386 protein-coding genes, 7 tRNA genes and 9 pseudogenes (2 of these 402 running past the window's edge) are annotated in these 461,373 nt (G+C 39.4%); 230 read left to right on the top strand and 172 right to left on the bottom strand.

The genetic code is table 11. The annotated features are described in order from the left end of the window. The 3 genes in view from AM608_RS05325 to rsgA are tightly spaced (at most 24 nt apart) and all read left to right on the top strand, a layout consistent with a single transcriptional unit that may run on beyond the window. Positions 1-2,485: the 3' portion of a reprolysin-like metallopeptidase gene (locus tag AM608_RS05325; protein WP_053580998.1), read on the top strand. Its footprint begins 578 nt before the window's first position; 2,485 of the gene's 3,063 nt are visible here — the last part of the coding sequence; the start codon falls outside the window, past its left edge; it ends in the stop codon at positions 2,483-2,485. Positions 2,486-2,509: 24 nt separating this feature from the next. Beyond that, positions 2,510-3,019: a CvpA family protein gene (locus tag AM608_RS05320; protein WP_053580997.1), complete on the top strand. Its 510-nt coding sequence runs from the start codon at positions 2,510-2,512 to the stop codon at positions 3,017-3,019. Positions 3,020-3,022: 3 nt separating this feature from the next. Further along, complete coding sequence (rsgA, locus tag AM608_RS05315) at positions 3,023-3,961, top strand: ribosome small subunit-dependent GTPase A (RefSeq protein WP_053580996.1); 939 nt, start codon at positions 3,023-3,025, stop codon at positions 3,959-3,961. A gap of 211 nt (positions 3,962-4,172) precedes the next feature. Here rsgA and AM608_RS05310 read toward each other — a convergent pair whose 3' ends face one another. Continuing rightward, on the bottom strand, positions 4,173-5,168 hold the full coding sequence (locus AM608_RS05310; protein ID WP_053580995.1) for a glycosyltransferase family 2 protein: 996 nt from the start codon (positions 5,166-5,168) through the stop codon (positions 4,173-4,175). Positions 5,169-5,269: 101 nt separating this feature from the next. On the opposite strand from AM608_RS05310, the gene AM608_RS05305 reads away from it, so the two are divergent. Both AM608_RS05305 and recJ read left to right on the top strand, forming a co-directional pair. Further along, positions 5,270-6,133: an RNA polymerase sigma factor RpoD/SigA gene (locus tag AM608_RS05305; RefSeq protein WP_002673542.1), complete on the top strand. Its 864-nt coding sequence runs from the start codon at positions 5,270-5,272 to the stop codon at positions 6,131-6,133. Positions 6,134-6,226: 93 nt separating this feature from the next. Next, the gene (gene recJ, locus AM608_RS05300) at positions 6,227-7,921 is read left to right on the top strand and encodes a single-stranded-DNA-specific exonuclease RecJ (RefSeq protein ID WP_053580994.1); all 1,695 of its coding nucleotides are present in this window, start codon (positions 6,227-6,229) and stop codon (positions 7,919-7,921) included. Positions 7,922-7,977: 56 nt separating this feature from the next. On the opposite strand, the gene tpx is transcribed toward recJ, so the two are convergent. The 12 genes from tpx to AM608_RS05240 form a co-directional block, all read right to left on the bottom strand. Continuing rightward, positions 7,978-8,475 (bottom strand): thiol peroxidase, encoded by a 498-nt coding sequence (gene tpx, locus AM608_RS05295; RefSeq protein WP_002673532.1) that lies wholly within the window; start codon positions 8,473-8,475, stop codon positions 7,978-7,980. A 73-nt stretch (positions 8,476-8,548) separates the two neighbouring features. Continuing rightward, a complete protein-coding gene (locus tag AM608_RS05290) occupies positions 8,549-9,778 on the bottom strand; it encodes an NAD(P)/FAD-dependent oxidoreductase (protein WP_053580993.1) in 1,230 nt (409 codons plus the stop codon). A 2-nt stretch (positions 9,779-9,780) separates the two neighbouring features. Beyond that, entirely contained in the window at positions 9,781-10,215 is a 435-nt protein-coding gene (locus AM608_RS05285; RefSeq protein ID WP_009421883.1) for a PepSY-like domain-containing protein, read from the bottom strand. Position 10,216: 1 nt separating this feature from the next. After that, positions 10,217-10,663, bottom strand: a complete 447-nt coding sequence (locus AM608_RS05280; protein WP_053581837.1) for a PepSY-like domain-containing protein — start codon at positions 10,661-10,663, stop codon at positions 10,217-10,219. Positions 10,664-10,739: 76 nt separating this feature from the next. Further along, a complete protein-coding gene (locus AM608_RS05275; RefSeq protein WP_053580992.1) occupies positions 10,740-11,183 on the bottom strand; it encodes a PepSY-like domain-containing protein in 444 nt (147 codons plus the stop codon). A gap of 41 nt (positions 11,184-11,224) precedes the next feature. Further along, on the bottom strand, positions 11,225-11,905 hold the full coding sequence (locus tag AM608_RS05270) for an ABC transporter ATP-binding protein (RefSeq protein ID WP_053580991.1): 681 nt from the start codon (positions 11,903-11,905) through the stop codon (positions 11,225-11,227). Then, complete coding sequence (locus AM608_RS05265) at positions 11,906-12,451, bottom strand: Smr/MutS family protein (protein ID WP_053580990.1); 546 nt, start codon at positions 12,449-12,451, stop codon at positions 11,906-11,908. Between the two features lie 74 nt (positions 12,452-12,525). Further along, positions 12,526-12,726, bottom strand: coding sequence for a hypothetical protein (locus tag AM608_RS05260; RefSeq protein ID WP_015781664.1), 201 nt, complete (start codon positions 12,724-12,726; stop codon positions 12,526-12,528). A 24-nt stretch (positions 12,727-12,750) separates the two neighbouring features. Further along, the gene (pncB, locus tag AM608_RS05255; protein ID WP_002673512.1) at positions 12,751-13,923 is read right to left on the bottom strand and encodes a nicotinate phosphoribosyltransferase; all 1,173 of its coding nucleotides are present in this window, start codon (positions 13,921-13,923) and stop codon (positions 12,751-12,753) included. 190 nt (positions 13,924-14,113) lie between these two features. Next, positions 14,114-15,307: an aspartate aminotransferase family protein gene (locus tag AM608_RS05250; protein WP_053581836.1), complete on the bottom strand. Its 1,194-nt coding sequence runs from the start codon at positions 15,305-15,307 to the stop codon at positions 14,114-14,116. Positions 15,308-15,337: 30 nt separating this feature from the next. After that, on the bottom strand, positions 15,338-17,743 hold the full coding sequence (locus AM608_RS05245) for a DNA translocase FtsK (protein WP_009421908.1): 2,406 nt from the start codon (positions 17,741-17,743) through the stop codon (positions 15,338-15,340). A gap of 105 nt (positions 17,744-17,848) precedes the next feature. Next, complete coding sequence (locus tag AM608_RS05240; protein ID WP_009410452.1) at positions 17,849-19,615, bottom strand: ABC transporter ATP-binding protein; 1,767 nt, start codon at positions 19,613-19,615, stop codon at positions 17,849-17,851. A gap of 628 nt (positions 19,616-20,243) precedes the next feature. Between AM608_RS05240 and AM608_RS05235 the strand changes: the two genes are divergently transcribed. The 7 genes from AM608_RS05235 (at position 20,244) to rpe (ending at position 27,513) form a co-directional block, all read left to right on the top strand. Further along, on the top strand, positions 20,244-20,723 hold the full coding sequence (locus AM608_RS05235; RefSeq protein WP_009410597.1) for a Dps family protein: 480 nt from the start codon (positions 20,244-20,246) through the stop codon (positions 20,721-20,723). Positions 20,724-20,867: 144 nt separating this feature from the next. After that, complete coding sequence (locus AM608_RS05230; RefSeq protein WP_053580989.1) at positions 20,868-21,722, top strand: hypothetical protein; 855 nt, start codon at positions 20,868-20,870, stop codon at positions 21,720-21,722. Then, positions 21,715-24,003, top strand: a complete 2,289-nt coding sequence (locus tag AM608_RS05225) for a DUF5682 family protein (RefSeq protein ID WP_053580988.1) — start codon at positions 21,715-21,717, stop codon at positions 24,001-24,003. The genes AM608_RS05230 and AM608_RS05225 overlap by 8 nt, the downstream gene beginning before the upstream one ends. Before the next feature lie 4 nt (positions 24,004-24,007). Beyond that, positions 24,008-24,481 carry a DinB family protein gene (locus AM608_RS05220; RefSeq protein WP_053580987.1) on the top strand — a complete coding sequence of 158 codons (474 nt, stop codon included), beginning with the start codon at positions 24,008-24,010 and terminating at the stop codon, positions 24,479-24,481. A gap of 119 nt (positions 24,482-24,600) precedes the next feature. Beyond that, positions 24,601-25,155 (top strand): redoxin domain-containing protein, encoded by a 555-nt coding sequence (locus AM608_RS05215; RefSeq protein WP_009417578.1) that lies wholly within the window; start codon positions 24,601-24,603, stop codon positions 25,153-25,155. A gap of 160 nt (positions 25,156-25,315) precedes the next feature. Continuing rightward, complete coding sequence (gene sufB, locus AM608_RS05210) at positions 25,316-26,788, top strand: Fe-S cluster assembly protein SufB (protein ID WP_053580986.1); 1,473 nt, start codon at positions 25,316-25,318, stop codon at positions 26,786-26,788. Positions 26,789-26,862: 74 nt separating this feature from the next. After that, the gene (rpe, locus tag AM608_RS05205) at positions 26,863-27,513 is read left to right on the top strand and encodes a ribulose-phosphate 3-epimerase (protein ID WP_053580985.1); all 651 of its coding nucleotides are present in this window, start codon (positions 26,863-26,865) and stop codon (positions 27,511-27,513) included. Between the two features lie 75 nt (positions 27,514-27,588). Here rpe and topA read toward each other — a convergent pair whose 3' ends face one another. Continuing rightward, a complete protein-coding gene (topA, locus tag AM608_RS05200) occupies positions 27,589-30,066 on the bottom strand; it encodes a type I DNA topoisomerase (RefSeq protein WP_053580984.1) in 2,478 nt (825 codons plus the stop codon). Between the two features lie 933 nt (positions 30,067-30,999). On the opposite strand from topA, the gene AM608_RS05195 reads away from it, so the two are divergent. The 9 genes and pseudogenes from AM608_RS05195 (at position 31,000) to AM608_RS05155 (ending at position 41,606) form a co-directional block, all read left to right on the top strand. Continuing rightward, positions 31,000-31,788, top strand: a complete 789-nt coding sequence (locus tag AM608_RS05195) for a tol-pal system YbgF family protein (protein WP_053580983.1) — start codon at positions 31,000-31,002, stop codon at positions 31,786-31,788. Between the two features lie 3 nt (positions 31,789-31,791). Next, positions 31,792-32,277, top strand: a complete 486-nt coding sequence (gene ribH / locus AM608_RS05190; RefSeq protein WP_016479053.1) for a 6,7-dimethyl-8-ribityllumazine synthase — start codon at positions 31,792-31,794, stop codon at positions 32,275-32,277. 95 nt (positions 32,278-32,372) lie between these two features. Further along, on the top strand, positions 32,373-33,086 hold the full coding sequence (locus AM608_RS05185) for a DUF4294 domain-containing protein (RefSeq protein WP_009421893.1): 714 nt from the start codon (positions 32,373-32,375) through the stop codon (positions 33,084-33,086). 55 nt (positions 33,087-33,141) lie between these two features. Next, positions 33,142-34,446, top strand: coding sequence for a sodium:proton antiporter (locus AM608_RS05180; RefSeq protein ID WP_053580982.1), 1,305 nt, complete (start codon positions 33,142-33,144; stop codon positions 34,444-34,446). 14 nt (positions 34,447-34,460) lie between these two features. Continuing rightward, on the top strand, positions 34,461-36,296 hold the full coding sequence (locus AM608_RS05175; protein ID WP_009410077.1) for a GNAT family N-acyltransferase: 1,836 nt from the start codon (positions 34,461-34,463) through the stop codon (positions 36,294-36,296). 13 nt (positions 36,297-36,309) lie between these two features. Beyond that, on the top strand, positions 36,310-37,056 hold the full coding sequence (locus AM608_RS05170) for a hypothetical protein (RefSeq protein ID WP_053580981.1): 747 nt from the start codon (positions 36,310-36,312) through the stop codon (positions 37,054-37,056). Between the two features lie 4 nt (positions 37,057-37,060). After that, a complete protein-coding gene (locus AM608_RS05165; protein WP_053580980.1) occupies positions 37,061-37,495 on the top strand; it encodes a DUF4268 domain-containing protein in 435 nt (144 codons plus the stop codon). Positions 37,496-37,676: 181 nt separating this feature from the next. After that, positions 37,677-38,426: pseudogene (locus AM608_RS05160) on the top strand (SDR family oxidoreductase). Between the two features lie 21 nt (positions 38,427-38,447). Then, on the top strand, positions 38,448-41,606 hold the full coding sequence (locus AM608_RS05155) for an efflux RND transporter permease subunit (RefSeq protein WP_053580979.1): 3,159 nt from the start codon (positions 38,448-38,450) through the stop codon (positions 41,604-41,606). Between the two features lie 716 nt (positions 41,607-42,322). Here AM608_RS05155 and AM608_RS05150 read toward each other — a convergent pair. The 11 genes and pseudogenes from AM608_RS05150 to pbpC form a co-directional block, all read right to left on the bottom strand. After that, entirely contained in the window at positions 42,323-43,492 is a 1,170-nt protein-coding gene (locus AM608_RS05150; protein WP_053580978.1) for an OmpA family protein, read from the bottom strand. Positions 43,493-43,759: 267 nt separating this feature from the next. Further along, positions 43,760-45,394 carry a chaperonin GroEL gene (groL, locus tag AM608_RS05145; protein WP_053580977.1) on the bottom strand — a complete coding sequence of 545 codons (1,635 nt, stop codon included), beginning with the start codon at positions 45,392-45,394 and terminating at the stop codon, positions 43,760-43,762. A gap of 24 nt (positions 45,395-45,418) precedes the next feature. Then, a complete protein-coding gene (gene groES, locus AM608_RS05140; RefSeq protein WP_002673428.1) occupies positions 45,419-45,697 on the bottom strand; it encodes a co-chaperone GroES in 279 nt (92 codons plus the stop codon). A 204-nt stretch (positions 45,698-45,901) separates the two neighbouring features. Beyond that, on the bottom strand, positions 45,902-46,279 hold the full coding sequence (secG, locus tag AM608_RS05135; RefSeq protein WP_053580976.1) for a preprotein translocase subunit SecG: 378 nt from the start codon (positions 46,277-46,279) through the stop codon (positions 45,902-45,904). An 11-nt stretch (positions 46,280-46,290) separates the two neighbouring features. Further along, positions 46,291-47,127: a hypothetical protein gene (locus AM608_RS05130; RefSeq protein ID WP_002673420.1), complete on the bottom strand. Its 837-nt coding sequence runs from the start codon at positions 47,125-47,127 to the stop codon at positions 46,291-46,293. A gap of 27 nt (positions 47,128-47,154) precedes the next feature. Beyond that, the gene (locus tag AM608_RS05125; RefSeq protein WP_009419020.1) at positions 47,155-47,646 is read right to left on the bottom strand and encodes an LptE family protein; all 492 of its coding nucleotides are present in this window, start codon (positions 47,644-47,646) and stop codon (positions 47,155-47,157) included. A gap of 102 nt (positions 47,647-47,748) precedes the next feature. Continuing rightward, a complete protein-coding gene (locus tag AM608_RS05120; protein WP_053580975.1) occupies positions 47,749-48,015 on the bottom strand; it encodes a hypothetical protein in 267 nt (88 codons plus the stop codon). Between the two features lie 17 nt (positions 48,016-48,032). Then, the gene (gene ruvA, locus AM608_RS05115) at positions 48,033-48,617 is read right to left on the bottom strand and encodes a Holliday junction branch migration protein RuvA (RefSeq protein WP_053580974.1); all 585 of its coding nucleotides are present in this window, start codon (positions 48,615-48,617) and stop codon (positions 48,033-48,035) included. Positions 48,618-48,824: 207 nt separating this feature from the next. Then, positions 48,825-49,520: a hypothetical protein gene (locus AM608_RS05110; RefSeq protein ID WP_053580973.1), complete on the bottom strand. Its 696-nt coding sequence runs from the start codon at positions 49,518-49,520 to the stop codon at positions 48,825-48,827. Positions 49,521-49,586: 66 nt separating this feature from the next. Beyond that, positions 49,587-50,171: a Crp/Fnr family transcriptional regulator gene (locus AM608_RS05105; protein ID WP_053580972.1), complete on the bottom strand. Its 585-nt coding sequence runs from the start codon at positions 50,169-50,171 to the stop codon at positions 49,587-49,589. Between the two features lie 626 nt (positions 50,172-50,797). Further along, positions 50,798-53,175: pseudogene (gene pbpC / locus AM608_RS05095) on the bottom strand (penicillin-binding protein 1C). Between the two features lie 293 nt (positions 53,176-53,468). Between pbpC and AM608_RS05090 the strand changes: the two are divergent. Together AM608_RS05090 and AM608_RS05085 are read left to right on the top strand one after the other, a co-directional pair. Further along, positions 53,469-54,260 carry a DUF3108 domain-containing protein gene (locus AM608_RS05090; RefSeq protein ID WP_053580970.1) on the top strand — a complete coding sequence of 264 codons (792 nt, stop codon included), beginning with the start codon at positions 53,469-53,471 and terminating at the stop codon, positions 54,258-54,260. 76 nt (positions 54,261-54,336) lie between these two features. Then, entirely contained in the window at positions 54,337-56,772 is a 2,436-nt protein-coding gene (locus AM608_RS05085; protein ID WP_053580969.1) for a tetratricopeptide repeat protein, read from the top strand. 175 nt (positions 56,773-56,947) lie between these two features. Here the strand turns inward: AM608_RS05085 and AM608_RS05080 are convergent, their stop codons facing one another. Together AM608_RS05080 and AM608_RS05075 are read right to left on the bottom strand one after the other, a co-directional pair. Continuing rightward, on the bottom strand, positions 56,948-57,814 hold the full coding sequence (locus AM608_RS05080) for a geranylgeranylglycerol-phosphate geranylgeranyltransferase (RefSeq protein ID WP_053580968.1): 867 nt from the start codon (positions 57,812-57,814) through the stop codon (positions 56,948-56,950). Between the two features lie 28 nt (positions 57,815-57,842). After that, positions 57,843-59,165, bottom strand: coding sequence for a lytic transglycosylase domain-containing protein (locus tag AM608_RS05075; RefSeq protein WP_053580967.1), 1,323 nt, complete (start codon positions 59,163-59,165; stop codon positions 57,843-57,845). A 361-nt stretch (positions 59,166-59,526) separates the two neighbouring features. Here AM608_RS05075 and greA point away from each other — a divergent pair, with 361 nt between their 5' ends. Genes greA through AM608_RS05065 form a run of 3 tightly spaced genes read left to right on the top strand, consistent with a single transcriptional unit; the run spans position 59,527 to position 60,607 of the window. After that, positions 59,527-60,000, top strand: coding sequence for a transcription elongation factor GreA (greA, locus tag AM608_RS05070; RefSeq protein ID WP_002673366.1), 474 nt, complete (start codon positions 59,527-59,529; stop codon positions 59,998-60,000). Positions 60,001-60,048: 48 nt separating this feature from the next. Next, entirely contained in the window at positions 60,049-60,189 is a 141-nt protein-coding gene (locus AM608_RS12245) for a hypothetical protein (protein ID WP_172672746.1), read from the top strand. Between the two features lie 31 nt (positions 60,190-60,220). Continuing rightward, positions 60,221-60,607, top strand: a complete 387-nt coding sequence (locus AM608_RS05065; RefSeq protein WP_053580966.1) for an HIT family protein — start codon at positions 60,221-60,223, stop codon at positions 60,605-60,607. Positions 60,608-60,691: 84 nt separating this feature from the next. On the opposite strand, the gene trxA is transcribed toward AM608_RS05065, so the two are convergent. The 3 genes from trxA to AM608_RS12100 form a co-directional block, all read right to left on the bottom strand. Further along, the gene (trxA, locus tag AM608_RS05060; RefSeq protein WP_034555701.1) at positions 60,692-61,012 is read right to left on the bottom strand and encodes a thioredoxin; all 321 of its coding nucleotides are present in this window, start codon (positions 61,010-61,012) and stop codon (positions 60,692-60,694) included. A 107-nt stretch (positions 61,013-61,119) separates the two neighbouring features. Continuing rightward, positions 61,120-61,920 (bottom strand): DUF4476 domain-containing protein, encoded by an 801-nt coding sequence (locus AM608_RS05055; RefSeq protein WP_053580965.1) that lies wholly within the window; start codon positions 61,918-61,920, stop codon positions 61,120-61,122. Between the two features lie 349 nt (positions 61,921-62,269). Continuing rightward, positions 62,270-62,476: a hypothetical protein gene (locus AM608_RS12100; protein WP_157466263.1), complete on the bottom strand. Its 207-nt coding sequence runs from the start codon at positions 62,474-62,476 to the stop codon at positions 62,270-62,272. A 58-nt stretch (positions 62,477-62,534) separates the two neighbouring features. Here AM608_RS12100 and AM608_RS05050 point away from each other — a divergent pair, with 58 nt between their 5' ends. The 3 genes from AM608_RS05050 (at position 62,535) to AM608_RS05040 (ending at position 69,284) form a co-directional block, all read left to right on the top strand. After that, the gene (locus tag AM608_RS05050) at positions 62,535-63,401 is read left to right on the top strand and encodes a lysophospholipid acyltransferase family protein (RefSeq protein WP_053580964.1); all 867 of its coding nucleotides are present in this window, start codon (positions 62,535-62,537) and stop codon (positions 63,399-63,401) included. 525 nt (positions 63,402-63,926) lie between these two features. Continuing rightward, positions 63,927-66,209, top strand: a complete 2,283-nt coding sequence (locus tag AM608_RS05045) for a GH92 family glycosyl hydrolase (protein WP_053580963.1) — start codon at positions 63,927-63,929, stop codon at positions 66,207-66,209. 87 nt (positions 66,210-66,296) lie between these two features. After that, positions 66,297-69,284, top strand: a complete 2,988-nt coding sequence (locus AM608_RS05040) for a VIT domain-containing protein (RefSeq protein ID WP_053580962.1) — start codon at positions 66,297-66,299, stop codon at positions 69,282-69,284. 90 nt (positions 69,285-69,374) lie between these two features. Here the strand turns inward: AM608_RS05040 and AM608_RS05035 are convergent, their stop codons facing one another. Continuing rightward, positions 69,375-70,769, bottom strand: a complete 1,395-nt coding sequence (locus AM608_RS05035) for a DUF5723 family protein (protein WP_009418878.1) — start codon at positions 70,767-70,769, stop codon at positions 69,375-69,377. Positions 70,770-71,194: 425 nt separating this feature from the next. Between AM608_RS05035 and AM608_RS05030 the strand changes: the two genes are divergently transcribed. The 10 genes from AM608_RS05030 (at position 71,195) to hisS (ending at position 80,030) form a co-directional block, all read left to right on the top strand. Then, positions 71,195-71,527, top strand: a complete 333-nt coding sequence (locus AM608_RS05030; RefSeq protein ID WP_002673357.1) for a hypothetical protein — start codon at positions 71,195-71,197, stop codon at positions 71,525-71,527. A 242-nt stretch (positions 71,528-71,769) separates the two neighbouring features. Beyond that, entirely contained in the window at positions 71,770-72,870 is a 1,101-nt protein-coding gene (locus AM608_RS05020; protein WP_016479075.1) for an efflux RND transporter periplasmic adaptor subunit, read from the top strand. A gap of 116 nt (positions 72,871-72,986) precedes the next feature. Continuing rightward, positions 72,987-74,384, top strand: a complete 1,398-nt coding sequence (locus AM608_RS05015) for an efflux transporter outer membrane subunit (RefSeq protein WP_053580960.1) — start codon at positions 72,987-72,989, stop codon at positions 74,382-74,384. A 157-nt stretch (positions 74,385-74,541) separates the two neighbouring features. Next, entirely contained in the window at positions 74,542-75,357 is an 816-nt protein-coding gene (locus AM608_RS05010) for a DNA alkylation repair protein (RefSeq protein ID WP_009421661.1), read from the top strand. Between the two features lie 137 nt (positions 75,358-75,494). After that, complete coding sequence (locus tag AM608_RS05005; RefSeq protein ID WP_053580959.1) at positions 75,495-76,133, top strand: peptidase E; 639 nt, start codon at positions 75,495-75,497, stop codon at positions 76,131-76,133. Between the two features lie 5 nt (positions 76,134-76,138). Then, positions 76,139-76,279: a hypothetical protein gene (locus AM608_RS12095; protein ID WP_009421673.1), complete on the top strand. Its 141-nt coding sequence runs from the start codon at positions 76,139-76,141 to the stop codon at positions 76,277-76,279. Between the two features lie 116 nt (positions 76,280-76,395). After that, positions 76,396-76,548 carry a hypothetical protein gene (locus AM608_RS12240; protein ID WP_002673339.1) on the top strand — a complete coding sequence of 51 codons (153 nt, stop codon included), beginning with the start codon at positions 76,396-76,398 and terminating at the stop codon, positions 76,546-76,548. A 117-nt stretch (positions 76,549-76,665) separates the two neighbouring features. Continuing rightward, positions 76,666-77,874: an ROK family transcriptional regulator gene (locus AM608_RS04995; protein ID WP_009421688.1), complete on the top strand. Its 1,209-nt coding sequence runs from the start codon at positions 76,666-76,668 to the stop codon at positions 77,872-77,874. After that, on the top strand, positions 77,871-78,647 hold the full coding sequence (mazG, locus tag AM608_RS04990) for a nucleoside triphosphate pyrophosphohydrolase (RefSeq protein WP_009421696.1): 777 nt from the start codon (positions 77,871-77,873) through the stop codon (positions 78,645-78,647). Before AM608_RS04995 ends, mazG begins: the two co-directional genes overlap by 4 nt. Before the next feature lie 6 nt (positions 78,648-78,653). After that, on the top strand, positions 78,654-80,030 hold the full coding sequence (hisS, locus tag AM608_RS04985; RefSeq protein ID WP_053580958.1) for a histidine--tRNA ligase: 1,377 nt from the start codon (positions 78,654-78,656) through the stop codon (positions 80,028-80,030). A gap of 108 nt (positions 80,031-80,138) precedes the next feature. Here the strand turns inward: hisS and AM608_RS04980 are convergent, their stop codons facing one another. The 10 genes from AM608_RS04980 to AM608_RS12085 all read right to left on the bottom strand — a co-directional run bounded on the left by AM608_RS04980 (position 80,139) and on the right by AM608_RS12085 (position 88,364). Continuing rightward, a complete protein-coding gene (locus tag AM608_RS04980) occupies positions 80,139-81,389 on the bottom strand; it encodes an aspartate kinase (RefSeq protein WP_053580957.1) in 1,251 nt (416 codons plus the stop codon). A 272-nt stretch (positions 81,390-81,661) separates the two neighbouring features. Then, on the bottom strand, positions 81,662-82,354 hold the full coding sequence (locus tag AM608_RS04975; RefSeq protein WP_009410919.1) for an OmpA family protein: 693 nt from the start codon (positions 82,352-82,354) through the stop codon (positions 81,662-81,664). 23 nt (positions 82,355-82,377) lie between these two features. Then, on the bottom strand, positions 82,378-82,872 hold the full coding sequence (locus AM608_RS04970; RefSeq protein ID WP_002673313.1) for a lipocalin family protein: 495 nt from the start codon (positions 82,870-82,872) through the stop codon (positions 82,378-82,380). Positions 82,873-82,943: 71 nt separating this feature from the next. Further along, positions 82,944-83,705: an MBL fold metallo-hydrolase gene (locus AM608_RS04965; RefSeq protein WP_053580956.1), complete on the bottom strand. Its 762-nt coding sequence runs from the start codon at positions 83,703-83,705 to the stop codon at positions 82,944-82,946. A gap of 80 nt (positions 83,706-83,785) precedes the next feature. After that, entirely contained in the window at positions 83,786-83,944 is a 159-nt protein-coding gene (gene rpmH / locus AM608_RS11590; RefSeq protein WP_002669412.1) for a 50S ribosomal protein L34, read from the bottom strand. A 104-nt stretch (positions 83,945-84,048) separates the two neighbouring features. Then, positions 84,049-84,807 carry a carboxypeptidase-like regulatory domain-containing protein gene (locus AM608_RS04960; protein WP_009418141.1) on the bottom strand — a complete coding sequence of 253 codons (759 nt, stop codon included), beginning with the start codon at positions 84,805-84,807 and terminating at the stop codon, positions 84,049-84,051. Positions 84,808-84,879: 72 nt separating this feature from the next. Continuing rightward, positions 84,880-86,172 (bottom strand): phosphopyruvate hydratase, encoded by a 1,293-nt coding sequence (eno, locus tag AM608_RS04955; RefSeq protein ID WP_009418860.1) that lies wholly within the window; start codon positions 86,170-86,172, stop codon positions 84,880-84,882. Between the two features lie 90 nt (positions 86,173-86,262). After that, on the bottom strand, positions 86,263-86,733 hold the full coding sequence (locus tag AM608_RS04950) for a DinB family protein (protein ID WP_048745922.1): 471 nt from the start codon (positions 86,731-86,733) through the stop codon (positions 86,263-86,265). A gap of 108 nt (positions 86,734-86,841) precedes the next feature. Next, positions 86,842-87,942, bottom strand: coding sequence for a glutamine-hydrolyzing carbamoyl-phosphate synthase small subunit (carA, locus tag AM608_RS04945; protein ID WP_053580955.1), 1,101 nt, complete (start codon positions 87,940-87,942; stop codon positions 86,842-86,844). A 263-nt stretch (positions 87,943-88,205) separates the two neighbouring features. Beyond that, positions 88,206-88,364, bottom strand: a complete 159-nt coding sequence (locus AM608_RS12085) for a hypothetical protein (protein ID WP_157466261.1) — start codon at positions 88,362-88,364, stop codon at positions 88,206-88,208. A gap of 266 nt (positions 88,365-88,630) precedes the next feature. Between AM608_RS12085 and AM608_RS04935 the strand changes: the two genes are divergently transcribed. Together AM608_RS04935 and AM608_RS04930 are read left to right on the top strand one after the other, a co-directional pair. Then, positions 88,631-89,770 carry a TlpA disulfide reductase family protein gene (locus tag AM608_RS04935; RefSeq protein WP_053580953.1) on the top strand — a complete coding sequence of 380 codons (1,140 nt, stop codon included), beginning with the start codon at positions 88,631-88,633 and terminating at the stop codon, positions 89,768-89,770. 27 nt (positions 89,771-89,797) lie between these two features. Next, positions 89,798-91,054, top strand: coding sequence for a hypothetical protein (locus AM608_RS04930; protein ID WP_053580952.1), 1,257 nt, complete (start codon positions 89,798-89,800; stop codon positions 91,052-91,054). A gap of 160 nt (positions 91,055-91,214) precedes the next feature. On the opposite strand, the gene metK is transcribed toward AM608_RS04930, so the two are convergent. Both metK and AM608_RS04920 read right to left on the bottom strand, forming a co-directional pair. Then, positions 91,215-92,468, bottom strand: a complete 1,254-nt coding sequence (gene metK, locus AM608_RS04925) for a methionine adenosyltransferase (RefSeq protein ID WP_009418001.1) — start codon at positions 92,466-92,468, stop codon at positions 91,215-91,217. A gap of 277 nt (positions 92,469-92,745) precedes the next feature. Continuing rightward, positions 92,746-93,291, bottom strand: a complete 546-nt coding sequence (locus AM608_RS04920) for a hypothetical protein (protein WP_371179203.1) — start codon at positions 93,289-93,291, stop codon at positions 92,746-92,748. A gap of 476 nt (positions 93,292-93,767) precedes the next feature. Here AM608_RS04920 and AM608_RS04915 point away from each other — a divergent pair, with 476 nt between their 5' ends. The 13 genes from AM608_RS04915 to AM608_RS04860 all read left to right on the top strand — a co-directional run bounded on the left by AM608_RS04915 (position 93,768) and on the right by AM608_RS04860 (position 106,068). Further along, the gene (locus tag AM608_RS04915) at positions 93,768-96,824 is read left to right on the top strand and encodes a SusC/RagA family TonB-linked outer membrane protein (RefSeq protein WP_053580950.1); all 3,057 of its coding nucleotides are present in this window, start codon (positions 93,768-93,770) and stop codon (positions 96,822-96,824) included. Between the two features lie 9 nt (positions 96,825-96,833). Then, the gene (locus tag AM608_RS04910) at positions 96,834-98,342 is read left to right on the top strand and encodes a RagB/SusD family nutrient uptake outer membrane protein (protein WP_053580949.1); all 1,509 of its coding nucleotides are present in this window, start codon (positions 96,834-96,836) and stop codon (positions 98,340-98,342) included. A 67-nt stretch (positions 98,343-98,409) separates the two neighbouring features. After that, entirely contained in the window at positions 98,410-99,630 is a 1,221-nt protein-coding gene (locus AM608_RS04905; protein WP_016479095.1) for a DUF6051 family protein, read from the top strand. 54 nt (positions 99,631-99,684) lie between these two features. Then, positions 99,685-99,855: a hypothetical protein gene (locus AM608_RS12080; protein WP_172672745.1), complete on the top strand. Its 171-nt coding sequence runs from the start codon at positions 99,685-99,687 to the stop codon at positions 99,853-99,855. 70 nt (positions 99,856-99,925) lie between these two features. Beyond that, a complete protein-coding gene (locus AM608_RS04900) occupies positions 99,926-100,687 on the top strand; it encodes a TatD family hydrolase (RefSeq protein ID WP_053580948.1) in 762 nt (253 codons plus the stop codon). 72 nt (positions 100,688-100,759) lie between these two features. Next, on the top strand, positions 100,760-101,893 hold the full coding sequence (locus AM608_RS04895; RefSeq protein WP_002673277.1) for a 1-acyl-sn-glycerol-3-phosphate acyltransferase: 1,134 nt from the start codon (positions 100,760-100,762) through the stop codon (positions 101,891-101,893). Continuing rightward, positions 101,880-102,908, top strand: coding sequence for an asparaginase (locus AM608_RS04890; RefSeq protein WP_053580947.1), 1,029 nt, complete (start codon positions 101,880-101,882; stop codon positions 102,906-102,908). The genes AM608_RS04895 and AM608_RS04890 overlap by 14 nt, the downstream gene beginning before the upstream one ends. A 69-nt stretch (positions 102,909-102,977) precedes the next feature. After that, positions 102,978-103,065: transfer RNA gene (locus AM608_RS04885), tRNA-Ser, on the top strand. A 73-nt stretch (positions 103,066-103,138) separates the two neighbouring features. Further along, the gene (locus tag AM608_RS04880; protein ID WP_009418843.1) at positions 103,139-103,870 is read left to right on the top strand and encodes a MotA/TolQ/ExbB proton channel family protein; all 732 of its coding nucleotides are present in this window, start codon (positions 103,139-103,141) and stop codon (positions 103,868-103,870) included. A gap of 28 nt (positions 103,871-103,898) precedes the next feature. Further along, positions 103,899-104,330 carry a hypothetical protein gene (locus AM608_RS04875; protein WP_009410901.1) on the top strand — a complete coding sequence of 144 codons (432 nt, stop codon included), beginning with the start codon at positions 103,899-103,901 and terminating at the stop codon, positions 104,328-104,330. Between the two features lie 6 nt (positions 104,331-104,336). Then, positions 104,337-104,951 carry a biopolymer transporter ExbD gene (locus AM608_RS04870; RefSeq protein WP_002673266.1) on the top strand — a complete coding sequence of 205 codons (615 nt, stop codon included), beginning with the start codon at positions 104,337-104,339 and terminating at the stop codon, positions 104,949-104,951. A gap of 12 nt (positions 104,952-104,963) precedes the next feature. After that, positions 104,964-105,443 carry a biopolymer transporter ExbD gene (locus AM608_RS04865; RefSeq protein ID WP_002673265.1) on the top strand — a complete coding sequence of 160 codons (480 nt, stop codon included), beginning with the start codon at positions 104,964-104,966 and terminating at the stop codon, positions 105,441-105,443. A gap of 118 nt (positions 105,444-105,561) precedes the next feature. Then, the gene (locus tag AM608_RS04860; RefSeq protein WP_053580946.1) at positions 105,562-106,068 is read left to right on the top strand and encodes an outer membrane beta-barrel protein; all 507 of its coding nucleotides are present in this window, start codon (positions 105,562-105,564) and stop codon (positions 106,066-106,068) included. 47 nt (positions 106,069-106,115) lie between these two features. Here the strand turns inward: AM608_RS04860 and AM608_RS04855 are convergent. After that, a pseudogene (locus AM608_RS04855) lies at positions 106,116-108,362 on the bottom strand (helix-turn-helix domain-containing protein); the annotation flags it as partial. Between the two features lie 351 nt (positions 108,363-108,713). Here AM608_RS04855 and AM608_RS04850 point away from each other — a divergent pair. Both AM608_RS04850 and AM608_RS04845 read left to right on the top strand, forming a co-directional pair. Further along, positions 108,714-110,138 carry a Gfo/Idh/MocA family protein gene (locus AM608_RS04850; RefSeq protein ID WP_053580944.1) on the top strand — a complete coding sequence of 475 codons (1,425 nt, stop codon included), beginning with the start codon at positions 108,714-108,716 and terminating at the stop codon, positions 110,136-110,138. A 113-nt stretch (positions 110,139-110,251) separates the two neighbouring features. Further along, on the top strand, positions 110,252-111,337 hold the full coding sequence (locus AM608_RS04845) for an AAA family ATPase (protein WP_053580943.1): 1,086 nt from the start codon (positions 110,252-110,254) through the stop codon (positions 111,335-111,337). Positions 111,338-111,385: 48 nt separating this feature from the next. Here the strand turns inward: AM608_RS04845 and AM608_RS04840 are convergent, their stop codons facing one another. From AM608_RS04840 to AM608_RS04795, 10 genes are all read right to left on the bottom strand, one after another. Further along, on the bottom strand, positions 111,386-112,054 hold the full coding sequence (locus AM608_RS04840; RefSeq protein ID WP_053580942.1) for a hypothetical protein: 669 nt from the start codon (positions 112,052-112,054) through the stop codon (positions 111,386-111,388). Further along, a complete protein-coding gene (locus tag AM608_RS04835) occupies positions 112,051-113,097 on the bottom strand; it encodes a hypothetical protein (RefSeq protein WP_053580941.1) in 1,047 nt (348 codons plus the stop codon). The genes AM608_RS04840 and AM608_RS04835 overlap by 4 nt, the downstream gene beginning before the upstream one ends. A 180-nt stretch (positions 113,098-113,277) precedes the next feature. Continuing rightward, a complete protein-coding gene (locus AM608_RS04830; protein ID WP_053580940.1) occupies positions 113,278-116,460 on the bottom strand; it encodes an exodeoxyribonuclease V subunit beta in 3,183 nt (1,060 codons plus the stop codon). Positions 116,461-116,475: 15 nt separating this feature from the next. After that, positions 116,476-118,554, bottom strand: a complete 2,079-nt coding sequence (locus tag AM608_RS04825; RefSeq protein WP_053580939.1) for an outer membrane beta-barrel protein — start codon at positions 118,552-118,554, stop codon at positions 116,476-116,478. Then, positions 118,551-118,862, bottom strand: a complete 312-nt coding sequence (locus tag AM608_RS04820) for a type II toxin-antitoxin system RelE/ParE family toxin (protein WP_053580938.1) — start codon at positions 118,860-118,862, stop codon at positions 118,551-118,553. Before AM608_RS04820 ends, AM608_RS04825 begins: the two co-directional genes overlap by 4 nt. Continuing rightward, on the bottom strand, positions 118,850-119,065 hold the full coding sequence (locus AM608_RS04815; RefSeq protein WP_016479107.1) for a hypothetical protein: 216 nt from the start codon (positions 119,063-119,065) through the stop codon (positions 118,850-118,852). Before AM608_RS04815 ends, AM608_RS04820 begins: the two co-directional genes overlap by 13 nt. A 46-nt stretch (positions 119,066-119,111) precedes the next feature. After that, positions 119,112-120,038, bottom strand: coding sequence for a Dyp-type peroxidase (locus AM608_RS04810; protein WP_053580937.1), 927 nt, complete (start codon positions 120,036-120,038; stop codon positions 119,112-119,114). A gap of 14 nt (positions 120,039-120,052) precedes the next feature. Beyond that, positions 120,053-120,277 carry a hypothetical protein gene (locus AM608_RS04805; RefSeq protein ID WP_009418829.1) on the bottom strand — a complete coding sequence of 75 codons (225 nt, stop codon included), beginning with the start codon at positions 120,275-120,277 and terminating at the stop codon, positions 120,053-120,055. Between the two features lie 32 nt (positions 120,278-120,309). Continuing rightward, complete coding sequence (locus tag AM608_RS04800) at positions 120,310-121,581, bottom strand: adenylosuccinate synthase (protein ID WP_053580936.1); 1,272 nt, start codon at positions 121,579-121,581, stop codon at positions 120,310-120,312. A gap of 11 nt (positions 121,582-121,592) precedes the next feature. Further along, positions 121,593-122,090 carry a Fur family transcriptional regulator gene (locus tag AM608_RS04795; protein ID WP_002673241.1) on the bottom strand — a complete coding sequence of 166 codons (498 nt, stop codon included), beginning with the start codon at positions 122,088-122,090 and terminating at the stop codon, positions 121,593-121,595. A gap of 719 nt (positions 122,091-122,809) precedes the next feature. Between AM608_RS04795 and AM608_RS04790 the strand changes: the two genes are divergently transcribed. The 7 genes from AM608_RS04790 (at position 122,810) to AM608_RS04760 (ending at position 131,518) form a co-directional block, all read left to right on the top strand. Further along, the gene (locus AM608_RS04790) at positions 122,810-123,883 is read left to right on the top strand and encodes a PCMD domain-containing protein (RefSeq protein ID WP_053580935.1); all 1,074 of its coding nucleotides are present in this window, start codon (positions 122,810-122,812) and stop codon (positions 123,881-123,883) included. Beyond that, on the top strand, positions 123,876-124,658 hold the full coding sequence (locus AM608_RS04785; protein WP_053581835.1) for a porin family protein: 783 nt from the start codon (positions 123,876-123,878) through the stop codon (positions 124,656-124,658). Before AM608_RS04790 ends, AM608_RS04785 begins: the two co-directional genes overlap by 8 nt. 35 nt (positions 124,659-124,693) lie before the next feature. Further along, entirely contained in the window at positions 124,694-125,257 is a 564-nt protein-coding gene (locus AM608_RS04780; RefSeq protein ID WP_053580934.1) for an AraC family transcriptional regulator, read from the top strand. A gap of 98 nt (positions 125,258-125,355) precedes the next feature. Further along, positions 125,356-127,857, top strand: a complete 2,502-nt coding sequence (locus AM608_RS04775) for a heavy metal translocating P-type ATPase (RefSeq protein WP_053580933.1) — start codon at positions 125,356-125,358, stop codon at positions 127,855-127,857. A gap of 195 nt (positions 127,858-128,052) precedes the next feature. Further along, the gene (locus AM608_RS04770; protein WP_009410883.1) at positions 128,053-128,727 is read left to right on the top strand and encodes a succinate dehydrogenase cytochrome b subunit; all 675 of its coding nucleotides are present in this window, start codon (positions 128,053-128,055) and stop codon (positions 128,725-128,727) included. A 4-nt stretch (positions 128,728-128,731) separates the two neighbouring features. Next, positions 128,732-130,759: a fumarate reductase/succinate dehydrogenase flavoprotein subunit gene (locus tag AM608_RS04765; protein ID WP_002673221.1), complete on the top strand. Its 2,028-nt coding sequence runs from the start codon at positions 128,732-128,734 to the stop codon at positions 130,757-130,759. 6 nt (positions 130,760-130,765) lie between these two features. Beyond that, on the top strand, positions 130,766-131,518 hold the full coding sequence (locus AM608_RS04760) for a succinate dehydrogenase/fumarate reductase iron-sulfur subunit (protein WP_002673219.1): 753 nt from the start codon (positions 130,766-130,768) through the stop codon (positions 131,516-131,518). 67 nt (positions 131,519-131,585) lie between these two features. Here the strand turns inward: AM608_RS04760 and AM608_RS04755 are convergent, their stop codons facing one another. Next, complete coding sequence (locus tag AM608_RS04755; protein WP_053581834.1) at positions 131,586-132,191, bottom strand: DUF4254 domain-containing protein; 606 nt, start codon at positions 132,189-132,191, stop codon at positions 131,586-131,588. Between the two features lie 85 nt (positions 132,192-132,276). Between AM608_RS04755 and AM608_RS04750 the strand changes: the two genes are divergently transcribed. Genes AM608_RS04750 through AM608_RS04710 form a run of 9 tightly spaced genes read left to right on the top strand, consistent with a single transcriptional unit; the run spans position 132,277 to position 138,501 of the window. Continuing rightward, complete coding sequence (locus AM608_RS04750; protein WP_053580932.1) at positions 132,277-132,831, top strand: glutathione peroxidase; 555 nt, start codon at positions 132,277-132,279, stop codon at positions 132,829-132,831. Positions 132,832-132,842: 11 nt separating this feature from the next. Further along, positions 132,843-134,018: a glycosyltransferase family 87 protein gene (locus AM608_RS04745; RefSeq protein ID WP_053580931.1), complete on the top strand. Its 1,176-nt coding sequence runs from the start codon at positions 132,843-132,845 to the stop codon at positions 134,016-134,018. Continuing rightward, complete coding sequence (locus AM608_RS04740) at positions 133,984-134,910, top strand: glycosyltransferase family 2 protein (RefSeq protein WP_053580930.1); 927 nt, start codon at positions 133,984-133,986, stop codon at positions 134,908-134,910. Before AM608_RS04745 ends, AM608_RS04740 begins: the two co-directional genes overlap by 35 nt. A 16-nt stretch (positions 134,911-134,926) precedes the next feature. Continuing rightward, positions 134,927-135,331: a hydroxyisourate hydrolase gene (gene uraH, locus AM608_RS04735; RefSeq protein ID WP_009418816.1), complete on the top strand. Its 405-nt coding sequence runs from the start codon at positions 134,927-134,929 to the stop codon at positions 135,329-135,331. Positions 135,332-135,342: 11 nt separating this feature from the next. Beyond that, positions 135,343-136,110, top strand: a complete 768-nt coding sequence (locus AM608_RS04730; RefSeq protein ID WP_053580929.1) for a polysaccharide deacetylase family protein — start codon at positions 135,343-135,345, stop codon at positions 136,108-136,110. Continuing rightward, positions 136,110-137,030 carry a DUF535 family protein gene (locus tag AM608_RS04725; protein ID WP_053580928.1) on the top strand — a complete coding sequence of 307 codons (921 nt, stop codon included), beginning with the start codon at positions 136,110-136,112 and terminating at the stop codon, positions 137,028-137,030. Before AM608_RS04730 ends, AM608_RS04725 begins: the two co-directional genes overlap by 1 nt. A 4-nt stretch (positions 137,031-137,034) precedes the next feature. Then, positions 137,035-137,751 carry a bacillithiol biosynthesis deacetylase BshB1 gene (gene bshB1 / locus AM608_RS04720; protein ID WP_053580927.1) on the top strand — a complete coding sequence of 239 codons (717 nt, stop codon included), beginning with the start codon at positions 137,035-137,037 and terminating at the stop codon, positions 137,749-137,751. A 7-nt stretch (positions 137,752-137,758) separates the two neighbouring features. Next, positions 137,759-137,950 (top strand): hypothetical protein, encoded by a 192-nt coding sequence (locus AM608_RS04715; RefSeq protein ID WP_002673203.1) that lies wholly within the window; start codon positions 137,759-137,761, stop codon positions 137,948-137,950. Continuing rightward, entirely contained in the window at positions 137,950-138,501 is a 552-nt protein-coding gene (locus AM608_RS04710) for an RNA polymerase sigma factor (protein ID WP_053580926.1), read from the top strand. Before AM608_RS04715 ends, AM608_RS04710 begins: the two co-directional genes overlap by 1 nt. A 30-nt stretch (positions 138,502-138,531) precedes the next feature. Here AM608_RS04710 and AM608_RS04705 read toward each other — a convergent pair whose 3' ends face one another. Next, positions 138,532-139,890 carry a suppressor of fused domain protein gene (locus AM608_RS04705; RefSeq protein WP_053580925.1) on the bottom strand — a complete coding sequence of 453 codons (1,359 nt, stop codon included), beginning with the start codon at positions 139,888-139,890 and terminating at the stop codon, positions 138,532-138,534. Positions 139,891-140,228: 338 nt separating this feature from the next. Next, entirely contained in the window at positions 140,229-141,317 is a 1,089-nt protein-coding gene (locus tag AM608_RS04700) for a bifunctional 3-deoxy-7-phosphoheptulonate synthase/chorismate mutase type II (RefSeq protein WP_053580924.1), read from the bottom strand. 812 nt (positions 141,318-142,129) lie between these two features. Between AM608_RS04700 and AM608_RS04695 the strand changes: the two genes are divergently transcribed. From AM608_RS04695 to rfbB, 12 genes and pseudogenes are all read left to right on the top strand, one after another. Beyond that, positions 142,130-145,273 carry a TonB-dependent receptor gene (locus tag AM608_RS04695; RefSeq protein WP_053580923.1) on the top strand — a complete coding sequence of 1,048 codons (3,144 nt, stop codon included), beginning with the start codon at positions 142,130-142,132 and terminating at the stop codon, positions 145,271-145,273. A gap of 37 nt (positions 145,274-145,310) precedes the next feature. Further along, positions 145,311-146,981, top strand: coding sequence for a RagB/SusD family nutrient uptake outer membrane protein (locus tag AM608_RS04690; protein WP_002673155.1), 1,671 nt, complete (start codon positions 145,311-145,313; stop codon positions 146,979-146,981). Beyond that, entirely contained in the window at positions 146,968-148,347 is a 1,380-nt protein-coding gene (locus AM608_RS04685) for a DUF4960 domain-containing protein (protein WP_053580922.1), read from the top strand. The genes AM608_RS04690 and AM608_RS04685 overlap by 14 nt, the downstream gene beginning before the upstream one ends. A 122-nt stretch (positions 148,348-148,469) precedes the next feature. After that, positions 148,470-149,927: a glycoside hydrolase family 32 protein gene (locus tag AM608_RS04680; protein ID WP_053580921.1), complete on the top strand. Its 1,458-nt coding sequence runs from the start codon at positions 148,470-148,472 to the stop codon at positions 149,925-149,927. 372 nt (positions 149,928-150,299) lie between these two features. Continuing rightward, on the top strand, positions 150,300-152,516 hold the full coding sequence (locus AM608_RS04675) for a GH32 C-terminal domain-containing protein (RefSeq protein WP_053580920.1): 2,217 nt from the start codon (positions 150,300-150,302) through the stop codon (positions 152,514-152,516). Positions 152,517-152,583: 67 nt separating this feature from the next. Further along, entirely contained in the window at positions 152,584-153,750 is a 1,167-nt protein-coding gene (locus AM608_RS04670; RefSeq protein WP_034566140.1) for a sugar MFS transporter, read from the top strand. 189 nt (positions 153,751-153,939) lie between these two features. After that, a complete protein-coding gene (locus AM608_RS04665; RefSeq protein WP_002673142.1) occupies positions 153,940-154,818 on the top strand; it encodes a carbohydrate kinase in 879 nt (292 codons plus the stop codon). Continuing rightward, a complete protein-coding gene (locus AM608_RS04660; RefSeq protein ID WP_053580919.1) occupies positions 154,793-157,597 on the top strand; it encodes an ABC transporter substrate binding protein in 2,805 nt (934 codons plus the stop codon). The genes AM608_RS04665 and AM608_RS04660 overlap by 26 nt, the downstream gene beginning before the upstream one ends. A gap of 981 nt (positions 157,598-158,578) precedes the next feature. Beyond that, positions 158,579-159,361, top strand: coding sequence for a DUF481 domain-containing protein (locus AM608_RS04655; protein WP_053580918.1), 783 nt, complete (start codon positions 158,579-158,581; stop codon positions 159,359-159,361). 40 nt (positions 159,362-159,401) lie between these two features. Next, positions 159,402-160,066: pseudogene (locus AM608_RS12770) on the top strand (DUF421 domain-containing protein). Positions 160,067-160,154: 88 nt separating this feature from the next. Beyond that, entirely contained in the window at positions 160,155-162,419 is a 2,265-nt protein-coding gene (locus tag AM608_RS04645) for a GH92 family glycosyl hydrolase (protein WP_053580917.1), read from the top strand. Beyond that, positions 162,420-163,412: a dTDP-glucose 4,6-dehydratase gene (gene rfbB / locus AM608_RS04640; RefSeq protein ID WP_053580916.1), complete on the top strand. Its 993-nt coding sequence runs from the start codon at positions 162,420-162,422 to the stop codon at positions 163,410-163,412. 106 nt (positions 163,413-163,518) lie between these two features. Here rfbB and AM608_RS04635 read toward each other — a convergent pair whose 3' ends face one another. Genes AM608_RS04635 through AM608_RS04615 form a run of 5 tightly spaced genes read right to left on the bottom strand, consistent with a single transcriptional unit; the run spans position 163,519 to position 166,993 of the window. Beyond that, on the bottom strand, positions 163,519-164,223 hold the full coding sequence (locus tag AM608_RS04635; RefSeq protein WP_053580915.1) for a cell division protein FtsQ/DivIB: 705 nt from the start codon (positions 164,221-164,223) through the stop codon (positions 163,519-163,521). 6 nt (positions 164,224-164,229) lie between these two features. Further along, positions 164,230-165,111 carry a GTPase Era gene (era, locus tag AM608_RS04630; protein ID WP_053580914.1) on the bottom strand — a complete coding sequence of 294 codons (882 nt, stop codon included), beginning with the start codon at positions 165,109-165,111 and terminating at the stop codon, positions 164,230-164,232. Between the two features lie 10 nt (positions 165,112-165,121). Then, on the bottom strand, positions 165,122-165,742 hold the full coding sequence (locus AM608_RS04625) for a hypothetical protein (protein WP_053580913.1): 621 nt from the start codon (positions 165,740-165,742) through the stop codon (positions 165,122-165,124). A 17-nt stretch (positions 165,743-165,759) separates the two neighbouring features. Continuing rightward, entirely contained in the window at positions 165,760-166,590 is an 831-nt protein-coding gene (locus AM608_RS04620) for a DUF6048 family protein (RefSeq protein WP_053580912.1), read from the bottom strand. Continuing rightward, entirely contained in the window at positions 166,556-166,993 is a 438-nt protein-coding gene (locus tag AM608_RS04615) for a DUF6452 family protein (protein ID WP_009417931.1), read from the bottom strand. Before AM608_RS04615 ends, AM608_RS04620 begins: the two co-directional genes overlap by 35 nt. A 392-nt stretch (positions 166,994-167,385) precedes the next feature. On the opposite strand from AM608_RS04615, the gene AM608_RS12695 reads away from it, so the two are divergent. The 3 genes from AM608_RS12695 (at position 167,386) to AM608_RS04605 (ending at position 169,356) form a co-directional block, all read left to right on the top strand. Further along, positions 167,386-167,520, top strand: coding sequence for a hypothetical protein (locus tag AM608_RS12695; protein ID WP_009417922.1), 135 nt, complete (start codon positions 167,386-167,388; stop codon positions 167,518-167,520). A 3-nt stretch (positions 167,521-167,523) separates the two neighbouring features. Continuing rightward, positions 167,524-167,718: a hypothetical protein gene (locus AM608_RS04610; RefSeq protein WP_002673120.1), complete on the top strand. Its 195-nt coding sequence runs from the start codon at positions 167,524-167,526 to the stop codon at positions 167,716-167,718. A gap of 402 nt (positions 167,719-168,120) precedes the next feature. After that, complete coding sequence (locus AM608_RS04605) at positions 168,121-169,356, top strand: site-specific integrase (protein WP_009418045.1); 1,236 nt, start codon at positions 168,121-168,123, stop codon at positions 169,354-169,356. Between the two features lie 903 nt (positions 169,357-170,259). On the opposite strand, the gene AM608_RS04600 is transcribed toward AM608_RS04605, so the two are convergent. The 5 genes from AM608_RS04600 to AM608_RS04585 all read right to left on the bottom strand — a co-directional run bounded on the left by AM608_RS04600 (position 170,260) and on the right by AM608_RS04585 (position 179,149). After that, complete coding sequence (locus AM608_RS04600) at positions 170,260-171,444, bottom strand: efflux RND transporter periplasmic adaptor subunit (protein ID WP_009411030.1); 1,185 nt, start codon at positions 171,442-171,444, stop codon at positions 170,260-170,262. A gap of 5 nt (positions 171,445-171,449) precedes the next feature. Next, the gene (locus AM608_RS04595) at positions 171,450-175,781 is read right to left on the bottom strand and encodes a CusA/CzcA family heavy metal efflux RND transporter (protein ID WP_009419682.1); all 4,332 of its coding nucleotides are present in this window, start codon (positions 175,779-175,781) and stop codon (positions 171,450-171,452) included. An 85-nt stretch (positions 175,782-175,866) separates the two neighbouring features. Further along, positions 175,867-176,187 carry a DUF6660 family protein gene (locus AM608_RS12765; protein WP_082315827.1) on the bottom strand — a complete coding sequence of 107 codons (321 nt, stop codon included), beginning with the start codon at positions 176,185-176,187 and terminating at the stop codon, positions 175,867-175,869. Positions 176,188-176,746: 559 nt separating this feature from the next. Beyond that, on the bottom strand, positions 176,747-177,502 hold the full coding sequence (locus AM608_RS04590; protein ID WP_009410639.1) for a response regulator transcription factor: 756 nt from the start codon (positions 177,500-177,502) through the stop codon (positions 176,747-176,749). A gap of 48 nt (positions 177,503-177,550) precedes the next feature. Next, positions 177,551-179,149, bottom strand: coding sequence for a sensor histidine kinase KdpD (locus AM608_RS04585; RefSeq protein WP_053580911.1), 1,599 nt, complete (start codon positions 179,147-179,149; stop codon positions 177,551-177,553). Between the two features lie 221 nt (positions 179,150-179,370). On the opposite strand from AM608_RS04585, the gene AM608_RS12460 reads away from it, so the two are divergent. The 4 genes from AM608_RS12460 to rpmF all read left to right on the top strand — a co-directional run bounded on the left by AM608_RS12460 (position 179,371) and on the right by rpmF (position 180,801). Next, positions 179,371-179,523, top strand: a complete 153-nt coding sequence (locus AM608_RS12460) for a hypothetical protein (RefSeq protein ID WP_053580910.1) — start codon at positions 179,371-179,373, stop codon at positions 179,521-179,523. A gap of 179 nt (positions 179,524-179,702) precedes the next feature. Then, complete coding sequence (locus AM608_RS12070; protein WP_157466255.1) at positions 179,703-179,867, top strand: hypothetical protein; 165 nt, start codon at positions 179,703-179,705, stop codon at positions 179,865-179,867. Between the two features lie 192 nt (positions 179,868-180,059). Next, the gene (locus AM608_RS04575) at positions 180,060-180,590 is read left to right on the top strand and encodes a DUF177 domain-containing protein (protein WP_053580909.1); all 531 of its coding nucleotides are present in this window, start codon (positions 180,060-180,062) and stop codon (positions 180,588-180,590) included. Positions 180,591-180,606: 16 nt separating this feature from the next. Next, entirely contained in the window at positions 180,607-180,801 is a 195-nt protein-coding gene (rpmF, locus tag AM608_RS04570) for a 50S ribosomal protein L32 (protein ID WP_002673108.1), read from the top strand. 173 nt (positions 180,802-180,974) lie between these two features. On the opposite strand, the gene AM608_RS04565 is transcribed toward rpmF, so the two are convergent. Next, positions 180,975-181,388 (bottom strand): DUF5606 domain-containing protein, encoded by a 414-nt coding sequence (locus AM608_RS04565; protein ID WP_002673106.1) that lies wholly within the window; start codon positions 181,386-181,388, stop codon positions 180,975-180,977. A 75-nt stretch (positions 181,389-181,463) separates the two neighbouring features. Further along, on the bottom strand, positions 181,464-182,054 hold the full coding sequence (gene def, locus AM608_RS04560; RefSeq protein ID WP_009417946.1) for a peptide deformylase: 591 nt from the start codon (positions 182,052-182,054) through the stop codon (positions 181,464-181,466). A 492-nt stretch (positions 182,055-182,546) separates the two neighbouring features. On the opposite strand from def, the gene AM608_RS04555 reads away from it, so the two are divergent. Beyond that, a complete protein-coding gene (locus AM608_RS04555; RefSeq protein WP_053580908.1) occupies positions 182,547-198,440 on the top strand; it encodes a T9SS type B sorting domain-containing protein in 15,894 nt (5,297 codons plus the stop codon). 76 nt (positions 198,441-198,516) lie between these two features. On the opposite strand, the gene AM608_RS04550 is transcribed toward AM608_RS04555, so the two are convergent. From AM608_RS04550 to aspA, 12 genes are all read right to left on the bottom strand, one after another. Continuing rightward, on the bottom strand, positions 198,517-199,278 hold the full coding sequence (locus AM608_RS04550) for an acyl-[acyl-carrier-protein] thioesterase (protein WP_009410646.1): 762 nt from the start codon (positions 199,276-199,278) through the stop codon (positions 198,517-198,519). A gap of 1,183 nt (positions 199,279-200,461) precedes the next feature. After that, complete coding sequence (locus AM608_RS04540) at positions 200,462-201,907, bottom strand: beta-N-acetylhexosaminidase (protein WP_053580907.1); 1,446 nt, start codon at positions 201,905-201,907, stop codon at positions 200,462-200,464. Between the two features lie 111 nt (positions 201,908-202,018). Then, positions 202,019-203,713 carry a right-handed parallel beta-helix repeat-containing protein gene (locus tag AM608_RS04535; RefSeq protein WP_053580906.1) on the bottom strand — a complete coding sequence of 565 codons (1,695 nt, stop codon included), beginning with the start codon at positions 203,711-203,713 and terminating at the stop codon, positions 202,019-202,021. Between the two features lie 80 nt (positions 203,714-203,793). Further along, positions 203,794-205,329 (bottom strand): RagB/SusD family nutrient uptake outer membrane protein, encoded by a 1,536-nt coding sequence (locus AM608_RS04530; RefSeq protein ID WP_053580905.1) that lies wholly within the window; start codon positions 205,327-205,329, stop codon positions 203,794-203,796. Positions 205,330-205,341: 12 nt separating this feature from the next. Then, positions 205,342-208,131 carry a TonB-dependent receptor gene (locus AM608_RS04525; RefSeq protein ID WP_253273519.1) on the bottom strand — a complete coding sequence of 930 codons (2,790 nt, stop codon included), beginning with the start codon at positions 208,129-208,131 and terminating at the stop codon, positions 205,342-205,344. After that, a complete protein-coding gene (locus AM608_RS12455) occupies positions 208,128-208,403 on the bottom strand; it encodes a carboxypeptidase-like regulatory domain-containing protein (RefSeq protein WP_253273518.1) in 276 nt (91 codons plus the stop codon). The genes AM608_RS04525 and AM608_RS12455 overlap by 4 nt, the downstream gene beginning before the upstream one ends. 182 nt (positions 208,404-208,585) lie before the next feature. Then, positions 208,586-210,373 (bottom strand): RagB/SusD family nutrient uptake outer membrane protein, encoded by a 1,788-nt coding sequence (locus AM608_RS04520; RefSeq protein WP_053580904.1) that lies wholly within the window; start codon positions 210,371-210,373, stop codon positions 208,586-208,588. A 29-nt stretch (positions 210,374-210,402) separates the two neighbouring features. Further along, positions 210,403-213,234, bottom strand: coding sequence for a TonB-dependent receptor (locus AM608_RS04515; RefSeq protein ID WP_253273517.1), 2,832 nt, complete (start codon positions 213,232-213,234; stop codon positions 210,403-210,405). Beyond that, entirely contained in the window at positions 213,231-213,506 is a 276-nt protein-coding gene (locus AM608_RS12450; RefSeq protein WP_253273516.1) for a carboxypeptidase-like regulatory domain-containing protein, read from the bottom strand. Before AM608_RS12450 ends, AM608_RS04515 begins: the two co-directional genes overlap by 4 nt. 661 nt (positions 213,507-214,167) lie before the next feature. Continuing rightward, the gene (locus tag AM608_RS04510) at positions 214,168-218,157 is read right to left on the bottom strand and encodes a glycoside hydrolase family 2 TIM barrel-domain containing protein (protein WP_053580903.1); all 3,990 of its coding nucleotides are present in this window, start codon (positions 218,155-218,157) and stop codon (positions 214,168-214,170) included. Next, entirely contained in the window at positions 218,154-218,834 is a 681-nt protein-coding gene (locus AM608_RS04505) for a DUF4328 domain-containing protein (RefSeq protein WP_053580902.1), read from the bottom strand. The genes AM608_RS04510 and AM608_RS04505 overlap by 4 nt, the downstream gene beginning before the upstream one ends. A 100-nt stretch (positions 218,835-218,934) precedes the next feature. Next, positions 218,935-220,326: an aspartate ammonia-lyase gene (gene aspA, locus AM608_RS04500; protein ID WP_009410654.1), complete on the bottom strand. Its 1,392-nt coding sequence runs from the start codon at positions 220,324-220,326 to the stop codon at positions 218,935-218,937. Positions 220,327-221,340: 1,014 nt separating this feature from the next. On the opposite strand from aspA, the pseudogene AM608_RS04490 reads away from it, so the two are divergent. The 3 genes and pseudogenes from AM608_RS04490 to AM608_RS04480 all read left to right on the top strand — a co-directional run bounded on the left by AM608_RS04490 (position 221,341) and on the right by AM608_RS04480 (position 225,707). Continuing rightward, positions 221,341-222,296, top strand: a pseudogene (locus AM608_RS04490) (acetyl-CoA carboxylase carboxyltransferase subunit alpha). 184 nt (positions 222,297-222,480) lie between these two features. After that, the gene (dnaB, locus tag AM608_RS04485; protein ID WP_009418771.1) at positions 222,481-224,058 is read left to right on the top strand and encodes a replicative DNA helicase; all 1,578 of its coding nucleotides are present in this window, start codon (positions 222,481-222,483) and stop codon (positions 224,056-224,058) included. A gap of 162 nt (positions 224,059-224,220) precedes the next feature. Further along, positions 224,221-225,707 (top strand): annotated as a pseudogene (locus tag AM608_RS04480) (GH3 auxin-responsive promoter family protein). 408 nt (positions 225,708-226,115) lie between these two features. On the opposite strand, the gene AM608_RS04475 reads toward AM608_RS04480, so the two are convergent. From AM608_RS04475 to gcvH, 3 genes are read right to left on the bottom strand one after another with little or no spacing between them, the layout of a single operon-like run. Next, complete coding sequence (locus AM608_RS04475; RefSeq protein WP_053580900.1) at positions 226,116-226,853, bottom strand: energy transducer TonB; 738 nt, start codon at positions 226,851-226,853, stop codon at positions 226,116-226,118. A gap of 36 nt (positions 226,854-226,889) precedes the next feature. Then, positions 226,890-227,237 (bottom strand): VanZ family protein, encoded by a 348-nt coding sequence (locus AM608_RS04470; protein WP_053580899.1) that lies wholly within the window; start codon positions 227,235-227,237, stop codon positions 226,890-226,892. After that, positions 227,230-227,610 (bottom strand): glycine cleavage system protein GcvH, encoded by a 381-nt coding sequence (gene gcvH, locus AM608_RS04465; protein ID WP_053580898.1) that lies wholly within the window; start codon positions 227,608-227,610, stop codon positions 227,230-227,232. The genes AM608_RS04470 and gcvH overlap by 8 nt, the downstream gene beginning before the upstream one ends. 239 nt (positions 227,611-227,849) lie before the next feature. On the opposite strand from gcvH, the gene AM608_RS04460 reads away from it, so the two are divergent. The 7 genes from AM608_RS04460 to queA all read left to right on the top strand — a co-directional run bounded on the left by AM608_RS04460 (position 227,850) and on the right by queA (position 233,681). Further along, positions 227,850-228,134, top strand: coding sequence for a hypothetical protein (locus AM608_RS04460; protein WP_053580897.1), 285 nt, complete (start codon positions 227,850-227,852; stop codon positions 228,132-228,134). 156 nt (positions 228,135-228,290) lie between these two features. After that, entirely contained in the window at positions 228,291-230,084 is a 1,794-nt protein-coding gene (gene argS, locus AM608_RS04455; protein ID WP_053580896.1) for an arginine--tRNA ligase, read from the top strand. 127 nt (positions 230,085-230,211) lie between these two features. Beyond that, a tRNA-Gly gene (locus AM608_RS04450) sits at positions 230,212-230,284 on the top strand. A 24-nt stretch (positions 230,285-230,308) separates the two neighbouring features. After that, positions 230,309-230,394 (top strand) — tRNA-Leu (locus AM608_RS04445). Between the two features lie 152 nt (positions 230,395-230,546). Beyond that, a complete protein-coding gene (locus AM608_RS04440; RefSeq protein ID WP_053580895.1) occupies positions 230,547-232,247 on the top strand; it encodes a bifunctional alpha/beta hydrolase/class I SAM-dependent methyltransferase in 1,701 nt (566 codons plus the stop codon). Between the two features lie 106 nt (positions 232,248-232,353). Next, positions 232,354-232,426: transfer RNA gene (locus AM608_RS04435), tRNA-Pro, on the top strand. Positions 232,427-232,631: 205 nt separating this feature from the next. Beyond that, positions 232,632-233,681 (top strand): tRNA preQ1(34) S-adenosylmethionine ribosyltransferase-isomerase QueA, encoded by a 1,050-nt coding sequence (queA, locus tag AM608_RS04430; protein ID WP_009410665.1) that lies wholly within the window; start codon positions 232,632-232,634, stop codon positions 233,679-233,681. A 161-nt stretch (positions 233,682-233,842) separates the two neighbouring features. Here the strand turns inward: queA and AM608_RS04425 are convergent, their stop codons facing one another. The 26 genes from AM608_RS04425 to AM608_RS04310 all read right to left on the bottom strand — a co-directional run bounded on the left by AM608_RS04425 (position 233,843) and on the right by AM608_RS04310 (position 258,431). After that, entirely contained in the window at positions 233,843-235,006 is a 1,164-nt protein-coding gene (locus AM608_RS04425; RefSeq protein ID WP_002676357.1) for a sigma-54 dependent transcriptional regulator, read from the bottom strand. Between the two features lie 128 nt (positions 235,007-235,134). After that, entirely contained in the window at positions 235,135-235,686 is a 552-nt protein-coding gene (locus AM608_RS04420; protein WP_053580894.1) for a thioredoxin fold domain-containing protein, read from the bottom strand. Between the two features lie 29 nt (positions 235,687-235,715). Continuing rightward, complete coding sequence (lpxK, locus tag AM608_RS04415) at positions 235,716-236,726, bottom strand: tetraacyldisaccharide 4'-kinase (RefSeq protein ID WP_053580893.1); 1,011 nt, start codon at positions 236,724-236,726, stop codon at positions 235,716-235,718. After that, entirely contained in the window at positions 236,723-237,724 is a 1,002-nt protein-coding gene (locus tag AM608_RS04410; protein ID WP_053580892.1) for an NAD-dependent epimerase/dehydratase family protein, read from the bottom strand. Before AM608_RS04410 ends, lpxK begins: the two co-directional genes overlap by 4 nt. Beyond that, positions 237,724-237,909 carry a hypothetical protein gene (locus tag AM608_RS04405; RefSeq protein WP_009417906.1) on the bottom strand — a complete coding sequence of 62 codons (186 nt, stop codon included), beginning with the start codon at positions 237,907-237,909 and terminating at the stop codon, positions 237,724-237,726. The genes AM608_RS04410 and AM608_RS04405 overlap by 1 nt, the downstream gene beginning before the upstream one ends. Positions 237,910-238,157: 248 nt before the next feature. Beyond that, positions 238,158-238,304, bottom strand: coding sequence for a hypothetical protein (locus AM608_RS12065; protein ID WP_157466253.1), 147 nt, complete (start codon positions 238,302-238,304; stop codon positions 238,158-238,160). Positions 238,305-238,452: 148 nt separating this feature from the next. Beyond that, positions 238,453-239,313 (bottom strand): glycosyltransferase family 2 protein, encoded by an 861-nt coding sequence (locus tag AM608_RS04400; protein ID WP_053580891.1) that lies wholly within the window; start codon positions 239,311-239,313, stop codon positions 238,453-238,455. Beyond that, positions 239,314-239,994: an ABC transporter ATP-binding protein gene (locus AM608_RS04395; RefSeq protein ID WP_009410673.1), complete on the bottom strand. Its 681-nt coding sequence runs from the start codon at positions 239,992-239,994 to the stop codon at positions 239,314-239,316. A gap of 5 nt (positions 239,995-239,999) precedes the next feature. Next, positions 240,000-240,581 (bottom strand): non-canonical purine NTP diphosphatase, encoded by a 582-nt coding sequence (locus AM608_RS04390; protein WP_053580890.1) that lies wholly within the window; start codon positions 240,579-240,581, stop codon positions 240,000-240,002. Between the two features lie 70 nt (positions 240,582-240,651). After that, complete coding sequence (locus AM608_RS04385; RefSeq protein ID WP_053580889.1) at positions 240,652-242,484, bottom strand: DUF349 domain-containing protein; 1,833 nt, start codon at positions 242,482-242,484, stop codon at positions 240,652-240,654. Positions 242,485-242,611: 127 nt separating this feature from the next. After that, on the bottom strand, positions 242,612-243,766 hold the full coding sequence (locus AM608_RS04380; RefSeq protein ID WP_053580888.1) for a cysteine desulfurase family protein: 1,155 nt from the start codon (positions 243,764-243,766) through the stop codon (positions 242,612-242,614). Between the two features lie 21 nt (positions 243,767-243,787). Beyond that, positions 243,788-244,054, bottom strand: a complete 267-nt coding sequence (locus AM608_RS04375) for a DUF6722 family protein (RefSeq protein WP_053580887.1) — start codon at positions 244,052-244,054, stop codon at positions 243,788-243,790. 37 nt (positions 244,055-244,091) lie between these two features. Continuing rightward, positions 244,092-245,951, bottom strand: a complete 1,860-nt coding sequence (locus AM608_RS04370) for an SLC13 family permease (RefSeq protein WP_053580886.1) — start codon at positions 245,949-245,951, stop codon at positions 244,092-244,094. Between the two features lie 38 nt (positions 245,952-245,989). Beyond that, a complete protein-coding gene (locus AM608_RS04365) occupies positions 245,990-246,484 on the bottom strand; it encodes a phosphoribosyltransferase family protein (RefSeq protein WP_002676355.1) in 495 nt (164 codons plus the stop codon). Between the two features lie 82 nt (positions 246,485-246,566). Continuing rightward, entirely contained in the window at positions 246,567-247,754 is a 1,188-nt protein-coding gene (locus tag AM608_RS04360; protein WP_053580885.1) for a leucine-rich repeat domain-containing protein, read from the bottom strand. 132 nt (positions 247,755-247,886) lie between these two features. After that, complete coding sequence (gene yidC / locus AM608_RS04355; protein WP_053580884.1) at positions 247,887-249,752, bottom strand: membrane protein insertase YidC; 1,866 nt, start codon at positions 249,750-249,752, stop codon at positions 247,887-247,889. A 21-nt stretch (positions 249,753-249,773) separates the two neighbouring features. Next, positions 249,774-251,393: a CTP synthase gene (locus AM608_RS04350; RefSeq protein ID WP_053580883.1), complete on the bottom strand. Its 1,620-nt coding sequence runs from the start codon at positions 251,391-251,393 to the stop codon at positions 249,774-249,776. Between the two features lie 57 nt (positions 251,394-251,450). Beyond that, positions 251,451-251,660: a dihydrolipoyllysine-residue succinyltransferase gene (locus AM608_RS12060; protein ID WP_157466251.1), complete on the bottom strand. Its 210-nt coding sequence runs from the start codon at positions 251,658-251,660 to the stop codon at positions 251,451-251,453. Between the two features lie 158 nt (positions 251,661-251,818). Then, positions 251,819-253,579, bottom strand: coding sequence for a DNA mismatch repair protein (locus AM608_RS04345; protein WP_053580882.1), 1,761 nt, complete (start codon positions 253,577-253,579; stop codon positions 251,819-251,821). Positions 253,580-253,581: 2 nt separating this feature from the next. Then, the gene (rodA, locus tag AM608_RS04340; RefSeq protein WP_053580881.1) at positions 253,582-254,871 is read right to left on the bottom strand and encodes a rod shape-determining protein RodA; all 1,290 of its coding nucleotides are present in this window, start codon (positions 254,869-254,871) and stop codon (positions 253,582-253,584) included. A gap of 17 nt (positions 254,872-254,888) precedes the next feature. Then, entirely contained in the window at positions 254,889-255,131 is a 243-nt protein-coding gene (locus AM608_RS04335) for a DUF6327 family protein (RefSeq protein ID WP_002672980.1), read from the bottom strand. Then, entirely contained in the window at positions 255,118-255,486 is a 369-nt protein-coding gene (locus tag AM608_RS04330; protein WP_009418021.1) for a phage holin family protein, read from the bottom strand. Before AM608_RS04330 ends, AM608_RS04335 begins: the two co-directional genes overlap by 14 nt. Positions 255,487-255,492: 6 nt before the next feature. After that, positions 255,493-255,819: a YtxH domain-containing protein gene (locus tag AM608_RS04325; RefSeq protein WP_009418037.1), complete on the bottom strand. Its 327-nt coding sequence runs from the start codon at positions 255,817-255,819 to the stop codon at positions 255,493-255,495. 113 nt (positions 255,820-255,932) lie between these two features. Beyond that, positions 255,933-256,160, bottom strand: a complete 228-nt coding sequence (locus AM608_RS04320) for a hypothetical protein (protein ID WP_002672970.1) — start codon at positions 256,158-256,160, stop codon at positions 255,933-255,935. Between the two features lie 2 nt (positions 256,161-256,162). Next, complete coding sequence (locus tag AM608_RS04315) at positions 256,163-257,494, bottom strand: MFS transporter (RefSeq protein WP_012796931.1); 1,332 nt, start codon at positions 257,492-257,494, stop codon at positions 256,163-256,165. Position 257,495: 1 nt separating this feature from the next. Then, entirely contained in the window at positions 257,496-258,431 is a 936-nt protein-coding gene (locus tag AM608_RS04310) for a DUF368 domain-containing protein (protein ID WP_034567963.1), read from the bottom strand. A gap of 728 nt (positions 258,432-259,159) precedes the next feature. Between AM608_RS04310 and AM608_RS04305 the strand changes: the two genes are divergently transcribed. From AM608_RS04305 to AM608_RS04235, 15 genes are all read left to right on the top strand, one after another. Next, positions 259,160-260,218, top strand: a complete 1,059-nt coding sequence (locus tag AM608_RS04305; RefSeq protein ID WP_009418138.1) for an NAD(P)/FAD-dependent oxidoreductase — start codon at positions 259,160-259,162, stop codon at positions 260,216-260,218. A gap of 66 nt (positions 260,219-260,284) precedes the next feature. Beyond that, positions 260,285-260,536: a hypothetical protein gene (locus AM608_RS04300; RefSeq protein WP_002672963.1), complete on the top strand. Its 252-nt coding sequence runs from the start codon at positions 260,285-260,287 to the stop codon at positions 260,534-260,536. Next, positions 260,526-260,879 carry a hypothetical protein gene (locus AM608_RS04295; RefSeq protein WP_002672961.1) on the top strand — a complete coding sequence of 118 codons (354 nt, stop codon included), beginning with the start codon at positions 260,526-260,528 and terminating at the stop codon, positions 260,877-260,879. Before AM608_RS04300 ends, AM608_RS04295 begins: the two co-directional genes overlap by 11 nt. Before the next feature lie 32 nt (positions 260,880-260,911). Continuing rightward, the gene (locus AM608_RS04290) at positions 260,912-262,024 is read left to right on the top strand and encodes an RHS repeat protein (protein ID WP_053580880.1); all 1,113 of its coding nucleotides are present in this window, start codon (positions 260,912-260,914) and stop codon (positions 262,022-262,024) included. Beyond that, entirely contained in the window at positions 262,025-262,360 is a 336-nt protein-coding gene (locus AM608_RS04285) for a 2Fe-2S iron-sulfur cluster-binding protein (RefSeq protein ID WP_002672959.1), read from the top strand. It begins immediately after the preceding gene. 84 nt (positions 262,361-262,444) lie between these two features. Beyond that, positions 262,445-265,372, top strand: coding sequence for a pitrilysin family protein (locus tag AM608_RS04280; protein WP_053580879.1), 2,928 nt, complete (start codon positions 262,445-262,447; stop codon positions 265,370-265,372). Positions 265,373-265,552: 180 nt separating this feature from the next. Then, positions 265,553-266,185, top strand: coding sequence for a DUF308 domain-containing protein (locus AM608_RS04275; RefSeq protein WP_053580878.1), 633 nt, complete (start codon positions 265,553-265,555; stop codon positions 266,183-266,185). 25 nt (positions 266,186-266,210) lie between these two features. Continuing rightward, positions 266,211-266,513 carry a transcriptional regulator gene (locus AM608_RS04270; RefSeq protein ID WP_009420465.1) on the top strand — a complete coding sequence of 101 codons (303 nt, stop codon included), beginning with the start codon at positions 266,211-266,213 and terminating at the stop codon, positions 266,511-266,513. Positions 266,514-266,690: 177 nt separating this feature from the next. Then, positions 266,691-268,040 (top strand): cell envelope integrity protein CreD, encoded by a 1,350-nt coding sequence (gene creD, locus AM608_RS04265; RefSeq protein WP_053580877.1) that lies wholly within the window; start codon positions 266,691-266,693, stop codon positions 268,038-268,040. Positions 268,041-268,131: 91 nt separating this feature from the next. Next, positions 268,132-268,476: a hypothetical protein gene (locus AM608_RS12055; protein WP_053580876.1), complete on the top strand. Its 345-nt coding sequence runs from the start codon at positions 268,132-268,134 to the stop codon at positions 268,474-268,476. A 79-nt stretch (positions 268,477-268,555) separates the two neighbouring features. Continuing rightward, on the top strand, positions 268,556-268,912 hold the full coding sequence (locus AM608_RS04255) for a 4Fe-4S binding protein (RefSeq protein WP_002672952.1): 357 nt from the start codon (positions 268,556-268,558) through the stop codon (positions 268,910-268,912). Between the two features lie 52 nt (positions 268,913-268,964). Beyond that, positions 268,965-270,218 carry an NAD(P)/FAD-dependent oxidoreductase gene (locus AM608_RS04250; RefSeq protein ID WP_048746160.1) on the top strand — a complete coding sequence of 418 codons (1,254 nt, stop codon included), beginning with the start codon at positions 268,965-268,967 and terminating at the stop codon, positions 270,216-270,218. A gap of 89 nt (positions 270,219-270,307) precedes the next feature. Beyond that, positions 270,308-272,311 (top strand): hypothetical protein, encoded by a 2,004-nt coding sequence (locus tag AM608_RS04245; RefSeq protein WP_053580875.1) that lies wholly within the window; start codon positions 270,308-270,310, stop codon positions 272,309-272,311. Positions 272,312-272,391: 80 nt separating this feature from the next. Then, positions 272,392-273,702 (top strand): phenylacetate--CoA ligase family protein, encoded by a 1,311-nt coding sequence (locus AM608_RS04240; RefSeq protein WP_053580874.1) that lies wholly within the window; start codon positions 272,392-272,394, stop codon positions 273,700-273,702. Between the two features lie 6 nt (positions 273,703-273,708). Continuing rightward, on the top strand, positions 273,709-274,323 hold the full coding sequence (locus tag AM608_RS04235) for a hypothetical protein (protein ID WP_053580873.1): 615 nt from the start codon (positions 273,709-273,711) through the stop codon (positions 274,321-274,323). 42 nt (positions 274,324-274,365) lie between these two features. Here AM608_RS04235 and AM608_RS04230 read toward each other — a convergent pair whose 3' ends face one another. The 4 genes from AM608_RS04230 to AM608_RS04215 form a co-directional block, all read right to left on the bottom strand. Continuing rightward, a complete protein-coding gene (locus AM608_RS04230) occupies positions 274,366-274,959 on the bottom strand; it encodes a hypothetical protein (protein ID WP_253273515.1) in 594 nt (197 codons plus the stop codon). Continuing rightward, positions 274,956-275,609 carry a hypothetical protein gene (locus AM608_RS12445; protein ID WP_253273514.1) on the bottom strand — a complete coding sequence of 218 codons (654 nt, stop codon included), beginning with the start codon at positions 275,607-275,609 and terminating at the stop codon, positions 274,956-274,958. Before AM608_RS12445 ends, AM608_RS04230 begins: the two co-directional genes overlap by 4 nt. A gap of 73 nt (positions 275,610-275,682) precedes the next feature. Then, a complete protein-coding gene (locus AM608_RS04220; protein WP_053580872.1) occupies positions 275,683-276,132 on the bottom strand; it encodes a thioesterase family protein in 450 nt (149 codons plus the stop codon). Then, positions 276,107-277,363, bottom strand: a complete 1,257-nt coding sequence (locus AM608_RS04215) for an ABC transporter permease (protein WP_053580871.1) — start codon at positions 277,361-277,363, stop codon at positions 276,107-276,109. The genes AM608_RS04220 and AM608_RS04215 overlap by 26 nt, the downstream gene beginning before the upstream one ends. A 152-nt stretch (positions 277,364-277,515) precedes the next feature. Between AM608_RS04215 and typA the strand changes: the two genes are divergently transcribed. After that, on the top strand, positions 277,516-279,321 hold the full coding sequence (typA, locus tag AM608_RS04210) for a translational GTPase TypA (RefSeq protein ID WP_053580870.1): 1,806 nt from the start codon (positions 277,516-277,518) through the stop codon (positions 279,319-279,321). Positions 279,322-279,466: 145 nt separating this feature from the next. On the opposite strand, the gene rpsA is transcribed toward typA, so the two are convergent. The 4 genes from rpsA to AM608_RS12050 form a co-directional block, all read right to left on the bottom strand. After that, the gene (gene rpsA / locus AM608_RS04205; protein ID WP_002672939.1) at positions 279,467-281,227 is read right to left on the bottom strand and encodes a 30S ribosomal protein S1; all 1,761 of its coding nucleotides are present in this window, start codon (positions 281,225-281,227) and stop codon (positions 279,467-279,469) included. A gap of 289 nt (positions 281,228-281,516) precedes the next feature. Continuing rightward, entirely contained in the window at positions 281,517-282,080 is a 564-nt protein-coding gene (locus AM608_RS04200; protein WP_053580869.1) for an ACP phosphodiesterase, read from the bottom strand. After that, positions 282,080-284,713 (bottom strand): alanine--tRNA ligase, encoded by a 2,634-nt coding sequence (gene alaS, locus AM608_RS04195; RefSeq protein WP_053580868.1) that lies wholly within the window; start codon positions 284,711-284,713, stop codon positions 282,080-282,082. Before alaS ends, AM608_RS04200 begins: the two co-directional genes overlap by 1 nt. Positions 284,714-285,047: 334 nt before the next feature. Next, positions 285,048-285,227, bottom strand: a complete 180-nt coding sequence (locus tag AM608_RS12050; RefSeq protein ID WP_157466249.1) for a hypothetical protein — start codon at positions 285,225-285,227, stop codon at positions 285,048-285,050. Between the two features lie 288 nt (positions 285,228-285,515). On the opposite strand from AM608_RS12050, the gene AM608_RS04190 reads away from it, so the two are divergent. The 4 genes and pseudogenes from AM608_RS04190 (at position 285,516) to AM608_RS04175 (ending at position 289,241) form a co-directional block, all read left to right on the top strand. Beyond that, positions 285,516-286,130 (top strand): TetR/AcrR family transcriptional regulator, encoded by a 615-nt coding sequence (locus tag AM608_RS04190; protein WP_053580867.1) that lies wholly within the window; start codon positions 285,516-285,518, stop codon positions 286,128-286,130. Positions 286,131-286,349: 219 nt separating this feature from the next. Beyond that, a complete protein-coding gene (locus tag AM608_RS04185; protein WP_053580866.1) occupies positions 286,350-287,642 on the top strand; it encodes a TolC family protein in 1,293 nt (430 codons plus the stop codon). Further along, complete coding sequence (locus AM608_RS04180) at positions 287,639-288,568, top strand: HlyD family secretion protein (RefSeq protein ID WP_053580865.1); 930 nt, start codon at positions 287,639-287,641, stop codon at positions 288,566-288,568. The genes AM608_RS04185 and AM608_RS04180 overlap by 4 nt, the downstream gene beginning before the upstream one ends. 116 nt (positions 288,569-288,684) lie before the next feature. Then, positions 288,685-289,241: pseudogene (locus tag AM608_RS04175) on the top strand (hypothetical protein). 8 nt (positions 289,242-289,249) lie between these two features. On the opposite strand, the gene AM608_RS04170 reads toward AM608_RS04175, so the two are convergent. Next, positions 289,250-289,579 carry a multidrug efflux SMR transporter gene (locus tag AM608_RS04170; RefSeq protein ID WP_053580864.1) on the bottom strand — a complete coding sequence of 110 codons (330 nt, stop codon included), beginning with the start codon at positions 289,577-289,579 and terminating at the stop codon, positions 289,250-289,252. A gap of 50 nt (positions 289,580-289,629) precedes the next feature. On the opposite strand from AM608_RS04170, the gene AM608_RS04165 reads away from it, so the two are divergent. The 6 genes from AM608_RS04165 to AM608_RS04140 all read left to right on the top strand — a co-directional run bounded on the left by AM608_RS04165 (position 289,630) and on the right by AM608_RS04140 (position 295,109). After that, a complete protein-coding gene (locus AM608_RS04165; RefSeq protein ID WP_053580863.1) occupies positions 289,630-290,163 on the top strand; it encodes a hypothetical protein in 534 nt (177 codons plus the stop codon). Positions 290,164-290,258: 95 nt separating this feature from the next. After that, complete coding sequence (locus AM608_RS04160) at positions 290,259-291,014, top strand: class I SAM-dependent methyltransferase (protein ID WP_172672743.1); 756 nt, start codon at positions 290,259-290,261, stop codon at positions 291,012-291,014. Between the two features lie 53 nt (positions 291,015-291,067). Next, positions 291,068-291,973 (top strand): ABC transporter ATP-binding protein, encoded by a 906-nt coding sequence (locus AM608_RS04155; RefSeq protein ID WP_053580861.1) that lies wholly within the window; start codon positions 291,068-291,070, stop codon positions 291,971-291,973. A gap of 106 nt (positions 291,974-292,079) precedes the next feature. Continuing rightward, positions 292,080-292,814 (top strand): ABC transporter ATP-binding protein, encoded by a 735-nt coding sequence (locus tag AM608_RS04150; RefSeq protein WP_053580860.1) that lies wholly within the window; start codon positions 292,080-292,082, stop codon positions 292,812-292,814. A 38-nt stretch (positions 292,815-292,852) separates the two neighbouring features. After that, on the top strand, positions 292,853-293,983 hold the full coding sequence (locus AM608_RS04145; protein ID WP_053580859.1) for an ABC transporter permease: 1,131 nt from the start codon (positions 292,853-292,855) through the stop codon (positions 293,981-293,983). A 7-nt stretch (positions 293,984-293,990) separates the two neighbouring features. Next, positions 293,991-295,109, top strand: a complete 1,119-nt coding sequence (locus AM608_RS04140) for an ABC transporter permease (RefSeq protein WP_053580858.1) — start codon at positions 293,991-293,993, stop codon at positions 295,107-295,109. 106 nt (positions 295,110-295,215) lie between these two features. On the opposite strand, the gene AM608_RS04135 is transcribed toward AM608_RS04140, so the two are convergent. The 5 genes from AM608_RS04135 to AM608_RS04115 all read right to left on the bottom strand — a co-directional run bounded on the left by AM608_RS04135 (position 295,216) and on the right by AM608_RS04115 (position 301,859). Further along, positions 295,216-295,944: a Bax inhibitor-1 family protein gene (locus AM608_RS04135; RefSeq protein ID WP_053580857.1), complete on the bottom strand. Its 729-nt coding sequence runs from the start codon at positions 295,942-295,944 to the stop codon at positions 295,216-295,218. Between the two features lie 108 nt (positions 295,945-296,052). Continuing rightward, complete coding sequence (fbaA, locus tag AM608_RS04130) at positions 296,053-297,120, bottom strand: class II fructose-bisphosphate aldolase (RefSeq protein ID WP_002672889.1); 1,068 nt, start codon at positions 297,118-297,120, stop codon at positions 296,053-296,055. Between the two features lie 624 nt (positions 297,121-297,744). Further along, complete coding sequence (locus AM608_RS04125) at positions 297,745-299,115, bottom strand: pitrilysin family protein (RefSeq protein WP_053580856.1); 1,371 nt, start codon at positions 299,113-299,115, stop codon at positions 297,745-297,747. Positions 299,116-299,125: 10 nt separating this feature from the next. Then, positions 299,126-300,394, bottom strand: a complete 1,269-nt coding sequence (locus AM608_RS04120; RefSeq protein WP_053580855.1) for a pitrilysin family protein — start codon at positions 300,392-300,394, stop codon at positions 299,126-299,128. Between the two features lie 97 nt (positions 300,395-300,491). After that, a complete protein-coding gene (locus AM608_RS04115; protein WP_053580854.1) occupies positions 300,492-301,859 on the bottom strand; it encodes a TlpA disulfide reductase family protein in 1,368 nt (455 codons plus the stop codon). A 319-nt stretch (positions 301,860-302,178) separates the two neighbouring features. Here AM608_RS04115 and panD point away from each other — a divergent pair, with 319 nt between their 5' ends. Together panD and AM608_RS04105 are read left to right on the top strand one after the other, a co-directional pair. After that, a complete protein-coding gene (gene panD / locus AM608_RS04110; RefSeq protein WP_002672875.1) occupies positions 302,179-302,529 on the top strand; it encodes an aspartate 1-decarboxylase in 351 nt (116 codons plus the stop codon). Continuing rightward, on the top strand, positions 302,526-303,479 hold the full coding sequence (locus tag AM608_RS04105) for a lysylphosphatidylglycerol synthase transmembrane domain-containing protein (protein WP_009410721.1): 954 nt from the start codon (positions 302,526-302,528) through the stop codon (positions 303,477-303,479). Before panD ends, AM608_RS04105 begins: the two co-directional genes overlap by 4 nt. Positions 303,480-303,557: 78 nt before the next feature. Here the strand turns inward: AM608_RS04105 and rimM are convergent, their stop codons facing one another. Next, complete coding sequence (gene rimM / locus AM608_RS04100; RefSeq protein WP_053580853.1) at positions 303,558-304,091, bottom strand: ribosome maturation factor RimM; 534 nt, start codon at positions 304,089-304,091, stop codon at positions 303,558-303,560. A 4-nt stretch (positions 304,092-304,095) separates the two neighbouring features. Beyond that, a complete protein-coding gene (locus tag AM608_RS04095) occupies positions 304,096-304,647 on the bottom strand; it encodes a 30S ribosomal protein S16 (protein ID WP_053580852.1) in 552 nt (183 codons plus the stop codon). Positions 304,648-304,799: 152 nt separating this feature from the next. On the opposite strand from AM608_RS04095, the gene AM608_RS04090 reads away from it, so the two are divergent. Then, complete coding sequence (locus tag AM608_RS04090) at positions 304,800-305,828, top strand: low specificity L-threonine aldolase (protein ID WP_012796892.1); 1,029 nt, start codon at positions 304,800-304,802, stop codon at positions 305,826-305,828. Positions 305,829-305,832: 4 nt separating this feature from the next. Here the strand turns inward: AM608_RS04090 and hemE are convergent, their stop codons facing one another. From hemE to AM608_RS04050, 8 genes are all read right to left on the bottom strand, one after another. Continuing rightward, positions 305,833-306,858: a uroporphyrinogen decarboxylase gene (gene hemE, locus AM608_RS04085; protein WP_053580851.1), complete on the bottom strand. Its 1,026-nt coding sequence runs from the start codon at positions 306,856-306,858 to the stop codon at positions 305,833-305,835. Positions 306,859-306,932: 74 nt separating this feature from the next. Further along, entirely contained in the window at positions 306,933-307,682 is a 750-nt protein-coding gene (tpiA, locus tag AM608_RS04080; protein WP_009420925.1) for a triose-phosphate isomerase, read from the bottom strand. A 250-nt stretch (positions 307,683-307,932) separates the two neighbouring features. Beyond that, positions 307,933-309,024, bottom strand: a complete 1,092-nt coding sequence (gene ychF, locus AM608_RS04075; protein WP_002672862.1) for a redox-regulated ATPase YchF — start codon at positions 309,022-309,024, stop codon at positions 307,933-307,935. 79 nt (positions 309,025-309,103) lie between these two features. Further along, a complete protein-coding gene (locus AM608_RS04070; protein WP_053580850.1) occupies positions 309,104-310,045 on the bottom strand; it encodes a nitronate monooxygenase family protein in 942 nt (313 codons plus the stop codon). Positions 310,046-310,048: 3 nt separating this feature from the next. Further along, on the bottom strand, positions 310,049-310,468 hold the full coding sequence (locus AM608_RS04065) for a VOC family protein (RefSeq protein WP_053580849.1): 420 nt from the start codon (positions 310,466-310,468) through the stop codon (positions 310,049-310,051). A gap of 1 nt (position 310,469) precedes the next feature. After that, a complete protein-coding gene (locus AM608_RS04060) occupies positions 310,470-310,826 on the bottom strand; it encodes an MmcQ/YjbR family DNA-binding protein (RefSeq protein WP_053580848.1) in 357 nt (118 codons plus the stop codon). A gap of 97 nt (positions 310,827-310,923) precedes the next feature. Continuing rightward, positions 310,924-312,408, bottom strand: coding sequence for a cellulose synthase family protein (locus AM608_RS04055; RefSeq protein WP_009410730.1), 1,485 nt, complete (start codon positions 312,406-312,408; stop codon positions 310,924-310,926). Between the two features lie 131 nt (positions 312,409-312,539). After that, entirely contained in the window at positions 312,540-313,052 is a 513-nt protein-coding gene (locus AM608_RS04050) for an NUDIX domain-containing protein (RefSeq protein WP_009410731.1), read from the bottom strand. Positions 313,053-313,392: 340 nt separating this feature from the next. On the opposite strand from AM608_RS04050, the gene AM608_RS04045 reads away from it, so the two are divergent. The 7 genes from AM608_RS04045 to mraY all read left to right on the top strand — a co-directional run bounded on the left by AM608_RS04045 (position 313,393) and on the right by mraY (position 319,450). Beyond that, positions 313,393-314,649, top strand: coding sequence for a dihydroorotase family protein (locus AM608_RS04045; RefSeq protein ID WP_053580847.1), 1,257 nt, complete (start codon positions 313,393-313,395; stop codon positions 314,647-314,649). Continuing rightward, positions 314,639-315,385, top strand: coding sequence for an alpha/beta hydrolase (locus AM608_RS04040; protein WP_053580846.1), 747 nt, complete (start codon positions 314,639-314,641; stop codon positions 315,383-315,385). The genes AM608_RS04045 and AM608_RS04040 overlap by 11 nt, the downstream gene beginning before the upstream one ends. Positions 315,386-315,388: 3 nt before the next feature. Further along, complete coding sequence (locus AM608_RS04035) at positions 315,389-316,288, top strand: ion transporter (RefSeq protein WP_053580845.1); 900 nt, start codon at positions 315,389-315,391, stop codon at positions 316,286-316,288. After that, a complete protein-coding gene (miaA, locus tag AM608_RS04030) occupies positions 316,278-317,192 on the top strand; it encodes a tRNA (adenosine(37)-N6)-dimethylallyltransferase MiaA (protein WP_053580844.1) in 915 nt (304 codons plus the stop codon). Before AM608_RS04035 ends, miaA begins: the two co-directional genes overlap by 11 nt. Positions 317,193-317,234: 42 nt before the next feature. Continuing rightward, positions 317,235-317,369, top strand: coding sequence for a hypothetical protein (locus tag AM608_RS12690; RefSeq protein ID WP_256379125.1), 135 nt, complete (start codon positions 317,235-317,237; stop codon positions 317,367-317,369). A 113-nt stretch (positions 317,370-317,482) separates the two neighbouring features. Next, a complete protein-coding gene (locus tag AM608_RS04025; protein ID WP_053580843.1) occupies positions 317,483-318,181 on the top strand; it encodes a hypothetical protein in 699 nt (232 codons plus the stop codon). A gap of 33 nt (positions 318,182-318,214) precedes the next feature. Further along, positions 318,215-319,450, top strand: a complete 1,236-nt coding sequence (gene mraY / locus AM608_RS04020) for a phospho-N-acetylmuramoyl-pentapeptide-transferase (RefSeq protein ID WP_009410740.1) — start codon at positions 318,215-318,217, stop codon at positions 319,448-319,450. An 83-nt stretch (positions 319,451-319,533) separates the two neighbouring features. On the opposite strand, the gene AM608_RS04015 is transcribed toward mraY, so the two are convergent. From AM608_RS04015 to AM608_RS04000, 4 genes are read right to left on the bottom strand one after another with little or no spacing between them, the layout of a single operon-like run. After that, complete coding sequence (locus AM608_RS04015; protein ID WP_053580842.1) at positions 319,534-320,703, bottom strand: MalY/PatB family protein; 1,170 nt, start codon at positions 320,701-320,703, stop codon at positions 319,534-319,536. 60 nt (positions 320,704-320,763) lie between these two features. Continuing rightward, entirely contained in the window at positions 320,764-322,074 is a 1,311-nt protein-coding gene (gene murA / locus AM608_RS04010) for a UDP-N-acetylglucosamine 1-carboxyvinyltransferase (protein WP_053580841.1), read from the bottom strand. Continuing rightward, on the bottom strand, positions 322,061-322,723 hold the full coding sequence (locus AM608_RS04005) for a DUF4290 domain-containing protein (protein ID WP_002672843.1): 663 nt from the start codon (positions 322,721-322,723) through the stop codon (positions 322,061-322,063). Before AM608_RS04005 ends, murA begins: the two co-directional genes overlap by 14 nt. Continuing rightward, positions 322,720-323,010, bottom strand: coding sequence for a DUF493 family protein (locus AM608_RS04000; RefSeq protein ID WP_009410743.1), 291 nt, complete (start codon positions 323,008-323,010; stop codon positions 322,720-322,722). The genes AM608_RS04005 and AM608_RS04000 overlap by 4 nt, the downstream gene beginning before the upstream one ends. An 878-nt stretch (positions 323,011-323,888) precedes the next feature. On the opposite strand from AM608_RS04000, the pseudogene AM608_RS12435 reads away from it, so the two are divergent. The 5 genes and pseudogenes from AM608_RS12435 to hemW all read left to right on the top strand — a co-directional run bounded on the left by AM608_RS12435 (position 323,889) and on the right by hemW (position 327,258). Further along, a pseudogene (locus AM608_RS12435) lies at positions 323,889-324,050 on the top strand (phosphinothricin acetyltransferase). A gap of 89 nt (positions 324,051-324,139) precedes the next feature. Beyond that, the gene (gene pepE / locus AM608_RS03995) at positions 324,140-324,832 is read left to right on the top strand and encodes a dipeptidase PepE (RefSeq protein ID WP_053580840.1); all 693 of its coding nucleotides are present in this window, start codon (positions 324,140-324,142) and stop codon (positions 324,830-324,832) included. Between the two features lie 168 nt (positions 324,833-325,000). Then, a complete protein-coding gene (locus AM608_RS03990) occupies positions 325,001-325,534 on the top strand; it encodes a hypothetical protein (RefSeq protein WP_002672833.1) in 534 nt (177 codons plus the stop codon). 13 nt (positions 325,535-325,547) lie between these two features. Then, positions 325,548-326,093, top strand: coding sequence for a crossover junction endodeoxyribonuclease RuvC (gene ruvC, locus AM608_RS03985; protein WP_002672831.1), 546 nt, complete (start codon positions 325,548-325,550; stop codon positions 326,091-326,093). Between the two features lie 13 nt (positions 326,094-326,106). After that, on the top strand, positions 326,107-327,258 hold the full coding sequence (hemW, locus tag AM608_RS03980; protein WP_082315819.1) for a radical SAM family heme chaperone HemW: 1,152 nt from the start codon (positions 326,107-326,109) through the stop codon (positions 327,256-327,258). On the opposite strand, the gene AM608_RS03975 is transcribed toward hemW, so the two are convergent. The 5 genes from AM608_RS03975 to AM608_RS03955 form a co-directional block, all read right to left on the bottom strand. Further along, complete coding sequence (locus AM608_RS03975; RefSeq protein ID WP_053580838.1) at positions 327,232-327,705, bottom strand: hypothetical protein; 474 nt, start codon at positions 327,703-327,705, stop codon at positions 327,232-327,234. The two genes, hemW and AM608_RS03975, sit on opposite strands and share 27 nt — an antisense overlap. Further along, positions 327,698-329,026, bottom strand: a complete 1,329-nt coding sequence (locus tag AM608_RS03970) for an exonuclease domain-containing protein (protein ID WP_053580837.1) — start codon at positions 329,024-329,026, stop codon at positions 327,698-327,700. Before AM608_RS03970 ends, AM608_RS03975 begins: the two co-directional genes overlap by 8 nt. A 99-nt stretch (positions 329,027-329,125) precedes the next feature. Next, positions 329,126-329,473, bottom strand: coding sequence for a 50S ribosomal protein L19 (gene rplS, locus AM608_RS03965; RefSeq protein ID WP_002672812.1), 348 nt, complete (start codon positions 329,471-329,473; stop codon positions 329,126-329,128). Between the two features lie 156 nt (positions 329,474-329,629). After that, on the bottom strand, positions 329,630-330,322 hold the full coding sequence (locus AM608_RS03960; RefSeq protein WP_053580836.1) for an LrgB family protein: 693 nt from the start codon (positions 330,320-330,322) through the stop codon (positions 329,630-329,632). Continuing rightward, a complete protein-coding gene (locus tag AM608_RS03955) occupies positions 330,322-330,666 on the bottom strand; it encodes a CidA/LrgA family protein (protein ID WP_009410752.1) in 345 nt (114 codons plus the stop codon). The genes AM608_RS03960 and AM608_RS03955 overlap by 1 nt, the downstream gene beginning before the upstream one ends. A gap of 127 nt (positions 330,667-330,793) precedes the next feature. Here AM608_RS03955 and AM608_RS03950 point away from each other — a divergent pair, with 127 nt between their 5' ends. The 3 genes from AM608_RS03950 to AM608_RS12685 all read left to right on the top strand — a co-directional run bounded on the left by AM608_RS03950 (position 330,794) and on the right by AM608_RS12685 (position 334,537). Beyond that, the gene (locus AM608_RS03950) at positions 330,794-331,759 is read left to right on the top strand and encodes a hypothetical protein (RefSeq protein ID WP_002672807.1); all 966 of its coding nucleotides are present in this window, start codon (positions 330,794-330,796) and stop codon (positions 331,757-331,759) included. A gap of 130 nt (positions 331,760-331,889) precedes the next feature. Beyond that, positions 331,890-334,310, top strand: a complete 2,421-nt coding sequence (locus AM608_RS03945; RefSeq protein ID WP_371179202.1) for a glycoside hydrolase N-terminal domain-containing protein — start codon at positions 331,890-331,892, stop codon at positions 334,308-334,310. Between the two features lie 92 nt (positions 334,311-334,402). After that, positions 334,403-334,537, top strand: coding sequence for a hypothetical protein (locus tag AM608_RS12685; RefSeq protein WP_256379124.1), 135 nt, complete (start codon positions 334,403-334,405; stop codon positions 334,535-334,537). Positions 334,538-334,643: 106 nt separating this feature from the next. Here the strand turns inward: AM608_RS12685 and AM608_RS03940 are convergent, their stop codons facing one another. Beyond that, on the bottom strand, positions 334,644-335,903 hold the full coding sequence (locus tag AM608_RS03940) for a M64 family metallopeptidase (protein WP_053581831.1): 1,260 nt from the start codon (positions 335,901-335,903) through the stop codon (positions 334,644-334,646). Positions 335,904-336,213: 310 nt separating this feature from the next. Here AM608_RS03940 and AM608_RS03935 point away from each other — a divergent pair, with 310 nt between their 5' ends. The 6 genes from AM608_RS03935 to AM608_RS03910 are packed head-to-tail and all read left to right on the top strand — an operon-like array spanning position 336,214 to position 342,666. Then, complete coding sequence (locus AM608_RS03935; protein WP_053580835.1) at positions 336,214-337,251, top strand: glycosyltransferase family 9 protein; 1,038 nt, start codon at positions 336,214-336,216, stop codon at positions 337,249-337,251. Positions 337,252-337,260: 9 nt separating this feature from the next. Next, entirely contained in the window at positions 337,261-337,980 is a 720-nt protein-coding gene (locus tag AM608_RS03930; protein ID WP_009410756.1) for a head GIN domain-containing protein, read from the top strand. Positions 337,981-337,987: 7 nt separating this feature from the next. Beyond that, entirely contained in the window at positions 337,988-338,407 is a 420-nt protein-coding gene (aroQ, locus tag AM608_RS03925; RefSeq protein WP_053580834.1) for a type II 3-dehydroquinate dehydratase, read from the top strand. Positions 338,408-338,431: 24 nt separating this feature from the next. Then, positions 338,432-341,227, top strand: coding sequence for an AsmA family protein (locus tag AM608_RS03920; RefSeq protein ID WP_053580833.1), 2,796 nt, complete (start codon positions 338,432-338,434; stop codon positions 341,225-341,227). Continuing rightward, positions 341,184-341,708 carry a methylated-DNA--[protein]-cysteine S-methyltransferase gene (locus AM608_RS03915; protein WP_082150277.1) on the top strand — a complete coding sequence of 175 codons (525 nt, stop codon included), beginning with the start codon at positions 341,184-341,186 and terminating at the stop codon, positions 341,706-341,708. Before AM608_RS03920 ends, AM608_RS03915 begins: the two co-directional genes overlap by 44 nt. 13 nt (positions 341,709-341,721) lie before the next feature. After that, entirely contained in the window at positions 341,722-342,666 is a 945-nt protein-coding gene (locus AM608_RS03910; protein ID WP_053580832.1) for a GSCFA domain-containing protein, read from the top strand. Positions 342,667-342,723: 57 nt separating this feature from the next. On the opposite strand, the gene AM608_RS03905 is transcribed toward AM608_RS03910, so the two are convergent. Beyond that, a complete protein-coding gene (locus AM608_RS03905; protein ID WP_053580831.1) occupies positions 342,724-345,063 on the bottom strand; it encodes a beta-N-acetylhexosaminidase in 2,340 nt (779 codons plus the stop codon). 261 nt (positions 345,064-345,324) lie between these two features. On the opposite strand from AM608_RS03905, the gene AM608_RS12045 reads away from it, so the two are divergent. The 5 genes from AM608_RS12045 to AM608_RS03880 all read left to right on the top strand — a co-directional run bounded on the left by AM608_RS12045 (position 345,325) and on the right by AM608_RS03880 (position 350,507). Continuing rightward, positions 345,325-345,531 carry a hypothetical protein gene (locus AM608_RS12045; RefSeq protein WP_157466247.1) on the top strand — a complete coding sequence of 69 codons (207 nt, stop codon included), beginning with the start codon at positions 345,325-345,327 and terminating at the stop codon, positions 345,529-345,531. A gap of 66 nt (positions 345,532-345,597) precedes the next feature. Next, entirely contained in the window at positions 345,598-346,596 is a 999-nt protein-coding gene (gene pdhA / locus AM608_RS03895) for a pyruvate dehydrogenase (acetyl-transferring) E1 component subunit alpha (protein ID WP_002672792.1), read from the top strand. 36 nt (positions 346,597-346,632) lie between these two features. Continuing rightward, on the top strand, positions 346,633-348,249 hold the full coding sequence (locus AM608_RS03890; protein WP_053580830.1) for a pyruvate dehydrogenase complex dihydrolipoamide acetyltransferase: 1,617 nt from the start codon (positions 346,633-346,635) through the stop codon (positions 348,247-348,249). Positions 348,250-348,463: 214 nt separating this feature from the next. Continuing rightward, on the top strand, positions 348,464-349,339 hold the full coding sequence (sucD, locus tag AM608_RS03885) for a succinate--CoA ligase subunit alpha (RefSeq protein WP_053580829.1): 876 nt from the start codon (positions 348,464-348,466) through the stop codon (positions 349,337-349,339). Positions 349,340-349,355: 16 nt separating this feature from the next. Continuing rightward, positions 349,356-350,507 (top strand): serine hydrolase, encoded by a 1,152-nt coding sequence (locus tag AM608_RS03880; RefSeq protein WP_009410209.1) that lies wholly within the window; start codon positions 349,356-349,358, stop codon positions 350,505-350,507. Between the two features lie 58 nt (positions 350,508-350,565). Here AM608_RS03880 and AM608_RS03875 read toward each other — a convergent pair whose 3' ends face one another. Next, positions 350,566-350,976 carry a BrxA/BrxB family bacilliredoxin gene (locus AM608_RS03875; RefSeq protein ID WP_009410210.1) on the bottom strand — a complete coding sequence of 137 codons (411 nt, stop codon included), beginning with the start codon at positions 350,974-350,976 and terminating at the stop codon, positions 350,566-350,568. 114 nt (positions 350,977-351,090) lie between these two features. Between AM608_RS03875 and AM608_RS03870 the strand changes: the two genes are divergently transcribed. The 43 genes and pseudogenes from AM608_RS03870 (at position 351,091) to AM608_RS12225 (ending at position 390,537) form a co-directional block, all read left to right on the top strand. Further along, the gene (locus tag AM608_RS03870; protein WP_053580828.1) at positions 351,091-352,353 is read left to right on the top strand and encodes an acetyl-CoA hydrolase/transferase family protein; all 1,263 of its coding nucleotides are present in this window, start codon (positions 351,091-351,093) and stop codon (positions 352,351-352,353) included. Between the two features lie 566 nt (positions 352,354-352,919). Continuing rightward, positions 352,920-355,373: an endopeptidase La gene (gene lon / locus AM608_RS03860; RefSeq protein ID WP_053581829.1), complete on the top strand. Its 2,454-nt coding sequence runs from the start codon at positions 352,920-352,922 to the stop codon at positions 355,371-355,373. A gap of 37 nt (positions 355,374-355,410) precedes the next feature. Further along, positions 355,411-356,082 (top strand): GTP cyclohydrolase I FolE, encoded by a 672-nt coding sequence (gene folE / locus AM608_RS03855; protein WP_053580826.1) that lies wholly within the window; start codon positions 355,411-355,413, stop codon positions 356,080-356,082. Positions 356,083-356,548: 466 nt separating this feature from the next. After that, entirely contained in the window at positions 356,549-356,995 is a 447-nt protein-coding gene (locus tag AM608_RS03850; RefSeq protein WP_053580825.1) for a T9SS type A sorting domain-containing protein, read from the top strand. A gap of 38 nt (positions 356,996-357,033) precedes the next feature. Then, a complete protein-coding gene (locus AM608_RS03845; RefSeq protein WP_053580824.1) occupies positions 357,034-357,879 on the top strand; it encodes a SpvB/TcaC N-terminal domain-containing protein in 846 nt (281 codons plus the stop codon). 89 nt (positions 357,880-357,968) lie between these two features. Further along, complete coding sequence (locus tag AM608_RS11510) at positions 357,969-363,371, top strand: RHS repeat-associated core domain-containing protein (RefSeq protein ID WP_157466245.1); 5,403 nt, start codon at positions 357,969-357,971, stop codon at positions 363,369-363,371. 4 nt (positions 363,372-363,375) lie between these two features. Further along, the gene (locus AM608_RS03835; protein WP_157466243.1) at positions 363,376-364,062 is read left to right on the top strand and encodes a hypothetical protein; all 687 of its coding nucleotides are present in this window, start codon (positions 363,376-363,378) and stop codon (positions 364,060-364,062) included. Between the two features lie 75 nt (positions 364,063-364,137). Further along, the gene (imm40, locus tag AM608_RS03830; RefSeq protein ID WP_053580822.1) at positions 364,138-364,506 is read left to right on the top strand and encodes an Imm40 family immunity protein; all 369 of its coding nucleotides are present in this window, start codon (positions 364,138-364,140) and stop codon (positions 364,504-364,506) included. A 21-nt stretch (positions 364,507-364,527) separates the two neighbouring features. Continuing rightward, positions 364,528-364,773 (top strand): hypothetical protein, encoded by a 246-nt coding sequence (locus AM608_RS03825; RefSeq protein WP_053580821.1) that lies wholly within the window; start codon positions 364,528-364,530, stop codon positions 364,771-364,773. A gap of 27 nt (positions 364,774-364,800) precedes the next feature. Then, positions 364,801-365,691: an Imm40 family immunity protein gene (gene imm40 / locus AM608_RS11505; protein ID WP_253273512.1), complete on the top strand. Its 891-nt coding sequence runs from the start codon at positions 364,801-364,803 to the stop codon at positions 365,689-365,691. A gap of 114 nt (positions 365,692-365,805) precedes the next feature. Continuing rightward, positions 365,806-366,210 carry a hypothetical protein gene (locus AM608_RS03815; RefSeq protein WP_253273511.1) on the top strand — a complete coding sequence of 135 codons (405 nt, stop codon included), beginning with the start codon at positions 365,806-365,808 and terminating at the stop codon, positions 366,208-366,210. Between the two features lie 7 nt (positions 366,211-366,217). Next, complete coding sequence (locus tag AM608_RS12430; RefSeq protein ID WP_253273510.1) at positions 366,218-366,454, top strand: Imm40 family immunity protein; 237 nt, start codon at positions 366,218-366,220, stop codon at positions 366,452-366,454. A gap of 173 nt (positions 366,455-366,627) precedes the next feature. After that, entirely contained in the window at positions 366,628-368,136 is a 1,509-nt protein-coding gene (locus tag AM608_RS12425; protein ID WP_253273509.1) for an RHS repeat domain-containing protein, read from the top strand. After that, complete coding sequence (locus AM608_RS03800) at positions 368,133-368,429, top strand: hypothetical protein (protein ID WP_053580820.1); 297 nt, start codon at positions 368,133-368,135, stop codon at positions 368,427-368,429. The genes AM608_RS12425 and AM608_RS03800 overlap by 4 nt, the downstream gene beginning before the upstream one ends. Continuing rightward, positions 368,426-368,761, top strand: coding sequence for a hypothetical protein (locus AM608_RS03795; RefSeq protein WP_053580819.1), 336 nt, complete (start codon positions 368,426-368,428; stop codon positions 368,759-368,761). Before AM608_RS03800 ends, AM608_RS03795 begins: the two co-directional genes overlap by 4 nt. A gap of 162 nt (positions 368,762-368,923) precedes the next feature. Continuing rightward, positions 368,924-370,210, top strand: a complete 1,287-nt coding sequence (locus AM608_RS12420) for an RHS repeat domain-containing protein (RefSeq protein ID WP_253273508.1) — start codon at positions 368,924-368,926, stop codon at positions 370,208-370,210. Further along, on the top strand, positions 370,207-370,644 hold the full coding sequence (locus tag AM608_RS03785) for a hypothetical protein (RefSeq protein ID WP_053580818.1): 438 nt from the start codon (positions 370,207-370,209) through the stop codon (positions 370,642-370,644). The genes AM608_RS12420 and AM608_RS03785 overlap by 4 nt, the downstream gene beginning before the upstream one ends. Positions 370,645-370,745: 101 nt before the next feature. Then, positions 370,746-371,753, top strand: a complete 1,008-nt coding sequence (locus AM608_RS03780) for an RHS repeat-associated core domain-containing protein (RefSeq protein ID WP_253273507.1) — start codon at positions 370,746-370,748, stop codon at positions 371,751-371,753. 23 nt (positions 371,754-371,776) lie between these two features. Then, positions 371,777-372,307, top strand: a complete 531-nt coding sequence (locus AM608_RS03775) for a DUF2247 family protein (RefSeq protein ID WP_053581826.1) — start codon at positions 371,777-371,779, stop codon at positions 372,305-372,307. A 151-nt stretch (positions 372,308-372,458) separates the two neighbouring features. After that, positions 372,459-372,527, top strand: a pseudogene (locus AM608_RS12415) (hypothetical protein); the annotation flags it as partial. Positions 372,528-372,566: 39 nt separating this feature from the next. Continuing rightward, complete coding sequence (locus tag AM608_RS12410) at positions 372,567-373,553, top strand: hypothetical protein (RefSeq protein WP_253273536.1); 987 nt, start codon at positions 372,567-372,569, stop codon at positions 373,551-373,553. Positions 373,554-373,564: 11 nt separating this feature from the next. Beyond that, complete coding sequence (locus AM608_RS03765) at positions 373,565-374,035, top strand: hypothetical protein (RefSeq protein ID WP_053580816.1); 471 nt, start codon at positions 373,565-373,567, stop codon at positions 374,033-374,035. 53 nt (positions 374,036-374,088) lie between these two features. Next, complete coding sequence (locus AM608_RS03760; RefSeq protein ID WP_082315815.1) at positions 374,089-375,102, top strand: RHS repeat-associated core domain-containing protein; 1,014 nt, start codon at positions 374,089-374,091, stop codon at positions 375,100-375,102. A 23-nt stretch (positions 375,103-375,125) separates the two neighbouring features. Beyond that, positions 375,126-375,656: a DUF2247 family protein gene (locus AM608_RS03755; protein WP_053581824.1), complete on the top strand. Its 531-nt coding sequence runs from the start codon at positions 375,126-375,128 to the stop codon at positions 375,654-375,656. Beyond that, a complete protein-coding gene (locus AM608_RS12230; protein WP_082315813.1) occupies positions 375,653-376,693 on the top strand; it encodes an RHS repeat-associated core domain-containing protein in 1,041 nt (346 codons plus the stop codon). Before AM608_RS03755 ends, AM608_RS12230 begins: the two co-directional genes overlap by 4 nt. Next, complete coding sequence (locus tag AM608_RS03745) at positions 376,671-376,850, top strand: hypothetical protein (protein WP_053580815.1); 180 nt, start codon at positions 376,671-376,673, stop codon at positions 376,848-376,850. The genes AM608_RS12230 and AM608_RS03745 overlap by 23 nt, the downstream gene beginning before the upstream one ends. A 25-nt stretch (positions 376,851-376,875) precedes the next feature. Beyond that, positions 376,876-377,307, top strand: a complete 432-nt coding sequence (locus AM608_RS03740; protein WP_053580814.1) for a hypothetical protein — start codon at positions 376,876-376,878, stop codon at positions 377,305-377,307. A gap of 76 nt (positions 377,308-377,383) precedes the next feature. Beyond that, on the top strand, positions 377,384-377,635 hold the full coding sequence (locus AM608_RS03735) for a hypothetical protein (RefSeq protein ID WP_053580813.1): 252 nt from the start codon (positions 377,384-377,386) through the stop codon (positions 377,633-377,635). 9 nt (positions 377,636-377,644) lie between these two features. Next, positions 377,645-378,139, top strand: coding sequence for a hypothetical protein (locus tag AM608_RS03730; protein WP_002672771.1), 495 nt, complete (start codon positions 377,645-377,647; stop codon positions 378,137-378,139). 138 nt (positions 378,140-378,277) lie between these two features. Continuing rightward, entirely contained in the window at positions 378,278-378,748 is a 471-nt protein-coding gene (locus AM608_RS03725; RefSeq protein ID WP_053580812.1) for a hypothetical protein, read from the top strand. Positions 378,749-378,849: 101 nt separating this feature from the next. Next, entirely contained in the window at positions 378,850-379,194 is a 345-nt protein-coding gene (locus AM608_RS03720) for a hypothetical protein (RefSeq protein WP_009420921.1), read from the top strand. Between the two features lie 147 nt (positions 379,195-379,341). Continuing rightward, positions 379,342-379,902, top strand: a complete 561-nt coding sequence (locus tag AM608_RS03715; RefSeq protein WP_053580811.1) for a hypothetical protein — start codon at positions 379,342-379,344, stop codon at positions 379,900-379,902. 16 nt (positions 379,903-379,918) lie between these two features. Next, a complete protein-coding gene (locus AM608_RS03710; protein ID WP_053580810.1) occupies positions 379,919-380,449 on the top strand; it encodes a DUF2247 family protein in 531 nt (176 codons plus the stop codon). Beyond that, on the top strand, positions 380,446-381,531 hold the full coding sequence (locus tag AM608_RS12405; RefSeq protein WP_323976953.1) for an RHS repeat-associated core domain-containing protein: 1,086 nt from the start codon (positions 380,446-380,448) through the stop codon (positions 381,529-381,531). The genes AM608_RS03710 and AM608_RS12405 overlap by 4 nt, the downstream gene beginning before the upstream one ends. 1,232 nt (positions 381,532-382,763) lie before the next feature. Further along, the gene (locus tag AM608_RS03700; protein ID WP_053580808.1) at positions 382,764-384,119 is read left to right on the top strand and encodes a Na(+)-translocating NADH-quinone reductase subunit A; all 1,356 of its coding nucleotides are present in this window, start codon (positions 382,764-382,766) and stop codon (positions 384,117-384,119) included. Positions 384,120-384,159: 40 nt separating this feature from the next. After that, entirely contained in the window at positions 384,160-385,035 is an 876-nt protein-coding gene (locus AM608_RS03695; protein ID WP_053580807.1) for a hypothetical protein, read from the top strand. Positions 385,036-385,040: 5 nt separating this feature from the next. Further along, complete coding sequence (locus AM608_RS03690) at positions 385,041-385,565, top strand: ClbS/DfsB family four-helix bundle protein (RefSeq protein ID WP_053580806.1); 525 nt, start codon at positions 385,041-385,043, stop codon at positions 385,563-385,565. Beyond that, complete coding sequence (locus AM608_RS03685; protein ID WP_009420362.1) at positions 385,562-386,791, top strand: NADH:ubiquinone reductase (Na(+)-transporting) subunit B; 1,230 nt, start codon at positions 385,562-385,564, stop codon at positions 386,789-386,791. Before AM608_RS03690 ends, AM608_RS03685 begins: the two co-directional genes overlap by 4 nt. Before the next feature lie 3 nt (positions 386,792-386,794). Continuing rightward, positions 386,795-387,532, top strand: a complete 738-nt coding sequence (locus AM608_RS03680; protein WP_009410219.1) for a Na(+)-translocating NADH-quinone reductase subunit C — start codon at positions 386,795-386,797, stop codon at positions 387,530-387,532. Between the two features lie 6 nt (positions 387,533-387,538). Beyond that, complete coding sequence (locus tag AM608_RS03675) at positions 387,539-388,186, top strand: NADH:ubiquinone reductase (Na(+)-transporting) subunit D (RefSeq protein WP_009410220.1); 648 nt, start codon at positions 387,539-387,541, stop codon at positions 388,184-388,186. Between the two features lie 20 nt (positions 388,187-388,206). After that, a complete protein-coding gene (nqrE, locus tag AM608_RS03670) occupies positions 388,207-388,950 on the top strand; it encodes an NADH:ubiquinone reductase (Na(+)-transporting) subunit E (protein WP_009410221.1) in 744 nt (247 codons plus the stop codon). Continuing rightward, a complete protein-coding gene (gene nqrF / locus AM608_RS03665; protein WP_009410222.1) occupies positions 388,934-390,247 on the top strand; it encodes an NADH:ubiquinone reductase (Na(+)-transporting) subunit F in 1,314 nt (437 codons plus the stop codon). Before nqrE ends, nqrF begins: the two co-directional genes overlap by 17 nt. A gap of 140 nt (positions 390,248-390,387) precedes the next feature. Next, complete coding sequence (locus AM608_RS12225; protein ID WP_172672742.1) at positions 390,388-390,537, top strand: hypothetical protein; 150 nt, start codon at positions 390,388-390,390, stop codon at positions 390,535-390,537. A 193-nt stretch (positions 390,538-390,730) separates the two neighbouring features. On the opposite strand, the gene AM608_RS03660 is transcribed toward AM608_RS12225, so the two are convergent. Further along, positions 390,731-390,804 (bottom strand) — tRNA-Ala (locus tag AM608_RS03660). A gap of 89 nt (positions 390,805-390,893) precedes the next feature. Here AM608_RS03660 and AM608_RS03655 point away from each other — a divergent pair. The 4 genes from AM608_RS03655 (at position 390,894) to AM608_RS03640 (ending at position 405,273) form a co-directional block, all read left to right on the top strand. Further along, positions 390,894-391,661: an enoyl-CoA hydratase/isomerase family protein gene (locus tag AM608_RS03655; protein WP_002672737.1), complete on the top strand. Its 768-nt coding sequence runs from the start codon at positions 390,894-390,896 to the stop codon at positions 391,659-391,661. Next, positions 391,658-392,767, top strand: a complete 1,110-nt coding sequence (gene alr, locus AM608_RS03650) for an alanine racemase (RefSeq protein ID WP_053580805.1) — start codon at positions 391,658-391,660, stop codon at positions 392,765-392,767. The genes AM608_RS03655 and alr overlap by 4 nt, the downstream gene beginning before the upstream one ends. A 70-nt stretch (positions 392,768-392,837) precedes the next feature. Then, positions 392,838-392,910: transfer RNA gene (locus AM608_RS03645), tRNA-Met, on the top strand. Positions 392,911-393,396: 486 nt separating this feature from the next. Continuing rightward, positions 393,397-405,273 (top strand): T9SS type B sorting domain-containing protein, encoded by an 11,877-nt coding sequence (locus AM608_RS03640; RefSeq protein WP_053580804.1) that lies wholly within the window; start codon positions 393,397-393,399, stop codon positions 405,271-405,273. Between the two features lie 101 nt (positions 405,274-405,374). Here AM608_RS03640 and AM608_RS03635 read toward each other — a convergent pair whose 3' ends face one another. Further along, positions 405,375-405,698: a hypothetical protein gene (locus tag AM608_RS03635; protein WP_053580803.1), complete on the bottom strand. Its 324-nt coding sequence runs from the start codon at positions 405,696-405,698 to the stop codon at positions 405,375-405,377. A gap of 286 nt (positions 405,699-405,984) precedes the next feature. Between AM608_RS03635 and AM608_RS12020 the strand changes: the two genes are divergently transcribed. The 8 genes from AM608_RS12020 to ftsZ all read left to right on the top strand — a co-directional run bounded on the left by AM608_RS12020 (position 405,985) and on the right by ftsZ (position 414,216). Further along, complete coding sequence (locus AM608_RS12020; protein WP_157466241.1) at positions 405,985-406,140, top strand: hypothetical protein; 156 nt, start codon at positions 405,985-405,987, stop codon at positions 406,138-406,140. A gap of 413 nt (positions 406,141-406,553) precedes the next feature. Further along, entirely contained in the window at positions 406,554-407,564 is a 1,011-nt protein-coding gene (locus AM608_RS03630) for a beta-ketoacyl-ACP synthase III (protein WP_002672722.1), read from the top strand. A gap of 32 nt (positions 407,565-407,596) precedes the next feature. Continuing rightward, positions 407,597-408,100, top strand: a complete 504-nt coding sequence (gene accB / locus AM608_RS03625) for an acetyl-CoA carboxylase biotin carboxyl carrier protein (protein WP_002672720.1) — start codon at positions 407,597-407,599, stop codon at positions 408,098-408,100. Positions 408,101-408,111: 11 nt separating this feature from the next. Continuing rightward, positions 408,112-409,464, top strand: a complete 1,353-nt coding sequence (gene accC, locus AM608_RS03620) for an acetyl-CoA carboxylase biotin carboxylase subunit (protein ID WP_009419788.1) — start codon at positions 408,112-408,114, stop codon at positions 409,462-409,464. 79 nt (positions 409,465-409,543) lie between these two features. After that, positions 409,544-409,987, top strand: a complete 444-nt coding sequence (locus tag AM608_RS03615) for a DUF6790 family protein (RefSeq protein ID WP_009417888.1) — start codon at positions 409,544-409,546, stop codon at positions 409,985-409,987. A gap of 2 nt (positions 409,988-409,989) precedes the next feature. Further along, on the top strand, positions 409,990-410,727 hold the full coding sequence (kdsB, locus tag AM608_RS03610) for a 3-deoxy-manno-octulosonate cytidylyltransferase (RefSeq protein WP_053580802.1): 738 nt from the start codon (positions 409,990-409,992) through the stop codon (positions 410,725-410,727). A gap of 250 nt (positions 410,728-410,977) precedes the next feature. Further along, a complete protein-coding gene (ftsA, locus tag AM608_RS03605; protein ID WP_053580801.1) occupies positions 410,978-412,405 on the top strand; it encodes a cell division protein FtsA in 1,428 nt (475 codons plus the stop codon). Positions 412,406-412,434: 29 nt separating this feature from the next. Next, positions 412,435-414,216 (top strand): cell division protein FtsZ, encoded by a 1,782-nt coding sequence (gene ftsZ / locus AM608_RS03600; protein WP_053580800.1) that lies wholly within the window; start codon positions 412,435-412,437, stop codon positions 414,214-414,216. Between the two features lie 101 nt (positions 414,217-414,317). On the opposite strand, the gene AM608_RS03595 is transcribed toward ftsZ, so the two are convergent. The 6 genes from AM608_RS03595 to AM608_RS12015 all read right to left on the bottom strand — a co-directional run bounded on the left by AM608_RS03595 (position 414,318) and on the right by AM608_RS12015 (position 419,957). Then, on the bottom strand, positions 414,318-415,601 hold the full coding sequence (locus AM608_RS03595) for a dihydrolipoamide acetyltransferase family protein (protein ID WP_053580799.1): 1,284 nt from the start codon (positions 415,599-415,601) through the stop codon (positions 414,318-414,320). A gap of 7 nt (positions 415,602-415,608) precedes the next feature. After that, positions 415,609-416,118, bottom strand: a complete 510-nt coding sequence (locus AM608_RS03590; RefSeq protein ID WP_053580798.1) for a DUF4252 domain-containing protein — start codon at positions 416,116-416,118, stop codon at positions 415,609-415,611. Between the two features lie 15 nt (positions 416,119-416,133). Then, a complete protein-coding gene (locus AM608_RS03585) occupies positions 416,134-416,358 on the bottom strand; it encodes a hypothetical protein (protein ID WP_009419794.1) in 225 nt (74 codons plus the stop codon). 17 nt (positions 416,359-416,375) lie between these two features. Next, positions 416,376-416,663 (bottom strand): hypothetical protein, encoded by a 288-nt coding sequence (locus tag AM608_RS03580; RefSeq protein WP_002672706.1) that lies wholly within the window; start codon positions 416,661-416,663, stop codon positions 416,376-416,378. Between the two features lie 55 nt (positions 416,664-416,718). Then, positions 416,719-419,571 (bottom strand): DEAD/DEAH box helicase, encoded by a 2,853-nt coding sequence (locus tag AM608_RS03575; protein ID WP_053580797.1) that lies wholly within the window; start codon positions 419,569-419,571, stop codon positions 416,719-416,721. A gap of 203 nt (positions 419,572-419,774) precedes the next feature. Next, positions 419,775-419,957: a hypothetical protein gene (locus tag AM608_RS12015; protein ID WP_157466239.1), complete on the bottom strand. Its 183-nt coding sequence runs from the start codon at positions 419,955-419,957 to the stop codon at positions 419,775-419,777. A 437-nt stretch (positions 419,958-420,394) separates the two neighbouring features. On the opposite strand from AM608_RS12015, the gene htpG reads away from it, so the two are divergent. The 13 genes from htpG to AM608_RS03510 all read left to right on the top strand — a co-directional run bounded on the left by htpG (position 420,395) and on the right by AM608_RS03510 (position 436,765). Beyond that, positions 420,395-422,290: a molecular chaperone HtpG gene (htpG, locus tag AM608_RS03570; RefSeq protein ID WP_053580796.1), complete on the top strand. Its 1,896-nt coding sequence runs from the start codon at positions 420,395-420,397 to the stop codon at positions 422,288-422,290. Between the two features lie 178 nt (positions 422,291-422,468). Further along, positions 422,469-423,206, top strand: coding sequence for an EthD domain-containing protein (locus tag AM608_RS03565; protein ID WP_053580795.1), 738 nt, complete (start codon positions 422,469-422,471; stop codon positions 423,204-423,206). Between the two features lie 102 nt (positions 423,207-423,308). Further along, a complete protein-coding gene (locus tag AM608_RS03560; protein ID WP_053580794.1) occupies positions 423,309-425,693 on the top strand; it encodes an outer membrane beta-barrel family protein in 2,385 nt (794 codons plus the stop codon). 71 nt (positions 425,694-425,764) lie between these two features. Further along, positions 425,765-426,337, top strand: coding sequence for an alkylphosphonate utilization protein (locus tag AM608_RS03555; RefSeq protein WP_009421356.1), 573 nt, complete (start codon positions 425,765-425,767; stop codon positions 426,335-426,337). A gap of 95 nt (positions 426,338-426,432) precedes the next feature. Next, on the top strand, positions 426,433-427,980 hold the full coding sequence (locus AM608_RS03550) for an exo-alpha-sialidase (RefSeq protein WP_053580793.1): 1,548 nt from the start codon (positions 426,433-426,435) through the stop codon (positions 427,978-427,980). Between the two features lie 138 nt (positions 427,981-428,118). Next, entirely contained in the window at positions 428,119-429,588 is a 1,470-nt protein-coding gene (gene guaB / locus AM608_RS03545) for an IMP dehydrogenase (protein WP_053580792.1), read from the top strand. A 138-nt stretch (positions 429,589-429,726) separates the two neighbouring features. Next, entirely contained in the window at positions 429,727-430,596 is an 870-nt protein-coding gene (locus AM608_RS03540; RefSeq protein WP_053580791.1) for a mechanosensitive ion channel family protein, read from the top strand. Positions 430,597-430,607: 11 nt separating this feature from the next. Then, positions 430,608-431,936, top strand: coding sequence for a TrkH family potassium uptake protein (locus AM608_RS03535; RefSeq protein WP_053580790.1), 1,329 nt, complete (start codon positions 430,608-430,610; stop codon positions 431,934-431,936). A gap of 3 nt (positions 431,937-431,939) precedes the next feature. Beyond that, positions 431,940-432,590, top strand: a complete 651-nt coding sequence (locus AM608_RS03530; RefSeq protein WP_009421322.1) for a TrkA family potassium uptake protein — start codon at positions 431,940-431,942, stop codon at positions 432,588-432,590. A 283-nt stretch (positions 432,591-432,873) separates the two neighbouring features. Next, a complete protein-coding gene (locus AM608_RS03525; protein ID WP_053580789.1) occupies positions 432,874-433,164 on the top strand; it encodes an ATP-dependent Clp protease adaptor ClpS in 291 nt (96 codons plus the stop codon). A gap of 51 nt (positions 433,165-433,215) precedes the next feature. Next, positions 433,216-433,992 carry a 3'-5' exonuclease gene (locus AM608_RS03520; protein WP_053580788.1) on the top strand — a complete coding sequence of 259 codons (777 nt, stop codon included), beginning with the start codon at positions 433,216-433,218 and terminating at the stop codon, positions 433,990-433,992. A 30-nt stretch (positions 433,993-434,022) separates the two neighbouring features. After that, positions 434,023-436,221, top strand: a complete 2,199-nt coding sequence (locus AM608_RS03515; protein ID WP_053580787.1) for a bifunctional (p)ppGpp synthetase/guanosine-3',5'-bis(diphosphate) 3'-pyrophosphohydrolase — start codon at positions 434,023-434,025, stop codon at positions 436,219-436,221. Position 436,222: 1 nt separating this feature from the next. Continuing rightward, positions 436,223-436,765 (top strand): RNA methyltransferase, encoded by a 543-nt coding sequence (locus AM608_RS03510; RefSeq protein WP_053580786.1) that lies wholly within the window; start codon positions 436,223-436,225, stop codon positions 436,763-436,765. Positions 436,766-436,823: 58 nt separating this feature from the next. Here AM608_RS03510 and AM608_RS03505 read toward each other — a convergent pair. From AM608_RS03505 to AM608_RS03485, 6 genes are all read right to left on the bottom strand, one after another. Beyond that, positions 436,824-436,896 (bottom strand) — tRNA-Gly (locus tag AM608_RS03505). Between the two features lie 230 nt (positions 436,897-437,126). Continuing rightward, a complete protein-coding gene (locus tag AM608_RS12680; protein WP_256379123.1) occupies positions 437,127-437,261 on the bottom strand; it encodes a hypothetical protein in 135 nt (44 codons plus the stop codon). Position 437,262: 1 nt separating this feature from the next. Next, the gene (locus AM608_RS03500) at positions 437,263-438,318 is read right to left on the bottom strand and encodes a heparan-alpha-glucosaminide N-acetyltransferase domain-containing protein (RefSeq protein ID WP_053580785.1); all 1,056 of its coding nucleotides are present in this window, start codon (positions 438,316-438,318) and stop codon (positions 437,263-437,265) included. 219 nt (positions 438,319-438,537) lie between these two features. Beyond that, complete coding sequence (locus tag AM608_RS03495) at positions 438,538-440,631, bottom strand: carboxy terminal-processing peptidase (RefSeq protein WP_009410250.1); 2,094 nt, start codon at positions 440,629-440,631, stop codon at positions 438,538-438,540. A gap of 56 nt (positions 440,632-440,687) precedes the next feature. Then, positions 440,688-441,638, bottom strand: coding sequence for a hydrogen peroxide-inducible genes activator (locus tag AM608_RS03490; protein WP_002672662.1), 951 nt, complete (start codon positions 441,636-441,638; stop codon positions 440,688-440,690). Between the two features lie 9 nt (positions 441,639-441,647). Beyond that, on the bottom strand, positions 441,648-442,562 hold the full coding sequence (locus AM608_RS03485; RefSeq protein ID WP_002672655.1) for an LLM class oxidoreductase: 915 nt from the start codon (positions 442,560-442,562) through the stop codon (positions 441,648-441,650). Positions 442,563-443,162: 600 nt separating this feature from the next. Between AM608_RS03485 and AM608_RS03480 the strand changes: the two genes are divergently transcribed. The 5 genes from AM608_RS03480 (at position 443,163) to AM608_RS03460 (ending at position 447,475) form a co-directional block, all read left to right on the top strand. Next, complete coding sequence (locus AM608_RS03480) at positions 443,163-443,471, top strand: hypothetical protein (protein ID WP_002672653.1); 309 nt, start codon at positions 443,163-443,165, stop codon at positions 443,469-443,471. Between the two features lie 30 nt (positions 443,472-443,501). Further along, positions 443,502-444,620, top strand: coding sequence for a lipid-A-disaccharide synthase (gene lpxB, locus AM608_RS03475; protein ID WP_053580784.1), 1,119 nt, complete (start codon positions 443,502-443,504; stop codon positions 444,618-444,620). Next, complete coding sequence (locus AM608_RS03470) at positions 444,605-445,393, top strand: rhomboid family intramembrane serine protease (protein ID WP_053580783.1); 789 nt, start codon at positions 444,605-444,607, stop codon at positions 445,391-445,393. Before lpxB ends, AM608_RS03470 begins: the two co-directional genes overlap by 16 nt. 147 nt (positions 445,394-445,540) lie before the next feature. Beyond that, positions 445,541-446,947 carry a thioredoxin family protein gene (locus tag AM608_RS03465; RefSeq protein ID WP_053580782.1) on the top strand — a complete coding sequence of 469 codons (1,407 nt, stop codon included), beginning with the start codon at positions 445,541-445,543 and terminating at the stop codon, positions 446,945-446,947. A 6-nt stretch (positions 446,948-446,953) separates the two neighbouring features. Beyond that, the gene (locus tag AM608_RS03460; RefSeq protein ID WP_053580781.1) at positions 446,954-447,475 is read left to right on the top strand and encodes a hypothetical protein; all 522 of its coding nucleotides are present in this window, start codon (positions 446,954-446,956) and stop codon (positions 447,473-447,475) included. Between the two features lie 79 nt (positions 447,476-447,554). On the opposite strand, the gene AM608_RS03455 is transcribed toward AM608_RS03460, so the two are convergent. From AM608_RS03455 to secDF, 12 genes are all read right to left on the bottom strand, one after another. Then, the gene (locus AM608_RS03455) at positions 447,555-448,250 is read right to left on the bottom strand and encodes a 5'-methylthioadenosine/adenosylhomocysteine nucleosidase (RefSeq protein ID WP_053580780.1); all 696 of its coding nucleotides are present in this window, start codon (positions 448,248-448,250) and stop codon (positions 447,555-447,557) included. A gap of 13 nt (positions 448,251-448,263) precedes the next feature. Beyond that, on the bottom strand, positions 448,264-449,274 hold the full coding sequence (locus AM608_RS03450) for an FAD:protein FMN transferase (RefSeq protein ID WP_053580779.1): 1,011 nt from the start codon (positions 449,272-449,274) through the stop codon (positions 448,264-448,266). Positions 449,275-449,292: 18 nt separating this feature from the next. Continuing rightward, positions 449,293-450,057 carry a class I SAM-dependent methyltransferase gene (locus AM608_RS03445; protein WP_048747498.1) on the bottom strand — a complete coding sequence of 255 codons (765 nt, stop codon included), beginning with the start codon at positions 450,055-450,057 and terminating at the stop codon, positions 449,293-449,295. 12 nt (positions 450,058-450,069) lie between these two features. Next, a complete protein-coding gene (locus AM608_RS03440; RefSeq protein ID WP_053580778.1) occupies positions 450,070-450,843 on the bottom strand; it encodes a phosphatase PAP2 family protein in 774 nt (257 codons plus the stop codon). Between the two features lie 50 nt (positions 450,844-450,893). After that, on the bottom strand, positions 450,894-451,703 hold the full coding sequence (locus tag AM608_RS03435; RefSeq protein ID WP_002672638.1) for an undecaprenyl-diphosphate phosphatase: 810 nt from the start codon (positions 451,701-451,703) through the stop codon (positions 450,894-450,896). A gap of 2 nt (positions 451,704-451,705) precedes the next feature. Further along, positions 451,706-451,957, bottom strand: a complete 252-nt coding sequence (locus AM608_RS03430) for a DUF3098 domain-containing protein (RefSeq protein ID WP_053580777.1) — start codon at positions 451,955-451,957, stop codon at positions 451,706-451,708. A 27-nt stretch (positions 451,958-451,984) separates the two neighbouring features. Then, positions 451,985-452,863, bottom strand: coding sequence for an ABC transporter permease (locus tag AM608_RS03425; protein WP_002672636.1), 879 nt, complete (start codon positions 452,861-452,863; stop codon positions 451,985-451,987). A gap of 537 nt (positions 452,864-453,400) precedes the next feature. Then, complete coding sequence (locus AM608_RS03420) at positions 453,401-454,582, bottom strand: proline dehydrogenase family protein (protein WP_009410265.1); 1,182 nt, start codon at positions 454,580-454,582, stop codon at positions 453,401-453,403. Positions 454,583-454,608: 26 nt separating this feature from the next. After that, complete coding sequence (locus tag AM608_RS03415; RefSeq protein WP_053580776.1) at positions 454,609-454,968, bottom strand: four helix bundle protein; 360 nt, start codon at positions 454,966-454,968, stop codon at positions 454,609-454,611. Between the two features lie 129 nt (positions 454,969-455,097). After that, positions 455,098-457,446: an outer membrane beta-barrel family protein gene (locus tag AM608_RS03410; protein ID WP_053580775.1), complete on the bottom strand. Its 2,349-nt coding sequence runs from the start codon at positions 457,444-457,446 to the stop codon at positions 455,098-455,100. 20 nt (positions 457,447-457,466) lie between these two features. Further along, positions 457,467-458,873 carry a dihydrolipoyl dehydrogenase gene (gene lpdA, locus AM608_RS03405; RefSeq protein ID WP_048747507.1) on the bottom strand — a complete coding sequence of 469 codons (1,407 nt, stop codon included), beginning with the start codon at positions 458,871-458,873 and terminating at the stop codon, positions 457,467-457,469. A gap of 137 nt (positions 458,874-459,010) precedes the next feature. Further along, positions 459,011-461,373, bottom strand: partial view of a protein translocase subunit SecDF gene (secDF, locus tag AM608_RS03400; RefSeq protein WP_053580774.1) — the 3' portion only. It continues 625 nt past the right edge of the window; 2,363 of the gene's 2,988 nt are visible here — the last part of the coding sequence; its start codon lies off the right edge, out of view — the gene reads right to left on this strand; its stop codon occupies positions 459,011-459,013.

The following is a 461,373-nucleotide window of genomic DNA, read 5'->3' as shown; positions in this document are numbered from 1 at the left end:
AAACAAGGTAAAAGAATTTATGACAAAAGTAGAGGCAGGACTCAACGAGGTATGCGGTAGAGAGATTGGCTGTCAATTTGCTTTGGTGAACGACCCTCGTCTTATCATCACTACCAAAGACAAAGAAGTATACGATCGCCCTGTGGTGAGAGAGGTAGTGGATAGAGCTACTTCAGATTTTAACAATCTCATAGGCGAAGAGAATTACGATGCAGGTATTGTCTTTTCTATATACCGTGACAACCGTGGATTGGCGCATTTGGGTGAAATTACAGGGAAACTAAAAGGTGGCTGTATCGCCAATCACGAGTTTTATATCATCCTTCACGAATTAGGACACTTATTAGGCTCAGCACACACTTTTACCATAGGAGGAGCAACAGCTTCTTCTCATACCGAGCCCGATAGAGGGAACTCTATTATGAGTTACATCAACGACCCTAATGGCACATATTTCTCACTTCCTTCTATATACACCATTCGCAACCGTACCAATTTGCACGATGCCTATTATAGCGATAAAGCCCGTACACAGTTGGTAGGCTTGCCACAAGACAATATCCCCTACGGTGAAGTTTCTACCAACCGTGCCCCTGTAATCCAACGTTCTACACTAAAGAAGGAATACAAACTGCCTCCTAATACTTACTTTCAATTCAATATAGAAGCAACTGACCCCGATGGTGACCCCCTTCTCTATATGGCACACCAAGCCGATTTTAATCAATTTGGCAAAGCGCGTTTCCCTTCTAATCGCCCTACCGAAAGCAACCATATAGAGTTCTATCAACCCTATAGGAAAAATAATAACACTAATGAATGGGAAAAAGTACTTTATAAGTTTACCGAAGAAAATGAAACTGGTGTCTTTACCTTTTGGTTAGGTGTATCCGATGGTAAAATAGGAGCTTACAAAAATGGCAAACCCCACGTGCCTCTTTATGATGTGTATGAAACCAAAGTAAATATAGTAGGAGGTACGCCTTTTAAGATAACCACCATAAGCAAAAGTAGTAGATATTTTAAACGAGGTAAAGAAGTAACTATCAATTGGCAAGTTGATAAAAATATCTTTGGTGAAGATAGTAAGGTACGCATTCTCTTTTCAGACGATTATGGAAAGAGTTATAAATATGTGTTGGCTGATGGAATTCCTAACGATGGCAAAGCTACTGTTATTTTTCCTACACAAGCTAGAGGTTGGAATGGAGGTACTCTTTTTGTAGAAGGAATCTTTAAAATAGAAGTACTCAACCATATTGCCTATGCTGTGAGCACTGACACCCCAGGCACTTTGGATATGCACAGCCCTGACATTACCTTTAAAAATTTACCAGAGCCTGTGATAACTGTTAAAAAGAATGCTATTCCCGAAAAACCTAACGTTACCGCCGAATCTCATTATTGTGGTACTAATAAAGTCGCTCAGGTAACTTTCTCACAAGAAGACCATACCACCTATTTATTGCGCAAATGGGTAGCAAAAGATAAATGCAACTATTCAGCTACAGCACAGCAATTTATCTATTACGAAAAAGAACCACCTACTAAAACCTTACGATTTGTAGCTCCTCTTCCTGAGGATAAACACGTACAATGCAGAGGCGATATTCCTGCTAAAACTGAAGTAAAAGCAGAGGGTGCCGATAACATTCACATAGACTATGAAGAAGAGTTTAGAGAAGGCGACCGTAAGTCCTACAAACTCACTCGCTCTTGGATAGCCTATGCCGATGGAGCTTTGCCTATCCGTTATACCCAACAAATTTTCCTCAGGGACACTCAAAAACCAGTGCTCTCGTCTTACCCCCCAAGTATGACCGTAAAGAGCGACGCCGATGTACCTGTAAGAGAAAACCTCACTGCAACCGATAATTGTGATGGGGCTTTACAAGTAGTATCTAGCCAAAGCAGTGAAACCAAAGACGGTAAAAAAATAGTGCGCTATGTGTGGTTTGTAGAAGATAGTGCTCATAACGAAAACCGTTATGAACAAGTAATCACTATTGACCCTAACGCTCAAAATCCTCAACCCCAACCTCAACCCCAACCTAAACCTCAACCTAACCCACAACCTCAACCTAACCCACAACCTCAACCTAACCCACAACCTCAACCTAACCCACAACCTCAACCTAACCCACAACCTCAACCTAACCCACAACCTAATCCGTCCGACCCGTCCAAATCACCCTCTGCGGCACTTATAATATATAATGCTGTCTCAACTACTAACCCCGAGAACTATTTCAAGGTAGAAAATGCCGATGAAGATCGCCCTATCTCATTACTTATTTTTGATGAAATGGGCTTAAAAGTGTACGAAAATAACCACTATCAGCAAAATGGTGACTATTTCAGAGGCTACCCTAACGTAAAAGGAGTGGTAGGTAGCAAACGCTTAGCAGGTACTTATTTCTATGTGGTTACCTACTATTTAAAAGGACAACAACAAGCCAAAAAAGGAATTTTATACGTAAAATGATACTACTAAAAATATAATTGATGAATGAATAAGATAGATATTTTATTACTGGTAATTCTGGCTTTCGGAGCTGTACGTGGCTTTATGCGAGGGGTTATCATCGAAATGGCATCGCTATTAGCTATTGTGATAGGTATCTATGGGGCGATACACTTTTCGTTCTTTACTGCCTCGTTGTTAGACAAGATTCTACCTGCCGAAAAGCAAACCTTGGAGATTTTTGCATTTGGTATTACTCTCATTGTATTAATGCTGGGGGTAACGCTCTTAGCTAAAGTCCTTACCCAGATGCTCAAAATTGCCGAACTCGGTCTTCTGAACCGTTTAGCAGGAGCCTTGTTTGGCTTACTCAAAGTGGCTGTAATTGCAGGGTCGATGTTCTTGTTTTTAGAGCGCACCTTTCAAACCGAAAAGTGGCTCTCAGCCTCGGCTTTGAGTGAATCTCTTCTGTACAAACCCGTAAAGAGTATCAGTCAAGTAGTATACGCCAATGTATTTCCCGAGAAAGAGAAAAAAGAAGAGAAAAGTGAATAATAAATGGAAGGGTTAGTCTATAAATCTACAGGAAGCTGGTACACAGTGAAGGACACCACTACGGGGCAGTTCTACGAGTGTCGCATCAAAGGCAAATTCCGCCTAAAAGGCATTAAGAACACAAATCCCATAGCTGTGGGTGACCGCGTGCTCTTTCGTTTGGAAGAGAGCAACAGAGGCGTCATTACCGAGATAAAAGAACGCGATAACTACATCATTCGTAAATCGGTAAACCTCTCTAAGCAAACTCATATCATCGCTTCCAATATCAACCTCGCTTTTTTGGTAGTAACCCTCAACAATCCGCCTACCTCTACTACTTTCATCGACCGTTTTTTGGTAACTGCCGAAGCCTACGGCATCAAAACCGTATTGCTTTTCAACAAAGTAGATACTTATACAGAAGACGAGCTCTCCGAAGTGAAATACCTCGCTTCAATATACCGCAAGGCAGGTTATGAATGTATAGGTATTTCGGCTACTACGGGCAAAAATATCGATAAGGTAAAAGCCACTATGAAAGGAAAAACCTGCGTGGTATCAGGGCATTCTGGTGCGGGCAAGTCTACTCTCATCAATGCCATAGCTCCCAATTTACATCTCAAAACTGCCGAAATCTCTCAGCAACATCAGCAAGGTCAGCACACTACCACTTTTGCCGAGATGTTCGATTTACCTTTTGGGGCACGCATTATCGATACTCCAGGTATCAAAGGCTTTGGTATGGTAGAAATCGAAAAAGAAGAACTCACCGACTATTTCCCCGAGTTTTTCGCTCTCAAACACCAATGTAAGTTCAATAACTGCCTCCATACCGATGAACCTCAATGCGCTGTAAAAGCAGCCTTAGACCGCGATGAAATCGCTTGGTCACGCTACAAAAGCTATCTTCAAATCCTAAAAGGCGAAGAAAGCGTATACCGAGAAGGCGAAGGAGAGTAACGCAAAAAGCAATATTAGAATAAAACACCTCCCTCTTACAAACAACAGACCTCCTATTGGAGGTCTGTTTTCTTTCGTTTTATTTCTGTGTAAATACCCTTTATAGCAGTTTGAAAATCAAATCTTTATATAGCTATCCTATACCAATCGTCCAAGATTCGTATAAGCTTCCTATAAGCTTTCTATAAGCTCCCTACTACTAAAAAAGAGGTTATTTAAAGAATAAATGCGGGAAAAGAGTTTCGATTGGTTTCTTAACGAAAGCTATTTTTAATGTTGCTCTGAGAAATCCCCAACCATAACTAAAAAACTGTACCAGAAGCGCCCAAACCGATAAAAATCCTATCTTCACACTGTGGTTCTCTCGGGCACTGTCCCACCCTATCAATATAAAATAAGAAACGTATACAAGTAAGGGAGCAATGTATCCAAAAAAGGCTAACAGTATAGCGCCACAAAGTCCCAAGGCAAAGCAAGTAGGCAACCAAAAAGTCAGCTTGCGCGTTTGCGGGTGCCAATGGTTAAGGATAGCCCGCGTTTGTCCAAATTTGCTCACTTGGGTACGGAATTTCGCCCACGAAATGCGCCGTTTGTGAAACACGAAAGCAGTAGGGATAAAAGCCGAATCAAAACCCTTTTCCCAAAGGCGTATCACCAAATCAGGGTCTTCACCAGGGTGTATTTTCCCAAAACCTCCCGTCGCCTCAAAAGCTTTACGCGATAAACCCATATTAAAACTGCGAGGTTCAAACCGCTGAATACGCTTTTGGCTACCGCGAATGCCCCCCGTAGTCAGCAAAGAAGTCATCGTATAGTTAATAGCTTTCTGAATATCGGTAAAGTCATCGGTAGCAGTATCCGAGCCCCCAAAACAATCTACGTAATAGGCTTGCAAGAAGTCATCTACTGCTTCCAAATAATGAGAAGGCAAAATGCAATCGGAATCTAAAATGAGAAAATAATCGTGTTGAGCGCGTTGCATACCGTAATTGCGAGAGTCACCAGGGCCTGTGTTAGGTTTAGGAAGATAGGTGATTGATAAATCGTTTTGGTATTTTTTACATATCTGCTCTGAGGTAATAGTAGAACCGTCCTCTATCACTACTACTTCAAAATCACCTTCGTAAGTTTGTGATGCAAGACTGTTTAGCAGTTCGTCAAGTTCCTCAGGACGATTGTATATAGGGATAATAAAACTATATTTCATCTGTTAAAGTAATGTTAAAATTAAAAGATTTTGTAACATCTCTATAATACCATACGTATAATATGCGTATAAGAATCGACAAAATTAAGGATTTTTTCTGAATGAGACAACTAAAAATTACCAAACAGGTAACCAACCGTGAAACTGCGTCTCTTGATAAGTATTTGCAAGAGATTGGTCGTGTAGATTTGATAACTGCCGATGAAGAGGTAGAATTGGCACAACGCATTAAGGCAGGCGATGTAGCCGCCTTAGAAAAACTCACCAAAGCCAATTTGCGCTTCGTGGTATCAGTAGCTAAACAATACCAAAACCAAGGGCTTACCCTGCCCGACCTTATCAACGAAGGGAACTTAGGGCTCATTAAAGCAGCACAACGCTTCGACGAAACTCGTGGATTCAAATTCATTTCCTACGCCGTATGGTGGATTCGCCAATCTATTCTCCAAGCCTTAGCCGAACAATCGCGTATTGTGCGCTTACCGCTGAATAAAATAGGTTCTATCAACAAAATTAACAAGATGTATGCTTACCTCGAGCAAGCCAATGAACGCGTACCTTCAGCCGAAGAGATTGCGCGCGAACTTGATATGTCGGTAAATGATGTGAAGGAATCTATGAAGAATGCAGGTCGCCACATTTCTATGGACGCACCTTTGGTAGAAGGAGAAGACTCTAACCTTTACGACGTGATTCGCAGTAACGAGTCACCTAACCCCGATAAGGCTTTAATATTAGATTCTTTGCGCACCGAGATAGAGCGCGCGCTCGAAACGCTTACCCCTCGCGAAGCCGATGTAGTTCGTTTGTATTTCGGTCTTTCCGACCAGCACGCAATGACCCTCGAAGAAATAGGTGAAACCTTCGACCTCACCCGCGAGCGTGTACGTCAAATCAAAGAAAAAGCAATACGTCGCCTTAAACACACTTCCCGTAGTAAAATTCTAAAAACATACTTAGGCTAAGTGCGAGCCACACAAGCAATAATATCACACACTTTGCCAAAGTTTCACACTTTGGCAAAGTTTTTTTCTTACCTCTTATCTCTTACCTAAATAATGGACTACACTTGGAACTTTAAACCACTACCACCGCAAGCCATTGTTGCTACTTTACAACAAGAGCTCAACATCAGTGAGCCTTTGGCGATTCTTTTAGCACAACGAGGCGTGACTACCTTTCAGCAAGCAAAAGATTTCTTCCGTCCTACACTCTCACAATTACATAATCCTTTCCTGATGAAAGGAATGAAAGAAGCCGTTGCTCGTTTAGATCGAGCCTTAAAAAGTAATGAAACAATCCTTATCTATGGTGATTACGATGTCGATGGTACTAGTGCCGTTTCTTTAATGGAGCGTTATCTTAGTAACTTCACTTCTAAATTGCACACCTACGTCCCTGACCGATATACCGAAGGCTATGGTATTTCTTTTCAAGGAATAGACTATGCCGAGGCGCAAGGTTGTACCCTCATCATTGCGCTTGACTGCGGTATCAAAGCCATTGATAAAGTAGAATATGCCAAAGAAAAAGCTATTGACTTTATTATTGCCGACCACCACCGTCCTTCGGAACAAGTGCCAGATGCTATTGCCGTGCTCGACCCCCAGCAAGCTGATTGTCCTTACCCATATAAAGAACTCTGTGGTTGTGGTTTAGGGTTTAAATTAGCCCAAGCTTATCACGAGTATTTACAACGCCCGTTCAGCGAACTCATTCCCCTTTTAGACTTAGTAGCCGTTGCTACTGCTGCCGACATCGTACCAATGAACGGCGAGAACCGTTGCTTGACGTACTTTGGTTTAGAAGTGCTCAATAATAATCCATCGGCAGGCGTAAAAGCGCTTTTTGGTGAGCATCAAGGTAAAATTACCATAACCGATGTAGTGTTCAAAGCAGCACCTCGTGTGAATGCAGCAGGACGTATAGAACACGGCAAATACGCCGTTGCTCTCCTCACCGAAACCGATGAAGAGCAAGCTGTACTTAAAGCTAAGGAAATAGACGCACTTAATACACATAGAAAAGAGCTGGACAGCACTATCGCCACCGAAGCTCTCAACCAAATAGAGGCAAATGGCGAGCAAGAACACTATACGTCGGTAGTGTTTAATGAAGAATGGCATAAAGGGGTGATAGGCATTGTCGCCTCTCGCCTTATAGAGCATTATTATCGTCCTACGGTAGTCTTTACTAAAAGTGGTAATAAGTATGCTGCTTCAGCGCGTTCGGTACAAGGATTTGATATTTACGAAGCTTTGGAACAATGCAGTGAGTATTTGGAGCAGTTTGGTGGTCATAAATACGCTGCCGGACTCACTTTGCGCCCTGAACAGTATCCGCTTTTCAAAAATGCCTTTGAAGAAGTAGTAAAACAAACCATAGACTCTTCACTTCGCATTCCTAAACTCTTTATAGATACCGCTTTGCCATTGAGCAAACTTACCCAAAAGTTGTATAACGTACTCAAACAGTTCGAGCCTTTCGGTCCTCTAAATCTCCCTCCGCTTTTCTATGCCGAAAACGTAATAGATACAGGCTTTGCCAAACGTATCGGTAAAGATGAAGAACACTTAAAACTCACCTTAAAAGAAGTAGGTACTACCTCGTATTACGACGCAGTAGGCTTTGGCTTAGCACATAAACTCCCCATAGTAACCTCTGGCAGACCTTTCAGCATAGTATATTCAATAGAAGAAAATGAGTGGAATGGCAGAGTAAGTTTGCAGTTACAAATAAGAGATATAAAATAAAAAAGAGGTTATTAGAATACTATTCCAATAACCTCTTTTTTTATTTGTTCCCCTACCTATTTCAAAGCCTCTAACGCTTTAACGTAGTTAGGTTCGTCTGTGGTTTCAGCTACTTGTTCTGTATAAACCACTTTCCCTTGCTCATCTAAAACTATTACACAACGTGATAATAACCCTTTTAAGGGAGTATCAGTAAAGACAATAGGGTAATGCTTTGCAAAATCACCTCTAAAGTCTGAAAGCATAGTGAGATTGTCTATTCCTTCAGCAGCACAAAAACGAGTAAGTGCAAAAGGAAGGTCTTTAGATACACAAAGGATAGCTACATTACTGAGTTTAGAAGCTTCCACGTGAAATTTGCGTACAGAAGCTGCACATACCCCCGTATCTACACTCGGAAAAATATTTAGTACAACTTTCTTTCCTTGAAAGTCTTTGAGCGTTACTTCAGCTAAATCATTCCTTACAGCTGAAAAATTAGGAGCTATAGTACCCACTTTGGGAAGTTCTCCAACAGTATGAGCTGGTTGTTCGTGAAACGTAATATTTGCCATAAAATATAGTTATTATTAATAATATGGAAATAAAACAAAAATAATGCCAAGTATTAAGTTTATAATAGGATTATTATTGAATACTTTCTGCAATGATATAACCACCCGTCCACGCATTTTGGAAGTTAAACCCTCCAGTAATAGCATCAATATCTAGTACTTCTCCTGCTAAATAGAGCTGAGGGTATAGCTTGCTCTCATAAGTCTTAAAGTTGATTTCAGAGAGTTTTACACCACCTGCTGTTACAAATTCTTCTTTAAAGGAAGCTTTGCCCTCTATGGGAAAACGATATTGGGTAAGAGCTTCAGCCAGCCGACGCAATTGTGTTTTGTTGAGCTCTGCCCACACTTGTTCAGGGGCGATACCTGCATTTCCTAAAAGAGCAGACCATAAGCGTTTGGGGAGTTCAAAAAGTGAGAAACTTTGCATTGTTTTGCGTCCGTTGTGTTGTTTAAACTCTTGGAGAACAGAGAGCGTTTCGTCATAAGAAAGCGCCTCTGTGACGTTAGCAGTGAAATTTACTTCCATTAAGCATTGGTAGTTACATTCAGCTAGCACACGAGCTCCCCAAGCCGAGGCGCGCAATACCGCAGGTCCACTAAAACCCGTATGGGTGAAAAGTAGCGGAGCAGTCTCAGTTATTTTTAGTGATTTTCCTTCTTTGTTAAGCAAACGCACAGAGGCATTTACAGCAATACCCGATAGTTCTTTTGTCCATTGGGCGGAAGTATGAAAGGTAAATAACGAGGGGACTGGTGGTATGATAGTATGCCCCAAATTAGCTAACAATTGCCATATTTTAGAGTTACTGCCAGTGGTAATGACTACATTTCGAGCAATGTAGGTCTGCTTGGGCGTACTTACTTGCCAACCTTCGGAAGTAGGAGAGAAGGTTTGTACATTCTGCTCAGTGAAGAGCTCTATATGGTGTTTTTTTATTTCGTTGAGGAAGCAATTTACGATGCTCTCCGAAGTATTAGAAATAGGAAATACACGACCATCAGCTTCAGTTTTGAGGGGGACACCGTGAGCTTCAAACCAGTCCATTGTATCACCACACATAAAGCGGTGGAAGGGACTGAGGAGTTCCTTACTGCCACGAGGATAGTTCTTTACGAGTTCTTGAGGAGTAAAAGTAACGTTGGTGAGGTTACAACGTCCTCCGCCTGAAATGCGCACTTTGTGGAGTACTTCTTTGCTTTTTTCGAGGATAGCAATCTTAAAGTTAGGGTGTTTTTCAGCAGTATTAATAGCGGTGAAGAAGCCAGCAGCTCCTCCACCGATAATAAGAAGGTCGTACATAGTTATTTTACCCCAATAAAGTTGAACTTATCGTCAAATTTAAGTTCTTGATCGTCGGTAAGTTCTGCTTCATATTTCTTTTTACTAAGGTTGCGCGATACTTCTTTGATAGATTCAAAAGGGAAAGTGGCACGTACGTGTGCTAATATTTTTTCGGGTACTACGTGATCAGGCACTTTGCCGTGACGAGCTTTAAGCTCTTTCCAATCGCCATCTCCGTTAAACTCTATTTCAAGTCCATCGCGGAAGATGACGGTATACTCTTCGTCCTTGTAATCGGTGTCTTTCCATACCGAAGCGATGTGGTCTACCAAAAAATGCTCGCGTACAAAGTTGATAGCATCAGCAGGGAGGTCGTTAAAAGTTACTTTTTTGTCCTGTGCTGAGGCTACGCTGAAGGTAAGTGTAGCAGCAATGAGTAATAAAAATCGTTTCATTTTAGTCGTCTATTTTTAAGAATTTACCATTTAAGTTAAAAATGAGTTCTACCCCGTTAGAAAGGTCTACTTCGTATTTAGTACGCCCTTTTTTAATTTCTTTAACGATTACATTAGGGTAGTTTTTGTGCACATACTTAGTAATTTTTGTAGGAACAATCTTGGGCGAAACTTGTCCGTTGCGTGATTTCACTTCTTTCCAATTGCCATCAGCACGAAACTCTATTTCTGTACCATCAGCAAAGAGCACGGTGTAGTCCTCTACTTTGCCTTTCTCGGTATCTTGCCATACCGAAACGATACTATTAGCAGAAAAATGTTGATTAATAAAACTTTGTGCACTAGCAGGCAAAGTACTTATAGGTACAAGACCTTCGTCTTGAGCGGTAGCTACTCCAAAAGCAAGTAAAGAGAAGACTACTGTTGATAATGTTTTGAATGTATTCATCTTTTTATAATTGATATATTTAAGGCGACAAAAGTAGCTAAAAATAAAAAAAGTACCAAATGAATGGTACTTTTTATTAGTCATCTATTCTTAAAAATTGTCCTTTAGCATTGAATTCCAAATCGAGTCCGTTAGCGAGCTCTACCTCATAGCCATAGCGTTTCTTTTGGATTTTGTAGATATCCGTTTGAGGGTAGGTTTTCTTTACGTACTGAGCGATACCATTAGGAATGAGTTTTGCAGGTACAGCCTGAGTGCGAGTTTTTACTTCTTCCCAGTCGCCATTGCTATAGAATTCAATTTGAGTGCCATCGTTAAAATACACTTTGTAATCTTGGTCGTGGAAATCGTCGTCTTTCCATACCGATGCGATATCATTTACTTTAAAGTGTTGTTTCACGAAAGCTTGCGCCTTAGCTGGTAATTGTTCAAAAGTAATAGGAGTGTCTTTAGCTGACAAATCTTGTACTGCTATTACAGTCAATAAAAAAGTGGCGATAATTGATACTAATTTTTTCATCGTTTAATCTGTTTTTAAGTTTAACGGGGCAAAGATATGACCTAATTTTGGAAAGAATTGGGAATAATTATACGACCGTCTACCATTACGAGTTTTCTATCTGCCATAGTAGCCAATTCTTCATTATGGGTGACGATTACAAATGTCTGCTGGAACTCATTACGCAGTTGGAAAAAGAGTTGGTGTAGTTTTTCAGCACTTTCGGAATCGAGGTTCCCACTGGGTTCATCAGCAAATACTACCGAAGGGTGGTTCATCAGGGCGCGTGCTACCGACACTCGTTGTTGTTCGCCTCCTGAAAGGGCATTGGGCTTATGGTCGGCACGCGATGCAAGGTGCAAAAAGTCTAAGAGCTCCATCGCGCGCTTTTCGGCTTCTTTCCTGCCTACCCCTTTGATGAGTGCAGGAATACAGATATTCTCCAAAGCAGTGAACTCGGGCAACAACTGGTGAAATTGAAAGATAAAGCCTATGTGTTCATTGCGGAATTTTGCCAAGGCTTTGGAGGATAACGACAATATATCCGTACCATTAATCACCAACGATGATGGTTTATTGGTATCTGGACTGTCCAAAGTACCTAAGATGTGTAACAGGGTAGTTTTTCCTGCTCCTGAAGCTCCTACTATCGATACGATTTCGCCTTTGGAAACGTTCACCGATACGCCTTTGAGCACTTCTAAATCTTTATAAGTTTTATGAATATTGGTAGCTTGAATCATTTATTTGGCATTTTGATAGATATATACTTCGGTAGCACCTATGCCGTATTTAGCATATTCGGCATCGTAGAAAGTAACGTTAGAATAACGTCCCAACAGGAATTCTAATTCGGTGCGCAACACGCCTTCACCTACTCCGTGAATAAACACTACCCGCTGGATACGCTGTGCAATGGCAAACTCTAACTGCCGGCGAGCGGTTTCGAGTTGTAGGGTAAGCATATCGTAGTTGGTCATATTCCTAGTAGAATTGACCAGTTGCTCAATGTGCAAATCTACTTCCATTGGAGGGATATTACGCTCTTTTTTAGTGAGAGGCGATTTGTTCTTGCGCTTGCTCACCACATCTTTGCGCAAACTCTCTTCATCTATATTCGTAAAAGCACCTTTTAAAGGCGCTTCCTCTTCAATAACTATTATTTCCTCAGGGCGGTAAGTTAATTCAAACCCCTCAGTAGTAAGCACTGTTACCTGCTGAGGCGTAAGGCGCACGATGTGTCCTTTAATGGTATCGTCTAATACTTCTATGTAATCTCCTATGTTCACAGTGCGAGGTGCGAGGTGCGAGCCGCACGGGCAGTTTATTTGTTAATTTGTTAATTTGTCAATTTGCTAATTTGCTAATTATCTTCTGGGTTTCTTATTTTCGTCGCTGGGTCTTGAAAATCTTCCTCATTTTTAGAGGGTAGGTTGCGCGAAATGCGATAGATACCTATCATCAGTAGGCTTATGCCTATGATGAGTAACGCTTGGTCGTATTTTGGGAAAAGATAACGCGACAGTGCTACCAATATCCCTAAAATCATTAATATATAATTCATAAATTCGATTTATCAATTTGCTAATTAACTAATTGCTAATATTCCTTTTGCGAGTTCAATCATTCTTGGGTCGCCCGTGTGTTTGTTAGGCTCGTCTGAAAGTTTTACAGTAGGTACCCACTCGTTATCGCTGGTAAGTACCCCAGTGAGCTTCATCACTATGTTCATCGGACGTAAACCTACATCATTAGTGAGGTCGGTACCTATCCCAAATGAGATACCTATTTTACCTTTACAAGCTTCGGTGATTGCTTGTACTTTCTTAGGGTTAAGTCCGTCAGAGAAGATAATGTATTTTGATAGTGGGTCTATTCCCATCTTCTTGTAGTGTGCTATTGTCTTTTCGGCAAAGACTATAGGGTCGCCACTATCGTGACGCACACCGTCGAACAACTTGCTAAATTTCTTGTCGAACTGCTTGAAAAACACATCGGTAGTATACGTATCGGAGAGGGCTACTCCAAGGTCGCCTCGGTACACATCTACCCAGTGTTCCAATGATAGTGCATTAGCCATTTTGTAACTGTACTCAGCTGCGTGGAACATAAACCACTCGTGGGCGTGAGTCCCTATAGGTTTCACCTTGTATTTCATCGCAAAATGCACATTGCTAGAGCCTATAAAGGTTTGGTTGTAGCCTTCCATTAAGGTATGCATCACGATGTCGTGCACGTGATACGAATGGCGACGACGGGTACCAAACTCGGCAAATACCACTCCTAATTCTTTGTATAACAGTTCTTTTTCACGAGTATTGGCTATCACCTGCTCGTCTGTCCAAGCGGTCGCTTTGGTGAGTTTATAGAAGAGCTCGCTAATTATAGAAAGTAGGGGCACTTCCCAAAGTATCGTGCGATACCAGTAGCCCTCAACAGTTACCTGCAAGTCGCTACCGTTTTGTTCGATATGTACTTCCGAAGGGTCATAGCGATACCCTTCCAAAAAGTCTAAATACAGCGGACTCAAATAGGGGCAGTTATCTATCAAAAACTGCTTTTCGGCTTTGGTGAGTTTCAGTTTTGCCATATTGTTCACCTCTTCTCTCAAAGCCTCAGCAAAGCCATCGGGGAATTCGTGTTTGCCACGGTTGATAAAAGTGTAACGTGCTTTGTTTTTAGGAAATAACTGCACTACGCCACATTGCATAGTGAATTTGTAAAAATCGTTGTCTAATAATGAGTTTAGGATTGCAGACATATATTTTCAATTAACAATTTACAATGGATAATTAGTAAGTTTAAAAAACTTATTTTGGGCAAAGATAATAAATAAATTGCAATTATAACCGATTGCTTCCTAATTCTATTCCACCTATTTTTCGTCTTAGCTTCGGTTTAGATTCGCTTTAGCTTCGATTAAAAAGGAATTAAATGTAGATAGTAATCATTTAGAATGATTTCTCTACCTGATTCAATGCTTCAATAATAATATCACAGCCTTCTTTTATTTCTTCTTCTGTAAGAGTAAGTGGAGGAGAAAGTCGTACGGCGCGGTGTTCAAACAAGAGCCAATACACAATGAGTCCCCTATCCTGACAGTAATTCACTACAAAATCGGCGATTTCGGCAGTCTTAACGATAACTGCTAACATCAGTCCTTTACCGTTCACGCTTTCAATGAGTGGGTGTTGCAAATACTTGCGGAAGAGTTTTTCTTTCTCTAAGGTTTGAGCCATTAGGTCGGTAGTGAGTAGCTGGTTGAGGGTTGCCAACGAGGCTGCTGCTATCACAGGGTTGCCTCCAAAGGTAGTGATATGCCCCATTTTAGGACTGTTTGCCAACAGTTGCATACGCTCATACGACGACACGAATGCACCTACCGGCATACCGCTTGCCATACCCTTGCCTATTGCGATAATATCGGGGGTAAAGCCATAGTTTTGGAAACCAAAGAGCTTGCCGGTACGTCCGAAACCAGGTTGTATTTCATCGATAATAAGGAGAGCACCCACTTCTTCACAACGGCGTTTTACCTTGATAAGATAGTCGTTTTGGGGTTCGATAAATCCTGCTCCCCCTTGGATACTTTCCAAGACTACCCCTGCTGTGCGTTCGGTGATTTTGAGGATATCGGCTTCGTTGTTGAACTCTATAAAATCTACATCAGGAATAAGCGGACGATAAGCGCGTTTGCGTTCTTCATAGCCCATTAGGCTCATCGAACCTTGTGTATTGCCGTGGTAGGCGTTTTTGGCAGCGATAAGTTGAGTTCTTCCCGTAGCGCGTTTGGCTAATTTCACCGAGCCCTCAATAGCTTCCGTACCGGAGTTTACCAAATAGGTAGTATTGAGCTCTGGTGGTAACTGCTCAGCAAGGAGTTTGCAGAAGTCTACCGCGGGCTTTTGTACGTACTCGCCGTATACCATCACGTGCATATAGGTAGCGCACTGCTCTTGGATAGCCTTCACTACCGCAGGGTGACAATGCCCCAAAGTGCAAGCTGATACGCCTGCCACAAAATCTAAATAACGCTTGCCATCGGTAGTATAGATATAGCTACCGTCGGCGCGTTCTACCTCCAACAATCGCGGATAGGGTGAGGTGGGGGCTTGATATTTTAAAAAATCGTGTTGTTGATTCATACTTTTCATTCTTAACTTTTTCATTTTTCACTATTGCCCGTCTAATAATCTATCCAAGCTTACAATGTCTTGAATGAGCACTTGTCTTGCCTTACTGCCTTCAAACGGACCTACTACACCTGCGTGTTCTAATTGGTCGATGAGGCGACCCGCGCGGTTGTAACCTAATTTCAGTTTGCGTTGCAAGAGGGAAGCCGAACCTTGTTGCGCATTCACTACCACTTCGGCAGCTTCGCGGAACATAGGGTCACGCTCCGAGGGGTCGAAGTCTAAATCTACACCCTCTCCCTCAGGTCCTACATACTCAGGAAGCAAGTACGCATCGGGGTAAGCGCGCTGTGCCCCAATAAAGTCAGTAATGTGTTTTATTTCGGGGGTATCTACAAAAGCACATTGTATACGTACGGGTTCGTTTCCTTGAGAGTAGAGCATATCACCTCGTCCAATGAGCTGTTCTGCTCCTGAGCCGTCCAAGATGATTTTAGAGTCTATTTTAGAGCTTACCTTAAAGGCAATACGCGTAGGGAAGTTGGCTTTAATAATACCAGTAATCACATTGGTCGATGGACGTTGGGTAGCGATAATCAAGTGAATACCAATGGCTCGGGCAAGCTGTGCTAATCGTGCAATAGGAAGTTCTACCTCCTTACCTGCTGTCATTATCAGGTCGGCAAACTCATCTACCACCAATACGATGTAAGGTAAGAAGCGGTGTCCCTCGTTAGGGTTTAGCTGTCGCGCTTTAAACTTAGCATTGTACTCTTTGATGTTGCGCACTTGGGCATTTTTAAGCAGTTCGTAGCGGTTGTCCATCTCTATACAGAGGGAGTTGAGCGTGTTCACCACCTTTTTGTTATCGGTAATAATTGCTTCTTCACTATCGGGCAATTTAGCGAGGAAGTGACGTTCTATACGCTCAAATATCGAGAGTTCTACCTTTTTAGGGTCTACTAACACAAACTTCACTTCGGCTGGGTGCTTCTTGTAGAGTAGCGAACTGAGCACTACATTTATCCCTACCGATTTACCTTGTCCGGTTGCCCCCGCCATCAGTAAGTGAGGCATTTTGGTAAGGTCGGCTACAAAAGTTTCGTTGCTAATTGTCTTTCCGAAGGCAATAGGCAGTTCCATTTCGGCGTGTTGGAATCGCGGTGCGGTAATCATTGTGCGCATATACACCATTGTAGGCTTCTTGTTTGGCACTTCAATACCTATCGTACCTTTCCCTGGAATAGGTGCAATAATACGAATACCAAGTGCTGCCAATGAAAGGGCTATGTCGTCTTCTAAGTTCTTGATTTTTGCAATACGTGTCCCTGCTTCGGGTACAATTTCGTAAAGAGTAACAGTAGGACCTATGGTCGCCTTTATCTTCTCTATTTTAATTTTGTAATCGTTCAGCGTTTGTACGATTGTATTCTTGTTTTCCTCCAATTCCTCTTGGTTAATAACAATACCACTGTCTTTGGGGTCGTCTAAGAGGTCGAGTGTAGGAAAACGGTAATCGCTAAGTTCTAACGTTGGGTCATACTCTCCATAGTTCTCTACCAATTGCTTAGCCAGAGCCTCGGGGTCTATTGCCTCTGTTGGCTGAGTAGGAGTTACTGTAAAATCAGGTTGTTCCTCTTCGGGAATATTAGTGATTTCCAATCCTCCCTCTTGTCCATCAAGGCGCGGAATTTCCTTTTTATGGGTAAAAGGGTCTAACTTTTCGTTTTCACCTTGTGGAATGATAAAGTCTAAATCACCCTCATCAGTAGTAAATTCTATCGAATTAGGCTCTTTTTCTATACTTTCAAAGCTGTTTTCCTCCTCATCGCCTTGCTCCTGTTCTTCTTCTCCTTCACGTTTCAGTTTAGAGAATGTATTTTGGAAGAAAGCAACAGCCTTTTCAGTAGTGAGATTTAGTTTGAAAATGCCATAAAGTACCACGATAAGTACCAAAAGGAGTATAGTGCCTAATTTGCCCAAATAGTCTTGTAGAAAATGGTTTAGTTCATAGCCCGAAACACCTGCTAATATGGTAGCTTTTCCTCCCAAAAATCCTAAGGCGGTTGAAGTGAATACCATTAACAGAATCCCCCAGAACCAGCGGTTTAGCAATGGCTTTTTCATATTCAGGATAAGTTTCATCCCTGAGAGAAATAGAAGCCACACAGGAAAGATAACTGCCAGTCCAAAACCTTTATATACAAATAACTGCCCCAAATAGGCTCCTATCTTACTGCCTATATTGTCAGCAATTTCTTCCCGATTGCTCAAATCTGCCCATCCACTTTGGTCAGTCTGCCACGAGAAGAAGAATGACGAAAAGGTAAATACCAAATATAGCGATAGCAGTACTAAAAATACGCCAAAAGCCAATTTGCGCTGTTGAGGTTTATTAGTATCCTTCTTCTTCTTTTGTGTTTCTTGTGGTTGTTTCTTTTTAGCCATTTATAGTTAAGCGTTTTTTCAATTAAATTTTATGTAACGTCAGTTCAAATGCGTTTTATATACTTGATTCTGAACCTCATTTATGCTAATTTCTGAGACGCAGTCTCACTCCTTGTATTTCACTTCTTCTAAAAACTGCACCTCATACAAGTTGCGGTAATAGCCGTTTTCTATTTGCAACAACTCCTCGTGATTGCCTATTTCCACTATCTTCCCTTTGTCTAATACTATTATTCTATCAGCTTTTTTCACGGTGGTAAGGCGGTGCGCAATGATGATGGACGTGCGCCCTTCGGTCATCTTATCGGTAGCCTCTTGTATGAGCTTTTCCGAATGCGAATCTACTGAAGAAGTTGCCTCGTCCAAAATAAGAATTTGCGGTTTGTGTACATAGGCGCGTAAGAAAGCTATCAGCTGGCGTTGTCCTGCCGAAAGCATAACCCCACGCTCTTTCACGTTGTAATGATATCCCTCTGGCAAACTCATCAAAAAGTTGTGAACTCCTATGCTCTTAGCAGCCGCAATCACTTCCTCTTCGGTGATAGCAGGATTTTTCAAGGTAATATTGTTGTAAATACTATCAGCAAATAGGAATACGTCTTGCAACACGGTAGCAATGTGCTCTCGTAGCGAACTGAGAGTATACTCCTCAATGTTCACCCCATCGATGTAAATTGCCCCCGAAGTCAAGTCGTAAAAACGGTTTAGCAAATTGGTGATAGTGGTCTTCCCTGCACCCGTTGCCCCTACAATCGCAATGGTTTCGCCTTCTTTTACCTCAAAACTAATGCCGTGCAAGATTTCTTCTCCTGCTACGTATTCAAAACGGACGTCTTCAAACTTAATATTACCTTTCACCTCCTTCAACTCTTTCTCACCTCCAGTTTCAGTATCCGTTTCAGTATCCAAAATAGCAAATACGCGGTCAGAAGCGATAATGCCCATCTGCAAAGTGTTGAACTTATCGGCTATATGCCTAATAGGTCGGAATAACTGTTGTGAAAGCTGTATAAAAAGGAAGATATTCCCTAAGTCGTACACGTTATCCCCTATAATTTGCCGACCGCCAAACCACACAATCAGCGCAATGGTAATCGATACACACAAGTCGCCAATCGGAAAGAAAATAGAGTTGTACCATATTGTTTTCAGCCACGCCTGTTTGTGTTTCTCGTTTATCTTTTTGAAATTCTCCAATTCTTCGCGCTCTTGCGCAAAAAGTTGTAATACTTTAATACCCGAAATGCGCTCTTGTACAAAGGCATTTAGGTTTGCCACTTGGTGACGTACCTCCACAAAAGCAGCGTTCATTGAACGTTGAAACCAACGCGTAAAGTACAAAATCAGAGGCATCGTAGCATAGCTGATAAGCGCCAATTTCCAATCAATCACAAACATTACAATCGTGATAACAAACATTTTCAGTATATCGCTTGCCATCTCAAAAAGCCCCGAACTGAAAATTTCGCCTATCCGTTCCATATCGTTCACCGCACGCGTTACCAATACCCCTATGGACGATTTGTCAAAATACCGCATCTTAAAGCGCAACAAGTGCGCAAAAAGCTTTTCTCGCACATCGCGTATTACCGTTTGTCCCAGCCAGTTAGAGTAATAAGAAAACAGAAACTGCATCGTTACTTCCGCACATAGCAAAGCTATGAGTATGTACACAATGCGCACTAAACCCTCGTAATCCTTAGGAGTGATATAATTGTCAATCGCTACTTTTATCAAGTAAGGTTGTGCGGTCGAAAAGATAGACGATAGCACCGCAAAGAGAGCTACGGCTATAAATACCCCACGATAAGGTTTTACAAAGTGCGACAGCTGACGAAAAGTATGTTTAGTGCGAGATGTTTTTTCTGACATTGTTTTCTTTTAAGGTGGCAAAATTACGAACTAATTCCCAAATCCCCAAATTTAACACTCGTCATTTATTCCCCGTTTCTGTCATACTCCCCCTAGTGCCTATTCCCTAAGACCCCACACCACCCCATTTTTCTCATTTCCAAATTTGCTAATTTCCTAATTATCCTTTCTCCTTTCCGTCGCTACATTCCCCCTCTCCTTGGGAGAGGGACGGGGTGAGGATTCTCTTTCTTTCGCCTCGAAACCCCGATTTTAACATTTTTAGTGCTGTTGTATTATGCTATGAATCAACTTTTTACATATCCTTTCTATACCAATCGTCCAAGATTCGTATAAGCTTCCTATAAGCTCTCTATAAGCTACCCCCACCCTTCTCATAGCCTTTTTTCATCAAAATTCCTCTTAACTAACTTCTGATATCTTTCGTTTTTCTCCGCCTCCATTTACTAATCTGCTAATTCTCTCATTCTCTCATTTTCTCATTCTCTAATTCTCTCATTTTCTCATTTTCTCATTCTCTACTATTAATTATCATTATTTTAAAATTAAAAAAATCTATAAATCCAGTACCTCTTCTTTGCAAAAAAACTGCTACCTTTGCACCGTAGAATTTTTAAAATAACAAATTATGAGTTTAAATACCTTAGGGCTTGATAAAGCCAAAGTAGAAAAAGAAATCGGCTTGCTAAATGTACTGCTTGCCAATTATCAAACGTATTATCAAAACTTGCGCGGTGTACACTGGAACGTAAAAGGAAAACGCTTCTTTGAACTACACGTGAAGTTCGAAGAACTTTATAATACCGCACAAGAACAAGTCGACGAAATAGCTGAGCGTATTCTTACCCTCGGTGGTGTGCCTTTTCACACTCTCGAAAGCTATGTAAAGCACACTTCTGTTCCCGTAGGCGAAAACATTTTCGACGATGATAAAACCGTACGCCTGATAATCAATACCATTAGCACTTTATTACCTTTGGAAAGAGAATTGTTAGACTTCTCCGACGAAATAGGTGATGAAGGTACTAATAATCTAATGAGCGACTTTGTAACCGAACAAGAGAAAACCGTTTGGATGCTCAAAGCCTACCTCAATGAAGTAATTTAATACTGAATTTTGATTAAACGAGGAAGAGGAATTGACTAAAAATAATCAATTCCTCTTTCTTTTTTTGCCAATTCATAATTAATCCCTACCTTTGCACAACTCATAACTCTTAATTGATAACTCATAACTTTTAACTCATAACTAATGAAATATTTAATCACATCTATCCTATTTATCGCAACCACTATTCTCACCGCTCAACACAAATCCCCTACCGATTGGGAACTCTCAGGACTCAAAGGAAAAGTGAAAAGTCAGCGCAGTATCCCTTATGAGGTAGTTACCCAAGGAAAAACATTTGTGAAAGGAGCTATCGACCGCGATTTGGATACAGTAGTCAAGATAGGTAACCTCGACAATCTTCAAAAAGATTTCAATCCCAATGGGTATCTTACTCAAATGCGTTTTTTCTTCAAAAACGGTGAATTGTACAGTCGTATGGAATACTATTACAATCCGCAAGGGCAACTGTTTGAAACCCGTTACAATTCCGATAAAACCCTTTATGTCTACAACCCCGAAGGCTATCTTATCAAAGATGCGACCTATTCACCTGGAGGTTTCTTAAAAACGCATTACAACTATCAAGTAGATACCAATGGTAAAGTGCTAAAAGAGGAAACTTATCACGCCAATCAGTTAGAGTCTACCATAGCTTATACTTACAACAAACAAGGCGACCCTGTCGAGATGCGCTACTACGATGCTCAGGGCAATCTGTTGCAAAGGGTAGAAAGCAAGTTCAATAAACAGCATTTAGCCGAACGCAATCGCACTTACGACAAAGATGATAAGTTGGTGAATATTACTACCAAAAAATACAATAGTCAAGGAGATTGTATCAAACTACAAGCAGAAAATAAACTACCTCAAAAACAGAAGAATATAGCGACTTACGAGTATAAATACGATAATCGAGGTAATTGGATTGCTAAAACGACTTTCATCAACGGTGAACCCCGACAAATTATAGAACGCACCCTCAGTTATTATGAATAACATTCACTTTTTCGGTGTAAGGCATCTGTCGCCTTCGGCAGCCTATCATTTAATTGCCTTCTTAGAGGAAAACAACCCCAAGTGTATTCTCATCGAAGGTCCTGCCGATGCTACCCCTCTGATATCTCAAATAGCGCAAAAAGGGGTAAAACCTCCTATCGCTATGCTGGGCTATACTACCGAATTGCCTATCGAAACAGTGCTTTATCCATTTGCGTCTTATTCTCCCGAATATCAAGCAATATGTTGGGGAGTAAAGAAGAAGGTAACACTTCGTTTCATCGATTTGCCTTCCGAGAATATGCTGAAATTGAAGCAGGAGCAACGCACCGAAGAAGAAGCCGAAAAAGCCAAAGAATTTTACCTCTATCACAATACCCTCTACAAGCAAATAGCCGAAGAGGGAGGCGAAACCGACTATGAAGATTATTGGGAACGCCATTTTGAACACAATCTCAATCCTGATGCTTTTGCACCCACACTTGCCTTACAATCGGGTGAAATGCGCCAAATGGTCATAGATAAAGAATATGAAAACGCGCCTTTAGATTTCTCGTATAATCTCATTCGTGAGGCATATATGAAACGTGAGATTGCTAAGGCTTGCACCGAGTTCAAACCCGAAGAAATAGTAGTAATTGTAGGGGCTTACCACTTATCAGGTATCCAAAACAGCCTACCTGCTATGACTGATGACGAGCTTAAAAAGCTCCCCAAAGCTACCTCTCAACTCACCCTGATGCCTTATTCCTATTTGCGTCTCAGCAGTCGTACGGGTTATGGAGCGGGCAATACGGCTCCTTATTACTTTGAGCTGATGTGGCAAGCGATGCACGAAAACACCCTCAATCAGCTCTCAGCTGTCTATCTTACTAAAGTAGCCAAAATCTTGCGTGCTCAAGGGCAAAATGCCTCTTCTGCTAGCGTAATTGAAGCGGTGCGTCTTGCTAATGTGCTTTCGGCTATGAAAGGCGGTACTTACCCTGTGTTGCAAGACCTCCACGATGCAGTAGTTACTTGTTTTGGTGGGGGAGACCTTGCTGTGGTAGCCGAAGCTATCAATAAGGTAGATATCGGTACGGCTATTGGGGTATTACCCGAAGGGGTGAGCCAGACGCCCGTACAAGAGGATATGAACCAAGAGCTGAAACGCTTAAAGCTCACCAACTACAAATCGGCGGTAGCGCAAGACCTCACCCTCGACCTGCGTGAGAACTTAAAGGTAAAGACCAAAGAAGCTGCTTTTATAGACCTAAATCGCTCTACATTCCTTCATCGCTTGGAAGTGTTGGGCATTCACTTTGCCACTCAGCAGCACGTACAGCAGGATAAAGCCTCGTGGGCAGAGAAATGGGTGTTACAGTGGAGTCCTGAGGTCGAAATAGAAATCGTAGAAGCTAACCTTAAAGGTGAAACGCTTGAAATAGCCACAGCTTTTGTACTCAAAGAACAGCTCAACGAAAGCACCGACCTTTCAGTAGTAGCTAAAATCATTAGGCAGGCTTGCGAATGTCAGCTTACGCATATTTTTAGCAATGCGCTCAGCACCTTGCAACGCCTTTTGGTAGATAGTAATAGTTTTGCCGAAACTGCCTTTGCTGCACACGAGCTCTCGGTGCTTATACAGTATGGCGACCTGCGTCAGTTCAATCTCGAACCGCTGAAACCTATCTTGCAACAGCTTTTCCTCCGTGCTTCGTTATTACTGATAGATGCTTCATCTTGTGATGACAAAGCATCTAAGCAAATAGTAGAAGCTATCAATACTATGGAGTTCATAGCCGAACAGCAATACGAATTGGTAGATACTGAAACGTGGCAAAAAGAACTCACCCACCTTGCGTGGCGCGACGATGTGAACACCAAGCTCTCGGGGGTAGCCTTTGCTATATTGTTAGAGCACAATTTAGCTACTGAAGAACAATGTGGAAAAGAAGTGTCTCGTCGTCTTTCAGCAGGTGTCCCCGCCGATTTAGGAGCCTCGTGGTTTGAAGGCTTTTCAGGAAGAAATAGATACGCATTGTTATCGCGTACGATTATATGGCAAGAGTTAGACAACTATGTACGCCAATTAGATGAAGAACAATTTATGCGCTCGGTAGTGTTCTTGCGCCGTGCTTTTTCCGATTTTGAGCCTAACCAAAAGAACAGTATCGCTGAACTTTTAGGAGACCTTTGGGGTACTGGTAAAGAAGCTACTGCCGAACTTTTACAAGAAGTGCTTACGGAAGAAGAAAATACTAAATTAGACGAACTCAACGACTTTGATTTTGATTTTTAAATATATGAAAGAAGTATTTACTTTATACCGAAAATTGCGTGAGCGACAACTCAAATTGCTCAATAGCTTTACCCCCGAAGAATTAGCAATCATTCCTGCGGGCTTTAAAAACAATATCTTGTGGAATCTTGCTCACTGCGTGGTTACCCAGCAAAATTATTGCTATGCCAATAGCGACCTGCCTACTTATCTCACCCCTGAGTTTGTAGAGCGTTATCGCAAAGGCTCCATTCCTGATGGACATATCCCTACTTCTGCCGAGATAGAGGAACTAAAAGAGCTTCTCATCAGCACTGTAAATTGGCTCGAAACTGATTATCAAAAAGGAATTTTTAAGCATTATAATCATTATGTAACGGGCATAGAGTACGAACTCAATACTATTGAAGAAGCTATTTACTTCAATATTTCACACGAGGGAGTACATTTGGGAAGTGTATTAGCTTTAAAATGTGCAATTACAGGAAGCAAAAAGTAATTGATTATAAATTAAATAAATGAGTAACACGAAAAGCTATTTGATTTCTGATATTGAAGTAAGTTTCTCAATTAGAAAAAAAGTATTACCTTTGCAATCGCTATCAATAAAATTAGTTTATGAAAAAACGTACCATACTCAACCTACTACTTATTCTTTTTGTGCTCTCTTTCTTTGTAACTCCTTTGGGGTACGAAAGTAAGATATTACTACAGCGTGTCTTTGCCGGCTCGGTAGATATTATTCCCGCTGATAAAGCTCGTAAAATAGACTTCGATTGGCAACTGAAAGACCGCAATAATGTGCAGTTTAACTATTCCCAAACCGAAGGTAAGAAACCTTCATTTGTATACTTCTTCTCTTCTTGGCGTGAAATCAGTGTAGCCGACCTTTATGCAGTCGAAAAACTCTACGATGCTTATAAGGATAAAGTGGATTTTTACATCATCACCAATGAGCTCCCTGAGCCAGTAGATGAAATGATGCAAAAGCGCAATTTTCATTTCAAAGTTACCTACCTCATTATCGAAGCTCCTAAAAAGCCTTTTGACCCCGATAAGATTCCTGCAGGTTACATAGTAGATAAAAACGGTTATGTACGCGCTCAGAAAGACGGCATTGCACGCTGGAATAGTGATGCAGTACATCAGTTGTTAGACAGTCTTACCCAATAGCTTAACTATAGGCAAACTCTATCTCTCAAACAAAATAATTATAAAGATAGTATTTTAGATTCAATTTAAAGTACTATCTTTGCGCTTTGTAAAATCGCATCTCGGTATAAATAAGAGGAGTTTTTACCTCTTATCTCTTACCTCTTATCTAAAAGGAATTATGGCTAAATATACAGAAGAAGAACTTAAAGAAGAATTAGAAAACAGCGAATACAAATACGGCTTTTATACAGATATCGAATCAGAAACTTTTCCTAAGGGGCTCAACGAGGAAGTGGTAATAGCCCTTTCTAAAAAGAAAAACGAACCCCAGTGGATGACCGATTGGCGCTTAGAAGCCTTCCGTGCCTGGCAAGCGATGGAAGAGCCTCCTCATTGGGCAAATCTCAAGTTTGAAACTCCCGACTTTCAAGATATTGCTTATTATTCTGCTCCTAAACAGAAACCTAAACTTAACAGCCTTGATGAGGTAGACCCTCAGCTATTGGAAACTTTCCAAAAACTCGGTATCTCTCTTGAAGAACAAAAACGCCTTGCGGGAGTAGAAGATGAAAAACCTGCCGTAGCAATGGACGTAGTGATGGACTCCGTTTCAGTAGCGACCACTTTTCAAAAAACATTAGCAGAACGAGGCATTATCTTCTGTTCTATCTCCGAAGCGATACAAAAACACCCCGACTTGGTGCGTAAGTACCTTGGTACTGTCGTACCTAAAACCGATAATTTCTACGCAGCTCTTAACTCAGCGGTCTTCTCTGATGGTTCTTTTTGCTATGTACCCAAAGGGGTGCGTTGCCCTATGGAACTTTCTACTTATTTCCGTATCAATCAAGCAGGAACAGGACAGTTTGAGCGAACCCTCCTCATTGTTGATGAAGGTGCTTACGTCTCTTACCTCGAAGGTTGTACGGCGCCCAAACGCGACGAAAACCAATTGCACGCCGCAGTGGTAGAACTCATCGCAATGGAAGGAGGCGAAATTAAATACTCTACCGTTCAAAACTGGTTCCCTGGTGATAAAGACGGTAAAGGCGGTGTATATAATTTCGTAACCAAGCGTGCTTTGGCTGAGAAAAATGCCAAAATATCGTGGACACAAGTAGAAACAGGCTCTGCTATTACTTGGAAATACCCTTCAGTAGTGCTCAAAGGAGATAATTCTATAGGCGAATTTTACTCTATTGCGGTTACTAACCACTTTCAGCAAGCCGATACAGGTACTAAGATGATACATTTAGGTAATAATACCAAATCTACGATTATCTCTAAGGGTATTTCGGCAGGAAAATCACAAAACAGCTACCGTGGATTGGTGAAAGTAGTACCTAATGCTAAAAATGCACGCAATTTCTCTCAATGCGACTCCCTATTGATGGGTAACCTTTGTGGAGCGCACACTTTTCCTTATATAGAAGCTAAAAATCCTACTGCTCAAATAGAACACGAAGCTACTACCTCTAAGATTGGTGAAGACCAGATTTTCTACTGCAATCAGCGGGGTATTGATACCGAGAAAGCGATTTCACTCATCGTAAATGGCTTTGGCAAGGAAGTGCTTAACAAATTGCCAATGGAGTTTGCTGTTGAAGCTCAAAAACTCTTAGAGATTTCACTAGAGGGCAGTGTTGGCTAATGACGATGGTATACTAAAAATTGCTTTTGCTTCATAAATAAATCACTAAACATTAATCATTAAACATTAAAAATATGATTCTCGCTCCTTCATTATTAGCTGCCGATTTCGGCAACCTGCAACAAGCTATTGAAATGGTAAATGCCAGCGAAGCCGATTGGTTTCATATCGATATTATGGACGGTGTTTTTGTGCCTAATATCTCTTATGGTATGCCCGTGCTTTCAGTGATTCACAAACACGCTACCAAACCGTTAGATGTTCACTTGATGATTATTGACCCCGACCGCTATATTAGCACTTTTGCTAAGCTCGGTAGTGATATTCTTACTGTGCATTACGAGGCGTGTACGCACTTACATCGCACTATACAAGCAATTAAAGCAGAAGGAATGAAAGCAGGAGTAGCCCTCAATCCGCATACACCTGTCGCTTTGTTAGAAGATGTTATTCAAGATATAGACGTACTCTTGCTGATGAGTGTGAACCCTGGATTCGGTGGACAGTCATTTATTGAAAATACTTATAAGAAAGTGTGTCAAGCTAAAGCACTTATTGAACAAGTAGGGGCACACGCACTTATAGAAATAGATGGTGGAGTGAGTTTAAAGAATGCCAAAGCACTTGTAGAGGCAGGTGCTGATGCCTTAGTAGCAGGCAGTTTTATCTTCAATGCTAATAACCCTACCCAAATGATTGCGGAATTAAAAAAATCAGTATTATAAAAATACTTATTTTATGATACAAAATAGGCTATCAAGAAAGAAATCTTATCTTTTTGATAGCCTATTATTATTGTATTATTTCTTTTTAGAAGTGGCTTTTTTAGGTTTAGGCTCTTTCTCGGTTAGGAGGGCAAGAGCTTGTTCTTTGGTGAAAGTTGCTATATCGGTGTCTTTGGGGAGTTCTACTTTGGTTTTACCTTTGAGGAGGGTAAAACGTCCCCAGCGGGCTTTCTCTATACGGATAGCTCCTTCGTCCCATTCTTTCACTACCTTTTCCGATTCTTTTTTGAGCTTATCTTCTATAAGTTCTTCTACATCTTGCTGACTAAGATGGTCGAAATTGTACTTTTTGGTAACGTTTATATAGGTGTTGTTCCACTTAATAAAGGGACCAAAACGACCTACACCTTTGGTAACTTCCACTCCTTGATAGGTGGCAATAGGAGCGTCAGCTTTTTTCTTCTCACCGATGAGTTGCTTAGCCCGCTCGAGAGTTACACTGAAAACGTCTTCACCTTTATCAAGTGATATGAAAGCATCGCCGTAGCGCACATAGGGTCCGAAACGCCCTACATTCACTTCTACATTCTTACCATCGACAATGCCTAACTGACGAGGAAGCTCGAAGAGTTTGAGGGCTTCTTCAAAAGTAATCGTTTCGATAGACATACCTGCCAATAGACTTGCATAAATAGGCTTTTCGGCATCGTCGGGATTCCCTATTTGCGCCATAGCTCCATAACGACCTAAGCGTACGCTGAGAGGGCGACCTGATTTAGGGTCGGTACCCAGCACGCGTTCACCTGTTTCACGACCTGTATGCTTTTCAACATTTTCTACTACGGGGTGAAAATGATTATAAAACTGTGTGAGCATCTTTGTCCAATTCTCAGTGCCTTCGGCTATTTCGTCGAAACTATTTTCTACTTTGGCAGTGAAATTATAGTCCATTATCGTATCGAAATGGGAGACGAGAAAATCGTTTACTACACTACCTATATCGGTGGGAACGAGCTTACCTTTATCGGCACCTACTCGTTCGCTAAGGGTTTGTGTTTTGATAGTATTGCCTGCAAGGGTGAGTTGCTGATAGGGACGCACTTCACCTTCGAGTGTGCTACGTTCCACATATCCGCGGTTTTGAATCGTAGAAATGGTAGGAGCATAAGTAGATGGGCGTCCGATACCGAGTTCCTCTAACTTTTTCACCAGCGAAGCCTCAGTATAACGAGGTAGTGGACGAGTGAAACGCTCGGTAGCAGTAATATAGCGATGCGTAAGAGCTTCTCCTTTTTTGAGATTGGGGAGCATTCCTTCTTGTTCTTCTTCCTCGTCGTCGGTACTTTCTAAATACACTTTTAAAAAGCCATCGAACTGTACCATTTCGCCATTGGCTACGAAGTGTTCTTTGTGCTTATCAGCTTCTATTTTTACGGTAGTGCGCTCTATTTGAGCATCTGCCATTTGTGAGGCAAGGGTGCGTTTCCATATCAGTTCGTATAGCTTATTCTGATCGGGTTCAGCAGAGATAGAAGTACGACTCATATCGGTAGGACGAATGGCTTCGTGCGCCTCTTGTGCGCCTTTGCTTTTAGTGGCGAAATTGCGCACTTGACTGTACTGAGCTCCGAAGAGTTGCACGATAGCGTTTTTGGCAGTGTTGAGCGCTTCTTGTGAAAGATTCACGCTATCGGTACGCATATAGGTGATAAAACCAGATTCGTAGAGGCGTTGGGCTACCGTCATTGTTTTGCTTACTGAGAAGTGCAGTTTGCGTGCGGCTTCTTGTTGGAGGGTGGAAGTAGTGAAGGGGGGCGCAGGCATTTTCTTGGCTGGTTTGGTTTCTAATGATTGCACTTTGAAATGCGCTCCGATATTCTGTTGCAAGAAGTTTTCGGCTTCGGCTTGTGTGTCGAAATTCTTAGGCAAAGAGGCTTTTACAACTTTGCCTTCTGAGGTGATAAATTCGGCAGTAATTCGGTAAGAGGATTGCGTTTTGAAGTCTTGTATTTCGCGTTCGCGTTCTACGATAAGGCGTACTGCTACCGACTGTACGCGTCCTGCTGAGAGTCCGCTTTTAATTTTTTTCCACAGTACGGGAGAGAGTTCATAGCCCACGAGGCGGTCGAGTACACGGCGTGCTTGCTGAGCATTCACCAGATTATAATCGATACCACGAGGGTTTTTAATAGCGTTTTCAATAGCCGATTTGGTAATGGAGTTAAAAACGATGCGTTTGGTATTTTCCTTTTTTAGTTTGAGTGTTTCGGAAAGATGAAACGCAATAGCTTCTCCTTCACGGTCTTCATCGGAAGCGAGCCATACTACTTCGGCTTTGGACGTGAGTGCTTTGAGTTCTTTTACAAGATTTTTTTTGTCGTTAGAGATGAGGTAATTAGGTTTAAAACCGTGCTGTATATCTACGCCCAGTTCATTGGAGGGCAAATCGACAATATGCCCATAACTGGACACTACTTTGTAGTCCTTACCTAAGAACTTTTCAATGGTTTTAGCCTTGGCAGGCGACTCTACAATCACTACATTCTTAGCCATACGCTTGTTTGTTTTTTGAGTTATTGGGTGCAAAAGTACAAAATAATTACGAAATAGCAAATGAGGGAAAAGCCAGTAATACCGGAAATGCCAATAATGCCAATAATACCGGAAATACCAGTAATGCCAGTAATCAACTTTGCCAAAGGTCGTAGCACGACGGGCATAGAAAATTAGAGAATTAGGAAATTTGGAAATTAGCAAATGGGTAGTGATAAAAAGGTTTTTTGACGGGTCTGACTTGTCGGACAAATTGGACTGGTCTGAGCTATCGGAGGAAAACGAAAAATATAAAAAGTGAGTTAGGAGGATTTTGGAGAAAAAAGGCTATTAGGAGGGTGGGGGTAGCTTATAGAGAGCTTATAGGAAGCTTATACGAATCTTGGACGATTGGTATAGAAAGGGTATATAAAAAGTTGATTAATAGTATAATACAACAGTGCTAAAAATGTTAAAAACGGGGTTTCGAGGCGAAAGAAAGAGGAAGAGGCATTAGGTCTTAGGCCATAGGCACTAGGGGGAGTATGACGGAAAAGGAGAAGGGATAATTAGGGAATTAGCAAATTTGAAAATGAGAAAATGGGTGGTGTGGAGTCTTAGGGCATAGGTAATAGGGAGGAGTATGACAGAAAAAGGAGAAGGGATAATTAGGAAATTAGTAAATTAGAAAATTAGTAAATGGGGAAGTGTGAGGTCTTAGGTCATAGGCAATAGGGGAAAACATACTCCTTTAAAGAGGGAGTGTAGCGATGGAAAAGGGAAGAAATGAGGAATGACAAGGGACGAATGACGAAGGAGATGTGGAGAAAACTCGCCGTATATTAACTAATAGATAAAATGGGAAAAATGACTGATGAGTAAATAATTTTTTGTGTTTTGCTTTCTAATTAAAATAAAAGTTGTACTTTTGCCGAACTTTAATGAAAATTATATATGGCAACTTACAAAAAGAACAACAACCGACCTAATAGACAAAAAGATACCGAGCATTTAGACGAAGCAAAACAGGCTCAATTACACAAAGAAAGTACTACTGCTGAGGTGTTTGATGCCCTCGATGCAGGCGCTACTCGCACCGAAGATTGGGTAAAACGCAATCAGAAGATTATTATTGGAACTCTCATAGCCGTAGCTGTGATAGGCTTGGGTTATTTGCTTTACCAACAGTTTGTGAAAGCCCCTAGGGAAAAGAATGCTGCTAATGAGCTTTTCTTTGCACAACAGTTCTTTGATGAAGCGATGGAAGCTACTGATGCTAAAGCGCAGGATTCCCTCTTTAAAGTGGCTATCAACGGTGGAAAAGGAAAATATGGATTTAAGCAAATTGCCGAAAACTATAGCGGTACCAAAGCTGCTAACCTGGCTGAATACGGTATGGGTATGGCTTATATGCGTTTGCGTGACTATAACAACGCAATAAATCACCTTAAAGAGTTCGACTCTACTGATGATATTTTCGGAGCTTTGGCTTACGGGAATATAGGTGATGCTTACCTTCAACAGAAAAATAACGCTGAGGCATTGAAATATTATATCAAAGCCTTTGAACATAGCAAAAATGACTTCGTAACTCCATTATACCTGAAAAAAGCAGGAATAGTAGCTTCTTTGCAAGGTAAAAAAGACGATGCCTTGAAATATTATGAGCGCATCAAAGACGAGTACCCTACCTCAGAAGAAGCGCGTACTATCGATATCCTTATAGGGAAAATTAGTCAATAATTAATGGCAACAGAAAACAAAAACTTATCACAATACGATAAAAATATAATCCCAAATGCGGAATCTCTTCGCTTTGGGATTATTACTTCTCAGTGGAATGAGCAGATAACTTACGGAATGCGCAATGGTGCCATCGAAACCCTTAAAGATTGTGGTGCTATTGATGACAATATACTCTTATGGGAAGTACCAGGAAGCTTTGAATTAGTGCACGCTGCCAAGCGAATGCTCGATACTACCGAGGTAGACGCTATTATTGTAATAGGCTGTGTGATACAAGGAGAAACTCGTCATTTCGATTTCGTGTGCCAGGGTGTTACCCAAGGTATTGCCCAGCTCAATGCGGAACAAAGTAAAGTGCCTATTATCTTTTGCGTTCTCACTGATAATACTTTCCAGCAGTCGCTTGACCGCAGTGGTGGTAAGCTGGGTAATAAAGGCGTGGAGGCGGCTATTACTGCAATAAAAATGGCGGTGTTAGGGAAGTGAAAAGAGAAAAGTGAAACGTAAAAGGTTGGAACAATTTTTGCAATGCAAATGTTGTTAAAGTCGTTAGATTTTAAAAATAAATAAAGAAAATCAGAATGAAATACATCATTGCATCTATACAACATTACCTTTTATTCACTTACCCAGCTATCGCTGTTTTTGTCTTTTACCTTTTACCTCTTACCTCTTTCTCGCAGAAGCGTGATACTATTTATATTTTTGACCAGCAATTTTATTCAGGAGATACTATTCGGCTTGCTGAGGTGAGTGTTTTTGGTAAAGAGCATTACTTTGGTGATGCAGAAGCTCAAAAGCGCTATTTGCTACTCCGCAGTAGGGTGAAACGCGTGTATCCGTATGCCAAAATGGCTGCCGACCGGCTCTATACAATGGAACGTACGATGGATACTATGCAAAATAAACGACAAAAGAAGGTGTACGTAAAACGCACCCAACGCTATATTGAAGACCACTTCACCGACGAACTCAAAAAACTTTCCCGCTCGCAAGGGCGTATTCTCATTAAACTCATTCACCGCCAAACTGGAAAAACGGCTTACGAATTGGTAAAAGACCTGCGCAATGGTTGGAATGCTTATTGGTATAACAAAACCGCGTGGCTGTACGACCTTTCTCTCAAAAAAGGCTATGACCCTATGAATGTAGAAGAAGACTATTGGATAGAGGAAATTATCTTGCGGGCTATCAATAGTGGTGAATTAGAATATCAAACCCCAGCTTTACTATATAACTTCTCAGACCTTGTAGAACAACGACAGAAAAGACTTCAAAAGCAATTAGCAAATTAGCAGATTTGCAAATTAGCAAATTATTTGTACCTTTGCCGAAAATAAAATAGTACTAATGGAGTTATACTACGCTTTTTCAGTAATTATCGTCTTAGCAGCCTTGTTTTCGTACGTGAATGTTCGCTACGTAAAACTGCCTATGACCATAGGTATTATGGTGATTGCTATGATGATATCGGTAGGCGTACGTCTTTTCGGAGGTGAAGTATTTACAGGGCTTGCACACCGTCTTGAATCGCTTTTACAAGGCTTTGACTTCACTGAAATACTGATGGGAGCAATGTTGAACTTCCTTCTCTTTGCAGGAGCTCTCCACATCAATATCAACGACCTTAAAAACTACAAAATCTCCATTTTTACTTATGCAACTATCAGTGTAGTACTTTCGGCTTTCTTTATATCAGTTTTGCTGTACTACATTGCTCCTTTGGTAGAAATCCATATTCCTTACGTTTATTGTCTGCTTTTTGGTGCGCTTATTTCTCCAACCGACCCTATTGTAGTGTTGGGAGTGCTCAAACAAGTGAAAGTACCTAAACGCATTGAAACTAAGATTACGGGTGAATCGCTTTTTAACGATGGGGTAGCGGTAGTAATGTTTGCCGTAGTACTGAAATTGGCTACTAATAGCACTTTTGAGCCTTCGTTCTTCGCTATTACTAAGCTCTTTCTCTTGGAAGCAGGAGGAGGTATTTTACTAGGAGTGCTCTTGGGGTGGATAGCTTCTCAAATGATGAAAAAAGCCGATGACTATCACGTGAGTGTGCTTGTCACTTTGGCAGTGGTAATGGGTGGTTTTCTTATCACCAAAGCTTCTCACGTTTCTTCGCCTCTGGCAATGGTAATTGCAGGACTTTTTGTAGGAAATGTAGGCAAGAAAGCCAGCAGTGCAGAGAATAAAGATTACCTTGAAAAGTTTTGGGCAATCATAGACGAGATTATGAATGCTATCTTGTTCCTATTCATAGGATTTGAGATGCTACTGATAGACAATCTAACAGAGCAGTTCCTTTTAGGCGGGGTAGCTATTCTCGTATGCCTCTTGGGGCGTGCACTGGCGATTTATATTCCTGCCAAAACGATATTACGCAAGGTAGCTACCTATTCGCGAGGCTCGCTCATCACAATGGTGTGGGGGGGTATTCGCGGGGGAGTATCCATCGCCTTGGTACTCTCTATCCCTGCTGATAAAGGAGGATTAAAAGAAACACTTTTGCAAATTACTTATATTGTAGTATTGTTTTCCATTTTAGTACAAGGTCTTACCGTAGGCAAAGTGGCTACCAGAGCCTTGTATCGCGATGAGGTGATGACACGCTTGAAAAGAATGAAACAACTGCAAAAAGGGAAACAATCATAAGACTTTAAAGAAGAATGAGAAAGCAAAAAGATAAAGGATTGGTAAGTGCCAAAGAAGTAGCCAAAGCGATTAATATTGATAAACTTGGCTTCTTGGGTACTTTTGGAGGATGGGCACTGATGAAGTTGCTCCGTATCTCCAAGCTCAATGCTATTTACAACCGAAATAAACACTTTGAAGGGTTAGACTTCCTCAACAAACTGTTAGATGAGTTTGAAATAAAGTTCGAAATACCCGAAGAGGATTTTAAGAATATCCCTAAAGAAGGGGCTTTTATCACCATTTCTAACCACCCACTGGGGGGAATTGATGGCATTCTGCTTCTCAAACTACTCTTAGAAAAACGTCCTGATTTCAAGATTATGGCGAATTTTCTCTTGCAACGTATTGAGCCTTTAGCACCTTACGTATTGCCGGTAAACCCCTTTGAAGACCGCAAAGATGCGAAATCTAGCGTGGTGGGCTTTAAGCATACCATTGCACACCTCAAAGAGGGCAAACCCTTAGGTCTTTTCCCTGCGGGGGAGGTATCGGTAACCAAAGAGGGGCAACTGATGGTGGATAAGCCTTGGGAAGAGGCAGCTATGAAACTTGCTAAAAAAGTGAAAGTGCCTATTGTGCCTATCTATTTTCACGCCAAAAACAGTAAGTTGTTTTACTTCTTGGCGAGTATCAGTGATACGTTGCGCACGGCTAAATTGCCCTCAGAACTGCTTACACAGAAAGAACGCACTATTTATATACGCATAGGTAAGCCTATTTCGGTAGCTATGCAAGATGAGCATACCGATTTGGAAGATTTTACCGAATTTTTACGTAAGAAAACTTATATATTAGCCAATGCTTTAGAGCAAGATAAGAAGTTTTTACCACTCACTAACGTGTTGAAATCAAGCAAGAGCGGGAGCAATCCTCAACAGATAGAAGCGCCTATCAAACAAGACCTCATAGAGAAGGAAGTTGATAACATCACTAAAAAAGATTACCGACTGCTCAAAAACAACAACTACGAGGTATTCTTAGCACCTTATCAAGAGATTCCTAATATAATGAAGGAAATAGGACGCTTGCGTGAAATCACTTTCCGCGAAGTAGGGGAGGGGACTAATGCTTCGTCTGACTTAGATAAGTTTGACCTCTATTATCATCATCTTTTTCTTTGGGATAACGAAGCTAAGAAGATAGTAGGAGCTTACCGTATGGGCTTAGGGGCTGAAATATTCCCTAAATACGGTATCGAAGGCTTTTATACCCACGATTTGTTTCGTTTTGAACCCGAATTATACGATATGATGAGTAAAACCATCGAGATGGGGCGTGCTTTTATCATTTCAGAATATCAGCAGAAACCTATGCCACTGTTTTTGCTGTGGAAAGGGATTGCTCATACCACTTTGCGTTATCCGGAACACTCATATTTGTTGGGTAGTGTGAGTATTAGTAACCAGTTCTCTGACTTTTCTAAATCGCTGATGATAGAGTTTATGAAGTCGAACTTCTATGACCCTTATATAGCACAGTATGTACGCCCTAAAAAAGAGTTCAAAGTAAAGCTCAAAGACGAGGATAAAGATTTTATTTTCGACGAAACCAAAGCCGACCTCAATAAGTTCGACAAACTTATCGATGAACTCGAACCAGGTAACTTGCGTTTGCCGGTGCTCATCAAAAAATACATCAAGCAAAACGCCAAAGTCATTGCTTTCAACGTCGACCCACTTTTCAACAACTCTGTAGATGGATTGATGTACATTCGCATCTCCGACCTCCCTGAAAGCACTATGAAACCCGTGATAGAAGAGTTTCAAGCCGAACTCGAAGCTCGAATGAAGAATAATGAATATGAATAAATATTAGAAACCAATGAAAAAGATATTATTTTTAGTAGCATTACTACCACTGACTCTTGTTGCACAAACTGTGATTGTGCCTAATCGTTATACTTTCCAAAAGGAAGATAATCAGTACCAGCTGAATGCACTTACGAAGTTTTTACTGGAAAAACAAGGTTTTAAAACGTATATGGAGAGCGAAGCCCCTGCTGAACTGCTTCAAAACCCCTGCGATGCTCTGAGAGCCGACGTGAAAAACCAATCGAATATGATGACCTCTAAGGTGCAATTTATCCTCACCGATTGTGCTAATAAAACCGTCTTTACTTCCGAGATAGGTAAAAGTCGTGAAAAGGAGTTTAAGAAGTCGTATCAAGAAGCCTTGCGCAATGCCTTTGAAGGGAATGCTTTAGCAACTTTTAGGTCGGAATACAAAGCACCTGTTACTACTCAAACGGCAATGGCAACGCTTACTCCTGCACAACCTACTACCATAACAAAAAGCAATACTCAAATAATAGAAGAAGACCCCTATATAGAATTTTTATATGCTAAAAAAGTGGATTTTTCATACGAATTGTATGATAAGAAGACTAATGAATTGCGTTATAAAATCAAACCGACTCTTACCCCGAATACATTCGTAGCTTATGATTTAAAAAATAATGAATTTGGAGTGCTTGAAAAGGACGGCTCCACGTTCTATAAATTTACTTTGTTTAAAAAAATAGATGATAGAGGTCATACATTTTTAGCAAATATCCAATTCACACTTTAACCCCGTGTACAGCAAAGCCGAAGCAAAAAAACTACGCGAAGACTTCTGGATATCTTTTGGTAAATCGTTCCCTCGCAAATGGACGTTGTATGACACTAAAATAAAGGATTTTAGTTTTAAGTTTTCATTCGACACCTGTAAAGCACGGGTGCTTCTCGCTGTGGAAGACCCTGACGAGGCAACACGTAGTTTGTACTACAACAAATTGTTGTCGCTGAAAACGATTCTGCAAGAACAGTACCTCCCTAATGTTGTTTTCGAAGAGCACTTTCTCTTGGACAACGGTAAAGAAATCAGCTGTGTGTATGTAGAACTGCCAAACGTAACCATTCACAACAAAGCTACTTGGCAATCAGCGATGGAGTTCCTCTATCAATCGATGTTGCAGTTTGAAGCCTTTTGGGCAGAGTATAAAGACATAATACAAGAAGAAAAATAAGCACTACTTACCTCTGTATTATCCTTTGAAACTTTAAGAAAAGATTAACATCGAACCTCATTCTCACATAACTTTTTTGTCTTACCTTTGCATAGAATAAGGTAACACCCTCAAAGAGGAAGTGTTTTTTACAATAAAAGCACTTCCTTTTCTGTATTTAATATCTAATAAATTGGTAATTATGAAAGAAAACATCAAAGATAAAGTCGTGATTATTAGAGGAGCCAGTAGCGGGCTCGGCGAAGCTACTGCTCTTTATTTGGCGTAGTATGGTGCTATAGTCGTAGCGGTTGCGCGCCGTAAAGATCGCTTGGAATCGCTAGTGAAACGTATCGGCTCTCAAGGCGGTAAGGTGCTTGCCATTGTATGTGATGTTACCAAACGTGAGGACTTGGAACGTGTTGCCCAAGAAACGCTCAAAGCTTACGGTCGTATAGATGTGCTGGTAAACAATGCTGGACTGATGGCACAGGCTCCTCTCGAAAAGCTTAAAGTAGACGAATGGGACAAAATGATTGATATCAATATCAAAGGGGTACTCTACGGTATTGCTGCAGTACTCCCAACGATGCAGAAGCAACATAGTGGACATATCATCAACTTATCCTCAGTAGCGGGTTTGAAGGTGGCGGCAGGTCGTGGCACGGTGTACAGTGGTACTAAGTTTGCTGTAAAAGCTATTAGTGAAGGTTTACGTATGGAAACCGCTAAAGATAACATTCGCGTGACTACTCTTTACCCAGGCGCCGTGGAGAGTGAACTTAAGTATGGTAGTTCCGACCCCGAAGCTAGCGCAGGTATTCAGGCTTTTTATAAGGAATATGAGATTCCTGCCGATTCAGTTGCCCGTGCTATTGCATATGCTATTGAACAACCAGAGGACGTAGCTATCAATGAGATTACTTTGCGTCCTACTAAACAAGAATTTTAATTCAAGTATAACATCTAACTTATGATAAAAAACTTTATTAACAGACCCGTACTATCAACGGTAGTCTCTATCTTAATAGTAATTTTAGGGGTATTGGGGATTATCTCTTTGCCTATCTCTCAATATCCTGATATCGCCCCTGTAACGGTACAGGTATCGGCTAACTATGCAGGAGCCAACGCCGAAACAGTGCTTAAAGCGGTGGTGATTCCGCTGGAAGAACAAATCAATGGGGTGGAAAATATGGATTATATTACCTCATCGGCTTCTAATAGTGGTTCAGCAAATATTACTGTATATTTCAAACAGGGCACCAATGGCGATATCGCGGCGGTAAACGTACAAAATGCAGTGTCGCGTGCCAACTCTATTTTGCCATCTGAGGTAACCCAATCGGGGGTAACGGTGCGTAAACAGAGCTCAGGTAATCTGATGTTTCTCACCTTCTTCTCTGAGAATAAAGAGTTAGACGATGTATTTCTACAAAATTATTTAAGCATCAATGTGATTCCTGCAATCAAACGTATCAGTGGGATAGGGGATGCCAATGCTTTTGGGGGTAAAACCTATTCTATGCGCATTTGGTTGAATCCGCAAAAACTCCAAGCCTATGGGCTTAATCCTACCGAGGTAACTGCTGCAATTTCAGCTCAGAGTAGAGAAGCAGCTGCGGGTACTTTGGGGCAAAACAGCGGTAGTAGCTATGAATATGTGATTAAGTACAAGGGGAAATACACCCAAGTATCGGAATATGAAAATATAGTACTCAAAGCTTTAGATGGGGGTCGTATTCTCCGTCTTAAAGATGTGGCTAAGGTAGAACTCGACGCGCTCGGATATACAGGGTTTTCAGAAAGCAAAGGTCGCCCTGCTGTGGCAATGGGTATCTCACAAACGCCAGGCTCTAATGCTCACGAGATTATCCAAAATATCGAAAAGCTCTTAGACGAGTTGAAACCTTCTTTGCCCGAAGGGATTACTTATACTATCAACTACAACGCCAACACTTTCTTAGATGCTGCCATTTCTAAGGTGGTGTCTACCCTTTTAGAGGCTTTCTTATTGGTGTTCTTGGTGGTGTATATCTTCTTGCAAGACTTCCGTTCTACACTCATTCCCGCTATTGCGGTGCCAGTGTCTATCGTGGGTACTTTCTTCTTCTTGAATCTCTTTGGCTATTCTGTCAATATGCTTACCCTCTTCGCCTTGGTGTTAGCTATCGGTATAGTGGTGGACGATGCCATTGTGGTCGTCGAGGCGGTGCACGCTAAGATGGAACAAACTCACGAGAAAGCTAAACCCGCTACCATTTCAGCTATGAACGAGATTACAGGAGCGATTATCTCTATCACCCTTGTGATGGCAGCAGTGTTCGTGCCGGTAACCTTTATGGGTGGTACTACGGGCGTGTTCTACAAACAGTTTGGGGTAACTCTGATTGTAGCTATCGTGATTTCAGCTATCAATGCGCTTACCCTCAGTCCGGTGCTTTGTTCGCTTTTCCTCAAACCTCACGACAATAAAGAATATGAAGAAAAGTCGTGGTTTGGCAAGTTCTTCCACAAGTTTAATATAGCTTTCAATGCCGCTACGCATAAATATGGGCAAACCTTTACCTTCTTCCTTCGTCATAAATGGGTAACCTTAGTGCTCTTACTTATGGCAGGAGGTGGTATCTATTTTGCCAATAAAAGTATGAAATCGGGCTTTGTGCCCAGTGAAGACCAAGGGTTTGTGATGATGGATGTATCGATGATTCCTGGTGCCTCTATGGAACGTGTCGCCAATATTATGCGTGAAGTAAACGAAAGTCTTTCCAATATACCAGGGGTGGAAAATGTTACCTTTGTTACCGGTCGCGGTATGATTTCAGGCGAAGGTAGTAATAATGGTATGGGTTTCTTCAAGCTGAAACCTTTTGAGGAACGTTCTAAACTCCCAGGTCAAGACATTCAGTCGATTATCAACAATGCCTTTCGTGCTGTTGCCAATATCAAAGATGCCAATGTGATTTTCTTCCAACCGCCTTCCGTGCCTGGTTTTGGTGTAGGAGGTGGGGTATCGTTTGTACTCTTGGATAAATCCGGAAGTGATATCAGTGAGGTGAACAAGAATGCACAAGAATTCTTGGGTGCCCTGATGCAACGTCCCGAGATACAGTTTGCCCAAACGTCTTTCAATGTGAACTATCCACAATACCAAATGGATATCAATGTGGAACGCGCTATGCAATCGGGTATTACGGTGAGCACTATTCTATCGACCTTACAGAATTATATAGGGGGCTTCTATGCAACTGACTTTACCCTTTACGGAAAGCAATACCGCGTAATGGTACAATCGTTGCCCGAAGCGCGTAAAGACCTCAATAGCCTTAATAGCTTATTCGTGAAAACAGGTAGTGGAACAATGGCTCCTATTACCGAGTTTGTAACTCTTACACGTACCTTTGGACCTCAATCGCTCAGCCGTTATAACCTCTTTACTTCGGTGTCTATTTCGGCTCAGAACAACCCTGCCTATAGTACAGGTGATGCTCTGAAAGCAGTACAAGAGGTGGCTGCCCAAACCCTCAATAATAATTATGGAATCGACTATACAGGTTTGACCCGTGAAGAACAGAATGCCGGCTCACAAACCATTCTCATCTTCTTGCTCAGCTTGGTGTTTACTTATTTTATTCTTTCAGCACAGTATGAGAGTTACCTATTGCCACTATCAGTGCTCTTCTCATTGCCTTTTGGTATCTTTGGAGCGTATTTAGGACAATGGCTTTTTGGATTAGAAAATAATATCTATTTCCAAATTTCCCTCATTATGCTAATGGGACTCTTAGCTAAAAACGCGATTTTGATTGTAGAATTTGCTGTGCAACGCCGTCGTATGGGTGAAAGCCTATCTAAGGCAGCTATCAATGCCGCAATGGCGCGTTTGCGCCCTATCTTGATGACCTCTTTTGCCTTTATCGTTGGTTTGATGCCATTGGTATTTGCCTCAGGGGTAGGAGCAGCAGGAAACCGTTCAGTAGCTACGGGAGCCGCTATCGGTCAGCTTATTGGTACCTTTTTCGGACTTGTTGTGATTCCGGTATTTTTTGTATTCTTCCAAGCGATACAAGAGAGTATTAGTGGTCATAAAGAAAAAGAAGAGATATTTGTAGAGCCTACTGGAGAATATTAAAAGCCTGTTGTGCTACGACAAAAAAGGCTGTCTGCTTTTTAGCAGACAGCCTTTTTTATTTTCTATTACTAGCATATTATTTTTGCGTCGTTTTTGCGTCCAATACTTTGCCAAAGTTGGAAACTTTAGTAAAATAGATATTCCTTTTGTGTCGCAATCCGTACAAATCTCATTTCTTTAGCTTCTAAATCCGCTCTATAAACCTCGCAGATTTGTGGAATCTGTGTAATTCTGTGGGATTTTTTATTATCTGATGTTTTCTTATCCAGAACTCAGAAAGTAGTAATATTGTTTTTTATTTATCAAAAACGCTATTTTAACACTTTTTCTTCAATAAAGTTATAAGGGCTTTTTACCTATTGATATCCAATATTCTAACACCTTTCCTTCGTCTTAGGTTCGTCTTAGGTTCGCCTTAGATTCGCTCTACCTTCGGTTAAACTTCAATTAAAAGATAACAAAGGTTTTTCTAATATTTTACTGATAAATAATGTTTTAACGTTTTTGACATCACAAAAGACTATCAAGTGTTCTACTTTCTAAACTTTAAAAAAATTGCAGGGTTTTAAAAGAGATTAACATTTTTTCAGCATTGACCTTGCCTCTTTTAATTCGAGTCAAACTCACGTAATAGAAAATAAAAAAGGCTATCCTAATTAGGATAGCCTTTTTCCTTAATTTTTATTTGTAAGTTCTTATTTTGTAGGGTATTTTGATTACTCTACGATATTAGCGATACTTACACGGTTCCAATCTGGTTCACTGAACATATCACCGATACCATTACCTTCAGCTTGGATTCTATCAGCTGAGATTTTGTAACGTTTAACTAAAAGGTTTTTAACAGCTTCAGCACGAGCAGTAGCTAATTGTTTGTTCTTTTCTAAGTTTCCTTCTGGTGAAGCATAACCTTTGATACTAACTTTAGCATTACTATATTTGTTAAGGTAAGAAGCGATACGCTCTACGTTAGGCAATTGAGATGCATCGATAGTACTTTTAGCTACACGGAAAGTAACTACTGATTCCAAAGTTTTCTTGTTTTTAGTAACTACTTTTTCTACTACTTCTGGTTTCTTGTTGCGAGCTGCTTCTAAGTCATCTTGCAATTTATTAACTTGTCTTTGGCAGTCAGATAATTCCTTGTTTTTGCTGTTCAACTCATCACGAAGTCTACTCAATTCTGCGCTATTGTCAGGATTTTGAGTAGCTGTAGTGAAGTGGTGAGCACCATTGCTTCCTTTAAAACGGTAAACTACACCAGCAGTTACTTGAGTGAAAGAGTTTTTGAGGTTCAACTCATTACTAGAAACAGATTCAGCACGGTTTTCTACACCATCAACCCCATAAACAAGAGCAGGGCTAATTTTGATACCCCAAGCTTTACTTTGTCCTAAGTTGAAAAGCAAGTTAGAACCAAACTCAGCAGTCATAGTGTTTAATACATTAGGAGCTTTTCTATTGTCAGCACCTTGTGGATATATGTGTGCCCAACCTAAACCAGCGAAACCTTCTACTTCGAAGAAACGAGGTGTTCCTTTGTAACCAGCGATAAGGTTGCTCAAGTTTACAGTACCTACCAAACTTACGTTTGACATATCTACAAAGTTTCCAAACTCTGGAGCATCGTCAAATTGTACTGGACGTACATACGCCATACCTTCAACGCCTAAACGGAAAGCTGGAGAGATTTGTTTGCCAATCTCAGCTCCAAAAGTGGCACGGGTGTTTTTGATAAAAGCTTCACGGGTAGTCCAAGAGAATCCACCACCTTTAACACCTACTTGCCAGTTGTCAAAAAATTTGCTCTTACTTAGCATATCTTGTGCATTAGCACTTGTTATCACTGCAACGACAGTTGCAATACTTAATAAGGTTTTTTTCATATAAAAAAATGTTTATTACTTGTGTTTTAAAATTCGGGGCAAATATACGACTTTTTTTATTTGTACAATCATTTTTAGTAATAAAAGATGTGCTTTTTGCATTTTTATCCTGTTTTTTAACGTTTTATTTACAAACCGTTTGCATTTCTTTCACATTTCAGAGAGTTAATATAGTTTTTGGGTATAAAAAATCAGGGAGAGTTTCATTGTAAACTCTCCCTGATTTTCGTGTTAATAAAATATGATAATAATGCTATGAATTTACAATTACATCATTCCTGGCATTCCACCACCCATTGGAGGCATTGCAGCTGCTTTATCGTCTTTGATGTCTACCAAAGCACATTCAGTAGTGAGAATCATACCAGCTACTGAGGCAGCATTTTCAAGAGCTACACGGGTTACCTTTTTAGGGTCGATGATACCTGCTTTAAACATATCGGTATAAGTACCTGTTTTAGCATTGTATCCGTAAGCATCTCTTGAAGCCTCGAGTACACGAGCTACGATTACAGAACCTTCAACCCCTGCGTTTTCTACGATAGTGCGCAAAGGAGCTTCCAATGCTTTGAAGATAATTTTAATACCTGTTTCTTCGTCGGCATTGAGAGGTTTTAGTTTTCCTAAAACATTTTTAGCACGAATAAGCGCTATACCACCTCCTGCTACGATACCTTCTTCAACAGCTGCACGAGTAGCGTGAAGGGCATCATCTACACGGTCTTTTTTCTCTTTCATTTCCACTTCCGAAGCAGCACCTATGTAAAGCACTGCTACCCCACCAGAGAGTTTAGCTAAACGCTCTTGTAGTTTTTCACGGTCATAATCAGAAGAGGTGTTTTCGATTTGTGCTTTGATTTGTGCTACACGCGCTTTGATATCATCAGATTTTCCAGCACCATTTACAATAGTGGTGTTATCTTTGTCGATACTTACTCTTTCGGCAGTACCAAGCATATCGATAGTAGCGTTTTCAAGAGTGAAGCCTCTTTCTTCGGCAATTACAGTACCACCGGTTAGGATAGCGATATCCTCGAGCATAGCTTTACGACGGTCACCAAAACCAGGAGCTTTTACAGCAGCGATGCGAAGAGTACCGCGCAACTTGTTTACTACTAAGGTAGCTAAGGCTTCACCATCGATATCTTCAGCGATAATCAAAAGAGGTTTGCCAGATTGAGCTACAGGCTCTAATACAGGAAGCAAGTCCTTCATAGTAGAGATTTTCTTGTCGTACAACAAGATATAAGGGTGGTCGAGTTCTGCAACCATCTTTTCAGAATCGGTTACGAAGTAAGGAGAAAGGTAACCGCGGTCGAACTGCATACCTTCTACTACATCTACGTAAGTATCTGTACCTTTTGCTTCTTCTACGGTGATAACCCCTTCTTTACCTACTTTCTCGAATGCTTGAGCGATAAGTTCGCCAATAGTATCGTCGTTGTTAGCAGAGATAGAGGCTACTTGTTTGATTTTTTCAGAAGAAGAGCCTACTTCTTTAGCTTGTTTAGCCAAGTGTTCTACGATTTTTGCTACGGCTTTGTCAATACCGCGTTTTAAATCCATTGGGTTAGCACCAGAAGCTACGTTTTTAAGACCTTCTTTTACGATAGCTTGTGCTAATACAGTAGCGGTAGTGGTACCATCGCCTGCGAGGTCATTGGTTTTAGAAGCTACTTCTTTTACCATTTGAGCACCCATATTTTCAAGAGCGTCTTCTAGTTCTATTTCCTTAGCAACGGTTACCCCGTCTTTGGTTACTTGTGGTGAACCAAATGATTTGCTAATAATCACATTACGACCACGAGGGCCTAATGTTACTTTTACTGCATTTGCTAATGCATCAACGCCACGTTTTAAACCTTCGCGAGCGTCTATATCAAATTTAATATCTTTTGCCATTTCTTTAGTTTTTAGTTTTTATGTTTAGATAACTGCTAATACGTCGTTTTCACGCATAATAAGGTAGTCTTTACCTTCTAATTTTAGTTCAGTACCGGCATATTTGCCATAGAGTACTGTATCGCCTACTTTTAGGGTTACAGGGTTATCTTTAGTACCTGCTCCAACGGCTACAACCGTACCTTTTTGAGGTTTTTCTTTTGCAGTATCAGGGATGATAATACCTGATGCGGTAGTAGTTTCGGCCACTGCGGGCTCAATCACTACTCTATCAGCTAAAGGTTTAATATTCAATTTTGCCATTATTTGTTTAGTTTTTAGTTATTTTTTTTGTTTAGAAAATAGGAATTAGGTGTTAGGGAATTACATCGCCCGCGCCCCCTTCGAAAGGGGGATGTGGGGATGTTATCTAACCTTTTCATTCAAGTATTTTAATTCCTTTTATAAAAAATCGAAGAGGATATTTCAGAAAGTATGCCAATCTGTAAAAACTGACTTTTTGTCAGTTTAGTTACCTGTATTAGAAGATGTGGCAGGAGTAGCAGGCATTTGGGTAGCATTGTTGGCAGGTGCTTGTTGGTTAAGAGGGTTTTCTATAGGGGCAGTAGGGGTATTGCCATCGAGCAGTTTAGAATCGGCATTTACACCGGTATTGCCTTGTAGTAAGGTGTTGGCGATAAGGATAAGCACTCCTAAAGCAGTAGCAAACGTCCAAGTACTGCGTTCGAGGAAGTCGCCTGTTTTTTTCACGCCACCTACTACTTGAGTATTGCCACCGAAAGTAGAAGAGAGTCCGCCTCCTTTAGGGTTTTGTACCATAATTACTAAAGCGAGTAGCAAACATACTACCACGATAAGCACTAAAAAGATGTTGAATGTAGTCATTTCTCTATAAATTAAAATAAATTATTTTGTTGTAGTTTTTTGATATTTTCTATTTGGGCTGCAAAGTAAGCACTTTTTTCTGGATTTTTCAAAATTAATATTTCATACGCTTGTATAGCTTGCTTAAATTTGCGCTGATTTACATATACTTGTGCCAATGTTTCGGTCATTAATTGTTTAGGGTCTGAGTTTACATCATCGGCTAAATTTACGTTGGATACATAGTCTTTGGAGGCTTCAATCTTAGGATTGTTCTCCAAAAACTTATCAATGAGTTTGAACTTCTCGGCTACCTTGTCGTCTTTATAAGAAACTTCGGTATGGTCATCGGAGATGTTTTCTAACCATTGAGAGATATTGTCAGTATCAGTTTTAGGCTTTTCCTCTGTTTTTGGTTCAAAAGCATCGGCTAACTCTTGGTGATTTACCAAATCTTCGGGGAAAATAGGTTCTTCGAAAATAGATTCGGGTACATTAGGGCGATACAAGCGCGGTTCGTGGTCGATGTAACTTACCTTAGGAGGTGTATTCTCAGTTTCTTCGGCTTCCTTGCGTTCTCTCGCTTTGCGAATACGTTCAAAATCACGACGTAGGGCTGAGAAATCAGGGATAATACTTTTAGAATTGATAAAGTCGAACAATACTGAGCGGTCGGTTACGTGTACCGCAGCGAGTTTTAAGGCTTTGTTGTACTTGTAGTTTTCTTCGGAATGCAATATTTTGAGTTGTAACACCCTTGCTGCTTGAAAATAAGGATATTCCTTCACTATCTCGTCGAGTTCATATACTTGATCATCGTTAATAGTGTAGGGATGCCTAATAATCTCTATGAATTGTTTTACTGTCAATCTTACCTTATTGTCTTTACCTAATTGTTACCAATCTGCTAATGAGGCGTTGAAAATATCTTGGGTGATACGCTCGAATATCTGTGGGATAGCTTCGCCTTTTACCGAGTTGAATTGTGTAGCAGCAGGATAATCATAGTAAAAAGAGAAGCGTTTTTCAAAGTCTTTTTTATCTTCTTTATGATTAGTAAAGCGCACATTTACGCCTATGGTTACACGGTTTTGGGCAGCGGTTTGTCCTGCAGTAGCCGTCATAGGGGTAATGTTAAACTCTACGATTTCGCCTTCGTACACGAGGTCGCCATTGCGATCGGTAAGGCTGAGGTTGGTTTGGTTGTTAATCAAATCTTGTAAGGCGATGGTAAAATCGCGGTCGAGTCCAGGTTCTACCAAGGGAGCATCGTTGCGAAAGAAGTTTACTTGAAAAGTCTTTGCATCGCCTGTACTTCCTCCTGTAAAGTTGTAGATACCACAACTTATAGCAGTGAAAGCCAAGAGTATATATAAGATATATTTCATTTTACCAATCAATTAGCGGGCAAAGATACGAAAATAATTACGAATGACAAATTACGAATGACGAAATTGCAGTAAAAAGTATATTGCTATCAGTTATTACTATCATTTTTCAGCATATTTATTCTTCATAGTCTTGAAATATCGTTTGGCAAAACCTTTTTTTACATCTTGTGATAGTTCCATTATAAAATCGCGATGTGCAATAGGAATACCGTCTTCATCTTCTTCTAATATTTCCATAGAGGAAGCTGATGTTTCTTTCTTGCTCTTAGGCACTTCTACTTTTACAAATGGCAAAGACTTTACATATTCCAAAAAAGCTAAAGCCATTTCACTGCTATTGTCTACTTTGAGAATGGTTGTATTCATAGTTTTTACTGTTAAATTTACAAGCGTTTGAGGGCTTGCTTGATAATTTCTTCTACTGAAAGCTCTTCGCTGCTTGATTTGATAATGATATCAACTACTTTTTCGGCTTGTTTGCGCATAAAGCCCAATACTTCTAAGGCAGCAAGAGCTTCTTCTTTGTGGGTGCTTACGGCGTTCATAGGCACCTCTTCAAAGTCTTGGAGCTTGAGCATTTTATCTTTTAAATCTAATATTACCCGTTGGGCTGTTTTAGCACCTATACCTTTTACTGCTTGAATGGTAGCTACCTCGCCATTGATGATAGCACTGCGCACTTGTGTAGCGGTAAGTGCTGAGAGCATCGTACGAGCAGTACTAGCACCTACTCCCGATACTGAAAGAAGCAATACAAACACTTCGCGTTCGGCTTTGGTGAGGAAGCCATAGAGTGTATGTGCATCTTCTTTTATTTGCAAATAGGTGTATAGTTTAATAGCTTCGCCTTCGGGTAGCGCTGAATAAGTATTCAAGCTAATATTTACGAAATAGCCCACCCCGTGGCAGTCGATTACTACGTGAGTAGGGTTCTTTTCTACGAGTTTTCCTTGTAATTGTGTAATCATTAGTTCAATTTGAAGATTGAGTAGTGCAAAGGTACAAATAATTAGAGAATTAGCAAATTAGAAAATGAGAGAATTAGAAAATTAGCAAATGGGGTGCTAGTTACAAGCTTGAACTAGAAGAGATTAACTTTGCCAAAGGTGCGAGCCGCACAGGCAGTCGTAGCACGACGGGCAATTAACTTTGGCAAAGTATGTGATTGTTCATTCTCAATTATCAATTGTGAATTGAGAAAGTAGTTCTTCCGAGCGTTTGCGTCCTGCTAAATAATGAGGGTCAAGCTCTATCGCTTTTTGCAGATAAGCGATAGCTTGTGCGCGGTATTTGCGCTGAGGGTGTTGCTTTGCCCACGCCCAATACACAAAACTCATTATCTTCCACGAAGCATACTCTGGATTTTGAGCCTCCTTTCGGATGATATTTTCAAAGTCGATTTTGGCTAAAGCACGCTTGCTGAAATAAAACCAAGGTAGGTTCTCGGCTACGCTACCGCGCATAAATTCAGGAAGATAGTGTACCGCTCCGTACTTTTTAATAGCCGTTTCAAAGAGCTTAAAACTTTTGCCGATAAGTGAGAGCTTAAAAGTTTCGCCGGCTACCAAAGCCATTGCCGAAGCCTCGTAAGAAAGGATAAAAGGTTGTAACGCCTCAGGTGTTTCGGGGTTGGCTTTGCATTCTGATAAAATCGTGAGACTCTTTTGTGCATAGCCTTTATACTGCTTGCTAAAAAAGCCTAAATTTAAGGCTACTTCGTGATAAATAATCCCTAAGCGCACTTTGTTCAGCAAGGAAGGGTTTGCCTTGTAATCAGCTTCTACTTCAGGAAGTTTGGCTTGTAAAAGGTCGTTGTCGATGAATTCCATTACATCGTCTAAGGCGATTTGATAATCGTTGAGTGTTTTCATTACGTGTTCTTTTTTTAATTTGGGGCAAAGGTACGGCGCAATGAGCTTCTCACTCGTTGACTTAAGTTAAGATTTTTTATTGTGCATACGTTTTTGCAATCGGCTTAAACTTTCGGGACTGATACCCAGTAGATTGGCAATGTACTTCTGCGGTACTCGCTGAAAGAGTTCGGGGCGTGAGTGCAACAGATGTTGAAAGCGCTCTTCGGGTTTATCGGCAGCAAGGTACATAGCGGTATCGGTGGCGCGCTGTAAGATTTGTTCCGCCATCAACCTGCCGAAAGTCTCAAAGTTGTGGTGCAGGACATAAAGGGCAAAGAGCTGTTCTTTACTGATACTATAAACGGTGGTCTCGTCTAAGGCTTGCAACGACAGATTGGAGGGGGTACCGTTATTAAAACTCATAAAGGCGGTCGTCCATTGATTTTCAAGCGAAATATCACAGGTCTTTTCGGTGCCGTCGTCTTTGGTATGAAAGTGACGCACACAGCCTTTGACAATAAAAAAGAGATGTTTACAAGGCTGAGGGGCTTCTAAAAGCATTGCTTTTTTAGCAAAGATGCGCTCTTGAAAAAAGCTGTCTACCGCGCTGAGTTCTTCGTCGGTAAAAGGAAGGGCTTGCTGAAAATGGTTTTTTAAAGAATCGTACATTGACAAAGTTTATTACTTTAATACTGATATTAAATTAACTATTAGGAGCGACAAAAGTAGGAGAAAATTAGCAAATTAGCAAATGAGAGAATTAGAAAATGGGGTGCGAGTTACAAGCTTGAACTAAAGAAGATTAACTTTGCCAAAGTTTCAAACTTTGGCAAAGTTTGAGATGAAAAAGCGATGTATTGAGACTGTTAGGAGGGTTCGGAAGGAAACGGAGATGTTCGGAAGAGGAGAAGGAGGATTTTTGATGAAAAAAGGCTATGAGAAGGGTGGGGGTAGCTTATAGAGAGCTTATAGGAAGCTTATACGAATCTTGGACGATTGGTATAGAAAGGGTGTGTAAAAAGTTGATTCATAATATAATACAACAACGCTAAAAATGTTAAAAACGGGGTTTCGAGGCGAAAGAAAGAGGAATTAATGACGAGGGATGAATGACGAATGACGAAGGAGATGTGATGAAAATCTGTTGCTGGTTATCTTTAAAAAGGAAGTGTAGTGGTGGAAAGGTTAAATATATTTAACTTTGCCAAAGGTCGTAGGAGAACAGGCAATTAAGGAAAGACGGATATAAATTGGTAAATTGATAAATTAGCAAATTAGCAAATAGATAAATTGGGTTATCGGCATATGATGGTAATGGCTCTTTCTTCGCCTTTTTCGTTGATGATACGCAGGGTGTGATTACCTTTGGGGGCAAAGATATTCATCTCGTGAAAGGTTTCGGTGGTGCCGAGAAAAGCATCGTCTAAATACCAAAAAACCTTGCCTTCGCGATTGGCAGCTTTCGCTGTAAAGGGTTGTTGCTCCCCTCCAAAAGTTTTAGTGGTGTAGAGTACGCTTTGGTGTTTGGGGTAAACGAAATCCAAGCCCCTTTGCAGATTGCCTTGTGTGCAATCGGGACGTAGGGGGGGAGTGGCTTGTAGTGAATATGTTGCTGTTTGTAATACCATTCCATTACGGGAGGTAATACGAACCACGCTTTGTTTACAATGTTTTGTGGAGATTCGCAAGAGGTGTTTACTTGGTACTGCTCGTCACGGTCGAGGTGTACGAGCTTATGATAAGGACATTGCCCCACTTCCTTAGGAGCGAGATTGCTGAGTACCTTTTGCTTAGGGCATTCGGGTTTGGCAAGGAAACCAGAATTGGCACAGACGGAAACCTCGCGCAGGTCGTCTAAGGGTTCTGAAAACCACGAAGTAGGAGGGAGGGCGTTGAAGATACTGAACATCACCGGAGCGGCGTAGGTAGCCCCTGTGAGGGTGGGACGTCCTTCGCCTGTGGCATTGCCTACCCACACCGCCACCACATACTGAGGTGTAGCACCAATCGCCCAGGCATCTTTATTGCCAAAGCTGGTACCCGTTTTCCACGCTATTTTGCGCGACGACTCGTAGTAGCGCCACGCTATATCATCGGTAGGGCGGTTCACTTCCTTCATTGCACTGAACATCTTGTAGAGCGCTCCCGCCCTGAGTGTAGGTAGTTCGCGAGTGTTTTTTCCGAAATCTAAGGGGGCAGTATCGGTATAACGCAAGTGTTGAAATTCCTTAGTACGATAGTGCTGAGTGCGCGCAAAGACTTCCGTTTCCGAAGCTAGATTGGTATACGCCTGTGCCAAATCCCACAGATTGCTCTCGGCACCTCCGAGGATAATGGAAAGACCATAATGGTCGGGGTGGCGGTTGATGTTTTTCAGTTGCAAGTGTTGTAACACATCGTAGAAACGATAGGTAGTAAACTGCTTTAAGAGCCATACAAACGGAATGTTTAGCGATTTGGCTAAAGCCATATCGGCAGAGACAGCACCTTCAAAACTATTGCTAAAATTCTGAGGTGAATAGCCTCCTATTTGAGTAGGGACATCGGGTACTAACTGGGTGGGGAGGAGTTCTCCCTCGTGCAACATCGCTGCATAGAGAAAAGGTTTGAGCACACTGCCTGTACTGCGAGGTGCGTGCACGATATCCACATCTTTTTGATGGTCGGTATCGGTAGGGGTGTTGCCTACGTAGGCGAGCACTTTGCGCGTTTTCACTTCTACCACCAAAGCTGCCATATTATAGATTTCGGACTGTGAGTAGTGGGTGTAATACCCTGCTATAAGACTGTTTACCTTCTCTTGCAAGTTTAGCGACACCGTAGAGCTAATGCGCTCACCTTCTTGGGTTTTAGAAGCAAAAATAAGCAGGTGAGGCGCGAGTTGCGGAATAGGATGAGGTTCACCAGGAAGAGGTTCTAAAAGTGCCAAATCGTATGTTTCTTTATCGATGATATTTTTAAGGAGAAGTTTGTAAAGCAACGCATTGCGTTTCTGCAAGAGACGTTCTTGGTTCTTACCAGGAAAAATAAGGCTGGGTGCATTAGGGAGGACTGCCAATGTAGCCGATTGTGCCCACGAAAGCTGATGAGGAGCGACACCAAAGTAACGCCAGGCTGCCATATCGAGTCCCACAACGTTGCCACCAAAGGGAGCGTGAGAGGCGTAGAGTTTGAGGATACTCTCCTTAGAATAGCGGAACTCCAATCGGGTAGCCCATATCATTTCAATAAGTTTCTCGAAATAAGTGCGCTGTTGGTGTTCACGAGCGATGCGTATCACCTGCTGGGTGAGCGTACTACCGCCGCGCTGTACTTTACCACTGCTCACATTGCGATAGAGAGCCTTGACTACCGATATGGGATTTACCCCCCAATGGTAATAAAAATGAGCATCTTCGAACTGCAATACCGACATTTTAAAGCGGTAGGGCACACTGTCTACTTCGGGGAAGCGCCATTGTCCGTCGTCCGCAATCTTAGCCCCAAGTAATTTACCCTCGCTACTTTCCAACACCGTGGCATAAGGTTGTGGGAAGAGCTGACGAGGCAGGCAGAAAGCATACCACACAAAGCATAGCACTGCTATCGCTGTTTTGATAGGGTGGTGGCGGAGTTTTTGCTTTGTTAAGAAAAGGATATGTAAAATTTTATTTTTCAATTGTTTTTGCGTCACGGATTTTGTAAAAGCCTAAGAGACTTTGACAAAGAGTTTTTAAAGTCTCTCACGGATTACGCGGAAGCCCCCAAACCCTCGAAAGGGGACAATCCACGAAGGGATTTATAATTAGTGTTATATTTTGAAATACTATTGATTAACGCTATCATAACACGAATAACTTCTAAAAAATCGGGCAAATGTAACATAAAAAAATGAGATGGAAGTCACAAGGCTGTTGAAAAGTGGCACGTTAATTGCTCTTTGGCACATTAATTTATTGTCTTATTGACAGATTAACACGTTAATATATGAAACATTTAAGTATTGTTATTGTCTTTTTTTTGTTATTAGTAAGCCCCATAGTAGGAGCTCAAACTGCTGAATTACCTTTCAAAGGAGGAGAATGGTTGCGTTTTAAAGTAAAATATGGTGTATTTAACGCCAGCATTGCTACAATGGCAGTTAATGAAGAGATGTATAACGGCGAAAAGGTGTTTCACGCAGTGGGTAAAGGTGCCACTACTGGTTTGGCACGTATATTTTTCAAAGTAGATGATACTTATGAGAGTTATTTTGGCATAACAGATGGTAAACCACGACTTTTTATAAGAAATATTTACGAAGGAGGATATACTAAATACCTCAAAATGTATTTTAATCATACCAGCAATAAGGTAAAAATAAACAATGTAGAAAACGGCAATATTACCGAAATAAACTTTCAGCCAGGTTTACAAGATGTAATATCAGCGTTCTACGCACTTCGTCATCACCCTAATATCGAAAATATGAAAGTAGGGGGGCAGATATCTATGGATATGATTTTTGATGATGACGAGGTATACAAGTTCAAACTAAAACTATTAGGTCGCGAAAAAGTAAAGACGCATTTTGGTACGGTTAATACCTTAAAGTTCTGTCCGTTAGTACAAGATGGACGCGTGTTTAAGGAAGAAGAAAGCATCACGATGTGGATTACCGACGACAAGAATAAAGTGCCTGTGAAGCTAAAAGCTTCGTTGCGTGTAGGTTCGTTGGTAGCTGAGCTTGATGGCTTTAATAATCTTAAAAATGACACAAATTTGAAAAAAAAGAAATAATTGTGTAGTTAGTTTATTTTTTTTACGTATATTTGTCGCCTCAAAGCGGAAGTAATCAAAAATAAACAAATATACTATGAAAAACTTGTTTTTAGCAGTCTCTATTTTTCTTGCAACATTATCGTATGGGCAAGATGCGAATGTAAAAAAACTCATCAAACTTGCCGAGAAGGGAGATGTACAAGCACAAACTGAATTAGCTGATGCTTATTTTAAAGGAAAGGGTGTAAGGCGCTCTTATCAGGAAGCCGTAGTATGGCTTGAAAAAGTAGCCGAGACAGGCGATTTAAATGCACAATACCAGTTGGCACAATGCTATTTTAACGGTAAAGGCGTACCAAAATCACCACAAAAAGGAGTGGAATGGCTCACCAAAGTAGCCGATGCGGGTAACCCTGAAGCGCAACGTGAGTTGGCACTATGCTACCGCGATGGCAAAGGCGTAGAACAATCGAAAGAGAAGTATTACGCACTTATAGAGAAGCACGCTGAGAAAGAGAACGCTGAAGTGCAGTTAGACCTTGCTAAGGCGTACCACTCAGGTGAAGGAGTTACTAAAGATGTGAATAAGGCTAAGTATTGGGCAGAACAAGCTTCAAAGAACGGCAACTCGGAAGCGGAATTGCTATTAGCTTCTTGGACATATGAAGTCAATGCATCAAACCCAGAAGCAATAAAGCGTTTAACCCAAGTGGCTAATAAAGGCAATACCGAAGCGCAAAGAATGCTTGCCGATGCTTACTTAGAAGGTAAAGGCGTAGAAAAATCGGAAGCTAAAGCTATTGAAATGCTTGAAAAAGCAGCCAAAGGAGGCGATGCTGAAGCAATGTACCAATTAGGAAACTTTTACTTCTATGGCAACAGTCCGCTTATAGGGAAATACTACAAGAAAGCAATTAATTACTATACCCAAGCCGCTAACAAAGGCAATGCAGCAGCACAAGCACAGTTGGCACTTTGCTTCTACAATGGCATAGGCACCAATGCTTCCCCGAAAGATGCTTTTAGTTGGATACTCAAATCAGTAAATACCAATCCTACTCCTAAAGCGCAAAATAACTTAGGGGTATGTTATGCAGTGGGGATAGGAGCACACCCCTCAAATGCGCAAGCCTTAGAGTTTTTCCAAAAAGCTGCTGAAGCAGGTGATGTAACAGCGCAATACAACTTAGGAAATATGCTTTTGCAAGAAGGACAGTTAGACGTGAAAAAGGGCTTTGACTACCTCGAGAAAGCAGCTGCGGCTAATCATCTTTTAGCGCTTAAGAAATTAGGTGATTTATACTTCAACGGGAAATACACCAATCAATCGTTTGAACGAGCCTTTGAATATTATACTAAGGCTTCTAAACAAACACCTACTCCACAAAAGGAAATGTTAGACTACTTCTACCAAGGACAAGAAGAGGCGTATGCCGATGTGTTATACAATCTTTCACAATGCTATGCCGAAGGTAAAGGAGTGAAGAAATCGATGAGAGAAGCCGGCAAGTGGGCAGTAAAAGCTGCTGGGCTTTCTAATAAATACGCTTTTGATTGGCTTAATAAAATAGTTGAAAAGAATGACCCAAAAGAGAGTCCGGAAGTGATATTGGCAGTAGCTGATGGTTATTTCTATGCTAAAGGGACAAGTAAACAAAATGATAAAGCCTTTCCACTCTATGAAAAATTAGCCAAACAACAAGATAATACCACTGCACAAAAACGTTTGATGGAGTATTATTTTGAAGTAAAGAATCCAGATAAGAACGATGAGAAAGCAGTTTATTGGGCAGAGAGAGTGGCTAAGAAAGGAGATGCTTCTACTCAATTCAGCTTAGGGAAATACTATATGACAATGGTACCCGATGTGAAGCCACAACCGGCAACTCCCGCTCCTAAACCAACACCTAAAAAGCCAGCAACTACCGCTACGCCTACTGTTGCTGTTACCTCATCACACAATATAGAGCCTAATAGTCCTGAAGCCGAAGCACGTGCTGAGTTACTTCGCAGACAAAGAGGAGGCAAGAGTATTTCTTCTGCCAAACAGCAATATGCTGTGAGAGCAAGTACACGACCTGCCGTAGCACAAAACGCTCCGAAAACGCCTATGAAACACCTCAATGAAACCAAAGGGATACATTGGCTTGCCAAAGCAGCTGAACAAAACAATGTGGAGGCGCTTAATGAGTTAGGCTCTTATTATTTTGAGAAGCAAAACTTTGGTCAGGCATTGGCTAACTTCCAAAAGTCGGCACAACGTGATTACGCTCAAGGACAATACAACTTAGCTAACTGTTATTACAATGGGAATGGTATAGACCGTTCGTATGAGAAAGCCGCTAATTACTACAAATTATCTGCACGTAAGGATTATGCTCCTGCGCAATTCCGTTTAGGGCATTGCTATTATCACGGTGAAGGCATAGAACAATCGGATAGTAGGGCTGCCGATTGGTTTGAACAAGCTTGCGATAACGGTGAGAAGAAAGCTTGCGATATGCTGAAAGTAGTTACCGCTAAAAAGTAAACTCTCCTTTTTCAAATAATAAATGCGGAAAGAGCTGTCTTATTAAGACAGCTCTTTTTGTTATTTAGCGAGAGTTTGATGTAAGAGAGAAGTAACTATCCAAAGGGTTACTTTGGTAAAGTAGTGTAACTGCAAAAGTGTTTGAATATTAATAAATCGTTACATTGAACTGATATTATTTTACAGTAAGTGCTACGCTGAATATGCCTGCTACTAATATCAATTTAAGCATATTGTGGAGCAATGCATAATGTTTTTGGTCTTTACTTCGCCAAAGAAGATATACAAAAATACATAAATATATAAGCATAAACCATAGGAAATAGGTTAGGTTTCCTATCGAAAAATAATTGAGCAATATGTAAATAGGTAAGGCGCACAACACAACGCTTAGGGTAATGAGCTTTCTGGAGAAGGACTCTCCATATACTACGGGTATAGTAGCGTAGTTATGAGCCAAATCTCCTTTAATATTTTGTAAATCTTTAATAAATTCCTTGATAAGGATAAGCAAAAAGATGAGTAGGGCGTGTACGAAAATTATCGCCTCGAAGTTGCGGTAATACACAAAGATGGCAAAAAAAGGAATAATAGCCAATACTGCCGAAGTGAGGTTGCCAAAAAATAATAATTTCTTGATACGGTGAGAATAGAGCCACATCGTGAAGATATATCCTGAGAAGAAAATCACTGCTCTGAATGATACATAACTGGCTACAATTACTGAAAGGAAGTTGAGCAAAAAGTAAAGAGTGAGTTTAGTATTTTGACTTACTAAATGGTCTATCATTGTTTTGGTAGGCTTATTGATAAGGTCTTTTTCTTTGTCGTAAAAACCATTGATAATATAGCCCCCTGCGATAGCCAAGGCTCCTGCAATGACGAGCATCAGTAAAGAATCGTCAAAAATTACCTCACGCCAAGGTTTATGCGAAAGCACAAAGATAGCAGCTAAATATTGGGCGAGGCATACTATCACTATATTATAACCTCGTACAGCCGAAAAAATTCCGATGAGCTTTAATAAGGTAGTTCTCCTCATTATGTGTATGTTTTGTGCTTGTTAGCCGTTACCTATAGATAGAGAGCCGTTGTCCTACACGAATATTACTGCCCTTGATACGATTCCAACGTTTGAGATTAGAAACTGTTACTCCGTGCCGTGTAGCAATCTTTCCTAAATTATCTCCTTTCTTTACCGTGTAGACTGTTTTCTTAGAAGATCTGCCTCCTGCATATTGGTCGCCTTTTACTACTTGAGGGAGAGGTTGCTCACGGTTTGCTTTCTCTTCATTAAGGTAAGCATAGATAGCCTCTTCGTTAGCTACAAACTTACCTATCTCGGAAATAGGCAAGCGCACGGCGTAGTTACGACCTTCAACATAAGGGACAACATCTAATTGATAGGAAGGGTTAAAAAACTGAATATCTTTTACGTCCATACCTGTAATATCAGAAATATCTTTAAAAGATATAGCTTGCTTTACGCGGACAGTATCGGTTTCAAAAACGTGATTAGCGCGCTTTTGAGGTTTGAAGCCGTGTTCTTTGGCATATTCAAAAATATAGAGAGTTGCCAAGAAAGCGGGTACATATCCAGCGGTTTCTCTGGGAAGATAAGGGCGCAAATTCCAATAGTTAGTCTTGCCATTGGAACGGCGAATGGCTTTGGTTACATTACCTGGTCCTGAATTGTAAGCGGCGAGTGTTAAATCCCAGTCACCAAATATTTTATAGAGTTCATTTAGGTATTTTGCAGCTGCTTTGGTAGAGCGAATGGGGTCGCTACGCTCATCAACATAGTTATTTACTTCTAAGCCATAACCTTTACCTGTACTGTACATAAACTGCCATAAGCCTGTAGCTCCTGCACGCGAACGAGCCTTAGGGTTTAGAGCCGACTCGATAATGGCTAAATACTTCATCTCCAAAGGAATCTTTTGATTACTCATCTCTTGTTCAAACATCGGGAAATAATAATCACTAAGAGTCATTAGGCGCTCTAAAGAAGAACGGCGATTTTTGAGAAACGACTTGATTACCTGTTCCAAGATAGGATTATACTCTACATTGAAAGGAGTTTTCTGGTTAAGTTTCTCTAATCGTTTTTTGAGGACTTCAGTAGGAAGTTCGTCGTAGGTTACATCGGTGGGGGTAGTAGCAATATCTTCACTCATTTGCTCAAATAAATCGGAATTAGAGAGTTCTTTTAGCCATTTTTCATCGTATTTTCTTGCCTTAGGATTGTCGTTTAGTTTGCGAAGAGCTTCGCGTTTGTTGTTAGCAATAGTTTGATTGATGGTATCTTTGGAGAACGAGCTCTGTGCTTCAACGGATAAACTACCGATTAAAAAACAAAAAAGAGTTCCCAATGTATATTTTTTAAGTGTCATATTATTGTTGAGTGTTTTTTAACTTAGATTTAGCAAGGGGACAAAGTTATTAAAAATATTGAAATGCAACAAATATATAGTTATTTTTTTCAAAATCCTCACTGAATTGATACCAAAAGTGTGCCAAGATTTGTTATTTTTGGGTAAAGGTATTTTTAGATAAGAGGTAGCTTATACAAAACTTATGTTAATTAGCATTAGTGATTTTATATTTGATATCAAAAGAAGAAAAGCGTATTACTTTGTTATAAAAAGTTTGTCAGTTTAAAAAAAAGTATTACCTTTGCCCGCAGAAATCCTCAGAGAGACTATTTGAGGATTTTTTATTTTTATATAAACATAACAACATTAAAAGGATATTATGAAGAAAGTATCATATTACACTGCTGAAGGGCTGAAAAAGCTTCGTGATGAGCTCAATCAGCTGAAAGATGTGGAGCGCCCTCGTGCTTCTCAAGCTATTGCTGAGGCACGTGACAAAGGAGACCTTTCAGAAAACGCTGAGTACGACGCTGCTAAAGAAGCACAAGGTTTATTGGAAATGAAGATTGCCAAACTCGAAGAATTGGTAGCTAATGCTCGCATTATCGATGAATCACAACTTGATGTGAGCAAAGTGCTTGTGCTCTCTACCGTAAAGTTGAAAAATTTAGCTAACAAGATGGAGATTACTTATACCCTTGTAGCAGAAAGTGAAGCCGACCTAAAAGCAGGGAAAATATCGGTAAGTTCGCCTATTGGCAAAGGCCTCTTGGGCAAATCAGTAGGTGAAATAGCTGAGATTAAGGTACCTAATGGCACTCTTAAATTGGAGATTTTAGAAATCTCAAGATAGATAAGAGGTAAGAACATATACTAAATATAGTTTTTTTATTACTAAAATATGATTTTATCCCAATCAGAAGAAAAACTTGCAACAAAGCAAGATTTAGCGCAGGCTAAGTTAGATATCATAAAATGGGTGGTGGGATTATTTATTACTCTTGCCCTTATGATTATTGGTTTATACTTAAAGATTGGCTAAGTCCTAAAACCTGAACTAACAAATAAAAAAAATGAGTATTTTTACAAAAATTATCAATGGGGAAATTCCTTGCTACAAAGTAGCAGAAGACGATGAGTTTATTGCTTTTTTCGATATTAACCCTAATGCCAAAGGACATACCCTCTGCGTGCCTAAACAAGAAATCAGCTATATTTTTGATATGGATGACGACCATTACTTGCGCTTGATGGCTTTCTCGAAACGTGTAGCCAAGGCTCTTGAAAAGGTAGTGCCTTGTAAGCGCATAGGGATAGCTGTGGTGGGACTTGAAGTACCTCATACACACGTGCATCTCATTCCTATCAGCGAGATGGAGGAAATGACTTTCCAACACAAAGTAAAACTTACCGATGAGGAGTTTAAAGCGCTTGCAAAGAAAGTAAGAGAAGCGTTTTAGCCCTTAAAGAAGACGATATAAAAAAGGCTATCAACAATTACAATAAGTTGTTGATAGCCTTTTTTGTTGTAACACGACAAGCAATTAAGACAATAATCCGTCTAATGCATCGGTGTAAGTCTTTTTAGGAGCTACTCCCACTTGGCGACCTACTACCTCTCCATTTTGGAAAACCAATACGGTAGGGATATTGCGAATACCATATTTAGCAGCAAATTCTTGGTTGTTATCCACATCTACTTTGCCTACTACTACTCTACCTTCGTATTCTTTAGATATTTCTTCTATAACGGGAGCGAGCATACGGCAAGGTCCACACCACACTGCCCAAAAGTCTACTAATACAGGTTGGCTACTTTTAAGTACCAACTCTTCAAAATTTCCATCTGTTATTTCTAATGCCATACTAATATGTTTTTATATTGTAATTAAATTTGAGGCAAAGATACAAACTTTATTAAAAATACAAAACCTCACGGTAATAGTTTTTTGTTATACTACTATAACGTTTGTTATCTGCGCACTGATTGTAGGAACTCTGATAGTTTCTTTTTACCAGATGAGAAGGTGAATTTAGCTTGCAACTGGTAATAGTTTTGAGGGTCGACGACATTAGGATAGGCTTCTTGTGCGATGATGAGTTTATTATCGTCAAAAGAAAGTTCTTCCATCAGTTCACCTATTTGCTCAGTGGTAAACGATACGATATTCTTTTGGGCACGGAAGAAAGCTAGCTTGTCTTTATCGAAACTTTCGTCCTTGTACATCTTAAAGAAGTTATTAAAATCACCTTGACGCATCATAGGAGCACCTCCATAGCCTCCACCGTATGAGCGATTCCACACATCATTCCATTGACGACCGTGATAGGAGGGCTGATTGTTGTTCAAGCTAATTTCGTCTAACAAATAGAGTCCTTCGCGTGAAAAGAAGTCCATTATCATACGGGTGTTGTTACGGGGATTGATAGTTACTCGATAAATGAGCGTACGTCCTTGCCAGATGCTGAGTGGTTGAGGGTTAGCTGTTACGTCGAAGAAGCGGTACATACCGGTAGTACTGGTGATTTCTTGGTCGCCTATACTCACTGTAAAGCGGTCGCGTTCAGGAATACGGATAAAGACTTCGGCATAACCGCCGTTATAGTCGTATTCCCAATCGATATTTACTGAGATACCACCCCGCCCAATGACAGCGCGCGCTTGTTTGTTTTGACGGTATTCGTTTTGTAACAAACGACCTGCTGAGCCTACTTCTTGTGCCCAGCTTACTGAGGTTAAAACCCCTAAGCATAGTAATAATAACTTTTTCATAAGTGTATGTAGATTAAAAAGCCTCCGAACCCCCGAAGGGGGACAATCCGCAAAAGCGATAAATGTTTTAAAATCTCGCACGGATTTCACAGATTTTACGGATTCTTCGGCAATAAATTTAAGTAAATAACATATTAATTCACGGATTTCTCACCTAAAGGTGAGGGATTTTACGGAATTTATGACTTTACATCTTCTTATAGTAAATAGCGAATTTCGTGCCAAAGACGTTTTTTAGGTAAAAGGTAAGAGGTAAAAGGTAAAAAAGTGTAGTTATTAAATGAAATGTTAAGTAATATTTATAGAAAAACAGAAATGGATTGCAAATAAATAGGCTTATTCCTTAGGGCTAATTGCCATTAGCCCCTACACGTACTAAACAATTAGCCCCTACACGTACTGAAAAGAACTTATTATTAGGGTAATTAGCTTTGCCAAAGGTCGTAGCACGACAGGCAAGTTGTAGCACAACAGACGAATCGTAGCACGACAAGCAATTTAAAGCTTTGGTAAAGTTTGCCACGAACTTTCTTTCTTTGGAAAATACAAAAATCACAGATTTACTTTTTTGGGTAATATTAAATTATTAACTTTGCCACAAAATTAGGGACAGAATGAATTTATTAATTTATATTATTGCTTATCCTATTGTTTGGGGGATTTCGCGATTGCCTTTTTGGCTTCTTTATGGAGTATCGGATTTCTTTTACTTTATACTTTATACTCTATTGAAATACAGGGTGAAAGTGGTACGCAAGAACCTCCATACGGCTTTTCCTTTTAAAACAGAAGCGGAACTTAGAACGATAGAACGCAAATTTTACCATCACTTTTGTGATACTTTATTAGAAATGGTGAAATCATACGGAATGAGTGAAAAAGAGATGAAGAAGCGTATGGTGTTTCCTAATCTTGAAGTGCTCAAAAAGTATGAAGAAGAGGAGCGTAATATCCTCATTATGTGTAGTCATTATGCGAGTTATGAGTGGTTGTTGTCTTTGGCTTATTTTCTTGAACACAAGTCGTATGCGCTTTATACTCCGCTGAGCAATAAGTATTTTGACAGATTGTTACAAAAAATACGAATGAAACACCACAGTTACCTTTTGCCTCGCTATACGGCGCATAGAGAAATGAAAAAACACAAAGATGCGCACGGGGTGTATTGCTATGGTTTTGCTTCTGACCAAATTCCTAATAATAAGAAGAACTATCGGCGTCCGTTTTTAGGGCTTAATGTGCCTGTATTTACAGGGGCGGAACGCTTGGGAAAGGCACTTAATACGGTGATTGTATTTGCTAAAATAGAGAAAGTAAAGCGCGGTTATTACCAAACTACCTTTGAAGTATTGGCGGAAAATCCTACTGAATACGTGGATTTTCAGATTACAGATATGTTTTTTGAACGTATCAATAGGCAGATTTATGATAAACCAGAGTTTTACCTGTGGACGCACAATAGGTTTAAGAGAATGCAATAAGAGTTCGAAAATTAGCAAATGAGGAAATTAGCAAATGAGGAAATGAGGTGCGAGCCACACGGGCTATTAACTTTGGCAAAGTTTGAGATGAAAAAGCGATGAGTTGGGAGTATTAGGAATATCCGGAAGATATCGAAGAAGTTTGGAAGAAGGGAGAGAGGGATTTTGGTGAGAAAAGGCTGTAAGAAGGGTGGGGTTAGCTTATAGGGAGCTTATAGGAAGCTTATACGAATCTTGGACGATTGGTATAGAAAGGGTATATAAGTTGTTGATTCATACTGTAATACAACAACGCTAAAAATGTTAAAAACGGGGTTTCGAGGCGAAAGAAAGAGGAAGAGGCAATAGGCCTTAGGCCATAGGCACTAGGGGGAAGTATGAAGGAAAAGGGGAGTGTGGTGACGGGGAAAGTGAAGGGAAAGTGAAGATAAAGAGCGGCTGTATGACGGTTATCATAACTCATTATAGACCATATGTTATTAATTTTTAATGCTTGACTCATATTATAAAATAATATCTAATTGAATGAAAATTGTAATTATTAAGATGAAAAAGATATTATACTTTGTGTTTTTGTGTTTGATGATGGCTTGTAACAAGCAAGCAAACACTTCAAAAGAAGAAACTAAACAGGACACTACTTCGGCAGTGCCCGAAACCTCTTACACTGAGTATGTAAACCCACTGATGGGTACGGACTCGAAGTTTAGTTTATCGAATGGGAATACTTACCCTGCTATTGCGGTGCCTTGGGGTATGCACTTCTGGGCACCCCAAACGGGCAAAATGGGCGACGGCTGGGCATATCAATATCACGCTGATAAGCTCGTAGGCTTTAAGCAAACCCACCAACCGAGTCCGTGGATTAATGACTATGGGGCTTTTGCACTGATGCCGGTAGTGGGTGACTTGAAAATTAAAGAGGAAGAACGCGCTTCGTGGTTCTCTCATAAGGCAGAAACGGCTCAGCCTCACTACTACAAGGTGTATTTAGCCGATTATGATACATCGGTGGAAATTACGCCTACCAGTAGAGCAGCGCAGTTCCGCATTACCTTCCCTGAGAGCGATAAGGCTTATTTGGTTTTAGATGCTTATTTTAAAGGCTCGATGGTGCAAGTGTTGCCCAAAGAACGCAAAATTATAGGCTATGCCCGCAACAACAGTGGGGGAGTACCTGAGAATTTTCACAATTACTTTGTGCTTACTTTCGACAAGGATTTTGAGAGTGTACAGACGTGGAGCGACGGCTTTAAGCTGACAAAAAATGCTGAAAGCAAGGGCGAACACACAGGGGCAGTGATAGGTTTCCGCACGAAAAAAGGTGAACAGGTAACCGTAAGAGTAGCTTCGTCGTTTATTTCGCCTGAGCAAGCCCTATTGAACTTGCAAACGGAACTGGGTAATGACACTTTTGAACAGACGAAACAAAAAGCACTTACTCTTTGGGAGAGTGAACTAGGCAAAATACAAGTGGAAGATGAGAATATAGACCATTTGCGCACTTTCTACTCCTGTTTGTATCGCACACTGCTCTTCCCACGCACTTTCTACGAATACAACAAAGAAGGTGAAATGGTGCATTACAGTCCGTATAACGGTAAGGTGGAAAAGGGGTATATGTTTACTGACAACGGTTTTTGGGATACTTTCCGGGCAGTATTTCCGCTTTTCAACCTGTTGTATCCTGAGATGAATCAACAGATGATGAAGGGATTGGTGAACGCTTATAAAGAATCGGGCTGGTTACCCGAATGGGCAAGTCCGGGTCATAGGGATTGTATGATAGGGTCGAACTCGGCTTCTATCATTGCTGATGCTTACCTGAAAGGGAATATAGACGAGGCTGATGCTGAAATTCTTTTAGAAGCGATGCTGAAGAACGCTACCCAAAACGATGGCAGACCGGTGAAATCGGTAGGACGTGAGGGGGTGAATTACTACAATAGTTTGGGTTATGTACCTTATGATGTGAAGATTAACGAGAATGTAGCCCGCACATTGGAGTACGCTTACGCCGATTATTGCATTGCTCGTATGGCAGAAAAGATGGGTAAGGCGCAGGTTGCTAAACAGTATTACGAACAATCGAAACGCTACAAGAATGTGTTTGACCCCGAAACTAAGTGGATGCGAGGCAAGAATAAGGACGGTAAGTTCCAGTCGCCATTTAATCCGCTGAAATGGGGAGATGCGTTTACCGAAGGGAACAGTTTGCACTACACGTGGTCGGTATTTCAGGATATTGAAGGACTTATACAGCTAATGGGAGGCAAAGAGGCTTTTGAAAAGAAGATAGATGAAGTGTTTGAGATGCCACCGCTGTTTGACGATTCGTACTACGGTTTTACCATACACGAAATACGCGAGATGCAACTCATAAATATGGGCAACTACGCACACGGCAATCAGCCCATACAGCACCTTATCTACCTATACAACTACGCTGGTAAACCCCAAAAAGCACAAGCTAAACTACGGGAAGTGATGGAGAAACTCTATACCCCTACGCCCGACGGTTATTGCGGTGATGAGGATAACGGACAGACCTCGGCTTGGTATGTATTTTCAGCCTTAGGCTTTTACCCTGTTACCCCTGCCAGTGATAACTACATACTTGGTAATCCACTGTTTAAAACGGTGAGCTTGCAACTGCCTGAGGGCAAGAAGTTTTTAATAAAGAGTGTGGCACGCAATTCGGATAACAACTTAGTAGAGTACGTACAACTGAACGGCAAGAAAATAGAAGGTTTTGAAGTGCCGTTTGGCGCATTTAGAGAGAATGGAACTTTGACGTTTTTCAGGTAATGAATAAATGTAAAAATTAGTAGATTAGTGAATTTGGTACGCTCTTTGATTTACAGACAGTAGTTTCATCAAAACCATTGTTTAGTAATGAGAATCAAGCATTTTTTATCAGCAACAGCTTTACTACTTCCCTTACTGTTAACCGCACAGAAATCGGTAGTGCCAGAGGTGAAGGTAGTGAATGAGCGCAATGCCAACCCGATGGTATTGCAAGACCTTTCAGTAGATATATTAGTGGTAGGGCAAACGGCTGTTACTACTATGGAAATGACCTTCTACAATCCCAACACCCGCGTAATGGAAGGCGAGTTTCAGTTCCCGCTTTCCGACGGACAGCAGGTGTCGCGCTTTGCCTTAGATATCAATGGCAAACTGCGTGAAGGTGTGGTAGTAGACAAAGCCTTAGGGCGCAAAGCCTTTGAGGATATTGTGCGCAGGGGTGTAGACCCAGGCTTATTAGAAAAAACTGAGGGTAACAATTTTAAAGCGCGTGTATACCCTATGCCTGCTAAAGGTACTCGCCGTGTACTCATCGCCTTTGAACAAGAACTACACGAACGAGGCGGACAAGATTACTACTTCTTGCCTATCACGGCTAACGTAACCCTTAAAAACTTCAAGGTGCGTACTGAGGTAGTATCACGCTTTGTAAAGGCAGATATTCAGAACAGTCTGCAATTAGACTTCAAACAAGCGCGCAATAGCTATATCAGTGAGGTGAGCAAGCAAAACTTCACGCTCAACCAGAACATTGCACTTACTTTCCCGAAAATTGAGAAATCACAAACTATTAGCGCTACCCAAGGCAGTAAAAGCTATTTTTATGGTAATATAGCTTTGAGCGATACCAAAGCTAAAAGTAGCCCCATTCCTAAAGGAATAGGACTCTTATGGGACGTATCGCACTCAGCAATCCAACGCGATAGAGAAAAAGAGTTTGTTTTCTTAGATGCTTATTTTAAGGAACTTAAAGACACTAAGGTAGTGCTTAGTACTTTTAATATTCGTTCTGCTAAACCGCTTACTTTTGAGGTGAAAAACGGTAATTGGCAAGCACTCAAATCGCATTTAGAAAGTTTGCAATACGATGGTGCTACCGATGGTAATGCTATTGATTTCAACCTCAAAACAGATGAAATATTACTTTTTAGCGACGGTATTTTTAACTTTGGCAGTAAAGAATTTTCTGTAAACGAAGTAGTGAAACAAGCTAAAATACCGGTGAGTGTGGTGAATGCTTCGGCGGTTGCCAATACTCCAAAAATGCAATACCTCGCCAATGCTACGGGTGGTAACTTTATAGATTTGACAACCCTCACTACTGAGCAAGCAATAAAAGTAGCACGCACTGTACCTTTCCAACTGCTAGATATAGAAGTGAAAAGCGGTAAAGTAACCAAAATCTTCCCACAGAAAGGAGCTACTATTAACAAAGGTAATTTCACCCTTGCAGGTGAATTGCAAAGTGAGGAAGCAACCTTAGTACTTAGTTTTGGTTACCCTAAAAAGGTAATGGTGCAAAAAGAAGTAAAATTTGTAGCAAACCCCGATGCTTCTGAAAGTGAGTTCAACCTTTTGCGCCGTATATGGGCAGAGAAGCAAATTGCACAACTGCAACGAGAAGGTATTGAACAAAAACAAATAGATGCGGTAGGACGTGAGTACGGCATTGTAACCGAAGGCAATTCGCTGATAGTATTAGAAACCGTAGAAGATTATGTACGTTACCGTATTACGCCACCTGCCGAATTACAGCAAGAGTACTCCAAACGCTTAGCAAATGAGCAAAAGCAAAAAGAGGATACTGCTAAGCGTATTTTGGATAGAGTCGTAGAGCAATCGGAAAAGCAAAGTAAATGGTGGCATACCGAATATCCTGTGAAAGGCACTGAACCTAAGAAAAATGTTAATAACTCTAATGATACTCCTGTAAGAATAAGAGGGGTGGCTTCTGGGGTAGCACAAGAAGTTAGAAGTGAGGAGGTTGCTGCTATAGAAGTTGACGAAAGTGCAGAATTAAATGAAGTAGTTGTAGTAGGTTATTCTCCACGAAGAAAAGCAGCTATGACGGGAGCTATAAATAGTAGAGTTGCTGATTCTCCTAGTGGTAACACTACTGCTAAAAAAGATGTTTCTTTATCACGCAAACCAGCAAGTCCTGTTCCTGTACCTGCCTCAAAAATAGAGCTCAACGCCTATAACCCTGATACGCCTTATTTAAAGGTAATGGAGTACACTGAGGAAGCAAAAGCAGTAGAAACCTATTACAAACTCAAAAAAGAATACGGTAACACACCTTCCTTTTATGTAGATGTAGCCGACTATTTCTTTAAGAAAGGTAATCGTGAGCAAGCTATCTTGGTAGTTTCCAATTTGGCAGAGCTCGGTTTAGACGACCCTCAGTTGTTGCGTATGTTAGGCTACAAGCTCAGCAACTACAATGCTAAGAAAGAAGCGGTATGGGTATTCCGTAAGGTGGTAACTCTGCGTGAAGAAGAACCACAGTCTTTTCGTGATTTGGGCTTAGCACTTGCCGACGATGGTGCCTATAACGAAGCCGTGAAAAACCTTTATAAAGTAGTTACAAGCGAGTGGAGCAGTCGTTTTGGCGATATACAAATCGTAACAATGAACGATATCAATAGCCTCGTCGCACGCCACAAGGGTATAGACGTGAGTTATATCGACAAGCGTTTGCTCAAAAAAGAACCCGTAGATGTGCGAGTAGTGCTCAGTTGGGATACTGATAGCTGCGATATGGACTTATGGGTAACCGACCCCAAAGACGAGAAGTGTTACTACCAAAACACTCTTACTTACCTTGGTGGTAAAATCTCACGTGATGTTACTCAAGGCTACGGACCTGAAGAATTTATGCTCAAGAGAGCTGAAAAAGGCAAGTACAAAGTGCAAGTGGATTACTTTGGCACTCGCTCACAAAAGCAACTGATGCCTGTGAACTTGCGTATTACTTTCTATACTCACTATGGTACGCCCCAGCAAAAACAGCAAGAAACCACTGTACGCCTCAGTAATGCTAAGGAAGTGATTGAAGTAGGAAGTTTTGAATTTTAATAATTAATGCTTAATAATTAAAGATAAAAGGCTGTTCAGTAAATGCTGAACAGCCTTTTCCATTATGAAGTTGTAAAAATAAATTAATAATTAAAGGTCTACGGGGTAAGATTGGTGACCGAAACGAAGCCCAAAGAAGAAGTTAAACTCTTTAGCTGAGCGAGTAAGCACATTGCCTAAAATAGTGCTTGACCCTAATACTAATGGACCTAAGCGCAAGGCAATTCCCACATTAGCTTTTGATACTTGGTTGTATGAAATAGGCAAATAAGCCCCAAAACTATTAGTATCGTAGTGAGGAGTGAGTGAAAGTTCATTGGCATAAGTAGCGTTGTAAAGCTCTTTGTCCTTTGTAGAAGCTATATTCACTTGTCCTGATAAGTTCAAGTAGAACGCATCAACTACGCGATAATCGGCGCTGAGGTTAAAAGTAGAAGGTAGTGATGACCTCAATTTAGAGCCTGTAGCCTTTGTTCCATCAAAGTGATTCTTCAAATTCTCTTCTGATAGGTCGTCTAGACTTAAAGTCGTGCTTTGTGTTGCAGGCATTTTGTAGCGGTAAGAGTTCTTATTGGCAGTGTATTGTAACCGCCCGAGATCCATTAGCGAAATCCCTACACGCAAATCGTGAGGATTGTTGTGGCAACGAGGACAACCGTCCTTGCGAAACTCATACGTAGCTCCCAAATCGAAAGCCAAAGTAGTAGCTTCTGAACTAAAATACAACTTGTTTACCTTTACATTGTCGAAATCAACCAAATCCATTCCACCGTTAAGCACTTCCAAAGTTCCGTTAGCCGATTGGATATTCAAGTTTACTTTGTCCTTATCAGTGTCAGGCGTTAGTGTAGCCGAACCTTCAAAGTCTTTAAAACCTACGTAAACATTACCAGAGCCTTGTACCAATTTAGCACTTGCTCCTACTTTCACCGTGTTAGTACCGTCAAAATACACTTCACCTGACCACGAGAAACCTACTTCCGAAAAAGCATTTACCACTATCTCTTGGTCGTTAAGGTTCACTTGGTAAGGGGTTTTGAGTTCCAATTTATCTAAATCACTAACAAATGATTGTAACATTTTTGCATCTATGTTACGTACATTGCCCAGAAGGCGCACACGAGAGAAAATCCCTACTGTATGCTGGTCGTTTATCTTCACAAAAGCCGAGGGTCCTAACACATCAACGTTTATCTTCGCTTTGATATTGTTATAACCAAAAATAGCATTCTGAGTATCAACGCGTGTGTACTCGTTAAAGCTATCAGTGATATTAGGCGTGAGTTTAATAGCGTTGTTGCCAAAACCAAAGTTCACTGTAGCAATATTAGCGTCCCACGAACGCTTACTGCTAATCATATTCGCAGGATTAGAAGTTACAGGAAAAATACCCGAATAATTGCTTTCTCGAAGCCCTGCATACGATTGCTGAGCTTCCACTGCCATTGTTGTTAGAAACAATGCTGATAAAATTACTTTTTTCATTCTATAAAAAACACTTGTTTAAATTGCGCGGCAAAAGTACAATATTTTATCAAATAACAAATAAAGAAGGTCAAAATTATTTGTAGAATTAATTTATAATCGTTATCTTTGCCCTTTCTATACTGCCATTTACCGCTGAGCTACCTCTTTAAAAACCATATACAGTCTTGTCTGCTTTGCATAGTTCACTACCTGAGTTTCGTTTTAGTTTCGTTTCACCTATGCTTTTAGTAGAGCATACATTCGTCTTTTCTATACCAATCTTCCAAGATTCGTATAAGCTTCCTATAAGCTTCCTATATCTAAGTGCTGATTATCAAAGGTGTTCGTTACTTAAACATAACCTATTAACGGAAGTTTACGAAAGTTATAATACATAAATCGTAATCTTTATTTTGTAGAAGATTTTAAAATTGTTATTTCTTATGAAAAAGATAATTCTCGTAGGATTGAGCCTTCTTGCGCTCTCCTGTCGCACCACACAAAAAGTAGCGCAATCTTCCTCTTCTGAAGAAGAAATGCTTAAAAATATTACGCATAATCTTATTATTAGCTATCAAAATCAAAAAACATTGGCTCATTTGAAAAAAGAAGTGCAAAAATATGGCGCAGAGATGCTTTATGAATACAAAATTATCAAAGGAATAGCTATCAAAGTACCCCAAGATAAAGATATTCGTCAGGCAAAAGCCTATTTTTCTAATCTTAAAGGCGTAACAAATGTGGAATACGACCAGATAAACCATATTGACCATTAATCACTAACTATCAATCATTAAAAGCTAACTTTAACAAAAGATTAACGCCTTACGGCACTTGTCTATAAAATTTTTTAGTGTACTTTTGCATTGTAAAAGCAGACCTCACAACGCCACAAAAACAAGGAAGTGTTTTTTGCAAACGCTTCCTTTTTAGTGTATTATTTTTAATAAAATTATCTCTCAGACCTATCCGACCTGTTTGATAACTAAAACCTCTAACATCTAAAATAACAAACATTATGAATAAAATCTTTTTAGTAGCAACCGCTATCGCAATGGTAGCTTGTAATAATGGAAACCAACAGCAACAGCGACCACAAGGTGCTGTGCCTTACCCTGTAATTATCGTAGGAGAACAAAATACCGTGTCTAACCTTTCTTACCCTGTGAATATCGAAGGGGTGGTGAACAGCGCCGTACAAGCCAAAATATCAGGCTATATTACCAAAGTATTGGTAGACGAAGGTCAGGTGGTTACTCAAGGGCAACCGCTCTTCAAGTTAGAAACTCAAACCCTTAACCAGTCAGCTGCTTCAGCCAAAGCAGCCGTAGAGGTCGCTAAAGTAGAGGTAGATAAACTCGTGCCTTTGGTACAGAAAAATATTGTGAGCCCTATCCAGCTCGCCACAGCCAAAGCCAACTTACAACGCGCCCAAGCTACTTATAACGAGGTAGCCAGCAACATTGGTTTTGCCGTAGTAAAAGCACCAGTAAACGGCGTGGTAGGTGCGATTAACTACCGCGAAGGTGCTTTGGTAACTGCCAATAACACTGTGCTCACTACCGTATCCGACGTGAAAGAGGTATATGCCTATTTTTCAATGAACGAAAAAGAATACCTCGATTTCTTAGACAATACACAAGGCAAAACCACTGCCGAGAAACTCAAAAACTTACCTGAGGCTTCTTTGGTGTTAGCTAACGGACAAGAATACGCCGAGAAAGGCAAAATACAAGCCGTAACCGGACAAATAGACCCTACTACCGGTAGCATACAATTTCGCGCTACCTTCCCTAACCCTAACAAGTTGCTTACCAATGGCAACAGTGGGATTATCAAGATACCACAACATTTTAGTAACTCACTTGTAATCCCCGAAGTTGCTACCTTTGAGCAACAAGGAAAGGTATTTGTGTACAAAGTAGAGAACGACACCCTCAAACAAGCTATCATCACCCTTAAAAGTCGTGCCGATAACTATGCTGTAGTAGAAAGCGGACTTAAAAACGGTGATGTCATTCTCGCGCAAGGACTTAACAAAGTGCGTACGGGTACTGTTATCAAACCTCAACCTATCTCAATGGATAGCCTTGTCAAGAAAATACAACCGATATTTTAGTGAAGACTGAAAAGTCGTCTTTGCATCATAAACCTTGCTAAAATTTTAGTGCTTGCCGTGTTACGACCTTTGGCAAAGTCTACGTTAAACATTAATTGTCAATTGAACATTACTGTATGAACAGAATCATTTATAAATCACTGGCTATAGCAACCATAGCCCTTACCCTTACCGCTTGTGCAGGACGCAAAACCTATGAGCCTCCACAAGCCATAGACGAAAAACTCTTCCGTACCGAAAGCCCCGCTACCGATGCCCAAAGCGATGCTACCCTTTCGTGGCGCAATATCTTCACCGACCCGCTCTTGCAACAAAACATCAGCAAGGCACTTTCCAATAACCTCGATGTGCGTGTAGCGATGCAAAGTGTAGTTTCAGCACAAGCCTACCTCAAACAAAGTAAGGCAGCTTTTATTCCTACCCTCTCGGTAGGAGCTAACTATACTCGTAGCACCTCTTCATTAAATGCCGGAGGTGGTGCTCCCGACCGTACTTACAACAATCTATTCGATATCACAAGTAACGCTTCGTGGGAAGCCGACATTTGGGGTAAACTATCCGCTCAAAAACGTGCTTCTTATGCCTCTTATTTAGCAACTTTGGAAGCCCAAAAAGCAGTACAGTCTGAAGTGGTAGCTACTTTGGCAACGGCTTATTACCAACTGTTGATGCTCGACGAACAGAAAAAGGTACTCGAACAAACTATTGAGTTTCGCACCAAAAGTTTAGAAACTACCAAACAACTCAAAAATGCAGGTTCTACTACCGAAGTAGCAACCAAACAAATCGAAGCACTCGTGTACAACGCACAGGCGCAACTTATTACCATCAACAATAGCGTTTGGGCATTAGAGAATACCATCTGTGTACTCTTGGGTGAAGAGCCTCATACGATAGAGCGAAGCACGCTTGCTGAGCAACAATTCCCCACACAGTTTCATCAAGGATATGCGCTAAGTCTGCTCGAAAATCGTCCTGATGTGGCACGTGCCGAACTAAACTTGCGCAACGCCTTTGAACTTACGAATGTAGCGCGTTCCAATTTCTATCCTACGCTTACTCTTTCCGCTCGTGGAGGTATCAGCAGTACCGAACTCGATACTTGGTTTTCTGCCAAATCAATGTTTGCTAATTTTATAGCAGGATTGGCACAACCTATTCTCAATCGTCGACAAATACGCACCCAATACGAAGTGCAGAAAGCTACTCAAGAAACCGCTTTGCTGAATTTCAAAAAAGCAATTCTTTCAGCGGGCAAGGAAGTATCCGATGCAATGCGTCAATTCAGTTCGCAAGGCGAATTCATTCAACTCAAAACCCAAGAAATGAAAGCCTATCAAGAAGCTACCGATTATTCCAAACAATTGTTCGATAGCGGTATGGTGAATTATTTAGAGGTCATCACTGCCGAAGTAAACCGCCTCAATGCCGAGCTTAGTGTAGCCAACGCACAGTTTACCCGTATGCAGTATGGCATTACCTTGTATAAAGCCCTTGGTGGCGGTTGGAGGTAGGAAAAAGAGCATAGGTTTTGCATACTTTGTTAAAGTTAAAAAAGCGATTTATAAGTTGCCATTGCTCTAAAAATCTGAACCGTCAGAAAGCTTAGAAAACCCTTGCTATCTCATTTCTTATAGCTTGTGCCTAATATAACTATAACTTAGTTATACAATGAACATAGAAATTATCAAAAACAGAAAAGGAGCTCAAAAGGCTGTTGATATCCCTTCCGAAGTGCTTTCACTATTAAATGCAGGGAGTATAGAAACGGTAAACCTTACCGAATGGTTGGCTGTAGACCATTCTCAGCTAGTAAAATCTGTTTTTCCTGCTTTGGGAATTGATAAAAATATCATTGAAGAGTTGGTTTGCCAAATCAATCAGCAAAAGAAACCTTCTACAATGAATACTATTAAGCTCATAGGAGCATTGCTATACAAAAAATATGCAAATACTAACTTATATGAACCTTTGTTTGAGCAACTCAGCACTCATTTATCCGATTCTGTGCGCTGTTATGCTTGTTATTTGGTAGCATTGCATACTGATACCCCTTTGGAAGACAAGTTACACAAATTAAAACCCTTGGTAGCCGATAGTCATTTTGGCGTTCGTGAGGTGATTTGGATGGCGTTACGTCCCGAAATGAGCGAGCATTTAGACTTTTCAATTGCTTTTCTTTCTCATTGGGCAGAGAGTGAGAATGAAAATATACGAAGGTTTAGTACAGAAGCCTTGCGTCCGCGGGGTGTTTGGTGTGCTCATATAGAGGCTTTGAAAGAAAAGCCAGAATTATATTTGCCTATATTAGATAAATTGAAGTCTGATAAGGCAAAGTACGTGCAAGATAGTGTAGGGAACTGGCTGAACGATACCAGCAAAACCCGCCCTGATTTCGTAACAGCACTATGTGAGCGTTGGGAAAGTGAAAGTCCTACCAAAGAAACTAAATATATTGTAAAAAAGGCACTGAGAAGTATTCTCTAATAAGATTAGGAAAATGAAAACACTCATTATAGTAACACACCCTCATATAGAGGAATTGTTACCCTCTCTCTGGTGGCGAGCTTGCAGCTTGTGCCTCCCTTATCCTATTTGTCCAATAACAGCAATTATTATCATAAATGAAAAGATTATTTTTAACCTCATCATTCAGTTCAGTAGCCAAATTATTTGAAGATTTTGCAGGTGAACCCGTAAAAGGGAAAAAACTTGCCTTTGTCCCAACAGCAAGTTTGGTAGAAAAAGTGCGTTTTTATGTCGATGATGATAGAAAAGCCTTTGAAAAATTAGGGCTTATCATAGAAGAATTAGAAGTTTCTACCGCTACTACCGAAGAAATAGCCACAGCATTAGAACGAAATGATTATATTTTCATTTCTGGAGGGAATACGTTCTACCTAATGCAGGAACTAAAAAAGAAAGGAGCAGACAAGCTACTTATAGAACAAATTAATAATGGAAAGTTGTACATAGGTACTTCGGCGGGTTCTATCATTGCCTCTCCTACTATTGAATTTGTTAGCGATATGGACGAGACCAAAAAATCTCCTGAACTCACTGATTATTCAGGCTTACATTTGGTAGATTTTTATTTTTTACCTCATTATCTGAACTTTCCATATAAGGAAGCCACTCAAAAAATAGTAAACGAATATTCACCAAAAATAGATTTGCGACCTATTTCTAACAATCAAGTAATTACGGTTTTAGGTGATGAAATAAAAACGCTTGAAAAACCTAAACGAGCAACTAAGAAATAGTCTTGATGATGCCCAACATCTTATTGCAACAATTAGAAAACGCACTTCCCGCAGGAATGCAAATCCCCGAAGAACTCCGCCAACTCTATCAGTGGATAGAAGATAACGGCTATTATGATAGGATTAGAAGTGGTAACCCCTCATAGTATGGACGACGAAGCAACCGATGACCCTTTTTTAAATTGGTTTTATGAGATGGCAGATGAGTAATAAGAAGTGATTATGCATCTTTATGCTACCTATAATCAAATGAAAAACAGCTATGGGAGATAGAAATACAGAAAAAAAGTTATTTCGAGACAAACTTTTAAAAGGTTTAGACGTTGCTTACAAGCGAATGATAGCCGAAAAGCGGAAGAATAATCAAAAGATTGTGGTGCGCCGTGAGGGTAAAATCGTTACTATTAATCCGTAGAGAAAAGCATTAAATACTAATTACAAACATCAATTATTTTTTTATTATTGCATTCTTATTAAAATATTTTTAGTAATTTTGCCTTACCTTTACAATAATGATTAAGATTAAAATGCTATGGGACTAAAATTCTTAGAAGAAATTAAACAAGGCATCAGAAGCGCCTCATTGAAAAAGGATATTATCTGTTATTACATCAATAACGGAGATGATACACTTGCCGACCTTGGCAAGGAACTGAACTTCAGTGTGCCTACCGTTACTAAAATGGTGGGCGAACTGATAGAAGATGGTATAGTGATGGACTTTGGGAAGATGGAAACCCCAGGAGGTAGACGTCCTAATATCTATGGATTGAACCAAAGTTCGGGATATTTTATAGGTGTAGATATCTCTCAAAAACGCGTTCATATAGGGCTTATCAACTTTAAGGGAGATTTGATAGATGAACAGATGGATATCTCTTTTGAGGAAGCGCATCCTCACGAGCGTTTTGAACGTTTATGTGAAATAATTGAAGATTTTATGAGCCATACAGTGGTTCCTAGGGACAAAATACTGAGTATTGGCATTAATATTTCAGGGCGTGTGAACCCTCAAACGGGGCATAGTTATAGTTTCTTTTATTTCGATGAACGTCCGCTTACTGAAATGTTTGAAGAAAAATTAGGTATAGATGTCTCTATTGATAACGATTCGCGTGCGATGGCTTATGGTGAATATATTAAAGGGCGCGTACAGGCTGAAAAAAACATCATCTACGTGAATGTAGGTTGGGGATTAGGCTTAGGAATCATCGTTAATGGGCAGCTATATTATGGGAAATCGGGCTTTTCAGGTGAGTTTGGGCATATTACGGCCTTTGAAAACGAGATATTATGCCACTGTGGTAAGAAAGGTTGCTTAGAAACAGAAGCTTCGGGCTCTGCTCTTTATCGTAAATTCTTGGAAAAACTTCATAACGGTCAATCGTCTTTACTTACTCAACAGAAGGAAAATGAAGACGAAATTACACTCAACGATATCATAGATGTAGCTTTGCAGGAAGATATATTGGCTATAGAACTTATTGAAGAGGTGGGAAATACGTTAGGTAAACACGTGGCGGGTCTCATCAACCTATTTAATCCTGAATTGGTGATTATTGGTGGTACTCTTGCCAATGCAGGCGACTATTTGATATTGCCTTTGCGCAGTGCTATCAAGAAGTATTCTTTGAATTTAGTGAATAAAGACTCTTCGATAAAAGTATCAAAATTAGGTGATAAGGCGGGTCTATTAGGTGCAAGTCTCCTCGCCCGTAGTAAATTTATAGGATTGATATGAGAGAGCAACAACTTCAGGCTTTTGGGAGACTTCTCGATATAATGGACGACCTGCGTGCGAAATGTCCGTGGGATAAGAAACAAACAATACAATCGTTGCGCTATCTCACTATTGAGGAAACTTATGAATTGGGCGATGCTATCCTCAGTGGCAATCTGCAAGAAGTGAAGAAAGAACTCGGTGATTTGTTACTTCATATCGTTTTCTATGCCAAAATAGGTAGTGAAACGGGTGATTTTAATATTGCTGATGTGGCAAATGGTGTGTGTGAAAAACTCATTGAACGGCATCCGCATATCTATGGAGATGTGAAAGTAGACAACGAAGACGATGTAAAGCGCAATTGGGAAAAAATAAAACTCAAAGAAGGTAACAAGAGCGTACTGGGAGGTGTGCCTAAAAGTTTGCCTGCATTAGTAAAAGCTACTCGTATACAAGACAAAGTAGCAGGTGTAGGCTTCGATTGGGATAATATAGACGATGTTTTTGCGAAGATAAAAGAGGAAATAGATGAACTACACGCCGAAGTAAAAGCGCAAAAACAGACAAATATTGAGAGTGAGTTTGGCGATGTTCTTTTTAGTCTTATTAACTATGCCCGATTTTTGAAAGTAAATCCTGAAGATGCCTTAGAGCGCACTAATCGTAAGTTTATAACTCGGTTTCAATACTTGGAACAACGAGCCAATGAGAAGGGAAAATCACTCAAAGATATGACCTTACAAGAAATGGAAACTTATTGGCAAGAAGCTAAGAAAATAGTAAAACAATAAAAAACAATGGCAATACAAAAACCAAGCATACCTAAAGGCACTCGTGACTTTTCACCGGCCGATGTGGCCAAACGCAACTTTATTATTAACACTATTAAAAATACTTTTAACGCTTTTGGATTTCAGCCTATCGAAACGCCCAGCTTTGAAAATTACGATACATTGATGGGTAAATATGGCGAAGAAGGTGACCGTCTTATCTTCAAGATACTCAATTCAGGTGATTTTACACAAGGAGTTAAACAAGACGATTGGGAAACTAAGAATACTCAGAGGCTCACTCCCCAAATATCAGAAAAAGCACTCCGTTATGACCTTACAGTTCCTTTTGCACGCTATGTAGTACAACACCAAAATGAGCTGACTTTCCCCTTTAAACGTTATCAAATTCAGCCTGTTTGGCGCGCCGACCGTCCGCAAAAAGGACGTTTCAGAGAGTTTTACCAATGCGATGCCGATGTAGTAGGCAGTACCAGCTTGTGGCAGGAAGTGGAGTTCGTACAGCTCTATGATACCGTGTTCACAGCGCTCAATCTTAAAGGGGTGACTATTAAGATTAACAACCGCAAAATTCTCAGCGGTTTTGCCGAAGTGATAGGGGAGAGTGATAAACTCATCGACTTTACCGTAGCTCTCGATAAGCTCGATAAGATAGGCGAAGAGGGTGTTATCAAGGAAATGATGGAAAGAGGTATCAGCCACGAAGCTATTAGCAAGTTACAACCTATCTTTGCACTTAAAGGAGCTCTTGCTGAAAAGCTAACTGCTCTGAAAGAGATACTAAAAACTTCTGAAACGGGGTTGAAAGGTATTGAAGAGGTGGAGTTTATAGCACAACAAATAGAGCGGCTTACCTTACAAACAGCTATTTTAGACCTCGATGTCACCCTCGCACGTGGACTGAATTATTACACAGGAGCTATCTTTGAGGTTGTTGCTCCAGCGGGAGTACAAATGGGTTCTATTGGTGGAGGTGGACGTTATGACGACCTTACGAGCATCTTTGGATTGAAGGGGATAAGTGGTATAGGTATCTCGTTTGGTTTAGACCGCATAGGATTAGTGATGGAAGACCTGAATCTTTTTCCTGAATCACTGAGCAATAGCATAGAAGTGCTTTGTATAAATTTTGGCAATAACGAAGCTTTACAGAGTATGAAACTATTGAAAGAGTTGCGTAAACTCGGAAAAAGAGCAGAACTCTACCCCGATGCAGCTAAGATTAAAAAGCAAATGGAATATGCTAATAAGCGAAGCATTCCGTTTGTAGTGATGATTGGGGAAAGCGAGCTTACCAAAAATACTTTTGTATTGAAAGATATGCTTAAAGGCACTCAAAAAGAATATAATTTTAATGAGGTAAATGAAGCATTATTTCAATAATATGAATTATAGAAATATATAAAAGGACTGATATATCATCAGTCCCTTTTTTATTGTATGCTTTGTTTGATTGTTGTTTAAACAATAACTGATAATAAGAAGATAGATCTACTTCACTATTATCTGAACCGTATCTGAAGCCACTTGTTTAAGCAGCACTTCTTTGTTCATTTCCACTTCTTTAATAGCCTCTTCCGTAGCGTGGCGAATGGTATAAAGTGTTACGTTCTCAGTTACCGATACCTTAAAGCGTTCTTCCAACTTTTCTAAAAGTTCAGTTAAGGTATCGAATTTGTTGTCTACACATACTGAAAAACTAATAGCCGAGTTCTGTATCACACTTACTTTCATCTTAGTCTTATGTAAATTCTTGAATATATAGCTAATACCCTCTTCCATTATAAATGAAAAGTCAAGTGAAGAGAGAGAAAGTAGTATTTGTTCTTTCTTGAGAATAAAGCAAGGCACCTTTGGAGATAATTCAGCTACATTACACACAGCGCTTCCTTCAGCAGTAGGATTCAAAAACGAACGTACATAAAGAGGGATTTCCTTTTGTTGGAGTGGTTGTAGGGTTTTTGGGTGTATTACTGAAGCGCCATAAAAAGCGAGTTCTATAGCTTCCTTATAAGGGATTTTATGCAAGAGCTCTGTATGCTGAAAATATCGAGGGTCGGCATTGAGAACACCAGGAACGTCCTTCCATATCGTTACACTTTCAGCGTTTAAACAATAGGCAAAAATAGCCGCTGTATAGTCTGAACCTTCACGCCCTAAGGTAGTAGTAAAGAAATTTGCATCGCTTCCTAAGAAACCTTGTGTGATGTTCAGTAATGATTTGTTAATATGCGTGCGAATGTTACTTTGTGTCTCTTCCCAGTCGATAGAGGCATCACGGTAATTACTATCTGTTTTTACGAGATTACGGACATCTATCCACGTGTTTTTAATACCATTGTCATTCAGATATTGACTGATAATAGTAGTAGAAATGAGTTCACCAAAGCCAATCACTTGGTCATATACAAAACTGTGTTTCGGCGATTTGTTGCGTTCTAAAAACGAAGTGAGCTCTGCAAATAAGCCATCTACTTTCCAATACACAGGGTGATTTTCATCGGTAAATAGTTCGCGAATGATATGGTAATGAAAGTCTTTTATCAGCTGAACGCTTTCCGAAAGTTTTTCTTGTTCCTTAAAATAGCTATTTACCACTATTTCTAAAGCATTAGTGGTTTTTCCCATTGCTGAAATGACGATAAGCGTATTAGCATAGCCTACCGTTTCTAATATTTTAGCGACATTGCGCACACCTGCAGCATCTTTTACTGAGGCGCCTCCAAATTTAAATATTTGCATTTCTTTTAGATATGAGGTAAAGTCTGCGACAGCAGAGTATGGTAAGAGGTAAGTAATAAACCTAAATACCCAAAATACCGAGATTAACAGTGCAAAGGTAGTGTATTTTAGTGAAAAGAGAAAAGTGAAGATTAAAAAATGTCATTTGGAAGTGATATTGTTATATTTCTAACGTTCTTTTTTATCCGTTGTTTTAGATATTTAATAAAAAATAATGAGTGTTGAGAAGTACTTCTCAACACTCATTTGTATAGTCAAGTATCAAACTATTTTTATTTGTTTCCAGCCTGTTTTTTAGCGTCTGCTTTCATCTTTTCATTAGGAACGATTACTACATTCACACGGCGGTTTTTAGCTCGTCCATCAGCAGTTTCGTTACTTGCAACAGGGTTTCTTTCACCATACCATTTGGTAGTAAAACGGCTACCCGCTAAACCTTTACTTTTAAAATAGTTAGTAACGGCTTGTGCACGCCGTTGTGAAAGACCTAAGTTGTACTCATCTTTACCTACATTATCAGTGTGGCCAGCTACTATCACATTAGTATCAGGATATTCTTTAAGAATAGCAGATAGTTTATCAAGTGTTTGTCTTGATTTGTTGTTGATGTTATACTTATTAGTATCAAAGTATACACCTCCGTTATTTTCGTCGAAAGTAACCACGATACCATCGTCTACACGTTTAACATCGGCACCTGGGATTTCTTCTTCTATTTTCTTAGCTTGTTTATCCATTTGGTTACCGATAACAGCTCCTGCAGCACCTCCTACTACTGTACCAAGTACGGCACCGAGTTCGCTGTTTTGTCCGTTACCTACGTTGTTCCCTAAAATAGCTCCTAATAAAGCTCCACCAGCAGCACCAATTACAGCTCCGCGTTGTGCTTTGTTAGAGTTGTTGTATGCCTCGCAACCGGTAAGCAATACAGCTGCCGATAAGGCTAAAACTACGATTTTTTTCATCTTCTGTTTGTATTAATCTTTAATTATTTTACAAAATTCATTGAGATAACAAAAGGTTTGCCATCTACTCTCACGGTTTGTTCCCACACCATTGAGTTGTCAGAAATACTTGCCAAATGCAAACGAATACCTTGTTTAGTTTCTGAAACATATTTTTCATTAGTAGGTTTCAACAGAAAATCATAGTATCCTGTTGATTTATCTACTTCTTGTACAATAAAAATGAAGTTTCTTTGTCCTGTTGAACAACCACTCGCGTTGATAGTATAGTGTCCGCGGTTGTTATTCGGAACGAATTTCCAAGTACTGCCTTCAAAGCATTCTTTGGAAGTATCGTTTAACAAGGTAACTTCATATTTACCTTTTTCACTATATGTGATGGATTGCAATGTCCATTCACCTTTAATAGCTTTATTAGCTATATTTGTTTCTTTGGGTTTTGCAGTCATTGAGCCTGAAGAACTCTTACAAGCCATTACCAATACTGCCATTACAAGTAAAAGTGCAATTTTTTTCATCTTTAATTGTTTTTGATTACGAGGGCAAAAATAAACTTTTTTTTCTCGCCCACCTAATAATTAACTAAATATTAACATTCTATTACTAAGTTATCATATGCCAAAAATACGTTTTTAGGTAATCTTTTTTGTATCTCATCGTGAAAACCAAAGGTTTGGCTCACGTGCGTGAGATAAGTGCGCTTAGGTTGTACATCTCCTATAATTTCCAAAGCTTCCGCTAAATTGAGGTGTGTAGGGTGTACATCATCTCTTAGGCAATTCAATACTAAAACATCTAAATCTCGTAGTTTTTCTCTTTCGCTCTTGTCTATATATTTGGCATCGGTAATATAACCTAAATCTTCTATCCGATAGCCTACGATGGGCAAATTGCCGTGCATTATGTGTATAGGTTCTATTATCTTACCACACAAAGTAAAAGGTGCTTCGTCTATCTCGTGAGGTATTACCGAAGGAGCTCCTTCATATCGGTTTTCAGTGGCAAAGATATAACCAAAACGCACTCTCAGCTCATCGATTACTCTTTTTAGTCCGTAGATAGGCATATCGCCTTGCAAGCGTACAAAAGGGCGTATGTCGTCCATTCCGGCGGTATGATCGGCGTGCTCGTGAGTGAACAGTATAGCCTCCAAATGCTGTACATCGTTGGTGAGCATTTGCTGTCTAAAATCAGGACTGCAATCTATTGAAATATTAGTGTCTTCCCAACTGATAAGTGCCGAAGTGCGCAACCGTTTATCTTTGGGGTTGGTACTTTTCCCCACAGGGTGGTTGCTTGCTATTACGGGAATCCCTTGTGAAGTACCTGTACCGAGGAAAGTAATCTTCATAATGATAAATGATTAATGGTTAATGATTAATTTCACAAGTCATTAATCATTAACCACTAATCTTTAAACAATTAAAATTGTTATTTTTTATGTCTTGGCTCAGAGGATACAGTAAGTTTTTTGCGTCCTTTAGCGCGACGGCGTGCTAACACTTTTCTACCATTGGCAGTTGCCATACGTTCTCTGAATCCGTGTTTATTTCTTCTTTTTCTCTTTGAAGGTTGAAATGTTCTTTTCATTGCTTGTTAATCTTTAAAATCTTATTAAAAATGATACTTTATCTCTCTATTTTATCAATAGCGGGGCAAAAGTACGTCAATTTTTTGGAATGACAAAATATTTTTTATTTTTTCTTGTGTAAAACCCTATATTCTTCGTAACACTGACTGATGGCTTCAAGCACTTGCAGGTCGTTTGCCGTCATTATAAAATCGTTAGAATAGTTGCAAGAGCGAATGATATCTTCTAATTCACTACGGTCTACTTGCAAAAGTTCTAATAGGGTTTCGCGGTCGTAACGGGTGGAAAGAGCATCGCTCAATTCGTTGTCTTTGCGCATCTCTCTCAGTTTGCGCATTTCTTTCCCTTTGGCACTAAACGAGCGACTCAGCAAGTCGGCAGGGTTCATTACAGCACTTAACACTCTACCCACAGCACTTGCACTAGCTCTACTTTCATAACCTATATCTAACCCCGAAATGCTATAACGCGTATTGTCATTGATAGGTGCATTTTTAGCGTCAATATCCAAATAACCTGTGAGTTTATAAGGGGTTACAACCACTTCTTGTAAAGTATAAGCAAGCTCTGTCATTCCTATTTTCAACCCTTGATATTTTATCATATCGTTTGTTATGCGTATCTTGGTAGATTTATACCCTAAAAAAGAAATGTATAGTGTGTCGTTAGCACTTACTCTGATACTAAAATCACCTTTGTCATTGGTAGTAGTACCTCTTACTTTATTGAGGTTCAAGATGTGTACATTAGGCATTGGTTTATTGTTTTGCACACTGTAAATATGTCCGTGCAACACTGTTTCCTGAGCTACAAGTGTCGTCACACATAAAAACATACAAAACCATAATATCTTCTTCATCATACTTACTTCTTTTAAGGGTAAAAAAATAGGTGTTCGAGGAGTGCCCTCGAACACCCTAATCATATTAAAACATTAGTTCTTTACATTGAAGGCTTTTTCTTTAGGATAGTAAGCTACTGAACCCAAAGATTCTTCGATGCGGAGCAATTGGTTGTACTTCGCCATACGGTCAGAACGTGAAGCCGAACCTGTTTTGATTTGTCCGGTGTTCAAAGCTACTGCCAAGTCAGCAATAGTGTTGTCTTCTGTTTCTCCTGAACGGTGAGACATTACGGCAGTATAACCAGCGCGGTTTGCCATATCTACGGCTGCGATAGTTTCAGACAAAGTACCGATTTGGTTTACTTTGATGAGAATAGAGTTCGCAATACCTTTGGCAATACCTCTTTCAAGGATAGATACGTTAGTAACGAACAAATCGTCACCTACCAATTGTACTTTTTTGCCCAATTTGTCAGTAAGGAGTTTCCATCCGTCCCAGTCGTTTTGATCCATACCGTCTTCGATAGAGATGATAGGGTATTTAGCTACCAATTCTGCCAAGTAGTCAGCTTGTTCAGCTGAAGTACGTACTTTACCTTTAGCACCTTCAAAGATAGTATAATCGTATTTGCCATTTTTGTAGAACTCAGAAGAAGCACAGTCTAAGGCGATTTTGATATCTTCACCCCATTTGTAGCCTGCTTCTTTTACAGCTTCTTTAATAGAATCGAGAGCATCTTCGATATCTTTAAAGTTAGGAGCAAAACCTCCTTCATCACCTACGGCAGTGCTCAATCCTTTTTTGTGCAATACCTTTTTAAGGTTGTGGAACACTTCTGAACCCATTTGGATAGCTTGTGAAAAGTTCTTTGCGTTCACAGGCATAATCATAAACTCTTGGAAAGCAATAGGCGCATCGGAGTGTGCCCCAGCGTTGATGATGTTCATCATCGGTACAGGCAAAGTGTGAGCACTTACCCCACCTACATAACGGTACAAAGGCAACCCGAGCTCTTCAGCAGCGGCTCTTGCTACTGCCAATGATACCCCAAGAATAGCGTTAGCTCCTAATTTAGATTTGTTAGGAGTACCGTCGAGCTCAATCATTGTTTTGTCGATAAGGTTTTGTTCGAAAACGTCCATACCTACGATTTCTTCTGCGATGATATCGTTTACATTAGCAACGGCTTTGAGTACGCCTTTACCCATATAACTTTTACCACCGTCGCGCAATTCAACGGCTTCGTATTCACCTGTCGATGCTCCTGATGGAACAGCAGCTCTACCAAGGAAACCATTCTCGGTCATTACATCTACTTCTACGGTTGGATTTCCTCTTGAATCCAAAATCTGACGTGCGTGCACGCTTACAATAATACTCATATATTTTGTTATTTAATTATTTACTTTGTTTAGGGGGTAGGGATATCGGACTTATCTGACTTTATAATGCTAATTGTCAATTGTCAATTATCAATTGTTAAAGCTTTCTCTTCCCCAAAAGAAAGGCGGTTCAATACCCAAAGCGCGGAGGTAAGTATACCCTTGTCCGCGATGGTGACTCTCGTTTTCAATGAAGTATAATATCCATTGGGCAAAGCTGAAAGTCATTTGATAAATAGTGAATGGTTGGGTATAATCACCTACTTTTTGCCATTCACGGTCGAGAATTTCAGTAGCTCTATCCCACAAAGCCAATACTTCTGCTTTGGTAGTAGGAAAGGCTCCTTCCAAGAAAAGCGTGTGTTGCTCCTGAAATCTCTCTTTAAAAAGATAGTCCATAACTCTCAAAAACTCTTCTACCATTCCTGAAAACGGACGTAGGTTTGCAATGTTGAACTCAAAGAGGTCTTTCTCGGGGAAAGCCTCAATCACCTTGCGGGTGAGGGCACGTACATCTTTTAAATTAGTGAGTAGTGCTTCGGGTGTAAGTAATTCTTTCATATTAATTGTTAGTGTTTAGTCCTTAGTTTTTAGCCTATATTTTGTACTCTTCTTATCCTTTTCACGGCTTGTCCTCCTTCGGAGGTTCGGGGGCAATTTTCACATTTTCTAATTCCTCAATTGCTCCACAAATTGGTCGAACAAATACGTCGCATCATTAGGACCAGGAGCGGCTTCAGGGTGATACTGCACACTGAAACACTTCTTGCCTTTCACTCGTAAACCCATCACAGTATTGTCGTTTAGGTGGGTATGCGTGATTTCCACATTAGGGTTAGCTTCTGCCTCTGCTCTATTCACAGCAAAACCGTGATTCTGAGAGGTAATCTCGTCCTTACCTGTAAGCAAATTCTTCACAGGGTGATTAATACCACGGTGACCGTTGTGCATTTTGTAAGTGCTAATGCCGTTTGCCAGTGCAATAATCTGATGTCCTAAGCAAATGCCGAAGATAGGCAAATCTTCTGCTATCATCTGCTTTACTTGGGCAATTACCTCGGTGAGCGGTTCGGGGTCGCCAGGACCATTAGACAAGAAATAGCCATTGGGGTTCCACGCTTTAAGCTCAGCCAAAGGCGTGTTGTACGGAAATACTTTGATGTACATATCACGGGCTGCCAAGTTGCGTAAGATGTTTTTCTTGATGCCGAAATCGAGCGCTGCTACTTTGTACTTCGCTTCTGGATTGCCAAAAAAATAAGGTTCAGTAACCGACACTTTCGATGCCAATTCTAAACCTTTCATATTAGGAATCTCATTTAAGCGAGCTTTGAGCAGTGCTAAATCGTCAGTTTCTGTGGAAATAACAGCGTTCATCGAGCCATTGTCACGAATATAACTCACCAAAGCGCGGGTATCTACTTCACAAATGGCTACCAAGTGGTTACGGTCTAAAAAGTCTTTCAAGGTTTCCTCGGCAACAGCACGGGAGGCATCATAACTAAAATTTCTACATACCAGCCCTGCAATTTTCATACCATTCGATTCGTTGTCGTCTTCACAGATACCGTAATTGCCGATATGAGCATTGGTCATCACCATAATCTGACCAAAGTACGAAGGGTCAGTAAATATTTCCTGATAGCCTGTCATACCCGTATTGAAACACACTTCGCCAAAAGCAGTACCTTCATAGCCAACGCTTTTACCATAAAAGGCAGTGCCATCAGCAAGGAGTAATACCGCTTTTTTCTTTTGTTGATACTTCATTGTGCTATTTCCTTAAATCGACTGCAAAGGTACAAAATATTTTTGAAATATAAATAATCAATGATATTTTTTAGCCTAAACCTATTAAAATTATTTCAATATTACCCTGAAATACAATCAATATTCATCTTATCTCCATCTTATCTCCTTCTTATCTTCACCTTATCTCCATTCATCGTTCGTTCATTCTTCGTTTATTGTTCGTTCTTTGTTCGTTCTTTGTTCGTTCTTTGTTCATTTGCCCGTGCGGCTCGCACCGTTCATTATTCGTTCATTGTTCGTTGTAGAACCACTGTAGAGCCACTGTAGAGCCACTGTAGAGCCACTGTAGACCCACTGAAAGACCACTCATTGTTCGTCTTTTGTTCGTTCATCGTTCGTCTTTTGTTCGTTCTTTGTTCATTTGCCCGTGCGGCTCGCACCGTCTTTTGTTCCTCCTAGCTTCCAATAATCTTCAATTTGCAACCTTATTCCCTTCTTCTAAAAACTTTTCACACTTCATTTCTTATTTACTAATTTTCAAATTTGCTAATAGTACCTACCCTTGTACTACCCTTTACCTTTTATCTTTTACCTTTTACCTTTTAACCCCTTCATTAATCATTAACCATTATTTAAATATTCATAAAAAAAGTTCCTATTTCCAAAAAAATATTATACCTTTGTCATTATTTTAAATTCTAAAGCTATGAAACAACTATTTATTGCATTTCTCATTGTGTTAGGATTGAGTGCTTGTACCAATCCTGAAGAAGCTATAAAAGCGTATCAGCAACAAAAGGAAGCTATAGGGTTGCAAACTCCCGAAAAGCAAAATGAACTTTTAGGGCAGAATCCCGTTGCTTTTCAGCAGAACCTACAAGCGATAAGTAAACAATGCGCTGAGGTGTTAGCTAACGCTAAAGGATTACCTTCTGATTTTATAGTTAAAGAAGAGAAAGAGAACCAATACGAACTCTTGTCTCTTACTTCTGCTTATTTACTGAATCATCGCAAATATACCGAAGAAGAAGCCCCTGCTATCAAAGCCTTGGAAGAATCTCTTAAAGATGTAGATTTAGATAACGCTACCGATTTCGATGCGTATAATGCTTATAAAACCTTAGTGCATAATTGCTTCCAACTGAAAATCTATCGCTATCAAGTGCAATATGAGTTCAACGACCCGTGGGGTAAGATTTTAGCCGATTTCAATAAGCTCAAATCACAAAATATTAAAGAAGACCTCACCCCTTTGCTCATCGAAGGCGTATCGGCTACCTCGGCTGAGACTACCAATGAACAGATTATAGCCTTAGTGCAAAAGGCAGTAAAAGATAACGAACTGTTAAACGCTCTTTCAGGACGCATTGCTACAGTAAACCGACTTAAAGCAGGACAACCTTTCCCTCTTTTTAAAGGTCTTACCGACCTAAACGATAAAGAAGTGAAATATGAGAGTTTACCCCTCAAAGGCAAATTGCTATTTGTAGATATATGGGCTACTTATTGCCCTGATTGCCGTAAAGAGTTGCCCGCCTTAGAAGCCTTACAGCAATCCTATAAAGGTAAGCCTATTGTCTTTCTCAGTATTTCAGTAGACCGTGATAAAGAAGCGTGGAAAGAGATGGTAAAGAATGATAAACTAAGTGGTATTCATCTGTATACCACCCCAGAAGTGAAAGATACTTATAAGTTTTTGTACGACTTGCGAAGTATCCCTCGCTATATGCTTATTGATGCGCAGGGTAATATCATCAACAGCAATGCACCAATGCCTTCCGATGAGAATTTAAAGAAACTCATAGATACCCATTTGATGGCTATTAACAATCCTAAAGCCAAGTAACTTTTTAAACCATAAACATAACATAAAATGAAAAGAATTCTATTTTTAGTAGCTTTATTGATGGCAATTCCTGCCTCAGCTCAGTTGCTTCGTCATAATTTCGATGAAGAAGGCGACACTTTTATTCAAGGTATTGTGCGTGGACAGTTTTGGGCTCGCCTTACCGAAACAAACCCTGGTACTACCGTACAAGGTGAACCTGCCGATAAGGTATTCGACCTTTCTGTAAGGCGTTATCGCTTAGGCTTCTTCGCCCAAGTAGAAAAGAAATGGTTGTTCTATATCCTAATGGGAAATAATAATCTCAACCAAAGTACCCTCCAAAGCTCCGATTTTCGTCTGCTTGACGTGCTCGGTCAGTATACTTTTAGCGAAAAATTGAGCATTGGGGTAGCCAAGACCACCTTTGCAGGAGCTGGGCGCTTTTCCAACGCTTTCTCTAACGGCTCTATGCTCACTCTCGACCCTTCCGTTTATTATCTTAACACCCTTAATCATTTCGATGATATGGGGCGTAGGATAGGTGTTTACGCCAAAGGTCAGTTAGGAAAGATTGATTATTTCGTGTCTTTGCAAAATTCACCTGCCCCCTCTGATAATGTTCGTACAGCTTTTAATTATAGCAAAGGGCAACCCAAAGTGCTTACTTCCTCTTACCTAAAATATGAGTTTTGGGACGATGAGAGCAACAAATTGCCTACTAGCGGAGGTAATGGCACTTATTTAGGAACTAAACACATAATGAATCTCGGTATTGGCTATGAATATCAAGCTAAAATGAGAGAAATTACTGATGGGACTAATACTTCCTATCGCGATTACTTCAATTTAGGAATTGATTTCTTTATAGATACTCCTATTTCTGAACGCAACGACGCTATTACCGCTTATTTGGGCTTTAACAGCACTCATTTTGGTAGTGATTATGTGAGAAGTGTGGGTGCTAATAGCATTTTTGCAGGAGGAACCTCTCTTAATGGGGCTGGTAATGCTACTCCCGCCATAGGTACAGGTAGTACCTTATTCTTGCAATTAGGCTATCTGCTTCCTAAATGGGAAAATTGTAATATCCGTGTACAACCCAATGCAGGCTGGCGATTTGCTAACTATAAAGCCCTCAACAGCAACGTGAATATCTATTCAGTAGGCGTGAATACTTATTTTAACGGACAAAAGAGCAAACTCTCCTTAGGCTATGAGAACCGCCCTATCTTCGATGCTACTGATAAAAAGGTAAGTACTCGCTTAGGTACTTTTGTATTGCAATACCAAATAGAGCTTTAAGAGAGAATATTGGATAGTGAAAAGTCGTTTTTCTATCATATATTCTCCCTTCCAACTATTTAATTTGCATTGTATATCACCTCCTAAAAAATAAAAGAAGGCTGTCTGTTTTATATCAGACAGCCTTCTTTATATTAGTATTAACATTAACTGCTAATCATTAATCATTAAAAAAAGTGTTTTTTACTTTCTCTACAAAGTCTAACTTTTCCCAAGTAAAAAGCTCTACTTCTATCGTTTTTGTCTTGTGATAAGGTGACGAGAACACTTTGGTTACCACCTTAGGTGTACGCCCCATATGTCCGTAAGATGCTGTTTCGCTATAAATAGGATTGCGTAGTTTCAGGCGTTGTTCTATATCATACGGGCGCAAAGGGAAGATTTCTTGTATCTTTTTCGCTATTTCACCATCGGTGAGGTTTACCTTAGCTGTACCATAAGTATTTACGTATACGCCCGTAGGTTCGGCTACCCCTATGGCGTAACTCACTTGTACCAATATCTCATCGGCTACTCCTGCGGCTACTAAGTTCTTAGCGATGTGTCGCATAGCATAAGCTGCACTGCGGTCTACCTTGCTCGGGTCTTTGCCGGAGAAAGCACCTCCGCCGTGAGCTCCTTTACCGCCATACGTATCTACGATAATTTTACGACCAGTCAAGCCCGTATCGCCGTGAGGACCTCCTATCACGAAGATACCCGTAGGGTTGATGTGGTAAATAATCTTGTCGTCAAAGAATGGCGCATATTGAGGATACTTTTTAATCACACGCGGTATGAGAATGTTCACAATGTCTTCTTTTATCTTTTGAAGCATCTTCTTTTCCGTGTCGAACTCGTCGTGTTGGGTAGAAATCACAATCGTGTTCACGCGCACCGGTTTGTTGTCATCGCTGTATTCAAGGGTTACTTGGCTTTTCGCATCGGGGCGCAAATAGGTAATCTCTTTGTTTTCACGACGTAAATCAGCTAATTCTCTCAGCAAAGCGTGCGAGAGGTCTAAGGCAAGAGGCATATAGTTTTCGGTTTCGTTTACCGCATAACCAAACATCATTCCTTGGTCGCCAGCCCCTTGTTCTTCGGGGTTACCGCGGTCTACCCCCTGATTGATATCGGGCGATTGTTCGTGAATTGCCGAAAGCACACCACACGATTTGGCTTCAAACATATAGTCGCTTTTAGTATAGCCAATTTTCTCAATTACGTTGCGCGCAATTTGCTGTACATCTATGTAGGTGTTCGATTTTACTTCCCCAGCCAATATTACCTGACCGGTAGTAACTAAAGTCTCGCACGCCACCTTCGAATGAGGGTCGAAAGCAAGAAAGTTGTCGATTAGAGCATCGCTTATTTGGTCTGCGATTTTGTCGGGGTGTCCTTCAGAAACGGACTCAGAGGTGAATAAATATCCCATTGGTAATTATGATTTAGTAGAGGACGCAATTGTAAAGAAGAATGGGGAACCGACGTGAAAAGCAAGTAAAGATTACTGTTTTAGCATTTTTCGGGGAGTACCCCAAGAGGTTGCAATCAGTACAAATTTGTCCTCTTGTTATGTTTTTCGGTGCAAAGGTATAAAATAATTATAAATGAACAATTATAAATAAATAAATTTCTCTACTGTTCACTCGCTCACACCTATTTGTCGTGCTAATTGCCTGTGCGGCTTGCACTTTACTCTGTGGCTCACACTAAAGTCCTATCACTATCCCAACACTTGGTATAAAACCACTGCTGAAAACACTTTTGTCCTTCTTGTAGAGCACATTGTAGCTCACACCTATCTGTATATACACATTACCCCCCACATTTTGCATATAACCAGCTCCCACATACAAGGCATCTTCCTCAGTATTGTATTTGTAATCGGTGTTTTTATGCTTCTGAGAGATAAAATAATGCTGATAAGAACTACTCACATACGCCACCCTACCTATGTAATAGGTTAAGGCAGGACCTACACCCACTAGCAAACTGCGGTAGTATTCTGAGTTTTGAAAGGAACCATTCACTACAGCAGCAAGCTCCAAATCCTCAGTGATTTTGTACCCTAAGCGTGGCGATATATCAATCCCCAATCCATAAGTAGAGTAGCCAATACCTATATTTCCCCCATAAGTCCAAGGGTTAGGACGGCTGTTTTGGTAATCAGGGTCTAAAATGTTAGGACTTTGTGACCAAGCTAAGTGGCTCATAACAAGAAGTGTGATAGCTGATAAAAAGCGCTTCATATTCATATGTTTATATTTTTCGGCAAAGATAATAAATAATTACAAATAGCCAAATCTTACCTTATCAATAAGCAATGGCGTATTTTTCTATAAGATAATACTTTTTTAGAAAAACCAATAACAGAACATAAGTGTAACTACCTTATAGCGCTCAGCCAAGGTGTACAAAGGCTTTCAGTAACATTCCTATATCTATCGTCCAAGATTCGTTCAAGCTTCCTATAAGCTTCCTATAAGCTCCATATAAAAATTTTTTTACCTCAAAAAACGCTCATAAAAAATATATTCATCACATTTTCAGTATATAAACTCTCAAAGTTCTAAAAACGCCATTTTGTCAATAAAGAGGCTATAAAACATATTTATTTTCTGTTTTGAATTCTATTTTTAGAAAAATATTCTAAAAGAGAAATCTCTTTTTTCTTTTGTTTGTTTTTCTCATTTTTTTTTAGAAAACTTTGCACTGAAAAATAAAGCGATTTATGAATTTGAAAAATTTATTAGTTTTTGTAGGTATTTTCCTTTGGGTATTACCTTCCTTAGCGCAAAATGTAACGATTAAGGGCTCGGTGAAAGACACGAAGGGTGAACCTATGATGGGCGCTTTTGTCTTTATAAAAGGCACCCAACACGGTACTTCTACTGACTTTGATGGCAACTATACTCTCAATGCCCAAGTAGGCGATGTACTCAAATATTCATTCTTGGGAATGAAATCTGTCGAAAAGAAAGTAACGGCAGGTGTAACCCAAATAGATATCGTCCTCCAAGACGATATTCAGCAATTAGAGGGTACAGTGGTAACTGGCTATGGAAGCAAAAAAATAGCCAGTCGCACGGTGGCTTCGGTAGCTACTGTAAAAGGCAAAGATTTTGCCGAGACCCCTAATGCTAATATCACCGATGCACTACAAGGTAAAGTGGCAGGTATGGTGGTAACTACCGAGTCCGGAAGACCAGGAGCAAGCTCTTCGGTACTCATTCACGGGCTCAACACGTTTATGTCAGTTTTTGATAAGACGATAGTCTCAGAACCTTTGTATATAATAGATGGTGCCCCTGTAAGTGGCGATATAATGACGATGTATAACCCTACCGATATAGAGAGCGTAACAGTACTCAAAGACGCTGCTTCTACTTCTATCTATGGAGCTCGTGCTGCCAATGGGGTGATTTTAATTACTACCAAAAGAGGTAAACGCAATGAGCGCACTCATATTACTATTAATCATCAGTTGGGCTTCTCAATGCGCACCAATGTAACTCGCAAATTCTTTGATAATATGGCGAGCCCACAAGAGTATATGGACTTTTGGGTAAAAAAAGACCCCAATGCTATTGTAGCTTTCGGTAGGCGTTCGGGCTACACCCAAACTACGGCAAGAGCTATCGCCGATAGTATCTTGGCAGCAAATCCTTATAATACACGTTGGGATAAAGTTTTCTTTCGCGATTTCGCTCCTATCTCACGCACCGATGTGTCTATTTCGGGAGGAAGTAATACTACTTCTTATTACATTTCGTTGGGCTACTTAGACCAACAGGGTATCAAGGCGCGTTCGGACTACAAACGCTATAATCTCAATACTAATTTGGACACACAAATAACCGATTGGCTTAAAGCAGGGCTTTCAATCTCCTTAGGAACTACCACTGCCGAAGGAGTATCAAACGCTGGTAGTGAAACCGATATATTGTCGCTCCCTATTTATTCTCCCAAAGAGAGCGATGGGAAGAGAAAGAATTACATTCCTTCTTTTATTAATCGTCAAAATGGCTTTTTTCACCCTGATTATATGGCTGAAAAATACCCTTCTATTGATTATACTGAGGATATATTGCCTATAGGGTATTTATTAATAGAACCTATCAAGAACTTAACATTTAAAAGTCAAGTAGGGATACAGTATAATGTAAATGAAACTGAAAGCAAAGGGCCTTTGCCTTCTTATATAGATTATCGTTATAGTAATGATAGTAGCAAAACGGTAGCACAAACCTTTCGCTATCTCAATAAATACATACAGCGTACTTATACTAACCTATTGCAATACAAGTGGAATATAAAGAACTTACACGATTTTGACTTCCTATTGGGGCAAGAATCTATCGAAACGCTGTGGCGCTCGTTCAACGCATCATCTAAGGGGCAACCTTCTGATGCTTTATCAATGCTCAGCCACGGAACTAAAGAATATAATGTAGGAGATAGCCAATCTGAATCAGGATTTAATTCCTATTTTGCCCGTTTGGAATACTCTTATAAATATCGTTATTTTATAGACCTATCAGCACGCCGTGATGGTTCATCAGCTTTTGGTTCAAATAATCGCTATGCCAATTTTTGGGCGATAGGAGGAATGTGGAAACTCAAAGAAGAGAAGTTTTTGCAAAAGGTAAATTGGCTTACCAGCTTAGATTTGCGTTTTAGCACTGGTATTTCGGGCAACTCTTCTATTGGTGATTATCGCAATAGAACCTTGGTAGATGCTTCAAAATTATATAAGCAAACCCCAGGTTATTTTATCGCGATGCTCGGTAATCCCGATATTATGTGGGAAGAACAACAGAAAACAACACTCGGCTTGCATATTGGTATCGCCAAAGGTACTACTATCAATTTTGAAGTGTATGAGCGTAATACCCATAAAACTCTTGCACAACGTTATATAAACTCAGCATCGGGCTTTACTTCTATTCCGGATAATATAGGTGATATGCAAAATAGAGGTTTTGACCTTACTATTTCAACGATTGCGTATAGAAGCAAGAACAATGATTTAAGCATACGTCCTTATTTCAATATGAATTACAATGAACAGAAAGTAACCTCGCTATTCTTGAGCAAAGATAATTTTGTGAATAGACTTTTTAATAATGGATATAGACTAAATGAACCATTGCAATGGGCATTGCCAATATTTAAGGGTATCAATAAGGACGGAGATGCCGAATGGTATCAACGAAACGAAGATAACCCTATGATACAACAAAAAGACGACTCCAAAGTTACGACCCAATTCAGTGAAGACCTAATACAAACTACAGGTAAGAAAATGTTTGCACCTATCAATGGTGGTTTTGGACTAAGTGCTACTTATAAGAATGTATCACTCAATTTAGCATTTTCTTATGCTTTGGGCAAATGGCTTATCAATGAAGACCGATACTATACTTTAAACCAAAGCACTTTTGGAGGTAAGAATTTTAATAGAGAATTGTTTAACTATTGGAAACAAGAAGGTGATGATACAGAGTTGCCTAAACTCAGCAGTGCTTATTATATGCGCAAAGATACCCGCTTACTCGAAAATGCTTCTTATATGCGGTTGAAGAGTATAAGTTTAAGTTATGCGCTTCCTCAGGAGGTAATAGACCAAATGAGATTCTTTTCAGGGGTGCGCCTATATGCATCGGCACGTAATATTTTTACCATTACCAAATATTCAGGAGCCGACCCTGAGTTTTCTAATACGTTATCAAGAGGAGGTTATCCGCCTGCTCGTCAATTTACTATAGGTGTAGAACTTAAATTCTAAAAAGGGAAAATGAAAAAAATAATATATATAGCACTTTTATGTTCTTTTTTGGTGTCGTTGCCTACGGGTTGTGCTCGTTTGGACTTAGACCCCTATAATTACGCCAGTGAGAATACCAGTTTTAAGAATAAGCGCGATGCCGAGATGTGGGTAAACGGGATGTATAACGCTTTGCGTGATTACAATCAGGGGCAACAGATGTATGCCTCAGACCTCCAAGCCGATTATCTCAACGCAGCTGCGGGAGCGATGGAAAAGTTGCCCGATATGCATCGGTGGTCTACGTTTGCTTCTTCGGAGCACGCTACTGCCTCTATATGGAAAGAACGCTTCCTTATCATTCAAGATATAAACACAGGTATTAAGGGCTTCCCTAATATACCTGAGCAATCAGAAATACAAGAACTTACAGGAGCTCTTTACTTAGGGCGAGCCTATTGCTTTACCTATTTGGTTACGCACTTCTGCAAGCCTTATAACAGTAGTACAGCAGCTACCGATTTAGGTTTACCTCTGCTTACAGCTCCAACGCTCAAGAACTTTCCTCCGCGCAGTAGTGTAGCCGAAACCTATGATTTTATACTCAGTGATATTCAGAAAGCTGAAACCTTATTAGCAAACCAAACAGGAGCAGCAGGAGCTGATACTTTCACCCTCGATGCTGCCAGAGCTCTCAAAGCAAGAGTCTTGCTCTATAAAAATGATTGGGCACAAGCCTACCAAGTAGCAGTAGCACTTATCAATACTAATCGCTATCCATTGGCTACCTCTGCCGATGCTTTCAAGAAAATATGGACAGAAGATGATAATACCGAGAGTATTATTCAGTTATATGCAGCTGTCAATGCAGGAGTTTATGAAACTTCTGATAATACCAATGAGCTCTATTTAGGTGAAAGTGAAAGTTTCTTTTTCCCAGGACAGATAGACGCTAATCCTAATGTATTGCCTACTCAGGATTTTATAGATTTATTTACTACTGACGACTGGCGAAAAGATGTTTTCTTGAAAGAAGTAACCGTAGGATTTAGCTCTCTTTATGCTGTAAACAAGTATCCTCGAAATAGAGAATTAGAACCTATTGATAGTTATAATTTTTATTATGGGCATAAGGCTAAGCTTTTTCGCATAGCTGAAACTTACCTTATAGCAGCCGAAGCTGCCTATAAGAACAATGATGAAACTAATGCTAAAAAGTACTTAAACCTATTACGTGCTGCAAGAGGGCTCACTGCTATTACTACCTCAGGAAGCAACCTTTTTGCCGACATACAAAACGAGCGCAATAGAGAGTTAGCTTTTGAAGATTTCCGCCTGTATGACCTTAATCGCTGGGGATTGCCTGTAAAAAGAGGTACCCCTCAGGATGTAACGGCTATTAGGAATACTCCTGCCTCTGATTATAGTGAACTCAATATTCAGGTAGGAAGTAATTACTATTACAAAATAGTATGGCCTATACCAGTAGATGATATAGACTACGAACAAGGCAATTGGAAACAAAATCCTAATTGGTAATCCTATAATTAGCAAATTAGTAAATGTGGAAATTTGCTAATTTGCTAATTTTCTAATTTATAAAAATATGGAATATTACGAATTATACAAAAAACTAAAAACAGTTTTCGATACCCAGCGCGATACCGAATTACCCGAGCTGGGTATTCGTATTTTGCATAATAGCTTCTTCTCCGAAGGGGCTAAGTATTACTTGCCAGGAAGTCCGCATTTGTTTTGCCAAGAGCATAACTTATCGTTTCCTTCTCAGCTTAATGATGCGCAAGACGACCTCCATTGGGCTGACTATGATGTGGATTGTAATATTCATTTCCAGTATCATATAATACAACCTTTAGGAACTCCAAAAGCTGAAGGGGTGATTATTGTATTCCACGGACTGAACGAAAAGAAATGGGATAAATACTTACCGTGGGCTTATGGATTGGCAACACAAACAGGTAAGGCAGTAATGCTCTTCCCAATAGCCTTCCATATGAGTCGTGCCCCTGAGCGATGGAGCTCTCGCCAAGAAATGTACATTATTGCACAAAAGCGTATGAATGAGTTTCCGGATAATTCGGAAACCTCTTATGTGAATGCGGCTACTTCTACGCGTTTAGATGCCTTTCCTCAACGTCTCTTTTGGTCGGGTTTGCAAACGTATAACGACATAGTACAGCTCATCACCGACCTGAAAGCGGGCTTGCTCCCTACCATTGCACCTACGGCTACGGTAGACCTCTTTGGGTATTCCATAGGCTCTTTCCTTTCTGTAATATTGATGATGGCAAATCCCAAAGACTATTTTACTAATTCCAAACTCTTTTGCTTCTGCGGAGGTATGACTATCGACCGTATGTTCCCCATTTCTAAATACATAATGGACGGACGTGCAGCGATAACAATGCAGAAAACCTTTGCCGAACTGCTCAGCACTAATTTCAAGAACGACGACCGCCTAAGACATTATCAAGACAGTAACCTTCATTTTGGTGAAGGTTGGTTCAAAACGATGTTACGCTACAACTATTACCAGAAAGAACGTGAACAGCGCTTTTTGCAGTTGGAGAAGCAAATCAAAGCTTTAGTATTGGAGAAGGACGAGGTAACACCTCCTATTGAGGCACTCAACACCCTTAAAGGAGGCTACAGAAATATCAATATAGAGGTACAAATAGAAGATTTTCCTTATCCGTATACCCATATGAGTCCGTTTGCCCTCACCACCAAGAACGCTCCTCAAGTAACCGAGGCTTTTGAGAGGTTTGTAACATCGGCAGTAGCGTTTTATTTAGGTAAAAGGTAAAACGGAAAAGGGAAGTACAGGAATAACGAATGATGGACAAAAGACGAAGGGAAGGTGAACGAAGAGTGGGTCTACAGTGGCTCTACAGTGGGTCTACAGTGGGTCTACAGTGGCTCTACAGTGGCTGTGGCTCTACAGTGGCTAAAAGACGAACAAAAGACGAACAAAAGACGAATCTATACCGAGGATAAGGCAAAGAAAGGTTATAGAAATATTGGCTATTAGGAGTTGCACTTGTGATGTATTTAACCTATATAATTGTAAATAACTACTAAACACTAACGGCTGACAACCGATGATAGATACACATACACACTTATATTCAGAAGAATTTGACGCTGACCGTACCGAGATGATTGCACGAGCCAAAGCAGCAGGCGTAACCCGTTGTTTTATCCCAGCTATTGATGCGAGCTATACCCAGCGAATGTTCCAGCTGAAAAACGATTATCCTGACTATGTTTTCCTAATGAACGGTCTGCACCCTTGTAGCGTGAAAGAAAACTATCAGGAGGAACTTGCGCACGTTGAGAATTTGATGCAATCGCATTTCTTTTGCGCTATTGGCGAAATAGGCATCGACCTTTATTGGGATAAAACTTTTCTCAAAGAGCAACAAGAGGCTTTCCAAAGGCAAATACAGTTGGCTAAAAAGCATCAGTTGCCTATTGTTATTCACTGTCGGGAGGCTTTCGACGAAGTGTTTGAGGTTTTAGAAACTGAAAAAAGTGACGACCTTTTTGGCATTTTTCACTGCTTTACGGGTACAGAAGCGCAAGCTCAGCGCGCTATTGCCTACGGCTTACATTTAGGTATTGGCGGAGTGGTAACTTTTAAGAACGGAAAGATAGACCAGTTTTTAAAAAATATAGATTTACAGCATATCGTTTTAGAAACCGATTCACCTTATTTGGCACCAGTACCTTACCGCGGGAAACGCAACGAAAGTGCTTATATAGTGAAAGTTGTAGAGAAATTATCGGATATATATGCTTTGCCTGAAAGCGAGATTATACGCCTTACTGACGGAAATGCTACAAATATATTTAAGATTTAATTAGGTATTATCAAATATATTTCGTTACTTTGCCTTTCGTTATCCAAAACAAGAGAATATAGAGTATCTGAAATGACCGATTATTTCAAGTCCATACGTCCGTTTAACGACAACGAAGTAGCACGTGCCTTGTCGCAAATTAAAGATAATCCTTTGATTCGAGCGATGATGGCTTATGCATTTCCTGATGAAACTCCCGAGGAGCGAGAGCGACGACTGCTTGCTTGCCAAAAGGTGTCCGATTTTCAGGAGGATATAATGTATCAAGTGGTTACTAAGGCGATTGAGAAAAGTATTTCGGAATTTACCTGTGATGGGTTTGACGGTTTAGATCCGCGCAAAGCTTATGTATTTGTTTCCAATCACCGCGATATTGTTTTAGATACTTCCTTATTAAACGTTGCCCTATACGACAATCACCTTTCGATGACGGCTTCGGCAATGGGTGACAATTTGCTCAGGAAAAAGTATTTGAAGATATTGGCGATGCTCAACAGAAATATCATTATATATAGGAGTCTGCCCCCACGAGAGGCTTTGGAGCATTCTAAATTGGTATCGGAATATATTTACCACTGCATTACAGAAGAGCATCGCAATGTGTGGATTGCGCAACGAGAAGGACGCACTAAGAACGGCGATGACCGTACCCAGCAAGGGGTTTTGAAGATGCTCACCCTTAATGCTCCCGAAGATATATCACCTTTGCAGTACCTGAAAACACTTAATTTAGTACCGATGTCGATTTCCTATGAGTTTGACCCCACTGATGTGTTGAAGTTGCCCGCACTTATTGCCCAACATAACGGGGTAGAATACGTGAAATCTAAAAAAGAGGATTTTGAGAACATCATTCAAGGCTTGTTGGGACAAAAAGGACGTGTGCATATTTCGGTAGGACAACCGCTGTACGACCAGATAGACACTATAGAAGCCACACATCAGCATCTAAACAAGCAATTGCAAGCCTTAGCTGAATGTTTGGACAGAGCTATTCATCAACAGTACAAGTTGTTTCCTGCGAATTATATTGCTTATGATTTGCTGAACGACACCTCTATATATAAGGAATACTACAACGAAAAAGATTTTCGACGTTTTGAACGCCGAATGAACAACCGAAGCAATTCTGAAGACCTTTCACAAAAGAAGTTTTTAGAGATGTACGCCAATCCTGTAAAGAACAAATTCGATGGAAACCAATAATTCAAAAGTGCTCCTCATCTATACGGGGGGGACTATCGGGATGATAAAGGACTACCAAACAGGAGCCTTGCGTGCTTTCGAGTTTGATAATCTTTACAAGCGTATTCCTGAGCTCTCGCACTTAGATTGTGAAATCTCGGTGCACTCGTTTGAGAAAGTGATAGACTCCTCGGATATGAACCCCCAGCATTGGATTGAAATTGCTGAGGTGATTGAAAGAGAGTATAATCACTACGATGGTTTTGTAGTGCTTCACGGCAGTGATACGATGAGCTACTCGGCTTCGGCTTTAAGCTTTATGCTACAAGGGCTTACTAAACCTGTAATATTTACCGGTTCACAACTGCCGATAGGCGATTTGCGCACCGATGCCAAAGAGAACCTCATTACCTCTATACAGCTGGCAGCCCTAAAAGAAAATGGCGAGCCGGTGATACAAGAAGTAGGACTCTATTTCGAGTACAAGCTCTACCGAGGTAACCGCACTACCAAAATAAACGCCGAGCACTTTCAAGCTTTTGCCTCGCTGAACTACCCGCTGTTAGTAGAAAGTGGTGTACATTTAAAGGTAATGAAAGAGAACCTTTTACCCCGCAAGCAAAAGCAACACTTAGAAGTGTGGAAAGATTTTGAAACTAATGTAGCGATTATCAAGATGTTCCCAGGCATTACTGCATCTATACTGAATGGTATTTTCAATATCTCAAATCTGAAAGGGGTAGTGTTAGAAACCTACGGTTCAGGTAATGCTCCTACCGATGCGTGGTTTGTAGAGAGTTTGCAGGCAGCTATTAATAAAGGAATACATATAGTGAATGTTACCCAGTGTTCTGGAGGTAGTGTGATGATGGGCAAATATGAAGCGAGTGAAGCCCTCAAAAAGATGGGAGTGATAGACGGAAAAGACCTCACAACCGAGTCGGCAATCACAAAATTGATGCTTTTGCTTAAAAAAAATATTTCTCATAAACTATTCAAAATCAAGTTTGAAGAAAATATAGCTGGAGAAATTTAGCAAAAAATTAAGAAAAAACTTGTGGGATAGAAAAATAATTTGTTACTTTGGCATTCAGAAACAGCATAGAGAGAGGTGTCCGAGTGGTCGAAGGAGTACGCCTGGAAAGTGTATATACGCCACAAGCGTATCGAGGGTTCGAATCCCTTCCTCTCTGCTTCTTTCTAAAAAAAAACAGAATAATTATTAAACATTAAATTATCAACTAACAATTTAAAAAGATTAAACAAATGAAAAAAATGTCATCTAAGCTACTTCTAGTAGCAATGTTAATTTTAAACGTGGCTATGGTTAGCGCTCAGGAAGCAACTGAAACGATGCAACAAAGCAAAGGCTTCCACCAAGTATTTAAAGAGCGTTTTATTGAAGGGGGTCCTATGTATATGGCTCCTATCTTGCTCTGCTTGATTATTGGTTTGGCAGTAGCTATTGAGAGAATTATTTACCTCAATATGGCGACTACCAATTCTAAAAAGCTAATTGCCGATATTGAAGAGGCATTGGATAGCAAAGGTATTGAGGCAGCTAAAGAAGTGTGCCGTAATACAAAAGGCCCTGTTGCATCTATTTTCTATCAAGGTCTTGACCGTTCATCAGAAGGTATTGATATGGTTGAAAAATCAGTAGTATCTTACGGAGGTGTACAGATGGGACAATTAGAAAAGAACGTATCTTGGATTTCGCTCTTTATTGCTATTGCACCGATGTTAGGGTTTATGGGTACGGTAATTGGTATGATTGAAGCGTTCGATAAGATTAGTTCAGCTGGTGGTTTGGACGCATCATTGATTGCTGGTGATATCAAGGTTGCCTTGCTTACTACAGTGTTTGGTTTGATTGTAGCGATGATACTACAAGTATTCTACAACTACATCATTGCTAAAATCGACGCTATCGTAAATGATATGGAAGATGCTTCTATCTCATTGATAGACCTTTTAGTAGCAAGAAAAATGAAATAATTTATTCACCCATTAAACAACTTTAAGTATGTATAAAATAGCAAAATATGGAGCTCTTGCTTTGGGCGTAATTGGGGTAGTTCTATGGATTGTTTTGTCTTTCTTTACAAACGCAGAGGATCCCAATAACGGTACTATGCAAGCTTTGTTTGTGCTCACATATGTTCTTTTAGGAATAGCTTTGTTAGCAGTAATCATATCAGCGGCACAAAACATTTTAGCTTCACCAAAAGCACTTAAGAAAACGCTTATCTATACAGGAGGATTTGTGGTAGTTCTTCTTTTAGCTTATATCTTCTCATCAGGAGCTGTAGAAGCTAATGCCAGTGACGAAGTGAAGAAAGCCAGCGAATCTGTAAGAAGATGGGTAAGCACAGGTTTAATCGCTTTGTACATATTGGTAGCGGTAGCCGTAGTAGCTCTTATAGCTTCCAATGTGAAAAAAGCACTAATGAAATAAGAAATTATGGCAAAACGTTCCGCACCCGAGGTAAATGCAGGTTCAATGGCTGATATTGCTTTCTTGTTGTTGATATTCTTTTTGGTAACAACAACTATTGAGAGCAACTCAGGGATTACTGTAAAGTTACCTCCTAAACCACAAGAAAATACGCCACCACCTCCACCAGTAAAAGAGAAAAACGTATTGGTAGTGGTAGTGAACAAGTACAACCAGTTGTTAATAAATAACGAAGTTAAGGAACTTAAAGACGTAAAAGAAACAGCGCTTAATTTCTTGGATAACAATGGAGATGGTTCTTGTACTTACTGTAAAGGTAAAAGAGACCCTCTATCATCAGACAACCCAGATAAAGCAGTTATTTCTTTGCGCAACGACCGTGAAACTTCATATCACACTTATATAGCTGTACAAAATGAATTGATTAAGGCATATAATGAGTTACGTGAGCGTGAACGTAGACGTTTGTTCCCTAACGAAGTACCTTACGTTCAGATAGAGGAAGAATTTAACGCAGCTCGTACTCCTAAAGACAGGAAAGATGCGTTAGAACCTAAAATCGTGAAATTACAGGAGCTATTCCCAAGAAAATTGCTTGAAACAGCACCTAAGAAACACTAAAATTAGAAGGATATGTCAAAATTTACAAAAAAGAAAAGTGGCGAAACGCCCGCTGTTTCTACGGCTTCTTTGCCAGATATCATCTTTATGCTTTTGTTCTTCTTTATGACAGTAACAGAATCTAAAGATAGTGATTTGATGGTACAAAATAAGTTGCCAGTGGCAGACCAGGTACAAAAATTGGACAAGAAAGACCCAGTTGTGTACATTTATGCAGGGAAACCACTTCCTAAGTATCAGGCTAAGTTTGGTGTAAACGCTAAAATTCAAGTGAACGATAAATTCATTGATGTTTCGGAGGTAAGCCACTATATATTGAATTATAGAGAAGGTTTACGCGATGCACTAAAAGATGTATTTATGACCGCTTTGAAAGTAGATGCTGATACCAATATGGGATTAGTGAGTGATATTCGTGAGAAATTGCAAGATGTTAATGCCTTGAAATTGACTTATATTGCTCGTGAAGGTTCTCCTTTGAATCAAAAATAAATAAGAAACATATTTCTGTGCTAAAAAGACTACCTTAAAAATTAGGGTAGTCTTTTTTTGTTATTATGAATAAAAATATTACCTTTGCATTATTAAAACAAATTAATAGTAATTATTTATGAGAAAAATCGTTTTACTTTTTGGATTACTCCTCAGTGCAGGAGTAGCTTCAGCACAGTCTTTTGGTGCTGGTGATGTACAAATTAACGGAGGTTTAGGTGTTTCAACTCCAGGGGTTATGGTATATGGTTCAGTGGACGTTGGAATTAATGACCAAATAACCGTAGGGGGAGAGTTATTTTACCGTGGTAGAAACTACAATAGCGTAAAATACAATAATATAGGTATTTTAGCTACGAGTAATTACCACTTTAATAAACTCATAAAAAGACTTCCTTCAAACGTAGATTTGTACGGTGGTTTAAGTTTGGGATATTACAATTGGAGTAATGATTATAAATATGACAATTGGGATCCTTATTATGACTCAGGATTTGCATTGCGTCTTCAAACAGGGGGGCGTTACTTCTTTACAGAAAACTTCGGTGTGAATGCTGAGTTGTTTGTAGAACACAACTCTTTTGCAACAGGAGGTTTTAAAGCAGGTGTTACTTATAGATTTTAATAACTTAAAAAATGAAAAAAGGGACTTCTGAGGAAGTCCCTTTTTTATTATGCTTTTTTAGCTTCTTTTAGTAAGTAGGCTCTGAATAAACGCAGTTCGTCCCAACTGTATCTTTCTTCTGTCTTTTCATAAAGACTTTTCAAGGTAGTAAGTTCTTCGTTTTCTTTGAAAATTGTATTCAGTTCATTGATGGTTTCCTCAGGGAGTACCTCAGTAATAGCAATTTTATCTTGTTCTATGCATTTGGCTATGTGAGAATAGATAGTAGCTTGTGATAGAGTACGCTCTTTGGCTATTTTGGCTACTGTTTTGCCTTCTTTCCAAAGCTGAAGTGTAATATCATAAGTAGAGCGTTTTTCCTTCTTAGGTTTATCATCTTTGGAGGGAGGATATTCGCCTATAAAGAGTTTTTCGTTCTTTAAAATATTATTAATTTTTCCGGTGAGTTCAGTGTATAAAGTCTCTAATTTAGCTGAATGTATCTTTTCTTTATCGAAAGGTTGGTCGGATTGTGCTAATTGTATCATTTGCTCTAAGCGGAAAAGCCTCTTTAGCGTCTCGGAAAGACTATTGTCTAACTCTTTTAGTTCGGTGAAAAATTGTTTGACTTTTTTCTGATTAGCTATCTTTCCTTCAACTAATAGCACTTCATACCACAATTGTTCTAAGAGCGGTGTAAAATAAGTGATACCTTTGGTTACGCGTTCGAAAATATGCTGAACATCGGTTGCATTATTGAAAAGTGTTTTGAGTTGCTTGATGAATTTCTCGGAGACGGTAACAAGTTCTTGCACTCTTACTAACTGCTGTGATGCCCAATCTTTATATAGGTTCTTATTGCCAATTTCACCTGAATAACTATTGCGGTGTAACACCCATTCTTCTAAAAGAGTATTCCATTGGAAAGTGTTTAGAATATTCTCCTGCAAAAATTCGGTTTTTCCTGTATAACAAGCGGTTTGTACTTCTTTTTCGGAGGCTTTGTTCTCGGCATAACCTATCACTTCACCATTGTTGTTGATACCATTAGCACTTACTGAGGAAAGCAAAATCAAGCCATCTAACGAACGCAGGCGCGAAAATGCTACATAGGCTTGACCTGAGGCAAATACGCTTGCCAAATCTAAGATGGCTTTCTCGAAAGTGAGCCCTTGACTTTTGTGTATGGTAATTGCCCACGCCAAACGCAATGGGTATTGGGTAAACGAGCCCAGGCGCTCTTCTTCTATATCTTTGGTTGTTTCATTCAGTTTATATCGCACGTTTTCCCATTCGTAGCGTTCGACGTTTATGACCCTTCCTCCGTCTAATTTCACGTTAATTTCACCTTCGGAAAGAGAGACCACTGTACCCATCTTTCCGTTGAAAAACAGGTGTTCTCCTGAAATGTCATTTTTGATGAACATTACTCTTGCGCCTTCTTTTAGCTGAATGACTTTTTCGATAGGGTAGAGGTATTCAGGAAAATCATTAACAATATCAGCCTCGTAAGAGAATAGGGGAGAGGAGAGTTTACTCATTTCGCGTTGGTTCATTGCATCGGCTTTCGCGTTGTGAGTGGTGAGGGTGATATAATCTTTCAGGTGTTTTTTAGGGAAATCCGGCTGTACATACTTTTCTAACTGTTTGATATCTTCAGATGTAAGTTGGTTTTCACGCAAGTGATTTAAAATGGAGATAAACAGCTTATCGGTTTGTCGGTAAATGGTTTCGAGTTCTACATATAGCAAAGGATTTTGGGTTATGACTTCAGACTGGAAAAAATACATTCCTTTATAATAATGTTTGAGCACTTCCCATTCCTCTTGTTTTACTACGGGGGGCAACTGTAACAAATCGCCGATGAAGAGCACTTGTACGCCTCCGAAGGGACGTTTGTCTTTTCGGATAAACTGCAACATATAGTCCATAGCATCGAGCACATCGGCACGGAGCATACTCACTTCATCTACAATTAGCAATTCCATATTGCGGATAACCTGCTGTTTATTTTTGTGCATTTGGAAGTGTTTCCGCAAAGAAAATCCGTTTTCAAAGCGCAAGAATTCATTTACAATAGGGGGATTGCTGAGTGTTGGTAAGAAAGAAGCAAAAGGGAGTTGGAACATCGAATGAATGGTTACCCCGCCAGCATTGAGAGCAGCAATACCCGTAGGGGCAACTACCACCGTATTTTTATAACAAGTATTGATGATTTTGTGTAGCAGAGTAGTTTTACCTGTTCCTGCTTTCCCTGTGAGAAAAATATTTCTATTTGTTTGATTTACAAGTGTAAGTATGTACTCTTCCATACCATTTGTTTGGTTGTTATCATTTAAAACGCAAAGATACGAAACTTATTTTAATTAGCAAATTAACAAATTAGAAGTGAACTACACAGCTAAATTTTGGTAGGAAGGAGGGTAGGTTTAGCTTATAGAAAGCTTATAGGGAGCTTATACGAATCTTGGACGATTGGTATAGAAAGGGTATATAAATAGTTGGAAGTGAATGGTTAAGAGTGAACGTTTTTTTATAAAAAAGGTACTGAAAAGTAATTGTACAGGAGCGGATAAATAAATCTTTTTTACTTTTCTTTTGTTACTATTAATTTTTTTTGCTACTTTTGTCACATTAATAATCAACCTTTAAAAATATTCACAGCTATGATTAAAAAAATCTATCAAGTAGCCATAGGCATTGCTGTATGTCTTGGCTTTGTGGCTTGTAACTGCAATCAAGCTACTTCTAATGAGAATAAGAGTAGAAGTTCTTATCAAATTAAAGTAACTACCCCCCCTCGTCCAGCTGGGCAAACAGATGTGCTAAACCTTACTACACCTAAAATGGATACGGTGCGTATAGGAATCATCGGCCTTGGAATGCGCGGACATAGTGCGGTAGAACGTTATATGCACGTGCCCGGAGCGAAAGTTACAGCTATCTGCGATATACGTCCTGAAATGGTAGAAAAAGCGCAACAAGTAATTGAAAAAGCAGGGCATAAGCATGTAGCCCAGTACACAGGTGATGAAAATGCTTGGAAAGCGCTATGTGAGCGCAAAGATGTAGACCTCGTGTATATAGTAACTGACTGGAAACACCACGTACCAATGGCGCTTTATGCTATGGAACAGGGTAAACACGTGGCGATAGAAGTGCCCGCAGCTCTTGATATGGAACAGATTTGGGCATTGATTAATATGAGTGAAAAGAAACGTTTACACTGTATGATGCTTGAGAACTGCGTGTATGACTACTTTGAAATTACTACTCTTAATATGGCACAACAAGGGCTCTTGGGTGAAGTGATTCACGGTGAAGGCTCTTATATTCATAACTTAGACGACTTTTGGACTGAGTATTGGAACAACTGGCGTTTAGACTACAATGCTAAAAATCGTGGAGATATATACCCTACGCACGGTATAGGTCCTGTATGCCAAGCGCTTAATATTCACCGAGGAGACAAGATGAACTATTTGGTTTCATTTGATACACACGCTTTTAGAGGTAAAGAAGTGTACAAACGCATAATGGGTAAAGAAGAACCTAACTTCCAAAACGGCGACCTTACTATTACAATGATTAAGACAGAAAAAGGGAAAACCATACAAATACAACACGATGTGGTAACACCACGCCCATATTCACGTATGTATCAGCTTACTGGAACGAATGGATTTGCGAATAAATATCCGATTGAAGGTTATCTTATTCAGCCAGAAAGTATAGCAAAAGATGAAGTGCCTAATCACGAAAATCTTTCGGCACACAGCTTTATGCCCGAAGAGGCTAAAAAAGCAATGATGGAAAAATACAAACCACGTATTCTTAGAGAATTGGAAACTAAAGCAAAAGAAGTGGGCGGTCACGGTGGTATGGATTTCATTATGGACTATCGCCTCATCTACTGTTTGCGCAATGGTTTGCCTTTGGATATGGACGTGTATGACCTTGCTGAATGGTGTTGCTTAGCACCTCTTTCTAAACTATCATTAGAAAACGGTAGTGCTCCTGTAGAAATACCCGATTTTACTCGCGGGGCTTGGAATAAACAAAAAGGTTACAAACACGCGTTTGCTAATTAGAATCCCCACCCCTTTCCCTCCCCAAGGGGAGGGGGTAGGATAATATATTTTTCCAACTATTTATATTGCATTCTCTCTTCCTTGGGAGGGGGCGAGGGAGGATTATATAACTTATGTCAAACGTATTACGTCTTCCTGCGGAACAACTATATGCAAAAGAATTAGAGGCTCTAAAAGAAGAGGATAAAAAACAAGAAAAGCCCATAGGCTGGCAATTGTCGCCTAAAGCAGTGTTGAAATTTGTAACTGGAGGTACTGCCAGCGGGGTAGAGATTACCCCTAAGTACATCGGTCATAACCGCTTGGTGGAAATCGCTATTGCTACACTCCTTACCGACCGCTCTCTACTGCTTATAGGCGAGCCAGGAACCGCCAAGTCGTGGCTTTCCGAAAACCTTACAGCTGCTATTTGTGGTGATTCGGGCAAAGTGATTCAAGGTACTGCGGGCACCAGCGAAGAACACATTCGCTATTCGTGGAACTACGCAATGCTCTTGGCTAACGGGCCATCGCACGAAGCCTTACTTAAATCACCTATTTATCGCGCGATGGAAATAGGGACTGTCGCTCGTTTTGAGGAGATTTCACGTTGTGCCTCCGAAGTGCAAGACGCACTGATTTCTATTCTATCGGAGAAGAATATTGCCATTCCAGAACTCAGTGAAGAATTACCTGCTCAGCGCGGTTTCTCTATTATTGCCACAGCTAATACCCGCGATCGTGGTGTGAACGAGATGTCCTCAGCACTTAAAAGACGTTTCAACATCATCGTGCTACCAGCTCCTGCTACTTTAGAAACCGAAGTATCTATCGTAACCAAGCGCGTAGCCGAGATTTCTAACAACTACAAACTGAAAGCTGCCTTGCCAAGCAATGAAGCTATAGAGAAGATTGTAACTATTTTCCGCGAATTGCGCAAAGGAGCTACTTTAGACGAAAAACAGAAACTCAAATCTCCTAGCGGAGTTATTTCTACTGCAGAAGCTATTTCGCTTATCACCAATAGTATGGCATTAGCAGGCAGTTTTGGCAATGGCACTGTTACCGATGAAGATTTAGCATCAGGATTGCAAGGAGCTGTAGTAAAAGATGAAGATAAAGATAAAATGGTGTGGAAGGAATACCTTGAAAATGTAATGAAGAAGCGTGGAGCATCGTGGCGTGAACTTTATAACCAATGTTCAGCAATGAACAATTGATAATTGACAATTGATAATTGACAATTGATAATTGACAATTGATAATTATCACATTGGCAAATTGACAAAATTACACATTTCCACATAGTAATAAATAAGTGAATTGTATTCAGGGTGTGCTTGAATCCACTGATGCAAGATAGGTATAAAGGTGGCGATAATCTCTTTATCGCCACTTTCTAATATATGTTTGCTATAAGCGATATAGATTTGTTCTGCCAAAGCCAGAATAAGTATACCTTGGTATGACTTAGGTGCGAAGTCCTCAGCGCGCAGAAACGGCATCACGTCAGTAATTACTTCCAAATATTCCTCACGATCTTTATACGCTTTGTGCAACTGCTCTGCTAAGGCAGAAAACGCTTTTGAAGGCATCGTGAAATACATACCTTTCAAATTCTCGTACAGCACATCAATAAGCGCTATTTTTCCCGTTTTGCGCAACTGTGCGAAGAACTTCACGTATTGCCAAAGCAGTTGGTCGGTGATGAGCACTTCTTCAATGCTAAAACGTAGGTCTTTGAGTGCTTGCACATATTGCAGAAAAGTGTCTAAGTCGTTTTCGGCTACTGCCCTCTTGCAAAAATCGTAATACACCCAGCCCAACGAAAATTTGTTGATACTGCTATCGTTTTCCTTAAATTCCTCAAGAGCGATGCGCAACGCCTCATCTAAGTCACCTGCTTTACGCAAAGCCGTTACTTCACTTATCATCATTTCTTTACAATTCTAAAAAGGGTGATTTTCTCCTTGCCCGAAGCGACCATAGTTTGCTCATCTACAAAGAGTAGCGCGTGATAGACTTTATCTGAAAGTTGTTGCCACCTCCTGCCTTGGTCGTTAGAGAAGAAAAGACCATTAGGCGAAGTTGCCACCAGAGCATTTCCCTCACTATTAGGAATGTATTGCACACAACTTGCATAGCCAATAGCCTTGTCGGTCGCGATAGGCTGCCAAGTTTTACCCCCATCAAAAGTGAGTGCGCCAGAGCCTTTGCGCTCTGTAGGTTGTTCATAATCGCCACCGAGAACAATACCCTGCTGGTCGTTGTAGAAAGCTATGGTGAAAGCCCCTTGAGTAGCTTGCCCTTGGGCGAGAGGTAGGGTAGCGAGGTCTTGCCATTTATAGCCCTTGTTGTCCGAGAACAACACTCTGCTCTTACTGCCACCTGTTACTACCCATAGTTTGTTGCCATAGTGCGCCAAAGCCGAGTTGCTAGCGGCAAATACACTTTCACCCTCTTCGAGTTTGGGCGATTGTGACCACGTGAGTTTCGTCCATTGTTGTCCGCCATTGTGCGTTGTTACTACCGATAGGCGATTGTCGATAGGGTCGCCAATAGCGATGCCAAATTGGTCGTCCGTAAAGCGCAATACATCGTAAAATACATCGGGGTGTTCCTCGCGATACACTTCCTCCATACCACTTTGTTCTGCTTTGTAGAGCAATGCAGGGTTGCCGATAGAGAGCATAAAAAAGTTCTGAGTCGTTGCTGCCACTGCACGGAAATCCGAAATCACCCCGCGATTCTTCAAGTTAGAAGTCGCAATAGTTTGGTTTTGCGTATTGATAAAACCAAAAGTAGCATCGGAGCCTGCAAAAGCCACGTTTTTCTCTAAGAGCACCATTGCACGTACGCTTATCTTCTCCAACGGAAAAGACTTTAACTCTACCAATTCGATAGTAGTGTCCTTATAAGAATTAGAGTGCTTACACGCTCCGAGGCAAAGCAATGTAAAAATAATAGTAATATGTTTCATATCTCAGTGATAAACAAAGGCAAAGATAATGTTTTTGGTTCAAATAACAAAGAAAGAATATATTTTTCTCAACACTGACACGATTTGTCAGAGTAGCGCCTTACCTTTGCATCGTGAAACTAAAAAGACAATTATTACTAAAACTTTTTTGAACAACTCTAAGACGTATTTTAGAGAGGATTAGAGAATCTTTATCACTTCTCCTAAGTCCAAATACACTAAATATTTTCCTTTTACTTGCCAGCCTATGGCTGTTAGGTTTTGTTGGTAATGCTGTAGTTGGGTACGGTATTGGTCGTTGGGTTGTCCGGTTTTGTAATCTATGATATAGACTTCGCGAGTACTTGGGTTGTAGGCAAGTCGGTCAGGACGGAAATAGTTGCCGTTAGTGTCTATAAACTCGCGTTCGGTAAAATATTCGTAGTCCTTGCTAAAGAAAGGTGCTAAAGAGCTGTCGCTAAGCAATCGTGCCATTTGAGGTTGCAATAACTCGTATTGTTCGGCAGTGAGTGTGCCCTCTTGTAGTGCATCGTTGAGCACAGCGTCGAGGTCGGTAGCATAAGTGATTTTCGAGAATAACTCGTGAATGAGGTTACCGCGCTCCAAGGCTTCTCGTTGGTGAGTGTCCCATAGCAGGGAAGCTCCTGTCGCAATCTTGTAGTTCGGTTGCTGCCAACCTTTTTGGAAAGGAATAGGTGATTCTTCTGTAGTTTCTTTCTCTTTCTTCTTAGGAAATACAGCACTTCCAAAGGTATATTCCACTACATCGCTATTCCACTGTCCGTTTTCTTCTAAAAACTCTTTAAAGAGTGTGCCATAAGTCTCGGCACTGCTTTTGGAGAGTGAGGTAATTACATAGAGAAATGTTTCGGGACGCGTCATCGCTACATATAGCACATTTAGCTGGTCGAGAAGGTTTTGTTCGTGCAATTGTGTCATCAGTTCTTCGGCTTGTGCGTTGTAATTCACTAAACTTTTATTGCTGTTTACCAGCAGATAGTCAAAACCGTTAAACTGCTCGTAGTCTACGGGAAACCAAAGTTTTTCAGTATGTGTATCGATGAGTTTGCTATCGGCAAAGGCGTAGATAATCACGGGGGCAGAAAGCCCTTTGCTCTTGTGTACCGTCATTACAGTAATGGCATTCAAACCTTCGGGTGAACTGATGCTAAGCTTTTCTTGTTGGTCGTCCCAAAACTCTAAAAAATCGGCTAAGCCTCCTTTGCGCGCGTTCTTAAAATCGAATACAATATCCATAAAGTGAGTGAGATAAGCATCAGAAGGACGAGCGAGGTCAAAGCAATTTACCGCCAAAGCTACTCCTTCATATAAAGAATATTGGTTGAACAACTCTATAGAAAACTCAAAATCGGCAAGGAAAGTATTTACGGGTTTCTCTACATATTTGCTGAGGAAGAGGTGAGGGTCTTTAGTTTCTTTAAAACGAAGATAATCAAAGAGCAATTGCAGTTTGAGTTCTTCACTTTCAGGGTGATAAAGCAGACGTAATAGGGTGACGAGAAACTGTACCGATGCCACGTTTTTCAGCAATAGTGAATCAGGTGAAATCACATTTCTTTGCTGTTCTGAAAGGAAAGAGGCAACGGCTGCTCCTTCGCGGTTGGTGCGCACCAATATAGTAATATCCTTATCGGCTGCCCCTGCTCGGTTAGCGTGTTCTATTTTCTCTAAAATCGCTTCACAATAACTCCGTTCGCGCGGTGAAAGTGCTACAACATTGCTATTGTCTTCTTCTGTAGGCACTTCTTCTTCTCCAACTTCTATAAACGAAAGATTGAAATAGCCTTCAGGTAGGAATTGGTCTTTTTTGTTTTTGGGATATTCCTGTGTAGAGTTTTTGTAAAGTTCTTTGTAGGTCTCACTTTGGAAAAGGTCTGCAGCAAACTTAAAAAAATGGTTGTTAAAATCGATAATGGCTTCTAAACTGCGGAAGTTTTCATTGAGGTCTTTCACTTCTCCTTTGATGCGGAAAGGGTTTACTTCATTGTTATACAGACTCATAAACTGTTCCTCTTTTCCTCCTCGCCAACGGTAAATCGATTGTTTGGCATCGCCTACAAGTAATACCGACCCGCACTTATTGTTCACTTCACTTTGCACTGCATTGAGGATAAGCGGTATAAAGTTCTGCCATTGCAGTACTGAGGTGTCTTGAAACTCATCGATAAAATAGTGGCGGAATTTCTCACCTATACGTTCGTAGATAAAAGGTGCAGGCTGGTTGCTGAGCTCTGAGGAAATCACTCCGTTGAACTCCCATATAGGCAAGATGTTTTCTTCTTCTTTAATGGTCTCTATTTCTTTTTGTATGCGGTTGAGCAAAGCCAAAGGCACAACATATCTCAGCGCGTTGTTCGCAAAGGCAAGAGCACCAAAAGCTTTTTTGATTGCCAAAAACAAGTTGGCAATCATCTCTTGCAAACTGTCTATCAGAGCAGTGTCGTACTTCTTAGCCGCTGAACCAGAATAAAGAGGTTCGCCTTCTAATAGATTGTTTTGCCAACCACTGCCCCACGAAGGTTCCTTAGAGTCGTCGGCAGTGAGGTTATCGAAGAATTTGTATAAATGTCCTCCATTAAAAGCGCCTTTATCCAAACCGTGCTCACACATCAGTTGCATAAAGTCTTGGGCAGAAGTTTTAATGCTTTTCAGGGCATTGTTGCGTTGTTTGAGTAAGGTATTTTTAAGGATTAGAAAATCAGGTATTTCCTTGTCTTTCAGTGATTGTAATTGCTCGTAATGGTTCTCATTGGTGAGCATTTCGGCTACACCTAATAATTCTTTAGTAGTATCCCAACTCTTGTCGTCATCTATCTTTTCATTGGCAAAATCGATGAGCAATTGGGTAAGTTCGGGGTCGTTTCCTGCCTGATTCATCAAATTATCAACCGCTCGCTCTAGTAAAGCCTTGCTGTCCAACTGTACTTCAAAGAAAGGATTGAGATGCAAATCCTGTGAAAAGTGGCGTATCAGTTGGTGATTGAACCCATCGATAGTACTGATATTAAAAGCTGCGTAGTTGTGCAGTATATGCTCCAAAGCCTTAGTCGAACGCGTTCTCAGTTCTTCGTCGGGGAGATTCAATTCCTTTGCTAATTCACTAAACATAGCGTGAGGTTGGGTGAGCATTCTGTCCTCACTGAATACCCCCAATAACTCTATGATGCGATTCTTCATTTCAAAAACCGCCTTATTGGTAAAGGTAATAGCGAGTAACTGCCTAAACAAATCGGGTTGCTTACTGCCGAGAATAATTCTCAGATAGGCTTTCACCAGACTGTAGGTCTTTCCAGACCCTGCCGAAGCGTTGTATATAGTATAATTTGCTGAAGGTGTATTCATTTTTTACCTCTTACCTTAAAACTGCGCTGCAGGAGCGGTATCGTTGTTGAGCTTCTTGTCTACCGAATTGTTCTTTCCTTTGGAGAAATCGTAGCTAACCCCTAATACAAACATATTACGGTTGTTCTCTATGTAGGTATAGCTATGCTGGTTTACCAAACCTTCGTAACTGCTCTTCATCTTGTATTCCGAAGGCATTCCTAACCAAAACACACCACCTTTAAGTGTCCAGCTACCTAACTGGTATTCTATAAAAATATCATTGTTATTTTCATAAGTGCTCATAGTGTTGCCGTCTATGTAATAAATAGGAAAGTTGAAACTGTAATCTACCCTCAAATCTTTATAGGTAAAAGTAAGTGATAGGTTGTTATCGATATAATTATTGCGAGCGCGTAGTCCAGCATCAGTAACCAAAGTCTCATGTGTAGGGGCTATATTAGCTGAAAATACAAATAAATCATTCCTTAATGGTTTAAAAGTACCATCTAATGAAAAGCCAAACTCCTCGTGATATTTACTGTTTTCATAAGTGCTGAGTATTCCATTGCGTACGGGGTCTTTGATATAAATATCAGTAATTACTCGTTGGGTGTTTTTGTAGAAGGGTTGAAAGTTAAAATCGGTGTACTCATTGTTGAAAGTATAAGAGAGTCCAGTCCAAAATATATGTTGTGATTTTAGGTAAGGATTTCCTGTCTCCAAGATGTTCGGCGCTTGTTGTGCTATATTGCTACTGAGTTCTGCACTACGCGGACTGCGGGGTACATAGTAACTTGTGAGGCGCAAACTCTGGTTATTAGCTAATTCATAACCCAACACTACCTTCGGCGTAAACACCCATTCGGTAAAAGTGTTTTCGGCACTACGGTTGTGGGTGTGGGTAAGCCCAGCACTGGCTCTGTACATAAAATTAGCCTTTTTGCCTACAAACTCGGTGTACAAATACTGATTGGTATAGGTAACATCGTAAGCCGAAGTACCTGCCAAGTTACGTAAGTCGTTGTCGATAAAAGTACTGCTAATGCGGTAGCCTGAATTGAGTTTGCCTATAGTAAACTGATGAGTATGTGCTACTTCACCTACCCAACCGCGTTGTTTTACTTTCAAATCCATATCATCGTCGTACACATTCTGCTGGGTTGCGGTCTCCCATTCTTTTGAGAGGTTCTCTTTGGTAGTGTTGTAATAACTCCCCACGGCGTTTACACTCAATTCATCTCGTTTGCCTAATTTTTTAGAGAAGTATAGGTCTACTTTGGGGCGCAACCAGTGGTCGTGACTTTTACCTGATAATGTGTGATGGCTAATGGTTGTACCTTGTGTAAATAGGTTTATGCCATTGCTATGTGCAGAGCGATTCAAAAGCTCCATTCCGGCTTTAGCTTGGAAACTATAGTTTTGTGGTACTACTGCGCTATAACGCACCGAAGCGTTGTGCGCATTATAGCTAAACCCCGATTTTGACTGTTGGTCGTTTGCATAACGGACACCCGATAGTTCGTAATCGGAGTGTTTTTCATAGTATCTATCGTTGTAATTGCGAAACTCCAATTTGTATTCCACTCCCAACGTATGTTTGCCTTTGGTGTAGTTGCTATAAGCCGAAGCATCAACAAAACCCGTAGTAAGAGCCGAAAGCGCATCCACCCCTACCGAATACCCCTCTTCAGCCGAACGTGTGATGATGTCCACCACTGTGTCAGCTCTATTGCTCCAGCGTGCAGGCGGAATATCGTAATAGTCTATGCGTGCCACGTTTTGAGGAGCGATACCGCGTATTTGTAGGTCGGTTGCCTCTACACCGTTTACTAATACCAAGAGCGTACCCCTTTTAAGGGTAGCAATCTGGTTGGTTACAGGATTGAGGTGTAGGTTGGGCAAACTGCGCAAGAGGTCTTTGGCATAGCGTGCTTGTTCCACAGCTTTCTTTTCAAAGGTAAAGCTCGCCTTATCGGTATATTGTGTTTTGCGCTGTGCTTTTACAATTACCTCATTGAGCACAATTGTATCCAAAGGTGTTTCAGGCACTACTTCTTGCGCTGTAGTGGTCATAAAATAAACTAATAGTAAGCTGGTTAAAAGGAGTTTCATAGTGTTAATCTTTCTAATTTTGTAGGGTCATTTCTATTATCCCAAAAAGAAAGTATTTCAATTCTGTCGATTATGCGGTAAATAATAGAGAAGTTTTTAAGAACTAATAGACTCCTTATCTTGAAATATGGAGTGCTCAAATAATGCTCTTGTCCAATAAAGGGATTATATATAAGCAAATCCTCACTTTTCTCCACTTCATTCATAATTTTTATAGAATAAGAGTTTGATTTATTATGGTTTGTCCAATAAGACAAAATATCATAATACTGCATTTCTGCTTCTGGTGTCCATTCTAATTCCCACATACTATTTCACGTGCTTTTTTTCTAACTTCAGTATAAGGTTTTAACAATCCGTTATTAGCTTGTTCAATACCTCTTTCTATGGAAGTTAATTGTGCTTCAGTGAAATGTGTTTCACTCCTTTCAAAAGAGATTTGTTGTTCCTTGAGCCATTCTTCTACTAAAAGTTGCTCTTCTGTGTTTAAAGGTTGTACTAATATATTCATAGTTTTTTAGGTATATTGTTAAGGATAATTAGTTGTATAGTTCCTTTTATCCTGCAAACTCGTCTAACATATCCAAAGATGGTACAAAGAAAAGTGTTCCTGTTTCGGCTGTGCTGAAATCTAATAGACGGTCGTAATTACCAGCGGGATTGCCTATAAACATATTGGTAAGCATCTTTTCTACCGTGCTAAACGTATTGGCATAGCAGATGAAGTAAGTGCCCATTTGGTGACTTACGGGGTCGTGGAAAGACATATTGTCTCTCACTACTTTCAAATCATCACCTACATTGGCAAGTGCCGAGTGCGCGTTCGATGGCTTGGTATCCTCGTCCATTTCTATGTCCATTTCTTTGCTACGCCCTATTACTTTTTCTTGTTCACTAACGGGGAGCGCACGCCAAGCGTTCATATCGTGCACGTATTTTTGTACGAATAGATAACTTCCTCCTTGATAATCGGGGTCTTCATCACCCACTACGGCAAACTGTTCGCGTTCTGCGCCACGCGGATTTTCGGTACCGTCTACAAAGCCAATGATAGCGCGTCCGTCCCAATATCTAAAACCTTGTACGTTTACAATACCATTGGCGATGGGTTGCATTACCTCGCTAATGGCAGCTGCCATATCGTAAGCCAAGCTGGGGTTGTGCGCGCGGATATGAAAGTGTAAGTCGCCTTCGGTGGATACAGCCGTGTGTTTACTACCTCTGATGGGCTCAAAATCTTTGAGTTCTTTGGGGAGCGGTTTGGGTAACCCTAAAGTAAGCCACGCCCTATGGCTAATGCCTATGGTTACACTAGCGCGACCTTCAGGAAAGCGGTCGGCTACCGAGTTGTTGAGGTTTCCTACCAAACCACATACTTTTGCAAAAGTATTATTAAGTAATGTCTTGTCTATATCTTTTTTAAATACCCATACCAAAAATATGGTATTGTTATTAGGCAAGTCTGTTACATTCTGATAATTCATTATATTAAGTATTTTTAATTTTTTAGGGATATTTCACGCGCTCTTTTCTTAACTTCAGTATAAGGTCTCAACAATCCGTTATTAGCTTGCTCAATGCCTCTTTCTGTGGAAGCTAATTGCCCTTTTGTGAAATAAGTTTTTCTTCTGTTAAAAGAAATCTGTTTTTCCTTGCTCCATTCTTTTACTAATAATTGCTCTTCGGTATGTAAAGGTTGTGTACTATGATGTTCATAGTTCATTCATTTTATAACTTCCTAAATTCACTGATGTTCTACCGAATAATCGTTTGAGTTCTATCAGGCCCCACCGATACTACTTTGATGGGCACTTCGAGTTCTTTCTCTAAGAAACTGATATAATCCAAAAGTTCTTTGGGTAGTTGCTGGTAATTGGTGAGTTTGGTAAGGTCTTGTTGCCAGCCTTTGAGTTCTGTATATATGGGTGTTACGTTCTGCTCTTCTATATTGTAAGGCAAGTGCTTGATTTCTTTTCCTTTATAAAGATATGACGTACATACTTTTAAAGTCTCAAAACCGCTGAGCACATCGGCTTTCATCATTGTAAGTTCGGTAACTCCGTTTACCTGTACAGCGTATTTAAGGGCTACCAAATCAAGCCAACCACAACGGCGACGCCTACCGGTAGTGGCTCCAAATTCGCGACCTACTTGGGTCATTGTTTCGCCCACTTCGTCGAACAGTTCGGTAGGGAAAGGTCCACTGCCCACACGGGTTGTATAAGCCTTAAAGATACCTATTACCTCACCAATACTGCGAGGGGCTACACCTAAGCCCGTACAAGCTCCAGCAGCCGTTGTGTTCGACGAGGTTACAAACGGATAGGTACCAAAATCAATGTCCAACATAGAACCTTGTGCTCCTTCGGCAAGTATTTTTTTACCTTTTTTGAGGGCTTGGTATAGGTATTCTTCACTGTCGATAAGCTGAAACTCTTTCAGCACTTTTATCGCTTCAAAAAACTCGGCTTCCAACTCTTGTAGGTTATACTGGATATCCACCTTGTAGTTAGCGAGCATTTCTTCGTGTTTATCGGTGAGGTTACGGTAACGATCGTTAAAGTCACTGAGCTCTATATCGCCCACGCGCAAGCCGTTACGACCTGTCTTATCCATATAAGTAGGTCCTATACCTTTAAGAGTAGAACCTATTTTAGCTTTACCTTTGGAAGCTTCCGAAGCAGCATCTAAGAGGCGGTGGGTAGGCAAGATAAGGTGTGCTTTGCGCGAGATAAGCAAATTCTGTTTCAAATTTACCTCGTAAGGAGCGAGTGCCTCTATTTCTTTTTTGAAAATGATAGGGTCTATCACCACCCCATTGCCTATAATATTTACAGCACCTTTGTGGAAGATTCCCGACGGAATAGTGTGTAACACGTGTTTAATACCGTTAAATTCAAGAGTATGCCCTGCGTTAGGACCTCCTTGAAAGCGTGCGATAATGTCGTAGTTCTGCGTAAGGACATCTACTATTTTCCCTTTTCCTTCGTCTCCCCACTGAAGACCTAATAATAAATCTACTGCCATTTTTGTTTCTTTTATTTAGTTGCTCTCTCTTCTTTTGGGGCATCTGCTTTGCGTGTACCGTAAAAATAAAGAGAGTGATTGCTAATATTAATGTTAAAAACTTCTTCTATGGTTTTCTGTATTGCTTGAATACGAGGGTCGCAAAACTCCACAATCTCACCCGTATCGGTAAGGATTACGTGGTCGTGCTGACGGTCAAAATACGATTTCTCGTAATACGCTTGGTTTTGTCCAAACTGATGTTTGCGCACCAAACCACATTCCAGCAAGAGCTCAATCGTGTTGTAGAGAGTCGCTCTACTCACCCGATACTTTTTCTTTTTCATATTTTCATAGAGCGTCTCTATGTCAAAATGGTCGTTGTATTCGTAAATCTCCTTCACAATCGCATAGCGCTCAGGGGTCTTACGGTGTCCGTTGTCTTCCAAATATTTGGTAAGCACCTTTTTTACAATCTCCAAGTTCTCTTCGGAGGTGTTTTTTTTATCTTTCTCAGCTATATTTTTCATATATTAAATATGTTTTTCAATAAAGGGCAAAAGTACTATTTATTTTTCAGAAAACAAAACACTGCTATTATTTTTCAAAGCAAACACACCTCAGCCTCGCTACATTCGCTCTCTTAACATAGCCTCAATTCCCCCTTTGAAGATATCTTTACCACATTACCCTCGTCATTCGTCCCCCGTCATTTGCCATTTCTTCCCTTTTCCGTCCCTACAATTCCCCCTCTCCTTGGGAGAAGTCTCCGAATAGGAGAGTATGTGATCGGGGTGAGGATTCTCTTTTCTTTCGCCTCGAAACCCCGTTTTTAACATTTTTTGCATCGCTATATTGTATTATGAGTCAACTACTTATATACCCTTTCTATACCAATCGTCCAAGATTCGTATAAGCTTCCTATAAGCTCTCTATAAGCTAACCCCACCCTTCTTATAGCCTTTTTTCACCAAAATATCTCTCAACTATCTTCCGAACTCCTCCGTTTTCTTTCGCTCTCTCTAACCTATCCGATTTATCCGACAAGTCTCACCTATCAATAAACAATTTTTATCACTACTCATTCTCTCATTTCCTCATTTTCTCATTTTCTCATCTCCCCATTTCCTCATTTTCTAATTTTCTAATTTTCTAATTCTCTCATTTTCTCATTTTCTAATTTCTGGTATTATTGACATTAAAAAAAATATTTCCTACCTTTGCAGTCTAAATTCATTGAACAACATATATGAAACTTCAAAACATCATCATTACCATAGCCTCGCTATTCACATTGCAAAGCTGTATCAAAAGCGAAGCCCCAAATGCCGAAGCCGATATCCTAACCTGTGAGGTCGACGGCAATCTGCTCATTCGTGAGCCCATAATCCAAAACACTGAGGTAAAACTCTACGTAACCGATTTAGATAAAGTAAAAAACCTCGCTCCTCGCTTTACCCTTACACAAGGGGCAACCATTAGTCCTACCAGTGGTACAGTACGTAATTTTTCCACCCCTCAAACTTATGTGGTAACCTCTGAAGACGGTAATTGGCAGAAAACTTATAAAGTGAGTTGTCTTACTAACGAAATTATCGCTCACTATCACTTCGAAAACGCTCGTATTACTGATGGTTACTACACTTTTTACGATACCTCAGTAAGCGGACAAGAAATCGCTTGGAGTAGCGGAAATGCAGGTTTTAAATTTACCAACAGTAATGCTAAACCCGATGAGTTCCCTACAAGTCAGAGTGAGAGTGGATACAGAGGGAAATGCGTTAAACTCGTAACACGAAGCACAGGGGTTTTAGGAAAAACTTTTGGTGCTCCTATCGCAGCTGGTAATCTCTTCACAGGAAGTTTTGAAATAGATTTGTTCACCCCTGCAAAATCTACCCATTTCGGGATTCCTTTCAAAAGAAAACCTACCCATCTCTCAGGCTACTACAAATACAAAGCAGGTGAAAAACTTACCGATAAAAACGGCAATGTAATACCTAACCAAAAAGACAAATGTGATATTTATGCAGTGCTCTACGAGGTAACTTCTCAAGTGCCTCATTTAGATGGTACTAACATCAAAACGCACAATAATATAGTGTTAATGGCACAACTAACCGACAAGAGAGAAACCGATAATTGGGTACAGTTCTCTATTCCTTTTAAAACAATAAAAGGTCGCTCTATCGATACTAAAAAATTAAAAGAAGGAAAGTATAGTCTCGCTATAGTACTTAGTTCCAGTGAAAAAGGTGCTGATTTTACAGCAGCCGTAGGTAGTACTCTTTATGTAGATGAAATGCAATTATCTTATGAATAATGAAGTTATGAAAAAGAATATCGTTATTGTATGCTTAATGCTATTGAGCTGTTTTTCATACGCTCAAAATGAACGTACTGAAACGCTTGTACAATCAGAAGAAAAAGGTTGGGAATACGAGCTAAAAGCGGGCGTAAACATCGGGGGAGCAAGCCCTACGCCTCTTCCTGAAGAAATTCGCAAAATAAAAGGGTACAGCCCCAAATTCAACGGCTCTTTTGAAGGTACTGCCACCAAATGGCTCACCTCTAAATGGGGTATCTCAGCAGGTTTGCGCTTAGAAGAAAAAGGTATGGAAACTGATGCAAATGTAAAGAACTACGGAATGGAGATTATAGAACAAGGTAACCACGTGGCTGGTTTTTGGACAGGCGATGTGCATACAGTCTATAAAAGTTCATTCATCACCTTACCTATAGCAGTGAATTATCACCTTGCAAACCGTTGGAAAATTCATTTGGGAATATTCGCTTCTTACCGTATGGACGGCAATTTCTCAGGCTATGTAACCGAAGGTTATTTACGTGAAGGTAGCCCAATAGGCGAAAAAGTAAGTTTTTCTAACGGGCAAACCGCTTCTTATGATTTTAGCAATCATCTCCGCCATTGGCATTGGGGCACACTGATAGGAGGCTCTTGGCAAGCGTTCAAGCATTTCAATATCAATGCTGAACTCACCTACGGAACAAATAATATCTTTAAAAAGGACTTTAAAACAATTACTTTTGATATGTATCCTATCTATATGAATATAGGTTTTGGGTATCACTTTTAAGCACTTTATAATATCTTAATCCTCAAAAGAAATATATGACAATGTTATTTGTAAAAAATATGGTCTGCCATCGTTGTATAATAGTACTCGATGAACAGTTAAAAGCATTAGGTTTAACACCACAAAGCATCAATTTGGGTGAAATTACTTTTACACAGGAACTTTCTTCTGATGAGATACAAGCTATCAAACAAGCTCTCTTACCCTTAGGATTTGAGGTGATGAACGATAAGAAAAGTATTCTTATTGAAAAAATTAAATCTATCATTATCAATTTGATACATAACCAAGACAACAAACTATCGTTTAACCTTTCTGAAATACTCAGCAGTGAATTAGGTCGAGATTACGGGGCTTTATCGCGTTTGTTTTCTGAGGTAGAAGGCAGAACTATTGAAAAATTCTTTATTGCTCAAAAGATTGAGAGAGTAAAGGAACTCTTAGTATATGACGAACTGACGCTTAGTGAAATAGCTTATCAACTCAACTATTCAAGCGTAGCGCACTTAAGCAATCAGTTTAAAAAAGTTACAGGACTCACCCCTAGCTTTTTCAAGCAGATAAAAGATAACAAACGTAAGTCTTTAGATGAGGTTTAAAATCTTACAAATTAAATACAAAATTGTGTAATATCCAAGTAGATGTTTTGCTGTATCTTTGCAGCGTAAAACAAATAACTTTTTAACATTTATAATTTATGGAATACAATATAGAAGGTATGGGGTGCACAGGTTGTGCCAATACCATACAAAAAAAGCTCTCTGAAGTAGCAGGCGTAACAGCTGTTACCGTAGATTTCGCTACTAAAAAAGCTACTGTCGAAACTGATAGAGAAATCCCTTTTGAAGCTCTTGAAAAAGCCTTAGAGGGTACTCATTATAGCATTCATCAGGCTTCAAATTCTGAAGGCTCTGGTGTTTTCTATTGTCCTATGCACTGCGAAGGCGATAAAACCTACGATCACCCTGGTGATTGCCCTATATGTGGTATGCACTTGGTAGAACAAGTAGGAGGAGCTCAACAACAACATCATCACCACGAAGAAACCCCAAAAAAAGCCAAAGGCTCTGGTGTTTTCTATTGCCCTATGCACTGCGAGGGCAACAAAACCTACGACCACCCCGGTGATTGCCCCGTATGTGGTATGGATTTGGTTGAACAAGTAAGCACAGAGGCTCCTGAAGGTGAAAGTGCGGAAGAGCAAAAGCGCAAAAAGTTACGCCGTCACTTTTGGGGTGCTGTAGCCTTTACGCTCCCTATCTTTATCATCGCAATGATCGGAATGTGGCACAACAATCCGCTGTATGAGTTAATGCCCGTAAGTGCTTGGAACTGGGTGCAGTTTGCGCTTTCTTTACCAGTAGTTTTCTATTTCTGCTGGATATTCTTCGAAAGGGCTTGGCGCAGTATCCGCACCTTGCACTTCAATATGTTTACCCTTATAGGGATAGGCGCTGGTGTAGCTTGGCTTTTCAGTGTAGTAGGACTGTTAGTTCCTGATATGTTCCCTGAACAATTCAAAGAACACGGCTCAGTACACTTGTATTTTGAGGCGGCTACTGTTATCCTTACCTTAGTACTCTTAGGGCAAGTGCTCGAAGCCGATGCCCACAGTCGTACGCAAGGGGCTATCAAAAAACTGTTGAATTTAGCCCCTAATGAGGCTACTAAAATTGTTCACGGCGAGGAAATAAGAGTCTCTATAGAAGAAGTAACCTTAGGCGATTTGTTGCGAGTGAAACCTGGTGAGAAAATCCCCGTTGATGGTGTAATTACCGAAGGTAGTGCGAGCATAGATGAGAGTATGATTACGGGCGAACCTATTCCTGCTGAAAAAGAAGTAGGCAGTAAAGTGTCGGCAGGTACGCTCAACGGTGCTCAATCATTTGTGATGAAAGCGGAAAAGGTAGGTAGCGATACCCTGCTCTCTCAAATCGTACAGTTGGTACAACAAGCCAGCAGTAGCCGTCCTCCCATTCAAAATTTAGCCGACAAGATAGCCTCTTACTTTGTGCCTATTGTGATAGGGATTTCAGTGCTTACCTTTGTGATATGGTCGGTTTTTGGAGGTGAAAATGCTTACGTATACGCCCTACTCAATGCCGTAGCAGTATTGATTATTGCTTGTCCTTGTGCACTCGGTTTAGCCACTCCTATGTCGGTAATGGTAGGCGTAGGCAAAGGGGCTCAAAACGGTATCTTGATACGCAATGCTGAAGCCTTAGAAGTGATGAACAAAGTAAACACATTAGTCATCGACAAAACAGGCACACTTACTGAGGGGAAACCCAGTGTGAGCGAAGTATTTACCTTTGGCAACAGAAGTGAAAAGGATTTGTTACAAGTGCTCTATAGTCTCAATCAGCACAGTGAACACCCTTTAGCAAAAGCTACCAATGCATACACTCAAGCACAAGGTGCTACTCCCCTATCCTTTACTAACTTTGAAGCCTTGGCGGGCAGAGGGGTAAAAGCCTCTTACGAAGGAAAAAATTTTTTCTTTGGCAATGAACGATTGATGGAAGAAATCGGTGCTCCTTTATCCGAAGAAATACAAACTGTGGTAAAAACAGCGCAAGCAGCAGGAAAAACCGTTTCACTTCTCGCCATAGAAAAAGAAATCATTGGGGTAGTAACCATCACCGATAGAGTAAAAACCTCTACTGTTCAAGCCTTACAAGAGTTGCAGGACTTGGGAGTAGAAATTGTAATGCTTACAGGCGATAATTCGCTTACAGCTGCAGCTATTGCCAAAGAAATAGGCATCAGCAACTACAAAGCTGGTATGCTCCCTCAAAACAAACAAGCTGAAGTAGCGCGTTTGCAAGCTGAAGGAAAAATCGTAGCAATGGCAGGCGATGGTATCAACGATGCTCCTGCTTTGGCACAAGCTAACGTAGGCATCGCAATGGGCACCGGTACTGATATCGCTATAGAAAGTGCTGAAATCACCTTAGTAAAAGGCGATTTAAATGGTATTGTAAAAGCTAAAAAACTCAGCAAAGCAGTAATGAAAAACATACACGAAAACCTATTTTTTGCTTTGGTATACAACGTTGTAGGTATCCCCGTTGCTGCAGGAGTGCTATACCCTATTTTTGGTATCTTGCTTTCTCCTATGTTGGGTGCCTTAGCAATGAGCTTTAGCTCTGTAAGTGTTATAAGTAATGCTTTAAGATTGAGAAGAACGAAATTATAAAGAATAAAAAAAGCGATACAGAATGTTAATCTCCTCTTAATAAATCAATTTCAGCTACTAACTCTTATTTCCTTCTTTAAACCGAATATAAATTAAGGTTTTTGTACATTTTTTATTGTACAACTGATAAAAATGCCGTACTTTTGTAGCGAAATTGTTTAACGTAATATATACATATATAAAACTATAAAACGAATGGCAGGATTATTTAAAACATCTGTTGCAAGAAAGGTGACGATGGCTCTTTCGGCACTCTTTCTCATTCTCTTTCTAATCATTCACTTTGCGGTAAACTTCACCTCTGTGATTAGCGAGAGTACTTTCAACGAGCTATCTCATTTTATGGGCACCAATCCTCTTATTCAGTTTGCTTTGCAACCTGTATTGCTCGCTGGGGTGTTGTTCCACTTCATTATGGGATTTGTCTTGGAAATCCAAAACAAAAAAGCTCGTGGTAGTGAGGCATATTACAGCTATAATGGGGGGGCTAACTCCACTTGGATGTCTCGTAATATGATTATCACAGGAGTGGTGATTCTTCTCTTCTTAGGGTTGCACCTCTATGATTTTTGGGTAGGCGAAATGAACTACAAGTACATCGAGCAATTACCTCCAAACCCCGACCGCTACTACGAAGAATTAGTAGAGAAATTCCACAACCCTGTGCGTGTGGGTATTTATGTGTTAGCCTTTATCGCTTTGGCTTTGCACTTGCTACACGGCTTTCAATCATCTTTCCAATCTATGGGCTGGAAAGACGATGAGCGCAAAAAGTTTATCAGCTGCGTTGGCAATTGGTATTCTTACATTATCTGTGGAGGCTTTATCTTCATCGCCCTCTTCCATTACATTAAATTTTTAACAGCTTAATCTTATGAGTACATTAGATTCTAAAATTCCTGAAGGTCCTATAGCGGACAAATGGACGAAATATAAAGACCATATCAACCTCGTAAACCCTGCTAACAAGCGTAATATCGATGTGATTGTGGTAGGTACTGGCTTGGCAGGAGGTTCGGCTGCAGCTACCCTCGCTGAATTAGGCTACAACGTGAAAGCATTTGCTTACCAAGATTCTCCTCGTCGTGCACACTCTATCGCTGCTCAAGGGGGTATCAATGCCGCTAAAAACTATATGGGCGATGGCGACTCTATCTATCGCTTGTTCTACGATACTGTAAAAGGAGGTGACTACCGCGCTCGTGAGGCAAACGTATACCGTCTTGCTGAAGTATCTGGCAACATCATCGACCAATGTGTGGCGCAAGGCGTACCTTTCGCTCGTGATTACGGCGGACTCTTAGACAACCGTTCTTTCGGTGGGGTATTGGTTTCTCGTACTTTCTATGCCAAAGGTCAAACAGGACAACAGCTCTTGCTCGGTTGCTATGCCGCAATGAACCGCCAAATCGCTCGTGGTAAAATTGATATGTACAACCGCCACGAAATGCTTGATGTGGTAATCGTAGACGGCAAAGCTCGTGGTATTATTGCTCGTAACCTTGTTACTGGTGAAATTGAACGCCACTCTGCTCACGCTGTAGTTATCGCCTCTGGTGGTTATGGTAATGTGTACTTCCTTTCAACCAATGCGATGGGCTCTAACGCTACCGCAGCTTGGAAAATCCACAAAAAAGGTGCTTACTTTGCTAACCCTTGCTTCACTCAAATTCACCCTACTTGTATTCCTCGTTCGGGTGACTATCAGTCTAAATTAACTTTGATGTCCGAATCATTGCGTAACGACGGACGTATTTGGGTACCTAAGAAAATGGAAGATGCTGTAGCGATACGCGAAAAACGCAAAAAACCTACTGAAATTCCCGAAGAAGACCGCGATTACTACTTGGAACGCCGTTATCCTGCTTTCGGTAACCTCGTGCCTCGTGACGTGGCTTCACGTGCTGCTAAAGAGCGTTGCGATGCAGGCTATGGAGTAAACGAAACAGGTGAAGCTGTTTATTTGGATTTCTCTTCTGCTATCGAACGTTACGGTAAAGAACAATGTAAAATCCACGGGGTAGAACCTACTAAAGAAGAAGTTACTAAACGTGGTGAAAAGATCGTAGAAGCCAAATACGGTAACCTTTTCCAAATGTACGAAAAGATTGTAGCCGAAAACCCTTATAAAACACCAATGATGATTTATCCTGCTACTCACTACACTATGGGTGGTATTTGGGTAGATTACAACTTGATGACCACTATACCTGGTTGTTATGCTATCGGTGAGGCTAACTTCTCCGACCACGGGGCAAACCGTTTAGGAGCTTCTGCTTTGATGCAAGGTTTAGCTGATGGTTACTTTGTATTACCTTACACTATTGGCGATTATTTATCTGCTGATATCCGTACCGGTAAAATCCCTACTGATACCCCTGAATTTGACGAAGCAGAACGCATCGTAAAAGAGCGTTTAGCTTACTTCATCAACAATAAGGGTACCCACTCTGTAGATTACTTCCACAAGAAACTTGGTAAAGTGATGTGGGATAAAGTAGGTATGGCGCGTAATGCAGAAGGCTTGAAAGAAGCTATCAAAGAAATACGCGAAATACGCGAAGATTTCTGGAAAAACGTAAAAGTACCTGGTGAACTCACTGGTATGAACGTAGAGCTTGAAAAAGCGGGTCGTGTAGCCGACTTCCTTGAACTTGGTGAGTTATTTGCTAAAGACGCTTTAGAACGTAATGAGTCTTGTGGTGGTCACTTCCGCGAAGAGTATCAAACTCCTGATGGTGAAGCTCTCCGCGACGACAAAAACTATGCTTATGTAGCCGCTTGGCAATACACTGGTAATCCTAAAGAAGTAGTGAATACCTACAACCCTAGTGAAGAGGTAATGCATAAAGAACCTCTCGTATTTAAAGATATTGAACTTAAACAACGTAGTTATAAATAGAAAGATATGGCAACGATGAACCTAACACTCAAAGTGTGGCGACAAAAAAACTCGCAAGAGAAAGGTCGTATGGTAGATTATAAAGTAACCAACATTTCAGACCATATGTCTTTTTTGGAAATGTTGGATGTACTCAACGAACAACTCATTGAAAAAGGAGAAGAACCTGTAGCATTCGACCACGATTGCCGTGAAGGTATTTGCGGTATGTGCTCTCTCTTCATCAATGGGGAAGCTCACGGACCCGACCGTGGGGTAACTACTTGTCAGTTGCATATGCGTATGTTCAAAGATGGTGATACCATCACTATTGAACCTTGGCGCGCTACTGCTTTCCCTGTTATCAAAGACTTGATGGTAGATAGAACTGCTTTTGAACGCATTCAACAAGCAGGGGGATATATCTCTGTGAACACTTCTGGTAATACGCAAGATGCCAACGCTATTCCTATCCCTAAACGCGATGCCGACCGCTCTATGGACGCTGCGGCTTGTATAGGTTGTGGAGCTTGTGTGGCTACTTGTAAAAACTCTTCGGCTATGCTGTTTGTAGCTGCCAAAGTATCGCAATTTGCCCTCCTTCCTCAAGGTCGTGTAGAGGCTACCGAGCGTGTACTCAATATGGTAAACCAAATGGAGCACGAAGGTTTTGGTAACTGTACCAACACTGGTGCCTGCGAAGTAGAATGCCCTAAAGGTATTTCACTCGAAAATATCGCACGCCTTAACAGAGAATACCTCAAAGCAAGTATTCGTTAATTAGCAAATTTGAAAATTAGCAAATAAAAAACTGCCTCAAATTGTTTGGGGCAGTTTTTATTATCTCTTATTTACTTCCTCTCAGCACTGGGTTTAGCTCTTCATCGTTATACATTTTCATTTGTTTATAGACCTTCATATACTTTCTGCCAGCGGCGATATCGTCTAAAAGCTGGTCGAGAGCGGTAGAGAGGTCTTTTTTCTGTTCGAGGAGAACATTCAGTTTTTCTTGGCATTTAGCGCGATGCTCAGGGGTGGCATCGGGGCGGTTTACTTCTTCCTCCATATGGTAAATTTTCAGTGCTAAAATAGAAAGCCTATCCACTGCCCACGCAGGACTCTCGGTGTTGATAGTAGCCTCAGGAAGTGGTTTCACCTCCTTATACAAGTCTAAAAAATAGCTATCAATATACTCTACCATATCAGTGCGATCTTGGTTAGAAGCATCAATTTTGCGTTTAAGGTCGAGGGCTGCCACTGGGTCGATATGTGGGTCGCGAATAATATCCTCATAATGCCATTGCACGGTGTCAATCCAGTTCTTACGATAAAGCAAGTGATTGAGCAAGTCGGTTGATGGATAAGGGTTTACAAAAGGCTGATATACATCGTCGGCAATATGGTATTGCGCAATACTTTCTTCAAATATTTTAAAAGCTTTTTCTGAAAACATAGTCATTAATTTTTGGGCAAATATAAAGTTTTTCTTTAATAAATCAAACCTTTTACGTAACTTTGCCACAAATTTTAATTTTTCTATGAAACACTTCATTTTTATCATCACTTTATTCACCCTCATTATGGAAAACCTACAAGCACAAAACAACGCTGATAATCAAACTATTTATCAGTTTACTGTAGAAGATATCAATGGCAACCCCTTTGCCCTTGCCGACCTCAAAGGCAAGAAAGTAATGATTGTTAATACTGCCTCAAAATGCGGTCTCACCCCTCAATACAAAGAACTCGAAGCGCTTTATCAGCAGTATAAGGACAAAGATTTTATCATTATAGGGTTCCCCGCTAATAATTTCTTAGGACAAGAACCAGGTAGTAATGAACAAATCGCTTCATTTTGCAGTATCAACTATGGAGTAACATTCCCGATGATGAGCAAAATATCGGTAAAAGGAAAGAATATGCACCCTCTATATCAGTTTCTTACCCAGAAAGCGAAAAACGGTGTAGAAGATTCTAAAGTAAAATGGAATTTTCAAAAATACCTCATCGGACGAAACGGCAAATTAGAAAAGGTAATCGACCCTAAAACCTTACCTTCTAGCGATGAAGTGAAACAATGGATTGAAAAATAACACTGATAACAATGCTGAAAAAACTATTTGCAAATTACCGCTTTATCACAATACTATGGTTTGCCCTTGCGCTGGCGACTGTAGTGCAGAACGTATGGATAGCAGGCAAGTTCAACAACTACCTAATTTTTGACGGGGTATTTTGGCATACCTTCAAGCAATTGCCCTTATACCTCCCCTATCCTGACGAGTATTTTGATACAAACCATTACGGTATCTTATTCAGTGCGGTTATCGCTCCTTTTGCCTTGTTACCCAAGTGGATAGGTTGTACTTTGTGGATAATGGCAAATGCAGCTTTCTTATATTGGGCAATTAGGCAATTGCCTCTCTCTAAAAAGGCAATTATAGCGGTACTGCTCATTGCTGCTCACGATATGTATACCGCAGCAGCTATGCAGCAGTTCAATATCAGTGTGATAGCACTATTAGTAGGTGCTTTTGTGTTTATAGAACGCAGGCAGAGTCATTGGGCAACCTTGTTCATTGTAATAGGCACACTCACTAAACTCTACGGCATTGTAGGCTTAGCATTTTTCTTCTTTGCTAAGGACAAATGGCGATTTATTTGGTCAGGGTTATTTTGGCTCATCGCTTTATTTTGTTTGCCAATGCTCTACTCTTCACCCGATTATGTAGTTTCACAGTATTTTGATTGGTATGCTTCTTTGGCTGAAAAGAATGTATCCAACCTAAATACCACCATTTACAACCTGCAAAACCTATCACTTTTAGGTTTTTTACAACGCACAGGCATTTATAACAACAACAGTATAGTCATTCTCATCGGGTTAGGGCTATTTGCGCTACCTTATTTACGCATTCAGCAGTATAAAAATCTCAATTTTAGATTGCTTTTATTAGCTTCAGTGAGTATTTTCCTCTGTTTGTTTAGTACAGGTACTGAAAATAGCACTTATGTAGTAGCTTATGTGGGAATTGGGATATGGTTTATGGTAAGCGAGCTCCATCCTAAACTCAAAATCACTCTATTGGTATTGGCTATGTTAGGATCGTTATCACCTACTGATTTATTCAAACCGCTGAAAGAACCTTATATTATCCGATATTCACTAAGAGCTGTACCCGTAACCTTGGTTTGGCTTGCAATAGTGTATGAAATGTTATTTATTCAGGTAAGAGATAAAAAAGATGAAAACAATAGAAATAATAGTACCGTGTTATAACGAAAGTGAAAATATACGTCCGTTATATGAAGCTATACAGAGTGTTTTTGCTGAAAAACTCCCTGATTATAGCTATACTTTACTTTTTGTAAACGACGGTAGCAGCGATAACACCCTTGAGGTACTCAAATCTTTAGTTAAAAGTGATGTTCGCGTGAAATATCTATCGTTTTCGCGTAACTTTGGTCACCAATTAGCAGTAAAAGCAGGATTAGACCACTCGTTTGCCGATGCTGTTATCTCTATGGATTGCGATTTGCAACACCCTCCTGCCCTTTTACCCGAACTCATTGCCAAATGGGAAGAAGGCTATCAAGTAGTGGCAACTTTGCGCACCTATCCCGCTGATACCCCTAAAAAGAAACAAAAAAGCTCTCAACAGTTTTACAAACTTCTCAATCTGCTTTCGGATATAGAAATCAAAGAAGGTTCAGCTGATTTTAGACTTTTAGACCAATCGGTGGTAGAGGTCATTCGCTCTATGAAAGAGAATGAACCTTTCTTGCGAGGCATCGTGCCTTGGGTAGGATTCCGCCAAACTTACCTCCCTTACACTGCAGCTTCTCGTTTTGCAGGTGAAAGTAAATACACAGTTAAGAAGATGCTACAATTAGCGATTACAGGTGTTACGGCTTTCAGCATCAAACCCTTATATTTTGCTGTATTTTTAGGCTTCGCATTCTCTGCCCTATCACTATTGTACATTCCTTATGTGATATACGCCTTTGCAAGTGGCACTGAAATATCGGGCTGGGCTTCACTGATTATGACGATTGTTTTCTTTGGTGGGTTACAACTCATCATTTTAGGTATCATAGGTATTTACATAGGAAAAATCTTTAAACAAACTAAAGACCGACCTTGTTATATTATTCAAGAAGAAAAATTGTAAATAAAAACACATAAAAATGAGAAATCCGATTCTAATATTGCTAATACTTTTTAGCGCATTTATCCAAGCACAAGAGAAATATCAATTATCAAGTCATATTTTAGATATTTCACAAGGTAAACCTGCTCCAAATGTAAAGATAGCTCTATCTAAGCAAGATAAAAATCAAAACTGGGTATTGATAGATGAGAAATACACAGATAACAATGGGAGGATTAAAGATTTTTTGAAAGAAGAATCTAATAAAAATAATAATGGGGTTTATAAACTCACTTTTTATATCACTCCTTATTTTGAAAAGTTGAAACAAAAAACATTTTATCCCTTTATAGAAGTAGTTTTTGAGATAAAAGATAATCAACATTATCACATCCCGATTACATTATCTCCGTATGGTTATTCTACTTACAGAGGAAACTAATAACTATAAAAATGATTTATTTAAGTTTCGACATAGAAGAGTTTGATATGCCCAAAGAATACGGCTACGACATTGCATTCGAGCGACAAATAGCCATTTCACGCGAAGGGCTTACCGCTATATTAAACCTACTCAAAAAACACAACGCCAAGGCTACTTTCTTTTCAACAGTAGTCTTTGCCCAGCAAGTCCCCGACCTTATAGAGCGACTCCTCAGTGAAGGGCACGAATTAGCATCACACACTTATTACCATTCCGAGTTTGAGAATACGCACCTCAAACGCTCTAAAGAGGCTTTAGAACAACAATTTGGGGTAACTATTGAGGGATTGCGTATGCCGAGAATGCTTGAAGTAAGTGCTGAGGAGGTAAAAAAATCCGGCTATCAATACAATTCATCAGTAAATCCTACTTTTTTACCAGGGAGATACAACAAATTACACGTGCCAAAGCGATTTTTCAACAAAAATGGTTTATGGCAAATTCCTACAGCGGTAAGTTGGTTTAGAATTCCGCTCTTCTGGTTATCTTTTCACAATTTTCCTTTGTGGATTTACAAGTTTTTGCTGAACAGATGTGTAGCCTCTACAGGTTATGCTACTTTGTACTTCCATCCTTGGGAATTTACGAATTTACACCAAAAAGAATTTAATTTTCCAGCGTATGTAATGCGTAACAGTGGTGAGCAGATGATAGCGCGTTTTGACCAATTGTTGCAATATATTGATAAAAAAGGCTGGAAAACGAGCCTCTATAAACAATTAACAATCGAGAATTAATGACGACAAGAGAACTACTACACGATGCTTTAGCTTTGACAGAACATAGTTTTGCCAACGAAAATCCTAAATACATCAAAAAACAAAAGAACAAGATACTCTTCCACACCTTGTTAAACATCTCATTTGCTAAAAAATGGTTCAGTTTGATACAATCAGAAGAGTATAAATGGGTGCTTTCACACCGTCCTCGTATTTATTTTAAGCCTTTTAGGGTGTATATGTCTACCAAATGGGGCAAGAAAGAACGAACTAAAGCCTTGCTGAGTTGTTATGCTTTTATCAAGCAACAGCCTTTTTTGACGCGTATTATCCAAGAAGAAAAGCCTATCAAATTGGCTGAGTTCACAATGAAATACAACGGCGAAAAGGGACAAATATACCTCGGATACAATGAACGTTTCCGCAAAGAGGGGGAATTAGTGGTCTCGTTGCATTGTGATAGTTATCAGGAGGCTATCTGTGAAGCTTCTTTTGTGATTGACAAAGAAAATGAGGAGTGGGTATGTCGTATAGGTTGTGTGCAAGGCAACAAAAGTGCCGAAACTGAGAATGCTATCAAAGAACTACAAAAACAGATGTATGCTCTTCGTCCTAAAGCTCTGATGATATTTATCATTCAGGAACTTAGCAGGCAATTAGGCTGTACCGCTTTGTATGGGGTAGGCAGTAAAATTCAGGCACATAACAAGAAACACTTTATTCATATAGAATGGTTGCACAAACTCAGTTTTAGTTATGACACATTGTGGAAAGAAGCCGATGGTACTCCCGATAAAGATGGGTGGTTCAAGCTCCCTATTGAAATGCACCGCAAACCAATGGAAGAAATCAAATCGAGCAAGCGGTCGCTCTATCGCTATAGGTATGAGATGTTAGACAAAATTGCAGCAGAAATAAAAGAGACAATTAACAAATAACAAGATGAAATTAGATATATTAGCTTTTGGGGCACATCCCGATGATGTAGAATTAGGGGCAGCAGGCACCATTGCCAAAGAGATTAGCTTAGGCAGGACGGTAGGTATTATTGACCTAACTCAAGGCGAATTAGGTACGCGTGGCAGTGCCGAAATACGCCACCAAGAGGCAACCAAAGCCAAAGAGCTATTAGGGGTAACTATACGCGAGAATTTAAAGTTCCGCGATGGTTTTTTTATAAACGATGAAGCTCACCAAATAGAGATTATCAAGAAAATACGCCAATATCAACCTGATATAGTGCTTTGCAATGCCATAGACGACCGCCATATCGACCACGGCAAAGGTAGCAAACTCGTGAGTGACGCTTGTTTTCTCAGCGGTTTGCGACGCATTGAAACTACTCTCGACGGTGTAGCACAAACGGCTTGGCGTCCTAAAGTAGTGTATCATTACATTCAGTGGAAGAATATAGCCCCTGATTTTGTAGTAGATATCACAGGTTTTATGGAAGCCAAAGTAAATGCTGTGTTGGCGTATAGCTCTCAGTTTTACGACAGCAATAGCAATGAGCCCACTACTCCAATTTCTGACAAGAACTTTTTAGATAGCGTTACTTACAGAGCACGCGATTTGGGTAGGCTAATTGGTACAGATTTTGCGGAAGGTTTTACGTGTGAGAGAGTTCCCGCCGTGGAATCTCTTTTTAATCTTAAATAACTGAAAAATGAAATTAATATTATTAACTATTGGTATATTACTGCTATGTGTAGCAGGTATGGCAATTAAGATTTGGGGTAAAAAAGGCGGTAAATTTGCTGGTACTTGTGCGAGCCAAAATCCACATTTAAACCCTGAAGGGGAACCTTGCAGTTTCTGCGGTCGCTTACCCGACGAACAAGAGTGCAGAAATAAATAATGGCAGAGGCACTTGCTGAAAATATAGTCGCTGCAAAAGCAGGTAAGCAACGAGCATTTAGCTGGTTGCTGGACGAGTTTTGGGCTGATGTGTACAACTTTCAGCTCAAGCGCGTGAATAATGAGGTAGAGGCAGAAGACATCAGCATACAAACATTTGCTAAAGCATTCGATAAGCTTCATACTTACGACGAGCGATACTCTTTCCGCACTTGGTTAATTGCTATTTCTAAAAATATTCACATAGATAACCTGAGAAAGCAAAATGAGTCGCTATTGCACTTAGACCGAGAGGAAAAGCAATCTAAAACGCTCATAGATGAGACTCCTATCATAGAGGATAGCCTCATTATGGAACAGCAGTTTGATTATTTGCTAAAGAGTATAAAACAACTGAAAGAGCCTTACCGAACGGCTATACAACTGCGATATCTGCACGAAAAAAGTTATAAAGAGATTGCCGAAGAAATGCAATCAACGATGAGTAGTGTGAAGATTACCCTGCTAAGAGCTAAGAAGATGCTGGCAGAGATATTAAAGAAAAACAGATGAAACCTTTGCGTTTCATCTGTTTTTTTATGTTTATAAAGCTACATTTTTGCGATGAATATCTATAACTTCAGAGATTTGGTATTCATCAAAAAGACTGAGAAGCTCATCTACACCTTCTTCTAATTTTAAATCCATTTCTTCTGGATAAATAGGCAAAATACAATAGAAATTGATAATCGTACCGTCTTTGGTGTGTAACTTTAAGAAGTCCTGTGGTGCCGATAAGTAAGGGGGCATCAGCAGGATACAACCGAAATCGGTATTGGCAATAGGTTCAGCATCAGGACCGTTGGGAATAGTGTGTCCTTCAGCCATCCACGTTTTGTATTGGTGAGGGAAACGCGCTATCATCTTCAGGAAGTACACAGGCCAATAGTTATCGTCGTCTTTAAAAGCCTCATCGCTGATAGGCCAATCGGCGGGGAGGTACACCATTAGCTCAGCGTGGCTGTAGTCGTTCGGGTCATCTAAGCCTTCGGGTAAGTACATAGGGTAATCGCTCATACCGGTAGTAAAGAGTACATTGTAAGGCGTTTCGGGGGTAGGTTTAATCCAATGTACATCTATATGCACGTATTCTGAGAGGATTTCGTGGAATACGCTGTCTATTTTGCCGATATATTTTTCAAAATGGTCGCAAATTTCGTCCATATACACACAAGTGCGGTCAGGCAATACAAAATCACTTCTGTCTTTTTCCGAATAGTTATAAACGTTCGAGCCTCCTTCCGATACATAATCGGGGGTAGGAGCGAAGATATTAGGCAAATCGTTTTCTTCGTCATAAGAAACGGCTTCAATGAGCGAGTGCATCTCGTTATCGTAGTATACGATTCCCTTTTCAATATCATCAGTAAGGAATTCAAGCCAATCTTCCATAGAGTCGTGGTGCAAATCCATAAAAGAGTCTTCTATAGAATCTAACACCAAATCTATTTCTCCTATCTGACCTATTACACCTTCTTCATCGGGGTCGAGGTCTATGAACATAAAGCGCGCCCCATTGGAGAGGAATGGAATCCATTTAGGATTATAAAATTGGTTTTTTATTACCTTATCCCAGCACATATCAATCGCCTCTTCTTCATCAAAGCGGAGTGACTGCCAATTAGGCATACTCTCCAATTGCTCAAGCCAGTGTTCTTGGGTGCGTTTGATTTCTTCTAAAGGGATAAAGCGCAAACCATTAAGGAAGAATACATCGTTTTCGCCTTCTTTTTGCCCGTTGAAAGTCTGGTATAGCTTTCTCACCTCAGAAGGCAAAGTAATACCCATTTCCCCCTCAAATACTGCTATTTGGGTATCCGAAACACCTTTGTTGAGACTTGCAATAAGAGGAGTTGCTTGTTCAAGTATTACGTCTAAAAAACGTTTGACAGTTTTTTCCATAGTCATTTTATACAATAGTTTTTCGCAACAAATGTACGACTTTTCTATTAAAAAACAAATATCATTTTATATTTTTTCGTTTCTCTTTCTAAATATTAAAGATATGGCATATCTTTATGTCATATTTTAATTAAACAAAAGACGTATAGACACTCTATTAAAAAACAAATATCATTTTATATTTTTTCGTTTCTCTTTCTAAATATTAAAGATATGGCATATCTTTATGTCATATTTTAATTAAACAAAAGACGTATAGACACTGGAGTTACATCAGTTTTGAGCTATTTTGGCTTGCTGTCTTTTTTTCGGTAAGAAAGGTGAGAAAAGTCTATCAATCACTTTTCACTCTTAACCACTCTCTCCTGGCGGTTGATAGATTCTTGGTGAATTGCCTTAAATACCTGAATCACTAAATCCTCACTTAGGTTGCGTTGTTCGCCTTCTGATATCATTTTGCCAAGAATTTCGTGCCAACGTTGGTTTTGCAAAATCGCTACATTATTCGCTTTTTTCAGCATTCCTATCTCATCGGCTACCTCCATACGTCTTTTGAGTAAATCCAATAATTTATTGTCCAGTATATCAATGCGCGAACGTAAATTACTTAACTGACTCACATAGTCTTCCTCAGATACCGAAGCCTCGCGAATGCGCAAATCTCTCATTATTTGTATGAGGCGTTCAGGGGTAATCTGTTGTGCTGCATCACTCCACGCAGCATCAGGGGTACAGTGCGTTTCAATCATCAAGCCATCGAAGTTTAAGTCGAGAGCCGTTTGCGATACATCAAAAATCATATCGCGTTTGCCGGTGATATGCGAAGGGTCGCAAATAAGTGGCAAGTTAGGAAACTTGTTTTGCAGTTCAATTACCAATTGCCATTCAGGAATATTGCGGTATTTGGTCTTTTCGTAAGTAGAAAATCCGCGATGTATCACCCCCAAGTTTCTGATGCCTGCGCGTTGTAATCGTTCCAAAGCTCCTATCCATAACGGAAGATCGGGGTTTACAGGATTTTTTACCAAGATAATCTTATCAGTGCCTTTTAGCTCATCGGCTATTTCTTGAATAATAAACGGACTCACAGTAGAGCGCGCTCCTATCCACAACATATCAATATCGTGCTCCAAGGCAAGCTTCACGTGGTCTTTATTGGCTACTTCGGTAGCCGTTTTGAGTCCCGTTTCTTCTTTTACCCGTTGTAGCCATTTGAGACCTAACGCTCCTACACCTTCAAACATACCAGGGCGGGTACGAGGTTTCCAAATACCTGCACGGAAGAAAGTTACATCAGTATCTTTGAGGCTATGTGCTATTTTCAGCACTTGTTCTTCAGTCTCAGCACTGCAAGGTCCAGCAATTACTACCGGGTGGTTAAGGTGTAAGCCATCAAGCCACTGTCTATTTTCTTTGGTTATTTCCATTCTATGGGTCTTATTCTTTTAGTTGTCAAAGGGCAAAGATACAAAAAACTAAAGAATAAGTAATGAAAAACCAAAAAACTCTACATTATCAACTGATAAATCAGCGAAAAAGTAAAATATACCCATTTTCAAATCTTTAACAATAATCTTTATAATCTCTTGCCTTTGCCTTAGTTTTTTCTCACCTTCGTTCACTCTTGATTTGTCTGTGTAGCTCGTACTCTCATTTCCTAATTTTCAAATTTCCTAATTTGCTAATTTTTCTACCTGCCCGTGCGGCTCGCACCTTTGGCAAAGTTGAAATCCACTAATAACCTTCTTTTTATCTCTGCCTTAGCTTCAACTTTCCTTCTACTTAGGTTCGTTATTCCTTCGTTCATCGTTCGTCTTTTGTTCGTTGTAGAGCCACTGTAGAGCCACTGTAGAGCCACTGTAAAACCACCCTTTGTTCATATTAGTGTCGTTGTAGTTTCTCCTCAACGAGAGGGGATAAGGAGGATAGGTTCCCTTTGTTCATTAATCATTTTCTTTAAGATTACTATAATTTTTAAATACACAAACGAAAATAATAGAAATTTCCTCCTATCACTTTTTACTCATCTACTATCAAAAATATTTAAATGTTTAATAGTTAGATAATTAACTTTTATATATTTTTCTTCATTATCAAAAATTAGCCACAATTTTGATAGTGTTTGACCGATTTTTGATAGTACTGTGCTTTCTTTTGCCTTACCTTTGCCTCCGAAAAAACATCGCATTTTCATCAATGCGAAGAAAATTAAACCAATTGTTAAAAAACAAATACCAATATGATGAGTAGAAAGATAAACAAGCGCATTTTACTATCGCTTTTGCTCTGCAATTGTTCGGGCGCTCTTTTCGCCCAACAAGTAAAAGGGGTGGTGAAAGCAAAATCCGACAACAGCCCTATGATGGGTGTAAGTGTGGTGGTAAAGCACAAAACAGTAGGTGCTTCTACTGATTTCGACGGGAAATATACCCTTCAACCCGTTGCAGCCACCGATAGTTTGGTCTTTTCTTATATAGGCTACAAATCCCAAACCGTAGCCGTGAAAGGACGCAAGGAAATAAACGTAAGTTTAGAAGAAGAGGTGACTACTCTCGAAGGAGTTACCGTTTCTGTAGGGTATCGTACCGAACGTAAAACCGACCTTACCGGTGCAGTATCAGTAGTAAAGGTAAACGAGATGATGTCTACTGCCGAAAACAACCCTATGAAAGCCCTCCAAGGTCGTGTAGCTGGTATGCAAGTAACCGATAATGGGGGTCCTGCTGGTAAAGCTACCATTCGCATTCGCGGTATCGGTACACTTAATAACAACGACCCTCTTTATATCATCGATGGAGTACCTACTCAGGGCGGTATGCACGAGTTGAACTCTAACGATATCGAGAGTATACAAGTGTTGCGTGACGCTTCGGCAGCAAGTATTTATGGGTCACGTGCTGCCAATGGGGTCATCGTTATTACTACCAAAAAAGGTAGAAACGGAGTGTTAAAGGTAGATTTCGACCATTATACTACCGTTTCGATGTTTCACTCTCGTATGAAGATGCTCAATGCTAATGAGTATGCACAAGTGCTTTGGAAAGCAGCCGTAAACCGTGGTAACGACCCCAATCAAAACGCTTTAGGTATTCACTACGATTATACTACCGATGCCAATGGTCACAGCACCCTTAATAATTTGTACTATCCACGTCAGTATTTTGATAAAACAGGAAGCCCTATGCTCCCTTCTAATACCGATTGGTTCAAGGAAATCACTCGTATGGGGGTAACTGAATCTTATAACCTTTCGGTTACCAATGGTACTGATAAAGGTAACTACTTCCTTTCGTTAGGCTATTATAACAACGATGGTTTGGTAAAGAATACCGATTTCTCTCGCCTCTCTGCGCGTATCAATACCGATTACAAACTCTTTGGCGATGTAGTAACCATAGGTGAAAACTTCACTGTAAACCGTACCAGCGAGGTAGAGCAACCTTACCAAATTACCGAAGCAGCAATGATAGCCGTACCTTTCATTCCGGTACGCACTCAAGACGGTAAGCACTGGGGAGGTCCTGTAAATGGTTTACCCGACCGTCAGAACCCTGCTCGCTTAGTAAACGACAATAAGAATAATCGTTATAACTACTGGCGTATGTTCGGGAATGCTTTTGTAAACATTAAACCTATTGATAAGCTCAATATCCGTTCTAATTTTGGGGTAGATTACGGTAATTTCTATAAACGTACACTCAACCATTCGTATATTTCCGGTTTTATGGAAGAAGGCAAAGAAAAAACCTTCTCTCAACTCGAACAATCTCACTGGACGAAATGGAACTGGGCAAATACAGCTACCTACGACTTCGAGCTTGGCAAGAGCCGCTTTGAAACCTTAGCAGGTATGGAAATGTTCTCACAAGATGATATAAACTTCTCTGTGAAAGGAACTACTCTTGCCTTAGAAACTCCTGAATATATGTGGCCTAATCTCGCTACAGGAGGTATTACAGGAGGTGGTGGAGCTACCGGTTATAAGTTGCTTTCTTTCTTCGGAAAAATCAACTATGCTTATGATAACAAATACCTCGCTTCAGCTACCCTTCGTCACGATGGTTCTTCTCGCTTTGCCAAAGATAACCGCTGGGGTACTTTCCCTGCTTTCAACTTGGGTTGGCGTCTTTCTCAAGAAGCCTTTATGGAGAATATTCGCAATACCGTTTCTGAAATTAAATTGCGCTTCGGTTGGGGGCAAAACGGTAACCAAGAAATCGGCAACTACTCTATTTACGATATTTACGATCCTTACTATGGGGTAACAGGCGACTATATTTGGTCTGGAACAGGTATTTGGAATACCTCTTACGATATCGAAGGGAAAGGCTCTGGTCAGTTAGCTTCTGGTTTCCGTCGCAGTCGTCTCGGTAACAAAGATCTCAAATGGGAAACCACCACACAAACCAACTTCGGGTTAGACTTCGGTTTCTTTAATAACAATCTCTACGGTTCAGTAGAATACTATATCAAAAAGACCAAAGACATCTTGGTAGAACCTCCTTATGCAGGTATCAAGGGTGAAGGTGCTACTCAATGGGTAAATGGTGCTGGTATGGAAAACAAAGGTTGGGAAGTATCAGTAGGTTATCGTAACGAGACCAAAGGTGGACTCAAATACGATATCAATGCCAACGTTTCAACCAATAAAAATAAAGTTACTGAATTACCAGAATCTGTAGTCAATGCTTACGGCGGAAATGGTAAATGGGATAATATCTTAGGTCGCCCTTATCAATCTTATTACGGTTATGTAGCTGATGGCATATTCAAAACCCAAGAAGAACTCGATCAGCACCCTATACAAAACGGTAAAGGTATTGGTCGTATCCGCTACCGCGATTTGAATAACGATGGAGTAGTAAACGAAGACGACCGCACTTGGATTGGGTCTCCTTACCCTGATTTTATCTACGGTCTCAACCTCAACTTAGAGTACAAAAACTTCGATTTTACCCTCTTCTTGCAAGGCGTACAGAATGTTGATATTATCAACGATGTGAAAAAGCATACTGACTTTTGGAGTGTGGTAGATACCTACTCCAATAAAGGTCGCCGTTTGCTCGATGCTTTCGACCCTGTTACCAATCCTGATTCCGATATTCCAAGTGTAGCTTATACCGATGATAATAACGAAGGGCGTATGTCTACTTACTATGTAGAGAATGGCTCTTACCTAAAACTTCGTAACGTACAGTTAGGCTATACTTTACCTAAAGAAGTATCCGAAAAAATTAAGCTCAGCAAGTTGCGTTTGTATGTAAGCGGTCAGAATCTTTTTACTATCAAGAGCAAATCGTTTACAGGTAAAGACCCTGAAAACCCTAATTATGGTTATCCTATCCCAATAACATTCACTATGGGATTGAATGCTAGCTTTTAAATTATCAATAGTCTGACGTCTGATAAATAATAATAAAATGAAAAAGATAATATATACCACCACAATATTTGCAACTCTACTTACAGGTTGCAACTTCTTAGACGATAATCCACAAGGGATTATGACCGAGAAAGAAGCTATCTCTAAAGCCGATGAGTTGGTAACTACCGCTTATTCGTCTTTGGGTAACGACCACTACGATGCACCTTTTAGTCTTTGGATTTACGGTAATGTACGTGCCGATGACGCTTATAAAGGAGGTCAAGACGTGAGCGATATCCAGCATTTCCATTTCTATGAAATCGCTCAGAATATCGACCCTACTTTTGGTGAAGCTGACCGCTTTTGGTTTATGTGTTATATGGCTATTTCGCGTACTAATACCGCTCTGAAAGCCTTGCAACAGGCTTCCGATGCTGAAGTAGCAAATCGTCAATCGCGTATGGGCGAAATGTATTTCTTACGAGGTCATTTCTATTTCGTGTTGAAGACTATCTTTGGGCATATTCCTTTTGTAGATGAGAATACACCTGATAGTGCTTACGAAACCACCCCTAACACTTTGCCTAATGATGAACAATGGCAAAAAATAGTAGCCGATTTCAAAAAAGCTTACGACTTATTGCCTAATACCCAACCTCAAAAAGGTAGAGCTGATAAATATGCAGCAGCAGCTTATTTAGCTAAAGCCTATTTGTACAAAGCGTATCGCCAATCAGAAAACAATAGTGTAACAGGTATCAATAGCCAAGATTTGCAAGAGGTACTTACTTATACAAGTTTTGCATTAGGTTCTTCTTATGGTTTGGAAGATGACTTTGCGTTTAACTTCCTCCCCGGTGGCTATGAAAATGGTAAAGAATCTATGTTTGCGGTACAATACTCAGTGGACGATGGTACTCAGTACGGACGCCTCAACTGGGGTGACCAGCTCTCTGCTCCACAAAAGTTAGGTTGCTGTGATTTCCATAAACCAAGTCAGAATTTGGTAAATGCTTTCAAAACAGTGAATGGCTTGCCCGATTTCGATAACTTCAACAACAACGATTACAACGCTACTAGTGATAAAGCCGACCCTCGTTTGTTCCATACAGTAGCTTTGCCAGGGTTGCCTTATAAGTACAATGCCGAATTGATTTATAAGAATGATTGGAATCGCAATAGCAATGTATACGGTTTCTATGCATCACTCAAAGAGAATGTAGACCCTTCTTGCTCTTGCTTCCGCAATATCAACCCTTTCCGCGGAAACTCTAAGAATCGTATTCTTATCCGTTACGCCGATGTACTCCTAATGCGTGCCGAAGCTCTTATCGAACTCAATCGTAGCAACGAAGCCTTGTCACTTATTAACCAAGTGCGCCAACGCGCTAAACAAAGTACTTCTATGATTCCTTACGCTACCAATACTGATATAGCTGTATATCAAAATGGTGTAAACTGTACTTGGAATCAAGAATTTGCTCGCAAAGCACTCCGTTGGGAACGCCGTTTAGAGTTTGCTATGGAAGGCTCTCGTTTCTTCGACCTTGTGCGCTGGGGTATCGCCGACCAAGTGCTCAACGACTATTTCACTAAAGAGAAAACACGTCGTCCAGCGATATTCAGCAGTGCTTATTTCACTAAAAATAAAAATGAGTATATCCCTATTCCACAAAACCAAATAGGGTATGTAAAAGGTATTTACAAACAAAATGCAGGATTCTAATATGAAAACAATAGTACACAAACTCGCCCTTAGTGTAGTAGCTTTGCTCGGCTTACTCAGCTGTGACGAAAAGCACGAAGGCGAACTTATTAACGACAAAGAGGCAAAAATTAATGCCTTTCAAGCCGATGGTATCGATGGGATTATAGACGAGGAGAAACAAACTATCACGGTGTACGCTCCTTGGAATACCGATCTTACCAAAATGACCACCTCCCTCTCATTGCCCGAGGGAGCTACCTCAGTGCCTACTGCAGGAACGAATGTCGATTTGAGCAAAGGTGCCAAATACCGCATTTTTAATGGTAACCTCTATTGGGATTACACTGTTACCGCTCAATATCCACAGTTAGAGAATTTTGCTATTGGCAAATACAAAGCTACGATTGACCACAGTACGGGTAAGATAAGTGTGAAATACCCTAAGGGTGAAAGCCTTACTGCGCTTACCCCCACCTTCAGCACAACACCTAATGCTACTGTGAGCCCTGCTTCGGGAGTTACCCAAAACTTTACTCAAAGCGTTACTTATACTATGAGTTATCGTGGGAAAAGCTTTGTGTATAGCGTAGAGATTATCCCTACTAACTTTGCGCCTATTGCCTTTGTAGGTACTGCTAACAGTGCATCTGCTATAGCCGATGAAGACGAGAAAGCAGCTTACACTTGGCTTGCCGAAAATTACGACACTGCTAAATACATTTCGTTTAGCGACATCAAGGACGGCAAAGTTAATCTCAACGACTATAAAGTGATTTGGTGGCATTGGGATAACAACAAAGAGTTGCCTGCTGAAGCCAAAGCAGATGCTGTTGTGAATAAGATGAAACAATTCTACGCTGCCGGTGGTTCGTTCTTATTGTCTTCTTGGGCAGTACAATACGTAGTCGATTTAGGTATTGCCTTAGACGGCAAGGTAGTAAATAATATGTGGGGTGAAAATAACGTTCCATTTACAGTAGGTGAAGATTGGTCACTTTGCTACAAAGGCAATGAGAACCACCCATTGTTTAAAGGATTGACTAAAAAGTCGGGGGTTGATTATATATCCTTCTTTCTTTCTAAAGGAACAAATACAAAAGGACATAATGCTATTTGGAACTTCGATTGGGGAGATTATGAACATAATGCTGCAGGTTGGCAAACTGCTGCAGGCTCTAAAATATTAGCAAGTTTGCATTGGGACGTAACGATGAGCAATCGCGCTGTCATCTTTGAATACCTCAAACGAGGCAATGCAGGTCGCACTATCTGTATAGGTAGTGAAGCTTACGACTGGTATAACGAAAACAATTCACCTGCCAATGCTTATAAGAGCAATATTGAATTGCTCACTGCCAACGCCTTAGAATATTTAGCGAATTAATAGAAAAATAAAATACCTCTTTTCATACGTATATGTGATAACCGTCCTTTCTTCCCCCTTAAAAAGGGGGAATAGGAGGAGGTTAAATAATTAAAAAGAGGTTAAAATTAAATTAATAAACAATGAAAAAGACACTTACATTGGCACTTTGTGCTACCGCTTTAATAGCTTGTGAAAAAAAAGAATATTGTAGTAACGATCCTAATGCGGCTCCCGATGCCTCTACTTGTTACGCAGTACAAGATTATGGTCGTACTTATAAGCACTTCTTTCAGCCCAAGAACGCGTGGGTAGGCGACCCTATGCCGTTCTATGACAACGGTAAGTTCCATATCTTTTACCTATACGACCAACGTCCAGCACCTGCAACCTTCCACCCTTGGTATAGTGCTACCACTACTGATTTGGTGAATTATACTGATAATGGTGAAGCTATCCCTTGTGGTGCTGATGGTTCGCACGAAGATGCCCTCGGTACAGGTTCAGTATTCAAAGACGGGAATACCTATTACGCTTTCTACACAGGGCATAACGGCGATTTAGACCCCAAAGAAATCATCTATTGGGCTACTTCTACCGATTTGAAAACGTGGACAAAGGATACACAACACTCCTTCCGAGCTCCTGATGGCTATGACCGCAATGAGTTCCGCGATCCTATTGTCTTCAAAGAAGGAAATGCCTACAAGATGCTCCTTAGCACCCGTGCCGATATAGGAAGCGGTGTATGGAAAGGTGTCGTAGCACAATTCACTTCTACCGACCTTAAGAACTGGACAAAAGACCCGAACACACCCTTCTTCTATACTGACCCCAGTGCTTTTATGGTAGAGTGTCCCGATGTGTTTACACAAGGAAACTATCAGTATTTAATATTCTCTAACATCGAAGAAAGCGTGCGCCGTGTGCAATACAGATACCGTCGTGTAGGTGACAAGAATTGGATTACCCCTGCACAACAAGACTTAGACGACCGTGTGTTCTATGCCGGAAAAACCGCTACCGACGGCACTCATCGCTATATATGGGGGTGGAATCCTTCGCGTATCAACTACGAAGATAATTCCGCTTATCACTGGGGAGGTTCTTTGGCTGTTCACGAACTTACTCAAAACGCCGATGGTACCCTTAACGTGAAAATGCCTACCGCGTTCGATAGCAAACAAGCGGTATCTACTTCTTTGGGTAGCATTTCGTTAGATAATAATACTCGTGTGTTCGACCGTCTCAGCAGTGGTTTCAACAAGATAGTTGCTAAAATAAAAGCCAATACCGCTACCGAGTTTGGGGTGATGTTTGGCGCTTGTGGTAACCTTTATGAAACCTACCGCGTAACGCTTAACCTCAACAAAGGAGAGTTACAACTCAACCGTGTGATTAGAGACGGAGGTACTGCTACCATTAATAGCATAAAACTTCCCGTGAACGCCAACAAGGAATACACGGTGAAAATAGTGCAAGAAGGCTCGGCAGCAGCAATCTATGTAAACGATGTAGTAGCCCTTTCTATCCGTTGCTATAAGATGAACCAAAACCCTTGGGGCATCTTTGCTAACGGAACAGCAAACTTTACTTTTTAGGTAAAAGGTAAAAGATAAAAGGTAAAAAGAGGAAGAGTGAACCTAAGATGAAGGAAAGACGAACAAAGGACGAAGGAAAGACGAACAAAGGACGAAGGAAAGACGAACAAAAGACGAAGGAAAGACGAACAAAAAACGAAGAAAAGATGAGTCTAAGGCAAAGCTAAAGCAAACCTAAGGCGAAGGACGGGTATAAACATCTTATCTTTTACCTCAAAAACAGATACTTTCATTACTTTATAAGTCTCAGCTTCCTCCCTCTCCTTAGTGAGAGGGAATGAAGATGAGGAATTAGTTTACTTATTTGCTAATTCAAATAAAAATAATGTATATTTGTACCATCTTTTAATTAAAAGAGATATAAAAAAGTATATGAATAACAAACTAATAGCAGGATTAGGAGTCTTAATGCTCACTGCCTGCCAGCAAAACACTGATGACCTCATTATTGAGGACTTCGAATCGGGCACTTATGCCAATTGGACAGTAGAAGGCGACGCCTTTGGCGCGACTCCCGCCACGGGTAGCTATACCGGTCAGCAGCCCGTAACAGGCTTTGAAGGGAAACACCTTGCCAACAGCTTCAACAACGGCGACGATTCTCGTGGAGCGCTTACCTCAAAAGAGTTCACCATCGAGCGCGATTACATCAACTTCCTCGTTGGGGGAGGCACTCACGCCGATACCTATATTGAGCTTTTGGTAGACGGAAAGAGTGTGCTACAATCGCGTTCTCTCTACGAAACCGAAACCCTACAATGGCTCACTTGGGACGTAAAACCCTATAAAAACAAGAAAGCCACTATCCGAATTGTCGATAACCAACGTGGTGGCTGGGGGCATATCCTCATCGACCAAATCGAACAAGGCAACAAACAAAAAAGCGTTTTTATGACTGATTACACCCGTACCTTTGAAGCCAAAGACAAGTACCTGCTCATTCCTGTGGAAGACCAAGCAACCGAAAACAAAGTCCAACTATCGGTAGACGGTACCCTTATAGGCGAACCAATGACCATTCGCATCGCCCAAAACAAAATAGACTACTGGGTGCCTATTGCTATTGAGGCGTACAAAGGCAAAAAAGTAACCCTTACTTTTGCAGTAGCCAAAACTACCGATATAGGCTTAGCCGAAATCAAACAGTCGGCTGAATATAACTTCAACTACAACGAAAAATACCGTCCGCTATACCACTTCACCCCTCAATACGGCTGGATGAACGACCCTAACGGAATGGTATACCTCGACGGAGTATTCCACCTCTTCTACCAATACAACCCTTACGGAGCGCGCTGGGGCAATATGCACTGGGGTCATACCGTTTCTAAAGACTTGGTGAATTGGGAATACAAGCCTTTAGTATTAGCCCCCGATAAGTTAGGAGCGATTTTCTCAGGCAGTGCTGTGATTGACCACGATAACACAGCCGGCTTTGGCAAAGGAGCTATGGTGGCTATTTTTACCTCAGCAGGCGACCGCCAAACACAGTCTATCGCTTATAGCCTCGATGGCGGAAAAACCTTCACCAAATACGAAGGCAACCCCGTACTCACCGATGCCAATATTATCGACTTCCGCGACCCGAAAGTATTCTGGCACGCACCTTCTAAACAATGGGTGATGAGCCTTGCCACTACCCAAACTATCACCTTCTATGGCTCTAAGAATTTAAAAGAATGGACACGCCTCAGTGAGTTTGGTGAAGGTTTAGGCGGACACGGTGGCGTGTGGGAATGCCCCGATCTCTTCCCGCTTACTTATGAAGGAAAAACCAAATGGGTGCTCTTTGTGAGTATCAACCCTGGTGGACCTAACGGCGGAAGTGCTACTCAGTACTTTATCGGTAATTTCGATGGCAAAACCTTCACCCCCGATACTATGAACTACCCGCTTTGGTTAGACTACGGACGCGATAATTATGCAGGTGTAACGTGGAGTAATGTCCCCGCCACCGATGGTCGCCGTCTCTTCATAGGCTGGATGAGCAACTGGGATTATGCCAATGAAATCCCTACTCAAAACTTCCGTAGCGCGATGACCGTTGCCCGCGTTTTGCGTTTGGTGCATAATGGCGAGCACTTGGTAGTAGCCAGTGAGCCCGTAAAAGAGTTGGAGAGCTTGCGTCGTGAAGCAGTGCTTTTAGGTGATAAAACACGTACCAACACCTCCGATGCTATAACGTTCGAAAACTTCTTGCCCAATAATCAAGGTGCTTATGAACTCACTTTCACGGTAACCCCTAACGAAACCGATAGCTTTAGCTTTGCCCTTGAGAACGCCAAAGGTGAAACTATCAAATACCTATTTGACGGCGCTAATAAAACTCTATCGGTAGACCGCAGTAAGAGCAGTGTAGCTTTCAATGCCAATTTTGCTGAAACGCCTATCAAAGCCCCAATGGTAGCTAAGAAAAGCTATACCGTACGCTTATTGGTAGATAAATCTTCTACCGAACTCTTTGTGAACAATGGTGAAGTAGTACAAACCAATGCGGTATTCCCTACCGAAGTGTACAATACCCTACGCTTCAATACCAGCAAAGGTACCCTCACCCTTAAAAATGTAACTGTCTATAAATTGAAATAATAATCCTCTCCCTCTGCCCCTCTCCCAAGGAGAGGGGAGTGCGTGAGACTAATAATATATTCATAGTATGCAACAGAATAACAACTATCTAAAATATTTATTGCCCGTACTTTTATCATTCTTCTGTATGGGCTTCGTAGACCTTGTAGGCGCCGCCTCTAACTTTGTAAAAGACGATTTTGGCTTGACCGAAACCACCGCTAAAGCTCTCCCTGCAATGGTATTCTTTTGGTTTCTACTTTTCTCAGTGCCCACAGGCGTACTGATGAGCAAAATAGGTCGTCGTAAAACTGTACTCCTCAGCTTAGTGATTACCATCTTAGCAATGGTAGTGCCCTTTATCAGCTACAATTATACCACTATGCTGGTAGCTTTCTCCTTGCTTGGTATTGGTAATACGCTAATGCAAGTATCGCTAAACCCACTAATGTCAGTTATAGTAAAAGGCGACAAACTCGCAAGTTCACTCACTTTTGGTCAGTTTATCAAGGCAATAGCCTCGTTTTCTGCCCCCTTGCTGATGAGCTTCTGCTTTGATAAATTCAATGATTGGCGACTCTTCTTCCTGCTCTTTGTAGCTATTTCAGTAGTAACCCTCTTGTGGCTGGGTGCTACCCATATTGAAGAAGAGAAAAACGACAGTAAAAACGCCACCTTTGCCGAGTGTTTTGCACTGCTTGCTAACCCTTATGTACTCTTGTGTTTCATTGGCATTATGTGCCACGTAGGAATAGACGTAGGAGTTAATGCCTCAGCACCTACAATCTTTATGGAACGTTTAGGGCTTACCACTACCCAAGCCTCTTTTGCCACCAGCTGGTATTTCTTATTCCGTACCATAGGATGTTTGTCAGGAGCTTATATCCTCACCAAAGTATCTCCTAAGAGTTTCTTTACCCTTAGTGTGCTTTGTATGGTAGCATCAATGGCGATACTGTTCTTTTTCAGTGATAAGACAATGCTCTACACCGCTATTGCTTTGGTAGGTTTTGGCAACTCCAATGTATTCTCAATTATCTTCTCGCAAGCCCTCTTGCAGAACCCTACTAAGAAAAACGAAGTATCAGGCTTGATGATTATGGGACTCTTTGGCGGTACTATCTTCCCTTTTGCAATGGGCTTAGCCTCCGATGCAATGAATGGCTCACAGATAGGAGCCCTTATTGTCCTCAGCATAGGAGTATTATATCTGTTGCTAATGAGCACCCGACTCAAAGCAAATGCTAACAATTAGTCGTTAGAGAGCCCTACAAATTGTATAAGTTGGATTAGTCAGAAAGATCTGACGACTGATAGTATTTATTATTAGTAGTAGGAAATCTCAAAAAGAATTTATAACTTTGTACGCTGAAAAAGAATTAACAACAACACTCTCGCCTCCCTCCCTTAGGGGAGGGCAGAGGAGAGGATAACATATAATACGATGAAAAATACAGTAGTAGGATTGGGAGAAATCCTTTGGGACGTTTTCCCTGAAAGAAAAGTACTAGGCGGTGCGCCCGCTAATTTCGCTTACCACGTGTCGCAATTTGGTTTCAACGGCTATGCTGTGAGTGCCATTGGAGGCGACCTACTCGGTAAAGAAATACTAAAAAGTTTAGAAGAAAAAGAACTCAACTACATCATTGAGAAGACTGATTTCCCCACAGGTACTGTAAAAGTACAGTTAGACGGTCGTGGGGTGCCTACTTATGAGATTAGCGAAAATGTAGCGTGGGACAATATTCCGTTTTCTTCGCGTATTGAGAACTTAGCAAAGAACACTAATACCGTGTGCTTCGGGTCGTTAGCACAACGCAGTGAAATATCGCGCGCCACTATCCACAAGTTCTTAGATTTAATGCCTGCCGAGAGTTTAAAAGTATTCGATATCAACCTCCGCTTGAAATATTTCAGCAAAGAGGTAATTGCCGATTCGTTAGACAAGGCAACTGCATTAAAAATCAACGATGAGGAGATAGTGAAAGTAGCTGAAATGTTCAATTTGCAAGGAACTGATGAAGAGGTATGTAAGCGCCTATTGGAGAAATACAACCTCAAATTCCTTATCCTAACGCAAGGTACGCGAGGTAGTTATGTGTTTACGCCTAATGAGAAATCGTTCTTAGGTACGCCTAAGGTTACCATTGCCGATACGGTAGGAGCTGGCGACTCGTTCACGGCTGCCTTTGTAGCCTCTTACCTCAATGGTCGCAGTATTGCCCAATCGCATCAATTGGCGGTAGAAGTATCGGCTTACGTGTGTCAGCAACACGGTGCGATGCCTCGCCTTGCCGATGCTCATTTGGAGTTGTTTAGATAAAATGACTTTTAGGAAGTATCATATACTTTTTTTATATTTCGCTCTCTTTGCTTGCCTTGCTTGCCAAAGGGAGCGAAACCCCCGTTATGTGATAGGGGTGTCGCAGTGCAGTGAAGACCTTTGGCGACAAACGATGAACGAGGAGCTAAAACGTGAAGTAGCCCTTTACCAATCCAATACTGAGCTACTGATTCGAAGTGTGAAAGACGATACTCCTAAGCAAATTGCCGATATAGAGTGGTTCATAGAACAAAAGGTAGATGTGCTCGTCGTTTCGCCTAACGAGTCGGAAGCGTGTACACCAGTTATTGAAAAGGCTTACCAGCAGGGTATTCCCGTGATTTTGGTAGATAGGAAAATCGCTACTGAGAGTTATACTGCCTATGTGGGAGCTAACAACTACCAAATAGGCAAAGAAGCGGGACACTATGCGATAGGTATTCTCAAAGGTAAAGGCAATATAGCCGAAGTGCGTGGTACCAAAGGATCAACCTCCGATGCGGAGCGCCATAAAGGCTTTATAGATGCCCTTAAGAATGCTCCTGAGGTGCGAATAGTAGCCGAGACCTGGGGCAACTTCCTCAAAGCAGATGCCAAAGTGCAAATGCAACAACTTTTTCAGCAACACCCCAATATCGACCTTGTGTTTGCGATGAACGACCCAATGGCAGCGGGTACTCACGAAGCAGCGATGCAATTCAACGGTAAGATACCCTTTATCATAGGGGTAGATGCGCTACAACAAGAAGGAATTAGCAATATAGAGAACAACGTGCAAGACGCATCGTTTATCTATCCTACGGGAGGTGAAAAGGTTATTGACCTTGCAATGAAAATACTCCATAAACAACCTTTTGAGCGCGAGAATATCCTCAATACCGCTGTGGTGGACAAGAGCAATGTGCGTATTTTACAGTTGCAAACAGAGCAAATTGCTCAGAAACAAGCTAAGATAGAGGATATCAATCAGCAGCTGAGTGAGAGCCTTATTCAGCATACTACTCAGCGTACACTCTTCTATATTTCTATTATTGCTATTGGTTTGATTACTATATTTTTGGCAATAGCTATCAGAGCATATCGCACTAAGAGCCGTGCTAATAATCTGTTAGAAAAACAAAACGAAGAAATCAAACGTCAGGCTACCGAATTGCAACAACAAAAAGAACGCTTGGAGGAAATCTCGGCGCAATTAGAAGAGGCAACCCAAGCCAAATTACTTTTCTTTACCAATATTTCTCACGAATTTAAAACACCGCTGTCGCTTATCTTAGGTCCTGTGCAGACGCTTTTGGCTCACAATTCACTTCCCAAAGAAGAACAAGACTTGTTATTTCTCATCAAAAAGAACAGCAACCGACTTTTGCATCTCATTTCCGAAGTAATTGAGTTCCGCAGTTATGAGAATGGCAAGATGCAAATGTACTTCACTAAGGGCAACCTGAAACGGTTTCTTACTGAACTCAATTCTTTTTTTAGTGACCGTATCAAACAAAAGAAACTCAACTTTCAGTTTCTTGCCGAAGATACTTCTTTTGAAATGGCTTTCGATAAGGAAAAAGTGGAGAAAATCTACTTCAACCTGCTTTCTAATGCACTGAAATTTACACCTCAAGGAGGAAGTATCACCGTGTCGTTAGAAAAAGAAGACCTTCCCCTAACCCCCTCCAAAGGAGGAGTAGCTGTGCTACGTGTGTTCAATAGCGGTTCATATATTCCGAAAGACAAACAAAGTGAGGTGTTTGAGCACTTCTACAAAATAAATCCCGATAGCGAAGGTTCGGGTATAGGTTTGGCTTTGGTACAAGCCTTAGTAGCCTCACACAACGGTACCATTAGCGTAGAAAGTACAGAAGGGGAGGGGACAACCTTCGTCATTTGTCTGCCTTTCACTCAAGAACAAGTATCGGTAAAAGCGGTATACGACAGCAATTACATAGAAACCCATCTCGACTTATTGCCTTCGTTGCCCGCACCTACCGAGAAACTCAAATTGCCAACAGCTTCGCCTTCAGCTCCTGAAAAACCTACTGTACTGATTGTGGAAGACAACGAGGATATGCGTCAGTTTATTCGATATATCCTCAGTGATGACTATAACCTTATCGAAGCTGAAAACGGTGAAGAAGGCTTTGAAGTAGCTAAAAAGCACCTCCCCGATGTAGTAATTAGCGATGTGATGATGCCCAAGACTGATGGCTTCGATTTATGTCAGTTGATAAAAACTAACGTGGCTACTAATCATATTCCTGTGATTTTGCTCACTGCTTATGCGTTAGACGAGCAAAAGCAAGTAGGTTTTGAGAGTGGTGCCGATGCCTATATTGCGAAACCTTTCAACATAAAATTACTGAAAACACGGGTGCGCAAGCTCATAGAAAACCGTAAGAAGATACGTGAGAGTTTTAGTAATTTCCTCTTGAACGAAACTAAACAAGAGACTTTAGGTAAGGTAGAACAGCAGTTTATCACCGATTTTACGCATTACGTAGAGAACTCTATCGCCAATCCTGAAATGAATATAGACGAAATAGCCGACGCCTTAGGTTTGTCGCGTTCTAACCTATATCGCAAAATCAAATCCCTCACCGACTATTCGCCTAATGAGCTTATTCGCACCATACGAGTAAAATACGCTAAGCAGTTGCTCAACAGCAAAGCCAAGAGCATCTCGGAAGTTGCTTATGAAGTAGGATTTTCTTCTCCTTCCTACTTTGCGAAATGCTTTAAAGATTTTTACAACGAGAGTCCGACAGAGTATTTGGAACGGATTAGGTAGTGTTATAGACCGCTTTAAAATCTTGCACTGATTTTTCCAAAATAATTTTTTATTAATGCGAGTTTGATGTAAGAAAAGTGTAGCTTACGCTACAGAAATCTTACAAATCTTTGAAAAAAATCAAACAAATAGGCAACAAGTTGCCTTTAAACACATACTCTGCTATGCCAGCTCGCAGACTACATACAGATTACACGGATAGTTTTTCAATTGACAATTGACAATTGATAATTGACAATTGATAATTGACAAATGTGGTGGGTACGAATTAGTAATTGCGTTGCTGGATTTCACAGATTACAATGTAAACATATCTGTAAATCAGTATTATATATAACTGAGATTAATTAGCAAATGAGAGAATTAGCAAATTAGAAAATTTGGAAATTAGCTAATGGAGAGGTGTGTGTCGCACGGGCAAAAACTTTGAGATGAAAAAGCGATAGGTTGGGACTGTTAGGAGTATTCGGAAGAAAACGGAATTTTTCAGAAGGAGGTTAAGAGAGTTTTTGATGAAAAAAGGCTGTGAGAAGGGTATGGTTAGCTTATAGAGAGCTTATAGGAAGCTTATACGAATCTTGGAAGATTGGTATAGAAAGGGTGTATAAATAGTTGATTCATAATATAATACAACAGCACTAAAAATGTTAAAAACGGGGTTTCGAGGCGAAAGAAAAGGGAATAGGCACTAGGCCTTAGGCCATAGGCACTAGGGGGGAGTATGACGGAAAATCAAAAGAAACCTCCCCCTATTCACATACTCCGCTCTCGCGGACTTCCGTTCAAAGGGGGAATGTGATGACGGAAAAGGGAAGAAAAGATGAATGACGAGTGATGAATGATGAGGGTAATGTGGTGAAAAACTTCTCTTGGAAAATTGTTATAAAAAAGGTATGAAGCATTGGTTTTAAGTGAGATTTTTTTGTGTATTCGCGATTGATTTTCTACTTTTGCGCCTTATTAAATATATGCTTAAAAACGATGAAACGATTACTTTATATGTTATTGGCGCTATTGTCTTCGGCTTCTGCCTATTCACAAATGCTTTTTTCGGAAAACCTTACTATGACGATAGACAGCACCAAAACTCTGCAAGGGAGCCTAATGCCTATCTTGGATTTTAAAACCGAAAAAGAAGATGTCTTCACTTTTAAAAATACGGCTAATCTCAACTTGCTTATCAATTGCAATAGGATTATTAATGTAATTAACAAGTTTGAGTTATCTACTTATGGTAGTCAAATAATATTAAGTGGTGGCTATGTGCATATGGAGTACCGCTATCTGTTAGACCACGCTTTTGAGGTGTATCCTTATGCTGAGTCGCAATGGGCAGAGAGCAGGGGAATGAACCACAAGATTTCTACCGGCTTACAATCGCGTTATCGGTTGCTGAATACTCAATCCTCGCTGATGTTTGCTGCGGTGGGCTTGTTCTTTGAATACGAAAAATGGGAATATCCTGCTCCCGATAACGTTGAGGCTACTTATGCTTACAGTCGCAGTATCAAAAGTCATTTGTCGCTCAGTTATAAACTTCGAATAGGTGAAAAATGGGAGCTTACCACTACTGCCATTCATCAAACTAGACCTGATAGTACTTTTAAGGAAGCGCGCTATGGTGGGGCTATCGACCTCAAATACAATATTACGCCTACCATAGGTATACTTGGTACCTACCGACTTATTTACGACTCTGCCCCTATTGTACCTATAAAAAAAGATTATCATTCGCTTGAAGTAGGGCTTAATATTTCTTTCTAATTTCCTCATTTGCTAATTTACTAATTTTCTGATTAACAATATGTATACAATTCCTTATATTGAATCCGAGGAGTTTTTTTATTTGGATGTATTCCTAAAATTGCTTTTAGGATTGTTGGCTCTTGCCTTAATCATCAACAAATCGGGCAAGGGTAATTTGGCACCGAGTTCGGCAATGGATCAGGTGCAAAATTACGTACTTGGAGGTATTATTGGAGGTGTAATTTACAGTCCATCGGTGAGTATCTTTCAGTTTGCTATCGTATTGGCTATTTGGGCATTCCTTATCATAGGGTTACGTCAGTTAAAAACTAAAAACCAAGCTTTTAGGAGGTTTATAGACGGTGCCCCTGTGATTGTTATCAATCGTGGTAAGATAGAGATATAGCTGCCTGCAAAAAAGCTAAAATTACGGCACACGAACTCGCTTTCAAACTGCGCAAAGAAGGGGTATACTATATCAGAGAGGTAAAAAGAGCGGTACTTGAACAGAATGGTGAACTCATTATCGTGTTGGCAGGAGAAGAAAACCCCAAATATCCTGTCATTACCGATGGGATTATTCAAAAAAGCGTACTGGAAGATGTGGATAAAAGCGAAGAATGGCTACTTGGAGAGCTACAAAAGGCAGGATACAGCAATCCTTCCGAGGTATTTTTAGCAGAATACGAAAATGCTCAGATAAAAGTTATACCCTATATTTAGTAACAATGAGAAAGAAAAGCCCTCAAAAACATTTTGCTATTCGTTGTTATTTTATTATCTTTGCCCAAAATACTTAATTGCTATTACAATGAAGTTAAAACATATTACTCTTTTGGTAGCCTCTACTTTTGCATTAGGGGCTTGTAATCAATCTAAAACAGCTTCTGAGCAAGAAGCACAAACCCCTCAAAAACCGCTTATCAGCTATGTAGACCCGTTTATTGGTACTGGCGGACACGGACATACTTACCCTGGAGCGACTACGCCTTTCGGTATGATACAAGTGAGCCCAGTGAATGGTCTCAGCAACTGGGATTGGTGCTCTGGTTACCACTATTCCGATAGCCTTATGGTAGGTTTTGGACATTTGAGCCTTAGTGGTACAGGTATAGGCGACCTAAACGACATCTTGCTAATGCCTACTACTAAAGAATATGACCTCAGTGTACTGAAATACGGACGCAAAGAGCAATACCCCGTGAATGCCCAAGAGTTTCGCGATATGGTGCCTTATAAATCGAAGTACAGCCATAAGAACGAAAAAGCAGAACCTGGCTATTACCAAGTGTATTTAGAAGACCCCAAAGTGAATGTAGAACTCACTGCGGCACAACGTTATGCTGTACATCGTTATACCTTTGAAAAAGGAGCAGAACAATCAGTACTATTGAACTTGGGATTTGCTATCAACTGGGATAGCCCAACCAAAACTTCTTTTAGCAAGTCGGATAAGAAGTTAGACGCTAATAACAACGACAATATTATCACAGGTTATCGTTATAGTACTGGCTGGGCTGAAAACCAAAAAGTGTTCTTTGCGATTCAGTTTTCTAAGCCTATAAAAAATATTACTTATCAAAAACACAAAGATGATGTTACTTCAGGGCAAATCTTCTTTGATAATACTGATGAGAAGTTAGAGGTAAAAGTAGCCGTTTCGTCAGTAAGTGAAGAAAATGCTTTAGATAACTTGGAGTTATACAACACTCCTAATTTTGATAAAACCAAATCATTAGCACAACAACAATGGGAGAAGACCCTCAGCAGTATAGTAGTAGAAACCCCTGTTGATTCGCTTAAAACAATTTTCTATACTGCCCTCTATCACGCACAAGTAGCGCCTGTAACTTTCTCCGATAAGAAAGGTCAATTCCGCTTGCAAAACGACGAGATTGTAAAAACTGAAGGTACTGCTTATTCTACCCTTTCTCTGTGGGATACTTTCCGCGCCGAGCACCCACTGCTTACCCTTTTGCACCCCAAAGTAACTGCCGATATCATCAACTCTATGTTAGCTTACTACCAAGTGCACAAAGTGTTACCCGTTTGGACGCTCTACGGCAATGAAACCAATACAATGACGGGTTATCATTCGGTAGCAGTGATTGCCGAAGCCTACCTTAAAGGGGTACGTGGTTTTGATGCTGAAAAGGCGTACGAGGCAATGAAAACTACAATGATGCAAGACGCACGGGGACTCAAAGCATACAAAAAATATGGTTACATTCCTTATAACGCAGGGGTAGACGAGTCGGTTACTATTACCCTTGAATACGCTTACGACGACTGGTGTGTAGCACAAATGGCGAAAGCCTTAGGTAAAACCGAAGATGCCGACTTCTTTACCAAACGCTCAGAAGCCTACACTCACCTATTCGATAAAGAAACGGGCTTTATGCGTGGTAAAAGTACCGACGGTAAATGGCGCACACCTTTTGACCCTAAACGCTCCGACCACCGAGAAAATACCGACTATACTGAAGGTAATGCTTGGCAACACAGCTGGTTTGTGCCTCACAACGTACAAGGACTTATCAACCTATTTGGAGGCAATGAACCTTTTGTAACACACTTAGAAAAACTCTTTACCGAAAGTTCTGAAATCACCGGTGATAACACCTCTCCTGATATTTCAGGACTCATAGGTCAGTATGCCCACGGCAATGAACCTAGCCATCATATTGCCTATATGTTCAATATAGCAGGACAACCTAAGAAAACCCAATATTGGGTAGATCGCATCTTGCAAACTCAGTACAACACTACCCCTAACGGACTTAGTGGTAATGAGGATTGCGGACAGATGTCGGCTTGGTACATTTGGAGTGCTATGGGCTTATACCCTATGAATCCAGCTTCTACCGAGTATGAGTTCGGTCGTCCACTCTTTGATAAAGTAACCATACACTTGCCTAACGGAAAGACTTTTACCATTATAGCCAAGAATGTGTCTAAGGACAATAAGTATATCCAATCTGTAAAACTCAATGGCAAAGAATACACCCAATGGCATATTTCTCATCAAGACCTTCTAAAAGGCGGTGAATTAGTTTTTGAAATGACAAACAAATAAATGAAAAGAAACATCTTAATCACAGGAGGAGCTGGATTTATCGGCTCTCACGTCGTGAGGCTATTTGTAAACAAATACCCCGACTATCACATTTTTAACTTAGATAAGCTTACTTATGCTGGCAACTTAGAAAACGTTGCCGATGTAGCCAATGCCCCTAACTATACCTTTATACAAGCGGATATTTGCGACTACGAGCGTATGAAAGCCCTCTTCGCTGAACATCACATTGATGGGATCATTCACCTCGCAGCCGAAAGTCACGTGGATAGAAGTATTGAAGACCCTTTTATCTTTGCGAAAACGAACGTGATGGGTACTTTGAGCCTTTTGCAAGCAGCTCGTGAATCGTGGAAAGATAATATGCAAGGCAAACGCTTTTATCACATCTCTACCGATGAGGTATACGGCGCCTTAGAAATAGGAGCCCCGCTCTTTACTGAACAAACGCCTTACGACCCCCAATCACCGTATTCGGCTTCTAAAGCTTCCTCTGACCATTTTGTGAGAGCTTACCATAACACTTACAAATTGCCTGTGGTGATTTCGAACTGTTCTAACAACTATGGTTCTCACCAATACCCTGAAAAGTTAATACCGGTGTGTATCTATAATATTGTAGATAATAAGCCACTACCTATCTATGGCAAGGGCGAAAATATCCGTGATTGGCTTTTTGTGGAAGACCACGCTCGTGCTATCGATACTATTTTCCACCAAGGGAAAGATGGTGATACCTACAACATTGGGGGCTTTAACGAATGGCGTAATATCGATTTGGTGAAGGTAATCATCAAAGAAGTAGATAAGCAGTTAGGTCGCCCCGAAGGTACTTCCGAAAAGCTCATCACTTTCGTAACCGACCGTGCCGGACACGACCTCCGTTACGCTATTGATGCTACTAAATTGAAAAATGAACTCGGTTGGGAACCTTCCTTGCAGTTTGAAGAAGGTATACAGAAAACTGTAAAATGGTACCTTTCTAATAGATAAGAGGTAAGAAGTAAGAGATAAGAAAAACAGAGGTTACTCAATAAAGTAACCTCTGTTTTTGTTATTCTATAATTGAATTGACACATTAGTAAATTGACTAATTGTCTCATTTTCTACATACCACTTGGTTGGTGTATTTTAGGTTTACGATGTTATATTCATTCAGTTTATCAGTCTTCTCCAATTGCTTGTAAAAGGCTTTGAGGTTTGCTTTCTTGAGCGCTTCGTCTTCAAACTTGCCGAAAACGACCTTAAAGTGAGGTACACGCATTAAAAACTCGTATTCTCCGTTAGGTTTTACCAATACTTCGGTGATGTTCTCAGCCAGCCATTGGTCGTTTTGGATAAACTGCATCAGCGCATAGGAGGCTTGCCAATAGCGCTCGGTATTACCTCTGAGGATAGGCACGCGTGCTGAGTAAGAACTTGAAAGAGGCATCTTCTTTCCCTGTGTATCCATATAATACACTCCATTGCCGTCGTATACACGTGCGATAGGCTCTCGCTGTTTGATTTTAGCATTCAGAGTACCGTCGATAGTGCAAAACACTTCCGATTTCTCAATCATCACATTGTTGTCTAAGAGCTTTTCGATTTCGCTTAAACGAAGGAGTCCCATAGGGTGTTTTGCTTGTGGGTCTTTGAAGATAGTGCGCCGTATAGTTTCATCGGTTACGTACATATTCTCGTCTTGATGGTCTACCACCACCTCTTTTACGGTACGTGTTTTATTACGCCCTGAAGCAAACAACTGTATACAAAAGGGCAAAAAAACGATGACGAATATCTTTATGATTTTTTTTATGTACATTTTTCTTTATTTGATATCGTAACCAAACCTGCGCAATTGTCGTACATTGCTACGCCAATCTTTGTTTACTTTTACAAAAAGTTCTAAGTGTATTTGTTTGCCGAAAAACTTCTCTAAATCGGTGCGAGCTTCAATACCTACTCGCTTTAAGGCTTCCCCTTTATGACCTATGATAATCCCCTTTTGGCTTTCGCGTTCTACCATTATCACCGAGCGAATGTGAATGATAGTCTCGCTATCGGCAAAACTTTCGGTCTCTACTTCTACCGAATAGGGAATTTCCTTCTTGTAGTGCAATAGTATCTTTTCGCGTATAATCTCGTTTACAAAGAAACGCTCCGGTTTATCGGTGAGTTGGTCTTTTGGGAAAAACGCAGGTGACTCGGGTAAGAGTTCTATAATGCGGTTGAACACCACTTCGGTTTGAAAGTTACGCAAAGCCGAAATAGGATATATCTCGGCGCGAGGCACCTTTTCTTTCCAGTAGGCGACTTGTTCCTCTAAAACATTTTGGTCGGAAGTATCCACTTTGTTGATGAGCAACAATACAGGCACGTCCAACTGGTTGATGCGCTTAAAGAAAGCCTCGTCTTTCAGCTCTTTTTCGCCTATTTCTACCATATAAATGAGAATGTCGGCGTCTTCGAAAGCACTTTTTACAAAGTCCATCATCGAGGCTTGTAAGGCGTACGATGGCTTGATAATACCGGGGGTATCCGAAAAAACTACCTGAAAATCATCACCACTTACGATACCAAAAATACGGTGTCGCGTGGTTTGTGCCTTGGAGGTGATAATAGAGAGTTTTTCGCCTACAAAGGCGTTCATAAGGGTAGATTTCCCTACATTAGGGTTCCCGATGATATTTACAAATCCAGCTTTGTGCACTTGTTAATTGTTATTTGTTAATTGATTCAGCCATTCCTTTGCCCCAATGAGGATGATTAGGCGTTTTTGGAGTAAAATGTTCGAACTTCTCTAAGGCTTTTTGGAGCATTGGTTTAGCTTTTGCTACGCCCCCACCAAATACTTTGGGTGTAAAATAAATACCGATAGCACGAATGAGATAGGGTCTTGGGTTTTTGGGGTTTTCTTTAATAGATTTCTCGGAATACTCACGACTCAGCTTACCGTATTTAGCTCCGCGAAACATTGGGTTTACCTTCACTTTGGCACTATACAGATAGGCGTATAAGGCGTTGATTTCCGATGCATCGGCATCGGGTTGTTTTTCAGCTATTTTTATGTACTTTTCTGCCAGATTGCAATAACTATCAATAGACCCTCCCGATGATTGGTCGGCAAGGCGAATGTTCACATAAGCCGCATAGTAATTTGCGAGCCAATGCGAAGGCACTGTGTTGGCAAGAGTTTCAAAATCTTTAGCTAAAGTCTGCAATTCTTTAGTAGCATAACTTTTGTCAAGGAGTTTTACTTTTTCAGTAAGCATTGTCTCCACATCTTGAGCATAAGCAACACTACAAAAAAGGAGCAAAAAAAGTGTAATATATCTGTTCATAACAACATTGTCAATTATTATCTTCTTCCTTTTGGTTTTTTAGTAGGAGCTGAAGGGGTAGGAGAGGAGTTAGTTTTTTGGGTATCTGTCTCTTCTTTCTTTTTCTCTTTTTTATAAAGAGGAATGAGATAGCTGAGGGTATAGTTGAAATTCACACCAAAACGACTCCCTTCATATACTCGACCAAAGGCAGGAATATAGTAGTTAGGGAAACCACTACTGCCCGTTTGAGCCACCAAAAGACCTACGCGTACGCTTGCTCCTGCGTAAAGGTTATGCAAGAGTTCCGCTTTAATGCCCAATACAAGTTCCAACCAATGGGCTGTACGTCCGTCGTATTTCTTTAAGAAAGAAGGATCGGAGCCAGTGATAGTTTCGTTCCAATATTGGTTATCTTTATGAATAATATACGAGGTAAGGTCTTGAGAGAAGAGCGAAATGCCATAGCGAGCCCCCACGTAAATCATATTCTCCATACCATACCAATTGCCATAGGTGTTATAATCGAAACCAGCACGTAAGAACTGACCTTCGGTAGAGTAAGTAAAGAAATCTTCGTTTTTAGTTCTTTTTTCCATACCGAGTTCAGCAGCGAAGTAGTAGTTGGTTGTTAGGCGGTAATCGCCTACCAATTCGAGTCCGTAGTAATTCTTATCAAAGAAAGGGCGTACCAGTTTGCTCAGGTCGGCACCTACGCGCAAGCCATACCGCTGTTTGTACACAGGGGCTTCTTGTTTTTCGGGCAAGGCAATAGTAGTTTGTGAGGTCGTGTGGGTAGCCGTTTGAGCCATTGCACCTAAGCCCCACCAAATACTAATGATACAAATGTATATGAGCTCTTTTTTCATTATCTACGGTAGTGTTCTTGATGTTAAGACCTTTTAGCCAAGAGGTATTTGTATCTTGAATGGTAGCTGAAAGGGTGTTGTAAGTAATTTTCACTCCACAAGCCTTGCTTACGAACGACTGTTCGGGAGTATAAGTGAGCGTGAGAGTTGCGGTGCTAGTGGTAGTACCTGAAACTACGGTTTGGAGCAAGTAGGTAGTAGGCGACTCCAAGCGCAAAGGTAGTGCAAGTGAATCTAAAGTTGCACTGCTTACCAGAGGCGTAGTATTTCCTTCGCCATAAACTGTAAGGTTAGCCACGCTAAAAGGTGTACGGGTGTTATTTTGGTTGTAGAAACGCACCACCAAGCGAGGTGTATTCACGCTGTGGTCGCAAAGGTCGTCGGACTCACAACTTACCAACATTGAAAGCGAGAGTATTAAAAATGATATAAAGATAGTTCTTTTCATTATCAAAAATAAAGTTGGTGCAAAGATACGAAATAATTACAAATGACAAAAAAAACTTCATAGGGCAACTTAGCATTGATACTTATTAGCTTGATGGACAAAGCTTATTCGAAGGGAGAGCGAAGCTAAAGCGAACCTAAGACGAAGGTAAGACGAAGGTAAGACGAACAATGAACGTACAAAAGATAGAGATAACCTGAAGCTAAGAAGAAACTTTTATGTGGCAAAAGAAGTTATTTGAGATTAGAAATTGATAAATAACCTTTCATTTAAATTTGTTAATTTACTGAGTTATTTTTATCTTTGTTGTCTTAAGTAGGTGCATTTCTTGGGGCTCGTGCCTAAAAATGCAATGCTTAAAAGAAATACAAGCCCTAAAAAAACGGCTTTCCATACCGCTACAAAAAGCCTCAGCTTTGCTCAAGCAAACTGAAGGTAACCTTAAAGGGGCTAATGGTGTAGGGAAATATATAAGATGCTGAAAAATGAACCTGAATAAACTCATAAATTCGCGACTCTTGAATGCCTCTATTGATAAAGTGATCAAAGTCAAAGAATATAACCTATTCTTAGGTTTTGTCGTAATAACAATAGCACTTTTTGTTTTCTTTATAGTGGCTATCGTTGTAATGGTAGTAGGGATACCTATTCTTTGGTTAGTGAATTTGTTTAAGAAATAAAATATGTATTGCAAAAAAATCGTAAATTACCAAGGGGAGAAATCTTCTTTGCAAACGATTTTCAAACAAGCAACTAAAAAATATTTAATTTGTTGTGATTTGTTCAATTGCTGAGGTGGTACCCTCATTTATTTTTCACTCAAAATTACGAATAAAAAGCAAAACTACAAAAAATAATGTAATTAGCTCATACAAAGAGGATTAATTTTTTGACAGGAAGATAAGAGAAGACAGAGTCTTAGATGTTTTAGATAGGTTTTTTCAAAATTAGGTTTCTAAATCGTTACCTACCATACTGAAAAATATTTTTTATTAATAGGTTATATTTCAGTGTTTTACACCTTTTTTCATATTGTACAGTAACTTGATAAAAAGTACTTTCGCAAATTAAAAAATTAGAGTATGAAAAAAGTAAAACGCTCAACCTTTAAGGTATTGTTTTACCTTAAAAAGAATGCCCCAAAGAAGAACGGTAAGGTTGCTATTATGGGGCGTATTACCATTGACAATCAGGTAGCTCAGTTTAGTACCAAACTTGAAATCCTTCCACAGAAATGGGATTTGAAGTACGGAAGGGTAACAGGTAAAACAGAAGAAGCTACCCAACTTAATCGCAAGCTGGAAGAGATTCGCTCACGTATCATTACTCATTATGAGGAGTTGATGAAGTACGAGGGAGTAGTTACTGCTCAGAAGCTAAAAGCTACTTTTCTAGGCATAGGAGTAATGGAAGATTCCTTGCTAAAAGTCTATGAGAATTTCAAAGAAGGCTTTGCCTTGATGGTAGAAAAAGGTGTTAGAAGTTACAGCACTCTTAACAAATATGAGAATGTATATACTCATTTGAGCGAGTTTATCCAGTATAAATACCGCAGAAGTGATATTTCTTTCAAAGAGCTTACAGAAGACTTTATCAACGATTTTGATTTCTATCTTAGAGTTAATAAAAGTCTTACTCACAACACAATATGGGTTTATATGATGCCCCTTTGTAAAATGGTAGAAATAGCCATAGACAAAGGAATTATCTATCGCAATCCTTTTAAGAATTATATAAGTTCTATGGAGGAGAAAGATAGAGGCTATTTGCTTAGAGAGGAAGTAGAAACTCTTTTACAATATCACCCTAAGAGTGCTTCTGCTGAATTAGTACGAGACCTATTTGTTTTTAGTTGCTTTACAGGCTTCTCTTATATTGATATCAAACAACTTAAAAGAAGCCACTTACAATCGTTCTTTGACGGCAACAAATGGCTTATCAAACGCCGTCAGAAATCTGATGTGCCCTGTAATGTACGTCTGTTGGATATAGCCGAGAAAATTATTGAAAAATATGAAGGTACGACTCGTACAGAGGCATTGTTTCCTACACCCTCCAATGCTAATTGCAACCTCTTAATCAGAAAGATGATGAAAGATTGTAACATCATTCGTGAAAAACCCATTTCATTTCACTGGGCACGCCATACCTTTGGTACTCTGTTCTTAACAGAAGGGGTTCCCTTGGAAAGTGTTAGTAAGATGATGGGACATAAGAATATCAAAACTACCCAGATTTATGCTAAAATCACCAATGAGAAAATCAGCAAGGATATGGAAATTGCTACCGAACGATTAAAGAATTTAAAGATAGGATAGCTTCTCAGTGTCTTTTAAAAATTAGAAATCCATTGATAATATTTCAAAAAGAGATGTATCAATGGATTTTTTTGTTGCCTTACAAAAAGCTATCTCACAAAGATAAGAGTGTTATTAAGACTTACCTATTTTCCCTGTTTTAAACACTTAAGGCACGTAATGGCGGTTCGTTGTTGGAGTGCAAAGGTATTTCTGTGTTATTAACGCTTCTTGCAAGGTCAAGCCCGATGGGTTTTCAAAAAAATCTCCAGCCCTTGTCCGTTGTCCTGCGGGTAGTATTTTTTTGAAAAACCTTGCAGAAGCTAAACACAGACCTTTTATGGCACTCGAAACGAAACCAGCTCATTCCGACCTTTAAGCGAATAAAAAAAATGTCAAATATGAGAAAAATGCCGCTTCTTACAGATTGTTTTTTGAAACGAATACCGCTTTTCCTCCCATTGTCGAATAAAAATTTCAAACTATGTAGCTACCTAATTACGTTTTTACCTTCGTACATACTTGCTTGCTTTGATGCGTGAATGCAAAGTAATGTACAAATATACATATAGCCTTATGTAGGGTTGTAAATGGCTTTGTAAGGAAGTAATTGGCTTTGTGTTATATACAAATCCTTTGCTAAGAAATCACTTGTTTTGCACCCTGAAATCACTTTACCCGGTCGTAGTGTTAATTTCTCTCTTTATGGCTAATTAAAATTCGACCGTTAGGGAGAATTTTCTGTTCACCGGAACAGAGCAAGTTGTGTTTTGAGGCACGCATTAGGCGTGTAGGCACCTCAAAACCACTTGCCCTTGCAGGGAGCTTAAAACGCACTCCGAAGTCGTGGTTTTTTACTTTTATATTTTTATTGTATTTCTAATGTAATAAAATTTTAATAATATATCCGATACATTACCAATTCTAATCACTATCTTTTCCAGCATTTACTAAGGTTGCGTTGATAAAGAATGCTCCTTTGGTGGCAATAGTCTGTTCGGGGGCTATAGGTTTTACAGGGGCAATGGCAGTATACCCACTTTCGGAAGCTCCTTTTACTACCTCCACTTTCTCAAAAGAGGTTTCTTTATCCGAAGTTTGGGTTACCAGAAAAATGTAGGATTTACCAGCATCCTCTACGATAGCCTCGTTAGGTACAGCAGGGGTCGTTTGTTTGTCAAGACTGATAACCCCTGTTACATTCATTCCATTGATGAGCCCTTGTTTGTCACCCTCTACGTGGCAATGTACAATGATGCTTTTGCTTTCGTTTTCAAACGAAGCCGCAATGTTATACACTTGGGCATCATATTCGCGAGAGGTGTTATTGGTAGGGTTGAAGTGCACTTGTTGTCCTACCTTAATGTAAGGCAAGTCACGCTCATACACTTGCAAGTGCAGGTGTAGCGAACTGTTGTCGATGATTTCCACAATAGGGGTGGAGGCATCTATATAAGCCCCTTTGTTAGTATATACCGCACTGATATTCCCACTAATAGGAGCCACTATCGCCAAAGTAGATTGCATTCCCTTATCGGTGAGTGTTTGAGGGTTTAAGCCCATTAGGCGTATTTGTTCTTCAAGCGAAGCTTTTTCGGTACGGAGAGTGCGTAGCTGAGTAGTAGCGGCTTGTAGGTTCTTACCAGTACCAGCATTCCCTTCATAGAGGGTTTGCTGACGGTCAAGTTCTTGTTTAGCAAGTTCTATCTGACCATTAACGGTGAGCAAGCGCTGTTGTTGTTGCAAGAATTCTGGGTTAGAAACAGTAGCGATTACTTGCCCTTTTTGCACATAACTGCCTATCTCTACCTTTACGCTCTTGATAATCCCCGCATATACAGTCGATACCTTCGCCTGATGGTCGGCAGGCACGCTCAGTATTCCATTGGCTTTGAGGGTAGCGGCAAGAGCTTTTTCTTCTATATGTCCCAAACGAATATCTACAGTTTGGATTTGAGCTTGGGTAAGGGTGGTGAGGTTGCCTCCTTCTTCGTGGTGTTCTTCGCGCTCTTCGAGCTTTTGATTATTGGTAGTTGTAGGAGTGCCATTGCAGGCTGATAGACTAATTCCTATAAGGATAAAAGCGATTTTTATACCATATTTTTTCATTTGTTTTACTGGTTTAAAAGGGATTGTATTTCTATTACTTTTTGATTAAGCGCCTCGATACTCTCAAGGTATGCCAAGCGGGTATCTACGGCTGTCTGTAGGGTGTAAAGGTACTCCACATAGCTTATTTCACCTGCGCTATACCCTAACTGATTGGCTCGGATAATGCGCTCGGCTTCAGGTAGCGCTTCTTGTTTGTAAAACTGATATTTTTGCAAATTCAGTTGGTATTCCTCTTGCAGATTTATCCATTGAGTTTTAAGCTGTTTTTCTGTTTGTTGAGCTGCTTCTATAGCTGCTTCTTTCTGATATTTATAAGCTTTCACCTTGGCACGGGTAGCGGTAAAAATAGGAACTGAAAGCCCTATGGTGGCAAAGTGAAAACGTTTACTTCTATCAGTATAGGTCTCTACCCCTCCAATGGTTTGCATTCCTATAAGAGACTGATTGGTATAGCCCAATGTAAGGTCGGGCAGGGCTTGGGCACGCTCTAGACGTTTGTTGTGCTCAGCTATGTTTGCTTCTTGATAGCTGAGTTGTACCAAAGGGTGCTGAGAGAGTTGTACATCCGAAGGCTCACTGAGTAACAAAGGCTCATACACGGGCGACTTGGTAATGGTAAATGCTTCTTCTGTTTGCATTAATGTACGCAAGTTGCGATAGGTAGCTTGTTGTATAGTTTTGTTCTGTTGAAGTAACAAACTTATTTCTCCTTTCTTCACTTGGGCAGTGTTAATATCTATCTTCTTGGTATCCCCTGCTTTATAGCGTACTTCAGCAATGCGAATAAAATTATTGTAGAGACTATCAAGCTGCAAGAGCTGTTCCTCTTTAAAAGTCAAATATTGCAATTGCTGATATGCGTTGCGCACTTGCCGCTTCAGTTCATTCTGCTGAAGGGCTAATTGCCCTTGTTGTAATTGTGTCTCTGCTTGATAGAGCTTTTTGCGAGCAGCAAATACTGTAGGCAAAGGAATAGATTGTGATACACCTACTGAAAGGTCTTTTTCAGCACTGCTGTACTGCCCGTATTGCCCTGTAAAGTCTGTTTTAGCCAATTCAAAAGAGGTTCGCTCTTTAGCACTTGCTCCTTGTAGCTTGAGTTGTGCTGCCTTAATCACTCCATTGTTCTTAAGGGCTATTTGCTCTATTTCTTGTAGCGAGTAAGACTGCTGAGCGTGTAGCGCTATAGGACTGATAAGCAATAGGGTTATCGTGAGTACTTTAGCTGAAGGACGGCGCCAAGAAAAGGTACTATTGAAAGCGATGTAAAGCAACGGAAGCACGAAGAGGGTGAGGAAGGTAGCCGATACTAACCCCCCAATAACCACTGTAGCTAAGGGGCGTTGTACTTCTGCTCCTGCTCCTTGACTGAGTGCCATAGGTAGGAAACCTAAGCTCGCCACCATAGCCGTCATTAGCACAGGGCGTAAACGCATTTCGGTACCCGTAATCACGCGATGCAAAAGGTTGGTCATTCCTTCTTTTTTCAGCTGGTTGAAAGTGCCAATAAGCACTATACCGTTGAGCACTGCTACCCCAAAGAGCGCGATAAAACCAATACCCGCACTAATACTAAAAGGCATTCCCCGAAGAAGCAAGGCAAATACGCCCCCAATGGCACTCATCGGGATAGCGCTAAAGATGAGCAATGATTGTTTTATAGAGTGGAAAGTAAGGTATAACAAGAAAAATATTAAAAGTAGGGCTACAGGCACGGCTATGAGCAGTCGGTCGGTGGCTTGTTGTAGGTTCTCAAACTGACCGCCATAGGTAAAGTAATAGCCCGTAGGGAGCTTTACGCCCTTTAATTTTTGTTCTATATCACTCACCACACTCTGCACATCGCGCCCTTGCACGTTGAAGCCAATGACGATACGGCGCTTGCCTGCTTCACGGCTTACTTGTGCGGGGCCTAATTCATATTTGATAGTGGCCAATTGGCTCATCGGCACCTGCCCATTTTCGGTAGCTACCATCATATGCTGTACATCGTCAATTCCGGTACGATGGAGGCTATCGAGGCGTACCACAAGGTCGAACCTTCGTTCGTTCTCGAAGACAACCCCAGCCTTCTTACCAGCAAAGGCGGTACTGAGTACCTCATTGACCTCTTGCACCGAAAGTCCGTAGTTGGCCAAACGCACACGGTCGTAAGTAACATTGATTTGCAGAAGTCCGCTTACTTTTTCGACCTGTGGGGCGGTAGCACCTTCTGTTTTCTGGATAAGTTGGCTTACTCTTTGGGCGTAGTGGGCGAGGGTATCCATGTTTTCTCCAAAGATTTTTATCGTTACATCCTGTCTGACACCTGTCATCAATTCGTTGAAATGCATTTGTATAGGCTGGCTTTTCTCAAAAAAGACCCCAGGAATATCCTTGAGCCGCTCAATGATGGCATCTCCTAATTCCTCATAGGAGCGACCACTTTTCCATTGGTCTTGGCTCTTGAGTACGATCACAATATCGGAGGCTTCCAGCGGCATAGGGTCGGTAGGTATTTCGGCAGAACCTGTTTTGCCTATCACCATTTTCACCTCGTCGAACTCACGAATCAGGCGAGAGGCCTGCATGGAAGTCTCCAAGCTCTGCTTCAGTGAAGTGCCCGGTGGCAGAATACATTCAAAAACAAAATCGCCTTCTTGTAGTTGTGGAATAAACTCACCTCCCATACGGCTGAAAATGCCTACCGCAAGAACGAACAGTACCACGGTACTGCCTATTATCCATCCCCTAAGGCGGATAGAACGGACAAAGAGCGGTTGGTAGTGACGGTAGAGCCACGCTATCATTCTCTCGGCAAAACTACGCTTGTCACTCACCTTTTTAGGCAAGAGCAAAGCACTCATTGCGGGGATATAGGTAAGAGAAAGAATCAACGCCCCTGAGATAGCGAAGACTACAGTCTGTGCCATAGGGCGGAACATCTTGCCCTCTACCCCTACCAAGGTGAGGATTGGGATATATACCATCAAGATAATAATCTCGCCAAAGGCAGCACTACTGCGTATCTTGGACGCAGAATGATACACTTCATCGTCCATTTGCGCTTGGGTAAGTGGTTGTCGGTTTTTACGGATAGCTAAATGGTGCATCACTGCTTCTACCACAATAACCGACCCATCAACGATAATTCCGAAGTCTATTGCCCCCAAGCTCATCAGGTTCGCACTTACCCCAAAGAGGTTCATCATTCCTAAGGCAAAGAGCAAAGAAAGTGGAATGGCAGTAGCTACAATCAGTCCTGCTCTCAAGTTGCCTAAGAAGAGTACCAAAACGAAGATGACAATCAGTGCCCCCTCTAAGAGGTTTTTCTCTACCGTGTGAATAGCGCGTTGCACTAGGTCGGTGCGGTCTAAGAAAGGTTCTATTACTACATCGTCAGGCAAGGATTGTTGTATAGTGGGTAGTTTTTCTTTAATACGGCTAACTACCTCGTGGCTGTTTTCACCTTTGAGCATCATCACCACGCCCCCAACGGCATCTACTTCGCCATTGTAGGTAAGAGCTCCATAACGAATGGCACTCCCTAAGCGTACCTCGGCTACATGCTTGATAAAGAGGGGAGGGGTGTGCTTGCCTACGGCTATATTGCCTATGTCTTCAAGGGAGCGAGCCATGCCTATTCCTCGGATAAAGTAGGCATTGGGGCGCTTGTCGATATAGGCACCTCCTGTATTTTGGTTGTTCTGCTCCAAAGCAGTGAAAATATCACTGACACTCACCCCCATGGCACGGAGGCGATCGGGGTCTATAACCACCTCATACTGCTTGAGTTCGCCTCCAAAGCTGTTGATTTCGGCTATTCCTTTGGTACCATAGAGTTGGCGAGCCACGATCCAATCCTGCATGGTGCGGAGGTCTTTGGCGGAATATTTGTTTTTGCTCTGTTCCGTAGGGCGAATGATATACTGATATACCTCCCCCAGTCCGGTACTCACGGGTGAGAGTTCGGGCGAGCCTATGCCTTGAGGGATTTGCTCCTGTGCCTCCTTGAGCTTTTCATTGACTAGCTGGCGGGCAAAGTAGATGTCCATATCCTCGCTAAAGACGGCTGTGATGACCGAGAGGCCAAAGCGGGAAATACTGCGTGTTTCCTCCAGCCCAGGAATATTGGCGATGGCTTGCTCAATAGGAAAAGTAACCAGTTGCTCTACCTCTTGTGAGGCCAAAGTAGGGGTAGAGGTGATGATTTGTACTTGGTTGTTAGTAATATCTGGAACGGCATCAATGGGGAGCCTTGTAGCACTCCATACGCCCCAAAAAATAAGCATAAGGGTCATGAATCCTACAAATAGCTTATTTTTGATGCTAAATAGTATGATTTTGTCTAACATTTCTAATAAGAATTAATGATTAGTTAATGACTAATGATGGGTGAGATGACTAATGAACAATCACTTGAGATGAAGAAAGAAAAGACTATATCTTGGGAGGAGTCCAGATATTCCCATAGTAGTTCGAAGACCATACGGTCAGGGGATAGCTATAGGAGGGAATGGTTGCGGTGGCTTGAGCAATGGCTAAGGCCTCATAAGTAGTGGGCGTGCTGATTACCATTTGGCAGCAAGTGCAAATGCAGAAAGGTGAACAGCTATCCAAATGAAAATGAGAGTGTTCCCCAGTTGGGGCTGTTACAAATTCATAAGAAGCTGAAGACTCCTCACCTTCAAGCATATCCGTACAAGGCAGCCCAGTGAGTGCCAACAGATATAAGCTAAGTATGAAGGTGAAAAATCTCATATTGGGAGCAAAGATACATTTTTTTTTCAATCTGATAAAATTTTTTGATTTTGTCGCATTCTACTACATAATTAAAAATAACACATCTGACACATTACCAGCTCCACGCAGACGTGCAGCAACGCACGTCTGCGGGTGCAAAGGTAAATTTTTTTGGTTATATTGTCAAGATGTTGTACCTTTGCACCTAGAAGTTACTGAGAAAATAGGTATAATCAAATGAAATAAGAGCTATTACTAAATCATTACCTAATCTTCTTGTAATTCCTGTATCTTCTTTATTTAAAATAGATTATAAAAGTAGTTTCAATTTTACATCAAAAAACAAAGAGCCCGAAACGGAACGCTTCGGGCTCTTCGATATATTATACTATTCTTCTAATCAAGCAGATATGATACGATCATCACCTTCTAAAAAGGTAGAACTGATACGATATGTAATTTGACATAGGTCATCTTTCTTCGTGTATATCTTTATTTAGTAAAGCAAATGTTTTTGAAATCGTGGACAAAGGTGTGACTATTTTTTGAATATGCAAGAAATAGGCTATTATTTTACCTAAATGAATTCATCGGCTTCTTTATTGGCAACCAAACGGAAGCCTTCGCCGTGAATGTTTAGGATTTCCACCTTGTCGTCCTTTTTCAAGAGCTTGCGCAGTTTTGCGATATATACGTCCATACTGCGAGAGGTGAAATAGTTGTCGTCTTTCCATATTTTAGAAAGGGCTAACTCACGTGACATAAAATCATCGGTGTGTAAGGCGAGCAAACGCAAAAGTTCATTTTCCTTAGGGGAGAGTTTTACAGGTTCTTCGTCCTTATATTTGAGAATACGCAATTTGGTATTGAGGAAGAATCTTCCTATTTCGAACTCAAACTTATTGTCGTCTACCATTGTTTCGATGCTTTTACGTTGCAAAATTGAACGTATTTTCATCAATAGGATTTCGGAGTCGAAGGGTTTGTTTAGGTAGTCATCAGCTCCTGAGCGATAGCCTTTTATCACATCTTCACGCATTGTACGAGCTGTAAGGAAGATAATAGGTATTTTCTCATCTTTCTCACGAATTTCTTTGGCTAAAGTAAAACCGTCTTTATAAGGCATCATCACGTCTAAGATACACATATCGTATGTTTCTTTCTTAAACTTTTCGAAGCCTTCCATACCGTTTTTAGCTAAGGTAACGTCGAAACCGCTCATTACCAAATAGTCTTTTAGTACAGTGCCGAAGTTGGGGTCGTCTTCTACTAAGAGAATGTGTTTATTGTCCGTAGAAGCATTTGAACTGTAATAGTTTCCGTCTGTATTCATTTTTTTATTGTTTTAGGCAATTATGAATTAAATTGTTAAGTTCTTAAATTATATTACCGGCAATTTGATAAAGAAGGTACTCCCTTTTCCTTTGTCGCTTTCTACATCAATGCTTCCTTGATGGTATTCTACGATACTTTTCACGTAGGCAAGCCCTAACCCGTGTCCTTTTACGTTGTGTAAATCGCCAGTATGTTCTCTATAAAACTTGGTAAATACGTGTTTCATAGCCTGCCTGCTCATTCCTTGCCCTCTGTCTTTTACACGTATTAGTATTTTATTCTTTATATTTTCAGTATAAATGTCTATTTCGGGGGCATTAGGTGAGTATTTGATAGCATTTTCAATCACATTCACAAATACATTAGTAAGGTGTGATTTGTTTGCTGATACATCGCCGTTTTCTGCCAAAAAGTGAGTGCGCAATACGCCTCCACGTTCGTCGAGCATTACTTGTAGGTGCCCTATGGCATTGCTTATAAGTTCGTGCACGTCCAACGGCTCTCTCTCTAAATGTAAGTTTCCTTTTTCGAGACGTGATATTTGCAAAATGTTTTCTACCTGAGCCAGCATTCGCTTGTTTTCCTGTTTGAGTATTTTTACATATCCTTTTATTTTCTCAGGGTCGTGCAGGGCAACAGGTGTTTTGAGACTATCCAGCACTAAGTTCATAGTGGCAATAGGTGTTTTGAACTCGTGCGTCATATTATTGATGAAATCGGTCTTGATTTCGGAAATGCGACGCTGAGTGATGAGCTGGTGGAAGGTAACCACAAACACACCTATAACTATTAGTAAAAAGACTACTGATAGGGTTGCGACCCCTATTACTGATGATAGCACATAGCGCTCACGCTGAGGGAATACTACTGCTAATTCATATACTGAATCATCGGAGCTATTGCCTCCAAAAAGCAAGGTGCGGTATTCCTTAGTTTCATTAGGGTCAAAGTACTTAGAGTGTATCTTCGATAAGATATTGCGGTTATACACGGCAAACTCGAAAGGTAAATTCAAGCCTCTTTTTTTGAGTTTTTGCTCTAAGAGTGTGTTTATTTGGCTTACGGACACTCGTTCGCTAAGGGTTTGTTGCCTTATGATACTCTTAAAAGATTCTTCTATCATTAAGCGCTCAATCTCGGGTAATTCACTTAGCTTTTCGTAGGCTTTTATGATAGGCAACTGTTTGTTATCTATATTATTACTTCTGTTGATGTGCTGAAAACTTTCTCTGTTTGTATAGTTCTTTAAGGTAAAAGAATCGGAGAGTTTCAAATCATCGATGAGTACAGGGTTGCGCAGATTGGTAGCCAAAGCGTAATCTTCCTCTAAAATACCGTGTTTATAAATAAAGGTCTCTTTGCTTAGTTTGTTTTCTTGCACATAGATAAACTCTCGCAGATGACTGTCTTTGAGTTTTAAGGTGCTATCGTTCTCGCGCAAATAGATAATTTGAGCTACGTATTTATCGACTTCATCTTGCTCTATTTGTTTAGCTACATTGTTGAGTACCTGCTGAATAGAATAAGTAAAAGCTTCTTCTTTATCGTCGATAGCTGATTTAATCCAATACCCTTGTATGGCAACAATCCCTACAAGAGAAAGGCTTATGAGCACTACTGCGAGTATGTATAATCGCTTATTCACCGGGCAAAGTTAAAACAAATATTTAATATAAAAAACAAATTCTCTTAAAAATTTAACAAAAGATTAAGGAGTACCCTTTTTAAGAGAGCTAAAATACTGAGGTTTTTCTTTTATAAACCCTTGTTTTTACTAAGGAAGAAAAGCGACAATGTTAATAATACCAAAAATGCCAAAAATACCGATGAGAAAATGAGGAAATGAGAAAATGAGGAAATTAGCAAATGGGTAGTGATAAAAAAGGTTTTTTGACGGGTCTGACTTGTCGGACAAATTGGACTAGTCTGAGTTATCGGAGGAAAACGAAAAATATAAAAAGTGAGTTGGAAGGATTTTTGGTGAAAAAAGGGTGTAAGGAGGGTGGGGTTAGCTTATAGAGAGCTTATAGGAAGCTTATACGAATCTTGGAAGATTGGTATAGAAAAGGTATGTAAGTAGTTGATTTATACTGTAGTACAACAACGCTAAAAATGTTAAAAAAGAGGTTTCGAGGCGAAAGAAAGAGAAAAGGAACTAGGCCTTAGACCATAGGCACTAGGGGGAGTATGACGGAAAAGTGCGAGCCACACAGGCAGGTGCGAGTCGCACGGGTAGGTGTAACTCGCACGGACAATCAAGAATGGACGAAGAATGGACAAAGAATGGACAAAGAATGGACGAAGAATGGACAAAGAATGGACGAAGAATGGACGAAGATAAGGTGGAGATAAGACAAAGATAAGACAGAGATAAGACAGAGATAAGACAAAGACAAGAATGTTTGAGAATAGAGGATTGCTTAATGAAAAATGGGGTTTTTGAGGGGATATGATGTGGCTATGATAAAAAAGTGAGGTAAAAAGTTTGTATATAAAAATAAAGTTGTATCTTTGCACCTTGAAAAATGAACAATTGATTACTAAACTTGTAGAAAATGAGAAAGTTAAAAGAATACGATATTTCTTTTGCAGGCTTAAAACAGGGGAGACATCAATTTGTTTATGAGATTGACAAAGCGTTTTTGCAACTGTTTAATTTTGACGAGGTGAATGATATTTATCAGCAAGTAATCGTTGATTTAGACAAGAAGAGCAACTTGTTGGAACTGCATTTTCACAACAGGGGTACTGTGAATGTGAATTGTGATGTTTCTAATGAGCCTTTTGACTTGGCAGTAGAAGGAACACTTTTTTTGGTGGTGAAGTTTGGTGAAGAGTATAATGATGACGATGAAGAAATCTTGATACTTCCTCACGGAGAATACCAACTGAATGTGGCACAATATATATATGAGCTTATTGTGTTGTCAATCCCTGCTAAGCGTGTACACCCTGATGTTTTGAATGGGACGATGCACTCGGTGGTATTAGATAAATTGGAAGCACTTGCTCCAAGAGAGCACCACAATACAATGACTATAGACCCGCGTTGGGAAAGTTTAAAGAATTTAATAACAGATAAATAATATAAAGAATTAAGTAATGGCACATCCTAAGAGACGACAATCAAAGACAAGAAGAGATAAGAGAAGAACCCACGACGTAGCGGTAGTTCCTCAAATAGCAAAAGATCCAACAACTGGTGAAAACCATTTGTATCACCGCGCACACTGGCACGAAGGTAAATTGTACTATCGTGGACAGGTGCTTGTGGATAGTACAGAAGAAGCAAAATAGATTTGCTTCATTTGATTTTATAAGATTATAAAAAAAGAGAACAATATTAATATTGTTCTCTTTTTTGTTTTATTTACTAAAAACTTTGACAAAGGTCGTAGCATAACCGTAGGACGACAAGCGATTAAAATTTTGGCAAAGTAATACTGATTGTAAAATGATTGTACTGTGAATTAGCTTTTTTGGGTGTCTTCTTGAGCGTCTTCTTCTAAGAAACCTTTGGCTAATAGAAGATTGTACCATTGGATTATTTTCTTAATATCGCTGGCATACACACGGTCGCGGTCGTAATTAGGGAGTACTTGAGAGAAATACTCTTCGAGAGTAGCTCCATCGGATTTTGGAGAGATACGCGCTTCTTTCCCATCTTCAAAGTTCTTCATATTAGTAAAAACTTCGGTGAGAGGCACTTCTTTTTCGAGTGTATAAATTGCGATTTCAGACAATAGGCTCACGTTGTTGCGAATACCTACCGATATACGCTTACCATCGGCTAACGAAGTGGCTAAGAAACCAGAGCGCGTTTGAGTTTCTAAGTGATATAAACCAGGTTTGCCAGAAATGGCTAATACTTTTGTTAGATTCATTGTATTTATTTAAGAGTTAAAAAGTTAAGAGTTAAAAGTTATGAGTGTTACTAATTATAATTGTAAATTAGTGTACTATCTTTTGTTTTTGGCATCAAAGAATTTCATTCGGTAGTCTACCTTTACCTTTCCTTTACTGATATTAGCCAGCTTACTTTTGATGAGTTGGCGTTTAAAAGAAGAGAGTTTATCGGTGAACAGAATGCCTTCGATATGGTCGTATTCGTGCTGAATGATACGAGCGGCGAGTCCGCCAATGGTAAGCGTTTGCTTATTAAAGTCTTCATCGAAGTATTCAATGGTGATTTGCTTGTGCCTGCTAACGTCTTCTCGTACGCCAGGAATACTGAGGCACCCTTCGTTGAAGTTCCAAGTATCGCCTGTTTCTTCTACTATTTTGGCATTGATAAAAGTTTTTTTGAAGCCTTTTAAGAAAGTTTGCTCTTCTTCTGAAAGCTCATCGTCATCGGCGAAAGGAGAGGCATCTACTACGAACAAACGTATAGAGAGACCTACCTGAGGAGCAGCGAGCCCTACGCCATAAGCGGCATTCATAGTGTCGTACATATTAGCAATCAGTGTTTTGAGTTGAGGATAATCGGGGGGGATTTCAGTTCCTACCTTTCTGAGCACTGGGTCGCCATAAGCAATAATAGGTAAAACCATTGTGTTTTAATTTGTTTATCGGGCGCAAAGGTAAGAATAATTTGGAAATTAGCAAATGAGGAAATGAGAGAATGAGAAAAGTTTGTTGTATCTTTGCACCAGAAAGAAAAGCTACACAGTTATACCGTGTAGTGTTTTTCCTTTTTTAGGGAAGAATTGAGGAAAAAACTCTTAATAAAACGCCTTTTTATTTAACAGAATACAAAATGCACAACGAGAGAGTGTAAAAGACGCTATCTGTTGATTTGCAGTATGTTTAATGTGTAAAAAGGTAATTTGTATTGTGTAGCACTATGTTAAATAATGTTAAATATTTGTGTAGTGTATATTATATAAAATAAATATCTTACTTTTGCGTTTGAAGAGAGAGGTGTAACTATTATACAAAAAGATATATGAGACACCTTTATATATTATAAGATTTCAAGCAACAATATTAATAATTTCACTATTGCTATACTGCAATAGCATAAATACAAACATAACTTCCATATGAAAAAGTTATTACTATTACAATGTTTCTTTTGGGCGACTCTCTCAGTTGCCTTTGGGCAGAATTATATTCCTTTTAGTGTTCGTTACCAAGGTACCGTAAAGGGGGATATGATTGTGGTTGGGAATACTATTCTCAGCCCTCAAGCCAATCCTAATAATGACTATACAGGTAATCACGGTGATAATTCAGGCATTGATATGAAGTATATCAATGTGGAGCCTGAGTCGGGGGTGTTTAACTCGAGTTCGGCAACTGTGCTCGACCCTAATCCTGCCTCTACCTGTAAAAAGGTGGTGAGGGCATATCTCTATTGGGCAGCTGCTTATACTCAGGAACGAATTGATAACCAAACGAGTCCTAGCTTAGAGAGAAGTAAGTTTAAGAATGTAAAATTTAAAGTAGGTTCGGCGGCTTATCGTGATTTGGTAGGAGAACTTGTATATGACGGTAATGATATAGTGAGTACTGGAGGTGGTAGTTATAATGGGCAACGTGCCTATGTGTATCGTGCCGAGGTGACCAATTACCTCAATGGTACTATTGCTAATACCTATACCGTAGGAAATATACAAGCACCTAAAGGTAATGAGAAAACAGGTGTAGGTTATGCTGCTGGATGGACACTTGTAATAGTATATGAGGACTTGACTCGTGAAGCCCGTAATATTACGGTATTCGACGGTTTTTCAGTAGTAAACGAAAATAATAATCCTACTATTAATATCTCAGGGTTTAAAACTGTGCCTACTGGTCCGGTGAGAGCCAAAGTGGGTTTTGCAGCTTTGGAAGGTGAATTAGGTATTTCTGGAGACCAGCTCACAATGAAAAAAAGAAATACTTGGGGATATGAGGCACTATCAGCTCCTGGTCGTCCTGCTAATAATTTTTTCAATAGTACTATTACTGATGAAAACGGTATTAATTATCATCGTAGACCGGCTTCAAAAAACCTATTAGGGTTTGATGCTGGTGTTTTTGAGTTGGCTAATAGTGGCAAAACTTTTTTAGATAATAACGATACTTCTACTTCTTTTAGACCCTATTCGGACCAAGATGCTTACTATCCTTTTATGTTTGCTTTTAACGTGGAAGTGATAGCACCCCATATTGTGATGGAGAAACGCGTGCTCAGCAGTGCAGGTGCCGATATTACAGGGCAAAATGTGCAAATGGGTCAGTCGTTACGTTATAAAATACGTTTCCAAAATATAGGGAATGACGATGCTAAAGATGTACAGATTACTGATATACTTCCTGTAAACTTACAAGATTTTGATGCTACAACAGCAAATATTTCGATGCCATTAGGGGTAAGCTATACTTATATACCAGCCTCTCGTAAACTTACATTTAATATTCCTGAGAGCTTAGTGAAGAAAGGAACTACCGTACAGGAACTTTCTTTTGGTATAAAAGTAGTGAACGACTGTAACAAATGGCGTGATGCGTGTTCTAATGTAGTAGAAAATAGAGCCTCAGCAAGCTATAAAGGAGTGTCTAACCCATCGACACCCTTAACAGCAGGTAGCTTCAATACACAATTTACAGCTTGTAACGGTGGGGTAGAAGGACCGTCTAACTTTATTGTAGACCTTGATTTTACTAAATGTATGTTTAAAGCCACTACGGTATTGTGTGAGCGCACGGTTACCTTGGAGGCAGGAGCTAACTTTGACTCTTACAAATGGGAAAAAGTAGGCGGAGGTACTACAGGAGGTAACTCGCGCACCTTAGTAGTAACTGAGCCAGGAGTTTACAAAGTAACGAAGAGTAAAGCAGGTTGTGCTACAATGTACGAAGAACACACTGTGAACCCTAATGCTTATGCTAATGCAGTACACCCTATTAAAGATTTGCTTTCGAAAAGGAAACTAAATGGTGAGGTGTACATCTGTGCAGATACAGGGGGTACTGAGTATCCACAAGTGTATTTGTGCGGGGGTAGTACTACAGTGCCTGTAAGTCTTAGAATTACTGGGGCTACAGCTTATCAGTGGCAAAAATTGGGCTCTTGTGGAGCTTTACCACCTACCCTAAGCAAAGAGTGTCCGCCTTCTAACGACAACTATAACTGTAACTGGACAGATATAGGAAATAGTGGAGACATTACTTTGCGAGATGAAGGAGTATACCGTTTGGTAGTTACTTATGGCAACTGTGTGTCGCCTTATTACTATTTCCGTATTACCAAAAACAATGTAGACCCACAATTAGTAGGTCGAGACCTTATTTGTAATAAAAACGGTAGTATTACTGTAAATGGGGTGCCAGCAGGATATGAATACGGTTTGAAGAAAACAGGTTCTACTAGCTGGGTGAAAAGCTATCAAAGCAGTAATGTATTTGATATAGTAACTCCAGACAACTATACCGTGTACGTACGTCAAGTGCTTACCACTACCATTACTACACAACCTTGTATTTTTGAGAAATCAATACAAATAAACAAACGAACTCCTGCGATGACTGCCAGCGTTACACCTATGGCTTGCAGTACCAGCAAGGGAGGTATACGCGTACAACTTAGCGGTAACCCTTATCCACCTTTTACTTATACTATTCGCAATAACAACGCTACAGGTGGAGTGGCTTATACTACGGTTACCAATACTACCGACTTAAATATTACTAACCAGTTTACTGCTGGTAATTACTATATAGAGGTAACGAGCCCAGATGGTTGTAAATTTACTACCAGTGTGCGCATTGATAAAGTGCCAGACCTTAAAGCTACGGCTTCGGTATTGCGACACTTGAGCTGTGGTACTGCTATAGTGCGTGTAACTGCGACGGGCGGTAAAACTAACAGAGCGAATGGCTATGGCTATAGTAGTGATGGAGGAGCTTCCTACCAAAATAACTTCGCAAATAGTTATTACGACTTTACCTTTACTACTGCAGGAGTGAAAAACTTTAAGGTGATAGACGACAACGGCTGTATTGCTGAGGTTTCGGCTACTGTAAATACCTTGCCTACACCTGCTATCACAGCCAGCTATACCGTACAAAACTGTGGTGATAGGGCGAAGATAACTATTAATGAACCTACTAATGCTTCCAGCTATAACGTATTACAATACAGTATAGACGGAGTGAACTTCCAATCAGGGCGTGAGTTTCCGAACTTACAAACGGGAAGAAGCTATACCCCTGTATTACGCTATGGTAACGGAGGAGCAGGAGCTTTATGTACAGTTACAGGTGCCACTATTACTATTCCTACTTTTGTGGGAGGTAACCTTATTGCCTCAGCAGGGGTAGAAGAATTGGTAGGTTGTGACACAGGAGTTAATGCCGGTAAAGCCCTCGTTCGTTTCTCGAACGTACAAGGTGGGAAACAACCTTATGAATTTAACTTTGGTGATGGTAACTGGACTACCGATAAGAAAAAATGGATGTTACCAGGCACCTATAATATGGCAGTACGCGATGCGATAGGTTGTACTCGTGAAAACATAAAGGTAACTGTAGACCCAAGAATTCCAGAACCAACCTTTACTCCTTCACAAATTACTTACGACTGCCAAGGACGCGGTTCTCTTACGATTACTAATAACAAAAATAATTACAAATATAAATATTACGTAGACGGTCAGCCTACCACTGATAATAACTTTAAGAATCTTACACCGGGCGTACATACTATTACTATTGAGTATGCTGATACGAATCCTCTTACCAAAAACGTACTCTTTTTTGAGGACTTTGGTACAGGGCGCAATGGTGGTAATGAATATATTAACAAGAAATACTATCTTGAATTGCAAGATGGTTCAATGCCTAGAAACGGTTATGGGCAACCTTGGCCTAGTGGTATAAACTATGAAGGACGTTCATTAGCTGATGGTGAATACGTAGTATCACATAGGCTAAATCCTAACAATGGAGCTTGGTGGCAACCTAATGACCATACGAAATTAGCTAATGGTCGTATGTTTTTTGTGAACATTGGTAAGGTATTGGGAACTGAGGGAGCTATTTTGTACCAACGTCCTATTAGAGACTTGATTCCAGGTAAAGAAGTAAAATTCTCGGTAGCCTTGATGAATTTATTAGGTTCTAATGACCCTCGCTACCCAATTGGTGCACCAGATTTGGCTATAGAACTTTATACTGACCAAGCTGCTGTAGATGCCAAAAACCCTCTTGTTTCAGTGCGTATTGCCCCTCGAATTCCAGGTAGCAAGGGGCCTAATGACTGGACTGAATTTGAACGTGCTCTAAACCCAGGAAATCATACTGAGCTTATTGCGGTAATACGTTCTTTCAGTTTGGTAGAAAGCGGTAATGACTTGGCAATGGACGATATCTACCTTTACCAAGAGCCAAAGGCTTGTGGCTTTACCTATACTACTACTGTAACGATTGCTAACGACAAGGCTTTCGGGGTAGACCCTGCTACCGAAAAGATTACGCAACCTAAATGTAATGGAGAGCAAGGTAGTTACCAAATAGGCTTGAAAAATGCACCTTCTACCTATTATGTACAAAAAGATAACACAGGTAGTTTTGTAGCTACCACAGGTAATCCTTTCAGATGGGATAACATACCTGCAGGTGCTCATACCGTGAAAATACGTGCAGAACAAAATAATACTAATTGTGAGGCAACACGTACTTTTAATATTGCTAACCCTGTAGCTATTACTGTTTCAGTACCTAACAATGTATTGATAGGTTGTAACCCATCACGTGTAGAGGTAACTGTTACTGCCAATGGTGGTAGTGCTCCTTATAGTTATGAACTATATAGAGGTGCTACAAGAATAACGGGCTCTAACAATCCTAAGTTTGTAATTACACAAGCAGGTACTTACAGGGTGGTAGTGAAAGATGCTAATAACTGTACTAAAGACGCTACCTTCAATGTGGTGAGTCCGAATACTATTAGTTTGAGAGGTACTTCGGGTACAGCTAACGACTTCTGTACAGCTGCTACTTCACAAGCAAAAGTGGAAGTAGAAGTGACAGTAGCAGGAGGAGGAAATAATGCACCTTATACATTCCAACTCAACGGAGTGACTAAGGCGACCCAAAATGGTACTAAATATACATTCACAGGTTTAGGAGTGGGTAACCATACTTTTACTGTTATCGATAAATATGGTTGTACCGCTACTTATAGTAAGGCTTTAACAACTCCTATAGTAATAGATGGCTCAGGAGCACAAGTAGCCAAGGATATTGCCTGTGGAAGAAATGAAAATGAACGCAAGGGAAGAATTACCTTGAAAGTAAAAGGAGGTACAACGCCTTATACTTATACTATAGAAAAAGTAGGAGGAGGTATCGTAGTAGGAAAAACTGCTGTGCCAGCTAATAATACCGTAGTATATGAAACTGCTCAGGTAGGTACTTATAAGATAGTAGTACTTGACAGCAATAATTGTAGGGTAGAATCTTCGGCTACACTTAGAGCACCAGCAGCTGTAACTGCTAATGTAACCTCTACTGACGTATTGTGTAAGGGTACTAATAATGGTTCTATATCTGTAGTTGTAACAGGTGGTAAAGCACCATTTACTTTCTACGTAAATGGTAGTAACCTAGGAGGAGGTACTTCAAAAGAATTTAGAAACTTGCGACCAGGTTCTTATACTGTAAAAGTAGTAGATGCAAATAACTGTACGTATGAAACAACGCGAAATATTAGTGATGCGCCCTCTGAACTTAAAGGATTTGTAGGTGTAGCAGAGCTTATAGGTTGTGGTAAAACAGGACCTACAGCAGGTAAAGCAAAGATTAAGTTTACTAACGTATCGGGTGGTCAGCGTCCATATTCGTATAAATATGATGGTAACTATACTTCTTCATCAGAAGGTTGGTTGCCAGCGGGTAGACATACCGTATATATAAAAGATGCGAGAGGTTGTGAATTGCCATTGCAAGTAACTGTAGACCCCGTTATTCCAGAACCAGCAGGATTTACCTATACAGCTACTGACTTTGATTGTAACGGTAAAGCTACTGTACAGTTTAGGACTTCATCACCTACCTCTTACGACTATGAGTATGAAGTAAATGGTAAAAAGGCAAAAGGTAGAATTGCCAATATTGCAGGCTTAGCACCGGGAACTTATACCGTAACGGTACGTTATAGAGATTTGAACCAACCACCAAGTGATGCTATTATAAAAGAAGATTTTGGTACTGGTAAAGATAAGTGTATTTCTAATATATCACCTTTCTTGACTTGCGCTAGATTTATTACCTTCCCAGCAGGTCCAGGACACTATGTAGTGGGTAATAAGAACTCTCGATTTATATCAATAGGGGACGTAGACCGTGCGGGTGTATCAGGTATATGGACACATCCTAACCCACGTTCAGGAAATCCTGAAGATCGTTTCTTGATAGTGGATATAGGAAATGTAAGAAACCAAGACGTATTATATTGGAAAGATGTAAATGATGTAGACCCTCATAGGAAAGTACAATATGAGATGTACTTGTTCAACTTGTTTAAACCTCATAAAGGAGCTCAAGAACCAGACGTACAAATACGCTTGGTGAACAAGGCTAATAATCAAGTGTTAGACTTTAAGAATTCAGGTAAATTAGCACACCACAACGATCCTAATAACTGGGTGAAATTTGAAGGAGAATTAGATCCTAAAGGAGCTACTTCTATAAGAGTAGAAATACGTACTAATAGTTGGGCTGATTGGGGCTGTGACTTTTTGGTAGATGATATATTTGTATACCAAAGACCAGATGTGTGCTGGCAAGAAATGACTAAGGTTATTACCATACCAGGTGATAGAGAATTTAAAGCAGAAATGACTGCTAAGACAGATGTAACTTGTTATGGAACGGGAACAGCAAAAGTAACCTTTAAGGTACAAAACATAGGCGCTGGTAATTATAATGTAGTAGTAGATGGAGGAGCTCCTATTTTCTCAAACCAAACAGCGGGTACTATAGTAATTCCTAACCTATCAGTAGGTAATCACACCATAGAATTTAACCACAGTGGTAACTGTAAAGTAACTCGTGTTGTTACTATTACACAACCTGCTAAGCTTACTCTTAGTGCTACTATTACTGAACCTGCAATGTGTTCTAACGGACAACAAGCACGTGTAACCCTTGTAGCAAATGGAGGGGTGCCACCTTATCGTTATCAGTATACAGTAGGAGGTGGAGCAGGTAGGACACAAACTACACCTATTTTTAGCAATATACCTGCAGGAAGTGTAAACTTTAAGGTAATAGATAAAAATGGTTGTGAGGCTACTTTAGCAAGCAACTTGAATATACCTACCCCACAAACTGTAAACTTTACTCTTTCGGCTACTGATTGCTACGAAGGAGGCAATACAGGTGAGGTAACCGTGAAAATAAATGCGGGTAATGGTGGTTATAAAGTGAAATTGAACAACGGTACTCCTGTAACTTTAGCAGCAGGAGTTACTAATCATACCTTCACTGGTCTTACTCAAGGAAGTTATAGAGTAACCGTTACTGACCAATATGGTTGTAGTGCAGTACAGAATATTATAATTCGTCCTACCTTGAACACCAGTGTGAAGGTAACCAATGAAAGTTGTGTGCCAGGTAAGATAGAAGTAACTGCAACAGGAGGTGACGGTAATTATACCTATGCTTTTGCACAAGGTTCAGTAACTACTGTTACAGCAGGAACTTTTGGAACTACCAATACTTACAATGTACCTCCTATCACAGGTTCAGTACAGACTTATACTGTATTTGTGAAGTCTGATCGTTGTGTGAAACGCCACGAAGTGGGGATACGCAAAGCACCAGCTGTTACCTTCGATACTGAAACGATAACACCTACTTGTCAGGGTTCAGGTAACGGTAAGATAGTAGTGAAGAATATCGCAGGAGATGCTAACTTTACCGTACGTTACGGTAATACAGGTACTCCAGTAATTGCTACTTTCACAGGTATTGCAACTAATACTTATACAATTGACAACTTGGTAGCAGGAGCTTACTCTATTACTGTAACCGACCGTTATGGTTGTAGTACAAGTAAAAATGTTACCTTGCAAGATATGCCAGCGCTTACTGCTAGCATTACGGTACCATCTAGCCCAGGAGATTGTATCACAGCAGGTCAAGCAGTATCTCTTACTCTTACAATGTCTAACGAGGCGTGGAATGCTTATAGAGCAGGAGGTAACCAAATATATTATAACTATAATGGAGGTACTTGGCATCCAATGCCAACCAACCCATATACTTCAGCACCTATATCAGGGGTGACTGAGCCGGGTAAAACAGTACAGGTGCGTTTTGCTACTCGTCCAGCATTAGGAGGTTCCGATATTTGTAGTACAAGTGCAATAGATTATGTAGTGCCACGTCCGTTAGGAACAGTGAGTGTAACTACTGATATAGGAGATTTCCGCTTAGGTTGTATTACAGCAGGTAAGACTTACTTTACTGCTACAGTAACTGTGGGCACTGGTAACCCTCCTTTCCGATATAATGTAAATGGAGGAGCTTGGTCAGCACCTACTCCATCAGGCACCTATGTATTTACTAACTTGATAGTAGGTAGGACTTATACTTTTGGAGTGATAGATGCAAATAATTGTGAAACTGAATTTACTGGTGATATTTATGCTAATGTAGCTACACCGGCAATGACAGTGATTGTTTCGCCACAACCTGCTTGCCACGGAGGTCAAGGACAAGCTACCTTTAGAATCCACCGTGAGTCACAATACACAGGAGGTTCTCCAGCGGGTACACCACTTACTTGGGTGTTATATGAAAAAACACCAGGAGCAGGTTTAGGTAATCCAATTGTGAGTGGTACTGCTGTAATGCCAGCACCAGGTAATGATGCTACGAACGTTACCCCAGCAGGACCTCATAGCTTAGCACCTAACAAGACTTACTATGTGGTAGTAACAGAAGGTACTTGTGTATGGGGTAGTCGTGATGCTCATATTAGAGAGTTAGGTACTCTTACTGCTACGGTATCAGCAAGTACGCAAATTACTTGTGATAAAAATGGTGTATTAGAGGTGTTGAATCCATCAGGAGGTGGAGGTACTTATACATATAAAGTAACTCCTATAACTCCAGGTGTAAGCTTTACGGTGCCAATAGCAACAGGAAACTCAAGAGTACAGATTATTAAGGATAATATAGCAACTCCACCAATGCCTGTTAACCCAGCTTTACCATATTCGTTCGCTGTGAAGTTAACAATGGAAGACCAATTTGGTTGTAGTGCAGATCTCGGTACTCATACCCTTACAGTACAGCCAGCACCTAAGATTAATAAAGTTACACTAATGGGTTGTGTGAATGGTTCTATCAGTTTGACTATTGAACCACAAGCGAAAGCACCAGCAGGCTCTGGTACTTCGGCTACAGGAGCAGAACTCAACGGTTATGAATACTCAATAGATGGTGGTTTGGATTACCAAGCAAGTCCTACTTTTGGTAACTTGGTAGCAGGTGCTTACGACTTACAAATCCGCGATAAGGCGACAGGCTGTATAGCAACACTTACTTATACCGTTACTGCCAACTTAGAAGCTGAAGCATCACTTACTAAAGCCTTAGGTTGTGGTGCGACAGGAAATGCTGAAATTACTATAAAAGTAGACAGAGGAACCGGTAACTACACTTATGCTATTACAGGTCCTGCAGGTTATACAGTACCTTCTACAGCTATCCCACAAGTGAGTGGTAAATATGAGGCTAAAGTAAATAATATCACTACAGCAGGTGTTTATACCGTAACAGTAACTGATGTTAATGCCTCAGCAGGTTGCAACACCTTTACTAAGACTATAACCGTGTTGCCAGCAGAGTTACCACAAATAGAAACTGCAGTGAAATCAGTAACTTGTAGTGGAGGTAATGATGGTGAGATTTACATCACTGAGAAGAACGCTACTATAGGAACATTTAACTATACGAATGTACCTATTGTAGGTCCTGCTGGTTCTACACCTCTTTGGACAGCTGCTACAAGAACTTACAGTAATTTGAAAGCAGGCGTGTACACAATTACAGTAGACGCTAATGGCTGTCAAGCAGTTTATACAGTAACAGTTGCAGAACCTAAACCAGTAACTATTAGCAGTACACAAATTGTGACACAACAGTTTGCTTGTACAGCGAGTGGTACAGCACAGCAAGCTACTATTAGTGTACCTAATGGAGCTATCAGTGGAGGTACCCCACCATATACAGTAGAATTTGTATATACAAGCCCTGCAGGTACTATCACTAGTACAGGCAATACTTTCACGGTGGGAGATATTCGCGGTGGAGTAGTAACCATTACGGCTACCGATATGAATGGCTGTGCTACTACTACTACCCAAATGATTAAACCTTTTGAGGCATTAGACCCAGAACAAGTGAGTGTAACCGTACAAGGAACACCAACTTGTAACGCTCCAATACAAGTGAAAGTGGATATAGTAGCTGCACCAGGTATGCCTCCACTTACACAAAGTGAATTGCGTTACTATATGGGAGTTAATCAGCCTACCGTACCACCAAGTGCAGGAGCACCTTGGACAACAAATAATGTGTTCTCTGTAAATCCTAAGCAAACTTATACGTTCTGGATAGGTCACGCAGGTACAGATTGTGTAGTGAAAGCATTGTATGTAGCACCAGATCCAAATACGTTCCGCATTGTGAATCCACAAATTAAGAACGTTACTTGTAAAGGCAATAACGATGGTATAGCTACCTTCACATTGAGTAATACAGTAAGCACACATAACTATACTGTGAACTTAATAGCTTCAGGAGGAGTAACACCACCTACAGTACCAGCTGTATCAGGAGCTAATCCTACCTTTACAATTACAGGTTTGAAATCAGCTACTTATACAATGACAGTAACAAGTAGTGGTACAGGTTGCGTACAAACTTATACCTTTAATATATCAGAAGCTGATGTTGCTCTTACAGCAAGTATTAGTGTTCAGTCTATCACTTGTTTAAGTGCACCAAATTATGATAATGGTGAAATAGAGATTACTAATGCTACAGGCGGTTGGGGCGGATATCAGTACTATGTAAGTACTACACCACCTACTCCAACGAGTGCTGTATGGTCAGACACTAATGTGTTTACAGGCTTAACAGCGGGCACTTACCACGTAGCTATACGCGATAGAGGAGGTTGTATGGTAACGCTTAGCTCGACAGTGGTACTTGCTAATCCTAATAACATTACAGGTACTCTATCTATTACAGCACAAAACTGTACACCTAACTCAGGAGAAATAACTGTACAGAATGTAACAGGAGGTGAAGGACGCAATTATACTTTCCAACTTATTAGAGATGGTGTATTACAAGGAGCTGCACAAACAAGTACTGTATTTACAGGCTTAGGAGCAGGCACTTATCAAGTAGCTATCAGTGATACTTGGGGTTGTACCGCTACTCTTACCCAATCGGTGACCTTGTATGACCCAATTGATAGTGCAAGTATAGGAGTAGTATTTATCAAACAAATTACTTGTAATCCTGCAACAGGAGCTACTTTATCAGTAACTCACCAAGGAGGTTCAACAAACTTGCGTTATACTTTAACAAATAATGCCGGAGGTACTCCACAAGTGAATAATACAGGTATATTTACAAATGTAGGTGCAGGTGTTTATAAAGTATCAATTGCTGACCTTACTACAGGTTGTGCTACCGTAACAGGTGCTGATATAGACGTAACTGACGCTATGCCTGTGAACTTTACTTATACCACTACGGCGGTAACTTGTCACGGTGCAAGCAACGGACGACTTGTGATTACCATACCAGGAACACAAATACAAACCGATTACCAAATTAATATTGCAGGAGCAGGAGGAACTCTCCGCAGTGAAACGGTGAACGTAACACCTAAAGATATTGAATTTGATGCAATGCCAGCAGGTGTATATACAGTAACGCTTACCTCATCACGCAATTGTACTGCAACTCAGGTAATCACTATTGGTAAACCAGATGAATTGGTAGTAAGCAGTACAACGGTGACTACACACTTCAAATGTGACGCCAATAATAATGCACAACAAGCTATCATTCAAGCAACAGGTCGCGGTGGAACAGGTACTTATACTTTCAACTTTGAAGTGTTTGACGGTACCTCTACTACTACCTCAGGTTGGGTGAACCATACAGGAGTATACAGTGTAACTAGCAATGGTACTCACACTCAAACAGTAATAGTGTATATACGCGATGCGAATGGTTGTCAAGCTGATAACAGTGCGAACCCATTAGTAATACCGCCATTAAAACGTATTACAAGTATTGATGTGAACCGAACAAGCCAAATAAGCTGTAACGCTACCGAAAGTATTACCTTAACTATCAATGGAGGTAATAACAAAGGATATCGTATAGAAGTAACCTCTACAGGAGCTGGAGTGGCTATCCCAAGTACACAAACGCTTACCGCAGGAGTGAACACGGCTAATATAGGCTTTAATACACCTGGTTACTATGAAATGAAAGTAATAGACCTTGAAACAGGTTGTTATGCTACTGCATCGCATACGGTTATAGATTTCAGCGATATAGAAGTAACTGCTGCACAAACCAAACCAGTATCGTGCGTAGGAGGCAATGATGGTGAGATTACCCTTACTGTAAAAGGTTATCAAGGTATTTATAACTATCAAGTGCTTGATGCGACTACCTTAGCTCCAACAGGAATAACAGGAACTGTACAAGCAAATGCGGCTACTGAGAGAAGAGAGGTAATTGCAGGTTTATCAGCAGGAACATATGTGATAAGAGTAGTGGAAACACAATCACCATACTGTACAGTAACCACTACTTCGGTGATGGTATCGGCTCCTACACAAGCTTTGACAGTGAGTCCTACTATTACAAATCGCATCACTTGTGAACCTAATGATAATAAAGGTGCCTTCAGTATAGATGTAACAGGAGGTTGGGGTGATTATCAATACCGCTTGTTAGTGGGAGGAGCTCCTCACGCTACTTATGGTACCTATACCACCACTACCTTATTTGAAGGATTGACTGCCAATACCTATACGGTAGAAGTAACTGACCGAGGAGGTTGTTCAACTACTACTAATGTAGTAATGGCGCCACCAGCACCTATTTCGGCAAGCATATCAGCAACTACTGTTTTGAATTGCTTCAACGATAGAACAGGAGTAATAACAGTGGTGAGCCCAACAGGAGGAAGCGGTAATTACGCTTACGAATTGTGGAATGTGGGAGGTGCACAAATAGGAGGTGCACAAACTAGCACTACTTTCACTAACCTATATGCAGGTTCGTATAACGTGAAGATTATAGATGGTTGGGGTTGTGATGTTACTATTCCAGTAACCATCGATGAACCTCGTGAAATGAAGGTAACTGCCTCAATTGCTAAACCGCTTACTTGCTTGCAACAAGCTACTATTTCAATTACTGTAACAGGTGGTACTCCAGGTTATACTTACTATATGGTAGCCAACGGTACAACTACTACAACACTTACAGGAAATAGCACTCAAGCAGGAGTAGGAGAGTACGAGTTCTATGTGATAGATAGTCACGGTTGTCAATCGAAGTTGTCTAACAAGATAACGATAGAAGCATTACAACCATTACAATTACACGTAGATACTTCTGAGGCATATGTAAAATGTAATGGAGATAGTACAGCTAAGATTACTTTCTCAGCCACTGGTGCTTTGGGTAACTACCAATACAAATTGTACAAAGGAGGTGTAGCACAAACAGCTACTGCTACCCAAGAAAATGCTACTGATTGGGCATTTGGAGGTTTGTCTTCTGGTACTTACCAGGTGGAAGTAATTAGTGTAGACTGTGTACAAACTAGTACAGTTATAAATATTGGAGAGGCAGGACCACTTTCAGTAGCTACTGCAAGTACTGATATTAGCTGTAATGGTGAAGCCGATGGTACTATTTCGGTAACCGTAACAGGAGGTACAGGAAGAATCCTCTACGCTATTAGTCCACGATTAGACCGATTTGTAGATAGTGGTTACTTCACTAAATTAGCAAGAGGTAACTATATTGTAAGAGCTCAAGATGAAAATGGTTGCTATACTGATACTACCTTTGAAATCAAAGAACCTACTTTATTAGAGGCTTCAATAGACAAGATAACTGATGAGGTATGTAAAGGTGGTAATGATGGTACAGTATCTATCACTATCAAGGGAGGAACTGCTTCTTACAGTACTTCAATAGATAATGTAACTTGGACAGTAGGCAAGACCCTCTATACGGGATTAGCTTCTGGTACTTACACTATCTACGTGAAAGACGCTCGAAGCTGTACTACCGAAGTATCGGTAACAATCAAGGAAGGAGTAGACTTACAAGCTACTGCTACCGTAGAGTACAGTTGTGGTAATAATACCGTAGTGAATACTATTGTAGCTTCTTCTAATCCAGAGTATGCAGGATATGTATCATATAGCATAGATGGAGGAGCACCACAAGCTTCAGGACGCTTTATAGTAACACCAGGTACTCACACTGTTACCATAGCACATAATAACGGTTGTACACGTACTATAACGGTAGATGTAGAAGCTTATACAAACCTTACAGTATCGTCTACTAAGACTGATATGAGTTGTTATGGTGTGAATGATGGTACGATTACTTATGCAACCACAGGTGGTACAGGAAGCTATACATTTACTATCTCACCAGAGGCAGGAACTTTTGATGGAACTAATAAGTTTACTAACTTGCCAAAAGGACAGTATATTGTGAAGGTGAAAGACAATGTGATAGGCTGTGAAGTAGAACGCACCTTTACCATTGTAGAACCTGAACAGTTGGTAGCTCACGCAAGCACCGTAACAGAAACTTGCTACGGCACTAATGACGGAGCTCTAAGCTTCCGATTCACAGGTGGACGTGCACCATACAACTATACGTTGAAAGACCCATCAGGTAATGTGATAGGAACTTCAAGCAGTGTAGCAACAGGTACAGTAGTATCTAGAACAGGAATAGCACCAGGTAGATACCAATTAGAATATGGTGACTCTGGTATCTGTTCACAAACCTTAGAAATAACAGTAGCTGCTGCACCAAGCATTAATGCTACTTTTGAAAAAGGCTTTAACTGTTCTACTGTTTCTACTACTTGGACGACAGGCTACTTGATGCTAACGTTCAACAATTTGGACGGTGCACTCACACGAAGCAATACAAGCTATGCTATCAATAGTACTGATGCGCGTGATGCGAGACCATTTGAATCGTTTGACGGTAATAGAGCTAAGACAGCACCTATTGAACCAGGAACGAACCAATATATAACTGTATTCTATCGTGGAGCAGGTGTAGCATCTACTTGTCAGGAAACTATTGCACAACGTTTTGATATAGAACGTTACCCAGGATTGGAATTGAAAGACAAGAGCGACCCACGTGAATTGAACCTTATAAAAGTAGAAGCAAGAGGAGGTAATCCTCCATACACTTACTACTTTAACGGAAGTTACGAAAATGGAAGCAATGAGTATACTCTTAAACCTACTGACCCAACCAGCCGTATAGTAAACGGAAGAGTATACAAAGTGGTAACCGCTACTGTACAAGATGCAAATGGTTGTGAAGCCGACTTGCGCATCGAGAAAGAGTTTATGAAGTCAGTACCACCTAACTTCTTTACACCGAATGATGATGGTAGCAACGACGGTTGGGATCCTGATAGATTCCGCAGTTATCCAAACTTGACTGTAGATATCTACGACCGCTACGGACGTTATATCACAACGTTGCGTTCAGGACAAAAATGGGACGGACGTTATGACGGTAAAGAATTACCAGCGGGTGACTACTGGTACATCTTGAAGACTCACGAAGACGGTGAAGATGCACGAGAATATATGGGTCACTTCACATTGTATAGATAGTAAGTAATATCTATAATAAATAAAACCCCTGCGAAGGAAACTTCGCAGGGGTTTTTTATTAAAAGTAATAAATAGTTTAAATTCGTTCAGCAATCCAGCGAGATATGAACGCAGGTTTAGGAGCACCTATTTTTTGTGCATACAGATAAGTTTCTACCAAGTTATGGGCATCGTCGATGTATTTACCTTTGCTTTTAAATCCTTGCATTTCGTCTCCCATAAAAGTTTCAGATAAGAAATTGATATCATATTCTTTAATGACAAACTCGCGATGGTTGCGCTCTGTCATCATATCGAGTGCCCACTGAGTGTATTTTACATTATTTACGTGTGAATTGACATCTAAATCGCTTACACGTACTTTAAAATCGTTTACTTGATACATACCTTCGGGGAGATTGATACGGTCGGTATGGAAAGAGAGTCCGCCTTCGGTACGAGGAGAGAAGATTTCTTGGCGGTCGGTAAGCTCAATGGGGCGACGTGTTTGAATATCTAAGGTAATCCAAGTACTAGCACATTCACCTATTTTTTGGTCGTTGCAAAAAAGTTCGAATTCGCGAAAAGCATACACTCCTTTTACAGGGAGAGACCACGTTTTGACGGTGATACGTTCATTCCATTGAGGCCAATAGTGCATTTTTAGTTTTTGCTGTATGAGTGCCCAAAAGAATCCTTTTTTTACTAACTCTTCATAACCGAACCCTAAAAGTGAAGCGTGTTCAGCAGCGATATCTTGCAACATACCTAATACGCCATATAACCCGAGTTGATTGTTAAGGTTTACTTGTGTGCTACGCACTTTATAAGTTTCGGTGAAAATTGTTTTATCTTCCATAATATACTTTTTAATGATAATTTATTTTTGAATATGCAAAGATATAAAACTATTTTCTATTTACTTACTTTTTATGAGACAGAATAGAGCAAACGCACGGAATTTTCTTTAAAAAAGAAGTGTACCTGACGGTACAGAAATTAAAATAAAATAGGTGTGTGAGCCATATGAGCGGGGAAAAATGAGAGAATTAGGAAATGAGAGAATTAGGAAATGAGAGAATTAGGAAATGAGAGAATTAGGAAATGAGAGAATTAGCAAATGAGAGAATTAGCAAATGAGGAAATGCCAATAATGCCAGAAATACTAATAATTAACTTTGCCAAAGGTGCGAGCCGCACAGGCAGTCGTAGCACGACGGGCGATTAACTTTGGCAAAGTGTGTGCCGTAAAAGTGATACATTTGAGCTATCGGAAGGAAACGGAGAAGAACGGAAGAGGGTCGAGAGGGAATTTGATGAAAAAAGGCTATGAGAAGGGTGGGGTTAGCTTATAGAGAGCTTATAGGAAGCTTATACGAATCTTGGACGATTGGTATAGAAAGGGTATATAAATAGTTGATTCATAATATAATAAAACAGTGCTAAAAATGTTAAAAACAGGGTTTCGAGACGAAAGAAAGAGGAAGAGGCACTAGGCCTTAGGCCATAGGCACTAGGAGATAACATTCCCCTTTACACATACCCAGCTGTCGCTGGCTACCTTCAAAGGGGGAATGTAGGGACGGAAAAGCGGAGGAAACCTCCCCCCCTTACACATACTCCGCTCTTGCGAGGCACATACTCAGCTGTGTCTGGCTACCTTCAAAGGGAAATATAATGACGGAAAAGTGAGAGGTACACTGGCGGGAGGTTCGTAGGAGTTTTAGGAGAAGGTCAGAGGAGCTAGGTCGTCGTAGTGCGACAGGCAATTTAAAAATAATATTATATATTGAGGTAAGAAAAGTGTAGCTTACGCTATAAAAATCCTACAAATCTTTACAAATCAAAGAGAAAGGCAACAAGTTGCCTGAAAGCCTCGCACAGATTACACGGATTGCACGGATAGCCCAATTGACAATTGATAATTGACAATTGTGATGGGCACGGATTGGCAACTGCGTTGCTGGATTTCACAAATTACAATGCAAATACAGCTGTATATCAGTATTATATACATCGAACTGACATTTACTAATAGACGGTTACTGATGCAATTCTACTGGGGGACGATAATTAATGCCTTTGTGTAGCAAATATTGCAATTGGAGGTCTAACTTTTGGGTGAATTGTTGCCAATCACGCTTAGGCATCTCTGTCCACCCTGCTTCGGATAAGGCTAAAGCGCGAGGATAGGTCATATAAAAAGCGCGGAATACATCTTTCACACTTTCGCCCCACAAAGTAGCTTCAACTCCTAAAATATATTGCTTTTCTTCTTCGGCTGTGAGCGAAAAGGCGGGATTAAATTCATATACGCGTTGTAGGGTCAGGGTAGGCATCCAATCTACATTAGGCAAATCGTTTTTGACTTGTGGATAATCGAAGTAGGCGTATTCACCGGGGGAACAAATCAGTTTGAAATTATCTTTTTTAGCGCGCTCCAATACTTGCGGAGTAGTACGCATTCGCCATAGATACATCACACTATTTTTGGGATAGGAGGGGACTTCTAACTCTAACCAAATAAGAGGACGCTTGTGGTTTTTCTCTAATGATCGATTTACCCTTTTGAAAAACTCACTCATCAGTTGTTGGTTATTGGTAGTGTGAAGGCTTTGTTTGAGTTTGAGAGTAGGGGAGTGTTCAAGCCACTTGTCCATAGGTGCTTCATCACCCCCAATATGAAAATAAGGGCAGGGGAAAATAGCTGATAGTTCGGTAATGACATCATCGATGAAAGTAAAGACTTCTTCTTTGCCTACACACAACAAATTCTTAGAAACACCTGCGGTAGTGCGTACCCTAATGAGGGTATCGTTGCAACTGAGGAAAGGATAAGCAGCTATGGCAGCATCGCTATGACCTGGTACATCGAACTCAGGTACCAACTGTACATTGCGCTGAAGAGCATATAGTACGAGATCTTTTATTTGCTCTTGGGTATAAAAGCCTTCGTTATTACGTTTAGAACCTTCGAAATCGGAACGTTTGCTCCCTATTTCGGTGAGTTTAGGATATTTCTTGATTTCTATACGCCACCCTTGGTCGTCGGTGAGGTGCAAATGTAAGTAATTGAACTTGTAATGAGCCATTACATCAATGTATTTTTTAATATCGTCTATCTTCCAGTAATGCCGAGCGGGGTCAATCATTAAGGCGCGATAAGCAAAACGAGGCGCATCGGTAATGGTAAGACAAGGCAAAGATTTTTTGTGTGTTACCTCTGCCCCAAAAACAAGTTGGTTGAAGGTTTGTTCGGCATAGAACTTTCCTGCTTCGGTAGCAAACTTGATGATAATTTGGTTAGGTTTGATGATAAGCTGATAGCCTTCGGGATTATTGATGAACTTATCCTGTATATAGCTAATTTTGGTATTTATCGGACAAGTACCCTTATGATAAGTTATCTCATTAGGCTGTGGTACCACATTGATTTGTGCGGAAAGTGGTAAGGCTAAAAATAGTAAGATGTAAAATAGTTTAGACATAATATAAGAAAATGAATGATTATAAAAGTATAAAAGCCTCCCTCTCTTCCCTTAAAGAGGAAGAACTGTAGCGACGCAAAAGAGGCTTTGGTAATATTCTATTAGGGTGCATTAATCAATCTTTACATTCTTAGTGCGTTCTAACTTAAAACGTTCTTTATTCCAATGAAAAGGTTTGAACTCTTGATTTTTGATAATTTTATTATTACGGTAAATGAGATTCTCTACTGATTTGGCATAGAGAATAGGCTCATCAAAAGTTTCAAACACATTGTTTTCAATAGTAATATTAGAATGGAAATACTTTTGTTGTGCTTCTAAGTTGGGGATTTCGGGATAGATGGAAATGATAGCGTTCGTAAATTGATAATTAGCGGTAAGTGCATTGATGAAGTGGTTGTTTTTGATGATAACATTGTGGCAAGCACCTGTTTCATACCAGCCATTACAATCGCCACAGAGTAAGATAGCAGTGCCGTGAGTATGGTCGAAAGTGTTATTGGCACAGACTACCTTTTTAGGAGTGCTAAACAGTGCCCCACGAGCCCGATTGTTACGCACTATATTGTTTTTGAAAATCACCTCAGGTGTCCAAGTAAGGTTTTCTACCCCACAAGGTGTATCGGGATTTACTTCGGTAGGTAGTATTTCATCAAAAGTGATTTTAAATATCTTAGCACCTACTTCGGTAGGTTTATCAACGGCTTTAATAGCTTGAATGCGATAGGTTTTATCACCGATAACGTCCATTGTCTTGGAGGCAATGAACTGCACTTTATCACCTACATTGCCCCAGAGGAATCCCCACGATTGAGGGTGCATATACTGCGCTTTGATAGTGTGATTATCTTCACGAGCTATTACTTTTAGGTAAGTGCCGTGTACGTTAATAGCATCATCAGCCATACCTTCATAGACTCCGTTTTCAGAGCGTATGAGTCCTTTGCAAGCTGAAAAGTGAGTTGCATCGGCTTGGGTAGTGAAATAGCGTTCGGTGCCTTCTTTTAAAGCTACGCGAAAGCGGTTGAGGGTTATATTTTCGGTGAGTTGCGCTAAGAGTCCCATACCTTGGGTGTTATGTACAGTTATATTTTCTAACTTCACGTTTTTGCTTTCAGTAACGAAAATGGCAGGTGTAGGACGTGTGTAGGTGCGCAATACAAAACGCTCTCCTTTTTCCAAATAAGGTTGGGCTCCTATGCCTTCGATGCGGAACTCATTAGGGGCTATTTCGGTAATTTTAGTAGGGTTAAAATTTACGTCAGCTCGCTTATAAGCCAAACGTTTGTCAGCTCTGAATATCATACCTCCAAAGGGAGTTTCTTCATAATCTTCGCCAGTGAAGAAGAGTTTCCCGTCCTTGATTTTGTAGTTTCCTTCGGGGTATAGTTGGGCTTTTACGGTGTTATTTTTTGCATCTACTTCGGTAATGTGTAACTGACGCAAATGAGGGATCGCAAAGTCTATCGAAAAGTTTTTAAGAGTGATATTGGTACAGTTTTTCACTACAATAGGCAAGATAGTGCCGTGAAAGAGCCATTCGCTGTTACTGCCGTCAATCACTATATCGTTTAAGTTTTCGAGATAAAGTCCTACTTTTTTGGGATTGGTTTGGTCGTGGTTGGAGATGTAGAGTTCTTTATCGGTAGTTTGGTTGAGATAAAAATGATAGGTATCCTTGTTAAGGACGATATGTTTATGGCTACTTACTTCCATTTGAGCGGGTGTAGCAGGGGTAGTAACGGCTGTTTTGCACGATGCCAAGCATAGCAATGCGGTGCATAGGGCAATGGAAAGAGTTTTCATTATTTTCAATAGATAATAAGTTAAGAGGCTGTTTAAAAAAGGTTTGTTTTGTAGGGGCGAATGCAATTCGCCCCTACAAGTTAATAATTAGGATTTTGAACTAAAATACCTCTGTTTTTATCAATTTCTGATTGAGGTAGAGGCCATAGATAGTGTTTGGATTCAAACTTACGTGCTACGATACCGTCAGTAACATTGTTGAGCACTTGAGGGGCAATTTTCCAACGTTTAAGATCGAAATAGCGCTCGCCTTCAAAAGCCAATTCCACCCGACGTTCGTGGCGAATGCGGGTTCTCATATTCTCTTTAGAAAGACCTGCTGGTAGATTAGGCATTCCTGCTCTTGTGCGTACTTGGTTTATATAGTTATACACTTCGGCAGAGGCTCCTGAAAGTTCGTTTTCTACTTCTGCTTTCATTAGGAGTACATCGGCGTAACGCATTAGCACCCAGTCTTGTTGGCTTTGGGTAGAGTATTGATAAGGAGCATCTAAGTTAGGAGACAAGAATTTTGCTAAGCCTATATTGGTAGCACGTGCATTGCTGGGAGTTACGTAAACGCCACGGTGCAAAAACTTATCTACAAAGATCGTCTTTGCCATACGTGGGTCGCGAGTTGCCATTGAGGCATTGGTAAAGGCTGTAATATCTACTTTACCGTTAGTTTGTGCTACAGCGGTAGCGGTAGAGCCATCGGCATTTTCAAACTCATTCATAAAGTTAGCCAAAGGCGAAACTACTATCCAGTCGCCATACCACAAATCGGCATAAGTATAGTTATTAGGAGCAAGGTATTTGACTGACATCATTATCTCAGGGCAACTTTCTTGTTTTAAATCGAAAAAGTTATCGGAGAAATCAGGTGCCAATGAATAACCTGAAATAGAGGCTAACACTGTTTTTGCTTCTTGCATTTTGGCAGCAATGGCATTACCACTGTCGTCATAGGCGGTATACAAAATCAATCGCGCTTTGAAGGCTTTAGCAGCGTTGCTCGTCCAACGTCCTTTTTCAACGCTATAAGGTTGAGAAGGCAAGTTGGCAATAGCAAAATCGAGGTCTTGCATTATGAAGTTATACACTTCGGTAGCAGGACTTTTGGCTTTGAACTGAGTATTTAAATCTAATACCTCGTTTATAACAGGTACATCGCCATAACAGCGGTAGAGATAAGAATAGAAGAAAGCGCGTATCATACGAGCTTCGGCTTCATTTCTCTTTTTAGTATTGGCATCGATACCAGAGAAAACTTCTAAGTTTCTCAAGAAGATATTTGCACGCATTACAGCTTTGAGACCATAAGTGTATACATTGTTAACAAAACCTTCGGAATTGGCATAAACATTACCTTGCGATAGCCCAATGGTCATACCGTATTGGCCTTCATTATGTTGCCCATAAGCATTATCGGTAAGGTTATCCCACGTAGGAAGACCTTGCGCAAAGTGAGGGTGTTGCATAGCACCATAACAAGCGGTGAGTGCCATTTTATAATCACTTTCAGTTTTCCAAAACGTACCAGAAGAAGGTCTGTCGTTTGGATTAAGATCTAAGAAATCTTTGTTACAAGCCGTTAATAACAACACTGTAACGAAAAGTGTCAGTATTTTTTTCATATCTTTTCAAAATTAAAATTCTACATTTAATCCCATTGAAATGATTTTATTTTGTGGGTATTGGACAAAGAGTCCGTCGCCAGCACGTTCTGGGTCTAATCCTTTATAGTCAGTAAGAGTCCATAGATTATCACCTGCGAAATACACTCTGAGTTTGGTTAGACCTACTTTAGAAATGATATCTTCGGGGAAAGAGAACCCAACGGTGATATTTTTCAAGCGTAAGTAAGAGGCATCTTGCAAATACCAAGTGTTAAAGCGGCGGTTATGTTCGTCGCCTACTTGATTAAAGTACATACGTGGATAGCTGTTAGAAGTACCTTCGCCACGCCAACGGTTGTTCACATAGTCTAAAGTAGGAGCTGTACCTTGACGAAATGGGTCTAAGCCCCACCCCGTAGTATAGATTTTGCGACCTTCTACCCCTTGAAAGAGGATAGAGAAATCGATACCTTTATACTCTAAATGTGCATTGAATGAATATTCGTATTTAGGGAAACGACCATCTACTACAGTACGGTCATCGTTATCAATTTTGCCATCGCCATTTACATCGCGATATTTAAAATCACCAGGACGTACGGGGTCGTTGAATTGTTTGGGAGAGTTATCAATTTCGGCTTGGTTTTGGAAAATGCCTATCATCTCGAGCATATAGAAGGAGTTATAAGGCAAACCATCTTCGCGAAGGTTATAACCGTCAATTTCACGCGCTCCAAAATTTACTAACTTGTTACGTGAAATATCAACATAGAAACCAGCCCCATAGCTCAACCCTTCTAAACGACCTTTATTGATAGAATGATTATATTGCACTGACAGTTCGTGTCCATAATTATCCATTTCGCCACTATTAATAGTAGGAGCATTTAATCCTAATGCTCCTGTTACTTGTGCGCTACGGAGTATATCAAAAGTGTGCTTTTTATACCAGTCATACACAATAGAAATTCGCTTAAATAGAGTGATATCAACTCCTATATCGGTAACGGAAGTAGACTCCCATTTGATATCGTTATTTGCATAACTTGTTTGTGCTACTCCTGGAGAAAGGGTAGTGTTATCAAACGGATAAGCTCCTGTGTAGTTGAGCAATGATTGATAAGGGTAGTTGCCTATATTTTGGTTGCCCAATAGACCGTAAGAACCGCGTATTTTTAAATTGGTAAGCCATTGCATAGCAGGAGTGTCTTTGATAGAGCTTTCTTCAGAAATGCGCCAGCCTGCTGAGAAAGAAGGGAACCAACCCCAACGGTTAGCTTTAGCAATACGTGAAGTACCATCATAGCGTACATTAGCTTCAAGCAAATAACGTTCTTTATAATTGTAATTAAATCTTCCGAAAAAAGATTGTAAAGCCCATTCTATTGTATTACCATTATTGGTTTGAATGGCGGTAGTACCCGCATCAAGTTCGTGCAAGTTATTAGCTATATAGTCACGTCTATGACCTTGTAAGGTCTGATAATTATTGTACTCTTGGCTATACCCTGCTTGTAAGCCTATGGTATGTTTTTCTGCAAAAGTTTTAGTGTATTTTAGATAGGTAAAGAAGTTGGTATAAAAGTTTTTAGCGTTGTTAGAAATTAAACCTTTACCTCCTACATCGAGGTCGCCTGTTACAGCCCCTGTGTGATAATTGTAAACAGGTACCACAGGGCGCCAGTCTTTATAGGATTCATCGGAATAGGTAACGGCTAATTTGGAATACCAATTCAAGCCTTTTGTCAAAGTAATATCGTCCCACAACTGACCCGATAAGTTGTATTCGGTAGTGTTGCGAAGTGCTCCACTATCGATAATGGCAGGCATATTCTTGTTGGCTTGTTCGAAGTCGTAAGCCTTAGAAACATATTTGCCATCAGGAGTAAAAGGTCTATAAGTAGGAGCCTGTGCTATAGTAGAAAGGAAAGTATCTACGTGACCTTGGCGAGGACGTTCAGTTTTACCTCTATCCAAAGCTACGTTTACACCTACAGTAGCCCACGGTTTAATTTCGGATTTTATATTGCTACGGAAGTTAAGTCGGTCATACTTAAAGCCTCGTAACACCCCTGGCTGGTCTACATAACCTAGAGCAATATTGTAGAGAGTTCCTTTAGCACCCCCACTGAGCGTAAGATTGTGGTTTTGCACAAAAGCAGGGTTGAACATATAGTCTATCCAATCGAAGTTTGGATATTGAATGCGATCGGTAGCATTCTCATAGGCAGCTATCATTTCGGGAGTGTAATGCCCATCAGTAATACCCGAATTGGTTTTAGCTTCGTTGAACAAGCGCATATATTCAGCTGAATTGGTAACCAATTTGAGCATACGTGTAGGGGTATGAATAGCAAAGTTGTTTTGATAAGAGATTTTGAAATGCCCGTCATTGCCTAATTTAGTAGTGACTAAAATTACCCCATTAGCAGCTCTTGCCCCGTAGATAGAAGCTGAAGCAGCATCTTTGAGCACTGAAATGTTTTCGATGTCATTAGGATTGATGTTTGCCAAAGAACCAGGAACTCCATCGATAAGTACCAAGGGGTCGGAGCCAGCGGAGCTATAAGTACCTTGTCCACGCACACGTATTGAAGCCGACTCGGCACCAGGTTGCCCTGAACCTTGCACAATGCGTAACCCAGGTACTTGCCCTTGCAGCATTGTAGCGGTATTAGCTACTGGGCGTTTGGTAAGTGTTTCAGCCGAAACTGCTGCTACAGCTCCCGTAAGGTTTTCTTTCTTTTGGGTACCATAGCCCACTACTACTACTTCACCCAATTCTTGGGTATCTTCTTTTAGTTGTACGTTGATAATCAAGCTATTACCCCCCCCTTACCAACGGTTTTTTCTTGGGAGGCATAGCCCATAAAACTGAACAATAGCACGTTGCCTGGAGAGGCTTCAATGCTATATTTACCATCGAAATCAGTAGCTACCCCACGGGTAGTTGATTTGATTTGCACACTCACTCCGGGAAGAGGAGTGCCTTTCTCATCGGTAACAGTACCGGAAATTTGTTTGTTTTGTGCCCATAGCAAAGAGGTAGTACTCCATAGAGCTATTAGCAATAAGAAGATTTTTCGTTTCATACTTCCAAAACTTTTTATTGGTTATTTAATGGCGCAAATATATTAATAAAAAGTTATATAAAGCAAATGTTTTCGTAACTTTTTATCAAAATATTTTGTTAAAAGTTTAACAATTCAATAATAAAAGGCTATCCTAAGAAAATAATTTTTCAAGATAGCCTTTTTGTGTTATTAGAATCTGATTAATATCCTGGATTTTGTTTCATACCAGCGTTTTTGTTTTTGTCTAAGGCAGTAGTAGGGAGGGGCATATACATTAAGCGAGGTGCCCATATTTTTTTAGCCCCTAACTTTCCTACAACATCTCTTATTTGTCCTCTCATTACTACACTTGCAGCCTCGGTGCCTTTAAAGCCTCCGTTGCGAGTATCGTCTTCATACAAACGAATATCGAAAAAGCGCAAGCCCTCACCAGCCAACTCTATACGGCGTTCTTTACGGATAAAGTCAATAGCATCGTTTTTGGAAAGGCCGGTAGGTACTTCGGGCATACCTACACGGGTGCGCAATTTGTTGAGCTCAGCTACTACTGTACCATCATAACCTGTATTTTGGGTATGGGCTTCGGCATAAATAAGTAACATTTCGGCTAAGCGAATTACAGGGAAATCAACTCCTGTTCCATAATAAGCACCCCCTGATATAGGAATAACATCATCAGCACCACTCATTTTTCTGAAAGCATAGCCACTTTCACCATAATTATTTACTTCGGGTACATAGTGTTGATATTCATTAGGACGATATTTGTTTACCGCTGAATATGGAAAAATAATAGAAGCATATAAACGACTATCCCTATTCTTAAACTGACTTAGATAGGCTTTATTAGGTAAAGAATTTTCTATACTGTTTACTGCTTCATTAAAAGTTTTATTATTGGTATTTTCAATTCCTTTAATCTCATCAGCCAATGCTTTATAGTCTTTAATGCGTTGATCCATAGTAGAGAGAGTGGGTTTGGTTTTACCATCGGTTGTCCAATAAGCATCTACTAATTCTTGAGTAGGTACAATAGTAGCCCACGCTTGTTTTTCTACGAGATTAGGAGTGAGCAAACAAGTTACACGTACCCAACTATTGTTTTGTGGATTGGCAATGTATTCTTTGGCTATTATAGTTTCCGGACTATTATCAGCTTTCCAAATATCTTGGTAATTAAAAAGTCCTTTGATAAAAGTATCTTCATTAATACCATAAGCAGAGAAGTCAACAAACTTTTTAAAGTATTCACCGTCTTTTACCATATCAGCAGAAAGAGAGGCTACTTGATGCAGGCGATATCCACCGTTGTCAATTACATAGCGGGCAGCCACTTCGGCTTGGTCATATTTACCAAAGTAATAAGCCATACGTGCTTTAATAGCGGTTGCCATAGCCTTGTTAAAATAGCCCTTATCATTGGTTTGTGGCAATATAGCAATGGCTTCGTCTAACTCTTTGAGTACCCAAGTCCTAACTTCAGAGGCAGGATTACGAGGAAGCCCATCGGGAAAATCATTACTAACGTCTGTTGAAAGGGCTATATCACCAAAATAGAGAGATGCTATTCCATATAGCCAAGCACGCATTACGCGAGCTTCAGCTTTGTATTTTTCTCTATCATTAACGGGAATCTCTGGATAATCGTCAGCTTTTTTTATTACTTGGTTACACGCACGTATACTTTGGAAGTAACCTGCATATCCAAAATTTAATCCTCCATCTAAGGTATTGTTTTGTACAGCAGACCCATTGCTGTCCCAAGCATTACGTGAATATCCATTATCAGCATATCCATCTAAAAATATTTCGCCATATCCATCGGGTATCTGACGATAGATATTGTTACGTAATTGTACAAAAAGCTCAGCATTTATCTTAGAAGAGTCTATAGAGCCTTGAGGTGATTTATCGAAAAAATCGTCACCACAACCCATTGCACCTAATAATGCAAGTACAATGAATGATTTTTGTATGATATTTTTCATTGTTTTTAAATTTAATAGTTATGATAAGGTTAGAAAGAAAAAGATAAACCTGCAGTATAAGATTTCATACCTATTGAATAACCGCGACCGCTGGCTACTTCGGGGTCGAAATCTTTCATACGTTTATCGCCTCTAAAAGTAAATAGGTTATCTCCCGAAAGATATACACGAGCATTGGTTACCCCTAATAGCTTTTGTACCTCATCAGGTAAAGTATAACTAAGAGTTATATTTTTGATTCTAAAATAAGAAGCATCAAATAACCAATAAGATGACATTTTGTTGTTATACTCATAGCGTTTGTCGGAGGGAGAGAACAGCTTAACATAAGAAGCGTCTTGATTATCAGGGCTCCAGTTATTAGTTTGCCATTTTCTTGGTACTGAGTAATTAAAGAAAGCCTGTGAAGCTTCATTATCCATATATACCTTCACATCAGTTACTCCTTGTCCCATTATGGAAAGAGAAAAGTTTTTATAATTCAAATCTAAGTTAATACCATAAGTACATTTTGGGACATCATTAGCTACTACTGTACGGTCTTTATCATTAATAACACCATCACCATTGATATCTACATAGCGCAACATACCTTCTTCAGGTTTTTGGTCACCAAGAGGTATAAATCTTCCTTTTTTAATATCTTCAGGAGTATAGATACCGTTTACTTGATACATATAGAAATCACCTACTGAGCCACCTCTGCGGAATATCCAGTAACTATCAGGAGGTAATTCATCTACTTTATCTCCTAAGTCTTCAATGATATTTTCATTATAAGTGGCATTGATAGCAATATTATAAGAGAAATCTCCAAACTCTTTTCGGTGTGAAACTACAAATTCTACACCTTTGTTGCGTACTTTTCCTACATTACGTGCAGGAATTTGATTTTTTGACAATCCTGTTTCTTCCATTATGTCATTAGCACGAACTAAAATACCATCAGTCAAACGGTTGTAGTAATCGAAGGTGAGACCGAAAAGACCTTTGGCAATATTTACATCAAGACCTAAGTCGGTAGTGGTTGTAGTTTCCCAAGTAAGATTTGGGTTACCAATACGCCCTTCGGTAAGCACTGTTTTACTTTCACCCCCTATTACTACAGTACCTGTATTTTCGTATGTAGAATAAGTATCGTACAGACCTACATTTTTGATATTACCATTCTTTCCCCAATTGGCGCGCAGTTTAAGCCCATTAATCCAAGAGATGTTTTCCATAAATTTTTCTTGGTCTATACGCCAGCCTACTGAAAAAGAGGGGAAGTAACCCCAACGACCGCCTTTAGCGAAACGAGAAGAAGCATCGGCACGGAAATTGGCTTCGAAAAGGTATCTTTGGTCGTAAGTGTAACCTATCCTACCAAAATAAGAATTGATACTTTCTTCTTCATAAAAATTAGTATTTTCTTGTCCGTTGGTTTTAAGTTGGTCAGACTCTTTTGATGAACCTCCTGTAAAATCGTTCATACTGTTACTTGCAAAGTTTTTTCTACCTACAGTTAAACGGCGATAATTATATATGTCAGCTTGTGTTCCAAGCATTATACTTACTGAATGCTTTTCATTGAACACAGTATCGTAGTTTAACCAACCATTATAGGTAAATTTATCGGAATATTGCCAATCTAATTCCATTTGGTTTACATCGGAACCAGAAGCAGGAATAATGCCTGCGGCAGGATTTAGAAAATTAGGGACTCCTTTACGCTTATTTGTAAAATTGAAATATCGGTAATCGAAATAATTATAACTGAAGAGATTGGTTATTTTTAAATCGTTTATAGGGCGTATTTCAGCAGAAACAGAGCCTAATATACGACGAGTAGTAGAGTTTTTTCGTCCATTTTCAGCCCACATACGCAAAGGGTTTAAGGAAGCTTCTTCCCCTGTTGTTGTACGACCATTGCGTACAGACCCCCATTCACCATTAGAATGTTTGGCTACTTGAGTAGGAGGAGTACGAAGTGACTCAATCATTGTAGCACCCCCGTTAGGGAGATCGTATTTGGTGTAAATAAGATTTACATTAGAGGTGATTGTGAGCCATTTTTTAATTTCAGAAGAAGTTTTGGAGTTGATGTTATATCGATTAGTTGATTCTCCTCTTGTAATACCTTCTTCTCGAAGAAAACCTGTACCTAATATGTACTTAAACTTATCAGAACCTCCTGAAAACTGTACATTATGTTTGTTTAAGAAAGCTCTTTTTCTTAGAATTAAGTCGAACCAATTGGTATTGGGATAACGGTCGGGGTCGGAGCCATCGCGATACTTTTGTATCATTTCAGGGGTGAAAGTGAGGTTTGCTTCGGCTATTCCTGAATTGCGTTCTGCTTTGGTAAACATCTCAGCATATTCAGCTGAATTTACCATATCAGGCAAGTAAGTAGGCATTTGCATACTTGTAGATCCATCGTAGCTAATTTGCATCACTCCTGATCTTGCTGATTTGGTAGTAACCAATACAACCCCATAAGCAGCTTTTGCGCCATAGATAGCTGCTGATGAAGCATCTTTTAAGAAAGAGATACTTTCAATACTATTAGGGTCTATAGAATTGAAAAAATTAGTGGTTACTTCTATCCCATCTACAATATAGAGAGGATCGGAATTACCTAAGTTACCACGCCCGCGAATGTTAAGACTTGTACCTCCAGGGCGAGAGATAATGGTCACCCCTGCTACCGTTCCTTGTAATGCTTTAGCGATGTTTGAGGAAGGGCGCGTTGCTAATTTCTTAGTGTCTACTGTAGCTACAGCTCCCGTAAGGTTTTCTTTCTTTTGGGTACCATAGCCCACTACTACTACTTCACTCAATTCTTGGGTGTCTTCTTTTAGTTTTACATTGATAATCAAGCTATTACCCCCCCCTTACCAATGGTTTTTTCTTGGGAGGCATAGCCCATAAAACTGAACAATAGCACGTTGCCTGGAGAGGCTTCAATGCTATATTTACCATCAAAATCGGTAGCTACCCCACGGGTAGTTGATTTGATTTGCACACTCACTCCGGGAAGAGGAGTGCCTTTCTCATCGGTAACAGTACCGGAAATTTGTTTGTTTTGTGCCCATAGCAGAGAGGTAGTACTCCATAGAGCTATTAGCAATAAGAAGATTTTTCGTTTCATACTTCCAAAACTTTTTATTGGTTATTTAATGGTGCAAATATACTAATAAAAAAGAATATAAAGCAAATATTTTCGTAACTTTTTAATTATTTTTTATTACGATGTAAAATATATAAGGAAAAATAAGAAATTAATAATAATGCCAATAATACCAGAAATGCCAATAATACCAGAAATGAGAAAATGAGAGAATTAGAGAATTAGAAAATTAGTAAATGAGTAGTGATAAAAATTGTTTATTGATAGGTGAGGCTTGTCGGACAAATCGGATAGGTTAGAGAGAGCGAAAGAAAACGGATGAATTCGGAAGAGGAGAGAGAGGGTTTTTGATGAAAAAAGGCTATTAGATGGGTATGGTTAGCTTATAGAGAGCTTATAGGAAGCTTATACGAATCTTGGACGATTGGTATAGAAAGGGTGTATAAATGGTTGATTAATAATATGATACAACAAGGGTAAAAATGTTAAAATCGGGGTTTCGAGACGAAAGAAAGGGAATCCTCACCCCAATCACATACTCTCCTATTCGGAGACTTCTCCCAAGGAGAGGGGGTGTAGGGACGAATGGTGAATAACGAATAACAGGGGAGGCTGGCTCTTTAAGAGCCAGCCTCCCCTCAATTAAATTTAATTTAACTTACAATGACAACAAATTAAATTTCTATTCTAATATCACCATAAATTCGGCACCTGTGGCGAAATCTTCGCCATAGAAATCACTTAGGGCGGTGAAACGCACATAGCGTGCTTTTGTAACTTTGTCGAGCAACACTTGTTGGGCGCTACTCACATCTTTAAAAGCTCCTACTTTCACAGGTTCGCCCCAGTTCTTACCGTCGTTGCTCAGTTGTATTTGGTAATCTTTTACCTTTCCGCTCCAGCTATCAGTGCGCTGGGTAAAGCTAAAGCCTTTTACATTAACTACCTTACCCATATCAAAATCTACCCAATGTGGGTGTTTGGCTACAGTAACTGAATAGGCAGAGTGCCAAATGGTATTGGGGTCGCCATCTACTAAATGTTTGGCGTCACCTACGCCTGCTTCTTCACTGCTGGCGAAAATTACTTCCATTGCCGTGCTTTCGGCTTTACCGAAAGTAAGGGTGTACTTTTGAGTTTCATTACCTGCAAACCACGCTTTTACAGTACCTCCGTTAGGCAAATCGAAAGGAAGGGTGTATTTCTGTGCTTTACTATTATTGATGCTGTAATAGATAGTTGCAAGGGCATTGGCTGTACTGATAGATACTTTTCCTACTTTGCTACGAGTAATAGAAAGAGGTTGCTCACCGCTTGCACTTACATTGGTTATGGTTTGTAAACCTTCTTTGGCTGGACGAATGATGAAACCGAAATTATGAGGGGTCGCTAACAAACGGTCACGCAACAACGGACGAGGACCGCAACTATGTCCGCCCAAACCTGTGTTGCCTATGTTCAGTTGCAAATACACGCCGTCAGGTTCTGGCAATTGGTAGGGGTGTCCTGCCAGAGTCATATCGATAGCTTTATAAGGCAAAGCTGCTACCGATAGCGGTTCAGCCCCTACAAACACTGCGCCGGCACCCTGAGCATTGGTAAGAGCTGCCCAGCGGGTTTCTTGGTGTTGCCCCATATCTTGTGGTTTAGGGAAAGGCACAAATTCATCGGCTACTTTACCGCTGTAGAGACCTACAAAAGCCCCCGATTTGCGGTCGGGATAATTATCTTGTTTACCGCGACCGTAATAGGTGAAATTCTCGTATTGCTTAGGCAGTTTGAGTAAATAGCCCAATTGTGGCAATACCAAAGAGGCATCGTTAGACACCACGCTAGCTTGTAGTTCGATAGATCCGTCGGGATAGACTGTGAAAATTTGGTTGGTAGTGAACTTAAAGTCGTTTGCACCAAATTTCTGGTGGGTAAGTTCCTCTATCTTATTGCGTCCTGAGCTGGCACCACCTGTTATTTTAGCTGCATTAGGTGCTTGTGATTCCACCGTGAAATAGAATGTATAACCACCTTCTTTATTAGGTTTCACTGAGGAAGCAATGGCTTTATGACGCAGGTTATGCAATCCTTTTTCAAACCATTGTTCGTATATCCAGTTGTCGTTATTGGTGAAGGCGCGGAAAGCGTTGAGACTTAGGTTGCTGTTGGCAATAATAGTATGCTCACCATAGCGTAGTGTACCTATCGTACCTTTATCGAAATCAAAAGTTACTGAAAAGTCTTTTCCGGTAATGGTCTTTTTGTCTTTGCTAAGAGTGAGTTTTTCTCCTTTGGCTACAGAGGAAAGAGAAGGCTTTTGGGTAGCAGGTTGCATTAAGAATTGTTCGCGAGCTTGCACAAATCCTTTTTTAGCCCAAGGGGTATCTGCTTTAAGGCGGAATTCTACAATACTGTAATATTCTTCATTGCTATCTAAGGTTACAGGGGTAATAGTCACACTTGATTTTTGCTGTGGCATCACAGAAGGCACTTCAAAGAGACGCTCTTCTACAAGTACACCGTTCTTATAGAGTTTCCATATACCCTCATAGTTTGAAAGATCAGTAAAATAGCTTTTATTGAAAATTTCAAAAGTAAAACTATTGAGTTTTTTCACGCCTATATTCTGATACACTTTCTGTACTTCGTAGTACTGTGGTTTTACTGTTCTATCGGCAAAGATAATACCGTTCATCACAAACTGACCATCGTTAGGGAAGTCGCCAAAATCACCTCCATAGGCTTGATAGCGAATGCCGTCTTTGGTATAGTTGTACATCGCTTGGTCTACCCAATCCCAGATAGCACCTCCGCATAGAAAATTGGAGCTTTCGATAGCCTCCCAATAGTCGGCGAGATTTCCTACCGCATTACCCATAGAATGCGCGTATTCCGAGATGTGAAACGGATATTTGATGTCGTACTTACCTGTAGCAGCACCCTGTACCCACGCTACGGAAGGATATTGGTTAGAGCCCATATCTACGATGTCGTTATTGCGCTCGTATTGTACAGGGCGAGAAGTATCGAGTGTTTTGAGGTGATTATAAGCCGTTACAAAGTTCTGACCAGGACCTGCTTCATTACCAAGTGACCATATCACAATGGCAGGCGAATTATAGGTAGCCTCTACCATTTCGGTTACGCGGGCTGTGTGAGCCTTTTCCCATTCTTTAGGGTGAGAAAGTGATTCTTTGCCGTAGTAATACTCGTGAGACTCTATATTAGCTTCGTTCTCTAAATAAATGCCATACTTATCGCAGAGGTAAAACCAATAAGGGTCGGGTGGATAGTGAGAGTTGCGCACGTGGTTGATATTAGCTCGCTTCATCATCATCACCTCTTCTTCCATTTGTTGATGTGTGAGCACGTGCCCTTGTGCGGGGTGACTTTCGTGACGGTTTACGCCTTTAAATTTGATAGTTTTACCATTGAGATAATAATACCTTCCTGCCTTTCCGAAAGCATCGTCTTCAGCCTTAGTGTCTTTGATTTCAACTTTTCTGAAGCCAAAGTAAGACGATACTGTTTCTATCACCTTCCCTTTTTTATCCAAAAGTTGAGCTACGAGCACATAACGATGAGGCGCCTCAGCCGACCATAGTTTAGGATTCTTTACGGTTATTGTACCGCTCACCTTATCGATAGCGTTAGGGGCTACTGTTTTTAGGGGAATGCTTCCTTTGGTAGCAGTGGAGGTAACGTCGTCTTTATACAATGAGACTTCGTATACGTTATAGCGCACTTGATAATCTTTGACTGCTTTTGGGCTGAGGTTGCGCACTTCGGCATTGACTTTTAACTGCCAATCGGTGAGGTTTTGGGTATCTGTAAGAATGTTGAGGTTAAAGATTTGCACCTTAGGAGTACTGCGCAAGGCTACTGTTCTGAATATACCAGGTAGGCGGAACATATCTTGTGATTCGAGAAAAGAACCATCGGAATTGCGGTATACTTCTACGGCTACTTTATTCTTGCCTTTGTGTAGATATTTGGTAATATCAAAAGAAGCTACATTGCGTGAGTTTTTAGAAAAGCCTACATACTGCCCATTAATCCAAAGGTAGAAGAAAGAGTCTACTCCATCGAAATCGATGAAGATTTCACGACCGTCCCAATCGGTAGGTACTTCAAAATCGCGAATATAAGAGCCTACCTCATTGCGATACTCATAGGTTGTCCACGTTTTAGGAGGAGTGCGCATTACTCCTTTACGCCAATCGTCTACCTTGCGCTCGTGATAGAAAATCACAGGTTGGTTTACATAGATAGGCACTCCATATTTGAGCGTACCGTTTTTCTGTATACCGTAGATATTCCAGTTAGAAGGCACAGGAATTGTCTCCCAAGCAGAAGCGTCGAAATCGGGTTTATAGAAATCTTTGGGACGCTCTTCGGGGGTTTTGCACCAGTGGAATTGCCATTGTCCATTGAGAGAGTTCCAATAGGGAGAATGTTCAGGCAATACTTGGGTAGCCGTCTTTTCGTCTTTAAACGAGAAGAAATAAGCACGAGGGTACTCTTTGTTAAGCGAGAGTTCTTCTACTGACTCCCATTCTTTACCCGTAGGGGCTGAGAGAGTGCCATAAGCAAAACCACCCAAAGGCTTGTGTTGGGCTAATAAATAAGGAGAGAGTAGTAAACTTAGTAGGGTACTTACTGTTCTAAAATAGTGTTTCATAAATTATTAGTATTAGTTTCGTCTTTTTGAAGATTGGATAATAAGGGTTCTACCTTGGCGTAATCTTTTACGACTTTGATGCATAAAAAAAAGGAAATGATTAACAAAAGGGTACCAATCACATTTATAATTGAGGTTGTATATGACATCTCGATAGTAGGGTCATCAAGCATAGAGGCTCTAAAAACAAAGTAATTTACTACGGAAGAAATAATTGAAAACGTCCACCAAATGGTTACAAAATTAGTAGGTAGTTTGGGTTGTATGTCTCCCCTTTGTATGAAAAGATTGCGAGTACTATCGTATATTTCTTTCATTATGCGATATGGGAGTACCCAGTTAGCAAAAGGAATGAACCAGCTTCCTACTGCCCAACCATCGGTATATGAGAGGTTATTTTTCAGTTGGTGCAAGTTGTAATAAGCGCGCCTGAACCACATCAAAAAAAGAATACTCATTATAATGAATATCACAAGCCACAAAATACCTACTATACCTGAGAAAACATCACTCAGTTCAGCTCTTGCAAACAATTCGTCATCTATTTCACCTACAAGGAACTCTCTAATAACATATAGTTCAAAAATATCTGAAATCAGAAATATGAATAAAAAAGCAAAGGATATCCACAACATTATTATGGCATTCTTAGCACGGGTAGTATTATCTCTTAACATTTTTGTTGGTTTTTATAAGAAAAGGCGTAACTGGAAGTTGATATTAAAAAAGGTTACGCCTTTTCTTGTTGAATATTGAAATCTCTAAATTTATAAATTATTAAACGCCTAACATATTCTTGGGGTCTAAAATCTCATCGAGCTTATCCTTAGAAAGCAAGCCGTGTTCTAATACTAAATTGTACACAGACTTACCTGTTTCAAGGGCTTCTTTGGCTATCTTGGTGCTATTTTTATACCCTATATGTGGATTGAGTGCTGTAACGATACCGATACTGTGTTTTACCATATTGAGGCATACTTCGCGATTGGCGGTAATACCTTCGATACACTTGGTGCGCAAGGTGTCGATAGCGCGTTCTAAGAATACGATAGACTCGATAATGCACTGGCAGAGCACGGGTTCCATTACGTTGAGTTGCAACTGACCTGCCTCAGCGGCGAAGGTAACGGTAAGGTCATTACCAATCACTTTGAAGCATACTTGGTTCACTACTTCGGGGATAACGGGGTTTACTTTGCCGGGCATAATAGACGAACCAGGTTGCATTTTAGGCAGGTTGATTTCGTTGAGTCCTGCACGAGGTCCTGAAGAGAGCAAACGCAAGTCGTTACAAATCTTAGAGAGTTTTACAGCCATACGTTTTAACGCAGAGGAATAAATTACATATGAACCTGTATCAGGAGTAGCTTCCACCAAGTTAGAGGCAGTAACGAAGGCTTCGCCTGTGAGTTTAGCTAGGTTTTCGGCACATAGTTTGGCATATCCCTTAGGAGCGTTGAGTCCTGTACCAATGGCGGTACCTCCCATATTGATTTCCAAGAAGAGCTTGGCGTTGCTTTGCAAGCGGGCGATTTCTTCTTCGAGGTTGGCTGCAAAAGCTTCGAATTCTTGACCAAGCGTCATAGGTACGGCATCTTGCAACTGGGTACGCCCCATTTTTATTACATCGGCGAACTCTTTACCTTTCTTACGAAAAGCCTCAATGAGCAATGATAGGCGCTTGATGAGCGTTTCGTTCATCTTGATAACAGCTAACTTTACAGTAGTAGGGTAAGCGTCGTTTGTAGATTGTGATTGATTCACGTGGTCGTTAGGAGAGCAGTGTTGGTAATCACCGCGAGGATACCCCATAATTTCCAAGGCGCGATTGGCTATTACTTCATTAGCGTTCATATTCACCGAAGTACCAGCCCCTCCTTGAATCATATCTACGAGGAACTGATGGTTAAACTTCCCCTCGATTACTTCTTTGCAAGCCTCAGAAATAGGTTTGAGCAGTTCGTCGGGGAGTAATCCCAAAGCGTGGTTTGTTTGAGCTGCGGCGAGTTTTACATAACCAATAGCTTTTACAAACTCAGGGTAATCACCCATTTTAGTTCCTGTAATGCGGAAGTTTTCGATGGCGCGTTGTGTTTGTACGCCATAGTAAGCATCGGCGGGCACTTGCAAGTCGCCTATAAGGTCGGATTCTGTTCTAAATTTTGTCATAATTTTAAATTTTATATTTTTAGTAATTTTATATATGATACTTACGTTATATAATGAGATTGTATCGGTTTAAAAAATTTCGGTAAAAGTACGGAAGTTTTTTTTAATAGAAAAGAAAAAAGGAAAATATTTTTTAAGACAACGTAACTTCGATTTAAAGAGGTGAGGTTGTGCCTTAGAAATTAAACAAAAATTGGTAGATTAGTAAATTTAGAAATTAGCAAATTAGTAAAAGGAAGAGATGAAAATAGTTATTTGGCAGGTCGAACTTATAGGACAGACCGGACGAGTCAGACATTTGAGAATTGCCAGAGAAACTCCGAAAAACTCTGAGTTTTTGGGAAGGGTTGGAGAGGAAACAGAGGTACTAAGGAGGTGTCGGAAGAAAATGAAGAAAATCGGAAGAGGGTTGAGAGAAAAATTGGTGCAAAAAGGCTGTAAGGAGGGTGGGGTTAGCTTATAGAGAGCTTATAGGAAGCTTATACGAATCTTGGACGATTGGTATAGAAAGGGTATATAAGCAGTTGATTCATAACACAATACAACAGTGCTAAAAATGTTAAAAATGGGGTTTCGAGACGAAAGAAAAAGAATCCTCACCCCGTCCCTCTCCCAAGGAGAGGGGGAATGTAACGACGGAAAAGAGAAGGGATAATTAGGGAATTAGCAAATTAGAAAATTAGTAAAATGGGGAGGTGTGAGGTCTTAGGGCATAGGCAATAGAGTTATGACGGAAAGTGGGTAGGCGGATTGGAAAATTAGAGAATTAGCAGATTTGGAAATTGGCAAATGAGGAAGAGAGGGACGAGGTAAGATGGGTGGGATAGAAGAGACGGGAGATTAAATTAGCAAATTAGTTGGAGTTATATTGAACAAACGTTGATAATCATTTAATTGCTTGGGAGAATTGCTGGACAAAAAAAGGAAGTTAAGCTTATAAACAAAAAATATTAGTTCGTAATTCAAAATTATTTTATATCTTTGCATTCTAAAAAATCAAATAACGCTTAGTTTATGGAATATTTAGATTTTGAACAACCTATTAAAGAGCTTGAAGAACAGATGGAAAAGTGTCAGGTCATCGGTAATGAAAGTGATGTGGATATGACTGATGCTTGCAAGAAGATAGAAAAGAAACTCAACCAAGTAAAGAAGGAAGTTTATGGTAATCTCACGGCGTGGCAACGAGTGCAAATCTCTCGTCACTTAGAGAGACCTTATACTCTTGACTATATCAACTCACTTGCAGGAAACACTTTTTTGGAACTTCACGGCGACCGTACAGTGAAAGACGATAAGGCGATGATAGGAGGTTTTGGAAAGATAGATGACCAGAGTTTTTTGTTTATTGGTCAGCAAAAAGGAGTAAATACTAAGATGCGACAATATCGCAATTTTGGTATGGCAAACCCCGAAGGGTATCGCAAAGCCTTGCGATTGATGAAACAAGCTGAAAAGTTTAACATTCCTATAGTGAGCTTTGTAGACACGCCAGGAGCTTTCCCTGGTATTGAAGCTGAAGAACGCGGACAAGGAGAAGCTATTGCTCGCAATATCTTGGAGATGTCACGTTTGAAAGTGCCTGTAATAGTGTTTATCATAGGCGAAGGAGCTTCGGGAGGAGCGCTAGGTATCGGTGTAGGTGATAAAGTGTATATGCTTGAAAATACTTGGTATTCGGTAATATCGCCAGAGTCTTGTTCCTCTATATTATGGCGTAGCTGGGAGTACAAAAAGGAGGCAGCTGAAGCACTAAAACTCACCGCTCCTGATATGAAGAAGTTAAAACTGATAGATGAGATTATTAAGGAACCACTCGGGGGGCACATCGCGATCGCGAAATGATGTTTGCTACTGTTCGCAAAGTGATATTGGACACTTATAAGGATTTGAAGAAGCTTCCCACCGATAAATTGGTTGAAAAACGAATGAACAAGTACCTTGCGATGGGAGTGTTCAGTGAGAAGTAATGAAATGATAATATCAACAACTTATAAAGGCGCTATTTAAGCGCTTTTTTTATAAAATGAAGATAGTAAACGGTTGCTAAATAGAAGAGTAAAGAAAACTTTTCAGAAGTTATCAACAGACTATTAACAGTGTTTGTGGGTAAAATCATCTACCCCAAATTAAACTATTTCGTATCTTTGCCGTATGAACGAAACAGAAAACACATCAGTACCAGAAATTGTTCCTGCAATACAACCATTCTCGCGAACACAAGTGAGTTTAGAGCGAGGAAAGCTCCCTCCACAAGACCTCAATCTTGAAGAAGCTATCTTGGGAGCTATGCTCATTGACAAGAAAGGCGTTGATGATGTGATAGACATACTCAACCCTGAAGTTTTTTATAAAAAACAACATCAACTTATCTATCAAGCTATCTTTGAACTTTTCAACGAATCGGAAGCTATCGACCTGCTTACGGTGGCAGAACAACTTCGCAAAAATGGCAATTTGGAGGCGGTGGGAGGAGAGTTTTACCTTATTAATCTCACCCAACGAGTATCATCATCTGCTAACGTAGAATTTCACGCGCGTATTATTTTACAGAAGTTCATCAAGCGCAAGCTCATTGAAATTTCTTCGGAAATTATAGAAGACGCTTACGACGATACTCGCGATGTGTTTGATTCATTGGACAGTGCTGAGCAGAAACTCTATGAAGTAACACAAGGTAACCTAAAGCGTTCCAGTGAAGCAGCGGGAGATTTGGTGATAAAAGCACTCAAGAAAATACAAGACCTCTCTAATAAAACTGATGGGTTTAGTGGAGTACCTTCGGGCTTTACCAAGCTCGACCAACTCACCTCAGGTTGGCAAGCGAGCGACCTTATTATCGTAGCGGCACGCCCAGGTATGGGGAAAACAGCTCTTACGCTCTCTATGGCAAGAAATATAGCAGTAGGGCAGGGGATACCTGTAGCGTTTTTCTCATTGGAAATGTCGTCGGTACAGCTTATTACGCGCTTGATTTCCTCAGAAACAGGTCTGTCGTCAGAGAAATTGCGTACAGGAAAGTTGGAAGAGCACGAGTGGTATGTGTTAAATACTAAGGTGAAAGACCTAGAAAAGGCTCCTCTTTTTATAGATGATACGCCTTCTATATCAATTTTTGACCTCCGAGCTAAAGCGCGCCGACTCTCTACACAGCACGGTATTCAGCTAATTATTATTGATTACTTACAGTTGATGACGGCAGGAGGTAGCAAAGGAGTGGGTAACCGCGAGCAAGAAATTTCTACAATTTCTCGTAACTTAAAAGCTCTTGCTAAAGAGTTGAACATACCCGTAATAGCGCTTTCACAGCTTTCGCGTAATGTGGAATCACGTCCTGGACAGCAAAAGCGTCCGCAGTTATCCGACTTACGTGAATCAGGAGCTATTGAGCAAGACGCCGATATTGTATCGTTTATCTACCGTCCTGAATACTATAAAATTACAGAATGGGACGACGAATCAGGAACACCTACCGCTGGACAAGCTGAGTTTATTGTGGCTAAACACCGCAATGGAGGTTTGGATAGTATCCGATTGAAGTTTGAAGGACATTTGGGAAGGTTTGCTAACTTAGAGGAATACGACAGTGGAAGCTATTTACCTATGGGAACACAAGAATTTGTTTCGAAAATGAATGAAAATGTAGCTTTTGAAACTGTACCTACTGCCAATCCGGAGCAGGCTTTTGGCGCACCTTCAACAGCTTCAACCGAAGATGATATACCTTACTAAAAATAACTCTTGGAGTTTGTGAATATCCAAGAAACCTTTTTGCCATTCTTCTCAATAGCGTAAAATGATGCGGAGAGAGGAATGGCTTTGTTATAAAATTAATACTCATTGTATTGCAAATTAAAAAAAGTAGTATCTTTGCGGAGTCAAACAGACTTCATTATGATTAAATCATATTTATCTAAAATATTTGCCTCTATCGTTAAAAAAAGATAGACCGCTGGGCTAAAGCTCCAATAGACACACAACAAAAAGTATTCCAGTCGCTTATAGAACAAGCCAAAAATACGGCTTTTGGGCGTGACCATCATTTTGAGGAAATCCAAACGTATGAAGATTTTGTGGCTCGCGTACCTATACGCGATTATGAAGCCTTACGCCCTTACATTGATAGGGTAGTGGAGGGTGAAAAAGATGTGTTATGGAAAGGCAAACCGCTCTATTTTGCCAAGACTTCAGGGACTACCAGCGGGGCGAAGTATATCCCTATTACCAAAGCCTCGATGCCCTTCCATATTCAGGCAGCACGTGATGCGATTTTATGTTATATACACGAGACTAAAAAAGCCGATTTTGTAGAAGGAAAAATGATTTTCTTGCAAGGAAGTCCTATTTTAGGTGAAAAAAACGGCATTAAAACAGGGCGACTTTCGGGCATAGTTGCGCACTATGTGCCTGCTTATTTGCAGCGCAATCGTATGCCGTCATACAAAACTAACTGTATAGAAGATTGGGAGACCAAAGTAGAAGCGATTGTTACCGAAACTTTTTCTGAAAATATGACTCTCATCAGCGGGATACCTTCTTGGGTGCTGATGTACTTCGAGCGGTTATACACGCGCTCAGGTATCAAGATAGGAAAATTGTTTCCTAACTTCAACTTGTTTATTTATGGAGGGGTGAATTACGAGCCTTATCGCCAACAATTTGAGCACCTCATCGGGCGCAAAGTGGATAGCATAGAACTCTATCCCGCCAGCGAGGGATTCTTTGCCTATCAAGATAGTCAAACAGAGAAAGGAATGCTCTTACTGCTCAATTCGGGTATTTTTTACGAGTTTGTAGAAGCTGATACTTTCTTCAGCGATGCTCCCAAACGAGTGGCTTTGCAGGACGTACAATTGGGGGTAAATTATGCGCTCATTATATCTACCAATGCCGGACTTTGGGGTTACAACATAGGCGACACGGTGCAATTTACTTCGCTTGCGCCTTACCGCATAGTAGTTACAGGGCGCATTAAGCATTTTATTTCGGCTTTTGGCGAACACGTGATTGGTAAAGAAGTGGAAGAGGCAATGCGAGAGGGTTTAGAGGCTACGGGAGTACGTATCACAGAATTTACGGTCGCTCCTCAGGTAAATCCGGTAGGGGGTGAATTGCCTTATCACGAATGGTTTGTAGAATTTGAGCAAAAACCTACCGATATGAAACGCTTTGCCCAAGTGATAGATGAGGCATTACAAGAACAGAATATGTATTACTATGACCTCATACAAGGTAAAGTACTCCAACCGCTTAAAATTACGGAAGTTCCCGAAGGCGGTTTTGCCTCTTATATGAAGTCGCAAGGAAAACTCGGCGGACAGAATAAAATACAACGATTGGCGAATGATAGAAGTGTTGTAGAGCGATTAGTTAAAAGTTAAGATTAAGACTGATTACTTAAGAAGCGCGGATTGTCCTTGCATATTGAGTTCTTGAAGACTTTGAATCTACAAACATTTGCATATCATTTTTGCCTAACTATAAATGTAGAATTATTAAATAACGTGAGTTTGATGTAAGAAAAGTGTAGCTTACGCTACAGAAATCTTACAAATCTATACAAATCAAACAAATAGGCAACAAGTTGCCTGAAAGCCTCGCACAGATTACACAGATTGCACGGATTTAGACACAAATAGATTTTAATATTATGGAACAAAAATCCACAGATGACTATCTTCGTTATTAGATTTCACAGATTACATTGTAAAAGCTGTAAATCAGTATTATATTATCGAACTGACGTTAAATAAAAAAGCCAATAGTAAAATGCTATTGGCTTTTGTTTTTTAGTTATTTTGTAATTTGTAGTTGATAGGGTAAGCAAAGGTAACTGGTGTAGGTTTACCACGTTGTTTACCAGGGATAAGTCTAGGAAGTTTCATAATAAGTTTCTTAGCATCTTCTTCCAAAACTTTATCGGGACCACGCACTCCTAAAACGGTAATAGAACCATCGGTATTGATGCGGAAGTTTACAAATACTTTTCCTTGAATACCCATTTCGGCGGCAGCTTGTGGATAGCTAAAGTTCTTTACTACGTGTTTGTTCAAGTTTTCTTGAAAACATTTCATTTGTTGATCTTTAGGAACGTTTTTACAAGCTTCGAACATAGGTTTATCTTCGATAATAGTAAAAGGTACATCTACATCAGGAGCTTCTTCTACTACAGTTTGTTTAATTTCTTCTACTTTAGCTATTTGCTCATTTTTAGTAGTTTCAGTAGTACCGATTACTTGTTCTTCGATTTTAGTATCGTTTTCCACTACTTTTACTTCCTCTACCGCTGTAGGGGCTGGAGGTGGTGGAGGTGGTGGAGTTTCAGGAGGGGTCTCCATTGTGTAGTTCTCTTGATTTTCGTCAAGAGCCTTATCCACATCTGACGTACGGTTGTCTTGAACGCTTTTGTCATACACTTTTGTTTCGAACCCCCATAAGGTAAGGGCTGATACAAGAGCGAATCCTATGGCAAAGAACAATCCGCTACTTTTTGCCAAATCGGCTTTCGGATTTTTTTTAGGTTGCATAATGATTTTCTTTTAAAAGGTTATTAAATATACTTTTTATCTGAAAAGCTTTTCATACTTTCTCATAAACAGTAGAGCAACAACTGTGCCAAATGTATTGAAGAGCATATCAATATAGTCGGCAGAGCGAGTAGTGGTAAGTAAGCCTTGTAATATTTCCATTGTTGCGCCTAAAAATAAGGCGGTGATTACTGCCCATAATTTACTTCCAAATGCTAATATAAACAGTGCCGTATAACCGAAATAGAAGCTGAAATGAGCAACTTTGTCTAAATAGGGAATGTGAGGTGCTTTGGGCATTTCGCTGGATGAGATAAGACTTAGAGTGATAATAGCTATCGTCCATATACCCCATAACAAAGTGTATTTGTGTTTTTTAAGCATTTATTAGAGTTTTATACGCTTCGGCTGAGAGTAGATTATCTAACTGGGTAATATCGCTTATTTTCAGTTGTATTATCCACCCTTTGCCATATGGGTCGGTATTTACTTTCTCAGGTTTTTGGTTTAGCGGTTCATTAAACGCGATTACTTCGCCCGTGAGGGGCATAAATAAATCGGATACTGTTTTTACGGCTTCGATACTGCCAAATATTTCATCTTCATTAAGGGTATTGCCTATGGTTTCTACTTCCACATACACAATGTCGCCTAATTGGTGTTGTGCAAAATCGGTAATGCCTGCTGTGGCTATATCACCTTCGATGCGCACCCATATGTGTTCTTTACTGTATTTTAAATCAGATGGAAAGTTCATTGCCCAATAAATGTCTTAAAAAGCGAGCCAAAGGTACTCTCTTTTTTTGTAACTACCAAATTTTTATTAGAAAAATTTTAACATTTTATTTGAGTTGTGGGATAATGGTCGGTAAATTAGTAGATTAGGTGTGTGCTAAACGAGTGGTTAATGATTAATGATTAATGGTTAGTGATTAATGGTGAAATTGGGAGAAGATTATACAAAGCTTATAGGATAATCGAACAATAAGTGGGTCTATGGTGGGTCTAAAGAGGGTCTATAGAGGGTCTACAGTGGGTCTACAGTGGGTCTACAGTGGGTCTACAGTGGGTCTGGGTCTACAGTGGGTCTACAGTGGGTCTACAGTGGGTCTACAGTGGGTCTACAGTGGGTCTACAGTGGGTCTACAGTGGGTCTACAGTGGGTCTACAGTGGGTCTACAGTGGGTCTACAGTGGGTCTACAGTGGGTCTACAGTGGGTCTACAGTGGGTCTACAGTGGCTCTACAGTGGCTCTACAGTGGGTCAATAGTGGGTCAATAGTGGGTCAATAGCGATAGATGGCTAAAAGGAGAAGGGGGATAAAGTGAGGAAAAGCTGAGGATAAGAAGGTGGGTGCTGGGAATAAAACTGAAAGCAAAATGTTTTTATATATTAAATTATTTGTACCTTTGCCCTCTCAAAAGAAAGAATTTGCAAATGTTGAACTTAAACGATACCCTTAAACAACATATATTACAAGCTGTACAGGAACTGTATGGTGTGAGCTTAGAAAGCGTTGAATTGCAACAGACTAAAAAAGAGTTTGTGGGCGATGTTACTCTTGTGGTGTTTCCGCTATTGCGTCATATCAAAGGTAATCCTGTGCAGATAGGAGAACAAATAGGAGGTTACTTAAAAGAGAAAGCAGGTGATTTGGTAACTGACTTCAATGTTATTAAAGGGTTTTTAAATCTTGTAATTGCTGATAGTTACTACATCGACTTTTTAAAAGAAGTGAAGAATAATCCTCAGTTTGGTTTGGCAACGCCTAATAGCAAAGAGGCTATTTTGGTGGAATACTCATCGCCTAATACTAATAAACCGTTGCACTTAGGGCATATCCGCAACAACCTCTTAGGGTATTCGGTAGCTGAAATCTTAAAAGCAGCTGGACATAAGGTGTATAAAACCCAAATCGTCAACGATAGGGGGATACACATTTGCAAATCGATGGTGGCGTGGCAACGTTTTGGCAATGGTGAGACTCCTGAAAATACAGGGTTGAAGGGTGATAAATTAGTAGGGAATTACTATGTGGCGTTTGATAAGGCGTACAAAGCTGAAATACAGCAATTAGTAGAACAGGGGAAGACCAAAGAAGAAGCGGAAAAACAAGCTCCTATATTTGTAGCAGCCCAAGAGATGCTTCGCCAATGGGAAGCGGGCAACCCCGAAGTAATAAAACTTTGGAAACAGATGAATGGCTGGGTATACGATGGTTTTGCCGTTACTTATAAGAATTTAGGTGTTGATTTCGATTCGTATTACTACGAGAGCAATACCTATTTATTAGGGAAAGACATTGTGGAACGCGGTTTGGAGCAAGGTGTGTTCTTCAAGAAAGAAGATGGTTCAGTTTGGTGTGACCTTACCGCCGATGGCTTAGATGAGAAGTTGGTGCTTCGTGCTGATGGTACGTCGGTTTATATGACGCAGGATATGGGAACTGCTACCCAGCGTGTGAAGGACTATCCTGACGTAAAAGGAATGGTGTACACGGTAGGTAACGAGCAAGATTATCACTTCAAAGTGCTTTTTCTTATCCTGAAAAAGTTGGGTTACGATTGGGCATCACACTTGTATCACCTGAGCTATGGTATGGTAGATCTGCCCAGTGGCAAGATGAAAAGTCGCGAGGGCACCGTAGTAGATGCCGATGACCTTATTGCTGAAATGGAGCAAACTGCCAAAGAGATTTCACAAGAACTCGGCAAACTCGACGGTTATACCGAAGCGCAGAAAGAAGCTTTGTATCACACCATAGGTTTGGGAGCCTTAAAATACTATATATTAAAAGTAGACCCTAAGAAGCGCATTTTGTTTGACCCTAAAGAGTCTATTGATTTTCAAGGGAATACAGGTCCGTTTATACAATACACTTACGCTCGTATCCAGTCGATTATGCGCAAGTATGCTGAAATGGGAGGTAAGAATGTAGCAGCGGTAGAAAAAGTTAATGGTTTACACGAAAAAGAGAAGGCTTTGTTAAAGAGCATCACCTTATTTCCATCGGTTGTACAAGATGCAGCTGATAGTTATAGTCCTGCTATTATTGCCAATTATGTGTATGATTTGGTTAAAGACTTTAATTCGTTTTACCAAAATGTATCGATTTTGGGAGAGGAAGAGGAGAGCAAGCGTGATTTTAGGGTAATGTTGAGCAAGAAAATAGGAGAAATTATAGCAGAGTCGTTTAAAATGCTGGGCATACAAGTTCCTGAGAGAATGTAGGTTATAATAGTAGTATAAAAAGTTATAAAAAAAGTATTCAAAAAATTTGCAGGAATGAATAATTGTTGTACCTTTGCAACCGCAAATAAAGGAAAAGCCAGTTGCGAATTTATTGAAAAAGAAATAAGCGAAAATAGCTCAGTTGGTAGAGCGCAACCTTGCCAAGGTTGAGGTCGCGGGTTCGAACCCCGTTTTTCGCTCTTTTTTTATGTTTATCATAGAAGGCTCGGATGGTGGAATCGGTAGACACGCTGGACTTAAAATCCAGTGGGCAGTAATGCCTGTGCGGGTTCAAGTCCCGCTCCGAGTACAATCTTCAATCACTACTTACGAAGAAAGGTAGTGATTTTTTTGTTATTACATACTTCTTAAATATTAATTTAATGAAGTAATTATCCTTCACTTTTATTGTTTTTATCATTAAAAAGCGTACCTTTGCCTGCACAATAAAATAACAAGATGATGAATACAGGTTTTTTCAAGGGGTATCAAGGGGCAGAGTTATACTTCTACGAATGGAATTACAAGCCTCAACAAAAAACACTTATTGTAATACATCGCGGTCACGAGTACGGTGAGCGCTTACAGGAATTTGCTACGCACCCGCTGTTTGCGTCTTATAATATTTTTGCTTTTGATATGAGAGGACACGGGCATACTAAAGCTTCAGTATCGCCTGCTTTTATGGATTCAGTACGAGATTTAGATGCTTTTGCTAAGTTTTTGCAACAAGAATACGACGTGCAAGAAGAGGATATTTTTGTAGTAGCCAACAGCATAGGAGGGGTGATTGTATCGGCTTGGGTACACGATTTTGCTCCACGTATTGCTGGAATGGCACTTTTAGCACCTGCTTTTGAAATCAATTTAATAGTTCCTTTAGCCAAGCAAGCTATAGAATTAGCACTAAAAGTGAAACCTAATCTTGTTGTGAAGAGTTATGTTAAGTCTAAAATGCTCACTCGTGACCCTGAACAGCAACGCGCCTATGATACCGATAGGTTTATCACGCGGTCTATCAACGGGAAACTGCTTATAGATTTAGCTAATGCAGGTAAGCGATTGGTCGAAGATGCTGCTGCTATTACTATTCCTACACTACTGCTTTCAGCTGAAAAAGACTTTGTGGTGATTAACAAGCAGCAGAAACAATTCTATGTAAACTTATCTTCTGAAATAAAAGAATTTGTTACCTTAGAAGGATTCCACCACGGCATTTTGTTTGAGCAAGGCAGAGAAGAGGTATATAAATTACTTGAACAGTTTATCAGTAGAGCTTTTGAAACACCTCTTGTATCACCTTCTTTGAAACCCGATACTTTTACTCAAAAAGAGTATGAAATAATGCAATACGAGCTCATACCCAATAGAGAAAAGTACTATTACCGATTTCAGAAATGGGCACTGAGTAAGTTAGGACACCTCAGTGGCGGAATGGCGATAGGACTGGAATATGGATTTGATTCAGGAGCTTCAATGGATTACGTTTACAAGAATATTCCTCAGGGGAAATGGGGTATAGGTAAACTGATGGACAAAAGTTATCTCAATGCCATTGGGTGGCGAGGCGTACGTATACGCAAAGCACACTTGTTGGAGCAAGTAGATAAAGCGATACAAGCTTTGCAAGCCGAAGGGAAGAAAGTAAAGATACTTGATATTGCTGGAGGAGTAGGTAATTATTTGTTTGACATCAAAGAAAAGCACCCAGAGGTAGAAATTGTCATCAATGAGTTTTTACCAGCTAATATAGAAAAAGGGGAGCAAACCGTCAGAGAAAGAGGCTTTCAAGATATACGATTCACTAACTACAATTGTTTTAAAGCCGATAACTACACAAGTTTAGACTATAGTCCTAATATCACTATCATATCTGGTATTTTTGAACTTTTTGGTGATAATAAATTAGCTAATGAGGCGGTAAAGGGAGTTGTGTCGATTTCAGAAAACGGTTTTTTGATTTATACAGGACAGCCGTGGCACCCACAACTCAAAACGATAGCCTTTGTACTAAAAAGTCATCAAGAGAAAGATTGGGTGATGCGTCGCCGTAGTCAGCGAGAGTTAGACGGGATATTTTCTCTTAATGGAGTGCAAAAGCAGGATATGCTGATAGATGATTTTGGAATCTTTACAGTTTCATTAGGGAAGATAGAAAAATAGGACTTTTCAGTATATCAAATAAATAGCCCTTGTTGTAAAATATTTTATTCTATTTATTTGGTAGTTTCTGTAAAAGGTAGTAGTTTTGCGCTCTGAAATTAAAAATCGGGATGTGGCGCAGTTGGTAGCGTACACGTATGGGGTGCGTGTGGTCGCTGGTTCGAGTCCAGTCATCCCGACTTTTTCTTTTTATACAATAGCTATTTGAAATGAATAAGGTATATCTTCCTTTGTTATTATATCTCTATTTTACCCTTATTTAGCGTCTATTTCTTGAATGTATATCTACGGATATTTATGGTGGAGAACAATATGGATTGTTCTAAATTCAGCATAAAAGTTAGGATACCATTTATAAACTGATGATTATTATATAGAAAATATATGAAACTTTCAAACTTTAATTTTGAACTTCCTAAAGAGCTATTAGCTGAGTATCCCAGTGAGAACCGCGACGAAGCACGCTTAATGGTAATACATCGTAAAACAGGAGAAATCGAACACCGACTATTTAAAGATGTAATCGACTATTTTGACGATGGAGATGTGTTTGTACTGAATAATACTAAAGTATTTCCTGCTCGCTTGTATGGGAATAAAGAAAAAACAAAGGCAAAGATAGAAGTATTTTTGTTGCGTGAACTCAGTGCTGAACAACGTTTGTGGGACGTACTTGTAGACCCTGCTCGCAAGATACGGATAGGCAATAAACTCTATTTTGGCAAAAATGCCGAATTGGTAGCCGAGGTAATAGACAATACGACCTCTCGCGGTCGCACTCTTCGTTTCTTATACGATGGTACTTATGAAGAGTTTCGCCAACATCTTACAGAATTAGGGCAAACACCTCTGCCTAAATACATCTCTCGTCCGGTAGAACCTGAAGATGAAGAACGCTACCAAACTATCTATGCTAAATACGAGGGCGCCGTTGCTGCACCTACTGCGGGGTTGCACTTCTCTAAACACTTGATGAAGCGTTTGGAAATAAAAGGTATTACCTTCGCTGAGGTAACTTTACACGTGGGGTTAGGAACTTTCAATCCTGTAGAGGTAGAAGACCTTTCTAAGCACAAAATGGATAGTGAGGAGATACATATTCCTGAAAGTCAAACAAAAATCATTAATGCAGCTAAGGTGAATAAAAAACGTGTATGTGCGGTAGGAACTACCGTAATGCGCGTGTTGGAAAGCTCAGTTTCATCTGATGGTTTTCTAAATCCATTTGACGGTTGGACAAATAAGTTTATTTTTCCTCCATATGATTTTAGTATAGCCAATGCAATGATTACCAACTTTCACACTCCTAAATCTACCTTGTTAATGATGGTCTCGGCTTTTGCGGGGCACGACCTCATTATGCGTGCTTATAAAGAAGCCGTAGAGCAGAAATATAAATTCTATTCTTACGGTGATGCGATGCTTATTCTATAAGAAGAGTTATATATAAAGAAAATGACGGTAGAGAGAACTCCTTGCCGTCATTTTTTATTTCTGAATAGTTATAGAGAGGAATTTTATTTTGCTCATAGTTAATCGGCAAGATTTTGTAACGCTTACCTATTTCCTAATTTAAAGTGCCAGTGTGGTTCGCACTATTTTCCTGCAAACGCTTTTACATCATCTTCTGAGATTTCTTTGCCTCCTAAGATAATGAGTCGCTCTACTACATTACGCAGTTCGCGAATATTACCCGTCCAATCTTGTTTTTGAAGAAGCTCTATTGCTTTTTTGCTAAATTTCTTCGGACTAATACCTTGTTCCTCGGCTATTTTTGCTGAAAAATAATCAATAAGTAGTGGGATATCGTCTCTGCGTTCGTTAAGTGACGGTACTCTGATGAGAATTACTGCCAAACGGTGGTACAAATCCTCACGGAAACGACCTTCGGCTATTTCTTTTTTTAAATCTTTATTGGTCGCCGCTATTACACGTACATCTACATTGATGTCCTTATCACTTCCCACGCGGGTAATCTTGTTCTCCTGCAAGGCACGCAACACTTTGGCTTGGGCAGAGAGACTCATATCGCCTATTTCATCTAAGAAAATAGTACCATTGTTAGCAGCCTCAAACTTACCTGCACGGTCTTTTACCGCCGAAGTAAACGCCCCTTTGATATGCCCAAAGAGTTCACTTTCTATCAGTTCGGAAGGGATAGCCGCACAGTTCACCTCTACCATCGGAGCTTCACTGCGCTCGCTTTGGTAATGAATGGCGTGAGCTACCAACTCTTTACCTGTACCATTAGAGCCCGTGATGAGCACACGCGCTTCGGTAGGTGCTACTTTTTCTATCATCTGACGGATTTGTTGCAAAGGTGCACTTTCTCCTATCATCTCATAGCTCTTGCTCACCTTCTTTTTGAGGTGTTTATTCTCTACTACTAATTTCTTCTTGTCGAGAGCATTGCGCACAGTGTTGAGCAAGCGGTTTAAATCAGGTGGTTTTGAGATATAGTCGTAAGCCCCTAAGCGCATTGCGTTCACTGCTGTCTCGAGGTCGCCGTGACCTGATATCATCACAAAGGGGATTTCGGGTTTGAGTTTTTTGACCTCAGCGAGTACTTCCATACCGTCCATCTTAGGCATTTTGATGTCGCATAGCACTAAGTCATAGTCCTCTTTTTTGAGTTTCTCAACGCCTTCTACACCATCAGCTGCTTCTTCTACTTCGTACTCTTTGCTTTCTTCTACTAATATTTTGGTAAGCACACGGCGAATTGCCGATTCGTCTTCTATGATGAGTATTTTTGCCATAAATTCAATCTTTCCATTTGCCAATTTGGCATAATCTGCTAATTACTCCGCAAAGGTAGTAAAAAAATAAAAAACTCTTGACATTCTGCCAAGAGTTTTTGACGTGTGTTTATGAAAAAGTGTATTTATTAGTTTTTAAATGTAGGTTTGAACTTCGATTGATATACTTGAAACTCTTGTTGAGTAGTGATTTTTTTGTAATCATTGTTGTTAAACATTTTCAAGTAGAGTTCTAATTGAGTAGGCGACATATAGCCGGTAATACCTGTTATCAAATCGTTATTTTCGTCTAAGAACACCATTGTTGGGTAAGCCTGTACTTGCATATAGCCGATAAGTGGATGTGTGGCGTTACGGCGTTCAGCCAATGCGGGGTCATAGCCTTTGTTCTCAAACTTTTGTCCTTTGTAGTTCGCTACTTCGTTACCTTCACCATTGAACTTTACAGCGTAATAATTATCGTTCACATACTTTACTAAGTCTTTGTTCTTAAAAGTGTTGTTCGCTAACATTTTGCAAGGTCCACACCAATTAGTGTATACGTCAATAAATATTTTTTTAGGTTTTTTCTTCTGAGCAGCAATAGCTTGGTCAAAAGTCATCCATTTAATTTCCTGAGCTTCAAGAGTAGCAGTAGCTACCAAAACAAAAGCTACAATAGCGATGAGTTTTCTTGTCATACTGATAAAAGTTTGTAATTATTTCGTGTTTATAGATTTTCAAAAACTGTGCCAAATGTATGTTCATCAGTGGGGGTGAGGAATTGCATTGCGATAGGCAGGTAGTACAAGTCTTGCAAATGAGGTTGCAGGCGCACGTAGTCTTTCTCAGTGGTGAGGATTCGCTTGCCTTGCAATTGCTGTATTTCTCTCTTGGTAAAATGATGATGGTCAGCAAAAGCTAAATGCTGAAAATCTGCTCCTTGTTCTTTCAAGAATGTGAGTAGCGGATTCGGATTGGCAATGCCTGTTACCAAAGTAAAAGGTTCTTGAATGAAAGTCGTCAAAGATATGTTTTCCTTCTCTGAAAATACTTGCTTATCATAGGCAATGGTTGCAAAGGCGATAGGACAAAGGCAATGCTTCTGTAAACGCGCTATGAGCTGAGTACGTTCTTTTTCTGACAATGAGGGAGGACATTTAGTTACAACCACTATATCGGCTTGTTGCACTCGGCTTACTACATCGCGGAGTCGCCCCATTGGCAGTAGCCAGTCGTCAGTAAACAGATGTCCGTAAGCAGTGAGCACTATGTTGATTTTTGCTTTTACGGGGCGATGTTGGAAAGCGTCGTCTAATATAATCAGCTCAGGAGGTGCAGGCAAGGCGAGCATTCGTTCTACACCTTCTACTCGGTTGGCACAAACGGCTAAGATAAAATCCTTAAATTTCCACCAAAATTGGAAAGGTTCATCACCTAAATCCAATACCGTAGAAGTCTCGGTAGCTAATATAAAGCCCTTTGTCTTGCGTTTATAACCACGACTGAGCACGCCCACTCTGCGTTGTTTATGCCATAGCCTGATGAGGTACTCCACCATTGGGCTCTTACCTGTCCCTCCTACTGCTACATTGCCCACGCAAATAGTAGGTACGGCAAAAGAATATTCTTTAAAGATACCCACGTTATAGCACCAATGGCGCAGGCGAACTATCGCACCATACAAACACGCCAAAGGGAAAAGAAGTATTTTAAAAAGATATTTAAACCATTTTCTCATAGCGGATATTTTGCGCAAATCTCTTGAATCACTTCATCGATATCACTGTACTGAAAATCGATAAACTCTGTTATTTTATCGCCATTATAAGTCCTTATTAAGCCGAGAGCATCGGCTGTTTGGAGGGTAAGTGCTCTTTTTTTAATACCAAAGAAACTCAAAAAACCGTCTAAACGTGCCAAACGACGTAATGTTTTATGCGAAATCTTTTTGCTTGGAGCTTTCACTCCCAAACCTTTCGCAATTTTCTCAAAAACCATTTGATAACTAAGATTAGCAGTATTTAGTACAAAGCGTTCTCCCGTAACCTCAGAGAACTGTAGCTGTATCATTGCACGTACGACATCGTCTACCGCCACAAAGCCTGTACCCCCTGTGGGGTAATATTTCTGTCCATCAGCTACTTTTTTAAACCACAAGCCAGAGCCTTGTTCAGAGAAATCAGCACCCAACACCACTGAAGGATTTACAATAACCACTGGCAATCCTTCTTGCGAGCCACGCCATACCTCCATTTCGCCACCGTTCTTACTGATAGCGTAATCAGTGTTATTGTCCTCACTATTCCAGTCGTTTTCCTCATCAATAGGCGTGTGAGGCAAAGCTGAAAGGGTAGCTACAGAGCTCACATAACAGAGTTTTTTTACCTTAAAGTCAATACACAAGTTTACGATATTAGCAGTTCCTTCCACATTCACTTTGATAAGCTGAGCAAAATCCTTAGGCTGAAAAGAGATGAAGCCCGCACAATGAAAAACAAAAGAAACATTCGCAAACGCTTGTTCTAGCGCAGGAATGTTACTTATATCGGCTTCTACCCACTCAATAGAGCGGAATTGTTCCGCTCCATTAGGAGATTCTTTTGTAAAAAGTTGTTCTATTTTTTCTAACGAATGGGTACTGCGATAGATAGCCCTTACTTTATGCGCCTTGTTTTGGGTAAGGTGAAAAAGTAAACGACTGCCAATCTGTCCTGTTCCGCCAGTTACTAAAATCATTATTTCTCGTCTAAAAGAATGTGTTCATCAATAAGTTTAAGAGCCATAGGCGAATCTTTTTCGTCGTAGAACTCGAAGGGGTCAAGAATAGAACATACCAATTCTTTACTCACTTGGTCGCTCAGTAGTTCAATAATTTCAGTGGGCAAACTGGTTTGCGTTCTGCCATACTTGTGTTTTATCATTCTTGAACCTTGTTTTTTTAGTTTCTTAGTCGGGGCAAAGATAATAATTATTTGCCAAATATGCCATTTGATGCATAAAAATAACTGAAGAGCATTTAATTAGGAGAGGGATAAGGGTATCTCTTGTATGCTATTACTTTTGCGGTATGGGTTTTGCTAAAGTTTCAAACTTCGGCAATGTTGAAATCTATTAATAACTCTCTTTTTATGTCTATCTTAGCTTTAACTTACCTTCTACTTAGGTTCGTTCATCTTTTGTCTTTTCTTCGTTCATTGTTCATTTGCCCGTGCGGCTCGCACCGTCTTTTGTTCGTCTTTTGTTCGTCTTTTGTTCGTCTTTTGTTCGTCTTTTGTTCGTCTTTTGTTCGTCTTTTGTTCGTCTTTTGTTCGTTCATTGTTCGTTCATTGTTCGTTCATTGTTCGTCTTTTCTCTATCTGCCCGTGCGGCTCGCACTTTGTTTAGTTGCCTGTCGTACTACGACCTCGTATCATCATCAATTTAGTATTATTGGCATTATTGGCATTTTTGATATTATTACTTTTTCATTTTTTGCTTTTCACTACTTTACTGAAAATCCCTTTCCATCGGTATTGTCTTACCCATTTACCTTCTTCAGGAGTGAGTAAGTAAGGTTGTTTTTCTTGTTTAGCTTTATAAAATCCTTTGCAATAATCTAAGAAGAGTTTACCATTGCGTTTTCTTATGGCTAATTTTATGGCAGCGAGTAAAGTTAGGAAGAAACCGTATCGCAGACGGTAGAAAACGCTTCCTTGCAGGTAACGGGCATTGCTTTTATAGCCAGCACCTGTCGGGCGTAGGTGTTTTACGTGAAGAGTATCGTCAGTTTGTACTATCCAACCGTGGTAGCGCGCCAATAGCTCATCGGCGGTGTCCCAACCCATTGCTATTTTAAGTCCACCTATAGCTTCAAAACACGCCTTCCGATAAGATTTTACAGCACCTCTTAGGTGGTCTTTATTAGTGAGATTCTCAAGTACCCAAGAGCCATTTCTCTCAATATAACAAAAGCCCCCAAACATTCCCAACTGTGGATTTTCACTGTATTGCTTGCACATTGTTTCGAGATAGTTGTTAGGGAAGATGAGGTCGGCATCAAATTTGCAAATCACCTCTACGGCTTCTTTTAGGTAAGGAAGCCCATAGTTAAAAGTCTGCACTATTTTAGCCCCTGGTAGATGTTCCCCCTTCTCACTGCGTTGCACCAATTGTACTACGGAATATTGGGTAGCAATTTGGTTCACTACCTCAGCAGTGGTATCGGTAGAACCGTCGTCTACTACTATAATTTGATAGGGAAGATAGGTCTGATTTAGCAGAGATTGCAAGGTAACACCAATGCTTTCAGCTTCGTTATAAGCAGGGATAATAATTCCGATATTCATTTACTTAGCGCTATCAGTTTCTATAAGTCCGTCTTTTAAACGGACAATCCGTTTGGCATACCGAGCAATGTCTTCTTCGTGGGTTACCAAGATAACGGTATTCCCTTTTTGGTAGATTTCGTCAAAAAGGTTCATTATTTCATAAGAAGTTTTAGAGTCAAGGTTCCCAGTAGGCTCATCGGCTAAGATAATTGAAGGGTGGTTTACCAAAGCTCTCGCTATAGCTACTCTTTGGCGTTGCCCTCCTGATAGTTCATTGGGTTTGTGAAGCATACGGTCTTCTAATCCCACTAATTTCAGTACTTCTTTAGCGCGCTCGTGTCGTTTTTCTTTCTTAACGCCTGCGTATACCATAGGCAAAGCTACATTGTCTAAAGCCGTAGTACGTGGCATTAGGTTGAAGGTTTGAAATACGAAGCCTATCTCTTTATTGCGAATGTCGGCTAATTCCGAGTCGCTCATCTTGCTTACATCTTTACCGTTCAGAATATACTCGCCTGAGGTAGGCGTATCTAAGCACCCTAAGATGTTCATCAAAGTAGATTTACCAGAGCCCGATGGTCCCATAAGGGCAAGGTATTCTCCCTTCTCTATAGATAGGTTGATGCCTTTCAGTACGTGCAGTATTTCAGATCCTAATCTAAAATCTCGTTTGATATTTTTAATCTCTAATAAACTCATTTTTCTTACTGAATATTTTGGTTTAAGAAATGTAATAGCTTTTCAAAGGCTTTTCCACGGTGACTGATACGGTTCTTTTCTTCTTGGGTCAGCTCGGCAAAAGTTTGGTCAGAACCCTCAGGAATAAATATAGGGTCATACCCAAAACCGTTAGTGCCTACAGGAGTAGTGCCTATACGTCCCTTTGCGATACCTTCAAAAGTATATATAGAGCCATCTAAACATAAAGCAATAACCGTTTTAAACTGAGCCTCTCTGTGTGAGATTCCTTCCATATTCTTTAGTAGCAAATACATATTGTCTGCATCGCTTTTGTGCTCACCTGCATACCGTGCCGAATATACCCCAGGAGCATTGTTTAGTGCCTGTACCTCTAAGCCTGTATCATCAGCAAAAACGTTGCAATGATAATGCTCTTTGATGTATTGAGCTTTCAGCAAAGCGTTGCCCTCAATAGTAGTAGCAGTCTCGGCTATATCGTCATAGCACCCTATGTCGCTCAAACTTAGCAGTTCGATATTTTTAGGTAAAAGGGCTTGTATTTCCTTTAATTTATGCTGATTATGGGTAGCAAATACTAATTTCATACAGATATAAAACTCGAAAAGAGGTTACTTAGCAAGCATAACCTCTTCTCTAAATATGAAAACAATAAAATTATTCCTTTTCTTCTATCTTTTCTTCAGAGGCTTCAGCTAATTGTGTTTTTTGCAAATGCTTTAGCTCACGAAGTTTATTTTCCCACGTTTTAAGAGCTTCTTTTTGGTTGTTGATGTTCTTAATCACATCGCGTACTAATGGGTTCTTCTCGTCGATATTACCAAAGAAAGCTAAGTTGTTTTCTAACTGTATTATCTCCGATTTGAGCTCATCGATACGACGTCTTACAAAAATCACCTCATTGTTAAGCGAGTTCTCGTTATCATCGTTGATAAGTCGTTCTAACTTGTTGTTATACTTGATAAGCTCAATTTCTTGCTTATCAAAATTGAGTTTCTTGTACAGTGCATCAATAATCTTATGAAATTTGATGTCGATGGTTCTCTTAGAATGATGAGTGTTTCCTATAGCATTCCATTCATTCACAAAGTTTTGTAAAGTTGCTATCTCTTTATCTCTATCGGTACTTAATTGATATTCTTTCAGCTTATCCAAAAAGGCTTTCTTTTGTTCAAGCGCATCAGACTCTTTATTTTTAGAATGCTGAATAGTCTCAGCAAATCTACTGAAATACGTATCACAAGCTCTCTTGAATTCCTTCCAAATTTTTTCGGTATTTCTAAGAGGAACGCTTCCTATTTCTTTCCACTCTCTCTGAATGTTCTTCATCAGTTCAGTAGTGGTTTCCCAATCGGTGCTATTTTGGTTAGCTTTTGCTATTTCTAATAAGGCTAATTTCTTAGTGAGGTTCTCTTGTTGCTCTTTTTTGAGTGTTTTGTAGAATTGGTTCTTCTTCTTGTTAAAAGCACGTAAAGCTATATTGAAAGATTTCCATACCTCATCAGCTTGTTGTAAAGGTACTTTTCCTACATTTAGGAATGACTGACGTAAATCTTCTACTTGCTTAGAAAGCTGTTTCCAAGCGCTGTGAGTAGTAGGTTCTTTCTCACCGAGTTTCTTAATCCGCTCAATGATACCTTGCTTCTTCACTGCATTTTCTTCGTATACTTTATCTAAGTTTTTGAGGTAATATTGGCGTTTGTCGTGTATTTTCTTAGTAAGTTCACTGAAACGTTGCCATATGCTTTCGCGGTGTTCTTTATCTACAGGACCTATTTCCTCTTTCCAAACACGGTGTAACACTTGTAGCTCACGAGAGGCAATGAGAGCATCTACGTCGTCTTGGGCAAGAGCTTCGGCACGCTCAATAATTTTTAGTTTTTCTTCTAAATTGCGCTTAAAGTCGATGTCACGCAAGTCTTTGCTGAGGTGGATAAAGTCATAGAAGTTCTCTACGTGGTGGTGATAAGTATTCCACAAATCCTCATAATCGGCATTAGATACGGCTCCTGCTTTGCGCCAACGCTCTTGCAATTGTTGGAACTGCTTGAAGGTAGTACCCAAATGTTCTTCGGCATTGAGAAGGCTTTTGAGTTCTTCGATGATTTCTCGGCGTTTAGCAAGGTTTTCTTTATGGGTTTTCTCAATCTCTTTATAGTATTGATTGCGCTTTTCGCGATAATCGTTGAAAGCGGTGTAGAATTCTCTATAAACAGGAATTTCGTAAGAAAAATTATATAATTCTCCTCCGTCGGCTATGAACTCTTCTTTTTTCTCTTCTACAAGAGCGTCGTATTTTTTGTCGAACTCATAACGAATAGCGTCCACTTGCTTTTTGATAGCTTGGGTTTTCTCAGTTTGGAGTAGTTCTTTTAGTTCTTTGGTTAATTCACTAAGAGACATTGCCTCATAGTTTACTAATGACGCATCTTCTAAACGGTTGTCCTCGCGGTTATCCTCTATGGCTAATGTGTTTTTTTCCTCTGACATATCTAAGATTTAAATGCAACTATTGTTTAAAAACGCTACTAAATTACAACAATATTTTGAATTACCTACTATTTTTCTGTAAATATTTTTCTGCTTAATGTGTAATAGAAATGTAAGTAGTTTATTATCAGTGATTATTATGAGAGATTTCTTTAACGCTTTCGATAAGAAAATCGACGTCTTTTACTGTGTTAAAGATGGAAAAAGAGCATCTTAGCGAGGGATATTGTAGTGCTTCCTCAGGTAAAAAAGCCGATAGTACGTGAGAGGTTTGCACGCTTCCACTCTGGCAAGCACTCCCTTTGGAACAAGCAATGCCTTTTAAGTCTAACTGAAAAAGCAGGGTGCTATTTTGGTTTTTCAATGAGGGAAAACCTATGTTCACAATGGTGTAACTGCTTTCGTCTAAAGTATCCGACATTCCGTTAAATACCGCCTCTGGGAAATGATGTTTGAGTTGTTTAATAAAATAACGCTTCAGGTCTTTGAGCTTTTCAGTGTTTCTATCTAAATTAGTGTATGATAGACTAAAAGCGACTTCCATTCCTACTATATTATGAACAGCTTCGGTACCTGCACGCAAGCCTTTTTCTTGTTCACCCCCTGTGATACTGCTGTGTAGCGCAATGCCTTTTCTAATAAAAGCAAATCCTACTCCTTTAGGCCCGTGAAACTTATGAGCTGAAGCCGTGATAAAGTCGGCAGGGATTTCCTCCAAATTGATAGGGTAATGCCCCACAGACTGTACGGTATCTGAATGGAAATAAGCATTGTATTGTTTACAGAGTGCAGTTACTTCTTTTAAAGGTAGAATGTTCCCTATTTCGTTGTTTATGTGCATTAGGCTCACCAATACCTTTTTTTCAGTATATTGCTGGAGCAAGTACTCTAAATGAGAGAGGTCTACAACTCCTTTGTTCGTAAGGTTTACGTAAACTATTTTTATAGGATATTCTTTGGCTAATACCTCTAAGGTATGCAATACAGCGTGATGCTCTATTGGAGAAGAAATGACAATTTGTACACCTAAATCGTGCACACAACTGCGCAAGATAAGGTTATTAGCTTCAGTACCCCCTGAAGTGAAAATAATTTCAGAGGGTGAAGCATTCAGTTGTTTAGCTATTTGCTTGCGACTATATTCAATAAGCGACTTGGCTTTACGCCCAAAAGCGTGTGTAGAAGAGGGGTTGCCATAAGTATCCCTCAGTACTTCCGTCATCTTCTGTATTACCTCTGGATAGACGGGGGTAGTAGCCGCATTATCGAAATAGACTTTCATAGTTTTGAGAGGAAGAAATAGTTATGCTCTGTTAGAAGTTGTATTATTTCTGCTATTATTGTTCTTGCGATAGTTTTTGTTGCGGTTGTTATTGTTGTTTTTATTCACCGCTCCTTTTTTCTGTTTAGAGAGGAAAAGCCCTACTATAAGAGCTAAAATAGCTACAGTAAAAGCGCACCAATAAGCATCGTTGTACGCGAAAGTTGAGTTAAATAGTGGAGCGATTAATAAGCCCGCAAATACGTATTTAGAAACGCCTAACAAAAAATCTGAAATTCTTTTTTTCATTCTTTACTTTTAAAAATTTCGGCAAAGATACAACTTTTTATTGAAATGGGAATAATAATGGCAACACCAATACCATTATAATACCCATAATGATTTGCAGAGGTAAGCCTACTTTCACGTAATCCATAAAAGTGTAACGCCCAGCCGACATTACCAATGCATTGGGCGGAGTGGAGAAAGGAGAAGCAAAACACATACTTGCACCTACGGCTACTGCAAACATAAAAGCGTGGGGTTGTAAGCCTAACGATAAGGCGGTTTTAATAGCAATGGGTGCCAAGAGTACGGCTGTAGCGGTATTACTGATGAACATCGTCATAAGCGAAGTGGTAAAATACACGCCTGCCAAGAGTATATATGGACTCTTATCGCCTAAACTCCCTACTAATGCATTCGATACTAAGGCTGATACTCCTGTTTTTTCCAAGGCTAATGCCATAGGTAACATACCTGCAATGAGAACAATACTCTCCCAGTTAATCGTCTTGTAAGCAGCTTCAATATTGCGCAAAGCTCCTGAAATAACCATCAATAAAGAGGCGATAAGCACAGCAGTAACGGGTGCTATAGGGATAAAATCGAACATCATTGCGACTACCATTCCTACCATTATTAGCGCAGCGATAGGAGCTTTGTGGGTGAGGGTTACCTTAGATGCCTCGGCAAGAGGTTGCCCTAATACTACCAACTGACTGCGTTCAGCGTCCATTTTAGCAATGTGCTCCCAAGTTCCTTGCACCAATAGTATGTCGCCAGCGTGCATCTTTTCGTCTTTTAAGTTTTGCAAAATATAGTTATCTTTGCGCTGAATACCTAAGATATTGAGCCCAAAGTGTTCGCGCAGTTTGCTATCACTGATGCGGGTGTTTACCAATTTCGAAGCAGGCATTATCAGTACTTCGGCTATGCCTATATCGTGGAAGTGCAACTCGTTAGGCAAGCGTTGTTCGGGGTGGTGTGTGTCGAGAAAGTTTAAGTGATTTTCGGCGTTCATTTGTTCAATCGACTCAAAGCTACCGCGCAAATAAAGAATATCTCCTTCATAAATTACGGTATCAGCATTTACTACCTCTTGGTTGCCTGTTTTGAAAAAAGGATTGTTAGAAGTAGGTTTGCGCCTGATTTCTAATACCGAAATGTGATAACGTTGCGAAAGGTTGATTTCTTTGAGCGTTTTACCTATAAATAAAGTGTTTTCTTCTACTAATACGCGATATAAGTTGTTAGAGAGTTGATATTCACGTACCAAATCGGTAAGTGATTTGCCATTTCGGTTTCCTTCTTGCTTAGAATCACCTTTTTTAGAAAGAAAAAACTTACTGGTGGGAATTAAAACTAACAGTCCTATTGCCAAACACACCAATCCCACTGGGGTAAAGGAAAAGAAAGTGAGTTTATCGTAGCCGTTTTTCACTAACTCTCCATCTATTACCAAGTTAGGAGGCGTACCGATAAGCGTCATCATACCGCCCATACTACTGGCAAAAGCCATAGGCATCAACAGGCGACTACTGTTGATGTTACCACTCATTGCCATACTCACCACTATGGGCATCATCAAGGCTACCGTACCTGTATTGCTTACAAAAGCCCCAATAAAAGCGGTAACGAGCATTACCAAGATAAGAAGTTTTACCTCGCTATCGCCTGCCAAGCGTAAGATTTTACTGCTCATCATCTTTGCTAATCCCGTTTGGAAGATAGCACCTCCTACCACAAAGAGCCCTATCATCATCACTACTACCTTGTCCGAAAAGCCCGATAAAGCTTGCTCAGGGGTTAATATGCCAAAGAGCACCAAGAGCACTAAGGCACACATAGCTACCAAATCGGAGCGCACCTTCCCGCTCATAAAAAACAAAGCCGATATAAAAAGAATGATAAGAGTGGTATACATAACAAATTAGTTAATTAGCAAATGAACAGATTAGCTTATTAATTTGATAAATCAACACTATACTTACTTGTGTCGAATGTTACCGAAACGTGCTCTTGCAGTGAAGTAGATAGTGATATGCCTTTAAAATCGGCTTTTACAGGATAGTCCTTGTGATTACGATTAACTAATACAGCGGTAGTAAGTCGTTTTAAGGGGACTTCCAAAAAGTGTTTTACCCCATAGATGAGCGTACGTCCTGAATTGAGCACATCGTCTACCACTATCACTGCTTTATTGGTGTATTGTTCCGCAGGAATAGAAGTAGCAGTGCCTGCCAAAGGGTTCTTCTTATCCATTATAATTTGGCATAAAACTACTTTCAGAGGGGCTATACTTGCAAGTGCTACTGCAAGTTTCTCAGCAAACACATAGCCATTGCCATTAATGCCTGCTAGCACAATCTCCTCTTCATTGAGGTGTGTTTCGTAAATCTGATAAGCAATCCGTCTTATCTTGTGTTCAATATCAGTGTGGTTTAATATCTGTGTCATTGTATGCTTTTTTATATAATGTGCCAAAGATACAAATTGTATTGCTAAAAAGCAAGAAAAAATAGGTTATCTATCAAATAACTTATTTAATAGCTTGTATTTTATCGGCAAATTTGTTCCAACCATCAGCCTTTTTATAAGTCTCTACACTGTTAGCAGGCACGTAAATAGCATTAAGCGGAGTATCGCTAAAAGTACCAGGCCAACTGTCGATGTTTATGGTAGGAGGTGTACCTCCTTTTAAAGTAACCGACTTTAATGCAGGACATTCAGCAAAAGCATTATTTCCTATACTTTTTACGGTATTAGGAATAGTAATAGAAGTTAAACCGGCAGCCAAAAAAGTTTTTTCCTCAATGCTAGTAATACTATTATTATCAGGAAAGGTGAACGATTTCAATGCAGAACACAAACTAAAAGCACTTTCTCCTATATTTGTTACAGTATTAGGAATGGCAATAGAAGGTAAGGACTTACAAGAACTGAAGGCACCACTACCTATGCTTGTTACGGTATTAGGGATAGTAACCGAGGTCAAAGCTTCACAATTCATAAAAGTAGAATCTTCAATTTTTGTTATTCCCTTAGGAATTATTATAGAGGTTATAGCCTTACAGTTTGCAAAAGCACCCTCTCCTATGCTTCTTACAGAAGTAGGAATAACTAACGAAGTAAGCTTTTGACAATCAAAAAAAGCCCATTTCTCTATACTTGTTACAGTAGTAGGGATAGTAAACGATTTTAAGGCAGGGCACGAAAAAGCGCGCTCTCCTATGGTTACTAAACCTTTGTCAGGAATAGTAATTTTGGCTAAATTCTTACACTCGGAGAAAGCCGCATATCCTACGCTTGTAACACTGCCCGGGATAGTAACCGAAGTTAAGGCTCCACACCACCCAAAAGAACCCTCTTCTATGCTTGTTATCCCCTCAGGAATAACAATAGAAGTTAATTTTGAACAGCTCTTAAAAGCACATTTCCCCATTTTCTTTAAGCCTTTGGGCAAAGTCACTGAAGTTATTTCTCGGTGTTCTGCAAAAGCATAATCTGAGATAGCAGTTACTTTGCTCAGCATCTCGTCTGCTGCCATATCAATGGTAGTTTCTTCATCAGTAAGCCATTTCACTAATGTTGAACCATCTTCAGTAATTTCAAAATTCTCGTAAATCTTAGTTTTTAGCTCCTTAGGAGCGTCATCGCCCCCTTTCCCACAATTAGTAACAGTCAGTGCTACTAGCACTGCTACTGCTATAAGAATAACTTTTTTCATTTGTTTTTAATTATTAATCTTCTTTCCTACTCTGTTAAAGGCTTTTGGGATATTCTCCACAACTTATAAAGTACTCCATCCCCCTTATGTTAAGGGCTCGGAGTACCTTATAATTATTTTTTAATCCTTCGGTTATCTCTTCTGTTGTGCTTTGCGTTGGGCTTCGGCTTGCTCCATCATCTCACGCATCTTGGCTTGGAATTTACTTTCCTTCTTAGGTTTTTTCTTGTTTTCTTGTATCTGTGCGTGAATCTTCTGCTCGTCTATAATCCAATACTTGATAGCCAACATAATGCCTATGGTCAATAGGTTAGATATAAAGTAGTACAAACTCAGTCCGCTGGCGTAGTTGTTAAAGAAGAACAACATCATCACTGGTGATAAGTAGATAAGGAACTTCATATTAGGCATTCCAGGTTGCTGAGGTTGTGCAGTCTGTGCCATTGTCATCATTGAGTATATGAAAATAGCCACAGAAGCCAACAATGGAAACAAACTCACGTGACTTCCGTAGAACGGTATAGAGAAAGGAAGTTCAAAAATAGCATCGTATGACGATAGGTCGTGAGCCCATAAAAAACTCTTTTGTCTCAATCCAAATTCGGTAGGGAAGAAGTTAAAGAGTGCTAAGAACACAGGCAACTGTAACAGAGCAGGAATACAACCGCTGAGCGGGTTCACACCTGCTTTGTTGTAGAGCGCCATAGTTTCTTGTTGGCGTTTCATAGGTTCTTCATATTTCTTGTTGATTTCCTCAATCTCAGGGCGCAATACCTTCATCTTAGCCTGTGATACGTACGATTTGTAAACGATAGGCGACAATAATAAACGCACGATAATGGTCATCAAAATAATCACCAATCCTACCGAGAAATAATCAGTGAGGAAGTTGTAAAGCGGAATGAACAACCATTTGTTGAGCCAACCAAAAATACCCCAGCCTAACGGAATGAGCTCAGTAAGTTCATACTTGTCGTTGTACTGTTTGAGCACGTTGTAATCGCTAGGTCCAAAATAGAAGTGCAACGACTCGCTTAGCTCTCCGCTTTTCGCTTGTATAGGCAAAGAAGTGAGGAAGTTCTTGGTGTATTTTACATCTTTTCCTTCGCTCATAGCGATATTGTGAGAAACAAAATCGCCTTTAGCAAACGGGTTGTCAGAAATGAGCACCGATGTAAACAAGTGTTGTTTGTAAGCCACCCAGTTCACTTTCTCTTCTTTTTGCTCGTCATTACCTCCTTGACTTAAGCGGTTAATACGGTCGCCATCGTACTGCACGGTCGCTTGCGTATAACGGTTTTCATAGGTGACGCTCTTCTCCATACGGCGTGCCTGCAACTTCCAGTCGATGTTCATAGGCTTAGAAGTATTCACAACACCCGATAAACCTTGTGAGCGCACTGCCACGTCCAACATATAACCCTCTTTTGGTAGGGTGTACACATATTCTAAATAAGCGTTTTCTGAAGTTTTGAGCTTCATCGAAAGCACTTTGTTGCCGTTGTTTTCACTTAGCATAGGCTCAAAGTACAAGTCTTTAGAACTTAGGGTTTGGTTCTGAGCAGTAGTAAAACTGAGGTTAAAAGTAGCATTCCAATCTTTAATTAAGTAAACAGGCAAAGAATCATAAGTTTTAAATTCTTTGAGCAAAACCTCCTTGGGTTGTCCGCCTCGGTTGCTGATAGTAAGCTTGATGTCTTTGTTTTCCAATACAGTTACCCCGTCTTTTGCCGACGGTAGAGTAGCCGAATAGGCAAAAACACCTAAGCTGGCTTTGTACTTTTCTAAGGCTACCGAATCAGTAGGGATACCTTGGAAGGTAGCGGTATGGGTGTCTTTTTGGGTGTTAGTAGCTTGATTTGCTTGTTGTTCTTGTTGTGCTTTGCGTTTAGCTAATTCTTCTTCACTTGGTTTATTGTTATTCATAAACCACATCAAAAGTATAAAAATCAAGGTAAAACCTATAATACTCTTTAAATCGAATTTTTTTTCTTCCATATAAGTGTTTTTATCCGTGTTTTAGTTCTTTTTTAGTTTATTGTTTAAGGCTGCCCTCACAAAAGCTACAAATAGCGGATGCGGATTGGCAACGGTGCTCTTGTATTCGGGGTGATACTGTACGCCCACAAACCAAGGGTGATTTGGCAATTCTATCACTTCCACCAAACCCGTATCGGGGTTGATACCAGTGCACTGCAAGCCTGCCTTTTCGAGCTGTTCTTTGTAGTCGTTGTTAAACTCATAGCGGTGGCGATGTCGTTCCGAAATCTCTTTCTTGCCATAGGCTTCGTATATCTTACTGCCTTTGCTAAGCTCACAAGCCCAAGCCCCCAGGCGCATAGTGCCTCCTTTGTGAGTAATTTCCTTCTGACTCTCCATCAAGCTGATTACCGGATAAGGCGTTTGCTCGTTCATCTCGGTAGAATTAGCCCCTTTAAGTCCAGCTATGTGTCGCGCAAATTCAATGACTGCCATTTGCATTCCAAGACAAATTCCCAAAAACGGAATGCGGTGTTCACGCACGTATTCAATAGCTTTTATCTTGCCTTCAATACCGCGACCGCCAAAACCTGGGGCTACGAGCACAGCGTCCAGATGACCTAATTTGGCTTCTATATTTTCTTCATTGAGGTGTTCTGAGTGAATACTCTCCACATCCACGCGCACTTCGTTCGCCGCTCCGGCGTGTATAAAGGCTTCTAAAATCGACTTATACGCATCTTGTAACTCTACGTATTTGCCTACTAACCCTACTTTTATGCGGTGTTTGGGGTTCTTGTAGCGTTGCAAAAAAGTGTTCCATTGGGTGAGGTCGGGTTCGTTTTTACAAGGGAGGTCTAACTTCTTGAGTGTCACTTTGTCTAACCCCTCTAAAAGCATCATATTAGGTACATCGTAAATAGTAGGCACATCAATAGACTGGATTACTGCCTCTCGCTTCACATTGCAGAAAAGCGCCAGCTTGTATCGAAGCTCGTCCGAAAGTTCGTGTTCGGTACGGCAAACCAGTATATCGGCTTGAATACCGCTTTCCATCAGGGTTTTTACGCTGTGTTGCGTAGGTTTGGTTTTCAGTTCACCCGCCGCAGCAAGGTAAGGTACTAAGGTAAGATGTATCACGATGCCATTGTGCTCTCCTAAGTCCCACAAAAGCTGTCTTACTGATTCTATATAAGGCAACGATTCGATGTCGCCCACCGTACCACCTATTTCGGTAATCACAATGTCGTATTCGCCTGTTTTGCCAAGTATCTGAATGCGTTCCTTAATTTCATTGGTAATGTGTGGTATTACTTGCACCGTTTTGCCCAAGAACTCACCACGGCGTTCTTTCTCGATAACGCTTTGGTAAACGCGTCCTGTGGTTACATTATTAGCTTGCGAAGTGTGTACGTTTAGGAAACGTTCATAATGTCCCAAGTCGAGGTCAGTCTCAGCACCGTCTTCGGTCACGAAACATTCGCCGTGTTCATAAGGGTTGAGCGTACCAGGGTCTACATTGATGTAAGGGTCAAATTTTTGTATCGTCACCCTATAGCCACGAGCCTGCAAGAGCTTGGCAAGCGAAGCCGCAATGATGCCCTTCCCCAAAGAAGAAGTTACGCCCCCAGTTACAAATATATATTTGGTATTTGCCATTTCTATTTAATTTGGTGCAAAGGTAGTGAATAATTACCAACTAACAATATTTAAAGCCTAAAATGTTAGTTTAAAGGCATAAAAAATAGAAGAAACTTGCCTTACACGTTCAAGTATTCTTCTACTTAGTACTAACTTACCTACACTCTTCCTTCGTTCATTGTTCGTTCTTCCTTCGTCTTTTGTTCGTCTTTTGTTCGTCTTTTGTTCGTCTTTTGTTCGTTGTAGACCCACTGTAGACCCACTGTAGAGCCACTGTAGACCCACTCTTTGTTCGTTTATCCTATAAGCTTCCTATAATCCTCTCCCAATTTCACCATTCACCATTAACAACACTTCCTATTTGCTAATTCTCAAATCTGCTAATTTGCTAATCTTTATTTGGTATTTCTGGCATTTTTGGTATTATTGGCATTAATTCGGTATTACCTAATGATTCCCAATTTCTTCATCAAGAAAGTAGCATTTTTGTTTTGGCAAACACCCTCTCTTAACTTATAGTCGAAAGTGAGTTCTCCATTGGTGATGTCAGACTCAAAGCATTTATTTTGAAGTTGATGAGGATATTGTTCAGTAAGTTTACACACTTCTATATCGTGAGTAGCCAGCACGCCCAAAGCTTGTAAGGAAAGCAATCGTTCGATAATCTTGATAGTGCCGTACTGTTTGTCTTCTGAATTAGTACCCCGTAGTACTTCGTCCAAGAGCACAAAGCAACGTTCGTCCTCTAAGGTCTCCATTATCTGCTGTATACGATTGATTTCAGCAAAGAAATACGATTTGCCGTCGTTAAGCGAATCAGCAAGACGCATAGAGACAAGCAAACGCAAAGGGTGTATATTGGCTTTGCGGGCACAAACAGGTAACCCAACAAGGGTAAGCAACATATTAACTCCCAAAGTGCGCAAGAAAGTACTCTTACCCGACATATTAGAGCCTGTAAGCAATACAAAAGCGTGCTTGTCCAACGTAATATCATTGGTAATCCGATGTTCAGAAGGGATAAGCGGGTGTCCTACGGCTTCAAAAGCTATTTCATAATCATTATTGAGGGTAGGATAAACAAATTCAGGGTTGTTATAACTAAAATTAGCAAAACTGCACAACACTTCCGTTTCCCCCACCGACTCTAACCATTCTTCAATACAGCTTGCATATTGCGCCTTCCATTGCAAAAGTTGCTGATAACGATGTACGTGATAAAAAGAGAAAAGGTTTAGGGGTATAGAGACTAATATATTACTCACGTTGTCCAAATCGTCTAACAATCGGGAAAGTTGAGCTATTTTAGCGCTTGCTTGTTTGTTTTTCTCAGGGAAACGCGCTTCTACTTGCGCAATACACTCCTTAAAAGCATATAACATCGTATAAGTACGCTCAAAACCGAGTTTTTCTTTCGTCATTTTACCAATAAAAGAGAAAAACAGTAGCAAGTTTACAGTGATTAAGAGCTTTCCGACGCTTTTTAGTAGTTCGTTGTCGTTTCCATATCCTATCAAAAGACTTATGATGAGGAATATAGGTAGAACAATGAGAGTATATTGCATTGTTTTGCTCAATAGTTTCGCAGTACTGCTTGCCCAAGTGCGTAGTTTAGTGTAAAAATCTTTGCTGTCATCTATTTGTTGAGCATAAGCAGTAAAGGTTTGTCGCCAGCTTAGGTCGGGAGTAAGTGCTTTTATCTGTTCTTGTGTGTTGATAATGTCCTCAGAAGAAGGAGAGAGAAGTCGCTTGGCTAAAAGTTTTTTGCCTAAGAAAGTATGCGTACGGTTAAGATAATGATAGAGTGAATGTTCACCTAAAATATCCAAATCGTAAGCATAAGGGTGGTTTTCTTCTTGAAAATCTTTGCCGTTATCGGTGAAGAAAGTATGCTGTTCTAAAAATGCAATTTCCTGCTCATTGAGGCGTATTTTAGTTTGAGCGATACTGCGCAACGCACTTATTTTCTTGTGTTTTACTATCAAAAGAAGGAAAACCACAATAGTAAGCATACAAAATAGCCCCATTACTACTGATGGAGCTTTTATAAGTTTGTATACTGACCAAATGATAAGTAGCATTTCAGCTAATCGGAGGAAGCTAATTTGGTTGTATTGTTTAGTAAGTTTTAGGTATTGCTGTGTTGCCTCTGAGAGTTTTTCTTTATATGAATTTGTTGTCATTCGTAATTTGTCATTCGTCATTATTATCGAATCCAATCGTTCAGTCTGTTAGCATCTAATCGTAAAAAGATAAAAAGCAGAATAGTAAACGCCCAAAGCCCAGAACCTCCGTAGCTGAAGAAAGGCAACGGAATCCCAATGGTAGGAATTAAACTAATCACCATACCGATATTGATACAGAAATGCACAAACAGTATTGATACCACACAATACCCATACACCCTGTTAAACTTAGATTTCTGTCGCTCGGCAAGTACTATAAGTCGCAATAGTAAAAAAGAGAAGAGTATGACCACTAAGGCAGTACCCATAAAGCCCCATTCTTCACCTACGGTTGTGAAGATATAGTCGGTATGTTGTTCAGGGATAAAGCTACCTTTGGTACGAGTACCTTCCAAGAAACCTTTCCCAAAAGTACCTCCTGAGGTTATCGCCGATTCAGCCATATTAGTATTATAGGCAAAATCGCGTTTCATTGCAGCTATCTTCTGAGGGTCAGTTTCAAGACGTAGCCATAAGTTCAAACGATTGCGGTGGTGTTGTTTGAGTACGTTATCGTATACTGGGTGCGTAACAAACGCCGTAAGCAAGCATATAACCGATAAAATAAATATATTTTTAAACGGAATGCGTTTTGTTTTTCTCTTATGCCAAAAGCCGTAAAATCCAATACAAGCTGCACAAGCAAACAGAGTGAAAGTCGTTCCAAACTTTAGTGAGGAAACAAATACTACTCCTGAAAGAAATAGATAGAAGAGTAGGGCAGAGGGCATACCTTCGCGGAAAAGTACAAAAGCTAATGAAAAGAACACTAATAAGCTCCCTACGTCGGGTTGTAATAAGATGAGTACGGCAGGAATACAAATAATTGCAATAGCCCGTAAGAGGTCAGGAGTACGGCGAATATCGGTGTGGATATCGCTCACATAACGCGAAAAGGCAAGAGCCGTAGCTACTTTAGCAAACTCACTGGGTTGTACCGTAACTGAGCCAAAGGCATACCAAGCTTTAGCTCCATTTGTCTCTTTACCAAAAATAAACAGTCCGGCTAATAGTATAATCGAAATGATGTAGAATATTACTGAAAAGTTGATATAAAACCTGCTATCTATGGCTAAGATAAAGATAATAAGTAAGAAACTAAGCCCAATAAAAAGCAACTGCTTTCCGTAAAACTGATTGAGGTCGAAGATAGAAGTAACGTTTAAATCGCTGTAAGTAGTGGAAAAGATAGCTATCCAACCACACATTACCAATAGTAAGTATAGTATTACTGAAGTCCAATCGAGGTTCTTTACAAGGCTATGTCTCATTGTAAGTTATAAGTGGGTTATTTGCGTTTTCTTCTGAAAAGGAAAAACATAGCGTATTCAATAGCTAAGTTTAGCCATCTTCTTTCGTTAAACAAAAAAGAAAGCCACGTATGAGCAAGTAAATTTTTAGGAGTTAAACTCTCTGCCACTGCCGATACTTGATTGGTAAGAGATAGTCGGTCTATTTCCTTTTCTAAGCGCAGTATTTTAAGGTCGTTATCAATTTCTTCGAAAGAGCTATAGATTTTATTCTTCGTCATCGGGTTCAGCTTTAAAATAGATTTCAGAGAGTTTTTCTAATAGAGGCTTCTCAATAAGTTTTTTGCGGAAAGCCAATATTATTACCGCAATCAACACATAGAAAGCTCCTACAATAACAAAACCTAAGGCATTGCTACCAAGTGCTTCACCAATAGCATACGCTCCGGCGAAAGACAAAAAGAACAATACCAACAAACTCGTAAAGGCTACTATAAAAAAGGTTATAAGTCCGTAAGACGATTTACCTATAAACCTAAAAAGGAATAATTTATAGTAAGCTATCTGCGAATTGAGAGCGGTACTTGCTTTTGTAGGAACTTCCTCAAAAGTTTCTTTGATAGAGTGGATAGACATATGTGCTTATTTCTGCAATTTAGCGTTAGCTGCTTTTAAGGCGGCTAATTTCTTTTCTAAGAAAGTAATCACGTCTTCGGCTTTATAGCTTGATTTGGAAAGCAGGGTGTCTACTTTTTCTTCCAAAGAACCTTTTAGTTCCGCTGATTTTTCTTTTACATTCTCAGTTAAACGGTCAAGTTGTTCTTTTAGCTTTTCAGCCTTGTCACTTACGCTATCTTTAATCTTTTCGCGGGTGACTTTACCCTTATCAGGAGCAAAGAGAATACCTAAGCCCACTCCAATAGCAACACCTGTTGCCAATCCTAATAAAATGTTTCCTGTTTTTGCCATAATATAATAAATTTTAGTTTTACTTACGATTAAAGTTATTAGTAGTTACACTCTAATAAACGCACAAATATACGAAGTATTTTTGAAAGGTGCAAATTTAAAGAAAAAAATAATTACAAATCAAATACAGAGGTGCGTTTAGCAAAGAACAAATCTTTAATTTTCAAAAGTGATGCTAAAAGCAAATATACACCAAACCAAGCTCCTAAGGTGGCAAAGGTGCCGTAAATAAAAACAATACGAACGTCTTTGGCACGCATTCCCAACTTCTCGGCTAAACGCGATGATACTGCAAAGCCGTATTTCTCAAGGAAAAACCTAAATTCAGAAAATATCTTCATAATTATTCATTAGCTACACGACTTACTTTTCGCACTTTAAAAAGCAGTAACATTCCTAAAACAAAGAAAACTATTAGTGAAATAGTAGCATTGCGCATATTATTGGTAAATTGGTCTATCATACCATAAACACCCATTCCTATTACAATACCCAATTTCTCAGTTACATCGTAAAAACTGAAAAAGGAAGTAGTATCTTTAGTTTCGGGTAAGTAAGCAGAATAGGTGGAACGTGATAGCGTTTGTATGCCCCCCATTACAAGCCCTACTAAAATAGCTATTGCATAAAACTCAGTAGGTTTATATACGCAATATGAAAGCAAACAGATGCCTACCCATATAACATTAAGCCCAATGAGCACTGCAATATTACCCCATTTGCGCACTGTTAAAACCGTAAGGTGTGCTCCTAAAATAGCTACTAATTGAATAATGAGTACACTTATAATGAGCCCCATAGTGCTTTCTTCGGAGTTTGCCCATTGTATTTCTTGCTCTCCAAAATAAGTGGCTATCAGCATAACGGTTTGTACACCCATACTGTACACAAAGAAAGCAATAAGATACCACTTCAAACGAGGAGAAGCTGAGAGAGATTGCCATACCTTGCGCAGTTCTTTAAAACCGTTGAAAAGAATGCTTTTGCTGAACTCCCCTCTGCCTTTTTTATAAGAGGGAAGATAATAGAAGGGGATACTACTAAACCCTATCCACCATATTCCTACTGTAATAAACGAGATGCGCATAGTGGTGAGAGTAGTTTCAGCATCAGCAGTAGCAAAGCCTACCCATTGTGGTTTCATTACCATTATGAGGTTAAAAATAAGCAGTAATACACTACCTGTATACCCTAAGCTGTAGCCTTTGGCACTTACAGCGTCGTACTGTTCAGGGAGAGCGATATCGGGTAAATAAGAATTATAGAATACGATACTCCCCCAAAAGCCTACTACGCCACAAAAATAGCACAAGAGTCCGAAGTAAATATGTTCTAAGGAAAACCAATATAACCCTACACAAGAGATAGCTCCTAAATAGCAGAAAAAGCGCATAAAGCTCTTTTTATTCCCTAAGTAATCGGCGATACCACTGAGGATAGGGGAGAGTACTACCACTACTGCAAAAGCTAAAGCGGTTACAAAAGCAATCACAGAAGTGCTTTTAATCACCATTCCAAAGAGCTCAATATGGGTGAGCTTTGCAATGCGAAATAACAATCCGTAGAAAATAGGGAAGATAGTAGAGACAATGGTGAGAGAATAGACAGAGTTAGCCCAATCGTAAAAAGCCCACGCATTGAGTAGTTTTTTATGTCCTCGTTCTAATGGTTTCATATTAATTTTGAGTGCGTTTTGCGCCTAACTTTTCAATAGAGTAAATCACACAGAAACCTATAATAGCCAATAAGATAGCGGTTAGGATTTGCGGATTGGTATTGGTGATTGTTTTGAAAGCACAAGGCGATATGCTTTTTTCCCATATCACACTGCCATTAGTAGGGTCTGTTTCGAGAGTTTCTTTCCAAGGCCATACTTTGTTTAGTGACCCAATAATAAAGCCTGTGAGTCCTGCAAAGGTAAGGTTTCGGAATTTAGCAAATAACCATTTTAAGGCTTTTGAAAAGCTAAGAATACCTGTGATAGCCCCAATAGCAAAAACGCCAATCACTTTAAGATTCCAAGAACTAAGCGCATCTAAAACAGTGTGATAAGCCCCCAGAAGCACCAATACAAAAGCTCCTGATATACCTGGGAGTATCATAGCGCAAATGGCTAAGGCACCACAGAAAAAGATAAAGATAATACTTTGGTTACTGCCATTTACCAAAGGAGGAACGACGGTGATAATATAAGCAACAATCCCTCCAACTATCATAGTTAAGACAGCGGCGAGATTCCAACGTTTTATTTCTTTTGTTAGGAAAAAGACACTTGCAATCATTAGTCCGAAGAAGAAAGACCATACCATTATGGGGTGATTTTCTAACAGCCATTTCATACCTTTGGCAAGCGAAAGGATACTGATACCTATCCCTGCAAAGAGAGCTACAAAAAAGTTCCCATTGATGTGTTTCCAGAAAGCAACTATACCTTTTGTAAAAAGGAGTTTGAAGGCTTGTAAGTTTACTTTGCTGATAGAATCGACTAACTCCTCATAAATACCCGAAATGAAGGCAATAGTTCCCCCTGAAACTCCTGGTACTACATCGGCAGCACCCATAGCGAGCCCTTTGAGGGTGATAAAAAAGTAATCTAAAAATGTACGTTTCATAAAGAACGGTTTCTGTTTCAATATTGAACTTAACGGGTGCAAAAGTAATAAAATAATATTCATTGACCAAAAAGATAGAAGTTTAAAAATCTTTGTTATTCACTTTGGAAGCAAGGTTAATGGTTAATGATTAATGGTTAGTGGTTAATGATTAATGGAGAAATTGGCAGAGGATTATATAAAGCTTATAAGAAGCTTATAGGATAAACGAACGATGAGTGGGTCTACAGTGGGTCTACAGTGGGTCTACAACGAAGAAAAGACGAACAAAAGACGAACAATGAACGAACAAAAGACGAACAATGAACGAATAAAAGACGAACAATGAACGAACAAATAACAAATTTAAATTAAGGATATAATGGAGGTAAGAAAGAGACTATTGGGAGTTTTCAGCTTTGGGAAAGTCTGAAATTTTGGCAAAGTCCATACTGAGAAAAGGGAGTGTGGCGATGCAAAAACAAAGGTAAGACAGTGTGAGCACACAGGTAGGTGCGAGCCACACGGGCAGTCGTAGCACGACAGGCATATAATGAAAAGACAAACAATATACGGACAGAGAGACAAAAGATGAACCTTATGGGATAGTATGCAAAACGTGTATTAAGAAGATGCTGGTAATCAATAGGTATTTGGGTGAATAGAAATACGGGAAATATACTTATTTTGCTGTTTTGCTTTTTGCTTTTCAGTTTTTTTTAGTAATTTTGCACCCAAAATAACAATGAATGAAAGAAACGGATATCATTATTATAGGGGCGGGACCTACGGGATTGTTTGCTGTGTTTGAGGCAGGATTGCTTAGGTTAAAATGTCATTTGATAGACACGTTGCCTCAGGTGGGCGGTCAGCTTACTGAGTTGTACCCCAAGAAGCCTATTTTTGATATACCAGGATACCCGAGTGTAGGGGCTTCGGAATTAGTAGATAATTTAATGGAGCAAATCAAGCAGTTTCAGCCTGAATTTACGCTTGGTGAAACAGCGATGACTCTTACTAAAAATGATGATGATACTTTTGTGGTTACTACTGATAAAGGCACCCAAATAAAAGGGAAAGCTGTAGCTATTGCAGGAGGATTAGGAACTTTTGAACCTCGCAAACCTGAACTGCCGAACCTTGAACAATACGAAGATAGGGGAGTGGCTTACTTTGTGAAACACCCCGAGAGTTACGCAGGCAAACACGTGGTGATAGCCGGAGGAGGCGACTCTGCACTCGATTGGAGTATTTACTTAGCCGAGAAAGTAGCAACGGCTTCGGTTACCTTAGTGCACCGACGTAATGAATTTCGCGGGGCATTGGATTCGGTTGAGAAAGTGAGAGCCCTCAAAGAGGCGGGGAAAATCAACTTAAAAACGCCTTATGAGGTAGTGGGACTAGGTGGAGAAAAGCATTTGGAGTCGGTAGTATTGGAGCAGGAAGGGGGCGAAAGAGAAACTCTTGTAGCTGATGCTTTTATACCTTTGTTTGGACTTACTCCTAAATTAGGACCTATTGCTACGTGGGGCGTGGAGATTGAAAGAAATGCTGTGAAGGTGAACAATGCCTTAGACTATCAAACTTGTATAGAGGGAGTATACGCCATAGGCGACGTAAATACTTACCCAGGGAAACTGAAACTAATACTTTGTGGCTTTCACGAAGCGACCTTAATGTGCCAAAGTGTGTACAACCGCATTTACCCTAATAAAAAATACGTGTTAAAATACACTACGGTAGTGGGTATAGACGGTTTTGATGGGTCTCGCAAAGAGGCTGAAAAGGCAGTGGTGAAAGCGATTTAGATTGAGGTAAGAGATAAGAGGTAAAAGGTAAAAGAAATAAAAAAACTAATGATTAAATAAAAGGATATGCCCATAACACTAACTATTAATGAGACGAGTGCTTCAGCATTGGCTTTTGTGGAATATGCTAAAAAACTTAGTTTTGTACAGTATACAGAAACAAATGATGATGATGCGTTGCCTAAAACTAAACGTTCGCTCACACCTAAAGAACAAAAATTCAAGAAGATGCTTTTGCAAGGAATGAAAGAAGTGAAAGCGGTAAGAGAGGGAAAAATGAAAGCGCGTGATTTAGATGAAGTCCTCAATGAATTGTAAATTTTTATCAGTTGCTACTTTTGATAGAGAACTTAAAAGGTTGAGCAAAAAGTATAAGAGTCTGAAGAAAGATATAGAAAATCTTAAAGCAGAGATAGAGATAAATCCTTTTTTAGGAACAGATTTAGGAGAAGGATATAAGAAGATACGTCTTGAAATAGCTTCTAAAAATAAGGGGAAAAGAGGAGGAGGGCGTGTTATCACCCACGAAGTTCTCGTGAATGTAAATGAGGAAGATGAAACAAGAAATATTCTTTTTGCTGTTATTTATGACAAAAGTGAATATGATACAGTGGATATGGATATCGTAAAGGAAATCGTTCAAGAATACTATTCGGAATAATTGCTTCTAAAATACTAATAACTAAATATAAAATGAAGAACATAAACGTACTATTAGCAAGTGTCTTATTGGCAGGTAGTGTTTCGCTACACGCCCAAATAGATACTTTGGGTAGTAAATCCCTACAACTGAAAGGGAAAGTAAAGAAAGTAGAGGATTATTCATTTCTTCTGGAAGCGAGTCCGAAAGGTACTAAAACCTTTGATGGGAACACTTATAACGTTTTTCCTTATTCCGAAGAATGGAAGGTGGAAAAAGACGAAAAGAAGTATTCTAAAACTAATATATCTTATCTGTTCGACAACGGAGGGCGCAATCTTGAAATTAAAACCTATAATGCTGAAAATCGACCTTTTGGAGGAATGCGCTTCTTTTATGACAAGAAGGGAAAAATCAATAAAAGTCAGTCGGTGTTTACCTTGGGAGACGGAGAACTGACGGTGAACCGACAGTATTTTTACAATGAGAAGAATCAGTTGGTAAAGATTGATGAGAATGATGGGTTGACCAATGAGTGGCTTATCACTATCACGTATAAATACGACGATTTAGGTAACTGCATTGAGAAGAATAAGGTAGCTAGTGTATCGACATTGGAGAAAGATATTCAGCGATATGAGCAGAAGAACCTTGTATTGGAACAGAAAATACGTCCGGAGTACACCAAAGAGAAGTCGTATAAATACAACAATATGAACAAGGTGAGCGAGACAGAGGAAAAAGTGCTCAACAAGAATGTGTTTTTAAAAACAGAGAACCAATACGACAAGGATAAGAATTTAACCAAAGCGACGTATATTAACCAAGCAGGACAAGAGACCGTGTGCCAGCACAAATACAATAAAGCAGGGCAACTCATACAGACCATTTGTACGGCTAATGATGACCCTAACTTTTACGTAGAGACGAATTATATGTTTAACAAATTTGGAGAGACGCAGATTATTAAAACACGGAAAGGGGTAGCCTCGACCAAAGTGTATGATGAGCACAACTTGCTTACTGCTTATACTACTCCTGATTTCAATTATAAATACCGTTATACATTTGATAAAATGGGTAACTGGACACAGATTATAATGTTTGAGAACGACAAGCCCGTTTGTGCTCGCGTTCGTAGAATAGAGTACTTCCCCGCAAAATAAATGAACGAGATACATCTTAAAATAACCGATCGCGAGGGGCTTCTATACGAAATAGAAGCCCCTACTGATATGAATATGAACCTTATGGAGGTAATGCGTGCTTATGAAATTGCCCAAGATGGCGAGATAGGCATCTGTGGAGGTATGGCAATGTGCGCCTCTTGCCAGTGTTATATTCAGAATGCAGAAGAGGTGTTGCTTCCTGAGATGTCAGCAGAAGAAGAAGCAATGCTTTCGGAGGCTTTTTACGTGAAACCTAATAGTAGATTAGGTTGCCAAATTCCGATTACACCTGAAATAGATGGTTTGGAAGTGGTATTAGCACCATTTGCATAAGAAAGATAAAAAATATCGAGAAGTATTTTGGAGTTGAGCATTAAATTACTACTTTTGCACTGTTTAAATATTAATTCGCCAAATATGTTAAAAAGGAATCTATTCTTATGGCTCTTTACAGTAGCTATAACATTCGGTGCTTCCGCTCAAAACTATGAGTGGAAAGAAGCTCAAGGAGGCGGTTACACTTATAAATATGTAACACACGACCCCACCAATGCAAGGTTTTATACCTTGAAAAACGGACTTACAGTTATTTTGAGTCCTACGAATAAAGAACCTCGCATTCAGTGCTATGTAGCTGTGAAAGCAGGTAGTAAAACCGACCCTGCTACTAATACAGGGCTTGCACATTATTTAGAGCATTTGCTTTTTAAGGGAACTGATAAATACGGTTCACTTGATTGGGCTAAGGAAAAAGTAGAACTCGACAAAATCGACGCCCTCTACGAAGAGTACAATCACACCAAAGACCCTGCTAAACGCAAAGCTATCTATAAACTGATAGATTCGGTTTCAGGAGTAGCTAGTAAGTATGCTATCGCCAATGAGTACGATAAGATGATGACTGCTATGGGTGCACAAGGTACCAATGCTTTTACTTCGTTTGAAAAAACAGTGTATACTGACGATGTGCCTGCTAATGCTATCAACAAGTACATTACTGTACAAGCTGAACGCTTCCGCAACCCTGTACTGCGTATCTTCCATACTGAATTGGAAGCTGTATACGAAGAGAAAAACCGCTCTTTGGATAGCGATAATAGCGAGGTGTTTGAAACTCTCTTCTCTCAGCTATTCAAAAAGCACAATTATGGCTTGCAAACTACTATCGGTACAGTAGAGCATTTGAAAAATCCTTCACTGAAAGAAATTCGCAAATACTTCCATACTTATTATGTGCCCAACAATATGGCAGTAATATTGGCAGGAGATTTTAACCCTGATACTGTTATCGCTCAAATTGATAAGGCATTTAGCTATATGCAACCCAAAGCAGTGCCTCAATATACTTTTGAGAAAGAAGCTCCTATTACAGCACCTATCATTAAGAAGGTAGTAGGACCCGATGCCGAAAGCGTTTCGATGGCATTCCGCTTGCCTGGTAACCAAGATAAAGATGCTCTCTTAGCCGATTTAGTAGGGGAAATTCTTACTAATGGTAAAGCAGGTCTTATTGACTTGAACCTTGTAAAAAAACAAAAACTCCTTGGGGCAAGTGCCTTTGCTTATACGCTTATAGACTATGGTGTATTATACCTCTCAGGAAAACCTCTACAAGGGCAGTCGTTAGAACAAGTAAAAGACCTTATGTTGGGGGAAATAGAAAACCTCAAAAAAGGTAACTTTGATGATGACCTTATTCCTTCTATCATCAACAACTTGAAAAAGCAAACCATTCAAGCGACTGAGTCTTATGGCAACCGCGCTAATATGCTAATGTCAGCTTTTACTGATAACTTAGACTGGAAAGACCAAGTAGCGTATGTGAACAACCTTTCTAAACTCACCAAAGCTGATATCGTAGCTTTTGCCAATAAATACCTCGGCAATAACTACGTAGCTGTGTACAAAGAGAAAGGAACTCGCCCTAATGTAGAGAAGATTGAAAAACCGGCTATTACTCCCGTTGAGACTAATGCCGATAAACAATCAGCTTTTGTGAAAATGGTGAACGAGATGCCAAGTACTCCTGTAAAGCCTGTTTTCTTAGATTATAATAAAGACTTGCAGAAAGGAAAATTAGGCAAAGCAGAAATACTTTATGTGCAAAACAAAGACAATGAATTGTATCGTCTTACTTTCCGTTATAAAGTAGGTACTCTTAATGATTTGAAATTAGCAATGGCTGCTAATTATAGTCAGTTTTTGGGTACTGATAAAAAATCAGCTGAACAGCTTACCAAAGAATTCTATAAAATAGCTTCAAGCTTTAGAATTTCAAACAGTGACGAGTACACTACTGTAAATATAGAAGGTTTACAAGAAAACTTTGAAGCAGCTGTGAAACTTTACGAAGACTTTATTGCCAATATTAAAGTAGATGAAGAAGCGCTTAAAGCCTTGAAAGCGCGTGTAGTTAAATCGCGTATAGATGCCAAAGCTAATAGAAATGCTATTATGCAAGCTTTAACAAATTATGCAATGTATGGGGCTAAAAACAAATATAACTACACCTTCTCTGATGCCGAAATTGAGGCTATTACAGGGAAAGAGTTGGTAGATAAACTCAAAAACCTAAACAATGTAGAGCAAACAGTTATTTATTATGGACCTGCTACCCTTTCAGAGCTTACTAATAAACTAAAAACTTTGCATAAAGTCCCTGCTAAGTTTGCTAAGGTAGCTCCTAAAAAAGAGTTTAAACAAGTAGAGCAAACTAAAAACCAAGTACTCTTTGCCGATTATGAAATGGTACAAGCTGAAACCCGTTGGATACGCAATACCGTTCCTTTCAATCCGGCTGAAAGCACTGTAATTAGTACGTTCAATAACTACTTCGGTGGGGGTATGGGCTCTTTGGTATTCCAAACCATTCGCGAAAGTAAAGCTTTGGCATATAGCACTTATGGTTTCTACGCTTCCCCAAGAAAGAAAGCTGATAAATACTATATGCTTGCCTATGTAGGTTCACAAGCTGATAAGTTTAAAGAAGCCGTTGAAGCAATGAATGAACTGCTCAATACAATGCCTGAATTGCCTGCTAATCTCCAATTAGCTAAACTACAAATCAAGCAAGAAATAGAAACCGAGCGCATTACACAAGACGGTATTATTTATAGCTATTTAGCCGCACAAGAATTGGGTCTTAAAGATGATATACGCAAGCAAGTATATCAAAATGTAGATGGTATTACAATGAAAGACATCAAAGCTTTCCACGACAAATACCTCTCTAAAAAACCTTATACTTATGTGATTTTAGCTTCAGAAAAGAAACTCTCAAAAGATGACCTCCAAAAAATAGGAGACTTTAAGAAGCTCTCATTAGAAGAACTCTTCGGATATTAGAATAAGAAATTATTTTTTATTTCTCATAATCAGTGTTAAAGTTGTGCGACTTTAACACTGATTATTTATATATAATACACTCATTTACAATACTCATTTAAAATATTTTAAAGATTTGTGATAAAAATATTTGGTAGTTATTATTATTATTCGTTACTTTGCGCCACAAAGTGCTTCATTATGGAAGAGAATAAATACTTAAACGACCTACACGAGATACGCCAGATGATGCGTAAGTCTACCCTTTTTCTTTCGCTTAGCGGACTTTCGGGGGTATTGGCAGGTGTGTATGCCCTGATAGGTGCAGCATTGGTATATATGTTGTTGGAACATCATTACATCTATTATCCTTATGTGCTTATAGAAAGTCGTACCTTTAAGGCTATTATGGCAATTGCATTAGCGGTGCTTGTAGCCTCATTGGTGACGGCTTACTTGTTTTCGGCGCGTAAGGCGAAACGCAGTGGGGAAAGTCTTGTGAATGCTACCGCCAAAAGGGCTCTTTACAACTTTGCTATTCCACTACTTACGGGTGGGCTACTCAGTGTATTGCTCATTAAAAATGGGTACTACGGACTGCTTGCACCAATGACGCTTATTTTCTACGGTTTGGCGTGTGTGAACGTGAGTAAATACACCTTTGGAGATGTACATTATTTGGGAATTACCGAGATTGTGTTAGGCTTGTTAGCGGTATATTTCCCTGGTTACGGACTTTTGTTCTGGACATTGGGCTTTGGTGTGTGCCATATTCTCTATGGTGGCGTAATGCACTTTAAATATGAACGCAATAAAGGGAAAGACCACCAGTGACATAAGTCGGGACGGATAAAGAAAATTGAAAACTTTTTTAGCACATATCAATAAGGCTTTTGACCACCGCATTCGCTTAGCCATAATGTCGGTGTTGATGGTGAATGACAGTGCCGACTTTAATACCCTGAAAGAACTCTTAGGGGTAACCGACGGCAATCTGGCAAGCCATACCCGTGCCTTGGAAGCTGAAGAGTATATCACTATTGAAAAATCGTTTGTGGGAAGGAAGACGAATACGAGTTATAAGGTAACTAAAAAAGGAAAAGAGGCGTTTCAAGAACATTTGAATGCACTCGAGAAGATTATTGGGAAATTAGGAAATTAGTTGATTAGTCAATGAAGATGTCAAAAGAATGTAATCAACTTTGCCAAAGGAGCGAGCCGCACGGGCAAAAAACTTTGGCAAAGTGTGTGACGCAAAAGCGTCTTCTTTTTTAGTTATATACTTTGAAATACAAAGCACTTTTCTTATTGTTAAATATTAATTGTAAATTCAAATATTATGTATCCAGAAAAACCATCAACAACATCTAATGTATGGCAATCAAACACTTTTCGTTTGGTGCTTATTGGGGCACTTACTTTGGTATTGCTCATTCCGCTCTTATTAGTGCAAAACTTAGTGAGAGAGCGCAAAGAACGTCAGCAGGAGGTTATCAATGAGATTGATAGCAAGTGGGGGCGCGAGGTCTTTTTCTATGGACCTATCCTCAAAATTCCTTACAAAGTGTACAGCGACAAGAACAAAAACGCTTTTGAGACACAGTACGCTTATTTCTTCCCCGAGGAACTGAAAAATATTTCGAATGTAAAGACTGAGGTGAAGAAGCGCAACAACTACGAATCGGTGGTGTTTAATGCGTCTATGGACTTTACAGGTAGTTATGTAGCTCCTAATTTTATAGCCAAAGGAATTCCTAACGAAGATATCAGTTGGGATAAGGCTACGATTCTCATTCGCACTACTAACCTCGCGAGTATTAAGAATGGAGTAAGCATTCAATTAGGTGGCAAGGATTACGCTTTTGAACCTATCTATGAGCAAAAAGACAACGAGGATTATTACTATGAGAATGATAGTAAGGCTAATGAGGTGGCATCGCTCGAAACAGGCTTTATCAACTATCAGGAGTTTTTGGCTAACCCTTCGTTTAGTTTTACGGTGCAGTACGACGGTAGTAAGAAAATAGCTATTGTGCCCATAGGGAAGACTACCGAGAGTACCCTTACCTCTAACTGGGCTAACCCTAGCTTTACAGGTAGCTTTTTGCCTTACACCAAACAGATAAACGGCAATGGGTTTAACGCTTCGTGGAAAGTATTGCACATCAACCGTCCGTTTGCACAACAATCGTTTGGGAGTTTGCCGAACATTTCGCAATACACTTACGATGTAGATTTTATCATTCCCGTAGACCAATATCAGCAGAATGAACGCGCTACTAAATACGGTTATTTGGTGATATTCCTCACTTTCTTGATATTCTTCTTGATACAAAGCATTAGCAAGATAAAGATTCACATCTTCCAATACTCAATGATAGGCTTGGCATTGGTGTTGTTCTATACTTTGCTCATATCGATTACAGAACACAGTAGTTTCTCGTTTGCTTACTTTATATCATCGGTAATGACGGTAGGACTTATCAGTTTGTATTCGGTTTCTATACTGAAAAACAAGAAGTTTCCTACTTTTATAGGACTTTCATTAGCAGCACTCTACGGTTTTATTTACGTGATTATTCAGCTGGAAAGTTATGCTTTATTAGTGGGAAGTATAGGTTTATTTACCATTTTGGCTATTGTGATGTATGTGTCGCGGAAGGTGGAATGGTCGGATTCAGGTAAATAGGTAAAAGGTAAAAAGGACTGTTAGAGAATATCTGGCAGTCTTTTTTATACCATAATGCCAAGAATGCCAATAATACCAAGTTAATGACGGTGTGAGTCACACAAGCAGGTGTGAGCCACACGGACAGGAGCGAGCCGCACAGGCAGTCGTAGCACGACAGGCAGTTAGAGAAAAGACGGTGCGAGCCGCACAGGCAGATAAACAAAAGACGAACAAAAGACGAACAAAAGACGAACAAAAGACGAACAAAAGACGAACAAAAGACGAACAAAAGACGAACAAAAGACGAACAAAAGACGAACAAAAGACGGTGCGAGCCACACGGGCAGATAGAGAAAAGACGAAGGAAAGACAAACAAATGACGAAGAAATGATAAAGGATAAGGCTTGCAAAATAGTAGGAAAAGTGGAGTTTGTAGAAGGTGATTATGGGTAGTTGTTGAATAATAGAAATAAAAGTATTATCTTTGCACCCTTTTTAACTGATAATTCATAACTAAAAACATAAAACTCAAGTGGCTATAATAATAACTGACGATTGTATCAATTGCGGGGCTTGCGAACCCGAATGTCCTAACAATGCTATTTATGAAGGTGCTGACGATTGGCGTTATAGCGATGGTACGACCTTAAAGGGACGTGTGGTATTACCGAGCGGATTGGAAGTAGACGCGGACGAGCCCCAGAAAGCTATCAGTGATGATATTTACTTTATCGTGGCGGACAAGTGTACTGAATGCATTGGTTTTCACGATGAACCCCAATGTGCTGCTGTATGTCCTGTGGATTGCTGTGTGCCCGATGATGCCTACCAAGAAACAGAAGAAGAACTTTTGGCTAAAAAACGCTTTATTCACGACGAAGAAGCGTAGTTTTTCAAAAAAAGTAGTATATTTGTCCCCATACTTTTAAAAAAGAGTATCTATGAAAAAAGAAGTAACAGATGTATTGGTAATTGGCGCAGGTCCTTCGGGTTGTGTATCAGCAGCCTATTTGCATAACAACGGTGTGAAGGTGCGCGTGGTAGAGAAAACTAAATTCCCGCGCTTGGTAGTAGGTGAGAGCCTTATTCCGCGTGTGATGGATCATTTTGAGGAAGCGGGTTTTATGCCAGCCTTGGAAGCCCAAAAGTACGAAGTAAAATGGGGTGCCCGTTTTATTCGTGGGGAACAAGTATGTCAGTTTGATTTTGGCAAGAAGTACGGCAAAGGTTGGGATTGGACGTGGCAAGTGCCTCGTGCCGATTTTGATAATGTTTTGGCACAAGAGGTCATTCGAAAAGGAGTAAATCTCACTTTTGAAACCGAAGTTACCAATGTGCAATTCTTCCCCGACCATCAGGTCACTACGGTGAAAGACGCTAATGGCGAGGTGAGCGAAATTACCTCTAAATTTGTAATTGATGCCAGTGGTTATGGGCGTGTGTTGCCTCGCTTGTTAGACCTCAATTCGCCTTCGAAGTTAGACGACCACTCGTCTATTTTTACTCATATCAAAGAGGATAAGGTACGTCCTGCGGGTGAAGAAGGTACGCTTATTTCATTTGATGTATTGGAGCGTGAAGTATGGCTATGGGTAATTCCGTTCTCTAACGGCAATACCAGCGTGGGCATTGTAGGACCTACGCACTATATCAACGCTTTGTCGGCTTCTGGAGATACCGAAGAAGCACTTCGCAAAGCAATTAAACGTTCTGACTTCTACCGACCACGCTTTGAACATTCGGATTTTCTGTTCAAACCCAATAAGATACAAAGTTATTCCTGCTCGGTGAAAAAACTCTTTGGCGAAGGGTTTGTGCTCACGGGCAACAGTACCGAGTTCTTAGATCCTGTGTTCTCCTCAGGAGTGGCATTTGCTACCGAATCGGGGATGTTGGCGGCTAAATTGGTAAAACGCGAACTTGCGGGTGAAAAAGTAGATTGGCAAAAGGAATACGCCGAGTATATGCAACGCGGTATAGACGTGTTTACTTCTTATGTAAGAGAATGGTATACAGGCAATTTACAAACGCTTTTCTTTCATCAGCCAGGAAATGAAGAGGTGAAGAAGAAGATATGTTCGGTACTCGCAGGTTACGTGTGGGATACTACCAATCCGTTTGTAACCAAACACAAGCATATCATTGAAAATATGGCGTATGCCATTGATAACGGTTTGGGAATGAAGGAGGCATAAACTTTTTTGGCTGAACGGTAAAAAAGTAGTACCTTTGTGCCCACTTAAATACTCTTATAACTCTTAATTTTAAACTTTAAACTAAAAAAGTGCAAACAGAAGAAAAAGAATTGTACCGCTTTGTAGAAGCGGGAGATTGGACAAATTCCCTTTCAGATAGTGAAATGGAAAAACTTTTAGTAGAGACTGATTTCTCTCGAGAGCAAACCGACGAGGGACGTGACTACTGCTATTTCTTACATAAATACAGCAAAATAGACGATAATAGTGCCTCTGACTATACGTTGATGGCTTATACCCTTACCCAACCCGAAAACTTGGAACGCGCTTCGATGTATGATATGATACTCGAAGAAAATGAGTATTTCAGTATACACCGCATTAGTGTGTATCGCAACGGTCAGCTAATTGACAAAACAGCTGATACTACTATAAAAGTATTGGACAACGAAGGGCAAAGCGGTCGTGGTGTTATCAGCAGTTCTAAAAAACTGAACTTCTCCATCAAAGACCTTCACTTAGACGATATCCTCATTTTGGAAGACACCAAAGAAAAGGTATTTACTGAGAAAGAGTTCTTGCGTCGGGACTTTATGAAATACGTATATGTAACCCCCGATACTTACTGGGCGTACGGTAAATACCACTTCAAACTCATCAACAATCGCGACAAACGCGTGGCTTATAAAGATGTGTTCTTCCGCGACGAGCAAGGCAACGTAATCCCAAGTCAGGTGAAATACTTAGCGCAAGGAGAGGCATTTGAGATAGTACAAGAAAACTACATCAACCCAGTAGACCCTAACCGCGAAATCTTCCCTTTTATAGACTTCGCTACTGATAGTACTTGGAAAGAACTTTCTAACTATATCTATCCGCTTTACGAAGAAGTGTTCAAAGCTCAACCCGCTGATTTCGCCCCCGATTTGGTGGAGAAACTCAACAGTATGGCTACCCTCGACGAGAAATTGCAATACGCCATAGAGTTCGTGCAAAACAATATCTACTACGTGTACAACGCCGATGAGATGAATGGACACAAACCACAAGCACCTGCACTTACTTACCAAAATAAGCAAGGTGATTGTAAAGCGAAATGCGTATTGTTGAAATCTATTCTCAACTATCTCGGTGTAGAGGCTTCAGTGATATTGGTGAACTACAATTCTGATTATTACTTGCAATTCTATCTCCCTTCGTTGCTTTCGTTCAATCACGTAGTGGTGAAAATCAATTACAAGGGTAAAGAATACTTTGTAGATGCCACTGCTCGTAATGAGTTTGGTAAATTGGAGAAACGCGCAGTGATTTCTTTTTGTCACTTTATGGAGATATTGCCTGACCAAGAGTTACAAGTGCGCAAACCTACCTATTTCGACAATTTTTGTATAGATGAACGCATTACCTTAGAAGCCAAAGGCAATACGGGCAAAATACAACTGCTTACTACTTATCGTTACAATCGTGCAAACTCTATGCGAGCTTACTTCAAGTCGAGCAACAAAAACGAACGTTTGGACAGCTGGAACAACTCCTTGTTCTATGCGCTCAACTATGTGAACGACCGCAAAGGCAAAGATTTCCGCGAGATTTTCAAAGATGCTACTTTGCAAATAGTGAAGGACGATAAGGTGGAAAATGAATTTGTAGTGAAGTACGAAGCAACTATTGAACAGCCTTATTTTATAGACAATGAAGGTCGTCGTTTCTTGATGTACTACGATGGTAGTGTGTTGAAAAATAGCATTCGTGAACACCAGCACAGCGATGCAAGCTTTTGGCATAACTTCGATAGCGAGCGTTACGAAATAGAGCTCAAAACTGATGAAAATATCGATACTAAGGAAAAATACACCGTACAAGAGTGTGATATCAAAAACGAGTATTTCACTCATAAAACCCAAAAGTTTATCACTAAAAACTCTGGTAAGGTGATTGTGGAGTACAATCCGCTCACGAATATTGAGTTGCCATTAGATAAATTGGAGCCTATTCGAGAAGATTATCACACTATGGCTGATAGTAACTTCGGTATCGGTATCGATGTGGTAGAAAAAGGATTCTTAAATTCCTTAAAACGACTTTTTAAATAAGGAAATTTACATACAACTTTGCCAAAGGTGTGAGCCACACGGACATTAGAACCTTTGGTAAAGTTTTATTAACAAAAATAATGAGTGCACTTATTCCAACCATAGAAACCCAATCGGAAGCCGAGATTATCGCTTTTCAAGAAGAAAAACTGCGAGAGCTATTGCAATATCTCAATGAAAAATCGGTTTTTTATCAAAATCTCTTCCGCAAGCACCATATCCGTATAGAGGATATCCGCACCCTTGCCGATTTACAAAAGATACCTACAACCCATAAAGACGATTTGCAACGCGAGAACGACGCTTTCCTCTGCGTACCTAAAACTGCTATTGTGGATTATGCTTCAACCTCAGGCACTATGGGAACGCCCGTTACTTTTGGTCTCACCGATAAGGATTTAGACCGTTTGGCGTACAACGAAGCTATCTCATTGGCCTGTGCAGGCATTCAAAAAGGCGATGTAGTCCAACTGATGACTACTATCGACCGCCGTTTTATGGCAGGCTTGGCTTATTTCTTAGGCATACGCAAAATGGGGGCAAGCATCATTAGGGTAGGGGCAGGAATACCCGAATTGCAATGGGATTCTATCCGATTGTACGAACCTAAATACCTTATTGCAGTGCCTTCTTTTGTGCTGAAAATGATAGAATATGCCGAAAAGAATGGTATCGACTATCGCGCCTCTTCCGTAAAGGGAGTAGTGTGTATAGGAGAGGCGTTGCGCAATCAGGATTTTAGCCCTACACTCTTAGCGAAAAAGATTACCGAAGAATGGCAGGGATTGCAACTCTACTCCACTTATGCTTCTACCGAGATGAGCACTACTTTCACCGAGTGTGAATACCAGCACGGAGGGCATCACCACCCAGAGCTCATCATCACCGAGGTGTTAGACGACGAAGGATACCCCGTACCCGATGGTGAGAGTGGAGAGCTCACGATTACCACTTTAGGAGTGGAAGGTATGCCATTGTTGCGTTTTCGAACAGGCGATATAGTAGCGATGCACAGTACCCCTTGTAAATGTGGGCGACATACGGCACGTGTGAGTCCTGTACTGGGTCGCAAACAGCAGATGATTAAATACAAAGGAACTACTCTTTACCCGCCAGCCCTAATGGATTTGCTTACGGGGTTTGAAGCCATAGAGAATTACATTATAGAAATCAATACCAATGATATCCTCACCGATGAAATTCTCATCAAAATAGGGACAAAAAACCCTACCGAAGCCCTTCGCGAGCAAATAAGTCATCATTTTCGCGCTAAACTCAGGGTAGTTCCTAAGATTGAGTTCTGCGATATAGCCCTCATTGAGCAGCAGCTCTACCCGTTGGGCAGTCGCAAACCGATGAAATTTGTAGACAAACGCAAACCGTTAAATTAATTGTATATGAAGACAAAAAATTTATTAGCAATCTTATTTTTGTGTGTTACTTTAGCTGTAACCGCACAAGATTTTCAAGAAGAAAGAGGTAGTTTATCTTTTCTAAAAGATCAAAAAGTCGTGAATGTAGAGTTCAAATACGATAATTTGCGACTAATGAAAGACAATGTTACCGAAAAAGAATATGTAGATGAACGCCGCGAGTTTCTTAACAACAGGAATAAAGGTGAGGGAGATAATTGGCTGAAGAAATGGGAAGGAGCGAGAGAAACTTTCTGGGAGCCTAAGTTCTTAGACTTGATGAGACGTACAGTTACTGAATCTAAAGGAATTGCATTTCAAAAAGATACTCCTCAAGCTGCCTATACCCTTATTGTAGATGCCCAATGGATATATCCAGGCTGGGATGCTTGGGTAATGAAACAAAAAGCCAAAGTAACTACTGTACTCAGTTTTGTAGAAACAAATAATAGAGAAAATGTACTATACCAAATACGCTCTATCGAAGCCCCAGGCGACCAAATAGGACATAATTATAGTAATGAGTTGCGTATAGGAGAAGGCTTTGAGAAAACCGCTAAATCCTTTGGAAAGCTCATCATCAAACGCCTTAAAAAATAATAATTACAACACTTTTAACTTCAATACACTTTGTCAAAGTCTCTAAGACTTTGACAAAGTTTTTTTTGTTTTAGCTTTTATTTTTCGATACTTCTCTCTCTTTTCAGCTATAGCATCTTCTAAACTTATCATTTTTGAATCTAAATAGATTCGGTTGAAAGCGAAAAGTCCTTTTTCTATTTCTCGAGCTGTTTTGCCATATTGCTTAGCAAGGTTTCTAATTTTAGTTAAATATCTTTCCCAATTTTCAACGGTAATGTCTACCCAATCGATTTCACCAAGGTCTTCTAAAGCACATACACAACGAACATCAATAATGGGATAGTTATCACTATCTGTTACGCTTAAAATTGCAGAAGCGACTGGAATTCTCACACCTTTGAGTTCCATAAGTTTCTTTATTTTATCTGTGTCATCATTCATTTTAAAGGCTTCTCGGGTGATTTTTTCTACAAGGGCTACATCGTTGGAATCATATCTTTTTTTAGCACGACGAGATTTCCACAAGCAAATTCGCATAAATTGTTCTTTTTCGAGATAGCCATTTTCATGCCATTCTTTTCCCTCTTCATAAAGCCTTTTTTCTACATCGTAAGACTCTATGTAGAGGTCTAATTTTTTAATAAATTCTTTCATTTTAATTCTTTTAGGACTTTATTTTTTAAAAGTAAAAATTTCTCATAAGAGTTGTAAGGAGCTCCTTCTTTAACTCTTTCACTATATGTATCGAATAATTTTTTTAGTTCTTCATTAGATATGTTTGCCATTTTGCCTACAAAGTAGAAAAAAAGACATTGGTCATAAAGGTAAGGTTTAGTCTCTATATTTTCTTGAACTACCCAATTGTATACTTTTTTGATGTCATAACATTCATTGAGAAAAGGTATCATAATAGTTTTATAATATTCTTCCCATTCTTCAAAAAGTTCCTCAGGCTCTTTATAGCGTATCATAGTGTGTTTTCTAAGTTCCTCAGGTGTCAAACGTCTACCAAAAGAATATTTGTCTGGGATCTCAGAAAAAGTACACCCTATTAATTCACTGTGAAAAGGGGTAATACCTAATGCTTTCAACTGCTCTAAAACTAAGAGATTCCGATAGTTTACGTAGGTTGTGAACCTATTTCTCATAAAGCGGAGTGCAATTTCAAACTGATGCTCTCCCTCTGTTTTGGTGAAAAACATAAAATTTATACAACTTCTTTTTGTGTCTGTATCAAACCCTTTATTGGTTAATTTTTCATAGACCTTTTTTACAAATACTTCTGTATATATAACTCCTCTCATTGTGATTAGAAATTTTTACAAAAGTAAGAAAAATAACCTTCAAAAACAAGAAAAAGCTGTTTTTTGATAATAATCAATCGTCACTTTTCACTTTTTTCTCCCATTCTTCAAAAAACTTAGGCTTATACAGTGATAAACTATTATCTTTTAGAGAAGTAAATACCTGTACAGTTTCTCCCGTACAAACCAATTCATTGGCTTCGTTGTAGATAAAATACTGAAAGATGAGTTTCGCTACATTGGTAGGGATATAGTGAGTTTCAATGCGCAAGCGTTCGCCATAGCGCACCATTTTCTTGTGTTCACATACGCTCTTCACAATAGGTGTTGCATAGCCTTCGCGCTCTACATCAAGGTAAGAAATACCGTACTTTCTCCCAAATGCCTCTCGTCCGTCTTCAAAATATTTGATGTAGTTGCCGTGCCACACAATGCCAAGTGGATCGGTTTCGCTAAAGCGTACCGTAATAATAAGACTCTCAGATAAATTCGCAGGTTTATACGTTTCTTTTGGCTTTGTCATAATAAATAGAGATAAGAATACAACTGATGAAAAAGAGCAGTGAAGCTCCTATTTTAGGTAGCAAACTACTCGCAGAACCGCCTCTTAGCAATACCTCGTAGAAGGCTTGTAATCCCCAGTTCATAGGGGAAATATTAGAAAGCAATTGCATAATGTGAGGCATTGCAAAGGTGGGTATCCACACGCCTCCAATGGCTGCAAAAAGCACCGTGAGGGTAGCTCCCAAGGGCGCTGATTGTTCTTGGGTTTTTGCTAAAGTCCCTAAGAGTACCCCCAAGCCTATTGCCGAAAGCCCTGACACTATGGCGACTAATAACAAGGATAAAAGTTTACCTCCCACGTCCAACATTGGTAAGCCTAAATAAGGAAATACGAACACGCCCATTACTACCATCAAAGCGAATTGTAGTAAGCTAATCATCAGAAAAACAATGATTTTAGCGGTGAGTAATGCCCAGTAGGGTAGGGGACTCGTGAAGAGTCGGAGTCCTGTGCCTTGTGTTTTTTCCTTTACAATACTCGCCGATAGCGGTATGGTAATGAAGAAGATAGCAAAGAGAGCCCACGCGGGTACGTTGTGCTGGGTGGCGTTGGGGATAGCAGCAGTAGCCGTATTAGGATTGATTTCTCTAAAACTTACTAATGCTTCTGTTTTTGGTAAACGCACCCCTTCCTCTAACTGACTCTCAAAGGCTTTATAAATAAACTGATTTTCTATTTGGTATAGCAATTTGTCAATGCCACTCTTCACACTTTCTTTAAACGAAGTCTGCAAAGTAGGATCAAAATAGAGGCGTATTTCTTTGGTAGTATAAGCCGTTTCAGTAGGCGTTATGGTCTCGCCTGCAAAAGTGCTAATAATTGTCTCAACGTTCTGTTGCACCTTATTTTGCAAGCTGGAGGAGAGTTCAGCAGGGATTACAATAGCCAGCAGGTAGTTGCCTTTCAGCACCTGCTCACGCGCCATAGCTTCGCCTATAGGTTTTCCGTCCAGCGTTTTCACCATTTCGAAAGCACTTCCTTCTAAACTCTTACTAATGTTTTCGGCAATTTCACCGCCATCGTTATCCACTAACAGGACGGCTGTTTTCTGCTCACTGATATTCTTAAAAGCTCCCTCCTGCAATAGCGTAATGGTTACCACCAATAGCAATGGCATCGCAAAGAGAATGATAAGTGCCCCCACATCGCGCAACAGCAATAAGACTTCTTTTTTTATAGATTGAAACATAACGGTTTGAATAGGGGGCAAAGATAGTAAATAAATACCAAATGATTCCAATAATATTAGAAAAGGCAATAACTGTCAATTTACGAATTTGCTAAATTGCTAATTACTTCGTACTTTTGCACCCTCAAATTTTTAAAACACAAATTATATCTATGACCGCTATTAGAAATATAGCTATTATTGCCCACGTAGACCACGGCAAAACTACTTTAGTAGACAAGATTTTACACCACTGCGCTCTCTTCCGCGAAAATCAAGATTCAGGCGAACTGATATTAGATAATAACGACCTCGAACGCGAACGAGGAATTACTATCCTCTCTAAAAACGTTTCAGTAGTTTATAAAGACATCAAAATAAACATTATCGATACACCTGGCCACGCCGACTTTGGAGGGGAAGTGGAGCGTGTACTCAATATGGCTGATGGCGTGCTCTTGCTTGTTGATGCTTTTGAAGGTCCTATGCCTCAAACGCGCTTTGTACTCCAAAAGGCTATAGAGATGAAGTTGAAACCCATTGTGGTAATCAACAAAGTTGATAAAGAAAACTGTACTCCTGATGAGGTACACGAAGCTGTATTTGACCTGATGTTTGAACTCGGTGCTGAAGATTGGCAGTTAGATTTTCCTACGGTATATGGTTCAGCTAAACAAAATTGGATGTCAGAAGATTGGCATAAGAAAACTGATAGTATTGCACCCCTACTCGATATGGTGGTAAAGTATATTCCAGCTCCTCAAATAGAAGAAGGTAGCTTGCAAATGCTTATTACTTCATTGGATTATTCTAGCTTTACAGGACGTATTGCTATTGGTCGTTTGCACCGTGGAACCCTAAAATCGGGTATGAATATTTCATTAGTAAAACGCGACGGAACAATTGTAAAATCTAAAATTAAAGAGCTACACCTCTTTGATGGTTTAGGTCGTAAGAAAGTAGAAGAGGTACAAGCAGGCGACATTTGTGCGATTGCAGGCTTAGAAGGCTTTGAAATTGGTGATACTATCGCCGATTACGAAAACCCCGAAGCACTTCCTACTATTGCTATCGATGAACCTACTATGAGTATGCTCTTCACTATCAACGATTCTCCTTTCTTTGGTAAAGACGGGAAGTTTGTAACCTCTCGCCATATCAAAGAACGTTTAGAGCGTGAATTAGAAAAAAACCTTGCTTTACGCGTAGAGCCTACTGATAGTGCCGATAAGTTTATTGTTTACGGACGTGGGGTATTGCACCTCTCTGTACTCATTGAAACAATGCGTCGTGAAGGCTATGAATTGCAAATCGGTCAGCCACAAGTTATCATCAAAGAGATTGACGGCGTAAAATGCGAACCTATAGAAGAGCTTACTATTGATTTGCCTGAAAATGTAAGTGGTAAAGCAGTAGATTTAGTCACCCTTCGCAAAGGCGAAATGCTAAGTATGGAACCTAAAGGTGAACGTATGATCATTAAGTTTATCATTCCTTCTCGCGGTATCATTGGTTTGCGTAACCAATTACTCACAGCTACTGCTGGTGAAGCTATTATTCACCACCGTTTTTTGGAGTTCCAACCTTTCAAAGGTGAAATAGCAGGGCGTATTAATGGTTCGCTTATTTCTATGGAACAAGGCACTGCTATTCCTTATTCTCTCGACAAATTGCAAGACCGAGGCAAATTCTTCATCTTCCCTGGTGAAGATATTTATACAGGACAAGTAATCGGTGAAAACTCTCGTAGTGGAGATATAGTAGTAAATGTAACGAAGACTAAAAAACTTACTAACGTACGTGCTGCGGGCTCCGATGAAAAAGTAAAATTAGCACCGCCTATTAAGTTTTCTTTAGAAGAAGCCTTGGAATATATCCAAAAAGATGAGTATGTAGAAGTAACTCCTAAAAATATGCGCTTACGTAAAATCTACTTAGATGAGAATGAACGCAAACGCCACGAAAAGGAGTTTCTTTAATATTTAATAAAAGAAAGCCTCAGTATATAAAAATACTGAGGCTTTCTTTTATGAATAATAGATAGATGATGAATAATAAAAAAAGTCGTCACTTCCCAGCAACGACTTTTCCTCATTAAAACAAAAAATTATGAAAAAAACTAAATTACTTCTCTTTTTCCATCTTGTCTTTCAACTCTTGTAATGCTTCAAGATCACCAAGTGTTGATTTTTCGACTGTAGATGAGCTGGTATTTACAGCAGCTTCTTTGGCTATTTTCTCTTCTTCTTCTTTGAAGATAGCAGTGTGAGAAGCTACTACACGTTTAAATTCTTTGTTAAATTCAATCACTTTGAAATCAGCAGTGTCTCCTTTGCCCAATTTCTTTCCGTCTTCTTTTTCTAAGTGACGTGAAGGAACAAACGCTAAGATATCGTCGTTGAAAGGAACAGTAGCACCTTTGTCTACCATTTTAGAAATAGTACCTTTGTGAACTGTACCTACCGCAAATTCAGTTTCGTATTTGTCCCAAGGGTTAGGAGTGGTTTGCTTGTGTCCTAATGACAATTTGTGTCCTTCGGCATCTAATTCAAGTACTACTACTTCAATCTTATCACCAGAGTTTACAAATTCTGATGGGTGTTTAATTTTCTTAGTCCAAGAAAGGTCGGTGATGTGAATAAGACCGTCGATACCTTCTTCGAGTTCTACGAATACACCGAAATTAGTGAAATTGCGAACAGTACCTGTATGTTTAGAACCTACTGGATATTTTTCAGTGATGTTAATCCAAGGGTCTGGGGTAAGTTGTTTTATACCCAAAGACATTTTGCGCTCGTTGCGGTCGAGAGTCAAGATAACAGCTTCTACCTCGTCGCCGAGTTTTACGAAATCTTGAGCAGAACGCAAGTGAGTACTCCAAGACATTTCAGAAACGTGGATAAGACCTTCTACACCATCAGCGATTTCTACGAAAGCACCGTAGTCGGCAATTACCACTACTTTACCTTTTACTTTATCGCCTACTTTAAGGTCATCAGCAAGAGCGTCCCAAGGGTGTTTGCTAAGCTGTTTTAAACCTAATTGAATACGTGATTTGTTGTCGTCGAAATCGAGGATTACTACGTTCAATTTTTGGTCTACCGATACCACTTCGCTTGGGTGATTGATACGAGCCCAAGAAAGGTCGGTGATGTGAATCAATCCGTCTACGCCACCAAGGTCTACAAATACACCGTAAGAAGTGATATTTTTCACAACACCTTCGAGTACTTGTCCTTTTTCGAGTTGACTGATGATTTCTTTCTTCTGTTCTTCGATATCTGCTTCGATGAGTGCTTTGTGAGAAACCACTACGTTTTTGAACTCGTGATTTACTTTCACAATCTTGAATTCCATTGTTTTGTTTACGAATTGTTCGTAATCGCGGATAGGTTTCACATCGATTTGTGAACCTGGTAAGAATGCTTCGATGCCAAATACATCTACTATCATACCGCCTTTGGTACGGCTTTTTACAAAACCGTTTACGATTTCGCCGTTTTCGTGTGCCAAGTTAATTCTATCCCAAGCTTTAAGCGTACGTGCTTTGCGGTGTGAAAGTACTAACTGACCGTTTTTATCCTCACGGATATCGATAAGCACTTCTACTTTGTCACCTACTTTGAGGTTCGGATTGTAGCGGAACTCGTTGAGAGAGATAACGCCTTCTGATTTAGCGTTGATGTCGATAATCGCTTCTCTGTCAGTGATGCGAGTTACTACTCCTTCTACTACTTCATTGTCTTGAGTGTCAACGAAATTGTTTTTAACCAATTCTTCGAAGTTTTTCAATTGGTCTTCTTGTACGCTGTCAATACCTTCTTGGTACTTGTCCCAATCAAAGTTCTGTAAGAACTCTTCTGGATTTTGAGTGTTTTCAGCCATTTGCTGATAATAAAATTTGTATTTCCTAATTAGGAACGAGAGTATTTTAGTAAGGCTATTTCTAATAGGAAAGAATGAAACAATAATGATAAATTAATACTCTATGCCCTTAAAAAATTATGGCAAAATTACAAATAATCTTTGAATTAGCCAAATAATTTTATGATTTTTGAAGATGTTTTTTTATTTGTAATTGTGTATCTGTTTGTTTATTAGATAATTATATGGATATTATATTAAGTAGAAATATTACTAAGAAACAATCGATTCTACTGAAAAGTTTTTGTAATTACATCATTTGTATTTCTTTAAAGAACTGAGTAAATTCTTCTTCATATAATTTTTCATCTCTTTTTAAATCTTCTATGGCATATTGCATTTTCGAAACAAAGCCTGTACGCCTATCCATTCGGTATAATATGGAGCAGATGCCTTCAAAAGTTTGATAGCTTTCTAACCAACGTTCGGCAATGATGTATTTGCTCAAAGTTTGAGCTTTATCGTTGAGCAAGTGCTGATGGCGTTCTAAGGCATCATAGAAGTGCTGAACATATTGTTCTAAGGATTTATCAGAATATTCTTTCCAATGTTTAGCGAGACAATAGTCGTAAAAAATATCTACCAGCACCCCTGCGTAATGGTTGTAAGTAGGCACCAATCGGTGTTTACTTTGGCGGAAAATGGGGTGCGCATCAGTGAAAGTGTCTATTCTGCGATGTAATAAAATACCCCGTTGCATTGCTTCGGGGTATTGTAAGTATTCTTTGCCTCGTACGGTATCGGCGATAAAGTTGCCAATAGTGAGCAGTTCATTGCCTTCGCCTGAAAGGTAAATATGAGCCAAAAAATTCATTATAAATAATCTTTTACCTTAGAAAGTGCTTCGGTAATGCCACCAGGGTTTTTACCTCCTGCGGTTGCAAAGAATGGCTGTCCGCCACCTCCTCCGTGAATGTATTTGCCCAGTTCTCGTACTATCTTACCAGCATCTAATCCTTTGGCTTGTGCCAATTCTTTATTGATATAACATAACAAGAGTGCTTTGCCTTCTTCGTGAGCTGATGCAAAGAATACAAAAGCATTTTTTACCTCATTACCTAACTCGAAAGCAAGGTCTTTGAGAGTTGCCACCTCTGCATCTACTTGTTTTACGAGACACTGAACACCATTTACTTCTGTAAATTCAGCTTTGATGCTTGTTTTAAGTTGTTTAGCTTGTTCTTTTCTCAACTGTTCAAGCTCTTTGTGTAAAGCTGCATTTTCTTCTTGCAAGTGCCTAATCGCTTTTACAGGGTCTTGGGTGTTTTTCAGCGTTTCTTTTATTTGCTCTACCAGCTGTTCTTGTTCTGTAAAATACTTCATAGCTCCTCCACGAGTAATCGCTTCAATACGGCGAATACCTGCTGCTACAGCACCTTCTGAGATGATTTTGAAATACCAAATATCGCCTGTGTTCTTTACGTGAGTTCCCCCACAAAGCTCTTTGCTATCACCAAACTGAATCATACGCACACGGTCGCCGTACTTTTCACCAAAGAGTGCCATAGCTCCTGATTCCACTGCTTGTTGCATAGGAATATTACGATGCTCTTGCAAAGGAATTTTTTCAAAAATACGTTTGTTTACCAATTGCTCTACCTTTTTGAGTTCTTCCTCAGTAAGTTTAGCAAAGTGTGAGAAGTCGAAGCGCAAAGTTTCAGGAGCTACACGAGAGCCCTTCTGTTCAACGTGTGTACCCAACACTTCGCGTAGGGCTTGGTGTAATAGGTGGGTAGCACTGTGGTTAGCTTCTGCCATTTCACGTGATATTGAATGTACTTCTGCTTTGAAAGAGTCGTTTAAATTAGTAGGCAGGTGTTCTGAAATGTGAATGATAAGGTTATTTTCTTTTTTGGTATCTAAAATATAGATAAGCTCACCGTTAGCACTTTGTAGAGTACCTTTATCGCCCACTTGTCCACCTCCTTCCGGATAGAAAGGAGTAGTGTTGAATACCAGCTGAAAATGAGTACCGTCTTTCTGACTTTCCACTCTGCGGTATTTCACCAATCGCACGACAGCCTCTAAGGTATCATAACCTATAAACTCCTCTTCATCGTCGTCGCGAAGTATCACCCAGTCGTCAGCTTTTATTTGAGCTGCTGCACGTGAACGCTCTTTTTGTTTTTGTAATTGTTCTTCAAAACTGGCTTCGTCCATAGTGAGCCCTTTCTCCGAGAGAATGAGTGCTGTCAAATCTTTGGGGAAGCCGTAAGTGTCGTATAATTCAAAGGCTTTACCGCCCGATAGTTGCTTGCCAGGACTGTTTTGTATCATTACATCTAGCATCAATAAACCCTGTTCAAGCGTGCGCAAGAAAGAGGCTTCTTCTTCTTTTATGACGCTCATAATCAGGAATTGCTGTTTCTCCAATTCGGGGAAAGTACCTCCCATTTGGTTAGAGAGTGTCTCTACTAATTTGTAGATAAACGGCTCTTTTTGGTTTAAGAAAGTAAAACCATAGCGAATAGCACGACGCAAAATACGGCGTATCACATAACCAGCACCATTGTTAGAGGGCAACTGACCGTCGCTAATAGCAAAAGCCACAGCCCTAATATGGTCTGAAATCACACGAATCGCAATATTTACTTGTTCTTGTTCAGCAGTTACACGGTCGCCTGAGGTATATCTACTTTCGGTAATCTCTTCCACTTTGTGAATCAGTGGGGTAAACACATCGGTATCGTAATTTGATTGTTTCTTCTGCAATACCATACAGAGGCGTTCAAAACCCATACCTGTATCCACGTTGCGAGAAGGTAGTTTTTCGAGACTACCGTCGGCTTTACGGTTGAACTCCATAAACACATTGTTCCAAATCTCAATTACCTGAGGGTGGTCGTTATTCACAAGGTCGCGACCTGGCACTTTGGCTTTTTCTTCATCTGAACGGATATCCACGTGAATTTCGGTACAAGGACCACAAGGACCTTGGTCACCCATTTCCCAAAAGTTATCTTTTTTATTTCCGAGAAGTATATGGTTTTCGGCAATCCGTTCTTTCCATATATCATAGGCTTCTTGGTCAAAAGGCACGCCCTCTTCTTCACTGCCTTCAAAAACAGTTACATAGAGGTTTTCTTTGGGAATTTTGTATATTTCGGTGAGCAATTCCCACGCCCAACTAATGGCTTCTTTTTTAAAGTAATCACCAAACGACCAGTTGCCAAGCATCTCAAACATCGTGTGGTGATACGTGTCGCGACCTACCTCTTCCAAATCGTTGTGCTTCCCCGATACGCGCAAACACTTTTGAGTATCGGCTACGCGTTTGTATTTAGGTTTAGCATTACCAAGGAAGAACTCTTTAAATTGGTTCATACCAGCGTTGGTAAACATCAGGGTAGGGTCGTTTTTAACCACCATAGGAGCCGAGGGGACAATAGAGTGCCCTTTGCTTTCAAAGAATTTTAGGAATTGTTCTCTTATTTCTTGCGAAGTCATATATTTTTAACTAACGATTGACAGTTAATAATTAACATTTTCAGGGCGCAAAGGTACGAACTAATTAGCAAATTCACAAATTTGCTAATCTGCTAATTTCTCCCTCAGCTTTAACTGAGCAATCCGCAGAATAATGATGTTTTACAAAAGAATTATCTGTGCTAAATCTATGTAATCCGTGAAGTCTCTGCGAGACTTTCAGGTAGCTTACTGACTATTTGTTTTATTTGTAAAAATTTGTAAGATTTCTGTAGCGTAAGCTACACTCTTCTCACATCAATTAATTCAACCCTTGATTGATATTAGTAATATTCTAAATTCAATTGCTATTCAGTTAGTATTCAATTAATCTTTGGTCAGTCTTCATTGTAGAGCCACTGTAGAGCCACTGTAGAGCCACTATAGAGCCACTGTAGAGCCACTGTAGAGCCACTGTAGACCCACTGTAGACCCACTGTAGAGCCACTGTAGAGCCACTGTAGAGCCACTGTAGAGCCACTGAAAAGCCACTCATTCTTTAATTATTCTATAAGCTTTATATACCCCTCTCCCAATTTCACTATTCACCATTTACCATTAATCATTAATCATTAACCATTAACTACGCTTCCCATTTGCTAATTCTCTAATTTGCTAATTCTCTAATTTTTCACCTACCCATAGGTTTTTATTTATATATGTAAATATATGACTTTTAGATTGTTACTACTACCTACGTACTATGTAATTTAAATTTTTGTTCTAACCATTTGGTTAATTCGAAAACTCGTTGTACCTTTGCCCCCGAAAATCAGAAGTAACGATGAAGAAGACAAAAGATATAAGCACCGAAGAACGCATCAAAGCCGCAGCTCGTAAAGTTTTCCATCAAAAAGGCTATGCTGCTACACGCACCCGCGACATCGCCGAAGAAGCTGGCATTAACCACGCTATGCTCAACTATTATTTCCGAAGCAAAGAAAAACTCTTTGGCATCGTGATGATGGAAACAATATCGCAATTCTTTAAAGGAGTAAACCTTATGCTGAACGACGAAAATACCTCTCTCGATGAGAAAATAGACCTCATCGTCTCTAACTACGTCGATTTACTCCTCAAAGAACCCGAATTACCTACCTTTATACTCAATGAGGTGCGTCCTAACCCGCAAGCATTTGTAGAGCAAAACCCTATTAAAGAGGCACTTACTCACTCTGTGCTCACCCGTCAATATGCCGAAGCCGTAGCTCGTGGCGAAATCACAGAGCCTAACCTAATGCAAGCTATCCTAAATGTCATCGGGTTGGTGATATTTCCTTTCATTGCAAAACCTATCCTAACCTCAATTATCAACATACCCGAAGAACAGTACAAAGCCCTAATGCTCCAGCGTAAAACCCTTATCCCCCAATGGATTAAAGCGATGCTATGGAAATAATAATACGATTTCTCTTAAACAATTATCTTTGCGGATTGTCTCCCTTCGGGGGGACGGAGGCTAAATAACATTTTTTTTATCTATACCCTAACCAAATGGTTAAACTAATTTATTAACACTATAATACCCCTAAAAGCCTTAATTCATCAGTCTTTTACTCTGTTTTATGGCTTGCCCCCTCTCTTTCGGAGAGGGGGAACGGGGGTGAGGATTGCCACTATGAAACACCTTATCTTAACACTTACCGCATTTATAGCCCTCACTCTCACCACGCAAGCGCAGGCTATCCTTTCTTTGGAGGACTGCTATCGTCTTACTCGTGAGAACTACCCTACCATCAAAAAGCTCGATTTGGTAGCCAAAACCGAAGGCTATACCCTTGCCAATGCCAATCGTGCTTACCTTCCACAGGTCTCTATCCTAGGGCAAGCCACTTACCAGTCGGAAGTAACCGACCTCTCCAAGTCCGTTGCGGGTGTACTCCCACTGCCTCCTAACGTCTCTTTGCCTACTATCGACAAGGAGCAATACAAGGTCGTGGGCGAGGTAAGCCAACTGCTCTATGGAGGTGGTACGATTCACAGTCAGAAGGCAGTCGCCAAAGCTCAAAGTGCCGTGCAAGCACAAGCCGTCGAAACGCAGTTATACACCCTAAAACAACGCGTGAGCAACCTATATTTTGGGGTGCTCCTCATCAATGCCCAGTTATCGCAAAACCGCCTCAATATCGAAACGCTTGAGTCGCAACTCAAGAAGGCGGAAGTAGCCCTAAAAAACGGTACGACCCTCCCCAGCAATGTAGACGAGCTTAAAGCCGAAATCCTCCGCGTGACAATGCAAACCACTGAGTACGAAGCCACCCAAGCTACCTACTTGCAAATGCTGTCTACTTTCATAGGCAAAGAGCTCACCAGCGCTTCCCAGCTCGCACAGCCTGCGCCTCAATCCCAGTCTCAAATCTTAAGTGCCGAAATTTTTCGTCCTGAACTCAAAGGATTTCAGCTACAGGAATCGTTGCTTAAAGCCCAAGAAAAACAGCTCAATAGTGAATATATGCCTAAGCTCAGTGCGTTTTTTCAAGGCGGTTATGGGCGTCCCACACTCAATATGCTCAGCAACCAAGCGGATTTCTACTACATCACAGGGCTTCGTTTGCAGTGGAATCTAAGTCCATTATACAACCTTTCAAGCAAGAGACACATTTTGCGTCTGAACCGCGAGAGTCTCGCAACCGACCGCCAAGCCTTCTTACTCAACACAAAACTCGAACTCACCCAACAGTCCGAGCAACTCAAAAAGCTACAAAAGCTGATAGAACAAGATGAAGCATCGGTAACTTTGCGCCACTCTGTCGCTAAATCTGCTGAAGTCCAGTTAGACAACGGGGTTATCACCACTCACGAATACTTGCAGAAAGTCAATGCTTGGCATCTTGCCCAGCAAACTCTTATCCTGCACCAAATACAACTCCTCCAAGCTCAAGAGAATCATCAATTAATTATAGGAAAATGAAAAAGATAGCACTTATTACCACATTGATAGCTTTAATAGCTTGCAATAATAAGAACAAATTCGACGCTTCTGGCAACTTCGAAGCCGACGAAGTCATTGTTTCTGCCCAACAGACAGGGCAACTCGTCGACTACGATGTAGAAGAAGGCAAAACTCTTACCGAAGGTCAAAAGGTCGGTCAGATAAACGTCGCTCTCCTCAAGCTCCAAAAAGAGCAGGTCGAGGCTACTATTGCCTCCCTCAAAGAGAAGACCCTAAACCCTGCCGACCAGGTGGCGCTCATTCGTAGCCAACTCGAAGTACAGCGCGCACAACTCGCCCAACAGGAACGTGAGCTTACGCGTACACAGAACTTAGTACGTGGTGGGGCTGCCACACAAAAGCAATTGGACGACCTCTCCGCCCTCATCGACCAGCTTCGCAAGCAGATAGCCGTAACCGAAAACCAACTCAAAGTGAGCCTGACCAATATCAACACCCAGAACCGCAACGTACTCAGCCAAGAAGCTCCTTTGCAAAAGAATGCTCAGGCCGTTCAAGAACAAATCAATCAGGGTGATATTATCAACCCCATTGCGGGCACTGTGCTTACTAACTACGCCCTAAAAGGAGAAATGCAGACGTTCGGGAAGCCTCTCTATAAGATTGCTAATACTGATGTACTAACCCTAAAAGCCTACATCACCGGTGACCAACTATCCCAAATCAAATTAGGACAGCGAGTTACCGTGCGCACCGATGCCGGAAAAGGCGCATACCGCACCTATCAAGGCGAAATTATCTGGATATCCCAAGAGAGCGAGTTCACCCCCAAAACGATTCAAACCAAATCTGAACGCGCCAACCTTGTATACGCCATCAAGATAAAGGTTAAAAACGACGGCTTTTTAAAGATAGGAATGTACGGAGAAGTGCTATTCAAATAACCTCGCTCTACACCCCCTTCCGCTGGCGCGAGCCTGTGGCTCGTGTCTATCAAGAATAGAGCTTGTAGCTTATACTCTTAGCACATTTTTTGTAGCTTACTAACAAATACAACCCTATGTTAAAGAAATACGACAAAGTAATAGCAACGGTTTTCGCCCTGCTTACCATAGTTTTTATAGTAGTCTTTCTCGCTAATGACTCCTTTTTTGAGTGGACTTTTGCGCGACATCACAATATATTGAGCTGGTATGTCCGTCCACTCTTTATCGTGCCTATGGTGTATTTTGCTTTGAGGAAATCGTATGCAGGAGTGTCATTGAGTATCTTTTGCCTATTTACTAGTATGTTTTGGTTCTCCGTTCCACAACAAACCGACCCTAAGGTGCTCGGCTTTTTAGCCTACGAAATGGACTATCTCAAAGGCACGTGGGACACAAAAAAGATACTTTTCTCACTAAGTGTACCGCTCTTTTTCTATCTGCTGATAGTCTCAGCGTGGAAGAGAAAATGGTACTTATTGCTCTACACCGTAGTGTTAGCTGCGTTTTTAAACTGTTATGGAGCGTGGTGAGCAGTGGTGCAAGCGGTTGGTCAGTAGCCAAACCCGCTCTTGTAGGACTGGTAATATGCGTAGTGTTTATTTTGATAACAAGAAGAAAAGAGAAAAAATAAGGGAGAGATCAACGTCCATTCGCCTTTGAAAAGAGGTTAATCACCACCACCCCAGCGATGATAAGCAGGGAACCCAGTACAAAAGGTAGGTCTATTTTGTTTTTGAAAACAAGAATACTCACAATGGCTGTCAGTACAATCCCTACCCCCGACCAGATAGCATAGGCTACCCCCAGTGGAATATTTTTGAGGGCTAAGGATAAAAAATAAAAACAAACACCATAAGACAACAGCGAGCCTACGGCAAATAACCACTTGGTAAACCCTTCCGATTTACCTAAAAGAGCGGTGGCTAAGACCTCTAAAACAATCGCTAAAGTGAGGTATAGGTAATGCATATAAGTATAGTATCTAAATTCGTGGCAAAAATATAACAATTTTACTGAAAATGAAGTTAAAACTAATAGAAAGAATAAAGCTTACAGAAGAGCTCGTAGACCAAGAACACTTTTTCTCTGTGGGCTATTGCGAAGCAATCGAAACCCATTTGATGAAAGTACTTGTAAGTTGGGTAGCAGGCTATGAACGCTATTACCGCATAAGTGCCGACGATTACGCATCGTTCGAAGAAGATCGCCCTGCATTCTACGAATTGTACAAAAACGAGCTCGGTGAGGATAACGAATGCTTTACTCAGAAGTTTATGGGGTCGCAAGCTCTACGCGATTATGACGGTCGTAAGAACTTTCAGACGTGTTATCCCTCAAAGGAAATAAACCCTTTTGGGCATTATGCCTATTGCAACGGAGTACTATATGCTCAAATCCTTTGGGACAAGGGCACAGTATACGTACCCCCTTATCAGAAAGTAAAAACCGCCAATGGCGAGTGGGACTATCCCTTGAGAAAAGATTGTTACATAGAAAAAGACCCCGAAGGCAAAGACCTCTGCTTTTGCCTTGATACAGAAAACGAAAAATAATCACCCTGCTGGCGCGAGCCTGTAGCTCGTGCCTATTAAGAATAAAGCTTGTGCTCGTACTTATCTAAAATAATAACAAACTAAAAATACTAAAAATGAACCCTATAAACTATCAGAAAATAAACCAACAGACTATCAATAACTGGATTGATAATGGTTGGGAGTGGGGGCAACCTATCTCCCATACCGAATTTGAGGAAGCTAAAAACGGTAATTTTGCCGTCAAACTCACGCCAACTAAAAGTGTACCTAAGAATTGGATAGGCGACTTGCGTGGCAAAAAAGTGTTAGGGCTCGCCAGCGGTGGCGGTCAGCAAATGCCCATTTTCACCGCTTTAGGTGCAGAATGTACCGTATTAGACTATTCCGATAGACAAATAGAACAAGAGAGAATGGTTGCCCAACGTGAGGGGTACCTCATTACACTCCTACAAGAAGATATGAGCAAACCCCTTCCTTTTGCCAACGATACCTTTGATATGATATTTCACCCTGTGTCCAATTGTTATATTGAAGAGGTAAAACCGCTCTGGAAAGAGTGCTACCGCGTGCTTAAAAAAGGAGGCGTACTGCTTTCAGGTTTAGACATAGGTATTAATTATTTATTTGATGAGGAAGAAAAAATACTGATAAATACTCTTCCCTTCAACCCATTAAATAACGAAGAACACCTACGCCAGATGCAGAAAAGCAATGGTGGTATACAGTTTTCACATACCTTAGAAGAGCAAATTAACGGACAGTTAGAGGCGGGATTCACGCTCTTAAGCCTTTATGACGATACCAATGGCTATGGCAACCTACACGAACACAACGTCGCAAGCTATATTGCTACAAGAAGTATCAAGTAGCAATCTCATTGTATTTGCTAATTTTCACATTTGCTAATTTGCTAATTAATAAAATGACAAGCATCACTATACATAACCTCAGCAAGTCCTACGGCGATACCCGTGCCGTGCAGCACCTTTCCTTAGAAGTTAAAAAAGGCGAGCTTTTCGGGCTCATAGGTCCCGATGGGGCAGGCAAAACCACCGTCTTTCGTATACTCACTACTCTCCTATTGCCTGATGAGGGCACTGCAACCATAGAGGGTTGGGATATCGTCAAGGATTATAAAGAAATCCGCAAGCACGTGGGCTATATGCCTGGGCGCTTCTCTCTGTACCAAGATCTCACTGTCGAGGAGAACCTCTCCTTCTTCGCTACCGTTTTTGGTACGACTATCGCTGAAAATTACGACCTTATTAAGGATATTTACGAGCAGATAAAGCCGTTCAGCAACCGTCGTGCGGGCAAGCTCTCAGGGGGTATGAAGCAGAAGTTAGCCCTATGTTGCGCTCTCATTCACAAACCCAAAGTCCTTTTGTTAGACGAGCCCACCACGGGGGTAGATGTGGTTTCGCGCAAAGAGTTCTGGGAGATGCTGAAGAAACTAAAGGAACAAGGCATCAGCATACTCGTTTCCACCCCTTATATGGACGAAGCCAGCCTATGCGACCGCATAGCCTTAATACAATCAGGCAAGGTGCTTTCCACCAGTACCCCCGAGCAAATCATCGCCCAGTACCCTACGACACTCTATGCTATCAAGGCTCCCGACCTTTACGCACTGCTCCAGCACCTGCGCGAGCACCCCAACATTGATAGCTGTTACCCCTTTGGTGAGTACCTACATGTTACTCTCAAGGAAAACACCAACATTCCCATATTCGAGCAACAGCTGAAAAACACCTTCCCCCACCTCAAATGGAAAGCCATTACCCCCACCATCGAGGACAGTTTTATCCGCCTAATGGAAGAAAATTAAAGCAATATTTATCGCCTTTCCGGCTTGTCCCCCTTCGGGGAAGTCTGCGACAGCAGAGTATGTGTGGGGGTAATTTGCTAATTTTTACATTTGCTAATTTAATAAGATGTACGCAATACACTGTCATAACCTAACAAAGCAATTCGGCGATTTCAAAGCCGTGAACAACATTTCCCTTACCGTTGAAAAAGGCGAAATCTTCGGCTTCCTCGGTGCCAATGGTGCGGGGAAAACCACCGCTATACGCATTTTCTGCGGACTTTCCTACCCTACTTCAGGCGAGGCTACCGTAGCGGGCTTCGATGTCTATCGAGAGCAAGAGCAGATTAAAAAACACATCGGCTATATGAGTCAGAAGTTTTCGTTGTATGACAACCTCACCGTGCAGGAAAACATCACCTTCTACGGAGGCGTCTATGGCTTGAGTCGCAAGGAAATCAAAACCCGCAGTACCGACCTTATCACCAAGCTCGGATTGGAGGCTGAAGCCAACAAACTCGTAGGGTCGCTACCCCTGGGCTGGAAGCAGAAGCTCGCCTTTTCGGTGGCTATCTTCCATCGTCCCGAAATCGTCTTTCTCGACGAGCCCACCGGTGGCGTAGACCCGATAACGCGCCGTCAGTTTTGGGATATGATATACGAAGCCTCCGCACAGGGCATCACTGTATTCGTTACCACCCACTATATGGACGAAGCCGAGTATTGCCACCGCATTAGCATAATGGTAGACGGCAAAGTGGAAGCAATGGATACGCCCACCCGCCTTAAATCACAGTTTAACACTCATTCAATGGACGAGGTGTTCTACCAGCTCGCCCGCAAAGCAAAACGTAATGAATAACCCCCGTAGGGGCGAATGGCAATTCGCCCATCTATTAAATGGCAATTCGCCCACCTATTAATATGAAACAGCTCATCGCCTTTATACGCAAGGAATTTTATCACGTATTCCGCGACCGTCGCACGCTACTGATACTCTTCGGTATCCCCATAGCGCAGATTATCCTTTTCGGTCAAGCCCTCAGTAGCGAAGTCAAGAACATTGGTATCGCTGTATTAGATGAGGCTAACAACACTTATAGCCAAGAAATCACACACCGCTTGCAGGCAAGTCCGTATTTTAAGCTGAAAGACCCTCTGTTCCGTTACGATCAAGTAGAAGACCAATTCAAGCGTGGCACCATAAAAGCGGCGCTCATCTTCCCTCCCGATTTCGGCAAAGACCTCTACACACCCAGTGGCACCTTGCTACAACTCATCACCGATGGGAGCGACCCCAATACGGCTAAAACGGTGCAAAACTACTTCTCGGCTATGGTAGCAAGCTATCAGCAAGAGCTGAATCCTACTGTACAACTACCCTACCAGATAACCGTTGAAAACCGAATGCTGTACAACGAGGAGCAGAATGGCTCTATGAATTTCGTTCCTGGGGTAATTGCACTCGTCTTTATGATAGTGAGTACTGCCCTTACCTCGGTAGCGGTCGTACGTGAAAAAGAGTTAGGCACTATGGAAATCCTTTTGGTATCGCCTTTCAAACCTATAATGATACTCATTGCCAAAGCCGTGCCTTATCTTATTCTCTCGCTCATCAACTTCACTGTGATACTCCTGCTATCGGTCTATATGCTTGATGTCCCGATACGTGGCAATCTGCTGTTGCTTTACGCCGAAAGCACCTTGTTTATCATCATCTGTTTGTCGTTGGGGCTACTCATATCCACCGTTACTGCTTCACAACAAACAGCTATGCTCATCGCTATGATGGGAATGATGCTCCCTACGGCTTTCTTTACCGGCTTTATGTTCCCCATAGAGAATATGCCTCTTATCTTTCAGGGAATATCCAAAGTTTTCCCCTCAAGTTACTACTACAGTATCGTGAAGAAAGTAATGCTCAAAGGATTGGATTTCACTTACGTATGGAAAGAAACGCTGATATTAATAGCAATGGCGGTAATTTTCTTAAGCCTTGCAATGAAGAAGTTTAAGATTAGATTACAATAAAGAAGAAATGAAAGTATTAAGCTTTATACTCCAAAAAGAATTTAAGCAGATATTCCGAGATAAGACGATCTTGGCAATGATGTTTGTGGCACCTATCTTCCAACTGATTATATTGCCCTTAGTTGCCAATTTCGATGTGAAGAACATCAACCTTGTGTATATCGACCACGACCAGAGTACCTATTCTCACCAGCTCATACAGAAGATTACTGCGTCAGGGTACTTTAAGCTTGTAGATACTCCTTTCTCTTATAAGGAAGGTATCGCCCTGATAGAAGATGGCAAAGCCGATGTAGTTTTGGAAGTCCCCGAAGGTTTTGAGCGCAACCTCGTACGCGAAGGAAAGCAACCTCTCGGTGTCTCTATCGATGCCATTAACGGGAGTAAGTCGTCGTTAGGAGGGGCTTATTTGCTTTCGGTGATACGCGACTTCAACACTCAGCTCGATGTAAATGTAAAAACACCTCAGCGCATAGGTAATGTAGCCAAACTCAACGTGGAGAGTACCCATTGGTACAATCCCTATATGCAATACACGCGCTATATTGTTCCAGGCATTTTAGCTATATTACTCACCATTATCGGGGGCTTTCTTTCAGCTCTCAATGTAGTTAAAGAAAAGGAAATAGGCACTATCGAGCAGATAAATGTAACGCCTATTAAGAAGTGGCAGTTTGTATTAGGCAAGCTCATACCCTTTTTGGTAGTAGGGTTAATCCTCTTCACTTTGGGGCTTGTGGTGATGTATGTAGTCTATGGTATCTTCCCCGCAGGAAATCTACTCACCTTGTATGCCTTTGCCACAATGTATCTCATTGCGATTCTCGGCTTCGGACTGCTGGTCTCCACTTATGCTAATTCGCAGTTGCAAGCTATGTTTATCGCCTATTTCTTTATAATGATATTCCTTTTGATGAGTGGTTTCCTCACCAGTGTAGACAGTATGCCCGCTTGGAGTCAACAGGTGAGTAATGCTATTCCGGTAACCCATTTTGTGAATGCTGTCCGCTTAATTGTGCTCAAAGGCGGTAGTTTTGCACAATTACACATAGAGTTTTTGTATCTTGTAGGATTCGCTGTGCTACTCAATAGTTGGGCTATTTGGAATTATAAGAAGACAAGCTAACATAATCCCTCATATAACCTCATATAATAGAAGAGTTCCATCAAGAGTACTAATCTCATTGTACTCAATGATGGAACTTATCATTTTAATATTTTAGGAGAACAGATTAGTCTCTTCTCGACATAAGTATTCTCAATATATACCAGAAAAGTAGCATAATAGAAGAGAACAACTGCAAGGCTGCCCCTACGTATTGGTCTGTGCTGTATACATTTTTGATGTTGTAAGTTTCATATAGTATACCGCCTGCTGCCAAAGCAACCATTGCTACTGAGAACCAAAGTCCTAAATCGAAACCAAAGATAGCTCCTGCCACAATAAGTCCTAAGGCTACAAAACCTCCTATTACCAATATGCTACGCAAAAACGAAAAGTCTACACGGGTGAGGAATACCACCGCTGTAAGTCCGCCAAACAAAGCAAGTGTAATAATACCGGCTTGCGAAAGGATAGCCGTACCATCGGTAAAGTACATCGCCAAAAAGATTATTGGCATAAAGATAACAGCTTCGAGTAACACATAAAGTCCTAAGCCCATATATTGGGTATTCTTATCTTGTGCTTGCGTCCATTTGCTCGCAAGGATTGAGCCTAACCAAAAGCCTCCCAAAATCAATAGCCATACCCATTTGCCACTTACCATAGAGATGATAAGGCTTTCTGGTACTACATTTAGCAAAATAGTTTCTACAGCTATAAAAGCCAAAAGTGCCATTGCTACGTGTGAGTAAGTTTTGCGGTAAAAGGTAGCTTGTGCCTCATTAGTAGCATAGCTTACTATTTGAGGTGATTGATAGTTAGTGTTGTAGCTGTCGTAATTTGAATTATATCCCATATGTTTAATTAAAAATGTTTGTGTTCATATATCAAAAACTTTGCCAAAAAGTCTATTGGCAGAGGTTGCTGTAGCTTTTTGGCAAAGTTATCAGGTGGGGAAATACTACTATAAAGTATTTACGTTGTTAAGGTCTTCAAACGCTTTTTTCAAACGAGTAACAAATGTCTTTTCGCCTTCACGAAGCCATACACGTGGGTCGTAGTATTTCTTGTTAGGCGCTTCGGGACCTTCTGGGTTACCTATTTGTCCTTGCAAGTAAGCTGATTTGGCTTTCATATAGTCGCGAACACCTTCAGTGAAAGCGTATTGCAAGTCAGTATCAATATTCATTTTGATTACACCATAAGAAATAGCCTCGCGGATTTCTTCGAGGGTAGAGCCTGAACCTCCGTGGAATACGAGGTCGAGTGCGTTGTGAGGCAAATTGTATTTCTTTGAAACGTAGTCTTGTGAATTTCTTAAAATTTTTGGTGTCAATTTCACATTGCCAGGTTTGTACACCCCGTGAACGTTACCAAAAGCAGCTGCAATGGTGAATTGTGAGCTAATTTTAGAAAGTTCTTCGTAGGCGTAAGCTACGTCTTCTGGTTGTGTGAAGAGCCTGCTACTATCTACGTGTGAGTTGTCTACCCCGTCTTCTTCACCACCGGTCATACCGAGTTCTATTTCCAAAGTCATATCCATTTTGCTCATACGTTCAAGATAACGTTTGCAAGTTTCAATATTTTCTTTGATAGGCTCTTCCGATAGGTCAATCATATGTGAGCTGAACAATGGTTTACCTGTTTCTTTGAAGTGTTTTTCTGATGCTTCAAGCATACCGTCAAGCCAAGGAAGTAATTTTTTAGCGCAGTGGTCAGTGTGCAAAATGATAGATGCTCCATAGGCTTCTGCCAATTGGTGAACGTGTTTAGCACCTGCTACCGCTCCGAGAACTGAAGCGCGTTGGTTGTCGTTATTCAATCCTTTACCAGCCATAAACTGAGCACCACCGTTAGAAAATTGGATAATCATTGGGGCATTTACAGCTACTGAAGTTTCTAATGCAGCGTTGATAGAGTTTGAACTGATAACGTTGGCTGCAGGAAGAGCAAAGCCTTTTTCTTTAGCGTATTTGAATACTTCTTGTACTTCTTTTCCAAGAATTACGCCTTTTTTAATGTTATGTGCCATTCTTTAATATAATTAATTTTAGTTTTCAGAATTACTCATTATGTCATAATTGACGGCAAAGATACGATTTTCTCATATATCTTCAAAATAAATCTTATATTTTTTAGTTCAAATAACCAAAATTACTTCGTGTTTTTCACCACTTACCTTCCTCTTATATTTGGTTTAGATGTTCCCTTTCTTCGTTCATTGTTCGTCTTTTCTCTATCTGCCCGTGCGGCTCGCACCGTCTTTTGTTCGTTCTTTGTTCGTCATTTGTTCGTCATTTGTTCGTCATTTGTTCGTCATTTGTTCGTCATTTGTTCGTCATTTGTTCGTCATTTGTTCGTCATTTGTTCGTCATTTGTTCGTCATTTGTTCGTCATTTGTTCGTCATTTGTTCGTCATTTGTTCGTCTTTTGTTCGTCATTCGTTCGTCATTCGTTCGTCTTTTCTCTATCTGCCCGTGCGGCTCGCACCGTCATTTGTTCGTCGTTCCTTCGTCCCACTTTTCCGTTACTACACTCCCTCTCCTTGGGAGAGGGTTGGGGAGAGGATATTTTCTTTATTTGCCTGTCGTGCTACGACTGCCTGTGCGGCTCGCACCTGCCTGTGTGGCTCACACCTTTAACTCTTCATTTTTTACTAAATTGCTTCCCCATACTTATCAAAATACTTCACAGAGATTTTTTTCCCGTCAAAGCTAATATTTTCAAGCTCTTTTGCTATCTCACTACCTTTGCCTACAATGATGATTCTGAAGTTTTCTAATAGGAAATAACTATTAGCAACTCGCTGTACGTCTTCTTTGGTTACTGCATTGATGTTCGCAATATAGTTCTTGTAAAAATCTTCGGGTAGGTTACACACTTTTATATTGATAGCGTAATTGGCAATCGTCTGCGGACGCTCGGTAGCCAGTACAAACTGACCCAAGTATTGTGCTTTGGCTTGTGCCAACTTTTCTTCACTCACTATGGTAGTTTGTATGCGCTTCACTTCTTTGAGTATCTCCCTAATAGCAGGTGCTGTCACAGCATTTCCTACTTTGGTCTTGATGCTGAAACTGCCTTTTGTCCATTTATCTGTTTTGAAAGTAGAAAAAGCACCATAAGTATATCCGTGTTCTTCCCGCAAATTCATATTGATATAACTGCCAAAATCTCCACCTAAAATACTGTTAGCTACCAATAGAGGAAAGTAATCAGGGTGCGACATTTTTAGGTCGATGAGGTTCGTAACCCTTATTTCCGATTGTACCGCGCTAGGCAAGTCTATAAAGTTGATTTGTGTTTCACTTACATTTTCAGGGATATATAAGGCAGGAGCTTCTTCTGAAAAAGGTTGCCAATCAGCGAAATGTTCGTTTACCAAAGTAATTACCTCTTCGGGCTTTACATCACCTGTAACAACCAAATAGGCGTTGTTAGGTACAAAACGTTTGCGGTAATAGTTAGTTACATCGTCTAAGGTGAGGGCAGCGATGTGAGCTTCGGTAATGTATTCGCCGTAAGGGTGAGCCGTACTGTACCGTAATGTTTGTTGTACGCGCTTCATAATTACTTCGGCATTACTCTCATTGGCACGAATACTTTGGATAATGCGCGCTTTTTCTTTTTCCATATCCTCTCCGGTGAAGTTAGGGTGCAGGGCTGCATCGGCAATGAGAGCCAACACACGTGGGAAATACTTAGAGAGTACTTGGGCATAAACGCCATTAGAAGCGATAGAGAGAGTCGCTGCGAGATAGTCTATTTCCTCATTAAAATCGTCTTTACTGATAGAGGTAGAGCCATTGCCCGCCATTAGCGAAATAAGGTCAGCAATCCCTTTCTTTTCTTTTTCTAATTCCGGACATTCGTCTAATGAGAGGCGAATTCCCACTTGAGGAAGTTTATGGTTCTCCACGATAAGGAGAGTGAGTCCGTTCGGGAGGGTATGAGTAACAGGAGTCCCTAAATTAATGATAGGAGCAGCTCCTGGGGTGGGTTGTATAGAGCGGTCTATATGTGTCATTTTTGTTTACTTATAGATTTGAAGGTAAATAATTGAGGTCTAAACGTTGACTTTTGTCCAAATACTTGCGTGCAGCCTCTCTGATATCCTCTCGGGTAATAGCGCGGTAATGGTCTATAGCCTTGTTAATAAGGTTAGTGTCTTTGTAAAAAGTATAGTTATCTGCCAAAGAGAGGGCAATTCCTTCCATATGGCTATTTTGAGCCACAAAGTTAGCCTCTATCTGGTTTTGTAACTTTTCATATTCTCGCTCACTGATGAGTTCGGTTTGTAGTCTTGTAATTTCTTCGTCCATTTCTTGTGCCAAAGTTTCCAAACTCACACCGTCCATAGGGAGTGCTCCCATTATATAAACGCCATAATCTTCTTGAGCGTCCGAAAAAGCCAATACCTGCAAAGCTGTTTGATGCTCGTCTATCATCTTTTTGTAGAGGCGAGCACTCTTTCCATCGGTGAGAATGTTAGAAAGCAAGTCGATAGTAAACGAATCTTTGTCCGTCATTGCGGGAGTGCGATAGGCATATAGTTTCAGTGGGATTTGTATATTAGGGTCGTATTCGGTTACCTCAATAGTTTCAGTGATAGGAGATTCTTCTATTTTGTTGCGTTGTATAGCATCACCTGTATTAGGAATGGTCGCAAAGTATTGTTCTATCCATTCTTTGGTCGGTACCGTATCGAAATCGCCTGCCACCACCAGTACAGCGTTGTTAGGGTTGTAGAACTTCTTCTTAAATGCGATAAACTCTTCTAAGCTTGCAGCGTCTAAATGTTCCACTTTTCCAATTACTGTTCCCGAATAAGGGTGTTTTTTAAAAAGGTATGGATTGATAGCTGAGCGGTACATTATTCTGCCGTAAGGTGTATTGTCTATACGTTGGTTTTTCTCTTCTTTTACCACTGAATTTTGAGTCCTTACTCCAATCTCATTAATAACAGGGTGCAACATACGTTCGGATTCCATCCACAAGCCTAATTGCAGGTTGTTAGAAGGGAAAACTTCGTAATAATACGTTTTATCTTGTGTTGTAAAAGCATTGTTATGTCCACCATTTGCCGATACAATATCAAACCATTTGCCACGTGCTATATGCTGAGTGCCTTCAAAAAGGAGATGCTCAAAGAAGTGGGCAAAGCCAGTGCGGGTAGGGTCTTCGTCTTTGGCGCCTACGTGATACATTACTCCTATGGTAACCACAGGAGCTGAGTTATCTCGGTGAAGAATCACGTGTAGTCCATTAGAGAGGTCGTATTCTTCAAAAATGAGAGATTGAGCCATAGTTAATTAGTCGATTTGTCAATGAGATAATTAGAAAAAAACTTTGCTAAAGTCTGTATGGCTTTAGCAAAGTTGTTCAATATGAAAAAAGTATTTGTTATAAATTCGCGTTGATAAGTTCTTTTACCTTAGCATCTGATGGTTTAGGTGCACTAATGCTAATGATTTTACCATTCTTTACTAACATAAAACGAGGGATACCGCTTAGGTCGTAGTTATCTATGAAATCGCGGTTCATACTTAGGTTAGTATATAGTTGGATACCACTCAGCTTCTCACGTTGTACGGCAGCTTTCCAAGCCTCTTTGTCTTGGTCTACTGAAATACTTACAAAAGTAACTGGTTTGCCTTTGTATGCTTCTTGTAAAGACTTCATACTTGGTATTTCTTTTATACAAGGTTTACACCAAGTTGCCCAAACGTCGATGTAAAGCAATTTGTCTTTAAGACTTTCATAAGATACTGGTTTGCCATTCAAATCTTCAGCTGTAAAAGGAGGAAAATCCATGCCAGGTTTTAGTCTTTCAAGTACCGCTATACGTCTGTCTAACTCTTTTAAGGCGGCAGTGTCTTTCACGTTTTCTTTGATACTTTTGATGAGTTCAGCATTTTCTTCAGGAGTGTTAGCTACTGAAACTCCACTGATAAAATAACGAGTAAGGTCTGCTTTAATATTTTTAGATTTCAGACCTTTTACGTGTGCGATGAGTTTACCCCAAGGGTTTTCGTCGTTTTCGTTATCTTGAAACTTATCGAATAGTTTATTAGTAACCAATTCTTTGTAAGCTCTGTAGGTATTATAATCTTCAGCAATATCATAATCTATCTTAGCTAGCTCATCAGCAAACTCTTTAGGAAGTGTTACCTCTTCTTGAGTAAGTTTTTGGTGCGCATTTTGGTAAATAGATTTTAGGTAAAGCATTTCGTAGTTAATAGCCTTTTCCTCTTTTTTAACGAAGTCTTTAGAGAGGTTCTTAGTGTTTTTCAAAAGGTCAGTATACTTTTTGCTATACTCATTTACGGCTGTTTTAAATTCTGCAGGTGCTTTAACTAAAAGTTGTTGCATACCACCACTTTTCTGAATTTCCATTGTAAGGTCAGCTTTCTTGTGCAAATAAGCATTTGCAAGCGTATCTTTGCCCGAGAACTTTATTTCTAAAGGCATCTTAGTGAGGTCGATATTAACCCCAAGTTCGTCTCCTTGCTCCAAATACAACGGAATTTCTATTCCCTGAGGATTGAAAATAGTATAGTAATTAGAAGGTACGCGAAGCGTGTCTTGAAAAGTACCATCGGGTTTGATATGCAATGGCTGGTCTACTTCACCACCTATTATCTTCAGCTCCAAAGGAATCCCATTAGTGCCTTCTACTTTTCCTGAAAGCACTATATAATCAGCTCGTTTACTACAAGCTACAAAGCCTATTGCGGCTAACGACAAAATAAATAGTTTTTTCATCATCATTTGTAAAATATAATTAGGAGGCAAAGGTAAGAATATTTTTTAGTAAACAAGCACTTTCTTTCTATTTTTTTTCTATTGTAATTTATGCAAAATAAATCTTTCTAACTAAAAACTGAGAATGATAATCTCATTTATATAAAATTACTATTCTTTAAGATGTTGAATATTAAACTTATAAATACTCTTTGTATAACAATCGTCCAAGGTTTGTATAAGCTAAGGATAGGGCAGAGGTAAGCATAATTTTTTTCTTTCTTACACTGTTTTCAATTTTTTAACGTACATTTGCGCCGTTTTTTAAAACAATACAAATATAAATATGCAAATAGAAGTATTAAAATCTAAAATTCACCGCGTTAAGGTTACAGGTGCCGATTTAGATTATATCGGAAGCATTACCATTGACGAAGATTTGTTGGAGGCAGCTCAAATGATTGAGGGAGAAAAGGTGTCGATTGTAGATGTTAATAATGGCGAACGCTTCGAAACTTATATTATTAAAGGGAAAAGAAAATCAGGTGCTATTGTACTGAATGGTCCTGCTGCTCGTAAAGTGCAAAAAGGTGATATCATCATCATCATATCCTACGCTTTAATGGATTTTGAAGAAGCTAAAACTTTTAAGCCTTCTATTATCTTCCCTAATGAAACAACCAACCTAATCGAATGAAAAAGTTCTTAAAGATAGCCCTTCCGATATTTGTAGGCGTTTTCTTGTGTTGGTATGCTTATCGCCAATTTAACGAAGAGCAGTTTGTCCAAATAAAACACACTTTTCTAAACGCCGATTACTTCTATATCATTTTGGCTGTTTTTTTAGGATTTTTAAGCGACCTCTCTCGAGCCATACGTTGGCATTTGTTGCTAAAACCTTTGGGGTACCGCACAGCTTTCTTACATAGAGCAATGGCTGTGTTCATTGGTTATTTGGTGAATGTAACCATACCGCGTTCGGGCGAGGTCTCTCGTGCCTTAGTAGTAAGCAATTACGACGGAGTCCCTTTCGAGAAATCATTAGGCACTATCATCTCCGAACGAATTATCGACCTGCTTTTACTTTTCCTATTCACTATGCTTGCTTTCATTCTCCAATTCGAGGTTATAAGCAACTTTCTTCTTTCCAAAATCCCTTTCCAAAAACTAATGTGGTTAATGGGTATAGGAGGTTTTTCGTTTATAGTTTTTTTGTATTTCATTTACACTTCCGATAAACCTTTTTTTATCAAGGTAAAAGTCTTTTTAAACGGAATAAAGGAAGGAATCCTATCAGTCGTAAAAATAAAACATAGAACACTATTTCTTTTTCATACTCTTTTTATTTGGGCAATGTACTTTTTGATGTTCTATATTCCGTTTTTTGCCCTACCCGAAACCACACATATCAGTTTACCCAATGTGCTTACAGCTTTTGTGGTGGGTAGTTTTGCAATGACCTTCACCAATGCAGGCTTTGGTTCTTATCCCTTTTTTATTGCCGAAGTACTATTTTTGTTTGGAGTAGCTACTCCTGTGGGTACAGCCTTTGGTTGGATTGTATGGACGTCACAATTTGCTATGACGCTTTTATTGGGAAGCCTTTCATTCTTCTTTCTTCCCTTGTTGAAGAAACATAATCCGTAGATTTTTCTTATTAAGGTAAATAAAATAAGGTTATCAAAACAGTTTTTGATAACCTTATTTTATATTTTATGCTTGTACTTAATTTTCTAAATACAAATCAATAAGCCCTTCTGGGGTTTTTACAATAATTTTCTTGTGGGCTCTATCTATCTTCTCAATAAACTCATCAGCCATAGGAATAAGTATCTCATTTCCGTTCTCATTCTTAATTTCAAATAACGCTTGAGAAGTACTGTCGTTTATTCCAACTATTTTCCCTACTACTCCGTAGTGCATATCTTCCACCTGAAACCCTATCACTTCGTGGTAATAAAACTTATTCCCCGATAGTTTAGGCAATACCGCAAGAGGTAAATATACTTTGTGTCTCAATAGAGCTTCTGCATCAGCCTCAGTTTCTATCTCTTCAAACTTCACGCGCAATAAATCCGACTTGTGTAAAGTGCTCTTTTCAATAAAAAAAGGAACCAGATTATTGCCTAAGGCAATAAATACTGATTCCATTTCTTCATACATTTCAGGGTCGTCGGAATCTAACTTAATTAGCACCTCGCCCTTAAAACTAAACTTCGACACAATTGTTCCTATATAAAAACAATCTTTTAAAGTCATAGGGTTATGCCTCAGTTTCGTTATTTTCTTCAGCAGGAGCTTCAGCTTCGGTAGCTTCCGTAGCTTCCGTAACCTCTTCGGTTGCTTCAGCTGTTGCTTCGGTAGCTTTAGCTACAGCAGCGTTCTTGCGTTTCTCATTAGCTTCTTTTTCAGCGTCCAAAGCCTTTGCTTTTGCTTCAGCTTTCTCTTTAGCTAATTTTTGCTCTTTTGTAGATACTTTGTTAGCTTTCTCTTCTACCCAAGCATTGAACTTAGCCTCTGCTTGTTCTTCGGTCAAAGCTCCTTTGGCAACTCCACCAAGCAAGTGGTATTTAAGCAATACCCCTTTGTAAGAAAGAATACGACGTGCTGTGTCACTAGGTTGTGCTCCGTTTTTCAACCATTTTACAGCTGCATCTACATCTATTTCAATCTGAGCAGGATTGCTAACAGGATTGTAAGTTCCTAACTTTTCAAGGAATTTACCATCTCTTTTTGCACGTGAATTAGCAGCCACAATCCAATAGAAAGGCTTGCCTTTTTTTCCGTGACGTTGTAATCTAATTTTTACTGGCATAAAAAATTTAATTAGTGAGGTTCACGACCTCGTTATTAATTCGGGCGCAAAAGTAATAAATTTTTTCATATTCACAACGTTCTTACATAAAAAAGTTTTACTTTTGCATTCTGAATTCGTAATAGTAGCTCTCTATTACCTTTGAACAAACTATGAAAATATCATTTAAAAACGACTATTCCGAAGGGGCTCACCCTTCTATTTTAAACCGAATGTTAGAAAGCAACCTCGAACAACAACAAGGATATGGTTGCGATACTTATACTACTAAAGCAAAAGCTCTTATTGCCGAAAAACTAAATAATCCTCAAAGTAAAATATATTTCGTAAGCGGAGGTACACAAGCCAATCTCTTAGCATTAGGAGCAATGTTACGTCCTTATGAAAGCGTTATTACTTGCGAAACCTCTCATATTTGCGATAGCGAAACGGGAGCTATCGAAGCTACCGGACATAAAATACACATAACTCCTGCAATAGATGGCAAAATACAACTTGATGATATTCGTGAAGTAGCAACTTGTTACACCAATTTTCCTCATCAAGTAGTGCCCCGATTAGTATACATTTCCAATGCTACCGAATTAGGCTCTATCTATACGCTTCAAGAATTAAAAGATTTGTACCATCTGTGTCAAGAACTGAACCTCTTACTCTATATCGATGGAGCGCGTTTAGCTCACGCTCTCAATGCTTCTGGCAATGATATTACTTGGGAAGATTTAGCTCGTTATACCGATGCTTTCTATATAGGAGCTACTAAAAATGGGGCAATAATGGGAGAAGCAATTGTTTTAAACAACCCTGAACTTCAATTGGGCTTTGAGTACCATATCAAACAAAAAGGGGCTTTACTTGCCAAAGGAAGGTTTCTCGGCATACAGTTCTTGGAGCTTTTCCAAAATAATTTATTTAATGAATTAGCTCTTCACGCAAATGCTCAAGCTAAACGTATACAAGACGCTTTTATAGAAAAAGGAGTACACTTCTTGTCGCATACTCCTACTAATCAGGTGTTCCCTATTCTCACTAATGAGCAAGTAGCTCTTCTCCAAAGGCAATTCGATTTTTATATATGGAAGAAAGTCGATGAAACCCATACTGCCATACGTCTTATCACTTCTTGGGCTACTAAACCAGAAAATGTAGATATTCTCATTAATGCTATTAAAAAACTATAGCTTTTTATAAGCGATAGGATTTTACTGCCTCTACAAAAGCAATAGCGTTTTCTACGGGCACATTAGGTAAGATACCGTGCCCTAAGTTAGCGATATAATGGTCTTTTCCAAAAGCATTTATCATCTCTTTCACCTTCTGTTTGATTTCGGTAGGAGGTGCTAAGAGTCGTGAGGGGTCGAAGTTACCTTGTAATACTTTTTTACCTCTTGTAAGTTCGCGCGCTATTTCAGGGGCGCACGTCCAGTCCACACCCAAAGCAGCTACATTAGAAGTTGCCATTTCAGGCAAAGCATACCAACAGCCTTTTGCGAAGACAATCACTTTGGTAAAAGGAGCAAGAGCTTCTACTATTTGGTTGAGGTATTGCCACGAGAATGTGCGATAGTCGTCAGGAGCTAACACTCCCCCCCAGCTATCAAAAAGCTGTACGGCATCTACCCCTGCTTTTACTTTTTCTTTTAGGTAAAGAATCGTTGTGTCAGTAATCTTTTGCAATAAGCTGTGTGCTACCGAAGGCTGCGTAAAACAAAGCTCCTTAGCCGTCGAAAAATCACGTGAACCTGAGCCTTCCACCGCATAACAGAAAATCGTCCAAGGCGAACCCGCAAAGCCAATTAAGGGCGCACGATTGTTTAGCATTTGCTTAGTGAGCTTTACTGCCTCCATTACGTAGCCCAAACGCTCTTCAATATTAGGCACAATTACTTGTTCCACATCTTTAGCTGTACGGATAGGCTTAGGCAACCACGGTCCCACGCCTTTTTTCATTTCTACTTCTATATTCATAGCCTGAGGCACTACCAATATATCCGAAAACAATATCGCAGCATCTACCCCTACTATATCTACCGGTTGTACGGTGATTTCCGCAGCCAGCTCCGGTGTCTGACAGCGCGTAAAGAAGTCGTATTTATCGCGTAAAGCTCTAAATTCGGGCAAATAGCGTCCTGCTTGACGCATCATCCACACAGGCGGTCGTTCAGTAACCTCACCGCTGAGTACTCTCAAGAATAAGTCGTTTTGTATCATATTTTAATTTACATAAAGAAGACTGCCCAAGAACAAAGTTCATTGGACAGTCGTTATAAAAGGAATAATAACTTTTAAATGCTTTTGATAATAGTAACAAAATCATCAGCTTTAAGGGCAGCTCCACCTATGAGTCCGCCATCTACATCTTCTTTTGCAAAGATTTCTTTTGCATTATCCGGTTTTACACTACCTCCATACAAGATAGATACTTTATCAGCAACCCCTTTGCCGTATTTGTCAGCAATAGTTTTACGAATAAAGTGATGAATTTCTTGTGCTTGGTCAGGAGTAGCGGTTTCGCCTGTACCAATAGCCCATACAGGTTCGTAAGCCAATACAATATGTTGCCAAGCCTCAGCAGGCAAGTGGAACAAACCATTTTTGATTTGGCTACCTACCACATCAAAGTGCTTATTAGCTTTGCGGTCAGCTAACTCTTCACCAATACAGAACACTACACGCATATTGTGTTTAAGGGCTGTGTTCACTTTTTTAGCTAAACTCTCATCAGTTTCGTTAAAGTAAGCACGGCGCTCAGAGTGTCCTAAAATAGTAGTTTTTACCCCAATACTGCCTAACATTTCAGCCGAAATTTCTCCCGTGTAAGCACCGTTTTCAGCAAAGTGCATATTTTGCGCAATTACTTCGATGTGGCTACCTTTTACTGCTTCTACAGCTGGAATAAGGTTTACAAAGGTAGGGGCAATCATTACCTCAGCATTTGTTTGAGGTACTTTTTTCAATAGGTCGGAAATAAGTGCTAACGACTTGTTAAGGTCGTTGTTCATTTTCCAATTCCCTGCTACAATTTTTTTTCTCATATAATGAACTTTTTATTTTCTAACATCTCGGCAAAGATATAAATAATTTACCAATTAGCAAAATTACTGATGAATACTACTAACGAATTACCTAATTAGCTAATTTATATTGTTTCTAATAGAATATTGCCATATCTTTGCCTCGTCTTTTAAAAGCGATTGCTTTTCAAGCACAAAGTTGAACCATAAAGATTATTTAATTTAGAATTATTTTTGTCGGTAAGCGATGGGAATCTGCTTACCGGCTTTTTTATACGTTAAAGCGGAAGTGCATAATATCGCCGTCTTTCACGATATATTCTTTACCTTCCACGCGCATTTTACCAGCTTCTTTTACTTTAGCCTCACTGCCATAAGTAATAAAATCATTATAAGCGATTACCTCAGCACGAATAAATCCTTTCTCAAAATCGGTGTGAATTACCCCTGCGGCTTGAGGGGCAGTGTCTCCTTGATGAATCGTCCACGCACGCACTTCTTTTACCCCTGCGGTGAAATAAGTTTGTAGGTTCAGCAGGTGATAAGCTGCACGAATGAGTTTAGAGGCTCCTGGTTCTTCTAAACCTATATCCTCCAAGAACATTTGGCGTTCTTCGTAACTTTCCAATTCGGTGATGTCAGCTTCAGTGGCTACTGCCAATACAATCACTTCGGCATCTTCACCTTTTACGGCATCTTTCACTTGTTCCACATAAGCGTTCCCATTTTTAGCCGATTTTTCATCTACATTGCACACATATAGCACAGGCTTGGTAGTGAGCAGTTGGAAGCTGTCCAGCAATTCTTTTTCTTCATCGCTTACTTGCACGGCACGAGCCGAAACACCCGTGAGCAAAGCCTCCTTTACACGGTTGAGCAAATCCATTTCTTTCGCCGCTTTCTTATCGCCTGCTTTCGCTGCACGCGTTACTTTCTCCAAGCGTTTTTCAACCGTTTCAAGGTCTTTTAACTGCAATTCTATATCAATAGTTTCTTTATCGCGTATAGGGTCTACACTCCCATCAACGTGTACGATGTTGTCATTCTCAAAACAACGCAATACGTGAATAATCGCATTACACTCACGTATATTTCCCAAAAATTGGTTACCCAAACCTTCGCCTTTACTGGCGCCTTTTACCAGTCCAGCTATGTCTACAATCTCTACCGTTGCAGGCATTACACGCTCAGGTTTTACAAGGCTTTCGAGTTTCTCTAAACGGGGGTCAGGTACGTTTACAACACCCAAGTTGGGCTCTATAGTACAAAAAGGGAAGTTAGCACTTTGTGCTTTAGCATTTGATAAACAATTAAATAAAGTAGACTTCCCCACGTTGGGCAGTCCTACAATTCCTGCTTTCATATATATTTATTGTATAATTTTAGGGTGCAAAAGTACGGTAAATAACAATAATGACAAATATTCTAATAATACTATTTTATCAATGAGGTAATTTCTTAATACTTCTCCTGTATTCCATCACCATCTCGTCAATTACTTCTTTTACGCTTTGCACTTGGGTAATGAGACTCGCTACTTGCCCTATTTCTAATTCGCCTTGTTCTACGTCTCCTTCAAACATTCCTTGTTTGGTACGGCGATTACCTACTAAGGCTTTAAGGTTTTCGACAGTAGCTTGCTGAGTGTTGTAGAGCTCTTTTACTTCCTTATAGAAGCCGTTTTTAAGCAAACGTACAGGAGCTAATTCCTTTAACGTAAGTTCTGTATCACCTTCGCCAGCTGCTACTATTCTTTCTTTAAAATTAGGGTGTACAGAAGCCTCGGTAGTAGCTACGAACCTGCTGCCTATCTGTACCCCTTCGGCACCTAAGGCAAGGGCAGCAAGCATTCCGCTACCTGTAGCAATTCCCCCTGCAGCAATGAGAGGAATATCTAATACTTTGCGCACAGCAGGAATGAGCACCATTGTGCTAGTTTCTTCACGTCCGTTGTGACCGCCCGCTTCAAAGCCCTCAGCTACCACAGCATCTACGCCGGCAACTTGGGCTTTAAGAGCAAACTTACTACTGCTCACTACGTGAGCTACTTTTATGCCTTCTTTTTGCAATAAAGATGTATAGGTAGCCGGATTTCCTGCCGAAGTAAATACAATCTTTACCCCTTCGCGCAAAATCACTTCAATAGCTTTGTCCATTTCGGGGTACATAATAGGAATATTCACTCCAAAAGGTTTATCGGTAGCCACTTTACACTTACGTATGTGTTCTGCAAGGGTTTCGGGGTGCATAGAGCCTGCGCCCAATAGTCCTAAACCGCCTGCATTGCTCACTGCTGAAGCCAATCGCCAACCACTTGCCCATATCATTCCTCCCTGAATAATAGGATATTGAATATTAAAAAGTTCTGTAATACGTGTTTTCATTGTCTACAATTTAAGATTGTTATTCTCATCGAACTCCCAAAAAGGATTATAAGCGACTTCAAACACATAACCGTCTAAATCTTTAAAGTAACCGCTATAGCCACCCCAAAATACTTTTTGAGCAGGTTTTATTATAGTTGCTCCTAATTCTTTAACTTTGGCTAATACAGCGTCTACTTCCGCTTCCGAGGTAGCATTGTAGCTGATAGTCATTCCTGCAAACGAACTTGGCTCATAAGGCAAAGTAGTATCTTCTGAAAGTTCTTCTAAGGGGTAAAGCCCCAATACGATGCCTCCCAAAGGAAAAAGAGCATAGTCGTTCATACTTTTATCTGATTTTTGCCAACCTAAGCCTTCGTAGAAACTAAGGGCTTTTTGAAAATCGCGAACGCCCAAAGTAATCAAAGTAAATTTTTGTTTCATACTATTGATTTGTTAAAAGTTCTTTCTCTTTTTTAGGTACTTTGGCGAGTACTTCTTCGTAAGAATGTTGTACCATTTCTTCAATAAGAGTGGGAGGGAGGCTCTCTACCAAAACTGTATTCCAAAGTTTTTTGTTTAAGTGATAGCCTGCTACAATCTTTTCAGGATATTGCTCACGAAGCTCCAAAGCGCGCTCAGGGTTGCATTTGAGACTTGCCCTCAAAGGGACGCTTTCTAAATTCGTAAGCACAAATATCCTCCCACAAATGCGAAAAGCCAATATGTCCTCGCCAAAAGGCATATCTTCAGTAGTATGTGGTAAGGACAAACAAAAATCTCTGAAAGTTTCTAAGTTCATTGTTTTAGGTAAGAGATAAGATAAAAGGGTTGCCTATTATTCAAGACAACCCTTTATTTTATACATTCATTTGCTAATTTACAAATATACTAATCAATTAAGCTTTTGAGGTAAGTGATTTGAAGAATACAAATCCAAAACCTAGGGTAAGCATACAGTGGAATGGGAACATACCAAAGTCGTTAAGACGAACGGCACTGTATAATCCAAAGAGGAAATACAACATTAGTAAGAATTCTACTATCATATTAGGCGATAGTTTGGTATTGATGTATTTGTTGTTTTTCCAGCTATCGGAAAGTGCATTGATATTGAATTTAGGGGTACGCACAAACTCACTGCGTTTACCTGTGTGTCCTTCGAGTACTGCAACAGTGTTATGGAAAGAGAAACCTAAGGCTACTGAGAAGAACGTTACAAACAGTTTGATGTAGTTTAAAAAGTCGTCGAAGGTCTTTCCTTGCAGGTTCTTATAAGTAAACCAATAGCAAATAAACAAGATAACAGTACTGATGATAAAGAAACTAGTAATGTGGAATATCCACGCTAAATGTCCGTATTGGTTTTTGATGTACAACATAGGGATACTAAGGACTGATACCACAAATACCCATAAGAACATAGAGCTATTGAGGAGGTGCATTACCCCGTGAAATTTGGTTTTCCAACCTATGTTTTTAGCTGCTAATACACGGCTTACTGTTTTACGGAAGTTCTCAGCCCCTCCTTTGTTCCAACGGAACTGTTGAGAGCGTGCTGCTGAAATAACTACTGGAAGCTCGGCAGGAGTTTCTACATCTTCCAAATATTTGAATTTCCAATTTTTTAATTGAGCGCGATAACTGAGGTCGAGGTCTTCGGTAAGGGTGTCGCCTTCCCAGTTACCTGCATCGTAAATGCACGCTTTACGCCAAATACCTGCTGTACCGTTGAAGTTAATGAAATATCCTTTAGAATTACGCCCTACTTGTTCAAGAGTGAAATGGACATCAAGAGCGAGAGCTTGTATTTTAGTAAGGATAGAATAATTGCGGTTGATGTGCCCCCAGCGAGTTTGTACTACGCCTATTTCAGGGTCTTTGAAGTATACTACCGTACGTTTGAGCCAATCGGGTTGAGGCATAAAGTCGGCATCAAAGATGGCAACAAAATCACCTTTGGCAATAGCTAACCCTTCTTTAAGAGCACCAGCCTTAAAGCCTTCGCGATTGGTGCGACGAATGTGCTTAATATCCAAGCCTGTAGCTTGTAGTTCTTTTATGATTTCAGCGGTTTCGGCTACTGATTCGTCGGTAGAGTCATCGAGCACTTGAATTTCGAGTTTGGTACGAGGGTACTCCAATTTTGCGATATTTTCGAGCAAACGACGTACTACATACTTTTCGTTGTAAAGTGGTAGCTGGATGGTTACGTACGGAATCTCCTTAGGGTCAAGCAAGTTAAACTTAGGAGCCTCGTCGTTTTGTTTGCGATGTTTGAGATAGTTCAGTAGCAAACTAAGCATTGAAAGGCTATATAAGAAAATGCCTACTAATGCTGTACAATAGATAATAATAATCGCGTAATTGATAATTGTTGCCATAAATTATTGTTTTATGTTCTTTCTTTTAGATTTTGCAAATGTACGTGTTTTTTTGAAAACACCAAGCAAAAAAGAAATTATTTTTTAAGAAATCTCTCTTTTTTATAAACTAATAAACTGTATATCAATAATTAGCTTTGAAGTTGTTTTATGACTGTACGCACTGATATAAAACCAATTTCTTCTTCTCGAATATCTTTAAGAGCAATCCACCGGAGCTCTTTTATTTCATCGGGGGCTACAATATGTACTTCTTCGGCTTTGAGTTCGCATTCGAAAAAGATATCCATAGTGCGGTAGGGTACATTTTTGTACAGATAATTATTGGGGTAGGTGGTGATGAAGCGCAGTTGCTCGGGTTTGATGATGAGTCCCATTTCTTCTTTTACTTCGCGACAAGCTGCTTCTTGAGCCGTTTCATTAGGGTCGATAAAACCGCCTGGGAGGTCGAGTTTTCCTTTGTCGGGGTTCATATTGCGGACTGTAAATAGTATTTTATCTTTATGCTTAAACACTACTGCTACCGCGGCGGCAATATTGTGGAAATAGGTAAAACCGCAATCGTGGCACAAAAAGCGCACGTTATTGGGAAATTCGATGTTTGTAGAAGTACAATTTGGGCAATGTTTAAATATGCTTTCCATAGTTTTTGGGTGTTTTTTAATTAGGTGAGTGTTGAGATAACAGATTTTTAAGGTTAGAAAAATATTCTGTATACCTATCTTGGACAAACCTTATACGAATCTTGGACGAATCTTGGACGATAGCTATACGTGCGGTATTACTGTGTAAAGGGTGTTTTGTAGAAAAATTTTCTACACCTTATAGGGATTCACTTATAAAAATAACTTTTTGTACTTGTTGTCTTTTTTTATTAGGCGACAAATGTACTAATTTTTGTTATCTGAAAAAAATAATTTGTAAAAATAGTTTTTAATTGTTTTTTTAGTTGTACCTTTGCAGAGAAATTAAAAGCGTAATTCTATGGATATATTACTCAAGTCGGCAAAGATTATTGATGAAGAGAGTGCCTATCACGGTGCTGTAAAAGATATTTTAATTTCAGATGGGGTTATTAAGCAGATATCCAATCATATTGCTGCCGAAGGGGTAGATAAGGTACTGGAAAACACTTGTATATCAAAAGGTTGGACGGATAGCAGTGTTTGCTTTGGCGAACCAGGCTTTGAAGAGCGGGAGACCTTAGAGAATGGAATGCTTACAGCACAGAGAAGTGGTTTTACACACGTGCTCGTTAATCCGCTTACTCACCCCGTAGCCGACAACAAGCAAGCTGTAATGTATATCAAAGAAAAAACGAAGCATTTTGCTACTACCGCTCACCCTATTGGGGCACTAACGGTAGAAAGCAAGGGGGAATTTCTTGCCGAGCTTTACGATATGCAAAATGGAGGGGCTGTGGCTTTTGGTGATTATAAGAAGCCTATACACAACAGCAACCTGCTGAAAATAGCCTTGCAATATACACAGCCTTTCGGTGGTATTGTTATTTCTTTTCCTAACGATGCTAAAATTATGGGTAAAGGTGTGGTGAATGAGCACATAGAAAGCACCCGATTAGGACTAAAAGGCATTCCTGCTTTGGCTGAAGAACTGTGTGTAGCGCGTGATTTGGCTATATTAGAATACGCAGGGGGGAAGTTACATATTCCTACTATATCCACAGCAAAATCGGTAGCGCTTATTGAGGAGGCAAAAAACAAAGGATTGGACGTGACTTGTAGCGTAGCTATCCATAATATTCAGTTTACTGATGAGGTTTTAGAAGGGTTTGATACTAATTACAAGGTGTTGCCCCCTTTGCGCGATACTGAAAATGTGAAGGAGCTAAGAGACGCCTTACAAAGAGGAGCGATAGACTTTGTTACCTCTGACCATAATCCGTTGGACATAGAACTCAAATTTAAAGAGTTTGACCTTGCCTCGTTTGGAACTATTGGGCTGGAGAATGTGTGGGGTGTGCTGAGTCAGTATACAACTGTTGAAAGAGCGGTAACACTGCTTACCTCGGCGCGCAAACGTTTTGGGATACCTACTACGCCCATAGCTGAAAATACAGAAGCTGACGTTACTATCTTTACTCCCGAAGGAGAGACTGTTTTTACCAAAGAGATGATATTATCGGCTTCAAAGAATAGTGCTTTTATAGGTGCGACGATGAAAGGAAAAGTATTGGGGATTATTGCCCACAGACAAGAAATATTGAACGATGCAGTTTAAGAAATGTCTTACCTTTGTTATAGGGAGCTTGATTTTATTATTTACAAACTGTTACTTTAAAACAAAGAAAAAAACAATGGAAACACATAAAAAACTACCTTTAGAATACGTAATTCGCGAACCACAGGTAAGGACTAAACGTTCGCCTGTAATATTTATGTTGCACGGTTATGGGAGCAATGAGGAAGACCTTTTCTCATTTGCTGATGAATTACCCAAAGAATACACGATTATATCATTGCGTGCGCCCTATAATTTAACCTCATTTGGTTATGCGTGGTATATGATTAACTTTGATGAAGACCAAGCCTATTGGAGCGATAATGAGCAGGCTATTGAATCGCGTGAGTTAATAATGAAATGTATTGATGAGGCTTGTAAGGTATATGATTTGGATACGAGAAACATAAACCTCTTAGGATTCAGTCAGGGGAGTATATTGAGTATGGCTATTGCGATATCTTATCCTAAGAAAATACGCAGAGTAATAGCACTGAGTGGTTACTTAAATGAGGATATCTTGAAAGACGGATATAAGAAAGAGAACCATTCGGCTACGCACTTTTACGTATCGCACGGCACCAGTGACCAAGTAATACCTGTGGAATGGGACAGGAAAACACCTGAGTTTTTAAAATCAATAGGGGCTAAATGCACTTATGAAGAGTTTCCGATAGGGCACGGTGTATCACCACAAAACTTTTATTCATTCCGTGAATGGCTTAGTAAATATTGATTTATGGACAAAGCAACACTTAAATCAGAATATAATATATTCAAGCAAAAGGCTTATATTATTATTTATGGGACGAATACACGCTTAGGTAAACTATTTGACCTTGTGCTGTTGTCGCTCATTACTATCAGTGTGATAATGGTAATGCTTGAAACCGTAAAGGGTGTTGACTACCATTTGCACGGTTTGTTAGTGTTTATGGAGTGGGTGATAACCGTTTTCTTCTCACTTGAATATATCTTGCGTATTATTACCAATAAAAAGCCTTATAGATATATTTTTAGTATGTATGGCATTATAGACCTCATTGCCATTTTGCCGATGTACATATCGTTCTTCGCTCCTGGTGCAAAGGCAATATCAGTAGTGAGGGCTTTGCGCTTATTGCGTATTTTCCGTATCTTGGATTTAGCGAGTTTTATGAAGCAAGGGGAGGAGCTGAAAATGGCTTTGCGCACTAGCCGAGACAAAATTCTTATCTTCATTTATTTCATATCGGTGATTTGTATACTCTTAGGGTCAGTAATGTATGTAGTGGAAGGACACCAGAACGGGTTTAGCAGTATCCCACGCGGTGTTTACTGGTGTATTGTAACAATGACTACCGTAGGCTTTGGAGATATAGCTCCGCAAACTACATTGGGACAGCTGATAGCTTCGTTTGTAATGATATTGGGTTATGGCGTTATTGCGGTACCTACGGGTATTGTTACTGCTGAATATACCCATATGAAAAAGAAACATTCTATTGAGGGGAGCAAAAAGCAACACGAAGAGAATGAGGTTGCTGGAAAATTGGTTTGCAAACAATGTTCTTTTGACAAACATTTGCAGGGGGCTAAATATTGTAGCCAATGTGGTGGTGAGTTAATACTCCAAAAGAACAATCACGATGAAGCATAAAAAAATACTTTTGAGTGTGGTAGGACCTACTGCTATTGGGAAAACGCGAATGGCTATAGCCTTAGCACAACACTTCGGTACTGAAATCATCTCTTGCGACTCACGTCAGTTTTTTAAGGAGCTTTCAATAGGCACAGCTGTTCCTTCGTCCTATGAATTAGCTCAGGCAAAGCACCATTTCATTCAGCATAAATCTATTTTTGAGCCTTATTCGGTAGGTGATTTTGAGCGCGATGCTATTAGCTTGCTCAACACACTTTTTAGAACTCACGATGTGGTAGTAATGGTAGGAGGAAGTGGACTTTATGCTAATGCAGTGCTCAGTGGGTTAGATGATTTTCCTGAAACCGATGAACAGATAAGAAAAGAGCTGAATGCGCAGTATAAAGCAGAAGGCATTGTTTTTTTGCAACAAAAGCTAAAAACTTTAGACCCTGTGCAATACGAGAAAATAGATACAAATAATCCGCAACGAATGATACGTGCCTTAGAAGTATGTATGGTAGCAGGGAAGCCTTATTCGTCTTTTTTAAACAAAAAAGAAACGATGAGAGACTTTGAGAGCATACAAGTAGGACTTACGGCAGAGCGAGAGGTGCTTTACAATCGCATTGATGAGCGAGTAGAGCAAATGCTTGAAGGTGGGTTGCTTATAGAAGCACAAGATATGTATCCGCACAAGGAACTCAATGCCTTGCAGACAGTAGGCTACAAGGAGTTATTTGCTTTTTTTGAAGGGAAGACCTCGTTTGGTTTTGCGATAGAGGAAATTAAGAAGAACACTCGTCGATTTGCTAAGCGACAATTTACGTGGTTTCACAAAGATAGTTCCATACATTGGTTTGATTACAGGACAACGGTGGAGGAAGTTCTTCAGAAAACCACAATGCAGAAATGCCAATAATACCAAATTAATGACAGAGCGAGGTCGTAGCACAACAGGCAGGTGCGAGCCGCACAGGCAGTCGTAGCACGACAGGCAGATAGAGAAAAGACGAACAAAAGACGAACAAAGAACGAACAAAGAACGAACAAAGAACGAACAAAGAACGAAGGAAAGGCGAAGTTAAAACAAACCTAAGAAGGAGGATAGAGGAAGATATTTTGAAGTAAAAAAGGTACGTTTGATTTGAGGAATGATAGAAGTATTGTAAAAAATATTATCTTTGCCCCGAAATTTGTAATTGATAACTAATGAAAAAACTGATTTTATTAGCTTTTGTGCTACAGGCATTGCAATCTTGTAGTGTAACAAATACCTTTACATTTCATAAAGATGCTACCATTTCTACGGATATGGCAGTAGATATGAGTGAAATGCTCGCTATGCAAGCGAAGGCAAAACAAGGAGAAAACAGTTTGAAAAACGTTAATATGCCCGAATTTCCAAAAGAATGGCAATCGGTTTACGACTTTCAAAAAACAGTAGAAAAGGATAGCATTCCTGCTGATAAAGCTGAATTGCTGAAACGTGCAGCTATTAAAGGACTTTTTAAAGACAATAAGGAAGTAGGTTTTCAGGTTAGGTTCGACCATTTTGCGCCTGAAGAATACGCTTCTATCACCGCCGCTATTGGTAGAGGGACACGCAATAACAACCCTCTGAGTATTTCGGCTTTTAAATGGGACGGCAAGGAGTTGCGCATCAATATCGCTGCTTTGGAACAAAATACAGATGATGAAGAGCAAGCAGAGCGCGTAGCACAGATGAAGAAGATGTTTAATATTGATATCAATAATACGCTTGTATTCGAGGGCAAAATAAAGAAGATAAAAGGCAAACACCCTTATATTGAGAAAATAGATGCTCATACCGTGAAAATTGATTTAAAAGCCGCTGATGGCAAAAAGAAAAAGAGACGCGATAAAGAGATTATAATCGTTATCAAATAGTTCTTATCTCTTACCATTTAACTATTATTTAAAATGTTATATTATTTATTAGAATATCTTGAAAAATATTACGACTTTCCAGGGTCGGGGCTTTATAAATACTTATCGTTTCGCGCAGGTTTAGCTTTAATGCTTTCCTTGCTTATTTCTACCATCTATGGGAAGCGTATTATTCGCCTCCTACAACGCAAACAGATAGGCGAAACGGTGCGAGACTTAGGGCTTACGGGGCAGAATGAGAAAGCAGGCACTCCTACTATGGGGGGGATTATCATTATTCTTGCCACGCTTATACCTGTACTGCTGTTGGCTAAGTTAGATAACGTATATACCCTATTGCTACTCATCACTACTGTGTGGATGGGAGCCATTGGCTTTATCGACGATTATATCAAGACTTTCCGCAAGAATAAAGACGGACTGAAAGGACGTTTTAAAATATTAGGACAAATAGGCTTAGGAATTATCGTAGGGGCGACGCTCTATTTTAATGATAATGTAACTATTAAGAGTGAGAAAACAGGTATTGGACGAACACGTACTGAAGTAGTAGCAGAAACAGCCACAGAGAATTTTGTTCCAGAAGTGAAATCGACGAAAACTACTATTCCGTTTGTGAAGAATAACGAGTTTGACTATGCTGACCTCATTGCGTGGGCAGGAGATAATTATCATCATTATGTGTGGCTGGTATTTATTCCTATTGTGATTCTTATTGTTACAGCAGTTTCTAACGGAGCGAACCTTACTGATGGTATAGACGGATTGGCAGCGGGAAGCTCGGCTATTATAGTCCTGACATTAGGGTTATTTGCGTGGATTTCGGGTAACATTATCTTCTCGGAATACTTAAATATTATGTATATCCCAAGAGTAGGGGAGATGACGGTATTCATAGCCGCTTTTGCAGGAGCTTTGGTGGGCTTTTTGTGGTATAATACCTATCCTGCCCAAGTGTTTATGGGCGATACAGGAAGTTTGACCATAGGCGGGATTATAGCTGTGATAGCCATAGCAGTGCGCAAAGAACTCTTGTTGCCTGTGCTCTGTGGTATCTTCCTCATTGAAAACTTATCGGTGATATTGCAAGTAGTTTACTTTAAATATACGAAGAAAAAGTATGGTGAAGGTAGACGTATCTTCTTGATGTCGCCTTTACACCACCATTACCAAAAGAAGGGATATCACGAGAGTAAAATAGTGATGCGCTTTCTTATTGTAGGGATTTTCTTAGCGGTGATTAGCATTGTAACGCTGAAATTGAGATAAGAGCTCAATTAAAAGCTTGGATATATTGGAGAATAGAAATGTGAAAAGCGCCTAAATAATCTAATTATTTAGGCGCTTGACTTTTATATTGAAGTTATTGCGTCTTTGAGTTGAGCTAAGGCTTGCCTTACCACACTACGCGGACAAGCTAAATTGATGCGCATATAGCCATTGCCTTCTTCACCATAAATACTACCGTCATTTAAGGCTAAGTGCGCCCTATTGGTACATAGAGCGACTATATCTTTTTGGTTGAGCTGTAACGCACTGAAATCAATAAACACTAAATAAGAGGCTTGAGGTATGATGGCTTTTAGTTGAGGTATGTTTTCCTTGATATAACTTACCACTTCATCAATATTACCTTGAACGTAGGTGAGCATTTGTTGTAACCATTCTTCGCCTTTGTTATAGGCTGCTACAACGGTATTAAAAGCAAAGACATTGCCCGCAGCCAATTCGTTCCCTTCTACATAGCTTTCGAAGCGACGACGCAGGGTAGGATTAGCAATTACCGCATAAGAGGTAGCTAAGCCTGCCATATTAAAAGCCTTGCTGGGAGATGCAAATACAACGGAGTTCTGTTTAGCTTCTTCGCTTACTGAGGCAAACGGAATGTGCTCGTAGGGAAGTAAGGTAAGGTCGGCGTGGATTTCGTCAGCTACTATTATTACGTTGTTCTGAGCACAGATAGTTGCTACTTTTTTGAGTTCTTCGCGCGTCCATACACGTCCGCCAGGGTTATGAGGGTGACAGAAGAGGAAGAGTTTACAGCCTTTTATCTTCTTTTCGAAGAGTTTAAAATTGATATGATATTGCCCATCTTTTAGCTCTAATGGACAGTTTACTAATTCGCGATGGTTATTGCGGATTACCTGAGCGAAAGGATTATATACAGGTTGCTGAATCATCACCTTTTCACCACGCTGAGTAAATGCCTGTACTGCCATTGCCAAAGCAGGTACTACCCCAGGTACAAATGAAATCATTTCTTTGGTAATCGTCCACTTATGACGGCGCTTTTGCCAACTGATAATGGCTTCATACCAACTTTCGGGTTTCGCTGTGTAGCCAAACACTTCACATTCCATACGTTTTTTCATCACTTCCACTATGAAAGGAGGTGTTTTAAAATCCATATCGGCTACCCACATAGGAAGCAAATCGGTGCGTCCCCAGCGGGGGGCTAATGCCTCTAACTTGAGAGCATCGGTGTGTTTTCTGCAAACTACTTCGTCAAAATTATAATTCACTTTTTAATGATTAATGTTTAATGGTTAATGATTAATATGTTACGTGTTATCGAATATCTATTAGGAAACTCTTACTATTTGGGCACCGAGGGCTTTGAGTCGTCCGTCGATGTTTTCGTAACCACGGTCTATTTGTTCTATATTGTAAATGGTAGAGGTGCCTTTGGCTGAAAGAGCTGCAATAAGCAAGGCTATACCGGCACGAATATCAGGCGAGGTCATTAGGGTTGCGCGCAAAGGAGAACGGAAATCATTACCGATAACGGTAGCGCGGTGAGGGTCGCATAGTATAATTTTAGCACCCATATCTATGAGTTTATCGATAAAGAATAGCCTACTCTCAAACATCTTTTGGTGAATAAGCACTTCCCCACGAGCTTGGGTAGCGACTACCAATACGATACTGAGTAGGTCGGGGGTAAAACCAGGCCAAGGGGCATCGGCTACTGTTAGGATAGAGCCATCAATATAATTTTGGATTTCATAGCCGTTAGTATGAGCGGGGATATGAATATCGTCGTTTTTCTTTTCGAAGGTAATACCTAATTTCTGGAAGATAGTAGGCATAATACCCAAATGCTCCCAGCCTACATTCTTAATGGTAATTTCACTGCGGGTCATAGCAGCCAAGCCTATCCAACTACCTATTTCAATCATATCGGGGAGGATAGTGTGTGTACAACCCTCTAAGCGTTCTACCCCGTTGATAGTAACGAGGTTCGAACCGATACCTTGTATATCGGCTCCCATAGCGTTGAGCATACGGCAGAGTTGTTGTACATAGGGCTCGCAAGCTGCGTTATAAATAGTTGTAGTGCCTTCGGCTAATACGGCAGCCATAATAATATTGGAAGTACCCGTAACTGAGGCTTCTTCTAAAAGCATATAGCTTCCTTTTAGTTTCTTGGCTACTACGCTATAAGTAAAGTTATTCTCATCATATTCGAAGTGGGCACCTAATTTGATGAACCCTTCGAAGTGGGTGTCGAGGCGACGGCGACCTATTTTATCACCTCCCGGTTTAGGAATATAGCCTACTCCAAAACGCGTGAGCAGAGGACCTACTATCATAATAGAACCTCGCAGGGCTTGCCCTTCGGTATGAAAAGAATCAGACTTTAAATAGTCTATATTGATATCGTCGGCTTGAAAGCTATAAGTACCTTTCCCGAGCTTTTGGATTTTGACTCCTAAATTCTCGAGCAAAGAAATCAGTTTATTCACATCTTGAATATCGGGAATGTTGTGAATGGTAACTTTTTGGTCGGTGAGTAAAACCGCACAAAGTACTTGTAGTGCTTCGTTTTTAGCTCCTTGTGGTGTGATACTTCCTTTGAGGGTATGTCCACCTTCTATTTTAAAAACGCCCATTGTTATTTTTTTTATTGGTTGAGAATATTCTTTTGGCTTGCTGAGGTTGCGGTTGAGGAGTGCGTTTAGTTAGATTTTGCTTCGTGCGGATAAGGTCACGACTATTAGTAAGGTCTTCGTTAGCCTTTCTCAAATCAATTTGCCCGTTACTCAGTTCGTATAGATGTTCAAAAACTACACTATCGTCTACGCTTTCCTTATTCCAAGTGAGGAAGCATTTCTTCATATGGTTAGCGATAGAATACTCTAAAGCTTCACGTAGGTCGCCTTTTTCCCAATTTACGCAAGTGTTTATCATACGAATAATTACGTTGCCGTAGAAGCGGTAGCGGGGATGTGCTTGAGGGTATCTAAGTCTTTCGGGGTGTTTATGAAGTGTGGAAGGCGTGGGTTTTTCGTAAGGAGAATCGACGTCCAACTGAAAATCGGACATTATAAAAAGCTGGTCCCAAAGTTTATGTTGAAAATCAGGGACGTCGCGCAAGTGAGGGAATAAGTTTCCCATTACGGCGACGATACTTCGAGCCGTTTTATTACGTGTATCGCGGTCTTTAAGGAGTACCGCTTTTTCTATCATTTTTTGAATGTGTCGCCCGTATTCGGGGATGATTAAGTGAGGGCGTTCGGTGTTATATTCTAAGGTCGTCATAATGATAATATTCCTTTTACTTTACCTGCTTCTTTGTAATAGGCAATTACCTCATCGGGGTTTTTAACGGTAAGGCTTACCGAAACACCTGTGTACTTATCGTTAGACGATGGGCGTGTGGTGATTTCGGCATCGGTATTTTTGAATACCTCTTTGAGCTGATTGAGTTTGGCTTCATCAGTAGGTATTACGAATTTATAGAGATAACGAGTGGGGAAGAGCGAAGTCTCGATGAGTTCATTCTTTAAGCGCTCGTAAAATTCGGCTAATTCTTGTTCTGTTTTCATTGTAATATTTGCTTAATTATATGAAATGTAATATTGAGTGCAAAGGTACGAAAATAGTTGGAAAGAAAAAAGGAAAAGGTAAAAAAGTGTATTTAATGCTAATAATACTAATAATGCCAGAAATACCGATAATTAACTTTGCCAGTGGAAAATGAGAAAATGAGAAAATGAGAAAATGAGAAAATGAGAAAATGAGAAAATGAGAAAATGAGAAAATGAGAAAATGAGAAAATGAGAAAATGAGAAAATGAGAAAATGAGAAAATGAGAAAATGAGAAAATGAGAAAATGAGAAAATATTATCAGTTTATTCAACTTTGCCAAAGTTTCAAACTTTGGCAAAGTGTGTACCCCTAAAAGTGACATATTTGAGCTATCGGAAGGAAACGGAGCAATTCGGAAGAAGGGAGGGAGAGGTTTTGGAGAAAAAACGCTATGAGGAAGGTGGGGTTAGCTTATAGAGAGCTTATAGAAAGCTTATACGAATCTTGGACGATTGGTATAGAAAGGGTATATAAATAGTTGATTCATAATATCATACAACAATGTAAAAAATGTTAAAAACGGGGTTTCGAGGCGAAAGAAAGAGGAAGAGGTGATAGGCCTTAGGCCATAGGCACTAGGGGGAGTGTGACGGAAAAGGAGAAGGGATAATTAGGGAATTAGCAAATTAGAAAATTAGTAAATGGGGAAGTGTGAGGTCTTAGGCCACAGGCAATAAGGGAAAAGTGTAATAGAAACCTCCCCCTAGCCCCCTTCAAAGGCGAGTCGTTTATTTGGTAAGCCCCCGAACCCCCGAAGGGGGACAAGCAGGAAAAGGAGACAAACCTCCCCCTTTACACATACCCAGCTGTCGCTTGCTACCTCAGAGAGGGGGAACTGTGGCGAGTCGTTTATTCGGTAAGCCCCTGAACCCCCGAAGGGGGACAAGCTGGAAAAGGAGGCAAACCTCCCTCCTTACACATACTCCGCCATAGCGGTGCACATACCCAGCTATTGCTGGCTACCTCAGAGAGGGGGAATGTGGCGAGGGAAAAGTAAAGGTAAAATGGAGGTAAAATAAAAGAGGAAGGGATACAAGCTATTTGATTTTTTATTATCTTTGCGTGTTATAACTAAATAAAACAGTGATGAAAAGAATATTATTAGCGAGTACTTCTACTGTATATGGGGGTACTTATCTTTCTTATTTACAAGATGAATTGATTGATTTCTTTGCAGGAATTGACGAAATATTATTTGTGCCTTATGCACGCCCCAGTGGGATTACGCACGATGAATATACTCAGATTGCGCAACAGTTTTTCAATGGGGTAGGGAAGAGGGTAGTGGGCTTACACTCATTCGCTGACCCTAAAAAGGCTATTAGGCAGGCAAAGGCGATTTTTACAGGCGGAGGTAATACCTTTGTGCTAGTGAATCAGTTGTACGGATTGGAAGTGATGGACGTATTGCGTGAAGCAGTAGAAAATGGGACGCTTTATATGGGAACAAGCGCAGGGAGTAATATCGCTGGACAGACAATGCAGACTACTAATGATATGCCTATTGTTTACCCGCCTTCGTTTAAAACCTTAGGGCTTGTGCCTTTTAATATCAACCCTCATTACCTTGACCCAGACCCCCAAAGTAAACACAAGGGAGAAACTCGCGAAACGCGAATTAAGGAATTCCACGTTTTTAACGATACTCCTGTGATAGGTTTGCGAGAAGGTAGTTGGCTACGTGTGGAAGATGAGAAGGTTAGCCTTAAAGGCGATTTGACGGCTAGAATCTTCCTAAAAGGGCAAGAACCTTACGAAAGTACGGAAATTTTGTTGTAGGCAAAGGAAGGAATGTACTATACTTATAATCAGATTGTTATATAATAGGTTTGACGAAAAAGAAGATTAGAAGGGAATATTTTTACGAAGAAAAAGTGTTATTTATTTTTGTAAATCAATTTTTTGTAATACTTTTGAGCCGTAAAAACACTTATTAGACATTTAATTATGAAATTTTACTTTTGTTTTTTAGCCTTATCATTGGCACTTGTAGCGTGTAACGACAATGGTAACCAACTCACTCCTGAGCAGAAAGAAGCAAAATTGCAACATAAGTTGGACTCGATAGCTGAAATAAAATTCTCGGAAATAGTGAAGGAAGACGTAGACTCTTATCCTATTTTTAGAGGGGTATGTGATACAGCAACGACGAAGATAGGACAGAAAGAATGTTTTGAGAGGACTTTTACAACCCTTTTTCAAGAGCGTTTGAAAAAAGCCCCTTATGAAGTAACAGAGCCTGTTACTGACCGTGTATTACTGAATATAAAGGTGGATAATACAGGTAAAATAGTGCTTATAGATATAGAAGCCAATGATAAGACAAAAGAATTACTAAGTACTGATAGTGAAACCTTTGAAGACTCATTACGCGCTAATTTATCGGCGCTCTCAGAGCAAGATGCTATCGTACCAGCTACCAAGAACGGACTGAACGTGAGTACGCAATTTAATTTGCCTATTGAAATTAACGTTAAATAATTGGTCGTAGCTTTTGGAACGCATTATTTTAGGTATTGACCCAGGCACTACTATTATGGGGTTTGGGCTTATTCAGGTGGAAAGAGATACTATGAAGCTCTTACAGCTGAATGAGCTTCAACTTAGTAAATACAGCAATCACTACTTAAAACTAAGTGTGATTTTTAATCGCACTTTGGAGCTAATAGATACCTATAAGCCTGATGAATTGGCTATTGAGGCGCCCTTCTTTGGCAAGAATGTACAATCGATGTTGAAACTCGGAAGAGCGCAGGGAGTGGCGATGGCAGCGGGGCTATCGCGTGAAATTCCTATTACTGAATACGAACCTAAAAAAGTGAAAATGGCTATTACGGGTAATGGTAGTGCCTCCAAGGAACAAGTAGCCAAAATGCTTCAACAACTTCTGAATATAAAAGAACTCCCCAAACATTTTGACGCAACCGACGGTCTGGCGGTGGCTGTTTGTCACTTTTTTAATGGTGGCAAGTCGCAAAAACAACAAAGTTATAGTGGTTGGGACGCTTTTGTAAAACAAAATCAAGACCGTATAGGTTAAAAAATACTTCATTTTGTATAGCTTATACATTCATATTCCCTTTTGTAGGCGTGCTTGTTATTATTGTGATTTCCATTTTTCGACTACTCTGAAAAGAAAAGGAGAAATGGTAGATGCCCTTTGTGAGGAACTCATTTTGCGCAAAGGGGAAGCCGTAGGTAGTGAGTTACAGACAATCTACTTAGGAGGAGGGACGCCCAGTATCCTTTCGTATGAGGAATTACAACAGCTTTTTCGCACTATCTTCACACATTACAAGGTAAATACCACAGCTGAAATTACCTTAGAAGCTAATCCTGATGACTTTTTTAGAGCAACTTCTCCCGAGCAATTTTTGAAACAATTACGCTCTTTGGGTATCAATAGGCTCAGTTTAGGAGTGCAGTCGTTTTTTGAAGAAGACTTGCGATTGATGAACAGAGTGCATACGGTAAGCCAAGTAGAGACTTTATTACAAATAGCTCCACAGTATTTTAATAATATCACGATTGATTTGATTTACGGCATTCCCCGAATGAGTGAGGAACGCTGGCAGGAGAATATCAATAAGGCACTGTCTTTCGATATTCCGCATATTTCAGCCTATGCGCTTACGGTAGAAGAAAAAACAGCTTTGCACAAGTTTATTGCTACGGATAAAATCGCACCAATAAGCGATGAGCAGGCTTACACTCATTTTCAAATGTTGATAGATACACTGGAAGCAGAGGGTTTTATACAATACGAGTTTTCAAACTTTGGCAAAGAAGGGTATTTTAGCAGGAATAACACGGCTTATTGGTTTGGCAAGCCCTATATGGGAATAGGTCCTTCAGCCCACAGTTTTAACGGGAAGGAGCGTAGTTGGAATATCGCTCATAACATTAAGTATATACAACAAATACAGCAGGGGATTTTGCCACAGGAAAAAGAAGAACTTACCCTTAATAACCGATATAACGAACTCATCATCACGCGTATACGCACGATGGTAGGGATTGATTTGGAAGAAGTGAGAACAGTATTTGGGGAAGGTTACCGCCAATATTTGTTACAACAAGCACAGAAGTACCTTGCCGATGAGCTTTTAGTTATAGAAGAAAACCATCTGAAAGTAACGCGCAAAGGCAGATTCCTCTCAGATGGTATAGCTTTGGATTTATTTAGGGTGGATGACCTCACTTAGTGGTTTGAAGGTAGGGTTTAGATTCCCGTTGATATGGTATTCCAAAAGTAGGTCACCCCATAATTCACCATCAGTAAATTCACAAATCACCCATTTTTCATTCAGTATTCTTATTTTATTAAACAAGAACTTCCCATTGCTTTCAGATTTGATGTAAGGGTTTTTAGTATCCTTTACGTTCATCTCCATTAAAGCATTGACAACAATTTGTGAAGGATTGTCAATTTTCAAATCTTCGAAATACTGTTGTGCTAACTCGTTTGTTTCGAGACTGAAATTAAGCGCTTCGATGCGTTGTTCATCGAGTTTCTTGATAGAATCGGTGAGTTTTGAAATCTTCTCAGCTGATTCTTTCATCGCTGTAACATTTGCATTGCTATCTGTTTGGTTGCAACCGGCTAAAAAGGCAAAAGCTCCTAAAAGCGTAATAAAAAATCGTTTATTCATTATGATAAGGTTTTTGTTCGCTTAGATTTAGCACTTTTACTTTGGGTTTTCGTCGCAAGTAAGCGTGCAAAAGGTGACGGTTTGTTAATGAATTGGGTAAAGGAGTGATGAGGTTTTGTAACATCTCTAATTGAGTAAGCTGGAAATTCAGATTAAAGAAGGCATAGCCTTGAATATTGCCATCGACTACTAAAATAATGCTTTTCTCGCCTATTACTCTACCTTTATCTACAATAGCTACGTTTCGGTGCACAAGTCCGTATTTTGAAAGCACCTCAGAGGCGCGCGAGTTATACTCCTCAACGGTTTCGTTATTGAAATCTACTTCGTTTAAATGGTACTCTTCAGTGATTTGATTTAAAAAGTGCTGGGCTTGTTCTTTGGTTTCAAAAGTAGTGATAATTTCGTTTTGAGTGGATAATAATTCTATTGAAAAATAAAGATATCCCTTAGTATTAAAGTGAGAAGTAAGTGCATAAGTGATATTTATTTCTTTTTCAGGATTTCGCCTATTGCATTTTGGGAGGTTGAGGTGTATTTCTTCTAACCTTTTTAAAGCAGCGATGAGTTCATTGCCTGTTTCTTGATAAGTAACTCGATAAGTATGGCGTTGCAAGTATCTATCGCGTTTGGACGGAGAAGTGAAGAGCCTGTTTACTTGTTGTTTGATATTTTTGTGTTTCCCGATGTAAATGACCTTACCTTCTTCGTTATGCATATAAAAAATCCCTAATGTTTCAGGGAGAGTGTCGAGTATTTTTAGATGACGAGAAGCCATTTCTAAACGAATATCTTGCTTGACAGAGGTAGTAATGATATCCTTTTTGGTGTCCTTTTCGAGTAGGTATTTAAAGAGTTTTAGAGTAGCCAAGGCATCACCAGAAGCGCGATGCCGGTCGCTTACAGGAATACCTAAGGAGCGCACTAACTTACCTAAACTATATGATTCTTTATTGGGAATGAGTCGCTCGGAGAGTTCTACGGTGCAGAGGGTTGTACGGACAAAGTCGTATCCTAAGCGACGAAATTCAGTTTGCAAGATGCGATAATCGAAGGCGGCATTATGACCTACGATAATGCAATCGGTGGTAATTTCGACAATGCGTTTGGCAACCTCATAGAATTTAGGAGCATTGCGCAACATTTTGTTGTTGATGCCTGTAAGTTTAGTGACGAACTCTTGAATGGGGCGTTCGGGGTTTATCAATGATATGAACTGGTCGGTTATTTCGTGCCCGTTGAACTGATAGATGGCGATATCGGTAATGCCCTCTTCATTGTATTTACCTCCTGTGGTTTCTATGTCGAGTATTGCGTACAAATGTTTAGGTGTTAGGTTTTATGGATTAGGTATTAGAAAAGAAAAAAGCAAAGAGGAAGGAAGGTCTTACTCTTTGCTTTTATAAGTTTGTTTAACTGATTAGCGAACTTCTTTAATACGGGCTTTTTTACCAGTAAGTCCTCTAAAATAGTAAATGCGAGCACGTCTTACTTTACCTTTTTTGTTTACTTCAATTTTTTGAAGAGCAGGCATATTGATAGGGAAGATACGTTCTACACCTACGGTTCCTGACATTTTACGAATAGTAAAAGTAGCGGTTACGCCGTGACCTTTGCGTTGAATAACAACGCCTTTAAAAAACTGAGTACGTTTTTTATCACCCTCTTTAATCTCGTAATACACAGTGATAGTATCACCAGCCGAGAAATCGGGGAAGTCTTTTTTTTCGATAAAGTTGTCTTGTACGTACTTTAATAATGGTTCCATAAAAAATATAAATAATTATGTTATCAATGGGCAACATTCACGACTCTCGCCAGAGGTTACTCCAAATCGGGGGCAAAGGTAGTACTTTTTTTTGAATTAGCAAGATACCTGTAAAAGAAAAATTTTGTAATGTGCTAATGAGATGTGATAAGTTACTTAAAAAAGCGAATGTACTACTGGGGGTGCTAATACAGCGGTAAAGATGCCGTTAAAAATCATTCCTAAACTAGCATATACTGCGTATTTTTCACTTAGGTTGAACGCCGCCATAATACCCAAAGCGTGAGAAGCGGTACCTAATGAAATACCTTTAGCCATAGGACTTTTGATACGAAACCAATTCAGGAAGGTAATACCAAAAAGATTCCCTAAAAAACCAGTGGTCATTACCGCCATTACTGTAATAGGTTCAATACCATTGAGCATACGCGATACTTCTAACGCAATGGGGGTAGTAACTGATTTTGGGGCTAATGAAATGGCGATATCGTCTTCGAGCCCTAACCATTTGGCTACCAAACAAACTGTAAGTACCCCTACTAAACTACCTACAAACTGAGAGAGCACTAAGGGTATCAGCTGCTTTCTTATCTTAGAGAGCTGTAAATAGAGAGGTACCCCCAAGGCTACAATAGAGGGTTTGAGCCAAAAATCGATATACTTACCGGCTTCTTCGTATTTTTGAGGAGAAATACCAAAGATTATTAGATAAGAAATAAGCACTAAAACAGTGATTAATACAGGATTTAAAAAAACCGAATTATATTTGCGTTGCAAAAGTAATACCCCGTAATAGAGGATAAAAGTAATAGCCAAAAGGAAGGCTTCGTTTTCTACAAAAGGTTTCATTATTTTAATTTTTTACGGAAGAATTGATATACGTGACCAGTTATAACAATCACTACTACGGTACTGATGATAATAGAAAGGAAGATAGCTAAAAAGTTTTCACCTATCTGTTTAAAGTATGCCATAATGCCAATACTTGGGGGTACGAAAAACAATCCTAAATTAGAAATTAATAAATCTGAAAGAGCTTTTATAGACTGTAATTTCACCCAACCAAGCTCTAAAAATAGGGTGAGAAAGAGCATTCCTATGATACTTGAAGGAAAAGGAATGTGTGTGAGAGCAACGATGAGTTCTCCTAAGCCTAAACAGCCGAAAACGATTGCAAAATAACGTATTAACATAATAATTTTGTACTTAAAAAACGGTTGCAAAAGTACTATTTCTTTTTTTAATAGTGTTAAAAAAAATATAAAAATTTGCTTGTTATATATTTTTTTACCTACATTTGCGGAGTAAAAATCATAAGTTATGAGTAATAATTACGACAAACCTATTTTTATGGACTCAGCGTCCAATGGAACAGATGGAGGACAATCGTATCCTTCATATCCCAATGATGATGACAGACCGAGAGGTGGTGTTTTATCGAAAATTTTAATTGCTATTTTGGCTTTGGTAGCAGGAGGCTTAGGTTATTATACCTATTCTCTTAACAAAAACAAAGAGGCAACGGAAGCAGATCTTAACTCTCAGAAAGAGCAAGTGCTTAAAGATTTGAACGCTTTGAAAGGAAGCTACGACAAAGTAGTGGACGATAACAAAAACGTGAATCAGGATTTGCTTGATGCGCGTGACAAGATTGGCAAGTACATCGACTCATTGCAGAATATGAAACTTAATGTTTCGGCATTGGCTCGTTTTAAAAACCAAGCGTTTGCTCTTGCCAAAGAGCGTGATTTCTTAATCAGAAAGAACGACTCATTGGCACGTGCCAACACTGCTATCAGAAAGGATTTAGACAGTGTGTCAGTAAAATTAGACGACACAAGTGCTAAAGCCGATTCACTTGCTCGCCAAGCTAATAGCTTAAAGAAAGTGGTAGAAGCCGGTTCTGCACTTCAAATTAGCAAACTTACAATAGAAGCTGTAAAAGGCACTAAGAACAAAATTACCGAAAGAGGTCGTGCAGCTGAGAAATTAAGAGTTTGCTTTACTGTAGGAGCTAACAGAATAGCAAAATCAGGCTCAAGATACTTCTATGTGAAAGTAGTTTCACCATCGGGAGTTACCTTAGGAGCTAACGACTCTACCTCAGAAGGAGAAAACACAGTGAATTATAGTACAGCTACTCACTTCATCTACGACAATAAGAATGTGGATGTATGTGACTTTATCAGCAGAACAGGAAAAGAGTTTGATAAAGGCACTTATAAAGTAACTGTTTATGATGACCGCCTCAACGAAGTAGGTTCAGCAAATTTATTATTGAAATAGCAGTTTCTTAATATAAAAAATAAAAACAGTTCCATAAATAGTATGGAGCTGTTTTTTTTTGAACAATATTTGGAAGTACGCTACTTGTTTTGTACTTTTGCGACATCTTAATAAAAAATATACCAATCTTATGAGAACCAACTTATTAATTATGTTATTATTTTTAGGAACGCTACTCAAAGCACAACCTCAAGATGTATCAGTAGTGTTTCACAAACCAGCAAATCATTTTACTGAAAGTATCCCTATTGGAAATGGACGTTTAGGAGCTATGCTCTTTGGAAAGACTGATGTAGATAGAATTGTACTCAATGAAATCTCGTTGTGGTCAGGAGGGACACAAGAGGCTGATGACCCTAATGCGCACAACTATCTGAAAGAAATTCAGAAATTACTTTTACAAGGGAAAAACTTAGAAGCACAAGCACTCTTACAACAGCATTTTGTAGCCAAAGGGAAAGGCTCTTGTTTGGGACAAGGAGCTAACTGTAGCTATGGTTGTTATCAAGTATTAGCAGAACTGCTTTTAGATTGGAAAACCACGTCACCGATTCAAGATTACAAACGAGTATTACGCCTTGATGAAGCAATAGCTGTTACTTCGTTTAAACGAGATAATAACTCAATAGAACAAACAGCTTTTGCTGATTTTAAAAACGATGTGATATGGGTGAAAATAAAAGCTACCTCGCCGCTTAATTTAGATATTTCACTCTTCCGCAAAGAGAATGCTACGATTACCTATCAGAATAATAAAATCAGTCTTAATGGTGTGTTACCCAACGGTGGTAAAGAAGGAATGCACTTTGCATCGGTAGTTGATGTACAAACTGATGGGAAGGTAGAGAGTACCCATAAAGCTATAGCTATACAGTCGGCAAAAGAAATTACTTTAAGAATAAGTGCTGTAACTAATTATAACTTTAATAAGGGAGGGCTTTTGGATATTTCAGTAACTAAAAAAGCTAATGAGTACTTGCAAAAAGCCCCTATGAGTTTTGATAAAGCGAAAGCTGAGAGTAGTATTGTTTTTCAGCGATTGTTTAACCGCAATCGCTGGTATGGAAAAGCGAATGCCAATACGGAAGGTCTTACTACTTTTGAGCGATTAGGACGCTTTTATAAAGGTGAGCAAGATGCTTTATTACCTATTTTGTATTATAACTTTGGACGCTATTTGCTTATCTCCTCTTCACGTGAAGGGCTTTTGCCTGCCAATTTGCAAGGTTTATGGGCTGAAGAGTATCAAACGCCTTGGAATGGCGATTACCATTTAAACATCAATATACAGATGAATTATTGGCTTGCTGAGCCTACCAATTTGTCGCAGCTTACCGAACCTTTACAAAGGTTTACTAAAAACTTAGTACCCAATGGAAGCAAAACAGCGAAAGCCTATTACAATGCTAATGGATGGGTGGCTCACGTTATTAGCAATACTTGGTTTTATACTTCGCCAGGTGAATCGGCGACGTGGGGTTCTACTCTTACGGGAGGCGCTTGGTTATGCGAACATATTTGGCAACATTATCTCTTCACTAAAGATATTAACTTCCTAAGAGAGTATTACCCTGTGCTTAAAGAAGCTACAACCTTCTTTGAGAGTCTGCTTATTAAAGACCCCAAAACGGGTTATTGGGTAACAGCCCCTTCAAACTCTCCTGAAAATGCTTATGTATTACCAGAACTGAAAGACGGTAAAAAACAAATAGGAACTACTTGTGTGGCTCCTACTATGGATATGCAAATAGTGCGAGAACTATTTACTAATACAAGTGATGCTGCTAAGATATTAGGTTTAGACAGTAAGAAACGCACAGAGTGGGAACGTATCAGCAGAAATACAGTTCCTAATCGCATAGGTAAAAAAGGAGACCTTAACGAATGGCTTGACGATTGGGAAGATGCTGAACCACAACATAGGCACGTTTCTCATCTTTACGGCTTATACCCATATGATGAGATTACTCCTTGGGATACACCAGATTTAGCCAAAGCCGCTAAAAAGACATTAGAAATAAGGGGTGATGCAGGTACGGGGTGGTCACGTGCGTGGAAGATAAACTTTTGGGCACGACTACAAGACGGCAATCACGCATTACTTTTGTTGCGCCAATTATTACACCCTGTAAACCCTAATATAACTGACGGACAAGGAGGAGGCACTTATCCTAATTTGTTTTGTGCACACCCTCCGTTTCAAATAGATGGGAACTTTGGAGGTACAGCGGGCATAGCTGAAATGCTCTTACAGAGTCACGGGAAGGGTAATGTTATTCGCTTTTTACCTGCTCTTCCTTCTCACCCCGATTGGGAAAACGGCGTTATGAAAGGTATGAGAGCTCGCAATGGTTTTGAAGTAAACTTTGAATGGCAACAATTCAAATTGGAGAAAGCTGAAATTACTTCGCTAAATGGAGGAGAATGCAGTGTGTTATTACCTGCCAATAAGAATGTTTATAGTAAAGGAAAGGTGATTGTAAAAGGAAGTAATAAAGATAAAGTGATAACGTTCAGAACAGAGAAGAACAAAACATATAATATTTATTAAAAGAGCTCAATAAAAGGAAAAGAAGCCTGTACAAAAAGTTTTGTTTTGTGAGGGCGATTTACCAATCGCCCCTACAATATAACTAAAAGAAATTGATTATTGAGGTAATCAACTTTGCTAAAGGTGCGAGCCACACAGGCAAAAACTTTGGCAAAGGTGCGAGCCGCACAGGCAAAAACTTTGGCAAAGGTGCGAGCCAAACAGGTAAAAACTTTGGCAAAGTGTAGCGACGCATAAAAGAAAAAGACGCACTAAGATTTTCTTAGTGCGTCTTTTTTATTTGTATATCTATATCACGAGGTGAGCGTTGAGAGGGTGTTTATGGCTTTCTCTTTATTTTGTGTAAAAGTCTACTATTTTGCGAATAGCACGTTCACACACGGGGCAGAAGCCTTTTGGTTCGTTAGATTTCATACGGCAGTCTTGTGCAGGACTGTAAATGCCTTTACTGGTGTAACCTCCTCCTTCGAAAGCACCTACAACATCTTTATATTTAGGAGTGCGAGGAGTAGGGATAGGAGTCTTCTTTTTTACCATATCCTTCCATTTGCTCTCAAAATTCACCAATGAGGTAATGTTTTCTTCCCAAGGTTCAATTTTAGTATTGTACATCTCTTGAAAAGTGGGATCCCAATCGTAGTAATATTCATCGGCGAGACCTACAAAACCGTGTCCGAACTCGTGTATGTATACCTTTTCAGAAAGGTTGTTATCAGCAGTGCCTAAATTTAGGTGATTGTAGAAACCACCGCCACCATAAGTTTCAGTATTTACTAAGATATAGAGTTGGTCGTAAGGGACTACTGAGGCAGCATCGGCTATTTCACAAATACTGTTGGTGGTGAGGTAGCGTTCTTGATTGAAAGTGTAGAAGGAAGAGTTAAATGCAGTGTTTTTAAAAATGTTCTTTCCAGGTACATCGGTGCCACTTTCTTGAGAAGGTACGGCTATGGCATATACATTGAAATTGTTTTTGAGCTTATCGAAAGGGGAAATGGTGAACATATAATCGGTCATACGTTGCGCATCGGCATAGAATTTCTCGGTTTCGGCTTGGGTGTATCCTTCTGCTAAGATGGCTATATCTACTTTTTTGGAAGCCTCACCATTATACAGTATTTTCTTCACAGGGAAGGCAACGGTTTTTTCTTCTTTTATAAAATAGTCGTTAGGGTCAATCTCACGAGAAGCAATCGTTTCGAAAACACCTTCACGGTTTCGTTTATCGATGTGCAGAGACAGTTTCTTTTTAGGAAAAGGAATTTGCATAGCGTGATAAAAGAGTCGTTTTTCGGTCTTGGCTTCTTCGATTTCCTTCCACTCATCAGCGAGGGAGTTGAAGCCTTTTGAGAAGACAAGAGTTTCGCCGTCGAACAGTTGAAGGCGCAGGTTTCCTAAGTTCGGAAAAACAAGGTGAGTGTGCGAGCCTCCCCAATGAGGTTCACTTTTGAGCTGTTGAAAAATTACCTCTATACGCTGGGCATTGGCTAATAGATTAAAGTCGATTCTAAGGCTTCTGGAGCAATCGAAAACGGTATTATTTTGAGCGAAAGCGGACTGTACAATAAAAAAAACTAAAAATAAGTGTCTCATATTATAAATTTTTACTACATTTGCATATCCATTAACAATTTTCAATCTCAATTATAAGGCAAGAGTGAAGGGGAATACTATACAGAAAAATATACTATCTTATAGGTACCTTATACAAACCTTATACGAATCTTGGAAGATAGACGAAGGCATAATGAACCAATTTCGAACCTTACCTATCTATAAATCGAAGATAAGATAGAATAATATTCTGTTTTCACTAAATGAATTAGCAAAAACAACTTTATCAAAGGTATCCTTTCTATTGAGAAGCCAAAGGTACTAATAAAACTTTAAATACCAAAACAAAATGGAACATTTAGCTATTTTTAGAATGTCGGCGATGGGAGATGTAGCCATCAGTGTGCCGGTTGTAACAGCTTTTTCGGAGCAATATCCCGATGTAAAAATCACTTACCTCACGCGACCGTTATTTGCACCGATGTTTTCACATATTCCTAACTTGGAGGTATTCACTCCTGAAATTAATGGGAAACACAGTGGTTTATCGGGGCTGTACAAACTGTATAAGGAATTGATAGCAAAGGGAATTGACGGTGTGGCAGACATTCACAATGTGTTACGCACTAATGTACTGAAATTCTATTTTAAGGGTAGCAAAATACCTTTCAAGCAAATAGACAAAGGACGTAGAGAAAAGAGAGCACTTACCAGCTATAAGTGTAAAGTGTTTGAGCCTTTAAAGCCTTCGTATGAGCGGTATGCTGATGTGTTTGCTTCTTTGGGTTTCCCGATTGACCTAAGTGAACCATATATTTTACCGCCAGAAGAACCGAGTGAAACGGTACAGAAATTGCTGTGTGAAGGAGTGCGTATAGGGGTTGCTCCGTTTGCGTCGTACATAGGCAAACAGTATCCATTTGAAAAGATGTGCGAGGTGATAACCGCACTTTCTCAACGGTATGACAGTGGCAAGATTTACATCTTTGGAGGAGGAAAAGAAGAGGAAGAGCAGGTGAGCAAAATAAACTTACCTAATGCTGAAAATATGGTAGGGAAGCTCTCGTTTAAACAAGAGTTGGAGCTCATTTCGCACTTAGATATAATGATAGCAATGGACAGTGGGAATGCGCACCTATCGGCGATGTATGGAATTCCGACGCTTACTTTATGGGGAGTGACGCACCCTTATGCGGGGTTTTATCCTTATTTACAGCCTAAGGAGAATGCTCTTTTGGCAGATAGAGAGCAGTATCCACTCATTCCTACTTCGGTATATGGGAAGAAATACCCCAAAGGTTATGAGAAAGCCATAGAGACTATTACAATTGAAGAGATTATAGCGAAGACAGAAGCTATACTAAGTGACTTAACAGAAGAGAAATAATTAAAACAGATGAAATATATGAAAAGATTTATTACATTTATCCTTGTAACATTAGTTGTAGGCATAGGATACAGCCAAAAGAAGACAGAAAAAGACAAAGAAGTTATCACCGAAAACAGAAAAGTAGCGAATTATGACGCTATAGAAGTTTCGGGAGCTTATAACCTTGTGCTTACAGAAGGAGAGGTAGGCAAAATAAAAGTGAAAGGACAGAAAGAGGTACTTTCGTATTTAGAGACCAAAGTCTCCAACAATGTGCTTTATATAAGCATTGATAGGAAATACTCACTCAAAACCTCTATTACTGTGTACGTACCTATCGACACACGTTTAAAGAGAGTAGTAGGGAAAGGAGCTGTGGATATATCTACAGAAAAGAAGTTGCAAGTGGGTTCTTTGTTAGTAAAATTAGAGGGTAGTGGAGACCTTGAAGCGTCGGTAACGGCTACTTCACTTGATTTACAAGTGGCTGGAGCAGGAGGTATAGACATTGCAGGAGAAACCAAAAACCTAAGTATATACGTGAAAGGAGCTGGCGATGTAGATGCTGATGAGCTTAAAGCTGAAAAAGCTACTTTGCGCATAGCGGGAGCAGGAGGTATATCGGCTTATGTAACGCAAGAGGTAGATGCTTCTATCGCAGGAGCAGGAGGCATTACTGTGAAAGGAAATCCGCCTGTATTTAAGAAAAGTGTGAAAGGGATAGGGCGTATTAAAATAGAAGAATAACATAGATATGAAGAAAATCATCATTATCAATGGACCGAACTTGAACCTGTTGGGCATTCGAGAGCCTTCGGTTTATGGCAATCAGACCTTTGAGGATTACCTGAAAGAACTGCATAGGAAATATACAGATATTGAATTGTATTATTTCCAGAGTAATTACGAGGGGGCACTGATAGACAAGTTACACCATATAGGTTTTGAGTATGATGGCATTATACTGAATGCAGGAGCCTATACACATACTTCCATAGCCCTTGCCGATGCGGTGGCAGCTATTACAACGCCCGTAATAGAAGTGCACATTTCTAATACTTTTACGCGTGAAACGTTTAGGCATCAGTCGTTTTTATCGCCAGTGGTGAAGGGTGTAATAGGAGGTTTTGGCTTGAAGAGCTATGAATTGGCACTACAGAGTTTTATAGATTAAACGGATTAGGCTTTTATTGTTTTGATGAAGAAGTATATCCTCAAAAGCTTAAAGATATTGGGAGTGCTGATAGCATTGCTATTGGCATTCATTGTCATTTTTCCAATGGTGTACCCTGAGTACGTAACTGAGAAAGTTAAGAAGCTTGCCAATGATAATCTGAACGGAGAAATCAACTTTTCTAAAGCTAAGTTATCTTTCTTTACCCATTTTCCATCGCTTACGCTTAACCTTGATAACTTCTTGATGAAGGGCTCTAAACCCTATGAGAATGATACGCTTGTGGCAGTAAAGCAAATTTCTTTGGGGATAGATGTAAAGGATTTGTTGTTCTCTAAGAAGATAGACATAGAGGAGATATACCTTAAAAATGCTTTTGTGCATATAAAAGTAAACAAACAAGGCGAGGCTAATTACAACGTTTACAAATCATCGGGAGAAGAAAGCACCTCGGAGAGTGATGATACACGGGTGAATTTACAACGTATTGAGCTGAGAAATACCCGACTGATATACGATGATAAATCGACAGAGATTTACCTTCAAGCCAATGGTTTTAATTACTTAGGAAAAGGAGGCTTAGAGGCTTCTATCTTCGATTTGCGTACCAAAGCAGAAATACAATCATTGGATTTTCTTTTTGCAGGGGAAACCTACTTTAAGAACAAACACGTAAACGCAGAGCTAATTACCCAGATTAATACTAATTCACTAGCTTTTATCTTTCAGCAAAACAACTTAAAGATAAACCGATTGCCTGTGGATTTTAAAGGGAAGTTGGATTTTTTGAGCAATGGATATGACATTGACTTGGAAATAGAATCTAAGGATAGCAATCTTGACGACTTCTTTACCGCCTTGCCTCCCCAATTTACACAATGGCATAAGAAAGCCACTCTTAAAGGAAAGACCGATGTGTTCTTTTCGATGAAAGGGCAATATATAGCCTCACAGAATTTGAGTCCCGATATTTATCTAAAAATGAAAGTAAGAGATGGTTATGTAGGCTATAAGGGAGTACCAGCTCCGGCTGAGAATGTGTACTTGAATATAGAAACGAGATTGCCTTCGCTGAACGTAGATAAAGTGGCAGTAAAGCTCGATTCGGTTTACTTTGATATAGGTAAGGAGTACTTCTCGGGCATTGTAAGTCTTGATGGGATAAAGCCTCCTGTAATTGATGCTAAAGTGAGAGCAAACATCAATGTGGAGAATGTGATGCACTTGATGGATATGAAGGACTTCCAACTGAAAGGAATGCTCTTGGCAAACGTGAAGAGTAAGGGTACTTATGCTCCTGAACAACGATTGTTCCCTATCACGAAAGGGCTTTTGGAGTTCTCCGATGGTTATGTAAAGACGCCCTACTACCCCAATCCGGTTACTGATATTCACTTCAAAGGGAATATTGAGAACACTGATGGCTCGATGAAAACTTTGGCAGTAAATGTGTCTCCTGCGACGTTCTTGTTTGAAGGAAAGCCTTTTACGGTGAATTTATCGATGGAGAATTTCGACGATATCCGATATGATATACAAGCCAAAGGAGAGTTAGACATAGCTAAAATTTATAAAGTATTCTCACAAAAAGGTTTGGAATTAGAAGGTTATGCCAAAGCCGACCTTACCTTACAAGGCACTCAGAGCGATGCCACTAACGGGCGTTATCATCTTTTGCACAATAAGGGAGTGATAGAACTGCGTAATATCAAAACCACTACAGAATACTTACCTAAACCGTTTATCATTCAGCAAGGAGTCTTTCACTTCAATCAAGACAATATGCACTTTACCGACTTCCGTGCTACCTATGGGAAATCGGACTTTTTGATGAACGGACGGATGAGCAACGCTATTAACTTCTTCCTATCAAACAACCAAGTGCTGAAAGGAAACTTTACGGTAAGCTCTAATTATCTTGATGTAGATGAGTTTATGTATACTTCTGTCCCTGCTCAAGAGACAAAAGAAGCAAAGGAAGCAACGGTTACCAATGATACTCCAACTGAAAAAGGGGTGGTGATTGTACCTAAGCTCTTTAATTTTAATTTAAATGCCAATCTTAAAAATGTAGCTTTACAAGGACTTACTATTCACAATTTGAGAGGTAATACTCAGCTTAATAGAGGAACCTTAGCTCTGCAAAACGTCAGTTTTAATATTATAGGAGTTTCTACACAAATAGATGCTAAATACGCAGATGAAACGCCTAAACGCGCTAATTTTAGTTTTAAGATTAAAGCTAAAGACTTTGACGTGCAAAGAGCCTACAAAGAAGTGAAGATGTTCAGAGAAATGGTGGCAATGGCAAAAGATGCCAAAGGTATTATTTCGTTGGATTACGCCGTAGAAGGGAAGCTAGATGATGAGATGTCACCTATTTATCCTTCAATAAAAGGAGGAGGAGTGCTATCGGTGAAGAACGTTCAACTAAAAGGGTTTAAGCTTTTTAATGTTATCAGTGATAGAACAGGTACAGACGGACTGAGAGATGCTAATCTTTCGACTATTGACATCAAGAGTAGTATAAAGAATAATCTTATCACGGTAGAGCGGTTTAAGTTTAAGGTTTCAGGGTTTAGACCACGTATAGAAGGGCAGAGTAGCTTTGACGGTAGATTGAACTTTAAGATGCGTTTGGGCTTGCCACCCTTGGGGATTATTGGAATTCCCATAAAAGTAACGGGAACACAAGAAAACCCTAAAATAGGTTTAGGCAAAAAGTCTAAAGATTTAGAAGAAACGGAATACGACCCTAATAACACAGAAGCTATCAATGAAGAAGAACAAAATGGTGAAACTATACAAAAAAAGAATTAACACCCCCATAGGTGAGATGCTTGCCATAGCTACTGATGAGGCAATTTGTATGCTTGACTTTGTTGATAGTAAAAACTGGCTTAAAGACCAAGAAATACTCGTAAAGCATTACGGGGCAACACAAGTAGCTGAGGATAGTTTGTTGTTATCGGAGTTGGAGAAACAATTGAAAGAGTACTTTACCAAAAAGCGTAAAGAGTTTAGTCTGCCGCTGGCTTTGGTGGGGACTTCTTTTCAAGAGGAAGTATGGAAAGTGTTACAAACTATTCCGTATGGGGAAGTGCGGTCGTATAAAGAACAGGCTACGGCTGTGGGGAATCCCAAAGGCGTGAGAGCTGTTGCTAATGCCAATGGGAAAAACCGTATTTCAATCGTTATTCCTTGTCATCGTGTTATAGGTTCGGACGGGACACTTACAGGCTATGCTAGTGGAATTGAGAGGAAGCAATTTCTGTTGGATTTAGAAAGGAGCAACGTTTAATTATTTTATCGTTATGGAATTTAGAACAATTGTGCCTATACTCAAGACTACTAAAAGGATTACTTATCACTCGCAGATACTGAGTATAGGTTCTTGCTTTGCTGTGAATATGGCACAAAGGTTTAGTTATTATAAAATTCCTGTTACGGTAAACCCTTTTGGGATACTTTTTCACCCCTTAGCTATTGAAAATGTGCTTAGCAGAGCAATAGAACACACTCCTTATGAGGTTGAAGATTTCTTTTTGTACAATGAACTTTGGCACAGTTTCGATTTTCATTCGGATATGAGTAAACCGAATTTAGAGGAAGCTGTTCATCTTGCCAATATACAACAAACAGCACTTTATAACACACTACAAAAAGCCGATTTCTGTTTTATCACTCTTGGTACAGCTTGGGTATACATCTATAACAGTACTGATAAGATAGTGGCAAATTGTCATAAAGTGCCTCAACAACACTTCTCAAAACGACTATTATCAGTAGAAGAGATAGGGGAGAGCCTTACCCATATTATAGCACTGTTGAAGAAGGTGAATAAAGACTTGCAATGTGTTTTTACTATTTCGCCTGTACGACACTTGAAAGATGGTTTTTTAGAAAACCAAGTGAGCAAAGCACATTTGTTGGTAGCACTTTATTCGGTACTTTCATCGGGGGTGTGCACCTATTTTCCATCCTATGAGTTGCTTTTAGATGAACTTCGCGATTACCGCTTTTACGCTAATGATATGGTACACCCATCGGAAATGGCTATAGACTATATCTGGGAACGCTTAGTAGAAACCTATATAGATAAGGCTACTCAGACAGATATGAAACAAGTAGATGCCATACAGAAAGGGTTGCAACATCGTCCGTTTAACCCTAAAACAGAGAATTATCAGCAGTTTCAAATACAATTACGACAGAAAATAGAGGTTTTTAAGAAGAAATACCCCCATATTGAGATATAAAAAAGCTATCTAATAAGAACTATTAGATAGCTTTTTGTTTATTGTTATGTAAGCCTATTACAATACTTGAATTTCATCGATGAAGAGGAAGCCAGGTTTACCAGCTGCTCCTTGATGGAAAGAAGGAATTTTGTTTACTCCATTTATTTTCACTTTTAGATAGGTTACTTCTTTTTCAGGGAAAGAAAGAGAGTAAGTTTTTATTTCTTTGAGAGGTTCCTTAGGAAGCGCATAGTTTTCTTTAGCGAGTAAATCATAACTTTTACCGTCTTTAGACCCCGATACTTCAAAGCTGGTTGGAGGGTAAATCCAATCACCTGTTTCAATAAGAGCATTGAAGCGCACTTCTTTTACAGGAGTATTTTCTTTTAGGGTAATCACCACTTCACAAGGTGCTTCACTAAAACCTAACCATTCTCCAGAGCGTGAATTAGTACCCCCTTTTCTACCATCAACTAAGGTAATAGCGCCCCCAAAAGTATAGTTGTAACTAGGTTTACTGAGGAACTCAATAGGGCGTACGGTTGCTTTGTTGAAAAGGAACTGTTGTTTGAAGCTACTTTCGGTTTCTTGACCGAATACTTTAGCTTTTAGATGGGTATCTTGGGTGAGTTTTAAAGGTTCTTTATACACGTTAGAACTTTTAGTAGGTTCACTCCCATCGGTAGTGTAATAGATAGGTGTATCTTGTAAACAAGAGAATGTTACTTGTATATCACCTACCTCAGGTTTTACCTCGGCACGAAGGTCGAATATGTGTTTAGCATAGTTATAACCTTCTAACTGGTAGATAGGAAGTAAGCGCATTAAGCGTTGTAAAAACTGGTTGTAGTCTTTAGGTTTTGCAGGGTCTTCCCATTGTACTTCGGCTAAGGCTGCAAAACGAGGCAATACCATATATTGTACGTGTTTGAAAGTCTTGATATACTCTGTCCAAACATTGGCTTGTACTCCTAAGATGTGTTTTTGTTGCTCTTTATTAAGTGCATCGGGGTAAGGATTGAAAGAGTAAACACGTTCTACCGGTACATAACCACCAATAGCAAGAGGTTCTTTATCGGTTTTATCTGTTTGATAATAGTCGAAGTAGCAATAAGAAACAGGGGTCATAATAGCATCGTGATTAGACTTAGCTGCTTCTATAGCGCCCCCGATACCTCTCCAAGACATTACAGTAGCATTAGGAGCTAAACCTCCTTCAAGGATTTCGTCCCAACCAATGATTTTGCGACCTTTTTTAGCTAATACATCTTCAGCGAATGTAATTATGTGACTTTGTAAGTATTCTTCGGCTGTGTGTTTAGCATCACCTTTAATACCTAACTCTTTTATCTTAGCTTGGCATTTAGGGCATTTCTTCCAGCTATCTTTAGGACATTCGTCACCTCCTATATGGATATATTCTGAAGGGAATACTTCAGTTACTTCTTCTAATATATTTTTAATGAAATCATAAGTTTCGGGGTTGCCAGCACAAAGTACATCTTCGGCTATGCCCCAAGTTTCTCTTACTTTATAAGGACCTCCTGTACAGCCTAATTGTGGATAAGTAGCCAAAGCAGCGACCATATGACCTGGGAGGTCTATCTCAGGAATAACGGTAATATTGCGGTCGGCGGCATATTTTACAATGTCTTTCATTTCTTGCTGAGTATAGAAGCCTCCGTGAGGTTTACCATCGAAGGTGTCCCACTGTTTGTTTACCATAGTTTGGCTACGAGTGCTTCCTACCACAGTAAGTTCGGGGTATTTTTTAGATTCAAAACGCCAACCTTGATCATCGGTGAGATGCCAGTGGAATTTATTGATATTGTGGAGTGCTAACATATCGATATAAATGCGCACAGAGTCGGCAGTAAAAAAGTGACGGGCACTATCTAAATGTGCACCACGATATGCGAAATAGGGTTTATCGGTTATTTCTTTAGCAGGGAAGATGACTTTGTCTACTTTTTGTACCGGAATGGATTTTCTCAAGAGTTGTACTCCATAGAAAGTACCCGCTTTAGAAGCTCCATTTACAGTAATGTTCTTTGCATTCACCACTACTTGGTAAGCCTCTTTGTTGTTGTTTTGGTAATTTTGCAACAAGGCAATAGTGTTGGTCTCATTGTTTTGATTAGGAGCGATATTCACTTCAATTCCTGCTTGTTTTTTGATATACTCTTGCAAGAATCCAGCGTACTGCTGTAAAGAAGCATCACCTTCTGGATAGGTGATTTTGGTATCAGCCGTAAGCACGAAAGGTTTATCGGCATCAGCTTGGGGAGTGGTAATCATTTCGGGTAGTGGAATTACCTCATAATTAGCAGTACTCTCTCCTTGATTGTTTGTAGTTGATTTACACGAAATAATCGTTATCAATAACAAAAGTGCGGAAGTTAATTTTATCTTCATTACATTTAAAATTTGAATTAATGGGACAAAGGTATAAAATTTTTTTTGAATATTTTTTGGTTAGGTGATATTTTTTTTGCACCTTTGCAAATATTTTTAGAAAGTGATTTAAAACTGCTCAGAAAGCTAAGAGGTAAAAGCTGAAAAGTTTAATACCATAATGCTAGAAATGCCGATAATACCAAGTTAATAACGGTGCGAGCCACACGGGTAGATAGTGCGAGCCGCACAGGCAGATAGTACGAGCCGCACAGGCAGATAGTGCGAGCCGCACAAGCAGATAAAGGAAAGACAAACGAAAGACGAACAAAAGACGAACAAAAGACGAACAAAAGACGAACAAAAGACGAACAAAAGACGAACAAAAGACGAACAGAAGACGAACAGAAGACGGTGCGAGCCGCACGGGCAGATAAAGGAAAGACGAAGGATAAACAAAGGAAGAGTCAATTTAAGAGGGACTCATAGCGGAACATAATAGAAAATATACTATTGTAAGAATACTAATAGACTTTTATATACATCAAAAAACCAATGAAAAAATTTGATAAAGAAGTGTACCTAAAATGGTACGAGGATATGCTTTTTTGGAGGAAATTTGAAGATAAACTCGCTGCAGTTTATATTCAACAAAAAGTAAGGGGGTTCTTGCACCTATACAACGGTCAAGAAGCGGTAGCTGCAGGTTGTTTGCACGCTATAGACCCTACCAAAGACAAAATGATTACTTCTTACCGTTGCCACGTACACCCTATAGGTTTGGGCGTAGACCCTAAACGTATTATGGCTGAATTGTACGGTAAAGGTACAGGTACTTCTCACGGTTTAGGAGGCTCTATGCACATCTTTTCGAAAGAACATCACTTCTATGGTGGTCACGGTATCGTAGGAGGACAGATTGCATTGGGTGCTGGTTTGGCTTTTGCCGATAAGTACTTCAATAGAGAGGCGGTTACACTTACCTTTATGGGTGATGGTGCGGTGCGTCAAGGAGCTTTTCACGAAACAATGAATATGGCTATGTTGTGGAAATTGCCTGTGGTTTTTATTGTAGAAAACAATCACTACGCAATGGGTACATCGGTGGAAAGAACTGCTAACCACGTGGATATTTGGAAACTCGGGTTGGGTTACCAAATGCCTTGCCAACCCGTAGATGGTATGCACCCTGAAACAGTAGCCGAAGCGGTGTATGAAGCAGTAGAACGCGCTCGCCGTGGAGAAGGTCCCACTTTGCTTGACATTCGTACTTATCGTTATCGTGGACACTCAATGTCGGATGCGCAACACTACCGTACTAAAGAAGAGGTGGAAGAGTACAAAAAACAAGACCCAATCACCAATGTACTTGCGGTTATCAAAGAGAAGAAATATGCTACCGATGCTGAGTTAGAAGCTATCGACGAACGTGTGAAAGAACGTGTGGCTGAGTGTGAGAAATTTGCAGAAGAATCACCTTATCCAGAAACACATATTATGTATGATGTGGTTTACGACCAAGAAAATTACCCTTTCTTGCCCAGTAGATTATAATAAAAAAGGAAACACTAATTAAATATAACAACATAAATGGCAGAAATTATTACTATGCCACGCTTGAGCGACACTATGGAAGAGGGTGTTGTAGCAAAGTGGCTTAAAAAAGTAGGCGATAAAGTAAATGAAGGCGATATCTTAGCAGAAATCGAGACGGATAAAGCTACGATGGAATTTGAATCATTCCATACAGGAACCTTATTGTATATAGGTTTAAAAGAAGGAGAAAGTGCTAAAGTAGATACCTTATTGGCTATCATAGGTAAAGAGGGTGAAGATATTTCGGCACTTATAGCTGGAGGAGCTCAAGCATCGGCTCCTAAAGCTGAAGAAGCAAAACCTGTTGCTGAGGTAACTACGGCTCCTGTTGCTGGTGCTACTATACCAGCAGGAGTAGAAGTGGTAACAATGCCTCGACTCAGTGATACAATGACGGAAGGTACTGTGGCTTCTTGGCTCAAAAAGGTAGGTGATACTGTAAAAGAAGGTGATATCTTAGCTGAAATTGAAACCGATAAGGCTACAATGGAGTTTGAATCATTTTATTCAGGTACTTTATTGTATATAGGTTTAAAAGAAGGAGAAAGTGCAGCAGTAGATTCATTATTGGCGATTATAGGCCCTGCGGGTACTGATGTGAACGCAGTTTTGGCAGCCGTGAAAGCTGGCGGAGCTTCAACTTCGGCTCCTGCAACTCCTAAGGCTGAAAGCAAACCGGCTGAAACAGCCACATCAGCTACTACTTCGGTAGCTAATGCAAACGACCGCGTATTTGCTTCTCCTTTGGCTAAGAAAATAGCACAAGATAAAGGTATTAACCTTACTGAGGTGAAAGGGACAGGTGAAAATGGACGTATTGTGAAGAAAGACGTAGAAAACTTTACACCAAGTGCTAAGGTTGCTACGACTACTACGGCTACACCTGCAACTGCTAGCGCAGCTATCCCAACTGTAATTCCTGTGGGAGTGGAAGTAACTGAAGAGGTGAAAAACTCACAAATGCGCAAAACGATTGCGAAACGTTTGGCAGAGTCTAAATTCACTGCACCTCACTACTATTTGGCAATAGAAATTGATATGGATAACGCGATGGAATCTCGCGCTCAAATCAACAATTTGCCAGACACCAAAATATCTTTCAACGATATGGTAGTGAAAGCCTGCGCAATGGCACTTAAAAAACACCCTCAAGTAAATACTTCTTGGAAAGGCGATACAACCCTTTACAACAAGCACGTGAATGTAGGGGTGGCTGTGGCTATTGAAGATGGCTTGGTAGTACCTGTTATCAAGTTTACGGATACTTTAACGCTTACTCAAATAGGCGCCTTGGTAAAAGACTTGGCTGGTAAGGCACGCAACAAGAAACTTACTCCTGCCGAAATGGAAGGAAGCACTTTCACCGTGTCTAACTTGGGTATGTTTGGGGTAGATGTATTTACTTCTATCATCAATCAGCCTAACTCTGCTATTCTTTCAGTAGGAGCTATTGTTGAGAAACCTGTAGTGAAAAACGGACAAATAGTAGTAGGTCACACTATGCAAGTAACTCTTGCTTGCGACCACCGTACTATCGACGGGGCTACTGGAGCTCAATTCTTACAAACACTCAAAGCTTATATTGAGAATCCTGTAACAATGCTCGCATAACGAGTGTTGAGGACAGCATATTACAAAAGGGTTGCCTATGTGGGTAGCCCTTTTTTGTTATAGGAATAGATGAAAAAAGTAATAATGCAATAGATTGATAATTAATGTAATAAAAAGAAGAAGGTAAAATAATAATCGATTTCTTTACGAAAGATTTTGAAAGTATAGAAGTTTTATTTATCTTTGCTATAAGAAAACAAAAAAAATAATTGCAATGAGTGTATTAGTTAATAAGAATTCAAAAGTAATAGTACAAGGTTTCACAGGAAGCGAAGGTACTTTTCACGCTGAACAAATGATTGCATATGGCACTAATGTGGTAGGAGGAATTACCCCTAATAAAGGAGGGCAAACACATTTAGGGAAGCCAGTGTTTAACACGGTAGCTGATGCTGTGAAGGCAACAGGAGCTGATGTATCTATTATTTTCGTGCCACCCGCTTTTGCTGCTGATGCTATTATGGAAGCTGCTGATGCAGGGATAAAAGTAATTATTACTATTACAGAAGGGATTCCGGTAGCTGATATGGTGAAAGTAGCAGCCTACATAAAGAATAGAGATTGCCGCTTGGTAGGTCCTAACTGTCCGGGAGTGATTACGTCTGAAGAAGCAAAAGTAGGTATTATGCCAGGTTTTATCTTTAAGAAAGGACACGTGGGGATAGTTTCGAAATCAGGGACACTTACCTATGAGGCAGCTGACCAAATTGTAAGACAAGGATTAGGGATTACCACAGCTATTGGTATTGGAGGAGACCCTATTATTGGTACTACTACTAAGGAGGCTGTAGAATTATTGATGAATGACCCAGAAACTCATTGTATTGTGATGATAGGTGAAATAGGTGGACAGTTAGAGCCAGAAGCAGCCCGATGGATAAAAGCCAATGGCAATAAAAAGCCTGTAGTTAGTTTTATAGCAGGTGAAACAGCTCCTAAAGGAAGAACAATGGGACACGCCGGGGCTATAGTAGGAGGTGCTGATGATACTGCTGAAGCTAAAAAACGTATTTTACGCGAATGTGGTGTTCACGTAGTAGATTCGCCTGCTAAAATAGGGGAGAAGGTAGCTGAAATAATGAAAAAATAGCATTTGTTAATAATTTATGAAAAAACTAATACTTATTGTTTTGTTTAGCACTATTATTTCATTTTTTAATTCATTATTTGCACAAAAGAAGCTTCAAGATGTAGATGTATTTAAAAGAAATCCTTCTGAAGTAATCTCGTTTGACGATGCACGTACTGAAGCTGAGAAAATATTACAATACCTAATACAAGAACAAATTATACCAGGAGCCTCTGTAACTGTAGCCAAACAAGGAAAAATAATATGGCAAAGAGGTTATGGATATGCTGATATTACTAAAAAGACAACTATTGACCCTAAGAATACGCTGTTTAGGGTAGCGAGTATGTCGAAAGCTATTACAGGAATGGTACTGGCTAGACTGCAAGAGCAAAAGAAGTTTGACTGGAATACTTCAATTTATGAATATATACCTGATTACCCGCAAAAGCCTTTTGATTTTACCGTGAAACAACTTGCCGGACACTTAGCAGGCATACGCACTTATAGGGCTAATGAATATACTTTAAATAAAGCTTACAGTATTGAACAGGGAGTGAATTTATTTAAAGATGACATATTACAGTCGGCACCAGGAACAAAGTTTTTGTATAGTAGCTACGGTATAAATTTGATTTCATTGGCTATAGAAAAGTGTTTGAATGAGAAGTTTGAGAATGTGGCTAAAGAGGAAGTGTTTAAGCCTTTGAATATGTGGCGCACTTTCCCTGATAGAGGGAAAATAATTAAAGATGAGGCTACACCTTATTCAAGGTCTAAAAAAGGAGGACTCACCAAAGCTCCTGATGTGAATAACTACTTTAAGCTGGCAGGAGGAGGCTTTCTTTCTACCTCTAACGATATTGCTAAAATGGGAATTGCTATAGAGCGCCATAATTTTCTTTCTCAGCCTATAGAAAACGAGATGCTAAAAAAGCAATGTACTTTTGATGATACTGAGGTGAGTTATGGTATATGTTGGCAAAACCAGCGAGACTGGAACGGACGTGATTATTTTGGACACACAGGAATGGGAGTGGGAGGTTACGGTTGGCTATCAGTATACCCAAATGAGCAACTGGTAATTGTATTGCTGTTTAATGTAACTGACCCGCAAATTAATATCTACTTACAACGCTTAACCGACTTTATTATTGAAGGGGCAGAGCGTATTCCTAATCAGTATTAAAAAATCCTTTTGTGATACCAAAGATATCACAAAAGGATTTTTTAGAAATGAAAATTGATTAACAAAATTCATTATAGGCTTGTTGGAGATTTTCAGCGATAGCTTCAGCCATTCTACCTTCGATGTGATGGCGTTCCAACATATGCACTAATTCACCATCTTTAAACAGAGCTATACTAGGAGAGGAGGGAGGAAAAGGAAGCATAAAGTTACGAGCTTCTTCAGTAGCCTCTCTATCGACCCCAGCAAAAACAGTGGTAAGATGGTCGGGTTTCTTAGCGTTTTGCAAGCTGTAGATTACTGCAGGGCGCGCATTACGGGCAGCACAACCGCATACAGAGTTTACTACTACGAGGGTAGTACCTGCTCTTTTCAATGCTTCTCTTACAGCCTCAGCTGTTTTTAATTCTTCAAAACCAACCGCTGTTAGTTCTTCTATCATTGGTTTAACCAATTCAGGTGGATACATAATACTTCGTTTTTAAAATTGGGGACAAAGGTACTAAAAAAAATTATATTACTAATTATTTTGCCAATTGGATTTAATGTAGTACTTTTGAGCCATTAACTAATATTATTTTAAATGGCAAAAATTACGACTGCTCAAGAAGCCTTAAAGGTTGTAAAGAGTGGTGACTTTGTTTATATTCACGGAGGCGCTGCTGTACCTGAAATACTTGTAGATGCTCTTGTAGAGCGTGCACCAGAACTACGCAATGTAAGTATAGGGCATATTCACATTGAGGGAGACGCTCCTTATGCTGACCCTAAATACAAGGATAGCTTTTATGTAAATTCTTTTTTTCTGTCGAGGAATGTGCGAGATATTATGAAAAATGGGAATGGTTCCTATACCCCTATTTTTTTAAGTGATATGCCTTTATTATTTGATAGGAAGCACGTTAAAGTAGATGTAGTGCTTATACAAGTATCGCCTCCTGATAAGTTTGGTTTTTGTTCTATGGGTGTGAGTGTAGAGGCTTGTAAATCGGCGATACGCAATGCAAAATATGTGATTGCAAAAGTAAACAAGCAAATGCCTCGTACTTACGGTGACGCCCTTCTACATATTGATGAAATAGACTTCTTAGTAGAACACGATGCTCCTATCTTCTCATTGCATCTTACAGAACCTGATACTATTGAAAAACAAATAGCCCGACATATTGTGCCTCTTATTGAGGACGGTAGTACATTGCAATTGGGTATTGGTAACATTCCTAATGCTACTTTGGGAGAGATGGGACACCTAAAAAACTTAGGTATTCATACAGAACTGCTCACAGAAGGAGTGCTTGATTTGGTGAAAAAGGGCGTAATTAATGGTTATGAAAAGAAGATAGACAAAGGCAAGATTATAGCTTCGTTTGTGATGGGTACACAAGAGTTATATGATTTTATTGACAAGAACCCATCAGTGGAAATAGCTGAAGCTTCGTACACTAATGAGGTGTCGGTGATACGTCAGAACCCGAAAATGATATCTATCAATTCAGCAATAGAGGTGGATCTTACGGGGCAGGTGTGTGCTGATTCTATTGGAACGACTATTTATTCAGGATTTGGTGGACAGATAGACTTTGTAAGAGGTGCAATGCTTAGTGAAGGAGGTAAATCAATCATTGCGTTTCCTTCGACCACAAACAAAGGAGAGAGCAAGATTGTGCCTTTTCTTAAACAAGGGGCAGGTGTGGTAACCACTCGTGCTCACGTGCAGTATATCGTTACTGAATATGGTGTGGCTGAGCTCTTTGGCAAGAATTTATGTGAAAGGGCTAAGGCATTGATTGCAATAGCGCACCCTAACCATCGTGAAAACTTAGAGAGGAGTTTTATGATGAAGTAGGGTAGTACGAGCCACAATTAGCAAATGAGGAAATGAGCAAATGAGGTGCGAGCCGCACGGGCTATTAACTTTGGCAAAGTTTGAGATGAAAAAGCGATGTGTTGGGGCGGTTAGGAGGAGACGGAAGATATCGGAGGAGAACGGAAGAGAGCTGAGAAGAATTTTGGTGAAAAAAGGCTGTAAGGAGGGTGTGGTTAGCTTATAGAGAGCTTATAGGAAGCTTATACGAATCTTGGACGATTGGTATAGGAAGGGTATATAAATAGTTGATTCATAATATCATACAACAACGCTAAAAATGTTAAAAACGGGGTTTCGAGACGAAAGAAAGAGGAAGAGGCACTAGGTCTTAGACCATAGACAATAGGGGGGAGTGTGACGGTAAAGACGGAGTAAAGAAGAAAGTAAGAAGGAGGTAATTTTTATGGCACACCTATTGTAATACATAGGAAGCAATGTACATTTTGTAGTATATAAGAAATTGATTTTAAACTGTATAGATATAATGAGAATATTTATATAGACAAGTGACTACTGACAAAATGGCATATAGTAACGATCTAAATATGAATATAGGAAATTTTGACAGCCTTTTGGCTGAACATATAGACGAAGATACAGAATTCATTCCGCTTCTTACTTTGGAAGATGAAGAAGAGATAGAACGCGAACGCATACCACACGTGTTACCTATTCTTCCCTTGAAAAACACTGTGCTATTTCCAGGAGTAGTAGTGCCTATCAGTGCGGGGAGAGATGCGTCTATTCACCTTATCAACGAGGCATATGCTACTACTAAGACTATTGGTGTTGTAGCTCAATTAGACGAGAAGACCGAAATACCCGAGGGCAAAGACCTCTTTCGTTTTGGTACGGTAGCCCGTATTCTCAGAGTTTTGAAAATGCCTGACGGCAATGTAACTATTATCATTCAAGGTAAAAAGCGCTTCGAGATAGAGAGTATTGTAGAAGAAAAGCCGTACATCAAAGCGATGATAAAAGAGATGCCGGATGTGAAACCCGATGCGAACGATAAGGAGTTTGAAGCGACTATTGAAGCTGTGAAAGACCTCTCTATCAAGATTGTACAAGAAAATCCAAATATCCCTTCGGAAGCGGCTTTTGCTATTAGGAATATAGAGAGCACATCGTTCCTGATTAACTTTATATCGTCCAATATGAATGCTACCGTTTTGGAAAAGCAAGGCGTATTGGAGATTGATGAACTAAAAGAGCGCGCTACGGCTATCTTAAAATATTTGAATATCGACTTGCAACGCCTTACCTTGCGTAACGAAGTACAGTCGAAAACGCGTATTGATATCGACCAGCAACAGCGTGAATACTTCTTGCACCAGCAGATGCGTACTATTCAGGAAGAATTAGGAGGCGTGTCGTACGAGCAAGAGATGGAAGAGCTGAAAAAGAAAGCTAAAACCAAGAAGTGGGACGACAAGATAAAAGAGCTCTTTGAAAAGGAACTGAGCAAATTGCAACGTACCAATCCTAATAGTCCAGATTATGGCATTCAGCGTAATTACTTAGAAGTATTATTGGAATTGCCTTGGAATGAGTATTCTAAAGACAACTTTGACCTAAAACGCGCTCAGAAAATTCTTGATAAGGAACACTACGGATTAGAAGAGGTGAAACGCCGTATCATAGAGTATTTGGCGGTGCTTAAACTCCGTAATGATATGAAATCACCTATCTTGTGCTTCTATGGACCTCCTGGGGTAGGGAAGACCTCCTTAGGACGCTCTATTGCCAAGGCTTTGAGCCGTGAGTACGTGCGTATGTCGTTAGGAGGTTTGCACGATGAGGCTGAGATACGAGGTCACCGTAAAACCTATATCGGGGCAATGCCGGGGCGTATTTTGCAACAGCTTAAAAAAGCTAAGACCTCTAATCCTGTATTTGTATTAGATGAGATAGATAAATTAGGAAACAATAGTTACCAAGGCGATCCTTCTTCGGCTATGCTAGAAGTGCTCGACCCTGAGCAAAATAAAGAGTTTTACGACAACTTCCTCGAGATGGGTTACGACCTTTCTAAGGTGATGTTCATCGCTACTGCGAACGACCTTTCGACCATACAGCCTGCTTTGCTAGACCGTATGGAACTCATCAACGTAACGGGTTATACCATAGAGGAAAAGACCGAGATAGCTAAACGCCACTTATTACCTAAGCAACTCAAAGAACACGGTATGAAAACTACCGACTTGCAATTAGGCAAAAAGGAAATAGAACGTATTGTGGAAGGTTATACCCGCGAATCGGGAGTACGCGCTTTGGAAAAAGAAATAGCGAAAGTAGTACGCTACGGAGCTAAAAACTTAGCAATGGAAGAAGCCTACGACCCTAAACTTACCATAGAGACCATAGAAAAAATATTGGGACCTGCCCGCTTAGAACTCGATAAATACGAAGATAACGAGGTAGCTGGCGTAGTTACTGGATTGGCGTGGACGAGTGTAGGAGGAGATATTCTGTTTATAGAATCTGCCTTATCGAAAGGTAAGGGGGTGCTTAATATCACAGGTAATTTAGGTCAGGTGATGAAAGAATCGGCTACTATTGCTTTGGAATACCTAAAAGCCAATGCTGAGCGCTATAACCTCAATGTGAAACTCTTTGATAGTTACGATGTGCATATACACGTACCTGAAGGGGCAACTCCTAAAGATGGTCCGAGTGCGGGTATTGCGATGCTTACCTCACTAATGTCGCTCTTTACTCAAAAGAGAGTGAAAAAACACTTGGCAATGACCGGAGAGATTACTTTGCGTGGAAAGGTACTACCGGTAGGTGGACTCAAAGAGAAGATTTTGGCAGGGAAACGCGCAGGTATTAAAGAATATATTTTGTGCAAAGACAACGAGAAAGATATCTTGGAAATCAAACAAGAATACCTTAAAGGACTTACTTTTCATTATGTAACGGATATGGAAGAAGTGATACGTTTGGCAATTACCAACCAAGATGTAAAACACAAAAAAGTTTTAAGCTTTGAGTAATAATTAGTACTTTTGCACTTTCATAAGATAAAGAACAATGAATAAGAATCAAGAAGAAGATATATTAGGAGATAACCATATAGCAACTTCGGCAGTTACACCACTTAGAGCAGATGCTTTTCAGATGAGTGAAACCGAAAAGATAGCAGAAATAGAAACTCACGTACGTGCTATTTTGCATACTTTGGGAATGGATTTAACCGATGATAGTTTGAAAGGCACTCCCAGACGTGTAGCTAAGATGTTTGTAAAAGAGATTTTTGGAGGCTTATTACCAGAGCGCAAACCTTCGATGTCTACTTTCGAGAACTCTTACCATTATGGTGAGATGTTGGTAGAGAAGAATATCGTAGTGTATTCCACTTGTGAACACCACTTGTTACCTATTGTGGGGCGTGCTCACGTGGGCTATATTTCTAACGGTAAAGTGTTAGGGCTTTCGAAGATGAATCGTATTGTAGAGTATTATGCGAAACGTCCGCAAGTGCAGGAACGCCTTACGATGCAAATAGTACAAGAGATGCAACGCGCTCTCGGTACCGAAGATGTGGCTTGTATTATAGATGCCAAACACCTATGTGTGAACTCTCGCGGTATAGAAGATATTGATAGCAGTACGGTTACTGCTGAGTTTGGTGGTAAATTCAAAGACCCTGAGATAAGAAAGGAGTTCTTAGAATATATAAAATTAGACACGAGATACCATTAAACTAATGTAAGTTTGATGTAAGGAGATGATGTTGTCCCTCAGAAAGCTGTAGCACCGCAGGCAATAGAAAATAATATTTGTTATATTGAGCAGATGTTAATTAAAAGAATAAAATACCCCTAAAAGTATCTAAACTTTTAGGGGCATTTTTTATGAATAAAGATTTTAGGTGCGATCCGCACGGGCGGAGTAATGAGGAAATGAGGAAATGAGAAAATGAGGAAATGAGGAAATGTGGAAATGAGGAAATGTGGAAATGAGGAAATGGGGGTGTGGGTTTGCTTGGGGAGCTAGGAGAGGCTTGGGGAGATGCTGAGAATCTCTGGGAGATGAGATATCCAAAAGGATTAATATATTAGGGGAAACGTTACTATTAGAATGTAAAGTGAAAAAAAACGTAAAAAAACTTGCATTATTCAAAAAAAGTTCTGACCTTTGCGGTCATATAACCAAAACCTGTTGGACAATGCTAAAGTATCTTATCTTCTTTTTAGGTACCCTTAGTATCTATGCTCAAAAAGAGTACTGTTTTCAGTACGACAGCGCGGGTAACCAGCGCAGTGCGCTTTTGTGCCTCAACGGCAAAGACGACGCTACCGACGAGGAGCTCTTTGATGAACTGCCTGAGGCTTTGAAATCTTCAGAGGCTGATAATTCTTCTAAAATTACTCTGCAAGGAGCCCCTAACCCTGTAACTGATAACTTGGCGGTGTATTGGCATCACAGTGAAAATGGAGTGCTGACGCAACTTGTTGTGTTTTCGGTAGACGGCAAGATGATGTATAGGACGGACCAAATTCCTGCGAATGAGCCTTTTCACATCAATGTATCGACTTGGTCGGTGGGGTATTACTTTTTGGTAGCTACGTTTTCTGACGGCAGTAGGAAGGTGTTTAAGGTGGTGAAAAAATAATATTAATGATTAATGTTAAGTTATAAACGATTAAGCATATGAAGAGGTTGTTATTATTACTATCTGTTTGTTATACTCTTGGCAGTGTAGCTCAAGAGAGTTATCCTTTGCAGGCTATTGAACGCACTTCATTTTACGCAGAGCCTGTTGACCCTCCTACTGAAACGGCTCTTCTTTCGGGGAACATAGCAGCACGAGATGGCGGGGGTAATACTGTGGGCTTGACTACGGGTGAACTGAGTGTATCAGGCACAGGAGCTGCAGTGTATACCGTGCCTATTGCGGTACCTCAAGGGATTAAGGGCGTTGCTCCTACGTTGGCACTGACCTACAACAGCCAGAGTGGTAACGGCATTGCGGGTTACGGTTGGCACTTAGCGGGGCTTTCGGTGATAAGCAGAGTAGGAAGCACGATGTATCACAATGGTAAGATTACCGAGGTAAACCTTACGGAAACAGACCAGTTTGCTTTGGACGGACAACGGTTGATGCTGAAAGAAGGCAAACACGGCGAAAGTGGAGCGGTGTACGAGACTGAAACTTTCTCACAAGTACGTATTAAGGCAGTGGGCAAGAGCAAGAACGTGGCTTTTGGACCTGATTACTTCGAGGTACTTTACCCTGATGGCTCTAAGGCGTATTATGGCAAGGAAAACAATAGCCAATCGCCTATGGAATATGCGATAAGTTCTTGGGAGAATGCACAGGGAGTAAGGATAGAATATTTTTATACAATAGAAAATAATTCTCTTCGTATTAAGCATATTGAATACGGTAATAATGCAAAGATTGAATTTAATTATGACGACCGTACACGTCCTGAAGTAGCATACGTAGGAGGTATGGAATTTATAAATGGAAAATATTATCAACTATTAATGTAACTGATAATAATATTCCTTATAGAAGCTATATTCTCAGTTATAACACAAACGGTTTGCAATATAACCGCTTGACTTCTGTACAGGAAAAAGTGGGAGGAGAAAGTCGCTTGCCAATAGAATTTAAATATTGGGATACTGCTAAGAATCGAGAAGATTTGACTAATTTTAGTCTTACTTCATCTAAATCTACACTTTATTTCAATGTGAACCTTCAAAATTCTGTAACTGTACCTTTAGACATAGATGGAGACAATTACACTGACTTTATAATATATCCTACTGTAGGAGAAAAGGCATATAAGGAGCTTTTTATTTTTGATAACTTAAAAAAGGAAACGCCTTCATTTACTAAGGCAATTATTCCTGAAGGATTTAAAGATATATTTCCCGCAAAAATATTAGGAGGGACAGGGAATATTTTAAGAGGTCAAGGTATTGTACTTTATTCTGTTCAAGATGAAGGAGTGACCTTTAAAGTGTGTGCTAAAGGTTCTATGCTTTATGAACAATATGAGAGGAAGTTCAATTTTACGTCTTATCCCGATGAAAGAGGATATTATCAAACTATATTAGACAATAGAGGAACATCTAACCCTATCCCCGAAATGAAGTATAGTGTCAATAAATGGGTTGATTTTATTTCGGGTGATTTTGATGGTAATGGACTTACGGATATTATAGGAATAGAACACCCTTTTATGTATGAAAAATGTCATATAATGAAAAGGGAATGTGTTTGTGATCGTAGAGATACAGAAAATAGAGTATTTTTTATTGATTTAGATAAGCGCAAGGAAAGAGATTACATAAAGATAATAGGTAGACTCAATAATTCTTTAAGATTTGATAATGTTTTTCTATCTATGGATGTGACAGGTAATGGGAAAGATGATATCGTACATATTGTTGATGGTTGCTTATCTGTTTATGAAATCGATAATAATTATCAATTACAATTATTATATGAGTATCATAATTCCTCGATAAATACGAAAAAAAGAGTTCCTATTGCAGGCGACTATAATGGGGATGGTAAAAAAGATTTTTTAATCCCTATTGGTGATTATACAACTCACTATATATTACTTGTTAATACAGGAAAGGAGTTACTTCCTTTAGAGCAAGAATTTCCTTTTATTTATAAGGAGCCAGAAACGGAAATAAAGGTAACGAAAGCTAATAATTCTTTTTGGGGAAATTTTCTAAATATAAGATATCAAGTTTATCATTATGGTAGGCTTATACCTATTGATATTAATAATGATGGAAAAACAGATATCATTAGTACCTATGCTAGTATAGTTCCTGATAAATATAAAGAAGATAATAGAAGTGGAGCTTTTGTTGCATTTGTAAATAGTTCACAAAACGATAATTCAGTATCGTTTATAAGTGGCAAAAGGATAGAACTGTCATCAAAAGGTGTTATCCCACATACTATATTCTCATCTCCTGATGAACGAGATAGGCAAATGAATATCTCTTTTTATGCAGACAATAAATTAGAAACTTTTACTTTAAAGCAAAATAACAAAGAAGATATGTTATTACGACAGGTAGATTTAGGAGGTATACAGCAAAATATAACCTATCGACCAATGTCTATTGACTACTCTTATGAACATTTTAGAGATGAACTCTTTACTTACGATGCTAACACTAGCAATATTGTTTATCCTTACACTCCCCTAGAAAATGTATCACAAATACGTTTAGTAGGCAAAATAGAACGTTTGGTGGGTGGAATACCTAAAGTACAACGTATATTTAACTACTATAATGGTATTAGCCATGCTGAGGGATTAGGTTTTTTAGGATTTCAAGCAATGGGTAATACTAACTGGTATGATCCCGAAAAACGGAAAGAGCAGCTTCTTTATACTCATAAAATAATAAGTCCTTATTTGAGAGGAGCTGTATTAGATGAATATAGTATTGAAAATAATACTTATGGATTAAATAATGAACCTGTACGCGTACGCTCCTATTTTCAGCATACCACCTACCAATATACTGATGCCCTCAGTCCTAACAAGGTCTTCAAGCTCCAACTTACTCAGCAGACCACTGAAGATAAACTTTCGGGACTAACGACTATCAATAATTTTAGTTATGATGCGGACGGTAACCTCACGGAACAACGTACCCAAACGGACGGCTATAGCCAAAGTACGCGCGTGAGCTATTTGCCTAAAAGCGAAGTTCCGTATTTTGTAGGCTTACCTCAACAGAAAGAGACTACCACCACCTTGGCAGGCGATAGTTTTAGCACTGCTGAAACTTTTGCTTATGACAAAGGTTTGCTCACTACCCATAAAACCAAAGGTAATGGTACGGGTTGGCGTACTACTTCTTATGGTTATGACGAGTACGGCAATGTAACTGAACAAACTGCTACTGCTGAAGACGGACAACAACGTACCGAACGCTATACCTATGACCCAAGCCACCGTTTTGTAACAGCTCATACCGACCACGAAGGACAGGTAACCAAGTTTAGCTATAACAATAGAGGTCTGCTGGAAAGCGAAACGACTCCACTGGGACAAAGTACTCTTTATGCCTATGACCTTTGGGGTAGACCTACCCAAACCACGAATTTCTTAGGCAAGAAAACCACGATGCGTTATAGCTTTGACGGAGGTATTTTTAAAAACATTACCGAGAACGAAGAAGGCGCTTACAGTGCAGAGAGCTATAACACTTTAGGCTGGTTGTTAGAAAAAGAAAGCAACGATGCTTTTAACAACCACTATGCAGTTAGCTACGAGTACGACGGTATAGGGCAACAAGTAGCTGTAAGCACACCTCACCCCACAAGAGGTGCTTCTCAAAAGGTGAAGAGGACAGAATACGATGTGTATGGGCGACCTACCACTATTACGAGTCCCGAAGGTAAAATAACCCGTTTTACCTACGACAAACTTAAAACCACCGCTGATGACGGACAGCAACAAGTGATAAGCACACGCGATGCCCAAGGTAACATTATAGAACACCAAGACACAGGAGGTACCGTGCGCTATACCTACTTTGCCAATGGTAGCCTGAAAACAGCCGACTATGGAGGTGCCATACAAAAGATAACCCAAGACGGATGGGGACGCAAAACGAGCCTTACCGACCCTTCGGCAGGGCGATATACCTATCAATACGATACGTGGGGCAACCTTACCGAAGAGACTACCCCTAAGGGTAAGACCACCTTTAGCTATGGGCAAGGTACCGACCGCCTCACCGAAAAACATATTACAGGCGATTATACCGATATGCACATACGCTACACCTATAACGCCGAAAAATTGCTCACCCAAATAGACAACCAAAACAAAGATGGCAATAATGACAGTTACCGCTATGAGTATAACGGACTCAAACAATTGGTTCAAACTACCGAAACCAACCCCCAAGCGGTATTTACTAAAAACTACACCTACGACAGCTTTGGACGTGTACAACAAGAAACCACTACCGCCCAAACGGCAGGCAAACGTGTGAGCAGTGCCGTGCAATACCGCTATGAGAATGGGGAACTCATAGAAATGAAAACACCAAGCGGAGCGACCCTTTGGAAACTGAGCGCAAGTAACGAATACGGACAACCGCTGAGCCTTCACAAAGGAAAGACCCAAGAGCATTTGCAGTACAACAGTCATTTCCCTAAAACACAAACTGTACAACGGGAAGATACTCCGCTGAACGTATTGCAATACGATTTTAATACGCAAAAAGGACTGCTGAATCATCGTACTTATAGTTTTTATAACCAAAAAGAAGAATTTGCGTATGATACCACCGACCGCCTCACCCGCTGGGGTAATGTCACCCACCAATACGATGAACGCGGTCGCATTACCGAAAACAGTGCCATAGGTACCTATGAATACACACGTAATGGCTACCAACAGCAAAAACTCACCACCAACGAAGTAGGTGAGACGTATTTAGAAAAATACCCACTACCCACTGTAAGGTATAACGCTTTCAAAGCCCCAGAGCAGATATATGTAAAGGATAAAGAGCGAATAAGCTATGAATACAACGCCTTTGGCGAACGTTCGCACTGCTATTACGGTAATGCCGAAGTAGAAAAAGCCAAACGCCCACTGCTAAAACACTACAGCCACGACGGTAGTACAGAAATCGTATGTAATAAAACCGATAACAGCACCAAGTTTGTGTTTTACTTAGGAGGTGATGCCTATAGTGCCCCTGCGATACTCATTTCGGACGGTGAAGCGCAAAAGCTCTATTACTTACATAGAGATTACTTAGGCTCTATAGTAATGCTCACCGATGAGGACGGCAACATTGCAGAAAGACGTCATTTTGACCCTTGGGGACAACCCATAAAAATAGAAGACGGCGCAGGAAAAGTGTTACAAGGTTTAACTTTATTAGATAGAGGCTTTACGGGACACGAGCACCTGCAAACGGTAGGCTTGGTACATATGAACGGACGGTTGTACGACCCAGCCTTACACCGTTTCTTACAACCCGACAATTATGTACAAGACCCTTTTAACACGCAGAACTTTAACAGGTATGGGTACTGCTTGAATAACCCGCTACTCTATACTGACCCTACGGGAGAATGGTTTGTAATAGATGATGTTATTGTGATGTTAGTAGGAGGGGCTGTAAATCTAACCATAAATGCTATACAAGGAAATGTAACTTCTTTTTGGAATGGTCTTGGTTACTTTGTGGTAGGAGTAGGAGCTGGAGCTGCTAGTTTATATGGAGGTCCTTTAGCGGGTGGCGCTGTATTAGGATTTGGAAATAATATCACCACACAAGTTTCGCAGAATGGGTGGAGTAATATTGATTGGACAAGTGCTATAATAGATACAGGAATAGGAATTGGAACTGCTTATATAGGAGGTCAATTTTCGGGAATATCTTCAAAGATATTTAAAGATGTTTCAAGTCCTGTCCTTAGAAATGTATTGATAAGTGGTACTAGTAATGCAGCTTCTGGTTTTGTTGTCTCAGGGGGAGCTTCTTATATAATGAATGGAGATGTAGATCAAGCTTTTAAAGATGGCTTAAGAGGGAGTGGATATGGTTTAACTTTAGGAACTATTTCTGGATTTGTGCAAGGATTTCAATATGCAAGAGAAAAAGGTGTTAATCCTTGGAATGGGATAATCTATGAAGAAAAATTGATGCAAAGATCAGCTATTTTTGCGGATGATTTTGTCCCCTTTACAAAAAATGATGGGGTAACAGGAACTCTAAAACATCAAGCAGCTAGTACTCTTTTAAAAAGATATCAAAATATTTATGGAGATAGAGGACTAAGATTTGGAGAATATTTTAATAATAATAAGATTCTAGGACTTGGCAATAGAGGTTTTTTAGATGTAGTAAATCATAAAACTATGAATATATATGATTTTAAATTTGGAGGTGCTGACTGGAGAAAAGGACAATTTGAAAAATATCAAAGGAATTATAAAGGTTATAAAATTTTTAAGATCAAACCATAGTAATATGAAAATAAACAAAGAACTCAAGCAAGAAATTAACAAAGAATGGCAAAGTGCTTTCCCCCAGCTAGGAAGATATGCCCAAAATAAACTTTATAAAGTTTTAGGGACTCTTGTTATTGGTATAGAATTGATAAAAGTTCCTTTTATGGAACAATATAGACCTCTTTTTGTTATCTATACTCTGTTTGATAAAGATTTAAACACAAACCTCTCTGAAGAAATATTATTACAAGAGTTTCATAATAAGAAAGGACTTCAGTGTGATATACCTTATCTAAAACACAATGAGTATTTTAAAGAAGCAGTAAGTTGTATTGATAAACAACTTCCAATTTCTTTAGAAGTAGACATACAAATTGATAAAATAAATGTTCTTTTAGAAAGTTATATTAGAAAAGCCCCTTTTAATGGAGGAGCTACTAACTCTTTCAGTTATGCAAAATATCAAGAAATTAAAATGAAAATAGCCTTATATGTGAATAAAGAAAGAGCTCAACAAGTATTTAGAGATATTTATAATGTAAAATGGGATAATAAATCTTTTGAAGAATCTAATTGTTTTATAAATAGTTGGTTAGTCTCTTTGCAAGAAGTGATAGATAGTAGAGATACTTTTCTAAGACAAATTGAAATCAACAAACAAAGTAAAAAGATTTTAAAATTACCTTATTCAGAGATTGTTTTATAGCTATAAAAAGAATTTGGAAAATATTTGTGAAGACTTTAAATTACCGTTAGATAATGTGATAATAATAGTTTTGTTATGAAATTAACAGATAAATTAATAGCACTACTAAAAAAAGGAGCTCCTGTATATGGAACAATACAAAAATCTTTTTCAAAGAATGATGCCTTAGAGATTTTAGAAGAGTGTCTAAAGAGTAGAATTGCTGTTTTGGGAGGAGATGTAGTCAATATTAATAATAATGGCTATTTTGAATATAATTATGATAATTGGAGTTATAATAGAAAGAAAGGAGAAAGCGAGGTAGATTACGTATTAAGAAGTATAGAAAAAGCCATTAAATATATATCTAATTATAAACTAAATAATGTTTATTTTTGTATCTCATTTGATATAAAAGACAGTAATACAAATAAATATTTCTTTTTTAAGGATATAACTTTATAATTAGAAAAAATATAACCCAATATGATAACATCAGGAAAAAATAGAATAGCCTTAGAGGCATTACACCAACTTATAATACGTGTAAAAATTAGAACAGGGTATAAAGAACCTTATGAAGAAACTTTTAACCTTTTAGATGAGATTGAATACCTTCCTGTCTTGATGTTAGATGAAAAAGACAGAACTCAAGAGTTTGAAGAATATTTGAAAGAAATATGTGAAAAATATAGTTTTATGCCTATATGGTATAGATATCAAAAAGGATAGCATACACTGTTTTTCTAAGATAACATTATGGAGATAACAAGAGGTATCAGTATATTTAATTGCAATAGTAATGAAGAGCACGATAGGATAGTCTATCAGTTAAGAGAAGAGGATAAGAATATAATTTTTTTCAATGTAGGCACGCCCTTTTCCATAAGGACATATGATTATTTTAAGAAGAAAAAATTAAAGACTAACAATTGTTTTTTAGCTTTTATCTATAAGATTTTTTATAGATTTATTCCTGATGTTAAAACGGTAAAGGAACTTGATAATTATTCTGATGGTCCTAACCGATATTTTATGGTTGTAAAAGATTTGATAAGTAATAAAAATAAAAAGTATGTTTTAGGATTAACGGCTCTTAGTTATGGTACAATAGATGAAATAGTGAGCTATCTTATAAAAAACAAAGCAGAGTATAAAGTGCTATTAATCAATATAGAGTATTCTTTAAAAGAAACCGTTTATTATCCTAATGTAACTGTTGAACAAGCACTGTCTATTTCCAAAAATAATCTTATCACAAGAGGAAAAGAAATACAAAGACAAAAAAAAAGAATTGTTGAACTAACAAATGAATTAAATGATATATTGAGCAAAGGAACTCTTGTGTATGGCACAACAGAAAAAGCTTTTTCAAAAGAAGAAACTTTAGACATTTTAAATAGATGTTTAAGATTGAAGATTACAGTTCTTGGAGGTGCAGTAGTTGAATACAAAGACGGGTATTTTGAGCATAATTATGATAGTTGGAACTGTAAAAAGAAAAAGAAAGAAGCTATTATTGATTATACTTTAAGAAGCATACAGACAGCTTTTAAGTACGTCTCCGAGTACAAAAAAAATGATGCTTATTTTGTTCTTAATGTAAAAGATGATAATTTCATCAATAAATATCTTTTTTTCGATGATTAACTTTGTAACCTACCGCTAACTAAGCAGTCGAGACATATTCTTAGGAATGTATTGATAAGTGGCACTAGTAATGCAGCTTCTGGTTTTGTTGTCTCAGGAGGAGCTTCTTATATAATGAATGGAGATGTAGATCAAGCTTTTAAAGATGGCTTAAGAGGGAGTGGATATAGTTTAACTTTAGGAACTATTTCTGGATTTGTGCAAGGATTTCAATATGCAAGAGGATATGATGTAAATCCTCGGACAGGGAAGAGAAATGACTTTTTTGAGGGGACTTGGTACTCTAATAAAGTATTAGGACAGATGTCTAATACTTCTGATGCTTTTCATAGTTTTCCTGAGAATATAAAAGCCTTTCAAATGGACGGGGTTGTAACTCCTCTAAAAGGAAATGATGGTATTATAAGACCAATACTAAAAATTCCAGGAAGCTATAGAGGAAGAGAAGGATATTTTGAATTTATAAGAGAACGTGATGGAATGATTAATCATAGATTATTCCGCCAAATTAAGAATTAATAAACAAATGAATTTAACTGATAAATTAATCACAGTACTAAAAAGAGGAACTCCTGTATACGGAACAATACAAAAATCTTTTTCGAAAAAAGACGCCTTAGAGATTTTAGAAGAATGCCTAAAACTAAAAATTACAGTTTTTGGAGGAGATGTAGTAGAGTATAAAAATAATTATTTTGAACATAATTATGACAATTGGAGTTGCGAAAGAAAAAAAATGAGTCTGATGCTGATTATGCTTTGAGAAGTGCTAAAAGAGCTATTAAATACATTTTAGAGTACAAAAAGGATAATGCTTATTTTATTCTTGTACTTAATGTAAAAGATGAAAATATTAAACAACATCTTTTTTTTAATGAGATGATTTTGTAACCTACCACTAACTAAGCGGGCGAGATATATTTAGAAAAACACTCTTTGCCTATTGTAAGGTATAACGCTTTTAAAGCTCCGGAGCAGATATACGTAAAGGACAAAGAGCGAATAAGCTATGAATACAACGCCTTTGGCGAGCGTTCACATTGCTATTACGGCAATGCCGAAGTAGAAAAAGCCAAACGCCCACTGTTAAAACACTACAGCCACGACGGTAGTACAGAAATTGTATGTAACAAGACCGATAACAGCACCAAGTTTGTATTTTACTTAGGAGGTAATGCCTATAGTGCCCCTGCGATACTCATTTCGGACGGTGAAGCGCAAAAGCTCTATTACTTACATAGAGATTACTTAGGCTCTATAGTAATGCTCACCGATGAAGACGGCAATATAGCCGAGCGCAGACACTTTGACCCTTGGGGACAACCCATAAAAGTAGAAGATGGAGCGGGAAAAGTGTTACAAGGTTTAACTTTATTAGATAGAGGCTTTACGGGACACGAGCACCTGCAAACCGTAGGCTTTATACATATGAACGGACGGTTGTACGACCCAGCCTTACACCGTTTCTTACAACCCGATAACTATGTACAAGACCCTTTTAATACTCAAAATTTTAACAGGTATGGGTATTGCTTGAACAACCCGCTGGTGTATGTAGATGAGAATGGGGAGTTTCTATGGGCAGCAGTTATCATTGGGGCAATATTTGGAGCTTATACAGGAGGAACTTTAGCTAATAATGGTGAAGCAAACCCCTTGAAATGGAATTTCTCCGATAATTGGGGGTATATAATAGGAGGAACCATTGTAGGAGCTATTAGTGGGTATATAGGAGGTTCCTTAGCTGGTTTACAGATACCTATGGCTAATACTATTGGCATAGCAGGAGGTTCATTAGTAAATACAGTTGGTACTTGGGCTTATACAGAAGGTAAAACAGAAATAAGTATTAGTTTTGGAGCAGCTTCTTTTAATTTTAATAGAGGTAGTTTTGGTTATCTTTTTAAGAAAGGTAATTCTACTATTGAGAATATAGGATATGGATTGGGAGCAATGGCAAATTTAGCAGATTTAGGAGAAACAGGTAAACTACTACTGAATACTGAAAAGAAAGATATAATTAATCATTCTGCTATATTAGATGAAAATGGAAATGTTATTATTTCAGAAGGGCCTGGTAAGAATTGGATTGAACCTAAAGGAAGCGTTGATCATTATCTAAATAGAACTCTAGGTGGAAGTGGCGCAACTAATAGATACCCTGTACTTGGAGAAAATGTAACAATTAATAAAGTAAATTTAACTGCTATTAAAACCTATGGAAAAGTACTTGATTTCTTAACAAAAAATGGAGATGGTATATTGCCTTATAGTTTTGTGTATAGTTCTTGTTCTACACATACAGGATTGGCATTGAACTTAGCAGGGATACCAACTCTATTCATACATCCTTATACTGTTCAAGGTTCAGTATGGTTATGGAATAAAAGTATAACCCCTTCGATTATTAATAATTCTTATCATTTACAAAATCAAAGAAAATGAAATATTTCAAGTATATTATATTTATGAGTATATTCTCATTCTCTTGTTTTTCAAATAGAGGAAGAGAAAAATGTGAAGTTAGAAGAATTTTGAGTTCTAAAGAAAATAATCATATTTACTATATTCACATTTTATTTAACCATTGTATTTCTCAAGAAGAACGGAAAGCTCTTGCATTGAAAGAAATAAAACTGATATATGCTTCTTCTTTTAAAAATGATAATGTAATTCATATAGAAGAATATTTAGGCAAAATGTATAATGAATATAAATATGAAATTAAAGTCAAATGAATAAGAAAAATTTATTTTTAATATTACTTTCTTTTTTCTATCTTTGTGTAGGTGCGCAAAGTAAAGACACAATTTATACTCAAAATGCAGGAGAAATCGCTATATTAGGTAAGAGAGTTGCTTATGTTTATAAAGGAGAACAAATTTCAGAGGATAAAGTAGAAGAATTAAAACAAAGAGAAACATTTTTCTATCCTTTGCGTTTTATATTGATAGCAACTGATTTTGAAAACCGTAAAAAATATGATTATGTTTTCTATGTATACAATACACATCAAGTACGGGTACCAAATGATGAAAGAAAAAAAGAAATGTTAAGAATAATAAAATAATAAAATTTATTTTCTTTTGAATACAACGCCTTTGGCGAACGTTCGCACTGCTATTACGGCAATGCCGAAGTAGAGAAAGCTAAACACCCACTGCTAAAACACTACAGCCACGACGGTAGTGTAGAGATAGTATGTAACAAAACCGATAACAGCGCCAAGTTTGTGTTTTACTTAGGCGGTGATGCCTATAGTGCTCCTGCTATACTCATTTCGGACGGTGAAGCGCAAAAACTCTATTACTTACATAGAGATTACTTAGGCTCTATAGTAATGCTCACCGATGAAGAGGGTAACATTGCAGAAAGACGACATTTTGACCCTTGGGGACAAGTGGTAAAAGTGGAAGATGGAGCGGGAAAAGTGTTACAAGGTTTAACTTTATTAGATAGAGGCTTTACAGGGCACGAACACCTGCAAACGGTAGGACTTATCCATATGAACGGGCGGTTATACGACCCAGCGCTACACCGCTTCTTACAACCCGACAACTTTGTACAAGATCTTTTTAACACTCAGAATTTTAATAGGTATGGATATTGTTTGAATAACCCGCTGGTGTATGTGGATAAGAATGGAGAGTTTTTATGGGCAGCAGTTATCATTGGAGCAATATTTGGAGCTTATACAGGAGGAACTTTAGCTAATAATGGTGAAGCAAACCCCTTGAAATGGAATTTCTCCGATAATTGGGGGTATATAATAGGAGGAACTATTGTAGGAGCTATTAGTGGGTATATAGGAGGTTCCTTAGCTGGTTTACAGATACCTATGGCTAATACTATTGGCATAGCAGGAGGTTCATTAGTAAATTCTATTGGTACATGGGGATATACAGAAGGTAAAACAGAGATAAGTATTAGTTTTGGAGCAGCTTCTTTTAATTTTAATAGAGGTAGTTTTGGTTATCTTTTTAAGAAAGGTAATTCTACTATGGAGAATATAGGGTATGGATTTGGTGCATTAGCAAATATAACAGATGTTGTATCTCTTTTTGGAGGAGGAGAGAATGTAAGCGTTAATTCAGCTAGTACAAAAGATGATGATTGGTGGGGACATAGTTCTATAACAGATAAAGATGGTAATACTCTAGTATCTGTAGGTCCTGATTCTCCTGTTGAGAAAGGTGCTGGTCTAACGCAAACTTGGAAAAATTCAGTTAAAGGAGCAGATACTAATTGGTCTACTTATTTTGGTGAAGAGGGAACTTGGCAGGTGTCTCTAAATAATATTAGTAAAAACGCAGTAAGTAATTATGCTTCAAAAATTACTCGTTGGGATTTACTATTCAATAGTTGTGTAGGTCACACATCAAGAGCTCTATGGTCAGCAGGGGTTCCAAACGTTTATCTTTTTCACCCCCATATGTTAAATCTACAGCTAAGTATATATAAAATGGGAATATTAGCAAGCCCTTATATTTATACAACACCTAATAAAATAAAAAGATGAAATATATTATGATTATAGTTCTATCTCTTATAAAAATTGATGCTTTTGCTCAACAAATAAGAGATTTTAATGACATTTCCCAAGAGATATTAGTTAACTTGGATAAGATGGGAAGAGATAAAGAAATTGCATTAAATAATTATGAAGCAGAGTATCTTAATAAAATTTTCGAGAACAGCAGAGAACACTTTGACTTTACAAATAAGAAAGTTGTTTTTATTTATGCACATATAGGAGTCAAAAGTAAGAAACACTTTTTCTCAGAACAAAGAAAAAGATTTTTAATGAAAAGTACTATATCTTCTTGTTCTCTATTTATACTTGATAAAAAACAAAGTGAAACTAATAAGTACGATGCCATAATAGCTTGTTGGTTTAAAATTCGCCCTGACCTAGAAAAGCTCATAAAAAGAATAGAAAAGAATAACTTGTAAGATATTAAAAAGACGGGGCAGGTAATACCTTAGACAAACTCACCCTATTAGATAGAGGTTTTACGGGACACGAGCACCTGCAAACGGTAGGCTTGGTACATATGAACGGACGGTTGTACGACCCAGCCTTACACCGTTTCTTACAACCCGATAACTATGTACAAGACCCTTTTAACACGCAGAACTTTAACAGGTATGGGTACTGCTTGAATAACCCACTAGTGTATGTAGATGAGAATGGAGAGTTTATTATAACAGCTCTCATAGTAGGGGCTATAATAGGAGCTTATATAGGGGGTTCTCAAGCCAATGGTACCTATAATCCTTTGAAATGGGATTTTAACAATGTTGAAACTTGGGGAGGAATAGTAGGAGGAGGTATAATAGGATGCCTTTCTGGAGGTGTAGCAGCTTATGCAGGAGGGTTAGTTGCAGCAGGATTAGCCACCTATGGAATTACGGGAGGAGTTATAGGAGGAGCAGTAGTAGGAGCCACAAGCGGATTAGTAGGAGGCTTTATGAGTGGAGGCTTTATGTCTCAACTACCTGGAGGAAATGGTAAGTTTTGGGAAAGTGCAGGTTGGGGGGCTTTATCCGGTTTTATAGGTGGAGCCGTAATAGGAGGAGCCACAGGAGCTCTTACCACCCCTAAAGGACATAATATTTGGACAGGACGAGAAATACAACCTGTTCAAACCTTAGAAGGAGCTCCTATTAAAATAAACCTTGAAGCTAATGATTTAGATGGTTTAAGTTTACAAGATGCCAAACTTCAAATAAAGCAAGCTATTTCTGATAATGGAGGCCCTATACGATATAAATCAGACTATTTTAAGGTTGATGGACTTGATGCAACGCATAATTGGAATAGAGAAACTATTGAAATTGTTGCAGATCACGGAAAAATATTTAATTCTGTAGGAGGAGATGGTAGCAAGCAAATATTAATACAAATGTTAGGAAAAAAATATGGTGTAGATGGCGTTTATGAAATAATAATTAGAGATGGTGTTATTACTCATCAACGTTTTATAGAAAATGGAGTGATAAATGGTATATATAATCAAAAAGGGAGAGGCGTTGGCCCTCCTCCTGCTTGGTGGAAATAAAAATAATTAATAAAGAATTTACTATGATTTTATTTGACAAAGGTTTTATGCTAAACGACTGGAGAGCTGTATATGTAGGATTAAAAAAACATTGGTTTACTCCTGAAGAAGTACTATCTTATTGTGAATATGGCTATATATTATGTAGTGAGGAAATGTTTACTGAGATGTATATGTTATCTGAGCTCTCAGATGAAAATCTTTTAAACATAACAAGGAAGATATACCCTAACCCTATTTGGGAAAAAATTGATGATGATCTTTATGAAAGACGTCAAATAGGAGGTGAAAATTACTATCTTTTTTGGGCAGTGGAAAAATTATCTGAAGTAGTAGCTTTAGATAAAGATAAAAGATATAAGTTAGACGAAGTAGGATTTTTATATGCAAATTTCAATTATCCTGACGATTGGTATTATCTTATATATTATAATCCTCCTAAAAAAAGTAGAAAAATTGGGGTAGAACCTATATATGAAGATATATTGAAATATATAGATGACTCTACAAAGCAATTAATAGAGAGTAAGACTATAGAGCTGAAAAAGGTATAATAGCTGAAAGACACTTTGACCCTTGGGGACAAGTACTAAAAGTAGAAGATGGCGCAGATAATGCTTTAGACAAGCTCACTCTGTTAGACCGAGGCTTTACAGGGCACGAACACCTGCAAACGGTAGGACTTATACATATGAACGGACGGGGTTGTACGACCCAGCGCTACACCGTTTCTTACAACCCGATAACTACGTACAAGACCCTTTTAACACGCAGAACTTTAACAGGTATGGGTACTGCTTGAATAACCCGCTGGTGTATGTAGATGAGAATGGGGAGATTTTTCATTTAATAATAGGAGCTGTTGTAGGAGGAATACTAAATTGGGCTTTCAATGGTGCACGTCTTGATGCTAAAGGACTTGGCTATTTCGCAGTAGGAGCCGTGGCAGGGGCTGTGGGGGCTGGTATAGGTTCTGGAGTGAGTGCTTCATTGGCTGGAGGTACGTTTGCAGGAGGGTTTATGTCAGGAACAGCTGTATCTTCGAGTCTTTTTAGTAGTTTTGCTTCTGGCTTCTCTGCTGGTTTTTCAAGTGGCTTTATAAGTGGAGCAGGAAACTCTTGGATCAATGGGAACTCTTTTTTACAAGGAATTTATTCAGGTGTTAATATGGGAACCACAAGTGGATTTATAGGGGGTGCTATAAATGTCTCATTTAGTGGAATAAGAAATCTTAGACAACTTAGAGCTTTTAGGAAAGGAAATTCTCTATTAGGTATAAATGATAGTAATGAGGCTGTTCCTATGACTGATGATTTTATAAAAAGAGCACAAGAAGCTTGGTATCCAGATGCTCCAACAAATAACCTTCTCAATCATAGTGTTGAAAATGTTCCTACAAAATATATAAATCTGATGAATAAAAATGGCGCAGCAGCGGTAACTATTCCTCAATACTCAAATGGTATCATCACTGGAAATGCTTCTATTTATTATAATACCGGTGGGCAAGCGTTTTCTAGTGCAAAACAACTCTTTTATTGTATGGGACACGAGTTAGTTCATCTATCTCAGTATACTGCATTAGCAGGACAATCTGCAGGAATTGTGACTAAAAATTTTATGGATTTATTAGAATATCATGCTTATAGTTTTGAATTTAGTTTAGGAAGTGGTAATGCAGGAGGATTTAATCAACAAGCCATACGTGAATTATATAGAGAATTTCCAAATTTCTTTAATTCTCTAGGATATATGAGATTTCCTTGGACATTCAATACTAAATTTAGATACCCTTTTTAATCTTTTAAGATATGAAAAAAAAATTACTTATATATATTTTTTTATATTCTACACTAATTTATTCTCAGAAAGATGAGATTCAAATATTAAAAGTTATATTTGAAGAGATAAAATACAATCCTGACAAAGAGTTTCTCCAATGTGAAAAAGAGAAAATATTTTTCTTACGGAAAGATTATGAAAATGAAGTTAATATTCCATTGAATATTTTAGATGAATTCGAAAAAGTAGCAAAAGAAATAGATGAAAAATACTTAGGAAAATGGTGCCTACCTTGTAAATCCCAATTAAAATGGAAAAAAAAACAAAAAAAGGCTTTGGTAAGTATATCTCAACCTATTTTTGATGCAAAAAACAATTATTGTATTGTTTCTGTGATTATCGCAAGAAAAATAGGTAGCGCATCAGGTATGACATATATATTAAAAAGAGTAGAAAATAAATGGAATATTATAGAATATTTAGAACTTTGGATTACATAAAATATTTTTTGAATATATAGTTCAAGCACCTGCAAACGATAGGACTTATACATATGAACGGACGGTTATACGACCCAGCGCTACACCGTTTCTTACAACCCGACAATTATGTACAAGACCCTTTTAACACCCAAAACTTTAATAGGTATGGGTACTGCTTGAATAACCCGCTGGTGTATGTGGACGAGAATGGGGAGTTTATAATAACTGCTCTTATAGTAGGGGCTATAATAGGTGCTTATATAGGAGGTTCTCAAGCCAATGGTACCTATAATCCTTTTAAATGGGACTTTAACAATGTTGAAACTTGGGGAGGAATAGTAGGAGGAGGTATAATAGGATGCCTTTCTGGAGGTGTAGCAGCTTATGCAGGAGGGTTAGTTGCAGCAGGATTAGCCACCTATGGAATTACCGGAGGAGTTATAGGAGGTGCTGTAGTAGGAGCCACAAGTGGACTTGTGGGAGGTTTTATAAGCGGAGGCTTTATGTCTCAACTACCTGGAGGAAATGGTAAGTTTTGGAGTAGTGCAGGTTGGGGAGCTTTATCCGGTTTTATAGGTGGAGCCATATTAGGTGGAGCTACAGGAGCTCTTACCACCCCTAAAGGACATAATATTTGGACAGGAAGAGAAATACAACAACCTGTTCAAACCTTCGAAGGAGCTCCCATAAATATTGATCTTGAAGCTAATAATTTAGATGGTTTAAGTTTGCAGGAAGCAAAAAATCAAATAAAGCAAGCTATTTCTGATAATGGAGGACCAATAAAATATAGAGCCGAATACATAAAAAAAGTTACAGGGCTTGATGTGAATCATAATTGGAATAGAGAAACTATTGAAATAGTTGCAGATCACGGAAAAATATTTAATTCTGTAGGAGGAGATGGTAGTAAACAAATATTAATACAAATGTTAGGAAAAAAATATGGTGTAGATGGTGTTTATGAAATAATAATTAGAGATGGTGTTGTTACTCATCAACGTTTTATACCTGGAGGTGTTATTAATGGAATGTATAATCAAAGTGGAAAGGGAGTTAGTGCTTCCCCAACTTGGTGGAAATAAAAATAATTAATAAAGAATTTATTATGATTTTATTTGACAAAGGTTTTATGCTAAACGACTGGAGAACTGTATATGTGGGATTAAAAAAACATTGGCTTACTCCCAAAGAAGTATTATCTTATTGTGAATATGGCTATATACTATGTAGTGAGGAAATGTTTAGTGGAATGTATATGTTATCTGAGCTCTCAGATGAAAATCTTTTAAACTTAACAAGAAAGATATATCCTGACCCGATTTGGGAAAAAATTGATGATAATCTTTATGAAAGACAAATAGAAGTAAGTAAGAATTACTATTTATTTTGGGCTGTGGAAAAATTATTAGAAATAGTAGCTTTAGATAAAGATAAAACATCTAAATTATATGAAGTAGATATGATACATTCAGAGTTTGACTGGCCTATCGAATGGCATAATTTCATATATTATATGCCACCTAGAAAGGGAGAAAAGATGGGAATAGATGTTTTGTATGATGACTTAATAGAATATATAGATAGTTCTACAAAACGATTAATAGAGAGTAAGACTATAGAGCTGAAAAAGGTATAATAGCTGAAAGACACTTTGACCCTTGGGGACAACCCATAAAAGTAGAAGACGGCGCAGGTAATGCTTTAGACAAACTCACCCTATTAGACCGAGGCTTTACAGGACACGAACACCTGCAAACGGTAGGACTTATACATATGAACGGACGGTTGTACGACCCTGCGCTACACCGTTTCTTACAACCCGATAACTATGTACAAGATCCTTTTAATACTCAAAACTTTAATAGATATGGGTACTGCTTGAATAACCCGCTGGTGTATGTGGATGAGAATGGGGAGTTTATTATAACAGCTCTCATAGTAGGGGCTATAATAGGAGCTTATATAGGGAGTTCACAAGCCAATGGTACCTATAACCCTTTTAAATGGGACTTTAACAATGTTGAAACTTGGGGAGGAATAGTAGGAGGAGGTATAATAGGATGCCTTTCTGGAGGTGTAGCGGCTTATGCAGGAGGGTTAGTTGCAGCAGGATTAGCCACCTATGAAATTACGGGAGGAGTTATAGGAGGAGCAGTAGTAGGAGCCACAAGCGGATTAGTAGGAGGCTTTATAAGTGGAGGCTTTATGTCTCAACTACCTGGAGGAAATGGTAAGTTTTGGAGTAGTGCTGGTTGGGGAGCTTTGTCTGGTTTTTTAGGAGGAGCTATATTAGGAGGAGCTACGGGAGCTCTTACCACCCCTAAAGGACATAATATTTGGACAGGAAGAGAAATACAACAACCTGTTCAAACTTTAGAAACAACACCAATGGGTGTTCATTTAGATGTAGAAAATAATATAACAGGTAATTTAGAATTAAATGCTCCAACAACAAATTCGGTTGCTTTAGATGTTCAACAGCCTAAACTAATTCCTATTGAAACACCTGATGGAGGAATTAGACTTGTGAGTGTAGAGAATATATCAACAAAATCCTTAAATCCAACTCATTATATTACAAAATCAAAGTATCAGATGCAAGCTTTATTAAATGACATACGCACAAATGGAATACAAGAACCTATAAAGTATGATAAAGTATGTAAAATATAATGGAGTAAAATACATTGTTGATGGTCATCACAGATTTTTTATAGCTCAAAAATTAGGAATACAAAATATTCCTGCACAACAAGTACAACTACCTTATCAAGGATATAAAACTTTTCAGAATTTAATAATTGATACAGGAAAGCAACCTGGTTTTTGAAAATTTATGAAATAAAATTTTTATTATGGCAATATGGCAATACACTTTTTTTATTATCCCTAATAATAATGTTCCTCTTGATAATTTTTCTCCTATTATAGATGAAGAAGGGTTATTCAATGATAACCTATATTGGACTAATAAAGAAACTCATATTTCTTTTTTTGAGGAAATAGGAAATATTATTCCCAAAAATAAGTCTTGGAGTCAGCAAATAGTATTATTTGGGAAGGAAAATACTAACTGTATTGAAGTTTATAATGAGAATGAATATGTTACATCTGTTTCTTTTCGTGTAGATTTTCGTACTGATTATGGTTCTATTTTAAAACAGATTGTTTCATTTTGTCTAAAAAAAGATTTATTGCTTATTGATGAAGAACTGAAAGTAGTACCTTTAGATTTTGAAATCATAAATAAGTATTTTGAAGACAGGAAAAAGATATGGCAACGATAGAACAAATAAGGAACTATGAATAAAATTAATTTCACAATTTTCAGAGAGTTCTATAGATAAAGGGGTGAGACTGACAATGTCACAAAAAGAGCTTCATATTTTTGCAAATAAACTTCACTCCAAACCTTGGTTAAATGATTTATCTACTAAAATGGGAGGTAATCAAAATGTTATAGAATCTATCCTTAGGAATGTTAGCGGAAAAATACAACCTAATACTTCGGGAGTTTTTCAAGTTTCTACAACTATAGATGGAATTCAAATTTATGTTCGTGGATACATTAATCAAGGAGTTCCTATTATTAATACAGTGTATATACCTAAATAATAAATAATTATGCTTGAATTAAACAAAATAGAAGAATCCTTAGATATACCTAAGGCTATTGAATATATTGCTGATAATCAAAATAAAAATATTATTAACTATTTACGAGTTCTATTTGTTATTACCTATTTTTTGAAAGAAGAACCTTATAATGAAAAAGAATATCTTTTATATACTGATTATTTAAAGAAGATATTTTTAGAATCTTCGAAAAAATATTCAGATAATGCAGAATTCTTATTTTATACAGGGTTCATTATCTCTATGGGAGAATGGTATTTCAATTTGACTTTTGAACAGTCCGTAGAAATGATGACAAAAGCATCAGAAATAGAACCTAAAAATGAGTTATACCAATGGGTTTACTTTTTCTATCTTGATAAAAAAAACAAGAAAAAGGAATATGCTAAACATCTCTTAGGAAAAAAAACAATACAAAAGGAGTTATATTCAAAAGGGTTACTAGGAAGATATATATATGGTATTATTGAATATGCTTCATAGAAAAGATTATAGTTTTATCCTAAAACAGATTACTCTACTTTGTAACGAAAAAGATTTATTACTTATTGATGAAGAGCTAAAAGTAGTATCTTTAGATTTTGAAATCATAAACAAGTGTTTTGAAGACAGGAAAAGGATATGGCAACGATAGAACAAATAAAAGACTATAAAATATGTAATATAGTAGAAGTAACATTAGAAGGAATACTTTTAGAATTACATTTAAACATCAAACACTTGGACAATGAAAAATCTATTAGTATCTTGGCTTCTGATGTGGGAGAAACATTGCTTTTTTCAATAGAGAATTATTGGAAAGATAAGAACAATATTAAATATGAAGCTTATACTATACAAAGAATAGGTAGTAATTCCTCTTTATTAAAATTAATAGGAAATAAAATTACAAATATTGAGTTTGGCATAGGAAAAACTCTTTATATAGAAGAGCAAGTAATCTATTACATTATGTTGCAAACAAACGATAGTAAGTGTCTATTCTTTAATAATGGTGATGAATGCGCCTATTCATTAGATAAAATAAATAAAATTTTAGCCAATGATATCTATGGTTACAAATGGGAAGAAATTCCTCCTTATTTAATTTAAAAGAGAATTTGCTATGGTTCTATTTGAACTGAAAAGAATGTGGTAGCTGAGAGATATACGCTTTCACCACAAGGAGATATTATTCACGTAAAATCAAAATTATGATGACAGACAGGAAGCAGTTACTTTTAGACTTAATTCTTTTAAAAGGCAAGACTCAAGATATAAAAAAAGAACTTTCCAAATATTCTTGGGATAGTGTGTCTCCTATTGTTAAAATAGATACACAATCTATGATTTTTGTTTTAACAAAATACATCAAAGGGGATATATCAACTGATGAATTAGAAGAGTGGGCTAATCTGGTAGAATGTAGAGATGATATAGAAATTCCTTCGCTGATACAAGAATTTATTTTTGAGTTAGCTAATCCTGAAATAAATGGAGATATAACTAAGAAAAAAGTAAATGATTATGTAAAAGTTTTAGAATGTGAGAATATTTAAAAAATTATGAACATAACAACTATTTTTGAAGGACACGAAAAGTACGATTATATCTTTTACGTAAATAATACATATCAAGTACGGGTACCAAATAATGAAAGAAAAACTTAAATATCATTAAAAACAGTACTAAATTAAATTGAGGATATGAATATGTTTTTAGAAAATGAATTTACTAAAATAGAAAAAGAGTTTGGATTTCATAAAGAGATTGATTGGCTATCTAAAATCGTATATATAGACAAAAAACTAGAACAATATAAGAAAAATGTAAAGATAAATATTAGAGCCATTTATATATTGCACAATATTTTGGTAGAAGAAGAATATCGATTTGAAGAACAAAATAAGATGTCTTATTTTTTGCAAAAATGGTTTTTAGAATCCAATAATAGTTTTCAGAATGATGCTGTATATTTATTTTTTATAGGAAAAATATTATATATCTCAGAATGGTTTTTTGGATTAAAAGATAATACATTAGCTTTTGAATTTCAAGAAAGAGCTTTTGAGATAGAACCTAAAAATATCTTATATGAATGGGGATATGCTCTTGCAAAAAATGAAAAAGAGAGAGTTTATATACTTTCCAAAGCAATATTATTTAAAAATAAGAATATTTTAGATTGGCTAAAACAATATGGATTTGCAGGGAATTATATGATAGAATCTTTGATGTATTGTTACGAGAATTATAATTCTTATTAAAATTTTGATATATCAGATGAAAATATTTGACAAAGTTTTTATGTTAAACGACTGGAGAGCTGTATATGTAGGATTAAAAAAACATTGGTTTACTCCTAACGAAGTACTATCTTATTGTGAATATGGCTATATACTATGTAGTGAGGAAATGTTTACTGAGATGTATATGTTATCTGAGCTCTCAGATGAAAATCTTTTAAACATAACAAGGAAGATATACCCTAACCCTATTTGGGAAAAAATTGATGATGATCTTTATGAAAGACGTCAAATAGGAGGTGAAAATTACTATCTTTTTTGGGCAGTGGAAAAATTATCTGAAGTAATAGCTTTAGATAAAGATAAAAGATATAAGTTAGACGAAGTAGGATTTTTATATGCAAATTTCAATTATCCTGACGATTGGTATCATCTTATATATTATAACCCTCCTAAAAAAGGAGAAAAAACAGGAATAGATGTTTTGTATGAAGACATATTAAAATATATAGATGACTCTACAAAGCAATTAATAGAGAGTAAGACTATAGAGCTGAAAAAGGTATAATAGCTGAAAGACGCCATTTTGACCCTTGGGGACAACCCATAAAAGTAGAAGACGGCGCAGGCAACACCTTAGACAAGCTCACCCTATTAGATAGATTAGATAGAGGCTTTACAGGGCACAAACACCTGCAAACGGTAGGACTTATCAGTATGAACGGACGGTTGTACGACCCTGCGTTACACCGTTTCTTACAACCCGATAACTACGTACAAGACCCTTTTAACACCCAAAACTTTAACAGGTATGGCTATTGTTTGAATAACCCACTGGTGTATGTGGATGAGAATGGGGAGATTATAGAGCTTATCTTTGGATTAGGTAACTTAATTGCGCGAGCCAAAAGAGGTAGCATTCATAATTTTTGGGACGGTGTAGGAGCTTTCTTTCAAGGATTTTTAGCAGGAGCTGTAGCAGGACCTGATGCAATGGCTTCTATATCCTCACTTAACTTATCTGGAGCTGTACAAGGATTACTGACAGGAATATTTTCTGATGATTGGAAAGTATTCCGCAATTCGTTTAAAATAGCTTTAGGGAATTTTTATATAGATGAAAACAGAACCTTTATGGGAGAACTTTGGCAAGGTATTAGTAGACATACTTGGGAGCTCCCACAAACTTCTATAGGCACTAATTATTCTCAGTTTATGAATATGAGTGACGAAGTGGATAGAGTAGAATACTTAGGAGGGGCTACTTTTTCTATTAATGAAGAAAGTGAAGGAAGTGATTATGGAATTACAATAGGAAGTTTTATAAAAATGAATATTAAGGACAAAATAGAATGTGATTTTACAGAATATGTTCTTACACATCCATTATTTATGCACGAATACGGACATTATATAGATAGCCAAAGGATGGGATTGACCTATCTAATAAATGTAGAATTACCAAGTCTTATTAGCGCTGGAACTTCGGAAGAAATAGATGGAGAACCTCGATGGGTAAATACTCATAGCTTTAGATGGTATGAAATGAATGCTAATAAAAACGCTGAAAGATATTTTAATAAGCATTATGGTAATAGAATAATTTGGAATGAACGAGATTATCCAAGACATAAAAGATTAAAAAGATGAAAATTAATTATGAAAAAAGTATTAGTAACTAGTATATTTTTATTTTTTTTAAGTTGTATTCCTAAAATGGATATTATTTATCATATATATATATAACAGTAGTGAAAAGCCTATAGGTTTTTATATTCCTGCAGGAGGTGAATATGGGTTACCCTATCCTGATACATTATTACCAAATACTGATAATTATATATATAACAGAGAAATAAGACCTAAAAAGCATTTATAACAAGATAGTTGGAGAAAATGGAAAGATGTTTTAAAATCATTTCCTAAAGATACCCTTTCTATATTTATTTTTAGTACTGATACTTTAAATAAATATAGTTGGGAAGAAGTACGTAGAGATTATAAAATACTGAGGCGTTATGATTTAAGTATTCAAGATTTAGAACTTTTGGATTATAAAGTATATTACCCACCTACTCCTACAATGTCAAGAATGAAGATGTACCCTAAATATGGAAGGTAAAGGGTATACAAAGCTTTTGGCGAACGTTCACACTGTTATTACGGCAATGCCGAAGTAGAATAAGCTAAACGTCCACTGCTAAAACACTACAGCCACGAGGGTAGTGTAGAGATAGTATGTAACAAAACCGATAACAGCACTAAGTTTGTATTTTACTTAGGAAGTGATGCTTATAGTGCTCCTGCTATGTCGTACGTTTGATTATGATACTACAGAAATCTGTAGCGTTGTAGTAGATTACAAACTTTTACCTAGGAAGGAAGAGGAAAGTATAAACAATAAAAAAAGATTTTTCATTTCGAAAAATCTTATGGTTAGCTTATAGAAAGCTTATACGAATCTTGGACGATTGTTATACAAGGAAGGTATATGTGCTTTATTTATAGTGGTTTATATTGGATGTGTAGTTGAAGGAATATGAAATTAATGTAATTTATAAACGGTTGTAATACGACACAACAAGCATTTAGCTATATAACTAATCAAAAAGATATAATGCCCCTAAAAGTTTAGATACTTTTAGGGGTATTTTTTATGAATAAAGATTTTAGGAGAGAGAAAGGTAAAGAATAGTAGTTTAAATATTGAATTTTAAAAGTTTATAGATGAAATAGGGAGCTATTTTTTAGCTGTGAAATAGGAAGATATTATACGTAAATTTGATATATTGAGCTAAAAAAAAAAGGAGTAGATTATTTTAAATCAAAAATAAATTTGTATATTTGCACCTAATTTAATAAAACTAACTAATATTATTTATATGTCAAACGACATCCGCATTCGAAAAGGGTTAGACATACACTTGGAAGGCGAAGCTGATAAAACTACACAACAGCTTCCGCTTGCCTCTTTGTATGGTATTAAACCCAATGATTTTCACGGTGTTATTCCTAAGCTTTTATTGCGTGAGGGTAATGAAGTGAAAGCAGGTGAAGCACTATTCTTTTCAAAGAGTGATGAGCGTGTTTTGTTCCCTTCTCCGGTAAGTGGTACCATTAAGGAGATTGTACGAGGTGAGCGTCGTAAAGTGTTGGAAATACACATTGCGCCCAGTCAAGAACAAACCTTCAAAGACTATGGGAAGAAAGACGTAGAAGAGATGCAGGGTGAAGATATTAAGGCACACCTCCTTTCAGCAGGTTGCTGGCCTTTTATCAAACAACGCCCTTATGACGTGATTGCCAATCCCGACGGGAAGCCTAAGGCTATCTTTGTGTCGGCTTGCAAAACCAATCCGCTCGCTCCCGATTACGACTATGTGCTCAAAGGAAAAGAGCAAGTTCTGCAAACCGCTCTTACCGCCTTAGCTAAACTCACCACAGGGAAAGTACACGTGTCCGTTTTCAAAGACAGCTCGTTGTCACCTTTCCGCAACCTTAAGGGCATAGTGGTGCACAATGTGTCAGGACCTCACCCAGCAGGGAACGTCAGTACACAAATTGCCCAAATCAGTCCGATAAACAAAGGTGAAGTGGTATGGGTGGTAACGCCTCAAGATTTGGTGGTGATAGGAGAACTCTTCTTAACAGGTAAAGTGAACCTCACCCGTACAGTAGCTCTTACAGGTTCGCGCATTGAGAAACCTCACTATGTTACAGCCCTTGCTGGAGCTCAAATCAGTGGCGTCGTGGGTAGCCAGGTAAAAGACGTGGCTGCAACCCGTATTATTAGCGGTGATGTGCTTACTGGTACTAAGGTGAGTGAAACAGGCTTCTTAGGTTTTTATGACGACCAAATTACAGCAATTCCCGAAGGAAATGATTATGATTTGTTCGGTTGGGCAAAACTAGTAGCCAACAAGATTTCGCTTACACGTTCGCTTACTTTCTCGTGGTTGAACCCTAAGAAAAAGTACGACCTCAATACCAATACCAATGGTGAACAACGCGCTTTTGTCGTAACAGGTATGTACGAAGAGGTTTTCCCGTTGGATATTTATCCGATGCAACTGCTCAAAGCCTGCTTGTATAAAGATTTGGACGAGTTGGAAGACTTAGGAGCTTACGAAGTAGCACCAGAAGATTTTGCACTTACTGAATTTGTATGTGTATCTAAACAACCACATCAGCAAATTATCAGAGATGGACTTGATTTAATGATGGCGGAATTAGGTTGATTCATATAAAAGTAAGTAAACAGTTTTAAATAATTGAAATATGTCTAATTATTACAAACCTTCAGGGAAGTTTTCACCTATATCATTTGTGTATTTCATATTAGTATGTACAGTAGCATTGCCTATATTAGCAACTATTTATGCGTACTTAATATGGTATATTCCAATTATATATCTTAACTTCTTAGTAACATTTGGTTTTGGTTTTGCTATAGCCATTACTGTTGGTTATTTAGTAGTTAGATTGGGTAAAGTACGTAATTATGGCTTAGCTATTTTGTTTGCTCTCATAGCATCACTTGTTGCTTATTATCTACAATGGGTAGTATGGGCTGATTTGGCTATTAATACGAGTGAAGTGTATGGTAATAAGCAAATAGGTGTAGCCGTAAGTAATGTGCAAATTGAACAATTGCTGTACTTATTAGGGCATCCATCAGACCTTTTTGGGTTGATAGGACTTATCAATGAAGAAGGGACGTGGGCTATAAAAGGGAATACTGTGAGTGGAGTTTTCCTTACCATTATTTGGGTAATTGAATTCTTAGTAATTGTGATTATGGGAATAGTTGCCTCTGTAGGTAGAGCTAAAGAGCCTTTTAACGAGCTTGCAGATGAGTGGTTTAAAGAAGAAGAATTGCCTGCTTTTTCTTATATAGAAAATGTAAGTGACTTTAAACAACAAGCTGAACAAGGTAATTGGGAACAACTTTTTACAGTTATTCAAAGAGGTGATAAAGGAACTAACCATAGTGTTTTTACCTTATATACCTCGGCTAATGAGTATTATCTTTCAGTTTCTAACGCTACAGCAAAAAAGAATAAGAAAGATAAGATAGAGTTTGATACCGAAGATTTTATAAAATATCTCAGTATTGATAAAACTGTTTATGACTTATTGAAAAGTAAAATCTAAACATTATGGCACGTCCGCAATCTAAATTAGGGCTTGTAGTATCAGCAGAAAGAAATTACAATGAATTGATTTCTTTGATTGATACTATTCCCGAAGACAAACGAGAAAAGGAGTTTCCTAAGGGAACAATGAATCGAAATCTCCGAGATGTACTCGGGCATTTATATCATTGGCATTTGCTTTTTTTATCTTGGTATGAGGAAGGAATGAAAGGAGGTAAACCCAAAATACCTAAAGAGGGTTATACTATGAAAGACACTCCTAAATTAAATCAAGAGATATGGAAGAGTTGCCAAAAGGTACCGTTTTCTAAAATGTTTTCTCTGTTTAAAGATTCACATAGTAAGGTTTTTCATATTATAGAAAGTCATACTGATGAGGAACTTTTTACAAAGAAAAGATATCCTTGGACGAAGACGACTTCGTTAGGTTCTTATTTAGTTTCGGCAACATCAAGTCATTACGATTGGGCTTTAAAACTAATTCGTAAATCAATAAAAAAGAATAATTACTTATCATCAAGAAAATGAGTTTAAAAAGTAAATTAAATACATTAAAAGAAAAGTATAAAGGAACGAAGATGGAGACGACTTTCAACGCGCTCCACACATTCCTCTATACGCCTAATGAGGTAACCCACGGAGGCACCCACATTAAGGCTGCTGACGACCTAAAACGAACAATGAATATGGTGGTTTTGGCACTGATTCCTTGTTTGATTTTCGGTATTTTCAATATAGGTTACCAGCACGAAGTGGCTTTCGGTCACTTAACACACCCCGCTGAAGGCTTAGCTTTTTGTAGTGGAGATTTTTGGAATTGGACAAACTTTAGTATTGGTTTTATAAAAGTACTTCCTCTTGTAGTAGTGTCGTACGTAGTAGGGTTGGGCATTGAGTTTATCTTTGCTACCATTCGTGGTCACGAAGTAGAGGAAGGATACTTGGTAACCGGTATGTTGGTGCCACTTATCGTTCCAGTAGATATTCCACTTTGGATGCTTGCTGTAGCAGTAGCCTTTGGAGTAATCATCGGTAAAGAGGTATTCGGGGGTACAGGTATGAATATCTTAAACCCTGCGCTTACCATTCGCGCCTTCTTATTCTTTGCTTATCCTACTTCAATGACAGGGGATAAAGTATGGGTAACAGGTGTATTAGATCGTTCTAAAGAAATTGCTGCTGGAGCAAACTTAGATGCGGTTTCAGGCGAAACCATCTTGGGTAACTTGGCACAAGGACACCCTATTCACTACACCGATTCTGACCTTCTTTTCGGGTTTATCCCAGGTTCAGTAGGTGAAACTTCTACTATCATTATCCTCTTAGCAGGTTTATTCCTCATCTATACCAAAATTGCTTCTTGGCGTGTGATGGTTAGTATGTTTATAGGAGCTTGGGTAATGGGTGCTATTTTCAACGCTTTAGCACCAAGTATGGTAGGCACTTCTTTCTACGCTATTTGGAGCGTACCAGCTTATCAGCACTTGCTCATTGGAGGTTTGGCTTTCGGAGCTGTATTTATGGCTACCGACCCAGTTACAGCAGCACAAACGAATACTGGTAAGTATATCTATGGCTTCTTAGCTGGGTTCATTGCTATTGCTATCCGTTGCTTCAACCCTGCTTATCCTGAAGGGGTAATGCTCGCTATCCTATTAATGAACGTATTGGCTCCTACTATCGACCACTTCGTAGTACAAGCTAATGTATCTCGTCGTAAAAAACGTTTAAAAACAGTTACTAAAACCGCATAAATTATGGCAGTAAAAACAGAAAGTAATTCGTATACAGTGATTTTCGCCATTATAATGGTGGTAATCGTAGGAGCTTTGCTCGCTGGTATTTCGTCAGCATTGAGCAGCGATATCAGTAACAATAAAAAGTTAGAAAAGAAACAGAACATTCTCTACGCTATGGGTGTAAATCACAACCAAGGAGAGCTTGGAGGAGGAAAAGTAGAGTTTCTTTCTACAACTGATGCTGAAAAAGAGTTCCCTAACTATGTGAAAGAACAATACCTTATCAAAGGGAAAACCGCTGAAAAAGTAGAAGGTGCTAACGACCTTATTAACTTCAACGGTCATCGCGAAGGTTTGCCTCTTTATGTAGGTGAAAAAGATGGAACTACCCTCTACATCATTCCCGTAAACGGACGTGGTTTGTGGGATGCTATTTGGGGATATATAGCCGTAGATAAAGACCTTATCGTACGTGGCGTTTTCTTTGACCACAAAGGAGAAACTGCTGGTTTGGGAGCTAATATCAAAGAACGTTTCTTTATGGACGACTTTATTGGGGAACACCTCTTAGATGCTGCTGGTAATTTCCAAAGCATTCAAATATCAAAAAGCAATGGTGACCCTGAAAACAAACGTAAAGAAGATGGGAAAATAGATGCTATTGCAGGAGCTACCCTTACTGGTAATGGAGTGCAAGCAATGATACGCGATGGCATAGAGCCTTATATATCCTATATTAAAAGTTTAAACAAATAAGAGACTATGGGACTATCAAAAAAAGATACAAAATTAGTAACCGACCCTCTATGGGATAACAACCCCGTAACGGTACAAGTATTAGGAATTTGTTCAGCTTTAGCGATTACAGCGCAATTGAGAGCCGCTATTGTAATGAGTCTTTCCTTTACCTTTGTACTTGTAATGGGTAACGTAACCATTTCTTTACTTAGAAATGTAATACCACCTAAAATCCGTATCATTGCCCAGCTAATTGTAGCAGCTGCTTTGGTAATCGTGGTGGACTTTGTGCTGAAAGCCTATGTGTACGACCTTAGTAAACAGCTATCGGTATATGTAGGGCTTATCATCACTAACTGTATTTTGATGGGACGCTTTGAGGCATTTGCTTTAGGTAATCCTCCGGGTAAATCATTTTTAGATGCTATTGGTAATGCAGGTGGTTATTCTATCGCTTTGCTTATCGTCGCCTTCTTCCGTGAACTATTAGGTTCAGGCACTTTGCTCGGTTTCCAAGTATTAGGAGACCCTATTAAGAAAACAGGTGTATATGCTTGGGGCTATGAAAACAACGGTTTTATGTTGTTAGCGCCTATGGCATTAGTAACTTACGGTATAGTAGTGTGGGTACAACGTTCACGTAATAAAGCCTTGATAGAAGACAGTCATTAATCATTTAAAAAGAAAAGAAAATGTTAGAATATTTAACACTGATTTTTAAATCGGTATTCGTAGAGAATATGATTTTCGCTACCTTCTTAGGTATGTGTTCGTACTTGGCTGTATCTAAAAAAGTATCTACTGCCATAGGCTTAGGAGCTGCTGTTATTTTTGTACAGACTCTTACCGTACCTATGAACTACTTGTTGAACCAGTATATCCTCAAAGAAGGTGCTTTAGCTTGGTTAGGTCCAGAGTATGCTAATTATGATTTGAGCTTCCTTACCTATATCTTGTTCATTGCCACTGTAGCTACGATGGTGCAGTTGGTAGAGATTATTGTAGAGAAGTTCTCTCCATCGTTATATAACTCGTTGGGTATTTTCTTGCCTTTGATAGCCGTAAACTGTGCTATCTTGGGAGGGTCACTCTTTATGCAATCACGTGAGGAAACTATTCACTCTTTTGGTCTTTCAGTAGCCTACGGGTTCAGTTCAGGATTGGGATGGGCTATCGCTATCTTAGCGTTAGCAGCTATCCGTGAGAAAATACGTTATTCACACGTACCTGCACCCTTGCGTGGCTTGGGTATCACCTTTATCACTACAGGGCTTATGGCTATCGGCTTTATGAGTTTTGGTGGTATGCTTACAGGTGGTAGCAGCAAAAAGGAAGCTAAAGAAGCTCCTAAACAAGAGACTACTATCCAACAAGAAGTTAAAACTGATAAATTAGCTCATAACACAAAAGATTTAAGCAATGATATTAGCAAGTGAAATATTGACAACTATTACGGTAACGGTAATAGGATTATTGGTAATAATCCTGCTGTTAGTAGCTATTTTGCTTTACGTAAAACAGAAACTAACCCCATCGGGACCTGTGAAAATTACAATTAATAAAGACAAAGTAATTGAAGTGCCTATCGGCGGTTCATTGCTTTCTACTTTGGGTAACGAGAAGATTTTCTTGCCATCAGCTTGTGGTGGTAAGGGGTCTTGTTTACAATGTAAATGCCACGTGTATGAGGGAGGAGGAGAGGCTCTTCCTACAGAAACGCCTCACTTTACAAAGAAGGAACTCAAAGAAGGTATGCGTTTAGCTTGCCAAGTGAAAGTAAAACAAGATATGCAAATAGGCGTACCAGAGCAAGTGTTTGGTATCAAGAAATGGGAAGCTACTGTAGTGAGCAACTATAATGTGGCTTCGTTTATTAAAGAGTTTGTGGTAGAACTCCCAGAGGATATGGACTACAAACCAGGAGGATACATTCAGATTGAAATTCCTGCTTGTGAAGTTAAATATTCCGATATTGACATCACTGCACACCCTAAAGAACACCCAGGAGAGCCTGATAAATTCAGAATGGAGTGGGATAAGTTTAAGTTATGGCCTCTTGTAATGAAGAATCCAGAACCGGCAGAGCGTGCTTACTCTATGGCTTCCTATCCAGCAGAGGGACGCCGTATAATGTTGAATGTGCGTATCGCTACGCCTCCTTTTGATAGAGCTAAAGGAGGATGGATGGACGTAAATCCTGGGGTAGCTTCTTCTTATATCTTCTCACGTAAACCAGGGGACAAGGTAACCATCTCAGGACCTTATGGCGAGTTCTTCATTAATGATTCTAATGCTGAGATGTTATATGTAGGAGGGGGAGCTGGTATGGCGCCTATGCGTTCGCACTTGTATCACCTTTTTAAAACCTTAAAAACTAATAGGAAAGTTACTTATTGGTACGGAGGTCGTTCAAAACGTGAGTTGTTCTATGTAGAACATTTCCGTGAATTGGAGCGCGAGTTTCCTAACTTTAGATTCTTTATTGTACTTTCTGAACCACTACCTGAAGATAATTGGAAAGTAAAGAAAGATATTAATGATCCTGAAGGCGATGGTTTCTTAGGATTTGTTCACAACGCTGTAATTGAACAGTATTTGAGCAAACACGAAGCTCCAGAAGATATAGAATTGTACTTCTGCGGTCCTCCAATGATGAACAAAGCAGTTCAGAAAATGGGACAAGACTTTGGTATGCCCGATGAGAACATTCGTTTCGACGACTTTGGTGGTTAATCACTACCTACATTATACAAAAATCCGACTTAGCAATAGGTCGGATTTTTTTATTGATAATGGAATGAGAGAAAAAACTAATAACGCCGATAATGTCAATAATGCCAGAATAAGGTATGCTTAGCTTATAGAAAACTTATATGAAAGACGGTGCGAGCCGCACGGGCAGACGAACAAAAGACGAACAAAAGACGAACAAAAGACGAACAAAAGACGAACAAAAGACGAACAAAAGACGGTGCGAGCCGCACGGGCAAATGAACAAAGAACGAAGGAATAACGAAAAATAAACGGTGCGAGCTGCACGGGCAAATGAACAAAGAACGAAGGAATAACGAAAAATAAACGGTGTAAGTTGCTCGGGCAAATGAACAGTGAATGAAGGAATGTCGAAAGATAAACAGAGTGAGCTTCGCAGACAGAAGAAGAATAAACAAAGAAAAGATGATTAAAAGTTCTACTTTTAATCATCTTTTTTGCTTGTGGAGAAGATGGGGCTCGAACCCACGACCTTTTGGCTGCCAGCCAAACGCTCTAGCCAACTGAGCTACATCCCCGTTTGCAAGCGCAAAGGTAAAATATTTTTTCTAATTACCAAACCTATTTGCGAAAAAAGTTATACTTTTGCCATAAATTTATAATAACAATGACTGATAGATTGCAAGGTTCGTTGTATACGAAAATAGATAAAAAACTGGCTGTTACTACTTTTGGACATCCTAATGCGAATTCCTTCCCTTTGGAGTTGCTAAACAGACTTACTAAAGAAATTGATGCGCTTTCTGAAAATGAAGAAGTAAGCATTATACTTCTCAAGAGTGAAGGAGATAGAGCCTTTTGTGCAGGAGCTTCTTTTGACGAACTCTTAGCCGTTAGCAATGAAGAAGAAGGAAAACGTTTCTTTGAGGGCTTTGCGCATCTTTTTTTGGCGATGCGTCGTTGTAAAAAACTTATTATTGGGCGCGCTCAAGGCAAGGCTGTTGGCGGAGGAGTGGGCTTACTCGCTACCTTAGACTATGTGTTTGCTACCGAAGCAGCGAGTATCAAGCTATCGGAACTTTCACTGGGCATAGGTCCTTTTGTGATTGCTCCTGCAATCTTACGTAAAGCCGGACAAGCAACACTCAACGAACTTTTTATGGCTCCTGACCAATGGAAAAGTGCTTATTGGGCTCAACAGAAAGGGTTGATTGCTCGCGTGTTCGAAAATACAAAAGATATGGACGAAGCGATAGACCTTTTTATAGTTACGCTTCTGAAATCCAACCCAGTAGCTTTGTCAGAAATGAAACGCATCACTTGGCAACACACTGAGCATTGGGAACAAGAGCTCATAAATAACGCAGCTATTTCAGGAAAATTAGTACTTTCAGAGCAAACAAGATTAATGTTAGAAAAATTGAAGAATAAATGAAAACAGAAGAAACCGTTTTAGAAATCAACCTTACCGCCTTAGAAAAAAACGTTCTTTACTTAAAAAGCCGACTCAAACCCACAACTTTGTTTTTGGGAGTGGTAAAAGCTTCCTCTTATGGGAATAATTCGGTGCCTATAGCTTTACATTTGCAAAAGAAAGGATTGGCGAATTACTTTGCAGTTGCCTACACTTCCGAAGGTAAAGCTTTGAGAGAAGCAGGTATTACACTTCCTATATTGGTGTTACACCCACAACCTATTAATTTTGATGATATTGTAAAATATAAATTAGAACCGACATTATATTCACAGCGTATTACAAAGCTATTCTTGGAGTATGCTGAGAAACACCATTTGGTAAAATATCCTGTACACCTTAAATGTAACACAGGGCTTAATCGCTTGGGGTTTGATTTAAATGAAATAGATAGAGTGCTCGCTTTGTTAAAAAATAATACTACGGTGACAGTGAAAACGGCTTATTCTCATTTAGCGGCTTCAGAGGATATGAATGAGAAAGAGTTTACTGAAAATCAGATTAAGACTTTTATTGCTTTTCAAGAAAAGATAAACAAAACTTTCTCTCATAAAGTAATTTACCACCAGTGTAATACTTCAGGTATACTGAATTATGCCCACGCTCAGTTTGATATGGTGCGTTGTGGTATAGGAATGTACGGCTTTGCCAATGACGCTCAACTACAACAATATCTTACGCCTATTATGACTCTCAAAAGCGTTATCTCACAAATACACACTTTGCAAGTAGGTGATAGTTTAGGCTATAATCGCGGTTACATTGCTGACCATATTACTAAAACAGCCACTATACCAGTAGGTCACGCTGATGGAATCAACCGTATTTACGGTAAGGGGAAAGGCTTTGTATTTATCAATGGGAAGAAGGCGCCTATTATAGGTAATGTGTGTATGGATATGATATTGGTAGACGTTACTAATATTCCTTGTGAAGAGGGAGGAGAGGTAATTGTATTTGATAAAGACCATACAGCTGAGACATTAGCTGAATCGGCAGGGACAATTTCGTATGAACTTATTACCTCTATGGCGCACAGAATCAAGAGAGTATATATAGAAGAGTGAAAAGTGTAAAAAATAATACCTAAAAAATTTTGGTATATAAAAAAAAGGTTGTACTTTTGCACCCAGAAATCGCGGGATAGAGCAGTAGGTAGCTCGTCGGGCTCATAACCCGAAGGTCACTGGTTCGAGTCCAGTTCCCGCTACAAAATAGGCGTAATTAGTCTGGTTTAAAGACTAATTACGCCTAACTTCTTAAAATAAGTGTATCGGATTTGTGGCTATTTTCCTGCACGAGGAAGGTAGCCGTAAATAGAAAACATCTCTTCACTTTTTATGTAAAGTAATTTAGCAATATTTAATTTAACGCTATAGATATTTTTAATGTGTCTTATATTATTTGTTAGATAAAATATTATTGAAGTCGTATTTTATTTCTGCAAAAAGAAAAGTTTTTACAACTTAAAAAACATCTAAAATGTATTTGGGTAAAACTTTAACAAGACTTTAACATAGTGTAAAATATTGGAAATGAAAAACCTATATTTTTTTTGATTTAAAAACGTAAAAATATATACTTTAATGATGTGTAATTAAAAAAAAAAGATTACTTTTGTCGCACTAACTCTGTATACATAATATACATATTAGTTTTAAGAATAGCAGTTTTATATACCATAGTTTAATAACTAATGATAATGAAAAAGTTTTTATCAGCAATTTTGTTTTTGATGTTCGCAGGAGTTGCGTCAGCTCAATGTATAGACATAAAAGTAACGCCTACGGCGGGTACTTGTTACTCCGATGCACAGCTAAAGGTAGAGGCAAAGCCAGTATCACCTCTTCCTTCGGGTTGTCCTGCGCCTGGTAGTGAAGGTTATTTTGTACGCTTAGAGGGTTACGGAACTGATTCAGGTTTAGAGAGAATGGCAGGAGGTACCTCAGGGCAATATACTTTTACTAGTTTAAATCCTGGTAACTATACGGTAACAGTATATGATGCGAAAAATGGGAACTCTGAAGCTAAAAGCGTAAAGGTTATTTCTAGCTATAAGATAATGAATATCCAGAACTTGCAGGCTTTAGCTCCTACTTGTGGAAAGGATAATGGAGGAGTAAGATTCCGAATACCTAGTGGAGGAATTGGTCCTTTTGAGGTAACTTTACTTGATATGAATGACCAAGTACTTGTTCCTGCACAAAGTTTTACTCGCCCTATAGGTAATAACTATATAGAAGTAAGAGGTAATGCGGGACATAGAATTCCTCAGAATAGTACTATAAAAGTACAAATAAGAGATATTACAAATGTACACAATGATTGTGGGGAAACACGTCGTTTTCCGAATATACAGATACCTGCTGATACAAAGAATTTTGATTGTATTGAGATAAAAACAAATAAGCGTTATCTCACCAGATTGGGAATAAACTGCGATAGGTTTAAGATTAAAATTGAACTTGTTGATAAGGAAAAAGGAGCTGTTTTGCCCGCTTATGCGAGTAGAGAAGTACTTAGAGATCATTTTAATCAGCAGGGAAATGCAGAAATACGCATTTTAAGCCGTCGCTATAAAAAAATACAACTTAAGTATGATGGAAATACCTCTGTAGAAGTAGATACACACGAGCTGCGTAAAGGTGATGAAATACAGATTACTATAAAAGGACCTAAAAATACTATTGTAGAAAGAGTTAAATTGGACGACAACCAAGTAGCAACACCTTCTTGTCCTTCTTCAGAAGTACTAAATACAAGCAATCGTTCATATGAACGACATAAAGTAGGTACTTGTGGAGCTATTGAAAAACTATTACAGTTTTTTTATGAAATAAAATATTATGATAATAGAAAATTACCTAATTTAAATGGAGGAACTTACGATTATCGTGTAGAATGGCCTAGTGAGCAAAAGATACAAAACTTTAAATTAGAGCGAAGTACTAGTGGTACCTCGGCAGGTCCTTGGGTAAATGTTCCTTTAGAAGAGGGTACAGTAGGGGCAAGTTCAGGAAAAGCTCAGTGGACAACAACTCCTTATTATAATGGGCTTGTTACTTTAAGCGGAGGTACAGGAGAAGGACTTTACCGCCTTACTTATACTGACCCGTCTACTTGTAAAGGTACTTGTACTTCGGAAGTAAAGGTAATATACAATAAAGAAACATCTCCTAATCCGATTGATAAAATTTGGGAAAACTTACGTCCAGCTGGTTATGGTTCTTATGAGGGAACAGGAGCTTTTCTATTCCAGAATTTAGGTAGTGGTTTTTACTACCCATTAAAATTTAAGATAGCTCCTGTAGATGGTACAAAATCGGTAACTTATCAAGGTAAGATTAGTTGGTCGGCTACTGTTACACGTACCATTACCTATCCAATAGAATATACGATGCCTTCTAGTCGTTCATTGGGTTATACCAATTTGCCTTCTGGCAATTACAGAATTACTGTTACTGATGTTTGTAATAATACAACTACAAAAGATATTTTCTTACCCGCAACTCGTTATACTCCTAAATTGGAATATGAACGTGATTGTGAAATAGGACAGATAAATTATGATTTAGGTCGTTCTGTATATAATAATTCTCTTTCAGAAAGAGTTTATTTAGAAAAAGAAGTACAAGACGCTAATGGTAGACGTAGTTGGGAACCTGTAAAAGTAGATGGTACTAATACTTATAAAACAGGACATAGAGGGACTTTTTCAAACCTATTACCAGGAAAATATAGGGTATATCCTGATATTTACCAAGGTTATAAATTTAGAAGCTTTGGTTTTATTCCTGGTAGTTCTGGGAATTATACTTCTTTTGATTTAAGAGATCCCACTACTCCATATATAACAGATAGTAAAGATTATGGAGAGATTACTATAGGAGATGTGGTGAAATTAAACCCTGTTTTAAACCCTGCAGTATGTAATAGTGGTAGCAACACTGGTATGATTTCAGTAGATTTAACAGGACAGCAAGTAGCTTTCCCTGTTACCTATGAGCTGTACTCTAAACCGAGTGCTACTTCTACTCAAACTACTTTTGTAAAAAAAGCAACTTACCAGCAGTCACAAAACCAATATTATCATATTTTCTCTAATTTACCTATGGGGCATTATATGGTGAGGACTATTCACCGTTGCCAAACAGTAAATAAAGATATTGAGATAAATAGTACTGGTGATTTTGATCCTTATTTATTAGTGGATAAATCAGGATTATGCGAAACTAATACAGTTAAAGTATTTCTTGGAGTATCAGGACATCTTTTTGATATCCGATGGTTTAAGCTTGATGCTAATGGACAAAAAACTACTTCGTCTCCACTTCAATCGGGCCCTTCATTCTCTGAGGATATTACGACCACTACTCACTATTTGGCTGAATATAACTTGAAGCCAGGTATAGGTTGTGGTAATGCTAAAGTATACACTAAATCTACTACTGTACAGGTGGCTTCAGGAAGTGATGCCATTAAGTTTAGAACACCTTGTCCTAATGATATTACAGTTTTTGCTGATCAGGGAGCCTGTGGTAAATCGGTAAATTGGCAAGAGCCTTCGGCTTATAACACTTGTAGTGGTACTATCACTACTACAAAGAGCCATACACCTCCATATTATTTCAATATAGGAGTTCATACCGTTACCTATGCGTTTTCTGATGTAAAGGGAAATACTATTAGTTGTTCTTTCACCGTAACAGTGAAATCTAACGCTACTAAACTAAAATCGAACCATCGTTATACTGATACTTCGGGAAATACTATTACTCAGTTGACCCCTAATCAGGAGTTCTTCTATGTACTTACTTATCAGAACGACGGTTCAGAAAATATCAATAAAGCAACTATAAATGTAAAACTTCCCGCTAATACTACCGTAGTTACTAATGGTAACCCTGACCTTAATGGGGCAGGTGATGGCACAGTGAATAATCCTCTTCCTCAAAGTAGCTATAACAGTGCTACTAAGAGCTATCAGTTTGTGATAGGAGGTAAAGCAGGAGGTGTACAGTTGCAGTCTACGCTTAAAGCTGGAGACCCTGTTCGTACAATACGTATTCCTCTTAAACTTGTAGGCGATTGTAATGACTTTTTAAAACCTTGTGAGAACTTCTTGAAAACGTCTATGAATATAGACTACGAAGGAGGAGCTGCGGGTTGTACAGGAAATCAACAAACGGAAGCAGGTACTAAAACAATCACCATAAATACTACGGATTGCAATCGTCAGGAAGTGTTCTGTGGTACTGGAGCGATGACTTTTGAAGCTGTAGGAGGCTTTACAAGTTATCAATGGTATAAGAATGGAAGCCTCATACCAGGAGAAACAAAACAATCAATTGTTGCTAATTCACCAGGTGTTTATAAGGTAGAGAAAACGAATTTTTGTGAAGGAGTTTCAGTAGTAACAGTAGAAACTATCAACTATCAAGGTATTTCACCTACTACTGACCCTATTCGTGCACAAGCTCAAAACATAGGGGTAACTTGTCCTGGTGATGGTAGTTGGACAAGCCACTTCTACTTCTGTCAAGGAGGAAGTAAGAATATTACGGTAAGCTATAAAAACACTGCTTTTGAATGGCAACAATGGAGTGGAGGCTGTACAGAAACTTCTCCTGATTGTCGTAATACCGATGATAATTGTTGGAATCCAGTACATTCTAACGCTACTTTTACAGCTAATAGTGCTGGTAAATATCGTTTACACTTGAAAGATTGTAATGAAAACTTCTATTTTGAAGTATTTACAGCAGGATTAAGTGGTAACCTTACTGATAAGATTGATGAAACAAACTATTCACAAGGTTCAGTGAGATTAACTCTTAGCACCAGTGGTGTAAACTATAAGGTAGAAATCTACAAAGGAGGTGTACTTCTAAGAACTGACAATATCAATACAAATGATTATCGTATTCCTAACTTGCCACAAGGTACTTATGATATTAAAGTTACCTCAGTACAAATACCAGGTTGTGAGTATAATGGTAATGTAACGATAGATAAGCTCACTGAAATGACAATGACTGCTGCCTTCAAAGGTTGGAAAGATTGTAACACTGCTAAATTACAACTTAAAGCTGAAGGTGGTAAACCTACTTATCGTTTCTATATTTGGAGTATCAATGGAGTACAACAATTTGCTGACGAACAAACGGCAATTGCTTCTGCTTCACCTATTGCATTACAGTTAGGACACCAAACAAGCGTAGATGTAGATGTGCCAAATATTACCCAAGTAGGAGAATATATATTTATAGTAGGTGATATGGATAATGGTAAGTTTGCTTTGTCTAACAAGGTAACGATTACACCACCAGATCCACATAGCTATACCTTGTCGGTAACTCAAGAAATTGAGTGCGAAAGCAATCCTAATAGTGGACATATCAATATGATATTCCCAGCAGGTAGCCAACACCAAAATCGTACTATTAACTTGTATAAGTTAGATAATAATGGTAATCGCATCACACCTGCTTTCAAGACAAGTTCAGGAGGATTATTTACTGGTTTGCCCGCAGGAAGCTATGAGATAGAAATGAAATCGAATGTAGGGGGTAATATATGTACTTACAGTCAGAAACCTATTGTAATTGCTCCTACTAAAGATCCTCTTAGAGCTTTTGCAGGAGTAGTAGCCGATAAAGATTGTGATGCAAGTAACCAATATAAAATAGCGGTAAACAATGTTGCAGGAGGCACACCTCCTTACCGTTATAGTTTTGATGGAGAAACTACTTATGGTACCAACAATGTTGGCTTTATGGGAGCTTCTGGTAATGTGTATGTAAAAGATAGCAAGGATTGTCGTATTGTTATCCCTGTGAATATTGTTGCGCAAACCATACCGACTCTTACCGTTGCCAACCCTATTACCTATCGTTGTGATAATGGTTATGGAATGGTAACTGTAACGATTGCTTCAACTACTAGTCAAACTTATGAATACAGTATAGATGGTAGTGGTAAAATAGCTATCGCAGGTAATACTTTCAGTAGATGGTTAGCGCCAGGTACGCACTCTATTACTGTGTACTATAAGACTTTGAATACAGCTACTACGCCTAATGTACTATACGTAGAAGATTTTGGCAAAGGTGCTAATGAGTGCTTATCAGGAGCCACTACAGGTTTAGTATGTAAGACTGATGGAGACTTAGCTGATGGTAATTATGTAGTTACTAAACAAGTAGGAACTAATGCCTCTTGGGTACCATCGCCTAATGACCCTTCGGGAGGACGTTATCTGGCTATTGCAGGAAATGGTAGTAGCGAATTAGTGTATGAAAAACGCATTACAGGAGCAACTGCTCTTACTCCTATAACTGTAAGTTTTGATGCCTTGAATCTTATTTCAAGTGCCTCAGGAGTAGCACCTCGTTTCAGTGTAGAATTACACAAGAGCGATGGAGCACTGCTTCGTGGCAAGAATGTAGGCACTGTGAATACTACGAGCTGGAAGAATGTAAGTGTTACCTTTACCGAAGCTGAATTAACAGGTCTTACCGATGGTACTCTTATCGTTAAGATTGTAAATACAGCTGCCGCAAGTTATGGTAACTTAGGCAATGATTATGCTGTGGATAATATTAAAGTAGCGCAAGCTACACAATATTGTGCTTCACAAGTTTCTCAATTAGTGAATATTGAGAAATTCAAGCAAATGCGTATTGAGAAATATGGTGCTGAGAAGAATGTAAGCTGTAAAGGTGCTAGTGACGGACAAGTGCGTATTAGAGTAATAAATCCAGCTTCTAATACTGTTAAATATTCTATTGATCCTTATCAAGCGGTTTGGACTACGACTACCCTTGACGCACAAGGAGTCTTTACCATTACAGGATTAAGTGCTACTCAAAACGGTGCAGTAGCTATACAAGATGCTAATAATCCAAACTGTATTACTACCTTACAAACGGGTTACAAGATAGGAGAACCTACTTCTATTGTACCTACTGCCGTAGTAATGGAGAAAATAACTTGTTACAATGGAGGAAAGGCTAAAGTAAAAGTATCGGCTACGGGAGGTACACCAGGTTATCAGTATCAAGTGGGATTGGTAACAGGTACTTTAAGTGCTCCACAGCCAGCCACTAAAACGCCTAACCCTTATGAGTTTAATAACCTTGTAGCAGGAACCTATAGTTTAGTAGTAACTGATGCTAATGGATGTAAAACAGAAACTACTTTTGAGATTGAAGATAAAGCTACTATTTCAGCGACTGCCGAACCTCAATCTTACTGTTATAGAACAGGTGATGAGAAGAAAGTAGTTATTACAATGCTCAGTGGTAATGGTAATTATAAAGTACAACGTGTGGGAGGAGCTATCTATTCATTCAACACTAATAGCTATGTATATCCTGATGCTTTGCCAGCAGGAAACCATACCTTTGTTATAACTGATGGATTTGGTTGTAGTACAACTGTTACTACCCAAGTATACGACCCATTGACATTACAGGTATCGCCTACTACCCAACAGTATGCTGATTGTAAAGGAGGTAGTGTAACCTACACCCTTACAGCACAAGGCGGTATCCCAACAGCAATGAAAGAATTTAAATACAGTGTAGATAATGGTGTAACTTATACTACCATAGCTACGGCTCCTTCACAAGCTACTGTAGCAGTGAGTGTAGCCACTACTACTGTTATTAGATTCCAAGTAACCTATAAACCTGACGGTAGCGAATGTACTGCTGAACGTTACATCACTTTATTAAGCGATTCACCTCGCTTCTTGAAACCGTTCACTACTACCAAAGCTACTTGTGGAAAAGCGAATGGTTCAGTAACAATTACACCAAATGATTACTATGTAGGTACTGCTTCGTATACCTTAGTGATTAAAGATACTGGAGGAACTGTACAATCAGCTACTGCTTTAGCACAAGGTAACTATGTAGCTGAATTAACCGATAATCGTGGTTGTGTGGCTTCCCAAACCTTTACTGTAGGAGCAGTACCACAGCTTACTGCTACTGCTACGGTTACTAAACAAATGGGCTGTACCTCAGCAGCAGCTGATTTAGCGGCTATCACTGTAACTCTTGTTAATGGAGGAGGTACTCCACCTTTTGCAGTACATTTGAGAAATAACTTGAACGGTTATGAAAGTACACATACTTTAACCGCTTCTAATAATATGCCAACAGAGTTCACTGGTTTGGATTATGGTAATTATGATATTACCATTACTGATGCTAACAGTTGTGAAACTAAACTTAGCACTGTAATTAATCCTAATTCTAATGTAATGTCTATCACTGCTGAAACGCCTACAAGTTGTACAACTACAAGTAGTATGGTTATTAAGGCAAGTAATGGCACTACATTCAGTGCAACTACCAATGCTTACTTTGCTGTATATCGCCCAGGAATTGTAAATCCACCAAATACAGCAACAGCAGCACAATTAACTACCAATAACCTCAATGGAGGTACTGATACTTGGTATAAAGGAACTGCTTCTGGTACAGGAGTAGCTGTGAAAATACCAAACTTAACACCTGGTGTTCAATATACCTTTGTGGTGTACAACATCACAACAGGTTGTAGATATACTCAACAAGCTACTATGCCAGTGCCTACGGCTTCTACATTGGGTGCTACCTTACAAGTAGCTAATGTGAAATGTGCAGGAGGTAATGACGGTACAGTAAGCTATACCTTAACAGGTTTCCAAGGTAGCACAACAGCTATTACTTGGAAGATATTCAGAGAAGATAATCACCAACAAGTAGGTGCAGGAGGAAGTGTAACAGCTCCGTTCCATATCACACAAAACACCAATAGTAATTTGCCAGCAGGTAAATACTATATTGAGTTTACTGAAAATACAGGTTGCGTGAAAGCCTTCCCATTTGAAGTAAAACGCTCAGCGGTGCCATTACAAGTATCTACTATAGCTACTCAGAAAGCCTCTTGTAGTACACTTGGTCAAGCGTGGTTGAATATCAAAGGAGGTACTGCAAGCTATACTTATGGTTATGTAACTGCAGGTGGAGCTTATAACCCAGCGGTAATGACAGGCACTACGCAAGCTTCTACTTACATCAACTTGCCAGCAGGTAACTGGGATGTATATGTAAGCGATGCTTATGGCTGTATACAGCACGCTACTGTAACCATAGGAATGTTTGATGTACCAAGTATATCGGATGTTACAGCTTTGAATTGCCAAGCCTACAACAATATAACAGGTAAGATACCAGTGAGAGTGACCCTCAACCAGATAGGTCAAGGTAACCACTATTACACCTTAGATGGTAGTGCTGATCAGCCTGTGGTTTGGACAATAGCTAATCAAGCCTTTGAGGTAGAAGTAAGCCCATTAGTAAATCACACTATCGTTGTGAAAGATGTGAATGGTTGTGCTACTAGTACAACATTCAGTACTACGGCTATCATCACTGCTACGGCTACCGTAAGCAAAGTAAAAACGTGTGCTACACCTACGGCTGAAATAACCGTAGTAGCCACTGGAGGTACAGGTGTATACAGCTATACCTTAGAGCGTTTAGATAACGGTTCGTTAGCAGGTGAAATTATTAGAGAGAATGTAGCCTTGCCAGCAGGTGGTGTGGTAACTATTACCAACCCAACTGAAGCTGCTACCTACCGCATTAGTATATTTGATGCTGAAACACGAGATTGTCCTATCGTGAAAGAAGTTCAAGTGGTAGACCCAACACCTATAGACCCATCGACTATAGTAGCTCAAGCTTATAACGAAAAATGTAACTTAGGTCTCACAGCTACCCCAACAGGAAGCATAGACGTAGCTATCCCTACCGACCCTGATACCTATACATTTAGAATTACAAGTGCTATAGACTTAACCGATGGTAGCAACGTAACGGTAACTACTACACCTTCAACCGCAGGAACTCATAATGCTACCTTTACACAGCTACGAGGTACTACGCAAGGGGTAAGATACCAAATAACTGTTACTAATAGTACGGGTTGTACCGCAATGGTAGAAACAATACTTACTTCACCAGAGCCTTTGAGCTTTGATGCAGATGTTCTTTCAGCTACTCAATATGTATGTGAGGGAGGTGCAGGAATGACTACACCGAAAGTAAGCGTAGATGTAACTAAGATACGAGGAGGTATACCACCTTATACTACTGAGTTCTTTGACGGAGCAGGTAATAGTTTAGGTACAGGTACTGAGTACACCTTAACAAACCTCAATGGAGGTAGCTTCTACGTAAGCATAAAAGACGCTTCAGGCACTTGTAGTACTAATACTGCTAGCGTAACAGTAGCTCCTGCCTTTGCTCTTACCTCAATGAGCATTACCACAACTACCTCAGTAACTTGTGTGGTAGATGAAGTGATAAATATTAGCTTAACGGTAACGCCTACTTATATAGCAGGCACTCCATTGCGCTATACTATCCGAGGTACTGATAATGGATTTGTGGCTATTACTTCTACTACTGCTACTACCCTTAGTGTACCACTTACAGGTTCAAGTGGCTTTGGTAATAGCAATTATACAATAGAAGTGATTAATGAACGTACTGGTTGTAGCATTACAGGCGTACACAGTATCAGACAGCCTAATACTTTTGCGATAGAATCAACTAACCCAGTGAGAGCGGTTTGCCATAACGACAATGGTTCTATCACACTCGGATTAGTGGATACAGACCTTTCTAACGGCGATCAATCAACAAATGGATATACTTATACCATTACCTCAGTGGGAGCTACAGTAGCTACTTCTACTTCGGCAACGATACCAGCAGGTACACGTAGCTTTACTGTGAACTTGAAAGGTGGTTCATATGATATTGAAGTAACAGTGAATGGAGTAGGATGTAAAGTACCGAAAACACGCTTTACTATTCCTTCTAACCCTGCTGAGATAGAAGTGAGAGATGCTCGACAAAAAGTATCTGTCGATTGCGCTAATAAGAACGGGGTAGCAGCCTTAACAGTAGTAGGAGGTCAAGAAACCTTTACTGTAACACTTACTCCTGTAGGAGGTGGTACTCCACACGTACAAACTAATGTGAGAGCAGGTGCTCCAGGAATTGAGTTTGGTGGTTTAGACGCAGGTAGCTATATTATATCAGTAACCGATGCCTTAGGCTGTGCAACCGCTACAGGTACTTTGAGTGTGACTATTGACCCATATAGTGGTATCAATACCTCTACTATTTCAGTAACCACAACCCCAATCACTTGTATTGATGCTAATGACGGTACTCTTAAAGTAACAGGTGTAACAGGAGGAGCACGTCCTTATCACTATATTTTAGTGAGAACATCGGCAACGGGCAGTGATTTACCTGAAATAGCTACTAATGAAGGTGAAGCAACCTTTACAGGTATTAAACCAGGTACTTACCGTGTGGATATAGTAGATGCTAAGAACTGTTCAGTAACCGTAGCAGGAAGCTATACCTTTACGAATCCACAACCTATTACTGCTGATATCGATGTGACTAACTCAACCTTCTTTACTTGCTATGGTGAGAATGGAGGAAGCGTAACAGTTCACAATATCGCAGGCGGTACAGGTTCTTATACAGTAAATATCGTGAGAGCTGATAATAACCAAAAGATAGACGGACGCTCAGGAGTAACAGCAGGTTCATCAGAAACGTTCTCAGGATTAGCTCCATCACCTAAGAACACTTATTATCAAGTAGTGATACAAGATACTAATAAGTGTACGATGACTAAGACACTCAGCTTTACTGTAGAAGAGTTCCCTGATATAGCTATAAGCTATGTAGAACAAGAAGGTACTTGTGAAATGAATACGAATAACTATGTAGACCATTTGATAGTACGTTTCAGAAATACAGAAGTAGATTACTCTAAGATAACTTATAGTCTTAACGGTACGGCAAGTCGTACAGCCTTTACTCGTACGGTAGGTAATATAGCTTATATCGATAACTTTGATAGAACAACCCGCACTCAAACTATTCATATACATTACACTGCGGTAGCTCCTATCACAGGATATTGTACAACAAGCAAGACCTTTACGGTAGACCAAATCACTCCGCTTGTATTGAGTCAGGTAACCAACACTACCCTCAATACGATAGAAGTGATAGCTACAGGAGGGGTAACTAGCACAGTGAAGGGCTATACTTACTACTTCAACGGAGTAGATAGTGGCGATAACCGTGTATACAAAATCAAGCATAATGACCCTGAACGAATAGATAATGGCAGACGCATTAAAATCATAGAAGTGAAGGTGGAAGATGCACAAGGTTGTGTACGTACAATGACGATAGAAAAAGAATATCTTGACATTGAAGTACCGAACTTCTTCACCCCAGATGGCGATGGAATTAACGATGTTTGGAAACCCAAAAACTTAGACAACAACGTGAATGCTCGCTTCTACATCTTCGACCGCTATGGTAGACGTGTAGCTCTGCTCAAATCAGGAGAGGGTTGGGATGGTAATTACGACGGTCGTAGCTTACCAGCTGGTGACTACTGGTATATCATTGAGGTGAACGATGAATTATACGACAAACGTGAGTTCTACGGCAACTTTACATTATACCGATAATCGTTAATAGTTTTCATAACTAAAAAGAGCTGTTCAGCAATGAGCAGCTCTTTTTTATTAAACTCATCGTAATTGAGTTATGAATACAATAACTTGCCTATCTATTTGTTTAGTAAAATTGCTATGCAAAGTAGTGCTGAGAATATCGCTACTAAAAGGGTAGTGGGAGCAGGTACTTTTATTGCTAAAAATACTGTAAAAAGTACTAATAGCACGTTTATAACAAGTACATAACGAAAAGTAATAGGCAGTTGTAACTGATAGTGTAAGCCATTGGCTAAACCGGAAAAAATAAGGGCTAACCCTGCACTGAAAAACCAAAAGGCTTCTGCCGAAAGTTGGTCGTATTTCTTGAAACTAAGTGCTGAATGCGCTATGCCCAATAGCATAATTCCAATAATAGCAACCGCATAGAATGTTTTCATTGGTACAAAAGTTTATAATTACTTTGCAAAGATACTAATTAATACCGAATTAATACCATAATACCAAAAATGTTAATAATACTGATTAATATCAGAAATGCTAGAAATACCAATAATACCCAATCAATGACGGTGTGAGGTGTGAGCCACACTGGCAGGTGTGAGCCACACAAGCGAGTAAAATTAGTAAATGGGTTAATTAGCAAATTAGCAAATGGGGGAGGGGAAATAAAATAATGTAGATTTAGGGAGCTTATAGGAAGCCTTATTTAATGATTAATGGTTAATGGTTAATTTCGGAGAAGCTTATAGGAAAGACGAACAAAAGACGAACAAAAGACGAACAAAGAACGAACAAAGAACGAACAAAAGACGGTGCGAGCCGCACGAGCAGATGAGGGAAAGACGAATAAAAGACGGTGCGATTCGAATGGGCAGATAGAGAAAAGACGAAGGAAGAGCGATGCTAAAGCGAAGGTAAGTTGAAGTTGAGGTAAAGATAAAAAGATGGTTATTGAAGTTTTTCAACTTTGTTAGAGTTTCAGACTTCTGCAAAGTTTATACATAAACAAACGATGAACGAGTGAAACCTGAGTAGCAGGGTGGAGATAGGGTGTTTTATAATAGTTTAAAAGTTCATTTTATTAGGGTTTTATTTATTTGTAAAAATTTTGCATCATTAAAAATAAGCTTTTAAAAGGATATTCAGTAAAAAAACTCTTTGCATATTGGTGCTAAATCAAAAATATTATGTACTTTTGCCCCAAATTTACATAGTGGGCTTTGTGAAAAAACTACTTATTGGAGTTAATAATCACTATGTGAGTTATATAAAAATTAATTTAGAGAATTACGATGGAGAAAATAACCGCTGCCATTACGGCTATCGGAGGCTATGTACCTGAAGATGTTCTAACCAATGAAATGTTAGAAAAAATGGTAGATACTAACGATGAGTGGATTTACACCCGTACAGGTATCAAAGAAAGACGCATACTTAAAGACCCTAATAAAGGTTCATCATTTTTAGGAATTGAAGCCGCTAAAGACCTTATTCGCAAAACAGGTCTCGACCCCAAAGAAATAGACTTAGTTATTTTGGCTACGGCTACCCCTGATATGCCTGTAGCCCTTACAGGTCCTTATGTAGCGTCGCAAATAGGTGCTGTGAATGCTTTTTCATTCGATTTGCAAGCTGCGTGTTCGAGCTTCCTATTTGGGGTTTCGGTAGCTGCTAAATACATAGAATCAGGGCGTTATAAAAAAGTACTCTTGGTGGGAGCAGATAAGATGTCGTCTATCATAGACTATACCGATAGAGCTACTTGCATTATCTTCGGCGATGGGGGAGGGGCTGCACTCTTTGAACCTAACTATGAAGGTTTAGGTGTACAGGACGAACTCTTAAGAAGTGATGGAATAGGACGTAACTATTTGTACATCAAAGCAGGAGGTTCTCTCTGCCCGACTACGGCTGAAACAGTGGCTAACAAAGACCATTTTGTATTCCAAGACGGTAAAACGGTGTTTAAATATGCGGTTACAGGAATGGCTGACATAGCAGAGGAGCTTATTAAACGCAACGGTTTGACCTCAAACGAAGTGCAATGGCTTACACCTCACCAAGCTAATAAACGCATTATTGATGCTACTGCCGAGCGTATGGGATTACCTGCTGAAAAAGTGATGCTCAACATTCACAAGTACGGCAATACAACTTCGGCAACCATCATCTTAGCTCTTAACGACTACGAAAACCAACTCAAAAAAGGAGACAATATAGTATTGGCAGCCTTTGGGGGAGGTTTTACTTGGGGAGCTATTTACTTAAAATGGGCATACGACGGAGCCCTTTATCACAAATAAGGAACAACCATTGAGAAAAATACAATACACGTATGGATTTAAGAGACATTCAAAATTTAATTAAGTTTGTTGCCAAGTCGGGGGCAAGCGAAGTGAAATTGGAAATGGAAGATGTAAAAATCACCATTAAAACGAACCCTGATGAAAGTGGCAAAGAGCAAGTGTTTGTACAACAATTGCCCGTAGCACAACAGCTACCGCAATTGCCTTTGCAACAGCAAGTACCTGTACAACAACTTCCTACAGCTGAACCTGCTGACAGCAAACCAGCAACACCTGCCGATGACGATAGCAAATACATTACTATCAAATCGCCGATGATTGGTACTTTTTATCGTCGTCCTGGTCCAGACAAACCGCTATTTGTGGAAGTAGGTTCTACCATAGCCAAAGGTAGTGTGATTTGCATTATTGAGGCGATGAAACTCTTCAACGAAATAGAATCAGAAGTTTCTGGTAAGATAGTTAAAATATTGGTTGATGATTCTTCACCTGTAGAATTTGACCAGCCATTGTATTTAGTGGATCCTTCATAAACCAAACAATTATGTTTAAAAAAATATTGATAGCCAACCGTGGAGAAATAGCCTTACGCGTGATACGTACGTGTCGCGAAATGGGTATCAAATCGGTAGCCGTATATTCTACTGCCGATGCTGACAGCTTACACGTGCGCTTTGCCGATGAAGCTGTGTGTATAGGTCCTCCACCCAGCAAAGATTCATACTTAAAAATACCTAATATTATAGCCGCTGCCGAAATTACCAATGCCGATGCCATACACCCAGGCTACGGATTTCTTTCGGAAAATGCGAAATTCTCGAAGATTTGTGCAGAACACGGCATTAAGTTTATAGGCGCATCGCCTGAAATGATTGAAAAAATGGGTGATAAGGCATCAGCTAAAGCGACTATGAAAGCTGCAGGAGTGCCTACCGTACCAGGTTCTGACGGGCTCGTAGAATCGTTGGAGCACGCTAAAAAGATAGCTGCTGAAATAGGCTACCCTGTGATGCTGAAAGCTACTGCCGGTGGGGGAGGTCGCGGTATGCGCGATGTATGGAAAGAGGAAGACCTCGAGAAAGCCCTCAACAGCGCGATGCAAGAAGCAGGAGCTGCCTTTGGTAACGATGCGATGTATATGGAAAAGCTGATTGTAGACCCTCGTCACATTGAGATACAAATCGTAGGCGACCAATACGGCAAGGCTTGTCACCTTTCAGAACGCGATTGCTCGATACAGCGTCGCCACCAGAAACTTACCGAAGAAACGCCGTCGCCTTTTATGACGGACGACCTTCGCAAGCGTATGGGAGAAGCTGCAGTGAAAGCTGCTGAGTTTATTAAATATGAAGGGGCAGGAACGGTAGAGTTCTTGGTAGACAAAGACCGCAATTTCTACTTTATGGAGATGAATACTCGTATACAAGTAGAGCACCCTATCACTGAACAGGTGATAGACTACGACCTTATTCGCGAGCAGATATTGGTAGCTGCCGGAGTGCCTATCTCAGGTAAGAACTACACGCCTAAACTACACGCCATAGAGTGTCGCATCAATGCGGAAGACCCTTATAACGACTTCCGTCCGTCGCCAGGTAAGATTACCACCTTGCACGCCCCAGGAGGTCACGGAGTGCGCCTCGATACTCACGTGTACAGTGGTTATGTAATTCCGCCTAATTACGACTCGATGATTGCGAAACTCATCACTACAGCGCAAACCCGTGAGGAAGCAATTGCCAAGATGAAACGCGCCTTAGACGAGTTTGTAGTAGAAGGAGTGAAAACCACGATTCCGTTCCACTTGCAACTAATGGACGACCCCGATTACTTAGCAGGCAATTACACTACTAAGTTTATGGAGGATTTCCAGATGAAACCCCAAGTGGCAGAATAATGAAGTAGAAATGATTATATAAAGAAAGGGACTGTCTAACTCAAGAGAAAGATAGTCCCTTTTATATCGTTACAATACTATGATATATCTTATTGTATATTTTATTTGTTGGGTATTAGCTGTTGTACTGTATGCTTTTTCTTTCGATGAAAGCTTTGTATATACCGCATTATACACTCATTTGGTTTATGGAGTAGGCTTTTTTGGGTTGTTTAACTTTGTAGGGCACTCGGTACTCAGTGAGAAAGTAGCTAAAACCATAGGATGGGTATCTAATGGTTTTCAAAAAGAATTGGGGTTTGTGTCGTTGGGGATTGGTATTTGTGGTATATTGTGCCATTGGTTTCGCGACGGATTCTGGTTGGCAACGGCTATTCCGTTTAGTGTATTCTTGATAGGAGCAGCCTTGTTACACATCGCTGAGATGAAGCGAAAACACAATTTCAACAAAGGGAACGTATGGATTATACTTCCTGATTTGCTAATGCCCCTAACGTTATTAATATTGTTTATACTGAATTAGAGATGAAACTCATAGCAATGATACCTGCCCGCTACGGAGCGACCCGCTTCCCTGCAAAGCTGATGCAAGACCTTTGTGGCAAGCCTGTAATTGTACATACTTATGAACGTGTAGCTGATACCCGCTTGTTTGACGAAGTGTATGTGGTAACTGATGATGACCGTATAGAAAAAGTGATACGGGAGGTAGGAGGCAAAGTAATTCGCAGTAAAAAAGAACACAATAGTGGCAGTGACCGTTTGGCAGAAGCTTCAAGAGATTTAGACGTAGATATTATTGTGAATGTACAAGGAGATGAGCCTTTTACAGATAAAGAGAACTTACAAAAAGTAATTGATATTTTTGCTAAAGACCTTACTAAAAGCATAGCAGTAGCAAGCCTAATGGAGCGTATTACCGACCCAGATGATATTGCAAACCCAAACAATGTGAAGGTAGTAGTGAACAAATTTGGAGAGGCGCTCTATTTTTCGAGGAATATCATTCCCTTTCCTCGCGACCCTAACACCAAGGTGTCTTATTACAAGCATATAGGTATTTATGCCTATCGCAAAGAAGCATTACAACAGTTCACCGAGTTACCTCCTTCCTTATTAGAAGAAACGGAAAAATTAGAACAGCTTCGTTATTTAGAAAATGGGTTTAAAATACGTTTAGCACTTACCAATATTCCTACCATAGGGATTGATACCCCCGAAGATTTGGAGAGGGCACGTAAGCGATTGATTACACAAAAGTGATAAAAACAGAGAGAAAAAGACTAAAATTGAGGGGAATAAAGCAGAAATTTAGTAAATTATTAACATTGATTATCAGCCGTTTATAAAAATGTTGATAACTTATTAATAAAAAATGCTGTAAAGTTTCTTTTTTTCTATATCTTTGCTACGTCTAAAGAAGTGTAAAGACACGAATAGAGCGACCTAATTAATAACGAATTAAACAAAAAATTATCGGCTATACATCAAAATATAGTTGTTTAAGTGAAAAATGAAATATAACAAGTATTACGTAGGGTTAGATATCGGGACTACCAAGATTGTAACTATGGTAGGGGCAAAGAACGAATACGGGAAGATTCAGATTTTAGGTTATGGGCAATCTAAAAGTGAAGGCATCAATAAAGGAGTAGTAACTAACATTGCTAAAACTACTCAATCTATTATGGATGCTATTCAAGATGCCAAAGAAAAGACAGGCTTAGAAATTGAGAACGTAGAAGCAGGTATCGCAGGACAAAATATAATAAGTCGTTCACATAGCGATTATATTACCCGTACAGACCCTGAACAACTTATAGACTTTGACGATTTGGAACGCCTGAAAGAACAGGTGTTCTCTATAGCACTTTCACCAGGACAAAAGATAATTCACGCACTCCCTCAGGACTATAAAGTAGATAATGTGGGAGATATTAAAGAACCTATCGGTATGATGGGGACGCGTTTAGATGCTACTTTTCACTTAGTTATCGGGCAAGTAAGCGCTATCAAAGGGATTACTCGTTGTGTGGAAATGGCACATCTAAAGCCCATAGGCCTTACTTTGGAACCTATTGCCTCTGCTAAAGCTGTATTAAGCGAAGAGGAAAAAGATGCAGGAGTGGTGTTAGTGGATATAGGAGGTGGTACCACCGATGTAGCTATCTTTAAAGATGGTATTATCCGCCATACAGCCGTAGTGCCTTTAGGAGGTAATATTATTACTGATGATATAAAAGAAGGTTGTGGAATACTCACCCGTCAAGCCGAGATGCTGAAAGTAGAATTTGGGTCAGCTTGGCCAGGAGAGAACCGAGATAATGAGATAGTATCTATTCCTGGTATTAAAGGGAAGGAGCCTAAAGAAATAACACTTAAAAACCTTTCTAAAATTATTCACGCAAGAGTAAGTGAGATCATCAATTTAGTGTTTAACGTGATTAAAAATTACGGTCACGAAGAAACTAAAAAGAAACTGTTTGCGGGAGTAGTACTCACAGGAGGTGGAAGCCAACTGAAGCATATTGTTCAGTTAGTAGAATATATTACGGGAATGGATGCCCGCATAGGTTATCCTAATGAGCACTTAGCAGGTAACTCTGACCCTAAACTTACTTCGCCTATTTACTCTACGGCTATAGGTCTTGTAATGAGTGCTATTGAAAATGAAGCAGAAGAGCAATTTAAAAAACGCTTCCAGGAAGTAAAAGCTCAAGAAACAATAGAGAACGGAAAGGGAGTGGTAGTAGAGTCTTTATCAGCAGATTTGCAGGATTCATCACTTGAAAAACAACCTATCACAATAGTAGATTCACCAAAAATAAATGTTTTTCAAGATAAAGATGAAGATGATGAATTAGAGATACATAAAACTAGTAGAGGTTGGTGGAGTAAATTAAATGAAAAACTAAAGGACTTCTTAGATAGTGAAGATTAAGTAGAAACAAATAATTATGATTTTTTGATATGAATTCGGACATTCAATTTGATTTGCCAAAGAATATTAGTAACTATATCAAAGTTATTGGCGTAGGAGGCGGAGGGTGCAACGCCGTGAATTTCATGCACAACGAAGGTATAAAAGGGGTAGATTATGTGGTCTGTAATACAGATGCACAAGCTTTGGAAAACAGCCCTATCCCTAATAAAATTCAATTAGGAGTTACCCTTACTGAAGGATTAGGAGCAGGAGCCAATCCTGATATTGGTGAAAAAGCGGCTCTTGAAAGTATTGAGGATATCCAACGTACTTTGGAGGGGAATACCCAAATGGTGTTTATCACAGCTGGTATGGGTGGTGGAACAGGAACAGGAGCAGTGCCCGTAATAGCTAAGCAAGCTAAAGATATGGGTATTCTTACCGTTGCTATTGTAACTACTCCATTTAATTATGAAGGCTTAAAACGCAGTCGACAAGCACAAGCGGGTATTAAGAAACTACGTGAATGTGTAGATTCTCTTATTGTTATCAATAATAATAAAATCAACGAAATATACGGTGATTTGAGTATTAAAGAGAGTTATGGAAAGGCGAATGAGATATTATTAAAAGGAGCGAAAGGTATGGCTGAGGTAATCAGTAAGCATTACCTTGTAAATATCGACTTACGCGATGCTCGTACCGTACTTGAAAACGGGGGTACAGCTATTATGGGCTCAGCCTCAGCTGAAGGTGATAATAGAGCTTATGAAGCTGTAGCAGCTGCTTTAAACTCTCCTTTACTAAATGATAATAAGATAGCAGGTGCTAAAAATGCTCTTCTTTTGATTACTTATGGTAAAAAAGAAGCAACTCAACGTGAAGTTACTGAAATAAGTAGTTTTATTCAAGAGCAAGCAGGTGATAATATGGCTGACCTTATCTATGGGATAGGTGAAGATGAATCATTAGGAGAAGCTATTTCTGTGATAGTGATTGCCACAGGCTTTGATGCTGACCAACAACAAGAAATAGTGAACGCTGAAACCAAAAAGGTAATCCATATTCTTGAGGAAAACCAAACAGCTACTCGTGATTTAACAGAGCCCAAAGGAACTGTGGTTAATGCTATAAGTAGCAGTTATCCTATTTCCTCAATCTCTGATATAAAGAAAGAATCTTCGCTATCAGATTTATTTAATATTTGGGTGGATTGTGAAATAGTTACAGCTGTAAATGATGAGTTTGTAATAGTAGATAAGTCTATTCCTAAAAAGAATAGTTTTCAGACTATTGAAAAAAAAGCTGAAGTGCAAACCCAGCAATCAACATCAGTAAAACACGAAGAGCCCCAAAAAGAAGCTCCAATTATTCACCAATTGAGTGAGGATATTCATAAAGAAGCTCCTCAAGTAGAACGCCGGAAGAATCCTCCTATTGTAAATCAAGAGGGAGAAATTCGTTATACTTTAGAAGACTATACAGAGCTTGAAAGAACTTTTATAGAAGCAAAGCCAACCTCTTTTACAGAAGATAAAAACTCAAATGAGTTTATTCTTTATAAGAAAGAAGAGGATTCTAAGTCCAAAACTTCTCCTTCTTCAGGTCAATTAGATATGTTTGCAGAAGAAGAGGATATAGAGTCTTCTTTGAACCCTATTGACAGTAGAATCTCTGATGTAATGAAACGCTCTCGTTCCAATCGTTTGCAAGATTATAACTACAAGTTTGGAAGTAATAATCAATCACGTACCTCTATGGGGAAAGATAGCGCAGGAGAGATGCAAATAAGAAAAAACAATTCTTATTTACACGACAATGTAGATTAGTTTTATAGGACTCATCTATGAGAAAAACCATATTCTAATAAAAACGGGAAGTTTAATTAAAACTTCCCGTTTTTCTATATAATCACATTATTGAAATTATTTTATAGTACTCTATTCATATCCCACTCTTCAAGATATTTAGCTACACGCTGTACAAACATTCCTCCTAAGGCTCCATTTACAACACGATGGTCATAACTGTGAGAAAGCATTAGTTTATAACGAATCCCTATTGTGTCTCCTTCTGGAGTTTCAATTACAGCAGGAACTTTTTGGATAGCTCCTATTGCTAAGATACCTACTTGTGGCTGATTGATAATAGGAGTACCAAACAAAGTGCCAAATGAACCTATATTGGTTACTGTATATGTACCATCTTTCACTTCATCGGGCTTGAGTGCATTAGCACGAGCTCTATTAGCAAGGTCATTTACTACTTTTGCCATACCTCTTAAACTGAGCTCATCAGCGTTTTTTATAACGGGAACAATTAGGTTACCGTCTGATAGCGCAGTAGCCATACCTATATTAATATTTCTCTTCTTGATAATGCTATCTCCTTCTACTGAGACATTCATCATAGGAAAATCAACAAGTGCTTTGGCAACCACTTCCATAAAGATAGGTGTAAAAGTGAATTTCTCACCTTCGCGCTCTTCAAATGCTTTTTTTACTTTATTGCGCCATTTCCATATACGGGTTACATCTACCTCAATAAAACTTTGTACGTGTGCTGAAGTAAGTTTGCTTTTTAGCATATGCTCTGCAATGAGTTTACCCATACGACTCATCTCAATTCGTTCTTCACCGCGTTTGGTATAAACTCTCTTATCGGCAGGAGTAGCATCAAAAGTAGCTGAAGACTTTGCTTTTCCTTGTGTCCTATGCGATAGATAGTCAAGAATATCACTCTTGGTTACACGGTCGTTTAACCCCGTTCCTTTAATGCTGTCTAACTCACTTAAACTGATACCTTCTTTCTTAGCGATATTCTTTACCAAAGGTGAATAGAAACGCTCTGTTTTGCTGAAGTCTATTTGCGGCTGAGCTAAGGTACTTTGTTGTATGTTAGCAATGTTCTTTTCTAAACTTGCAACCGATTGTTGTACAACATCAAGCTTTTCTTCAGAAGTACTAATCTCTTCTTGTGTCTCAATAACAGCTATTACTTCACCTACTTTCACAACGTCATTCACTTGAAACTTGATTTCAGCCAATATACCTGACACATCAGTAGGTACTTCAGTATCTACTTTATCTGTGGATACTTCCACAATACTTTCTTCGGCTTCTACAGGATCGCCTACTTTTTTCAGCCAGTTGGTAACAACAGCTTCTGTTACACTTTCTCCTAATGAAGGGAATATTAATTCATATCTTGCCATTTTCCTGCTACTTTATTTCTTTAACCTCTTGTGGGAGGTTCATATTTTTGGTTAATACGCTTATTTTATTAAGGTCTATATCGCCTGTGAGCGATAATACTATAGTTTGTTTTGAAGTCTCGGTCGGTTCTACAAGCATTAGCAGTTCCGATACGTGGGTAGCATCTTTCCCTTCTTTGGTGTAGAATTTCACATTTTGAGCTTTGTCTTTTACTCGCATTAATTCTGATAGCCCTGCTGTTTTAAGGTACTGTTGTGCTTCTGTTTTCATTAGCCCAGCAGCCGTTTTACTCTCAGTCGTGAATATCTTCATTCCTTTGAGCTTATTAGCAACTTCCATAAACTCTTTAGCTTCCGCATCTTTACTGTCAATTTTTGATAGCATCTGAAACATCTTCTGTGATACTACCACAGTGCTAATATCTTTATTGGTTTCTAACTTTTCAAAGGCTGTTTGTCCGTTAATAGCTATGGTCACCCAAAAAGCAGATAGCATTAATATTTTCTTTATTTTCATAGTAACAATATGTTGTTAATGTTCTTTAACGATTTTGTTTTTAGTTTCTTCATATTCTTTGAGATATTGCACTTTCTCAGCGCCTTTATTATATTCCTCTGAGAGTATTAAAAGCCCTTTTCTTATTACTTGGTAGTTGTACTCTGCTTCTTTGTATTCGCGTTGCTGTTTCACCCAATAAAAAGAGCCTAATCCTATCGCCACCGCTATGAGTACACAAATTGCAATAGTTTTTTTCATATTTTCTTGTAACTTTGTTAATGTCTTCTGAATATTGATAAATCAAAGTCAAGGAAGTAAAGAGTTATCAATATTAATACTAATAACACTATCCAAAAAGTTTTGTTTACCCCTGCGTTTTTTCGGTTGCGACTCTCACTACGGATAGAACGCCATTCTTCCGTGAAGTGGTTCGTTACGGTTTCGCGGTCTTTGCGAATGCGGGAGCCCATCTCAAAAGGGTTGCCTTCTTCCTTCCCTTCGTAGTAACGAGGAGTATAGTTAAAGCGCTTGTTCTTTGGTAATTTAAATAATCTAATCTTCATAATAATGCAAAGGTAAAAAATAATTGATAATTAACAATAAAATATTGCACAAAAATTATTCCAATAAGCTATCAATTTGTTCCATTACTTCCTTAATGATGTGATTTTCATCAATAATGTTTTCGGAAAGTTCTGTTTTACTTTTCTGTAATTTGATGATTTTTTCCTCAATGGTATCCTTGCTCACAAAGCGTATCACGTTCACTTTATTTTGTTGCCCTATACGGTGAGCCCTCCCAATAGCTTGCTTTTCAGAAAACGGATTCCACCACGGGTCTAATAACAAAACATAAGATGCCTGCGTGAGATTTAACCCTACCTCACCTGCTTTAAGCGAAATGAAAAAGAACGATATACTAGGATTGTTCTGAAACATCTCTACTTGGTTCTTGCGATCAAACGAAGGTGTTTCGCCTGTTAGTTTAGCATATTTTATTTCTTTTTTGTTACACCATTCTTCATAAAGTGCTAAATGACTCACAAAACTGCTAAAAATAAGTGCTTTTCGAGATGATTGTAGCAATTCCTCCATATAATTTATTACTTCTTCGTACTTTCCTGATGCAATTTTACTCTCTTTGTCTACTAATTTAGGGTGTAAGCTTATTTTTCTAAGCCTCATTAACATATTTAGGGTATTAAATTCAGAGATTGGCTCATTAATTTGTAAAAGCTGGTTACGCACTTTCGATTTTTCTGTTTCATACCATTTGTGTTGGGCTTCACTCATAGGACAGTAGATAATTTGCTCTTCCATTTCTGGCAAATCGTCAAGCACTTGCTCCTTTGTCCGCCTTAGTAAAAACGGACTGATAATAGTCTTTAACTCCTCTAAGGCTTGTGTGTTTTTCTTTTTGCTGATTTCCACTTCATAGTTCTTGTAAAACGAAGCATAACTTTTCAGTATATTCGGATTGATAAATTGCATCTGCGACCATAAGTCACTGAGTGAGTTCTCAATAGGTGTCCCACTTAGGGCAATGCGATGAGTCGCTTTTAAGGTATGTATCGCTTTGAATGTCTTTGAGTTCTTGTTTTTAATACGCTGGCTTTCATCTAAAATGATATACCTAAATTCGTACTTTTGGAAGAGTTCCATATCGCGTTCTACTATCGGATAACTGGTAAAAACCACATCGTAATTACCTAAGCGTTTGGCTTTTACTTTTCGGTCAGTCCCCACGTATTGTGTGCATTTAAAATGTGGGGCAAACCTTTTAGTCTCGTCATACCAATTAAAAATAAGCGATGAAGGCAGAATAACCAATACTTTTAGAGCCTCTTTACTCTTTTCTATCCCTGAAAAAAGGTCGCCAGTTTCAATCGCTTTTTCGGGTAAAGCATCGTGTATAGCCACCAATAAGGCAATAGTTTGCAGTGTTTTCCCAAGTCCCATATCATCAGCAAGGCACGCCCCCACACCATTGTAATAGTGTTGTAAAAGCCACTTCACACCCTCTATTTGATACGGACGTAAGGTAGCTCGTAGGTTAGGCGAGGGGGTATAACTCACTTTTTCTACTAAGTTCTGAGGTTTTATCTCGGGTACAGCTTCCAAAAGTGCATAGTTACTCTTGCTAATTTGCAGTTTCTCCTGCCTAATTTGTGCATATTTGGCAATACTACCAAACTTACTAAACCATTCTTGAGGAATAATGAAGGCTTTTCCATCAGGAAGTAAGTAAATAGGGTTATTTTCTTTTAAATTCTTGATTAAATCTTTAAAATGAAAGCTATTTTCTCCTTGTTTTACTCTTATATTGAGGTCAAACCAATCGTTTTCGGTACTTGTTTCTGCAAAAATGAGCTCAGGCAGATGTTCACTGATTTCTTTTCCACCTTCTATGCTAAAAGTATGAAAGCCAAAACCTGCTTCTTCCAAATCTTTTTTGCAGTGCAACAGATGAAAATACGAAGCAAAAGGGTCTTTACTTTCAACTGAAAAAGTACCTCCGTCGTTCACAAAACCTAACTGTTCCAAAAGGCGATACTTTCTTGTTTCTTCTTCTTTATTTCGTTGGTAATTATATATTTTTATATCGTTATTGGGGCTTATTTCTAAGTTCGACTGATTGTTTTTCGCCTGATTACTGTCAAAAGTATAACCATTGTAATCAAAGTGTATGTATATTTTGTAATGATTGGCAAAGAAATCGTATAAAATATCCAATTCACTACCTTTTAATTCATTCTGAGTAATAATTTTAAAGCCTTTTGCTTCTACCTGTGCATTTCTAAGTACTTTTTTAAGGAATTTCTCGAAGTATTCGGGGAAAGTTTTTTCGGGAATAAAGGTACTTTCTTTATTCAAAAAAGGTTTTAGGTGCGAAGCTTTAATATGTGCTACTCGCACTACTTGCCCTTTGAGTACAATCCAAGCGTATGAGTTGTTCAGCAGTTCGATATGGCTTTCACAAGGCAATAATTTTTCATCGTCTTTCTGTAACAACAACCGATAACTAATACCCCCTTCAATTTTTGTAAATTCCAATAGAGGTTCAATTATATTCGTGCTTATGGGTAGTATTTTCTTACTGATATCGTCTTTGTGATTGTGGTTAGTAGTGATAAACAAACTATTTTCTGCAATAATAGAAAGTAATTCAGCTGTTTTTTCTTCTATTTGTTGCTGAATATGCTTTTTTATTTGGGCATTTTTGTATATTTCCTCAAAACTATTCCCTTTTTTGATGTATTTTTGATGTAGAATATTAGGTTGTAGACTATTTACGATACTTAAAGCCTTTTTTTCACTTTCTGATAGTTCAAAGTTAGTCAAACTATGTAATACTTCTGTGGTAGCTTTCTTGTAAAACGAGGCGTATCCGTTTTGTTTTTCGGCTAAATAAGCATTAGGCAAAGCTAGTTCTATGGTAGGGTGAAAGCTAAAATCAAAAAATAAAAACATAACTCAATAATGTAACTGCTGTAAGGTTTTGTATTCAGCGGACAAAGGTACAGTATTTTTACAGGAATAAAAAAACTAAGTAACCTCTTTTTATCAACATCGATAGGAAAAAACCTTTATTGAATAACACTTTGCAAGATATTTGTCCTCACTTTGCGAAAATTTCAAACTTTGGTAAAGTTAAAACTTGATATATTATATCTTCACCTTACTTTTATTTTATCACCATTTGTTCTTCGTTCATTGTTCGTCATTTGTTTATCTGCCCGTGCGGCTCGCACCGTCTTTTGTTCGTCTTTTGTTCGTCTTTTGTTCGTCTTTTGTTCGTCTTTTGTTCGTCTTTTGTTCGTCTTTTGTTCGTCTTTTGTTCGTCTTTTGTTCGTCATTTGTTCGTCATTTGTTCGTCATTTGTTCGTCATTTGTTCGTCATTTGTTCGTCATTTGTTCGTCATTTGTTCGTCATTTGTTCGTCTTTTGTTCGTCTTTTGTTCGTCTTTTGTTCGTCTTTTGTTCGTCTTTTGTTCGTCTTTTGTTCGTCTTTTGTTCGTCATTTCTTCGTCTTTTGTTCGTCATTTCTTCGTCCTTTTTCTATCTGCCCGTGCGGCTCGCACCGTCTTTTGTTCGTCTCGCACCGTCTTTTCTATAAACTCTCTTTAATTTTCTAATTTTCTAATTTTCTAATTAAAATACCGTACGACCTCGTACCTGCCATTTTGTCACCTTCTCCTACTTTGGTACTCTTTTCGCTATGTTCCCCCTAGTAAATAACAAATTAAGAGAAACGAGTCTTACCTCTTATCTCTTACTTCTTAACTAAATAAAAATGAAAGGAAATATAAACGTCTCTGTGGAAAACATCTTTCCACTTATTAAAAAATTCTTGTACAGCGATCACGAGATATTCTTGCGCGAACTCATCTCCAACGCTACCGATGCAACCCTTAAACTGAAACACCTCACTACTATAGGCGAGGCAAAAGTAGAATATGGGAACCCTATCATCGAAGTGAAGGTCGATAAGGACAATAAAACCCTCCATATAATCGACCAAGGTATCGGTATGACCGCTGAAGAGGTCGAAAAATACATCAACCAAATTGCCTTTTCAGGAGCTGAGGAGTTTTTGGAGAAATATAAAGATACTGCCAAAGACGCCGGAGTGATAGGTCATTTTGGATTGGGCTTCTACTCTGCTTTTATGGTAGCCAAACAAGTGGAAATCATCACCAAATCCTATACCGATGCTCCAGCTGTGCGCTGGGTATGCGACGGTAGTCCTGAATTTATCTTAGAGGAAACCGACTTGCGCACCGAACGCGGTACTGAAATTATTTTGCACATCGCCGATGATTCTACTGAGTTTTTGGAAGACTTCCGTATTGAAGAGTTATTGCGCAAGTACAACCGCTTTATGCCTATCCCAATTAAATTTGGTACAAAACAAGAGCCGTTACCTCGTCCTGAAAATGCCCCTGACGACTATAAAACGGAATATGTAACGGTCGATAATATTGTAAATAACCCTAATCCTGCTTGGACGAAACAGCCAGCCGATTTGAAAGATGAGGATTATAAGGCGTTCTATCACGAACTCTACCCAATGCAGTTCGATGAACCTCTTTTCTACATTCATCTAAACGTAGATTATCCGTTTCACCTTACTGGTATTCTCTATTTCCCTAAGCTCACTAACGATATGCAGTTACAGAAAGACCGCATACAGTTGTATCAAAACCAAGTATTTGTTACCGATAACGTCGAAGGTATAGTGCCCGAGTTCTTAACAATGCTCAAAGGGGTGATAGATTCGCCAGATATTCCGCTAAACGTATCGCGTTCTTACCTCCAATCCGATGGTAATGTAAAGAAGATTGCTAATTACATCACTCGTAAGGTAGCTGATAAGCTGAAATCACTCTTTACTAATAATCGCGACGACTTCCAAAACAAGTGGAACGACATTAAGATAGTGCTCGAATATGGTATGCTTACCGATGATAAATTCTACGAAAAAGCAGCCGATTTTATGTTGTACCCCACTACCGACGGCAAGTATTACACTTTGGCAGAACTAAAAGAAGCAATAAAAGCTGAACAAACCGACAAAAATGGTACTTTGGTAGTGTTATACGCTCAAAATAAAGAACAGCAATACACAGCTATTGAGCAAGCCAAAGAAAAAGGCTACGAAGTGTTATTGTTGGATAGCCCTATCGTATCGCACTTGATACAGAAGTTAGAAAGTGATAATGAGAAACTTACTTTCACTCGTGTAGATGCTGCTCCTGTAGCTAAGCTGATACAAAAAGAAGAACCTATTATTGCCAAACTTTCCGACGAAGAGAAAAACACGCTGAAAGCTGAAATCGAGAAGGTAATTCCTAAAGAAGGCTATATGGTGCAGTTAGAAGACTTAGACAGCGATGATACGCCATTCGTTATCAATCAACCCGAGTTTATGCGCCGTATGAAGGAAATGAGTGCTACCGGAGGAGGTGGTATGTTCGCTATGGGAGGTTTCCCCGAAGTGTATCACGTAGTGGTAAACAGCAATTCTCCTTTAGCCGATGCTATCCTCCACTCTAAAGACGAAGTTCAAAAAGAAAGCCTTATCAAGCAAGCCTTTGATTTAGCACGACTTTCACAAGGTCTCCTCAAAGGTAAAGAACTTGCCGACTTTGTAAAGAGAAATTGGGAAATTAACAAATTAGCAAATTAGTAAATGAACACCATTACACTTTGCCAAAGGTCTTAATAGCTTGCCGTGCTACGACCTTTGGCAAAGTTGAATATAATGATAATTAGGTATTTTTACAATATATTTTGTAGAAACGTTTTGTAAAATCCCTTACAATTTTTTAGACAATCTTTTAATTATTCTGATAACTTATATTGATATGTTTAAGATTATAATGTTTGTGCGCAAGAAACAGCATCTTAGCACAGAAGAATTTATAAAACTATGGGAAGCACATTCTCAAAAAGTAATAAACTATAAAGAAGCCCTGTTGATAAAGGATTATGCTAAAACATTTCCTTTTCAACCTACTGATGAAAAATCGTCTACACAGCGAGAAACCCTCCCTTTTACCTTTGATGCTATGGGTGAATTGTGGTATGAAAGTAAAGACGATTTTCTCAGAGCCCGCAACACTCCTGAGGGGCAAAAAGCCTTAGCCGACCTCCGTGCCGATGAACTCAAATTTGTAGATATGGCAAACTCTGTAATGTGGCTCGGTACTGAGGAAAGAATATTTGATGAATTACCTTTTGAAGTTAAACGTTGGACAGTTCTCGATGAGTATTTCTATTTGTCAGATTATGCAGAAAATAGTGTAGCAGACTTTGATAAGTTAATAGCTTTGTTTTCTGAAGATATTACAATGTTAAGTGCCGATGGTTCACAAATGAAAGGGAAAACTGCAGTAATCTCCTTTTTTAAACAATTCTTTGAAAGGAATAAAACTACAAAACATCTTTGGGAAACCATTAAAGTTGCTGAAAATACTCTTGAGACTCATTGGGCTGTCTCAGGAAAACGAAAAGATGGTACTTTCTTTGCCTTTAAAGGTAAAGATACAGCAAAACTAAATTCAGAAGGTAAAATTTGTTATTTAAAAGTAGAGTTTTTATAATAAAAATTATCACACGCCGGCACGAGCTACAAGCTCGTGCCTCTTTTTTTTGTAGTTTCTAAGAAAAACTTTATTTTTGCAGAGAATATACGATAAACTATTATGAAGCCTTTACTTCTATATTCCTTTTTCTTATTCAGTTATTCTCTCTTTTCTCAGTCAATAAAAGGGAAAGTCACTGATATGTACCAGCTCCCTATTGAATTTGCTGAAGTAATTTTATATGAAAACAAGAACCCTTTCCTAAGTGAATTATCCGGGAATAAAGGTGATTTTACATTGTCTGTAAATAAGAAAGGAAACTTTACCCTTGTGATAAGATATTTAGGTGAAATACTATACCAAAAAACAATAGTACTTAATGAAAATACAGACTTAGGGGTGCTGATGGTTGATAATGCACATCAGTTATCAGAAGTAACCCTCACAGCAAAGAAACAACTAATTGAAAAGAAGTCGGATAGGTTGGTGTATAATGTACAGAATAGTCTACTCTCTACAGGGGTCAGTAGTGATGAATTGCTCAAAAACATTCCTCGAATTGACCCCACCAGCGACGGATTAAAAATTATCGGGAAAAGCAATGTATTAGTAATGATAGACGATAGACTGCTCAATATTTCAGGAGATGATTTAAAGAACTACTTAAAAACATTGAGGTCTGAGAATATCGACAAAATAGAGATTATTACTAACCCATCAGCAAAGTACGATGCAGCAGGAAATACAGGTCTTATTAATATCAAGCTAAAGAAAAAACTAAATACAGGTTTTGATGCCAATATCTCTTCAACTTCTATACTCAGAACCAAAGCAAGTGTAAATAACGCTTTAACACTCAATTATTCCAACGAGAAACTAATTCTCAATTACAATTTGTTTTATGGTGATGAAAATAGGAATTTTGAGAATAAAAACAAACTACTTTTCACTGATGAGCAAAGAGAGTCCGTTGAAAATACTGAAAGAATAGACAAAGGATTAAGTCATCAGCTCAATGCCGACTATCAGTTGGTAAAAGCTATTAATTTGGGTTTCTACCTCAATTACAGCAACTGGGATAACAATGCTTACGGGCATTCTGAGGTTAAATTCTACAATAATGCCCAAAGTATATTAAAAACTCAACAATTGCCTACTAATACTTTGGGTAATAATAAAGGTCTCTCATTTTCTCCTTACTTAGATATCAAATTAGATACTTTGGGTAGCCAATTGAAGTTTTATTTCAATCATAATAGAAATACGAATAATTCTACCTCTGTATTCAGAGCTAATAATTACAGAGGAGATGGACAAATATTAGAGAGTTCTTCTGAAAATAAGAATAATATAGACTATACTTTCAAAATCAATGCTTTTGGTACCAACTTAGAAACAACTTTTTTGAATACAAAAATTGAATTAGGTGGTAAAGGTACTTATTTTAGTAATGATAACGGAGTGAAATTCTACAATAAAATAGGCGGATTAGATGTTTTTGATACCTCAAAATCCAATGATTTTCTTTACAAAGAACGCTTATGGGCAATGTATTTGAATCTCTCTTGCAATCTTACTGAAAAACTCTTTTTAAGTGCTGGTATAAGATATGAGCATACCCAAACAGAAGAAACATTAATAACTCAAAATATTACCAATGAAAAACGTTATTACAATTGGTTCCCTACCATATCTCTTTCTTATGAACCAAATAATAATCATTCTTATGCTCTCTCTTTTAACCAACGAATTGCAAGACCAAGTTTATATGATTTGAATCCTTTTAGGAATTACAAAGACGCCAATAATTACGAAATAGGCAATCCAGATTTATTGCCTAATATCACCACCAATGTAGAGTTTGGATATGTGTATAAAGGAAACCTATCGTTTTCTCTATATGGTTCTAAAATAGCTGATAATTGGGCTTTTGTAGTTTCTACTGAAAATAATAACAATGTAGTAGTAACACAACCAAAGAATGTATTAACTACTTATAGTGTAGGTTCTGAGTTGGCTTATAATTGGGAGATTTCTAATTGTATATCTAACTATAGTAGTGCCAATGTATCCTATCAACAATCTAAATCGGCAGAGGAAAGTTTACCCGATGAGAATTTAAGAGGAATACACGGCACTTTGTTATCAAATTTCACCATAACCTTGAATGAGGATAAAACTAATAAACTGTTTTTGAATATGCTGTACAACACCAAAGGAGTTGAAGAAATGTATGTCTCTAAGAACACTTTCCTAATGCGGTTAGGAGCTTCTCTATCGTTCTTACAACAGAAATTGAATCTAAATATCTACTTGACTGACCCTTTTAACACAACAATAGCAAGAAATAACGTCGATTATAGTACTTATAAATTTGAAAATAGAATCTTCAACGATAATCGTAGTGTACATTTTTCTGTAATCTATAAGTTTGGTAATAATCAATCTAAAACAAATGAAATACAAGTAGATAATTCAGAAAAAGACAGATTAATAAAAGAATAAATTTGTGTAGTTCAGAGAAAAACTTTTATATTTGCACATTGATTAATTGAAAATCGACAAATTAAATTAAGATGTTACAAGAACTAAAATCCCGTAGTGGTAATTGTTGTGAACTCTGTGGAGCTACTGAAAGCCTAAGTGTATATACAGTGCCTCCTGCTAGAAACGAAAGTACAGATGATAGCCTTTTGGTATGTGGTACTTGCCTTAGTCAAATACAAAATCCCGAAACGATGGATAGCAACCATTGGCGTTGCCTCAACGATAGTATGTGGAGCGAACACCGCCCTGTAAAGATAATGGCGTGGCGTCTCCTCAACAGACTCAAAAACGAAGGCTGGTCGCTCGACCTTCTAAATATGATGTATTTAGATGAGGAAGAATTGGCTTTTGCCCAAGCTTCCGACGACCATTTAGAAGAGAGCGAAAAGGTAATTCACAAAGATAGCAATGGGGCAGTACTCGCTAATGGTGATAACGTGGTACTTATCAAAGACCTAAAAGTAAAAGGCACTAGTATGACAGCTAAACAAGGTACTGTTGTGCGCAAAATCACTCTCGACCCCGAAAATGCTGAATATATAGAAGGCAAAGTTGATGGACAACAAATCGTTATCCTCACTCAATACGTGAAAAAGGCATAATATTGTATGAATTTACATCACAACTTTGTCAAAGTTAAAGACTTTGACAAAGTCTTTAATATTAATAATCAATCTCTAAATCAATAAATTAACAAATGAAACAACTATTTACCATTATTGCATTATTCTTCCTTATCTTTGGCTATGCCCAAAAGAAAATGACTTTTACTCAAGCCCAAATGCCTTTGGCTACTGATAAAGATAATCCTGTTACCTCATTTGTACTGCCTATAAAACAAGGGACAGAGGTAAAAGAAATTTCTTTGCAGTTTAAAAGTAAAAAGCTCAATCTATCTGAACTCTCTGTTTATGTAGGTGCTAACGCTAAAAGAGAACAAGCAACACTTTTTGCTAAAACTTCAAATCTCAGTTGTAACACCAAACTGCAAGGAAAATTCAAAGCTACTAATGATACCCTTTTTGTTTGGGTTTCTGCCCGTACTACTCAAAAACCAGACCTCTTACAAAAACTCTACTTATCAAAGATAAAACTCACCACTAATGAGGCTAAATTCACGCTTAATAATGCTAAAAAAGAAGGACAGCGTTTTGCTATTGCTCTTCGTCAGCGTAAACAAGACGGCATAGAATGCTACCGTATACCAGGGCTTGTAACCACTAATAAGGGTACGCTGATAGCCGTTTACGACAATCGTTACAACAACTGCAAGGATTTGCAAGAAGATATCGATGTGGGAATGAGTCGCAGTACTGATGGCGGACAGACGTGGGAGCCAATGAAAAAAGTGATTGATATGGGCGAATGGGGAGGAAAACCTAATCGTCTTAATGGGGTAGGAGATCCTGCAGTTTTGGTAGATGAACAAACTAATACTATTTGGGTGATGGGCTTGTGGCAACATGGCTTAGATCCTCAAACAATGAGTTGGTGGGGCTCTAAAAGTGGAATGACTCCTGAGGAAACAGGACAAATAGTAGTAGTAAAAAGTGAAGATGATGGTAAAACGTGGAGTGAACCTATCAATATCACCTCCCAAATCAAAAATCCCGAATGGAGGCTCTTTTTCCAAGGACCTGGCAGAGGTATCTCAATGAGTAATGGTACCTTGGTGTTTGCAGGGCAGTTTAAAGATAAAGACCAAGTGCCTCATTCTACTATTATTTACAGTAAAGACCACGGCAAGACGTGGCACGTAGGTATGGGAGCCAAATCACACACTACTGAATCTCAAGTGGTAGAACTCTCCGATGGTACACTAATGCTCAATATGCGTGACGACCGCAATCGCTCTAATTATGAACTCTCAGATAATTATCACGGGCGTTCAGTAGCCGTTACTGCCGATATGGGCAAAACGTGGATAGAGCACAACACCTCTCGCACTGCCCTCACCGAGCCCAATTGTATGGCAAGTATTATCTCATATAAGGACAAAAAGGGAAAACTGTATTTATTCTTCTCTAATCCTAATGATGCAAAGGATAGAGTAAATATGACTATCAAAGTTAGTGATGATGAAGGGAATACTTGGGATAAACTACCTTCAATATTGTTGTATGAGCAAGCAGCTATGGGCTATTCTTGTCTTACTGTAATAGACAATAAATATATAGGTATTCTTTACGAAGGTGATGGAGATTTGTACTTCCAAAAAGTGCCTATCAGAGAGTTTATCAAGTAAAGCAAAAGAATTTGTAACCTTAATAGAGACGATATAAAGAGTATTGTCTCTATTTGTTTGATTTAAAATACTCGAAAAATTTGCTTCGTATATAAAAAAAGAAGTACATTTGCACGCAACTAAATTCTCTTTTTTAAAATGAATTTCCAAGATAAAATTATTAATGAAGGATTTACCTATGATGATGTCCTTCTTATCCCCAATTATTCTGAGATATTACCTCGTGAAGTGTCGATAACCTCACGTTTTACCCGTAACATCACCCTGAATGTGCCCATTATCTCAGCGGCTATGGACACTGTAACCGAAGCTGCTATGGCTATAGCTATGGCACGCGAAGGAGGCATAGGGGTGCTTCATAAAAATATGACTATTGAGGAGCAAGCCAAACAAATACGCAAAGTAAAACGCGCCGAAAGCGGTATGATTATCGACCCTGTTACGCTTCCCTTAAACAGCAAGGTGAGTGATGCAAAACGCTGTATGAAAGAAAATAATATTGGCGGTATCCCCATTGTTGATGCCGGCGGAATCTTAAAAGGCATTGTAACTAACCGTGATTTACGCTTTGAACACGATAATAATCGCCCAATAACCGAAGTAATGACCTCTAAAAACCTTGTGATTGCCAACGAAGGCACTTCTATGAAGGAAGCTGAGGGTATTTTACAACGCAGTAAGGTAGAAAAACTCCCCGTAGTAGATAAAAACTACAAATTAGTAGGTCTTATTACTTTCCGAGACATTGCCAATTTGCAAGAAAAATCTATTTCTAACAAAGATAGCTTAGGACGCTTGCGCGTAGCAGCAGCCTTAGGCGTTACTGCCGATGTGGTAGACCGCGCCGAAGCTCTTGTACAAGCAGGAGTTGATGCCGTAGTTATCGATACAGCTCACGGACATACAAAAGGCGTAGTGAACGCTCTTAATGCCGTAAAAAGCAAGTTTACCGACTTAGAAGTAGTGGTAGGAAACATTGCCACTGCCGAGGCTGCCCTTTATTTAGCCGAAAATGGCGCCGATGCAGTGAAAGTAGGCATAGGTCCAGGCTCTATATGTACTACCAGAGTGGTGGCAGGCGTGGGTTATCCTCAATTATCAGCGGTGATGAACGTTGCAAACGCTCTTAAAGGCAAAGGAATTCCTGTGATTGCCGACGGGGGCATTCGCTATACCGGCGATATCGTAAAAGCCATCGCCGCAGGTGCCAATAGTGTGATGCTTGGCTCTCTGCTTGCTGGCACTAAGGAATCACCGGGGGAAACTATCATTTTTGAAGGCAGAAAATACAAATCTTATCGCGGTATGGGTTCGGTAGAAGCGATGAACCAAGGTAGTAAAGACCGCTATTTCCAAGATGTTGAAGACGATATCAAAAAACTTGTGCCTGAAGGCATTGTAGGGCGCGTGGCATACAAAGGCGAACTACAAGAAAGTATGCATCAATTCATCGGAGGCTTGCGCGCAGGTATGGGATACTGTGGTGCCAAGGATATCGAAACGTTGCAAGCCGTGAGTCGCTTTGTGCGCATCACTGCAAGCGGAATTACCGAAAGCCACCCCCATAATATTACTATCACCAAAGAAGCTCCTAATTATTCACGTTAATAAACGAATATAACTTCCATAAATGAGGCTGTCTGAAAAGATTAGACAGCCTCATTTATGTAATAAATAGCAAAAAAGTGTCCATCAATAATATATTTTGTACTTTTGCCAACTGATAAAATAAACTCATTAGACTCAATGGAAAAAGGAATAGTAAATGATTACATTAATATTATAGAAGTATTCACTAAAAAAATACATCTATGGATTCAACTCTTTATCGATAAAACACCTAATATTGTAATAGCTTTATTAGTTTTTATTTTAGGTTTTTATCTTTCTAGACTTATCAAAAAAATAGCCATTCGTATCTTAGAAAAGCGTGGTGTAAAACCTTCTTCACGCATAATGCTTGGCAATATTATTTCTGTGTTGGTAGTTATTACCTTCTTTATGTTTTCGCTAAATATTTTAGACCTCGAAAATATGTTCAAAACCATTTTGGCAGGGGCAGGAGTAGCAGGTTTAGCTATCGGTTTGGCTTTACAAGGCACGCTTAGCAATACTTTTTCAGGCATTACCTTATCTTTTAGTAAGAGCATTCGCATAGGACATCAAATTGAAACTATGGGCTATACAGGAACTATTGAAGATATAAATTTGCGTACTATCAAGCTTAAAATGGCTGACGGAAACTATGTGTCGATACCCAATAAGCTTATAGTTGATAATCCTATGAAAAATTATTCTGAAAGTGATACTGCCAATGTATTAGTTACTTGTGGTGTAGGTTATGAATCGGATTTGGAGCAGGTGAAAATGCTTACTGAGACCACTATTCAGCAGATGATGAAACAAAAAGAGCTTGACACTACCATTTCTTTTTATTATACTGAGTTTGCTGATAGTGCTATCAATTTTAGCGTGTATTTTACTATTCCTTCTAAGAAACTTTCTGAGTCTTTTTTGTATAAATCAGAAGCTATAATGGCTATCAAGAAGTGTTTTGATGCACATAATATAAATATACCATTTCCTATTCGTACCATTCAGATGGATAAACAATAAATTTGAACCCAATGTTAAAAAGAATATCCCCATATAACCTTATAATGCTTTCGTTTATCGGCTTAATAGTCGTAGGTGCTTTGCTTTTGATGATGCCTTTTGCACATACGCCTCAGAAGGACGTTTCTTTTCTCGAAGCGCTTTTTACAGCTACTTCGGCGGTTACTGTTACGGGGCTTTCGGTGGTAGATATAGGTGCGACCTTTACTATTTACGGAAAACTCATTTTATTGGTGCTTATTCAGTTTGGCGGATTGGGAGTGCTTACTATTTCCTCTGTTTTAGTATTGCTTATTGCTAAACGCATCGGTTTTTATACTAAAAAAATAGTAGCCGAAGGGCTTAATCACAACAAAAGTTACGATATTTATGCCGTAGCAAAGCGTGTGGTGTATATTACTTTGATTTTTGAAGCTACGGGAGCAATATGTTTGTTTGTTTCTTTCGTTCAAGATTACCCTTTGGGCCAATCGATATTTTTTTCGGTGTTTCACTCAGTATCTGCTTTTTGTAATGCGGGTGTTTCTTTGTTTCCTCATAGCTTCGAAGGCTATACTTACAATGTTTTTGTGAATATTATTATCGCTTTTTTGATTATTTTTGGTGGTTTGGGATTTACAACCATTATTCAAGCCTATGAATACTTGCGAAAAAAGAGACGAAGACTCGATATTAACTCACAATTTTCAATTTTGATGACAATAATATTGCTCGTTGCGGGTACGTTTCTGTTTTTTACCTTAGAATATAAAAACTATCACACGCTTTACGGAAAAACTTTCTTTGGTCAGATGCTTATTAGCTTTTTTCACTCTGTAAGTTTGCGTACAGCAGGTTTCGATACGATTCCGTTGGAGCATTTAAGCAGTGCCACCATTCTTTTTTGCGTAACGTTTATGTTTATAGGGGCATCGCCAAACTCCACAGGTTCTGGCGTGAAAACTACTACTATTGGCATCTTATTTCTCGGTATTAAAACAGCATTACTCAATAAGAACTACATCGAATTTTCTAAGAGGCGCATCTCTTGGAAACTCTTCAATAAAGCCTCAGCACTCGTGTTTATTGCGATGATGTATGTGCTTACAATGATTGTAATACTCACAGCCTTAGAACCCGATTTAGAATTTACAAAAATAGCTTTCGAACTCATTTCAGCATTCAGCACTTGCGGACTTTCTACCGGAATTACCTCACAATTAGGCAATAGTTCAAAATTTATTTTGATATTTACAATGTTTTTAGGTAGGGTAGGACCGCTTACCATTGCGCTTGCCTTGTCGAGACCACGTGCCGAAGGAAATTACAAATACCCAAAAGAAAATATTTTAATAGGATAGATTATGAAGAATTTTTTAGTCATAGGATTAGGGGAGTTTGGCAAATCGGTAGCCAAAACACTCTATAAAAACAAAGCCACTGTGCTAGCAATAGATTCTCGTGAGAGTGTTATCAAGCAAGCCCTCAATGAAAATATCATCGATGAAGCTGTGATTTTGGACGCTACCGATGAAATTGCGCTCAAAAACGTAGTGAAAGACGATTTCGACACTGCTTTTGTGAGCGTAGGCGATAATATTCAGGCGAGTATCCTTATTACTTTGCAGTTGAAGGATTTGGGGGTGAAGAACGTCATTTGTAAGGCTGTAAATCACACCCAAGAGAAGGTTTTATACAAAATAGGTGCTACACAAGTAGTATTCCCAGAGGAATTAATGGGTGAAAAAGTAGCCTATTCAGTTTTGCGACCTACTATTATAGAATATTTTAAGTTTGCCGAAGATTATTTTATCTACGAAGTAAAGGTGCCTAAGAGCTATATAGGAAAATCGCTGATGGAACTCAATTTGCGACACAAGTATGAGATAAATATTTTGGCAGTAAAACATTCCGATGGCAAAATGAACGTAACCCCCGACCCGAATGTCAAACTTAACAAAGACGACCTTTTAGTTATACTCTCCAATACCAATGTAATTGATAGAGTAGTATAAAAAACTTTTTATGCTAAAAAATAGCTTACAGGAGCAATATTTTTGATTATAGAAGATAATAGAATGATTTATAATTTAAATTAAAAGTATATGGATTCAAATAATAATAAATGTATCATATCTGATAGTAATGCTATGACGAGAAAAAGATAAAATGCTAAAAGAAAAAACTTTCTTTTGGCGTTTTTGAGTTTATAACCTTTACTAAAATTTTATTATATTGGTTAAGCATTTGCACAATTCATTTATTTGCTGTACTTTTGTATCATCATAAAAACAAATTATGTTACGAAATAATTATCAAGAAGAAACTTTTGCCGAAGGTGATGTAACGGAACTTTTGGAAGATGAATGTCATCTCATTTTATACAATGATGATGTCAATACTTTCGACCACGTTATCGATACTTTAGTAGAGGTATGCCATCACACCTTTGAGCAAGCTGAGCAATGTGCTATTATTGTGCATTTCAAAGGAAAATGCGATGTGAAATCAGGAAGTTATAGCTTCCTTAAACCGCTCTGCACTGCACTTCTTGATGCGGGACTCTCTGCCGAAATAGAAGAAGCATAATTTTTTTATTCTAAATTATTTGTTTTTAACGTTTAACTATTCACTAAAATCGTGGAACTAAAACTATCAAAACCTATTTGTTTTTTTGACCTTGAAACTACGGGTATCGATATTACCAAAGACCGCATTGTTGAAATATCTATCTTAAAAGTCTACCCCAATGGCAATAAAGAAAGCAAAACATGGTTGGTAAACCCTACTATTCCTATCCCCAAAGCTGCCTCAGATGTGCACGGCATTACCGATGAGCGCGTTGCGGGTGAGCCTACTTTTAAAGAGCTTGCCAAGCAAATTCATAATATGATAAAAGATTCTGACCTTGCTGGTTACAATTCCGACCGCTTTGATATTCCTTTGCTTGCCGAAGAAATGTTGCGTGCCGAAGTAGATTTTGATTTAGGAAATCGCGTATCGGTAGATGTACAAACTATTTTTCACAAAATGGAACAGCGCACTCTCTCGGCAGCCTATAAATTCTATTGTGGTAAAGACCTTATTGATGCACATACGGCTTCGGCAGATACCAATGCCACTTATGAAATCCTCAAAGCCCAGCTCGACCGTTATGACAACTTAGAGAACAACATCAAAAAGCTCAGCGAGTTTACTTATCGCAAACAAATAGCCGACTTTGCTGGTTTTATTGGCTATAATGACAAAGGCGAAGAAATCTTTACCTTTGGGAAACACAAAGGCAAACGTGTAGAAGATATTTTTGACGAAGAACCAGGATATTTTGGTTGGCTTCTCAGTGCCGACTTCCCATTGTATACAAAAAAAATCCTTACGGCTATCAAGCTCCGTAAATTATCGGCTACTATTAAATAGATTTTTGAAAATCCTCTTTTGTTCTTTGCTATGGAAACAAACCTTGACTTAGAAGAAGAAAAAAAAGCCATTGCTCGCGAGTATAAAGAACTCTTGCGTATTAGCTATCAAACCCTTAGCGATGAAGATAAAAAGCTTATTCGCTTGGCGTTTGACACCGCTGTTGATGCGCACAAAAACCAACGCCGAAAAAGTGGAGAACCTTACATTTTTCACCCTATTGCCGTAGCTAAAATTGTTGCTTCACAAATAGGATTAGACGCCATAGCCATTGCGTCGGCTTTGTTACACGATGTAGTAGAAGATACTGACTATACGATTGAAGATATGGAACGGCTTTTTGGTAACACTGTAGCACATATTGTGGAAGGGCTTACCAAAATTTCGAGTATGAGCCGTGAAAATGACATCTCTTTACAAGCCGAGAACTTCCGAAAGCTCCTCCTCACGATGAACGACGATGTGCGTGTGATTCTCATCAAAATTGCTGACAGACTCCACAATATGCAAACGATGGATTCGATGGCAGAATACAAACAAGCCAAAATAGCTTCGGAAACACTCTATATTTATGCACCTATTGCTCACCGCATTGGCTTGTATAACATCAAAACAGAATTAGAAGACCTCGCCCTTAAATACACTGACCCCGAGCGCTACAATAGTATCCTAAACAAAATGGAGGAATCCAAAGAAGAACAACAGGAATACATTGAGGCGTTTACCAAAATCGTAGAAACTTCTTTGACGCAACAAAAAATTGATTATTCCATCAAAGGGCGACCCAAATCAATCTATTCTATTTACAGAAAAATGGAATCGCAAGGCGTGAGTTTTGAAGAAGTTTACGATAAATTTGCGATTCGCATCATCTATAAAAGTGAACCAGCCGAAGAAAAGTTTTTGGCTTGGAAAATATACTCTATTGTTACCGACCACTTCCGTCCCAATCCCACCCGATTGCGCGATTGGATTTCCTCACCCAAATCTACAGGTTACGAAGCCTTACACATTACCGTAATGGGTCCAAAAGGCAAATGGGTAGAGGTGCAAATACGCAGCGAACGTATGCACGAAATTGCCGAAAAAGGTTATGCAGCCCATTTTAAGTATAAACACGGCGACCAAAAAGAAGAAGGCATCGAAATGTGGCTTAATAGGTTGCAAGAAATCTTTGAAAACAGCGAGGCAAATGCGGTGGACTTTGTAGAAGACTTTAAACTCAACTTGTATTCCAAAGAGATTTTCGTCTTTACCCCTAATGGCGAGATAAAATCCCTCCCGAAAGGCGCAACTCCCTTAGATTTTGCTTTTTATATCCATACAGGAGTGGGCTTAAAAACGCGGGGAGCTAAAGTAAACAATAAATTAGTGCCCTTAAACTATGTGTTAAAGAGTGGTGAAACGGTGGAAATCATCACTGCCGAAAATGTAAAACCTACTAAAAACTGGCTCAACTATGCCACCACAGCCAAAGCTCGTAGTAAGATAAAAAATGCTTTAAAAGAAGAGACAAAAACCGTTGCCGCCGAAGGAAAAGAGATTTTAGTACGAAAATTAAAACAATTGAAGATTACTCTCAACGAAGAAGTGATGAATGAGATGGTGAGTTACTTTAAAACAAAGACGAGCTTAGATATTTACTATCAAGCAGGCACGGGAGAAATCAGCAACCAAATGTTGAAAGACTTTGTATCGCATCGCACGTCTTTCTTTGGCTTATTCAAAAATAAAGCAGTAAAAAAACCTACCGACGAACCCATTTATTCGCCCAACGTTCACTATGATAGCATTGTGTTTGGCAAAGAAGAAGAATCGTTAGACTATACTTTTTCAAAATGTTGCAATCCTATCCCTGGTGATCCCATTTTTGGATTCGTTACTATCAACGAAGGGGTGAAGGTACACAAAAAAACTTGCCCGAATGCTATTTCGATGCAATCGAATTACGCTTATCGTATCATTCAAGCCAAATGGGTAAAATCTGATGAAAGAGATTTCAAAGTGAGTCTTAAAATTAGTGGTATTGACCGCGATGGACTTATCAGCGATATCTCAAAAGTGATTTTGGATAGCAAATTTGTAAAGCTTACCAACATTAATATTGATACCGAAGGCAATGTATTCAGCGGGAAAGTCTCTATTTCTATCAACAATAATGCTACTTTAAAGAAATTGATGCAAGATATTAAGAACATTAAAGGAGTAGATAAAGTAAACAGACTCTAATATGCGAAAATTAGCAAATAGTGAGCTCAATAGGTTGGATATTGAGCAATTTAAGAAGGCGGAAAAGACACCTTTAATAGTAATTTTGGATAATGTGAGAAGTTTGAACAATATAGGTTCTGTTTTTCGCACTTGCGATGCTTTTTTAATTGAAAAGATATACCTCTGTGGGATTACAGCTACTCCCCCAAACAAAGAGATTCACAAAACAGCTTTGGGTGCGACTGATAGTGTAGTGTGGGAATATGTAGAAAACACACTTTCGGCAGTAGAAAAGCTAAAAGAGCAAGGTGTTTATATTATTAGCATTGAGCAAGCTGAAAATTCCACGATGCTGAATGATTTTCAGCCTAACGGAAAGCAAAAATATGCTATTATCTTTGGCAACGAGGTAAAAGGAGTGGAACAAGAAGTGGTTTCAGCTTCTGATGAGGTGATAGAAATCCCACAGTATGGTACTAAACATTCTCTGAATATTTCGGTAAGTGCAGGAATTGCTATTTGGGAGTTAGCAATGAAGCTCAGGAAGCATACAATGTTATAAAAATAGAAATGGTAAACAAAAAGCCTGATAACAATATGTTATCAGGTTTTTTTTGTAGAGCGGGAGACGAGGTTCGAACTCGCGACATTCAGCTTGGAAGGCTGACGCTCTACCAACTGAGCTACTCCCGCAATTACAATGATATAAATAATTTTTCGAGTGCAAATATACGGGCATTTGCTATTATATTCCAAATTTTTTAAAACTTTTTTATTGTATTTTCTGTAGATAAAAAAGTAAAGACTTATAAATCAGTGATTATTTTTCTCATTACTTTTCTTCTGATAAAGATAAAGACAAACGAATGAAGATGAAATTTTACGTAAAGTTTTTAAATGTATATTTATACTGATTTTTATCTTTATTTATAAGTAGCTAAACTTTCTAAAAGTAGCGAAACAAGTTCTTTATGACTGATTTTCATTGTGAAACTTGTAATACTGATAGGAGCTCCATAGATTTTCTTTTTGCTGGTAAAGATTTCTATGGCTGCCATTTTATTTCTCAATGGTTTTCTTGTTTAAATATTTTTCTTTTATATACTTACTGACTTTGTGATAATAGAATGAAAGAATTAAAATACCTATCACAAAGGCAATAGCACCTATCACAGCTTGGATAGGATTTAAGCTTTTATGAAGATAATGGTCTAAGTTGAAATATGGAATAAAGTGATAGAGCGCAATACTGTGAATGATGTAAATAGAAAGGGTGTTTTGTCCTATACGTTGTAAAAAATGGGCAGTAAGTACATTTCGTAAGATTACAAATACAGCAAATGTCCAAAGAGTGTCACCCATTCTCAAAAAAAGAAAGCCATTGCGTGCTAAACTTTCAAAGTGTCCCCACCCTGTAATGCTGTATAAGAAGTGAAATGTGTGATATTGGAAGTGAAAAATGGCTCCGATGCCAATAAGTAGTAGTGTATATACTGTATATAAGTGTTTGGTGTTTCTGTAATAGTAAAATAGCGATCCCATAAAGCCTCCTAAGGTTACAAAGCCTAACCACGGAAAAATAGTAAAGAAAGTACCGTATTTTGGAGTGAAGTAATTAGCTACTATTTGGGGTAACCAAGAGTATTCATATTGGTTATAGGTCTCGTTGAAGGTGAAAAGTAGTAAAGTAATGCCGATAAGCATTGTAGGAAGGAAATGCCTCACGTGATTTCTGGCTAATAAGTAGAGTCCCACCATTATGATGAGGGCTAACCCTATACAATGCAAAATATCTACGAAATAGATGCTTTTCCGCAAAATACACGCCACAGCTATAAGCATTAATCCGCGTTTTGCTCCTTTCTTCACGCGTGGGTTTTTGAGTCCTACACCACTGCGCTCGCCTTCTCGAATGAGCAAATAGGTAAAGATAAAGCCTGAAATGGTAAGGAATACAGGTGCGGTAATACCTGTGAAATAATGCCAAATATGATAGTAAGGGTTACTTTCGTCACAGTATGGTTCAGCAAGTAAAGCGGTGATAAAATGCCCTTGTAACATCATACAGATGGCATAAGCGCGTATTACATCGATAAATATCAGTCGTTGTTTCATTATATTTTTATAGTCTATTATCTATGGTCTATTTTTTCTTTTGTAGTGGGGGTGGTTCTTATTTCTATATATAATACTAAGTATCTTAAAACGCATTTCTATTTAGGTAACAGACAAAATGTAGTGCAAAGGTATAACAAATTTCCCATATACCCAAAATAAAAACATTGGCAAAGCTCCTCGCTCTGCCAATGTTTTTATAATGTATTACTTATTGTCTTATTTGTTCAAATCTTCCAATACTTTCACAGCTTCATCTATATACACATCTTTTTCAAGACTTTCGTGCCAACGATCACGACGTAATTTCAAGTCTTCACTGTTTTTTATTTTAGCCTCATCAGAAGCCACTGAAGTGAATTTCAAGTTAGATTTGTAATCGTTAATTGCTTTGAACTTTTTAGATTGTTCTTCGTTTTTCTCAATTACTTTTTTGTAAGCTTCGTAGTTGAGAGGAAAAACATTGTCTTTCTGTTGCTGTTTTATCCATCGAGCGTTTTCGTCAATCAGCTTTAAGTATTGATTTTCACTGATGCGTTTTTTGCTGTTTTCTATTGCCTTATCAAAGTTAGCATTGTTAGTCCAAGGAGTGTACTTAGCAGGCTCTATTTTATCCCAAGGCATAGCATTGGGCATATCGCGTTCGCCTATGTCAATATATTTGTATTTATCAGGCACTACGATATCGCTTTCTACACCTTTTAGCTGAGTAGACCCTCCGTTGATACGATAGAACTTCTGAATAGTAATTTTTATAGCACCAAGGTCGCCGTAATTGTTTTGGCGCAAGAAACTATTAAGGTCTACAAAACTTTGTACGGTACCTTTACCAAAGGTTTGTTTACCACCTATGATGATAGCGCGTTTGTAGTCTTGCATAGCCGCTGCCAAAATCTCTGAGGCTGATGCTGAAAGCTCATTGGTAAGGATTACCAGCGAACCGTCCCATTGTGTTTTAGGGTCGTTGTCAGAGAGTACATCACGACTTCCGCGCGACGATTTTACCTGTACGATAGGCCCCTTAGGAATAAATAAACCTCCTATATCCACTACTGTTTTTAAGGAGCCCCCTCCATTGGTACGTAAATCTACAATAAGCCCGTCTATATTCTCTTTTTTGAGTTTTTCTATTTCAAGAGCCACATCAGTTGCTGCATTGCGTTGGTTTACATCTTCAAAATCGATATAGAATTTAGGTAAGTTAATAAGTCCATAGCGTTTACCATTAGCAGTTATCACTGCCGATTTGGCATAAGTTTCTTCAATCTCTACCACATCACGAATGATAGATACTACTTCTATTGTGCCGTCTACGCGTTTTACGGTAAGGCGTACTTCAGTGCCCTTAGGACCTTTAATAAGTTTTACCGCATCGTCTAAACGCATTCCTACTACATCTACGGGCTCACCAGCTCCTTGTGCTACTTTTAGGATTTGGTCGCCTACTTCAAGGAGTTTACCTTTCCATACTGGCCCTCCCAAAATCACATTGGTAATAGCAATTCCATCAGTCTTCTTTTGTAATTGTGCCCCTATACCTTCAAACTTACCCGACATATCTCGGTCGAAACCTTCTTTGATGTCTGGTGCCATATAGTTGGAGTGGGGGTCGAAAGTCTCAGTAATAGCGTTCACAAACATACTGAACCACTCTTCACGAGTGATGTCGTTGTACATACTGAACATATCAGCCAATGTCTTTTGAGTAGCTTCTATCGATTCTTTTTTCAGTACCTCATTGGTTTTAGGCTGATATTTAGCGTCCTTTTCTTTCTTGCTCGCTTCTTCCTTTTGTTTAGTGATATAAGTAGAAAGCGTAGTGAAAATAATTACTTGTTTCCAGCGGTTTTGTAACTCAGCTTTGTTCTTTACAAAAGGCAACTTCTCATAGTCGGTATTAATCGTTTCATTGGTATTCAGGTTGATAGGTTTAGCAAAGATAGCTTTGGTAATTGCTTCTGCTTCTTTCATACGTTGTTTGAGGCGTTCGTAAGAAAGGTTGAAGAACGCAATTTCTCCGTTTTTCAAATCGTCGTCCAAACGGTTTTCGTACTTTTTAAACTCGTTGATATCCGATTGTAGAAAATAACGCTTCTGCCCATCAATATTATTCAAATAACTGTCAAATACTTTCTTAGAGAAAGCATCGTCCATTTTTATCGGACTAAAATGCGCGTTTTCCAGTACGTGTTGTACAATGTCCAAAAGTACTCTATCCTTGTCTTTATCTGGATTGTCAAATTTCTTACTTGTAAAACTACAAGACGCAAATGAAATAAATAATAAAAATAATACTGCTGAAATATTTTTCATTCTAAAATTGTTTTTTAATAATTTAGCTAACTTTCAATTCTTAGCTCTTAGCTTTATCAAATTCTGTGCCTTTCTCTTGTTGGGCTGATAATTTTTACATTTTGGAAAACAATAGCCCCTCGTATAACCCCTGCAATAGTGTCGTGTAAAGCTTTGATGATTTGCATTTTTAGTTCGTTTTTGTGATATACCAAGCTGATTTCGCGCGCGGGGTAAGGCTCAGCGAAATAGTGAATGCGTTTCTTTTCTTCCTCTTTCAGTTCCAAAGAGTGTAAATATGGTAACAAAGTCATTCCTAAGCCCTCGTTAGCCAAGCGCACCAAGGTTTCAAAACTACCGCTTTTTAGTTGGAAGTGCTCTTTTGAGTCTATCACATCTTGGTTGCAGATATTCAGTACACTGTCCTTAAAACAATGCCCGTCTTCAAGCATCAATATATCGTTGATATCCAAATCCTCAGAATAGATAGTCTTAGAGTTTTGCAAACGGTGATTTTGTGGAATATAAGCCACAAAAGGCTCATAGTATAACGGTCTTTCTACTATCGACGGATTGTGTAGAGGGGTTGCCAAAATCCCTGCATCATAACTCCCGTCCTCTATCTTTTTCAAGATATTTTCAGTAGTTTGCTCCTCAATTTTTAGGCATACCTTAGGGTATTTATTGATGAAATTAGCGAGAAACATAGGTAGTAGAGTAGGGGAGACGGTAGGGATAATCCCCACGCGAAACTCGCCTCCTATATACCCCTTTTGTTGCGCTACTATATCGTTCATTCTCCCTGCTTCATTTACGATTACTTGGGCTTGTTTAACGATTTGTTCTCCTATTTCAGTAACCTGTAAAGGCTTTTTGCTCCTGTCAAAAATAGTAACCCCCAACTCTTCCTCCAATTTCTGCACTTGCATACTCAAGGTAGGCTGGGTAACAAAACTGTGTTCAGCAGCGGTAGTAAAGTTCTTGTACTTCGCCACAGCCAACACATATTGGTATTGAGTAATGGTCATAATTTGCGTTTATTTCAAGTGTGGCAATACTTCTTTTCCTATTTCTTCAAGCACTTCACTTGCAGGGCGAGAGCAGTATTTTAGTACGAGCATAATATGGTTAACCCCTATTTTCCCGAGTTCTAAGAACATATCCAATAAATAGTTACGTCCTAAACGGAAACCTAAGTCCATTTTCTCTGGTTCAAAATCAGGGTCATCTTTTAGGTCAATATACACAGGTTGAATATAAGGTTTAGAGGGTTCTCCTTCTTGTTTAAGAGCTTTGTGCCAGTCTTGTATTACCTTCTTTGTGAAAGCAAAATCTCTTGGGTAGTAAATCCACCCGTCCGAGTTTTTCGCAATCCATTCCAAATTCACTCCTCCTATGTGCCCTGTAGCATACATTGGTATATTTTTATGCAAGGGCTTAGGCACTACATCACCCATTTTTTCCATTAGGGTACCATACTCATTGTTGTAGGTAGGGAACTCTTTGCTCCACAAGTCGCGTAACATAGCCATATGCTCCAATACCCGAGTACTCCGTGATTCATAAAGTTCATTAAAAGCAGGATATTCTACAGGTCGGTCACCAGAAGCAACTCCCATCATAAAACGCTTCGGAAATAGCACGTCAAGACTCGCTGAAGCCTTCGCTACGTGTAAAGGGTGACGCAGTGGTAGTATTACACTCGCAAAGCCAAACTTAATACTTTGGGTAAGAGTAGCAATGTGTGCCAAATATATCCACGGGTCAAACATTTGTCCTACTTCGTTAAAATCAGGAGTGTAGAGGGGAATGTCACGCACCCACACAGCATTAAAGCCTAACATTTCAGCTCGCTGAATGAGTTGTACTTGGTTTTCCATTTTAGGAATAGCCCCTTCGTATGCTTCAATAGGTAGTAGTAAACCAATAGATAATTTGTGTGCGTCTATCATAATGATGAGTTTGTTTAGAACGGCAAAAATAAGAAAAAATAATGTATAAATTCACTAATATCGAAAATCTTTTTTACTCATATATAATATCTATTGATTTTCAGTAATATATATCCCTTTTTACAAATCTCTAATCACCCTTTCTTTATCCTTTCAAAACCAACTATCCTACCTTCATTCTTTATTTGCCCGTGCGGTTTACCCTCTCTTTCCAAAACGAACTCTGCCAAAGTTTCAAATTTTGCCAAAGTTGAAATCTACTAATCACCCTCTTTTTATCTCTATCTTAGCTTTAACTTACCCACACTTTTCCTTCGTCTTTTGTTCGTTCATTGTTCGTTCATTGTTCGTTATTTGTTCGTCTTTTGTTCGTCTTTTGTTCGTCTTTTGTTCGTCTTTTGTTCGTCTTTTGTTCGTCTTTTGTTCGTCTTTTCCTCGTCACTCTTTCATTTTTGTGTCGCTACATTCCCCCTCTTTGAGGGGGCTAGGGGGAGGTTCCCTTCATCTTTTCATTATCTGCCCGTGTAGCTCACACCAATTTTGATATACCAAAAATTTGCCATACCTTTGCACTATTAATTCCAAAAAACAATTTGTATTATGGCAAGAAGTCGAAATGTTATTTTAAACGGACTCTCTGGTATGATTGGTAAAACGTTCGTTTTCCGAAAAGTTAAAGGACAAACAGTAGTCTGTAAAGCCCCTTCTAAGTCCCGCGTACCAGCTTCCGAAGCTCAATTAGGCTGTCGCACTAAGTTCCAAGAAGCCGTGCGTTATGCCCAGCTCGTCCTTAAAGACCCACAGCTCAGGGCTTCCTATGAAGTATTACCTAAGGTCAAAAAAGGCACCTCATCAGTTTACCACGCTGCTATCACAGCGTATCTAAACAATACCGCTATTAAAAACTAATAATGTATTAAACTTTCAAACCGCAGAAAAATGAAGTATTATATTATAGCAGGCGAGGCTTCTGGTGATTTGCACGGTGCTAACCTAATGAAAGCCCTATTAGAAAAAGACCCAAAAGCCGAATTCCGCTTTTGGGGGGGCGACCAAATGCAACAGGTAGCAGGCACACAAGTAAAGCATTACCGAGACCTCGCTTTTATGGGCTTCTGGGAAGTGATTACGAACCTGCGCACTATCTTGCGCAATATCGATTTCTGTAAGAAAGATATCACCCAGTTCAACCCCGATGTTCTTATTTTTATAGACTATCCCGGTTTTAATATGCGCATTGCCCAATGGGCTAAACAACAACATATTCCTACTCATTACTACATCTCACCACAAATATGGGCTTGGAAAGAGAACCGCATAAAAGCAATCAAACGCGATGTAGATTTTATGTACGTCATACTCCCGTTTGAAAAAGATTTCTACGAAAGAAAACACCAATACCGCGTGCACTTTGTTGGTCATCCTTTGCTCGATGCTATTGCACAGCGCAAAGAAGTAGATGAGCAGACTTTTAAAAAGGAAAATAACTTAGATGTGCGCCCTATTATAGCACTCTTACCAGGTAGTAGAAAGCAGGAAATAGCCAAGATGCTAAAAATAATGCTCTCTATAGTCGATGATTTTCATCAGTATCAGTTCGTAATAGCAGGAGCCCCCTCAATTGATTATCACTTCTATAAACGTTTTATCAAAGAAGAAAACGTGCATTTTGTAAGCGGTAAAACTTATGATTTGCTCTCGGTGTCTTATGCAGCGCTTGTAACCAGTGGTACGGCTACCTTAGAAACCGCCTTGCTCAACGTCCCCGAAGTGGTGTGCTACAAAGGCAATTGGATTTCCTATCATATAGCCAAACGCATTATCAAGCTCAAGTACATTTCGTTAGTAAACCTCATTATGGATAAGCCTGTGGTTACTGAGCTTATTCAAGGTGACCTTACTAAAAAGAATTTAGAAGCTGAGCTTAACAAGCTCACTACTTATAGGCACCGTTACGAAGTGTTTAAAGATTATGTTTTGTTGAGAGAAAGGTTAGGCGGAGAAGGTGCAAGCGAAAAAACAGCCTCATTAATATTACGTCAATGTCAAGAAAATTAAACACAGCTAATAGCGTAATTGTGGTTTGTACATTGCTATTGGGTATAAGCAAACTTGTAGTGTATACTAACAAAGTAACACAAGAGCAGCTTAATCAGTGGCTATGTATGCCTCAATCGTTACCTCTGTTTTTAAAACAACCTTGGACGCTCATTTCTTATGCTTTCTATCACGTAAGCATTCAGCACCTGTTTTGGAATATGCTCCTGTTATTTTTCACAGGGCATATTTTCTTCAATCTCTTTAACGGAAAACAATTTGTAAAAGCGTATAGCTTTGGGATTATAGGTGGCGGAATCACATTTCTAACCATAGGTTACTTCTTCCCCTCCTTCACTGATAATACGATGCTCTTAGGAGCTTCAGCTGCTGTTATGGGAGTCTTAGCCTTTGTGGTAACCCTATTCCCCTCTTATAATGTGTATATTTTTACCTTTAAAATAAAATTGCTGTACGTTATATTGGCTTTTATACTTTTCGATATACTGAATATATCAGTAAACACAGGAGGTAAGATAGCCCACTTCGGAGGTATTTTAGGAGGGATATTCGCAGGACTTACTTCAAAGTACAGTTTTCGTATTCCTAAAAAAGCAAAAACGCCCCAAGAAGAGTCTCCTAAAAAAGAGAAGAAAGTCGTTTCAGAAGAACAACAGATACGAGCACATCAGGTCAATCAACTGTTAGAGAAAATCAGTGCCAGTGGTTATGCAAGTTTAACCGACCAAGAAAAGAAATTCCTCTTTGAAGTGAGCAAGGAGAAAGAAAGCTAATTTGCTATCAATGAGAGGCTAATTCAAACGGCGAATTACTAATAAATGTTAATATTTAGTAGTGGGTATATTTTTAACATATTCTTAACTCACCGTGTTCAGATAATGTTATATTTTTGCCCCCAAATAGTTGAATGCTTATTGGTGATGAAGATGAATCGGCTAATATTATGGGTGCTTTTTAGCACTTTAATCGCTTGCAAGGGTAAGCGTAATGAGCCTACTATAATAAGTGGCTTTTTCCCTAATGCAAAGGACTCTTTTGTTGTTCTATACAGCAATGATACTCCTATAGATACTGCTTATTTAGATAAGAATAAAACTTTCCTGTTTAACCTAAATATAACCGAAGGAGAGTTGTTTAACTTTGAAACAGATGGTAAGTATCAATATGTGTATGTAGAACCTAAGGACAGTGTGGTAGTGTATGCCAATGCACTCAGTTTTGAAGAAAGTATCTCATTCTCGGGTAAAGGCTCTGCTATTAATAACTTCTTACTCTCACAATCTAAGATGTCAGATGCACAAGAAGAAGTTTTTAGGAAGTTTCATTCTTTGCCACCTATGCAGTACAAAAACAAAAGTGATTCCTTATATCAAGAAAGAAAACGGGAGTATGATGATTTTCTCAAACTAAATCCTCAGCTCACCGAGAAAGCAAAAGATTTAGCCTTAGTAAGCGCTACTTTTCCTATCTATAAAGAAATGGAGATATATCCTTTTGTTTATCAAAATAAGAACAACATTTCAATCGTAGATTTACTGCCCTATAACTTTTACGACTATCGTAAACAAATTAATTATAACGATAGCTTTTTAGAGTATTTCCGTCCCTATTATAGGTATATGGTAATGTATGTCAATAATCTGGCTTTTACCCAATACACCTATGATACTCACACTTTGGTAGATGTAAGTAGGGAATTAGGTTTCCATTTGCAAAAGATTAAAATCATCGATAGTCTTTTTACCAAGGGAAGTTTGAGAGATAACCTATACCGAAATGCAGCTTATGCTTATATTTTTAATATCCAAGAGCACACCGAGTATAAAGATTACTTCGATAAATTTGCTAAGTATAACAAAGATAACAAGTATAAAGCCGAATTAGATAAGGTATTTAGAAACGTAATAGCACTACAAGCGGGAAGAATTCCTCCCGATTTTGATTTGATTAATGCAAACGGTGAACCTACTAAGTTTTCGGAAATACAACAGCCGGAGGTAACTATTTATTACTTTTGGTCGGTCAATCAGAAAGAACTTTCCAAACTTATTTTCGGAAGAGTGAGTCAGTTAAAGAAGCTATTCCCCAATGTAAAGTTTGTAGGTATTGATATAGGGCAGGATAAAACTCAATGGCGCAAACAAATCTCAAATACCGATTGGACTGACCAATATCACTCTATCAATTTCATAGATTTGTCGCAAAAGTTTTTAATCAATAATATCAACAAATCAGTAATTATAGATAAAAACGGACGTATCATATCGGCTTTTGAAGATATTTTCAGTCCAAACTTAGAAAAAATATTATTATCAAAAGAATCTTAATTATTTATGTCTGACCAGATTATTACCTTTATTATGTATTGCGTTCCGGCTCTTATTGTAGGAGCGGTAGCCTTTTATTTTTTTAGAATACATATTGAAAATGAAGATAAAAAGCGATTGTTTCTTCTTCATAAAGAAAACCAAAAGTACACAATGCCTATCCGCTTACAAGCATACGAGCGAATGACACTTTTCTTAGAGCGAATGTCTCCTCAACAACTATTTCTGCGCATTCCTCCTCATAACTTTTCTAAGAAAGAGTATGAAGCATTGCTTGTAAACTCTATTGATGAAGAATTTGAACATAACTTAGCACAACAAATATACCTCAGTGAAAAGCTATGGAATATTATTCGTACTGCTAAAATGGCTACTATCCAAATAATCCGTAAAGTAGCCCTAACCGAAGACGTAAAAGACTCACAAGCTATGGTAGAAGCTATATTTAAAGAGTTTGTAGAGAAAGCCACTCCTTCGGCTAATGCACTAAGTCACTTAAAAGAAGAAGTACGTCAATTTTTAAAATAGGAATATTTCTGTAAGTATAAAAAAGATAAGGGATTGAATTATGTAATTCAATCCCTTATTTGTTTTATGTGTATTTTTCCTATGTTTCAGAGATAGAGGCTAAGAATGCTTTTATAATAGTTGCAGACAGTTTGCCTGCCTCTACTACAAAAGTCTCATATGATACCGCATTCCCTTCGCCTGCCTTATCAGAAATAGCGCGAAGCATTACAAATGGAATGTTTAATAAGTAGCAGGTTTGAGCAATAGCTGCTGCTTCCATTTCTACAGCTTTTGCTTTAGGGAAGGTATTAGCAATTTCTTGTAGTCGAGTGGGTGAGGAAATGAAAGAGTCTCCACTTACTACTTGTCCGTAGTGAAGTGTATGGCTGTATCGTTCGGCTACTTGTTTTAGTTTCTCTGTCCATTGTGTGTTAGCAATAAAGGCAGGAGGCATTTGTGCTTGCTGACCTATTTCATACCCAAAAGCCGTAACGTCTACATCGTGGTGGCGTACTTCAGTAGCTAAGATTATATCGTGTACCGAAGTATCACCTAAGCCTCCGGCAGTACCTGTATTAATAATAAGCGATGGATTGTATCTTTCTATAAGTAAAGTGGTCGCAACCGAAGCGCTTACTTTACCTATACCTGAAAGTAATAATACTACTTCTATCCCATTAAGAGAACCTTCATAAAAAACAAAACGCCCTATTTTAGTTTCTTTGCAAGACTCAATAGAAGCTCTTAAACTATCTATCTCAAGCTCCATTGCACCTATAATTCCTATTTTCATAAATAAAAAATCTTTACTGAATTATTAATTTTTCAAAAGCCTTTGTCTTAAAGGTAAGTTCTTCGTTTTGTTCGTTACTATACACTAAAAGTACAGCCATATTGGGGTGTTTTTCTAAGAAAGCTTTGCTCTTTTCTAATCCCATTACCATAAACATAGTGGCATATCCATCAGCAAACATAGTGGAAGGAGCAACTACTGTAGCACTGAGTACATCGCTTTGGGTAGCGCGTCCGGTAATAGGGTTAATAGAATGTACATATTTGCGCCCATTACTATCTGTCCATACTTTGCGATAGTTACCAGAGGTTGCCAATCCTTGATTGGTAAATTGTATAGTAGCTACCAATTCGCGGTCGTCCAAAGGTTTGATAGGGTTTTCTACGCCTATCGTCCACGCTTTGTTCTCTACAGTATTCCTTCCTTTAAGATACATCTCACCTGCTATCTCCACTATATAATTCTCAATACCTTTTGAGCTGAGAAAAGCCGCAACTACATCGGAGGTATAGCCTTGTGCTATGGCATTAAAGTCAAACAGTATTTCAGGAGACTCTTTTTCAATATGGTTATCGGCTGTGAGATGTACTTTATTAAAGCCTACATATTTCTTCAGTTCTGCTATTTTTTCATCTGTGGGGAGTTTATCCTCAGTTATCTTTTGTTTACCGAACCCCCAAGCATTTACTAATACACCTACGGTAGGGTCAAACAAACCTTCACTTTCTTGCCATATTTGCTGAGAGGCTTCAAAAACCTTCCTGAAATGTTCGTCTACCACTACATTTTTATCTCCTGCATTGATTTTAGAAATGTCAGAATCTGGTTTATAGGTAGACATAGACTTATCTATCACTTGTAAAATAGAGTCTATGGCAGGTTTTAAGTCTTCTTTAGTTTTGCTAATGTACTTAATGTGATAAGTACTACCTTGTGCCTCTCCTCTTATAAGATGAATTTCATCTTTTACGGAAGGCTGGCAAGCTACTAAACCTATTGCGATACTTAAAAATAGATATTTCATTATTTGATTATTAAATTTTTACTTCTTCTTGCATAAAGGAATGATTTCTTCAGCAACAATACGATACCGTTCTATTTCTTCAGTTGTGAAATGGGAAGCGTATTGCAGTTCCTCTACTTCAAAGCCTATACTGCGCAATTTATCAAAATAGTCTAAACCGTAGACCCTTACGTGGTCATACTGACCAAAAATACGGGTGCGTTCTTTCGGGTCAGTAATGGTATTATCTTCAAACGTAATTGCTCTGTGGTAGTCCTGTGGTACTTGAAAAATACCCCAACCACCCTTTTTCATCACACGATAAAGCTCTTTCATAGCTTGGGTATCATCTTGGATATGCTCCAATACGTGGTTGCAAAATATCACATCAAAACATTCGTCTTCAAATGGCAAAGCACACAAATCGGCTTTTACATCTGCCAAAGGAGAATATAGGTCGGTGGTGAGGTAATTGAGATTAGGTTGTTTTTTAAAGCGTTTATAGAAAGCTTGTTCAGGAGCGACGTGTAGCACTTTTAGCTCACGTGTAAAGAAATCGGTTTCACGAGTAAGATAGAGCCAAAGCAATCGGTGGCGTTCAAGCGATAAGGTAGAGGGCGAGAGTACATTGGGGCGAGCTTTGCCGTAGCCATATGGTAAGAATTTCCTAAAAGTCTTGCCATCAATAGGGTCTTGGTACTTCTTTCCTCGCAAGTAGAAAGCTAAAAACGGACGCACCCAATAGCTCATCTTTATAAGCCAAGGGCGTGGAACTTTGTTTAATATAGTGGTAATAATAGCCATTAGAAGGTGTTTTTAGCGAAATAAGGTGAGCCCCACTCCTTTCATTTCTTCGGAATAAACGGGGTAAACAACCATTTGTACTGAAGATTTCTCTTTGCGTGTAAGCCATTTGGAAGTATATGGCAAGAGCCAATAGGCTGTTTTGGCACTAAGGATACCTATACCTGCCCCTACAAGCACATCGCCTATCCAATGGCGATTATTGTACAAACGCATTGCACCTACGGTGGTAGCTATAGCATAGCCACTGATACCTACCCATATATTCTCATCTTTGTACTCTTGCCAAAGGATTTCCATACCTGTAAAAGCAGTAGCTGTATGTCCTGAAGGGAAAGAATTGTAAGCACTTTCATCGGGACGATGTATTCTGACACTATATTTTACTCCGTTTACTAAGGCTGCCGTAATGGCATAAGCAGTAGCTCCTACTATGAGCCGTTCCTTTACACTGTGCTTGGCTTTTATACCTAAATTGCTATAAGCAAAGACGCTGGCAATAGGTAGATACTGTATATAATCATCGAAGCGCAACTTCTGTCCGCCGGAATATCTATAAGCGTGTCGTTGTACATAACGATTGATATAAGTAGCGTTGGAGATAACTCCTAAGGTAATGAGAGAAGCAGGAAGTAATACCTGTTTGAGTTTAGGTTTTTCAGTAGCTACTTGCAAAGTATCGGCTGTGAGTACCGACTCGTGGAGTACTGATAAGCTATCGGTTTGAGCTTTTATAGATTGAATGAGAATAAAACAGAAAGCTACAATTAAAAGTAATATTTTCATTTTGCAAAAAAAGGTAAAAAGTAAAAGGTAAGGATAGGAGGGAAAAATAACTAATTGTTAATTGAGAAATAAATCAGTAATACTGCTCCAATAACAATGCGGTAAATGCCCCATACTTTAAAACCAAATTTGGTGAGGATATGTATAAAGAATTTCACGGCTATCATTGCTACCACAAAAGCTATTACATTACCTATGATAAACAACCAAAAACTCTCATCAGTTTTCATTATCAGCTCGTAGCCTTTCTCCTGGGCAGTACCCCATTTCTTCAAGAAAATAGAATACACGGTTACAGCCAGCATTGTAGGAACGGCTAAGAAGAAAGAGAACTCAGCAGCGGCTTTGCGAGTGAGCCCTTGCGTCATTCCGCCAATAATAGAAGCAGCCGAGCGCGAAGTGCCTGGCATCATTGCTAAACACTGCCAAAAACCAATAGTAACGGCTTTCTTTATTGTGATGTCTTTCTCGTTGTGAATCGTAGGATGTTTGAACCAATTGTCTACAAAAATAAGGATAATACCGCCCACAATCAGGGTAATAGCAATCGCTTTTTGGTTGCCCAAAACTGCTTCAATCTTATCATCGAAAAGCTTACCTAATATAAGAGCAGGGATAACGGCACACGCTAATTTGAAATAAAAGTTCCAATTAGAAAAGTCGAAGAACTTGCGCCAATACAGTACTACTATTGAGAGGATAGCACCAAACTGTATGGAAACTTGGAACATTTTCAAATACTCATCGTCGGGCATTCCCATAAGGGCAGCGGTAAAACCCATATGTGCGGTTGATGAGATAGGAAGGTACTCGGTGAGTCCTTCGATAATAGCAATAATAATAGCTTGCAGTGTACTCATTCTTATTTTTTGTCTTGTTTTTTATCAGTTTTAGGATTTACCAGAATGGCGTAAATTTCAATGGCAAAACCTAAAAGTACCAAAGCAGGAGCTAAGTGAATACGTCGGAAATTGAAAATAGAGGGGTCGAACACAGCGGGATTATCGCTACCACCACCGCTCATTGTTATAAAACCAAGGGCTATTACTATTAAGCCAATAGCCATAATAAGATAGTTTTTCTTTTCAAAAATGAAAGTTGAATGATGTTTCATCAGTGATTAATTATTAATGATTAATGGTTAATAATAAAGGTCGTTGGTATTGAGGTTTAGGAAACGTTGTGTAGCAAAATAGGTGCTTAGCCAACTGATGAGTATCCCAATGGTTATAATGCTTATAAAAACAATGCTTAAAGTACCTGTGTCCATTAAGATATTAAACTCAGGATATGACTTTACAATAGCTAATAACGATAGATAGAAAAGCACTATGGCTATTAGAGCGCTGAGAATGCCCAAGCGTACATTTGTCCATAAAAACGGACGGCGTATGAAACTGCGCGTAGCCCCTACTAATTGCATTGTTTTGATGATAAAACGTTTGGAATAAATGGAGAGGCGAATAGAGGCATTGATAAGCAAGATAGATACAAAAGTGAATAGGGCGCTGAAAATTAATGTAACAATACCTATTCTGTTCACATTTTCGTGGATAAGAGCTACCAAAGATTGGTCGTATACTACTTCGGTAACAAAAGAGTTTTGCTCTAACTCACGTTTGATTTCGCGCATCTTATCGGGCTCGGCATATTCGGCTTTTAGGCTTAAATCGATGGTGTTTTGCAGAGGGTTAGTACCGATGAAGGTAACAAAATCTTCGCCGATATCCTTACTGAACTTTTCGGCAGCAACTTCTTTTGATACAAAACGCACTGACTTTACAAAACTCGCTACCGAAAGAGTTTTCTGTAACTGTTCGATGTCGGCATTTTTAGCGTCGTCTTTTATCAAGACGGTAACGGTTACTTGCTCTTTGAAGTAATTGGCTAATTTATTAGCACTTAATACTAGAAAACTAAAAAAGCCCATAAGAAAGAGCACTAAGGTAATGCTCACTATTACCGAAAAATAGGAGGTAATTAATCTTCGTTTGTTAAATGAATCGATGGAACGTGCCATTCTTATATTTTTTGTTTTAAGATAGAAAATCACGCAAAAGTACAACTTTTTTTTGAATTAGCAACTAATTTAATACCAATAATGCCAATAATGCCAAAAATACCAAATCAATGGCGAGTGACAGTGCGACGAAAGCCCCCGAACCCCCGAAGGGGGACAAGCTTTAAAAGAAAACCGATGCGAGGTCGTAGCACGATAGGCAGTGTGAGCCACACGGGCGGATAAATAATTAACGAACAAAGAACGAACAAAGAACGAACAAAGAACGAACAAAGAACGAACAAAGAACGAACAAAAGACGGTGCGAGCCGCACGGGCAGATATAGAAAAGACGAACAAAAGATGGTGCGAGCCGCACGGGCAGATAGAGAAAAGACGAACAAAAGATGGTGCGAGCCGCACAGGCAGATAAAGAAATGACGAACAAAAAACGAACAATGAGGGAAGGTAAGAGGGTAGTAATTGGGAATAAAAATAACTCTCGTTTTTGCGAGAAGTGCAAAAACGAGAGTTACAAAGAATAATAAAAACTTATTTTTACTGGTTAGCAGTTTCTTTTCGGCGCTTTTTCTCTGCTTTTAGCAAAGTGAGTTCACGTCCTGTTTGCCCTGCTACTGAGGTATTTTCTTCGGCTCGGCGGATAAGGTAAGGCATCACTTCGCGCACGGGACCAAAAGGCAAATACTTGGCTACGTTATAGCCTTCCTTAGAGGCATTGAAGCTGATATGGTCGCTCATACCGTAGAGTTGTGCTATCCACACGCGTTTGTCGTTAGGTTGCAAGCCTTTTTTGTGCATCAAATCCATTACCAGGGCAGCACTTTCTTCGTTGTGAGTACCTGCAAAGAGCGCAATCCTATCGATATGGTCAATAATATAGCGCACAACAGCGTTATAATTATCGTCGGTTGCTTGCTTGCTGGGGCAAATGGGAGTGGGATAGCCTAGCTCGGCAGCGCGTTCGTTTTCTTTTTCCATATAGGCACCTCGTACGATTTTTACGCCTATGTAGAAGCCTTTATCTACGGCACGTTCATAAAGTTCTTTTAGGTAAGGCAAACGGTCGTGGCGGTACATTTGCAAGGTATTGTATACGATAGGTTCTTCTTTGTTGTACTTCTGCATCATCTCTTCTACGAGGTCATCGGCAGCAGTTTGCATCCAGCTTTCTTCGGCGTCTACCAAAATAGGAATTTTATACTCGTAGGCGCGCTTGCAGGCTGCGTCGAAACGAGATTTGATGCGCTCCCATTCTTTTTCTTCTTCGGGGGTAAGGGCTTTTTTCTCGGTGAGTTTTTGGAAGATGGCAAAACGTCCAAATCCTGTAGGTTTAAATACCACAATAGGAATACCTTCGTTGCGATGGAGATTACCAAAATCGATGGTTTCCATTGTTTTTTCGAAAGTAGCTTCGATAGAGGATTCGTCTTCTTTACCTTCTACGGAATAGTCGAGCACAGAGCCTACTCCTTTTTGATGCATCTTTTGGATTACGGGAAGGCAGTCTTGTTCGGAGATACCTCCGCAGAACTGCTTAAAGACGGTGCGCTTGATGAGTCCTTCGACGGGCAGGCGCAGTTTTAAGGAGAAGTTGGTAAGGGCAGTGCCCACACGAGTAAGGGTATTACTGCCAATAAGTTTAAAAAGGCGGTAAGCCCAGTTGAGTTCGGATTGGCTTTTGAGGGCAAAAGCGGTTTGGGTATCGGAAAATCTACTCATAATGATTAATGGTTAATTATTAATGATTAATGGTTAATTGTAGTTTTTACTGTTTTGATACTACTGGTTAGCAGTTTGATGAGTTCTACAGCATCGGCTGAAATACTTTCGTACTCTTTTAGAGTAATATATTTTGTTTCGAATAGTAATTCTAACCAATACAGTGTTTCATTTATTTCTTTTTGGGCAATAGATAACTTATGAACGAAATCTACTTTACTCTCGGCGTGTTCTGATTCACGAACCATTGCACCTATTGAAGTGCCACTGCGTAAGAGTTGTTTAGAGAGCACAAATTCTTTCTTATTTTCACATTGATATTTATAAAAATTAACAATTCTGATAGCAAAAGCTAAGCTCTTTGATTTTAAAATACTTTCTTTCATAAATCTATATGCTACTGGTTAGTTGAGGCAAAGTTACTATTTATTTTGAAAGAAACAAACTTTTTCTTAATTATTTTTATCACTGTATTTACCACTAATCATTAACTATCCAGCATTAACCACTAATCATTATCGTTTAAGTCTGTTTTTCTCGTCTTCTGCTCCTGTGTTTCTTATATTGTCATTCACTTTTTTACCTTTAGCAAAATCATAATTGATACCAATATAAAAACTACGGGTGTTATATTTATAATAAGATGTATTATAAACGCCGTTGAAATCGTATTCGCTTTTAGAACGAGAGGTGTTAAATATATCATCTAATGAAGCGTTTAACTGGAAAGAATCAGAAAGAGGAATCATTAGGTTAAAGTTGAGCTGGTGATTGTAATAGTTTTTGATATACAAACTCTTATTGGTTGAGGTATATTGATAAGTGAGAGAGGCTTCGATATCTTTGGGAAGGTAAAATCGCTGTGAGGTGTAAAACTCGGCATATAAGGAGTTGAAAGCATTCCCTAAATACTTGAAGTTAAAATACCCCCCTGTGAATTTTGCATTGCATTCCCACCAATCGGTGAACTTAGTAAAACGGGATAGGAACAAAAATACATCGTTTTTATAACCTACGTTCTCGGGACGAGTAGTTACCACCCCTGCAATGGCAGTAGGAATGCTAAGCACATTTTTTTCGGAATAGCGGTAAGCCACAGCCATATCTACTTTTTTCCACCTATAACCCGATTGTAACGTATATCCTTCTATGGGACTTAAATCTTTATTACCTGTATAGGCATCGGTAGGAGAACTTTTGATATAGGTAGGGTTAAACAGACTGTAATTCACCCTGCTGAACCATCGGCGAGCAGAAAAGAAGAGGGTTTCTTTGCCGAGCTTGGTAGTATAGAGGGCATTGAGAGACCATTGTGTGTTGTCGTTATGGAAATTATCTAAGTGATTGCTAAACGTATTGTAATTATATTCAGAACGTAAGCCCACTGAGAACTTTGATTTTTGAGTAAGAGGGAAGGCGTAATTGGCAAAAGTGGCGAAGATGTGTTCTTTGAAGGAGAAATCCTTAGAAAAGTTAGTGTTTTTTAACTTCTGGGTAGGCAAAATATCAAAATAATTAAACTCATCTTGATTGTCTACCAATGAATAACGCAATCCAAGCACTAAGTTCTGCTTTTCTGAAGGGTATTTAGAGGTAAAAAACTTACTCCAAGTAGTTTTAAAGGCATAAACATCGCTGTAAGAGTATGTGTCTCGCTCGGTATTTTCTTCGGTAGTTACTGTGCGGTAATAAATATCTTTTTCAGTAAGAGGCCCATCGTACTTTTTCTTAACAAAGTCTAAGGCTATTTTGATATTTGAGTTTAAGGAATCAATAGTACGCTCAAAGTTCAGTGAGAAAGAGTGGTCATTAGCTATGGCGTCCCATTTTCTGTTTGTAGTAAAATGATAGTTGAGTACATTGTTGTTATACACATTAGTTAAACTATTGTATTCTTTGTCGGCATCAGCATCATAATTATAGATATACAGAAAGCTAAGAGTTGATTTTTTATTGAAATAGTAATCTGCTCCTAGTGTTATTCCGTTTTCTTTCCGCTTTAACTGTAGTTCTGAGGTATTTTGATAAAGAGTATTGTTATTTCTCAAAAGAGATTGTTCCTTATCATCGCTAAAAGAGTGATGTCGGCTGTGGTATAGGTTAGTAAAAAGGCGATATTTATCAGTAGAATAAAACAGTGTTGCATCGTCTGTATAACCTAATTTTGGGTCGTAAAAAAAATTGTGACTTAACGAGCCTACCCAGCCGTATTTTGCAATAGTCGTTATTTTTATGACGCCTGCTTTTGAGCTATCGACACTGGCATCAATCTTATCAACTACTTCAATATTTTTAATACTCTTGACGGGTATCTTATTTAAGAAAAACGCTATTTTGTCTTTATCGAGGTGTAATTCCTTACCATCGAGCATTATTAAAATATCCTCATTGCCATAGATTTTCAAGCCATTAGTAGTGGAGATGCTGGGAGCATACTCTAAAATATCGGTCACCGCAGAGCGATAGGCGAGCCGTGTGCCTGTTACTTCAATAAGTGAGCCCGTTTCAGTAGGGATAACAGGATTTTTCCGACCAGTAACAGTTACTTCTTTAAGGTTTTCTACTTTCTCGGTAATCACAATATTGCCTAATGCGATATTCTTATCTACCATTAGCTCTTGCTGAAAAGGCTCATAGAAAATAGAAACCACATTTAGCTGGTATTGCCCTGCTGAAAGGTTTTCAAAAGAAAAAGTACCCTTTTCATTTGAAGCGGTAGTATGCACAACTTTGCCCTGCGAGAGGAGCTTAACGACACAGTTGCTCACAGGTTGTTCTTTACTGATTAGGTTTCCTGTAATGCTATATTGCGAAAAAGCGCACAAAGGGAGGCAGAATAGGCAAAATAAGATGGTTGATTTCATATAGCATTAATTATTAATCATTAACTATGGATAGCGCGGTTTTCGGTGGTAGCAAGGGCGGCTTCCTTTATTGCTTCGGTAAAGGTAGGGTGAGCGTGGCAGATGCGAGCGATATCTTCGGCACTGGCACGGAACTCCATTGCTGTAACGGCTTCGGCTATCATATCGGCAGCACGAGCTCCAATGATGTGTACGCCAAGTACTTCATCGGTTTGGGTGTCAGCTAAAATCTTTACAAAGCCGTCGGTATCCATACTGGCACGGGCGCGCCCTAAGGCACGAAAAGCAAATTGCCCTACTTTATAGGCTATGCCGTCAGCTTTTAGTTGCTCTTCACTTTTGCCTACTGAAGCTACTTCAGGCCAGGTGTAAACAACACCAGGGATAAGATTATAGTCGATATGTGGTTTTTGTCCAGCGAGTTGTTCTACTACCAATACGCCTTCTTCTTCGGCTTTATGGGCGAGCATAGCTCCGCGTACTACATCACCTATGGCATAGATGTTAGGTACATTGGTTTGCAGGTGGTCGTTTACTATTACCCTACCGCGTTCGTCTTTCTGTACACCTGCTACTTCGAGGTTAAGACCCTCGGTATAAGGGCGACGACCTACGGCTACTAAGCAGTAATCACCTTTAAGGATAAGCTCTTCGCCTTTGGAGGTAGTAGCTTTTACAGTTACCGTTTTGCCCTTGCGAGTTACTTCTTTCACCTGATGACCTGTATAGAAAGCAAAGCCTTGTTTTTTGAGTACTTTGGTGAGTTCGCGCCCTAAGCCTCTATCCATCGTAGGGATAATGCTATCGGTGTATTCTACTACCGACACTTTAGCTCCTAAGCGACTGTATACTTGCCCCAATTCTAAGCCTATTACGCCCCCACCAATCACGATGAGGTGTTCTGGTACTTCTTTTAGCTGGAGGGCTTCAGTAGAAGTAATAATACGTTCTTTATCGACTGTAATAAAAGGTAAGGAGGCAGGTTTAGAGCCAGTAGCAATAATGGTGTGCTTGGCTTCTATGGTCTCTGCCTTGCCTTTATTAGGAGTAATCTTAATTTGTGTGGGTGATACAAAGCTCCCTACCCCGGTAAAAACGTCTACTTTGTTTTTCTCCATTAGGAATTTTACCCCTGCGCAAGTTTGCTCTACCACAGATGCTTTACGAGCAATCATTTTCTCTAAGCTAAACTTTACTTTACCTGTGATTTCAATACCGTGGGCTTCGAGGTGTTTGGAAGCGTCTTCGTAGTGGTGAGAAGAGTCGAGTAAGGCTTTAGAAGGGATACAACCTACATTAAGGCAAGTGCCTCCTAAGGTATTATATTTTTCAATAAGGGCAGTTTTAAAGCCCAATTGACCTGCGCGAATAGCGGCTACATAACCGCCAGGACCTGAACCGATGATAACAATGTCGTATGTTTTCATATTACTTAGTTTTTTTGAAAGGCAAAGTTAGGGTTTATAATTGATATTTGCAAGTAGTTTTTCACTTTTTTCTACCCGCATAGAAAAAGGGACTATCCTTTTTAGGACAGTCCCTTTTATATATTCAGTAATTAGTATTACTTCTTAGATTGTTCTTTAGTATGGTCAGCTTCGTCCTTTACAGTGTCGTAAATGAGAGGAGCTGCCACGAAGATAGAAGAGTAAGTACCGATGAGTACCCCGATAATCATAGCGAACATAAAGCCACGCAAGGTTTCACCACCAAAGATAAAGATGGTAACGAGTACTGCCATAGTGGTAAATGAGGTGTTCAAGGTACGGCTAAGGGTAGTGTTGAGTGCGTGATTAATTTTCTCTCTTGACCAATGAGGCTCACGCATTACTTCCCTGATACGGTCGTAGATAATCACCGTGTCGTTTAGTGAGTAACCTACTACGGTAAGGATAGCTGCGATAAAAGCTTGGTCGATTTCCATATTGAAAGGCATAATGCTATAAGTGAGCGAGTAGATACCGAGTACCATTAGCACGTCGTGTGCTGAAGATACAATCGCACCCATAGAGAACTGCCATCTTCGGAAACGAAATAAGATATATAGACCGATTACAATAAGCGAACCGATAACTGACCAGAACGCACTGCTCTTAATATCTTCAGCGATAGTAGGCCCTACTTTCATAGATTGCATAATACCAATCTTATCAGTAGAACTAGCTTTAGCAAAACTATCGAATGAAGTACCTTCAGGTAAGAATTTCTGTAATCCTTTGTATAAGAGCTCTTGTATTTCATTATCTACCTCAGTGCTTTCTTCTTGTACTTTATACTTAGTAGCGATTTTCACTTGGTTAGGAGCACCAAAAGTCTTCACTTCCACATTTCCTAAAGTAGTTTTGAGCGCATCGGCTACTTGGGTAGGATTAACTTCTTTTTCAAAACGAATTTGGTAAGTTCTACCACCTACGAAATCGATACCTTGGTCGAGACCACGAGTAAAGAGAGAAATGATACCTATTATTGATAGGATAATAGAAAAAGCATATCCTATTTTGCGCTTGCCGATGAAGTTGAGATCTACATTTTTGAACCAGTTCTTAGTGATAGGAGTGGTGAAAGTAAGCGTGTGTTTTTTCTCAACGCTATAGTCAATAAACAAGCGAGTAATAAAGATAGCGGTGAACAAAGTAGTTGCAATACCAATGAGCAAGGTAGTTGCAAAACCTTGGATAGGACCACTACCAAAGAACAACAAGATAAGAGCAGTAAGCGCTGTAGTAATGTTGGAGTCTAAGATAGATGATAGGGCGTGTTTGAAACCATCGATTACTGCTTGATTGATGTTTTTACCTTTGCGCAGTTCTTCTTTCGACCGCTCGAATATCAGCACGTTCGAGTCGACTGCCATACCAATGGTAAGCACGATACCCGCAATACCAGGGAGCGTAAGTACAGCTTCTATACTTGCTAACACTCCAAATATGAGGAGTATATTGAATACCAAAGCGAGGTCGGCATAAATACCGGCACGACCGTAGTAGAATATCATCCACGCAAAGATGAAGATAGTAGCGATAAGGAAAGAGTTCATACCGCTATCAATAGCTTCTTGTCCTAAAGAAGGTCCTACGATTTCAGATTGTACAATATCAGCGCTTGCAGGTAATTTACCAGCACGCAGAACGTTAGCAAGGTCGACAGCTTCATTTAAAGTAAAATGCCCTGTAATTTCAGAGCGACCTCCTGAAATAGCACCTGTAGTTACTCCTGGTGCTGAATATACGATGTTATCGAGTACGATAGCAATATTGGTGTTTTGAGTAAAAGCTTTACCTGTAAGCGCTTCCCAAATGCGTGCTCCTTTGCCGTCCATTTGCATAGATACGGCGGGCTGGTTGCGAACATCATAGGTTTGTTCGGCTTGGGTTACTACGTTACCTGTAAGAGGAGGAGTGTTATCGCGGTTACCTTTTAGGGCATAAAGTTCGATAAGGGAGGTCTTTTTATCAGGTTTACCCCAAGCGAATTTTACATACTGCAATGAAGCAGGAATCAAATGTTTTGCTTCAGAAGAATTGATATAGCTATTTACTTGAGCAGTATCTTTTAAACTTACTGTAAAAAGTACAGGAGAACCTTCATAAGAATTAGCTTTGATAAGGTCAAACAAAGGATTTCCTTTTCCTTGTTGAGTAGGAACAGAATCCTTCTTTACATCAGTAAGTAGAGAGTCGATAGCACTACTACCTGATTGAGTAGCGGCTGTGAGTGTATCTTTTACTTTATCTGTAGTTTTAGCAGTAGATTTAAGTTGCTCGTTGAGGGCTTGTAAATAAGGGAAAACATCAGTATTCTTATAAGTTTCCCAGAACTCAAGCTGAGCGGTACTTTGCAAGAGAGATTGCACACGAGTGATATCTTTGGCACCAGGAAGTTCTACAAGGATACGACCTGAGTTACCAAGACGCTGGATATTAGGTT

It is taken from the genome of Capnocytophaga sp. oral taxon 323, assembly GCF_001278825.1.
Lineage (GTDB): Bacteria > Bacteroidota > Bacteroidia > Flavobacteriales > Flavobacteriaceae > Capnocytophaga > Capnocytophaga ochracea.
Note: the sequence above shows the minus strand (reverse complement) of the source record. Positions and strands in the feature narration are given on the sequence as shown.

Excerpts from the sequence above, each read along its gene's own strand:
- AM608_RS05065 (WP_053580966.1), top strand. The coding sequence starts at position 60,221 with ATGAGTATTTTTACAAAAATTATCAATGGGGAAATTCCTTGCTACAAA.
- AM608_RS03725 (WP_053580812.1), top strand. The coding sequence starts at position 378,278 with ATGGCAACGATAGAACAAATAAAAGACTATAAAATATGTAATATAGTA.
- AM608_RS04850 (WP_053580944.1), top strand. The coding sequence starts at position 108,714 with ATGATTAAAAAAATCTATCAAGTAGCCATAGGCATTGCTGTATGTCTT.
- AM608_RS04665 (WP_002673142.1), top strand. The coding sequence starts at position 153,940 with ATGAAAAATACAGTAGTAGGATTGGGAGAAATCCTTTGGGACGTTTTC.
- nqrE (WP_009410221.1), top strand. The coding sequence starts at position 388,207 with ATGTTAGAATATTTAACACTGATTTTTAAATCGGTATTCGTAGAGAAT.
- ruvA (WP_053580974.1), bottom strand. The coding sequence starts at position 48,617 with ATGATTACACAATTACAAGGAAAACTCGTAGAAAAGAACCCTACTCAC.
- AM608_RS04250 (WP_048746160.1), top strand. The coding sequence starts at position 268,965 with ATGAAAAAAGAAGTAACAGATGTATTGGTAATTGGCGCAGGTCCTTCG.
- secG (WP_053580976.1), bottom strand. The coding sequence starts at position 46,279 with ATGACTACATTCAACATCTTTTTAGTGCTTATCGTGGTAGTATGTTTG.
- AM608_RS03690 (WP_053580806.1), top strand. The coding sequence starts at position 385,041 with ATGGCACGTCCGCAATCTAAATTAGGGCTTGTAGTATCAGCAGAAAGA.
- AM608_RS05280 (WP_053581837.1), bottom strand. The coding sequence starts at position 10,663 with ATGAATACATTCAAAACATTATCAACAGTAGTCTTCTCTTTACTTGCT.
- argS (WP_053580896.1), top strand. The coding sequence starts at position 228,291 with ATGTTGAACTTAAACGATACCCTTAAACAACATATATTACAAGCTGTA.
- AM608_RS04035 (WP_053580845.1), top strand. The coding sequence starts at position 315,389 with ATGGACAAAGCAACACTTAAATCAGAATATAATATATTCAAGCAAAAG.
- AM608_RS05075 (WP_053580967.1), bottom strand. The coding sequence starts at position 59,165 with ATGACACTTAAAAAATATACATTGGGAACTCTTTTTTGTTTTTTAATC.
- AM608_RS03685 (WP_009420362.1), top strand. The coding sequence starts at position 385,562 with ATGAGTTTAAAAAGTAAATTAAATACATTAAAAGAAAAGTATAAAGGA.
- AM608_RS04540 (WP_053580907.1), bottom strand. The coding sequence starts at position 201,907 with ATGTCTAAACTATTTTACATCTTACTATTTTTAGCCTTACCACTTTCC.
- AM608_RS03555 (WP_009421356.1), top strand. The coding sequence starts at position 425,765 with ATGTTACAAGAACTAAAATCCCGTAGTGGTAATTGTTGTGAACTCTGT.
- AM608_RS04520 (WP_053580904.1), bottom strand. The coding sequence starts at position 210,373 with ATGAAAAATATCATACAAAAATCATTCATTGTACTTGCATTATTAGGT.
- accB (WP_002672720.1), top strand. The coding sequence starts at position 407,597 with ATGGATTTAAGAGACATTCAAAATTTAATTAAGTTTGTTGCCAAGTCG.
- AM608_RS04705 (WP_053580925.1), bottom strand. The coding sequence starts at position 139,890 with ATGGAAAAAACTGTCAAACGTTTTTTAGACGTAATACTTGAACAAGCA.
- AM608_RS04760 (WP_002673219.1), top strand. The coding sequence starts at position 130,766 with ATGGCAACGATGAACCTAACACTCAAAGTGTGGCGACAAAAAAACTCG.
- AM608_RS04625 (WP_053580913.1), bottom strand. The coding sequence starts at position 165,742 with ATGAACAGATATATTACACTTTTTTTGCTCCTTTTTTGTAGTGTTGCT.
- AM608_RS05320 (WP_053580997.1), top strand. The coding sequence starts at position 2,510 with ATGAATAAGATAGATATTTTATTACTGGTAATTCTGGCTTTCGGAGCT.
- AM608_RS04065 (WP_053580849.1), bottom strand. The coding sequence starts at position 310,468 with ATGAAACAAAAATTTACTTTGATTACTTTGGGCGTTCGCGATTTTCAA.
- AM608_RS04405 (WP_009417906.1), bottom strand. The coding sequence starts at position 237,909 with ATGATAAAACACAAGTATGGCAGAACGCAAACCAGTTTGCCCACTGAA.
- AM608_RS03655 (WP_002672737.1), top strand. The coding sequence starts at position 390,894 with ATGACTGATAGATTGCAAGGTTCGTTGTATACGAAAATAGATAAAAAA.
- imm40 (WP_053580822.1), top strand. The coding sequence starts at position 364,138 with ATGAAATTAACAGATAAATTAATAGCACTACTAAAAAAAGGAGCTCCT.
- AM608_RS03430 (WP_053580777.1), bottom strand. The coding sequence starts at position 451,957 with ATGAAACATCATTCAACTTTCATTTTTGAAAAGAAAAACTATCTTATT.
- AM608_RS03550 (WP_053580793.1), top strand. The coding sequence starts at position 426,433 with ATGAAACAACTATTTACCATTATTGCATTATTCTTCCTTATCTTTGGC.
- AM608_RS03775 (WP_053581826.1), top strand. The coding sequence starts at position 371,777 with ATGATTTTATTTGACAAAGGTTTTATGCTAAACGACTGGAGAGCTGTA.
- AM608_RS03920 (WP_053580833.1), top strand. The coding sequence starts at position 338,432 with ATGAAGAAGTATATCCTCAAAAGCTTAAAGATATTGGGAGTGCTGATA.
- bshB1 (WP_053580927.1), top strand. The coding sequence starts at position 137,035 with ATGAAATTAGATATATTAGCTTTTGGGGCACATCCCGATGATGTAGAA.
- gcvH (WP_053580898.1), bottom strand. The coding sequence starts at position 227,610 with ATGAACTTTCCATCTGATTTAAAATACAGTAAAGAACACATATGGGTG.
- AM608_RS03720 (WP_009420921.1), top strand. The coding sequence starts at position 378,850 with ATGATGACAGACAGGAAGCAGTTACTTTTAGACTTAATTCTTTTAAAA.
- AM608_RS04725 (WP_053580928.1), top strand. The coding sequence starts at position 136,110 with ATGACGACAAGAGAACTACTACACGATGCTTTAGCTTTGACAGAACAT.
- AM608_RS04365 (WP_002676355.1), bottom strand. The coding sequence starts at position 246,484 with ATGACACAGATATTAAACCACACTGATATTGAACACAAGATAAGACGG.
- eno (WP_009418860.1), bottom strand. The coding sequence starts at position 86,172 with ATGAGTATTATTGTAAGCGTGCACGCACGTCAGATTTTGGATTCAAGA.
- AM608_RS03815 (WP_253273511.1), top strand. The coding sequence starts at position 365,806 with ATGAATGGAGATGTAGATCAAGCTTTTAAAGATGGCTTAAGAGGGAGT.
- AM608_RS03875 (WP_009410210.1), bottom strand. The coding sequence starts at position 350,976 with ATGTATCCACCTGAATTGGTTAAACCAATGATAGAAGAACTAACAGCG.
- AM608_RS05010 (WP_009421661.1), top strand. The coding sequence starts at position 74,542 with ATGAACATAGAAATTATCAAAAACAGAAAAGGAGCTCAAAAGGCTGTT.
- AM608_RS03640 (WP_053580804.1), top strand. The coding sequence starts at position 393,397 with ATGATAATGAAAAAGTTTTTATCAGCAATTTTGTTTTTGATGTTCGCA.
- AM608_RS03530 (WP_009421322.1), top strand. The coding sequence starts at position 431,940 with ATGAAGAATTTTTTAGTCATAGGATTAGGGGAGTTTGGCAAATCGGTA.
- AM608_RS05030 (WP_002673357.1), top strand. The coding sequence starts at position 71,195 with ATGAAAAAGATAATTCTCGTAGGATTGAGCCTTCTTGCGCTCTCCTGT.
- AM608_RS04095 (WP_053580852.1), bottom strand. The coding sequence starts at position 304,647 with ATGCCAGTAAAAATTAGATTACAACGTCACGGAAAAAAAGGCAAGCCT.
- AM608_RS04345 (WP_053580882.1), bottom strand. The coding sequence starts at position 253,579 with ATGACGAATGACAAATTACGAATGACAACAAATTCATATAAAGAAAAA.
- AM608_RS12095 (WP_009421673.1), top strand. The coding sequence starts at position 76,139 with ATGATGCCCAACATCTTATTGCAACAATTAGAAAACGCACTTCCCGCA.
- AM608_RS04335 (WP_002672980.1), bottom strand. The coding sequence starts at position 255,131 with ATGACGAAGAATAAAATCTATAGCTCTTTCGAAGAAATTGATAACGAC.
- AM608_RS04300 (WP_002672963.1), top strand. The coding sequence starts at position 260,285 with ATGCCCATAACACTAACTATTAATGAGACGAGTGCTTCAGCATTGGCT.
- AM608_RS03525 (WP_053580789.1), top strand. The coding sequence starts at position 432,874 with ATGTTACGAAATAATTATCAAGAAGAAACTTTTGCCGAAGGTGATGTA.
- AM608_RS12765 (WP_082315827.1), bottom strand. The coding sequence starts at position 176,187 with ATGAGATTTTTCACCTTCATACTTAGCTTATATCTGTTGGCACTCACT.
- AM608_RS04635 (WP_053580915.1), bottom strand. The coding sequence starts at position 164,223 with ATGTACATAAAAAAAATCATAAAGATATTCGTCATCGTTTTTTTGCCC.
- AM608_RS05270 (WP_053580991.1), bottom strand. The coding sequence starts at position 11,905 with ATGATTCAAGCTACCAATATTCATAAAACTTATAAAGATTTAGAAGTG.
- AM608_RS05305 (WP_002673542.1), top strand. The coding sequence starts at position 5,270 with ATGAGACAACTAAAAATTACCAAACAGGTAACCAACCGTGAAACTGCG.
- AM608_RS03905 (WP_053580831.1), bottom strand. The coding sequence starts at position 345,063 with ATGAAGATAAAATTAACTTCCGCACTTTTGTTATTGATAACGATTATT.
- AM608_RS03575 (WP_053580797.1), bottom strand. The coding sequence starts at position 419,571 with ATGTTTTTATTTTTTGATTTTAGCTTTCACCCTACCATAGAACTAGCT.
- AM608_RS04000 (WP_009410743.1), bottom strand. The coding sequence starts at position 323,010 with ATGAAAACAGAACAAGAATTAGCCGAATTTTACGAGCGCTTAAAGAAT.
- AM608_RS04780 (WP_053580934.1), top strand. The coding sequence starts at position 124,694 with ATGACAATGTTATTTGTAAAAAATATGGTCTGCCATCGTTGTATAATA.
- AM608_RS04305 (WP_009418138.1), top strand. The coding sequence starts at position 259,160 with ATGAAAGAAACGGATATCATTATTATAGGGGCGGGACCTACGGGATTG.
- rimM (WP_053580853.1), bottom strand. The coding sequence starts at position 304,091 with ATGACTTTAAAAGATTGTTTTTATATAGGAACAATTGTGTCGAAGTTT.
- AM608_RS03740 (WP_053580814.1), top strand. The coding sequence starts at position 376,876 with ATGGCAATATGGCAATACACTTTTTTTATTATCCCTAATAATAATGTT.
- AM608_RS05220 (WP_053580987.1), top strand. The coding sequence starts at position 24,008 with ATGAAAGAAGTATTTACTTTATACCGAAAATTGCGTGAGCGACAACTC.
- carA (WP_053580955.1), bottom strand. The coding sequence starts at position 87,942 with ATGAAGTATCAACAAAAGAAAAAAGCGGTATTACTCCTTGCTGATGGC.
- AM608_RS05180 (WP_053580982.1), top strand. The coding sequence starts at position 33,142 with ATGGAGTTATACTACGCTTTTTCAGTAATTATCGTCTTAGCAGCCTTG.
- AM608_RS04370 (WP_053580886.1), bottom strand. The coding sequence starts at position 245,951 with ATGTATACCACTCTTATCATTCTTTTTATATCGGCTTTGTTTTTTATG.
- AM608_RS03680 (WP_009410219.1), top strand. The coding sequence starts at position 386,795 with ATGGCAGTAAAAACAGAAAGTAATTCGTATACAGTGATTTTCGCCATT.
- rsgA (WP_053580996.1), top strand. The coding sequence starts at position 3,023 with ATGGAAGGGTTAGTCTATAAATCTACAGGAAGCTGGTACACAGTGAAG.
- AM608_RS03565 (WP_053580795.1), top strand. The coding sequence starts at position 422,469 with ATGTTTAAGATTATAATGTTTGTGCGCAAGAAACAGCATCTTAGCACA.
- AM608_RS04600 (WP_009411030.1), bottom strand. The coding sequence starts at position 171,444 with ATGAAAAAATATGGTATAAAAATCGCTTTTATCCTTATAGGAATTAGT.
- sufB (WP_053580986.1), top strand. The coding sequence starts at position 25,316 with ATGGCTAAATATACAGAAGAAGAACTTAAAGAAGAATTAGAAAACAGC.
- AM608_RS04310 (WP_034567963.1), bottom strand. The coding sequence starts at position 258,431 with ATGAAACGTACATTTTTAGATTACTTTTTTATCACCCTCAAAGGGCTC.
- AM608_RS04875 (WP_009410901.1), top strand. The coding sequence starts at position 103,899 with ATGTATAAAATAGCAAAATATGGAGCTCTTGCTTTGGGCGTAATTGGG.
- recJ (WP_053580994.1), top strand. The coding sequence starts at position 6,227 with ATGGACTACACTTGGAACTTTAAACCACTACCACCGCAAGCCATTGTT.
- mraY (WP_009410740.1), top strand. The coding sequence starts at position 318,215 with ATGTTATATTATTTATTAGAATATCTTGAAAAATATTACGACTTTCCA.
- AM608_RS03930 (WP_009410756.1), top strand. The coding sequence starts at position 337,261 with ATGAAATATATGAAAAGATTTATTACATTTATCCTTGTAACATTAGTT.
- AM608_RS12020 (WP_157466241.1), top strand. The coding sequence starts at position 405,985 with ATGGTTAATTTCGGAGAAGCTTATAGGAAAGACGAACAAAAGACGAAC.
- lon (WP_053581829.1), top strand. The coding sequence starts at position 352,920 with ATGAATATAGGAAATTTTGACAGCCTTTTGGCTGAACATATAGACGAA.
- AM608_RS03480 (WP_002672653.1), top strand. The coding sequence starts at position 443,163 with ATGGCAAGAAGTCGAAATGTTATTTTAAACGGACTCTCTGGTATGATT.
- AM608_RS03415 (WP_053580776.1), bottom strand. The coding sequence starts at position 454,968 with ATGAAAGAAAGTATTTTAAAATCAAAGAGCTTAGCTTTTGCTATCAGA.
- AM608_RS04160 (WP_172672743.1), top strand. The coding sequence starts at position 290,259 with ATGAACCCTATAAACTATCAGAAAATAAACCAACAGACTATCAATAAC.
- AM608_RS04565 (WP_002673106.1), bottom strand. The coding sequence starts at position 181,388 with ATGAATCTAACAAAAGTATTAGCCATTTCTGGCAAACCTGGTTTATAT.
- uraH (WP_009418816.1), top strand. The coding sequence starts at position 134,927 with ATGAGAAATCCGATTCTAATATTGCTAATACTTTTTAGCGCATTTATC.
- nqrF (WP_009410222.1), top strand. The coding sequence starts at position 388,934 with ATGATATTAGCAAGTGAAATATTGACAACTATTACGGTAACGGTAATA.
- AM608_RS04905 (WP_016479095.1), top strand. The coding sequence starts at position 98,410 with ATGGAATATTACGAATTATACAAAAAACTAAAAACAGTTTTCGATACC.
- AM608_RS04220 (WP_053580872.1), bottom strand. The coding sequence starts at position 276,132 with ATGACAAAGCCAAAAGAAACGTATAAACCTGCGAATTTATCTGAGAGT.
- AM608_RS04555 (WP_053580908.1), top strand. The coding sequence starts at position 182,547 with ATGAAAAAGTTATTACTATTACAATGTTTCTTTTGGGCGACTCTCTCA.
- AM608_RS04675 (WP_053580920.1), top strand. The coding sequence starts at position 150,300 with ATGAATAACAAACTAATAGCAGGATTAGGAGTCTTAATGCTCACTGCC.
- AM608_RS03540 (WP_053580791.1), top strand. The coding sequence starts at position 429,727 with ATGGAAAAAGGAATAGTAAATGATTACATTAATATTATAGAAGTATTC.
- AM608_RS04235 (WP_053580873.1), top strand. The coding sequence starts at position 273,709 with ATGAAGACAAAAAATTTATTAGCAATCTTATTTTTGTGTGTTACTTTA.
- AM608_RS04610 (WP_002673120.1), top strand. The coding sequence starts at position 167,524 with ATGAACCTGAATAAACTCATAAATTCGCGACTCTTGAATGCCTCTATT.
- AM608_RS05290 (WP_053580993.1), bottom strand. The coding sequence starts at position 9,778 with ATGTACGACCTTCTTATTATCGGTGGAGGAGCTGCTGGCTTCTTCACC.
- trxA (WP_034555701.1), bottom strand. The coding sequence starts at position 61,012 with ATGGCATTAGAAATAACAGATGGAAATTTTGAAGAGTTGGTACTTAAA.
- pepE (WP_053580840.1), top strand. The coding sequence starts at position 324,140 with ATGAAAAGAATATTATTAGCGAGTACTTCTACTGTATATGGGGGTACT.
- AM608_RS04200 (WP_053580869.1), bottom strand. The coding sequence starts at position 282,080 with ATGAATTTTTTGGCTCATATTTACCTTTCAGGCGAAGGCAATGAACTG.
- AM608_RS03975 (WP_053580838.1), bottom strand. The coding sequence starts at position 327,705 with ATGAATAAACGATTTTTTATTACGCTTTTAGGAGCTTTTGCCTTTTTA.
- folE (WP_053580826.1), top strand. The coding sequence starts at position 355,411 with ATGAATAAGAATCAAGAAGAAGATATATTAGGAGATAACCATATAGCA.
- AM608_RS04910 (WP_053580949.1), top strand. The coding sequence starts at position 96,834 with ATGAAAAAAATAATATATATAGCACTTTTATGTTCTTTTTTGGTGTCG.
- AM608_RS04865 (WP_002673265.1), top strand. The coding sequence starts at position 104,964 with ATGTCAAAATTTACAAAAAAGAAAAGTGGCGAAACGCCCGCTGTTTCT.
- AM608_RS03915 (WP_082150277.1), top strand. The coding sequence starts at position 341,184 with ATGAAGAAGAACAAAATGGTGAAACTATACAAAAAAAGAATTAACACC.
- AM608_RS03630 (WP_002672722.1), top strand. The coding sequence starts at position 406,554 with ATGGAGAAAATAACCGCTGCCATTACGGCTATCGGAGGCTATGTACCT.
- AM608_RS03735 (WP_053580813.1), top strand. The coding sequence starts at position 377,384 with ATGTCACAAAAAGAGCTTCATATTTTTGCAAATAAACTTCACTCCAAA.
- AM608_RS04535 (WP_053580906.1), bottom strand. The coding sequence starts at position 203,713 with ATGAAAACTCTTTCCATTGCCCTATGCACCGCATTGCTATGCTTGGCA.
- AM608_RS04970 (WP_002673313.1), bottom strand. The coding sequence starts at position 82,872 with ATGAAAAAAATTGCACTTTTACTTGTAATGGCAGTATTGGTAATGGCT.
- pncB (WP_002673512.1), bottom strand. The coding sequence starts at position 13,923 with ATGTCTGCAATCCTAAACTCATTATTAGACAACGATTTTTACAAATTC.
- AM608_RS04770 (WP_009410883.1), top strand. The coding sequence starts at position 128,053 with ATGGCAGGATTATTTAAAACATCTGTTGCAAGAAAGGTGACGATGGCT.
- AM608_RS04315 (WP_012796931.1), bottom strand. The coding sequence starts at position 257,494 with ATGAAACCATTAGAACGAGGACATAAAAAACTACTCAATGCGTGGGCT.
- AM608_RS04900 (WP_053580948.1), top strand. The coding sequence starts at position 99,926 with ATGATAGATACACATACACACTTATATTCAGAAGAATTTGACGCTGAC.
- AM608_RS03675 (WP_009410220.1), top strand. The coding sequence starts at position 387,539 with ATGGGACTATCAAAAAAAGATACAAAATTAGTAACCGACCCTCTATGG.
- AM608_RS04505 (WP_053580902.1), bottom strand. The coding sequence starts at position 218,834 with ATGTTAAGAGATAATACTACCCGTGCTAAGAATGCCATAATAATGTTG.
- alr (WP_053580805.1), top strand. The coding sequence starts at position 391,658 with ATGAAAACAGAAGAAACCGTTTTAGAAATCAACCTTACCGCCTTAGAA.
- rpsA (WP_002672939.1), bottom strand. The coding sequence starts at position 281,227 with ATGGCTGAAAACACTCAAAATCCAGAAGAGTTCTTACAGAACTTTGAT.
- htpG (WP_053580796.1), top strand. The coding sequence starts at position 420,395 with ATGAAAGGAAATATAAACGTCTCTGTGGAAAACATCTTTCCACTTATT.
- AM608_RS04965 (WP_053580956.1), bottom strand. The coding sequence starts at position 83,705 with ATGAAGATTACTTTCCTCGGTACAGGTACTTCACAAGGGATTCCCGTA.
- AM608_RS04360 (WP_053580885.1), bottom strand. The coding sequence starts at position 247,754 with ATGAAAAAAGTTATTCTTATAGCAGTAGCAGTGCTAGTAGCACTGACT.
- AM608_RS04615 (WP_009417931.1), bottom strand. The coding sequence starts at position 166,993 with ATGTTGGTAAGTTGTGAGTCCGACGACCTTTGCGACCACAGCGTGAAT.
- AM608_RS03850 (WP_053580825.1), top strand. The coding sequence starts at position 356,549 with ATGCTAAAGTATCTTATCTTCTTTTTAGGTACCCTTAGTATCTATGCT.
- AM608_RS05275 (WP_053580992.1), bottom strand. The coding sequence starts at position 11,183 with ATGAAAAAATTAGTATCAATTATCGCCACTTTTTTATTGACTGTAATA.
- AM608_RS05155 (WP_053580979.1), top strand. The coding sequence starts at position 38,448 with ATGATAAAAAACTTTATTAACAGACCCGTACTATCAACGGTAGTCTCT.
- def (WP_009417946.1), bottom strand. The coding sequence starts at position 182,054 with ATGGTTTTACCTATTATTGCTTATGGCGACCCAGTGCTCAGAAAGGTA.
- imm40 (WP_253273512.1), top strand. The coding sequence starts at position 364,801 with ATGGAGATAACAAGAGGTATCAGTATATTTAATTGCAATAGTAATGAA.
- AM608_RS04055 (WP_009410730.1), bottom strand. The coding sequence starts at position 312,408 with ATGGCAACAATTATCAATTACGCGATTATTATTATCTATTGTACAGCA.
- AM608_RS04090 (WP_012796892.1), top strand. The coding sequence starts at position 304,800 with ATGAAAATATCATTTAAAAACGACTATTCCGAAGGGGCTCACCCTTCT.
- AM608_RS03515 (WP_053580787.1), top strand. The coding sequence starts at position 434,023 with ATGGAAACAAACCTTGACTTAGAAGAAGAAAAAAAAGCCATTGCTCGC.
- AM608_RS04755 (WP_053581834.1), bottom strand. The coding sequence starts at position 132,191 with ATGTTTTCAGAAAAAGCTTTTAAAATATTTGAAGAAAGTATTGCGCAA.
- AM608_RS03990 (WP_002672833.1), top strand. The coding sequence starts at position 325,001 with ATGAAATTTTACTTTTGTTTTTTAGCCTTATCATTGGCACTTGTAGCG.
- AM608_RS03800 (WP_053580820.1), top strand. The coding sequence starts at position 368,133 with ATGAAATATTTCAAGTATATTATATTTATGAGTATATTCTCATTCTCT.
- AM608_RS04775 (WP_053580933.1), top strand. The coding sequence starts at position 125,356 with ATGGAATACAATATAGAAGGTATGGGGTGCACAGGTTGTGCCAATACC.
- AM608_RS03485 (WP_002672655.1), bottom strand. The coding sequence starts at position 442,562 with ATGATAGACGCACACAAATTATCTATTGGTTTACTACTACCTATTGAA.
- AM608_RS03455 (WP_053580780.1), bottom strand. The coding sequence starts at position 448,250 with ATGAAAATAGGAATTATAGGTGCAATGGAGCTTGAGATAGATAGTTTA.
- AM608_RS03470 (WP_053580783.1), top strand. The coding sequence starts at position 444,605 with ATGTCAAGAAAATTAAACACAGCTAATAGCGTAATTGTGGTTTGTACA.
- AM608_RS05260 (WP_015781664.1), bottom strand. The coding sequence starts at position 12,726 with ATGAATTATATATTAATGATTTTAGGGATATTGGTAGCACTGTCGCGT.
- AM608_RS04800 (WP_053580936.1), bottom strand. The coding sequence starts at position 121,581 with ATGGCAGTAGATTTATTATTAGGTCTTCAGTGGGGAGACGAAGGAAAA.
- AM608_RS05185 (WP_009421893.1), top strand. The coding sequence starts at position 32,373 with ATGAAATACATCATTGCATCTATACAACATTACCTTTTATTCACTTAC.
- AM608_RS12445 (WP_253273514.1), bottom strand. The coding sequence starts at position 275,609 with ATGAGAGGAGTTATATATACAGAAGTATTTGTAAAAAAGGTCTATGAA.
- topA (WP_053580984.1), bottom strand. The coding sequence starts at position 30,066 with ATGGCTAAGAATGTAGTGATTGTAGAGTCGCCTGCCAAGGCTAAAACC.
- AM608_RS03580 (WP_002672706.1), bottom strand. The coding sequence starts at position 416,663 with ATGAAGATTAGATTATTTAAATTACCAAAGAACAAGCGCTTTAACTAT.
- AM608_RS04795 (WP_002673241.1), bottom strand. The coding sequence starts at position 122,090 with ATGAAAAATATAGCTGAGAAAGATAAAAAAAACACCTCCGAAGAGAAC.
- alaS (WP_053580868.1), bottom strand. The coding sequence starts at position 284,713 with ATGACTTCGCAAGAAATAAGAGAACAATTCCTAAAATTCTTTGAAAGC.
- AM608_RS03950 (WP_002672807.1), top strand. The coding sequence starts at position 330,794 with ATGAGTAATAATTACGACAAACCTATTTTTATGGACTCAGCGTCCAAT.
- AM608_RS04350 (WP_053580883.1), bottom strand. The coding sequence starts at position 251,393 with ATGGCAAATACCAAATATATATTTGTAACTGGGGGCGTAACTTCTTCT.
- AM608_RS04060 (WP_053580848.1), bottom strand. The coding sequence starts at position 310,826 with ATGAACTTAGAAACTTTCAGAGATTTTTGTTTGTCCTTACCACATACT.
- AM608_RS04830 (WP_053580940.1), bottom strand. The coding sequence starts at position 116,460 with ATGAATACACCTTCAGCAAATTATACTATATACAACGCTTCGGCAGGG.
- AM608_RS05090 (WP_053580970.1), top strand. The coding sequence starts at position 53,469 with ATGAAACATTTAAGTATTGTTATTGTCTTTTTTTTGTTATTAGTAAGC.
- AM608_RS03910 (WP_053580832.1), top strand. The coding sequence starts at position 341,722 with ATGGAATTTAGAACAATTGTGCCTATACTCAAGACTACTAAAAGGATT.
- panD (WP_002672875.1), top strand. The coding sequence starts at position 302,179 with ATGCAAATAGAAGTATTAAAATCTAAAATTCACCGCGTTAAGGTTACA.
- AM608_RS03955 (WP_009410752.1), bottom strand. The coding sequence starts at position 330,666 with ATGTTAATACGTTATTTTGCAATCGTTTTCGGCTGTTTAGGCTTAGGA.
- ftsA (WP_053580801.1), top strand. The coding sequence starts at position 410,978 with ATGAAATATAACAAGTATTACGTAGGGTTAGATATCGGGACTACCAAG.
- AM608_RS04890 (WP_053580947.1), top strand. The coding sequence starts at position 101,880 with ATGGAAACCAATAATTCAAAAGTGCTCCTCATCTATACGGGGGGGACT.
- AM608_RS03585 (WP_009419794.1), bottom strand. The coding sequence starts at position 416,358 with ATGAAAAAAACTATTGCAATTTGTGTACTCATAGCGGTGGCGATAGGA.
- AM608_RS03450 (WP_053580779.1), bottom strand. The coding sequence starts at position 449,274 with ATGAAATATCTATTTTTAAGTATCGCAATAGGTTTAGTAGCTTGCCAG.
- AM608_RS05050 (WP_053580964.1), top strand. The coding sequence starts at position 62,535 with ATGAATTTATTAATTTATATTATTGCTTATCCTATTGTTTGGGGGATT.
- AM608_RS03535 (WP_053580790.1), top strand. The coding sequence starts at position 430,608 with ATGTTAAAAAGAATATCCCCATATAACCTTATAATGCTTTCGTTTATC.
- AM608_RS05285 (WP_009421883.1), bottom strand. The coding sequence starts at position 10,215 with ATGAAACGATTTTTATTACTCATTGCTGCTACACTTACCTTCAGCGTA.
- AM608_RS03845 (WP_053580824.1), top strand. The coding sequence starts at position 357,034 with ATGAAGAGGTTGTTATTATTACTATCTGTTTGTTATACTCTTGGCAGT.
- AM608_RS04135 (WP_053580857.1), bottom strand. The coding sequence starts at position 295,944 with ATGGGATATAATTCAAATTACGACAGCTACAACACTAACTATCAATCA.
- AM608_RS03765 (WP_053580816.1), top strand. The coding sequence starts at position 373,565 with ATGAAAAAAAAATTACTTATATATATTTTTTTATATTCTACACTAATT.
- AM608_RS04165 (WP_053580863.1), top strand. The coding sequence starts at position 289,630 with ATGAAGTTAAAACTAATAGAAAGAATAAAGCTTACAGAAGAGCTCGTA.
- pdhA (WP_002672792.1), top strand. The coding sequence starts at position 345,598 with ATGAAAAAATTTGATAAAGAAGTGTACCTAAAATGGTACGAGGATATG.
- ftsZ (WP_053580800.1), top strand. The coding sequence starts at position 412,435 with ATGAATTCGGACATTCAATTTGATTTGCCAAAGAATATTAGTAACTAT.
- AM608_RS03635 (WP_053580803.1), bottom strand. The coding sequence starts at position 405,698 with ATGAAAACATTCTATGCGGTTGCTATTATTGGAATTATGCTATTGGGC.
- AM608_RS04390 (WP_053580890.1), bottom strand. The coding sequence starts at position 240,581 with ATGAAATTAGTATTTGCTACCCATAATCAGCATAAATTAAAGGAAATA.
- AM608_RS03445 (WP_048747498.1), bottom strand. The coding sequence starts at position 450,057 with ATGGCTATTATTACCACTATATTAAACAAAGTTCCACGCCCTTGGCTT.
- AM608_RS05110 (WP_053580973.1), bottom strand. The coding sequence starts at position 49,520 with ATGAAAACACTCAACGATTATCAAATCGCCTTAGACGATGTAATGGAA.
- AM608_RS03835 (WP_157466243.1), top strand. The coding sequence starts at position 363,376 with ATGAAAATAAACAAAGAACTCAAGCAAGAAATTAACAAAGAATGGCAA.
- AM608_RS12430 (WP_253273510.1), top strand. The coding sequence starts at position 366,218 with ATGAATTTAACTGATAAATTAATCACAGTACTAAAAAGAGGAACTCCT.
- AM608_RS04980 (WP_053580957.1), bottom strand. The coding sequence starts at position 81,389 with ATGCAAATATTTAAATTTGGAGGCGCCTCAGTAAAAGATGCTGCAGGT.
- AM608_RS04180 (WP_053580865.1), top strand. The coding sequence starts at position 287,639 with ATGAAAAAGATAGCACTTATTACCACATTGATAGCTTTAATAGCTTGC.
- AM608_RS04740 (WP_053580930.1), top strand. The coding sequence starts at position 133,984 with ATGAAAACAATAGAAATAATAGTACCGTGTTATAACGAAAGTGAAAAT.
- AM608_RS04510 (WP_053580903.1), bottom strand. The coding sequence starts at position 218,157 with ATGAAACACTATTTTAGAACAGTAAGTACCCTACTAAGTTTACTACTC.
- AM608_RS05080 (WP_053580968.1), bottom strand. The coding sequence starts at position 57,814 with ATGAGGAGAACTACCTTATTAAAGCTCATCGGAATTTTTTCGGCTGTA.
- typA (WP_053580870.1), top strand. The coding sequence starts at position 277,516 with ATGACCGCTATTAGAAATATAGCTATTATTGCCCACGTAGACCACGGC.
- AM608_RS04050 (WP_009410731.1), bottom strand. The coding sequence starts at position 313,052 with ATGGAAAGCATATTTAAACATTGCCCAAATTGTACTTCTACAAACATC.
- hemE (WP_053580851.1), bottom strand. The coding sequence starts at position 306,858 with ATGATACAAAACGACTTATTCTTGAGAGTACTCAGCGGTGAGGTTACT.
- AM608_RS12450 (WP_253273516.1), bottom strand. The coding sequence starts at position 213,506 with ATGAAACGAAAAATCTTCTTATTGCTAATAGCTCTATGGAGTACTACC.
- miaA (WP_053580844.1), top strand. The coding sequence starts at position 316,278 with ATGAAGCATAAAAAAATACTTTTGAGTGTGGTAGGACCTACTGCTATT.
- AM608_RS03745 (WP_053580815.1), top strand. The coding sequence starts at position 376,671 with ATGATAAAGTATGTAAAATATAATGGAGTAAAATACATTGTTGATGGT.
- AM608_RS03795 (WP_053580819.1), top strand. The coding sequence starts at position 368,426 with ATGAATAAGAAAAATTTATTTTTAATATTACTTTCTTTTTTCTATCTT.
- AM608_RS12680 (WP_256379123.1), bottom strand. The coding sequence starts at position 437,261 with ATGGCAGCCATAGAAATCTTTACCAGCAAAAAGAAAATCTATGGAGCT.
- AM608_RS04475 (WP_053580900.1), bottom strand. The coding sequence starts at position 226,853 with ATGCAACCTAAAAAAAATCCGAAAGCCGATTTGGCAAAAAGTAGCGGA.
- AM608_RS03825 (WP_053580821.1), top strand. The coding sequence starts at position 364,528 with ATGATAACATCAGGAAAAAATAGAATAGCCTTAGAGGCATTACACCAA.
- AM608_RS05245 (WP_009421908.1), bottom strand. The coding sequence starts at position 17,743 with ATGGCTAAAAAGAAACAACCACAAGAAACACAAAAGAAGAAGAAGGAT.
- AM608_RS12695 (WP_009417922.1), top strand. The coding sequence starts at position 167,386 with ATGCAATGCTTAAAAGAAATACAAGCCCTAAAAAAACGGCTTTCCATA.
- AM608_RS04750 (WP_053580932.1), top strand. The coding sequence starts at position 132,277 with ATGAAACACTTCATTTTTATCATCACTTTATTCACCCTCATTATGGAA.
- AM608_RS03695 (WP_053580807.1), top strand. The coding sequence starts at position 384,160 with ATGTCTAATTATTACAAACCTTCAGGGAAGTTTTCACCTATATCATTT.
- AM608_RS04715 (WP_002673203.1), top strand. The coding sequence starts at position 137,759 with ATGAAATTAATATTATTAACTATTGGTATATTACTGCTATGTGTAGCA.
- AM608_RS04230 (WP_253273515.1), bottom strand. The coding sequence starts at position 274,959 with ATGAAAGAATTTATTAAAAAATTAGACCTCTACATAGAGTCTTACGAT.
- yidC (WP_053580884.1), bottom strand. The coding sequence starts at position 249,752 with ATGGAAGAAAAAAAATTCGATTTAAAGAGTATTATAGGTTTTACCTTG.
- AM608_RS04215 (WP_053580871.1), bottom strand. The coding sequence starts at position 277,363 with ATGTTTCAATCTATAAAAAAAGAAGTCTTATTGCTGTTGCGCGATGTG.
- sucD (WP_053580829.1), top strand. The coding sequence starts at position 348,464 with ATGAGTGTATTAGTTAATAAGAATTCAAAAGTAATAGTACAAGGTTTC.
- AM608_RS05085 (WP_053580969.1), top strand. The coding sequence starts at position 54,337 with ATGAAAAACTTGTTTTTAGCAGTCTCTATTTTTCTTGCAACATTATCG.
- AM608_RS04420 (WP_053580894.1), bottom strand. The coding sequence starts at position 235,686 with ATGACAAGAAAACTCATCGCTATTGTAGCTTTTGTTTTGGTAGCTACT.
- hisS (WP_053580958.1), top strand. The coding sequence starts at position 78,654 with ATGGCAATACAAAAACCAAGCATACCTAAAGGCACTCGTGACTTTTCA.
- AM608_RS04140 (WP_053580858.1), top strand. The coding sequence starts at position 293,991 with ATGAAAGTATTAAGCTTTATACTCCAAAAAGAATTTAAGCAGATATTC.
- AM608_RS04375 (WP_053580887.1), bottom strand. The coding sequence starts at position 244,054 with ATGAAAAAAAGAATTTCAGATTTTTTGTTAGGCGTTTCTAAATACGTA.
- AM608_RS03945 (WP_371179202.1), top strand. The coding sequence starts at position 331,890 with ATGAGAACCAACTTATTAATTATGTTATTATTTTTAGGAACGCTACTC.
- AM608_RS03425 (WP_002672636.1), bottom strand. The coding sequence starts at position 452,863 with ATGGCACGTTCCATCGATTCATTTAACAAACGAAGATTAATTACCTCC.
- AM608_RS04290 (WP_053580880.1), top strand. The coding sequence starts at position 260,912 with ATGAAGAACATAAACGTACTATTAGCAAGTGTCTTATTGGCAGGTAGT.
- AM608_RS05310 (WP_053580995.1), bottom strand. The coding sequence starts at position 5,168 with ATGAAATATAGTTTTATTATCCCTATATACAATCGTCCTGAGGAACTT.
- AM608_RS03510 (WP_053580786.1), top strand. The coding sequence starts at position 436,223 with ATGCGAAAATTAGCAAATAGTGAGCTCAATAGGTTGGATATTGAGCAA.
- AM608_RS03785 (WP_053580818.1), top strand. The coding sequence starts at position 370,207 with ATGAAATATATTATGATTATAGTTCTATCTCTTATAAAAATTGATGCT.
- AM608_RS04920 (WP_371179203.1), bottom strand. The coding sequence starts at position 93,291 with ATGAATATGAAGCGCTTTTTATCAGCTATCACACTTCTTGTTATGAGC.
- AM608_RS12455 (WP_253273518.1), bottom strand. The coding sequence starts at position 208,403 with ATGAAACGAAAAATCTTCTTATTGCTAATAGCTCTATGGAGTACTACC.
- AM608_RS03410 (WP_053580775.1), bottom strand. The coding sequence starts at position 457,446 with ATGAAATCAACCATCTTATTTTGCCTATTCTGCCTCCCTTTGTGCGCT.
- AM608_RS03715 (WP_053580811.1), top strand. The coding sequence starts at position 379,342 with ATGAATATGTTTTTAGAAAATGAATTTACTAAAATAGAAAAAGAGTTT.
- ychF (WP_002672862.1), bottom strand. The coding sequence starts at position 309,024 with ATGAAAGCAGGAATTGTAGGACTGCCCAACGTGGGGAAGTCTACTTTA.
- AM608_RS05215 (WP_009417578.1), top strand. The coding sequence starts at position 24,601 with ATGAAAAAACGTACCATACTCAACCTACTACTTATTCTTTTTGTGCTC.
- AM608_RS04025 (WP_053580843.1), top strand. The coding sequence starts at position 317,483 with ATGAAAAAACTGATTTTATTAGCTTTTGTGCTACAGGCATTGCAATCT.
- fbaA (WP_002672889.1), bottom strand. The coding sequence starts at position 297,120 with ATGGCACATAACATTAAAAAAGGCGTAATTCTTGGAAAAGAAGTACAA.
- AM608_RS04690 (WP_002673155.1), top strand. The coding sequence starts at position 145,311 with ATGAAAAAGATAATATATACCACCACAATATTTGCAACTCTACTTACA.
- AM608_RS03760 (WP_082315815.1), top strand. The coding sequence starts at position 374,089 with ATGAACGGACGGTTATACGACCCAGCGCTACACCGTTTCTTACAACCC.
- AM608_RS12460 (WP_053580910.1), top strand. The coding sequence starts at position 179,371 with ATGGGTAGTGATAAAAAAGGTTTTTTGACGGGTCTGACTTGTCGGACA.
- tpiA (WP_009420925.1), bottom strand. The coding sequence starts at position 307,682 with ATGAGAAAAAAAATTGTAGCAGGGAATTGGAAAATGAACAACGACCTT.
- AM608_RS04840 (WP_053580942.1), bottom strand. The coding sequence starts at position 112,054 with ATGATGATAAGTGAAGTAACGGCTTTGCGTAAAGCAGGTGACTTAGAT.
- accC (WP_009419788.1), top strand. The coding sequence starts at position 408,112 with ATGTTTAAAAAAATATTGATAGCCAACCGTGGAGAAATAGCCTTACGC.
- AM608_RS04550 (WP_009410646.1), bottom strand. The coding sequence starts at position 199,278 with ATGGAAGATAAAACAATTTTCACCGAAACTTATAAAGTGCGTAGCACA.
- lpxK (WP_053580893.1), bottom strand. The coding sequence starts at position 236,726 with ATGAGAAAATGGTTTAAATATCTTTTTAAAATACTTCTTTTCCCTTTG.
- AM608_RS04115 (WP_053580854.1), bottom strand. The coding sequence starts at position 301,859 with ATGATGATGAAAAAACTATTTATTTTGTCGTTAGCCGCAATAGGCTTT.
- tpx (WP_002673532.1), bottom strand. The coding sequence starts at position 8,475 with ATGGCAAATATTACGTTTCACGAACAACCAGCTCATACTGTTGGAGAA.
- AM608_RS03440 (WP_053580778.1), bottom strand. The coding sequence starts at position 450,843 with ATGAAAATATTACTTTTAATTGTAGCTTTCTGTTTTATTCTCATTCAA.
- AM608_RS05045 (WP_053580963.1), top strand. The coding sequence starts at position 63,927 with ATGAAAATTGTAATTATTAAGATGAAAAAGATATTATACTTTGTGTTT.
- AM608_RS04410 (WP_053580892.1), bottom strand. The coding sequence starts at position 237,724 with ATGATTTTAGTAACTGGCGGAACAGGACAGATTGGCAGTCGTTTACTT.
- AM608_RS04045 (WP_053580847.1), top strand. The coding sequence starts at position 313,393 with ATGGATATATTACTCAAGTCGGCAAAGATTATTGATGAAGAGAGTGCC.
- AM608_RS03420 (WP_009410265.1), bottom strand. The coding sequence starts at position 454,582 with ATGAGTAGATTTTCCGATACCCAAACCGCTTTTGCCCTCAAAAGCCAA.
- AM608_RS04040 (WP_053580846.1), top strand. The coding sequence starts at position 314,639 with ATGCAGTTTAAGAAATGTCTTACCTTTGTTATAGGGAGCTTGATTTTA.
- AM608_RS05005 (WP_053580959.1), top strand. The coding sequence starts at position 75,495 with ATGAAAAGATTATTTTTAACCTCATCATTCAGTTCAGTAGCCAAATTA.
- AM608_RS04710 (WP_053580926.1), top strand. The coding sequence starts at position 137,950 with ATGGCAGAGGCACTTGCTGAAAATATAGTCGCTGCAAAAGCAGGTAAG.
- AM608_RS04285 (WP_002672959.1), top strand. The coding sequence starts at position 262,025 with ATGAACGAGATACATCTTAAAATAACCGATCGCGAGGGGCTTCTATAC.
- AM608_RS05230 (WP_053580989.1), top strand. The coding sequence starts at position 20,868 with ATGAAATATTTAATCACATCTATCCTATTTATCGCAACCACTATTCTC.
- AM608_RS04330 (WP_009418021.1), bottom strand. The coding sequence starts at position 255,486 with ATGTCTATCCACTCTATCAAAGAAACTTTTGAGGAAGTTCCTACAAAA.
- AM608_RS05235 (WP_009410597.1), top strand. The coding sequence starts at position 20,244 with ATGAGTTTAAATACCTTAGGGCTTGATAAAGCCAAAGTAGAAAAAGAA.
- guaB (WP_053580792.1), top strand. The coding sequence starts at position 428,119 with ATGAATTTCCAAGATAAAATTATTAATGAAGGATTTACCTATGATGAT.
- AM608_RS04765 (WP_002673221.1), top strand. The coding sequence starts at position 128,732 with ATGAGTACATTAGATTCTAAAATTCCTGAAGGTCCTATAGCGGACAAA.
- AM608_RS03615 (WP_009417888.1), top strand. The coding sequence starts at position 409,544 with ATGATATATCTTATTGTATATTTTATTTGTTGGGTATTAGCTGTTGTA.
- AM608_RS04295 (WP_002672961.1), top strand. The coding sequence starts at position 260,526 with ATGAATTGTAAATTTTTATCAGTTGCTACTTTTGATAGAGAACTTAAA.
- AM608_RS04975 (WP_009410919.1), bottom strand. The coding sequence starts at position 82,354 with ATGAAAAAAATCGTAGTTTTAGCCTTATCGGCAGCTGTATTGCTTACC.
- AM608_RS03500 (WP_053580785.1), bottom strand. The coding sequence starts at position 438,318 with ATGAAACAACGACTGATATTTATCGATGTAATACGCGCTTATGCCATC.
- AM608_RS05020 (WP_016479075.1), top strand. The coding sequence starts at position 71,770 with ATGAATAAAATCTTTTTAGTAGCAACCGCTATCGCAATGGTAGCTTGT.
- AM608_RS04680 (WP_053580921.1), top strand. The coding sequence starts at position 148,470 with ATGAAAAAGACACTTACATTGGCACTTTGTGCTACCGCTTTAATAGCT.
- AM608_RS04835 (WP_053580941.1), bottom strand. The coding sequence starts at position 113,097 with ATGAAACATATTACTATTATTTTTACATTGCTTTGCCTCGGAGCGTGT.
- AM608_RS03780 (WP_253273507.1), top strand. The coding sequence starts at position 370,746 with ATGAACGGACGGTTGTACGACCCAGCCTTACACCGTTTCTTACAACCC.
- AM608_RS04280 (WP_053580879.1), top strand. The coding sequence starts at position 262,445 with ATGTTAAAAAGGAATCTATTCTTATGGCTCTTTACAGTAGCTATAACA.
- rplS (WP_002672812.1), bottom strand. The coding sequence starts at position 329,473 with ATGGAACCATTATTAAAGTACGTACAAGACAACTTTATCGAAAAAAAA.
- AM608_RS04805 (WP_009418829.1), bottom strand. The coding sequence starts at position 120,277 with ATGAACTATGAACATCATAGTACACAACCTTTACATACCGAAGAGCAA.
- rpmH (WP_002669412.1), bottom strand. The coding sequence starts at position 83,944 with ATGAAAAGAACATTTCAACCTTCAAAGAGAAAAAGAAGAAATAAACAC.
- AM608_RS04825 (WP_053580939.1), bottom strand. The coding sequence starts at position 118,554 with ATGAAACTCCTTTTAACCAGCTTACTATTAGTTTATTTTATGACCACT.
- AM608_RS04530 (WP_053580905.1), bottom strand. The coding sequence starts at position 205,329 with ATGAAAAAAATACTGACACTTTTCGTTACAGTGTTGTTATTAACGGCT.
- AM608_RS05175 (WP_009410077.1), top strand. The coding sequence starts at position 34,461 with ATGAGAAAGCAAAAAGATAAAGGATTGGTAAGTGCCAAAGAAGTAGCC.
- AM608_RS03590 (WP_053580798.1), bottom strand. The coding sequence starts at position 416,118 with ATGAAAATAAAGAAAATATTAATGCTATCTGCTTTTTGGGTGACCATA.
- AM608_RS04070 (WP_053580850.1), bottom strand. The coding sequence starts at position 310,045 with ATGAAAACACGTATTACAGAACTTTTTAATATTCAATATCCTATTATT.
- AM608_RS04820 (WP_053580938.1), bottom strand. The coding sequence starts at position 118,862 with ATGTGGGAATTAGAATGGACACCAGAAGCAGAAATGCAGTATTATGAT.
- rpmF (WP_002673108.1), top strand. The coding sequence starts at position 180,607 with ATGGCACATCCTAAGAGACGACAATCAAAGACAAGAAGAGATAAGAGA.
- AM608_RS04145 (WP_053580859.1), top strand. The coding sequence starts at position 292,853 with ATGGCAATTCGCCCACCTATTAATATGAAACAGCTCATCGCCTTTATA.
- AM608_RS03460 (WP_053580781.1), top strand. The coding sequence starts at position 446,954 with ATGTCTGACCAGATTATTACCTTTATTATGTATTGCGTTCCGGCTCTT.
- AM608_RS12015 (WP_157466239.1), bottom strand. The coding sequence starts at position 419,957 with ATGACGAACAAAAGACGAACAAAAGACGAACAAAAGACGAACAAAAGA.
- AM608_RS05035 (WP_009418878.1), bottom strand. The coding sequence starts at position 70,769 with ATGAAAAAAGTAATTTTATCAGCATTGTTTCTAACAACAATGGCAGTG.
- AM608_RS05120 (WP_053580975.1), bottom strand. The coding sequence starts at position 48,015 with ATGAATACAACCATTCTCAAAGTAGACAATAGCAGTGAAATGGCTTTA.
- rpe (WP_053580985.1), top strand. The coding sequence starts at position 26,863 with ATGATTCTCGCTCCTTCATTATTAGCTGCCGATTTCGGCAACCTGCAA.
- AM608_RS03490 (WP_002672662.1), bottom strand. The coding sequence starts at position 441,638 with ATGACCATTACTCAATACCAATATGTGTTGGCTGTGGCGAAGTACAAG.
- AM608_RS04320 (WP_002672970.1), bottom strand. The coding sequence starts at position 256,160 with ATGAAGATATTTTCTGAATTTAGGTTTTTCCTTGAGAAATACGGCTTT.
- AM608_RS04785 (WP_053581835.1), top strand. The coding sequence starts at position 123,876 with ATGAATAATGAAGTTATGAAAAAGAATATCGTTATTGTATGCTTAATG.
- creD (WP_053580877.1), top strand. The coding sequence starts at position 266,691 with ATGTATCCAGAAAAACCATCAACAACATCTAATGTATGGCAATCAAAC.
- AM608_RS04645 (WP_053580917.1), top strand. The coding sequence starts at position 160,155 with ATGAAGTTAAAACATATTACTCTTTTGGTAGCCTCTACTTTTGCATTA.
- AM608_RS04275 (WP_053580878.1), top strand. The coding sequence starts at position 265,553 with ATGGAAGAGAATAAATACTTAAACGACCTACACGAGATACGCCAGATG.
- AM608_RS04960 (WP_009418141.1), bottom strand. The coding sequence starts at position 84,807 with ATGATGAAGAAGATATTATGGTTTTGTATGTTTTTATGTGTGACGACA.
- AM608_RS05195 (WP_053580983.1), top strand. The coding sequence starts at position 31,000 with ATGGCAACTTACAAAAAGAACAACAACCGACCTAATAGACAAAAAGAT.
- AM608_RS04575 (WP_053580909.1), top strand. The coding sequence starts at position 180,060 with ATGAGAAAGTTAAAAGAATACGATATTTCTTTTGCAGGCTTAAAACAG.
- AM608_RS05040 (WP_053580962.1), top strand. The coding sequence starts at position 66,297 with ATGAGAATCAAGCATTTTTTATCAGCAACAGCTTTACTACTTCCCTTA.
- AM608_RS04655 (WP_053580918.1), top strand. The coding sequence starts at position 158,579 with ATGAAACGATTACTTTATATGTTATTGGCGCTATTGTCTTCGGCTTCT.
- AM608_RS04150 (WP_053580860.1), top strand. The coding sequence starts at position 292,080 with ATGTACGCAATACACTGTCATAACCTAACAAAGCAATTCGGCGATTTC.
- AM608_RS04395 (WP_009410673.1), bottom strand. The coding sequence starts at position 239,994 with ATGAGTTTATTAGAGATTAAAAATATCAAACGAGATTTTAGATTAGGA.
- AM608_RS04155 (WP_053580861.1), top strand. The coding sequence starts at position 291,068 with ATGACAAGCATCACTATACATAACCTCAGCAAGTCCTACGGCGATACC.
- AM608_RS04620 (WP_053580912.1), bottom strand. The coding sequence starts at position 166,590 with ATGAAAAAAGAGCTCATATACATTTGTATCATTAGTATTTGGTGGGGC.
- AM608_RS04695 (WP_053580923.1), top strand. The coding sequence starts at position 142,130 with ATGATGAGTAGAAAGATAAACAAGCGCATTTTACTATCGCTTTTGCTC.
- AM608_RS03940 (WP_053581831.1), bottom strand. The coding sequence starts at position 335,903 with ATGAGACACTTATTTTTAGTTTTTTTTATTGTACAGTCCGCTTTCGCT.
- AM608_RS05240 (WP_009410452.1), bottom strand. The coding sequence starts at position 19,615 with ATGTCAGAAAAAACATCTCGCACTAAACATACTTTTCGTCAGCTGTCG.
- AM608_RS05055 (WP_053580965.1), bottom strand. The coding sequence starts at position 61,920 with ATGAAAAAGTTATTATTACTATGCTTAGGGGTTTTAACCTCAGTAAGC.
- AM608_RS04670 (WP_034566140.1), top strand. The coding sequence starts at position 152,584 with ATGCAACAGAATAACAACTATCTAAAATATTTATTGCCCGTACTTTTA.
- AM608_RS12225 (WP_172672742.1), top strand. The coding sequence starts at position 390,388 with ATGAAAGACGGTGCGAGCCGCACGGGCAGACGAACAAAAGACGAACAA.
- groL (WP_053580977.1), bottom strand. The coding sequence starts at position 45,394 with ATGGCAAAAGATATTAAATTTGATATAGACGCTCGCGAAGGTTTAAAA.
- AM608_RS04470 (WP_053580899.1), bottom strand. The coding sequence starts at position 227,237 with ATGCTTAAAAAACACAAATACACTTTGTTATGGGGTATATGGACGATA.
- AM608_RS04660 (WP_053580919.1), top strand. The coding sequence starts at position 154,793 with ATGCTCATTTGGAGTTGTTTAGATAAAATGACTTTTAGGAAGTATCAT.
- AM608_RS04810 (WP_053580937.1), bottom strand. The coding sequence starts at position 120,038 with ATGAATTATCAGAATGTAACAGACTTGCCTAATAACAATACCATATTT.
- AM608_RS04950 (WP_048745922.1), bottom strand. The coding sequence starts at position 86,733 with ATGAAAGAATTACTTACACCCGAAGCACTACTCACTAATTTAAAAGAT.
- AM608_RS04845 (WP_053580943.1), top strand. The coding sequence starts at position 110,252 with ATGTCAAACGTATTACGTCTTCCTGCGGAACAACTATATGCAAAAGAA.
- greA (WP_002673366.1), top strand. The coding sequence starts at position 59,527 with ATGAAGAAAGTATCATATTACACTGCTGAAGGGCTGAAAAAGCTTCGT.
- AM608_RS05170 (WP_053580981.1), top strand. The coding sequence starts at position 36,310 with ATGAAAAAGATATTATTTTTAGTAGCATTACTACCACTGACTCTTGTT.
- AM608_RS04590 (WP_009410639.1), bottom strand. The coding sequence starts at position 177,502 with ATGAATACAGACGGAAACTATTACAGTTCAAATGCTTCTACGGACAAT.
- AM608_RS04460 (WP_053580897.1), top strand. The coding sequence starts at position 227,850 with ATGGTGGGTCTAAAGAGGGTCTATAGAGGGTCTACAGTGGGTCTACAG.
- AM608_RS12050 (WP_157466249.1), bottom strand. The coding sequence starts at position 285,227 with ATGAGTGGCTTTTCAGTGGCTCTACAGTGGCTCTACAGTGGCTCTACA.
- AM608_RS04170 (WP_053580864.1), bottom strand. The coding sequence starts at position 289,579 with ATGCATTACCTATACCTCACTTTAGCGATTGTTTTAGAGGTCTTAGCC.
- AM608_RS04105 (WP_009410721.1), top strand. The coding sequence starts at position 302,526 with ATGAAAAAGTTCTTAAAGATAGCCCTTCCGATATTTGTAGGCGTTTTC.
- AM608_RS03700 (WP_053580808.1), top strand. The coding sequence starts at position 382,764 with ATGTCAAACGACATCCGCATTCGAAAAGGGTTAGACATACACTTGGAA.
- dnaB (WP_009418771.1), top strand. The coding sequence starts at position 222,481 with ATGAACGAAACAGAAAACACATCAGTACCAGAAATTGTTCCTGCAATA.
- AM608_RS04240 (WP_053580874.1), top strand. The coding sequence starts at position 272,392 with ATGAGTGCACTTATTCCAACCATAGAAACCCAATCGGAAGCCGAGATT.
- AM608_RS04895 (WP_002673277.1), top strand. The coding sequence starts at position 100,760 with ATGACCGATTATTTCAAGTCCATACGTCCGTTTAACGACAACGAAGTA.
- AM608_RS04385 (WP_053580889.1), bottom strand. The coding sequence starts at position 242,484 with ATGTCAGAGGAAAAAAACACATTAGCCATAGAGGATAACCGCGAGGAC.
- AM608_RS04120 (WP_053580855.1), bottom strand. The coding sequence starts at position 300,394 with ATGGCTCAATCTCTCATTTTTGAAGAATACGACCTCTCTAATGGACTA.
- AM608_RS03730 (WP_002672771.1), top strand. The coding sequence starts at position 377,645 with ATGCTTGAATTAAACAAAATAGAAGAATCCTTAGATATACCTAAGGCT.
- AM608_RS04870 (WP_002673266.1), top strand. The coding sequence starts at position 104,337 with ATGGCAAAACGTTCCGCACCCGAGGTAAATGCAGGTTCAATGGCTGAT.
- AM608_RS04815 (WP_016479107.1), bottom strand. The coding sequence starts at position 119,065 with ATGAATATATTAGTACAACCTTTAAACACAGAAGAGCAACTTTTAGTA.
- AM608_RS04995 (WP_009421688.1), top strand. The coding sequence starts at position 76,666 with ATGGGACTAAAATTCTTAGAAGAAATTAAACAAGGCATCAGAAGCGCC.
- lpdA (WP_048747507.1), bottom strand. The coding sequence starts at position 458,873 with ATGAAAACATACGACATTGTTATCATCGGTTCAGGTCCTGGCGGTTAT.
- AM608_RS05250 (WP_053581836.1), bottom strand. The coding sequence starts at position 15,307 with ATGAATCAACAACACGATTTTTTAAAATATCAAGCCCCCACCTCACCC.
- AM608_RS04915 (WP_053580950.1), top strand. The coding sequence starts at position 93,768 with ATGAATTTGAAAAATTTATTAGTTTTTGTAGGTATTTTCCTTTGGGTA.
- AM608_RS04700 (WP_053580924.1), bottom strand. The coding sequence starts at position 141,317 with ATGGAAATAACCAAAGAAAATAGACAGTGGCTTGATGGCTTACACCTT.
- AM608_RS05150 (WP_053580978.1), bottom strand. The coding sequence starts at position 43,492 with ATGAAAAAAACCTTATTAAGTATTGCAACTGTCGTTGCAGTGATAACA.
- AM608_RS03880 (WP_009410209.1), top strand. The coding sequence starts at position 349,356 with ATGAAAAAACTAATACTTATTGTTTTGTTTAGCACTATTATTTCATTT.
- AM608_RS04730 (WP_053580929.1), top strand. The coding sequence starts at position 135,343 with ATGATTTATTTAAGTTTCGACATAGAAGAGTTTGATATGCCCAAAGAA.
- AM608_RS04190 (WP_053580867.1), top strand. The coding sequence starts at position 285,516 with ATGAAGAAGACAAAAGATATAAGCACCGAAGAACGCATCAAAGCCGCA.
- AM608_RS04935 (WP_053580953.1), top strand. The coding sequence starts at position 88,631 with ATGAAACAACTATTTATTGCATTTCTCATTGTGTTAGGATTGAGTGCT.
- AM608_RS03595 (WP_053580799.1), bottom strand. The coding sequence starts at position 415,601 with ATGGCAAGATATGAATTAATATTCCCTTCATTAGGAGAAAGTGTAACA.
- AM608_RS04380 (WP_053580888.1), bottom strand. The coding sequence starts at position 243,766 with ATGAAAGTCTATTTCGATAATGCGGCTACTACCCCCGTCTATCCAGAG.
- AM608_RS03710 (WP_053580810.1), top strand. The coding sequence starts at position 379,919 with ATGAAAATATTTGACAAAGTTTTTATGTTAAACGACTGGAGAGCTGTA.
- AM608_RS12240 (WP_002673339.1), top strand. The coding sequence starts at position 76,396 with ATGGGAGATAGAAATACAGAAAAAAAGTTATTTCGAGACAAACTTTTA.
- AM608_RS04745 (WP_053580931.1), top strand. The coding sequence starts at position 132,843 with ATGCTGAAAAAACTATTTGCAAATTACCGCTTTATCACAATACTATGG.
- AM608_RS04860 (WP_053580946.1), top strand. The coding sequence starts at position 105,562 with ATGAGAAAAATCGTTTTACTTTTTGGATTACTCCTCAGTGCAGGAGTA.
- AM608_RS04595 (WP_009419682.1), bottom strand. The coding sequence starts at position 175,781 with ATGTTAGACAAAATCATACTATTTAGCATCAAAAATAAGCTATTTGTA.
- murA (WP_053580841.1), bottom strand. The coding sequence starts at position 322,074 with ATGGGCGTTTTTAAAATAGAAGGTGGACATACCCTCAAAGGAAGTATC.
- AM608_RS03870 (WP_053580828.1), top strand. The coding sequence starts at position 351,091 with ATGGCAAAAATTACGACTGCTCAAGAAGCCTTAAAGGTTGTAAAGAGT.
- groES (WP_002673428.1), bottom strand. The coding sequence starts at position 45,697 with ATGGCAAAATTGAATATTAAACCTTTAGCTGATAGAGTAGTGATTGAG.
- AM608_RS05125 (WP_009419020.1), bottom strand. The coding sequence starts at position 47,646 with ATGAAATATATCTTATATATACTCTTGGCTTTCACTGCTATAAGTTGT.
- AM608_RS05105 (WP_053580972.1), bottom strand. The coding sequence starts at position 50,171 with ATGTACGATTCTTTAAAAAACCATTTTCAGCAAGCCCTTCCTTTTACC.
- AM608_RS05225 (WP_053580988.1), top strand. The coding sequence starts at position 21,715 with ATGAATAACATTCACTTTTTCGGTGTAAGGCATCTGTCGCCTTCGGCA.
- mazG (WP_009421696.1), top strand. The coding sequence starts at position 77,871 with ATGAGAGAGCAACAACTTCAGGCTTTTGGGAGACTTCTCGATATAATG.
- AM608_RS05015 (WP_053580960.1), top strand. The coding sequence starts at position 72,987 with ATGAACAGAATCATTTATAAATCACTGGCTATAGCAACCATAGCCCTT.
- kdsB (WP_053580802.1), top strand. The coding sequence starts at position 409,990 with ATGAAACTCATAGCAATGATACCTGCCCGCTACGGAGCGACCCGCTTC.
- AM608_RS04880 (WP_009418843.1), top strand. The coding sequence starts at position 103,139 with ATGAAAAAAATGTCATCTAAGCTACTTCTAGTAGCAATGTTAATTTTA.
- AM608_RS03465 (WP_053580782.1), top strand. The coding sequence starts at position 445,541 with ATGAAGATGAATCGGCTAATATTATGGGTGCTTTTTAGCACTTTAATC.
- AM608_RS03755 (WP_053581824.1), top strand. The coding sequence starts at position 375,126 with ATGATTTTATTTGACAAAGGTTTTATGCTAAACGACTGGAGAACTGTA.
- rfbB (WP_053580916.1), top strand. The coding sequence starts at position 162,420 with ATGAAAAGAAACATCTTAATCACAGGAGGAGCTGGATTTATCGGCTCT.
- AM608_RS03435 (WP_002672638.1), bottom strand. The coding sequence starts at position 451,703 with ATGAGTACACTGCAAGCTATTATTATTGCTATTATCGAAGGACTCACC.
- AM608_RS03495 (WP_009410250.1), bottom strand. The coding sequence starts at position 440,631 with ATGAAAAATATTTCAGCAGTATTATTTTTATTATTTATTTCATTTGCG.
- AM608_RS04790 (WP_053580935.1), top strand. The coding sequence starts at position 122,810 with ATGAAACTTCAAAACATCATCATTACCATAGCCTCGCTATTCACATTG.
- aspA (WP_009410654.1), bottom strand. The coding sequence starts at position 220,326 with ATGACAAAATTTAGAACAGAATCCGACCTTATAGGCGACTTGCAAGTG.
- AM608_RS04185 (WP_053580866.1), top strand. The coding sequence starts at position 286,350 with ATGAAACACCTTATCTTAACACTTACCGCATTTATAGCCCTCACTCTC.
- AM608_RS04125 (WP_053580856.1), bottom strand. The coding sequence starts at position 299,115 with ATGACACATATAGACCGCTCTATACAACCCACCCCAGGAGCTGCTCCT.
- AM608_RS03960 (WP_053580836.1), bottom strand. The coding sequence starts at position 330,322 with ATGAAACCTTTTGTAGAAAACGAAGCCTTCCTTTTGGCTATTACTTTT.
- rodA (WP_053580881.1), bottom strand. The coding sequence starts at position 254,871 with ATGAGACATAGCCTTGTAAAGAACCTCGATTGGACTTCAGTAATACTA.
- aroQ (WP_053580834.1), top strand. The coding sequence starts at position 337,988 with ATGAAGAAAATCATCATTATCAATGGACCGAACTTGAACCTGTTGGGC.
- AM608_RS03560 (WP_053580794.1), top strand. The coding sequence starts at position 423,309 with ATGAAGCCTTTACTTCTATATTCCTTTTTCTTATTCAGTTATTCTCTC.
- AM608_RS04005 (WP_002672843.1), bottom strand. The coding sequence starts at position 322,723 with ATGACGACCTTAGAATATAACACCGAACGCCCTCACTTAATCATCCCC.
- AM608_RS12065 (WP_157466253.1), bottom strand. The coding sequence starts at position 238,304 with ATGAACGAACAAAAGACGAACAAAAGACGAACAAAAGACGAACAAAAG.
- lpxB (WP_053580784.1), top strand. The coding sequence starts at position 443,502 with ATGAAGTATTATATTATAGCAGGCGAGGCTTCTGGTGATTTGCACGGT.
- AM608_RS03890 (WP_053580830.1), top strand. The coding sequence starts at position 346,633 with ATGGCAGAAATTATTACTATGCCACGCTTGAGCGACACTATGGAAGAG.
- AM608_RS04400 (WP_053580891.1), bottom strand. The coding sequence starts at position 239,313 with ATGAATATCGGAATTATTATCCCTGCTTATAACGAAGCTGAAAGCATT.
- queA (WP_009410665.1), top strand. The coding sequence starts at position 232,632 with ATGAAACTTTCAAACTTTAATTTTGAACTTCCTAAAGAGCTATTAGCT.
- AM608_RS04440 (WP_053580895.1), top strand. The coding sequence starts at position 230,547 with ATGAATACAGGTTTTTTCAAGGGGTATCAAGGGGCAGAGTTATACTTC.
- AM608_RS04425 (WP_002676357.1), bottom strand. The coding sequence starts at position 235,006 with ATGGCAAAAATACTCATCATAGAAGACGAATCGGCAATTCGCCGTGTG.
- AM608_RS04605 (WP_009418045.1), top strand. The coding sequence starts at position 168,121 with ATGAAAAAAGTAAAACGCTCAACCTTTAAGGTATTGTTTTACCTTAAA.
- metK (WP_009418001.1), bottom strand. The coding sequence starts at position 92,468 with ATGGGATATTTATTCACCTCTGAGTCCGTTTCTGAAGGACACCCCGAC.
- AM608_RS03935 (WP_053580835.1), top strand. The coding sequence starts at position 336,214 with ATGGAACATTTAGCTATTTTTAGAATGTCGGCGATGGGAGATGTAGCC.
- AM608_RS04685 (WP_053580922.1), top strand. The coding sequence starts at position 146,968 with ATGCAGGATTCTAATATGAAAACAATAGTACACAAACTCGCCCTTAGT.
- AM608_RS04930 (WP_053580952.1), top strand. The coding sequence starts at position 89,798 with ATGAAAAGAATTCTATTTTTAGTAGCTTTATTGATGGCAATTCCTGCC.
- AM608_RS12245 (WP_172672746.1), top strand. The coding sequence starts at position 60,049 with ATGATTTTATCCCAATCAGAAGAAAAACTTGCAACAAAGCAAGATTTA.
- AM608_RS04325 (WP_009418037.1), bottom strand. The coding sequence starts at position 255,819 with ATGGCAAAAACAGGAAACATTTTATTAGGATTGGCAACAGGTGTTGCT.
- ribH (WP_016479053.1), top strand. The coding sequence starts at position 31,792 with ATGGCAACAGAAAACAAAAACTTATCACAATACGATAAAAATATAATC.